The 455,026-nt window shown below is 65.6% G+C and carries 425 protein-coding genes, 3 tRNA genes, 1 other RNA gene and 18 pseudogenes (1 of these 447 running past the window's edge); 219 read left to right on the top strand and 228 right to left on the bottom strand.

The window, feature by feature from the left end; genetic code table 11:
* Positions 1-95 precede the first annotated feature (95 nt).
* Positions 96-500 (top strand): annotated as a pseudogene (locus AC5Y4F_RS10015) (STAS domain-containing protein); the annotation flags it as partial.
* A 52-nt stretch (positions 501-552) separates the two neighbouring features.
* Here AC5Y4F_RS10015 and AC5Y4F_RS10010 read toward each other — a convergent pair.
* Complete coding sequence (locus tag AC5Y4F_RS10010; protein WP_067936964.1) at positions 553-1,050, bottom strand: MarR family winged helix-turn-helix transcriptional regulator; 498 nt, start codon at positions 1,048-1,050, stop codon at positions 553-555.
* Between the two features lie 294 nt (positions 1,051-1,344).
* On the opposite strand from AC5Y4F_RS10010, the gene AC5Y4F_RS10005 reads away from it, so the two are divergent.
* The 13 genes and pseudogenes from AC5Y4F_RS10005 (at position 1,345) to AC5Y4F_RS09945 (ending at position 11,382) form a co-directional block, all read left to right on the top strand.
* Positions 1,345-2,469: a polyprenyl synthetase family protein gene (locus AC5Y4F_RS10005; RefSeq protein ID WP_499996345.1), complete on the top strand. Its 1,125-nt coding sequence runs from the start codon at positions 1,345-1,347 to the stop codon at positions 2,467-2,469.
* Between the two features lie 28 nt (positions 2,470-2,497).
* On the top strand, positions 2,498-4,018 hold the full coding sequence (gene crtI, locus AC5Y4F_RS10000; protein ID WP_499996342.1) for a phytoene desaturase family protein: 1,521 nt from the start codon (positions 2,498-2,500) through the stop codon (positions 4,016-4,018).
* Positions 4,015-4,968 carry a phytoene/squalene synthase family protein gene (locus AC5Y4F_RS09995; protein ID WP_499996339.1) on the top strand — a complete coding sequence of 318 codons (954 nt, stop codon included), beginning with the start codon at positions 4,015-4,017 and terminating at the stop codon, positions 4,966-4,968. Before crtI ends, AC5Y4F_RS09995 begins: the two co-directional genes overlap by 4 nt.
* Positions 4,965-5,288 (top strand): lycopene cyclase domain-containing protein, encoded by a 324-nt coding sequence (locus AC5Y4F_RS09990; protein ID WP_067936972.1) that lies wholly within the window; start codon positions 4,965-4,967, stop codon positions 5,286-5,288. Before AC5Y4F_RS09995 ends, AC5Y4F_RS09990 begins: the two co-directional genes overlap by 4 nt.
* A complete protein-coding gene (locus AC5Y4F_RS09985; RefSeq protein ID WP_499996334.1) occupies positions 5,285-5,596 on the top strand; it encodes a lycopene cyclase domain-containing protein in 312 nt (103 codons plus the stop codon). Before AC5Y4F_RS09990 ends, AC5Y4F_RS09985 begins: the two co-directional genes overlap by 4 nt.
* Positions 5,583-6,302, top strand: a complete 720-nt coding sequence (locus AC5Y4F_RS09980) for a class I SAM-dependent methyltransferase (RefSeq protein WP_067936976.1) — start codon at positions 5,583-5,585, stop codon at positions 6,300-6,302. The genes AC5Y4F_RS09985 and AC5Y4F_RS09980 overlap by 14 nt, the downstream gene beginning before the upstream one ends.
* On the top strand, positions 6,299-7,825 hold the full coding sequence (locus AC5Y4F_RS09975; protein ID WP_499996331.1) for an FAD-dependent oxidoreductase: 1,527 nt from the start codon (positions 6,299-6,301) through the stop codon (positions 7,823-7,825). The genes AC5Y4F_RS09980 and AC5Y4F_RS09975 overlap by 4 nt, the downstream gene beginning before the upstream one ends.
* Positions 7,822-8,832 carry a DUF5914 domain-containing protein gene (locus AC5Y4F_RS09970; RefSeq protein WP_067936979.1) on the top strand — a complete coding sequence of 337 codons (1,011 nt, stop codon included), beginning with the start codon at positions 7,822-7,824 and terminating at the stop codon, positions 8,830-8,832. The genes AC5Y4F_RS09975 and AC5Y4F_RS09970 overlap by 4 nt, the downstream gene beginning before the upstream one ends.
* 36 nt (positions 8,833-8,868) lie before the next feature.
* Positions 8,869-9,258, top strand: a complete 390-nt coding sequence (locus AC5Y4F_RS09965) for a DUF2784 domain-containing protein (RefSeq protein WP_499996328.1) — start codon at positions 8,869-8,871, stop codon at positions 9,256-9,258.
* A 403-nt stretch (positions 9,259-9,661) separates the two neighbouring features.
* A pseudogene (locus tag AC5Y4F_RS09960) lies at positions 9,662-10,026 on the top strand (hypothetical protein).
* On the top strand, positions 10,023-10,238 hold the full coding sequence (locus AC5Y4F_RS09955; RefSeq protein ID WP_067936983.1) for a hypervirulence associated TUDOR domain-containing protein: 216 nt from the start codon (positions 10,023-10,025) through the stop codon (positions 10,236-10,238). Before AC5Y4F_RS09960 ends, AC5Y4F_RS09955 begins: the two are co-directional and overlap by 4 nt.
* A gap of 31 nt (positions 10,239-10,269) precedes the next feature.
* Positions 10,270-10,602 carry a DUF3140 domain-containing protein gene (locus AC5Y4F_RS09950; RefSeq protein WP_067936985.1) on the top strand — a complete coding sequence of 111 codons (333 nt, stop codon included), beginning with the start codon at positions 10,270-10,272 and terminating at the stop codon, positions 10,600-10,602.
* 207 nt (positions 10,603-10,809) lie between these two features.
* Positions 10,810-11,382 carry a MarR family winged helix-turn-helix transcriptional regulator gene (locus AC5Y4F_RS09945; protein ID WP_067936988.1) on the top strand — a complete coding sequence of 191 codons (573 nt, stop codon included), beginning with the start codon at positions 10,810-10,812 and terminating at the stop codon, positions 11,380-11,382.
* On the opposite strand, the gene AC5Y4F_RS09940 is transcribed toward AC5Y4F_RS09945, so the two are convergent.
* A complete protein-coding gene (locus AC5Y4F_RS09940; RefSeq protein ID WP_499996326.1) occupies positions 11,379-12,629 on the bottom strand; it encodes a glycosyltransferase in 1,251 nt (416 codons plus the stop codon). The genes AC5Y4F_RS09945 and AC5Y4F_RS09940 overlap by 4 nt on opposite strands.
* A gap of 11 nt (positions 12,630-12,640) precedes the next feature.
* Entirely contained in the window at positions 12,641-13,687 is a 1,047-nt protein-coding gene (gene fni, locus AC5Y4F_RS09935) for a type 2 isopentenyl-diphosphate Delta-isomerase (protein ID WP_067936993.1), read from the bottom strand.
* Positions 13,688-13,835: 148 nt separating this feature from the next.
* Here fni and AC5Y4F_RS09930 point away from each other — a divergent pair, with 148 nt between their 5' ends.
* The 4 genes from AC5Y4F_RS09930 (at position 13,836) to AC5Y4F_RS09915 (ending at position 18,554) form a co-directional block, all read left to right on the top strand.
* A complete protein-coding gene (locus AC5Y4F_RS09930) occupies positions 13,836-15,938 on the top strand; it encodes an MMPL family transporter (RefSeq protein ID WP_499996461.1) in 2,103 nt (700 codons plus the stop codon).
* Entirely contained in the window at positions 15,935-16,414 is a 480-nt protein-coding gene (locus tag AC5Y4F_RS09925) for a TspO/MBR family protein (protein ID WP_499996324.1), read from the top strand. Before AC5Y4F_RS09930 ends, AC5Y4F_RS09925 begins: the two co-directional genes overlap by 4 nt.
* Positions 16,415-16,417: 3 nt before the next feature.
* Positions 16,418-17,746, top strand: a complete 1,329-nt coding sequence (locus tag AC5Y4F_RS09920) for a cryptochrome/photolyase family protein (protein WP_499996321.1) — start codon at positions 16,418-16,420, stop codon at positions 17,744-17,746.
* Between the two features lie 256 nt (positions 17,747-18,002).
* Positions 18,003-18,554: an anti-apoptotic protein gene (locus AC5Y4F_RS09915; RefSeq protein WP_499996319.1), complete on the top strand. Its 552-nt coding sequence runs from the start codon at positions 18,003-18,005 to the stop codon at positions 18,552-18,554.
* On the opposite strand, the gene AC5Y4F_RS09910 is transcribed toward AC5Y4F_RS09915, so the two are convergent.
* Positions 18,551-19,288: an acetyltransferase gene (locus tag AC5Y4F_RS09910; protein WP_067937013.1), complete on the bottom strand. Its 738-nt coding sequence runs from the start codon at positions 19,286-19,288 to the stop codon at positions 18,551-18,553. The two genes, AC5Y4F_RS09915 and AC5Y4F_RS09910, sit on opposite strands and share 4 nt — an antisense overlap.
* 209 nt (positions 19,289-19,497) lie before the next feature.
* Here AC5Y4F_RS09910 and AC5Y4F_RS09905 point away from each other — a divergent pair, with 209 nt between their 5' ends.
* Together AC5Y4F_RS09905 and AC5Y4F_RS09900 are read left to right on the top strand one after the other, a co-directional pair.
* Complete coding sequence (locus AC5Y4F_RS09905; protein ID WP_197520620.1) at positions 19,498-20,748, top strand: outer membrane protein assembly factor BamB family protein; 1,251 nt, start codon at positions 19,498-19,500, stop codon at positions 20,746-20,748.
* Between the two features lie 24 nt (positions 20,749-20,772).
* Positions 20,773-21,159, top strand: a complete 387-nt coding sequence (locus AC5Y4F_RS09900) for a hypothetical protein (protein ID WP_369829721.1) — start codon at positions 20,773-20,775, stop codon at positions 21,157-21,159.
* Between the two features lie 114 nt (positions 21,160-21,273).
* Here the strand turns inward: AC5Y4F_RS09900 and AC5Y4F_RS09895 are convergent, their stop codons facing one another.
* The 8 genes from AC5Y4F_RS09895 to ctaD (AC5Y4F_RS09860) form a co-directional block, all read right to left on the bottom strand.
* Entirely contained in the window at positions 21,274-21,957 is a 684-nt protein-coding gene (locus tag AC5Y4F_RS09895) for an esterase (RefSeq protein ID WP_499996316.1), read from the bottom strand.
* Between the two features lie 69 nt (positions 21,958-22,026).
* On the bottom strand, positions 22,027-23,259 hold the full coding sequence (locus tag AC5Y4F_RS09890; RefSeq protein ID WP_499996459.1) for a THUMP-like domain-containing protein: 1,233 nt from the start codon (positions 23,257-23,259) through the stop codon (positions 22,027-22,029).
* Complete coding sequence (locus AC5Y4F_RS09885; protein ID WP_499996313.1) at positions 23,217-24,188, bottom strand: class I SAM-dependent methyltransferase; 972 nt, start codon at positions 24,186-24,188, stop codon at positions 23,217-23,219. Before AC5Y4F_RS09885 ends, AC5Y4F_RS09890 begins: the two co-directional genes overlap by 43 nt.
* 10 nt (positions 24,189-24,198) lie before the next feature.
* On the bottom strand, positions 24,199-24,963 hold the full coding sequence (locus AC5Y4F_RS09880) for an enoyl-CoA hydratase (protein WP_499996457.1): 765 nt from the start codon (positions 24,961-24,963) through the stop codon (positions 24,199-24,201).
* Entirely contained in the window at positions 24,960-25,778 is an 819-nt protein-coding gene (locus AC5Y4F_RS09875) for an NUDIX hydrolase (protein WP_067937035.1), read from the bottom strand. Before AC5Y4F_RS09875 ends, AC5Y4F_RS09880 begins: the two co-directional genes overlap by 4 nt.
* Positions 25,775-26,617, bottom strand: coding sequence for an ABC transporter ATP-binding protein (locus AC5Y4F_RS09870; RefSeq protein WP_067937037.1), 843 nt, complete (start codon positions 26,615-26,617; stop codon positions 25,775-25,777). Before AC5Y4F_RS09870 ends, AC5Y4F_RS09875 begins: the two co-directional genes overlap by 4 nt.
* Before the next feature lie 100 nt (positions 26,618-26,717).
* Complete coding sequence (gene serB, locus AC5Y4F_RS09865; protein ID WP_499996311.1) at positions 26,718-27,956, bottom strand: phosphoserine phosphatase SerB; 1,239 nt, start codon at positions 27,954-27,956, stop codon at positions 26,718-26,720.
* Positions 27,957-27,971: 15 nt separating this feature from the next.
* Positions 27,972-29,732, bottom strand: coding sequence for an aa3-type cytochrome oxidase subunit I (gene ctaD / locus AC5Y4F_RS09860; RefSeq protein WP_231986411.1), 1,761 nt, complete (start codon positions 29,730-29,732; stop codon positions 27,972-27,974).
* Positions 29,733-29,966: 234 nt separating this feature from the next.
* Between ctaD (AC5Y4F_RS09860) and AC5Y4F_RS09855 the strand changes: the two genes are divergently transcribed.
* Together AC5Y4F_RS09855 and AC5Y4F_RS09850 are read left to right on the top strand one after the other, a co-directional pair.
* On the top strand, positions 29,967-31,073 hold the full coding sequence (locus AC5Y4F_RS09855) for an iron-siderophore ABC transporter substrate-binding protein (protein ID WP_499996310.1): 1,107 nt from the start codon (positions 29,967-29,969) through the stop codon (positions 31,071-31,073).
* A 119-nt stretch (positions 31,074-31,192) separates the two neighbouring features.
* Positions 31,193-32,233 (top strand): NAD(P)-dependent alcohol dehydrogenase, encoded by a 1,041-nt coding sequence (locus AC5Y4F_RS09850; RefSeq protein ID WP_499996307.1) that lies wholly within the window; start codon positions 31,193-31,195, stop codon positions 32,231-32,233.
* A gap of 14 nt (positions 32,234-32,247) precedes the next feature.
* Here the strand turns inward: AC5Y4F_RS09850 and AC5Y4F_RS09845 are convergent, their stop codons facing one another.
* Positions 32,248-32,673, bottom strand: a complete 426-nt coding sequence (locus AC5Y4F_RS09845; protein WP_499996305.1) for a DUF3349 domain-containing protein — start codon at positions 32,671-32,673, stop codon at positions 32,248-32,250.
* A 249-nt stretch (positions 32,674-32,922) separates the two neighbouring features.
* Between AC5Y4F_RS09845 and AC5Y4F_RS09840 the strand changes: the two genes are divergently transcribed.
* Both AC5Y4F_RS09840 and AC5Y4F_RS09835 read left to right on the top strand, forming a co-directional pair.
* The gene (locus AC5Y4F_RS09840) at positions 32,923-33,252 is read left to right on the top strand and encodes a hypothetical protein (RefSeq protein WP_197520622.1); all 330 of its coding nucleotides are present in this window, start codon (positions 32,923-32,925) and stop codon (positions 33,250-33,252) included.
* Between the two features lie 69 nt (positions 33,253-33,321).
* Positions 33,322-33,603 carry a hypothetical protein gene (locus AC5Y4F_RS09835; protein ID WP_499996302.1) on the top strand — a complete coding sequence of 94 codons (282 nt, stop codon included), beginning with the start codon at positions 33,322-33,324 and terminating at the stop codon, positions 33,601-33,603.
* A 303-nt stretch (positions 33,604-33,906) separates the two neighbouring features.
* On the opposite strand, the gene nrdF is transcribed toward AC5Y4F_RS09835, so the two are convergent.
* Both nrdF and AC5Y4F_RS09825 read right to left on the bottom strand, forming a co-directional pair.
* Positions 33,907-34,881, bottom strand: coding sequence for a class 1b ribonucleoside-diphosphate reductase subunit beta (nrdF, locus tag AC5Y4F_RS09830; RefSeq protein WP_197520618.1), 975 nt, complete (start codon positions 34,879-34,881; stop codon positions 33,907-33,909).
* Positions 34,882-35,016: 135 nt separating this feature from the next.
* Positions 35,017-35,502, bottom strand: a pseudogene (locus AC5Y4F_RS09825) (TIGR03085 family metal-binding protein); the annotation flags it as partial.
* A gap of 67 nt (positions 35,503-35,569) precedes the next feature.
* Here AC5Y4F_RS09825 and AC5Y4F_RS09820 point away from each other — a divergent pair.
* Positions 35,570-36,016 carry an SRPBCC family protein gene (locus tag AC5Y4F_RS09820; protein ID WP_067937060.1) on the top strand — a complete coding sequence of 149 codons (447 nt, stop codon included), beginning with the start codon at positions 35,570-35,572 and terminating at the stop codon, positions 36,014-36,016.
* The gene (locus AC5Y4F_RS09815; RefSeq protein WP_499996299.1) at positions 36,000-36,545 is read left to right on the top strand and encodes a TetR/AcrR family transcriptional regulator; all 546 of its coding nucleotides are present in this window, start codon (positions 36,000-36,002) and stop codon (positions 36,543-36,545) included. The genes AC5Y4F_RS09820 and AC5Y4F_RS09815 overlap by 17 nt, the downstream gene beginning before the upstream one ends.
* On the opposite strand, the gene AC5Y4F_RS09810 is transcribed toward AC5Y4F_RS09815, so the two are convergent.
* The gene (locus AC5Y4F_RS09810) at positions 36,517-37,089 is read right to left on the bottom strand and encodes a TetR/AcrR family transcriptional regulator (protein ID WP_067937065.1); all 573 of its coding nucleotides are present in this window, start codon (positions 37,087-37,089) and stop codon (positions 36,517-36,519) included. The genes AC5Y4F_RS09815 and AC5Y4F_RS09810 overlap by 29 nt on opposite strands.
* A gap of 113 nt (positions 37,090-37,202) precedes the next feature.
* Between AC5Y4F_RS09810 and AC5Y4F_RS09805 the strand changes: the two genes are divergently transcribed.
* Positions 37,203-38,111 carry an SDR family oxidoreductase gene (locus AC5Y4F_RS09805; protein WP_067937068.1) on the top strand — a complete coding sequence of 303 codons (909 nt, stop codon included), beginning with the start codon at positions 37,203-37,205 and terminating at the stop codon, positions 38,109-38,111.
* On the opposite strand, the gene AC5Y4F_RS09800 is transcribed toward AC5Y4F_RS09805, so the two are convergent.
* The 6 genes from AC5Y4F_RS09800 to AC5Y4F_RS09775 form a co-directional block, all read right to left on the bottom strand.
* A complete protein-coding gene (locus AC5Y4F_RS09800) occupies positions 38,079-39,632 on the bottom strand; it encodes a flavin-containing monooxygenase (RefSeq protein WP_067937071.1) in 1,554 nt (517 codons plus the stop codon). The genes AC5Y4F_RS09805 and AC5Y4F_RS09800 overlap by 33 nt on opposite strands.
* A 149-nt stretch (positions 39,633-39,781) precedes the next feature.
* Positions 39,782-40,510 (bottom strand): TetR/AcrR family transcriptional regulator, encoded by a 729-nt coding sequence (locus AC5Y4F_RS09795; protein WP_067937074.1) that lies wholly within the window; start codon positions 40,508-40,510, stop codon positions 39,782-39,784.
* 74 nt (positions 40,511-40,584) lie between these two features.
* Complete coding sequence (locus AC5Y4F_RS09790) at positions 40,585-41,562, bottom strand: AraC family transcriptional regulator (RefSeq protein ID WP_067937076.1); 978 nt, start codon at positions 41,560-41,562, stop codon at positions 40,585-40,587.
* Between the two features lie 217 nt (positions 41,563-41,779).
* Complete coding sequence (locus AC5Y4F_RS09785; protein ID WP_067937078.1) at positions 41,780-43,201, bottom strand: FAD-binding oxidoreductase; 1,422 nt, start codon at positions 43,199-43,201, stop codon at positions 41,780-41,782.
* A 93-nt stretch (positions 43,202-43,294) separates the two neighbouring features.
* The gene (locus AC5Y4F_RS09780) at positions 43,295-46,159 is read right to left on the bottom strand and encodes an MMPL/RND family transporter (protein WP_499996296.1); all 2,865 of its coding nucleotides are present in this window, start codon (positions 46,157-46,159) and stop codon (positions 43,295-43,297) included.
* Positions 46,156-46,596, bottom strand: a complete 441-nt coding sequence (locus tag AC5Y4F_RS09775; RefSeq protein ID WP_499996455.1) for an MmpS family transport accessory protein — start codon at positions 46,594-46,596, stop codon at positions 46,156-46,158. The genes AC5Y4F_RS09780 and AC5Y4F_RS09775 overlap by 4 nt, the downstream gene beginning before the upstream one ends.
* 576 nt (positions 46,597-47,172) lie before the next feature.
* Here AC5Y4F_RS09775 and AC5Y4F_RS09770 point away from each other — a divergent pair.
* The gene (locus AC5Y4F_RS09770; RefSeq protein ID WP_499996295.1) at positions 47,173-48,693 is read left to right on the top strand and encodes a GMC family oxidoreductase; all 1,521 of its coding nucleotides are present in this window, start codon (positions 47,173-47,175) and stop codon (positions 48,691-48,693) included.
* A gap of 13 nt (positions 48,694-48,706) precedes the next feature.
* Here AC5Y4F_RS09770 and nrdE read toward each other — a convergent pair whose 3' ends face one another.
* Both nrdE and nrdI read right to left on the bottom strand, forming a co-directional pair.
* Positions 48,707-50,872 carry a class 1b ribonucleoside-diphosphate reductase subunit alpha gene (gene nrdE, locus AC5Y4F_RS09765; protein WP_082947689.1) on the bottom strand — a complete coding sequence of 722 codons (2,166 nt, stop codon included), beginning with the start codon at positions 50,870-50,872 and terminating at the stop codon, positions 48,707-48,709.
* A complete protein-coding gene (nrdI, locus tag AC5Y4F_RS09760) occupies positions 50,842-51,285 on the bottom strand; it encodes a class Ib ribonucleoside-diphosphate reductase assembly flavoprotein NrdI (RefSeq protein WP_499996293.1) in 444 nt (147 codons plus the stop codon). Before nrdI ends, nrdE begins: the two co-directional genes overlap by 31 nt.
* On the opposite strand from nrdI, the pseudogene AC5Y4F_RS09755 reads away from it, so the two are divergent.
* Positions 51,273-51,374: pseudogene (locus tag AC5Y4F_RS09755) on the top strand (hypothetical protein); the annotation flags it as partial. The gene nrdI and the pseudogene AC5Y4F_RS09755 overlap by 13 nt on opposite strands.
* A gap of 55 nt (positions 51,375-51,429) precedes the next feature.
* On the opposite strand, the gene AC5Y4F_RS09750 reads toward AC5Y4F_RS09755, so the two are convergent.
* Both AC5Y4F_RS09750 and AC5Y4F_RS09745 read right to left on the bottom strand, forming a co-directional pair.
* Positions 51,430-51,669 carry a redoxin NrdH gene (locus tag AC5Y4F_RS09750; RefSeq protein ID WP_067937090.1) on the bottom strand — a complete coding sequence of 80 codons (240 nt, stop codon included), beginning with the start codon at positions 51,667-51,669 and terminating at the stop codon, positions 51,430-51,432.
* Between the two features lie 503 nt (positions 51,670-52,172).
* Positions 52,173-52,727 carry an NAD(P)H-dependent oxidoreductase gene (locus AC5Y4F_RS09745; RefSeq protein WP_499996290.1) on the bottom strand — a complete coding sequence of 185 codons (555 nt, stop codon included), beginning with the start codon at positions 52,725-52,727 and terminating at the stop codon, positions 52,173-52,175.
* A gap of 91 nt (positions 52,728-52,818) precedes the next feature.
* Between AC5Y4F_RS09745 and AC5Y4F_RS09740 the strand changes: the two genes are divergently transcribed.
* A complete protein-coding gene (locus AC5Y4F_RS09740; RefSeq protein ID WP_499996286.1) occupies positions 52,819-53,427 on the top strand; it encodes a TetR/AcrR family transcriptional regulator in 609 nt (202 codons plus the stop codon).
* Positions 53,424-54,476: a DNA polymerase IV gene (locus AC5Y4F_RS09735; RefSeq protein ID WP_499996284.1), complete on the top strand. Its 1,053-nt coding sequence runs from the start codon at positions 53,424-53,426 to the stop codon at positions 54,474-54,476. Before AC5Y4F_RS09740 ends, AC5Y4F_RS09735 begins: the two co-directional genes overlap by 4 nt.
* A 10-nt stretch (positions 54,477-54,486) precedes the next feature.
* Here AC5Y4F_RS09735 and AC5Y4F_RS09730 read toward each other — a convergent pair whose 3' ends face one another.
* The gene (locus AC5Y4F_RS09730; protein ID WP_499996283.1) at positions 54,487-55,401 is read right to left on the bottom strand and encodes an SDR family oxidoreductase; all 915 of its coding nucleotides are present in this window, start codon (positions 55,399-55,401) and stop codon (positions 54,487-54,489) included.
* A gap of 31 nt (positions 55,402-55,432) precedes the next feature.
* Positions 55,433-56,068: a TetR/AcrR family transcriptional regulator gene (locus AC5Y4F_RS09725; protein ID WP_067937150.1), complete on the bottom strand. Its 636-nt coding sequence runs from the start codon at positions 56,066-56,068 to the stop codon at positions 55,433-55,435.
* Positions 56,069-56,183: 115 nt separating this feature from the next.
* On the opposite strand from AC5Y4F_RS09725, the gene AC5Y4F_RS09720 reads away from it, so the two are divergent.
* Positions 56,184-57,665 (top strand): cytochrome P450, encoded by a 1,482-nt coding sequence (locus AC5Y4F_RS09720; protein WP_499996280.1) that lies wholly within the window; start codon positions 56,184-56,186, stop codon positions 57,663-57,665.
* A 184-nt stretch (positions 57,666-57,849) separates the two neighbouring features.
* On the opposite strand, the gene AC5Y4F_RS09715 is transcribed toward AC5Y4F_RS09720, so the two are convergent.
* The 3 genes from AC5Y4F_RS09715 to AC5Y4F_RS09705 all read right to left on the bottom strand — a co-directional run bounded on the left by AC5Y4F_RS09715 (position 57,850) and on the right by AC5Y4F_RS09705 (position 61,657).
* Entirely contained in the window at positions 57,850-58,842 is a 993-nt protein-coding gene (locus AC5Y4F_RS09715; protein WP_067937153.1) for a sensor histidine kinase, read from the bottom strand.
* Between the two features lie 140 nt (positions 58,843-58,982).
* Positions 58,983-60,440, bottom strand: coding sequence for a FadR/GntR family transcriptional regulator (locus AC5Y4F_RS09710; protein ID WP_499996279.1), 1,458 nt, complete (start codon positions 60,438-60,440; stop codon positions 58,983-58,985).
* Positions 60,441-60,463: 23 nt separating this feature from the next.
* Complete coding sequence (locus AC5Y4F_RS09705) at positions 60,464-61,657, bottom strand: thiolase family protein (RefSeq protein ID WP_499996278.1); 1,194 nt, start codon at positions 61,655-61,657, stop codon at positions 60,464-60,466.
* A 62-nt stretch (positions 61,658-61,719) separates the two neighbouring features.
* On the opposite strand from AC5Y4F_RS09705, the gene AC5Y4F_RS09700 reads away from it, so the two are divergent.
* Positions 61,720-62,055 (top strand): Zn-ribbon domain-containing OB-fold protein, encoded by a 336-nt coding sequence (locus tag AC5Y4F_RS09700; RefSeq protein WP_499996276.1) that lies wholly within the window; start codon positions 61,720-61,722, stop codon positions 62,053-62,055.
* 6 nt (positions 62,056-62,061) lie between these two features.
* Here the strand turns inward: AC5Y4F_RS09700 and AC5Y4F_RS09695 are convergent, their stop codons facing one another.
* A complete protein-coding gene (locus AC5Y4F_RS09695) occupies positions 62,062-64,236 on the bottom strand; it encodes an acyl-CoA dehydrogenase family protein (RefSeq protein ID WP_499996273.1) in 2,175 nt (724 codons plus the stop codon).
* Between the two features lie 171 nt (positions 64,237-64,407).
* Entirely contained in the window at positions 64,408-65,175 is a 768-nt protein-coding gene (locus AC5Y4F_RS09690) for an SDR family NAD(P)-dependent oxidoreductase (protein WP_067937114.1), read from the bottom strand.
* A 111-nt stretch (positions 65,176-65,286) separates the two neighbouring features.
* On the opposite strand from AC5Y4F_RS09690, the gene AC5Y4F_RS09685 reads away from it, so the two are divergent.
* From AC5Y4F_RS09685 to ppk2 (AC5Y4F_RS09665), 5 genes and pseudogenes are all read left to right on the top strand, one after another.
* Positions 65,287-66,828 (top strand): ATP-dependent DNA ligase, encoded by a 1,542-nt coding sequence (locus AC5Y4F_RS09685; protein ID WP_499996272.1) that lies wholly within the window; start codon positions 65,287-65,289, stop codon positions 66,826-66,828.
* 95 nt (positions 66,829-66,923) lie between these two features.
* On the top strand, positions 66,924-67,289 hold the full coding sequence (locus AC5Y4F_RS09680; protein WP_067937336.1) for a hypothetical protein: 366 nt from the start codon (positions 66,924-66,926) through the stop codon (positions 67,287-67,289).
* A gap of 180 nt (positions 67,290-67,469) precedes the next feature.
* Entirely contained in the window at positions 67,470-68,987 is a 1,518-nt protein-coding gene (locus tag AC5Y4F_RS09675; RefSeq protein WP_499996269.1) for an Hsp70 family protein, read from the top strand.
* 14 nt (positions 68,988-69,001) lie between these two features.
* Positions 69,002-69,670, top strand: coding sequence for a nitroreductase family protein (locus AC5Y4F_RS09670; protein ID WP_499996266.1), 669 nt, complete (start codon positions 69,002-69,004; stop codon positions 69,668-69,670).
* 31 nt (positions 69,671-69,701) lie between these two features.
* Positions 69,702-70,578, top strand: a pseudogene (ppk2, locus tag AC5Y4F_RS09665) (polyphosphate kinase 2).
* A gap of 51 nt (positions 70,579-70,629) precedes the next feature.
* Here the strand turns inward: ppk2 (AC5Y4F_RS09665) and AC5Y4F_RS09660 are convergent.
* Positions 70,630-71,586, bottom strand: a complete 957-nt coding sequence (locus AC5Y4F_RS09660; protein ID WP_499996259.1) for an LLM class F420-dependent oxidoreductase — start codon at positions 71,584-71,586, stop codon at positions 70,630-70,632.
* A gap of 629 nt (positions 71,587-72,215) precedes the next feature.
* Between AC5Y4F_RS09660 and AC5Y4F_RS09655 the strand changes: the two genes are divergently transcribed.
* The 4 genes from AC5Y4F_RS09655 to AC5Y4F_RS09640 are packed head-to-tail and all read left to right on the top strand — an operon-like array spanning position 72,216 to position 76,659.
* Positions 72,216-73,424 (top strand): acetyl-CoA C-acetyltransferase, encoded by a 1,209-nt coding sequence (locus tag AC5Y4F_RS09655; RefSeq protein WP_499996453.1) that lies wholly within the window; start codon positions 72,216-72,218, stop codon positions 73,422-73,424.
* A 2-nt stretch (positions 73,425-73,426) separates the two neighbouring features.
* Entirely contained in the window at positions 73,427-74,203 is a 777-nt protein-coding gene (locus AC5Y4F_RS09650) for an enoyl-CoA hydratase/isomerase family protein (protein WP_499996255.1), read from the top strand.
* Positions 74,200-75,342 (top strand): CaiB/BaiF CoA transferase family protein, encoded by a 1,143-nt coding sequence (locus AC5Y4F_RS09645; protein WP_499996251.1) that lies wholly within the window; start codon positions 74,200-74,202, stop codon positions 75,340-75,342. The genes AC5Y4F_RS09650 and AC5Y4F_RS09645 overlap by 4 nt, the downstream gene beginning before the upstream one ends.
* A 21-nt stretch (positions 75,343-75,363) precedes the next feature.
* Positions 75,364-76,659 carry an acyl-CoA dehydrogenase family protein gene (locus tag AC5Y4F_RS09640; protein ID WP_499996249.1) on the top strand — a complete coding sequence of 432 codons (1,296 nt, stop codon included), beginning with the start codon at positions 75,364-75,366 and terminating at the stop codon, positions 76,657-76,659.
* Positions 76,660-76,671: 12 nt separating this feature from the next.
* Here the strand turns inward: AC5Y4F_RS09640 and AC5Y4F_RS09635 are convergent, their stop codons facing one another.
* From AC5Y4F_RS09635 to AC5Y4F_RS09615, 5 genes are all read right to left on the bottom strand, one after another.
* Positions 76,672-77,319, bottom strand: a complete 648-nt coding sequence (locus AC5Y4F_RS09635) for an MspA family porin (protein ID WP_499996452.1) — start codon at positions 77,317-77,319, stop codon at positions 76,672-76,674.
* A 442-nt stretch (positions 77,320-77,761) separates the two neighbouring features.
* The gene (locus AC5Y4F_RS09630; RefSeq protein ID WP_067937314.1) at positions 77,762-78,751 is read right to left on the bottom strand and encodes a phosphotransferase family protein; all 990 of its coding nucleotides are present in this window, start codon (positions 78,749-78,751) and stop codon (positions 77,762-77,764) included.
* On the bottom strand, positions 78,752-79,549 hold the full coding sequence (locus AC5Y4F_RS09625) for an SDR family NAD(P)-dependent oxidoreductase (protein WP_067937312.1): 798 nt from the start codon (positions 79,547-79,549) through the stop codon (positions 78,752-78,754).
* Between the two features lie 89 nt (positions 79,550-79,638).
* A complete protein-coding gene (locus AC5Y4F_RS09620) occupies positions 79,639-80,094 on the bottom strand; it encodes a DoxX family protein (protein WP_499996246.1) in 456 nt (151 codons plus the stop codon).
* A gap of 5 nt (positions 80,095-80,099) precedes the next feature.
* Entirely contained in the window at positions 80,100-81,014 is a 915-nt protein-coding gene (locus AC5Y4F_RS09615) for an alpha/beta hydrolase (RefSeq protein ID WP_082947702.1), read from the bottom strand.
* 85 nt (positions 81,015-81,099) lie between these two features.
* Between AC5Y4F_RS09615 and AC5Y4F_RS09610 the strand changes: the two genes are divergently transcribed.
* The 5 genes from AC5Y4F_RS09610 (at position 81,100) to AC5Y4F_RS09590 (ending at position 85,861) form a co-directional block, all read left to right on the top strand.
* Positions 81,100-81,423, top strand: coding sequence for a DMT family transporter (locus AC5Y4F_RS09610; protein WP_067937306.1), 324 nt, complete (start codon positions 81,100-81,102; stop codon positions 81,421-81,423).
* 230 nt (positions 81,424-81,653) lie between these two features.
* Positions 81,654-82,079 carry a hypothetical protein gene (locus tag AC5Y4F_RS09605; RefSeq protein ID WP_067937304.1) on the top strand — a complete coding sequence of 142 codons (426 nt, stop codon included), beginning with the start codon at positions 81,654-81,656 and terminating at the stop codon, positions 82,077-82,079.
* A 208-nt stretch (positions 82,080-82,287) separates the two neighbouring features.
* Positions 82,288-82,731, top strand: coding sequence for an MmpS family transport accessory protein (locus tag AC5Y4F_RS09600; protein ID WP_499996243.1), 444 nt, complete (start codon positions 82,288-82,290; stop codon positions 82,729-82,731).
* A gap of 50 nt (positions 82,732-82,781) precedes the next feature.
* Entirely contained in the window at positions 82,782-85,556 is a 2,775-nt protein-coding gene (locus tag AC5Y4F_RS09595; RefSeq protein WP_499996449.1) for an MMPL/RND family transporter, read from the top strand.
* Positions 85,557-85,669: 113 nt separating this feature from the next.
* Complete coding sequence (locus AC5Y4F_RS09590; RefSeq protein WP_067937300.1) at positions 85,670-85,861, top strand: ferredoxin; 192 nt, start codon at positions 85,670-85,672, stop codon at positions 85,859-85,861.
* 173 nt (positions 85,862-86,034) lie between these two features.
* Here the strand turns inward: AC5Y4F_RS09590 and AC5Y4F_RS09585 are convergent, their stop codons facing one another.
* From AC5Y4F_RS09585 to AC5Y4F_RS09575, 3 genes and pseudogenes are all read right to left on the bottom strand, one after another.
* Positions 86,035-86,532: a carboxymuconolactone decarboxylase family protein gene (locus AC5Y4F_RS09585; protein WP_067937298.1), complete on the bottom strand. Its 498-nt coding sequence runs from the start codon at positions 86,530-86,532 to the stop codon at positions 86,035-86,037.
* Between the two features lies 1 nt (position 86,533).
* Positions 86,534-87,041 (bottom strand): annotated as a pseudogene (locus AC5Y4F_RS09580) (TauD/TfdA dioxygenase family protein).
* Between the two features lie 48 nt (positions 87,042-87,089).
* Positions 87,090-87,413 (bottom strand): hypothetical protein, encoded by a 324-nt coding sequence (locus AC5Y4F_RS09575; protein WP_067937340.1) that lies wholly within the window; start codon positions 87,411-87,413, stop codon positions 87,090-87,092.
* Positions 87,414-87,506: 93 nt separating this feature from the next.
* Here AC5Y4F_RS09575 and AC5Y4F_RS09570 point away from each other — a divergent pair.
* Positions 87,507-88,505: pseudogene (locus AC5Y4F_RS09570) on the top strand (aldehyde dehydrogenase family protein); the annotation flags it as partial.
* 4 nt (positions 88,506-88,509) lie between these two features.
* On the opposite strand, the gene AC5Y4F_RS09565 reads toward AC5Y4F_RS09570, so the two are convergent.
* Positions 88,510-88,704 (bottom strand): long chain fatty acid-CoA synthetase Faa4p, encoded by a 195-nt coding sequence (locus tag AC5Y4F_RS09565; protein WP_067937295.1) that lies wholly within the window; start codon positions 88,702-88,704, stop codon positions 88,510-88,512.
* Between the two features lie 590 nt (positions 88,705-89,294).
* Here AC5Y4F_RS09565 and AC5Y4F_RS09560 point away from each other — a divergent pair.
* Entirely contained in the window at positions 89,295-89,510 is a 216-nt protein-coding gene (locus AC5Y4F_RS09560) for a hypothetical protein (protein WP_067937290.1), read from the top strand.
* A gap of 63 nt (positions 89,511-89,573) precedes the next feature.
* Here AC5Y4F_RS09560 and AC5Y4F_RS09555 read toward each other — a convergent pair whose 3' ends face one another.
* The 6 genes from AC5Y4F_RS09555 to AC5Y4F_RS09530 all read right to left on the bottom strand — a co-directional run bounded on the left by AC5Y4F_RS09555 (position 89,574) and on the right by AC5Y4F_RS09530 (position 95,169).
* A complete protein-coding gene (locus tag AC5Y4F_RS09555; protein ID WP_499996239.1) occupies positions 89,574-91,712 on the bottom strand; it encodes a hypothetical protein in 2,139 nt (712 codons plus the stop codon).
* Positions 91,713-91,860: 148 nt separating this feature from the next.
* Positions 91,861-93,075, bottom strand: coding sequence for an NAD(P)/FAD-dependent oxidoreductase (locus tag AC5Y4F_RS09550; protein WP_499996236.1), 1,215 nt, complete (start codon positions 93,073-93,075; stop codon positions 91,861-91,863).
* A 4-nt stretch (positions 93,076-93,079) separates the two neighbouring features.
* On the bottom strand, positions 93,080-93,268 hold the full coding sequence (locus AC5Y4F_RS09545) for a ferredoxin (protein WP_067937285.1): 189 nt from the start codon (positions 93,266-93,268) through the stop codon (positions 93,080-93,082).
* Positions 93,265-94,179 (bottom strand): metal-dependent hydrolase, encoded by a 915-nt coding sequence (locus AC5Y4F_RS09540; protein WP_067937283.1) that lies wholly within the window; start codon positions 94,177-94,179, stop codon positions 93,265-93,267. Before AC5Y4F_RS09540 ends, AC5Y4F_RS09545 begins: the two co-directional genes overlap by 4 nt.
* Before the next feature lie 244 nt (positions 94,180-94,423).
* Positions 94,424-94,921 (bottom strand): MAP_0585 family protein, encoded by a 498-nt coding sequence (locus AC5Y4F_RS09535; RefSeq protein WP_369829722.1) that lies wholly within the window; start codon positions 94,919-94,921, stop codon positions 94,424-94,426.
* The gene (locus AC5Y4F_RS09530) at positions 94,867-95,169 is read right to left on the bottom strand and encodes a hypothetical protein (RefSeq protein WP_499996232.1); all 303 of its coding nucleotides are present in this window, start codon (positions 95,167-95,169) and stop codon (positions 94,867-94,869) included. Before AC5Y4F_RS09530 ends, AC5Y4F_RS09535 begins: the two co-directional genes overlap by 55 nt.
* 1,168 nt (positions 95,170-96,337) lie before the next feature.
* Between AC5Y4F_RS09530 and AC5Y4F_RS09525 the strand changes: the two genes are divergently transcribed.
* Complete coding sequence (locus AC5Y4F_RS09525) at positions 96,338-99,016, top strand: ATP-binding protein (protein WP_499996227.1); 2,679 nt, start codon at positions 96,338-96,340, stop codon at positions 99,014-99,016.
* A gap of 227 nt (positions 99,017-99,243) precedes the next feature.
* On the opposite strand, the gene AC5Y4F_RS09520 is transcribed toward AC5Y4F_RS09525, so the two are convergent.
* Positions 99,244-99,654, bottom strand: a complete 411-nt coding sequence (locus tag AC5Y4F_RS09520; RefSeq protein WP_067936924.1) for a cupin domain-containing protein — start codon at positions 99,652-99,654, stop codon at positions 99,244-99,246.
* A 109-nt stretch (positions 99,655-99,763) separates the two neighbouring features.
* A complete protein-coding gene (locus tag AC5Y4F_RS09515) occupies positions 99,764-100,528 on the bottom strand; it encodes an SDR family oxidoreductase (protein ID WP_067936920.1) in 765 nt (254 codons plus the stop codon).
* A 694-nt stretch (positions 100,529-101,222) separates the two neighbouring features.
* On the opposite strand from AC5Y4F_RS09515, the gene AC5Y4F_RS09510 reads away from it, so the two are divergent.
* The 5 genes from AC5Y4F_RS09510 (at position 101,223) to AC5Y4F_RS09490 (ending at position 103,106) form a co-directional block, all read left to right on the top strand.
* Entirely contained in the window at positions 101,223-101,621 is a 399-nt protein-coding gene (locus tag AC5Y4F_RS09510; RefSeq protein ID WP_067936917.1) for a GNAT family N-acetyltransferase, read from the top strand.
* Between the two features lie 265 nt (positions 101,622-101,886).
* Entirely contained in the window at positions 101,887-102,096 is a 210-nt protein-coding gene (locus tag AC5Y4F_RS09505; RefSeq protein WP_067936915.1) for a hypothetical protein, read from the top strand.
* Complete coding sequence (locus AC5Y4F_RS09500; RefSeq protein WP_067936912.1) at positions 102,087-102,386, top strand: WXG100 family type VII secretion target; 300 nt, start codon at positions 102,087-102,089, stop codon at positions 102,384-102,386. Before AC5Y4F_RS09505 ends, AC5Y4F_RS09500 begins: the two co-directional genes overlap by 10 nt.
* Before the next feature lie 37 nt (positions 102,387-102,423).
* Positions 102,424-102,708 (top strand): WXG100 family type VII secretion target, encoded by a 285-nt coding sequence (locus AC5Y4F_RS09495; RefSeq protein WP_067936910.1) that lies wholly within the window; start codon positions 102,424-102,426, stop codon positions 102,706-102,708.
* A 92-nt stretch (positions 102,709-102,800) separates the two neighbouring features.
* Positions 102,801-103,106, top strand: coding sequence for a PE family protein (locus tag AC5Y4F_RS09490; protein ID WP_067936907.1), 306 nt, complete (start codon positions 102,801-102,803; stop codon positions 103,104-103,106).
* 108 nt (positions 103,107-103,214) lie between these two features.
* Here AC5Y4F_RS09490 and AC5Y4F_RS09485 read toward each other — a convergent pair whose 3' ends face one another.
* The 16 genes from AC5Y4F_RS09485 to AC5Y4F_RS09410 all read right to left on the bottom strand — a co-directional run bounded on the left by AC5Y4F_RS09485 (position 103,215) and on the right by AC5Y4F_RS09410 (position 117,109).
* A complete protein-coding gene (locus tag AC5Y4F_RS09485; protein WP_067936904.1) occupies positions 103,215-103,526 on the bottom strand; it encodes a hypothetical protein in 312 nt (103 codons plus the stop codon).
* 31 nt (positions 103,527-103,557) lie between these two features.
* Positions 103,558-104,223 carry a nitroreductase family protein gene (locus AC5Y4F_RS09480; RefSeq protein WP_067936898.1) on the bottom strand — a complete coding sequence of 222 codons (666 nt, stop codon included), beginning with the start codon at positions 104,221-104,223 and terminating at the stop codon, positions 103,558-103,560.
* Positions 104,220-104,579, bottom strand: a complete 360-nt coding sequence (locus AC5Y4F_RS09475) for a Rid family hydrolase (protein ID WP_499996211.1) — start codon at positions 104,577-104,579, stop codon at positions 104,220-104,222. Before AC5Y4F_RS09475 ends, AC5Y4F_RS09480 begins: the two co-directional genes overlap by 4 nt.
* Before the next feature lie 123 nt (positions 104,580-104,702).
* A complete protein-coding gene (locus tag AC5Y4F_RS09470) occupies positions 104,703-105,233 on the bottom strand; it encodes a cupin domain-containing protein (RefSeq protein ID WP_231986407.1) in 531 nt (176 codons plus the stop codon).
* A gap of 155 nt (positions 105,234-105,388) precedes the next feature.
* Complete coding sequence (locus AC5Y4F_RS09465) at positions 105,389-106,159, bottom strand: SDR family NAD(P)-dependent oxidoreductase (RefSeq protein WP_067936894.1); 771 nt, start codon at positions 106,157-106,159, stop codon at positions 105,389-105,391.
* A gap of 310 nt (positions 106,160-106,469) precedes the next feature.
* On the bottom strand, positions 106,470-106,688 hold the full coding sequence (locus AC5Y4F_RS09460; RefSeq protein WP_067936882.1) for a ferric uptake regulation protein: 219 nt from the start codon (positions 106,686-106,688) through the stop codon (positions 106,470-106,472).
* A gap of 62 nt (positions 106,689-106,750) precedes the next feature.
* A complete protein-coding gene (locus AC5Y4F_RS09455) occupies positions 106,751-109,696 on the bottom strand; it encodes an MMPL/RND family transporter (protein WP_067936879.1) in 2,946 nt (981 codons plus the stop codon).
* Positions 109,693-110,115, bottom strand: coding sequence for an MmpS family transport accessory protein (locus AC5Y4F_RS09450; protein WP_197520615.1), 423 nt, complete (start codon positions 110,113-110,115; stop codon positions 109,693-109,695). Before AC5Y4F_RS09450 ends, AC5Y4F_RS09455 begins: the two co-directional genes overlap by 4 nt.
* A 144-nt stretch (positions 110,116-110,259) precedes the next feature.
* Complete coding sequence (locus AC5Y4F_RS09445; protein ID WP_499996210.1) at positions 110,260-110,493, bottom strand: hypothetical protein; 234 nt, start codon at positions 110,491-110,493, stop codon at positions 110,260-110,262.
* 279 nt (positions 110,494-110,772) lie between these two features.
* Positions 110,773-111,669: an NADP-dependent oxidoreductase gene (locus AC5Y4F_RS09440; RefSeq protein WP_499996442.1), complete on the bottom strand. Its 897-nt coding sequence runs from the start codon at positions 111,667-111,669 to the stop codon at positions 110,773-110,775.
* Between the two features lie 82 nt (positions 111,670-111,751).
* The gene (locus tag AC5Y4F_RS09435; protein WP_499996208.1) at positions 111,752-113,275 is read right to left on the bottom strand and encodes a dihydrolipoyl dehydrogenase family protein; all 1,524 of its coding nucleotides are present in this window, start codon (positions 113,273-113,275) and stop codon (positions 111,752-111,754) included.
* The gene (locus AC5Y4F_RS09430; protein WP_499996206.1) at positions 113,262-113,774 is read right to left on the bottom strand and encodes a hypothetical protein; all 513 of its coding nucleotides are present in this window, start codon (positions 113,772-113,774) and stop codon (positions 113,262-113,264) included. Before AC5Y4F_RS09430 ends, AC5Y4F_RS09435 begins: the two co-directional genes overlap by 14 nt.
* A gap of 84 nt (positions 113,775-113,858) precedes the next feature.
* Positions 113,859-114,305: a cupin domain-containing protein gene (locus AC5Y4F_RS09425; protein WP_067936870.1), complete on the bottom strand. Its 447-nt coding sequence runs from the start codon at positions 114,303-114,305 to the stop codon at positions 113,859-113,861.
* 213 nt (positions 114,306-114,518) lie between these two features.
* Positions 114,519-115,439 (bottom strand): NADP-dependent oxidoreductase, encoded by a 921-nt coding sequence (locus tag AC5Y4F_RS09420; protein WP_499996205.1) that lies wholly within the window; start codon positions 115,437-115,439, stop codon positions 114,519-114,521.
* Entirely contained in the window at positions 115,439-115,681 is a 243-nt protein-coding gene (locus AC5Y4F_RS09415) for a DUF8691 family protein (protein WP_499996203.1), read from the bottom strand. Before AC5Y4F_RS09415 ends, AC5Y4F_RS09420 begins: the two co-directional genes overlap by 1 nt.
* Before the next feature lie 204 nt (positions 115,682-115,885).
* A complete protein-coding gene (locus tag AC5Y4F_RS09410; RefSeq protein ID WP_499996202.1) occupies positions 115,886-117,109 on the bottom strand; it encodes a PPE family protein in 1,224 nt (407 codons plus the stop codon).
* Positions 117,110-117,874: 765 nt separating this feature from the next.
* Between AC5Y4F_RS09410 and AC5Y4F_RS09405 the strand changes: the two genes are divergently transcribed.
* Positions 117,875-118,177 (top strand): hypothetical protein, encoded by a 303-nt coding sequence (locus AC5Y4F_RS09405; RefSeq protein WP_499996201.1) that lies wholly within the window; start codon positions 117,875-117,877, stop codon positions 118,175-118,177.
* A gap of 473 nt (positions 118,178-118,650) precedes the next feature.
* Here AC5Y4F_RS09405 and AC5Y4F_RS09400 read toward each other — a convergent pair whose 3' ends face one another.
* Positions 118,651-120,435, bottom strand: a complete 1,785-nt coding sequence (locus tag AC5Y4F_RS09400) for a sigma-54-dependent Fis family transcriptional regulator (protein WP_499996199.1) — start codon at positions 120,433-120,435, stop codon at positions 118,651-118,653.
* Between the two features lie 50 nt (positions 120,436-120,485).
* Positions 120,486-122,249 carry a sigma-54-dependent Fis family transcriptional regulator gene (locus AC5Y4F_RS09395; protein WP_067936847.1) on the bottom strand — a complete coding sequence of 588 codons (1,764 nt, stop codon included), beginning with the start codon at positions 122,247-122,249 and terminating at the stop codon, positions 120,486-120,488.
* Between the two features lie 267 nt (positions 122,250-122,516).
* Between AC5Y4F_RS09395 and AC5Y4F_RS09390 the strand changes: the two genes are divergently transcribed.
* From AC5Y4F_RS09390 to AC5Y4F_RS09290, 21 genes are all read left to right on the top strand, one after another.
* Positions 122,517-125,219 carry a helix-turn-helix transcriptional regulator gene (locus AC5Y4F_RS09390; protein ID WP_499996197.1) on the top strand — a complete coding sequence of 901 codons (2,703 nt, stop codon included), beginning with the start codon at positions 122,517-122,519 and terminating at the stop codon, positions 125,217-125,219.
* A 407-nt stretch (positions 125,220-125,626) separates the two neighbouring features.
* The gene (locus tag AC5Y4F_RS09385; RefSeq protein ID WP_499996195.1) at positions 125,627-125,842 is read left to right on the top strand and encodes an Rv2628 protein family; all 216 of its coding nucleotides are present in this window, start codon (positions 125,627-125,629) and stop codon (positions 125,840-125,842) included.
* A gap of 209 nt (positions 125,843-126,051) precedes the next feature.
* Positions 126,052-128,820, top strand: a complete 2,769-nt coding sequence (locus AC5Y4F_RS09380; RefSeq protein WP_499996191.1) for a helix-turn-helix transcriptional regulator — start codon at positions 126,052-126,054, stop codon at positions 128,818-128,820.
* Between the two features lie 80 nt (positions 128,821-128,900).
* Positions 128,901-131,708 (top strand): helix-turn-helix transcriptional regulator, encoded by a 2,808-nt coding sequence (locus tag AC5Y4F_RS09375; protein WP_499996188.1) that lies wholly within the window; start codon positions 128,901-128,903, stop codon positions 131,706-131,708.
* Positions 131,709-131,800: 92 nt separating this feature from the next.
* Positions 131,801-134,611, top strand: a complete 2,811-nt coding sequence (locus AC5Y4F_RS09370; RefSeq protein WP_082947496.1) for a helix-turn-helix transcriptional regulator — start codon at positions 131,801-131,803, stop codon at positions 134,609-134,611.
* Between the two features lie 86 nt (positions 134,612-134,697).
* Positions 134,698-137,502, top strand: a complete 2,805-nt coding sequence (locus AC5Y4F_RS09365; RefSeq protein WP_499996182.1) for a helix-turn-helix transcriptional regulator — start codon at positions 134,698-134,700, stop codon at positions 137,500-137,502.
* Between the two features lie 858 nt (positions 137,503-138,360).
* Positions 138,361-139,506 (top strand): alpha/beta fold hydrolase, encoded by a 1,146-nt coding sequence (locus tag AC5Y4F_RS09360; RefSeq protein ID WP_156749952.1) that lies wholly within the window; start codon positions 138,361-138,363, stop codon positions 139,504-139,506.
* Positions 139,507-140,344: 838 nt separating this feature from the next.
* Complete coding sequence (locus tag AC5Y4F_RS09355) at positions 140,345-142,612, top strand: winged helix-turn-helix domain-containing protein (protein WP_499996178.1); 2,268 nt, start codon at positions 140,345-140,347, stop codon at positions 142,610-142,612.
* Positions 142,613-142,829: 217 nt separating this feature from the next.
* Positions 142,830-143,342: a hypothetical protein gene (locus tag AC5Y4F_RS09350; protein WP_499996174.1), complete on the top strand. Its 513-nt coding sequence runs from the start codon at positions 142,830-142,832 to the stop codon at positions 143,340-143,342.
* A gap of 120 nt (positions 143,343-143,462) precedes the next feature.
* On the top strand, positions 143,463-143,774 hold the full coding sequence (usfY, locus tag AC5Y4F_RS09345; protein WP_197520482.1) for a protein UsfY: 312 nt from the start codon (positions 143,463-143,465) through the stop codon (positions 143,772-143,774).
* Positions 143,775-144,297: 523 nt separating this feature from the next.
* Positions 144,298-145,653 (top strand): cytochrome ubiquinol oxidase subunit I, encoded by a 1,356-nt coding sequence (locus AC5Y4F_RS09340; RefSeq protein WP_197520481.1) that lies wholly within the window; start codon positions 144,298-144,300, stop codon positions 145,651-145,653.
* Positions 145,653-146,915, top strand: coding sequence for a cytochrome d ubiquinol oxidase subunit II (gene cydB, locus AC5Y4F_RS09335; protein ID WP_067931914.1), 1,263 nt, complete (start codon positions 145,653-145,655; stop codon positions 146,913-146,915). The genes AC5Y4F_RS09340 and cydB overlap by 1 nt, the downstream gene beginning before the upstream one ends.
* A complete protein-coding gene (locus AC5Y4F_RS09330; protein ID WP_067931911.1) occupies positions 146,905-148,581 on the top strand; it encodes an ABC transporter ATP-binding protein/permease in 1,677 nt (558 codons plus the stop codon). The genes cydB and AC5Y4F_RS09330 overlap by 11 nt, the downstream gene beginning before the upstream one ends.
* Complete coding sequence (locus AC5Y4F_RS09325) at positions 148,578-150,128, top strand: ATP-binding cassette domain-containing protein (protein WP_197520480.1); 1,551 nt, start codon at positions 148,578-148,580, stop codon at positions 150,126-150,128. The genes AC5Y4F_RS09330 and AC5Y4F_RS09325 overlap by 4 nt, the downstream gene beginning before the upstream one ends.
* Before the next feature lie 386 nt (positions 150,129-150,514).
* Positions 150,515-151,030: a YkgB family protein gene (locus AC5Y4F_RS09320; RefSeq protein WP_067931907.1), complete on the top strand. Its 516-nt coding sequence runs from the start codon at positions 150,515-150,517 to the stop codon at positions 151,028-151,030.
* An 80-nt stretch (positions 151,031-151,110) separates the two neighbouring features.
* Positions 151,111-151,350, top strand: a complete 240-nt coding sequence (locus tag AC5Y4F_RS09315) for a hypothetical protein (RefSeq protein WP_067931906.1) — start codon at positions 151,111-151,113, stop codon at positions 151,348-151,350.
* 450 nt (positions 151,351-151,800) lie between these two features.
* A complete protein-coding gene (locus AC5Y4F_RS09310) occupies positions 151,801-152,178 on the top strand; it encodes a tryptophanase (RefSeq protein WP_231986293.1) in 378 nt (125 codons plus the stop codon).
* Between the two features lie 163 nt (positions 152,179-152,341).
* On the top strand, positions 152,342-153,580 hold the full coding sequence (locus AC5Y4F_RS09305) for a thiolase family protein (RefSeq protein WP_067931935.1): 1,239 nt from the start codon (positions 152,342-152,344) through the stop codon (positions 153,578-153,580).
* 36 nt (positions 153,581-153,616) lie between these two features.
* A complete protein-coding gene (gene mtr / locus AC5Y4F_RS09300; protein WP_067931904.1) occupies positions 153,617-155,077 on the top strand; it encodes a mycothione reductase in 1,461 nt (486 codons plus the stop codon).
* A 389-nt stretch (positions 155,078-155,466) separates the two neighbouring features.
* The gene (locus tag AC5Y4F_RS09295) at positions 155,467-156,405 is read left to right on the top strand and encodes an SIS domain-containing protein (RefSeq protein ID WP_067931901.1); all 939 of its coding nucleotides are present in this window, start codon (positions 155,467-155,469) and stop codon (positions 156,403-156,405) included.
* A 15-nt stretch (positions 156,406-156,420) separates the two neighbouring features.
* On the top strand, positions 156,421-157,374 hold the full coding sequence (locus AC5Y4F_RS09290) for an NAD(P)/FAD-dependent oxidoreductase (RefSeq protein WP_067931899.1): 954 nt from the start codon (positions 156,421-156,423) through the stop codon (positions 157,372-157,374).
* A gap of 114 nt (positions 157,375-157,488) precedes the next feature.
* Here the strand turns inward: AC5Y4F_RS09290 and AC5Y4F_RS09285 are convergent, their stop codons facing one another.
* From AC5Y4F_RS09285 to AC5Y4F_RS09240, 10 genes are all read right to left on the bottom strand, one after another.
* Positions 157,489-157,896 (bottom strand): four-helix bundle copper-binding protein, encoded by a 408-nt coding sequence (locus AC5Y4F_RS09285; RefSeq protein WP_499996159.1) that lies wholly within the window; start codon positions 157,894-157,896, stop codon positions 157,489-157,491.
* 223 nt (positions 157,897-158,119) lie between these two features.
* Positions 158,120-158,611, bottom strand: a complete 492-nt coding sequence (locus AC5Y4F_RS09280) for a DUF421 domain-containing protein (RefSeq protein WP_067931897.1) — start codon at positions 158,609-158,611, stop codon at positions 158,120-158,122.
* Between the two features lie 98 nt (positions 158,612-158,709).
* Complete coding sequence (locus tag AC5Y4F_RS09275; RefSeq protein ID WP_499996156.1) at positions 158,710-159,132, bottom strand: Rid family hydrolase; 423 nt, start codon at positions 159,130-159,132, stop codon at positions 158,710-158,712.
* Between the two features lie 278 nt (positions 159,133-159,410).
* Positions 159,411-160,061, bottom strand: a complete 651-nt coding sequence (locus AC5Y4F_RS09270; RefSeq protein ID WP_067931893.1) for an RraA family protein — start codon at positions 160,059-160,061, stop codon at positions 159,411-159,413.
* Positions 160,061-160,336, bottom strand: coding sequence for a DUF6510 family protein (locus AC5Y4F_RS09265; protein ID WP_082947492.1), 276 nt, complete (start codon positions 160,334-160,336; stop codon positions 160,061-160,063). Before AC5Y4F_RS09265 ends, AC5Y4F_RS09270 begins: the two co-directional genes overlap by 1 nt.
* A 14-nt stretch (positions 160,337-160,350) precedes the next feature.
* Positions 160,351-161,091, bottom strand: a complete 741-nt coding sequence (locus AC5Y4F_RS09260) for a ferredoxin reductase (protein ID WP_499996148.1) — start codon at positions 161,089-161,091, stop codon at positions 160,351-160,353.
* An 8-nt stretch (positions 161,092-161,099) separates the two neighbouring features.
* On the bottom strand, positions 161,100-161,699 hold the full coding sequence (locus AC5Y4F_RS09255; RefSeq protein ID WP_067931931.1) for a molybdopterin-dependent oxidoreductase: 600 nt from the start codon (positions 161,697-161,699) through the stop codon (positions 161,100-161,102).
* Between the two features lie 136 nt (positions 161,700-161,835).
* On the bottom strand, positions 161,836-163,200 hold the full coding sequence (locus tag AC5Y4F_RS09250) for an NAD(P)/FAD-dependent oxidoreductase (RefSeq protein ID WP_499996145.1): 1,365 nt from the start codon (positions 163,198-163,200) through the stop codon (positions 161,836-161,838).
* A gap of 154 nt (positions 163,201-163,354) precedes the next feature.
* Positions 163,355-164,770, bottom strand: a complete 1,416-nt coding sequence (locus tag AC5Y4F_RS09245) for an NAD(P)H-quinone dehydrogenase (RefSeq protein WP_499996143.1) — start codon at positions 164,768-164,770, stop codon at positions 163,355-163,357.
* 37 nt (positions 164,771-164,807) lie between these two features.
* Positions 164,808-165,275 carry a DUF5709 domain-containing protein gene (locus AC5Y4F_RS09240; protein ID WP_067931885.1) on the bottom strand — a complete coding sequence of 156 codons (468 nt, stop codon included), beginning with the start codon at positions 165,273-165,275 and terminating at the stop codon, positions 164,808-164,810.
* Between the two features lie 790 nt (positions 165,276-166,065).
* Between AC5Y4F_RS09240 and AC5Y4F_RS09235 the strand changes: the two genes are divergently transcribed.
* Entirely contained in the window at positions 166,066-166,740 is a 675-nt protein-coding gene (locus AC5Y4F_RS09235) for a sigma-70 family RNA polymerase sigma factor (protein WP_499996141.1), read from the top strand.
* A 108-nt stretch (positions 166,741-166,848) separates the two neighbouring features.
* Complete coding sequence (locus tag AC5Y4F_RS09230; RefSeq protein WP_499996140.1) at positions 166,849-167,106, top strand: hypothetical protein; 258 nt, start codon at positions 166,849-166,851, stop codon at positions 167,104-167,106.
* Positions 167,107-167,138: 32 nt separating this feature from the next.
* On the opposite strand, the gene AC5Y4F_RS09225 is transcribed toward AC5Y4F_RS09230, so the two are convergent.
* The 6 genes from AC5Y4F_RS09225 to AC5Y4F_RS09200 form a co-directional block, all read right to left on the bottom strand.
* On the bottom strand, positions 167,139-167,582 hold the full coding sequence (locus AC5Y4F_RS09225) for a hypothetical protein (RefSeq protein WP_067931882.1): 444 nt from the start codon (positions 167,580-167,582) through the stop codon (positions 167,139-167,141).
* 54 nt (positions 167,583-167,636) lie between these two features.
* A complete protein-coding gene (gene ctaD, locus AC5Y4F_RS09220) occupies positions 167,637-169,343 on the bottom strand; it encodes an aa3-type cytochrome oxidase subunit I (protein WP_067931880.1) in 1,707 nt (568 codons plus the stop codon).
* Positions 169,344-169,389: 46 nt separating this feature from the next.
* Positions 169,390-170,478 carry a transaldolase gene (gene tal / locus AC5Y4F_RS09215; RefSeq protein ID WP_067931878.1) on the bottom strand — a complete coding sequence of 363 codons (1,089 nt, stop codon included), beginning with the start codon at positions 170,476-170,478 and terminating at the stop codon, positions 169,390-169,392.
* Between the two features lie 156 nt (positions 170,479-170,634).
* Positions 170,635-171,189 (bottom strand): peptide-methionine (S)-S-oxide reductase MsrA, encoded by a 555-nt coding sequence (msrA, locus tag AC5Y4F_RS09210; protein ID WP_067931929.1) that lies wholly within the window; start codon positions 171,187-171,189, stop codon positions 170,635-170,637.
* Positions 171,189-171,674, bottom strand: a complete 486-nt coding sequence (gene msrB, locus AC5Y4F_RS09205) for a peptide-methionine (R)-S-oxide reductase MsrB (protein WP_499996134.1) — start codon at positions 171,672-171,674, stop codon at positions 171,189-171,191. Before msrB ends, msrA begins: the two co-directional genes overlap by 1 nt.
* Positions 171,675-171,746: 72 nt before the next feature.
* Positions 171,747-172,517 (bottom strand): SDR family NAD(P)-dependent oxidoreductase, encoded by a 771-nt coding sequence (locus AC5Y4F_RS09200; RefSeq protein ID WP_067931874.1) that lies wholly within the window; start codon positions 172,515-172,517, stop codon positions 171,747-171,749.
* A gap of 579 nt (positions 172,518-173,096) precedes the next feature.
* On the opposite strand from AC5Y4F_RS09200, the gene AC5Y4F_RS09195 reads away from it, so the two are divergent.
* A complete protein-coding gene (locus AC5Y4F_RS09195) occupies positions 173,097-173,408 on the top strand; it encodes a putative quinol monooxygenase (RefSeq protein ID WP_067931872.1) in 312 nt (103 codons plus the stop codon).
* A gap of 163 nt (positions 173,409-173,571) precedes the next feature.
* On the opposite strand, the gene AC5Y4F_RS09190 is transcribed toward AC5Y4F_RS09195, so the two are convergent.
* Complete coding sequence (locus AC5Y4F_RS09190) at positions 173,572-173,817, bottom strand: DUF8691 family protein (protein ID WP_067931870.1); 246 nt, start codon at positions 173,815-173,817, stop codon at positions 173,572-173,574.
* A gap of 242 nt (positions 173,818-174,059) precedes the next feature.
* Between AC5Y4F_RS09190 and AC5Y4F_RS09185 the strand changes: the two genes are divergently transcribed.
* Positions 174,060-174,725 carry a TetR/AcrR family transcriptional regulator gene (locus AC5Y4F_RS09185; RefSeq protein WP_499996131.1) on the top strand — a complete coding sequence of 222 codons (666 nt, stop codon included), beginning with the start codon at positions 174,060-174,062 and terminating at the stop codon, positions 174,723-174,725.
* A gap of 103 nt (positions 174,726-174,828) precedes the next feature.
* Here AC5Y4F_RS09185 and AC5Y4F_RS09180 read toward each other — a convergent pair whose 3' ends face one another.
* From AC5Y4F_RS09180 to pgm, 7 genes and pseudogenes are all read right to left on the bottom strand, one after another.
* The gene (locus AC5Y4F_RS09180) at positions 174,829-175,539 is read right to left on the bottom strand and encodes a TetR/AcrR family transcriptional regulator (RefSeq protein WP_082947490.1); all 711 of its coding nucleotides are present in this window, start codon (positions 175,537-175,539) and stop codon (positions 174,829-174,831) included.
* Positions 175,540-175,634: 95 nt separating this feature from the next.
* Positions 175,635-176,240, bottom strand: a complete 606-nt coding sequence (locus AC5Y4F_RS09175) for a GNAT family N-acetyltransferase (RefSeq protein WP_067931866.1) — start codon at positions 176,238-176,240, stop codon at positions 175,635-175,637.
* A gap of 505 nt (positions 176,241-176,745) precedes the next feature.
* Positions 176,746-177,918: pseudogene (locus AC5Y4F_RS09170) on the bottom strand (N-acetylmuramoyl-L-alanine amidase); the annotation flags it as partial.
* A 521-nt stretch (positions 177,919-178,439) separates the two neighbouring features.
* Positions 178,440-178,778 carry a hypothetical protein gene (locus tag AC5Y4F_RS09165; protein WP_067931860.1) on the bottom strand — a complete coding sequence of 113 codons (339 nt, stop codon included), beginning with the start codon at positions 178,776-178,778 and terminating at the stop codon, positions 178,440-178,442.
* 255 nt (positions 178,779-179,033) lie between these two features.
* Positions 179,034-179,109, bottom strand: a tRNA-Ala gene (locus AC5Y4F_RS09160).
* Positions 179,110-179,152: 43 nt separating this feature from the next.
* Positions 179,153-180,355, bottom strand: a complete 1,203-nt coding sequence (locus AC5Y4F_RS09155) for an MFS transporter (protein ID WP_369829674.1) — start codon at positions 180,353-180,355, stop codon at positions 179,153-179,155.
* 71 nt (positions 180,356-180,426) lie between these two features.
* Positions 180,427-182,058 carry a phosphoglucomutase (alpha-D-glucose-1,6-bisphosphate-dependent) gene (pgm, locus tag AC5Y4F_RS09150; RefSeq protein WP_067931397.1) on the bottom strand — a complete coding sequence of 544 codons (1,632 nt, stop codon included), beginning with the start codon at positions 182,056-182,058 and terminating at the stop codon, positions 180,427-180,429.
* 101 nt (positions 182,059-182,159) lie between these two features.
* Here pgm and crcB (AC5Y4F_RS09145) point away from each other — a divergent pair, with 101 nt between their 5' ends.
* Positions 182,160-182,558: a fluoride efflux transporter CrcB gene (gene crcB, locus AC5Y4F_RS09145; RefSeq protein ID WP_067931395.1), complete on the top strand. Its 399-nt coding sequence runs from the start codon at positions 182,160-182,162 to the stop codon at positions 182,556-182,558.
* Positions 182,555-182,929: a fluoride efflux transporter CrcB gene (gene crcB / locus AC5Y4F_RS09140; RefSeq protein ID WP_067931393.1), complete on the top strand. Its 375-nt coding sequence runs from the start codon at positions 182,555-182,557 to the stop codon at positions 182,927-182,929. Before crcB (AC5Y4F_RS09145) ends, crcB (AC5Y4F_RS09140) begins: the two co-directional genes overlap by 4 nt.
* Before the next feature lie 13 nt (positions 182,930-182,942).
* Here the strand turns inward: crcB (AC5Y4F_RS09140) and AC5Y4F_RS09135 are convergent, their stop codons facing one another.
* The 3 genes from AC5Y4F_RS09135 to AC5Y4F_RS09125 are packed head-to-tail and all read right to left on the bottom strand — an operon-like array spanning position 182,943 to position 184,929.
* On the bottom strand, positions 182,943-183,569 hold the full coding sequence (locus AC5Y4F_RS09135) for a GNAT family N-acetyltransferase (protein ID WP_067931391.1): 627 nt from the start codon (positions 183,567-183,569) through the stop codon (positions 182,943-182,945).
* 40 nt (positions 183,570-183,609) lie between these two features.
* Complete coding sequence (locus AC5Y4F_RS09130) at positions 183,610-183,966, bottom strand: DUF488 domain-containing protein (protein WP_067931388.1); 357 nt, start codon at positions 183,964-183,966, stop codon at positions 183,610-183,612.
* Between the two features lie 39 nt (positions 183,967-184,005).
* Positions 184,006-184,929, bottom strand: coding sequence for an HpcH/HpaI aldolase/citrate lyase family protein (locus AC5Y4F_RS09125; protein WP_067931386.1), 924 nt, complete (start codon positions 184,927-184,929; stop codon positions 184,006-184,008).
* 312 nt (positions 184,930-185,241) lie between these two features.
* Here AC5Y4F_RS09125 and AC5Y4F_RS09120 point away from each other — a divergent pair, with 312 nt between their 5' ends.
* From AC5Y4F_RS09120 to AC5Y4F_RS09110, 3 genes are all read left to right on the top strand, one after another.
* Positions 185,242-185,523, top strand: a complete 282-nt coding sequence (locus AC5Y4F_RS09120) for a WGxxGxxG family protein (protein ID WP_067931384.1) — start codon at positions 185,242-185,244, stop codon at positions 185,521-185,523.
* Between the two features lie 244 nt (positions 185,524-185,767).
* Positions 185,768-186,337 carry a hemerythrin domain-containing protein gene (locus tag AC5Y4F_RS09115; RefSeq protein WP_067931382.1) on the top strand — a complete coding sequence of 190 codons (570 nt, stop codon included), beginning with the start codon at positions 185,768-185,770 and terminating at the stop codon, positions 186,335-186,337.
* Between the two features lie 40 nt (positions 186,338-186,377).
* On the top strand, positions 186,378-187,853 hold the full coding sequence (locus AC5Y4F_RS09110) for a protein adenylyltransferase SelO (RefSeq protein ID WP_499996121.1): 1,476 nt from the start codon (positions 186,378-186,380) through the stop codon (positions 187,851-187,853).
* A 2-nt stretch (positions 187,854-187,855) separates the two neighbouring features.
* On the opposite strand, the gene AC5Y4F_RS09105 is transcribed toward AC5Y4F_RS09110, so the two are convergent.
* The 5 genes from AC5Y4F_RS09105 to AC5Y4F_RS09085 form a co-directional block, all read right to left on the bottom strand.
* Positions 187,856-188,683, bottom strand: coding sequence for an LLM class F420-dependent oxidoreductase (locus AC5Y4F_RS09105; protein ID WP_067931377.1), 828 nt, complete (start codon positions 188,681-188,683; stop codon positions 187,856-187,858).
* Positions 188,684-188,715: 32 nt separating this feature from the next.
* Complete coding sequence (locus AC5Y4F_RS09100) at positions 188,716-190,287, bottom strand: adenylate/guanylate cyclase domain-containing protein (protein WP_499996118.1); 1,572 nt, start codon at positions 190,285-190,287, stop codon at positions 188,716-188,718.
* 64 nt (positions 190,288-190,351) lie between these two features.
* Positions 190,352-190,768, bottom strand: coding sequence for a DUF4267 domain-containing protein (locus AC5Y4F_RS09095; protein ID WP_067931373.1), 417 nt, complete (start codon positions 190,766-190,768; stop codon positions 190,352-190,354).
* A 59-nt stretch (positions 190,769-190,827) separates the two neighbouring features.
* Positions 190,828-191,100, bottom strand: a complete 273-nt coding sequence (locus AC5Y4F_RS09090; protein WP_067931371.1) for a hypothetical protein — start codon at positions 191,098-191,100, stop codon at positions 190,828-190,830.
* Positions 191,101-191,114: 14 nt separating this feature from the next.
* Positions 191,115-191,708, bottom strand: a complete 594-nt coding sequence (locus AC5Y4F_RS09085; protein WP_499996115.1) for a TetR/AcrR family transcriptional regulator — start codon at positions 191,706-191,708, stop codon at positions 191,115-191,117.
* A 97-nt stretch (positions 191,709-191,805) separates the two neighbouring features.
* Here AC5Y4F_RS09085 and AC5Y4F_RS09080 point away from each other — a divergent pair, with 97 nt between their 5' ends.
* The 3 genes from AC5Y4F_RS09080 (at position 191,806) to AC5Y4F_RS09070 (ending at position 194,048) form a co-directional block, all read left to right on the top strand.
* Positions 191,806-192,810, top strand: a complete 1,005-nt coding sequence (locus tag AC5Y4F_RS09080) for an oxygenase MpaB family protein (protein ID WP_499996432.1) — start codon at positions 191,806-191,808, stop codon at positions 192,808-192,810.
* A gap of 126 nt (positions 192,811-192,936) precedes the next feature.
* Positions 192,937-193,440: an RNA polymerase sigma factor gene (locus AC5Y4F_RS09075; RefSeq protein ID WP_499996111.1), complete on the top strand. Its 504-nt coding sequence runs from the start codon at positions 192,937-192,939 to the stop codon at positions 193,438-193,440.
* Positions 193,437-194,048 carry a methylated-DNA--[protein]-cysteine S-methyltransferase gene (locus AC5Y4F_RS09070; protein ID WP_499996109.1) on the top strand — a complete coding sequence of 204 codons (612 nt, stop codon included), beginning with the start codon at positions 193,437-193,439 and terminating at the stop codon, positions 194,046-194,048. Before AC5Y4F_RS09075 ends, AC5Y4F_RS09070 begins: the two co-directional genes overlap by 4 nt.
* A gap of 45 nt (positions 194,049-194,093) precedes the next feature.
* Here AC5Y4F_RS09070 and AC5Y4F_RS09065 read toward each other — a convergent pair whose 3' ends face one another.
* A complete protein-coding gene (locus tag AC5Y4F_RS09065) occupies positions 194,094-194,495 on the bottom strand; it encodes a DUF732 domain-containing protein (protein WP_067931403.1) in 402 nt (133 codons plus the stop codon).
* Positions 194,496-194,680: 185 nt separating this feature from the next.
* Here AC5Y4F_RS09065 and AC5Y4F_RS09060 point away from each other — a divergent pair, with 185 nt between their 5' ends.
* The 3 genes from AC5Y4F_RS09060 (at position 194,681) to AC5Y4F_RS09050 (ending at position 198,813) form a co-directional block, all read left to right on the top strand.
* Positions 194,681-196,138 (top strand): phospholipase D-like domain-containing protein, encoded by a 1,458-nt coding sequence (locus AC5Y4F_RS09060; protein ID WP_499996107.1) that lies wholly within the window; start codon positions 194,681-194,683, stop codon positions 196,136-196,138.
* An 82-nt stretch (positions 196,139-196,220) separates the two neighbouring features.
* Positions 196,221-197,084, top strand: coding sequence for a phytanoyl-CoA dioxygenase family protein (locus AC5Y4F_RS09055; RefSeq protein ID WP_499996105.1), 864 nt, complete (start codon positions 196,221-196,223; stop codon positions 197,082-197,084).
* Between the two features lie 79 nt (positions 197,085-197,163).
* Positions 197,164-198,813 (top strand): LCP family protein, encoded by a 1,650-nt coding sequence (locus AC5Y4F_RS09050; protein ID WP_499996101.1) that lies wholly within the window; start codon positions 197,164-197,166, stop codon positions 198,811-198,813.
* Positions 198,814-198,858: 45 nt separating this feature from the next.
* Here the strand turns inward: AC5Y4F_RS09050 and AC5Y4F_RS09045 are convergent, their stop codons facing one another.
* A complete protein-coding gene (locus AC5Y4F_RS09045) occupies positions 198,859-200,394 on the bottom strand; it encodes a serine hydrolase domain-containing protein (protein WP_499996097.1) in 1,536 nt (511 codons plus the stop codon).
* 218 nt (positions 200,395-200,612) lie between these two features.
* On the opposite strand from AC5Y4F_RS09045, the gene AC5Y4F_RS09040 reads away from it, so the two are divergent.
* The 6 genes and pseudogenes from AC5Y4F_RS09040 to AC5Y4F_RS09015 all read left to right on the top strand — a co-directional run bounded on the left by AC5Y4F_RS09040 (position 200,613) and on the right by AC5Y4F_RS09015 (position 203,467).
* Positions 200,613-201,290 carry a M15 family metallopeptidase gene (locus AC5Y4F_RS09040; RefSeq protein WP_499996427.1) on the top strand — a complete coding sequence of 226 codons (678 nt, stop codon included), beginning with the start codon at positions 200,613-200,615 and terminating at the stop codon, positions 201,288-201,290.
* Positions 201,291-201,317: 27 nt separating this feature from the next.
* A complete protein-coding gene (locus tag AC5Y4F_RS09035; RefSeq protein WP_067931327.1) occupies positions 201,318-201,824 on the top strand; it encodes a DUF2505 domain-containing protein in 507 nt (168 codons plus the stop codon).
* Positions 201,825-201,878: 54 nt separating this feature from the next.
* Positions 201,879-202,266: pseudogene (locus tag AC5Y4F_RS09030) on the top strand (LysR substrate-binding domain-containing protein); the annotation flags it as partial.
* 27 nt (positions 202,267-202,293) lie between these two features.
* Positions 202,294-202,452 (top strand): hypothetical protein, encoded by a 159-nt coding sequence (locus tag AC5Y4F_RS09025; protein WP_197520468.1) that lies wholly within the window; start codon positions 202,294-202,296, stop codon positions 202,450-202,452.
* Between the two features lie 63 nt (positions 202,453-202,515).
* Complete coding sequence (locus AC5Y4F_RS09020; RefSeq protein ID WP_067931320.1) at positions 202,516-202,953, top strand: nitroreductase family deazaflavin-dependent oxidoreductase; 438 nt, start codon at positions 202,516-202,518, stop codon at positions 202,951-202,953.
* A 55-nt stretch (positions 202,954-203,008) separates the two neighbouring features.
* Complete coding sequence (locus AC5Y4F_RS09015) at positions 203,009-203,467, top strand: GAF domain-containing protein (protein WP_082947474.1); 459 nt, start codon at positions 203,009-203,011, stop codon at positions 203,465-203,467.
* A 59-nt stretch (positions 203,468-203,526) separates the two neighbouring features.
* On the opposite strand, the gene AC5Y4F_RS09010 is transcribed toward AC5Y4F_RS09015, so the two are convergent.
* The gene (locus AC5Y4F_RS09010; RefSeq protein WP_499996091.1) at positions 203,527-204,864 is read right to left on the bottom strand and encodes an adenylate/guanylate cyclase domain-containing protein; all 1,338 of its coding nucleotides are present in this window, start codon (positions 204,862-204,864) and stop codon (positions 203,527-203,529) included.
* Between the two features lie 210 nt (positions 204,865-205,074).
* On the opposite strand from AC5Y4F_RS09010, the gene AC5Y4F_RS09005 reads away from it, so the two are divergent.
* The 8 genes and pseudogenes from AC5Y4F_RS09005 (at position 205,075) to murQ (ending at position 212,688) form a co-directional block, all read left to right on the top strand.
* A complete protein-coding gene (locus tag AC5Y4F_RS09005) occupies positions 205,075-206,715 on the top strand; it encodes an FAD-dependent oxidoreductase (protein ID WP_067938783.1) in 1,641 nt (546 codons plus the stop codon).
* 92 nt (positions 206,716-206,807) lie between these two features.
* Positions 206,808-207,947: an acyl-CoA dehydrogenase family protein gene (locus tag AC5Y4F_RS09000; RefSeq protein ID WP_499996086.1), complete on the top strand. Its 1,140-nt coding sequence runs from the start codon at positions 206,808-206,810 to the stop codon at positions 207,945-207,947.
* A complete protein-coding gene (locus AC5Y4F_RS08995; RefSeq protein WP_499996084.1) occupies positions 207,944-208,996 on the top strand; it encodes an acyl-CoA dehydrogenase family protein in 1,053 nt (350 codons plus the stop codon). The genes AC5Y4F_RS09000 and AC5Y4F_RS08995 overlap by 4 nt, the downstream gene beginning before the upstream one ends.
* Positions 208,993-209,757 carry an alpha/beta fold hydrolase gene (locus AC5Y4F_RS08990; RefSeq protein ID WP_499996083.1) on the top strand — a complete coding sequence of 255 codons (765 nt, stop codon included), beginning with the start codon at positions 208,993-208,995 and terminating at the stop codon, positions 209,755-209,757. The genes AC5Y4F_RS08995 and AC5Y4F_RS08990 overlap by 4 nt, the downstream gene beginning before the upstream one ends.
* Complete coding sequence (locus AC5Y4F_RS08985; RefSeq protein WP_067938765.1) at positions 209,754-210,515, top strand: enoyl-CoA hydratase/isomerase family protein; 762 nt, start codon at positions 209,754-209,756, stop codon at positions 210,513-210,515. Before AC5Y4F_RS08990 ends, AC5Y4F_RS08985 begins: the two co-directional genes overlap by 4 nt.
* A 41-nt stretch (positions 210,516-210,556) precedes the next feature.
* Entirely contained in the window at positions 210,557-210,925 is a 369-nt protein-coding gene (locus tag AC5Y4F_RS08980; RefSeq protein WP_067938764.1) for a VOC family protein, read from the top strand.
* Positions 210,922-211,650, top strand: a pseudogene (locus AC5Y4F_RS08975) (BadF/BadG/BcrA/BcrD ATPase family protein); the annotation flags it as partial. The gene AC5Y4F_RS08980 and the pseudogene AC5Y4F_RS08975, both read left to right, overlap by 4 nt.
* Positions 211,651-211,734: 84 nt before the next feature.
* Complete coding sequence (murQ, locus tag AC5Y4F_RS08970) at positions 211,735-212,688, top strand: N-acetylmuramic acid 6-phosphate etherase (protein ID WP_499996425.1); 954 nt, start codon at positions 211,735-211,737, stop codon at positions 212,686-212,688.
* A 36-nt stretch (positions 212,689-212,724) separates the two neighbouring features.
* Here the strand turns inward: murQ and AC5Y4F_RS08965 are convergent, their stop codons facing one another.
* Entirely contained in the window at positions 212,725-212,937 is a 213-nt protein-coding gene (locus tag AC5Y4F_RS08965) for a hypothetical protein (RefSeq protein WP_499996079.1), read from the bottom strand.
* Between the two features lie 4 nt (positions 212,938-212,941).
* Between AC5Y4F_RS08965 and AC5Y4F_RS08960 the strand changes: the two genes are divergently transcribed.
* Complete coding sequence (locus tag AC5Y4F_RS08960; RefSeq protein WP_231986458.1) at positions 212,942-213,448, top strand: peptidoglycan recognition protein family protein; 507 nt, start codon at positions 212,942-212,944, stop codon at positions 213,446-213,448.
* 135 nt (positions 213,449-213,583) lie between these two features.
* The gene (locus AC5Y4F_RS08955; protein ID WP_067938763.1) at positions 213,584-213,814 is read left to right on the top strand and encodes a hypothetical protein; all 231 of its coding nucleotides are present in this window, start codon (positions 213,584-213,586) and stop codon (positions 213,812-213,814) included.
* Positions 213,815-213,862: 48 nt separating this feature from the next.
* Here AC5Y4F_RS08955 and AC5Y4F_RS08950 read toward each other — a convergent pair whose 3' ends face one another.
* Positions 213,863-217,015: a bifunctional cytochrome P450/NADPH--P450 reductase gene (locus AC5Y4F_RS08950; RefSeq protein ID WP_499996077.1), complete on the bottom strand. Its 3,153-nt coding sequence runs from the start codon at positions 217,013-217,015 to the stop codon at positions 213,863-213,865.
* A gap of 126 nt (positions 217,016-217,141) precedes the next feature.
* On the opposite strand from AC5Y4F_RS08950, the gene AC5Y4F_RS08945 reads away from it, so the two are divergent.
* A complete protein-coding gene (locus AC5Y4F_RS08945; protein WP_067938778.1) occupies positions 217,142-218,170 on the top strand; it encodes a fused (3R)-hydroxyacyl-ACP dehydratase subunits HadA/HadB in 1,029 nt (342 codons plus the stop codon).
* Positions 218,171-218,252: 82 nt separating this feature from the next.
* Here AC5Y4F_RS08945 and AC5Y4F_RS08940 read toward each other — a convergent pair whose 3' ends face one another.
* Positions 218,253-218,510, bottom strand: coding sequence for a hypothetical protein (locus AC5Y4F_RS08940; RefSeq protein WP_499996075.1), 258 nt, complete (start codon positions 218,508-218,510; stop codon positions 218,253-218,255).
* Positions 218,511-219,311: 801 nt separating this feature from the next.
* Here AC5Y4F_RS08940 and AC5Y4F_RS08935 point away from each other — a divergent pair.
* The 4 genes and pseudogenes from AC5Y4F_RS08935 (at position 219,312) to AC5Y4F_RS08920 (ending at position 227,688) form a co-directional block, all read left to right on the top strand.
* Complete coding sequence (locus tag AC5Y4F_RS08935; RefSeq protein WP_067938757.1) at positions 219,312-220,310, top strand: 1-phosphofructokinase family hexose kinase; 999 nt, start codon at positions 219,312-219,314, stop codon at positions 220,308-220,310.
* Positions 220,307-223,957, top strand: a complete 3,651-nt coding sequence (gene otsB, locus AC5Y4F_RS08930; protein ID WP_499996071.1) for a trehalose-phosphatase — start codon at positions 220,307-220,309, stop codon at positions 223,955-223,957. The genes AC5Y4F_RS08935 and otsB overlap by 4 nt, the downstream gene beginning before the upstream one ends.
* 301 nt (positions 223,958-224,258) lie before the next feature.
* Entirely contained in the window at positions 224,259-226,655 is a 2,397-nt protein-coding gene (gene ppsA / locus AC5Y4F_RS08925) for a phosphoenolpyruvate synthase (RefSeq protein WP_499996068.1), read from the top strand.
* A gap of 135 nt (positions 226,656-226,790) precedes the next feature.
* Positions 226,791-227,688, top strand: a pseudogene (locus AC5Y4F_RS08920) (universal stress protein).
* Positions 227,689-228,086: 398 nt separating this feature from the next.
* Here the strand turns inward: AC5Y4F_RS08920 and AC5Y4F_RS08915 are convergent.
* Positions 228,087-229,427, bottom strand: a complete 1,341-nt coding sequence (locus AC5Y4F_RS08915; RefSeq protein ID WP_499996420.1) for a phosphotransferase — start codon at positions 229,425-229,427, stop codon at positions 228,087-228,089.
* Between the two features lie 61 nt (positions 229,428-229,488).
* Between AC5Y4F_RS08915 and AC5Y4F_RS08910 the strand changes: the two genes are divergently transcribed.
* On the top strand, positions 229,489-229,908 hold the full coding sequence (locus AC5Y4F_RS08910) for a tyrosine-type recombinase/integrase (RefSeq protein ID WP_499996416.1): 420 nt from the start codon (positions 229,489-229,491) through the stop codon (positions 229,906-229,908).
* Positions 229,909-230,138: 230 nt separating this feature from the next.
* Here the strand turns inward: AC5Y4F_RS08910 and AC5Y4F_RS08905 are convergent, their stop codons facing one another.
* The 18 genes from AC5Y4F_RS08905 to AC5Y4F_RS08820 all read right to left on the bottom strand — a co-directional run bounded on the left by AC5Y4F_RS08905 (position 230,139) and on the right by AC5Y4F_RS08820 (position 246,431).
* Positions 230,139-230,300, bottom strand: a complete 162-nt coding sequence (locus AC5Y4F_RS08905; protein WP_499996064.1) for a hypothetical protein — start codon at positions 230,298-230,300, stop codon at positions 230,139-230,141.
* 533 nt (positions 230,301-230,833) lie between these two features.
* Positions 230,834-231,124 (bottom strand): hypothetical protein, encoded by a 291-nt coding sequence (locus AC5Y4F_RS08900; protein ID WP_499996063.1) that lies wholly within the window; start codon positions 231,122-231,124, stop codon positions 230,834-230,836.
* A gap of 200 nt (positions 231,125-231,324) precedes the next feature.
* Complete coding sequence (locus AC5Y4F_RS08895; protein WP_499996061.1) at positions 231,325-231,831, bottom strand: ester cyclase; 507 nt, start codon at positions 231,829-231,831, stop codon at positions 231,325-231,327.
* Positions 231,832-232,446: 615 nt separating this feature from the next.
* Entirely contained in the window at positions 232,447-233,649 is a 1,203-nt protein-coding gene (locus AC5Y4F_RS08890) for a thiolase family protein (RefSeq protein ID WP_499996059.1), read from the bottom strand.
* Complete coding sequence (locus AC5Y4F_RS08885; RefSeq protein ID WP_499996056.1) at positions 233,646-234,059, bottom strand: Zn-ribbon domain-containing OB-fold protein; 414 nt, start codon at positions 234,057-234,059, stop codon at positions 233,646-233,648. The genes AC5Y4F_RS08890 and AC5Y4F_RS08885 overlap by 4 nt, the downstream gene beginning before the upstream one ends.
* Positions 234,056-235,276, bottom strand: coding sequence for a CaiB/BaiF CoA transferase family protein (locus AC5Y4F_RS08880; protein WP_499996052.1), 1,221 nt, complete (start codon positions 235,274-235,276; stop codon positions 234,056-234,058). Before AC5Y4F_RS08880 ends, AC5Y4F_RS08885 begins: the two co-directional genes overlap by 4 nt.
* Entirely contained in the window at positions 235,277-236,620 is a 1,344-nt protein-coding gene (locus tag AC5Y4F_RS08875; RefSeq protein ID WP_499996049.1) for an alpha/beta hydrolase domain-containing protein, read from the bottom strand.
* Complete coding sequence (locus AC5Y4F_RS08870; RefSeq protein ID WP_499996412.1) at positions 236,620-236,925, bottom strand: cupin domain-containing protein; 306 nt, start codon at positions 236,923-236,925, stop codon at positions 236,620-236,622. The genes AC5Y4F_RS08875 and AC5Y4F_RS08870 overlap by 1 nt, the downstream gene beginning before the upstream one ends.
* A gap of 95 nt (positions 236,926-237,020) precedes the next feature.
* Positions 237,021-237,617, bottom strand: a complete 597-nt coding sequence (locus AC5Y4F_RS08865; RefSeq protein ID WP_499996409.1) for a TetR/AcrR family transcriptional regulator — start codon at positions 237,615-237,617, stop codon at positions 237,021-237,023.
* Between the two features lie 65 nt (positions 237,618-237,682).
* Positions 237,683-238,120, bottom strand: coding sequence for a nitroreductase family deazaflavin-dependent oxidoreductase (locus AC5Y4F_RS08860; RefSeq protein ID WP_499996046.1), 438 nt, complete (start codon positions 238,118-238,120; stop codon positions 237,683-237,685).
* A gap of 8 nt (positions 238,121-238,128) precedes the next feature.
* Positions 238,129-239,382: a cytochrome P450 gene (locus AC5Y4F_RS08855; protein WP_499996044.1), complete on the bottom strand. Its 1,254-nt coding sequence runs from the start codon at positions 239,380-239,382 to the stop codon at positions 238,129-238,131.
* The gene (locus AC5Y4F_RS08850) at positions 239,379-240,164 is read right to left on the bottom strand and encodes an SDR family NAD(P)-dependent oxidoreductase (protein ID WP_499996042.1); all 786 of its coding nucleotides are present in this window, start codon (positions 240,162-240,164) and stop codon (positions 239,379-239,381) included. The genes AC5Y4F_RS08855 and AC5Y4F_RS08850 overlap by 4 nt, the downstream gene beginning before the upstream one ends.
* On the bottom strand, positions 240,164-241,366 hold the full coding sequence (locus AC5Y4F_RS08845; protein ID WP_499996041.1) for an amidohydrolase family protein: 1,203 nt from the start codon (positions 241,364-241,366) through the stop codon (positions 240,164-240,166). The genes AC5Y4F_RS08850 and AC5Y4F_RS08845 overlap by 1 nt, the downstream gene beginning before the upstream one ends.
* Positions 241,363-242,829 (bottom strand): aldehyde dehydrogenase family protein, encoded by a 1,467-nt coding sequence (locus tag AC5Y4F_RS08840; protein ID WP_499996040.1) that lies wholly within the window; start codon positions 242,827-242,829, stop codon positions 241,363-241,365. The genes AC5Y4F_RS08845 and AC5Y4F_RS08840 overlap by 4 nt, the downstream gene beginning before the upstream one ends.
* Complete coding sequence (locus AC5Y4F_RS08835; protein ID WP_499996039.1) at positions 242,813-244,441, bottom strand: AMP-binding protein; 1,629 nt, start codon at positions 244,439-244,441, stop codon at positions 242,813-242,815. Before AC5Y4F_RS08835 ends, AC5Y4F_RS08840 begins: the two co-directional genes overlap by 17 nt.
* 244 nt (positions 244,442-244,685) lie before the next feature.
* Positions 244,686-245,099: a DUF3237 domain-containing protein gene (locus AC5Y4F_RS08830; protein WP_499996037.1), complete on the bottom strand. Its 414-nt coding sequence runs from the start codon at positions 245,097-245,099 to the stop codon at positions 244,686-244,688.
* Between the two features lie 25 nt (positions 245,100-245,124).
* Positions 245,125-246,018 (bottom strand): VOC family protein, encoded by an 894-nt coding sequence (locus tag AC5Y4F_RS08825; RefSeq protein ID WP_499996036.1) that lies wholly within the window; start codon positions 246,016-246,018, stop codon positions 245,125-245,127.
* Positions 246,015-246,431 carry a nuclear transport factor 2 family protein gene (locus AC5Y4F_RS08820; protein WP_499996034.1) on the bottom strand — a complete coding sequence of 139 codons (417 nt, stop codon included), beginning with the start codon at positions 246,429-246,431 and terminating at the stop codon, positions 246,015-246,017. Before AC5Y4F_RS08820 ends, AC5Y4F_RS08825 begins: the two co-directional genes overlap by 4 nt.
* 189 nt (positions 246,432-246,620) lie before the next feature.
* On the opposite strand from AC5Y4F_RS08820, the gene AC5Y4F_RS08815 reads away from it, so the two are divergent.
* From AC5Y4F_RS08815 to AC5Y4F_RS08805, 3 genes are read left to right on the top strand one after another with little or no spacing between them, the layout of a single operon-like run.
* Positions 246,621-247,100, top strand: coding sequence for an FAS1-like dehydratase domain-containing protein (locus AC5Y4F_RS08815; protein WP_499996407.1), 480 nt, complete (start codon positions 246,621-246,623; stop codon positions 247,098-247,100).
* Positions 247,101-247,118: 18 nt separating this feature from the next.
* A complete protein-coding gene (locus tag AC5Y4F_RS08810) occupies positions 247,119-248,546 on the top strand; it encodes an NAD-dependent succinate-semialdehyde dehydrogenase (protein ID WP_499996033.1) in 1,428 nt (475 codons plus the stop codon).
* A gap of 8 nt (positions 248,547-248,554) precedes the next feature.
* Positions 248,555-248,986, top strand: a complete 432-nt coding sequence (locus AC5Y4F_RS08805) for a hotdog family protein (protein WP_499996031.1) — start codon at positions 248,555-248,557, stop codon at positions 248,984-248,986.
* Positions 248,987-248,992: 6 nt separating this feature from the next.
* Here the strand turns inward: AC5Y4F_RS08805 and AC5Y4F_RS08800 are convergent, their stop codons facing one another.
* The 11 genes from AC5Y4F_RS08800 to prfB all read right to left on the bottom strand — a co-directional run bounded on the left by AC5Y4F_RS08800 (position 248,993) and on the right by prfB (position 257,442).
* Positions 248,993-249,277 (bottom strand): SDR family oxidoreductase, encoded by a 285-nt coding sequence (locus AC5Y4F_RS08800; protein WP_499996029.1) that lies wholly within the window; start codon positions 249,275-249,277, stop codon positions 248,993-248,995.
* A gap of 76 nt (positions 249,278-249,353) precedes the next feature.
* Positions 249,354-249,721: a transfer-messenger RNA gene (gene ssrA, locus AC5Y4F_RS08795) on the bottom strand.
* A gap of 139 nt (positions 249,722-249,860) precedes the next feature.
* Positions 249,861-250,823 carry a ferritin-like domain-containing protein gene (locus AC5Y4F_RS08790; RefSeq protein WP_499996027.1) on the bottom strand — a complete coding sequence of 321 codons (963 nt, stop codon included), beginning with the start codon at positions 250,821-250,823 and terminating at the stop codon, positions 249,861-249,863.
* 166 nt (positions 250,824-250,989) lie between these two features.
* Positions 250,990-251,835: a maleylpyruvate isomerase family mycothiol-dependent enzyme gene (locus AC5Y4F_RS08785; protein WP_499996026.1), complete on the bottom strand. Its 846-nt coding sequence runs from the start codon at positions 251,833-251,835 to the stop codon at positions 250,990-250,992.
* A gap of 46 nt (positions 251,836-251,881) precedes the next feature.
* Complete coding sequence (locus AC5Y4F_RS08780; protein ID WP_156750193.1) at positions 251,882-252,724, bottom strand: EamA family transporter; 843 nt, start codon at positions 252,722-252,724, stop codon at positions 251,882-251,884.
* The gene (smpB, locus tag AC5Y4F_RS08775) at positions 252,721-253,230 is read right to left on the bottom strand and encodes an SsrA-binding protein SmpB (RefSeq protein ID WP_067938742.1); all 510 of its coding nucleotides are present in this window, start codon (positions 253,228-253,230) and stop codon (positions 252,721-252,723) included. Before smpB ends, AC5Y4F_RS08780 begins: the two co-directional genes overlap by 4 nt.
* Before the next feature lie 2 nt (positions 253,231-253,232).
* Positions 253,233-254,126, bottom strand: a complete 894-nt coding sequence (gene ftsX, locus AC5Y4F_RS08770; protein ID WP_067938741.1) for a permease-like cell division protein FtsX — start codon at positions 254,124-254,126, stop codon at positions 253,233-253,235.
* The gene (gene ftsE / locus AC5Y4F_RS08765; protein ID WP_067938740.1) at positions 254,127-254,816 is read right to left on the bottom strand and encodes a cell division ATP-binding protein FtsE; all 690 of its coding nucleotides are present in this window, start codon (positions 254,814-254,816) and stop codon (positions 254,127-254,129) included.
* Positions 254,817-254,859: 43 nt separating this feature from the next.
* Positions 254,860-255,357 carry an Rv3103c family proline-rich protein gene (locus AC5Y4F_RS08760; RefSeq protein ID WP_067938738.1) on the bottom strand — a complete coding sequence of 166 codons (498 nt, stop codon included), beginning with the start codon at positions 255,355-255,357 and terminating at the stop codon, positions 254,860-254,862.
* Positions 255,354-256,340 carry a mechanosensitive ion channel family protein gene (locus AC5Y4F_RS08755; RefSeq protein ID WP_231986455.1) on the bottom strand — a complete coding sequence of 329 codons (987 nt, stop codon included), beginning with the start codon at positions 256,338-256,340 and terminating at the stop codon, positions 255,354-255,356. The genes AC5Y4F_RS08760 and AC5Y4F_RS08755 overlap by 4 nt, the downstream gene beginning before the upstream one ends.
* Positions 256,330-257,442, bottom strand: a complete 1,113-nt coding sequence (gene prfB, locus AC5Y4F_RS08750) for a peptide chain release factor 2 (protein ID WP_067938734.1) — start codon at positions 257,440-257,442, stop codon at positions 256,330-256,332. The genes AC5Y4F_RS08755 and prfB overlap by 11 nt, the downstream gene beginning before the upstream one ends.
* 161 nt (positions 257,443-257,603) lie before the next feature.
* On the opposite strand from prfB, the gene AC5Y4F_RS08745 reads away from it, so the two are divergent.
* Both AC5Y4F_RS08745 and AC5Y4F_RS08740 read left to right on the top strand, forming a co-directional pair.
* Entirely contained in the window at positions 257,604-258,965 is a 1,362-nt protein-coding gene (locus AC5Y4F_RS08745) for an FAD-dependent oxidoreductase (protein ID WP_067938732.1), read from the top strand.
* A gap of 61 nt (positions 258,966-259,026) precedes the next feature.
* Positions 259,027-259,458, top strand: a complete 432-nt coding sequence (locus AC5Y4F_RS08740) for a pyridoxamine 5'-phosphate oxidase family protein (protein ID WP_067938730.1) — start codon at positions 259,027-259,029, stop codon at positions 259,456-259,458.
* Here AC5Y4F_RS08740 and AC5Y4F_RS08735 read toward each other — a convergent pair.
* Both AC5Y4F_RS08735 and AC5Y4F_RS08730 read right to left on the bottom strand, forming a co-directional pair.
* A pseudogene (locus AC5Y4F_RS08735) lies at positions 259,400-259,655 on the bottom strand (group III truncated hemoglobin); the annotation flags it as partial. The gene AC5Y4F_RS08740 and the pseudogene AC5Y4F_RS08735 overlap by 59 nt on opposite strands.
* A 17-nt stretch (positions 259,656-259,672) precedes the next feature.
* Positions 259,673-260,464, bottom strand: coding sequence for a universal stress protein (locus AC5Y4F_RS08730; RefSeq protein WP_067938728.1), 792 nt, complete (start codon positions 260,462-260,464; stop codon positions 259,673-259,675).
* Between the two features lie 260 nt (positions 260,465-260,724).
* Between AC5Y4F_RS08730 and AC5Y4F_RS08725 the strand changes: the two genes are divergently transcribed.
* Genes AC5Y4F_RS08725 through AC5Y4F_RS08715 form a run of 3 tightly spaced genes read left to right on the top strand, consistent with a single transcriptional unit; the run spans position 260,725 to position 264,473 of the window.
* The gene (locus tag AC5Y4F_RS08725; protein WP_067938726.1) at positions 260,725-263,049 is read left to right on the top strand and encodes a nitric-oxide reductase large subunit; all 2,325 of its coding nucleotides are present in this window, start codon (positions 260,725-260,727) and stop codon (positions 263,047-263,049) included.
* Between the two features lie 3 nt (positions 263,050-263,052).
* Positions 263,053-263,679, top strand: a complete 627-nt coding sequence (locus AC5Y4F_RS08720; RefSeq protein WP_067938725.1) for a hypothetical protein — start codon at positions 263,053-263,055, stop codon at positions 263,677-263,679.
* On the top strand, positions 263,676-264,473 hold the full coding sequence (locus tag AC5Y4F_RS08715) for a slipin family protein (protein WP_067938776.1): 798 nt from the start codon (positions 263,676-263,678) through the stop codon (positions 264,471-264,473). Before AC5Y4F_RS08720 ends, AC5Y4F_RS08715 begins: the two co-directional genes overlap by 4 nt.
* A 37-nt stretch (positions 264,474-264,510) precedes the next feature.
* Here the strand turns inward: AC5Y4F_RS08715 and AC5Y4F_RS08710 are convergent, their stop codons facing one another.
* Complete coding sequence (locus AC5Y4F_RS08710) at positions 264,511-264,855, bottom strand: hypothetical protein (RefSeq protein ID WP_156750194.1); 345 nt, start codon at positions 264,853-264,855, stop codon at positions 264,511-264,513.
* A 63-nt stretch (positions 264,856-264,918) separates the two neighbouring features.
* Here AC5Y4F_RS08710 and hisN point away from each other — a divergent pair, with 63 nt between their 5' ends.
* The 3 genes from hisN to AC5Y4F_RS08695 all read left to right on the top strand — a co-directional run bounded on the left by hisN (position 264,919) and on the right by AC5Y4F_RS08695 (position 268,428).
* Positions 264,919-265,707 carry a histidinol-phosphatase gene (hisN, locus tag AC5Y4F_RS08705; RefSeq protein ID WP_067938721.1) on the top strand — a complete coding sequence of 263 codons (789 nt, stop codon included), beginning with the start codon at positions 264,919-264,921 and terminating at the stop codon, positions 265,705-265,707.
* Between the two features lie 85 nt (positions 265,708-265,792).
* A complete protein-coding gene (locus AC5Y4F_RS08700) occupies positions 265,793-267,190 on the top strand; it encodes an acyl-CoA dehydrogenase family protein (protein WP_499996021.1) in 1,398 nt (465 codons plus the stop codon).
* Between the two features lie 32 nt (positions 267,191-267,222).
* A complete protein-coding gene (locus AC5Y4F_RS08695; protein WP_499996020.1) occupies positions 267,223-268,428 on the top strand; it encodes an acyl-CoA dehydrogenase family protein in 1,206 nt (401 codons plus the stop codon).
* Here AC5Y4F_RS08695 and AC5Y4F_RS08690 read toward each other — a convergent pair.
* The gene (locus AC5Y4F_RS08690) at positions 268,421-269,278 is read right to left on the bottom strand and encodes an oxidoreductase (RefSeq protein ID WP_499996019.1); all 858 of its coding nucleotides are present in this window, start codon (positions 269,276-269,278) and stop codon (positions 268,421-268,423) included. The genes AC5Y4F_RS08695 and AC5Y4F_RS08690 overlap by 8 nt on opposite strands.
* A gap of 22 nt (positions 269,279-269,300) precedes the next feature.
* Between AC5Y4F_RS08690 and AC5Y4F_RS08685 the strand changes: the two genes are divergently transcribed.
* From AC5Y4F_RS08685 to nuoN, 27 genes are all read left to right on the top strand, one after another.
* Entirely contained in the window at positions 269,301-270,299 is a 999-nt protein-coding gene (locus AC5Y4F_RS08685) for an acrylyl-CoA reductase family protein (RefSeq protein WP_067938714.1), read from the top strand.
* Positions 270,300-270,321: 22 nt separating this feature from the next.
* Positions 270,322-271,293 (top strand): NADPH:quinone oxidoreductase family protein, encoded by a 972-nt coding sequence (locus tag AC5Y4F_RS08680; RefSeq protein WP_499996016.1) that lies wholly within the window; start codon positions 270,322-270,324, stop codon positions 271,291-271,293.
* A 275-nt stretch (positions 271,294-271,568) separates the two neighbouring features.
* A complete protein-coding gene (locus AC5Y4F_RS08675) occupies positions 271,569-272,657 on the top strand; it encodes a homogentisate 1,2-dioxygenase (RefSeq protein ID WP_499996015.1) in 1,089 nt (362 codons plus the stop codon).
* A gap of 52 nt (positions 272,658-272,709) precedes the next feature.
* A complete protein-coding gene (locus AC5Y4F_RS08670; RefSeq protein WP_499996013.1) occupies positions 272,710-273,906 on the top strand; it encodes an alpha/beta hydrolase family protein in 1,197 nt (398 codons plus the stop codon).
* Positions 273,907-273,910: 4 nt separating this feature from the next.
* Positions 273,911-275,116: a CaiB/BaiF CoA transferase family protein gene (locus AC5Y4F_RS08665; RefSeq protein ID WP_499996012.1), complete on the top strand. Its 1,206-nt coding sequence runs from the start codon at positions 273,911-273,913 to the stop codon at positions 275,114-275,116.
* A gap of 46 nt (positions 275,117-275,162) precedes the next feature.
* A complete protein-coding gene (locus AC5Y4F_RS08660; protein WP_499996011.1) occupies positions 275,163-276,056 on the top strand; it encodes a hydroxymethylglutaryl-CoA lyase in 894 nt (297 codons plus the stop codon).
* Positions 276,056-276,700 (top strand): TetR/AcrR family transcriptional regulator, encoded by a 645-nt coding sequence (locus AC5Y4F_RS08655; RefSeq protein WP_499996010.1) that lies wholly within the window; start codon positions 276,056-276,058, stop codon positions 276,698-276,700. The genes AC5Y4F_RS08660 and AC5Y4F_RS08655 overlap by 1 nt, the downstream gene beginning before the upstream one ends.
* A gap of 8 nt (positions 276,701-276,708) precedes the next feature.
* A complete protein-coding gene (locus AC5Y4F_RS08650; protein ID WP_499996009.1) occupies positions 276,709-277,947 on the top strand; it encodes an acyl-CoA dehydrogenase family protein in 1,239 nt (412 codons plus the stop codon).
* Complete coding sequence (locus tag AC5Y4F_RS08645) at positions 277,947-278,990, top strand: phosphotransferase family protein (RefSeq protein ID WP_499996007.1); 1,044 nt, start codon at positions 277,947-277,949, stop codon at positions 278,988-278,990. Before AC5Y4F_RS08650 ends, AC5Y4F_RS08645 begins: the two co-directional genes overlap by 1 nt.
* Positions 278,987-279,325, top strand: coding sequence for a DUF6285 domain-containing protein (locus AC5Y4F_RS08640; protein ID WP_067938696.1), 339 nt, complete (start codon positions 278,987-278,989; stop codon positions 279,323-279,325). Before AC5Y4F_RS08645 ends, AC5Y4F_RS08640 begins: the two co-directional genes overlap by 4 nt.
* Before the next feature lie 25 nt (positions 279,326-279,350).
* Positions 279,351-279,752, top strand: a complete 402-nt coding sequence (locus AC5Y4F_RS08635) for a nuclear transport factor 2 family protein (RefSeq protein WP_067938694.1) — start codon at positions 279,351-279,353, stop codon at positions 279,750-279,752.
* A 33-nt stretch (positions 279,753-279,785) separates the two neighbouring features.
* Positions 279,786-280,322 (top strand): YceI family protein, encoded by a 537-nt coding sequence (locus AC5Y4F_RS08630; RefSeq protein WP_499996006.1) that lies wholly within the window; start codon positions 279,786-279,788, stop codon positions 280,320-280,322.
* A 54-nt stretch (positions 280,323-280,376) separates the two neighbouring features.
* Positions 280,377-280,790, top strand: coding sequence for an Rv3143 family two-component system response regulator (locus tag AC5Y4F_RS08625; protein ID WP_067938690.1), 414 nt, complete (start codon positions 280,377-280,379; stop codon positions 280,788-280,790).
* A gap of 431 nt (positions 280,791-281,221) precedes the next feature.
* Positions 281,222-281,599 (top strand): NADH-quinone oxidoreductase subunit A, encoded by a 378-nt coding sequence (locus AC5Y4F_RS08620; protein ID WP_007772880.1) that lies wholly within the window; start codon positions 281,222-281,224, stop codon positions 281,597-281,599.
* Positions 281,600-281,607: 8 nt separating this feature from the next.
* Positions 281,608-282,162 carry a NuoB/complex I 20 kDa subunit family protein gene (locus AC5Y4F_RS08615; protein WP_067938687.1) on the top strand — a complete coding sequence of 185 codons (555 nt, stop codon included), beginning with the start codon at positions 281,608-281,610 and terminating at the stop codon, positions 282,160-282,162.
* Entirely contained in the window at positions 282,159-282,866 is a 708-nt protein-coding gene (locus AC5Y4F_RS08610) for an NADH-quinone oxidoreductase subunit C (RefSeq protein WP_067938683.1), read from the top strand. Before AC5Y4F_RS08615 ends, AC5Y4F_RS08610 begins: the two co-directional genes overlap by 4 nt.
* Entirely contained in the window at positions 282,866-284,191 is a 1,326-nt protein-coding gene (gene nuoD, locus AC5Y4F_RS08605) for an NADH dehydrogenase (quinone) subunit D (protein WP_067938681.1), read from the top strand. The genes AC5Y4F_RS08610 and nuoD overlap by 1 nt, the downstream gene beginning before the upstream one ends.
* A complete protein-coding gene (nuoE, locus tag AC5Y4F_RS08600; protein ID WP_067938679.1) occupies positions 284,188-284,943 on the top strand; it encodes an NADH-quinone oxidoreductase subunit NuoE in 756 nt (251 codons plus the stop codon). The genes nuoD and nuoE overlap by 4 nt, the downstream gene beginning before the upstream one ends.
* Complete coding sequence (gene nuoF, locus AC5Y4F_RS08595) at positions 284,943-286,289, top strand: NADH-quinone oxidoreductase subunit NuoF (RefSeq protein ID WP_067938677.1); 1,347 nt, start codon at positions 284,943-284,945, stop codon at positions 286,287-286,289. Before nuoE ends, nuoF begins: the two co-directional genes overlap by 1 nt.
* Before the next feature lie 14 nt (positions 286,290-286,303).
* A complete protein-coding gene (locus AC5Y4F_RS08590; RefSeq protein ID WP_499996003.1) occupies positions 286,304-288,721 on the top strand; it encodes an NADH-quinone oxidoreductase subunit G in 2,418 nt (805 codons plus the stop codon).
* Positions 288,722-288,788: 67 nt separating this feature from the next.
* On the top strand, positions 288,789-290,060 hold the full coding sequence (nuoH, locus tag AC5Y4F_RS08585) for an NADH-quinone oxidoreductase subunit NuoH (RefSeq protein ID WP_499996400.1): 1,272 nt from the start codon (positions 288,789-288,791) through the stop codon (positions 290,058-290,060).
* Complete coding sequence (gene nuoI, locus AC5Y4F_RS08580; protein ID WP_067931307.1) at positions 290,053-290,598, top strand: NADH-quinone oxidoreductase subunit NuoI; 546 nt, start codon at positions 290,053-290,055, stop codon at positions 290,596-290,598. Before nuoH ends, nuoI begins: the two co-directional genes overlap by 8 nt.
* A 26-nt stretch (positions 290,599-290,624) precedes the next feature.
* Positions 290,625-291,416: an NADH-quinone oxidoreductase subunit J gene (locus tag AC5Y4F_RS08575; protein ID WP_197520467.1), complete on the top strand. Its 792-nt coding sequence runs from the start codon at positions 290,625-290,627 to the stop codon at positions 291,414-291,416.
* The gene (gene nuoK, locus AC5Y4F_RS08570; RefSeq protein WP_007772892.1) at positions 291,413-291,712 is read left to right on the top strand and encodes an NADH-quinone oxidoreductase subunit NuoK; all 300 of its coding nucleotides are present in this window, start codon (positions 291,413-291,415) and stop codon (positions 291,710-291,712) included. Before AC5Y4F_RS08575 ends, nuoK begins: the two co-directional genes overlap by 4 nt.
* Positions 291,713-291,722: 10 nt before the next feature.
* On the top strand, positions 291,723-293,609 hold the full coding sequence (gene nuoL / locus AC5Y4F_RS08565) for an NADH-quinone oxidoreductase subunit L (RefSeq protein WP_067931311.1): 1,887 nt from the start codon (positions 291,723-291,725) through the stop codon (positions 293,607-293,609).
* A gap of 75 nt (positions 293,610-293,684) precedes the next feature.
* Positions 293,685-295,322, top strand: coding sequence for an NADH-quinone oxidoreductase subunit M (locus tag AC5Y4F_RS08560; RefSeq protein WP_499996002.1), 1,638 nt, complete (start codon positions 293,685-293,687; stop codon positions 295,320-295,322).
* A complete protein-coding gene (gene nuoN / locus AC5Y4F_RS08555; RefSeq protein ID WP_067931316.1) occupies positions 295,319-296,908 on the top strand; it encodes an NADH-quinone oxidoreductase subunit NuoN in 1,590 nt (529 codons plus the stop codon). The genes AC5Y4F_RS08560 and nuoN overlap by 4 nt, the downstream gene beginning before the upstream one ends.
* Before the next feature lie 21 nt (positions 296,909-296,929).
* Here the strand turns inward: nuoN and AC5Y4F_RS08550 are convergent, their stop codons facing one another.
* From AC5Y4F_RS08550 to AC5Y4F_RS08530, 5 genes are read right to left on the bottom strand one after another with little or no spacing between them, the layout of a single operon-like run.
* Entirely contained in the window at positions 296,930-297,394 is a 465-nt protein-coding gene (locus AC5Y4F_RS08550) for a hypothetical protein (protein ID WP_499996001.1), read from the bottom strand.
* Positions 297,387-298,646 (bottom strand): DUF58 domain-containing protein, encoded by a 1,260-nt coding sequence (locus AC5Y4F_RS08545; protein WP_067931474.1) that lies wholly within the window; start codon positions 298,644-298,646, stop codon positions 297,387-297,389. Before AC5Y4F_RS08545 ends, AC5Y4F_RS08550 begins: the two co-directional genes overlap by 8 nt.
* Positions 298,643-299,623, bottom strand: a complete 981-nt coding sequence (locus AC5Y4F_RS08540; protein WP_067931476.1) for an AAA family ATPase — start codon at positions 299,621-299,623, stop codon at positions 298,643-298,645. The genes AC5Y4F_RS08545 and AC5Y4F_RS08540 overlap by 4 nt, the downstream gene beginning before the upstream one ends.
* Before the next feature lie 19 nt (positions 299,624-299,642).
* A complete protein-coding gene (locus tag AC5Y4F_RS08535; protein WP_499995999.1) occupies positions 299,643-300,125 on the bottom strand; it encodes a hypothetical protein in 483 nt (160 codons plus the stop codon).
* On the bottom strand, positions 300,122-301,063 hold the full coding sequence (locus tag AC5Y4F_RS08530) for a DUF4129 domain-containing protein (RefSeq protein WP_499995998.1): 942 nt from the start codon (positions 301,061-301,063) through the stop codon (positions 300,122-300,124). Before AC5Y4F_RS08530 ends, AC5Y4F_RS08535 begins: the two co-directional genes overlap by 4 nt.
* A gap of 176 nt (positions 301,064-301,239) precedes the next feature.
* On the opposite strand from AC5Y4F_RS08530, the gene AC5Y4F_RS08525 reads away from it, so the two are divergent.
* Positions 301,240-302,616 carry an HNH endonuclease signature motif containing protein gene (locus AC5Y4F_RS08525; RefSeq protein WP_499996399.1) on the top strand — a complete coding sequence of 459 codons (1,377 nt, stop codon included), beginning with the start codon at positions 301,240-301,242 and terminating at the stop codon, positions 302,614-302,616.
* A 47-nt stretch (positions 302,617-302,663) separates the two neighbouring features.
* Here AC5Y4F_RS08525 and AC5Y4F_RS08520 read toward each other — a convergent pair whose 3' ends face one another.
* Both AC5Y4F_RS08520 and AC5Y4F_RS08515 read right to left on the bottom strand, forming a co-directional pair.
* The gene (locus AC5Y4F_RS08520; protein WP_499995996.1) at positions 302,664-303,581 is read right to left on the bottom strand and encodes an SDR family NAD(P)-dependent oxidoreductase; all 918 of its coding nucleotides are present in this window, start codon (positions 303,579-303,581) and stop codon (positions 302,664-302,666) included.
* Positions 303,578-304,180, bottom strand: coding sequence for a TetR/AcrR family transcriptional regulator C-terminal ligand-binding domain-containing protein (locus AC5Y4F_RS08515; RefSeq protein WP_499995995.1), 603 nt, complete (start codon positions 304,178-304,180; stop codon positions 303,578-303,580). The genes AC5Y4F_RS08520 and AC5Y4F_RS08515 overlap by 4 nt, the downstream gene beginning before the upstream one ends.
* A gap of 46 nt (positions 304,181-304,226) precedes the next feature.
* On the opposite strand from AC5Y4F_RS08515, the gene AC5Y4F_RS08510 reads away from it, so the two are divergent.
* The 3 genes from AC5Y4F_RS08510 to AC5Y4F_RS08500 all read left to right on the top strand — a co-directional run bounded on the left by AC5Y4F_RS08510 (position 304,227) and on the right by AC5Y4F_RS08500 (position 307,942).
* A complete protein-coding gene (locus tag AC5Y4F_RS08510) occupies positions 304,227-305,378 on the top strand; it encodes a phosphotransferase family protein (protein WP_067931485.1) in 1,152 nt (383 codons plus the stop codon).
* Positions 305,378-306,493, top strand: coding sequence for an Rv3169 family protein (locus AC5Y4F_RS08505; protein ID WP_499995993.1), 1,116 nt, complete (start codon positions 305,378-305,380; stop codon positions 306,491-306,493). Before AC5Y4F_RS08510 ends, AC5Y4F_RS08505 begins: the two co-directional genes overlap by 1 nt.
* Positions 306,494-306,595: 102 nt before the next feature.
* Positions 306,596-307,942, top strand: coding sequence for a flavin monoamine oxidase family protein (locus AC5Y4F_RS08500; protein ID WP_067931489.1), 1,347 nt, complete (start codon positions 306,596-306,598; stop codon positions 307,940-307,942).
* Here the strand turns inward: AC5Y4F_RS08500 and AC5Y4F_RS08495 are convergent.
* The 3 genes from AC5Y4F_RS08495 to AC5Y4F_RS08485 all read right to left on the bottom strand — a co-directional run bounded on the left by AC5Y4F_RS08495 (position 307,937) and on the right by AC5Y4F_RS08485 (position 311,342).
* Positions 307,937-308,902: an alpha/beta fold hydrolase gene (locus AC5Y4F_RS08495; RefSeq protein WP_499995988.1), complete on the bottom strand. Its 966-nt coding sequence runs from the start codon at positions 308,900-308,902 to the stop codon at positions 307,937-307,939. The genes AC5Y4F_RS08500 and AC5Y4F_RS08495 overlap by 6 nt on opposite strands.
* Before the next feature lie 138 nt (positions 308,903-309,040).
* A complete protein-coding gene (locus AC5Y4F_RS08490) occupies positions 309,041-310,129 on the bottom strand; it encodes a helix-turn-helix domain-containing protein (RefSeq protein ID WP_499995987.1) in 1,089 nt (362 codons plus the stop codon).
* A 34-nt stretch (positions 310,130-310,163) separates the two neighbouring features.
* Positions 310,164-311,342 (bottom strand): glycosyltransferase, encoded by a 1,179-nt coding sequence (locus tag AC5Y4F_RS08485; protein WP_499995986.1) that lies wholly within the window; start codon positions 311,340-311,342, stop codon positions 310,164-310,166.
* Between the two features lie 207 nt (positions 311,343-311,549).
* Between AC5Y4F_RS08485 and AC5Y4F_RS08480 the strand changes: the two genes are divergently transcribed.
* Positions 311,550-312,461 (top strand): chemotaxis protein CheB, encoded by a 912-nt coding sequence (locus tag AC5Y4F_RS08480; protein ID WP_499995984.1) that lies wholly within the window; start codon positions 311,550-311,552, stop codon positions 312,459-312,461.
* Here the strand turns inward: AC5Y4F_RS08480 and AC5Y4F_RS08475 are convergent.
* From AC5Y4F_RS08475 to AC5Y4F_RS08465, 3 genes are read right to left on the bottom strand one after another with little or no spacing between them, the layout of a single operon-like run.
* On the bottom strand, positions 312,458-314,299 hold the full coding sequence (locus AC5Y4F_RS08475) for a CheR family methyltransferase (protein ID WP_499995983.1): 1,842 nt from the start codon (positions 314,297-314,299) through the stop codon (positions 312,458-312,460). The two genes, AC5Y4F_RS08480 and AC5Y4F_RS08475, sit on opposite strands and share 4 nt — an antisense overlap.
* 54 nt (positions 314,300-314,353) lie before the next feature.
* Positions 314,354-315,112, bottom strand: a complete 759-nt coding sequence (locus AC5Y4F_RS08470; protein ID WP_499995982.1) for an STAS domain-containing protein — start codon at positions 315,110-315,112, stop codon at positions 314,354-314,356.
* Positions 315,105-316,118 (bottom strand): chemotaxis protein CheB, encoded by a 1,014-nt coding sequence (locus AC5Y4F_RS08465; protein ID WP_499995979.1) that lies wholly within the window; start codon positions 316,116-316,118, stop codon positions 315,105-315,107. Before AC5Y4F_RS08465 ends, AC5Y4F_RS08470 begins: the two co-directional genes overlap by 8 nt.
* Positions 316,119-316,236: 118 nt before the next feature.
* Between AC5Y4F_RS08465 and AC5Y4F_RS08460 the strand changes: the two genes are divergently transcribed.
* Together AC5Y4F_RS08460 and AC5Y4F_RS08455 are read left to right on the top strand one after the other, a co-directional pair.
* On the top strand, positions 316,237-318,339 hold the full coding sequence (locus tag AC5Y4F_RS08460; RefSeq protein ID WP_499995978.1) for a catalase: 2,103 nt from the start codon (positions 316,237-316,239) through the stop codon (positions 318,337-318,339).
* 74 nt (positions 318,340-318,413) lie between these two features.
* Positions 318,414-318,671 (top strand): DUF7218 family protein, encoded by a 258-nt coding sequence (locus AC5Y4F_RS08455; protein WP_067931506.1) that lies wholly within the window; start codon positions 318,414-318,416, stop codon positions 318,669-318,671.
* Here AC5Y4F_RS08455 and AC5Y4F_RS08450 read toward each other — a convergent pair.
* Positions 318,668-319,243 carry a nucleotidyltransferase gene (locus tag AC5Y4F_RS08450; RefSeq protein ID WP_499996395.1) on the bottom strand — a complete coding sequence of 192 codons (576 nt, stop codon included), beginning with the start codon at positions 319,241-319,243 and terminating at the stop codon, positions 318,668-318,670. The genes AC5Y4F_RS08455 and AC5Y4F_RS08450 overlap by 4 nt on opposite strands.
* A 113-nt stretch (positions 319,244-319,356) precedes the next feature.
* On the opposite strand from AC5Y4F_RS08450, the gene AC5Y4F_RS08445 reads away from it, so the two are divergent.
* The 4 genes from AC5Y4F_RS08445 to AC5Y4F_RS08430 all read left to right on the top strand — a co-directional run bounded on the left by AC5Y4F_RS08445 (position 319,357) and on the right by AC5Y4F_RS08430 (position 322,617).
* Positions 319,357-320,028: a glycosyltransferase family 2 protein gene (locus AC5Y4F_RS08445; protein ID WP_499995976.1), complete on the top strand. Its 672-nt coding sequence runs from the start codon at positions 319,357-319,359 to the stop codon at positions 320,026-320,028.
* A complete protein-coding gene (locus AC5Y4F_RS08440) occupies positions 320,025-320,978 on the top strand; it encodes an acyl-CoA dehydrogenase family protein (protein WP_499995975.1) in 954 nt (317 codons plus the stop codon). The genes AC5Y4F_RS08445 and AC5Y4F_RS08440 overlap by 4 nt, the downstream gene beginning before the upstream one ends.
* Positions 320,975-321,745, top strand: a complete 771-nt coding sequence (locus tag AC5Y4F_RS08435) for a PIG-L deacetylase family protein (protein ID WP_499995973.1) — start codon at positions 320,975-320,977, stop codon at positions 321,743-321,745. Before AC5Y4F_RS08440 ends, AC5Y4F_RS08435 begins: the two co-directional genes overlap by 4 nt.
* Positions 321,746-321,852: 107 nt before the next feature.
* Positions 321,853-322,617: an endonuclease/exonuclease/phosphatase family protein gene (locus AC5Y4F_RS08430; RefSeq protein ID WP_067931518.1), complete on the top strand. Its 765-nt coding sequence runs from the start codon at positions 321,853-321,855 to the stop codon at positions 322,615-322,617.
* A 105-nt stretch (positions 322,618-322,722) separates the two neighbouring features.
* Here the strand turns inward: AC5Y4F_RS08430 and mbp1 are convergent, their stop codons facing one another.
* Positions 322,723-322,959 (bottom strand): microaggregate-binding protein 1, encoded by a 237-nt coding sequence (gene mbp1, locus AC5Y4F_RS08425; RefSeq protein ID WP_067931520.1) that lies wholly within the window; start codon positions 322,957-322,959, stop codon positions 322,723-322,725.
* 226 nt (positions 322,960-323,185) lie between these two features.
* On the opposite strand from mbp1, the gene AC5Y4F_RS08420 reads away from it, so the two are divergent.
* Positions 323,186-323,998 carry an SDR family oxidoreductase gene (locus AC5Y4F_RS08420; RefSeq protein ID WP_499995971.1) on the top strand — a complete coding sequence of 271 codons (813 nt, stop codon included), beginning with the start codon at positions 323,186-323,188 and terminating at the stop codon, positions 323,996-323,998.
* Here the strand turns inward: AC5Y4F_RS08420 and AC5Y4F_RS08415 are convergent.
* The gene (locus AC5Y4F_RS08415) at positions 323,984-324,391 is read right to left on the bottom strand and encodes a hypothetical protein (protein ID WP_499995970.1); all 408 of its coding nucleotides are present in this window, start codon (positions 324,389-324,391) and stop codon (positions 323,984-323,986) included. The two genes, AC5Y4F_RS08420 and AC5Y4F_RS08415, sit on opposite strands and share 15 nt — an antisense overlap.
* Before the next feature lie 289 nt (positions 324,392-324,680).
* On the opposite strand from AC5Y4F_RS08415, the gene AC5Y4F_RS08410 reads away from it, so the two are divergent.
* The 3 genes from AC5Y4F_RS08410 to AC5Y4F_RS08400 all read left to right on the top strand — a co-directional run bounded on the left by AC5Y4F_RS08410 (position 324,681) and on the right by AC5Y4F_RS08400 (position 328,313).
* A complete protein-coding gene (locus AC5Y4F_RS08410) occupies positions 324,681-325,079 on the top strand; it encodes a heme-binding protein (RefSeq protein ID WP_067931525.1) in 399 nt (132 codons plus the stop codon).
* A 124-nt stretch (positions 325,080-325,203) separates the two neighbouring features.
* Complete coding sequence (locus tag AC5Y4F_RS08405; protein ID WP_067931527.1) at positions 325,204-326,259, top strand: DNA topoisomerase IB; 1,056 nt, start codon at positions 325,204-325,206, stop codon at positions 326,257-326,259.
* 260 nt (positions 326,260-326,519) lie between these two features.
* Complete coding sequence (locus AC5Y4F_RS08400) at positions 326,520-328,313, top strand: thiamine pyrophosphate-requiring protein (protein ID WP_067931529.1); 1,794 nt, start codon at positions 326,520-326,522, stop codon at positions 328,311-328,313.
* Positions 328,314-328,328: 15 nt separating this feature from the next.
* On the opposite strand, the gene AC5Y4F_RS08395 is transcribed toward AC5Y4F_RS08400, so the two are convergent.
* Both AC5Y4F_RS08395 and AC5Y4F_RS08390 read right to left on the bottom strand, forming a co-directional pair.
* Positions 328,329-328,997 (bottom strand): UdgX family uracil-DNA binding protein, encoded by a 669-nt coding sequence (locus AC5Y4F_RS08395; RefSeq protein ID WP_067931531.1) that lies wholly within the window; start codon positions 328,995-328,997, stop codon positions 328,329-328,331.
* A gap of 79 nt (positions 328,998-329,076) precedes the next feature.
* Complete coding sequence (locus AC5Y4F_RS08390; RefSeq protein WP_067931533.1) at positions 329,077-329,637, bottom strand: hemerythrin domain-containing protein; 561 nt, start codon at positions 329,635-329,637, stop codon at positions 329,077-329,079.
* A gap of 143 nt (positions 329,638-329,780) precedes the next feature.
* Here AC5Y4F_RS08390 and AC5Y4F_RS08385 point away from each other — a divergent pair, with 143 nt between their 5' ends.
* The 3 genes from AC5Y4F_RS08385 (at position 329,781) to AC5Y4F_RS08375 (ending at position 333,006) form a co-directional block, all read left to right on the top strand.
* On the top strand, positions 329,781-330,854 hold the full coding sequence (locus AC5Y4F_RS08385) for a hypothetical protein (protein ID WP_499995968.1): 1,074 nt from the start codon (positions 329,781-329,783) through the stop codon (positions 330,852-330,854).
* 71 nt (positions 330,855-330,925) lie between these two features.
* The gene (locus AC5Y4F_RS08380) at positions 330,926-331,939 is read left to right on the top strand and encodes a sensor domain-containing protein (protein WP_499995966.1); all 1,014 of its coding nucleotides are present in this window, start codon (positions 330,926-330,928) and stop codon (positions 331,937-331,939) included.
* 95 nt (positions 331,940-332,034) lie between these two features.
* Positions 332,035-333,006 (top strand): aldo/keto reductase, encoded by a 972-nt coding sequence (locus AC5Y4F_RS08375; protein ID WP_067931539.1) that lies wholly within the window; start codon positions 332,035-332,037, stop codon positions 333,004-333,006.
* Here AC5Y4F_RS08375 and AC5Y4F_RS08370 read toward each other — a convergent pair.
* From AC5Y4F_RS08370 to AC5Y4F_RS08355, 4 genes are all read right to left on the bottom strand, one after another.
* Positions 333,003-333,770, bottom strand: coding sequence for an SDR family oxidoreductase (locus AC5Y4F_RS08370; protein WP_082947479.1), 768 nt, complete (start codon positions 333,768-333,770; stop codon positions 333,003-333,005). The two genes, AC5Y4F_RS08375 and AC5Y4F_RS08370, sit on opposite strands and share 4 nt — an antisense overlap.
* Before the next feature lie 104 nt (positions 333,771-333,874).
* Positions 333,875-336,025, bottom strand: a complete 2,151-nt coding sequence (gene glgX / locus AC5Y4F_RS08365; RefSeq protein WP_499995964.1) for a glycogen debranching protein GlgX — start codon at positions 336,023-336,025, stop codon at positions 333,875-333,877.
* 92 nt (positions 336,026-336,117) lie between these two features.
* Positions 336,118-337,299: a zinc-dependent alcohol dehydrogenase gene (locus AC5Y4F_RS08360; protein WP_499995963.1), complete on the bottom strand. Its 1,182-nt coding sequence runs from the start codon at positions 337,297-337,299 to the stop codon at positions 336,118-336,120.
* A 135-nt stretch (positions 337,300-337,434) separates the two neighbouring features.
* Positions 337,435-338,142 (bottom strand): GAF and ANTAR domain-containing protein, encoded by a 708-nt coding sequence (locus tag AC5Y4F_RS08355; RefSeq protein WP_067931625.1) that lies wholly within the window; start codon positions 338,140-338,142, stop codon positions 337,435-337,437.
* A gap of 275 nt (positions 338,143-338,417) precedes the next feature.
* On the opposite strand from AC5Y4F_RS08355, the gene AC5Y4F_RS08350 reads away from it, so the two are divergent.
* On the top strand, positions 338,418-339,728 hold the full coding sequence (locus tag AC5Y4F_RS08350) for an NAD(P)/FAD-dependent oxidoreductase (RefSeq protein ID WP_067931548.1): 1,311 nt from the start codon (positions 338,418-338,420) through the stop codon (positions 339,726-339,728).
* Positions 339,729-339,745: 17 nt separating this feature from the next.
* Here the strand turns inward: AC5Y4F_RS08350 and AC5Y4F_RS08345 are convergent, their stop codons facing one another.
* A complete protein-coding gene (locus AC5Y4F_RS08345) occupies positions 339,746-340,282 on the bottom strand; it encodes a DUF1360 domain-containing protein (RefSeq protein ID WP_067931550.1) in 537 nt (178 codons plus the stop codon).
* A gap of 64 nt (positions 340,283-340,346) precedes the next feature.
* Positions 340,347-340,703 (bottom strand): MerR family transcriptional regulator, encoded by a 357-nt coding sequence (locus tag AC5Y4F_RS08340; protein WP_067931627.1) that lies wholly within the window; start codon positions 340,701-340,703, stop codon positions 340,347-340,349.
* Positions 340,704-340,845: 142 nt separating this feature from the next.
* On the opposite strand from AC5Y4F_RS08340, the gene AC5Y4F_RS08335 reads away from it, so the two are divergent.
* Both AC5Y4F_RS08335 and AC5Y4F_RS08330 read left to right on the top strand, forming a co-directional pair.
* A complete protein-coding gene (locus AC5Y4F_RS08335; protein WP_067931629.1) occupies positions 340,846-341,295 on the top strand; it encodes an Hsp20/alpha crystallin family protein in 450 nt (149 codons plus the stop codon).
* Positions 341,296-341,404: 109 nt separating this feature from the next.
* Positions 341,405-342,088 carry a PAS and ANTAR domain-containing protein gene (locus AC5Y4F_RS08330; RefSeq protein ID WP_067931552.1) on the top strand — a complete coding sequence of 228 codons (684 nt, stop codon included), beginning with the start codon at positions 341,405-341,407 and terminating at the stop codon, positions 342,086-342,088.
* A 220-nt stretch (positions 342,089-342,308) separates the two neighbouring features.
* On the opposite strand, the gene AC5Y4F_RS08325 is transcribed toward AC5Y4F_RS08330, so the two are convergent.
* Complete coding sequence (locus AC5Y4F_RS08325) at positions 342,309-342,977, bottom strand: response regulator (RefSeq protein ID WP_067931554.1); 669 nt, start codon at positions 342,975-342,977, stop codon at positions 342,309-342,311.
* A 216-nt stretch (positions 342,978-343,193) separates the two neighbouring features.
* Between AC5Y4F_RS08325 and AC5Y4F_RS08320 the strand changes: the two genes are divergently transcribed.
* On the top strand, positions 343,194-343,610 hold the full coding sequence (locus tag AC5Y4F_RS08320; protein WP_067931556.1) for a pyridoxamine 5'-phosphate oxidase family protein: 417 nt from the start codon (positions 343,194-343,196) through the stop codon (positions 343,608-343,610).
* 9 nt (positions 343,611-343,619) lie between these two features.
* Here the strand turns inward: AC5Y4F_RS08320 and AC5Y4F_RS08315 are convergent, their stop codons facing one another.
* Entirely contained in the window at positions 343,620-344,594 is a 975-nt protein-coding gene (locus AC5Y4F_RS08315; protein WP_067931558.1) for an Acg family FMN-binding oxidoreductase, read from the bottom strand.
* Between the two features lie 155 nt (positions 344,595-344,749).
* Between AC5Y4F_RS08315 and macS the strand changes: the two genes are divergently transcribed.
* On the top strand, positions 344,750-345,910 hold the full coding sequence (macS, locus tag AC5Y4F_RS08310; protein ID WP_067931560.1) for a MacS family sensor histidine kinase: 1,161 nt from the start codon (positions 344,750-344,752) through the stop codon (positions 345,908-345,910).
* Entirely contained in the window at positions 345,900-346,565 is a 666-nt protein-coding gene (locus tag AC5Y4F_RS08305; RefSeq protein ID WP_067931562.1) for a response regulator, read from the top strand. The genes macS and AC5Y4F_RS08305 overlap by 11 nt, the downstream gene beginning before the upstream one ends.
* A gap of 34 nt (positions 346,566-346,599) precedes the next feature.
* Here AC5Y4F_RS08305 and AC5Y4F_RS08300 read toward each other — a convergent pair whose 3' ends face one another.
* From AC5Y4F_RS08300 to AC5Y4F_RS08265, 8 genes are all read right to left on the bottom strand, one after another.
* Positions 346,600-347,928, bottom strand: coding sequence for an acyltransferase family protein (locus AC5Y4F_RS08300; protein ID WP_067931564.1), 1,329 nt, complete (start codon positions 347,926-347,928; stop codon positions 346,600-346,602).
* Positions 347,929-348,054: 126 nt separating this feature from the next.
* The gene (locus AC5Y4F_RS08295; protein WP_499995957.1) at positions 348,055-348,345 is read right to left on the bottom strand and encodes a YiaA/YiaB family inner membrane protein; all 291 of its coding nucleotides are present in this window, start codon (positions 348,343-348,345) and stop codon (positions 348,055-348,057) included.
* Between the two features lie 122 nt (positions 348,346-348,467).
* Positions 348,468-349,664 carry a cation:proton antiporter gene (locus AC5Y4F_RS08290; RefSeq protein WP_067931571.1) on the bottom strand — a complete coding sequence of 399 codons (1,197 nt, stop codon included), beginning with the start codon at positions 349,662-349,664 and terminating at the stop codon, positions 348,468-348,470.
* A 32-nt stretch (positions 349,665-349,696) separates the two neighbouring features.
* Entirely contained in the window at positions 349,697-350,779 is a 1,083-nt protein-coding gene (locus AC5Y4F_RS08285; protein ID WP_499995954.1) for a PDR/VanB family oxidoreductase, read from the bottom strand.
* A gap of 2 nt (positions 350,780-350,781) precedes the next feature.
* The gene (locus AC5Y4F_RS08280) at positions 350,782-351,711 is read right to left on the bottom strand and encodes an alpha/beta fold hydrolase (RefSeq protein ID WP_499995953.1); all 930 of its coding nucleotides are present in this window, start codon (positions 351,709-351,711) and stop codon (positions 350,782-350,784) included.
* A gap of 2 nt (positions 351,712-351,713) precedes the next feature.
* A complete protein-coding gene (locus AC5Y4F_RS08275) occupies positions 351,714-352,637 on the bottom strand; it encodes a metal-dependent hydrolase (RefSeq protein WP_067931632.1) in 924 nt (307 codons plus the stop codon).
* A 41-nt stretch (positions 352,638-352,678) separates the two neighbouring features.
* The gene (locus AC5Y4F_RS08270) at positions 352,679-355,933 is read right to left on the bottom strand and encodes a thioester reductase domain-containing protein (RefSeq protein WP_067931577.1); all 3,255 of its coding nucleotides are present in this window, start codon (positions 355,931-355,933) and stop codon (positions 352,679-352,681) included.
* A 437-nt stretch (positions 355,934-356,370) separates the two neighbouring features.
* Entirely contained in the window at positions 356,371-357,363 is a 993-nt protein-coding gene (locus AC5Y4F_RS08265; RefSeq protein WP_067931578.1) for a diacylglycerol/lipid kinase family protein, read from the bottom strand.
* A gap of 182 nt (positions 357,364-357,545) precedes the next feature.
* On the opposite strand from AC5Y4F_RS08265, the gene AC5Y4F_RS08260 reads away from it, so the two are divergent.
* Together AC5Y4F_RS08260 and AC5Y4F_RS08255 are read left to right on the top strand one after the other, a co-directional pair.
* Positions 357,546-358,439: an oxidoreductase gene (locus AC5Y4F_RS08260; RefSeq protein ID WP_499995950.1), complete on the top strand. Its 894-nt coding sequence runs from the start codon at positions 357,546-357,548 to the stop codon at positions 358,437-358,439.
* Positions 358,440-358,563: 124 nt separating this feature from the next.
* Positions 358,564-359,481 carry a DMT family transporter gene (locus AC5Y4F_RS08255; protein ID WP_067931582.1) on the top strand — a complete coding sequence of 306 codons (918 nt, stop codon included), beginning with the start codon at positions 358,564-358,566 and terminating at the stop codon, positions 359,479-359,481.
* A 67-nt stretch (positions 359,482-359,548) separates the two neighbouring features.
* On the opposite strand, the gene AC5Y4F_RS08250 is transcribed toward AC5Y4F_RS08255, so the two are convergent.
* Together AC5Y4F_RS08250 and AC5Y4F_RS08245 are read right to left on the bottom strand one after the other, a co-directional pair.
* Complete coding sequence (locus AC5Y4F_RS08250; protein WP_067931584.1) at positions 359,549-360,856, bottom strand: MCE family protein; 1,308 nt, start codon at positions 360,854-360,856, stop codon at positions 359,549-359,551.
* Positions 360,857-361,170: 314 nt separating this feature from the next.
* A pseudogene (locus tag AC5Y4F_RS08245) lies at positions 361,171-361,381 on the bottom strand (MCE-family protein MCE1A); the annotation flags it as partial.
* Positions 361,382-361,541: 160 nt separating this feature from the next.
* Here AC5Y4F_RS08245 and AC5Y4F_RS08240 point away from each other — a divergent pair.
* Entirely contained in the window at positions 361,542-362,078 is a 537-nt protein-coding gene (locus AC5Y4F_RS08240) for a hypothetical protein (protein ID WP_499995947.1), read from the top strand.
* 20 nt (positions 362,079-362,098) lie between these two features.
* Positions 362,099-362,587: a glutathione peroxidase gene (locus AC5Y4F_RS08235; RefSeq protein WP_499995946.1), complete on the top strand. Its 489-nt coding sequence runs from the start codon at positions 362,099-362,101 to the stop codon at positions 362,585-362,587.
* 43 nt (positions 362,588-362,630) lie between these two features.
* On the opposite strand, the gene AC5Y4F_RS08230 is transcribed toward AC5Y4F_RS08235, so the two are convergent.
* From AC5Y4F_RS08230 to AC5Y4F_RS08220, 3 genes are all read right to left on the bottom strand, one after another.
* Positions 362,631-362,707, bottom strand: a tRNA-Met gene (locus AC5Y4F_RS08230).
* A 109-nt stretch (positions 362,708-362,816) separates the two neighbouring features.
* A complete protein-coding gene (locus AC5Y4F_RS08225) occupies positions 362,817-363,245 on the bottom strand; it encodes a tautomerase family protein (protein WP_067931590.1) in 429 nt (142 codons plus the stop codon).
* 244 nt (positions 363,246-363,489) lie between these two features.
* Positions 363,490-364,389, bottom strand: coding sequence for an SAM-dependent methyltransferase (locus AC5Y4F_RS08220; RefSeq protein WP_067931592.1), 900 nt, complete (start codon positions 364,387-364,389; stop codon positions 363,490-363,492).
* Between the two features lie 566 nt (positions 364,390-364,955).
* On the opposite strand from AC5Y4F_RS08220, the gene AC5Y4F_RS08215 reads away from it, so the two are divergent.
* Positions 364,956-366,398, top strand: a complete 1,443-nt coding sequence (locus AC5Y4F_RS08215) for an aldehyde dehydrogenase (RefSeq protein WP_499995942.1) — start codon at positions 364,956-364,958, stop codon at positions 366,396-366,398.
* A 1,281-nt stretch (positions 366,399-367,679) separates the two neighbouring features.
* On the opposite strand, the gene AC5Y4F_RS08210 is transcribed toward AC5Y4F_RS08215, so the two are convergent.
* Entirely contained in the window at positions 367,680-369,104 is a 1,425-nt protein-coding gene (locus AC5Y4F_RS08210) for an FAD-dependent oxidoreductase (protein ID WP_499995940.1), read from the bottom strand.
* Between the two features lie 31 nt (positions 369,105-369,135).
* Between AC5Y4F_RS08210 and AC5Y4F_RS08205 the strand changes: the two genes are divergently transcribed.
* The 3 genes from AC5Y4F_RS08205 to AC5Y4F_RS08195 all read left to right on the top strand — a co-directional run bounded on the left by AC5Y4F_RS08205 (position 369,136) and on the right by AC5Y4F_RS08195 (position 372,096).
* Positions 369,136-369,543, top strand: coding sequence for a hypothetical protein (locus tag AC5Y4F_RS08205; protein ID WP_156749934.1), 408 nt, complete (start codon positions 369,136-369,138; stop codon positions 369,541-369,543).
* Between the two features lie 419 nt (positions 369,544-369,962).
* On the top strand, positions 369,963-371,012 hold the full coding sequence (locus AC5Y4F_RS08200) for a GlxA family transcriptional regulator (protein ID WP_231986287.1): 1,050 nt from the start codon (positions 369,963-369,965) through the stop codon (positions 371,010-371,012).
* Between the two features lie 250 nt (positions 371,013-371,262).
* Positions 371,263-372,096, top strand: a complete 834-nt coding sequence (locus AC5Y4F_RS08195) for a helix-turn-helix domain-containing protein (RefSeq protein WP_082947481.1) — start codon at positions 371,263-371,265, stop codon at positions 372,094-372,096.
* 164 nt (positions 372,097-372,260) lie between these two features.
* Here AC5Y4F_RS08195 and AC5Y4F_RS08190 read toward each other — a convergent pair.
* The 7 genes from AC5Y4F_RS08190 to AC5Y4F_RS08160 all read right to left on the bottom strand — a co-directional run bounded on the left by AC5Y4F_RS08190 (position 372,261) and on the right by AC5Y4F_RS08160 (position 380,751).
* Positions 372,261-372,337, bottom strand: a tRNA-Met gene (locus AC5Y4F_RS08190).
* 548 nt (positions 372,338-372,885) lie between these two features.
* Entirely contained in the window at positions 372,886-373,917 is a 1,032-nt protein-coding gene (locus AC5Y4F_RS08185; protein ID WP_067931602.1) for an LLM class flavin-dependent oxidoreductase, read from the bottom strand.
* 150 nt (positions 373,918-374,067) lie between these two features.
* On the bottom strand, positions 374,068-375,639 hold the full coding sequence (locus tag AC5Y4F_RS08180) for a UbiD family decarboxylase (RefSeq protein ID WP_369829675.1): 1,572 nt from the start codon (positions 375,637-375,639) through the stop codon (positions 374,068-374,070).
* A gap of 46 nt (positions 375,640-375,685) precedes the next feature.
* Positions 375,686-376,285 (bottom strand): UbiX family flavin prenyltransferase, encoded by a 600-nt coding sequence (locus AC5Y4F_RS08175; RefSeq protein ID WP_067931635.1) that lies wholly within the window; start codon positions 376,283-376,285, stop codon positions 375,686-375,688.
* Positions 376,286-376,734: 449 nt separating this feature from the next.
* Positions 376,735-378,315, bottom strand: coding sequence for a GMC family oxidoreductase (locus AC5Y4F_RS08170; RefSeq protein ID WP_067931606.1), 1,581 nt, complete (start codon positions 378,313-378,315; stop codon positions 376,735-376,737).
* Positions 378,316-379,379: 1,064 nt separating this feature from the next.
* Complete coding sequence (locus tag AC5Y4F_RS08165; RefSeq protein WP_067931608.1) at positions 379,380-380,084, bottom strand: nitroreductase family protein; 705 nt, start codon at positions 380,082-380,084, stop codon at positions 379,380-379,382.
* Positions 380,085-380,100: 16 nt separating this feature from the next.
* The gene (locus tag AC5Y4F_RS08160; protein ID WP_067931637.1) at positions 380,101-380,751 is read right to left on the bottom strand and encodes an HD domain-containing protein; all 651 of its coding nucleotides are present in this window, start codon (positions 380,749-380,751) and stop codon (positions 380,101-380,103) included.
* Positions 380,752-380,851: 100 nt separating this feature from the next.
* Between AC5Y4F_RS08160 and AC5Y4F_RS08155 the strand changes: the two genes are divergently transcribed.
* Complete coding sequence (locus AC5Y4F_RS08155) at positions 380,852-381,832, top strand: GlxA family transcriptional regulator (RefSeq protein ID WP_197520471.1); 981 nt, start codon at positions 380,852-380,854, stop codon at positions 381,830-381,832.
* 3 nt (positions 381,833-381,835) lie between these two features.
* Here the strand turns inward: AC5Y4F_RS08155 and AC5Y4F_RS08150 are convergent, their stop codons facing one another.
* Positions 381,836-384,817: a UPF0182 family protein gene (locus AC5Y4F_RS08150; protein ID WP_067931610.1), complete on the bottom strand. Its 2,982-nt coding sequence runs from the start codon at positions 384,815-384,817 to the stop codon at positions 381,836-381,838.
* 74 nt (positions 384,818-384,891) lie between these two features.
* Positions 384,892-385,914: a YlbL family protein gene (locus AC5Y4F_RS08145; RefSeq protein ID WP_067931612.1), complete on the bottom strand. Its 1,023-nt coding sequence runs from the start codon at positions 385,912-385,914 to the stop codon at positions 384,892-384,894.
* Between the two features lie 103 nt (positions 385,915-386,017).
* Here AC5Y4F_RS08145 and AC5Y4F_RS08140 point away from each other — a divergent pair, with 103 nt between their 5' ends.
* From AC5Y4F_RS08140 to AC5Y4F_RS08130, 3 genes are all read left to right on the top strand, one after another.
* On the top strand, positions 386,018-387,412 hold the full coding sequence (locus tag AC5Y4F_RS08140; protein ID WP_499995932.1) for a zinc-dependent metalloprotease: 1,395 nt from the start codon (positions 386,018-386,020) through the stop codon (positions 387,410-387,412).
* 35 nt (positions 387,413-387,447) lie between these two features.
* On the top strand, positions 387,448-388,311 hold the full coding sequence (locus AC5Y4F_RS08135; protein ID WP_067931617.1) for a cyclodehydratase: 864 nt from the start codon (positions 387,448-387,450) through the stop codon (positions 388,309-388,311).
* 118 nt (positions 388,312-388,429) lie between these two features.
* Positions 388,430-389,773 (top strand): macrolide-binding ATPase MABP-1, encoded by a 1,344-nt coding sequence (locus tag AC5Y4F_RS08130; RefSeq protein ID WP_067931641.1) that lies wholly within the window; start codon positions 388,430-388,432, stop codon positions 389,771-389,773.
* 8 nt (positions 389,774-389,781) lie between these two features.
* Here AC5Y4F_RS08130 and AC5Y4F_RS08125 read toward each other — a convergent pair whose 3' ends face one another.
* The 3 genes from AC5Y4F_RS08125 to AC5Y4F_RS08115 form a co-directional block, all read right to left on the bottom strand.
* On the bottom strand, positions 389,782-390,054 hold the full coding sequence (locus tag AC5Y4F_RS08125) for a WhiB family transcriptional regulator (RefSeq protein WP_067931619.1): 273 nt from the start codon (positions 390,052-390,054) through the stop codon (positions 389,782-389,784).
* A gap of 141 nt (positions 390,055-390,195) precedes the next feature.
* A complete protein-coding gene (locus AC5Y4F_RS08120) occupies positions 390,196-390,354 on the bottom strand; it encodes a hypothetical protein (RefSeq protein WP_197520475.1) in 159 nt (52 codons plus the stop codon).
* Positions 390,355-390,462: 108 nt separating this feature from the next.
* On the bottom strand, positions 390,463-392,562 hold the full coding sequence (locus AC5Y4F_RS08115; protein ID WP_499995930.1) for an ATP-dependent DNA helicase UvrD2: 2,100 nt from the start codon (positions 392,560-392,562) through the stop codon (positions 390,463-390,465).
* Between the two features lie 171 nt (positions 392,563-392,733).
* Between AC5Y4F_RS08115 and mrx1 the strand changes: the two genes are divergently transcribed.
* Complete coding sequence (gene mrx1, locus AC5Y4F_RS08110; protein WP_499995929.1) at positions 392,734-392,988, top strand: mycoredoxin Mrx1; 255 nt, start codon at positions 392,734-392,736, stop codon at positions 392,986-392,988.
* 8 nt (positions 392,989-392,996) lie between these two features.
* On the opposite strand, the gene nudC is transcribed toward mrx1, so the two are convergent.
* The 5 genes from nudC to AC5Y4F_RS08085 form a co-directional block, all read right to left on the bottom strand.
* Positions 392,997-393,929: an NAD(+) diphosphatase gene (gene nudC / locus AC5Y4F_RS08105; protein WP_067937900.1), complete on the bottom strand. Its 933-nt coding sequence runs from the start codon at positions 393,927-393,929 to the stop codon at positions 392,997-392,999.
* A complete protein-coding gene (locus AC5Y4F_RS08100) occupies positions 393,929-394,999 on the bottom strand; it encodes a potassium channel family protein (protein ID WP_499995927.1) in 1,071 nt (356 codons plus the stop codon). The genes nudC and AC5Y4F_RS08100 overlap by 1 nt, the downstream gene beginning before the upstream one ends.
* A gap of 94 nt (positions 395,000-395,093) precedes the next feature.
* The gene (locus AC5Y4F_RS08095; protein ID WP_499995925.1) at positions 395,094-398,399 is read right to left on the bottom strand and encodes an ATP-dependent helicase; all 3,306 of its coding nucleotides are present in this window, start codon (positions 398,397-398,399) and stop codon (positions 395,094-395,096) included.
* On the bottom strand, positions 398,396-401,530 hold the full coding sequence (locus AC5Y4F_RS08090) for a PD-(D/E)XK nuclease family protein (RefSeq protein WP_499995923.1): 3,135 nt from the start codon (positions 401,528-401,530) through the stop codon (positions 398,396-398,398). The genes AC5Y4F_RS08095 and AC5Y4F_RS08090 overlap by 4 nt, the downstream gene beginning before the upstream one ends.
* Before the next feature lie 34 nt (positions 401,531-401,564).
* Positions 401,565-402,407, bottom strand: coding sequence for a DUF6159 family protein (locus tag AC5Y4F_RS08085; RefSeq protein WP_067931329.1), 843 nt, complete (start codon positions 402,405-402,407; stop codon positions 401,565-401,567).
* Positions 402,408-402,505: 98 nt separating this feature from the next.
* Here AC5Y4F_RS08085 and AC5Y4F_RS08080 point away from each other — a divergent pair, with 98 nt between their 5' ends.
* Genes AC5Y4F_RS08080 through AC5Y4F_RS08070 form a run of 3 tightly spaced genes read left to right on the top strand, consistent with a single transcriptional unit; the run spans position 402,506 to position 403,860 of the window.
* Entirely contained in the window at positions 402,506-402,718 is a 213-nt protein-coding gene (locus tag AC5Y4F_RS08080) for an Rv3202a family protein (RefSeq protein ID WP_067931331.1), read from the top strand.
* 45 nt (positions 402,719-402,763) lie between these two features.
* Complete coding sequence (locus AC5Y4F_RS08075; RefSeq protein ID WP_067931333.1) at positions 402,764-403,549, top strand: alpha/beta fold hydrolase; 786 nt, start codon at positions 402,764-402,766, stop codon at positions 403,547-403,549.
* Positions 403,550-403,551: 2 nt separating this feature from the next.
* Positions 403,552-403,860 (top strand): MGMT family protein, encoded by a 309-nt coding sequence (locus AC5Y4F_RS08070; RefSeq protein WP_499995921.1) that lies wholly within the window; start codon positions 403,552-403,554, stop codon positions 403,858-403,860.
* A 74-nt stretch (positions 403,861-403,934) separates the two neighbouring features.
* On the opposite strand, the gene AC5Y4F_RS08065 is transcribed toward AC5Y4F_RS08070, so the two are convergent.
* The 3 genes from AC5Y4F_RS08065 to AC5Y4F_RS08055 all read right to left on the bottom strand — a co-directional run bounded on the left by AC5Y4F_RS08065 (position 403,935) and on the right by AC5Y4F_RS08055 (position 407,224).
* A complete protein-coding gene (locus AC5Y4F_RS08065) occupies positions 403,935-404,789 on the bottom strand; it encodes a TIGR02569 family protein (protein ID WP_067931337.1) in 855 nt (284 codons plus the stop codon).
* Between the two features lie 35 nt (positions 404,790-404,824).
* Positions 404,825-406,009, bottom strand: coding sequence for an adenylyltransferase/sulfurtransferase MoeZ (gene moeZ, locus AC5Y4F_RS08060; RefSeq protein WP_067931339.1), 1,185 nt, complete (start codon positions 406,007-406,009; stop codon positions 404,825-404,827).
* 84 nt (positions 406,010-406,093) lie between these two features.
* A complete protein-coding gene (locus AC5Y4F_RS08055; RefSeq protein WP_499995919.1) occupies positions 406,094-407,224 on the bottom strand; it encodes a DUF3152 domain-containing protein in 1,131 nt (376 codons plus the stop codon).
* Positions 407,225-407,317: 93 nt separating this feature from the next.
* Here AC5Y4F_RS08055 and fasR point away from each other — a divergent pair, with 93 nt between their 5' ends.
* Entirely contained in the window at positions 407,318-408,004 is a 687-nt protein-coding gene (gene fasR / locus AC5Y4F_RS08050; RefSeq protein ID WP_067931343.1) for an HTH-type transcriptional activator FasR, read from the top strand.
* Here fasR and AC5Y4F_RS08045 read toward each other — a convergent pair.
* Complete coding sequence (locus AC5Y4F_RS08045; protein ID WP_156749926.1) at positions 408,001-408,261, bottom strand: DUF3107 domain-containing protein; 261 nt, start codon at positions 408,259-408,261, stop codon at positions 408,001-408,003. The genes fasR and AC5Y4F_RS08045 overlap by 4 nt on opposite strands.
* Positions 408,262-408,480: 219 nt before the next feature.
* On the opposite strand from AC5Y4F_RS08045, the gene AC5Y4F_RS08040 reads away from it, so the two are divergent.
* Positions 408,481-409,197: an MmpS family transport accessory protein gene (locus AC5Y4F_RS08040; protein WP_499995917.1), complete on the top strand. Its 717-nt coding sequence runs from the start codon at positions 408,481-408,483 to the stop codon at positions 409,195-409,197.
* Between the two features lie 167 nt (positions 409,198-409,364).
* Here the strand turns inward: AC5Y4F_RS08040 and AC5Y4F_RS08035 are convergent, their stop codons facing one another.
* The gene (locus AC5Y4F_RS08035) at positions 409,365-410,072 is read right to left on the bottom strand and encodes a ferritin-like fold-containing protein (protein ID WP_067929916.1); all 708 of its coding nucleotides are present in this window, start codon (positions 410,070-410,072) and stop codon (positions 409,365-409,367) included.
* A 281-nt stretch (positions 410,073-410,353) separates the two neighbouring features.
* Here AC5Y4F_RS08035 and AC5Y4F_RS08030 point away from each other — a divergent pair, with 281 nt between their 5' ends.
* Both AC5Y4F_RS08030 and AC5Y4F_RS08025 read left to right on the top strand, forming a co-directional pair.
* Entirely contained in the window at positions 410,354-411,889 is a 1,536-nt protein-coding gene (locus tag AC5Y4F_RS08030) for a DEAD/DEAH box helicase (RefSeq protein ID WP_499995915.1), read from the top strand.
* Between the two features lie 16 nt (positions 411,890-411,905).
* Positions 411,906-413,129 carry an Rv3212 family protein gene (locus tag AC5Y4F_RS08025; RefSeq protein WP_499995913.1) on the top strand — a complete coding sequence of 408 codons (1,224 nt, stop codon included), beginning with the start codon at positions 411,906-411,908 and terminating at the stop codon, positions 413,127-413,129.
* Between the two features lie 56 nt (positions 413,130-413,185).
* On the opposite strand, the gene AC5Y4F_RS08020 is transcribed toward AC5Y4F_RS08025, so the two are convergent.
* Positions 413,186-413,989: a ParA family protein gene (locus AC5Y4F_RS08020; protein WP_067938107.1), complete on the bottom strand. Its 804-nt coding sequence runs from the start codon at positions 413,987-413,989 to the stop codon at positions 413,186-413,188.
* A 119-nt stretch (positions 413,990-414,108) separates the two neighbouring features.
* Here AC5Y4F_RS08020 and AC5Y4F_RS08015 point away from each other — a divergent pair, with 119 nt between their 5' ends.
* The 3 genes from AC5Y4F_RS08015 to AC5Y4F_RS08005 all read left to right on the top strand — a co-directional run bounded on the left by AC5Y4F_RS08015 (position 414,109) and on the right by AC5Y4F_RS08005 (position 416,350).
* Positions 414,109-414,720, top strand: coding sequence for an acid phosphatase (locus AC5Y4F_RS08015; protein ID WP_067938109.1), 612 nt, complete (start codon positions 414,109-414,111; stop codon positions 414,718-414,720).
* Between the two features lie 74 nt (positions 414,721-414,794).
* Positions 414,795-415,871, top strand: a complete 1,077-nt coding sequence (locus AC5Y4F_RS08010) for an isochorismate synthase (protein ID WP_369829732.1) — start codon at positions 414,795-414,797, stop codon at positions 415,869-415,871.
* A complete protein-coding gene (locus AC5Y4F_RS08005) occupies positions 415,868-416,350 on the top strand; it encodes a GNAT family N-acetyltransferase (protein ID WP_067938113.1) in 483 nt (160 codons plus the stop codon). The genes AC5Y4F_RS08010 and AC5Y4F_RS08005 overlap by 4 nt, the downstream gene beginning before the upstream one ends.
* On the opposite strand, the gene AC5Y4F_RS08000 is transcribed toward AC5Y4F_RS08005, so the two are convergent.
* Positions 416,302-416,733: a hypothetical protein gene (locus AC5Y4F_RS08000; RefSeq protein WP_499995912.1), complete on the bottom strand. Its 432-nt coding sequence runs from the start codon at positions 416,731-416,733 to the stop codon at positions 416,302-416,304. The two genes, AC5Y4F_RS08005 and AC5Y4F_RS08000, sit on opposite strands and share 49 nt — an antisense overlap.
* Positions 416,734-416,933: 200 nt before the next feature.
* Here AC5Y4F_RS08000 and AC5Y4F_RS07995 point away from each other — a divergent pair, with 200 nt between their 5' ends.
* Both AC5Y4F_RS07995 and whiB1 read left to right on the top strand, forming a co-directional pair.
* Positions 416,934-417,899, top strand: a complete 966-nt coding sequence (locus AC5Y4F_RS07995) for a diacylglycerol/lipid kinase family protein (RefSeq protein WP_067938117.1) — start codon at positions 416,934-416,936, stop codon at positions 417,897-417,899.
* A 282-nt stretch (positions 417,900-418,181) separates the two neighbouring features.
* The gene (gene whiB1, locus AC5Y4F_RS07990; RefSeq protein WP_003874607.1) at positions 418,182-418,436 is read left to right on the top strand and encodes a transcriptional regulator WhiB1; all 255 of its coding nucleotides are present in this window, start codon (positions 418,182-418,184) and stop codon (positions 418,434-418,436) included.
* A 72-nt stretch (positions 418,437-418,508) separates the two neighbouring features.
* Here whiB1 and AC5Y4F_RS07985 read toward each other — a convergent pair whose 3' ends face one another.
* A complete protein-coding gene (locus AC5Y4F_RS07985; protein WP_067938119.1) occupies positions 418,509-420,008 on the bottom strand; it encodes a sensor histidine kinase in 1,500 nt (499 codons plus the stop codon).
* A 49-nt stretch (positions 420,009-420,057) separates the two neighbouring features.
* Positions 420,058-420,273 carry a biotin/lipoyl-binding carrier protein gene (locus AC5Y4F_RS07980; RefSeq protein WP_067938173.1) on the bottom strand — a complete coding sequence of 72 codons (216 nt, stop codon included), beginning with the start codon at positions 420,271-420,273 and terminating at the stop codon, positions 420,058-420,060.
* A gap of 234 nt (positions 420,274-420,507) precedes the next feature.
* Here AC5Y4F_RS07980 and AC5Y4F_RS07975 point away from each other — a divergent pair, with 234 nt between their 5' ends.
* Positions 420,508-420,582, top strand: coding sequence for a 50S ribosomal protein bL37 (locus AC5Y4F_RS07975; RefSeq protein WP_011728008.1), 75 nt, complete (start codon positions 420,508-420,510; stop codon positions 420,580-420,582).
* A gap of 6 nt (positions 420,583-420,588) precedes the next feature.
* Here AC5Y4F_RS07975 and rsrA read toward each other — a convergent pair whose 3' ends face one another.
* Together rsrA and AC5Y4F_RS07965 are read right to left on the bottom strand one after the other, a co-directional pair.
* A complete protein-coding gene (gene rsrA / locus AC5Y4F_RS07970; RefSeq protein ID WP_067938123.1) occupies positions 420,589-420,903 on the bottom strand; it encodes a mycothiol system anti-sigma-R factor in 315 nt (104 codons plus the stop codon).
* The gene (locus AC5Y4F_RS07965) at positions 420,900-421,562 is read right to left on the bottom strand and encodes a sigma-70 family RNA polymerase sigma factor (RefSeq protein WP_067938125.1); all 663 of its coding nucleotides are present in this window, start codon (positions 421,560-421,562) and stop codon (positions 420,900-420,902) included. Before AC5Y4F_RS07965 ends, rsrA begins: the two co-directional genes overlap by 4 nt.
* 320 nt (positions 421,563-421,882) lie before the next feature.
* Here AC5Y4F_RS07965 and AC5Y4F_RS07960 point away from each other — a divergent pair, with 320 nt between their 5' ends.
* Positions 421,883-422,743 carry an SDR family oxidoreductase gene (locus AC5Y4F_RS07960; RefSeq protein WP_067938127.1) on the top strand — a complete coding sequence of 287 codons (861 nt, stop codon included), beginning with the start codon at positions 421,883-421,885 and terminating at the stop codon, positions 422,741-422,743.
* Positions 422,744-422,826: 83 nt separating this feature from the next.
* Positions 422,827-423,272, top strand: a pseudogene (locus AC5Y4F_RS07955) (YbaK/EbsC family protein).
* Here the strand turns inward: AC5Y4F_RS07955 and AC5Y4F_RS07950 are convergent.
* From AC5Y4F_RS07950 to AC5Y4F_RS07940, 3 genes and pseudogenes are all read right to left on the bottom strand, one after another.
* A pseudogene (locus AC5Y4F_RS07950) lies at positions 423,196-423,422 on the bottom strand (sulfotransferase family protein); the annotation flags it as partial. The pseudogenes AC5Y4F_RS07955 and AC5Y4F_RS07950 sit on opposite strands and share 77 nt — an antisense overlap.
* Before the next feature lie 4 nt (positions 423,423-423,426).
* Positions 423,427-424,176, bottom strand: a complete 750-nt coding sequence (locus AC5Y4F_RS07945; protein ID WP_067938130.1) for an SDR family NAD(P)-dependent oxidoreductase — start codon at positions 424,174-424,176, stop codon at positions 423,427-423,429.
* Positions 424,173-425,001, bottom strand: a pseudogene (locus AC5Y4F_RS07940) (MBL fold metallo-hydrolase). The gene AC5Y4F_RS07945 and the pseudogene AC5Y4F_RS07940 overlap by 4 nt, the downstream one beginning before the upstream one ends.
* A gap of 62 nt (positions 425,002-425,063) precedes the next feature.
* Between AC5Y4F_RS07940 and AC5Y4F_RS07935 the strand changes: the two are divergent.
* From AC5Y4F_RS07935 to AC5Y4F_RS07925, 3 genes are all read left to right on the top strand, one after another.
* Entirely contained in the window at positions 425,064-425,348 is a 285-nt protein-coding gene (locus AC5Y4F_RS07935; RefSeq protein WP_499995909.1) for an SDR family oxidoreductase, read from the top strand.
* Entirely contained in the window at positions 425,297-425,971 is a 675-nt protein-coding gene (locus AC5Y4F_RS07930) for a TetR/AcrR family transcriptional regulator (RefSeq protein WP_499995907.1), read from the top strand. The genes AC5Y4F_RS07935 and AC5Y4F_RS07930 overlap by 52 nt, the downstream gene beginning before the upstream one ends.
* A gap of 147 nt (positions 425,972-426,118) precedes the next feature.
* Complete coding sequence (locus AC5Y4F_RS07925; RefSeq protein WP_067938131.1) at positions 426,119-427,522, top strand: HNH endonuclease signature motif containing protein; 1,404 nt, start codon at positions 426,119-426,121, stop codon at positions 427,520-427,522.
* Here the strand turns inward: AC5Y4F_RS07925 and AC5Y4F_RS07920 are convergent.
* Positions 427,519-428,283, bottom strand: a complete 765-nt coding sequence (locus tag AC5Y4F_RS07920; RefSeq protein WP_499995906.1) for an SOS response-associated peptidase — start codon at positions 428,281-428,283, stop codon at positions 427,519-427,521. The genes AC5Y4F_RS07925 and AC5Y4F_RS07920 overlap by 4 nt on opposite strands.
* 44 nt (positions 428,284-428,327) lie before the next feature.
* Here AC5Y4F_RS07920 and aroA point away from each other — a divergent pair, with 44 nt between their 5' ends.
* Together aroA and rsgA are read left to right on the top strand one after the other, a co-directional pair.
* Positions 428,328-429,611 (top strand): 3-phosphoshikimate 1-carboxyvinyltransferase, encoded by a 1,284-nt coding sequence (gene aroA / locus AC5Y4F_RS07915; protein WP_067938133.1) that lies wholly within the window; start codon positions 428,328-428,330, stop codon positions 429,609-429,611.
* Complete coding sequence (gene rsgA / locus AC5Y4F_RS07910) at positions 429,608-430,603, top strand: ribosome small subunit-dependent GTPase A (protein ID WP_499995904.1); 996 nt, start codon at positions 429,608-429,610, stop codon at positions 430,601-430,603. Before aroA ends, rsgA begins: the two co-directional genes overlap by 4 nt.
* Here rsgA and AC5Y4F_RS07905 read toward each other — a convergent pair.
* A complete protein-coding gene (locus AC5Y4F_RS07905) occupies positions 430,587-431,063 on the bottom strand; it encodes a winged helix-turn-helix transcriptional regulator (RefSeq protein WP_067938136.1) in 477 nt (158 codons plus the stop codon). The genes rsgA and AC5Y4F_RS07905 overlap by 17 nt on opposite strands.
* A 97-nt stretch (positions 431,064-431,160) precedes the next feature.
* On the opposite strand from AC5Y4F_RS07905, the gene AC5Y4F_RS07900 reads away from it, so the two are divergent.
* Genes AC5Y4F_RS07900 through AC5Y4F_RS07890 form a run of 3 tightly spaced genes read left to right on the top strand, consistent with a single transcriptional unit; the run spans position 431,161 to position 433,952 of the window.
* Entirely contained in the window at positions 431,161-432,339 is a 1,179-nt protein-coding gene (locus AC5Y4F_RS07900) for a thiolase family protein (RefSeq protein ID WP_067938138.1), read from the top strand.
* 8 nt (positions 432,340-432,347) lie between these two features.
* Entirely contained in the window at positions 432,348-433,436 is a 1,089-nt protein-coding gene (locus tag AC5Y4F_RS07895) for an NmrA family NAD(P)-binding protein (protein WP_067938140.1), read from the top strand.
* A gap of 6 nt (positions 433,437-433,442) precedes the next feature.
* Positions 433,443-433,952, top strand: coding sequence for a DUF302 domain-containing protein (locus AC5Y4F_RS07890; RefSeq protein ID WP_067938141.1), 510 nt, complete (start codon positions 433,443-433,445; stop codon positions 433,950-433,952).
* A 60-nt stretch (positions 433,953-434,012) separates the two neighbouring features.
* Here the strand turns inward: AC5Y4F_RS07890 and AC5Y4F_RS07885 are convergent, their stop codons facing one another.
* Complete coding sequence (locus AC5Y4F_RS07885; protein WP_067938143.1) at positions 434,013-435,500, bottom strand: FAD-dependent oxidoreductase; 1,488 nt, start codon at positions 435,498-435,500, stop codon at positions 434,013-434,015.
* Between the two features lie 254 nt (positions 435,501-435,754).
* Between AC5Y4F_RS07885 and AC5Y4F_RS07880 the strand changes: the two are divergent.
* Both AC5Y4F_RS07880 and AC5Y4F_RS07875 read left to right on the top strand, forming a co-directional pair.
* Positions 435,755-436,176: pseudogene (locus tag AC5Y4F_RS07880) on the top strand (helix-turn-helix domain-containing protein); the annotation flags it as partial.
* Positions 436,160-436,471 (top strand): annotated as a pseudogene (locus tag AC5Y4F_RS07875) (hypothetical protein); the annotation flags it as partial. The pseudogenes AC5Y4F_RS07880 and AC5Y4F_RS07875, both read left to right, overlap by 17 nt.
* 20 nt (positions 436,472-436,491) lie before the next feature.
* Here the strand turns inward: AC5Y4F_RS07875 and AC5Y4F_RS07870 are convergent.
* The 5 genes from AC5Y4F_RS07870 to AC5Y4F_RS07850 all read right to left on the bottom strand — a co-directional run bounded on the left by AC5Y4F_RS07870 (position 436,492) and on the right by AC5Y4F_RS07850 (position 442,229).
* A complete protein-coding gene (locus AC5Y4F_RS07870) occupies positions 436,492-437,568 on the bottom strand; it encodes an alpha/beta hydrolase (RefSeq protein ID WP_231986439.1) in 1,077 nt (358 codons plus the stop codon).
* On the bottom strand, positions 437,565-437,696 hold the full coding sequence (locus AC5Y4F_RS07865) for a hypothetical protein (protein WP_499995902.1): 132 nt from the start codon (positions 437,694-437,696) through the stop codon (positions 437,565-437,567). Before AC5Y4F_RS07865 ends, AC5Y4F_RS07870 begins: the two co-directional genes overlap by 4 nt.
* Positions 437,697-437,823: 127 nt before the next feature.
* Positions 437,824-439,560, bottom strand: coding sequence for a GMC oxidoreductase (locus tag AC5Y4F_RS07860; protein WP_499995901.1), 1,737 nt, complete (start codon positions 439,558-439,560; stop codon positions 437,824-437,826).
* On the bottom strand, positions 439,557-441,056 hold the full coding sequence (locus tag AC5Y4F_RS07855) for a flavin-containing monooxygenase (RefSeq protein ID WP_499995900.1): 1,500 nt from the start codon (positions 441,054-441,056) through the stop codon (positions 439,557-439,559). The genes AC5Y4F_RS07860 and AC5Y4F_RS07855 overlap by 4 nt, the downstream gene beginning before the upstream one ends.
* A 90-nt stretch (positions 441,057-441,146) precedes the next feature.
* Positions 441,147-442,229, bottom strand: coding sequence for an AraC family transcriptional regulator (locus tag AC5Y4F_RS07850; RefSeq protein ID WP_231986440.1), 1,083 nt, complete (start codon positions 442,227-442,229; stop codon positions 441,147-441,149).
* A 90-nt stretch (positions 442,230-442,319) separates the two neighbouring features.
* Between AC5Y4F_RS07850 and AC5Y4F_RS07845 the strand changes: the two genes are divergently transcribed.
* Positions 442,320-443,063 carry an SDR family NAD(P)-dependent oxidoreductase gene (locus AC5Y4F_RS07845; protein ID WP_067938150.1) on the top strand — a complete coding sequence of 248 codons (744 nt, stop codon included), beginning with the start codon at positions 442,320-442,322 and terminating at the stop codon, positions 443,061-443,063.
* Between the two features lie 30 nt (positions 443,064-443,093).
* The gene (locus AC5Y4F_RS07840; protein ID WP_067938152.1) at positions 443,094-443,957 is read left to right on the top strand and encodes an ABC transporter substrate-binding protein; all 864 of its coding nucleotides are present in this window, start codon (positions 443,094-443,096) and stop codon (positions 443,955-443,957) included.
* Between the two features lie 119 nt (positions 443,958-444,076).
* Here AC5Y4F_RS07840 and AC5Y4F_RS07835 read toward each other — a convergent pair whose 3' ends face one another.
* The 5 genes from AC5Y4F_RS07835 to AC5Y4F_RS07815 form a co-directional block, all read right to left on the bottom strand.
* Positions 444,077-445,360 carry a fatty acid desaturase family protein gene (locus tag AC5Y4F_RS07835; protein WP_067938181.1) on the bottom strand — a complete coding sequence of 428 codons (1,284 nt, stop codon included), beginning with the start codon at positions 445,358-445,360 and terminating at the stop codon, positions 444,077-444,079.
* Positions 445,361-445,453: 93 nt separating this feature from the next.
* Entirely contained in the window at positions 445,454-446,608 is a 1,155-nt protein-coding gene (locus AC5Y4F_RS07830) for a ferredoxin reductase (protein ID WP_499996386.1), read from the bottom strand.
* Positions 446,609-446,744: 136 nt separating this feature from the next.
* Entirely contained in the window at positions 446,745-447,275 is a 531-nt protein-coding gene (locus tag AC5Y4F_RS07825) for a DUF6912 family protein (protein WP_499995898.1), read from the bottom strand.
* The gene (gene ppk2, locus AC5Y4F_RS07820) at positions 447,272-448,120 is read right to left on the bottom strand and encodes a polyphosphate kinase 2 (RefSeq protein ID WP_499995897.1); all 849 of its coding nucleotides are present in this window, start codon (positions 448,118-448,120) and stop codon (positions 447,272-447,274) included. The genes AC5Y4F_RS07825 and ppk2 (AC5Y4F_RS07820) overlap by 4 nt, the downstream gene beginning before the upstream one ends.
* 41 nt (positions 448,121-448,161) lie before the next feature.
* Positions 448,162-449,583, bottom strand: a complete 1,422-nt coding sequence (locus tag AC5Y4F_RS07815) for a WS/DGAT/MGAT family O-acyltransferase (protein ID WP_499995896.1) — start codon at positions 449,581-449,583, stop codon at positions 448,162-448,164.
* Positions 449,584-449,794: 211 nt separating this feature from the next.
* Here AC5Y4F_RS07815 and AC5Y4F_RS07810 point away from each other — a divergent pair, with 211 nt between their 5' ends.
* On the top strand, positions 449,795-450,355 hold the full coding sequence (locus AC5Y4F_RS07810) for an Rv3235 family protein (protein ID WP_499995895.1): 561 nt from the start codon (positions 449,795-449,797) through the stop codon (positions 450,353-450,355).
* Between the two features lie 14 nt (positions 450,356-450,369).
* Here the strand turns inward: AC5Y4F_RS07810 and AC5Y4F_RS07805 are convergent, their stop codons facing one another.
* Positions 450,370-451,527: a cation:proton antiporter gene (locus AC5Y4F_RS07805; RefSeq protein ID WP_067938161.1), complete on the bottom strand. Its 1,158-nt coding sequence runs from the start codon at positions 451,525-451,527 to the stop codon at positions 450,370-450,372.
* Between the two features lie 4 nt (positions 451,528-451,531).
* A complete protein-coding gene (locus AC5Y4F_RS07800) occupies positions 451,532-452,014 on the bottom strand; it encodes a cation:proton antiporter regulatory subunit (protein WP_067938163.1) in 483 nt (160 codons plus the stop codon).
* Between the two features lie 40 nt (positions 452,015-452,054).
* Between AC5Y4F_RS07800 and AC5Y4F_RS07795 the strand changes: the two genes are divergently transcribed.
* On the top strand, positions 452,055-452,519 hold the full coding sequence (locus AC5Y4F_RS07795; RefSeq protein WP_499995893.1) for an SRPBCC family protein: 465 nt from the start codon (positions 452,055-452,057) through the stop codon (positions 452,517-452,519).
* On the opposite strand, the gene mddA is transcribed toward AC5Y4F_RS07795, so the two are convergent.
* Positions 452,516-453,292 carry a methanethiol S-methyltransferase gene (gene mddA / locus AC5Y4F_RS07790; protein ID WP_499995892.1) on the bottom strand — a complete coding sequence of 259 codons (777 nt, stop codon included), beginning with the start codon at positions 453,290-453,292 and terminating at the stop codon, positions 452,516-452,518. The two genes, AC5Y4F_RS07795 and mddA, sit on opposite strands and share 4 nt — an antisense overlap.
* Before the next feature lie 245 nt (positions 453,293-453,537).
* Here mddA and AC5Y4F_RS07785 point away from each other — a divergent pair, with 245 nt between their 5' ends.
* On the top strand, positions 453,538-455,026 hold the 5' portion of the coding sequence (locus tag AC5Y4F_RS07785) for an ABC transporter ATP-binding protein/permease (RefSeq protein WP_499996385.1). 215 nt of this gene lie beyond the right edge of the window; 1,489 of the gene's 1,704 nt are visible here — the first part of the coding sequence; its start codon is at positions 453,538-453,540; its stop codon lies off the right edge, out of view.

The raw sequence follows: 455,026 nt of genomic DNA, 5'->3' as shown, positions 1-455,026 counted from the left end.
TCACTCCCGCCTCACGAACGTCGATAGGCGCTCTCATGGCCGCTATTCACTCCGCAAATTCGGCGGATCAACACCTCCCCACCCGCTGCCGGTACATGGCTGATTTCAGCCGAGCACACCTGTTCGTCTATGCGCGCAGTCTCGGGACGGTCCTGCGCGTCGACGGCGAGATCGACGCCTCCAACGCGACGGACCTCACTGCGGCGATCCGAAACTTCGCCCGGCTCAAGACCCCCTTGGTGCTCGACCTCAGTCATCTGCGCTTTATCAGCGTGGAGGGTTTTCGTGCGCTGCTGTTGCTCAACGACGAGCTCCGCAAGGCGCGGGTGTACTGCGGCGTGATCGGCGGCACGGCGGTTAGTCCCCTGTTGCGGATCGTGCATCACAACGGGTTGCAGGTCGCCGGTTCGGTGCCCGAGGCCTTTCAGAACCTCGAAGACATCCTGCGCGCCAGACGACGGCTCCTGTCGGACCTGGCGCATCGGAAACCGGCTCAGTCCAGAGTCCCCACACAGCGCCGCGTCGTAGTGGTCGGACGGTTCCCTGCGGCGCCTAGGGTTTCGGCCTGTCGCCCAGTTCATCCTGGAAGCAGCGCAACGCGGTGATCAGCGCGGCGAAGACCCGATGCGCGGCGCTCAGGTCCGAATCGGGTAGGTCGTCGAGGGCTAATCGGGTGTGCGCATCGAGCGGGCTGATAAACGACCGCGCGGTGGCCAGACCGGATTCATCGTTGCGCAACACGACCTTTCGGCGGTCGGCAGGGTGATTATCGCGACGGATATGGCCGGCGCCGATGAGCCGGTCAACCAGATAGGTGATCGCCGAACCCGACAGTCCCAGCCGCTGACTGAGGTCGCTCGATGTCATCGGCCGCCCGCCTATCTCCGCCACCATGATGTAAAGCAGGGCACGAAAGTCATTGGGCCGCAGGTTATGAACCAGCGCGAACACCCGACCGATCTGATCGGACTCGGTCGACAGCTCCCGCAGATCGGCCGTTATCATCGACTCCAGCTCATCGCGGCCCCAGCGCTGCGCGTCAGCGTCCATAACGCTGTGAGCATATCGCCGATGCGGGTTACATTTCAGATACTTAAAGTTTTTCCGAGCAGTGGCCGCTGGCGCCCCCCTCGGAACACCGGTCGTCGCCCAATGGCGCATAACGATTACCTTCAGTAAATTAATGTTTAATTTATTGAAATAAGTGGTACGTCATAGCCACGACGCGAGGGCGCGCCTGGCGGTCGGCGCTGGTGTTTTGCCCGCCTCAGCAGCGGGTATGACGCGTGTGTTTGGCCGCGCGCCTGGGCACGCCAAACCGTCGGGGAGGGAGCGCTTGGGCATATGAAGGTTTTGTCTTTTTCACCCGCAACGGCGTCGCCGCCGGTGGCGATCGGTTGGCTCAGCGCCGACGACTTCGGCGCATGGCGGTCGAACCTACGGCGGATGATTTTGGGCGATGTCGCGCATTTCGTCGCCGAGCGGCGTGCCGGCGAACTGGACGATGTGCGCATCGACGCCGCAGGCGACATCCTGGCTCAGTTCATCGGTGGCGGTAAATGCCTGCGGTCGACATTCGTGTACCTGGGCTGGCTGTGCGGCGCGCCGCCCGACGATGCGGCCCTGCGGGCCGCGGCCAGTTTCGAGTTGCTGCACGCCTTCGCATTGCTTCAAGACGACGTCATGGATGGTGCCGACCAACGGCGCGGCCGCCCGTCGGCGCATCGGCAATTCGGCCGATGGCATCGCGAACGCGGACTGTCGGGCCCGTCGCAACGATTCGGCGAATCGGCAGCCATTCTGCTGGGCGACCTCTGCCTCATCTGGGCCGAACAGATGCTGCGCGAGAGCGGCGTCGACCCCCGGCGTCTCCAACGCGCGTGGCCACGCTATGACGCCATGCGCACCGAGCTCGCCGTCGGGCAATTCGCCGACTTGACCAACGATGCGCGGCAGGCGCCGGGGCTGGAAGTCGTGCTCGACGTGGCACGGCGCAAGTCGGGCAACTACACCGTGCGCCGGCCGCTGGAAATCGGCGCGGCCATGGGCGAATGCGACGATCGAACGCTGTCCCAGCTGGGCCGCTACGGCGCGGCGATAGGCGAGGCGTTCCAGCTTCGCGACGACGTCCTCGGCGTCTTCGGCTCGCCGGCTGTAACGGGCAAACCCGCTGCCGGCGATCTGCTCGAGCGCAAGGCGACAAGCGTGGTGGTGGCCGCCCACCAACTGGCCGATGCGCCGGCCCGCCGTGTACTCGTCGAGCTCGCGGATCGGGAAGACCTCGACGACAACGCGATCGACCGGTGGAAAGCGCTGATCGTCGAGACGGGAGCGGTGCAGCTGATCGAGCAGATGATCGACGACCGTGTCGCTGCCGCACGCGACCACCTCAGCGACTTGCCGATCGGCGAGCCCGTTCGCACCGCGTTGGCCGAAATGGCGGCCGTCTGCACGGATCGCGTTGAATGAGTAGCACCGACCAGGGAGCCTGTTGATCATGCGGACCATCGAAGGGCGCTCAGATCACGTGGTGGTGATCGGCGCCGGGCTGGCCGGCCTTTCCGCGGCACTGCACCTGGCCGGCCGCGGGCGGGCGGTCACGGTGGTGGAGCGCGAGCCGTGGCCCGGCGGGCGGGCCGGTCGCCTCGACATCGACGGCTATCGGATCGACACCGGGCCGACGGTGCTGACCATGCCGGACATCATCGACGCGACGTTCGCGGCCGTGGGCGAGCGGCTCACTGACCGCGTGGAGTTGATGACGGTCGACCCGGCCTACCGCGCCGTGTTCGCCGACGGCAGTGCGCTCGACGTGCACAGCGACGCCGATCGGATGTCCGACGCCGTGGCAGACTTCGCCGGCGTCGATCAGGCGGCGGGCTACCGACGGCTTCGACAATGGCTGACACGGTTGTACCGCACCGAATTCGACGGCTTCATCGCCACGAACTTCGATTCGCCGCTGTCGCTGCTCACCCCGCACTTGGCACAGCTGATCGCGATCGGCGGCTTCCGCAAGTGGGACCGAATGGTCAAGCGGTACATCACCGACCCACGGTTGCAGCGGATCTTCACCTTCCAATCGCTGTACGCCGGCGTGGCGCCGCGTGATGCCCTGGCGGTCTACGCCGTGATCGCCTACATGGACACCATCTCGGGTGTGGTGTTTCCGCGCGGGGGCGTACGCGCGCTGCCCGATGCACTGGCCGCGGCCGCCGCCGACGCCGGCGTCCGATTCTGTTACGGCACAACCGTAACCGCGCTCGAACGCACGGGCGGGCGGGTCAGCGCCGCGCTGAGCGAGCAGTCCGGACGCATCCCCTGCGACGCGGTGGTGCTGACCACCGAGCTGCCGCAGACCTACGGGTTGTTGGGCCGCACACCGCGTCGCCCGGTGCGGTTGCGTCCGTCACCCTCGGCAGTCGTGGCGCACCTGGGTTGTCCTGCCGTCGCATCCGAGACGGCCCACCACACCATCCTGTTCGGCGACGCGTGGGACCAGACGTTCACCGACATCGTCGACGACGGGCAACTCATGCGGGACCCGTCGTTGCTGGTTACGCGGCCGACGACCAGCGACCCGACCCTGGCTCCCGAGGGCCGCGATCTGCTCTACGTGCTTGCCCCGGCGCCGAACCTAAAGCGGGGCACCATCGATTGGGCCAGCACCGGCGGCGCCTACGTCGAGGACATGATCTCGCACGTCGCCGACCGGATGCTGCCCGGTTTACCGCACGACGCAACGGTTTTGGATGTCGTCACACCGGCCGACTGGGCGCGGCAGGGCATGGCGGCCGGCAGCCCGTTCGCGCTGGCCCACACGTTCGGTCAGACGGGACCGTTCCGTCCGGGCAACCTGGTGCGAGGCATCGACAATGCGGTGCTCGCCGGGTCCAGCACGGTGCCCGGCGTCGGAGTTCCGACCACGCTGATCTCCGGGCGGCTCGCCGCCGACCGCGTCACCGGCGTCCCCACACGATCGACCGCATACTTCGACATGAAAGCCGGCTCGCCATGATGCGCAGCGAGTTGACCGCGGCCGGAATCGACGATCCGCGGCTGCGCGACGGATACCGCCGATGCCGCGAACTCAACGCCACCCATGGCCGCACCTTCTTTCTGGCCACCCGGCTGCTCGCGCCCGACCAGCGGCCGCCGGTGCACGCGCTGTACGGATTCGCCCGGTACGCCGACGACATCCTCGACGATCTCGACCCGCAGGTCGGCGCCGACGTCCGCAGCCGCCGGCTGCAGCAGCTGTCGGAGCGATTCTTCTCCGGCGATGCTCACCTAAAAGATCCGTTGGTGGCGGCGGTGACCGACACCGTGCGGCGTTACCAGATCAGCGCCGGGCTGTTCGAGGACTTTCTGGCTTCGATGCGGATGGACCTCACGGTCACCGACTATCCCGACCGAAAGGCCCTCAACCTATACATGCGAGGCTCCGCGGAAGCCATTGGGTTGCAGGTGCTTCCGATACTGGGCACGGTGACGTCCGCCCAGGAGGCCGCGCCGTACGCCGCGGCACTGGGCCGGGCGTTCCAGCTGACCAATTTCCTGCGCGATGTCGACGAGGACCTGCAGCGCGGCCGGGTGTATCTGCCGGCCGACGAACTGGCCGCCGACGGCGTCGACCGAGAGCTGTTGACCTGGTGCCACACGCACCGCCGCACCGATCCCCGGGTGCGCCGGGCCCTGACCGCCCAACACGAAATCGCCCGGCAAACCTACCAATTCGCGACGGAAGGAATCGCCACGCTGGCCGCCCGATCGCGACCTTGCGTAGCGACCGCGGCCGCGCTGTATTCCGAGATCTTGGACTGCATCGAAAGAAGCGACTTCGCCGTGTTCGATCACCGCGCCACCGTCGGCAAGGCGCGACGGCTTCGAGTCGCCGGTGCGGGGCTGATACGGTCGTGGCGGGCGCGCAACAGTGCGCAGGGCGTTCGTCAATCGGGGGCCGCATGAGCGATCGGTGGCAATACCTGGCTGTGCTTGCCGCGTGCCTGGTGATCACCGCGCCGCTGGAAATTTTCGGCCCCGGCGTCTACCGGCAGTACCGACGGGTCATCAAGGCGGTCGTGCCGGTGGCCGTGGTGTTTTTGGTCTGGGATGAGATCGCAATCGCCGCGCACGTGTGGGCGTACGACCCTACCTACCTGTGCGGGCTGAGCATCCCGTTCCGGGTGCCGGTCGAAGAGGTACTGTTCTTCCTCGTCATTCCCGTGTGCGCGTTGCTGACCTACAACGCCGTGACCACCATTCTGGAAAAGGTGCACCGCCGATGACCGGCCTTGGCTACACCCTGCCGGCCGCGCTGGCGGTATTGCTGGTCTGTGCCATGGAATTGGTGGTATTTCGGACCGGCCTGTTTCGGCGCCCGGCGTACTGGCTGTCGATGCTGATCGTGCTGGGATTTCAGATCCCGGTCGACGGCTGGCTGACCAAACTCAGCTCCCCCATCGTCATTTATGACGATCGAGGGCTCAGTGGCGTGCGTTTCCCCTTTGACATCCCGGTCGAAGACTTTCTATTCGGCTTCGCGTTGGTCACCGCCGTGCTACTGCTGTGGGAGCGAAGGCGTGCGCGTGGGTGACGCGGGCCCGGGTGAGTTGGCGGCCGCGTTCGACGCGGGAGCTGCGGCCTACGACCGCCTGGTCGGTGCCAGCCCGGGCTACCACGCGCAGCTGATTTTATCGGCTCGACGGATGCGGATTCCCGCCCGCGGTAAGGGGTTCCGGTTACTCGATGCCGGATGCGGCACGGGCGCTTCGACGGCGGCGCTGCTGGCCGTCGCGCCCGAGGCAGACATCGTCGCCATTGACGCGTCGCGGGGAATGCTCGACGCGGCGCTCGCCAAGCACTGGCCCGGTTCGGTGCGTTTCGTGCACACCCCGGTCGAAGAGCTTGCACAGCACGGGATCACCGGACCGTTCGACGGTATCCTGGCCGCCTACCTTATCCGCAACGTCGCCGACCGCGACACCCAGCTGTGCAGGTTCCGCGAGCTCTTGCGCCCCGGCGGCACGCTGGCGGTGCACGAATATTCGGTGCGCGATTCCCCTGCGGCCACCCGCATCTGGCACGCCGTGTGTTGGGGCATCATCATTCCCGCCGGGTGGTGGCGCACCCGCGACACCGGGTTGTATCGCTACCTGTGGCGCAGCGTGCTGGCGTTCGACGGCGCCGAGCGATTCCGGACTCGCCTTGCCGACGCCGGCTTCACCGCGGTGCACAGCGAAACGATGCCCGGCTGGGAAGCCAACATTGTGCACACCTTCCTGGCGGATGCGCCACGATGACAGCCGACCGGCATCGCCGAACGTTCGCCGCGCCAACGGGATTGCCCGATGCAAAGGCGCTGGCGTCGCGCCCGCGGGTGGCCGTCGTCGGCGGCGGGATCGCCGGGCTGGCGGCCGCCACCGGGCTGGCCGAGCGTGGCGTCGCCGTCGAGATCATCGAAAGCGAGTACTACCTCGGGGGCCGGGTGGGGGGTTGGACCGAGCGGGACGGCGGCGCCGAGCTCGCTATGAACCGCGGCTTCCACGCGTTCTTCCGACAGTATTACAACCTGCGCGCGCTGCTGAGCAGGATCGACCCGCAGCTGCGGATGCTTACTCCCGTAAAGGATTACCCGCTGATCGACGGAACGGGCCGGCGTGACAGCTTCCGCGGGTTGCCGCGTACCCCACCGTGGAACGCCGTGGTGTTCGCGGCGCGCAGCCCCACCTTCCGGCTGCGTGACTTCACCCGCATCGATGCCCGCGCCGCCGCACCGCTGGCCGCCGTCTCGGTGCCGGGCACGTATGAGCGCCTGGATCACACCGACGCCGCCACGTTTCTCGAAGACATCCGCTTCCCCGAGGCCGCACGGCATCTGGCGTTCGAGGTATTCTCCCGCAGCTTTTTCGCCGACCCCGCCAAGCTCTCCGCGGCCGAGTTGGCGACCATGTTCCACATCTACTTCCTGGGGTCCTCCGAAGGCCTGATCTTCGACGTGCCCTCGGCGAACTATGACAGCGCGCTGTGGCAGCCGTTGCGCGCCTATCTCGAAGGGCGGGGCGTGCGGTTCCGGCTCGCCACCAAGGTGCTGAGCATCGACGCGGATTCGACGCGGCGCTTCAAGGTGCTTACCGATCCAGATGAGCACTTTGAGGTCGATGCCGTCGTCTTGGCCACCGATATCGCGGGTTTGCAGCGGATTGTCGCGGCGTCGAGGGACCTGGGCACCGACGACTGGCGCGCCCAGATATCGCGACTGCGCACCGCGCCGCCGTTCGCCGTGCACCGGTTGTGGCTCGACCGCCCGGTCGCGGCGCACCGGCCGGCGTTTTTGGGCACGGCCGGCCATGAGCCACTCGACAACATCAGCGTGCTGGAGCGCTACGAATGCGAAGCCCGCGACTGGGCCGCCGCGCATCACGGTTCGGTTGTCGAACTGCATTCGTACGCATTGGATTCCGAGCCGCCCCGCGCCGCCGCGCTACGCCAACTGCACAGGGTCTATCCGGAAACCGCTGCGGCACAGATCGTCCACGAGAAGCTGCTGCATCGCAGCGATTGCCCGCTGTTTTCGCCCGGCTCCTACTTTTGCCGGCCACCGGTCGCCACGCCGACGCCGGGCTTGTTGCTGGCCGGCGACGCCGTCCGCATCGACTTGCCGGTGGCACTCATGGAGCGGGCAGCCACCACCGGCTGGTGCGCCGCGAACCAACTCCTGCAACGATGGGGGTTGGCCGGACACCCGTTGGCCACGGTACCCACCCAGGGCCGGTCGCCACTGCTGCGATGGCTTGCCGACCGCGAAAGATCCAGCCGATCATGAAGTTCCGCGAACAGCTTCAACAACGCCTGGCCGTCACCCGGACCAAAGGGTGGCCGCTACAGGTGCTCCCGCGCATGTCATGGGCGGATCAGCGCCCGACATATCGCGACGCGAAACCCGCCATCATCGAGGCCGCACTGCGGCGCTCGCAGCGCAAACCCACCGGCAACTGGTACGTGTTCGCCGCCAGCGACCAGGTGCCCGGCGGGCGACCCTTCGGCACGCGCGTCGCCGGGGTCGACGTCGTCGCCTGGCGCGACGACCGGGGCCGGTTGTGCGTGGGGCCGCGCAGTTGTCCCCATTTGGGGGCGGACCTCGCCACGGGCACCGTGCACCAGGGCGCGCTGGTCTGCCGCTGGCACGGCCTGACCCTCGACGAACGCGCTCGCGAATTCGGCTGGAGCCCGTTGCCCAGTCACGACGACGGCGTCCTGGCCTGGGTGCGGCTCGACGCGGTGGGCAAGGAGGAACCGCTGGATCGGCCGGTGATTCCGCAGCGGCCGGCGGGCGACACCCTGAGCGCGGTCGCCCGCATGGTAGGTGTGTGCGAACCGAGTGACATCATCGCCAACCGCCTCGACCCGTGGCACGGCGCGTGGTTTCACCCCTACTCGTTCACCCGGCTCGACGTGCTGACGACTCCCACCGAACAGGCCGACCGATTCCTGGTGGCGGTGACCTTCCGGATGGGACGCCTCGGAGTGCCCGTCGTCGCGGAGTTCAGTTGCCCGGAAGCCCGCACGATCGTCATGCGCATCGTGGACGGGGAGGGGACCGGCAGTGTCGTCGAAACCCACGCGACGCCAATGGGTTCGAGTCCCGACGGCCGCCCGCGTACCGCCGTCCTGGAGGCCACCATCGCGCATTCAGAGCGGCCCGGTTTCACGCGCGCTTCCCGGGTGGCGCCGTTGATCACACCGATTATGCGTTATGCGGCCACCAAATTGTGGCGCGATGATCTCGCCTATGCCGAACGCCGCTACCAAGTGCGCACCGGCCACAAGTAGCCCGGGACCGGACGCTACGCGTGGAAGAATCCAACCGTGCGCAAGCCCTACGTCGCTGTCGTCGCGGTGACCGTCGGCGCTCACCTGGCTTACCTGCTGTACGTGCCGTGCGGAGGTTTCCTCGCGCTGCGCTGGCCCAAGTCCATCGTCCTGCACGTGCCCGCGGTGGCCTGGGGCGTCGCAGTCGTGGTGCTCAGGCTGCGCTGCCCACTGACGTCAGTGGAATCGTGGGCGCGCCGTCGCGCTGAAATGGATCCGCTGCCCACGTCCGGATTTATAGACCGTTATGTGACAGGACATTTCGTGCCGCCCGGCCGCGTCGGCGCTGCGCAGGCGCTCGCGTTCACCGCCGTCGCCGTCTCATGGAGTCTGTTCGCCCGCAGGGGCGTCGGCCGCGGGCGCCGCGGCATGCCGACCGTCAGTTGACCGGCGCCGCACCACCCACAGCACCCCACCGACGAGCACGAGCGCCAGCACGACCACGGTGGGCCACATGGCCAGCTGCGCTAGCCACAAACGTCGTTGCAACCGCAACGCCTTGCGCTCCGCCCGCCCCAGGCGCCGGGAAGTCTCGATCACGGTCATCGTCAGACCAGATACCCGAGGGGCACCCGTTCAAACGCGACATGGTGCTCCACGGCACTCGCTTATTACCGAAGGCTTACCTGCTGGGTCAAGGAGTAACCGAATCCCTATCTCGATGATTCGGGCCGCCCTGCGGCGGGAATGCCATAGGCCAGTGCGGGGGAGGAACGTGTTGAGCGATGGGTCTGGCACCGACATCGACGGCGTTGTGCAGGCCGCAGGACGAGTGACCGAGGCGCTGGAAATGATCGGGCCCGCCCGCGGGCATCTGTATTACTTCCATCAGCTCACCGGTCGCGCCGGTCTGCGACTCGACGAGGCGGTGGCGCGACTGAACGAAATAGGCGAGGCCGATCTGGCGCAACACATCAGTTGCGAGCTGATCGGGCGCAACGTCCTGCGGGCAGGTGCAGCTTCCAGGTCATCGAGGAGTACGACGACGGCTACTACCGCTGTTTCAAAGAGACCGAACAGCTGGTGCGAACCCGGCTCACCGACGGTCGCCGTCACGTCCATGAGATGGGCTTGAAAAAGCGACGGGGCACCGCCGGCCACCCGCCGCACACCGCGTCCCCCAATGATGAATCGGCGAAAGGTGAATCCCTATGAGCAACAAGGAATTCAGCAAGGGAGACAAAGTAGAGTGGCAAAGCCACGGCACCACCGTCCGGGGCACCGTGGAGGGCAAAATCACCTCCGACACCGAAGCGGCCGGACGCACGGTGCGGGCCTCCAAGGATGACCCGCAATACAAGGTGCGCAGCGACAAGACGGGCGCGGATGCCGTGCACAAGCCAGATGCGCTGCGCCACGCAAAGTGATGCGCCTCAACAGGATTGAGCGGGGCTTACCATGACAGACGACCGAGAAACCGCCTGGCGACAATTCCGGGACACCGTCAACATGACCGCAGGCGAGCTGGATAAATGGCTCGACACCGAGGAATCGAAGAGTGTCGGCGAAAAGAAGGGCGGCGACGAGTCCACCGGCCACGCCAGTGGCCGGCACATCGTCGAGATCCTCGAGGCCAAACGCGCCGACCTCACCGATGCCGACTACGCACACATGCGAAAGGTGGTCGGCTACGCCAAACGCCACCTGGCGCAACGTCCGCGTGGCAAGGTCGACGAGAGTCCGTGGCGATACTCCTTGATGAACTGGGGCCACGACCCCACGAAGTCCTGACAGTGCCCGCTGGGTGCGGTCGAGCCGCCGCCCGCCGCGGATGCCGTAGGCTGAGGGCCGCCGATCGCACTGCGAACGCTGCGCGCGTGTTTGCTCTCTGCGTTTGCCCGACATGGGCGAGAGGAGAAACACCGGGGCGCTTCGCCGGCCGCGATTAGCGGTCGCCGATACGCTGGCCGGCGTATCTTGCAAGAAGGATGCGGGTAAGTGACCAAGCGCGCCGCCGCTGACCGGCGATTAGACCGGGCCGAACTCGAGAAAACGATGTCGGCCGACATGCGCGCGATCACTGCGCAATCCGACCGTATTGGCCGGCACTTCGCCCGCCAGAACGATGTCAGTGGCAGCGACTTCCACGCCTTGCTGCACATCATGGTTGCCGAAACCGCCGGAGAACCGTTGACCGCGGCACAGCTGCGACGGCGCATGGACGTGTCACCGGCCGCCATCACCTATCTTGTCGATCGAATGATCGACGCCGGCCACGTCCGGCGCGAACCCGACCCCAAAGACCGGCGCAAGACCCTGCTGCGCTACGAGAAACAGGGGATGGCCCTGGCCCGCTCGTTTTTCACTCCGCTTAGCGCCGAACTACACACCGCGCTGGCCGATCTTCCCGATCGCGACCTGGCCGCGGCGCATCGGGTGTTCACGTCGATGATCGAGGCAATGGCCCGCTTCGAATCGCGGCTCGCCGCAACAAATCCCGCAGCGTCAGCCGCCGAGCCGAAGCGCTCTGCGGCGAAAGGCCGTCGCAGTCCCGCGAAGCGTGGCGGCTAGTGCGCCGGCCGCCCGGCAACGCGGCCCAGTAGCCGCTGCTCGATCAGGTCGGCACCGCGGCCGACGCCTCCCGTTGCGGCGAGTCCGGCGGCCACCCGGCGCGCTCCGTCGACCATCGTCATTGCCTGGCGCACCTTTGCCCGCAGCCGCGCCTCCGTGAGCCTTTTGGCCGGCAGGCGGGTACCGCAACGTGCAACCTCCACCCGCCGCGCGACCTCGGCCTGGTCGCGTGCGAATGGCACGGCACACACCGGCACGCCACGATCGAGTGCCTTCAGCGTCGTGCCCATCCCGCCATGGGTGATGGCGCAGCTTGCCTTGCCGAGTATGGCCGCGTGCGGCATGAATCGGCGTACCGTCGCGTTCGCCGTACGTGGCAGATCGGCGGGTATGCCGGCCGGGAATGTCGCCACCACGTGAACGTCCTCGTCGGCCAGCGCGCGCAACGCGATTCGTCCCAGGGCCTCGTCGGCCTGCCGCAGCGAGGAGGTGTTCACCAGTACCATCGGACGATCGATGGCGTCGATCCACTCCGGTGTTGCCGTCGGAGTGGGCTCGAATACGCAGGCACCGATGTGGTGCACGAGGCCAGCCCAGCCGGAATGCGGGTATTCGAACGGCTCACCCCCGACCGCTAACAGCAATGGCACCCGTCGTAACAAGCCGTCCACCGATGTCACCGGTGGCAGGCCCAGCTCGGCGCGAATAGCGTTGATACGGGGCAACATCGGCCGGTCGAACACATGCCTGACGACCGGTCGGACCCCGGCGTCACGAATGTAGCCGGCGATGCCAGGTAGCGGACGCATACCGGGACCGAAAGGTGGCACCCCATTCGAGCGCAAGTATGGGGTGAACGGCGAGAAAATCAGCCACGGAATGTTCCCGGCGTCCGCGACCGACAAAGCCCCCCAGCAATTCGCATCCACGATGAGCGCATCCGGCCGGACCTCGTCCACCGCACGTCGGAAATCGTCGACCTCCAGCACCGCCCGCCGGCACAGCACGTCGATCGATAACTTCAGTACTCCCATAGCGTTTCGTGCCTGCCAGTCGTTGCCGGCGATGGCTTCGATTCCCGGGTCAACCGGCTCGGCGTGCACGCCGGCCGATCGCATCGTCGACACGCCGGCCGACATGGTGCGCAGATGAACGTCATGGCCGCGCCGGGCCAGCTCGGCCAGCAGCGCCCCAGTCGGCAGCATATGCCCCAGGGCAGGCGACCCGTACGCCAGGATGATAGCCACGTCGCGCGTACCTAGGCCACGCGGATGAGGTCGACATCGCGCAAGTCCGCCAACTTGGCGGCCCCACAGCCGTGCAAGCAGATGCGAAGCTCGTCGATGAAGGGCTGCAACCAATCGACCACGGCGGCAGTCGATTCGATGGCGGCGGACAGCAGCGGCCGCGCCATCGCCACCACATCGGCGCCCAGCGCGATCGCCTTGGCCGCATCCATGCCGGTACGGATGCCACCGGATGCCACCAATGGAATCGCCGGCAGAACTGCACGCACCTCCACGATGGCGCGAGCCGTAGGGATACCCCAATCAGCCAGGTGCGGATAGCGCAGTTCGCCGTATCGCACGAATTGTTCGACCCGCGACCACGACGTGCCTCCGGCGCCGGCGACATCGATTCCGGCGACCGGCAATTCGCCTTCAGCCCCGACGAGTTCCGCGACGGCCGCATCACCGATCCCGTGCCCGACCTCCTTGAGCAGCACCGGAAAGTCAAGGGTTTCGACTGTCCGGCGCAACCGGCTCAGCGACCCCGAGAAATCCGTGTCGCCGTTGTGCTGCATCGCCTCCTGCAGCGGATTTGTATGCACGGCAAGCGCATCGGCGCCCACCCGGTCGAGGGCCTTGGCCAGATCCGGTACCGCGCTTGTGGTCAGTTGAGCCAGGCCGATGTTGCCGAACAGCAAGACATCCGGGGCCACATCGCGCACCGTGAAGCTCTCGGCGGCGCGCTCCCCCAACGCACTGTCCAACATGATCCGCTGCGAACCCAGCATCATGCCCAGACCCAGCTGTTGGGCGGCCGCGGCCAGATTGCGGTTGATGGTCCGCGACAGCTCGGCGCCCCCCGTCATCGCACCGATGAGAATCGGAGACCGCAGATTGACGCCGAAAAAGCTGGTGGACAAGTCGATGTCGCCCAGATTTGTCTGGGTCAGCGCGTTGTAGGGCAGTTCGTAGCGGTCCAGCCCGTTCGTGACGCCCGCATAGCCGACCGGCTCGTTCAGGCAGACGTCGATGTGCCGCCGCTTGCGGCTCTTCATCTCCCCACCGTCAGCAGCCATCGCAGGTCCCCCCTCGCATCCGCCACCGCTGCAGCCCCGCGTTCATAATGTCCATAGTGCCCCCTGTTACCCACCGCCGGCACTGCCACGCAGCGACGCATCATTTCAATCGGTTAATATTTAACAAAATGAAAGGGTTTTATTGGTGATGTGGGATTCCGTGGCCGCCGCTGTGACGGGCCGGCGTTCATGGCTGCTCGCGCTGGTCACGGCCCTGCTCGGTGTCGCATCCATGGCTCTCATCGGCGGCAACGCCGCCGCAGGCCAGTCCCCGCGATCCCTTCCACTCGATGCTCAATCGGCGCAGGTCGACTCCCTGGCCAAGCAGTTTCCGGGGGGCGACAAACCCCCGCTGATCATTGTGGTCAGCCGCACCGACGGTGGGGTTCTCAGCCCCTCCGATGTCGCCGCCGCCGAGGCCGCACGCACTCGGATGCAGGAGGCGCAAGCCCAAGCGATCGCGCCGACGGCGCCTCTGAGGACTTCCTCGGACGCAAAAGCTGCTTTCGGTGTCGTGCCGATCAGCGCCGACATGTCCGGGCTTGCCCTAGCCGACGCCGTGGCCGCGCTGCGCACGGCCGCGGCCGATGGTCTGCCCGCCGACCTGCAGGCTCACGTGACGGGCGGTCCGGCATTCGGCGCCGACATCGCCAGCGCCTTCACAGGCGCAAACATCACCTTGCTCGCCGTGACGACGGCGGTGGTGGCGCTCCTGCTCATCGCCACCTACCGCTCCCCGGTGCTGTGGCTGATCCCGCTGCTCGTGGTCGGCTTCGCCGATCGCGTGGCCGCGGCCGTCGGCACGGCGGTGGCGTCGCTGACCGGGTTGAACTTCGACGGCGCCACATCCGGGATCACCAGCGTGCTGGTTTTCGGTGCCGGGACCAATTACGCACTGCTGCTGATTTCTCGATATCGCCAAGAACTTCGGCACCATTCCGCGCATCGCGTGGCGTTGCGCCGGGCCGTGCGCCGGGCGGGGCCGGCCATCGTCGCCAGCAACGCCACCGTGGTGCTGGCGCTGCTGACCCTGCTGTTCGCGTCCACTCCGAGCACCCGCAGCCTGGGCGCGTTGGCGGCATGCGGCCTGCTGGTTGCCGCGATCTCGGTGCTGGTGATACTGCCCGCGCTGCTGGCCGCGTGCGGCAGGCGACTGTTTTGGCCGTTCATCCCGCACGCCGGCGACGACGAAACCCTGGATTCCGGTGGCTGGCATCGAGTCGCGGAATGGGTAGGCGGGCGTCCCGCACTGGTCGCGGCGGTCGCGATCGCAGTGTTGGCGGCTCTCGGGACCGGGCTGTTGGGCACTCGGATCGGCTTGTCGCAGACCGAGCAGTTCCGGATACGCGCGGATTCGGTGACCGGTTACAACGTTGTGGCCGAACATTTCCCGGCCGGACTGGCCAACCCGACACTCGTCGTCAGCCCCAGCGACCGTGCCGCACCGGTGCGGCGGGCAATCACGTCCACCCCCGGCGTCGTCTCGGTGACCGAATCGGGCCGATCGGGATCCGGACTGACGAAGTGGTCGGTGGTGATCGACGCGCCGCCGTCGTCAAAGCGGGCATTCAGCATCGTTGCCGCGCTGCGAGATTCGACGCGGGCCGCCGAGCCCCGCGCACTGGTGGGCGGGGCCGACGCACAGGCCCTTGACACTCGTGACGCGGCCACGCATGACCGGGCGCTGCTGATCCCGGCGATCCTGGCCGTCATCCTCATCGTCCTGTACGCGCTGCTGCGGTCGGCACTCGCGCCACCGACACTGCTGGCCGCAACCATTCTGGGTGCGCTGGCCGCGCTGGGCATGGGCGGCTGGGCGAGCCTGCACATCTTCGGTTTCCCGGCACTGGACAACACCACCCCGCTGTTCGCCTTCCTGTTCCTGGCGGCGCTCGGCGTGGATTACACGATCTTCTTGGTCACCCGGGCCCGCGAGGAATCCGCTCAGTTCGGCGCCCGCGCCGGGATGGTGCGTGCGGTCTCGGCCACCGGCGGCGTAATCACCAGCGCAGGAATCGTTTTGGCCGCTGTTTTCTGCGTTCTCGGGGTATTGCCCCTGATCGTCCTTACCCAATTGGGGATCATCGTAGGCCTGGGCATCTTGCTCGACACGTTCGTGGTACGCACACTGGTCATCCCGGCCCTGTTCGCCCTCATCGGCGACCGGATCTGGTGGCCGACCAGCCCTACCCGCGCGAAACCCGTTGAGCGACAAACTGACCGCAAACAACCAGAACGGAGTACACCGTGAACAGGTCGATACTGGCAGCGACCAGCCTGGCCGTCGCCGCGGCCGCCGGAACCGGAAGCGTCGCCAGCCGAAACACCGTTTCCCCGTGGTACGCGCGGCTTCGCAAACCCTCATACCAGCCGACTCGTGCGGCCTTCCCCACCGTGTGGACCACGCTCTACAGTGACATCGCGGCCACGTCGGCGGTAACTATCGATCGGTTCCGCGCGACCGGGCAGCATGACGAGGCACGCAACTACACCGTGGCGCTGGCGATCAACCTGATCCTCAACGCCGGATGGAGTTGGTTGTTCTTCGGTTATCACAAACTCGGCGCTTCCGCGGTCGGCGCCGCGGCACTGACCGCCAGCAGCGCGGATCTGGTGAGGCGCACCGCCCAGGCCACACCCCTCGGCGCGCTGGCATTGTCGCCCTATCCGCTGTGGTGTGGCTTCGCGACCATCCTGTCCGCGCACATCTGGCGACTCAACCGCTAGATCATGCCGGCACTGTTGTGGTTTCGCCGCGATCTCCGGTTGCGTGACCATCCGGCGCTCATTGCCGCGGCCGAGAACGATGAGGTGCTCGCCTGCTTCGTGCTCGACCCGCGCCTGGAAAAGTCGTCGGGGCAACGCCGCCTGCAATACCTTGGCGACGCACTCCGGCGGCTTCGCGACGACCTTGACGGCCGGCTGCTGGTCACCCGAGGACAGCCCCACACGCAGATTCCGCGTATCGCCACGGAGATCGGCGCAGCCTCGGTGCACATCTCCGACGACTTCGCACCGTTCGGGAAGCGTCGTGACGAGCGGGTTCGCGCGGCGCTGGGCCCGGTGCCGCTGGTGGCGACGGGGTCGCCGTATCTGGTCTCGCCCGGCCGCGTCACCAAGCCGGACGGCTCGCCCTACAAAGTGTTCACCCCGTTTCAGCGTCAGTGGCAAACGATTGGCTGGCGCGAGCCGACGAAGTCGGACGCGACCGCCGCACGCTGGCTGGATCCGGCGCAGCTGCGGGTCGCGCAGCACCCGATCCCCGATCCGGGCGCTGCGCTCGAGGTGGCCGCCGGCGAAGCTGCGGCGCGCAAACAGTGGAAGTCCTTCGTCGACAACGGATTACAGAGCTACGCGAAGGAGCGCAACAGGCCCGATCTGAATTCGACCAGCCGCATGTCGGCGCACTTGAAGTTCGGCGCCGTCCATCCCCGCACCCTGGTCGCCGATCTGGACCTGCACGGCCGGGGGGCGCAAGCCTTTCTGCGGGAGTTGGCCTTTCGCGACTTCTACGCCGACGTGCTGCACCATTGGCCGGCCTCCAGCTGGCGCAACTGGAACGGTGATTTCGATGGCATCCAGACCGACACCGGCGACGAGGCCAACCGCCGTTTCGAGGCGTGGAAAGCAGGCGAGACCGGTTTTCCCTTCGTCGACGCTGGGATGCGCCAACTGCGCGACACCGGCTTCATGCACAACCGGGTGCGGATGATCGCGGCCTCGTTTTTGGTCAAGGATCTTCATCTGCCATGGCAATGGGGCGCCGGATGGTTCCTGGACCAGCTGGTGGACGGCGACATGGCGAACAACCAGCACGGCTGGCAGTGGTGTGCGGGCTGCGGTACCGACGCCGCGCCCTACTTCCGGGTGTTCAACCCGACCACGCAGGGCGAGAAGTTCGACCCCTCGGGCGACTACATCCGGCGCTGGGTACCGGAACTGCGCTCAGCCGACGACGCGCACCTGCGCAAAGGCGAGCGGCCGGACGGTTACCCGGAGGCCATCGTCGACCACGCCGCTGAGCGCGCCGAGGCGCTGCGGCGCTACCAGAGCATCTGACCGCGATTCGCCATCCTGCCCGTCGGCGTCGGCTCCGCGAACTGACGGGCGCCTTTTCGGAGTCGCTAGCTCCCGCGCTAGCGGATTCGAGAAGCGGGTTATAGTGCGCAGACGTTACTGATGTGGCCTGAGTGACCTTTGATGGCCCTTGATACAGCAACGGTCATACCGGCCGCCAGACGTTTGCTGAATCGTCGTCACCAAGCCGATTGACCGTGACAGGATCAGCCAATTCACCGTCACTCGGGAGGCGACAATGACCAACTTCACCACTCGGACGCTGCTGATTTCGGGCGTGGCGGCCAGTCTCATCGCGGGCGTCGACGCCTGTTCGTGTTCGGTTGGGTCCTCACGCTCGGTGAGCAACAAGGATGTCGCCGGCCAGATCACCGCCAAAATGACGGATGCGGCCGGCAACAAGCCCGAGTGGGTGAACTGCCCGACCGATCTGCCCGGGAAAGTCGGGGCACAGATCAACTGCGACATGAAGGTCAAAGACCGGCCCTTCAACGTCAATGTCACGGTGACCAGTGTCGATGGCAACGATGTCAAGTTCGACATGGTCGAGACCGTCGACAAGAACCAGGTCGCGAACGCGATCAGCACCCAGGTGGGCCAACAGGTGGGCAGAAGACCGGATTCGGTGACCTGCCCCGACAATTTGAAAGGCGTTGCGGGCGCGACGTTACGATGTCAGCTCACGGACGGCGCGGACAAGTACGGCGTGCTGGTGACCGTGACGGACGTCGACGCCGGCGACGTCAACTTCCACTTCAAGGTGGACGAACAGCCGCAGGCCGCCGGTTAGCGGGCGGCCTTTTTGCGTTCGATGTCGGCCAGCGCCGCGGCAAGTTCGGCGCGTTGCGCGGCCGAACTCTCCCAGGCGAGCTGGCGGTTCTTGACCACCTTGGCCGGTGCGCCGACCGCGATGGAGTAGTCCGGGATCACCCCGCGCACCACCGCATGAGATCCCAGCACGCACCCCCGTCCGATGGACGTGCCACGCAGCACCGAGACCTTCACGCCCACCCAGGTGTCCGGGCCAATCCGGACCGGGGACTTGATGATGCCCTGGTCCTTGATCGGCATGTTGATGTCGTCCATGCGGTGATCGAAATCGCAGACGTAGCACCAGTCGGCCATCAACACCGAATCACCGAGTTCGATGTCGAGGTAGGCGTTGATGACGTTGTCGCGACCCAGCACCACCTTGTCGCCGAACCGCAGCGAGCCCTCATGCGCGCGAATGGTGTTCTTGTCGCCGATGTGCACCCACCGGCCGATCTCGAGCTGCGAGAGTTCGGGCGTCGCATGGATCTCCACGCCTTTGCCGAGAAACACCATGCCGCGAGTGATGATGTGCGGGTTGGCCAGTTTGAACTTCAGCAGCCGCCAATAGCGCACCAGGTACCACGGCGTATACGCGCGGTTGCGCAGCACCCATTTCAGCGAGGCCAGCGTGAGGAACTTGGCCTGGCGCGGGTCGCGGAGGTTCGATCCACGCCAGCGGCGATGGACCGGGGCACCCCACATGCTCGTCATGGCCGGACAGCCTAACGCGGTCGTATGCCAGCCGGCCAACCGCCACGGGTTACCCTCACCTGTACTCGATTGCCGCCGCACGGCGGGGTCTGCCCGCGCGCGACCCGCCCTCCCAATAAGGATTTGGAAAACCGAAGGTGCTTGCCCGACAACTCGTCAATGGGCTCCGGCGTTGGTCATCGGTAGTGCTGGCTCCCGCGCTCGCGGTCATGCTCGGCGCCTGCGGTAACACCGACTCATGGGTGGAGGCGTCGGCCGCGCAGGGCTGGCCGGCACCGTACGCCGACGCCACCAACAGCAGCTACACCACGACCAGCGGGGCCACCAAGCTCTCGCTGGAGTGGACCCGATCGGTAAAGGGAAGCCTGGCCGCCGGGCCGGCGCTGAGCGCGCGCGGTTATCTGGTCCTCAACGCCCAGACCTCGGCGGGATGCTCGCTGATGGAGTGGGAGAACAACGACAACGGGCGGCAGCGCTGGTGCGTGCGTCTGGTCCAGGGCGGCGGCTTCGGCGGCCCGCTGCTCGACGGTTTCGACAATCTCTACGTCGGCCAGCCCGGAGCGCTCCTGTCTTTCCCGATAACGCAGTGGACGCGGTGGCGCCAGCCGGTCATCGGCATGCCCACCACCCCGCGGTTCGTCGGGCAGGGCCAGCTCCTGGTGGCCACACACCTTGGGCAGGTACTGGTCTTCGACTCCCATCGCGGCCAGGTGGCCGGCAGCCCACTCGACCTGGTCGACGGCGTCGACCCCACCGACGCCGCACGCGGGTTGGCTGATTGCACGCCGGCCCGGCAGGGCTGTCCCGTCGCCGCCGCCCCCGCCTTCTCGACCGCTAACGGGATGGTGGTGCTCGGCGTCTGGCAGCCCGGGGCTCCCGCTGCGGGTCTAGTGGGGCTCAAGTACCACCCCGGACAGACGCCGCTGCTGACCCGCGAATGGAGCAGCGACGCCGTGGGCGCCGGTGTCATCGCCAGCCCGGTCCTGTCAGCCGACGGATCGACCGTCTATGTCAACGGCCGCGACCAACGACTGTGGGCGCTGCGGGCGGCCGACGCGAAAGTGAAATGGTCGGCGCCGCTGGGGTTCCTGGCGCAAACGCCGCCCTCGGTCACCCCCCAGGGGTTGATCGTGGCCGGCGGCGGCCCCGACACGAAACTGGTGGCGTTCAAGGATGCCGGCGATCACGCCGACCAAGCGTGGCGCCGCGACGACGTCCTGCCTCTGTCGACGTCGAGCCTGGCCGGTACCGGCGTCGGCTACACGGTGGCCAGCGGGCCCCCGGCAAACGGCGCCCCAGGCATGTCGTTGCTGGTCTTCGATCCGGGCAGTGGTCGCACGCTGGACAGCTATCCGATGCCAGCGGCCACCGGATATCCGGTCGGGGTGTCAATTGGCACCGATCGCCGGGTGGTGGCGGCCACCAGCGACGGCCAGGTTTACGGTTTCGCGCCGGCCTGACCCGGACATACCCCTGTGGTGCCCATCGACGAGACCGCGGCGCCGGGCGCCGTGACAACCAACACCACAGCAAACCCGCGGACCAGCGCCGCCGACATCGTGGCGACGTCGGTCCTGCTGGTCATCCATGGCGGGCTGTACCTGGCGAGCTTTGTGCTGCTTGGTCTGCTCGTGATGACCACCGACCCCTGTGGGTACCGAAAATGCGGCGACCCCGCCTGGATCAACCGCGCCATGGACCTGGGCACCTGGGGCGGCGCAGCCCTGCTGGTCGTCGACATCGTGGTCGCCGTGTACTTCCTGGTGCGGCAGAAACGACGGGCCTTCGTCATCCCGCTGATCGGTTGCGTCGCGCAGGTCGCGCTGGCGCTCGCCGCTGTGGCGATGGAGTTGCAGGCCGGACCGGCCTGAGCCCGTGGCGATCGCGAGTGCGGCGCAGCCGGATGAAGCGGGTCGCCACCATCAGGACCCGTGGCGATCGCGAGTGCGGCGCAGCCGGATGAAGCGGGTCGCCACCAGGCGAGACTAGATCGCCAGCGGCGGGATGGCGTTGCGCGGCACCTGGGCCTGCAATGGCCCGCCGAGCGCGGGCAGCATCTCGCCCGGAGCGAAGTAGAAGATCAGCTGATCGTCGGTGATGGCGAAGTTCTGATAGTGCGTCGGGTCATGTCCCGTCGACGGCAAAACCGCGGCGCCCAAGGGGGTTTGGCGCTCCAGGTCGCGCTGCACGATCGGGTAGATGGCGTCCAGCGGCGTCGCGCCGGGCAGGAACAGAGTGTCGAAGGTGATGGGCTGCCTGGTCCCGAGGTTGTAGTTGAACGCCTTGTACCAGATCGACGAGTGCGCTCCCCCGACGTCCTGGAAGAACTTGAGCACGACGCTGCGGGTGTTGTGTGGCGGCTGCCCGGCGAAGTGTTGCTCCGTGGTGGCCTCCAACTGGTAGGGCTGGTCGCGCCCCCCGGAACTCTGCGCGACGGCGACGAAGCCGTCCCGGTTCTGGGTGATGTAGTCGGCCAGCGCCTGCCCGTCGGGATAGTCGGCCGGAAAGCTCATGTTGAGCATGTAGTTGGGGCCGGTTGCGCGCAGACGGCACATCTGGCCGGCCTCGACGATGCCGCCCAGGCCGGCACACGACGGCGGCTCGGCCGCGGCCGGCCAGCCCACCAAGGCCGCCGCCGCGAGCAGCGCAGCGGCTATCAGATAACGCATCGTGGAAGTGTCCTCGCAGACTAGCCCGGGTCGGTGACCCTCAGCAGTGACGCCGCCAGCGTACCGGCGCTATCGGGAGGGTTGGCAAACGAACGCCATCGCCCGGCTGGAGCTCCGTGCGCCAATGCGGGCGATGACCACCGACAACGACCGGCTCCCGCGCAGCCGCATCCGTTTGCGCAACGCGTCGGGGTCGACCCGGACCCCGCGCACCAGGACCTCCAGCGACCCGCAGTCCAGCGCCGACAGGGCCCGGCGCAGCCGGCGTTCGTCGAAGACCAGCTGCTCGAGCACCTCGAACCCGCGATCCGCCGCCGGCAGTCGATCGCCGGACAGGTAGGCGATGTCGGCATCGAGCTGCCACAGTCCATGCCGCGCGCCGTAATGGCGCACCAGTCCGGCCCGCACCACGGCGCCGTCCGGGTCGACGATCCACCGCCCGACCGACCGCACCGGGCAGTCGTCGGGGTCGTTGTCGGTGAGCTGCTCGCCGCGATCCAGCAGGCTCGCCCGCCGACGCACATCGGGCTGCGCCAGTCCAGCCGACCAGAGGCAGGCTTCCCGGACTGAGCCGCGATATGACGTCACCTCGATCTCCCCGTCGAATCCCAATCGTCGCGTCTGATCGAAATCGATTCCGGGAGAACACTTTACGACGAAGTCGCGGTCACTGTAGGCGGCTAGCAGCGCGCCCAGGCCGGGTTGGTAGTCGTCGCTGCGCAGCCGCCGTCGACCCTCGACACGCCGGGCCGGATCGACGACGAGCACCGCATCGCGGGTGACCGGGCGCACCGCGTCGGCGCGGCAAATCCAGGCCGACTCCCCCACGTTGTGCCGCGCCATCGACAGCCGCACCGGATCGATATCGCTGCCCACCGCGGCAATCCCGCAGGCCCTCAGCGCGGCGAGTTCGGTGCCGATCGAACAGGTCGCGTCGTGCACGACGCCGCTGCCGCCGCCGGCCAGCCGTCTGGCCCGGTACAGGGCCACCGGCGCCGCGGTGGCCTGCTGCAACGCCTCGTCGGTGAACAACCAATCCGACACTCCCAGCTCGCCCAGCTTGTCCGCGGCGCGGCGGCGCAACAAGACCGTCTCCACCAGGACCGCGGCCCGGTCGCCGAATTGGGTGCGCGCCGCGGCGACGTCTCCGATCCGGGTGGCGTCGGTCAGTTCGAGGTCGGCGATCGCCGCAAGCGCCGCGGTACCCGCGTGCGACCGCAGGTAGCCGACGTCGTTCGGGCTGAAGCGCAGGCCTACGCTCAGGAGGGTTTGACCCCGGTCACCATCACGTTGTAGAACCAGCCTTTCGGGACCACGCGCCGCCACACGTTGGCGTCCACCCAACTCAGCGCCTTCCAGCCGTTGAAGGCGAATTTGGCCCAGCCCCAGCCCAGGCGTCCGGGCGGCACCGACGCCTCGAAGGTGCGCACCGGCCAGCCGAACATCGCGGCGGTGAACTCTTCGCTGACGGTCCGCACTTCGGTGGCGCCGGCGTCGGCGGCCATCCGCTCCAGGTCACCCGGAGTGAAGGTGTGCAGGTCGACGATCGCCTCCAGCGCGGCAGCCCGAGAGGATTCGTCGAGTTCGGCCTGCGGGCGCCGCCAGGCACCCAGGCCGGGCAGCTTGGTGACGTTGGTGGCGATGCGCCAGGTCAGGGTCGACAGCTCGCGGGCGTAGACGTCGCCCGCGCTGGTCGGCTCGCCGGCGAAGACGAAGCGGCCGCCGGGGCGCAGCACCCGGATCACCTCGCGCAGCGAAAGCTCCACGTCGGGAATGTGGTGCAGCACGGCGTGGCCGACGACCAAGTCGAAGGCGTTGTCCTCGTACGGGATGCCCTCGGCGTCGGCGACCCGGCCGTCGATGTCGAGGCCCAGCGACTGCCCGTTGCGGGTCGCGACCTTGACCATGCCCGGCGACAGGTCGGTCACCGATCCGCGCCGGGCGACCCCGGACTGAATCAGGTTGAGCAGGAAAAACCCTGTGCCACAGCCTAATTCGAGGGCCCGATTGTAGGGCAGCTCACGCACCACCTCGTCGGGCACGATGGCGTCGAAGCGCCCCCGGGCGTAGTCGATGCAGCGCTGATCATAAGAGATCGACCACTTGTCGTCGTAAGTCTCGGCTTCCCAGTCGTGGTAGAGCACCTGGGCCAGCTTGCTGTCGTGCCGGGCGGCTTCCACCTGCTCGGCGGTGGCGTGGGGCGTCGGAACGGCGCCGGTCGAACTGGTCATGCAGGGCAGCCTAACGGCCGTCGGGATCCGCCCTATCGCCGCCGCCCTGACCAGCAGTGAACACCTCGACATAGCGCCGGCGTTCGGCGGCGAGCCGCTCGGGAAGTTCCACATCGAAAACGTCGTTGATCCCGGCTTTGGCGGCCGCCAGCGCCTGCCGGGGACCCTCGAGAAAACGGCGTGCCCACCCGGCGGCGGCGTCGTACACGTCGTCGGGCGCCACCACTTCGTCGACGAGGCCCAGCGCCGAGGCTTCTTCCGCGTCGAAGAAGCGGCCGCTGAAAACCAGCTCCTTGGCCTTACTGGCGCCGGCCACCCGCGTCAGGCGCGCCATCGCGTCGCCGCCGGGCACCAGGCCGGCCAGGATTTCGGTCGCGCCGAACTTCACGTTGTCGCCGCTGACCCGCCAGTCGGCCGCCAGGGCCAGCGTGAGCCCGGCTCCCAACGCGTATCCGGTGATCGCGGCGACGGTCGGTTTGGGGATCGCCGCCACGGCGTCGACGGCTTCCTGGCGGACCCTTGCCGCGCTCTCGGCCTCGGAGCCCCGCAGCGTCCGCAGCTCGGGGATGTCGTCACCCGCGGAGAAGATCTCGTGGCCGCCGAACAGGATCACCGAGGCGACGTCGTCGCGCCGGCCCAATTCGTCGGCGGCCGCGATGACCTCCCGATAGACCTGGCGGGTCATCGCGTTCGTCGGCGGGCGCGACAGCAACAACATGGCCAGCCCGGCGTCCCGCGAGCCGTCACTGACCACCACGCTGACGAACTCTCTCAATGCCGCCATCCCAGGCCGCCCGCCTCCCGCGCCCGGTGGTAGCGGTCGGAATCGAAGAACTCGAAGACCCAGTTGTCGCCCTGGATCTCCAGGTGCGGCTGCACGGGCAGGATCTGGCGTTCGACGGACAGCACCTCGGCGACGGTCCGCCCGGCCAGCGAGTCCAGCTGCGTCCAGGTCGGGGGCAGCAAGAAGCTGCGGCCGGCGGAGAAGTCGTCGATGGCCGCCTCCGGCGTCGTCCAGCCCGCCCGGTCGGATTCGGTGTTCTCCCCGTCGGCACGCTGGCCCTGCGGCAATGCACCCACGAAGAAATAGGTGTCGTAACGCCGGGTGCGCTCGGCCTCCGGCGTCACCCAATTGGCCCACGGCCGCAACAGATCCGAGCGCAACTCCAGGTTCTCCCGGCGCAGGAAGTCCGCGAAAGACAACGTCCCGTCGGCCAGCGCCTGCCGGGCATCGCCATAGATCGAAGCGTCGTCGACGATGCCGTCCGGGTCGCCGGCCGGCCCGGCGAACAGCACTCCAGACTCCTCGAACGTCTCGCGGGCTGCGGCGCAGACCAGCGCCTCCGCCAGGTCGGGTTCGATGCCGAAGCGCTGGGCCCACCACGCTGGCGGCGGGCCGGACCAGGCGATGTCGGCGTTGCGGTCGCGGTCGTCGACACCGCCGCCGGGGAACACCATCGTCCCCGCGGCGAACTCCATCTTGGCGTGTCTGCGCATCAGGAAGACCGCGATGCCCGCCGGGTCATCGCGGACCAGCATCACCGTGGCGGCCGGCCGTGCGATCAGCGGGGCTTCGTCGGGTGGCGTCATAACGGCCTCCGGTGGGCTGCGCGGGTACGCACTCGCCGCGCGAAGTAGCGACCGTCGACGACGTCGAGCGCGATCGCTTGGCCGAACGCGGTGGACAGGTTCTCGGAGGTCAGCACGTCGGTCAGTAATCCCGCCGCGACCACTTCGGCTTCCGAAAGCAACATGCAGTGACTGAACCCGGGCGGGATCTCCTCGACGTGGTGGGTGACCAGCACCAGGGCGGGCGCCTCGGGGTCGGCGGCCAGGTCGGCCAGCCGCGCGACCAACTCCTCGCGGCCGCCCAAATCCAGGCCGGCGGCGGGCTCGTCGAGGAGCAACAGTTCGGGGTCGGTCATCAGTGCGCGGGCGATCAGCACGCGCTTGCGCTCGCCTTCCGACAGCGTTCCGTAGGTGCGATCCGCGAGGTGCTCGGCGCCAAGGCTCTCCAGCATGTCGATCGCCCGCCGGTAGTCGACGTCCTCGTAGCGCTCCCGCCATCTGCCCAGCACCGCGTAGCCGGCCGAGACGACGAGATCGCGAACCACTTCGTCGGTGGGTATTCGCTGCGCCAACGCCGAGGAGCTGAGGCCGATCCGCGACCGCAACTCGGTCACGTCGACCCGGCCCAGCCGCTCGCCGAGCACGAAAGCCGTGCCGGACGAAGGGTGTTCGGCCGCCGCGGCGATCCGCAGCAGCGAGGTTTTGCCTGCTCCGTTGGGCCCCACGATCACCCAGCGTTCGTCGAGTTCTACCGCCCAATCCAGCGGGCCGACCAAGACGTTTCCGCCGCGCCGCAGCGACACCTGCCTGAAGTCGAGCAGCAGATCGGGGTCGGCTGACTCGCTTCCGTTTTCGGACACCCGACCATCGTGCCGTACCCCGACGCTCGAATGCCTGCCGGGTCGTGCGCCTCACTGCGTGGCGCGCCCGCCAGCCCGGGCAGCACCGCGGCTGCGGTCGCTACGGGTTGGGCGGGATCTCCACCCGGCGAACCTCGCCGTCGACCGCGTCGGCGGCCTCGATTTCGCCACGGGTCACACCCAGCAGGAGCAGCACCGTGTCCAGATAAGGATGGCTCAGTGACGCATCGGCGACCTCGCGCAGCGCGGGTTTGGCGTTGAACGCGATCCCCAGTCCGGCCGCGGCCAGCATGTCGATGTCGTTGGCGCCGTCGCCCACCGCGACGGTCTGCGCCATCGGCACCCCAACCTGGCTGGCGAATTCCCTTAGCGCCGAGGCTTTTCCGGCCCGGTCGACGATCGGCCCGATCACCCGGCCGGTGAGTGTGCCGTCGATGATCTCCAGTTCGTTGGCCGCGACATAATCGATCATCAGCTCCTCGGCCAGCGGCTCGATGATCCGGCGGAACCCCCCGGACACCAGGCCGCAGGCAAAACCCAGGCGCCGCAAGGTCCGTATGGTGGTGCGGGCGCCGGGCATCAGTTCCAAAGCATCGGCGACCTCGTCGACCACGCTGGCGGGCAGACCCGCCAGCGTCGCCACCCGCTGCTCGAGCGACTGCGCAAAGTCCAGCTCGCCGCGCATCGCGGCGTCGGTGATCGCGGCGACCTTGCCCTCGGCGCCCGCCCGGGCCGCCAGCATCTCGATGACCTCGCCCTGCACCAGCGTCGAGTCGACGTCAAACACGATGAGCCGCTTGGCGCGTCGTTCCAGGCTGTAGGCCTCGACCGCCACGTCGACCTGTTCCTCGCTGGACACCCGGTTCAGGGCGGTCCGCAGCGCCCCGTCCGCGCCCGGCGGCACCGAGACCCGCAGCTCCAGACCGATCACCGGATAGTCCGAAACACCGCGGATCAGGTCGATGTTGACGCCCAGCTCTGCGACCTCACGGGCCACCGCGCCGAACGCGCTGGCGGTAATGGGCCGGCCCAGCACGTAAATGGTGTGCGTCGAGGGCTCGCGCATGATGGTCACGTCGTCGCTGCGCTCGATGCTGACATCGAGGTCCAACTCGCGGATGGCCGATTCGACGTCATCGCGCAACTGCGCGCTATCGGCGACTTCGGCCGGGCAGCACACCAGCACGCCCAGTGTCAGACGGCGCCGGATCACCACCTGCTCGACGTTGAGCAACTCGACTCCGTGCCGCGACAGCGCCTCCAACAGGTTCGCTGTCACGCCTGGTTGATCCACGCCGGTGACGGTGATCAACACCGACACTTTCGGTGGCGCGTTCACTCCCGACAGCTGTCGCTACTGCTCAGCAGTCGAGCGATCGGGTTCGGTTCGCGGACCGAAGCCCTTGGGCGACTCGAGAGCCGTGGCGTGGCGGCCCACGTGCGCCTCAGCGCGAAGCCGCTCCACCATGTGTGGGTAGTGCAATTCGAATGCCGGGCGCTCCGAACGGATCCGGGGCAGCTCGGTGAAGTTGTGCCGCGGCGGCGGGCAGCTGGTCGCCCACTCCAGAGAGTTGCCATAGCCCCACGGGTCGTCGACCGTGACGACCTCGCCGTAACGCCAGCTCTTGAAGACGTTCCAGACGAACGGGAACATCGACGCGCCCAGGATGAAGGCGCCCACCGTGGAGGCGACGTTGTAGGGCTGGAAGCCGTCGCTGGGCAGGTAGTCGGCATAGCGACGCGGCATGCCGAGATCGCCCAGCCAGTGCTGCACCAGGAAGGTGGTGTGGAACCCGATGAAGGTCAGCCAGAAGTGGAGCTTGCCCAATCGCTCGTCGAGCAGCCGGCCCGTCATCTTCGGGAACCAGAAGTACACCCCTGCGAACGTGGCGAACACGATGGTGCCGAACAGCACGTAGTGGAAGTGCGCGACCACGAAATAGCTGTCTGTCACGTGGAAGTCCAGCGGCGGGCTGGCCAGCAGCACGCCGGTCAGACCACCCAGCAGGAAGGTGAGGAGGAAGCCGATGCAGAACAGCATCGGCGTCTCAAAGGTCAACTGCCCCTTCCACATCGTGCCGATCCAGTTGAAGAACTTGATCCCGGTCGGCACCGCGATCAGATAGGTCATGAACGAGAAGAACGGCAGCAGAACGGCTCCCGTGGCGAACATGTGGTGCGCCCACACCGCGACCGACAGGGCGGCGATCGACAGGGTCGCGTAGACCAGGGTGGTGTAACCGAAGACCGGCTTGCGCGAGAACACCGGGAAGATCTCGGTCACGATGCCGAAGAACGGTAGCGCGATGATGTACACCTCGGGGTGACCGAAGAACCAGAACAGGTGTTGCCACAACAAGACTCCGCCATTGGCCGCGTCGTAGACATGGGCACCTAGATGTCGATCGGCGGCCAGCCCGAACAGCGCCGCTGTCAGGATCGGGAACGCGATCAGAATCAGGATCGAGGTGACCAGGATGTTCCAGGTGAAGATCGGCATCCGGAACATCGTCATCCCGGGCGCACGCATGCACACCACAGTGGTGATCATGTTGACCGCACCCAGGATGGTGCCCAGACCCGCGACGATCAGGCCGGTGATCCAGAGGTCGCCCCCGGCGCCGGGTGAGTGCACGGCATCAGACAGGGGCGTGTATGCGGTCCAGCCGAAATCGGCGGCCCCGCCCGGCACAATGAAACCGGAGGCCGCGATCAACCCGCCGAACAGGAACAGCCAGAAGGAGAAGGCGTTCAGTCGGGGGAAGGCCACGTCTGGCGCGCCGATCTGCAACGGCAGCACCAGGTTGGCGAATCCGAACACCACCGGGGTGGCATACAGCAGCAGCATGATCGTGCCGTGCATGGTGAACAGCTGGTTGAACTGTTCGTTCGACAGGAACTGCAGCCCGGGAGCGGCGAGCTCGGTGCGCATCAGCAACGCCATCAGCCCGCCTATGAAGAAGAAGGCGAAGCAGGTGACCGTGTACATGATGCCGATCATCTTGTGATCGGTGGTGGTGATCAGTTTGTAGACGAGGTTCCCTTTGGGGCCCATGCGGTCCGGGTACGGACGAACGGCCTCGAGTTCACCCAAGGGGGGCGCTTCGGCTGTCAACAGCTTCTCCAAACATCCAGATCGGACACTGGCCCAAAAATCGGTATTGAGACGAATCTTAGCCGTCGATTATGGTGCCGTCAGGGCTGGTCCTACAAACTGTCGTAAATGGCTCGCCGATGCGGCGTGTCCGTCGGCGCGGAGCCGTCACGCTGGCTGAATGGTGGCGACCCGCGTCGCCCGGCTCCGCCGCGCTCGCGATCGCCATGCTGGCCGGATGTTAGCGTCTGACGCGTGTTGTTCGACGCCCTCAGGCCCGCCCGGCCGGCCGCGACGACCGCGGTTGTGGCGGCGCTCATCGTGGCCTGCGGGGGCTGCGGATCCGGTAAGCACACCGGCGAGACGCCGGCCCGTTCCCTGGTCACCCCCACCACCCAAATCGCCGGCGCCGGCGTGCTCGGAAACGACCGCCGCCCCGACAACTCGTGCGCGCGAGACGCCGCCGCGGCGGAACCGGGCTCCGCGAAACGGCCAGTCCACAACGCCGCAGGCGTCGAACCGGACGTCGTGCAGGTGCCCGCCGACCCGCAGCGCATCGTGGTGCTCTCCGGCGACCAGCTCGACACGATATGTGCGCTGGGCCTGCAGTCGCGGGTGGTCGGTGCGGCATTACCGGACGGGTCCTCGAGTCAACCCGCGTATCTTGGTGGCGCGGTGCACGCCGTACCCGCGGTCGGGACCCGCTCCCACCCGGACCTGAACGCGATCACCGCCGCCCACCCCGACCTGATCCTGGGGTCCCAGGGTCTGACGCCGACGCTGTATCCGCAGCTGACCGCGATCGCCCCGACGGTGTTCACGGCCGCACCGGGCGCGGCGTGGCAGGACAACCTGCGCGCCGTTGGCGCCGCAACCGGCCGCGGTGCCGCGGTAACCGGGTTGATCAGCGGTTTTTCCCAGCGTGCCACCGACGTCGGCGCGCGGCATGACGCTTCCCATTTCCAGGCGTCGATCGTGCAGCTGACGACGGGCACGATCCGGGTATACGGCGCCAACAACTTTCCCGCCAGCGTGCTCGGTGCGGTTGGCGTGGACCGGCCGGCCTCTCAGCGGTTCACCGACAAGCCCTACATCGAGATCGCGGCCACCGACGCGGACCTGGTGAAGAATCCTGACCTATCGATGGCGGACGCCGACGTCGTCTACGTGTCCTGCGACAGCCCGGCCGCCGCCGATCGGGCCGCCACGATCCTCGACAGCAACCCGTGGCGCAAGCTGTCGGCCAACCGGGATAACCGGGTCTACATCGTCAACAACGAGATATGGCAAACAGGCGAAGGCCTGATCGCCGCCCGTGGCATCCTCGACGATTTGCGCCTGGTGAACGCACCGATCAACTGACGGCGCCCGACCAAAACGCATACATCGTCACAACGTGATATTCGCCCGGGCGTTGGCGGAATAACTTTTACCCTAGCTAAACTTCTTAGTTGACGTATCGAATCGAAGAGGGATTTTTCATGAGCACAGTTTCGGCGTACGCGGCCACCTCGCCGACGGCACCGCTGACCAAGACCACCATCGAGCGACGTGAGCCGGGTCCACACGATGTGGCCATCGACATCAAGTTCGCCGGGATCTGCCACTCCGACATCCACACGGCCAAAGGCGAATGGGGCACACCGCATTACCCGCTGGTGGTGGGCCACGAGATCGCCGGCGTCGTCACCGCAGTCGGATCCGACGTCACCAAGCACAAGGTCGGCGACCACGTCGGCGTCGGCTGCATGGTGAATTCCTGCGGGCAGTGCAGGAGTTGTAATGCCGGCCTCGAGCAGTACTGCAGCCGAGGCACGATCTTCACCTATAACGCCACTGACAAGGACGGCACGACGACCCAGGGCGGCTACAGCCAGGCGATCGTCGTTGACGAAAACTTCGTCTTGCGCATCCCCGACTCGCTGCCGCTGGACAAGGCGGCGCCGCTGCTGTGCGCGGGCATCACGCTGTTCTCCCCGCTGCGGCACTGGAAAGTCGGCCAAGACACCCGCCTGGCGATCATCGGCCTCGGCGGGCTGGGCCACATGGGCGTCAAGCTCGGCGCGGCGATGGGCGCCGAAGTGACGGTGCTGTCGCAATCACTGAAGAAGATGGAGGACGGGCTGCGGCTGGGCGCCAAGCACTACTACGCCACCGCCGAGCGCGAAACGTTCAAGAAATTGCGCAACAGCTTCGACGTCGTCCTGAACACCGTCTCGGCGAACCTGAACCTCAATGACTATCTGAGCCTGCTCGACGTCGACGGCACGCTTGTCGAGTTGGGCATTCCCGAACACCCCATGGAGGTAGGTGCGTTCTCGCTTGCGCTGGCGCGCCGCAGCCTATCGGGGTCGAACATCGGCGGCATCGCCGAGACCCAGGAGATGCTGGATTTCTGCGCCGAGCACGACGTGACGCCCGAAATCGAGCTTATCGAGCCCGACTACATCAACGAAGCCTACGAGCGCGTCCTGGCCAGCGACGTGCGCTACCGCTTCGTCATCGATATCTCGAAGCTGTAGGCACGCTGCCGTGCTTACAGCGCGACGCCCGGAGCGCTGTTCGAGGCCACACCGCGAGCGGCGATCTCCGCGGCCTCACCCCACTCGTCACCGGGGATGACTTCGCTGACGTCGATGCCGGCCAGCGGCCATCCGGCCGCCGCAAGCCTGGCGGCGACCCGGATGATGTTCTCCGGCCCGGCGTCGTAGTGCGTCATGTCGGAGATGAATTGGGCGATCTCGTCACGGTCGATAACGCCGTCGGCGATCGCCGCGGAGCCGTTCACGGCGATGTTGTGGACCACCTCGGCGATTTGTTCCTCGGTCAATGGGGTGCTGCGCAGCAGCGCCAACAGCGGCACGCGGTCGGGCCCGGGGACGCCCTCGGGGTAGCCCGCGCGCAGCCAGCGCAGCACGGAGCGGCAGAAGTTGCTGGTGTGAGAGGCGGCGGTATTCGTCACCCCAACAGTGTCAGGGCAGCCGTGTCGCCCGCGCTACCGCGGCGCAAGTCGGTCCAGACAATTCATACGCCGTTTACCCGGCTAGACCTGTCCTTCGCCGTGCACGATCCCGCTGGCAGTTACGCCTGGTTGTCGAGTGCGCCATGTGGCCACAGCAAGCGCAGTGCTCTCGTGAGGACCACGGGCTACTGGCACTGGTCAACGTGATTTTCTAAGGTCGGCGCCCTTCTTGCAGAGTACAGTCGAGCCATGACGACTCCGTCCGCGAAGAACCGGAAACCCCCCATTGTTTCTGTGAGTATTGGGAACCCGAATAATTCGGCGCCGAGCGTTCCGAGGCCGTCTGATCCGGCCGAGTCGTTTCAACGCGGCATCGGCGCCCGCTTGCGGGGAATGGGCCTGGGGGTGCAGACTCAGCCCCTTCGGGAGATGCGCCTCCAAATGGGTCTGGACATGCAGGTTGTCTACTTCATGGTCCGCGTGCCGGTGGCCGGCGGCGTAACGCTGCGCTTGCCGGTGATGGCGACTTTCAAACCCAGGATCTATTCGCCGACGCAGGCGCAACATCTCTCCGAATAGCGTGCCTACCCGTAGCTTGATCGAGTACGTGATTCCGCTGTTCAAGGTAAATCAACCGGGGGAACGGGGATGGTAGCCGAGAATGACGGTGAGCACGGGCGCGACGTGAGCATCCCCGCCGATTCGGGCGGCGAAAGCATCGCTACGCAGGCCGTGAACGTGGGTCTTGAGGTGTTCAGCGTGGTCATGTCGTTTCTTACCTGCGGAGCACTCCACATATACAGTGACCTACCGGGTGGCGAGAAGGTCGGCCGGACGTCGTTTATCCAGGCGATCGTCAGTATCTTCCGCCACCACGACGATGACATGCGCACAATGGACGGGACTTCACCGGGCAGTGCCGAAGCCTGATCGAGCCCGTCCACGGCGAGCCTCCGCGCTGGATGGGATGTCAAAACCGTTGCCGCGCATTTGGTTAGCGATTTCGGCGACGGATTCTGGCGCTTACTGACCAGCGGCATTCGCCATGGCAGCATCGATCGGGGGCCACGGCGAAGCGATCCAGGGGCCGGGAGAAGCGCTGATGTCGGCAGTATGCGGACGCCCCGTCGCATTCGACCGACTCGCCGCCCCGGGGTTGCTTCTACTGCAGTCTCGCCTCACCTGATTCGCGGCCGAGCATAGGCGGCGTCATTCAGCAGGGTCACTGACGAGTCAGAAGTCCCAGTCCTCGTCCTCGGTGACGACGGCCTTGCCGATCACGTACGACGAGCCCGAGCCGGAGAAGAAGTCGTGGTTCTCGTCGGCGTTGGGTGACAGCGCGGACAGAATCGCCGGGTTGACGTCGGTCTCGTCGCGCGGGAACAGCGCCTCGTAACCGAGGTTCATCAGCGCCTTGTTGGCGTTGTAGCGCAAGAATTTCTTGACGTCCTCGGTCAGCCCGACCTCGTCGTAGAGGTCCTGGGTGTACTCGACCTCGTTGTCGTAGAGCTCGAAGAGCAGCTCGTAGGTGTAGTCCTTGAGTTCCTGCTTGCGCGTGTCGTCGACCAGCGCCAGGCCGCGCTGGTACTTGTAGCCGATGTAGTAACCGTGCACGGCCTCGTCGCGGATGATCAGGCGGATCATGTCGGCCGTGTTGGTCAGCTTGGCGCGGCTCGACCAGTACATCGGCAGATAGAAGCCGGAGTAGAACAGGAAACTCTCCAGCAGGGTGGAGGCGACCTTGCGCTTGAGCGGTTCGTCGCCCTTGTAGTACTGCATGACGATCTCGGCCTTGCGCTGCAGGTTGGGGTTTTCCTCCGACCAACGGAACGCGTCATCGATCTCGGCGGTCGAGCACAGCGTGGAGAAGATGTTGCTGTAGCTGCGCGCGTGCACGGACTCCATGAAGGCGATGTTGGTGTAGACCGCTTCTTCGTGCGGGGTCAACGCGTCCGGGATGAGGCTGACCGCCCCGACCGTGCCCTGGATCGTGTCCAGCAGCGTCAAGCCGGTGAAGACCCGCATGGTCATCTGCTTTTCGTGGGCAGTCAGGGTGCCCCAGGACGGCAGGTCGTTGGACACCGGCACCTTCTCGGGCAACCAGAAGTTGCCGGTCAGCCGGTCCCAGACCTCGGCGTCCTTTTCGTCTTGCAGTCGGTTCCAGTTGATCGCCGAAACGCGGTCGATCAGCTTCATGTTTTCGCTCACCAGAACCCCACTTCATACGCCATTTTTGCAGCCGGATCGTTTGCTGCTCTTGGACCTCAAACACTACCCCTGGGGGCCGACAAGCCGCCGCAGCACAAGAAGTAGTGTTCAGCGTGTCGCCCGAACCGGCACTGCCTACATGCCTAAGTGCGTGCGAAGCACCTCCGTGACGGTCTCCGGCGGCCCACTCACGTCGACCTGCGCGGCGCCCTGGCGCCCGAAAAGATACAGTACGAGTTCGCCCTGCCCACCGCTGAGTCGCGCCGTGGGTTTACCCGGCCGAACCGTCACCCGCTCCTTGGTTTCGGCCCACTCGATCTCGAGCCCGCACACGCGCAGCCGCCGACTCAGGAAGCGGCCGCCGCGGCAAACGTTGTGCCACAGGCCAGCGTCCATCGCGGGAAACAGGTTGCGGGGACCTCGCCCGTTGGCGCGGCGGACGTCCTCGGGATGGAAGAACTCGTTGAGATTCGCGCTGCGGCGCACCCATCCGATCCGGAAGAAGCCGACGGGCGGGCCGGACCGGATCCGCGCGACCAGCCACGCGAAATCCCGCCGGCGTGCCAATCCCGCGCGACGCCGCTCGACGAATCGCTGGAACGGGCCCGGCATAACGATGCACGCGCGCTCAACCCCCGCGTCGCATAAGGGGTAGGCAAGGCCGGCCTAAACATGTACCATTTGGTACATGTTTACCGAAGACAGCATCGAGATCGACGCGCCACCGCAGCTGGTATGGGACGTCTTCAGCGCTGTCGAGCGCTGGCCGGAGTGGACCGCGTCGGTGACTTCCCTGGTGGGGCAGGACGGTCCCGCCCTCGCCGTGGGCCGGCGGTTCGCGATCAAGCAGCCCGGCATGCAGAAGCTGGTCTGGCAGGTCACCGGGGTCGACCCGGGCACGTCCTGGACCTGGGTCCAGCGCACCCCCGGCGCGAAGGTCATCGCGCGCCACTTCGTGACCGCCCGGCCCGACGGCGGCACGCTGGTGCGCCAGGAACTCGACCAGCGCGGCGTACTTGGCGCGCTGGTCGGGCGGTTGATGGTCAAGAAGACCAAGCGCTTCCTCGAGATGGAGGCCCGGGGCCTCAAGGCGCGGTCTGAGCAACTCAGCCGCGCCGATGGCGCGCACTCCTGACGCCCAGCGGCGCCGGCAACTGCTCGACGCGCTGATCGAAGAGTTCGCCGCCGGCGGCATCGGCGACCGTTCCCTACGCGAGGTGGCCGGCGCGGTGGGCACCAGCCATCGAATGCTGTTGCACCACTTCGGGTCCCGCGAGGATCTGCTGGTGGCGATCGTCGAGGAGGTCGAGCGCCGCCAAATGGCTGTCGTCCCCGATCTGCCGATGAACCCGGCCGACGGCTTCGCCGCGATGTGGGCCGACGTTCGACTTCCCGACCTACGCCAGCTGGAGCGGCTCTTCTTCGAGTGCTACGCGCGCGCTGCCCAGGGCGAAAAGCCTTTCGCGCGAATGGTTCCCGGTGCCGTCAACGGCTGGCTGCGCGAAGTCGAGAAAATCGCCGACGCCCCAGTGGACCCCGCGATGGTGAGGTTGGGGCTTGCCGTCACCCGGGGCTTGCTCCTCGACCTGGTGGCCACCGACGATGAGGCCGGCGTGGACGCTGCCGCGCGGGCATTCATCGGGCTCTTGGCAGCAGCGAGATGAGCGTGTCGACGAGTTCCTCGGCGTTGGTGTGCCACTTGTCCAGATCCATGTGGCCGCTTAAGTCCAAACCCGTGATGCCGTGGGCGCTGGTCAAAATGAGGGCCCCGTAGCGTCGCGCGTGCTGCGCACCCGTGATGCGACCAACTATCTCGAGAAACAGATCCTGCGCGCGTTCGGCCACCCGGATCGCTTCAGTCGGATCACCGGCGGGTGGGGTGAACATCAGGCGGTAGAGGTGCGGGCGGGTGCGCCCGATCGCGATCAGCGACAGCAGGCCGGTGCGCAACGACTCTTCGGGCGGTTCGCTGCTATTGGCCAATATTTCGAGCGCGTCGGCCAATTCGCTCAAAGCGTTGGTGGCCAGGACTGCCAGCAGCGCATCCTTGTCGGCGAAGTGGCGATACGCCGCCGAGCGCGACACCCCACTGCGAGCACCCACCTCACGCAGCGTGACCGCCTCGACCCCGCCGAGGTCGAGCAGGACCCCGGCCGCCTCGATCAGCGACCTGCGGGTCGCCGCGGCGCTCTCGGCCCGTGTCGTCACTCGGCGAGCATAAGCCGATGCGTGGCCGCCGACTTGCAGTTGACAACGTCAACTCAACTGTTATTTTGAGATGACAGCGTCAACTCAAACCCCCCACCCGGACGGAGCCCGCCATGAATTCCTCGCATACCGACCGTCACGAACTGATCGTCGTGACCGGCGCTTCGACCGGCATCGGCGCGGCCACGGCTAAAGAGCTGGCCCGCAAAGGTTTTCATGTGCTGGCAGGCGTACGCCGCGAGGCCGACGCCGAAACGTTGCGCGGCTTGGGCATCGAAGGGATCGAGCCGCGCATCCTCGACATCACCGTCGAATCAAACGTGGCTGCCATCGCCGCGCGAATCGCCGATGACCCGCGCCCCCTTCGCGCGCTGGTCAACAACGCCGGGATCGCGATCAATGCGCCGGTTGAAACGCTGCCGATCGACCAGTGGCGCCGGCAGTTCGAGGTGAATCTGTTCGGCCACATTGCGATCACCCAGGCGCTCTTGCCGGCCCTGCTGCGCAGCTCGGGCACGGTCGTGAACATCAGTTCCGTCGGCGGCAAGGTGGTCTTGCCGACCTACGGCGCCTATGCCGGTTCGAAGTTCGCCCTCGAGGCCGTCAGCGACGCCCTGCGTCGTGAGGTCACAGACCTGGGCGTCAAGGTGGTCGTCGTCGAACCCGGCGCGGTCAAGACCGAGATCGCCGAGCGTGGAATCGCCACGGCGGAGGAACTGATGGCCGACATGACCGCCGGCCAACTCGCCCGCTACGGCGATGTCACGACGGCCGTCACGGCACAGGCGCGGTCGTTCAAGGATATTGGCGTTCCGGCCGAACACGCCGCGAAGGTGATCGCCAAGGCCGCGACCGCGTCTCGCCCCCGGACTCGCTACACCGTCGGACGCGACGCTGCGATCCTCGTGCGACTCAGCCGCGTCATCTCCGACCGGGTCCTGGACCGCATCGTGCGCCGCAATCTTCGGTCTTTTACCAAAGGCCCGGCTCTAAACGGCCGCCGCGCGGCGGTCGGCGTGTGAACCTTTGCCAACCCCGAAGAACTGGTACTCGTCGAGCTTGACCGAGCGAGTCGCCCGCCAGTACTCCCAGGTGTAGCCGCCCCAGAGCACCGTGTTCTTGCCGTGCTCGTCCAGATACCAGCTGCTGCAACCGCCGCTGTTCCACACCGACGGGCCCAGCCTGCGTTGCAACTCGTCGTTGAACTTGTCCTGGGCGGCGCGGGTTGGAGCCAGCGCCTGCGCGCCCAGCTTGTCGCAAGTCGCGATAGCGTCTGCGACGTAACGGATCTGGGATTCGATCATGAACACCACCGAGTTGTGTCCCAGCCCGGTGTTGGGTCCCAGCAGGAAGAACAGGTTGGGCACGTCGGCGACGGTGATGCCGCGGTGCGCGCCGATGCCCTCGCGGTTCCAGCGGTCCACCAGGTCCTCGCCGTGCAGTCCCTTGATCTGGACGTAGGTGTAGGAGTCGGTGACGTGGAAGCCGGTGGCGTACACGATCACGTCGGCCTGGCGGTGGGTGCCGTCGGCCGTGACGATGCCGTCGGCGGTGATCCTCGAAATGTGGTCGGTGACCAGTTCGGTCTTGGGGTCGGCGACCGCGCCGTAATAGGTGGAGGAGTTCAGGATTCGCTTGCAGCCGATGCGGTAGTTCGGGATCAGCTTGCGCCGCAGCTCCTTGTCCTTGACCGAGCGGCGAATGTTGTATTTGCAGTAGGACTCGATGAACTTGAGCAGGTTCGGCCGTTTGGTCATGCCGATGGCCAGCGCTTCCTGGCTCCAGTAGATCGCGAGCCGGACCATCGCGCGCAGGCCGGGCACGTTCTCCATGGCCCGGCGCACGGCCGATGGGATCTCGGGGTTCGAGCGCGGGACCACCCACGGCGGAGTGCGTTGGTAGAGCTGAAGTTCGGCGACCTGTCCGACGATCTCCGGCACGATCTGGATCGCACTCGCGCCGGTTCCGATCACCGCCACCCGCTTTCCGGTCAGGTCGACACTGTGGTCCCACTCCGCGGAATGGAAAGCGGCGCCGCGAAATTCGTCTCGTCCCTGGATGTCGGGCATGGACGGGATGTGGAGCGCGCCGGCACCCGAGATCAGGAATTGCGCGACGTACTCGCGCCCGTCCGCGGTGAACACGTGCCAGCGGTTCTCGTCATCATCCCAGTGGGCACGGTCAACCAGCGAGTTGAATTCGACGTAGCGGCGCAGGCCGTACTTCTCGGTGACACCTTTGAGGTAGTCCCAAATCTCGGGCTGGAAAGAGAACGGGTTTTTCCAGTCGGGCTTCGGTTCGAACGAGAACGAGTACAGATGCGACGGGATGTCGCAGGCGCACCCGGGGTAACTGTTGTCTCGCCACGTGCCGCCGATGTCGTCGGCCTTTTCCAGGATGACGAAACCGACGCCCTGCTTCTGCAGCGCGATGGCCATCCCCAGGCCGGAGAATCCGGTCCCGATGATGACGGCGCGCGTGTGCACCGGCCTTTGGGCGGTAGCCCCCGGGATTGTCTCGGTTTGTGTCACGACGTCGGTCACGGTCGATCGGTCCTTCTATCCAGGCCTACGGGTCGGCGTTAGCCAGCGTATTCGCCTGCGCCCCGGCTGACGCAGATACCCAGTACCCAGGGTATCGGTTGGGACGAGTGTTATCGATGGCCGCGACGGTTGTCAACGGCGCTGCTCGCTCAGCTCACAGCCGGGTTGCCGGCCACCATGTCGTGAATCGGCAGGTCAGGATTCATCGTGATACCCAGGGCCTCGGCGGTGCCGACGATCACTCCCATCATGATCGTCGTCAAATGCGCGACGAACTGCTCGCGCGACATCAGCCGCGGGCTGTCCGGCTCGGGACCCAGCCACCACTCGGTGGCCGACGCGGCACAGCCGAACGCCGCGTGCCCGGCGAGTTCGACCGCCGCGTGGTCGAGCTCCATCTCGCTGAGCTCGCTGTCGAACATGTCGGCCACGGCCAGGGTGATTCCACGTCCCTCGTTGAGGACCTGGGGGGTGGCCGCCGACCGGCCCTGGATGAACACGCGCAGCACGTTGGGATGCTTGTCGACCAGGATCACGTACTCCTCGACGCTGCGCCGAATCACCTCGCGGGCCGAGTCGGTCCTCAGGTCGATGGACGGAAAGATCGCTGCCCACAGCATGTCGCGCAGCCGCTCCCCGATCGCCTCGAACAGGTCCGATTTGTCGTGAAAATGGCGGTAGATCTTCGGTTTGGCGGTGCCGGCCTCCTCGGCGATTTCTCGCACCGACAGCTCGGGCCCGAGGCGGTCGATCGCGCGGAAGGCCGCGTCGACGATTTCGTTGCGCACTTTCTTGCGGTGCTCGCGCCAGCGTTCGCTGCGCGCGTCGACCTTGGCCCCGGGCTTGGCGCTGGGGTGGGGTCTAGAAGGTCGAGGCATTCTCACCACGTCAAGCACTTTACCTCGTCGCCGCTTCTGACCTGGGCAGACTGGCGCAGAGCTCTGCGGCCATCTCAGTACGCTGCCCGCAGCACCTCGCTGGGAGACCGGCCGAATTGTCTGCGGTAATCGGCGGCGAACCGGCCCAGGTTGCCGAACCCCCAGCGGTAGGCAATGGCCGCGACGGTCACTCCCTCCTCGACGGAGGCCTGCCGCAGATCGGTATGCGCGCGGGCGAGACGAACAGATCTCAGATACGCCATCGGAGTCGTATCGAGGTGTTTGCGGAAAGCTTCCTGCAGGGCGCGAGTGCTCACCCGCGCCGCGACCGCGACGTCACCTATGCGGACATCCTCGGCGGCGGTCGCCTCGAGATAGGCGATCGCGCGGCGGAGGGCCGCCGGTCGGACGTTGCCGCCGGGACACATGCCGGCGGAGTGAGCGATCTCGGGATAGGCCTCGACGACGCTGGCCACCAACGTCCGAATCAACTGGCCGCGCAGTAGCGCCCCGGACGTCAGGAGTCCGCTAGGCCCGGCATTACGAAGCAGGAAGTGCATCATCTTCGCAACAGCCATCGTTCCCGTCTTCGACGGACGCCGGCTCAAGGGTATTCGGATCGGTCCCGGCTCATCCATCGCAACGAGTTCGGCAACCGCCGTCTCGAATTCCGTCCGAGGAAGCATCACGTTGAACAGGTTGCAGTTTTCTTCCCAGCGCAGCTGGTACACAGTGTGCGCATCCAGGATCACGTGCTCGCCGGGCGGCACGAGCCGTTCGGCGCGCCCGGCACGGGCCACGAAGCGCCCGCTAATCTGTTGTGACACAAGGACGAACTCGTCGAACGGCAGCGGATCAACCCAAGCAGTACCGGATCCGAAGGACGTGGAATTGACGCCGAACCCCGTGGCGCCCCCCTCCGCATGCCGCGCCCGGAACCTTGACAGGCTGCCGCCGACGGTCAACCGGTGGGGACAGTAGGCGGACGTGAGTTGAGTGCGCGCCTCGTCTGGATCGGAGGTATCCGTCCGGATGCGGAGACTCTCGATCATGATTGCTCCCGTTGGTGGCGCTACCGCGGGCCGCGCCCGCCCCGTTATTCGGATTCGGCAATTCTATTAGGACGCCGGGACCGCATCGCTCCGCTGGGGCGGCGCACGCAGTGATCTTCGTTACTTCATCCGTTCTGGGGCAACATCCGTCATGGCGCCAAGAGATCTGGGCGATCCTAACCTCGCAGGATTCGCCCGCGCTGACCCACGAACGTGTTCAGGCGACCGTCGGTGCTCCGACGGCCGGCAACACGTTGTGGTTGAGGCGGAACATGTTGGTCGGGTCGTACATTTCTTTGACGGCCGCCAGGCGCTCGTAGCGCTCACGACCGTAGATCGCGAGCCCGTCACCCGCTTCGTCTGGAGCAAGGTTGTTCACCAGCCGCCGGTCGCCCCGCCACGGCGCCATGCCGTCGAGCAGCGCTGCGACCGACTCTTTGAGCCGTTGCTCCTCCGCCAGCGGGCCAACTTCAACGCCCAACAAGACATATGGCAGGCCCCTGGTCGCCACCGAGTTGGGTACCGCCGGCTCCCGGTCCCATGCGCCCCCCAGGGCACGCAATTCAGCTATCCACATCGTTGTGTCGGAATCCGGACCGACGAGTGCGACCAGTTCATCCTGTGCCTCGGCGGGGAACTCCCGCAACATGATGCTGCGTTCGTAGTAGGGCAATGGCTTGGTTGGCTCGCTGTGGATGGATGCGACGTCGCTGTACGGCATCTCCGCGACCGTGTCCATGATCGCCGGAGCTATCGCCCGCAGCGGCGCCACCATTCGTTCGCCGTCCTCGGCCGTGCCGGTGTAGGCGATCCGCAAAGCCACAGTGAAGACGCCACGTAACTGGTCGGGCACCCCAGGCATCGACGGCAGCCGCAACGCGGCGAAAGACGTGCCCATGGTTTCCGGCGTGTGGGGGTGCCACGCGGCCCAGGCGTGTAGCACGTCGGCCATCCGCTCCCCCGGGAAATAAAGGCTGCCGCCGTAGAGGCGGGACACCGGGAACAAATCGAATTCCAGTGACGTGACCACCCCGAAGTTACCTTTGCCGCCGCGCAGCGCCCAGAACAGCTCGGGGTCGGATTCCGCGTCAACATGGCGCAATTCGCCGTCTGCGGTCACCACGTCAAGCGAACGCACGTGGTCCGCAGCGTAACCGTGGGAGCGGCCCAGGGTCGGGCTCAGACCGCCTCCGAGGGTGTACCCGCAGACCCCCACCGTCGGGTTGGACCCATTCAACGGTGCCAGCCCGACCCTGGTGGCCTTCTGGACAACCTCCGCCCAGATGGCTCCGGCGCCGACTTTCGCGGTGCGGCCCACCCTGTCGATGACGACACCATTCATCTTGTGGGTCGTGATCAAAACGGCACCCTGTGCCGTGCCGACGACCTGATGGCCGGTAGTTTTCACCAAAACCGGCCGGCGCTGTCCCGCCGCGAAACGAACGGCCGCCCGAACGTCAATCACGCTGTGCGCCACCACAATCACAGCGGGCAGGAGCTCGTGATTGAGGTTGAAAACCGCGCGTTCGTCGTCATATCCCGCATCACCCGGCAGCAGAACCGACCCGGCCACCGCCGTTGCCAGGGCTGCGGTGGCGTCGGGCCGAACTGGTGGTAAGGACGCGTCATCGACGCTCATGGCGGACAACCTCTTTCGTATCGGGATACATTTGCGGGCAGGCAACTGGGGTTCCGGATCTGACGCTCGGCGTGGTAACTGTCTGCACACCGTTCACGGCCCGACGGTTGCGCCGACTAAGGTGGCTTGCCGTCTGGTACTCCTGCGCACGGGCCTGGTGCGAATCACTCTGGGCCACCAGAAGAACGGCCCGAGCAGGCGCGCGAGCGCGGGCGTGATGAACGAACGAACGATAAGCGTGTCCAGCAGCAGACCCAGGCCGATGATGGAACCCATCTGGCCGATGTTGACCAGGTCGCTGGAAACCATCGCCGTCATCGTGACTGCGAAAACCAGTCCGGCGGTGGTGACCACCTTGCCGGAATTGGCCACCGCTCTGATCAGACCGGTGTTGAGGCCTGCTTTGCTTTCCTCCAGGTAGCGGACGATGAGCAGGAGGTTGTAATCCGAACCAACCGCGACCAGGATGATGAAGGTCAACGGCAGGTTCAACCAGCTCAGTGGGATACCGAGGAAGTGCTGCCACACGAGGACTGACAGTCCGAATGCGCCGGAATAGGAGAATGCCACTGTTCCAACGATGACCAGGGCCGCGATCACGCTTCTGGTGATGAGCAACATCACCAAGAAGATCAATGCGAAAGCTGCTGTGGCCGCGATGATCAGGTCCATTCTCGCCGCTTCCTGGATATCCCAATACGTCGCCGCGGCGCCTCCGAGATACACCCGGGCTCCGGCCAGCGCGGTGCCCTTCAAGGCTTCCTTTGCTGCCGGAAGGTAGGTCTGATCGTGTTTGATCCCTTCGGGGGTCAGGGCTTCCCCGTCGTGGTAGACCATGTATCGCGCGGCCTTGCCGTCTGGGGAGACAAAGAATCTCAAGTCGATCTGGAAATAAGGATTGCTGAATGCGTCCGGTGGCAGATAGAAGAATTCATCGTTCTTGGAACTGTCGAAGGCATACCCGAGGTCCATCATCTGCCGGCTCAGCTCATCAAGCTGAGCCAACTGCGGCACTATCGTGTTGTGCTCGGTCAGGATGATCTTGTGTAGCTCCTCGAGAGACTCCACGTTGTGGCCGAGGAGGTCGACGAGTTGGGGCGTGACGGCATCCTGGATCATTGCCGCCTTGAGATTTTTGTCCATCTGGTCCGCTAACTGGTCGATCTTGTCGGTCGCGTCGAACAGCGATTGCATCGAATTACAGATTGGGATGTCGAAACAGTGCTTCTCCCAATAGAAATAGCTCCGGATCGGCCGCCAGAAGTCGTCGAAGTCGGCGATGTTATCCCGCAGTGATTCTGTGACGTCCTTCATGCCTCGGGCGGCGTCGGCGGCGATATGAGCCGCTCCGGCCTGTTGTGACGTCAGCTCCTGTTGCTGACGCATCAGGCTCGTCATGCGGTCGGTGACGGCGGCCATGTCGGTAAGCCGGGTGTTGAGGTCAGTGAGGAACGGTAGGAGTTGCTTGATCTTCGTTCCCATCGTCCCCATGGCGTAGGTGAACGACGAATGCTCGAGTGGGGACCCCAACGGCCTTGTGGTGCTCTGGACCATCCCCACGCCGGGCGTGTGAAAAACACTGCGCGCCACGCGGTCCAGGGCAATCATGTCCGTGCTGTTCCGCATGTCGTGATCGGATTCCACCAGCAGCATATCGCCGTTGAGCCTGCTGACGGGAAAGTGCCTGTCGCTCGCCGCGTACCCTTGCTTGGATTGGATGTTATCGGCGATGTAAAGCCGGTCGTCATAATTTGGGCGGTAGGTGGGCAGAGTGACCGACCCCACCAGCACTACCGCGCAACTCGCCAGCAGGACGCGGCCGGGCCAGCGCACGACCAGCGTTCCGACTTTGCGCCAAATCCCTTCCCCGGCCCGTTTTTTCGGCTCGAATGCACCGAAGCGACTACCCAGAGCGAGTAGAGCCGGACCAAATGTCAAGGCAGCCGTGACTGCGGTGAGCATGGCCACGGCGCAGGGAATGCCACAGGTATTGAAATAGTTGAGCCTGGTGAATTTAAGGCAGAATGTTGCGCCGGCCACCGCGAGACCAGATCCCAAGATGACGTGGGAGACGCCGCTCACAGCGGAATAGTAAGCGGTTTCGCGGTCCTCGCCGGCATGCCGTGCTTCGTGGTAGCGGCCGATCAAGAAGATCGCGTAATCGGTGCCCGCACCCAGGATCAGGGAGACAAGAATGTTCGAGGCGAACTCCGATATCTGGGTCAACCTGTGGAACGCGAGAAAGGCGACAATGCCACGCCCGCAGATCAATTCCATCATCACCATCGACAGGATGAGCAGCGCGGTCGTGATCGAACGATAGACGATCAGCAGCATCACGGTGATCAGGATGATGGTCACGAACATGATCGTGGCAAGGCTCTTGTTGCCGACCTCGAGCATGTCCGCCGACAGCGGCGCCGCACCCGAGACGTAGACTTTCAGTCCTGGTGGTGCGCTGATCTGCGAGACCAAATCTCGCACCGCATGGATCGACTCATCCGACAGCGACGATCCTTGGTTACCAGCAACCCGCACCAGCGTGTAAGAGGCTTTTCCGTCATTGCTCTGCACTCCTGCAGCGGTCGTTCCTTCTCCCCATAGGTTCATCACGTATTGAACGTGTCTGTCACGCTGCAGTTTCGCGACCAGCTTGTTGTAAAACGAGTGGTCGGATTCGTCGAGTTTGTGCGCGCCCTCCAGCACAACCATCAGCAGGCTGTTGCTATCGGATTCTTTGAACACCTCTCCGATGTGGATGAGCGCATGTGACGAGGGTGCGTCCACCGGAACCAGGGGCCCTCGGTTCGCCTCGGTGATCGGCTCGAGCTGCGGGACTATCGTGTTGACCAGCACCACGAGCGCGACCCAGGCCAGTACCACGAGCAAACAAAACTTGCGGATGGCCCGCGCGACAAACGGTTTAGACGTATCGATGGTCGCGTTGTCATGAATCATGCGGACAGCACCTGGCACCAGACTCCGGCATGCTCGCCGGTCGCGACGTGTTCAGAGCGCACCAGCCCGTCAACGGTGATCCTGCAGCCGACGTTTCCGCCAGCCACCTGCGCGATGATATCGGCGGTGGCCGTGGTCAAAATCGTTACTTCCGTGTGCGTCCATGGCAAGGCCGTGAAGTCGACCACCACGGGTTGAGAGTTCACGTCCCAATAGCTGGCTCTGCCCCATCCCGCCAAATCGCCGAACACCTCGTATTCGATGCGTTTCGGATTGAACTGCATTATCGAGAACTTGTTGCCCGGGCTTCGTGTTCTGTCGTGCGAGCCGAAGCTCCCGTGAACGGAGTCGATGATGAGTCCCGCCATAGCGGCAACGGCGATCACAAGCGTTGGCAGCCAAAGCCGGCTGACCAGTCGACCTGCAGAAACGACCATGGTTGATGTGACCTTCCGAAGGGGGTTGGACAACATGCAAAGCACGAACCCAGCCCGGGCTCCACCAACGACGCGGATTCCATCTGCTGGCAACAGTTTCGACGTGCTTGGTGCTCACGCAGTGGCGTGAGCCGATCATTCGACCAAATGGGGGGCGAAGCGCCGCAGTTATACCCCCATCCCGCCAACGCCCATCGGGACACGCGCGGAGGTCGTCGATGTCGCCGAGCTGGGCTTTTTGCTCCTTGCTGAGTAATGTTGAGGCTCAGTGAGCTTCACGAAATTAGATCCTTCTCGAAGTTGGACGGTCAGCTATGCGCCAAACGAGTCTCGCTCGTACTGGCCGCTCTGTGAACTAAAGCTATGGAGATGGGCGCCCCGCGTCTACCCGCATAACGCGGCCGATGGCCGGAATACGCGGTGGGGATGCCGGCCGTGACCTCTGGTCTTGAGGGCCCGCCACTCGCCGTCGTATGGTGCTCGGCATCGGCGACGAATCATCGAACCGCTGATAGTCCGAAAGTCAATGTCTGAACGAAATCGGTTGGGCCTCAGGGCCTGATGGGAGACCAGGCCTTGCCAAAATTCGAGTCATACGACTTCATCGTCGTAGGAGCAGGTACCGCCGGGTGCGTCTTGGCGCGCCGGCTGAGCGATGACAGCAACGTCCGCATCTTGCTTCTCGAGGCGGGGAGCGCTACCCTTCCGCCGGCCAGCGCGCAGCCGCCGCAATGGCCGACGTTGATCGGAAGTTCGTCCGACAGCGGGACTCTCACCACGGTGCAGGCGGCAACCGGCAGGGCGGTGCATCTACCGCTGGGGCGTGGTGTCGGCGGGTCCTCGGCAATCAACGGCATGATGTTCGGCCGCGGCCACCGCGATAGTTACGCCGATTGGCCCCCCGGCTGGCAATTCGACGATCTCCTGCCTCACTTCAAAGCGAGCGAGAATGCGCGCGACGGTGATCCCGCGTTGCGCGGGAAGGAAGGGCCCCTGCACGTGGCTCCGGTGGAGTCACCGAACGAGGTACTTGCGGCTGGGCTGCGCGCAGCATCGCAACGTGGCCATCCGGTTGCCCAAGACCTGAGCAGCGGATGTGAGCTAGGTTTTGCAGCGCCGGATGTGACCATTTCCAATGGTCGCCGGCAGAGCGCGGCCGACGCTTACCTGTGGCCTGTGTTTCCTCGCGAGAATTTGACCCTGGTCACCGATGCCGTCGTGCATCGGCTACATATCGCCGACGGTCGCTGTACCGCAGTTGGGTACCGCGCCGCCGGTCAAGGTCCGACGATAGCCATGGCGGACGAAGTTTTGCTGTGCGCCGGTGCGATCGGCTCGCCGCGGCTGTTGATGGTTTCGGGGGTCGGTCCACAGGGCCATCTGCGCGACCTCGGCATCGACGTTGTACTTGACCTGCCGGGTGTGGGATCGAACTTGCAAGACCATCCGTTCACCGGGGTCATAGTTCAAGCACCACAGCCTATTCCGACGCCGCGGAACAACCACGGCGAAATAATGGGCGTAATCCGCTCCCGACGTGCCGGCTTGGCGCCTGACTTACAGATTCTATTGGTGGACAGTGGCGCCCTGGCCGGAGTCGACCTACCGAATGTCTACGTGATAGGCGTATCTGCCATGCAGCCGTTCAGTCGCGGCAGCGTGCGTTTGGCGGAGGCGGCCGCTGAAGCGGCACCCGTCGTCGACCCGAACTACCTCGGGGATGCGCGTGACTTGGAGACGTTGGTGGACGGTCTGTTCATAGCCCGAGAGATCGGCACCGCGCCCGCATTGAGTGCCTGGCGTGGCGTGGAACTTGCGCCGGGGCCCCACGCCTGCAGCAGGAAAGCGTTGCGGGACTTCGTCAAACAGACGGTAGGCCCCTACTTCCACCCGGTCGGGACCTGTGCCATGGGGCGCACTCAGCAATCAGTGGTCGATCACGAGCTTCGCGTCCACGGCCTCACTGGACTCCGGGTCGTGGATGCGTCCGTCATGCCCTCGCTGCCGGCAATGAACCCGATGGCAACCGTCTACGGTATTGCCGAACGAGCAGCGGCTCTCATCAAGGGGCCAGGCGTGACAAGCCTGACTGCGTGATGAGCCACCGGGCTCAGAGCATGCAGGACACGCAGCCCTCGACCTCTGTTCCCTCCAAAGCCATCTGACGCAGCCGGATGTAGTACAGCGTCTTGATTCCCTTGCGCCAGGCGTAAATCTGCGCCTTATTCACGTCGCGGGTGGTGGCGGTGTCCTTGAAGAACAGCGTCAACGACAGCCCCTGGTCCACGTGCTGGGTGGCCGCGGCGTAGGTGTCGATGATCTTCTCGTAGCCGATCTCGTAGGCGTCCTGGTAATACTCCAGGTTGTCATTGGTCAGATACGGCGCCGGGTAGTAGACGCGACCGATCTTGCCTTCCTTGCGGATTTCGATCTTGCTCGCCACCGGGTGGATCGAGCTGGTCGAGTTGTTGATGTAGCTGATCGAGCCGGTCGGCGGGACCGCCTGCAGGTTCTGGTTATAGATGCCGTGCTGTTGCACCGACTCCTTCAACCGCTGCCAATCCTCTTGTGTCGGAATGCGAATACCCGCCTCAGCGAAGAGCTCCCGGACCCGCGGGGTGGCCGGCTCCCACACCTGCTCGGTGTACTTGTCAAAGAATTCACCGGAGGCGTACTTCGACTTCTCGAAGCCACCGAACTTGGTCCCCCGCTCGATCGCGATGCGGTTCGAGGCGCGCAGCGCGTGGTAGAGCACGGTGTAGAAGTAGATGTTGGTGAAGTCGACGCCTTCTTCGGAGCCGTAGAGGATGCGCTCGCGGGCCAGGTAGCCGTGCAGGTTCATCTGCCCGAGCCCGATCGCGTGGGACTCGTTGTTGCCCTGCTCGATCGAGGGCACCGACCAGATGTGCGTCTGATCGCTCACCGCCGTCAGCGCGCGGATCGCCACCTCGATGGTCTGCGCGAAGTCGGGAGAGTCCATCGTCTTGGCGATGTTCAGCGACCCCAGGTTGCACGAAATGTCCTTGCCCACCTTGGCGTACGACAAGTCGTCGTTGAACACCGACGGCGTGGACACCTGCAAGATCTCCGAGCACAGGTTCGAGTGGGTGATCTTGCCGTCGATCGGGTTGGCCCGGTTCACCGTGTCCTCGAACATGATGTAGGGGTAGCCGGACTCGAACTGCAGCTCGGCCAGCGTCTGGAAGAACTCGCGCGCCTTGATCTTCGTCTTGCGAATGCGGGCGTCGTCGACCATTTCGTAGTACTTCTCGGTGACCGAGATGTCGGCGAACGGCAGCCCGTAGACCCGCTCGACGTCGTAGGGCGAGAACAGGTACATGTCCTCGTTCTTCTTGGCCAGTTCAAAGGTGATGTCGGGAATCACCACGCCCAGGCTCAGCGTCTTGATGCGGATCTTCTCGTCGGCGTTTTCGCGCTTGGTGTCCAGGAACCGGTAGATGTCGGGGTGATGCGCGTGCAGATACACCGCACCCGCGCCCTGCCGGGCCCCGAGCTGGTTGGCGTAGGAGAACGAGTCCTCGAGCAGCTTCATGATCGGGATGACGCCCGAGGACTGGTTCTCGATGTTCTTGATCGGGGCGCCGTGCTCGCGAATGTTGCTGAGCAGCAACGCGACTCCCCCGCCGCGCTTGGACAGCTGCAGTGCGGAGTTGATGGATCGCCCGATCGATTCCATGTTGTCTTCGATGCGCAGCAAGAAGCAGCTCACCGGCTCGCCGCGCTGCTTTTTGCCCGAGTTCAGGAACGTCGGGGTGGCCGGCTGGAATCGCCCGTCAATGATCTCGTCGACGAGCTTCTCGGCCAGGACGGTGTCACCGGCGGCCAGCGTCAGCGCGACCATGACCACGCGGTCCTCGAAGCGCTCCAGGTAACGCTTCCCGTCGAACGTCTTCAGCGTGTAGGAGGTGTAGTACTTGAACGCACCCAGAAATGTCGGGAATCGGAACTTCTTGGCGTAGGCGCGGTCCAGTAGCGTCTTGACGAAGTTGCGGCTGTACTGGTCGAGAACCTCGCGCTCGTAATAGTTCTCCTTGATCAGGTAGTCGAGCTTCTCGTCCTGATTGTGGAAGAACACCGTGTTCTGGTTGACGTGCTGCAGGAAGTACTGGTGCGCGGCCTCGCGGTCCTTATCGAACTGAATCTTGCCGTCCGCATCGTAGAGATTCAGCATCGCGTTGAGCGCGTGATAATCCGTTTCCCCCGGTAACGCGTGGGCTCCGGTGGTTACAGGCTCTGCAGCGACGGTTGGTGACACGTCTGTTCCTTCCAAAAATCGGCTAAGCCCGCGCGGACGGCATCCACGTCGTCCTGGGTTCCCATCAGTTCGAAGCGGTAGAGGTATGGAACGCCGCACTTGCGCGAGATCACGTTGCCCGCGTAGGCGAATTCGGCGCCAAAGTTGTTGTTGCCCGCGGCGATGACGCCGCGGATCAACGACCGGTTGTGCTCGTTGTTCAAAAAGGCGATGACCTGCTTGGGGACGTAACCGCCGGCGTTGAGGTCGGGAGTGGCATGCCCGCCGCCGTAGGTGGGCAGGATAAGGACGTAGGGCTGGTCGACCTCGATGCGGCCATGCAGCGGTATCCGCGTGGCGGAAATCCCCAGCTTCTCCACGAAGCGGTGGGTGTTCTCCGACACGGAGGAGAAATAGACCAGTGGCGATCGCAAGCGCGGCGCAGCCGGGCGTAGCGGGTCGCCACTGATCCGATCCAGTGGCGATCGCAAGCGCGGCGCAGCCGGGCGAAGCGGGTCGCCACTGATCCAATCCGGGTTGCGCGACTGCACCGCAACCTCCTTACCTAACGTCTTGCCTTAAGCGCTCAGTTCCGCCGCGGCCAGCGCCTTGATGCGGTCGGGGCGGAAACCCGACCAGTGGTCGTTGCCTGCCACCACCACGGGAGCCTGCAGGTATCCCAGGGCCATCACGTAGTCACGCGCCTCGGCGTCCAACGAGATGTCGACCTTCTCGAAGGCGATGCCCTGCTTGTCCAGCGCCTTATAGGTTGCGCTGCACTGCACACATGCCGGCTTGGTGTACACGGTGACGTTCATAGAATGCCGCTCCTTTGCGGAAGAGGGGACCCAACGGACTGGCAACTACTTTTGGACTGCGTCTTTGCTACGTTCAGCGATCCGTCAGGCCCCTTGATTCCCGTCGTGCGGCGGTCAAGGTCGAATGACCTGTCGACGCCCATTTCGGGGGGTCCACCGAGTCTGGCTTGCTTGGTGATCCTGGGATCTGCCGGTGCTCGAAACACTACACCTAGTGGGTGACAAGATGTCGAGATACAAGATGTTCTGAATAACAATTTTGAAATTCCCTGGTCGCGAGCTCGGTCGCGAGCAGATCTGGACCGCCGTTCGGCGTGTCGCAGATCACAAATCGCGGCGGGGCGGGCCATGCGTTCCGGTATATCAGCGACCACCGACATCGCCGCCGGCCGCGCTGGGACCGCCCGCAGCCAGCAAAGCCGCCAGCCGGAGCTGGCGGCTTTGCTATTCGGTTGTGCCAACCTCGCTGCTCGCCCGGCGAGTGGGTTGTCGACTTCTGCCAATCAGCCGACCTCTGCGGCCAGCTTGCCCACCACGTCACGCACGTTCGCCGAGACTTCGGCGTGCTCGGCCGGTGCCTTGCCCTCCAGCGTCTTGAACGGCACCGACAGTTTGATCGCCTCCGCCACCCGTGCGCCGGCGATGCCGAAGGATTTGCGGGTGTCGTCGTGCGCCCACACTCCGCCGTACTGGCCGAAGGATCCGCCAATGACCGCCAGCGGCTTGCCCTTCAGCGCGCTGTCGCCGAACGGGCGGGACAACCAGTCGATCGCGTTCTTGATGACGGCCGGGTAGCTGCCGTTGTACTCCGGGGTCACCACCAAGGCGGCGTCGGCGTCGGCCGCGGCGGCGCGCAGCGCGGCCACCGGGCCCAGCGGCGGAGCTCCGGCGTTCATCGCGGGGTCGATCTCTTCGTTATAGAACGGCAGTTGACCAAGCCCTTCGAAGATCGTGACGGTCACGTCGTCGGCGGCGACCGCCACCGCCAACTCGGCGATCTGGCGGTTGATCGACGCCGCCCGCAGGCTTCCCACTAACGCCAAGATTTTGATTGCCACTCTTGAAGTTTCCCTTCGGTCTTGGTGTACATCCTCGCATGCACTAACCGGACTATAGTCCGCTTTGTTCCCTCGGCGTTAAAGTGCAGGAGTGAGCGAGCAGTCGGGCGAGGTGTACGCGTGCGCCCCGCGGGTTGTGCACCAGGAACGGGGTGACGCGGCGCGCAATCGCGCCCTGCTCCTCCGGGCTGCCCGAAGCCTGGTCGCCGAGCGCGGCGCCGATGCCGTCACCACCGACGACATCGCCGCGGCCGCCGGAGTCGGCAAAGGCACGCTGTTCCGTCGCTTCGGCAGCCGGGCCGGCCTGATGATGGTGCTGCTGGACGAGGACGAACAAGCTGTTCAGCAGGCGTTCCTGTTCGGCCCGCCGCCTCTGGGCCCCGGTGCTCCGCCGACCGATCGGCTGGTCGCGTTCGGCCGGGAACGGATCCGGTTCGCCCACGACCATTGCGAACTGCTGTCGGCGGCCAACCGCGACCCACACAACCGGCACAACGCACCGGCGATGGTGCAGCGCACGCACGTGCGGGTGCTGCTCAAGGCCGCCGAATCCACCGGTGATCTCGACGCCCAGACCGACGCGTTGCTCGCGCTGCTGGACGTGGACTACGTCGAGCACCAACTGGCCGAGGGCGGTCACACCCTGGCGACATTGGGCGACGCGTGGGAAAGCCTGGCGCGCAAGCTTTGCGGGCGATGAACGCCGCGCCCGCCGTGGCACCGGCTTGGGTCTTGCATGTGGACCTCGACCAGTTCTTAGCGTCGGTCGAGCTGCGCCGGCACCCCGAATTGGCCGGGCTGCCGGTCATTGTCGGCGGCAGCGGCGACCCGAACGAACCCCGCAAGGTCGTCACCTGCGCCTCCTATGAGGCCCGGGAGTTCGGCGTGCGGGCGGGCATGCCGCTGCGTGCCGCCGCCCGTCGCTGCCCCGAGGCGACCTTCCTCCCCTCGGACCCGGCAGCCTACGACGCGGCGTCCGATCAGGTGATGGGTGTGCTGCGCGACCTGGGGCATCCAGTCGAAGTCTGGGGCTGGGACGAGGCCTACGTCGCGGTGACCGCACAGGATCCGAGCGAGGTCGCACAGCAGATCCGCAGCGTCATCTCCTCGGAGACCGGGCTGTCCTGCTCGGTCGGCATCAGCGACAACAAGCAGCGCGCGAAGGTCGCCACCGGCTTCGCGAAACCGGGCGGCATTTTTGTGCTCACCGATGCCAACTGGATGCCCCTGATGGCCGATCGTCCGGTCGACGCGCTATGGAGCGTCGGACCCAAAACGGCGAAAAAACTTGCAGAACTTGACATTACGACGGTGTGGCAACTGGCCCACTGCGATCCGGGGTTACTGACGGCCACGTTCGGACCGCGCACCGGGCTGTGGCTGCTGTTGTTGGCCAAGGGCGGCGGCGACAGCCAGGTCAGCGCCGAACCGTGGGTGCCGCGCTCGCGCAGCCATGTCGTCACCTTTCCGCGCGATCTCACCGATCGATCCGAGATAGACGGGGCCGTAACGGATTTAGCGGAGCGGGCCCTGGCGGATGTGTCGGCGACGGGCCGAATCGTGATCCGGGTGGCGGTCACCGTGCGAACGGCAACCTTCTACACGCGCACCAAGATCCGCAAGCTCGATGCGCCCAGCACCGATCGCGACGTCATCGTGGCCGCGGCCCTTCGCGTTCTCGACCTATTCGAGCTCGACCGACCCGTCCGGCTGTTGGGAGTGCGTCTCGAGCTGGTAATGCCGGACTAGCGCGGGCGGGCTAGGGCTGACAGTCCGCCTCCTCCTCAGCCCGCTGCACGGCCTGCATCGTCGGCCGGCCGGGCCGCAACGCGCGGGTGAAAATCACGTTCACCTGTCGCATCGCCACGCTATAAGGCCACCACGCAAGCCTTTTGAACGCATACAAGGCGCGGATGTCGACCGACGTGTAGATCAGGTATCGGTTCTTGGCCACCCCGGCCAGGATCTTGTCGGCGGCCCTTTCCGGCGACACGGCATGGCCGGCGAACCGCTTCACCCACCGGGCGACGTTGGGGTCTTCCCGGTCCACCCCCGCGATCTCCACGGTGTTCACCAGCGGGGTGTTCACCGCACCCGGCACCACAACCGAGACCCCGATGCCGTGGCGGGCCAGGTCGAAGCGCAGCACCTCCGACAGGCCACGCAATCCGTACTTGCTGGCGCTGTAGGCGGCGTGCCAAGGCAGTGCCACCAGCCCGGCGGCAGAGGACACGTTGACTAGGTGCCCGCCGCGTTTAGCCGCCACCATGGGCGGGACGAAGGTCTCGATGACGTGGATCGGCCCCATCAGGTTGATGGCGACCATCTTGCTCCACTGCTCATGGGTCAGCCGGTCGACGGTGCCCCACGCGGATACGCCGGCGATGTTGAGAACGACGTCCATGCTCGGATGTGCGGCGTGGACATCGGCGGCGAACGCGGCCACCTGGTCATAGTCGGCGATGTCGAGCGCCCGATGCTCGGGAACCTGGGCGCCCAGTGCCCGCGCGTCCGCCACGGTCTGTTCGAGGCCATCGCTGTCGCGGTCAGTCAGATAGAGCTCGGCACCTTGCGCTGCCAGCCGCAACGCGGTGGCGCGGCCGATGCCGCTCGCCGCGCCGGTGACAAGGCACCGCTTTCCCGCGAAAGACCGCCCGGATCCCCTCTGCGCCATTGCCGTGACGATACCGGCGGTAACACCCGCCCTAGGACCGACCGCCCCACAATGCGTGCAGCCACAACTGCTCGAGGAGGCGCACCCGTCGGTCACGGTCGCTGTCGCGCCCGGTCAGGATCGGGTCGCCGGTCAGCATCAGCGCGGTGGTGCCGGCCAGGGTGCGGATCAGCGTCGGAAGGTCGTCGCTGATCGGACTGGCCGTCCCCGCCTTCATCTCAGCCTCGACGATCCCGACTATCTGGCCCAGCACCACCTCGAACTGCTGATCCAGCATGTTGCGGATCTCTACATCGGTGTTGCGGGCCTCGTTGCACGCGGTCACCACGGGGTCGTTGTGTGCGTAGACGGCCGCGGCGCTGCCAACCATCCGCTTGGCGAACTGCTCGGGTGATTCGCCGGCCTGTCGGGGCGCGAAGTATTCGGTGAGCTCCTCGAGTTCTTCTGCGGCCTCGGCCATCAACTGTGCCAGCACCGCGTACTTGGAATCGAAGTAGAAGTAGAAGCCGGACCGCGCCACCCCGGCCCGCAGGCTGATGGTGCTGACCGACAATTCGGCAAACGGCTTCTCCTGCAGCAGTTCGCGTACCGCCTGCAAGATCGCCTGGCGTTGCTTGTCGCCACGCCGTCGTGCGCCCGGCTCTGGAGTGGCGGGGTGGCTGGTCACTCCCTGACCTTGCACCACGCCACGAAAAAAGCAAACTTGACAGCCGTCAAGTTTTTCGGCGAAGGTTATGAAATCAGTGACGGCCGTCACCCAGAGGGCACGCAAAGGAGCGTTCATGACCGCCACCATCAGCACCCCGCACTACCTGCTGGATCAGGCGCGGCGCCGGTTCACGCCATCCATCAACAACTTTCCCGGCATGGGGATCGTCGAGCGCAGGCTGCTGAACACCGAGTTCCCGGAGCGCAAACTCGCCGACCCCCCACCGGGCAGCGGGCTCAAGGCCGTCCTCGGCGACGCGGGCCTGCCGGTCATCGGGCACATCATCGAGATGCTGCGCGGCGGCCCCGACTACCTGCTGCACATGTACCAGACCAAGGGTCCGGTGGTCTTCGGGGACTCGCCGGTCCTGCCCGGCGTCGCCGCCCTGGGCCCGGACGCCGCCCAGGTCATCTACTCCAATCGCAACAAGGACTACTCCCAGCAGGGATGGGTGCCGGTAATCGGGCCGTTCTTCAACCGCGGTCTGATGCTGCTGGACTTCGAAGAGCACATGTTCCACCGCCGGATCATGCAGGAGGCCTTCGTCCGGTCCCGCCTGGTCAGCTATGTCGAGCGGATGGACCAGGTGGTCTCCCAGACCATCGCCAATGACTGGGTGGCCAATGACGCACGGTTCCTGCTCTACCCGGCCATGAAGGAGCTGACGCTCGACATCGCGTCGATGGTGTTCATGGGCCACGAGCCGGGAACCGACCACGATCTCGTGACCAAGGTCAACAAGGCTTTTGCGGTCACCACGCGCGCCGGCAACGCGATCATCCGCACTCCCGTGCCGCCGTTCACCTGGTGGCGCGGGCTCAAGGCGCGTGAGCTGCTGGAGAACTACTTCCGCGAGCGGGTCAAGGAGCAGCGCGCGAACCCGGGCACCGACCTGTTGTCGGTGTTGTGCCAGACCGAAGACGAGGACGGCAACAAATTCTCCGACGACGACATCGTCAACCACATGATCTTTTTGATGATGGCCGCGCACGACACATCGACGTCGACGGTGACAACGATGGCCTACCACCTGGCTTCCCACCCGGAATGGCAACAGCGCTGCCGCGAGGAATCGGATCGCCTGGGCGACGGGCCACTCGACATCGATTCGCTGGAGAAGCTGGAGACGCTGGATCTGGTGATGAACGAATCAATCCGGATCGTGACGCCGGTGCAGTGGGCAATGCGTCAAACGGTGCGCGACACGGAGCTGCTGGGCTACTTCATCCCGAAGGGTACCAACGTCATCGCCTACCCGGGCATGAATCACCGGCTGCCCGAACTGTGGACCGACCCGCTGAAATTCGACCCCGAGCGGTTCACCGAGCCGCGCAACGAGCACAAGCGGCACCGTTACGCGTTCACGCCCTTCGGCGGCGGCGCGCACAAGTGCATCGGGATGACGTTCGGGCAGTTGGAGATCAAGACGATCCTGCACCGCCTGCTGCGCAGGTACCGGCTCGAGCCACCCCGACCGGGCTACACATGCGAGTGGGATTACGGCGGCATGCCCGTGCCGAAAGACGGCATGCCGATTGTGTTGCGTCCCCTGTAGCACGTCCGCGACCGCCGAGCGGCGCCTCGCGGCAGGGCCGAGTTTCATGTGCGCTATCACCGGCGCTAGCGCACATGAAACTCACCCATCGATCTGGGCAGCAATTCACTCGGCAGCGAATAGCCCGTCGCCGCAGGCGCTCCCGGTCCGGAATTCGTGGGCCTGATGGCCGATTCGGGTCCTCTTACCCGGCCGGCCCGGTAGCAAGCTCGAACCGTAGATACGCCTGAATCGTCGTACCGGTCCTGGTGGTGTGGGTTCGCACCAGGTCCGAGATGGCGTTGACCAGATACAGGCCGCGGCTCGCGGGGCCGGACGGACCGGGGTCCAGGCGCCCCACCATCGGGTCGTCGAGTCGTCCGGTGTCACGCGCCTCGCAGACCAGATGCCCGTTGTCTTGCCAAAAAGCCAGCCGGCAGGCGCCCCCGGTATACATCAGGCTGTTGGTGGCCAACTCGGTGGCGACCAGCTGTAGATCCTCGATGCTCTCCTGGGACAACCCCATCCAGCCCGCATAGTCGACGGCGAAGGAACGCGCGGGCCGAAGGTCAGCCGACTTGCGGACCATGTATGTGACCGCGCCGGGACCGGCGGCCAGCGGCCGGTTGCAGCGGTCCAGAACGTCGGCGGGAGCGTAGTCGCGGCTGCGTTGCAGCACACCGCCTTCCCACAGCAGCGGATGTGTCGCCCGCGCGTCGGACAGGACACCGCCGGGGAGCCGACCCGCGTCGTAGAGGCACAGGCTGGTCGCCGGGTAGCCGTCCATGGCCTCGTTGACGAGTGCTTCATGTTCCGTGCAGGCGACGAACTCCTCTTCAGTGCGGCCGGGCCACGCAAGTTGGCTGACGATCCGGACTCGCCGGTCCGGGTGCTCGTCGATGAAGGCGCCCTGCATTGCCATGAACCGGCTCGGGTTGCGGGCCAACTCGGTGATATCAACCATGCGCACGTCGGCCGGTGGGTCGCCACCGGCGTACAACCCGTCGCGCAGCAGCGCCAGCGTCTCGGCGGGTACGGCGAGCAGCACCGCCTCGTGCTGTGCCAGACCCTCGCCGACGAAGCGGCTTGCCAAATTTAGGAATTCCCGCTGAGAGTGATAAATCGATGCGGAGTGGACGAAACCGTATTGTCTGGTTTCGTTATCCGCCCTCACTTCAGCGCTCTCGCTTTCGATCACCTGCGCCAACCCCCTGCTGGGTCGGCTGACGCCTCCCCCTATTCCCAGTACCCAAGACGGCCCTTCGCTATACCGCGGAGCAGGTCACATTCAGGCGCGCCTCACTGACGGCACCGTGTCGATGACTCGTGATCACGCCGTCACAGCCACCACGAGGCGGCCGCGTCGAGATGACGCCGGAGGCGATATGAGGCGACGCTCTCGTCGGCGGCCGCGACCGCCTCGACGATCCGCAGGTGAGCGTGGTGCACGGCCAGCACGTCGGACCAGGTCGGCAGCGCCTGGCCGCTGCTGGACCAGTGCCGGCGGAACAGCTCGACGATTATCCGGAGGAACAGATCCAGCAGCGTGTTGCCGGCGAGTTGCGCCAGGCCGACGTGGAAGTTGAACTCTTCGGCGATTGCCTGCCGCACGTCGTCGGCCGTCGGCCGGGAGTTTTCCGGCGGCGCGCACCGATGCGCGGCCAAAAACCCCGCCACCTGCTTGTCGGACACCCGCTTGACGACCTTGGCCAGGTTGTCGACTTCGATGGCGTCGCGGACGCAGCGCAGGTCTTCGCGGCTGGGGCCGCGGTACTGCAGGTGCAAGGCGATCGTTTCGATACTGGCCTGCGCCGCGGGTTCGGCGATCACGAGTCCGCCGCCGGGTCCGCGGCGCATGTGGGCTATCGAATGGTATTCGAGCAGCCGCACCGCCTCGCGAAGCACCGCGCGGCTCACCCGATAGCGCTGCAGCAGGGCCGTCTCGGTGCCGAAGACCGAACCCACCTGCCAGCCGCTGGCGGCGATGTCGTCGCCGATGGTGGCGGCCAGCATCTCGGCCAGTTTCCCCCCGGGCGCTTCGGCATCGAGCCGCCGGCGCCTCTTTCGCCCCCGGCTGGCGTCGCCCACGTGATGCTGCTGCAGCCAGCCGGTGACGGCCTCCACGTGGCGCTCGGACAGCGTCTTGGCTCGCGCGGCATCGCCGGCCGTGACGGCGGCGACGATCGCGGAGTGGTGCGCGTGCAGATGGTCGACCGCCTCCATGGCCTCGGTTGTCGAATCCGTCCGCGACGCCAGGGCATAGCGAGTGGTGAGCCGCATCAGGACATCGATAAAGAGTTGCAGCACCGGGTTTTTCGACTGTTCGGCCAGCGCGACGTGAAACTCGTCGCGCGGCACCGGCAGGCCCGGCTTCCATTGTTCCTCGGCGCGCAGCACCGCCCGCAGCCGCGCGATGCCGGCCTCGTCGATATGCTCGGCGGCGAGCGATGCCGCCAGCGGTTCGAGTACCAGACGCGCGTTGAGCAAGTCGCCCGGCGTCGTGCCCAGATATTCGAGATAGATGACGACCGCGCGGGTGGCGGGCCCCGCATCCGGCTCGCAGATGTACAACCCGCCGTTGGGGCCGCGGCGCATCCGCGCGACCTGATGGTGTTCGACCAGCCGAACGGCTTCTCGCAGCACCGACCGGCTCACCCCGAAGCGCTGCTGCAGAGCCTGTTCGGAGCCCAGCGATTCGCCCACTGCCCAACCGCGACGAACGATATCGGCTTCGATGTCGCGGGCGAGGATCGAAGCGAGTTTGTTCTCCTGGCCTGTCCTTGGCTCCTCAGTCATCCCCGGCTCGATCGCGCTCTGGATCAACAGGTCAGCAGCATGCACCCCGCGACGGGCCCGCCGCCGACGGAAACGACGCCCACCTCGGGGCGACGCGACACCTGCCGCTCCCCCGCGTCGCCCCGCAACTGCAGGCACCCTTCGTGCAGGGCCCAGTAGCCGTGCATGCGCCCCGCCGAAAGTTGGCCGCCGTAGGTGTTCAGCGGCAGCTGCCCGTCGCGGGCGATCCGCGCCGCGCCCTCGACGAACGGTCCGCCCTCGCCGTCGCCGCAAACCCCGAGCGCTTCCAGCCATGCCAGGGTGAGGTAGGTGAATCCGTCGTACAACTGGGCGACTTGGAGGTCGGCGGGCTTCAGCGTCGTGCGCGACCACATCTGCGCGGCGGCATCCGACATCGCCATCTTCGGATAGTCCGCGCGGTGAAACCACCCGCCGGCGCCGTCGGACCCGCCGATCGCCTCCACCGTCACCGCGCGGTGGGGGCAGTCGGCGGCGTGCTCCGCATGCGACACCACCACCGCGATCGATCCGTCGATCGGGACGTCGCAGTCCAGCAGCCCAAGTGGGGTCGAGACCGGCCGCGCGCTCAGGTAATCGGCCATCGTCATCGGATCCCGGTACACCGCGCGGGGATTCAGCGCCGCGTTGCGCCTGCCATTGAGCGCGATCCAGCCCAGCTGTTCTTTGGTGGTCCCGTACAGCTCCATGTGACGACGGCAGTTGAGCGCCAGCCAGTTGGCGGCCGAATAGGCGTGTGCCGCAACGAGATCGTTGACGTCGTCCATTGCCCCGACGGCGGGCTTCGGCTCACCTTCGGGTGTCTGGAACATCCGCGCCAGGGGCGGCGCAGACGCGTTCGCCTCCTGCTTGACCGGGACCGTTCCGCCGAGCATCTGGATCGTCCGGTACACCACCACATGGCGGGCGCGGCGTTCGGCGACCGCGCGGCAGGCCGACATCACCGGCGACAGCAGGCCGCCGGTGCCGAAGCCCGACCCGCAGTCGGCGGCATCGATGCGCAGCTCGGCGTTGACGTCCACCGCGGGTGTGTCACCCAGCGTGGCGATGCCGTCGATGTCGGTCGGGGCCAGCCCGGCGTCCTCGATGGCGGCGCGCACCGCCTCCATCGTCAGCTCCAGGCCGGGGATGCCGGTGCGGCGGCCGATGTGCGAGATCCCGATGCCGGACAAGATCGCGTCTTTCTCGAAATGCGCCAATGTACACCGCCCGTCAGACCGCACCGCACCGCGTCGAATCAATTGAGTGTACTGTATTCGTCGTGCCAGACGGCCCACTGCTCATCGACTACTGCGACGGCTGTACCCGCTGGGTGCATCCGGCCAGCGGCCAGTGTCGCGAATGCGGCGGCACGCTCGAGGCGCGCGAAGTTTCCGGGCGGGGCACCGTGTTCACTTATACGGTCAACCATCACCCATACAACCCAGAGATTTCCACCCCGTACGTCATCGCCATCGTCGAGCTCGCCGAGCAGACTGGCCTGCGGGTCGCCGCCAATATCGTTGACTGCGAACCGGACTCGGTGAGCTGCGGCATGCCCGTGACTCTGCGGCCCGAACGTGGCAGTGGCGGCGCGGCGCAGTTCGCACCGGCCTGACGCTCGCTAGTTGATCAGCGGGTCACGCGGCATGCCGAGGACCCGCTCGGCGATCTGATTACGCGTCACTTCCGACGTACCGCCGGCAATCGCCATGCCCCGGGCCCCCATCATCAGCCGGCCGGCCAGGGCGCCGGCGCCGTCGGTCAGCGCGACCTCCGGGCCCAGCAAGGCTGCCATGATCGCTGCGCCCTCCACCATGTGCTCGGCCAGCTTCAGCTTGGTGACGTTGCCCTCCGGGCCGGGGCCCGCGCCTTCGACGCTGCGCGCGGCGCGCCGCAGGTTCAGCAATCGCAGCGCGGTTTCCTCGGCCAGATACGTGCCGACCCGAACTCGCCCGCCCGCCAACCGATCCGGGCGTTGCTCGGTGAGCCGCACGAGCTGCTCGGCCAGGCCCTCGTAGAACGATCCACTGCCGCCGATGCTGACCCTTTCGTTGCCCAGCGTTGCGCGCGCGACGGTCCACCCGGAGTTGGGCGCCCCGACGACGTCCTCGTCGGGAACGAAGAGGTCGTTGAAGAAGACCTCGTTGAAGTCCGAACCACCGGTGATCTGCCGCAACGGGCGCACCTCGACTTCGGGCGCCTTCATGTCGACGATCACCGTCGTGATGCCGGCGTGCTTCGGGGCGTCGGGGTCGGTGCGCACCGTGGCGAGGCCGCGCGCGCAGTAGTGCGCCCCGCTGGTCCACACCTTCTGGCCGTTGATCTTCCAGCCACCATCCACCCGAGTGGCGCGCGTCTTAATCGATGCGGCGTCCGAGCCGGCGTCAGGCTCGGAGAAGAGCTGGCACCAAATCTCGTCCTTGCGCAGCGCCTTCTCCACGAATCGTTCGATCTGCCAAGGCGTTCCGTGCTGGATCAGGGTCAGGATCACCCAGCCGGTGATCCCGTAGTCGGGCCGCTTGATGCCGGCCGCACGGAACTCCTCCTCGATCACGAGCTGCTCGACGGCGTCGGAAGCGCGTCCCCACGGTTTGGGCCAGTGCGGCATCACGTAGCCGGTCTCGATCAACTTGTCGCGCTGGGCTTCTTTATCCAGGGCGGCGATCTCGGTGGCGTCGGCGCGGATGCCGGTCCGCAGTTCTTCGGCTTCCGGCGGCAGGTCGAGGCTGTTCTCGCGGACGACGCCGCCAGCGGTGCGCTCGAAAACGTCGATGGCCGGCGCTGAAGGGCCGCTGCCGCCGAACAGTGCCGCGCTCACCACCGCCCGGCGCAGGTGCAGATGTGCGTCGTGTTCCCAAGTGAAGCCGATGCCGCCGTGCACCTGGATGTTCAGTTCGGCATTTCGGACGTAGGCGGGGAAGGCAAGCGCCGCGGCCACCGCGGCGACCAGCCGGAATTGCTCCTCGTCCTCGGCCGCCGCGCGGGCGGCGTCCCACACCGCGGCGATCCCGGACTCCGCGCCCACCAACATGTTTGCGCAGTGATGCTTGACCGCCTGAAAAGTCGCGATGGTGCGCCCGAATTGCTGGCGCACCTTTGCGTAGTCGACGGCGGTGTCGACACAGTCCGCCGCCCCACCCACCGCCTCTGCGGCCAGCAGCGTGCGAGCGCGCGCCAACGCCGACTGGCGTGCCCCCGTCAGGACATCGTCGTCGGACACCCGCACGTCCTGCAGGCGGACCCGCCCGGATCGGCGCGTTGGATCGAAGTTCCCCGGCACCTCCACCGAGACGCCCTCGCGGCCGCGTTCGACCACCAGCACGTCGTCACCCGCGGCGATCAGCAGCAGCTCGGCCAGCCCGGCACCCAAAACGATTCCGGCCTCACCGTCAGCTACACCGTCATTGACCCGCACCTGGCTGTCCAGTCCGATGCCGGCGGTGACCGTTCCATCGATCAGGCCGGGCAACAGCCGCGACTTCTGTTCGGCGGTACCGTCTTTGGCGATCACCGCGGACGCGATCACGGTGGGCACGAAGGGCCCGGGCGCTAGTGCGCGACCGAGTTCTTCGATCACCACTACGAGTTCGGGCAATCCGAATCCTGAACCGCCGTAATCCTCGTCGACGTGCAGGCCGAGCCATCCGAGCTCGACCAGGTTGGGCCAAAACCCAGGGCGGGGCTCGTCGGAGGCGTCGAGCAGCGATCGCGCCGCCCAGCGCGCTTTCTGCGAGGTCAAGAACCCGCGGGCTACCTCGGCGAGTTCACGATGGTCGTCGGTTATTGCGATACCCATGAGGGCCCTCCTCGCGCCGCATGCCAGCCGGGTTTGATTGTCCCGCTCCCCGCGGACCGCGGGCGGTCCGCATCCTCGGAGCTGAAGCTGGGTGGCCTGCCCCGCTTCGAGGGGAAGCGGGGCGGCTGCCTAAAGAGTGTACTTAATGCGAGGAGGGCCCCAGCCGCGGGTCTACTTGGGTGCGAACCGCTGCCCGGCGTCCAGTCGCAGGCATTGGCCGTTCAGCATCGGGTTGTCCACGATGGCGACCACCAGCTTCGCGTACTCCTCGGGACGGCCGAGGCGCTTGGGGAACGCCGCGTCCTTGGTCAGCTGCGTAACGAACTCGTCGGGGATGCCTTGGGTCAATCCCGTGGCGAACAGGCTGGGCGCGATTCCCAGCACCCGGATGCCCACCGAGCCCAGGTCGCGGGCCATCGTCAGACACATGCCGGCGATCCCCGCCTTGGCGGCGGTGTAGGCGACCTGCCCGATCTGGCCCTCGAAGGCCGCGATGGAGGCGGTGTTGATGATGACGCCGCGCTCGCCGGTGTCAGGATCTTCGGGCTCGTTCTTGGCCATGTGCGCGGCGGCCAGCCGGCTGATGTTGAAGGTGGCGATCAGGTTCAGGTCGATCACGGACTGGAAAGATTCGAGGTCGTGCGGACCCGATTTGGTCAGCGTCCGCTTGGCGATACCGCCACCCGCGGTGGTCACCACGACATGCAGCCCGCCGAGCTTGTCGACCGCGGCCTGCAACGCCTCTTCGGTGCCGGTGAAGTCAGTGACGTCAACGGGGTAGAAGGTACCCCCGACGCCCTCGGCAACGGTCTTGCCGTCGGAGCCTTCGCGGTCGAGGATCGCGACATCCGCACCGCGTTCGTGCAGCAGCTCGGCGCTGGCCCGGCCCATTCCCGACGCGCCGCCGATGACGACGACCTTCTTGCCACTGATCTCCATCCGGGTGTCTCCTTTGTGGTTGTCAGAATTCATGCGATCTGTAACGTTACGTAGGCACGCTAGCGTGTCCGCTCCTAAGGCTTGTCACCGAGCCATGCCAAGCTGGCAGCCGTGCTCCTTCTCGATGTGGCAACGACGTCTGACGACGTCGGGAGCACGTCGTCGCGGCTGACGAAAGTCGCCCACATCGCCGAGCTGCTGACCCGTGCCGCACCCGATGCCGCGGTGGTCGCCATCGTGGTGTCGTGGCTTTCCGGCGAATTGCGGCAGCGCCAGATCGGCGTCGGGTGGGCGGCGCTGCGCTCGCGTCCGCCGGCGGCGTCGCACCCATCGCTGACCGTCGCCGGCGTCGATGCCGCCTTCTCCGACATCGGCGCCGTTTCGGGCAAGGGCGCGCAGGCGCGCCGTGCTGCGCTCCTGGGTAGCCTGTTCGCCGCCGCCACCGACGCCGAGCAGACCTTTTTGGTGCGGCTCCTCGGCGGCGAACTACGCCAGGGCGCACTGGCCGGGATCATGTCTGACGCCGTGGCGAAGGCGGCCGGCATCCCGGCCGCAGCGGTGCAGCGAGCCGCGATGCTCGGCGGTGACCTGCCGGCGGTGGCGGCGGCGACTCTCTGCGGTCCCTTGTCGGGCTCAGCCTCGGCACTGGACGCGTTCACCCTGCGGGTCGGTCGGCCGGTTGGCCCCATGCTGGCGCAGACCGCGTCGAGCGTGGGCGATGCTATTGAACGCCACGGCGGACAGACGATTTTCGAAGCCAAACTGGACGGGGCGCGGGTCCAGATTCACCGCACCGGTGACGAGGTCACCGTCTACACCAGAAGCCTGGACGACGTCACCGCCCGGCTGCCCGAAGTGGTGGAGGCGACGCTGGCACTGCCGGTCGACAACCTCATCGCCGACGGCGAGGCCATCGCCCTGCGGCCCGACAACCGGCCGCACCGATTTCAGGTCACCGCCTCACGATTCGGCCGCTCCGTCGACATCGCCGAAGCCCTTGCTGTGCAACGGCTTTCGGTGTTCTTCTTCGACATCCTGCATCGGGACGGCGTCGACTTGCTCGACGCGCCGGCCACCGAGCGGCTGGCCGCCCTCGACGCGCTGGTGCCGCCGCCGCAGCGGGTAGATCGGCTGCTCACCGCCGACCCCGAGGAGGCGGGCGCCTTCCTTGACGCGACGCTTTGCGCCGGACACGAGGGGGTGATGGCCAAGGCACCGGAGGCGCCATACCAAGCGGGCCGCCGGGGAGCGGGCTGGCTGAAGGTCAAGCCGGTGCACACCCTGGACCTGGTGGTGCTCGCGGTGGAGTGGGGATCGGGCCGCCGCCGCGGCAGACTCTCCAATATCCACCTGGGCGCACGCGACCCGGCCAGCGGCGAATTCATCATGGTGGGCAAGACTTTCAAGGGCATGACCGACGCCATGCTGGAGTGGCAGACCGCCCGGTTCAGCGAGCTCGCCGTCGGCAAAACGGACGGTTACGTCGTGCAAGTGCGGCCCGAGCAGGTGGTCGAAATCGCGCTCGACGGCGTGCAGAAGTCGTCGCGCTACCCAGGAGGGCTGGCGCTGCGGTTCGCACGCGTGGTGCGCTATCGCGACGACAAGAGCCCGGCCGAAGCCGACACGATCGACGCCGTGCGCGCGCTGTACTGAATCCCGGCGCCACCGTCGACCGCCCCCCGGACCTGACCGAAGTGCAGTAGCCGATCACGCACGAATAGGTAGTCGACTACGCGTGTCAACTGGTGATGGCCGACCGTACGTTGAGTCCATCACCGGCCGACCTACCTGGTCAACGGGACCGCAACGCGAAGAAGGTGGACGAAATGCTGGTCACGCCAACGGGGCTCCGGACCGCACCCGATACCGTCAACGAGCCCACTGGGCAACCGGCCTCGGTCGAGGCGGCGAGCGCAGAGGTTCTGATCAGCACCCAGCAGGTGCTCTTCGGCACCGCCGTCGTTCAGGAGACGCGGCGCGCGCCGCTCGGCAGCCGGATCGCTGCCGCGCTGCGGCAGATGGTCGCGGACGCGAATCGGCCGCGACACCCCTACGTGAGGCATTACGCCTACCTCGAGAACGCCCGCATGGCACGCGAAATGGACCGGCTGTGAACGCAATCATCAGCGTCGCCTGCGTCGGATTGATGATGCTGCTCGCGGTGGGGACCTACAACCTGCAGTGGCGGCTCGAGCGCAACGACTACGAGCGCCATTTCGAGGACTGACCGAAAGCGCAGGGCGCGCCGCGAAAAGATCGTGCCGAACTGCGCGGCCCGGTCCTAAACTTGCGCGATGAGAGTCGGTATCGACTTTGGCACCACCCACACCGTCGTCGCGGCCGTCGACCGGGGCAACTATCCCGTCGTCTCCTTCGAGGGCGAGGATGCGTGGCCCTCGCTCATCGCCGCCAATCCCGCCGGGGAGTTGCGCTTCGGCGCACAGGCCGCCGCCGTCCGCCACGACCGGGGTTGGTCGGTGCTGCGCTCGTTCAAACGCTTACTCAACGACGCCGGACCCCAGACCGAGGTCACCCTGGCCGGCCGTGATCATCGCCTGGCCGACCTGCTCACCGGCTTTTTGGCCCAGCTGAAGGTCGATCTGCAGCGGCACTCGAATGTCGCCCTGGCCCCGGGCGAACCCATCGAAGCCGCGATCAGCGTGCCGGCCAACGCGTCGAGCGCCCAGCGCCTGCTGACCCTGGATGCCTACGTTGCGGCCGGTTTTCACGTCGTCGCGCTGCTCAACGAGCCCTCCGCCGCGAGCCTGGAATACGCCCACCGGTACCGATCCACCATCACCGCCAAGCGCGAGTACGTCCTCATCTACGACTTGGGTGGCGGCACGTTCGACGCGTCGCTGCTCAAAATGACCGGGCACGCGAACGAGGTCGTCATCAGCGAAGGCATCCAGCGCCTCGGCGGTGACGACTTCGATGAGGCGATCGTCGAGTTCGTCTCGGCGGGCGCGAACCTGCCCGCACTCGACGCCGCCCAGCGCGCCCTGCTCGCCGAGGAGTGCGCCGCGCGCAAGGAGGCGGTCGGGCCGCAGACGCGCCGTTTCCTGGTGGACCTGTCCCCGCTTGATCGGCCGCCGTTCTCATGCCCCATCGACGAGGTCTACTCGGTGTGCGCGCCGCTGGTCGACCAGACGACGCGGCTGCTCAGTCGGGTGCTGCACGACCCGGCGCGGGGTCGCAAGGATGTGGACTGGTCGGAGGTGGCCGGCATCTACGTCGTCGGCGGGGCCGGAGGTTTCCCGCTGGTGTCCCGGATGATGCGCAGCACCTTCGGCGAGAAGCGGGTGAAACGCTCGCCGCACCCGTTCGCCGCCACAGCCATCGGACTTGCAGTCTTTCTCGACAGGGAGTCCGGTTTCGCGCTGTCCGAACGCTTCTCGAGGAATTTCGGGGTATTCCGGGAGGCCGAAGCCGGTGCCGGGGTCGTCTTCGACCCGATCGTGTGCAAGGACGTTTCGCTTCCGGCCGATGGGCAATCCCCGCTGGTGGTGAAGCGAAAGTATCGAGCGGCACACAACATCGGGCACTTCCGGTTCGTGGAATGCAGCCGCCTGGTCAACGGGCGGCCCGACGGCGACGTCACGCCGTATGACCCGGTGCTGTTCCCGTTCGACCCGGCCCTGCGCCACCACGACGACCTGGGGCGTCAGCCGGTCGGCCGGTGGATGGACGGACCCGATGTCGAGGAGCGCTACGTCATCGCCCCCAGCGGTGCGGTGGAGGTCACGTTGACGACGCAGCCGGCCGGGTTCGAACGCACCTTCCGCCTGGGGCGTTGCGCGTCCGCTAGCTGACGAGCCATTCAGCCATGCAGCTATACGACGTCATGCGAACGACCTTCGCGGCGCGCGAATTCACCGACGACCCGTTGCCCGACGAAGTGTTGTGGCGGGTCTTCGACAACGCGCGGTTCGCACCGAGCGGCGGCAACCGGCAGGGCGCCCACATCACCGTGGTGCGCGACCCGGATACCCGTCGGCGACTCGCCGAACTGGGCGCGACCGCGGCCCGCCGCTACTTCGCTCAGCTGCAGGCGGGCGAAAACCCTTGGAACTCAATTCATCCCAGCGCTGTGCCGCATGAAGTCATCGACCAAACCGACGTCCCAGACACGTTCGTCGCACCGATCGCCAAAGCTCCTGTCGTTCTGGTTGTTTCGGTGGACCTGGCTGTTGTCGCCGCCATCGATCAAGATCTGCATCGGGTCGGCCTCGCGGCCGGTGCGTCGGTCTACCCGTTGATCTGGAACATCTTGCTCGCCGCGCGCAGCGAGGGCTTCGGCGGCACCATCACGACCATGGCGATTGCGGCCGAAGAACAAGTCCGTCGACTGCTGGGCATTCCCGACGCGCACGCGGTGGCCGCGGTCGTGCCGCTCGGAAAACCGGCGCGGCAACTGACCAAACTGCGCCGCCGGCCGGTCACCGAGTTCATCACTCGTGATCGGTTCGACGGTCCGGCTTTCGAAGGTCGATGACTCGTCGCTACGGCAGCGATAGGGTCGAACTATGACCGACATAGATTTGGACACGCTGTCGACCCCGGAACACGGCTACACCGTCGACGACTGGGACGACGACGCCGGTGCTACTCGACCGGGAGGGCAAACACGTTGAAACCTGGCGCGAGCGCTACCCCTACGACCATCGGATGCCGCGCGAGGAGTACGAGCGGGTGAAGCGACGGCTGCAAATCGAGCTGTTGAAGTTGCAGAAGCACAACAAGCGCGTCGGCGGTAGGCATGTGATCGTGTTCGAGGGGCGCGACGCGGCCGGAAAAGGCGGAACCATCCAGCGATTCATGGAGCACCTCAACCCACGCAACGCGCGGGTTGTGGCGCTGGAAAAGCCGACCGCGCAAGAGAAGACCCAGTGGTATTTCCAGCGCTATATCAGCCATCTGCCGTCGGGCGGTGAGATGGTGCTTTTCGACCGGTCGTGGTACAACCGCGCCGGCGTTGAGAAGGTGATGGGGTTCTGTACCCCCGAGCAGTACGACGAATTCATGCAGCAGGCGCCGCCGTTCGAACAGATGCTGGTCGACAACGGCATCATCTTGACCAAGTTCTGGTTTTCGGTATCGCCGGCCGAACAACGCACCCGGTTCGCCGTCCGCTTGGTGGACCCGGTGCGACAGTGGAAGTTCTCCCCGATGGACATCGAATCGGTGAACAGATGGGATGACTACACCACGGCGAAGGAAGCGATGTTCGACGCAACCGACACCGATGTCGCTCCGTGGATCGTGGTCCGAAGCAACGACAAGAAGCGCGCCCGGATCAACGCCATGCGCTACCTGCTCGCCAACACCGATTACGACGATAAAGACGTCGAGGCGGTGGGCGAGCCGGATCAACAGATCGTGGGCCGGGCGTTGACCGACTGAGGTCAAGGGCAACGTCCATGTCCATTGGCGTATCACCGAATCGCCTGAGCCTTAGCCGCGCACCCGGGGCAACACGTCGCGCTGCCAAGCCGCGAAGAACCCGTCCATGTCGGGGCCGATCTGCTGCACGTAGATTTCGTCGACGTCGGCGTCGATGTATTCGCGGACCTGTGCGACGTGCTTGTCGGGGTCTGGTCCGCAGGCCACGCTCTCGGCGACGGTTTCCGGCGGCACCAGCGATTGCAGGGCGGCGAAATCCTTGGGCCGAGGCAGGATTTGTGAAGTCTGCCCGGGCAGTCCCTCATTGGCCCACAACCGGTGCGCGGTCTTCAGCGCAGCGTCGGCGTCGGAGTCCCAGCAAACTTTGGTACCGCCCTGCACGGGCTTGTCGCCGCCGCCGGACTCCCGGAATTGCTTGACCAGGTCGCCGTCGGGCATGGCGATGCTGTACCCGTCGCCGATGCGGGCGGCCAACTCGACGGCCTGTGGGCCGAACGCGGAGACGTAGATCGGCACCGGCTGTTCCGGCCGGGTGTAGACCTGCGCTTCCTGCACCTCGTAGTGCTTGCCGTGGTGGCTTACCTCACCACCCTTGTGCAGCTTGCGAATGACGTCGATGGACTCCTCCAGCATCTCGAGGCGCACACCCGCGGGTGGCCACGGATCGCCCAGGATGTGTTCGTTGAGGGCCTCGCCGCTGCCCACCCCGAGCACGAAGCGTCCGTCGAGTTGCACGGCCGCGGTGGCCGACGCCTGGGCGATGATCGCCGGGTGGATTCTGATGGTCGGGCACGTGACGGCCGTGCTGACCGGCAGCGATGTCGCCTCCGACAGCGCACCGATCACACCCCATACGAACGGGCTCTGGCCCTGCTCGTCATTCCAGGGGTGGTAGTGGTCTGAGATCCACAAGGCTTCGAATCCGGCGTCCTCCGCACGCTTGGCCTGGTCGATGAGTTCCTTCGGGCCGAATTGCTCGCAGGTGAGAAAGTATCCGATCTTGGTCATGGCGCCCGGGCTACCCGCTACGGGACTGCTTATGCGCGAGTAGGGCGCGATTGATCCCGTCGCGCCGGGGGCGGGAGCCTGACCGAAGCGACCACACGTCCGCCCCTATCGGCGCGTATTCGCGCCAGTTAGTCTGTGCGCCAACGCTTTCCTTTCCTGCTGCGCGCGCGAAGACGAGCACGAGCGGCTTCGCTGCGTGCCCAACCCGCCCTCGGCGCTGCACGGGCGTTCAGTCATGACGACGGCGCGAGTGCGGGTGGACGCCACATCGGTCCCTCCCGTCACGGCCGCGGCAGGGCTGTGTCAAGTGTCCGCCTTTCAGCGACAACGCCAGGACGCCCGCGTGTTGTGCCTTCACGTGTTTGCGGCCTTCACTTCCCGTGTTCGCGGTCATGTCGCTCGAAGGTGGGCAAAAACCTACATCCTTTACCGGGGGGGTAGTGAGGCGGATGTGACCAGAGGAACGCGCTCGCCTCTTCTCGAGGCCTCGCATGGAAACAGCTTCGCCAATTCGGAGAAGGTAGTTCTCGGCAGTCGAGAGACGGATTACGATCGCTGGTGACCTGTGCCGGTGTCACCGGACCGAGTGCCGCCAAACACAACGATCGGAGTCCATCATCGACACCTGGATTCTCGACGCGGTCCGCACGCCTCGTGGTCGCGGCCGCCCCGACGGCGGACTGCACGGCGTGCATCCGCAAGCCCTGCTCGCGAGATGCCTCAACGTGCTGGCCGAGCGGGTCGGCTTCGATCCGGGCGACGTCGACGACGTGATCGCCGGCAACGGCATTCTCAGCGGAGACCATGGCGACGACATTGCGCGCCTGTCGGTGCTGCTGGCGGGGTGGCCCGAGAGCGTTCCCGGGATGACCCTGAGCCGATTCTGCGGGTCGGGCCAACAGGCGGTGACCGTTGCGGCGGCCGGCATCGCCGCGGGCAGTGAGGATCTGGTGATCGCCGGCGGCGTCGAGTCGATGTCGCGCTGGGACGTCACGGCGGGCATCCCGACCATCGACGGCAACAACCCGGATCTTCGCGCAATGTATCCGACTGTCCCGCAGGGTATTTCGGCTGACCTCATCGCCACCCTGGAGGGGTTCAGCCGCGAGAGGGTCGACGCCTACGCGGCACGGAGCCAAAGCCGCGCCAGCGCCGCCATCGAGGAGGGGCGCTTCAAACGTTCGCTGGTCGACGTGCCGACAGCGGACGGTTGCATCGAGCGCGACGAGCATCCCCGCCCCGGCACCACCCTCGAATCGCTGGCCCGCCTCAAACCGGCCTTCGCTTCGATGGGCGCCGCGTGTGCCGATGGTGAGCGAGGCACCTTCGACGAGATATGTCTGCAGCGCTATCCCGGCATCGACCGCATCGATCACGTGCACCATGCGGGTAATTCCTCCGGGGTCGTCGACGGCGCCGCCGCGGTGGCGCTGGCCTCCTCGAACTGGATGCACTCCCATCGGGTGGCGCCGCGTGCGCAGATTCGGGCCGCCGCGGCGATCGGCAGCGAGCCGATCATCATGCTCACCGCCCCCGGGCCGGCGGCTCTGCGATGCCTCGAGCGGGCCGGCATGACCGTGGCCGACATCGATCTCTGGGAGATCAACGAAGCTTTCGCCGCCGTCCCGCTCAAGACGATGCGCGATCTGGACATCGACCCCGAGGTGGTCAACGTCAACGGCGGAGCGATCGCGCTCGGGCACCCCATCGGTGCCACCGGCGCCATGCTGATCGGCACGGTGCTGGACGAGCTCGAACGTCGTGGCCTGACAACGGGACTGGTGACCATGTGCACCGGCGGCGGGATGGGCACGGCAACGATCATCGAGCGGGTCTGACCATGCCCGACACCGTGGAGCTCGACCGCCCGTGCGGCGGGGTCGCCATCCTGCGGCTCAATCGCCCCCAGCGGCTCAACGCCATCGACGAGGCGATGCTGACCGAATTGCAGGACGCGCTCGATGATTTGGCGGCCGATCCCGCGGTGTACGCCGTGGTGCTGACGGGCGCCGGACGCGGGTTCTGTGCGGGCATCGACATGCGCGACTTCGGGCCCTCGATGCTGGACGCGAGCGCACCCGCGCTGGACCGGATGCGTTTTCAGGAAAGGATGGCCGCCCTCGCCGAAGCGGTGCGGGCGCTGCCGCAGCCGGTCATCGCCGCCGTGAATGGTCCCTGCGTGGGCGCCGGGTTCGCGCTGTGCCTGGCGGCCGACATCCGAATCTGCTCGGCGGCGGCATCTTTCGGTAATGCCGCCATCTTGCTGGGGCTCTCGGGCGCCGAGATGGGCATGAGTTACCACCTGCCGCGCATCGTCGGGACCAGCGTGGCCGCCGACTGGATGCTCACCGGCCGCACCGTGTCGGCCACCGAGGCGGACCGGCGCGGTCTGGTCAGCGAGGTTGTCGAGCCGGATCGGCTGGCCGAACGCGCGGTGGAGTTGGCTTCGCTGATCGCGAGCCATGCGCCGCTCGGCGCGCAGCTGACCAAGCGCGCGCTCCAGGTCAACGCCGACGCCCCGAGCCTGGCGTCGGCGATGGAACTGGAAAACCGCAATCAGGTGATTTCGCACGCGACCGACGAGGCGGCTGAGCGTCGCGCAAAGTGGTCTTCATGACCGGTCCCCTGCGCGGTGTGCGCATCGTCATGATGGGCGGATTGGGGCCCGCCCCGTTTTGCGGAATGTTGTTGGGAGACTTGGGCGCCGAGGTCATCCGCATCGATGCGCTTGCGGGCGTTGACGGCCCGCCACCAGTCGACCGCACGGTCCGCCGCAGCCAGCGTTCACTCGCCGCCGACGTCAAAGATCCGCGAGGCGCGGACCTTGTTCATCGGCTGGCCGCCGCCGCGGACGCCTTCGTCGACGTGTACCGGCCCGGGGTGGCCGAACGCCTGGGCATCGGCCCCGACGCACTACGGGACCGCAATCCCCGCCTCGTCTATGCCCGCATGACCGGCTACGGACAGGACGGGCCGCTGGCCGGTCATGCCGGTCATGACATCAATTACCTTGCGCTGACGGGTGCCTTGCACGCCATCGGCACCGCCGAATCACCGATACCGCCTCTGAATCTGGTCGGCGACTACGGTGGCGGCGGAATGCTTCTGGCCGTGGGGCTGCTGAGCGCGATCCTCGAGGCGCGCGAGTCGGGTGTGGGCCAGGTCCTCGACGTGGCGATGGTCGACGGCGTCGCAGCCCTGCTGACACCGTATTTTGGCATGCTTGCCGCCGGCACATGGCGCGACCGGCGTGGAGACAATCTGCTCGACGGGGCGGCGCACTTCTACGGCACGTACGCCACGGCCGACGGGGGCCACATAGCCGTCGGCGCCATGGAACCGAAGTTCTACGCCGAGCTGTGCGGCCGGCTCGACGTGCATGTGCCCCACGACGATGACGACCCAGAAGCATGGGCGGCCCATCGGGACGCGCTGGCCGCGCGCTTCGCCGAGAAGTCCCGTGCCGAGTGGGCGCGCCTGCTCGGCACGCCGGGATGTTGTGCGACACCGGTGCTTTCGCTTACCGAGGCACCGCGACATCCGCATAACGTCGCGCGACAGACCTTCATCGAATTCGACGGCATCACCCAGCCCGCACCGGCGCCGCGCTTCTCCCGAACCATTCCGGCCACTCCCGCGCCGCCGTCGTTGCCGGGGGATCACACCCGTGCGGTGCTGCGTGGGCTGGGCTTGGACACCGACGCCATCACCGCCCTCGAAGATGCCGGCGTGGTGGCCCAAAGCGGCTCAGAGTGACCAACCCAGAGAGGACGGCGCATGTCGTGGGACTTTTCCACCGACCCCGAGTGGGCACGGCAACTCGAATGGGTCGAGCACTTCGTGCGCGAAGAGTGCGAACCGATCGACTTGATTGTCAAGGAATCTCACGATCTCAATGATCCGGCGCGTCAGGCGCTGATCCCGCCGCTGCAGGACATCGTGAAGAAGCGCGGACTGTGGGCCACCCACCTGGGCCCACACCTGGGCGGCCCGGGCTTTGGCCAGGTGAAGTTAGCGCTGCTGAACGAGATCCTGGGCCGCTCGGAGTGCGCACCAATCGTCTTCGGTTCACAGGCTCCCGATTCCGGCAACAGCGAAATCCTGGCGCACTACGGCACACCCGAGCTCAAGGAGCGTTACCTGGAGCCGCTGTTGGACAACCGCATCATTTCGTGTTTCTCGATGACCGAGCCACAGGGCGGGGCCGACCCGAAGGTATTCCGCACCACCGCGGTGCTCGACGGGAATCACTGGATCATCAACGGGGAGAAATGGTTTTCATCGTTTGCCTCGATGGCGTCGTTCATCATCGTGATGGCGATGACCGATCCCGAGGCGCCGCCCTATGAGCGTTACTCGATGTTCGTCGTTCCCGGCGACACCCCCGGCATCAACGTGCTGCGCAACGTCGGGCTGGGTTACCAGCCGACCGGCGGTGGGCGCGAGGGTTATGTCCGCTATGAAAACGTCCGTGTGCCGGCCGATCACATGTTGGGTCCCCGCGGCGGGGCGTTCGTCGTCGCCCAGACCCGCCTGGGCGGCGGGCGGATTCACCACGCGATGCGCACCGTGGGTCTGGTCCGCCGGATCTACGACATGATCTGCGAGCGAGCGGTGTCGCGCTACACCCAGGGCGAGGCGCTGGCCAACAAGCAACTCGTCCAGGAGATGGTCGCCGACTCGTGGATGGAAATCGAGGCGTTCCGGCTGCTGACCCTTCAAACAGCCTGGAAGATCGACAAATTCAACGACTACAAGGCCGTGCGGGCCGATATCTCAGCGGTGAAGGCGATGATGCAGAAGGTCCTGCATGACGTGTCATCGCGCGCGCTTCAGGTGCACGGGTCGTTGGGCACCACCCACGAGATGCCGTTCGTGCAGTATCTGGTGGAGTCGTTCGTGCTCGGGCTGGCCGATGGCCCGACCGAAGTGCACAAGGTCACGCTGGCGCGACTGCTGCTGAAAGACCGCGAACCCGCACCTGATCTGTTTCCCTCCGAACATCTGCTGCGGTTGCGCGCGGCCGCGGAGGCCAAATTCGCGGACAAGCTGGCGGGCATCCCGCGCGGCTGAGCCCAGCCCAATTCAGACGGCCTTGGTGACGCCGACGTAGGACAGCACCACGTCGGAGAGGTCGGTCACCCGGGTCAGCACCGCATAGGAGCGGATGAATGATTGACCCACGCAGCCGTCGATCTTGACATGGAAGTTGCTGATCATCACCCAGGGATCTGCACCTTTGAACTGCTTCTTGACCACTGGCACCACGATCACCAAGCCGGGCTTGAGTCCCACGCTCATCACACCGTTGATGGGCGTCGAAACGAACGGCAACAGCGGCGGCAGCGTGCCGGTGGCGTCGAACGTTGGGCTGACGCCGGGGATGATGCCGGCACCGCCCTCCATGATCACCCCGTTCGAGGTACTCATGTCGATTCCGCAACCGATCTGGTAACCCACCTCCAGGAGGCCGTGCGGCTCTTCCGGCCCTCTGAGGGAGCCGACGAAAATGCCGCTGGACACATATTCGCGCGACGAAATCGCGGTGGTCAGCGGTGCCACCGGAACCTGCATCTCGTCCTTGGCGCCCAGTCCCAGCGTCCAGCCGTCAGGGGTATTCAGAATCGCGGGAGGATTCGAGGGCACCGCCCCTTCGGCGGGTGGCGCGGCATCGGGTGGCGTGGTACCCGACTGGGGTTCAGAATCGGCCGAAGGTGCCGCGATCATCGACATGGCGAGGCAAATGGCAATAGCCGCGGCACGACGGACGACAATTGCTACCGGCCTCACGGGCGAAACCGTACGCAGGGTCGAGTTCGGCGCGTGAAATTTGCTGGCCGGCAATCCGAACTTGTTGTTCGTTCGTAACTCTCATGCAATGTAGAATCGCCATTAGCGTTTCGACAATCTCCTGTATCCGGCGGATCACGGAGAGGTGGCGATGATATCTCACAGGTGCGCTCGCCTATTGGTCGCGGCTTCGACGGTCATTGCGGCTTCGGCCTTCGGCACAGGGACAGCGCTCGCGAATCCGGATCCCGGCCAGCAGCCCGACATCCCGGGGATTGACGAATGGCCCGTACAGTTCCCGACTACCTTGACCAACCCGATCGACGATGATGCAAACGACATCCCGAGCGACTGGAATAACGTCGGAATGATTTGCCAAAATCTCTCAGCCCATTGCGGCTGATCGGCCATCCCGCCAACCCAGCATCGACCTGGCGCGGTCCAGCAGTCTCGGCAAAACCGCCGCCATATCTTCCAATTCGGCTCGCGGGGCGGATCGTCGGCGATTGTGTTTGACAATCAGCGACCAGGTCGCCGCCGATTTGAAGCACGCCAGAGCCATGAACCACGCCAAATCGCTGACCTCGCAGCACATCTCAGACCGGTATAGCTCGGCGAGCTGGGTGATCGGTGGCACCATGCCGTCGGCCGGGCCGACCCGGCGGTAGGTATCCGGGTCGCAGTTGATCAGGAACCAGCCCGCGTCGATGCGGGGATCGCCTATCGACCAGATCTCCCAGTCGATCACCGCATTGACGTGTGGTCCCACCGCGAGCAGGTTGCCCAGCCGGAAGTCACCGTGCACCACGCAGGGCGTCATCGCGTTCGGTGGGCAATTCAACAGCGCGTCGCGCACTTTCGGCCAATCGGGGGCCAGCGCCTCCTCGACGGTCCGCAACGTGTCGGACCACCGGTGAACTTCGGCGACTGCATCGACCACCGGTTCATCGCCCAGCCCGAGGTCCGTCGGCGCGAGCCTGTGCAGCGCGGCCATGGCGCGGCAGGCATTCCGATACCGGTCGCCGAGACCTGGCGCCGGCGCGCAATCGTCGAACAGCGGTTCCACACACTCGCCGTCGACATGCGTCATCACGTAGAGCGGTGGTGTGCCGGGCGGATCCCCAGCGTCCTCCCACAGCACCGTCGGCACCGGAACACTGGTGTTTTTAAGCGCTTTGATGATGCGGGCCTGGCGCAGCACGTCGCGATGCGCAACCGGTTCGACACCCGGCGGCGCGACTTTGATCACCACACGTTGGCCGGCCCTGGTACCCGCGAAGGTGAGGCTGGAGGCTCCCCCGGACAGCGGAGCGACGTCCACGACCCGGGCGCCGTCGAGTCGCCGACGCAGCTCCGCGGCATCGAGCTCGGCCATTCAGCCCGCCGGCGCGGTCCAGCCGACCTCGGCAAGGAAGGGCTGGGTGTGCGCGATGCGTCCGGTCAGGGTCTTCGGATCACCCGTGCACAACCGGAAGGCCGTTTCGGTGATCAGTGCGATGTCCTCGGTGTCGGTCTTGGCCAGGTCGAGGGTGCCCGCGCCGGGCGTGGCCACGGGATTGGACGGGGCGGCCGCGTTCACCGCGATTCCGTCCTCGTATAGTTCGGCCGCAAGGCTTTTCGTTAATCGATTGAGTGCGGCCTTGGCCGTACCGTAGATGCCGAAGCCCGCGGTCCGGTCGAATTCCGAGAACGGCGGCCCGAGCGGCAGGTCGGCTCCCACCGAGGTCACGTTCAAGATCCAGCCGCGTCCACGCTCGCGCATCGCCGGTATCGCGAGCTGGCACAGGTGCAGCGGCCCGAGCACGTGCATTTCCATCATCAGCCGGGCCCGCCGCTCGGGAAACCCGTCGAGAGGGCGCAGGAACGTCACCGCGGCGTTGTTGACCAGAATGTCGGGTGCGCCCACGGCGCTGACCACTTCGGCGAAAAGCCGTTCCCGGTCTTCGGATCGGGATAGATCCGCCTGGACCGCAATGGCTTTCCCACCTGCACCGACAATCTCGTCGCGGGTCTGGCTCAGCGACCCCTGGTACTTCGGATCGGGGTCCATCGTGCGGGCGGTCAACGCCACCGTGGCTCCGCGTTCGGCCAACCGTACGGCGATCGCCCTGCCCAGGCCCCGGCTGCTTCCGGTGACCAGAGCCACCATCGCGTCGCAGCGTTGTGCGCTCATCTTCCGCCTCTCCGAACCCGCTGGAAACGGCTTCTCCGCATCAGAGAATGCCATTATCGCCGGATCAGGGGAAGCGAGGGTTTGCCGCTTCAGTCGGTCGTCGGTTGGCGAAGCCGCGACGGGCCCCTCCTCCGCCGTAAGGCATCGAGGGAGTAGGCGCCCCCGCCGAAGAAGACGAGCAGGAAGAAGGCGAAGCAGAAGAGGATCGCCAGAGCTCCGCCATTGCCCGCGGGGGGATCGCCGACGGGCCAAAGCGCCTTGGGTTGATGAATCGAGAAGTAAGCGACCGCCATCTCCCCCGAGGCGACGAACGCGACGGCGCGGGTGAACAACCCGCCGGCGATGAGCAGGCCCGCGACGATTTCGATCACCCCTGCATACCACTCCGGCCAGAAACCGAACCCGATAGGAACAGGCGAGCGGACGGGCCAGTCAAAGACGCTTCTCGAGCCATACGCGGCGAAGAGCAAACCGTAGACGCACCGATACACGCTGAGTACGGTCGGGGCGTGGCGGGCCAGTCTTTGGTCGAGATTGATCGTCACGCAGGCTAGGTTACGGTCGCGACCCAGGCGAGCAGGCGTCGCCACAGCTGGTGCCGGCTCGATGCCATGTTGTGGCAGTGCGCGCTGTCGGCCAGCACCACGGTAGTGATATCGGGGCTGCTTCGGTACAGGGCCGCCTCGGCGCGGGGATCCGGAGAGACGTCGACCACGCCGTAGCCAAGGAAAACCGGGATGTCGATCCGCGCCGCCTGCTCGGCGACGACGCCGGGAACCATCGCGGTGCCGAACACGCGGGGTACTACCGATTTAGCGGTGACGGAGTCGACGGCGACGATATCGGCGGGAACGTCGGCGAGATGAAACCAGCTCTGCAGGTGCTCGCGCGGCCCCTCGAAATACGGCTGCGGAAGGGCGGACAATATTTCGGCGGCAAGCTCGGCGCGGCCTTGTGAGGTGGCACAGCGCCCGATGGTCGCCGCATCCAGGTTCAGTGGCGCGACGTGTTGGTTGGTGCATCCCAACACCGCCAGCCCGGCGTAACTGGAAAACAGGGCCTGCTGAGTGATGGCCAGGTACCCGCCGAGCGAGTGCGCCACGGCGACCGGCGGCGCGTGGCTGCCGATCGTGTCCGGCAGCGCGGACACGGCACGCGCCAGCGTGGCAGCGATATCGCCGAAGTCGAAATCGCGTGCGGGCTGCGAACTTTCGCCAGTGCCCAGGGGATCTATCGTCACGACGCCGTAACCGTTCTCGGTGGCGAAGGCGGCGAAGCTGTACCCGTGGTGGCCGGGGATGTCCAGGTCCCAGTATTCGCGGCTGTAGGTACCGCCCGGCAGGCAGACCAGCACCGCGGGAGCCTGCTCGCAGCCGCGGGCAGGGTAGTACGTCGCCGCAAGTGACGCCCGCTCCCCGATCACCTCGCCGACATCGAACTCCACTGGATGCGCGACATGCGTCATACGGCGCAACCCTTCGTCAGCGGCGTCCATTCGACGCCCCGTCATGTAAATACGTACGTGTACCTCGGTATGCAAAGGAGGCGTTTTGACCTATCTCCTTCTCCTCGGCGCCATATTCGCAGAGGTGATAGCAACCAGCCTGCTCAAAAGCACCGAAGGCTTCACCCGACTGTGGCCGACCGTCGTGTGCCTGATCGGCTATGCCGTCTCCTTCGCGCTGCTGGCGGTGTCGATTTCGCGCGGCATGCAGACCGACGTCGCCTACGCGTTGTGGTCGGCGATCGGTACCGCACTGATCGTGCTGATCGCCGTGCTCTTCCTCGGCTCGCCGATATCGATGACGAAGATCGTCGGCGTCGGACTGATCATCGCCGGGGTGGTGACGCTGAATCTGGCCGGCGCGCACTAACCGCAGCGACGCCGCACTCCGGTGGCGGTGATCGTCGGTTTGGTGGCGGGTGGGGACTCCGGGGGCAGTTGGGACTAAAGCGGTTCCGATTCCGGCGGTGGCGGCGACATCGGCCTTTGATCGCGTTGGCGTGATCACGGAGCGGTACTCCGGAAAACACCGACATCCGGTCGTTGAGGTAGCGTTCTGCGCGAGCCTTCGGTGATCCCACGGCGAAGCAAGGACTGGAAATGAGTTCGTATTTATATGGTCTGCTGACCGCACTTAGCCTCGTCCTGGCCTTGATGTTGGCGGCCGTCGCTGGCGTATACGTAAATCGATTGGAACGCCGAACGACCGCTCCGGCCAGCGAGGGAATCGGGAGCGCCAAGGCGGTTCTGCACAAGGTGCGCAAAGGCGAACCGATGTCGCGAGACGAGTTGGACTACGCCAGGCAAGTCGTTGCCGATCGAGGTTCGTTCCTGGCCCTTTGCATCCCCGGTGCCTTATTCATGTTGGGTTGCTTCTATGTCTTCGGCAGCCTCTACCACTTGCATGGAGCGACTCCCTCCGAGCGGACATTCCTGGGGGTGATCCCCATGCTGACCTCGACGAACCTGGCCATTCAGATTCGCCGCCACGCGCGGTTGAAGCGGCGGCTGAAGAAAGCATCCTGACGACGGACAACGCGCGGCGTTCCGGTGCGGTCGCGGGCAGCCGGATGGGGCCGGCAGGCCTTCGCGGTTGCGTCCGGGTTGCGCTGTTGCTGGTCTATGCACAATCATATGGCCCATTGGGCACATAACCGTCTACTATTTGACGGCACGAGGGCGAGGGCGGGGGCACGAACACGTGTGTGCGTACCGGGTCACGAGAGGTGATCGGATGAGCCCTCGCTCAGTCGGGCGGACGGTTCTTTCGCGAATCTGGATGCCGGTGGTCGCCGTCATTGCGGTCGGAGTGGGTCTGTTGTGCATGTACAAGGTGCATCAGTTCTCCGAACCGGAGCCCGTCATCACCGTCAACGGCCCGCAGGCGCCCGAGCAGTTCAATCTCAAACGGATTACCTACGAGGTGTTCGGTTCTGCCGGGAAAGGCGGGAAACTCGTCTACGTCGATATCGATGGCCATCCGCACGAGGTTGATATCACGTCCTTGCCGTGGTCCCACACGGAGACCACCACGCTTTCAGTGGCATCCGGCAGCATTTCGGTGCACGTCCATGGCGGTCAGGTGGGTTGCCGGATGTTGGTGGACGGCGTTGTCCGCGACGAGCAATCGGGCGAGCATCAAGACGCCGACGTCCAGTGCAGGGTGAAGTCGGCGTGACCGACCATCGCCTCGACGGGCCCCGGGTCAAACGTCCCTTCATCCCCCGGATGGTGCGCGCGTTGGCGATACCGATCATCTTTTTTTGGGGTCTTCTCGCGGTCACTACGAATACCTTTATGCCCCAAGTGGAACGGGTCGCAGAAGAGCTCGCCGGGCCGATGGTCCCGCACTACGCCCCCTCGCAGCGGGCGCTGCTGCACATCGGTGAAAAGTTTCACGAATCCAACTCGACCAACTTGACCATGGTGGTGTTCGAGGCGAACCGACCGCTGGCCGACCAAGATCACCGGTATTACGACGATTTGATGCGCCGTCTCCAGCACGACACCAAGCATGTGCAGTACGTGATGGATCTGTGGGGCAAGCCATTCACCGCGGCCGGGGCGCAAAGCGTCGACGGCAAGTGCACTTATGTGCTCTTGCGTCTCGCCGGGGACATCGGCCAGATTCAAGCCAACCAATCCGTGGACGCCGTCCGCGACATCATCAAGAAGGATCCGCCGCCGCCCGGGCTCAAGGTCTATGTCAGCGGCGCGGCTCCGCTGGCCTCCGACACACTCGCTATCGCCAATGCGAGTCTGAACAACGTCACGATCGTCACGATCATCCTCATCCTCGTGATGCTGTTGCTGGTGTACCGCAGCCCCGCCATCCTGCTGGTGCCCCTGCTCGGAGTCCTCATCGAGATGCTCGTCGCGAAGGGCGTTGTCTCGACGCTTGGGCATTACGGGTACATCGAACTGTCATCGTTCGCGGTGAACATTGTCATCGCGTTGACCCTCGGCGCGGGAACGGATTACGGCATTTTCCTGATGGGCCGATATCACGAGGCGCGACAGGCGGGCGAAAGCCGGGAGGACAGCTTCTACATCGCGTACAAGGGTGTCGCACCCATCATCATCGGGTCCGGCCTCACCATCGCAGGCGCGTGTTACTGCTTGACGTTTGCGCGCCTCAACTACTTCCACACCATGGGGCCGGCCGTCGCGATCACCATGCTGTTCACCATCGCGGCGGCGATGACGCTCGGCCCGGCAGTCTTGACCGTCGGCAGCCTTTTCGGGATGTTCGACCCGAGAACCAGCGCCAAAGGAACTCTGTATCGGCGCATCGGGGCGAGCGTGGTGCGCTGGCCGGTGCCGATCCTGGTGGCCAGCTCCGCGGTCGTCATGCTCGGGGCGATCTTCGTGCCGAGCTACCGGCAGAACTACGACGATCGGCAGTACCAGCCGGCCGGCGCGCCCGCGAATCTGGGTTTTCAGGCTGCCGATCGACATTTCCCCAAGAGCAAGCTGTTCTCCGAGATGCTGATGGTCGAGACCGACCACGACATGCGCAACTCGGCCGACTTCATCTCGCTGGATCGCGTCGCCAGGGCTTTGATCCGATTGCATGGCGTGGCGATGGTCCAAGGCATGACGCGGCCTTTGGGCCGGGCGCTCGAGCACGCCAGCATCCCGTACCTGTTCACCACGCAAGGCAGCGGCAACGGACAACAACTCCCGTTCAACAGGGAGCAGAACTCCAACACCGATGCGCAAGCCGAGATCCAGGCGCACTCCGTTGCGGTCTTGCGCAAGGAGATTGGCTTCTTCCAGAAGGTTTCCGACGAGCTGCACCAGACGGTGCTCACCGTCGAGGACCTGGAAAGGGTCAGCAACGAGATCAATGAGGAGATCGCGAACGTCGACGATTTCTTCCGGCCGATCAAGAGCTACTTCTATTGGGAGAAGCACTGTTTCGACATCCCGATCTGTTGGTCGTTCAGGTCGTTGTTCGACGGGCTCGACCAGATCGACCACCTGGCCGAGGACATCAAGTACGCCAGGGTCTCCCTCGTGGAGGTCGATAAGGCTTTCCCGCAGATCATCGCCCAGCTGAAAGCCACCGCAGACGACACCGAGGCACTGCAGTCGAAGTTGATCAACAGTTACGGATCGGCGGATCTGCAGACCATCCAGACGGATCAGACGTTTGACGATCTGATCAACGTCGGCAACGACTTCGACAAGTCCCGCAGCGACGACTTCTTCTACATCCCGCACGAGGGCTTCGACAACGACGACGTCAAGACGGGCATGAAGCTGATGATGTCGCCGGACGGCAAGGCGGCCCGCTTCATCGTCACCCACGAGGGCGACGCGATGGGCCCCGAAGGTGTGGAGCACGTCGAACAGTTCCCCGACGCAATCAAGACGATCCTGAAAGAGACGTCGCTGGCCGGCGCGCGGGTCTATATCGGCGGTTCGGGCTCGAACGACAAAGACATCAAGCAATACGCGATGTCGGATCTGCTGATCGCGGCCATCGCGGCGTTCGTGCTGATCTTTTTGATCATGCTGTTCATCACGCGCAGCCTGGTGGCGGCGTTGGTGATTCCCGGCACCGTCGCATTCTCCTACGCCGGGGCGTTCGGCCTTTCGGTCCTGGTGTGGCAGCACCTCGTCGGCCTGCACCTGCACTGGCTCGTCCTACCGCTGACGTTCATCATCCTGGTGGCCGTGGGGTCGGACTACAACCTGCTGTTGATCAACCGGGTCAAAGAGGAGCTGCACGGCGGGATTCACACCGGCCTCATCCGGGCGCTCGGCAGCACCGGTGGTGTGGTGACGTCGGCCGGTTTGGTGTTCGCCTTCACCATGCTGGCCATGCTCACCAGCGACCTGCGAACGATCGGCCAGGTGGGTTCCACGGTGTGCATCGGTCTGTTGCTCGACACGCTGATCGTGCGTTCGTTTGTCGTGCCGGCCATCCTGCGGATCCTGGGGCCGTGGTTCTGGTGGCCCACGCTGGTGCGTGCCCGCCCGCTGCGGCAGCCCTGATCTGCATTTTGATCAATCGACCTGAAAGCTCACAACGCTAGGCTGGCGTTTACACAAGCGGTACTGTAAAAACCTCCGGAGTTTGGATCGAGGGAACCTGAAGGAGGATCTTCATGCGGGCAGTAGTGAACCTGGATCGGTGTGAAGGCAACGCCTTTTGTACGAATATCGCACCGGGCGTTTTCCAGCTCGACGACGACGAGTACGCGGTGGTCATCGCCGACCCGGTGCCCGCCGACCAGGAGGCGCTGGTCAATAAGGCCATCGCCGAGTGCCCGCGCGCCGCCTTGTCCCGCGAAGGTTAGGGCCCTACGCGCCAGAAGCCACACCGGCACCGGGCGCCGGCCATGAGCTGACTCGCAGATGCGCTAGCGCGGACGCTAGCACTTTCGAAAGCCACCTCACCTCGGCGCCGTCCGCCGGATCACCCATTCTCTTCCTGGATGCCGAACGTATTGACGGCCAAAGCCAGCAAGAGCTATCCGCCGATGGTGAACGTCAGATCCATGCATTGCTGCTGGGTGAACAACGCGCCCAGGGCATCCCAGATCGCATGGCTGATCGTGCTGTCAGCGGTGAGATCATCGACGGCCCTGATCACCGCCTGATCGGTCCGGTCGGCACAGCGGCCGGACCAGATGTCCTCGAGCTCGGATTCGGTCAGGCCGGCGCGCAGAGCGATCGGGATGTGGTGCGACCACAGGTACGTGCACTTGCTGCGGTGCACCACGCGCAGCAGCGCGACTTCGCGCACCCGGGGCGACAAGGTCGACCGGGTAAGCAGGTAGGCATTGAACGGCAGATAGGCCGCGGTCAGGTCGGGGTGGCGGACCATGGTCGACAAAACATTGCCCGCGCCAACGGGATTCGCCCGCTCGGTCGGAATCAGCGACGCGAGTGCCGAGCGGGCCCTCTCGTCCAACTCGTCGGCGGGCAACGGTGTCAGGCGTGGCGGACGCTGGTCGGCCGTGGTCATGCTATTGGATCGGCTCGTCACCGAGCACGGTGGTGCGCAGCATTTCTCGCTCCGAATCAGGATCGTCGGGGGCGGCGTGGTGCAGCACGCCGCGGTTGTCCCAGATGACCGTGTCGCCGATCGACCAGCTGTGGCTGTAGACCTTGTCGGGCAGTGGCCTTCTGCGGGCATTCGTCACCCAGCGGTGTGCAGCCGTCGATGTGCCAATCGAAGGTGGCCTTCAGGTAGGCGGCCGAGGCATTCTTGGACTTGTCCACCGTGATCGGGTAGATGCCGGCCACCGGATGGTGTCCGTCGGAAGAGTGGTCGATCTCGCCCAGGCGGCGGCAGAAGCCGACCTGAGCCTGCGGGTCGAGTCTCAGACCGCGAAAGACCAGAACCCCGTTGTCTTCCAACGCATCCAGCACCGCTGCCCCGACCGAGTCGTCGCTTGCCAGTGCGCCTGGCTCCAGGCCCACGACCTCGGCGCCGACGGACTCGGTGAGTTTGGTGATGGTGAGCAGACCCATGGTCGCTCCTTTCGGGGATGTATGGTGCGCCGGCCTTGGGCCGAGCGCTTAGGGCACCGGTCCGTCGGTTCGGATCATGACGGCGTCGGCGGCGTCGACCGGGGCGGGTTGATGCATGATCTCCACCGCCATGGCAACCATGATCAGCGAGTAGATCATGTGCAGCAGGTTTAATGCGTCGTCGGGCAAGGCGTCGAGGGGAAACTTGTCGCAGTAGTCAATCGCCTCTTCCAGCCGCGGGAAGAACGCGTCGTAAAAGTCGCGCAGCTGTGACATCGACGCGTTGACGCGGGCATTCCAGCGCTCGGTTTCGGTTGCCAAGCACCAGGTTTGGGCGTAGGCCTCCAGCTCAGCGAAAGCGCTGGGCAGCATGGTCTGCTCGGTGGTCACACTCCTACCGAATCCTGTTCGCGGCGGTACGCTTCGACCCAGTCGACCGCGACCTTGTGCAGATAGCGCACCAAGATCTCCTGGTCGCCCCAGTCCCTCATCGTCACCAAACTGTTGCCCGCGCTGCTGGCCGGCTGCACCGTCGTGCTCAAGCCCGCACCCGAAAGCCCGTTGGACGCGCTGCTTTTGGGCGAGATGCTCGACGAGGCCGGCCTCTCATCTGGCGTGGTCAACGTGCTCCCCGGCGACGCCGCGCTGGGCGCCTACCTCGCTGCCCACCGCGGGGTGGACAAGGTCTCCTTCACCGGCTCCACCACGGCGGGCCGCGCCGTCGCCGCGGCCTGCGCGACCAACCTCACCAAGGTCAGCCTCGAACTCGGCGGCAAGTCGGCGGCCCTGGTTCTCGACGACGCGGCGCCGGAAAAGGTCGCCGCCGGGGTGCGATCGGCCAGCTTGTCCGACAGCGGGCAGATCTGCAATGCGCTGACACGCGTTCTGGTGCCCCAAACCCGCCACGACGAATACGTCGATGCGCTCGCCGCCGAGATGAGCGGCCTTCGCGTCGGCGACCCCAGCGACCCCGAGACCCAGCTCGGTCCCCTGGTCTCTGGTCGCCAGCAGCAACGGGTGCGCGGCTACATCGACGCCGGTCAGCAGGAGGGGGCGCGATTGATCGTCGGCGGCACCGACATGCCCGCCGGACTCGACCGCGGCTGGTACGTCAAACCCACCCTGTTCGCGGCCGCCGACAACGCCATGCGGATCGCGCGCGAAGAGATTTTCGGCCCCGTCATCACGGTCATCCCGTACCGCGACGAGGAGCAGGCAGTCCAGATCGCCAACGATTGCGACTATGGGTTGGCCGGGTCGGTCTGGGGCAACGACACCGACCGGGCCCTGGCACTCGCCACCCGGATTCACACCGGCACCCTCGGCATCAACCAGGGCTACACCATGGATCCGTTTGCGCCCTTCGGCGGTGTCAAAGCCAGCGGTCACGGCCGAGAACTCGGGCCCGAAGGGCTAGACGGCTACCTCGACACGAAATCGATCGCGATCGCGTCGGGCGGCTAGGAAACTAGCTGGTCTCGCTCGTGACGTACACGGCGACGTATCCGATGGGGATGCCGGTCCAGGTCGCGATGCATTCGCGTGCTACCGGCTCCACGGCGATCCGGCTGGTGGCGCGGGTGGCCCGGCCGATCTCGGGAATCCGGATCATCCATCCGTCCGCGTCGCGCGTGATTTCGATATCGAAGCACTGACCGACCATCGGACACTTCACGCGGGGAGCGACCCGCTGTCGGCGGGCACTGCGCAACGATTGGCGGCGCAGCAGAGTGGGCTGAACAGACATGGCTGCTTTCGGTGAGTCGCGAACGAACCGCGGGCAAGATTAATGCGCGTCGAGGCGAAAACCTAATCGGTGATCGCAGTCCGATAACGAGGGATCGTCGGCCGGTGCGACTCGCGCTTCGCTATATTGCGGCGAGACTGGACTCCCCCGTTGCGCCGAACCATCCGAGGATGGCGCCGCCTGTTGTGGCTGCGGTCCAATTGTGTATGCCGCGAAGCGGTTTCGCGTGTTGGGTTCGGCACGGCGAGGGCGTGATCGGCGCGAATGGTTTACCCGTCGATTACGCCCTCGCCGTGCCGAGGGCGTGGCCGACGCTGCCAGTGACCGTTATGAAACCTTGGCCTAACCGGGCGGGGAACTCGGCCCGCCGGTTCGAATCCGCTTCGCCGTGGCGGCACCGTCTTCCTGTCGAGCGTCGCATGGGAACGGCTATCAGTCGCCTCAGACTGTGATGTAGAGCACATCCTGGCATGGCATGTTGCGCACGTCACAAGGCAGGAGATTTCATGGTAGACGTGGATCGCCCCAGAAAAGCCGTCATCACCCCCCGTGCCGGCGCGGCCGTCAATTCACACCGTCTGCTCGTTGCCATCGTGACTGTCACGGTGTTTGTCTGCGCGATCGTGGGCGTGATCGCGGCCGCGGTCATGGGCCAAACCACCGCGGCCCTTTTCATCGCGCTTGTGGCTGGCGGGTGGTTCTCGGCCGCCGCCTTGTGCTGAGCCGCGCTTGATCGGCAGATTCGCGCCGTCTCGCTACCGATGAGTCCCGCTTATTCTTGCGCCTTATTCTCGCGCCTTGCCGGCGTCAAGGGAGCATTGCCGAAGCCGGCGCAGCGTGTCGGGATCCTTCTCAACCCGCAGGCGGCGTCGTCCGTCCTCTTCGGTGCCGACGCGAACCGGTAACTCGTCGCCGCCTCCACTGGCCGGATCGACCAGAAGGTCCAGTTCGTCGCCGTCGACGAACAACACGGCGTCATCGTGCGAAAGCCGCCACGGGTGGCCATCGGTAGGCCACCGGCCACCGATGACCCGAATGGTGTCGCCATCGGCGTCCTCGTCGCCGTCCGCATCAACCATGACGCAATCGATCCACAACTTCGCCGGCACCGGACGGAAGTACACCGCGAGGCGCTGGCGATTGAGGTCCAGGTCGACCGGCATCCCGATCGGTGGAAGCGATGTGCCCTCGGGTTGGTCGTTCAGGGATTTCTTGACCTGACGAGAACCGATGCCGGTGCCGAACCAGTCGATGCTCAGGACGGTGGTGATGTACTGCGCGATCGCCAGGGTCAACAATCCGCCCGCCCCGGCGGCTCCAACCCCAGCAGCCCCCGCTACCCAGGTCACCGGCAGCGCAAGCAGACCGACGACAGCCGCCGCACCTGCAGCCGTGGCCACTTTGCCGGCTGTGGTCAGGCTGAAGTCCGCATTCACGTCCGGCTCAGAGTTCTGCGCCGGTCGCACCCCCACGGTTCGCGGTAACCGATCGAATCGCGCGCTGATTCGCTTGACTTCCGCCTCGTATTCCTCGGAGCTGAGCTGACGGGCGCGCTTCTTCTGACCGGCCAGACTCAGCGTTTGTTCGAGAACCTCGATGGTGTCCACGTCCTCTCGTTGCAGCTCTTTCCCCTTCGGGTCGCGCGGGATGTCGCCGAGGCCCATTTCGTACGTCACCTTGAAGGTGGCCTTGAAGTCGTAGAGCTTGGTTTCGGCGCTCACCGTGCCGTCGACGACCAGTCGGCCGTTCTCGGTTCGCGGCACAATATCGGCGTCGAGAGCGTCGAGGCAGCGGTCTTGCCCGCCGATGCTGATGGTCTTCGGACCCGCCAGCGCGCATGGCGCGTCGGGGTCGAAGTCGCTCTCGTCGAGATCGAAGCTGTTCATCACGGTGTTACGGACCTGCCGCAAAATGCTCCACCCGGTGGCGGCCAAAGCCGCCCTCTCACGAGGGTTTTCGGCGAGGACCGACGCGGGCAGCTCCTCACCGGGCGGCAATTCGCGCAGTGTCTGCAGCTGCACCACCATGGATTCCTCGACGGCCTCGCCGACGTCGAAGCGTTGCACAATGGCATCGAGTTCCTTGACCGTGCTGTCGTCTCGGGCCTCGGGGTCGACGTCCACCGGCGACGGCAACAGCGCCTGAATCCCGTTGTCTCCCATTGCCTCCAGTTGTGGGCGGACCGCATCGGCGATTTGGGCGGCAAGCGAGTCGAGCACCCTGGTTCTGGCTTCCTCGTCGGAGAGGCCGGGGTGCTGCAGTTTCTCGAGGTTCACCATCAGCTCCCCCGCGATGCTGTGGGTTATCCAGTACGCCTCGGCGTAGTCGAGTTCCCAGCTGATCCGCGGATCTTGTCCGGTAAACACTGTGACCCCGTCGTCACGGCGCTCGATGTGCGGGCCGAACAGCCACCCGGCGTGGGGGTCCGGCAAAGGGGCGGCCGCCAGCACAGGTGCATCCTGGGATGTGAAGTTCAGCGCGATCGTCTGCTTGTCCGGCTCTATCTGGTGCGGCTCGAGCTGCTCGTGAATCGTCAACCGCCCGAACAGCGGAATCTCGTTGTACGGAATCTCGCGCGACTCCCCGGCACGCGGACCATCCGGGATGGTGATGGTGGCCGGGGGCAGCGACACCAGCGGGATACAGGTCACCGAATCGATAACGATCTTCGAATCGAAAATCACCAGGTCTATCGCGAAGTGCCGCAACGGGTCGCGAGGTTCACCGTCGGCTTCCTCCTGCCACAGCCGCTGATGAGAGTCGAGGATGAACCAGACACGATCCAGGGTGAGATCAAGGGTGGCCGTCGCGGCGTATCCGGTGCCGTCGACGGACTGCGTGTACCTGTCGCCGCTGAACATCTCGACCGTCTGATCCTGCACGCGTTCACGATGAATTTCGATGATCGTGTCGGGGCGATGCATGTCAAACTCCGTCCCTCGGCGGTACGCACTCTGCCGTCGTCGCGTATGCGGTTATGTCGGCCCGATCGACTTGTTGTGGATGCTGTACCCAAAAAGGCGTGTTTCGAGTCACCCCCGGGCCATGTGGGGTAGCGGGCGTTCGCCTTTGCTAATCCGGCAAGCTCGGCGGGAATTCGGCGCGCTTCTCGAGAGCCTCCCGATACGCATGAACCCGCCCCGGCATCGTCGCGAGCACCGCGATGGTGCGGCCGCCCCGCCCGTAGGCGCCGACGAACTCCCCGGCGTCCGGATTGCCTTCGATGACCTCGACGGCATCGTAATCAGTTGGCACACCTAGCATCTGAAGCTTGATGTCGTATTGGTCGGACCAGAAATACGGCACCGCGTCGAACGGCTCGGCGTGCTCCGGCCCGGCCAGCAGTGTGCGCGCCGCCGCCTCGCCCTGCCGTGCCGCGTCATCCCAGTGTTCAGTACGCAGATGACGCTCGTACAGCGGATGCCACCAGCGCGCCACATCCCCGGCGGCGACCACGTTGCCGTCGCCGGAGTTGCCCTCGGCGGCACCGGTGGCATCGCAGACCACCCCGTCGTCCAGATGCAGACCCGAGCCTTCCAGCCAGGCGGTGGCGGGAGTAACGCCGAGCCCGACGATGACGACATCAGCTGGGACCTGCGAACCGTCGGTGAGTCGAACTGCTTCCACCCGCCCGTTGCCGACGAATGCGTCGACACCGACGCCGACGCGCAGGTCCACCCCATGTTCGCGATGCAGCTTCGCCCAATAAGGCGCCAGCTCGGTACCCAACGCTTGAACCAGCGGTCCGGCGGCCTTTTCAACAAGCACAACATCGAGGCCCAACGATCGGCAGGTCGCAGCCACCTCGCTGCCGATAAAGCCGCCCCCTACCACGACGACACGAGGACGCGAGCCGAGTCGCTCTCGGATCGCCAAGCAGTCCTCTACCGTCCGCAGCAGGAGCACCCCATCGGGGGTAGGGCCGCCCGGCCATTCGCGCGGTTCAGCGCCACTGGCGATGACAACTCCGTCGAAATTCAAGGACAGGTTCTGACCCTCGTCGCGGACCCGGACGGTACGTGCCGATACATCCAGACCAACCGCGGTCGCCCCTCTGAAGACCCGCGCTTCCATGTCTAGCTGCAGCGCCATGTCGACGCCCGCTCGGTGCACCTGACCGCTGAGCAGCTTCTTCGACAAGGGCGGCCGATGATACGGCGCCTGCCGTTCGGCACCCACGATGGTAAGGGCGCCGTCAAAGCCGTAATGTCGCAGCGTTTCCGCTGCCCGCATCCCTGCCACACCGGCGCCGACGACGACCACTTCGTTGAGCTGACGACTCGGCATCGCGTCAGTCCTCCACCACGATCGCCTGGGTGGGGCACGACACTTCGGCGGCCTTCAACGGTCCGCGCAACTCCCGCCGGGGCTGCTCTTGGAGCAGGTGTAGCCCGTCTTCTCGCACGTCGAAAACCTCGTGGCACAGGCTCATACAAACGCCGTTGCCATCGCAGGTATCAAGGTCCACCGAAACCTTCATCGCACTGCGACCTTTCCTTCTGACTGTGCCCGTTCGCGGGCGGCCTTCGCCGCCGGCGATTTCTTGATGTACTCGACCGCCATCGTCGTGACCGCTTCGGGGCCGGGATGATGATGGGGCCGCATATACCTGGCGGGCTGGGTCACCATCAGCTGCCAGGGGCCGGGCAGCTTGTACTCGCGGGCCGCACGCAGCCAGTCGCGCCAGCGCCACTTCTGGTCGGTGGTCGGATCGTGAGCCATCAGATATTTCGCTCCGGCAATCCACCACCCGTAAAACAGCGGCGTCGTCATGAGCATCGAGAAGGCTCTGATGAAGTAGTTGCCGCACACATGCTGATAGACGTCGAACACCAGCGAGCGGTGCTCGACCTCCTCGGCGCCGTGCCAGCGCAGCAAATCAAGCATCATCGGGTCGGTGCCCGCGTAATCCAGACCTCGGTTCTGCAGTACCCATTGGCCCAACATCGCGGTGTAATGTTCCAGCGCTGCGACGTCGGCCAGGCGTCGATACAGCCACCACCGCTTCATCGCCGGCGGAAACCACCTGGGCGGATCACCGAGCGCCACCGACAGCATCTTCCGCAGCCGCGACGTGTACGGCTTGGTGTCGATGCCCTGCTCGGCCAAATGGTCGAGCACCACCTGATGCGCCCAGGCATGCCAGGACTCCTGCTGGATGAACGGTTTGATCGCCGCCTCCAGCTCCGGGTCATCGACCAGCGACGACGCCTCGAGGACGGCCTTGATGAAGTGCCGCTCCCCTTCGGGTAGCAGCAGATGCAACACGTTCATCATGTGCGTTGAGAACGGGTCGTCAGGTACCCAGTGCAGCGGCGTCTCGGACCAGTCGAATCGGACCATCCGGCGATAGCGCGGGTGTCCCTCGTGGTGAAGTTGGACCTCGGGCATCAGAAACTCCTCCCGGCGACGACCGTGGCTTAGTCGGTCGAACCTTTGCCTTCGAAACAAACGAGGCGACCCGCGACCGAGCCGAGACGGCCACCGTTTCGCTGCGGAACAATCGTTCACTCAGCCGCGTACCCACCTGGCGACCCGATCATGCGTGTCAACGGCGCCAGGAAGCTAAGAGTTTCCTTGCTGGGTTAAGGAGCAGTTGCTCTGGCAACGAAGGTGTCCAGCGAGGCTTCAAGGCCTAATACAGCGGAATCCAGACACCGAAGTACCAGAAACCCCATCCACCGAAAACTGGATTGAAGACCGGAATTGCGGTGTAGCCGTAGTAATTAAACGGCCCGAAGTCGCCCCGTGCCAGGGCGATGTCGCGCGGCGGCCCATGCCACGGGCCGTTCCAACCACCTGGCGGCGGGGGTCCGTTCCAGCCACCCGGAGGCGGCGGCCCGAACCAGTTCGGCGGCGGAGCACCGGGCGGAGGTCCATCATTCCAGCCAAACCCTCGCGGCCGCGGCCAAGGCGGCGCCCCGTGGTCGGGTGTGCTGAACCCGCGAGGCGCATCCCACGGGCCCCCCACCCGGTCATTGCCCCTATCGAAAGCACCTCTCGGCGTGTACGGCTGGAATCGAGCTTGCGGTGCACCCGGCCCGGGTCCCCCGGGTCCGACTCCTGGTCCTCCCGGTCCTACCCCTGGTCCTCCAGGGCCATGTCCACCGGGCCCAGGTCCACCCGGTCCCACCCCAGGTCCGCCCGGCCCAGGTCCGCCGGGACCATGCCCACCCGGCCCAGGTCCGCCGGGTCCCGGTCCGCCAGGTCCCGGTCCACCCGGTCCCACCCCAGGTCCGCCCGGCCCAGGTCCGCCAGGTCCATGTCCACCGGGACCAGGGCCACCCGGTCCCACCCCAGGTCCGCCCGGCCCAGGTCCGCCAGGTCCATGTCCACCGGGACCAGGGCCGCCCGGTCCCACCCCAGGTCCGCCCGCCCCATGTCCACCGGGACCAGGGCCCGGCCCGGGGCCTGGTCCCGGCCCCGGGCCGCCGGGACCGGGGCCCTCGGGAACCGGACCCAATTCCGGTCCGCCGAGGCTTGGTACGCATTTTTCGCAGGGCGGATTCAACGGGACTGCGTTGGCAAGCCCCTCGCCCACCGTCAGTCCCGAGATGCCAAGACCCGCGGCAATGGCCGCCCCGGCCACACGCTTCACATACATTCCGTTCGTCCCTCCGACTGCTCGCCGACGATCACGGTGGCCTCGGCGATTACGCTGACCGATATCTCCCACTTACCCGCTGGTCCGAGCGTTCTTATAGCGAAGGTAACACCTCTTCGGTCAGCCAGCAACGCTGTTAAATGTTCTAAGCAAGTCCATAGTTATTTGCTGCCGCCGACCAAAGTAAAGCATTGAGAAAGGGCAGTTCGGCCACGCACATCTTTTCCTACAGATGCGACTGTCCGAGGTTTCAGCGGAACCCCTGCATTCAGTAACCACTACTGCCCAGTACCAGTAGGCCGTCGCCTTTACCTGGTGAAAGCAATAATTTACGGACCTACTGAGTTCCGACCAGTACATCAGTATTTATTACTTTCATTGATCGCTCGCTTGCCTATATTCGCGCTATTAGTCAATTAACTTAGAAGAAAATAATTACTACACATCCTGGCCTAAGATCTTTCAGCTCAATTAGCACGGGCTGCGGGTCAGCAATCAGATGTATAATGCCTGCTAATAGCGCGTTCGCCTTTGGCAGGTCCCCGATCGTTATGGGCAGGCCGAGCGTGGTTGAGCATGGCCCGGGGCTTCCGAGCGTAATCCACGATCACGCGCAAATCGGTGGCCCACCAACGCCAGGCTGGCGTCCTCGAGGATGTCATGACATACGGAAGTACTGATTCCCGGCGGACGAAATCTCCGGGCGACGAGACGACCCATCGACGCCGATCGCTTGAAGGGTGACGTCGAACCATCCCGCGGCGCCGGTGCACCACCACCCGCCGCCTCGCCACCGGCCGAACCTGCCGCCGTGCGGACCCGAAGCGCGGTTCGTCGACTGCGACTGCGACTCACTCACCGCTTCGGAATGGGTGCCTTGCGAAAGTCTCGAACATTGGCTGCGAATAGCCGCCTGAGCAGGGCTTTGTATGACATCCTTTGCGGATGCCTACGGGGGTGGCCCCTTCGGGGGTGGTGACCTTTCTGTTCACGGATGTGGAGGGGTCCACCCGTCGGTGGGAAGCCGACGCCGACGCTATGCGGGCCGCACTCGCCGCGCATGATGACGTGTTGCGCTCGGCGATTGAGGCCAATGGTGGCTTCCTGATCAAGCACACCGGTGATGGCGCGGTAGCAGCGTTCTCGTCGCCAAGGGCGGCGGTGAATGCGGCCATCGCCGCCCAGCGCGAACTGGAGTTGCCGGTCCGAATGGGGCTGGCCACCGGGGAGGCAGAGCTGCGGGATGGGGATTACTTCGGAGCTGTGCTGAACCGTGCGGCGCGGATCATGTCCACCGCGCACGGCGGGCAAATCCTGGTGGCCGAATCGACGGCGGTTCTGGTCAGCGGAATCGACCTGGTCAACCTGGGGCCACGTCGGCTGCGGGATGTGCCGATGCCGGTCGGGGTCTACCAAGTGAGGGCGCCCGGTTTGGCCACCGACTTTCCGGCGCTGCGAGCGCTCGATACAACGCCCGGGAACCTGCGGCCGGCGACCACCAGTTTGATCGGACGCGAGGCAGCGGTCGCCGACATCGCAGCGGCGGTCAAGGCGCGACGGTTGGTGACGCTGACCGGCGTCGGTGGGGTCGGTAAGACCCGCCTGGCGTTAGAGGTCGCGGCACGACTGGCCGATGAGTACCCCGATGGTGTGTGGGTTTTCGAACTGGCCGCGGTAACCGATCCCGCAGCCGTGCCTGACATGGTTGCGTCGGTCTTGGGGGTAATACAGCAGCCCGGCAAGAGCGTGAGCGAGTCGCTAGCCGCCGCGTTGGAGGGCCGGGTTCGGCTGTTGGTATTCGACAACTGCGAGCACGTTCTCGATGCGGCCGCCGATTTGATCGAGGCCATACTCGCGCAGTCGGCGACGGTACGAATCCTCGCTACCAGCCGAGAGGGGCTCGGAGTCCCCGACGAGCAGGTGTGGCCGGTGCGCTCGCTGGACTCGGCGGCGGGTATCGACTCCGCAGCGGTGCGGCTGTTCGTCGAACGCGCCCAAGGCACTTCGGCGGGCTTCTCGTTAGTCGACGGCGGTGAAGCCGCCGCGGTCACCGAGATTTGTCAACGTCTGGATGGGATTCCACTGGCCATCGAGCTAGCGGCGTCGCGGATGGCGTCGATGACCGCCAGTGAAATGCGCGATCGTCTCGATCACCGGTTCAGGTTGCTGGTCGGCTCGCGGCGCGGCCTGGAACGCCACCAAACCCTGCGCCACGCAGTGGCCTGGTCCTACGACCTTCTCGATGGCACCGAAAAGACGCTGCTGGGACGCTGTTCGGTGTTCGCGGGCGGGTTTGACCTCCAAAGTGCCTGCGCGGTAGCCGGATCAGCTGAGCGCGACGAGTACGCCGTGCTGGAGGCACTCGACGCTTTGGTGCGCAAGTCACTCGTGCTCGCCGCGCGGTCTGGCGGGCGGACCCGGTATTCGATGCTGGAAACGATCCGCCAGTTCGCTGAGGAACAACTCGTCACATGCGGTGCGGCAGAGGCGGTCCGGACAGCGCACGCACGCTACTTCGCCGGACGAGAAGCCGACGTCATGGACCTGTGGGACAGCCCGCGCCAACGCGAGTCGTATGACTGGTTCGCAATGGAGTTGGCGAATCTGCGAACCGCGTTTCGGTGGGCCGCCGATCACGCCGACGTCGATGCGGGCGCGACTATCGCTGCGTGCTCGGCTTTTCTCGGCTTCCTTGTCGAAAACTACGAGCCACTGGCCTGGGCCGAAGAGATGATCGAACCCGCCCGAGCCGTCAACCATCCCCGGCTCGCTCCCCTGTGCGTGATGGCAAGCCAGTGCTTTTTCCAAGGGCGCATCGAGGAGGCTGTCGGCTACAGCGACATCGGAGCGTCGGTCATCGCCGGGGGCGGTGATACGGCGCCGTATGACGCGGCCGAGAGTTGGCTCGGCAGTTCATACCTGTCGATTGGCCAACCTGAGCGGTCGGTCGAGCTATGCCGAGCCCGGCTTTCACGCGGTGGTCGCACCAATACAGCCACCTGGGCAAGCCTCATACTGTGGCTCACGGTTACCGGCGCCAACGACCAGGCGATGGTCACCGCCGATGGCCTCATCGATGCCGCCGAAGCGATTCCCAATCCGTGCGAGCTGGCGTATGCGCTTCTCGCCTACGGGTGGGTCTTCCGCGACACGGATGCCGACCAGGCACTGAAGGCTCAGCGCCGGGGGCTGGCCATCGCGCAGGACAGTGGCAACCGTCTGATCGAGACACAATTGTTGATGACGCTGTCCGGGCTTGCGGCGCAACATGGGAACCCGTTGGAGGCGTTGGAGTTCTCCGCGTTGGCTATTCGCAAATTCCACGAGTCGGGCAACGTCGGCATGTTGCACCTGCCCTTGGCCCTCCTCGCAGCATTTCTCGACCGGCTCGGACGGTACGAAGCGGCGACCACTATCGCCGGCTTCGCGGCACTCAATCCGGTGACAGTGTCGGGATTCCCCGAACTCGTCACCGCGGTCACTCACCTCCGTGAGGTCCTCACCGACCAGACCTACGAGTCGCTCGCCCGCAAGGGCGAAGCGATGACGGTATCCGCCATCGTGACATACACCTTCGACCAAATCGACCAGGCCCGAGCAGGATTGGATGCTATCTCGAAATAAACCAGACCACCGCCTACGCTCATATCGGTGCGTTAAGCCGCGTCGACTTCCACCATGCTGAACGGCGAGGCCGTCGGCATTATTCACGTCATGTGAACGCCCGCCTGCTGCACCAGATTTCGATACTCATCACCGGTGTGTTCCCGGCCCGCATTACTGACCAGCATCTCCAAACCCGGCCAGCTGGCGACCCAGTCCCGGTCGTCCGCAGTTATAAAGATGCTTTCTCAATCGGTGACGCGCAGCGCCTTCCGCTCGTCAAGCTCCTCTTCGGTCACCCGTTCGATCATCGGTTTCCCTGGCACGCGAAACAATGTGAGGACGAAGCGACAAGGGACGTCAGTCCGGTTGTTAGCGTCCCGATAATGGATCACGTCGCCACCGGGTCCCCAGAACGCATCCCCGGCGCGGAGAACGCGTGGCGCCTCGCCCTCGATCTCGAACAACATCTCACCGTCAATCATGTAACCGAAGCCCGGACCGCCAGGAAGGCGATGTGGCGGGTAGCCAGGGGCGCCCGGTGGATGGTTGATGAGCACAGTCATCACCTGGGCATCGCCAGGAATCAACGGTGACCGCACTTCCTGGACTACTTTCATCGTGGATTCCGATTTGGACTCAGTCGTATCCTGCGGCATTTGTGATCTCTCTGCTGGTCGTGAAGCACGGAGCGGACGATGGGAACTTGGAACCTCCCCGCCGTGCAAGCAACATCACGGCAGGCGTGATCAATTCGCTTGCCGTCCTTTAATTCTCCTGAGCGCGGCCGGAGTATGCGTTGATCCAGTCGGAGTAGCGGGTTGTGAAGATGGTGGCTTTGTCGTCGGGGGCAAGCGTGTGATCGTCGATCACCGCACCGAAGTACGGCGCCTGAGAATCAGTCACGACCTGTCGTTGATCGCCGATGGCGGCGAGGCCCGTGCGGACAAAGTCGTCCATCCCCATTGTTTCGGGTCCAGCGATCTCCGTTACCCCATTGATGGGACGTCCGACAGCCGCGCGGGCCACGGCGGTCGCGACGTCGTCGGCGGCTATAGGACGAAACATCGCGTGCGGCAGCCTGACGATCTCGCCATCTGTCGCGGAATCGGCCAAGCCAACCGCGAATTCGTAGAAGGGAGTTGCTCGCACGATCGAGTAAGGCCGGCCCGAATCCTTGATCAGGTTTTCCTGAGCTGCCTTTGCCGTGTTGTAGCCGCTGTCCGGCATGACCTGCGCGCCCACTACGGACAACGCGACGTGGTGTTTGACTCCCGCTTCCCGTTCAGCAGAGACAAGATTCGCCGTTGTGGTTGTGAAGAAGTGCAGCACGGGTTCATCGTCGAACAATGGTGAATCGGCGACGTCGACCAGCACCTCCGCACCGGCGAGGGCGTCGGCGAGGCCTTCACCGGTGAGTGAATCGACACCCGTCCGACGCGAGGCGACGATCACGTCGTGTCCCTGCGCACTGAGCTTGGACACTACTTTCGAGCCGATCAGCCCACGACCGCCGATGACAACGATCTTCATAATGAACCTTTCAGAATTGGGTCATTCCTCGCGGCGGTCAGTCTCCGACCTGGACTGAAGACCGCCGGCGCGGGTGGGTGTTCGTCCCACCGATCGATGTAGGAATGAGCTCTGGCCGGAGGTGGACGAGAATCCCAACGGTTTTCTCGAGTGATTGTTACACGCGCTATTGGGTAGGTCAACCCAGTAGTTTTTAAGATGCGGGCAGTGTTGGACTGACCCGGCGATCTATTCCGGACGGTAGCCCAAATGACTGAACAGTTATGGCAGTTTCGGGTGGAAGTGGTTGCGGAAGAATGTAGTTGACCGGCCGATTGCTGGGCGTTGAGCGCAGCCTCGGATCACGCGGCTGCATCGCTGATTGCTTGGCCGATATCGGCGGCCGATACTCGCCTACCCGAGGGCACCGATAGCCCGACTGGCGATCCCTCTGGGGCATTAGACCCAGTTAGCGAAAACGCGGAGTATTGTCGGTGGAATGACCAAGGACGATTCCGACTGCCTCACCCTGTCTGCGCGGGCCGGAGGAACACGCGACGGGATCCCTGGTTACCCCGCTGGATTGGCCCGCGCCCCCAGGGATCGAAGCTTTGAGTGCATGTGGTGTGGGGCGAGTTGAGGTGTCGCGTGCCCTTGACCGCCAGCCGTCCTCGCCAGGCTCCCGCATGTTGTGACATGGAAGGAATATTTGACTGTGAGTGAAACGCCAACGCCGATGGGCAGTGTCGAATGCAATGCCCACGATGGACTCCGGACGATTGTCACCGACAACGCCGAAGAAGACCGGTTCGAGGCCGCTGTTGACCACCAGGTGATCGGTCGACAGCCCTACCGCCGCTACCGCGGACACATCGTGTTGATGGCCGCCCACGTCGATACGCAGTGGCGTGGTCGGGGTGTGTCGTCTGCGATGATCGGCGGTGTGCTGACACTGATCCGGAGGGCCGGACACACGGTTGTTCCGCGATGCAAGATTACGGGTGACTACATTCTGCGCCATCCTGAATACCAGGACCTGGTCACCGACGAGTATCGGGGATTGCTCCGCCCGGTGTCGCGTCCCGCCGCGCCGGCGGCTCCGGATAGCCCCTAGCCGACCGCGCCAGGCACACGAGGGTCGCTCGTGCAGACCTAAATCACCGAAGTCGCCCGAAAAGTGCGAATCGGCCACCTTGTTCAGCGCGCTTCGATGACGGCGCTCACCCGGGTGAATAGCTGGTTTGGGCGATGACAGCTCACCCCACCTGCCTGCAGTCTCAGTACCACCAGGACCGGAGGGAATTGTCATCCCGTCTGCGAGGCGACTCAGCTGAGCCCGTCAGTAGTCGCAGCCGCCTGAGAATTGGAAAGGCGCGCACATGCATTTCGAGGCCAAGAAGGTCATCGTCGTCGACGGCAGTGCCAGCAGCGGCCGACAGGCCGCAGTCAACGTTGCCAACTCTGTGACATATCTGCCGTCCGATGAGATCAATTGGCTCACCGGCGCAATTCTCATCATCGATGGCGGCATCATCGCGGGCCGCAACACATCAGCTAATACACCTTCAGGAGACATTCAATGCCTGTGACACGTTTTATGACTGACCCGCATGAGCTGCGGGCGATGGCGGGACGTTTCGGCGTGCACGCCCAAACCGTGGAAGACGCTGCCCGCATGATGTGGGCGTCGAGCCAAAACATTGCCGGCGCCGGCTGGAGCGGCATGGCTCAGATCACCTCCTACGACACCATGGGCCAGATGGATCGGGCCTTCCGCAACATTGTCAACATGCTGCACGGAGTGCGCGACGGGCTGATCCGCGACGCCACTAACTACGAGCAGCAAGAGCAAGAATCCCAGCAGATCCTGAGCAGCTAGCCAAAGCGGTATGTCCCGCGATAGGAGAACACCGACAATGACAATAAACTACCAGTTCGGCGACGTGGATGCGCACGGCGCCACGATCCGGGCCCAAGCCATGGCATTGGAGGCCGAACATCAGGCCATTATTCGTGATGTGCTTGCCGCTGGGGATTTTTGGGGCGGCGCAGGGTCAACGGCATGTCAGCAATTCATCACCGAGTTGGGCCGCAACTTTCAAGTGATCTACGAACAAGCTAACGCCCACGGCAACAAAGTGCGCGCGGCCGGCAGCAACATGGCAAGCACAGATGCTGCCGTCGGCTCCAGCTGGGCCTAACAAACTCTCACCGGCACAACCATTTCCGTGGTTCGGCTCGCAACAGCGTAATCATTCCAGCACGCATCGGGTCCGCCAGGGCAGGAGCAAAGATGAACAATTCATTCCTAACCGCGCAGCCGGAGATGCTGACGATAGCGGCTGATAGCCTGCAGATTATCGGTTCGGACGCCGTCGCCGCAAACACTGCCGCGGCCGCTTCGACCACCGGGGTGATACCTGCGGCAGCTGATGAAGTGTCGGCGCTGATGGCGATGCAATTCGCCGCGCATGCCCAGAACTACCAGACGATCGGTGCCCAGGCGGCGGCTATCCACCAGCTGTTCGTAACCACCCTCGGGACGAGCGCAGCTTCGTATGCAGCGACCGAAGCCGCTAACGCGGCAGCGCTCGGCTAATTCAACCAATACTCGTGTTACGACAACGCGTTTCATGCCTTATCGACCCCGAGACGGACGCCGCGGCTGGTACACACTTACAACCACCCTCGCGTCCTCGCTACTGGGTCAGCCGACGTCCTCGTCGTCCTCGTCAAACTCTTCGCGCGCCACGGTGTAAAACGACGCACCATCGTTTGGGCTCCCACTGACCTGACCACGGTGGCGCCGGGGCCACGGCGGCGGGTCCTCGGTGTAGCGAAGCTCGGGCTCCTCAGCGGCTAGTCGCTTGTCCAGCGTCAGATTTTCCACCGGCGAGATCCAGCGCAATGGTGCGTCGACCACGATGTCCCCATCGTCGTTGCGCACCTCGTCGGAGTCCAGGGATTCGCTGGGGCCCAGCGTATTATCGGGTCCCGGGTCGTCGTAATCGCCGTCCATTGTTGTCCTCCTCGGAAGCTTCGTCAGCCGCTCACCACCGGTCGAAATGCAACACGTCGTCGAGCGGAATCCGTTTGGCACGGCGGAAGGTCGTGCCGGTGTAGTAAGCGGTGGGGATGGTTGTGGCGTGATAGACGTTGTCGGGCAGGCCGAGAATGGCCCGCATCTCCTCATCGGCCATTATGGTCACCCCGGTCCAGGTGGTTCCCAAGCCCCGAGAACGCGCCGCGAGCATGTAGCTCCACGTAGCGGGCATGATGGAACTCCAATATTGGTTGGCGTTTTCGCCCGTCAGCGTGCCGTCACCGTCGATGACCTCGACGCACGGGATCATCAAGACGGGCACCTCGCCAATGTGCTCAGCGAGATACGTGGCACTGTCGGACACTTTGCGCTGCTGGCGATTGCGCTCGGGGTCGTCCTTGAACCGCTCGGCGACCGCGAAGGGGGAGGCGACGATCCAGTCCCATGTGCGGCGGTACACATCGGCGATTGCCCAACGCTGTTCGACATCGGTGACGACGATGAAGCTCCAGTTCTGGACGTTGGACGACGTCGGTGCCTGCACGGCGATGTCCAGGCATTCCCGGATCAGGCCGATGGGAACAGGTTTGGTCAAATCGAGACGTTTGCGCACGGAGCGGGTCGTAGTCAGCAGGGCGTCGGTGGACAAGTCGACGATGGGGTAATCGCTCATGCCGGCAGGATGGCGATGACTTCGACTTCAACGCGGATGTCGGGCCACACCAGCCCGTCGATGATGCTGAACATGCCGGCGGGCTCGTGGCGGATGATTTCATTGCTCACCGCCAGGTAGGCGGCCGCATTGTTACGACTGGTGACCCATTGGCGCATGTAGACGATGTCGGTGAGCTTTGCGCCGGCCTTGCCGAGCGCGTCTTCGACATTGGCCCAGCACTGCCGGGCTTCGTCGGTGAAGTCCTCGGGCAAGGTGCCGTCTTCACGTACCCCGGGCGTTCCCGCGACGAAAATGTATGTGCCGCTCCCGGATACGGCGACAGCGTCGGCATATTTGCCGATGTGATCGGCCACTCCGGTGTGGATACGGGAAATCGTGGTCATCTCGAGACTCCTGGTGATGTGGGGTTTTATTCGGTGTGTAATGGCTCAGCGGTGGACCACACAGAGGCCCTCCGGTGGCGTGCTTGTCGCGCGTCAAAGAGGTTCGCCGGGAAATCTCAAGTTGAAGCGTTTGCATAGTTCGGGGATGCTGTCGACATCCATCTCCAGGTCGTACCGCCCGCAGAGTTCATCTAGGGCCTCCGTCGATATTTTGTCCACACCGCCGAGGTCAGAAAGCTCGTCGAAGAACTGCTCAAATCCTGCGGGGGAAATGATCTCTAGGATGCGCGCGGGCTCATCACCGGCGTTCCAGAATGTGTGCCACTGGCCTCGCGGCTTCAAAATGAAATCACCGGGTCCGCCGTAGAGCACCTCGTCGCCAAGCAAAGCGCCTACGCGTCCCTCGATGATCCAGCTGTATTCATCTTCGTTGCGGTGGCGATGAAGCGCTGAGGCCAGCGCTCGGGGTGACATGGGATGCTCGAGGACGGAGAAACGCCCCTCGGCCTGAACCTTATCGAGAATGTGGCGGACACCGACCGTCCCAAGGAACACGGACTTGCCTTCGGTGCGGCCAACAGACTTGGCCGGCGGGCCGCCCGGCCTGAAGATGTCGTTTGTCACTGCAATCTCTCCTTCTCGCGGTTCAACGCGTCGACCGCGGCCAGGTTGCGTTGTATTCGTGTGACACGGATGCCCCTAAGCTGAGTGCGCGGTCGATTGTCCAGCGCGCCAGATGTTTTCGCGCTGATTCACCGTCGACCAAGGTCGCCATGGGGTTACTTGCGGCCGGCCATGAAGCCGCCGTCGACGTTGAGAATCGCGCCGGTGACCCAGCTGGCCTGGTCGGAGAGCAGATAGATGACCGCGTTGGCGACGTCGGCGGCGCTGCCGACTCGTCCCAGGGGATGCAGCGGCGCGAAGGCGTCAAGCGTCGAGTCGATCTCATCCTTCGGGACCCATCGCTCCAGAGCGGGGGTCTTCACGGCGGCCGGTGCGACCGCGTTGACGCGGATCTTATGCCCGGCAAGCTCGATGGCCAGGTTATGGGTGAGCGCATGCAGTCCGGCCTTTTGCATCGAGTGCCCGGCCGACGGGGTCACGCCAACGGCCTGATGCGCCCACATGCTGCCGATGTTGACGATGGAGCCGCCTTCCCCCCGGCCGATCATGCCGTCAACGACGGTCTGGGTCAGGAAGAACAGGGCATAGTTGAGCTCCAGGTACGAGTCGTAGAACTGCTCGTCGTACTCCAGAAAAGGCTTGGGGATGAAGAATCCGGCCGCGTTGACGAGCAGTGTCGCGTCGCCGTGCTGTTCGGAAAGCTCGCGCTGCACATCGGCGATAGCGGCGCGATCCGTCAGGTCGGCGGCGATACCCCACGCTTCACCACCCCTGCTCGTCAGCTCCGCGACCGTATCGTCCACCCGGTTTTTCGAGCGTCCGACGATCACCGCGCTGCCGCCGTGATCCACGACGTCGGTCGCGGACTGCCGGCCGATGCCGGCGCTGCCGCCGACGACGACGGCCTTCTTGGCCTCAAAATGCATTCGGGGTCCTTCCTGGTTCTATTACCGGCTTCGACTGGACCGCCGATCTTCGATCGACAACGCCTAACGGCCTCACTGGGACGCTCCGCTAGCGGGCCGACTATCCCGCTCGGTTGTGGTCGTACTGAGCCTGCGGCCGCGCGGGGTGAGCTGTCATCACCCCAGCGACCGGTTCACCCGGGTGACTAGCGCGCCACGGCGGACCGAAGGGTGGATGCGAGGAGGTTGGACAACTTCGGCGAGCTCAAGGGCACTGAAAAGGTTGTTTGCCGTCGTCGCGCAGCGCAGTACTGGATCGACGCCGATCGGTCTACGCTTTGGAGTGCGACGCCTTGGCGGCTTCGCGCCGCGCCTTCTCTTTCACGTGGGTGGAGCAGCAATGCCCCACTTCGCAATGGAATCGGTCACTGCAATCATGCGAGCAATAGACTGATGCGGCCGGAAGCCAGTCGGGATCGGACAGGTCGCGCTGCCGGTCGTTCGGATCGAACGTATGGCCGCAATGCACACAGGTCTTGACCTTGACCATAAGGGCTAGGGTACGCCCCATCGGCCCAAATCTGTGCTGGTTTCAGTTCGACGGCAAACAAACTACGTTCGCGCGAGCGCATGCCGCGGCTGGTGCAACAGTGCACGAACCAGCGGGCGCGGCCCGACGGACCGAAGCATCTCGCTGGCCGGGCGGACGCGTACCCGCTTCGGCCACCAGAACCAGCGCCCCATCACGGTCATGATCGACGGGGTGATGAGCGATCGGACTACGAAGGTGTCGAACAGGAGGCCGAGCCCGATCGTCGTGCCGAACTGACCGATCGCCCGCAGATCGCTGGTGATCATCGTGGCCATGGTGACAGCAAACACCAAACCGGCGGCAGTCACCACCGGGCCGGTGAGACCCATGCCGCGGATGAGTCCAGTTTTCAGACCAGCTCCGATCTCCTCCTCGATTCTGGACACCAGCATCAGGTTGTAATCCGAACCCACCGCCAAGAGCACGATCAACGCGAATTCAGTTGCCACCCAGTGCAACTGGAAATTGAGAAGGTGCTGCCAGATCAGTGTCGAGAACCCGAAGGCAGCCCCCAGCGACATCACGATCGTGCCGACGATGACGGCCGCGGCGATCAAAGCGCGGGTGACGATCACCATGATGATGAAGATCAGCATGATTGAGGCCACCCCGGCGATCATCAGGTCGTACTTGGCGCCGTTGGCGATGTCGTAAAACGTTGCGGCGGTACCGCCGAGGTAGATGTCGGCGTTCTGGAGCGAGGTGAGTTTCAGCGCCTCCTTGGCCGCTTGGCGTTCCTGATCGACGGACGAGATTCCGGGCGTCGTCGCCGGATCCACCGAGTGAGTGATGATGAAGCGAGCTGCTTTGCCATCCGGCGATACCATCAAACTCAGACCGAGCAGGAAGTCCGGGTTCTGGAAGATCTCGGGCGGCAGATAGAAGAGGCTTTCGATCTGAGAGTCGTTGAAGGACTTGCCCATCACGGCGTTCGTATCGGTCAGCCGGTCGAATTGATCGACTAGATTGTCGAATGTGCTGTAGATGGTCATCGTGGTGTCACGGATCGCCTTCGAGGTGGCGATATTCTGAGGAATGATCGCCAGCAGTTCGCGGGTGGCTTTCGCCGTGTCGCCGAGGTCGTTGGTGAGATTGTGGAACTGCTCGGCGAGCTGATCGAATCCGTCAAGGGCGTCGAACAAACTCCGTAGCGACCAGCAGATCGGGATGTCGAAGCAGTGTTTCTCCCAGTAGAAGTAACTGCGAATCGGTCTCCAGAAATCGTCGAAATCTGCGATATGGTCTCGGATCTCGTCCGTGATGGCCGCCGTGTTGCCCGCGGTTTTCGCGCTGTCGTCCGCGGCGTTCGCGAGTTTCTGGGTCACCGCGTACTGGCGCTCTAATAGGGAGATCAGGGTATCCAGGTCACCGACGATCTTCTTGATGTCGGCGATGCGATCCTTCAGGTAAGTCAGGTTGCTGCGGATCGGCGCGCTTTGCACGCTGAGCTGAAACGGAACGGATCCGTCTTGGATCGGGGGCCCGAGAGGTCTGGTGATGCTCTGTACCCGTTCGATGCCGGGCACCCGGAAGATGGCTCCTGCGACCTTGTCCAGGACCAACATGTCGGTCGGATTGCGCAGATCGTGGTCCGATTCGATCATCAGAATGTCCGGGTTCAAGCGGGCCTGGGTGAAGTGTTGATCGGCCGCGTCGTAAGCCTGGATCGAGGACGCGCTCTTCGGTAGGTAGTACAGGTCGTTGTAGCGCGGATTGAAGCCCATCAACCCGATCGCCCCGACGATCGCCAGGATGACCGAGCTGGCGAGGATGGGTGCCGGCCACCGCACGATGGCCGTCGCTAGACGGCGCCACCGGGTGTAGTTGAACTTTCGCTTCGGATCGAATAGACCGAAACCGCTCGCGACCACAATGAGGGCCGGTGTCAGGGTCACCCCGGCGGCAACGACGACCAGCAGACCGACTGCGCACGGAAACGCCAGCGAACTGAAGTAGGGCAGGCGCGTGAAATGCAGACAGGCCAGCGCACCGACGATCGTCAAACCCGAGCCCAGCACTACCTTGCTGACCCCGGCGAAGGTGTCGTAATACGCGGCTTCGCGGTCCAGCTTCCGTTCGCGGGCTTCTTGATAGCGGCCGACCATGAATATCGCGTAGTCGGTCCCCGCCGCGATGGCCAGTGCCGTCAGTAAGTTGACGGCAAAGGTTGAAAGCCCCATGATGCCGGTTGCGCCCAATAGCGCGACTACGCCTCGGCCGGTGGCCAGTCCGACGAACAGGATCAGCATCGTCAACAGCACGGTGCCGATGGATCGATAGACGAACATCAGCATGATCGCGATGATGACAATGGTGATGATCGTCATCTTGAACAGGCTGGCGTTGCCGACCACGATCGTGTCGGCGGTCAGGGCTCCCTGGCCCGCGACGTAGGCCTTCACCCCGGGCGGCGGCGTTGAGTCCGCGACGATCTTGCGAACCGAAAAAACGGACTTGTCCCCGACCGCACCGCCTTGGTCGCCGCGCAGGTTTACCTGGACGTAAGCCGACTTATGGTCGTGGCTCTCGACACCCGACGCCGTGAATCTTTGTCCCCAGAAATTCAATACGTGCTCGACGTGTTCGTGGTCCTGTCGCAGCTTGTTGACCAGATCGTCGTAATACTGGTGGGCGTCCTGGCCGAGGGGATGATCACCGACCAGGGTCACCAGCACTAGATTGTCGGAGTCGTACTCCTTGAATTTCTGCCCGATGTGCTTCATCCCGGTCACCGACGGCGCGTCGGACGGCGAGAGCGGCACCGAGACGTCCTCGGCAACCGCTTCCAACTGGGGCACGAACACGTTGACGCCGACGGCGATCAGCAGCCAGATCACGACGATCGGCAGCGCCAGAACGCGAATGGTGTGGGCTAGCCGCGGTTTTCGCGCGACTTCGATGTGTGGCGCGACCGGAATCTCGTCGGTGTCGGTCGTGTCGTCCGTGTCGCTCGTGTTGTCGGTCATGCGGATTTGTCCAAGCACGAAACTTGCGCGTTGCGCGTGGTGGCCTGCTGTTGATCAACCAATTTGCCGTCAACGGTGATTCGGCAGCCAATGGAGGGGCTGTCGCCCTGAGCGACGACGTAAGCGAAGATGCCGGGCATCTCGGCGACGATCGTCTGAGACCACGGCAACGTGGTGAAGTTGGCCTTTTGCGGGAGTGCCTCGGCATCCATCCAGTTGACGACGCCGGTTGTCCCGGGCGGTCCCAGGATTTCGTAGATGGCGGTCTTGGCTGCATACGGCGGGGTAGCGTCCCGGGGATCGGGTTTGGGCAAGCCGGGTCCCGGGAAGACGCCGTGGAGTCGGTCCACTGCGACGCCGCCGATGATCAGTGCCACGACCACAACCAGCGGTACCCATATTCGCTTGATAAGCGTCAACACCGTGCACCCCGCTTCGGAAATGTCGACGGGCTGATATTAGGGCATTCCTTCGCTTGCGCCACCGCTAGCCGAACGCCAGAGCCGTCGAGTTGATTCCCGCAGTGGCCGCCAGAGCCATCAAGCACCTGCGTGCAATGCGTTTCACCATGACCTTTCGTTGAGCGTGTAACGACCACTACCGAACAGACGGCCCACCGGAACGCGTCCGAACAGATCCGAAATGGACCCTCCGGGGAGAATCGCGGCCGCCCTTGCCAGTAGGTAGCCGTCGATGATCCATTGCTGCGACGCCAGGCCGCCGCCGACGTCGTGCTCGGTGGCCGGCAAAGCCACATTGATCACGGTGGAGTCGAGGAATGCGAGCATGGACACCATCCCGCTACCACCATCCACGGCTGGTCGGCGCCGCGTCGCGCACCATCACGGCGGAAGCCGGTTTGCGCGCGACGATGACTGGGCGCCACACCCGTTGCGTGCGACAGAGCTCGCGAATTCGCTCAGCTTTAGCGTCACCACCGACACCGATTGCACTCGCACAGAGCTCACCACAGCGCGCTCCGCCGTGGGTCAATCAGTCTCATTGCCAGTCTTTTTCGCGTCGCATGAGGTATGTGCAGCCGACCGGCGTCACTATCGACGAAATCGGCGGCTGGCCTAACGTCGTGAGATGTCTTTCGAGAGGACCACTCCGTTGGGCTCGCGGCCTGCGACGACCTGTGCGAGGGCGTCCGCGGCCCGATCTAGATTCCAGGAACGCGGGATTGGCATGCGCAACCGATGGGAGTCGAGTAGTTCGGTGAGGCGGGCGAGTTGAGCGCCGTCGGAACGGACGTAGACCGCGGTTACGCAGATGCCGCGGGTGGGTGTGGGCGGGTCGGGGGTGATGGTGGCCAGACGGCCACCATCGGCGAGGGCGGTCATCGCCGCAGCAGCACCCCCGGGGGCGGCGTTAGCGACGGCGTGGATGGACCCTTTCGCCAACGCGTTTGCGTGTTGTGGCCAGAGCGGATCGCGGTAGTCGATTACTTCGCGAGCGCCATACCCACGGACCCGCTCGGCGCTGCGGGGACTGGCGGTGGCGAGCACATCAACCCCGCGCAGGGCCGCGAGCCGGACAATGAGCCCGCCCGTGCTTCCGCCCGCGCCATTGACGAGCAACGTCTCTGCACCGTGCAGGGCCAACGCCTCGCCGACCAGCTGCTCGGCAGTCAACGCCGGCACCGGAAAGATCGCCGCCATCTCCCATGGGATCGCGGGCGGTTTGCGGGCGAGCGATCCGACCGGTGCAACTAAAAGTGGGGCCCACGTCCCTTGGTCACGCAGCGGCACAGGGTGGCACAGCACCTCATCGCCGATACGGAAACCGTTCGGGTGGGCGCCAATGGCCTTGATGACCCCGGCGGCCTCGACGCCAAGCGCTAGTGGTGGTCTCGTGCCAACGTCCCAACCGCCGGTGCGAATGATGTCGTCCCAGTTGCCAACTCCGGCGCTGCGAACGTGAATGAGGACCTCGTCGGGAGCCAACGGTCGTGGCTCATCCACCTCTAGCATCTCCACTTCGCCGCCGAGCGCGCTTACCCCCGCTACAAGCATGGCCACAGTGAGACTACCGGCCGGTCGTACGTGATTCTGGTTACTCTCGACGGCCAAGATCTAAAGCGCTTGATAGATAAGGTGATTCGCTCGTGCGTCCTTCTGCACATTCTGCTCCCCCGTTGTTCGGTCTCGGGACAAGTTCGGACTCTTGGGCCAGTAGCAGATCCCAGACCTGATTGACCGTTGGATGTGGCGCGACGGCATGGCGTAAGAGATTGACTGGGACCTTCGCGAGGATGGCCAAGGTGGCCGCCTGAATCAATTCCGAGAACTCCGGGCCGACGAACGTCGCTCCGAGCAGTGTGTTGGTCTCGGCGTCAATGACCAATTTCGCCCATCCTTCGAAGCCATCCCGGAAAAGGGCTAGGAACGACAATGTCCCAGGGTAATGGGCAGTTCGCGTCCGAACCGCGAACCCTTCTGCTCGGGCCTGGCTTTCCGTGCGCCCCGCCCAGGCTATTTGAGGCTCGGTGAAGATAACCTGCGCAAGACTGCCCGCGTCGCGGGCCGCCAACTCGTTTTCCCTCAATTCTCGCCCCGCCGCCCGGGCCGCGATGATTTCGGCCACGAGACGGCCGTGATAGGTGGAGATATGAGACAACCGCGCGCGCCCGGTGGTGTCTCCCAGGGCGTAGAGCCAACCGCCTGTGACGCCGACTGCCTGGAGATGGTCATTCACTAAAACGGATTCACCGCCTGACAGGCCGACAGTTTCCAGGCCGATGCTCTCGGTGTTGGTGCGTCGTCCGGCCGCTAGGACGAGTTCGTCTACCTCGATGGTCTGGTCGTTGAAAGCTGCGGTCACCGGGCCGCCCGCCACGGGGCGGGTAACCGCCGACAACTCTGTCTGAAAGTGAATCGTGACGCCTTTGCTTCGCAGTGACTGCGCGACCAGCTCGCGGGCTTCGGGTTCGCAGTTGTGAAGTACTGTGTCCCCACGTACCAGAAGTGTTACCGCGGAGCCCAAACCGCTCAGGATGGTCGCGAACTCGACGCTGACCGGACCGCCACCCACCACCAGGCTCCGTGGTGGCACTTGCGTCATGGTCGTTACGTCCCGATTGGTCCACGGGCGCGCTTGCGCCAACCCAGGTATCTCGGGCACGTTGGGACGAGTTCCGGTGGCCAGAATGACCGCGTGGCGTGCCTCCAAAACGGTTTCGGTGTCGTCGGCGTGCGCGACGCGCACTGTTCGTTCACCGCTCAGCCGGCCGGACCCATGAAACACTGCTACACCGGCTTGCTGCAACGATACTGTTCGATCTTGATCGGAGAGATGCTCGATGATCATGTCGCGCTTGGCGAAGACGGCCGCAACGTCTGGTCTTTCGCCCGAAATGGCTTCTCGCACACCAGGAACTGCCCTTGCGAGATTGAACACTTCGATCGGGCGAAGCAGTGTTTTGCTCGGGTTGCAACCCCAGTAATGACACTCCCCACCAACCAGACGATCCTCAACGAGCGCTACCGCAAAGCCTTCCGCTGCAAGCTTCCGTACCGCGGCTACGCCGCCCACTCCGCCGCCCATCACGACAACGTCGAAGTATTTACCAGTTTTCATCCACCCTCGCTTCCGACCAACGAAGATCGTGGTTACGGCCACATGATCGGCAGACAAGGCGCCCTGGTTGTGTGGTGGTTTCAGTGGTGTGCGGCGGCGGTGCGGTGCCAAGTATCGCGTACGCAGCGCCTGCGCTTGCTGCGGAGAAGACGCTGTAACTAAGCGGTGTTTCCACGCCCAGAGATACCGCCATTGCGGTCCCGAATACTATGAGCACCAAACAACTTGCCATGCCAACAAGTTTCGGCCGCCAGCCGGTCAGGAGCAAAATCCCCAGGGTCGTTTCGATGGTGGTGGCAGCCCAGACAATGACGGCCAATAGCCATCCAGAGGCAAACGGAACAAGCTGGCGGGCATAGTTGGCGAAGGCGGCCATGCTCCCCCAGCTACCCTGCCCAAGCGGCTTCCACCAACCGAATCGGTCGGCGACAGCGGACAGAAAGGCGGCCGCAAGCGACAAGCGTAGTGCGATCCGGACAACCCGGATGGCGCTTGGCATGTGCACGGGCTCCCTCCGCTGTCGTATTGCCGCACTTAGAGACTGTCTTCAGTTGTTGGTGCCGACCGTGCGCATCGTGCGTCGCTAACGCGGCGGCTCAGTTCCGGTGGGGTCATCGGTGGTGAGTGGGCCGTCTCCGGTATCGATCAGGAAGACCGCGAGTAACTCAGCGGGTTCGGTGGCGCTGGCATTTTCACTGACCGTGTGGTGCGCGCCGGGAACTTCGCTCCACGTCTCACCGGGGTGATAGACACGTTCAGGTTCACCTTCGACTTGGCTGCGGATCGCTCCGGAAATCACGTAGGCCATGATGAACGCCGATTTCGCGTGGTGGTGCGCCTCGCTTTTAGCTCCGGGAGGATAGCTGACGGCCACTGCTTCAACTGATTTGCCCGGAATATTGCTGGGTTGATTGAAAACCACGCGGACATTTGGGTTCTGACCCGAATGTTGTGGTGCCGGCTCGGCGTGAGCGGCGGGCGGAAGCATCACCGCGGTAGTCAGTGCGGCGAGTAATATCTTCAAGGCCATTTTAAAGCTGCCTCACTTTTGGATGTCTTGGCGACTCGCCGCGCAACGTCACCGGCACCGGCACCCGCACCCGCGCCAACGTCACATGCCTGTAGAACCTTACGTGCACCAACATATTTGGTTGACCTGCACGCGGGTCCACCGCGTCTCGGTGGCACATCAGAGACGAGTGGTTGCCCGCGTACACGCCGTCGCATCACTGGAGGTTCCTTTTCAGTCTTCGGCGACGCGCAGGATCGTCTTGCCGGGGATGCGCTTGCCGGGGGCGAACGCTGCGGGAGCTTCGCTCAGCGGAAGCACGGCGCCGACCACCGGCTTGAGGCGTCCGTCCCGTACCCGCGCGGCGATCTCGGCGAGCTGGGCCCGATCGGCTTCGACAAGGAAGAAAATTGCCCGCCCGTCATGCGGCTGGGTCTTCGGTGGCTCGGCGATGGTGACGAGCGTCCCGCCGGCGCGCACCAGAGCGGCCGAGCGGTCCAGAATGTCTCCGCCGATCACGTCGAACACGACATCGACTTCACCTGCGTCCTCCAACTTTTCGGCCTCCAGGTCGAGGAAGGTGTGCACACCGAGCTCCCCCGCCCGGTCTCGGTCTGCGGTACGGCCGGTACCGATGACGCGCGCACCGACCTCGCGAGCGAGCTGCACCGCGATCGACCCGACCCCCCCGACGGCGCCGTTGATCAGAACCGTTTGTCCGGCGGCGAGACGGCCATGGTCGAACAGGCCCTGCCAGGCGGCCAATCCGGAGATCGGCAGTGCCGCGGCCACAGTATGGTCGATGTCCATCGGCAGCGGTGCGAGATTACGGGCTTCCACAGCGGCGTACTCCGCCAGCGACCCGTTGCGGGCCCAGTCGGCGAGCCCGAATACCCGTTGACCAACGGTCAAAAGGGTGGTGCCGTACCCCAACTCAACCACCACGCCAGACAGCTCGTGACCGGGCACGCTCGGCGTCCGGTCTCTTCCCCCGCGGTCGATCCATGTGTGCGGCCAGTCAAGCTCCCCGCGCGTGAAACCCGCGGCGTGTACCCGCACGACGACGTCGTTGTCGGCAGCCTCGGGGTAGGGCAACTCCGCCAGCGACAGGCCAGCGACACCGGCGTCACGATCTGAAACAGTGATGGCTTGCATTACAGGTCCTTCCTGAGGTGGGTTGTTGTCGGATGAGCCAAGGGTTGCGGTTGCACGCTGATGAGCTCAAGGCCTAAATCACGGACCCGGTCGAGGAGTCCGTAAAGCTGTGACTGATCGCGGATTTCACCGGTGAACACGGTTTCGGTCCCACCGGCCTCCAGGCGCATCCCTTCCAATGCGGACCCGAGCCGTTCGGTCACGCGGCCTCGAATGCAGATCTGATACATCGTCCGCTGCACTTGACCCTCCGCCCGCCAGCTGCTGACTCAGCATTCACCGACGCGGGGTGAGTCGTCATCACCCGCATAGCTAATTCACCCGGGTGAGTGCAAGGTGTCATTGGGTAGATCGAAATACGTCGGGGTGGGCGCCGTCAAAGTTGGGCTGCCCAGCGACCGGACGGGCGGCGAGAGCCAGGGGTCTGCCATGGGAAGCGCGGTGTATCAGCCCCAGCTGTGGCCATCCGGCGGTCGCGGCGTCACGGTGACGGTGATGGTGGGGCGGCCCTGACGGGGAGCACCGCGGATGCTGCGTACGGCCGTGCTCGCCAAAAGCATTTCATTGAGCAGGTTTTCCGGGCTCGATGTCAGAATCGTCGGGGCGGTACCGGGGAGGACGTCCGGCCATGCCACCGCGACGCGTCTGATCGTCGGAGTGGCCGCGGTCCAATTCGGCGGCACCGACAGCGCGCCGATCGACGAGGCCCGGCCCAAACCCGCTGTCAATGCCGGTGCCGGACCGTAGCCCGGCCCCGGGTCTGCCGAACCCGATAGCGCGAATCCGGGCGCTGAGCCGCCGGGCAGCGCCCCCAAACGTTCCAGAATGGCATCCATCTTGCTGGCACCGTCTGCGTCGTAGCGCACCGCATATCCCAGGCCCGCATACGACCCGCCCGTGCCCGTCGACGTGATTGACGTCGCCGCCGACGAAACGGCCAGGTTCACCGGGCTCAGCAAGCTGAGCAATTGCGAGAACGACGAAAGTGATGGCGCGGCGGCCGTGGGCAGCGCAAGTCCCTGAAGGACGTTGGGTACCGCGGAAAGTAGCTGCGAGCCCGTCGACATGATGGTCTGGGTGCCCGTACCGGCTGACGTGGCGGCGGCGTGCGCGACTGCAGCAACCTGGCCGGCGACCCCGGCCGGGTTCGTGGTGGGCGGGGGCGAGGTGAACGGCGGTAGCGCCGAAGCGGCAGCGGACGCGCCGGCATACTCATACATTGCCCCGGCGTCTTGAGCCCACATTTCTGCGTACTCGGCTTCGGTGGCCGCGATCGCCGGGGTGTTTTGGCCGAGAATGTTCGTCGCGACGAGCGCCATCAACAGAGTGCGGTTGGCGGCGACCATCGGTGGGGGCACCGTCATCGCAAACGCGGCCTCGTAGGCGGCTGCGGCGGCGGTGGCATGAGTAGCGGCCTGCTCGCACAGCGCAGCAGTCGTTGTCAGCCAAGAGACGTAGGGCGCGGCGGCGACCGTCATCGCCACCGACGCGGGACCCAGCCATGCCGCTCCGGTCAGGTCCGAGATCACCGACTGATAGGAGGCCGCCGTGGAATATAGGTCGGCGGCCAGCGCGCCCCACCCTGCTGCGGCAGCCAGCATCGATCCGCAGCCAGGCCCGGAGTACATGCGGCCGGAGTTGATCTCTGGTGGCAACGCCCCGAAATCCATCTTCGAAAACCTCAGGGTCCCTTGGCTACCGGGTCGCTTCGCGGATGTGGCGGCCGCTGGGTGGCAGTGAGGCACGGACAAGCCGGGCGGTGCAATGCGGCAGCGGCAGCCTGACGCCGACGACGGAAGCCGCGCGGACCGGGCGCCGTCGAGCTTTTCGTGCCCGGACCACTCCTTGACCGGGGGGCGCCGAACCCGACACGGCGGCGGGTGCGCTCATGTCAACACTTCCGCCACGGGTTCATCGTGCGGGCTCTGGGTTAAGGGCCGACGCGCATGCCCTGCACAAGCGCGCGCCTTGCCGGTCAACGAATCTGGGTGACTCACTTGGTTTTTGGCGAGCGGCTCCGCACAACGGGCATTGTTGGTCGGCGGCCGCTTGCTTGTCACGGCGCTCCCAGACGGCCGCTCGTCCCCGCGCCACCGCCTTGCGGCGTCGCCAGCCCGCATAGGCAATCACCCCGGCCGTGACCGACGATCCAGCACAAATGGCGGCGGTGACGCCGAAATCGATCAGCTGACCATTGATCAGCATGAGGGCCGCGTAATCACCGGAAACCACAGCCACAAACAGGGCAGCGACGCGTAGCCGGGTCATGATGCCGGCCCCTCAGGCCCGATTGGGCGCACAGAAAAGACACTGCGCAGGCATCCAGTGGGACGCCCGCAGGTGGCGCATGCCGGGCGGGTGCCGCATCGCGACGCCATCTCGCGTTTGTCACCCACGTAGGTCGCCATCGCCCATCGCACGGTAGACAGGCAAGCTTGACAGAGCGTCTCGACGAGGTCGCCATCCGGGGTCAGCCCCATCTGGTCGCATCCGTCAACGGCGTGTATCTCGGCGACGGCCACCGCCGGCGCACCGCAGGCACTGCCGGTCGACACCCGCTGGGCACTGCAGATGGGCTGCAACCCGTGAAGTTGATCCTCGATCGCCCGGACGGCGTCTATCGCGGCATCTCCATTGCGATGCGCCCAACGCCGGGCAAGGGCGGTGGCGTCCCGTATTCGATGCGGCAGCCACGGGCTTCGCGCGGCGGCCGAGCCGTGTTCAGCAGCCGATCGTAGAAATTGGCGACGCTTCATCTGATTTTCTCCATTTGTGGCGATGGGTTCCGCGGTGATCAACGCAGTAAGGTTTTTCACCGTCATCGCGACACGTTGCTGGCTTTGCGGCCCCGAACGCAGATCCGGTACATGGCTGGATTCACGTACCGTCCGCTCGCGATCTGTTAAGCCAGGATTAACCGACGTGGGATGAGTGGTCATCACCCGGTGAAAGGATTCACCCGGGTGATTCGCCGATTATTCGAACATCACGATCAGCCGACGAAACCTGCTGCAAGCGGGATATCCGCAACTGCATGATCGCGTCGACCGAGGCTGGCAGCCTAATCGTCGACGGCGACTCGGTGCGAATCGGTGGGAAGCGGTCGGCCGCTCATCGGGTTGCGCAAAGGATTGCGGCCGACCGGCATACCCACGCCGAGCTCCGCGAATCATTGTCGGTCAATGCCTTTAGGGCCGAAAAGCGAATCACGTTACGCGATGCCGTAGTCGTTTATCTTGCGGTAAATAGTCGCCCGCGACATTCCCAGGGCACGAGCCGCCTCTTGCTTGTTACCGCCGTTGTCTTGCAGGCTACGGACAATCGCGTCGCGCTCGAGCGCTTCCATCTGGGTCAGCTTGCGCCGGGTGACGGAGCGGCATTCCGGTGGCAACTTGTCGGCGCTGATGATGCCCGTTCGTTGGCGGGCAACGGTTTCGGTTAAAACCCGCCGCAGCTGCGAGACGTTGCCCGGCCACGGCAGCCTGCTCAGTTGACGCATAGCGGCGGGTGCCAGCTCCACCTCAGCACCCCGGGTGATCTCGCGCAGCAACAGCGGCACTAATTCTTCGAGGTCGTCAATCCTGTGTCGCAGCGCCGGCACGGTGACGGTATGAGTAAACAGCGGCAGCAGCTGCTTGATCGGTGCTGACGGAGGCGCGGAACTTTTGGTCGCCGCGACCCATCCCCGGCCTGCCCGCGTGGCCAGGATCGAGGTGATCGATTCGAGTGTGTCTTTGTCGATTTCATCCACGTCGGCGATCACCACTGCGAAGTCCTCGTCGTCGGACTCAGCAGCCAGCTCGGCGACGAGACGCGCGGCGCTGGGAAATGTCTCGGCACGCATCGTCCGGACGGTTCGGCCCGGTTTCACATCCTGCCCGATCGCTTGCGCCAACCGTGACCTGCCGGATCCTTTCTCTCCTTCGAGGATTACCCAGTCTCGGTCGCGGCAGCACTGGCGCACCTGCTGGCAGCAGCGCAGCCAGGCGCTGTCGTGACCTGCCAGACCGGGGATTCGAGTGTTCGCCGGCCGGCCGGTTTGGTGCGGGTGCGAGTCGGTCTCGGCTGAAAAATCAACGTGGAAAACGACATTGGTTCGGCCACCGCGCGTCGTCGAGCGGTCGGCAGCAGTGATTTTGGCGATGCGCCCGCTTGGCAGGACAGCCAGCACCGTGCCCGATAACGTGGAGCTCAGCAGATCCGAGGCGTGTTCGAGCAGCGCGGTCTGCTCGTTGCCGTCCAGCGCCCGGCGCAGGTAGGGGTTCATCAACACCACGTCGCCACCAATCGCGAGCACACCGCTCGAAGAGTGCCCCGTCTGCTGCAGGTACGTCTCCAACAGCGCGGTCTCACCCTCATGAGCCACCAGCCGCATGCGATCCTCGATTTGGCGACCGGCGCTGGCGGCCAGCGCGAGCAACAGCGGATCGGATTCGTCGGCCAGACAACTCAGATTGACAGCGCCGATTATCCTGCGCGTTATCGGATCCCGGATCGGCGACCCCGCGCAGGCGAAACCGGTGAACATGGTGACGTAATGCTCGCCGCCTCGGATGAACGCGGGGCGCCCAGTCTCCAGTGCGGTGCCGATTCCATTGGTGCCCGCCACCTCTTCAGCCAGGCTATAGCCCGGTACGAGACTCACCCTGTCCAACGCGTTGAGGATGGACACCTGCGGGGCGGTCCGCTCAACCACCACCCCATCGGTTGCTGTCAGCACAACGCTGACAGCTTGCGCAGCCAGATCATCGGTGACGCGCCGCAGCACCGGCGCGGCCGCGCGCGCCAACCGCGAGTTCACATTGGGTTCACGCACATACGGGAGCTCGACCCGGTCGGGGTGTACGCGCAGGACCTGGGACCGACGCCAGGAGTCCAGGACACTGGGCTGCAGAATGTCCCCATCGATTGGGCGCACCGCGTCAACAGACCCCATGGTCAGAAACTTTTCCCTGACACGCTGAAATTCGGTCGTTCGGCTGGCCTGCGACCCCATCCTCGAGCTACCTCGCCCCTTTCTCGCGGTCACCATATGGCTTTGGCGGGTCAGGCAATGCCGTAATCCCGCATCTTGCGATAGATGGTTGCCCGCGACATACCCAAGGCTGACGCAGCCTTCAGTTTGTTGTCGTCGTTGTCCTCCAAGCTGCGGACGATGGCGTCTCGCTCAAGCGCCTCCATCTGGGTGAGCTTGCGCCTCGCAAGCGATCGACACTCGGGCGGCAGCTTATCGGCACCGATGACGCCTGAACGTTGCCGCGCAATGGTTTCCGCAACAACTCGCCGCAACTGTGCGACGTTACCCGGCCAGGGGAGCTTACTGAGTTGACGCATCGCAGCGGCATCAAGGCGCACATCGGTGCCCGAGGTCAGTTCGCGCAACAGCAACGGCACCAATACCTCGATGTCTTCAATCCGGTGCCGCAACGCGGGCACTGTCACGGTGTGGGTGAACAACGGCAGCAGCAACTCAACCGTCGGTGAAGGCGTCGACAAACTCATCGTCGCTGCGACCCATCCGCGACACGCACGGGATCGCAACACCGGAACCATCGCTGCCAGCGTCTCCTCGTCGATGCAATCCACGCCGGAAATCACCACGGCAAAGTCATCGCCATCGGTTTGGGTCACTATCTCGGCGACGAAAAGAGCTGGCGTCGGGAATGTTTCAGCCCGCATTACCCGCACGGTCTTGGTCGGGTGCACGTACTGTGCGACAGCCTGAGCCAGCTTGGCTCGTCCAGATCCCTTCTCGCCCTCTAGCATTACCCAATCTCGATCTCGGCAACATCGCTCGACCTGCTCACAACTGCGTCGCCATGAGCTGCTGCGCCCAACGAGGCCGGGAATGTGCGACACGACCGATTGGGGAGGCCCGACACGGTGGGCCGTTGCCTCGGTGGATAACCGCACATGGAAAACGACGTTAGTTCTGCCACGGATCTCCGCATGGTCGGCAGCAGTGATCTTGGCGATGCGCCCGCTCGGGAGGGCGGCCAGCGCGGTGCCCGGCAGCGTGGAGCTGAGCGGATCCGAGGCGTGTTCGAGCAGTGCGATTTGATCATTGGTGTCGAGTGTCTGGCGCAGGTAGCGGTTCATCAGCAACACATCACCGCCGATCGCCAGCACACCGAATGGGAACCGTCGCGCCTGGTCGCGATACGCCTGCAGAAGCGCGATCTCGCTGGCGTGCGCCGACTCTCTCAGTCGGTCTTCTATCTGGCTTCCCAGGCTTTTGACTAGCGGTAACAACACCGGATTCGAACGGCTGGCCCAGCAGGTGAGATCAACGACGCCGACGAGCCGTTGAGTTACCGGGTCACGGATCGGCGTACCAGCACAGGCAAGCTCGCCCAAGGACCCGACGAAATGCTCGCCGCCACGAATGACCGTGGGCCGTCCGGTTTCGAGCGCGGTGCCGATCCCGTTGGTACCGGCGAATTCCTCGGCGTAGCTGTAGCCGGGGGCGAGGCTGACCGAATCCAGTGCTTTCATGAGGGCTCGTTCCGACGCCGAGCGCTCCACGATTACGCCGTCGGCCGAGGTGAGGATGACCGACATCGCCTCGATGGTCACGTCCTGCGTGATCCCCTGTAGCACAGGCTGCGCGGCGTGGGCTAGGCGCGAGTCGGTATCCGGCTGCCGAACATAGGGCAAATCGAGCCGGTCGGGGTGAACCCGCATGGCCTGGGACCGACGCCAGGAGTCCAGGACGCTTGGGGGCAACGTCTCCGCCTCCAAGGACCCCTCGCACAAGAACCGTTCCCGCACCCGTCGAAGGTCGGTGCGGACGTCGGCGCGCAAACTCATCGACGCATGCACCTCGCTTCCGACCGCGCGGTGCAGCCGACCCCCAGATGCCGGCGTCCTCGGTTGAAACGCGCAAGCCTGCTCAGATTGAGGCACCCAGTATACGTCCGCGGCGGTGTCATGGGTCACGTCAGCTAATTGCACCCACGTGCATCGCCCAGCGCCGATCGGTCGGTACGAGGCGGTATCCTGGGGATCTTCCACAGTCCACTGTCAGGAAAAGCACGTCTGGCGACACGGCGGCGAAGAGGCGACCATCTGCATGCCATGGACCTGATCAACCGCCGCACTGAGTGCACCCTGCTGGACGGAGTTCTGCAGGCGGTGCGGTCGGCAGACAGCCGGGTGCTGGTCCTGCATGGTGATCCGGGTGTTGGTAAGTCGGCGTTGATGGACTATGTCGCGAGCCGAGCGGCCGGCTACCGCCTGGTGCGCGCGGCGGGTATCGAGTCCGAGATGGAGCTTGCATACGCAGCGCTGCACCAGCTGTGCGCACCGCTGATGGATCGCCTCGACGATCTCCCGGCACCACAGCGCGATGCACTGAGTACCGCGTTTGCCCAGTGCACCGGGCCTGCACCGGACAGACTGCTGATCGGGCTGGCGGTGTTGGGCCTGGTTTCCGCCGCCGCCGCCGAGAATCAGCCCCTGGTCTGCTTGGTCGACGATCTGCAGTGGGTCGATCGTGCCTCGGCGGACGCGCTGGCGTTTGTGGCCCGGCGCCTGGTCGCCGAACCGGTTGCCATGATCATGGCGACTCGTGCGGCCGACCCCGGCTTCCCCAATTTGCCGATGATGGAAGTCAGCGGTTTGCACGATGGCGATGCCCGGGCGCTGCTGGACCGAGCGTGGGCCGCACCGCTGGATCAGCGGGTCCGCGATCAACTCGTCGCAGAGACCGGCGGCAACCCGCTTGCGCTTCTTGAGCTTCCTCGCGATCTGACCACCCACGAGCTGGCCGGCGGATTTGGAATCCCCAGTGCGCGAAGGCTTTCCGGGCGTATCGAGGAGAGCTTCCAGCGCCGCCTTGCTAATTTGCCCGAGCAGACCCGCCGACTGCTACTTATCGCAGCCGCCGATCCGACCGGTGATCCGGCACTCCTGTGGGGCGCGGCCGCACGCCTCGACATCGGCGTCGACGCCGCCGCACCCGCGATGTCCGACGGTCTGGCGGAGTTCGGCATCTGGGTGCGCTTCCGGCATCCCCTCGTCCGATCGGCGACATACCGGTCTGCGCCGGTTTCCGAACGGCGGTTGGTGCACCGGGCGTTGGCGGACGCGACCAATCCGGACACCGATCCTGACCGCCGCGCGTGGCACCGGGCCCAGGCGGCTGTGGGACCAGATGAGGACGTCGCCGCGGAACTGGAACGCTCAGCGGGTCGGGCCCGAGCGCGTGGCGGTGTGGCCGCGGCAGCCGCGTTTCTCGAGCGGGCGACCATCCTTACGCGCGACCCCGCGCAACGCGTGGAGCGGGCGCTGGCCGCTGCGTCAGCCGAGGTCGATGCGGGCGCGTTCGACGTCGCGCAGGATCTGCTGGCGGTTGCCGAGGCCGGGCCATCGACCGATTTTCAGGATGCCCGCGCTGACCTGGTCCGCGCTCAACTGGCATTCGTAACCGGCCGAGGTAGCGACGCCCCACCGCTGTTGTTGAAAGCGGCTGCGCGGTTCGAGCCGATCCAGGCCGCTGCTGCTCGCACGACTTATCTGCAGGCCCTCCAGGCGGCGGTATTCGCCGGCCGATTGGCAGTGGGCGCCGGGGTCGTCGAGGTCGCACGCGCAGCGAAGACGTCGCCGCCACCGCCGAGTCCAACCCTCTCGGACCTTCTTCTCGACGGGTTCGTCGCGAACTTCACCGACGGTTATGCGGCGAGCCTGCCGACCTTGGGTCGCGCCGTGAGCGCCGCCCGCCGCGACGTGTCACAAGACGAGCAACAATTCCTGTGGCTGGCCGGCATCGCCGCCTTGCACATGTGGGATGACGAAGGCTGGGAAGCAGTCTCGAGACGTCACGTCGAGCTTGCCCGTTCGGCAGGCGCGCTGGCGGAGCTGCCGCTAGCACTCAGTTCTCGTGCGGTGATGCTTACCTTTGCCGGTGAACTCGCCGCCGCGGGAGCCCTCCATCAGGAATTGAAGACGGTAACCGAAGCGACCGGCGCCAGCCTCGCGACCGACCCGGCTATGAGCCTCGCCGCGTTCTGCGGCAACCAGGTCGAGACGTCGGCGTTGATCGAGGCCACCACACGAGACGTGGTACGCCGGGGTGAAGGTATGTGGGTAAGCGTCGCCGAATGGACGGAGGCGGTGCTCAACAACGGCATCGGTAACTACCAGGCGGCGCTCAGCCCGGCCCTCCGCACCGCCGACCAACCTGATCTTGCGCTGTCTGCTTGGTCCACAATCGAACTCATCGAGGCCGCCGCGCGCAGCGGTGCGTCCGACATCGCGGCACGCGCCGTCGCGCGGCTTTGTGAGATGACCAGTGCCAGCGGCACTGATTGGGCGCTGGGTGTGCAGGCACGTTCTCGCGCGCTGCTCAGTGAGGCTCCCGAGGCTAAGCAGTTATACCGGGAGGCGATCGAACGGCTCGGCCGTACCCGCATGCGCGTGGAACTGGCCCGCACGCACCTACTCTATGGAGAGTGGCTGCGACGACAGCGCCGCCGCACCGATGCCCGGGCGCAACTGCGCACCGCGCACGACATGTTCGACGCGATGGGCATGCAAGCCTTCGCCGAACGCGGACGCCGCGAGCTGTTGGCCACCGGCGAGACGGCTCGAAAGCGCACATCCGCAGCAACTGGCGCAAAGCTGACGCCGCAGGAAGAACAGGTCGCGCGGTTAGCCGCAGAGGGGCTGACCAACCCCGAGATCGGCGCGCGCCTTTTCATCAGCGCCAAAACAGTTCAGTATCACCTGAGCAAAGTTTTCACCAAGCTTGGTATCAGCTCCCGCAGTCAGCTTCATTAAGCCCTGCGAATCCCAAATCTGACCCTCCGGGTCGGAGCCGGCACATCCACTGGTCAATGGAGGCGCTGTCATTGACCAGCCAGTGCGGCGGACGGCGACCACTGACGGTCAGCATGCTGGCGCGCCGACTAGGCATCGGCCGATGCGAACGCGGAGCACCTTGCCGCACGCTTGGCTCATTGACGCAATCAATGCTCGAGACGGGGCGACGAGTCCCGACGTCGAGGGGATTTGCAAAGGAGATGGCCGAGACGTGAACACGTGGCGTTCAGTCGGTCAGCCGGTGTCTCATTTTGAGACGCGCATTCACCTCATCTTGAGACGCTCACCTTCCGCCCGCGGCGGTGTCATGGGTCATGTCAGCTAATACACCGGCCACCCGGTGACCCAGCGAAAGGCATGGAGAAATGACTATTTTTCAGCTGACCGATCGCCTACACGACGGCCGCACCTTACGCGTCCAAGCAGACCAAATTGCGCCGACGGTGGCCTCATGGCTGGCGGAGTTGGGCGCCTGCAGCCCATTGGCAGAGGAGCTCGGCCAAGCGGTGCGCGATGGTGATTGGCCTGCAACATACGGCCTGGCCGACTATCTGTCGGTGGAAGTCCAGGTGGCAGCATGACGTCTGTCGGGGAGTCGGAGCGGCTTGACCAGGGTCAGCAGGCTCCAATGAGCGTGAAGGCGGTGGCTGCCGCCAGGTATGGTCCCTCGGATCGTCCCCGAACCCCGGGGCGCGCGAAGGTGCCGGGTTCGTCGCAGCAAAGGCTCGGACCCGCGACACATGCTGCGGCGGCCGCCCAGCGCGATAAGCCCCGTCGCGGACCGGGACAGATGCGCATACCGCCGATTCGTGGGCGGGCGAACGAGCTGAAGGTGATCGGCGCGCTGATCACGGCGGTCGCGCAGGGGCACCGGGGCGTACTGGTCATCGAGGGCCCGCCGGGCATCGGAAAGAGCCGCTTGTTGACCGAGGTCTTGGTGCTCGCCGAGAAGGCCGGTGTTCGATCGCTATTCGGCGAAGCGTTTGAGTACCAGCGGATGGTGCCGTTTTCCCCGCTGTTCATGGCGACCCTGCGCGCGGATCCCCCGGTCGGTGATGCCGAGACATTTCGCCACTTGGCCACTTCGGCTGATCACCGCTACTGGGTGGTGCGCGATCTGCAAGCTGCGATACAGGCGGCCGCGTCCCGAATGCCCTTGGCGATTCTCCTCGAGGACATCCACTGGGCGGATAACGCCACACTGCTTGCGCTGCGGTCGCTGGCCGCACAGCGGACCGGTGCCCCGGTGCTATGGGTGTTTACCGTGCGAACCGGCGCGGGCGGGCCGGCCGTTCGCGAGACGCTGAGCACTCTGGAACGCGAGGATGCCAGATTTCTACGGTTGACGCCCATGACACCGTGCGCGGTCGCCGACATTGTGCAAGACGCCGTGCGAGCCAGCGCGGACGCGTCGCTGCTAAACCTGGCCGATAAGGCGCGCGGCAACCCGTTTCTGTTGACCGAGCTGCTGCTTGGACTGGACGAGGACGGCCGGCTCGATGTCAGCGGCGGCCACGCGGTAGCCACCGGAGACGTGTTGCCGCGACGGCTCAGCGACACCATGCAGAAACGACTCGACCAGCTTTCCACCGCTGCAAGCCAAGTCGTGCGGGTGGCCGCAGCGCTGCCAGACCGGTTCTCGGCCCGGCTGCTCGCCGCGATGCTGGAACGCCGGCCGACCGCCCTCGTGCCGGCGGTAGAAGAGGCAGTCCGCGCCGACATACTCATCGAAGAAGGTGATCAGATGAGATTTCGGCATGATCTGCTGCGCGAAGCGACGCGGCAATCGTTGCCCCAGTCGCTGCGTCGAGCGATGGAGCGGCAGTCGGCGACCATCATGCTGGACATGGGGGCGGCGTCCGAGGAGGTCGCAACCCAACTCGCCCGTAGCGCTGAAGTCGGCGATCAGGTCGCGATCTCCGCGCTCCGCGAAGCCGCACAGTCGCTGGCCAATAGCGATCCGAGCGCCGCATCAGATTTGAGCAAGCGCGCGTTCGAGCTCCTGTCCCCCCAAGACCCCGGACGTGGGCCACTGATAACGGAAACGATCGTGCTGCTCAATCGGGCCACACGCTACGAGGAGGCGCAACGGCTGGCCAGCACCACCCTGTCTGCCGCACTGGCGCCCGAAGAAGAGGCAGAGCTTCGCCTGCGGCTACCGACGGTAACTACCGAGGCGACCACTCGACACATCGAAGAGAACCGCCGTGCGCTGCAGTTGCCGCATCTCAGCGAGGTCACCCGGGCACGACATCGGGCATGGCTGGCATACAACCTGGCGATGTACGGCCAACACGGACAAGATCGCATGGCGGCCAATGAGGCAGCGGCCGCTGCCGCATCCACCGGCGATCTCGAGTCCAACATTCTGTCCGGAATAGCACTCGCCTGCCTGGACTGCGCGGACGGGAATGCGCGCCGCGCCTTACACCGCGTTGAGGAACTTCAAGCCTTGACCCCCACGGACGATATGACCGCTCATCATCTCGCTGCGGTTCATCTGGCAAACCTGTTTGCGGTCGTTGGACAGTTGGAAGATGCCGCGGCGCTGGCCGCGTGTCGCACAGAAAAAGCCCAGAAGGAACGCGACGGTATGGCGCTTCATATCTGGGCCATGACCTCGGGGGTGGTGCAGCTGGCTGCGGGCCGGTTGTCGGCTGCCCGCGCCGCTACCGAGTGGCTGCCAACGCCGGAGCGAACGGGATGGACCTTGGTCGACGCGATGAGCATGTTCACGCTGGCGGAGGTGGCCGCGCGCACCGACGACCGAACGTTGTTGCAAGAGTTGCTAACCGAGGCGCACGGCGCCTACTCCGATGGTTCACCTGCCGTACGTCGCAGCGCGGCCGGCGCGCTGGGGCTGGCGGCGTGGCAGCACGACGACGTTCGTGAAGCGGTGCGCTGGCTCGGTGGCGACATCTCGCTACTCGTGACGCCGCTCTTGCCGACCGTCTTGGATCAGCTGACCTTGACCGCGCGGGTGGCGTTAGCCACCGCTGATGCCGGCCTGCGAGCGCATCTTCTCGACGACGTTGACGTGCTCGAACGCGAGCGTCCCGGGGTTCGGTTGTTCGCCACAATCGCCCAACAGACGCGCGGGATACTCGAGCGTGATATCGAGGCCCTGGTGTCGGCGGCGGAGTCGCTTCGTTCGTCGGGGCGGCCGCTTCTCTATGCCGGTGCTGCCGAGGACGCCGGTGGCGAGCTGGCTCGTGTGCAGCGCAATGCTGAGGCGCTCGACCAGCTGAACGCGGCATTTGACACCTACATCGAATGCGAGGCGATTGCCGATGCGCGCCGGGTGGGTCGCGCGCTGCGCCATTTAGGCATGGAACGGCGCATCGTAACGCGCCCGCGGGCAAAAACGGGCTGGGACAGCCTGACCGAGTCCGAGCTCAAGGTGGTCAACCTGATTGCCCAGGGGGCGACGAACCGCGCTGTCGCGCAACAACTTCACGTTTCCCCCCACACGGTGAAGACCCACGTGCACAATGCTTTTGCCAAGCTCGGAATCACTTCCCGCGTCCAGTTGGCGCAGCTCACGCGTGGCGCTGATTGATCGACAGCAAATCGGTAGGTGACGTGGGCACGCCTACAATGACGCGCATTGCAGTGACAATCCGGTAGATAGGACACCCCGTGGGGCCTCCAACCGGCATTTTTGACGTCGGCGGTCGGCGGCTGGTCACTCCGCCGATTCGGGGGCGGTCAGACGAGCTGAAACTGATCGGCGCGCTGGTGACCGGGGTGGCCCAAGGGCGCGGGGGCGTGCTGGTCATCGAGGGGCCGCCGGGCATCGGAAAGAGCCGCTTGCTCACCGAGGTTCTGGGGCTCGCCGAAAAGGCCGGTGTCCGGTCACTATTCGGCGAGGCGTTCGAGTATCAGCAGACGGTTCCATTCTTCTCACTGTTCATGGCCACCCTGCACGCCGATCCCCCGGTGGGAGACGCCGAGGCGCTGCGCCGGCTGGGCGGCACGGCGGATCTGCGCTACTGGGTGGTGCGCGATCTGGCCGACGCGATTCATGCGGCGGCCGCACAGACTCCGCTGGTGATTGTGTTGGAGGACATCCATTGGGCCGATAATGGCACGCTGTTGGCGCTGCGGTCGCTGGCCGGAGTGCGTCCGGATGCGCCGGTGTTGTGGGTGTTGACCGCCCGCACCGGGGCCGGCGGCCCGGCGGTGCAGGAGACGTTGTCGGTGCTGCACCGCACGAACGCCACATTTGTGCGGTTGGCGGCCATGACGTCGGACGCTGTCGCCGATATGGTCTGTGACGCGGTGCGGGCGAAAGCCGATGCGTCGCTGCTGAATCTGGCCGCCAAGGCCCACGGTAATCCGTTTCTGGTCACCGAGGTTGTCAGCGGGCTGGGCGAGGAGGGTCGGCTCACTGTCGATGGCGGCCGTGCCGGGGCGACCGGAGACGGGCTCCCGCGGCGTCTGGGCGCAACGATGGACCAGCGGCTGGACCTGCTGTCCAGTGAAGCGGCACAGGTGGTGCGGGTGGCCGCAGTGCTGCCGGACCGGTTTTCGGCCGGCTTGCTCGCCACGATGCTGGAGCGTTCGCCGGCATCGTTGCTGTCCGCGCTCGAGGAGGCGGTGCGTGCCGACCTTTTCGTCGAAGATGGTGAGCGGCTGAGGTTTCGTCACGATCTATTGCGTGAGGCCACCCGGCAGTCGTTGCCGCAGTCGCTGCGCCGGGCGATGGAGCGCCAATCGGCGTCGGCAATGCTGGGGATGGGGGCGGCCCCGGCCGAGGTGGCTACCCAGCTGGCACGCAGCGCGGAGCCCGGGGACAAGGAGGCTATCGGCGCGCTGCGGCAGGCCGCTCAGTTCGCGGGTCGCGGCGATGCGAGTGCGGCGGCGGACTTGTGCAAGTGCGCGCTGGAGCTGTTACCCACTGATGACGCTGAGCACGGCTCGCTGGTTGCCGAAACTGTGGAGTGGCTCAACCGGGCCAGCCGCTACGAGGAGGCCGAAGAATTGGCCGTGGCGGCGCTCGCACGGGCGGCCTCGCCCGAGGAGGAGGCGGAGATTCGCCTCCGGCTCCCGACAATCAACATGTACAGCGCCCAGCGGCGTGTGGAAGAGAATCGGCGCGCGCTCGAGTTGAGCGACATCAGCGAGGTCACCCGGGCGCGCCATCTGGCCCTGTTGGCTTACAACCTGTTGTACGACCAACCTGGGCAACAACGTGGGGCGGCCGACGAGGCCGCCGCAGCTGCGGCAGCAACCGACGATCTCGAGTCGAAAATCGTGGCAGATGTCACGCTTGCTTGTCTGGACTGTGCGGACGGGTATGCGGGCCGGGCCCTGCGCCGCCTCGAGCAGGCTTGCGCGCTGGCCGGCGCGAGTGATCCGACGCCAGCCCATGACTTGCTCGCAGCGCACCACGCCAACGTGCTGGCAGTGATCGGTCGGTTGGACGACGCTGCGGCCCAGATCGCCAATGGAACAGAGCAAGCTCGCCGGGAAGGTAACGCGATGGCCCTTGGCATTTGGGCTGACATCGATGCGTGGGTCCATCTCGCAGCGGGCCGGTTGTCCGCAGCTCGTGCCGAGGTGGAATCCCTGCCACGCTCGCCGAGGACAGGCGCGACCGACCTGGACATGATTCGCCTGGCGCTGCTGGCCGAAGTGGCGGTCCATACCGATGATCGAAACCTGCTGCAGCAGGTGGCCAATGACGCACGTGCCGCCTACCCAACCGGCGCCTCTGTGGTACGTCGGGCGGCGGCGCAGGTGCTCGCATTGGCGGCGTGGCAGCGCGACGACGTCCATGACGCGATGCGCTGGCTCGGCGGCATCACCCTTCTGGGGACACCTCTCACACCTGAGGTCTTCGATCTGGTGATCCTGAGTGCGCGGGTTACCTCGGCCGCCGGCGATGCCGGCCTGCGCGCGCGCGTCCTGCAGGCCACCGAGGCGCTGGAGCGTGAGCGGCCACCGCTGCCGCTGTTCTCGGGAGTCGCCCGATACGCCCGCGGGATAGTCGAACGTGACGTCGAGGCCTTGGTGTCGGCGGCGGAGTTGCTTCGCTCGTCGGGGCGGCCGCTTCTTTACGCAAGCGCTGCCGAGGATGCCGGCGGCCAGTTGGCTCGTGCGCAGCGCACTGCTGAGGCGCTTGACCAGCTGAACGCGGCATTTGACACCTACATCGAGCGCGAGGCGATTGCCGATGCGCGCCGGGTCGGCCGCGCGCTGCGCCGACTAGGAGTGGAACGTCGCATCGTCACGCGCCCGCGGGCAAAAACGGGCTGGGACAGCCTGACCGAGTCCGAGCTCAAGGTGGTCAACCTGATTGCCCAGGGCGCGACCAACCGTGACGTCGCGCAACGGCTCCACCTTTCCCCCCATACCGTTAAGACACACGTGCACAATGCTTTCGCCAAGCTGGGCATCGCGTCTCGGGTTCAATTGGCGCAGCTCATCCACGGCACTGATTGACCGACAGCAAATCGGATAGCTGACGGCGGCATGCCTACAATGACATGCACTGCAGCGACAATCCGGTGAACGGTAGGTAGATAGGACACCCGGTGGGGCCTCCAACCGGCATTTTTGACGTCGGCGGTCGGCGGCTGGTCACTCCGCCGATTCGGGGGCGGTCAGACGAGCTGAAACTGATCGGCGCGCTGGTGAGCGCGGTGGCCCAAGGGCGCGGGGGCGTGCTGGTCATCGAGGGGCCGCCGGGCATCGGAAAGAGCCGCTTGCTCACCGAAGTATTAGCGCTGGCCGACAAGTGCGGGGTGCGCACCTTATTCGGTGAGGCGTTCGAATACCAGCAGATGGTGCCGTTCTATTCGCTGTTCATGGCGACGCTGAACGCTGATCCCCCGGTGGGAGACGCCGAGGCGTTGCGCGGACTGGCCGGCTCGGCCGATTTGCGCTACTGGGTGGTGCACGATCTGGCCGACGCGATTCATGCGGCGGCCGCGCAGACCCCGCTGGCGATCGTATTGGAGGACATTCACTGGGCCGACAGCGGGACGCTGTTGGCTTTGCGGTCGCTTGCCAACGTGCGCGCGGATGTGGCGGTGTTGTGGGTGTTGACCGCCCGCACCGGGGCCGGCGGGCCAGCGGTGCAGGAGACCTTGTCGGTGCTGCAGCGCGCGAAGGCCACATTCGTGCGATTGCCGGCAATCGCGCCGAACGCTGTCGCCGACATGGTCTGCGACACGGTGCGGGCGAAAGCCGACGTGTCGCTATTGAATCTGGCCGCCAAGGCGCACGGCAATCCGTTTCTGGTCAGCGAGCTGGTCGGTGGTCTCGGCGAGGAGGGCCGGCTCACTCTTTCCGGCGGCCGTGCGAAGGTGACCGGAGAGGGGCTGCCGCGGCGTTTGGGCGCAACGATGCACCAGCGGCTGGACCTGCTCTCCGAGGATGCTTCGGAGGTGGTGCGGGTAGCCGGAGTTTTGCCGGACCGGTTTTCGGCCGGCTTGCTGGCCGCGATGCTGGACCGCCAGCCCGTCTCGTTGCTGTCGGCGCTCGAGGAGGCGGTGCGCGCAGATATTTTCGTCGAAGACGGTGAGCGGTTGAGGTTTCGGCACGATCTATTGCGCGAGGCCACCCGGCAGTCTCTGCCGCAGTCGCTGCGGCGAGCGATGGAGCGCCAATCGGCGTCGGTCATGCTCGGGATGGGGGCGGTGCCGGCCGAAGTGGCTGCCCAGCTGGCGCGTAGTGCCGAGCCAGGAGACGGCGAGGCGATCGGGGCACTGCGCCAAGCCGCGGAATCGGTTGGCCACAACGACGCCAGTTCGGCCGCCGACTTGAGCATGCGCGCGTTGGAGCTATTGCCCGCCGACGACCCCGACTACGGTTTCCTCGTCGCCGACACGGTGGAGTGGCTCAACCGGGCCGGCCGCTACGACGATGCCGAAGAATTGGCCGTCGTGGCCCTCTCGCAGGCGGCTTCGCCCGAAGAACAGGCCGAGATTCGCCTCCGGCTCCCGGCTCACACCAAGCACAACACCCAGCGGCGCGTGGAGGAGAATCGGCGCGCGCTCGAGTTGAGCGACATCAGCGAGGTCACCCGGGCACGGCATCTCGCGTGGTTGGCCTACAACGTGGCGTTGCAGGACCAAGGTGGGCAACGGCGCACGACAGCCGACCAGGCTGCCGCGGCCGCCGCAGCCACCGGTGATCTCGAGGCCACGATCATGGCCGATGTCACCGTCGCTGTGCTCGACGCAGGTGAGGGGTACACAGGCCGCGCCGTAAGCCGCCTCGAAGAGCTTTCCCCGCCCACGTCCACGAACGACGCGGCCTTAGCTTTTGCCTATGCCGCAATGCATTACGCGAACCTGCTGGCGGTGGTCGGTCGGTTGGACGACGCGACGGCACGGGTCGCCCGCGGCATCGGGCAAGCCCAGCGGGAAGGCAACGCGATGGCCCTTTTTATCTGGGCCGTCTTCAGTGGGATTGTCCACCTCGCTGCGGGCCGGCTATCGGCCGCTCGCGACGCCACGGAGTCATTGCCGCCACCACAGCCGACGGGTGCGACCGAGCCCGACATACTGCGGATGGTGACTCTGGCTGAGGTGGCAGTGCACACCGACGATCGAAACTTGCTGCAGCACATGGTCAACGACGCGCGCGATGCTTACGCCGCCGGCTCAGCCGCGGTGCGTCGAGGAGCGGCGTATGTGCTCGCACTGGCGGCGTGGCAGCACGACGACGTTCATGACGCGATGCGCTGGCTCGGCGAGGTCACCCTATTGGGGACACCACTTTTCCCCCATGCATTCGTTCGGCTGATCTTGGGTGCGCGAGTTGCTCTGGCCGCCGGTGATGCCGGCTTGCGCGCACGGGTCTTGCAGGCCACCGAGGTGCTGGAGCGTGAGCGGCCTGCGGTGCCGCTGTTGGCAGGGCTGGCCGGCTATGCCCGCGGGGTCCTCGAACACGATGCCCAGGCGCTGGTGGCCGCCGCGGAGTTGCTTCACTCGTCGGCGCGCCCGCTTCTGTTTGCAAGCGCGGCCGAGGACGCCGGCGCTGAGCTCGCTCACATCGGCCGTGGCGATGCGGCGGTTGCTCACCTCAATGCCGCATTCGACACCTACACAAGCCACGAAGCGATTGCCGATGCGCGCCGGGTCGGCCGCGCGCTGCGCCGACTAGGAGTGGAACGTCGCATCGTCACCCACCCGCGGGCGAAAACGGGCTGGGACAGCCTCACCGACTCCGAACTCACGGTCATCAACCTCATCGCACAGGGCGCGACCAACCGCGACGTCGCCACCGAACTGCACCTCTCCCCCCACACGGTGAAAACCCACGTCCACAACGCGTTCGCCAAGCTAGGCATTACTTCCCGCGCCCAATTGGCCCAGTTCATGCGCGGCACTGATTGACCGACAGCAGATCGGGTGGTGTGGGCGGGCAGGCCTACAATGGCGGGCACTGCAATGCAGTCCGGTAGACGGGAGACAAAAACCCGGTGGGGCCTTCAACTGGCCTATTTGATGTCGGCGGCCCGCACCTTGTCGCGCCGCCGATTCGGGGCCGGGCAGGCGAGCTGAAACTGATCGGCGCATTGGTGACCGAGGTGGCTCAGGGGCGCGGGGGCGTGCTGGTCATCGAGGGGCCGCCGGGCATCGGCAAGAGCCGCTTGCTCACCGAAGTGTTAGCGCTGGCCGACAAGCGCGGGGTGCGCACCTTATTCGGTGAGGCGTTCGAATACCAGCAGACGGTGCCATTCTTCTCGCTGTTCATGGCGACACTGCGCGCGGATCCCCCTATCGGTGATGCTGAGGCGTTGCGTAGCTTGGGCACGTCTGCCGATTTGCGCTATTGGGTGGTGCACGATCTAGCCGACGCTATTCATGCGGCGGCCGCGCAAACCCCGCTGGCGATTGTGCTGGAGGACATCCACTGGGCCGACAACGCCACGCTGTTGGCTTTGCGGTCGCTTGCTAACGTGCGCGCGGATGTGGCGGTGTTGTGGGTGTTGACCGCCCGCACCGGGGCCGGCGGGCCTGCGATGCAGGAGACCTTGTCGGTGCTGCAACGCGCGAACGCCACCTTCGTGCGGCTGGCGGCCATGACACCGGACGCCGTCATTGACATGGTCCAAGACGCCGTGCGGGCGAAAGCCGATGTGTCGCTGTTGAATCTGGCCGCCAAGGCGCACGGCAATCCGTTTCTGGTCACCGAGCTGGTCGGCGGGCTGGGCGAGGAGGGCCGGCTCACTCTCTCTGGCGGCCGTGTGAAAGTCACCGGGGACGAGCTGCCGCGGCGCCTGGGCGCAACGATGCAGCAACGGCTGGACCTGCTGTCCGGCGAGGCCTCAGAGGTGGTGCGGGTGGCCGCCGTGTTGCCGGACCGGTTCTCGGCCGGGCTGTTGGCCGCGATGCTGGAACGCTCACCCGCGTCGTTGCTGTCGGCGCTCGAGGAGGCGGTGCGCGCGAATCTTTTCGTCGAAGACGGTGAGCAGCTGAGGTTTCGGCATGACCTGTTGCGCGAGGCCACCCGGCAGTCGTTGCCCCAGTCGCTGCGGCGAGCGATGGAGCGCCAATCGGCGTCGGTCATGCTGGGGATGGGTACGGCCCCGGCCGAGGTGGCCACCCAATTGGCGCGCAGCGCTGAGGCGGGAGACCGGGAAGCCATCGATGCGCTGCGCCAAGCCGCGCAATCGGTTGGCCGCGGCGATGCGAGCGCGGCCGCGGACTTGAGCAAGCGCGCGCTCGAACTACTGCCAGCCCACGACCCCGACTATGGGCCCCTCGTCGCCGAGACGGTGGAGTGGCTCAACCGGGCGACCCGTTATGACGAAGCCCAAGGGCTTGCCGACAGCGCGCTCGCAACGCAGCTGTCGCAAGACGACGAAGCCGAGATTCGGCTGCAGGTGGCCGCTGGGACCGAGGACCCGGAGCAACGCATTGCCGAAATCCGTCGCGCGCTGCAGTTGGTCGGCATCAACGACATCACCAGGGCACGCCACCAGTCGTGGGTTGCCTACTTCGAGGTGGTCAATGGCCTGCAGTCGGACGCCTCGGTAGTGAGCCTGGCCGCGGCCGCGGCAACGGCGACCGGTGATTTGGAAGCCCGGATCGTCAGTGACACCGCGCTTGCCCTGATCGACTATCAGGATGGATATGCAGTGCGCGCGCTTCGGCGCATGGACGAGGTGGAAGTGCTGTCGCGCGACGGCGAGGCCACCTTCGGCGCCGTGTATGCGGCCAAGCGCCGCGCGGGTCTGGTTGTTTGCGTGGGCAGCTTGGAGCAAGCCCGCGCGCTGGTTGCCGAGGGTACCGAAAAAGCGCATCGCGAACGTAACGCGATGGCGCTTCCCGGCTGGACCCACCTGAGCGGGATGGTTCATGCTGCGGAGGGCCGTCTGGCCGATGCCCGTCGCACCATCGAGGCTTTGCCCCGGCGCGAATGGGCGAACAGTACCGAGGTCAACATTGAGCGCATTCTCGTTCTAGCTGAGGTGGCCGTGCGGACAGGTGATCGAAAGTTATTGCAAGGCCTAGTATCTGAGGCGCTCGGTTTGTGTTCGAGCACCTCTCCGTTGTTGTCCTGCGGCGCGGCTTACGTGATCGCTCTTGCCGCGTGGCACCGCGGCGACGTTCACGATGCGGTGCGCTGGCTAGGGGGCCAGAACGTGCGTGTAATCACACCCCTGTTTCCCAACGTGTTCGATCAGCTCATCTTGATGTCACGGGCGGCCATCGCGGCCGGCGACGCCGGACTGCGCGCGCGGGTCCTGCAGAGCATCGAGGTGCTGGAACGCGAGCGCCCAGGAGTGGCGTTGTTCGCGGCGGTCGCGCACCAGGCTCGCGGAATCCTGGAGCGTGACGCCGATGCGTTGTTGGAAGCGGCCGACGCGTTGGGCACGTGGCGTCCGCTTCTTCACGCGGGTGCCGCCGAGGACGCCGCGGGCGAACTAGCGCGCGCCGGACGCGACGCAAAGGCCATCGAGGGCCTCAATAAAGCATTCGACGCTTTCGTGGAATGCGAAGCGATCGCCGATGCCCGCCGAGTGGGCCGCGCGCTGCGCCGATTAGGCGTGGAACGTCGCATCGTCACCCAGCCACGGGCCAAAACGGGCTGGGACAGCCTCACCGACTCCGAGCTCAAGGTCGTCAACTTGATTGCACAGGGTGCGACCAACCGCGACGTCGCCACCGAGCTGCACCTCTCCCCCCATACGGTGAAGACCCACGTCCACAATGCATTTGCCAAACTGGGCGTTGCCTCGCGTGCCCAGTTGGCACAGCTCGTCCGCGGCGCTGATTGACCGACACGTCAAATACGCGGCCGCCTAGTACTGCATCCATGCGGCCCTAAACATCAACCCTCGGGCGATGGTTTTGCGCGGTCCGCGCGATGACCGTAGTAGTCGACAACTGATCAAGTGCTCACCGAGCGACGATCGAGGCGCAGCCGTACGCCCCGCCAGTGAGCCCACCAGGGGAAGAGCGAACAATGCTGGACGCAGCATGCGAAATGCTGGCGGTGACGTTCCGGGTGGCCGGGTACGCGATGGTGTCACGGTGACCGCGAGCTGGCTCAGCCCGATTGCCGATTCCGCACGCCGCGTTATCGATGCCGGCACACAGGAACGACGCGCGCGCAGTGGTCAACTTGCAGCCACGATCCAGCGGTTGAGTGCCAGGCGGGCACGAAGACGACATGAGCAATGGGAATTCAGGGCATGGCTGCAGATAACCGCAGACCCTCTTTGGTAGACGTTGTCGGCCACCCCGATGGCCTGACGATGTCCGAATCCAGTTGCGATAGCACAACCAATCACGCTCAAACCTGAGCGACGGTTTGATGATTCAGAATCGGCAACGGCTCGCGTCGCTCATGAGCGAATGCTGTTGTTGTCACGGCCGCGTTCAGCGCTTCGGCCTAGTACTAGACCCCTTCGGCCCTAAACATCAATCCTCGGGCGATGGTTTTGCGCTGTCCGCGCGACGACCGTAGTAAACGACAACTGATCACGTTCTCACACCAAAGCGATGGCGTAATCACGCCACACCGTTGCGGTGAGCACACAAAGGAAAGAGCGAACGATGTTGAATGCTGCGCATGGGATGCTGGCAAAACTGCCAGTGGCATTCGGTGTCGCTGGGTACGCGATGGTGTCCCCATGACCGCCGTTCACATCAGCTTGATTGACGAATCAGCAAGCAGCACTGCATATCCAGAGCGCGCCATGTCTGGTAACGAAGTGACGACGCCAAAGACGCCACCCATGCGAAGCAGCCGCAGGCGAATGCCAGGCGCACGCCAGTCGCTGGCCTGCCATCGCACAGTTACCACCAGCGATGGCGTCTCGCTGTCGGTTCGCGACTGGGGATCTCACACCGCCGCTCATACAGTCGTGCTTCTCCACGGCTTTTGCTTGAACAAACAGTCCTGGGATATTCAGATGGCGCAGCTGATCCGTCGCTGGGGCAACAAGGTTCGTATCATCAGTTATGACCACCGCGGTCACGGTGACTCGGGCAATGCATCAATGCACACATACCGGATCGACCGACTGGCCAACGACCTCGCCGAACTGCTGGTTGCGCTTGGGGTTACGGGCCCGCTCACCCTGGTAGGGCACTCAATGGGCGGCATGACGGCCTTGGCGTATCTTCGTCGGCCAACGAGCAACCGTCCCGTTGAGCCGGAGAGCCTTGTTCTCATCGCGACCGCCGCGGGAAATCTCGGCTCACACGGCCTCGGCCGGCTGCTGAACACCCCCGCGACAAGCATGCTCTACCACCTCGTCCACCGCATGCCTCGCGCAGGTACCGATGGGATAGTTCAATTCCTCTCCCGACCGGTGTGCGCGGCGGTAACCAGGCGTGGCGGATACGGTGAAGCCGCTCCGAAATCGTTGGTCGCTAAGTCAGCGGCCACTATCAACACCACGCCCTCGACGACCAAGGTCGGCTTCCTACGCGGTCTAAAAGACTACGACTGCTCTCATACGCTGGGCTTCATCGTTGCCAAGACGACCATCATCAGTGGAGGAGCGGACAAGCTCACCCCGATGTGGCACGCCCGCGAGCTCGCCGACGGTATCCCGGGCGCAACCCTCATCCACCGGCCCACCGCGGGGCACACGCTTTTGCACGAAATCCCCCAGGTCGTCACCGAAGCCATCAGCTCCGCCATCGCCGCCGGTGGCGCGGCTCTGGCGTCCGTGCGGTCGGAAAACCCGCCAGCCGGCGACTACCACATCGACCATTGCGATTCGGCATCCAAGGCTTCATCCGTCGAAGTTGATGAGCGAGCGTCATGACCCGGGCAGGCAGAACCTCCGCCTTACGTCAGCTGATCGATTTCGACGTCTGTGCGGGTGCCTGTGCAGTCGCCTTACCGGACCCTTCAGTCGACTATGTCTTCAGCGCAACGCACACGCAGCTCGTATTGACCAGTCCGTCAAGAACGGGGTCGTTAGGTATACACCGACCCCGCACTAAAGATCACCCGCTGGTCGATGGTGGCGGCGGTGCCGGGCTGCCAACGTAGTCATTGAGCTCTGGATCGCCACGATATCGCCGCCGTCCTATCACCGGCTTCGAGAGCAGCGACGAGACAGAGGAATTGAGGAAACGATGATGAGCACGGTGTTGGGAATGTTGATGATGCTGCCGGTGGTGTTCGGTGTCGGCGGATACGTGTTGGTCAACCACCGACCATGAGACCCCCAAGACGACACCGCGGCGCGCGCCGGCGCCCCCACGGCGTCTCTACTTCGAGATGCCTACTCACTCCATGTTGAGACGCGCATGATCAGCGCGCGCTGCGGTGTCATGGGGCGCCAGGGACATTCCATCGATGGGAAGAGGAGAAATACGGTGAGCGGCCACAACCTGAGCGCGGCTCACGAGGAAATCCTCGAGCCGTTGGCGCTACGCTGGTCCGCCAGCCCAAACGGGGACGGCCAGCATGCGCCGAACGTAACCGCGGAGAACGCATCTGATTCAATTGGGTCACCGCGATTGCGGGGCATAACCAGCCCGCCCGGCCCTGCGGGAAACGATTGGGATGGCGATAGGCCCACGCCCGACCACGACGCGGCAACGCCGAACATTTCCGTTCGAGCGCTCGGTTCAAGGAATTGGCGCGGTTCGGACGTGACCGGCACAGCCGGGCGTCGCGACAGCGGCCCCGGAGAAACTGCTGCGCGAGCAATTCTGCTCGGCACCAAGCTACATGTTCCGGCCATCGGGCCCGACCTCGTTCAACGGACCGCTCTGCTAGACGCATTGTCGGAGGGACGCCGCCGCAAGCTGACTCTACTGAGCGCGCCGGCTGGCTGGGGCAAGACGACAGTCCTGGCGCAGTGGGCCCTGAGCGCGGGTGAAGACCAGCGGTTTGGCTGGCTGTCGCTCGATACGTCCGACAACGACCCGGTGTGGTTTTGGATGTACGTGGTAGCCGCGCTGCAGCAGGTCAGTCCCGGGATGGGGATTCGCGCGGTCGAACTCCTAGCGATGGGCGCCGACCCAATGCAGGTCGTGCTGCCTACCCTGCTGAACGATCTGGACACGATCGCTGAACCGATGGTGCTCATTCTTGATGACGCCCACCTGGTGGTGAATCGAGCGGTTCATGAGCAGCTCGCATTCTTCATCGGCCGGTTGCCGGCGGATCTTCACTTGGTGTTGGCGACCCGATCTGACCCGATATTGCCGTTGGCCCGGCTGAGGGCCAGGGGCGATCTTGCCGAGGTGCGAACAGACGATTTACGTTTCAAAGCGAGCGAAGCGCAGCATCTGCTGAACGATGTATTCGGGTTGGGTCTGGCAGACGCGGACATTCAATTACTGCACCAACGCACCGAAGGGTGGGCTGCCGGGCTCTACCTTGCCGCCCTCTCGCTGGCCGGGCGTGCTGACGCCACGGCGTTCATCAAGACGTTCGCAGGCGATAACCGCCATATCGTCGACTACCTGATGGCCGAGGTGCTGGACGGCCAGCCACCGCACGTGCGCAGCTTTCTGTTACGTACCTCGCTCCTGGAACGACTCAGCGGACCGCTGTGCGACGCGGTGCTGCAAACGTCTGGTTCTGCCTCGGTCTTGGAAGAGATCGAACGCGAAAACCTGTTTGTGGCACCGCTGGACATGTCGCGCCGCTGGTATCGCTATCACCAGCTGTTCGCGGAGTTGCTGCGCACCGAGTTGCGTCGCAGCGAGCCCGACCTCGTCGCCGATCTGCACCGACGGGCCGCGACCTGGTTCGAGGAAGAGGGGCTGATCGATGAGGCGCTACGCCACCTGATCGCCGCCGGTGACATCGCGCGCAGTGCTGATCTGATCGCCGCGGACTGGGTCGACGAATTCAACGGCGGCGGCTCCTCGACCATTTCGGGTTACCTCGATCTGCTTCCCCAGGAGACCGTTCTACAAGATTCGCGGCTGTGCGTGGCGCGGGCCTGGATCGCCTTGAACGCGGGTCAACTTGACGATGCCGCCAAGTGGATCGACGCAGTCGAGACCGAATCCCCGGATGACGGTGACGGCATCAGCGCTCAAGCCGTCGTGTTGCGCGCCACTCACTCCTTCAAAAAGGCCGAAGTCGCCGCTGCGCTTGATACGGCTCGCCGGGCGATCAGCCTCGATCTCGGCGTAGCGCCCCAGGGTCAAGCTAGCGCTTACTCCGTCTATGGGTCCGCGCTCTACTTTGCGGGTAGCACCCACGAGGCGCAAGGCGCTTTCCGGCGGGCCGTACGGCTGGCCGAGAAGGTGGGCGATCGTCGCACCCGCAGCTACGCGTTGGGCTATCTGGCGCTGATTTCGGCCGAGCAGGGTCAGCTCGCAGACGCCGAACTGCGGATCCGTCGGGCATCCGGTAGCTCCCGGGACCTGGCCGACGGGGAGCACTTCGTGGACGTGATGGTGTCGCTCGCCGCGGCCGAGGTCCTCGCCATGCGTGGTGATGCGGCCGCAGCGGTGGCCGCCGCCGACATGGCCCTCATGTCGGCCCGCCAAGGTGGTGCGATCCTCGAGATCGCCAAGACGTTGCTGGTCAGGGCGGATGTCTTCGAGCACCTCGGTGACCACCAGACCGCGAAGGCCATGCTCGAAGAGGTGGAAACCCTGATGCGCGATTGCGCGGACGCTGGCATTGGCTCGCCACTGCGCGCTTCGGCGCGGCGGCGCGCGCCCGTCGCAGTGACTTCGCGCCACGAGGGTTGCGCGGCCGGTGAGGCACTGACGCCCAAAGAACTCGAGGTCCTTCGGCTGCTCGCTACCCGGTTGTCGCGACGTGAGATTGGTGCGCGGCTTTACGTTTCGCTCAATACCGTGAAGACCCATCAGCGCGCTCTGTACCGCAAGCTGTGCGTTGAGCACCGCGGCGCTGCGGTCAGCCGGGCGCGAGAACTCGGCCTGCTGTAATGGCCTGCCCGGGCCCTTGCCGGACAGTGCTGAACCTGAATCATGGCTCCTGAGAACGCCTCTCATTAATCACCCGGGTGAACAGACGGTCGGGGTGAAGACGATTCACCCTACGCGGGTGCAGCCTCATCGAAGAGCAGATGTCGGCGGGCTCATGAACATAGCTAAAGAGCACCGCCCCGGCCGCCGCCAGGGGGATCGGGAAGGGAACCAGGACGTGCCTAGAGGCTTCGAGGCCAAAAGGGTCGCCGCCTGCGCCGGCGATGCCGCCATGAGGCCGCAAGCCTCGGTCAACGCCGTCGATGGGAACGGCAGCGCCGTCACCGGTGGGCGCGCCGGAGCCGGTGCCGGCAGGCAAATCCTGCTGCGGGCATTTGGGCTTCTGGCATCGTGGGCGATCGGACTACTGGTTGCGGCTTGGATTGTTCCCAGAGTTTCGTTGTCGGTAGCGGGATTCATCGTCGCGGTAGCCGTGTTCGCGGTAACGCAGGCGATGCTGTCCCTATCAATCTTGAAGTTGCCCAATCGGTACGCGTCGCTGCTCCTTGGGGGCACCGGCTTAGCATTGACGATCGTCGCGTTGATCCTCGCGTCGGTATCGACACACGGGCTCACTATTGTCGGCATTGCATCCTGGCTAGCCACGACGGTTGTCGTGTGGCTCGTGACAACGATTGGGGCAATCACGCTGCCCGAGTTGCTCATCCGCGACGGGCCCGACTCGACCTGACCACATACACGCCTGTGCTAACGGATGTACGTGGGGTGGTTCGTGTCGAGATTGTGCATGTCGGGGTCCGCGCTGTGAGCAAAAATTTTGACATCTCGTCCAACAACGGAAGGAGCGGTGATGGGAGACACTCATGACGATCCGACGGATCACTCCCGGACCACGCAACCGCACGCGGGTATTACGATGAAGGACAACTTTTTCTGGCCGGGGTTGATCCTGCTGGTCGTAGCGACGGTCGCGCTGATCAGCACGGCGGCAACCGCTGCCTACCGGCATTACGAATGGCTTTCCACCACGGTGCTCATCGCCGTTCTCGCCGCGGTCGCCGGAACGCTGTGGTTCGTCATGGAGAATCGCCGCGTGACCCGCATCGATGCGCAGTGGGACGCCGCGCACCCAGGTAGTCGGACGCTTCCGCGCACTCGCTGATCACAACTGAGCCCTCGACAGTGATGTCCAGGGACGTCCGAACCGCAACATCCGCGCAGCGACGTGAGATCGCCGGCCGGCTATACGTCTCGCTCAATACCGTAAAGAGCCACCAACGCGCGGGTGTACCGCAAGCGCCGCGTCGAGCACTGCAGCGCCGCGGTCAGCCGGGTGCAGAACTCGGCCTGTTGTAATTCGCCTGCCCGCACCCCCGCCAGATGTGGTCGGTCACGAATTTTCGCGTCGAGAGCGCCTCACATCAATCACCCGGGCGAGCAGACAATTGGGGTGATGACAATTCACCCCACGCGGGGGCAGCGTCATAAATCTGCCCACGAAGGCATAGGCGACCTCGCCCGGTGGGCAGCTTGGCTGCCGATTTTCTGACACCGCGGCCAGGGCCACCATTGACAAGTTATGCGTCGCCGCGTCTCCGATTAGCGGCCACGCCTACGGAAGGTGATTGCCGGGTGCCCGAGATCGATTCAAGGGGGCGCAAACAGTGTCGCCAACCCTTCTAGATGTGTCCCGATGGCAGTTCGTCATCACGATCGTCTTCCACATGACGTTCCCCGCCATCACGGTCGGCTTGTCGGTGTTCTTGACGGTCGTTTATGGTCTGCACCTTCGCACCGGTCAGGTCATTTACTTGCAGATCTTTCGGTTCTGGAAGCGAATATTCGCGGTGGGGTTCGGGCTGGGGGTGGTCAGCGGAACCGTGATCACCTTCGAGTTGGGTTTGAACTGGGGGCGTTTCGCCAGCGCCACCGGGCCCGTCTTGGGGCCGATCATCGGCATGGAGGTGGTGAGCGCGTTCTTCGTCGAAGCCGCGTTCATCGGCGTGATGCTTTATGGCGACGGTCGAGTCAAACCGCGAACGATGTTCGTGTCGTGCTGCATGGTTGCACTGGGCACGGTGTTGTCGACCCTTTGGATCCTGGCCGCCAATTCCTGGATGCAGACCCCGGCCGGTTACCGCAGGGACCACGGTCGGTTCGTGCCCGACAACTGGTGGTCGATCATCTTCAACCCGTCGTTCTCATTGCGCTTCCCGCACATGCTGTTGGCCGTGATCATCTCGGCCGCCCTGTTTGTCGGCGGAATCGCGGCCTATTACCTCATCAACCGGCGACACGACGAGTTCGCTCGGCGCACGTTTTCCATCGCGCTGGGAGTTCTTGCGCTGCTCATCCCTGTCCAGTTCTTCTACGGCGACAAAGTCAGTTTCATGGATGAAGACCACCAGTTGGCGAAGTTCGCTGCGTTCGAGGGCGATTGGGATTCGACCAACACCGGCTACAACCTGATCGTGATTCCTGACCAGCCACATCAGCGCAACCGAATGCAGATCAGCGTCCCCAAGATGGGCAGCATGATCAGCGGCGACCTGTCTGGCCACACACCGTTGCCCGGCCAACACCAGATTCCCCGGGATCGACAGCCCAATAGCTGGTCGGTGTTCTGGGGATTCCGGGTGATGTTCTACGCCGCCACTGTCATGCTGTTCGCCGCGATCACCAGCGTAGTGCTGCGGCTGCGAGGCCGGCTGTTCATCGCGCGCTGGTTTCACCGGTTGATGCTGTGGCTGACACCGCTGGGTGTCGTTGCCATCATCGGTGGGTGGGTGACGGCCGAAACGGGACGCCAGCCCTACCTCGTGTACGGGATGCTGCGCACCGATCAGGGCGTCTCCCTTATCGCCTCACCCGCGGTCCTCGCCTCGTTCTTCACTTTCCTGGTCTTGTATCTGGCGCTGTTCGGCGCCTGGATCATCTATGTGGTGCGGACGGTGCGGCGGGGACCTGACCCGCACGATCTGGAGATCGGGCCACCAGGTTCAGCGTCCATCGCCGACGATATCGCCGCCGTGGAGGCGTGATGGCCGCAACGATTTCGTTTTGCTTGGTGCTCGTGTTCTGCCTGGGCATGTACGTGGTGCTGGATGGATACGACCTCGGCATCGGGATGCTGTTCCTCACCGAACGGGACGTCAATACCCGCCGTGAACTGATCGAGGTGGTGGCGACCGCATGGGATGGCAACGAGACGTGGCTGATCCTTTTCGGGGTAACGCTTTTCGGGGGCCTACCCACCGCCTATGGCGCCGCACTGCCCGCGCTGTATGTGCCGATCGTCGTGATGCTGCTGGCGCTGGTGTTTCGCGGCGCAGCAATCGAGAGGGTATCCGACACGGTCGGCGTGCCCCGAGGGTGGGGCTTGGCGTTCGGCGTGGGATCGCTGGTTGCGGCGTTCGCACAAGGTGTAACGATCGGCGGGGCACTTAGCGGGATCGCCGTCAACGACGGTCAATTCTCCGGCGGCACTTTCGATTTCATGACCAGCTATGCCTTGCTGACGGGTGTCACCACGGTCGTGATGTACTGCGCCGCCGGCGCGGCGTACGTCCAGCTGAAGACCACCGGCAATTTGCGGGCCCGGGCTGCGTCGCTGGGCCGTCTGCTCACCCGGGCTACCGGCATCCTCACGCTCGCTTGCGCGGCACTGTTGGTGCCATTGACACCGGTGCGCATCGGTGCGGCGGGTACGGCGGCGAACGTGCTTGCCGCTATCGCCGCGGTAATGGCGCTGGCAGGTCTCACCACATCGCTGTGGGCGTTCGGCCGTCGCCCTGACGAGCGTCCCATGATCGGGATCGTTGCAGCCGAAGCATTCGGCTTGGTGGCGCTGGCATTGCTGTATTACCCGACTGCGCTGCCGCCCGGCCTCACCGTGGATCAGGCCAAGGCGCCGGCGGGCACACTGAACTTCCTGATGATCGCGTCGACCCTTAGTCTTCCGGTCTTGCTGTTTTTCAGCTGGTACGCACATCGGGTCTTCCGGGGGAAGTACCGCGAACCGTCGGCCACTGTGGCCCTGGCCGGATCGGGCCGCGTCGCCTCGACGGCGTCCTACAGTCCGGCTCAGCCTGGACGGCATCCCAGGCAGAGACCGAAAATGCTGCGCTGGGCCGCAAATCTCATGTGGATCGTTGTCGGGGTGCTGATTGCCGCAGTCAGCGTCGGGGTCTTTAGCAAAACCCCGACCGGCCTCGTCATAACCCTCGTCGCGCTGGTGTTGATCGTCATCGGCGGAGCCGTGGTGTGGTTGCGCGACGAGTTGCGGCACGCCGATGCCGAATAGCGACGCCGTGGCCGAAATCGGCCAGGCCCAACACATTCGGATGCACCAACTGGGTGCGCCGGGCCACGCCGACTTTCGCCGGGCCACCCTCGCCAAAGCGGTCGCGTCCGCTCTCTTGGTCTCACAATGGGCAACTTTCGTCGCCGTCGTCGCCGCGGCGTACCGCGGTGACGGACGAAACGGGTTATGGGCTGGGGTGGCGCTCTTTTTCGGCGTCGCGATCGCCCGGGTCGCATGCGAGACCTGGGCGCGCAGTCACGCCGACGCCGGTGGTGCGGCCGTCACCGCCGCGGTCGCCACTGCAGTCCTCGACCGAGATCTCGGCGCAAGCATGTCGGACCCGACAGCGCCGGCACACCGGGCGGTCGAGTTGGCCAGCCAGATCGGTGAGCATCATGCCCATTTCACGCCGGCACGTCGCGCCACGCCATGGTGCTGCGCGGTAATCCTGATCACCGCTGCGGTCGCGCATTGGCCGGTGGCAGTGTTGCTGGCCGCCGCAACCCCGATCATCCCCGTCAACGTGCGGATGGTCGGGCTGGCCACCCACGACGCGGCGGCACGCCAACTAGCTGCCACCAGAGCCTTGTCCGCGCGGCTGTTGGACCGTTTTCGCGGTCTGCCCACGCTCAGCACGCTAGGCGCCATACCGGCGGAGCAAAGGTCTATCACCAAAGCCGGCCGCGACCTCAACCGGGCGACCATGACCGTGCTGCGCCGCGCACTTGTGGCCGGTGCGGTGCTCGACGTGGTGATCACCCTCGGCGTCGCGATCACCGCGATCTATTGCGGCTTCACCCTGCTCGGATATGTCCACATCCCCGGCTCCGGCGCTCTGACTTTCGGACGGGCCCTGTTCGTCTTGATGCTGGCACCAGCCTATTTCGCCCCGCTACGCGACCTCGGCTCCGCCCACCATGCGCGGGAACAAGCGGTCGCCGCGGTCGCAGCACTGGCTGAATTGAGCGCGTCGAAAACGCCCATGAGAGCGAACGTGATTCGTCACGCGCCACGAGTGACGTTGGCTGGGATCTGTGTGCGATATGGCGCGGCGCCCGTTTTGGATTCCGTGGATGCGGTCATCCCGGCCGGGACCAGCGTGGTGGTGCGGGGCCGGTCCGGCGCGGGTAAATCGACACTGCTCGCCGCGGTGGGCGGGCTGATCCAACCCGCATCCGGACTGGTGCAAATCGACGGGCGGCGTCCGCAGCCCGGAGCGGCGAGCTGGATCGGGCAGCAAACCGTGATCCTGCCCGCAACGCTTGCCGACAACCTGCGGCTCGGCAGCGCCGACGCCCGCCCAGCAGCGTTGTGGGATGCTGCCGAGCGGGCCGGGTTGGGCACGTTGCTCGCTCGGCTACCAACTGGATTTGATGCCCCGATCGGTGAACGCGGCTGGGGGGTGTCGACCGGCGAGGCGCAGCGGGTGGCCATTGCACGCGCCTTGCTGCGCGACGCGGGCCTGTGGTTGCTCGACGAACCGACCGCGCACTTGGACGCCGAAAGTGAAGCGGCACTGGTCGACACGCTGGTCGAGGCGGCCCGCGGTCGTACGGTGTTGATCGCCACTCATTCGCCTGCAGTTGCCGAGATCGCCGATCAGCAATGGGAGATCGTCGATGCGGATTTGCTGGTGACCCAAGCGTGTCAATCGGTGCCGTCGTGACAGCGCTGCGGGACTACTTGGGCCTACTTGGTGGTAAGACCCTCGCTCGCCTGGCGGCCACGGCGATCCTGTCGCTGCTCGCCTCGGGCGCGACCGTCGGCTTGCTCGCGCTGTCGGGCGGATTGATTGCGAGCTGCGCGATCGCCGGTTCGGCCACTGTCTTCTCGGTCTATGCACCCAGCGGCGGTGTGCGAACATTTGCACTTACCCGAATCCTGGCGCGGTACGGCGAACGGCTCAGCGCTCACGCGATCAGTCTGGAGTGGCTGATTCGGCTGCGCCGCAGACTGTTCGTCGACCTCGCGGCGCTCCCAGTCGCCGCGCAGCGGCGGTTCGCATCCGGCGAGCTACTCGACCGCGCAATGGCCGACGGCGACGCGGTGGTCGAAGCATTGCCCGGCGCCGTACTGCCGCTTGCCGCGAACGCGGTGACGGTGGCCGTCAGCACGACCGTCGTTGCGGCGATCAACCCGCTCGCCGCAACCCTCCTCGCGGCGGGAGCCGCGGTGATCGTCGCCATGGAAACACATGTCAGCCGGCGGCAACGCCGCCTCGCCGCCGATGTTGCCCGCAGTCGCGGCGCGGCGCGCGCACAGCTGATAGCGGCAACGGTGGCGGCCAACGAACTCGTTTCACTCGGCGCAATTGCCGAAGTGCGCACCACGGTGGCGGGCCGGATCGCGTCTGCGGCCGTAAAGCGCACCGCCGCCGATCGTTTCGACCGGTGGGCCGCGGCAGCCATCTCGGTGGCCCAGGCGGCGACGATACTCGTTGTAGTGGTTGCTGTGCTCATGACACCAGAAATTTCGCTGCCGAGGGCCACGCTTCTTCTGCTGATGACCATCGCCACCGTGGATCTATTCGCAGACACGCACCGTCAGTTGCGGCAGCTGACCGGATCGGCAGCTGCGGCAACCAGGCTCGCTTTGGCTGCACCAGCAAAGGGGGAAAACCGGCCGGCGCCTTCTAACGCCGGGACGGCGGGGGTGCGCATCGATATGCCGGCCACCGGCATATCGGCGCACCCGGGCGAGACCGTCATCGTGCAAGGTCGTTCCGGATCAGGGAAAAGCACTCTGCTTCAACGTATCTCGGACCGTAGCGATGACATCTTGCTCGACGGCCAGCCATCACACGAGCTTCCTGCCCGCGCTGTCGTCCTGGTCGCAGCCGATGAGCCACTGTTCTGCGGAACCGTCGCGGAAAATCTCAGACTCGGCGACAGCGACCTGGACGACGCCGAGATGCGCCGATTGCTGGGTGATGCGGGTCTCGGCGAGCTCACGCCCGACACCGCGGTAGGCCAGGGTGGACGCGCCATGTCCGGCGGCGAGGTGCGCCGCCTCGCGGTATTACGTGCCCTGGTGGCCCGGCCCCGCCTGCTGCTGCTCGACGAACCGACAGAGGGTCTGGACGCATCCACCGCACAACGAATGCTTGGCCTGATACGAGAAGAGCTGCCGCACGCCACGGTGATCGCCGCGATACACGACCGCCACCGCTCGCACCTTGCGGGTGCCGCGCATCGTGTCGTCGAGGTTGGATGACCGGACCGAGTTAACCCCGCTACCCCACCGCCAGCTAGGACTGGCCCTTCATGGAAGTTGTTCATCAAGAGCACATTCGACGAGGCGATGCGGCCTGAGCAGGTCGTCTGCGTTCCAGGCCGCAGTCGTCTGCAGAACCGGGGCGTCCGCGGCCCGATGCTGACCGGGCGGCGAGCGGCGAGCGTACCGGCCGAGTTCACCCGGGTGAATTGCGCGCGTGGATGAGGACAACTCACCCGCTGCGTAGCGATAGTGGTCGCTGACCTGAGCCGCGGCCGCAAACCGCCTGGGTCACCGTCTCGGCGCCGAACCCCTCCGCCAAGGAAGGCAGTGTGAGTTCGGCAGCGGCGATGCGGTGAAACGACACACGCAGAACGGAGACAGCAATGTCACAGAATGAGGCCACCGTTATGAGGACTGATGGCCCCGGAAAGTCTTTACCGACCGGCATCGCGCCCCTGGTCGCGCGGTATGGTCTGGTGATAGTCCTGGCCTGGTTCGGCGCCATGAAGTTCACTTACTATGAATCCCACGGTATTTCACATTGGGTGGCCAATAGCCCATTCATGAGTTGGATGTACCACATCATATCCATCGACGCCTTCGGTCGATTGAACGGATCGATAGAATTGATTACCGCAGGACTGCTAGCCGTCAAGCCGTGGTACCCGAAGGCGTCCGTGGTGGGCGGCATATTCGCCTCGCTATTCTTCGTGACCACGCTGAGCTTCATGATCACGACGCCCGGCACCGGCGAGGCGTCTGCTGGGGGTTTTCCCATTTTGTCCGCCGACGGGGAATTCTTGATGAAAGACATTGCGCTCCTCGGCTTGGCGCTGTGGCTGCTGGCGGACGCGATTGACGCAACCCGCAGACAGGCGAGGCTCGCCGAAAAGTACTGAGGCAAGATGTCCTGATCGCCAAGTGTTGCGTCGATATCCTCCGCGCCAACACCCCCGGCTCCGGTCGCCGCAGCTATGAGATGGTCACGATCCCGATCCGATTGGACACGCTCAGCGGCGATCCGGCGGTCGTGATCCGCGCCATCGGCATCGTCAAGCGCACCGAGCTATTGGTGGCCATGGGGTTTGAGGTCGCTGACCGATTCAAACAGCGCACCTCGGTGTTTCATCACGATTTCGGGGGTGTCTGCCTCACCGCAGAATCACCGGTGGCCACGAGGCGATTGCCGCTGTGCCGCTTCCGCTCCGAGGAATGGTAGGTATCAGCAGCGTCCCTTCCGCGCAGTGGAAGTGACGCACCGCGCTTCTAGTTTCATGTGTTGCATTCAGCCGGGGGTGGGCGCCGGTTGTGCGCGATCCCGAATCGTCTCGTCTGGGAAGGCATCACGGTAATTCACCCGGGCTAACAGGCGGTGGGGGTGATGACGATTCACCCGACGCGGGCGCAGTCTCATGGAAAGAGATGTCGTCGGGCTGAGGACCACGTCACAGCTGTAGCGCAGCGGTCCAGCAGTCGCCTAGGCAAACCGGGAAGGGAACCAGGACATGCCCACAGGCTTCGAAATTAATATGGTGCTCGGTAGCGCCTTGAACTCCTCAGGTCCGTGTGGTCATGCTCAGCGCGGTGTCGCCGAATCGATCGACGTCGCGGTTACCGGCGCCTATCCGAGCAACCCAAGGGCGCGCCGCGCAGACCGGTGGCTTCTGACATGAAACGTGCCATTGCGCGATTGGGGTCATCGACCACGCTGAACTTCGCGAGTCGTGGTTCGCTGGCGCAATCGCGCGCAACGACTGACTCGCCGATCATCTCGGACGACGACATGGCATGGTTACTGGTCGACGCGGCGCCTTCGTGTCTGACCGGTTACGAACGCACGAATGTGTTCGTCGAATTAGGCTGCGGGGAGAGTTTTCTCGCGATAAAGCGTATCCTCACCGCCATCCTGTCTAACCAAATGACAATGCCGGTGACGATACTCTCAAAGCTGACCTGCTGGCTGAATGGCTATGCCGGTAGCCCAGAGGAGGCGCGGCTGCGCATGACGCTTGCCGTCATTCGTCTGCAGCAGTCCGAGGCGGTTTAGGTGGGCACGGCCGGAGGCATCGACCTCGCGAGTTCGACCCCACTGTCCCGGCGCGCAAATCACTGCGAAGACTCAACGGGCAAGCGCCGCTATGTAAGTGGGACAAATAGGCCGGTTCAATCACAAGAGCCCGTCCGACCCGACGCATTCGAAAGGGATGGCGATGACTGAGGCTTACGTTTTGGGGGGTGTGCGAACCCCGTTTACCCGCTATGGCGGCACACTGTCGGGTATTCGCGCCGACGACTTGTTGGGTATGACTATGAAGGGCGCCTGCGACCGACTGGGTGTGCCGCTCGGCGCCGTCGAAGACATCGTGGCGGGTTGTGTGAATCCCGCTCACGAGGGCATGGGCGACGTCGCCCGGTGGGCAGCGCTGGCTGCCGGTTTTCCTGACACCGCGGCTGGGGTCACCGTGAACAGGTTTTGCGGATCTTCACTCACCGCGGCGGTGACCATCAGCCACGCGATCAAGGCCGGAGACCTTGGCCTGGGCATTGCCTGTGGAGTCGAGTCGATGTCTCGCTCGGGGTGGGCGTTGATGAAAGGCGACGCCGCGTTCAGTCCGCGGGGCCCGGTCCTCATGCTCGACACCATGTGGAGCGGGGCCGGCGGGCCGCCCAACCCGGTGTTGCTGGCCCGCAACGCTTACATCAGCATGATCGAGACCGCGCAAAATGTCGCCGACCGCTACTCACTGAGCCGCGAGGAGATTGACGCCTTCGCATTGCGATCCCAGCAGCGGGCTAAGGCCGCCCGCGATCGAGGACGGCTAGCCAAAGAGATTATCCCCGTGACGATCCCGGCGACGAAAAAGACACCTGCCCGGCGGGCAGAACATGATGAGTTCATCCGCGATGACACCACCGCCGCGGCGCTGGCGGCGTTGCCCGCCCAGCCCGGGACTACCCAGATGACGGCGGCCAACTCCTCGCCTTTGAGCGATGGTGCCAGTGCCGTGGTCATCGCTTCCGGTGAACGAGCCAGCGAACTCGGCGTCAAACCGTTGGCCCGAGTGGTGTCGAGCGCGGTCTATGGCATCGACCCCCTGATTATGGGCGTAGCCCCTGCATGGGCGATCCCTGCTGCGATCCGCCGGGCAGGACTTAACCCCGAGCAGATCGACGTGTGGGAAGTCCACGAGGCCTTCAGCGCCCAGGCGCTGGGCGTGCTGCGGGAACTGCCAAACCAGCTGGACGGTTTCGTGGTGCCCGATGACAAGTTGACACCCAATGGTGGCGCGGTCGCGATCGGACATCCCTTCGGAGCCACAGGAACTCGTTATTTGTTGACGCTGGCGACCGAGCTGCGTGAAAGGGACGCCCAATATGGGGTTATTGGGATCTGCATCGGCTCCGGCCAGGCAGTAGCAGTGGTTTTGGAAAATGTCGGCGCACAATAGGAGACGTATGCTCGGACACGGCCCGAGATTTTGACTGTGGACCATTTCGACATCGCCATCATCGGCACCGGGTCTGGCAACACCATCCTCGACGAGCGCTATGCTGACAAACGCATCGCGATATGCGAGCAGGGCGTGTTCGGCGGCACCTGCATCAACGTCGGCTGCATCCCGACGAAGATGTTCGCCTATGCCGCTGATGTGGCGCAATCCGCCAGAGATTCACCACGATTCGGTGTTGATGCGCGCGTCGACGGTGTCCGCTGGAGTGAGATCGTCTCGCGAGTATTCGGCCGCATCGACCCACTGGTGATGAGTGGCGAGCAATACCGGCGTTGTTCGCCCAACGTAAAGATGTTCACGAGCCACACTCGGTTTGCCCCGACCATGGACAACGGTCGCCACAAGCTCCGCACCGATGACGGAGACGAATTTTCCGCCGACCAGGTTGTGATCGCCGCGGGCGCCCGCGCCACCGTTCCGGACGCCATCGCCAGGTCCGGGTTGCAGTATCACACCAGCAACACGATCATGCGCGTCGCGAACCTGCCCGAACACCTAGTGATCGTTGGCGGCGGTTTCATCGCGACTGAGTTCGCGCACATCTTCTCGGAACTGGGGTCGCGAGTCACGCTGGTCATTCGTGGTGGCACGCTACTCAGCCAGTGCGACGACGCCCTGTGCGCGCGCTTTACCGATATCGCCGGCAAGAATTGGAGTATCCGGAGCCGCCGCAACGTGGTCGGCGGCACCCAAGACGACTTCGGGATGACCCTGGATCTTGACGATGGTTCGCGGCTTCAGGCTGACGCCTTGCTGGTATCGACCGGGCGGATCCCCAACGGCGACTTGCTCAATGCCGAAGTGGCCGGGGTGAAGGTCATCGACGGGCGGGTGATGGTGGATGAATATCAACGCACTACGGCCCGTGGCATATACGCACTGGGCGATGTGAGTTCGCGATACCAGCTAAAGCACGTAGCCAACCATGAGGCCCGCGTGGTCAAGCACAACCTGCTGGCCGACTGGGACGACACCGCTACGCTCATGCGGGCCGATCACCGTCACGTGCCGTCGGCGGTGTTCACCGACCCGCAGATCGCGATGGTTGGGCTCACTGAAAAGGCCGCCCGCGCGGGCGGTTACAACGTCAGGTCGAAGGTGCAAGATTACGCAGACGTCGCCTATGGATGGGCGTTGGAAGACACGATCGGCTTCGCCAAAATCGTCGTCGACGATGACACCGGGCAGATCCTCGGTGCCCATATCATGGGCCACCAAGCCGCGCTACTGATCCAGCCCCTGATCCAAGGGATGCGCTTCGGCCTAACCGCCCAAGACATGGCACGCGGTCAATACTGGATCCACCCGTCTCTATCTGAGCTCATTGAGAATGCGCTGCTGGCGGTATGCGGCGAGCCGCCTTGGCCACCCCGCTCCGACACTGACAATGTCTCACCGGCCCCGAGCCACCGGCTGCCGGCGCGACGATCGTAAGGTCCGCGGTTTTGGCAACGGTCGGAAACGACCCATTTCAGTTGTGCCGCAGCTGAAACGCGGGTCGCCCGCAGACATGGGTTGCTGGTACATGGGCGGCCATTCGCCTCGGCCACACCCCTCGTTGTTTTCACCCGGGTGAATCGGTCTCGAGGGTGATGCCATGTCACCCGGCCCGGCAGCACGCTCATAGTCGATCAGCGTTGCGGTTCCTTTCGTGCACGGGTCCCCATCAAAGCTGCCGTGTCTCGCCGATGGGTTCGCGGGACACCATGGCCAAACCACGACCGCGTCGGACAAAGAAGAGGCACTAACCGGTGAACCCCAGAACAGCACTGCTACTTTGCAATAGACAGTCGGCGCGGCATCGTTTCAGCAGTCGGGTCTCCGTGCACGTCGACGCCGAGGCCCAAGCTCGATCATTACTCAAATTCGATCAGGCACCGATCTCGCTCGGCTTGTACCCGTTGATCCGCGACCGCCATCGCCGCATCGTCCTCACTGGTATGGGCGCCTCGCATTTTGCCGCCCTGCCCAGCTGGCGACGGCTCGTTGCCGCCGGCAAATCCGCGTGGTGGGTCGATACGGAGACTCTTCTGGATAATCCGCAACTCGTCACCTCCGACTCGTTGCTGATCGCCACGTCACGGTCGGGCTCGGGCAGGCATGCACTCGCGTTGACCAGTCGGCTCGGCCGGACCATGAAACCGGCAGCGATGGTCGCGATCACCGACGACCCGGCCAGTCCCCTCGCCGCGGTTGCCGACTGTGAAGTTCTGCTGCGTAGCGAGGCATCGCGCAGCCCGACAGGATTTCTGAACGCGCTGATAGTCCATGAATATGTCGCCTCGATGATTCTCAACCAAGACAATGACGATGTCTCTGGTACCGCCCGCGTTGTCGCTACCGCGACGTTGCCCGCCGAACTTCGCGAAGTGGCCGCTGATGTCGCGGCCCAGCACGAGTCACGGTTGGCTTACGCCGGGTGCGACGGGCACGCCGCCGCTGCTCTATACGCAGCGTTGCTCACAACCGAGGCGACTGAGATCGCCGCCGAAGCCCACATCACCGGACAACATCGACGCGACCTCGTGCGGCGGGCAAATGAACAGCTGACGGCTGTCCTTTTCGGTTGCCACAGCCACCCCAACGCGGCCTTGCACGCGCTGGCCGATGATCTGATGGCAGCGGGATCGAACGTGGTCGTGCTCGGGGGTGCCGGCATCCCCGGCTCGACCCATATCCCCAGTCCCACACGCGACGTCGGCGCTGAAGTCGCTCACAACGTTATGGTCATCGAGCACTTTGTGTCGGCCTTGGCCGGTTGAGTCGGCAAAGCGTTGATGGGGTCCGCGGGCCGGGTGCGTGATGTCATCGTCGTCGGGTCAGGCCCCGCCGGCTACACCGCGGCGATTTACACCGCGCGAGCCGGACTGGACACCCTGGTCGTGGAGGGCGAGGTGCCCGGCGGTGCGCTGATGGCCGCCGGACCGGTGAACAACTACCCCGGTGTCGGCCCGTGCGTGTGCGGACCCGCGCTGGCGGCTGCGATGCGCGACCAGGCACAGCGCTTCGGAGCCGAGCTTCACCCAGGCGAAGTAGACCGATTCGATCTCCACGGCGAATTCAAGACCATCGCCATACGCGACGACCTGCACCATGCTCGCGCCCTGGTGCTCGCGATGGGCTCGGCCGGCCGGCCGCTCAATGTGCCCGGCGAGCGTGAGTTCTTCGGCCGCGGCCTTAGCAGCAGCGCAAAACTCGACGGTGCGCAGTTCACCGGCTCCGAGGTCGCCGTCATCGGTGGCGGCGACGCCGCTGTCGAAGAGGCGCTCTATGTTGCATCGCGCGCCCACCGCGTGACCCTCGTCCATCACCGCCCCCGGTTACGGGCGTCGGCCATCGCCGTCGCGCGGCTTCGCGCTCATCTGAATGTCACGATCCTGACGTCCACTGAAGTGCTTGCCGTGCACGGCAAACACCATGTCACCGGGCTGCGGTTGCGCAACACGCAGCGCGCCGTCGACTACGACATCGACATCGCCGCGGTGTTCGTCGCCGTCGGACAAATCCCCCGCTCTGGCCTATTGAAGGGAGACGTCGAACTCGACACCCGCGGCTATGTGCGAATCCGCGACGGTACCAACCACACCTCGGTGGACGGCGTATTCGCCGCCGGGGACCTGATCGACCGACGCTACCGCCAAGCGATCACCGCCGCGGCCACCGGCTGCGCGGCCGCACTCGACGTCCAGCGCTGGATCAGTGAGTCACAACCTCGCACCACACCGCAGTAAAATCAGGGGTCTGCACAGCGTCATGCCAGCTGCCACGCATCCGGACAGCTTAGCCATCACCAATCTCGACCCTGATGCACTTGCCCCGTCGAACTGCTTGCGCACCAAATCTATTCAGCTCAACGAACTAAGAAGCTCGCGACATGCCTTCTCGCAGCGGCGGCACACGCCGGCGCAAATGCGGCAGTGCTCATGATTCGTTGAATGCAGATCGCACTCGTCAGCGCATGCCTTGCAAGTAACCGCGCATGCCTCCAGCACCCCACGGGTGACGTTTAGATCGTATTCGGTACGACGAGACAGTACACGGCTGGTGGTCACGCACACGTCAGCACAGTCGAGGTTTGTGCGAATGCATTTCGTGAGGTGTGCGACCCGTTCTTCGGCAAGGTCGGCGTCCGAGCACGCCGTGCAGGCTTGGGCGCACTCGATGCAGGTTTCGATACATCGGATCAGCTTCGCCCTGTCAATGCGACCAAGCCCCGCGGGGTAGGTCTCCAGCATGCTGGTCACGGTGCCCATAAAACCCTGCCCCAATCTGGCTGAAACCGACAATATCTGTGGCGTAGATCAACAGCGTTGACTGGGACACTCAACCCAGTACTCCCGGGTGACTGTCGCACCAACACATCTGGGATGTTGTCTTCAAACATGTCAACTCGCTTGTGCGAACCAGCGCTAACACCGCATTACACGCTCAACGCGAAATCACTACGCTATAAAACTAATTCGAGAACGACCCCGATCACGTTCTCCCATCCGTTTGCAGGATCGAGATCGCGCCTTTGGCTTCGAAGATCGCCAGGTGAATACGATCAGCGCCTTCGTGTCCGTGCTGCCGCAGCACGGCCTCGAGGTCGGCAATGGTAAGTCCGCATCGACGCAAGTTTCGCCCGTCGACCGTTCCGTTGCGGATCAGCACTTTCAGCGGCGGATCTATGAAACGTCGAATCCCCGGAATGAAGCGCAATCTCGCTAGTACGGCGTGGGCGGCAAGAAGGCAGATGAGCCCCACCGTTGCGCTGAGCCACGAGGTATCGCTGGCGGTAGCAGCCCGACCGACGATTGCTCCGGCGGCGACGGCAGCGATCCAGTCGAAAGGAGCGAATTCGGCGAGTGTGCGGCGCTCCATGAAGCGAAACAGGATCGCTGCCGTGAGGAACAGCGCCGAAGTTTTGATGCCGGCATCGATGGCACCGGGTGCATCACCGATCAGGGCATGCAATATTCGGTCCACGTCTGCCTCCGTTTGAGGTGTGAGTCATCCACCTTTTTCGGCCTTTGGCCGCCGGGCCGGTCGGCGGCATTGCCGGCTTCGCGACCTAATATCAGTGTCTAGCTGGATCCGACGACGGCCACGACCTCGATCTCGACGCGTTGGTCGGGCAGTGCTAAGGCCTTGACGCCCACCGCGGTCCACAGCGGCAGACTTTCGTCGAACCGCTTGCGAAACTGGTCCACCATGACCGCCATGTGTTCATCACCAATGGAATCGCCGGCCGTCGGCACGTGGTAGGAGTGGATGTTGACGACGTCGCTCCAGCTGGCGCCCGCCTCAGCCAGGGTCTTCTCGACGTTGTCGCACGCCTTGACGATCTCCTCCTCCAAGGACGTGGCCGACAAGGTGAAGTCCGCATCCCAACCGCCTTGCCCAGAGATCTCGATGCGATCTCCGATGCGCAGAGCTTGCCTGTACTGGTTACGAGTGCGGGCGATCTCGCCGTATCCCGGTGTGTCGAAGAATTCGGGCTTGGCCATCGGTTTTCCTCTCGTCATTGATTGTTGGAGCGATGGTTGTTGCGACTGATGCGCTGTCCGTGCAGCGCGATCGGTCCGGGTGCAGGTCGCCGACTCAGATCAACGACCACTATCGGCGCGCAAGGGGTGAGATGTCGTCATCCGGACGTGCAATTCACCCGGGTGAGAGACGAACGAGAAGACGGATCTGCGGTGCAGATTCTCGACCGTACGCGCGTGGCGAGCCGGCATGCGTGGTCGACTCCCCGAGATGCAGCAATCCTTTTCGTCCCGACTCGTCAGTTCTCGTCGCCTCCGGATGTGGTTGGGCTTTCGTCCCGGATGGCTGCGGTGGCCGCCGCGTCCTCCACCATGACCTGATTGGCGGCGCGTAATACAACGCGCACGTCGCCGGCGGGTATGACCGCGGCGCCGGAGGCGTCGGCGAAGACGTAATCCCCGGGCCGGACAGCCACCCCGGCGACCACGACCGGCCGGTTCACCTCGTACGGCGTGACGACGTCGCCGCCCCATCGGGTTGTTTCGCCCCGGCAATAGATGGCGAGGTCGTAGAGTCCGAGCTCGGCGAAGTCGCGCAATCGCCCGTCGGCGAGAATGCCCGCGAGCCGATGGTTTTGAACACGCGACAGCTTTGTCGCACCGCCCAGTGATGCATCGGTGTAGCCGTTGCTGGCCAGGACGAGGACCCGTCCGACGGCGCCGCCTTCGATGGCGTGGTAGAACAGGCTCTTGAAGTTGTAGCGCTCGGGCGGGAGAGCGGCCCGGCAGGCCGGGAAGTAGGACATGGTCACGGCGGGACCGAAGAGCCGGCGACCGGGCGTCGGACTCACCAAATCGAGCAGATGGCACCGATGCCGGTGCCGCCGCCCCATGGCGTCCACGATGTCGGCGGTTCGCACGCGGCTGGCGAGTGCGGCCAGGGACTCCATCAGCGTGCTGGGATCGCGACACGCCAGGACTGGGCGCCGCCGAAGTCGAGCCACACGTCGGTGGGCGTCTGCACCAGCCGGGCCAGGACGTCCCCGCAGCCCGGGCAGCGCACCACGATGCCGGGCCCGCGCTGATAGACATGACTCTCGGCGAAGGCCCCGACGCGACAACATGTCCCGCAGGTCAATGTCGCGGTGGTGACATCGAATCCCAACACTTCCGCGAAGGCGCCCGCGGCCGCATTACCGTCGACGTGCGTTGGCTCGGTCATCATTCCTCGTTCCTGGACTAGTGGCTCGGCCCGAAGCGCTCGGTCCGGATGGCTGACGGCCGATGCCCCTGCGCGATGAGCTTCGCGGTTGCCGACTCGACGAATCCCGTTGGTCCGCAGACATAAACGCGCGTGCCGCCATCGGGGGTCCACCCGGTCGGTGCGAGGTCGCCGGAGCGGACCCGGCCGGGCGGCCGAGCGGTCTCTGGCGCGGCCGTGCGGGTGTAGACCAGCGCGGTCTGCAGCCAACCACATTCGCGCTCGAGCCGGTCCAGCTCTTGGGCGTAGTACACGTCGGCGGGGCTGCGCACCGAATAAACCAGCCGAGTTTCGGCGGTGCCGGCCACTACCCGCTCTCGCAGCATAGCCATCAACGGCACGATTCCCGATCCGCCACCGACGAGCAGAACCCGACACTGCTCGTCGGGCCGCCAGACGAACCAGCCGCCGATGGGTCCGCGAAGTTCGATCTCGTCGCCGGCGGAAAGCCCGACAAGATAGGGCGAAACCTCTCCGTCGTCGATCCGCTGCACGGTGAGTTCGATGCGCTCACCGTTGACCGGCCTGCTCAGTGAGTAGCTGCGCTGCGCGGTGTACCCGTCCTCTGCCGTCAGCTTGAGATCAACGTGCTGGCCCGCCAAGTGGCCGCTCCAGCCTGGCACGGTCAGCCCGATCGTTTGCGCCGACTCGGTCTCGGGTTCAGAGTCCACCACACGCGCGACTCGCCAGCGCAGCCTCGGCCAAGCGTGGACGTCCATGAACGTCGTCAATCCCCGGCGTAGCGTTGCTCTTGCCACGGGTCGCCGTAGCTGTGGTAGCCCAACCGCTCCCAGAATCCTGGCGCATCGTTGTCGCGCAGCTCAATGAATTTCACCCACTTCGCGGACTTCCAGAAATACAGATGCGGCACCAATAGCCGCGCCGGACCACCGTGCACCGCGCTAAGCGGTGCGCCCTCGTACGCGTAAACGATCCACGCCTTGCCACCGAGCAGATCGCCCAATGGAAGGTTGGTGGTGTAACCGCCGTAGGAACCGACCAGCGCGAATCTGGCTGCGGTGGTGGTCGATTCGAAAAGTGTATCCAGGGAAACGCCTTTCCATTTCGTGTTCAGCTTGGACCACGTGGTGACGCAGTGGATGTCCACGTTGAGCCGCTCGCTGGGCAGGAGTTTGAGCTGGGCCCAAGTCCAGGACTGCTCGGCGCCGAGTTCGTCGCGAATGGTGAACCGCCAGTCATCGAGATTGATTCGTGGAGTCGGTCCTGCTTGCAGGACGGGGAAGTCCGCGGTCAGATGCTGGCCGGGCGGCAGCGCTGCGGCCGATTCAACGCGACGTCCGTGAAAGCCTCTGTTGACGACAGCCATTGGCGCTCCGTTCGTGGTGGTGATCATTCCGACAAAGCGGGCGTTGGGTCAGCGATCGGGATAGGACGGCGGATCACATCGGATGCCGTTGTCTTGCGCGCCGCCCGGCCGGCGTGGGAGCAAGCAAAGTTGAGCATCATTCTGCCCCTGCCGCGGTTGGTAGCTCGAAGGCTTCACTGGTGAATTGGGCGTCGACACCGGAAACGAATCCCATTGACAGCACCGTGCGCGCGAAGAAGACGTCGGTGAGGTAGGCGAGTGCGACCGCCCAGCGGTTGACGAACCGGGGAAGCGCGTAGAGATGGTAGGCCCGGGTGACAAACTTCGCGGGATAGCCCGATAGGTGCACGCCAAGCGGGTTGGCGACGGCATAGCGCGGACCCAAGTCGACCACCAAACCCTTATCGCTGTGCCGGTAGTCTTTCCGCGCGCCATAGCCGAGACTCGCGGCGACGTTGCGGGCCAACGTTTTACCTTGGCGTGTCGCGTGCTGGGCAGTGGGTGGGGCGATCTTGCCCGGCCGAGTTAGATCCGGGACGGCGGCGGCGTCGCCGGCGGCAAATACCTCCGGGTGGCCTGGTACCTGCAAATCGGCCCGTACCTTCAGTCGGCCCCGCTCGGTTTCCAAGCCCAGCGTGGCGATCAGCGGTGACGGAGTCACGCCGGCCACCCAGGCTACCGTGTAAGTATCGATGCGGGAATCATCGCTGAGCAGAACATGATCGGCGTGAATCTCCTTGAGCGTCGTGCCCAACCGCACATCGATTCCGCGAGAGCGCAGCACACGCATCGCCGCATTGCCGAGTTTTTCCCCCACCTCGGGCATGACGTGGTCAGCCAAGTCCAGCAGGACAAACCGAACCGATGCCCGATCGAAGTTCATCTGCTTCGCCGCCGCATCCGCGAGCGCGCGCAGCTGCGCAGTCAATTCGGACCCGGAATACGACGCACCCACAACGACAATCGTGCGTCGTGCGGCCGCGCGAGCCTCGTTTTCGTCGGCGCAAGCCAGTTCCAACTGCTCGATGGCGCGGTCACGCAGATACAGCGCCTCGGCCGTCGACTTCAGCCCGTGCGCGTGGGTGGCCAAGCCGGGCGTATCGAACAGCCGGGTTACCGAGCCTGGTGTTAAGACCAGCCGATCCCACGATCGCGTTCTGACCCGGCCCTCCGGATCGGTGAACGTGAGCATCTGCCGATCGAGGTCAACGCTGTCGACGCGGCCCCGCACCGCCTGCACGCCCTTGAGCGTTCCGGCCAGCGGTACACAGACAAACCGCGGGTCGACCAACCCACCGGCCACGTCAGCCAGCAATGGTGAGTACTGCAGGTAATCGACGGGCGAAATAATGGTCACCTGCACGTCCGAGGCGCGGGCCCTACCTAACCGTCGGGCCAGTCGTCGCGCGCACTCGAAGGCGGCGAATCCGCTGCCGACGATCACAACCGAGGTGGCCGGCTCGGTCTTCGCCGATTGCCGGTGAAGTGGGACCGTGTTCATATGTGCTCCCCTGTTTAACATTCCGGTGGTGAGCGTCGCCTGCCCCTGGCCCATCTGTCATCACCCCTGCGCACGAATCACCCGGGTGATAGTGCTCAATCTGGGATCCCTGAGTTCGACTGGCTGTCCCTCATTCGCCTATTCAGTTCGTGCATCAGTTCAGATCGTTGTGTGCGATGAGCCGACGCGCCGCCTCGGTGATCGAGCCGGACAGCGACGGATAGATCGCAAGCGTCTGCGCCAGATCGTCCACGGTGATGCGGTTTTGAACGGCAAGCGCGATCGGTAGTATCAGTTCGGAAGCGATCGACGCGACCACGACGCCGCCGATTACCACGCCGCTGTCCTGCCGGCAAAATAGTTTGACGAAGCCCTGACGCAGCTCCGACATTTTGGCCCGCGCATTGGTTTTCAACGGCAGCGTGACGACACGCGCCTGAATCGACCCGTCGTCGATCGCGGCCTGCGAGACGCCCACCGTCGCGACCTCGGGGTGGGTGAACACCGTCGCCGCGACGGTGCGCAACCGGAGCGGATTAACGGCTTCGCCGAGCGCGTGATACATCGCGATCCGGCCCTGCATCGCGGCGACCGAGGCTAACGGCAGAACGCCTGTGCAGTCCCCCGCAGCGTAAATGCCCGCGGCCGATGTCCGCGACACCCGGTCGACGGCAATGTAATTGCCGGGTCCTGGGTCCATGCCCACGCGCTGTAAACCTAGCCCGCTGGTGTTGGGCACTGACCCGAGTGTCATCAATGCGTGGCTGCCCTCGACGGTGCGGCCGTCAGTCATTGCCACCAACACCCCGTCGTCGGTGCGCCGCACGGATTGTGCCCGGGCCCTTTTGAACAGGTTGACCCCGCGTTGGGCGAACGATTCCTCGAGCACCCGTGCGGCGTCGGCGTCCTCGTAGGGCAGCACCCGGTCACGGCTGGCTACCAGCGTCACGGCCACACCGAGTTCGGTGTAGGCGTTGGCGAATTCGGTGCCGGTCACCCCGCATCCCACCACGATGAGGTGCTCTGGTAACGAGTCCAGGTCGTAGAGCTGGCGCCAGGTCAGGATGCGCTCGCCGTCGGGGCGCGCCGACGGCAGGATCCGGGGGCTGGCACCGGTGGCGATCAACACAACATCGGCATCTCGGGTCGTCGTGCTGCCGTCGCGGGTTGTCACCTTGACGCGGTGACGCGCCAGACCGGGAGCCGCATCAACCAGTTCGCCGCGGCCCGCGATCAATTCGACACCCATGCTCAGTAGCTGCGTGGTGATATCCACGGATTGTTCGGTAGCGATCGTCTTGATCCGCTGGTGGATTTCCACCAAACAGATATTGGCGTCGTGGGTGTGGATGTCGAAACCCAGGCTGGTTGCCCGTCGCAGTTCGGTGCGCAGCCCCGTGGAGGCGATAAAGGTTTTCGATGGCACGCAGTCGCACAGCACAGCAGCGCCACCGACTCCGCCGGAATCGACGACGGTGACGCTGGACACTGCGAAATCTCGCGCAGCTGCAACCAATGCCGCTTCGTAGCCGGCGGGGCCGCCGCCGAGGATCACAATGCGGGTCACCACAGCTCAAATTTCACCAACTGGCCGGATGGCAGGTTCATCAGAGCCGCCATCCCCCACCGGCGCTGGCGTCTTCGTCGACGACGATATGGATGGCGGCTTCCTCAGCCGAGGCGGCACCGCCGTCAATGCCGACGTCGTGGGCAAGGTAATCCGTAGCAGGATCCGTAGGGTCGACGTCGAAGGCGACCAACCGCCCTGCGCGCACGTCGCCAACCTGATCGTCGATCGGCTCACCATCACTGTCGGCGCTATCACCGATTCCGTCGCCATCCCACTGATCGGTCACGTCGGGCACCTCACGGGCCAGTCGGCGCGCCAGACTTTCGTGGGTCCGCGCTTCCCTCGCCGTGAGCCCCCACGCCCTCAATTCACGTGGCCGTTCCGGGGGTGAATAGCCTTCGTCGAAGTCGATGCCAGTTTGCTCTGAGTCCAGGCTTTCTTCTGGTTCGAGCAGATGAGCCTGCACATCATCGAATTCAGACATCCCCATCGGCGCCGTCTCCATCCGTATCTGCGAGGTCCTATTAGCGCTGCGAGGTCCGTCGTTGGGTTGAACAAGGGCATACAACCGCGCAGCTGTGGACGTTCTGATCATGGCGTGCAGACGGGTGAACTGTCGTCGCCCACCGCCATGACTCACCCGGGTGATAGACGACTGACCGATCGTCAGACCGGTGGACCAGTTCGCTGATCGCACAGATCGACGCCCGACCCGGTCAGAGCGCAGCAATCTGCGCCCAGGAACCCCAACGGGTTCGTCATCGACGCGCCACGCAACTGGTAAGCGTTGTCACGCCCTCGACGACCGCCGATTGACGGGGGCGGGAGGTGCAGTCGCTACCGCACCACTAAACCAAGGAGCCATAGCCTTGACGGCCCCCCGATGTCGTGGGTCGCGCGGGCGTTCACCCGGATGAATCGCGTCGGCGGGTGATGACCACTCACCCGCCGACGGTGGATGCTGGCACCAGAGTGACCAGCGGAGGTTCTGGGGACGAGGAAACACTGCCGGCTACTTCACCGGTTTCTCGGCCGGGGCGTTGAGCCCAGATCGGGATTTATCAGGATCAATCGGCCGCACGTACCGCGCCAGAAAGAAGACGATGCAATGACCGGCGCCGCCACATCTAGACGCTCGCGCATTCGGTCCTGGCGTTCCTCCACGGGCTGGTCCACCGAGCTGACCAGAACTCCTCTCCCGGACCGGTTCCCTGCGGACGGGTTTTGCCTGCCTCCGGCAAGCGGTGGCCGGACTCAAGGCGTGCCAATGCTTTCCGCCATGGCAGGGATCTAACGTGGGTCGCGTGCGCGCGGGATGTACCACGGCGCCGGACGCCGCGTTGACCTCTCAATTTGAAACCGCCGTCACCCCGCTCCTTGAGCCGCTGTATCGGCAAGCTCTTCGGATGACCTCCAATCGGGTGGATGCGGAGGATCTGGTGCAAGAAACGATGCTCAACGCTTATGCCGGTCTCAGGGCGTTCGAACCAGGAACGAACCTCAAGGCATGGCTGCGGCGGATCATGACCAACACCTATATCAACGGCTACCGGAAGCAAACGCGCCGTCCCGCACAACACCCGATTGGTGAAATCACTGATCGACAACTCGCGGCCAGCGGGCCACGGACGCCTGGGGGCCTACGGTCGGCCGAAGACCAGGCCCTCGAAGTGCTGCCAGATCCCCACCTCAAGGCGGCAATGATGGTGTTGCCCGAGCGCTTTCGCATCGCCGTCTATTTTGCCGACATTGCGGGATACTCCTACAAAGAGATCGCCGCCATGACAAACACCCGGCAAGGAACCGTGAGTTCGCGGCTCAACCGGGGACGAAAACAATTGCGCGAATTGCTATTCGACTCGCCAGCCGGCAGGACGGTCAACAAGACCACGGACAAGGCAACCCAAGAGCGTGCAATCGTCAGCGGCGCCAAGCTCAGTTGCGGTCATCCACCAGCCGTTGATCACTGATCGTCCTTGGCCACGCCGACGGCGAAGAAAGAGGCCAACGCCGCATGCCAAGTAGATGGTGCCCCCATCGGTGCTCCATGCGAATCGGTCGGGAGATCAGGAGGAGGCATGATGAACATGATGAACATGATGAACAAAGCAAGAGCACACCGCAAGTGCACGGCTACCCCGTCGTCGCCCTGGAGTGTCGGCGTAACGTTATCGGCACCGGAACATCTCGTGTTCTATGCCGGTGTCGGTGCGTTGGCCGTGTTTGGGATCATGGAATGGCCTGTCGTCGCCACGTTGCTGGTGGGTCACACGCTTGTCAACGCGCAGCACAACAAGGTTCTGCAATCACTTGGTGAGGCATTGGAAGAAGCCTAGTTGCAGCAGATAACGAGCCGGTTTTTTAAATCTCACGGCCGCTGAATTAGGACGGCCACACCGCTGGCAATGAACCCGAATAGTAGGTGAAGCGCTAGCGCGATCGGGACAGGATTCAGCTTCGCGACCTGACGTGCACCCAGATGGATCGCGCCGATGCCGAGATAGTTTATGAGCCAGAGCGCCGCCCCACCCACCAGGCCAGTTATGAGGTACGCGTGCGTGAAGTCCTGCGCGAGAAGGACGATGACAATGCCGAATACGGCCGAGAGCAGGAGGTGTAGGGCCGCGCCAACGAGGGTGGCCACTCCAAATCGCCTTACGTCAGCGCGTCTGGGGCCCAATATAATTCCGCCGATGCTGTTGGGCAGCGCCCACAAACCCCGCCCGCTCGCGGCGCCGTAGGCCATGCCTAGCACGGCTATGGCGAGACCGCCGACAATGCCACCAATGGCCCCAGCAACGTAGCCGCTCACAGTTCCTCCTTGTTGAATCGAATCTCCGCCCCCATCACAAACATCCGGTTCCAGCTAGCGCATGTTCGCTCGTGCGCGCAGGAAATGCGCCTCACTGCGCATCCGTTCGATCATGTGCGGATAGTGCAGTTCGAAAGCCGGCCGCTCAGAGCGGATGCGGGGAAGTTCGGTGAAGTTATGCCGAGGGGGTGGGCTGCTGGTGGCCCACTCCAAGGAGTTGCCATAGCCCCATGGGTCGTCGACGGTGACCGGTTCGCCGTAACGCCAGCTACGGAACACGTTCCATACGAACGGCAGCACCGAAGCCCCAAGGATGAGTGCTCCGATCGTCGACACGATGTTGAGTGTCGTAAACCCATCAGTGGGCAGGTAATCAGCGTAGCGGCGCGGCATTCCCTTATTACCTAGCCAGTGTTGGACCAAAAATGTTGTGTGGAAACCGATCAGCGTCAGCCAGAAGTGCAACTTGCCCAGCCGTTCGTCGAGTAGCCGCCCGGTCATCTTCGGAAACCAGAAATACACCCCGGCATAAGTGGCGAACACGATGGTCCCGAACAGCACGTAGTGGAAGTGGGCGACGACGAAATACGTATCGGTGACGTGGAAGTCGATTGGCGGGCTGGCCAGCAGCACACCCGACAGGCCGCCGAGCAGAAAAGTCAGCAAAAAGCCCGCCGCGAACAACATCGGGGTCTCGAAGGTCAACTGCCCCTTCCACATTGTGCCGATCCAATTGACGAATTTAATCCCGGTCGGAACCGCAATGAGGTAGGTGGCGAAGGAGAAGAAGGGGAGCAACACCGCACCGGTCGCATAGAGATGATGCGCCCACACCGCGATCGACAGCGCCCCGATGGCGATGGTCGCGTAGACCATGGTCGTGTAGCCGAACAACGGTTTGCGGGAAAACACAGGAATGACTTCGGTGATGATGCCGAAGAAGGGCAGCGCGATGATGTAGACCTCCGGATGACCGAAGAACCAGAACATGTGCTGCCACAGCAGGACTCCGCCGTTGGCTGCGTCGAATACGTGTGCGCCAAGATGACGGTCGGCGGCCAACCCGAACAACGCGGCCGTCAAAAGCGGGAACGCCACCAGCACCATAATGCTGGTGACCAGGATGTTCCAGGTGAACACCGGCATCCGAAACATCGTCATGCCCGGCGCGCGTAGGCACACGACCGTCGTGATCATGTTGACCCCGCCGAGGATGGTGCCCAACCCACCGACGATGAGCCCGAGGATCCATAAGTCACCACCAGGGCCCGGCGAATGGACGGCGTCCGATAGCGGGGTGTAAGCGGTCCAGCCGAATGCCGCTGGCCCACCGGGGGCGATGAAGCCCGCCAGGGCGATGAACGCACCGAACACAAAGAGCCAAAACGACAATGCGTTGAGCCGCGGGAAGGCGACATCGGGGGCGCCGATCTGCAGGGGCAGCACCAAGTTGGCGAACCCGAACACGACCGGGGTCGCATAGAACAGCAGCATGACAGTGCCGTGCATAGTGAACAATTGGTTGTATTGCTCGTTGGACAGGAACTGCAGACCCGGTGCGGCCAGCTCGGCACGGATCAGCAGCGCCATGAGCCCGCCGACGAAAAAGAATGTAAAGCAAGCGACGACATACATGATCCCGATCACTTTGTGATCCGTCGTTGTGATCAGCCGGTAGAGCAGGCTACCCGTGGGGCCGGTACGCTCGGGAAATGGCCGGCCGGCCCGAAGCCCTCCTAACGGCGGCGCCGAGGTGGACATTAGATCCGTCTCCTAGATGCGTAGAAGGTGAAGCGGCGCCCAATGTTTAGCGCTGACGCGTCCGCGACCAGGACGCCGCGAACCTGGACACTCCGTCATGTTCGAGCACAGCGAACACGTCAGGCAGATCGACACCGACCGCGGTCAGCCGGTCGAACACTTCCCGCGCTTGCGTCGCCCTGCCAGTCACGGTGTCACCGGCGACGAAGCCATGGTCGGCCACCGCCTCCAGTGTCGGCTCAGGAATAGTGCTGACCGTGTTCGGCGCCACCAGTTCGGTGACGTACATCGTGTCGGGGTAAGCAGTGCTTTTCACTCCAGTGGAGGCCCATAGCGGGCGCTGCACGCGAGCACCCGCGGCGCGCAGCGCGGCGTAACGTGGCGCGGCTTCAAAAACTTGCTGGTAGGCCGCGTAGGCCAATCGCGCGTTGGCGATGCCCGCCTGTCCTCGCAGTTTGAGTGCCTCATCCGTGCCGATCGTTTCGAGTCGCTTGTCGACTTCGGCGTCGACCCGCGACACGAACAGTGATGCCACCGAATGGATTTGAGACAGGTCGACGCCCGCCTGTTGGGCGGCTTCGATGCCGTCCAGATAAGCGTTCATCACCGCTCGGTGCCGTTGGACCGAAAAGATCAGCGTCACATTGACACAGATTCCCTTGCCCAGCGCCGCGGTGATCGCGGGCAGCCCCGCGTCGGTGGCCGGTATTTTGATGAACACGTTGGGCCGGTCGACGATCTTGGCCAATTCGATGGCCTGCGTGACTGTCGCATCGGTATCGTGTGCCAGCGTCGGGTCGACTTCGATGGACACTCTTCCGTCGACGCCGTCGGACGTCTCCCACTGCGGACGCAGCACATCGCAGGCCGCCCGGACGTCGTCGGTGATCGCCGTGCGCACTGCGGTGTCGATGTCGGTACCGCGGGCCGTCAGCTCGGCGATCTGGCCGTCGTAGGCGCGGCCGTGTGCAAGCGCGCGCTCAAACGTGGACGGGTTAGTGGTCACGCCTACAACGCTTCTCGTGTCGATCAGTTGCCGCAGCTTGCCGGATTGCAGCAAGTTGCGAGACAGGTCATCCAGCCAGACCGACACCCCCGCCGCCGACAGCGCAGCCAGATTCGAGTTCTGAGTCATCCCGTCACCGCCACTTGCCGGTTGCGAGGTCGCGGTGTAACCCGTCCTGCGGCACACGCGGCGCCGCAGAGCACAAGCGGCGCATACGCGCTCAACAGCACGCGCCAATCAGGCGGTGTTGTCGAGTCCCTGTCTCGTGGCCCCGGGCACATGCCCTTATGGAGCGGGCTTGGCATGTTCCGCCGTCGCTGCCCCCGGACCTGTGCCGTTACCGCGGTCGGGCAGTGCCCAGTCGGGGCGGATGTAGTGGCAGGTGTAGCCGGATGGGTAGCGCTGTAGGTAGTTCTGGTGCTCGGGTTCGGCTTCCCAAAACTCGTCGGACGCGTTGACCTCGGTGACGACTGCGCCGGGCCATCGGCCTGAATCCTCGACGTCGGCGATCGTGCGCAAGGCGATCTGCTTCTGCTCGTCGTCCAGATAGAAGATTGCAGATCGGTAGCTGGTTCCGACGTCGTTGCCCTGACGGTTTTTCGTGGTCGGGTCGTGTATCTGGAAGAAGAATTCCAATAGTGCCCGGTAGTCGGTCTCGTCTGGGTCGTAGGTGATTTCGAGTGCCTCGGCGTGACCGGGATGATTGCGGTAGGTGGGATTCCTGTTGCTGCCGCCGGTGTAGCCGACACGGGTGGACACCACACCGGGCTGCTCGCGGAACAAGTCCTCCATGCCCCAAAAGCACCCGCCGGCGAGAATGGCGATCTTGTGGTTGGTCATCATTTCTCCTCGCCGGTGCTTTGGTGTTGCACCGACACATCGTCCGTGAACAGCTGCAGATATTGCCCATAACCTTGGGCTTCCAGGTCATCGCGATGTATGAATCGCAGCGAGGCCGAGTTGATGCAGTAGCGCAACCCGCCGGCTTCCGTGGGACCGTCTGGAAACACGTGACCCAGATGGCTATCGGCGTGCGCTGACCGCACCTCGACCCGCTCCATGAAGTGGCTGCGATCGCGCCTCTCCACCAGGCTGTCCGCATCGATGGGCTGGGTGAAGCTGGGCCAGCCACTTCCGCTGTCGAATTTGTTCACCGAGGCGAAAAGCGGTTCGCCAGAAACGATGTCAACGTAGATGCCGGGCTCATGGTTATCGCAGTACTCGCCGGTGAACGGAGGCTCCGTGCCGCTCTCCTGCGTGACGTGGTACTGCTCAGGGCTTAACGCCTCGACCGCGGCAGGGTCCTTGCTGTATTGGTGTGACACCTAATCTCCTTCGTTTGCACAGGCTTTGTGGTGACGCACTTTGCATTAGGGTGCATTCGCGTCGTTGTTGGGTCAGTTGCGGCCGGCCATGATGCCGCCGTCGACGTTGAGGATCGCGCCGGTGACCCAACTGGCCTCCTCGGACAGCAGGTATGTCACAGCGTTGGCCACGTCAGCGGGGGTACCTACCCGCCCCAAGGGATGAAGCGGCGCGAAAGTGGTCAAGGTGGCGTCGATCTCGTCCTTGGGGATGAACTTCTCGTACAGCGGGGTCTTGACGACGGCCGGCGCAACCGCGTTGACCCGAATCTTGTGCTCGGCAAGCTCGATGGCCAGGTTGTGGGTGAGCGCATGCAGACCGGCCTTTTGCATCGAGTAAACCGACGATGGGGTCGCGCCGATGGCCTGGTGTGCCCACATGCTGCCGATGTTGACGATGGAGCCGCCCTCCCCGCGGGCGATCATGCCCTTAACGACGGTCTGGGTCAGGAAGAACAGGGCGTAGTTGAGCTCCATGTATGAGTCGTAGACCTGCTGGTCGTACTCGAGAAATGGCTTGGGGATGAAGTATCCGGCCGCGTTGACGAGTAGCGTCGCGTCGCTGTGCTGCTCGGAAAGCGCGCGCCGAACGTCGGCGACGGCCTCGCGATCCGTCAGCTCGGCAGTGATGCCCCACGCTTGGCCACCCGCGCCGGTCAGTTCGGTCACGGTGTCATCGACCCGGTCTTTTGACCGGCCGACGATCACGGCGCTGCCACCGTGGCGCATGATATCAACGGCGACCTGCCGGCCCATGCCGGCGCTGCCTCCGACGACGATGACCTTCTTGGAATCGAAGTGCATGGTGAGACCCTTCTGCTGATCATTCTCGGCGACTCCTACTGGGCCCGTTGCCCAGCAAGAAACGTTGTTAGCCCTGCCGACGACACAGAGCGTGATGTATGCCGACGTTGAACTGGCCTTAGTCTTCTGCCCGGCGGGGTGAGCTGTCATCACCCAGACGCTGTTTCACCCGGGTGAGTCCGGGCGTAGTGCCGGGGCCAACTATGACACCTGAAGCCCCGTCGATGTGTGTTGTCGTCATGCGGCGCGCGGCTTCGTGACATCAAACCGGGTTCGGGCGCCGCTGCAGATAGAAGCTCGGTGTCCCACTGAATGGCGCACTCGCAGTGTGGAATTCGCTTTCGGGTTCCGATGACACCTGACCGTTAGGTCACTGCTCGTGTGTTCTAGCCAAAAGTGGGTTATAATACCCAGAGCGCGATAGGGAAGATCGGTTGCGAATTGTTTTAAGCGGCCATTATGCACAGCGACAGGCGCGCCACATCATCTCAATCAGCCACCTGAACTGAGTACTACGCCCGCAGGGCGCTTCCTCGGTACGGCGGCTGCACACAGCTTTGAGGGGAAGGAGCGTCAACAATGTACGGCTCAGATGAAGAAGTGGTGCTGATCACCGAGGCCACGGCTCTGCCAGGTAGAGGCGATGACCTGCGCCGCGCGTTTGTCGAGTTAATCCCCCAGTCGCTGGCCGAAGGAGGTGTCTGCACTTTCCGGCTTCACGAAGACCGCTCTCTGCCTGGACATTTCACGCTTTACCAACGGTTCCGCGACCAGCACAGTGTCGACCTTCACGTCCAAACCGATCACTACGCGCTCAGCGTGGCAGCCCTGGCCCAGTTCGCCGAAGGCGGCGAGTCCCAGGTCACCTTCTACAGGGTGTTGAGTCGCTAAGCCCTCTGACCTGGACAGGACGTTTGGATGACTCGAACGGAGGGTCACCAGTGTCGGCGGATTCGGAGCCAGGCGCAGATGGTTCGCGAGCCAGCCAAGCACAAGCTGATGTGGCCGGTCGGGCCGCTTGACGGTTTCGGCGGTGGACGAAAATCCCCATCGCTCATATGCCGAGTACGCGCGATGCGACGGCCATCCCATCAGTCTCGAGAGACGGTTGCACGCTCACAAGCTCAAGGCCGAGATCGCTGACCCGGTTGAGAAGACCGTAGAGCTGCGACTGGTCGCGCACCTCACCGGTGAATGTCGTCATTGCCGAACCAGTCTGCAGGCGCATGCCTTCGAGAGCCGACCCAAACCGTTCGCTGAGCTGACCGCGAACGCAGATCTGATACGCCGTTGGCTTCACTTTGACCTCCGCTCAATCTGTGCTTAGTCAGTGTCGATCGCGGCGGGGTGAGTGGCCATCGCCCAGCACACGACCTCACCCAGGTGAAAAGTACTGATGCCGGCAGCCGTGATCCTGTCGAACCGTACAGTTCTCGGGGGGTCGGAACTGCGGAGCGTTATGACGCTGCTGGACATGGGTGCCGGTAGGATTGTCAATTACGTCGTTGAGCTACCACTTCGGACCCTCTGTGAAACTCGGACATGATTGATGACACCGCTGCGGGCCTGACCCCACGGGGTCGGGCGACCTATGCACGCATCGTCGGCGCGGCCGCCGACCTGGTACATAAGAATGGGCTGCACAACACCACGGCCAACGCTGTGCGCAAGGCGGCCTCGGTGAGTGGATCGCAGATGACCCACTATTTCGATGACAAGCCCGCCATGGTGCGCGGCGTCATCGGCTGGCGCCGTGATGAATTGGTCGCGTTTCACACTTCGGGTGAACTGTCCAGGCTGGACAGTCTCGAGGCGCTGCAGAAGTGGGCTGATCTCAACACACAAAAGCAGAGCGACATGAACTGTGTGGGCGGTTGCACATTCGGTTCGTTAGTCGGTGAATTGGTCCCACCGCACGATGATGTCCGAAATGACCTCAGCGCGGTCTACGAGGAGTGGATTGCGCTGTTTCGCACCGCATTGAGCTCGATGCGTAAACGCGGAGACCTGCGTGCCGATGCCGATCCGTTGCATCTCGCTCGAGTGCTCGTCGCCGCCCACCAGGGCGGGTCGCTGCTCACCCATACGACTCGCACTATCGCACCATTGCGCGACGCACTGAATGCCGCCGTCGATTACGTCCGTTCGTTTGCGACCCAACCGCATGCGGCTGTTGAACGTAAGGCGGCCTCGAGTCGCAGGCGCTAGCCGGCGCGCATCGCCTTACTGGGCAACCGATGTTGAAGTCCAACAACGCCGTTCACCGCCGATCAGGCCCCCTTACCCTGCTCATCGATTCGAGTGCGTGAGGTCATGACGCGCGGGATTTCATCGGCCGCTCCGCACGGGTGGAGGTCCCAGCCGCCCGCGGAGTCGCTGCTCGCCGGTGACGCGGCCGAGCGGCGAACTGGCGCAGGTAACTCAATGCGAAAGTCAGCGCGTCGCGATCCGGCCAGGTCTTGCCGTACGCGCCGGCCATCAAGCCTCCGCCTTCATGCGCCGTCACCAGAACGTTGGCCAGAGCCGCGGGATCAGCGGACTCGATAAGCAACCCGCTTTTCTTCATGCGCGCCAGACCACGGCGCAACAGCGCGGTCCACTGCCGGTACCCCTCGGCGAGCAGTTCGCGCGTCTGCTCGTTGTGCTTGCCCAGTTGGCCGGCCAGCATCCCATACGTCGGCAACGCGGGATGGCGATGTTGCCGCCGACTCAACACCAACGTGAGCTCAACCCACTTCTCGAAATCCTCGAAGGTGTCCAGATTGTTCAGTGCCGGCTGCCGATGAAAGTCCAGCAGCACCTCGGTTTGCCGAGCGATGACGGCTCGTATCAGCGCATCCTTGTCGGCGAAGTAATGCGCCAGCTGTGAGCCACTGACCAAGGCGGCTTGCCGTACCCGATCCTGAGTTACCGCGGAAACTCCTTCGGTCACAAGCAGCTCCGCGGCGCAGCTGATGATGCGGTCGCGCGTTGCTCGCCCACGACTTGTCATTGGCATCTGGTCGGCATCCTCTTCGGACATGCCGTCAGATTACCGCGCCGCCGGCCAGTATGGGATTTATACCCCACTAGATGTCTGAGGGAGGTCCGTTCAGCCAAGAGCCTACGGGTTGAAGGCTAGTTGCGATCCCGTGGTGGTGCGCAGGCCGGCTCTGGCAGATCCAAATCCGCTTTGCTCAGCCGGTAGACCTCGAGCGTCAGGTTGTAATACTTGTCGGTCTCACCGACCCAGTCCATGCCCACTCGCCGCGCGGTAGCCACCCCACGATGATTGCCTGGCCGCACGACGGCGAAGACCTCACTGACACCAACGTTCGTGAATGCCTGGTGGGCCACCGCATGACCGGCTTCCGCGCCGTAGCCGTGACCCCACTGCTTGGGTGCAACCTGCCATCCGATCTCGAGATCGGTGCGACCCGGCGGAAGTGGAAGCAGTGCCACTCCCCCGAACAGTTCGCCAGAGTCTCTATCGGTGATAGCCCATCGGCCCTGGGGTAGGCCCGCCGCGTCGCTTTCGGCGATCCATTCCTTCAACACTTGCCGCATGCGCTCGAGGTCGGTGATCAACGGCAGCGCGGGCGACAGCCAACGGGAAACTTCCGGCGCCCCGTATATCTCATAGGCGGCCTGGTCGTCGTCGAGTTGCCACGGGCGCAAGTTCAGGCGGGCGGTCGAGATGCATCGCGTCTCAATGTCCCATTCGACGTGTCGATGCTCAACCATGTCGCCTCCTGGGGTTCACGATACATACACTGGGGCATGCCACCCAATAATAGGCCGCCTGTCAATTGCGGCTATTCGCTCTGCATATCGTCTGGGGCACACCTCCCAGTCCGACATTCGAGTGTCCTGGGACCCCGACTACAACTATTGCGCAACCAACAAATCGCCTCCGGAAGATGGCCGGGGCAATCTATCACCGATCATGCGACTCACGTGTAACCGATGACTCGACTCATGACAATGGTGGAGCTAAGGGGACTCGAACCTCTGCCTTGACCACGAAAACGCCGCTTTAACTGCAGGTTCGGTACATCTCGTTGCAATTCATCCCGTTCAATACCTGCGGCTTGCTTTCGGTCTTGACGGCGTCAAGAGCGCTCTCCTGCGGGGGATCCAGCCGCACAATAGGACCGAGCGCAAGCGCGCGATGCACGCCCAGGAGGCCAATCGGGTCAATAAATCTCAGTCCACACATGACTACCGCGTCGGGGAACAGGCGCCACGGTCAAACTCGGTTGCGCGCCGGCGAAAACCGTTCAAGCTGCACGGGCGGCTCGCCTGCTGACGGCGGCGGAACCAGTCCGGCAACACCGTCGATCACGCTAATGACTTCCCGACTCCCACGATCAAAGTTCAGGGTGCCGTGTTGAAAATTCTGGACGGCCCACTCGGGCTCCTGAATTTCAGCGCTGGTCGGCAGCCCCAGCGCGCTGTGTTCGTAGCCTAGGGTGCCCCACGCGGCGTAGATGGCGCCGGTGACGGGCTGGGCCCCGCTGGCCGGTGACCAGTACATGGCTCCTTTCTCGAAGATGACGTATCGTGTGGCACCCGCTCCTTGCGATTCCGGCGACGTCGGTGCGCCCAGTGCGCTGTTTATGCCGCCCATCGCCTGCCACCGGTCATAGATCGCACTACCTTGTAGCGACTGCGCCAGATCCTGGGCGCTGGGGCGTTTGTTGAATCGCGCGGCAATGTCGCGGATCTGGTTCATCAAGGCATATCCGAGGTTCCCGGGGCAATCGGTATCGCTGACGTCGCGGTGGGCGAAAATGCACGGCAGGCTCAAGGCGGCGCCTTGGGGGAAACGGGTGTAGGGGCCCCCGTCCGATGTCAACGCGACGCTGCCCTGCGGGTCGATGCCATCCATGGCCAGCCGCCACCCGAGTAGGCGCCCGACGGTGCGCACCTGAACCGGCGTGGGGCCCACCGCGCCGAACTCCCCGATCATGCATACCGCCCATGTGTTGCGGTTGAACCCGCCAGTGTGGGTGCCCCGAACCGCTCTCGTCATCCCGCCGAATCGGCCCTCGAATACTTGACCGTACTTGTCGACCAGAGCGTTGTAGGCGATGTCCGACCAGCGCAGGTTGCGGGTGTGGTAATCGTAGATCGACCGCACAATTACCGCCGAATCCTGCGGCGCGTAATCATTTACGCCAGCGGTATGGTGCACGACTCCTGCCTTGATTCCGTTGTCGTACATCGGTGCTCGGCTGCGAATCGACTCGTCGGCGCCCCACTGGGCGCGGCTGACGATATTGACCGCCTGCCCGGGCGCTTCGACCGCCGCGACCAACGCCGGATCGGCCCCCGCGCTCGGGGGTTGGACCTGACCTGATGCGGCGGCGCCCAAACCCAGCATAATTGGTGCAGCCGCAACGTATTTGAGGACATCGCGGCGCGAAAAATGGGGTGACGCTGAACACCCGCACCAATCAGGCACGGCAACACGGTAACCCGCGGTAGCATTATTCATAACGCGACCCGCCGCAACCGAATACGGTTGAACGCGGCGGGTTCGCAATTCTGCCAACAACGGTCCAGCACAAACAAAGCCACGCGCGTCTGTGACGAGGCAGCCGGGGACCGCGACGGCCCAGCATCGGTCCGGAATATCCCGATCGGGCGCTCGCCCATCGATTCGGACGCGGTGATTGCCGATATATCCCGTATTTGTTTGGCAATCAACCGATTTCACTGCTCGTTAGCCGCTCATGGTCGCCGTTAAGTCTCGTTGCCTCTCGACCATGAAAGGCGAGCTCGGCTGACGCACCTATTCCGGGTACCTTCCGACCACAGTGCAGTAGATCTTCGGCGCGATGCTGGAAAACGGTGCCGTCGAATCCACCAGGTCGGCGAACAGCATCGTCACTGCGGAATTTCGACGCGCATGGGGGTGGCGATAATTCCCAGTTCTCATCAGGACCACCCTCGACCACCCATCCACAACGGCGGCTCCTGGCCGTTGAACATGCTTTTGGGCCGCCATCGCTGTCTGCGCAACAGTCGACCGGCGTGGTGCTCGGCCACGTCCTTGAGATACTCGACGTCGTCGCTGGTCCACGGGTGCTGGCCGGTCCCGTCCAACCACCACCTCGGTTGGCCGTCCTGCTCGTAGGGCGTTATGCGGTAACGCCAGGCGGTGTGCCTACCCTTGGCGTCAACCTGCCAGTCCAGCAGCCGCGGCCGGACGGCTTCGGGCGTCGTCTGGATAAATTGCCGGGGGTCTATTCGGATCTCGACAAACTCGCGACCCATGAATTAACCCTACCTATGCCAGCTGCACATCACCTCGGCATCGGCACCGCCCATGCCGGCACCAAGTCCTCATCCTCGTCACCACAGCAACCATCAGCGTCCTAACCACACCCAACGGCCAACTCATCGCCAGCCACACCGTCGACCCCGACCGCAACTACTGGCGCAACCAACAAAAACACCCCGGCCGATGGCCGGGGCAATCTGTAACCGATGACGCGACTCAGGTGTAACCCATGACTCGACTCATCACACTGGTGGAGCTAAGGGGACTCGAACCCCTGACCCCCACACTGCCAGTGTGGTGCGCTACCAGCTGCGCCATAGCCCCGAGAAGTCGTGCCCATCGAAGCTACACCACCGTTAACCGTCCTTCAAAGTTGCTGCTCAGGCAGGTTCGCCGTGTGCGGAGACGGCAACAGGCCCGGTTCGGGGGTGGGCACGGGCCGGGTTTCCGGCGCCGCCAACCAGCCGACGGCGGCGATCAGCAGAACTATCCCGCTGATGGTGAAGCCCCAGCCGTAGCTCAGCCGCTCGGCGACCCAACCGAGCGTCATCGAGCCGACGATGGCGCCCAGATCGGACATCATCTGCACCGCCGCCACCGGGCTGCCCGCACGTGCCTCGCTGCCGAGAATGTCGGCGACTGCGGCCTGCATCGGCGACATGTAGATCCCGGTCACCGCGCCGACCACAATCGCGGCGGCCAGAAACGCGGGCAACGACGACGCAACTCCCAGGAAAACCGTCGCTATGCCGGACAACGTCAGGCCCACGATCATCAATGTGCGCCGTCCCATTCGGTCAGACAGGTAGCCACTGGGGATCATGGCCAGCGCGTTGCCTCCGGCGAACGCCGCAAGCGCGATGCCGATGATGCCGATGCCGCGGCCCATGACGTCGGTGATGAACAGCGGGACCAGGGCGACGCGAAGCCCGAAGGCCGACCAGCCGGTGGCGAAGTTGGCTCCCAGCGACGACCAATAGGCGCGGAACCGCAGCGCCTCGCGCATCGTCACCGTCGATCGTGTCGGCGGCCCCGGCGCGGCCAGGGGCGAATCCCGCAAGCTGTAAAACAACACCACCGCCACGCCCAGCAGGGCGACGCCGTACACGATGAACGGAGCGGTCAAGCCCCACCCGGCCGCCACGGCGCCGACGGCCGGCCCGCCCACCGCGCCCACCATGAACGACGTGATGAACAGACCCGCGACCCGTCCGCGCGCGTCGGGTGGGCTGATATGGATCATCAGTCCCAGCGCCGAGACGTAGAACATCGTCGACCCGATCCCGCTGATCACGCGGAACACCACCAGTTGCCAGTAGGCCTGGGAAAACGCACACGCGGCGGTGGAGACCGCGACGATCAGCATGCCGCCGATGTAGATCCGCCGCTCTCCCAGGCGCTGGACCAGCTGGCCGCTTATCGGCGCAAAACACAGCCGGCTCAACGAAAAGACGGTGACCAAAAACGTCACCGCCTTGATGCTGACCCCGAAGCTACGGGCGAAGGACGGCAGCGCCGGCGAAATGACCCCGTAGCCCAGCGCGACCATGATGTTTGCCCAGCTCAGGATCCAGACTTCGCGCGGCAGCCGGCTAGAACGGGACGCGCGCCCCTCCGTGCGGGCAAAGCGGAGGGAAATGGTCACCCAATGACTTTATTAACCACCTCGCGCGCAGTCTCTTGCACCTCCGCCAAATGCTCGGGCCCGTTGAAGGATTCTGCGTAGATCTTGTACACGTCCTCGGTTCCCGACGGACGCGCGGCAAACCACGCGTTGGCCGTCGTCACCTTCAATCCGCCCAGCGGGGCGCCATTGCCGGGCGCCGCGGTCAGCTTCGCCGTGATCGGCTCCCCCGCCAATTCCGTGGCGGTCACCTGGCCGGCGGAGAGCTTCGACAGCCGGGCCTTTTGGTCGCGGTCGGCAGGCGCGTCGACCCGCGCATAAAAGGGAGTGCCGTACTCGGCGGTCAGCCGCTGATAGCGCTGGGACGGGCTCGATCCGGTGACCGCGAGAATCTCCGAAGCCAGCAGCGCCAGGATGATGCCGTCCTTGTCGGTGGTCCACACCGAGCCGTCCCGCCGCAGGAAAGACGCCCCGGCCGACTCCTCGCCGCCGAAGCCAATGGTCCCGCCGATCAGGCCGTCGACGAACCACTTGAATCCGACCGGCACCTCGATCAGCTTGCGGCCGATGCCGGCGACCACTCGATCGATCATTGACGAGCTGACGGCGGTCTTGCCAACGGCGATGCCGCCGGGCCACGACGGCCGTTGGGTGTAAAGGTATTCGATGGCCACCGCGAGGTAGTGGTTCGGATTGAGCAGCCCCTCGTCGGGCGTGACGATGCCATGCCGGTCGGAGTCGGCGTCGTTACCGGTGGCGATCTGATAGCGGTCGCGGTTGGCGATAAGTCCCGCCATCGCGTCCGGCGAGCTGCAATCCATGCGGATCTTGCCATCGTGATCGAGCGTCATGAACCGCCACGTGGCATCCACCAGCGGATTCACCACGGTCAGATCCAGGCGATGCCGCTGGGCGATCTCGCCCCAATAGTCCACGCTTGCCCCGCCGAGCGGGTCGGCGCCGATCCGCACCCCGGCCGCGCGGATGGCATCGATGTCGACCACGTTGGGCAGGTCGTCGACGTAGTTGCCCAGGTAGTCGTGGCGCTGCGCCGTCGGCAGCGCGCGAGCCAGCGGCACCCGCTTGACCCCCGCCCCGTCGCGCAGGATCTCGTTGGCGCGCTTGACAATTGCGTTGGTTGCGTCGGTGTCGGCAGGGCCGCCATGGGGCGGGTTGTATTTGAAGCCGCCGTCGGCGGGCGGGTTGTGTGAAGGCGTCACGACGATCCCGTCGGCCGGCGCCCCGGTGCGGCCGCGGTTGTAGGAGAGGATGGCGTGGCTGACCGCGGGTGTCGGCGTGTACCGGTCGCGGGAGTCGATCATGGCGACGACGTCGTTGGCGGCCAGCACCTCCAGCGCAGACACCCAGGCCGGCTCGGACAGACCGTGCGTGTCTCGTCCGATGAACAACGGCCCCGTGGTGCCGTGCGCGGCCCGGTACTCGACGATGGCCTGGGTGATCGCCAGGATGTGAGCCTCGTTGAACGCGCCATCCAATGCCGACCCACGGTGCCCCGACGTCCCGAATGCGACCTGTTGAGCCACGTCGCCCGGGTCGGGGTGGATCGAGTAATAGGCCGTCACCAAGTGCGACAGGTCGACGAGGTCTTCGGGTTGAGCCGGCTGACCGGCGCGTGGATTGGCAACCATGGTTACCAATTCTGCCCGTGTCCGCCTCCCCCCGGGCTGCGCCGGTCTGGACTTCGGCCATACGCTGCGTAGCGCAGCGGCAAACGAAGGGAATCCACTCAGTGGCTCAACGGGACTATCGCGAATTGGCCGCGGTGTTTGCCGGTGGGGCGCTGGGTTCCCTGGCCCGTGCCGCGCTGAGCGACCAGTTCGGCGGTGACCCGGCGGGCTGGCCATGGCCTACGTTCACGGTCAACATCGTCGGGGCGTTTCTGGTGGGTTACTTCACCACCCGGTTGCTGGAGCGGTTGCCGACGTCGAGCTACCGGCGGCCCCTGCTCGGCACCGGATTGTGCGGTGGTTTGACAACTTTCTCCACGATGCAGGTCGAGACGCTGAAGATGATCGAACACGGCTGCTGGCGGCTCGCCGTCGGCTACACGGTCGCCAGCATCGGATTGGGATTGCTGGCGGTGCACATTGCCACCAAGTTGGTGCGCCGGGTCCGAGTGCGCCGGTGACCGCCGTGACGACGGCTGCGGTCTGGGTGGGCGTCGCTTTCATCGGCGGCATCGGGTCGGTGCTGCGTTTCGTCATCGACCGCGCGGTGGCGCGCCGGGTGTTCCGGCCCTTTCCCTTCGGCACGCTTGCCGTGAACATCAGCGGCGCAGCGCTTTTGGGCTTACTCAGCGGCCTGGCGCTTAATAGGGAGGCCGCGCTGTTGGCCGGCACCGCTTTCGTCGGCGCCTACACGACGTTTTCCACCTGGATGCTCGAGACTCAGCGGCTCGGCGAGGAACGCCGGCTGCGCGCAGCGCTGACCAATATCGTTGTCAGCGTGTTGCTTGGTGTGGCGGCGGCATTCATCGGACAGCAGATCGCGCAGCTTTGAACCCGTGGCGCCATCAGGTGTCGCGTTGACACGGGATATCGTCGGGCGTTCGGGGTAGCACATACAGCGCCATCCGCCGGTTCGACATGTCATGCTCGCCCAGGAATGCGCAGCCGCCTCGCTCACAGAACTTGCGCGCCAAGGTGTTGCGATGATCGGGATCGAACATGATGCGGCGACACCGCGGATCGAGGGTGAAGATGCTGATCACCAGGTACGGCAGCAGGTAACTGACGTGCCCGCGTTCGATGTAATCCAAATCGGCGACCGCGACATGCAATCCCAAATCGTAGGGGTCATGCTCATATCGTCGAGCGATGGAATCCTTTGCCGCTCTGTATAATTCGATGTATCCACGGTCTACCCCGTCCAGGGTGGCGATGAGCGGGCGAGAGAAGCCCCCGTCCAGTTGTGCCTCGAGGTAGCGATGCCACCGCGCCACCGGCCAGTTGGATTCCCACGCCTCGACCAGATGCGGCCGACCCATCCACTCCGAAACCATCTCTGCATCTGCATTCGGATTGGCGACGCGCAGACCGTACGGCTCGGGCAGCTCGGGAATGGGCGGGGGCGGGACACTACGGACCGCCTCGGGAAGGTCGGTCAGTTCCCGCGGCAGGATCGGCTCGGCGTTCGTCATGTCAACCGGCGAGCCTACGACGCTGTCGGTCTCGGCCGTTTCACCGGGGTTCGAGCAGCTTGGCCAGGACCGCCGCCTGGCTGATGTCCAGCTCGCGGGTGGCGGTCACCAGCGTCACGGCTTTCCGCTTGGCGAGCTTGCGCAGGTCTTCCAGCGCGGCACTATCCCGCAGTTCGGTCCTGTAGCGTGACGCGAATTCCTCGAACCGGGCCGGATCGTGCTGATACCACTCGCGAAGATCCTTCGACGGCGCGACGTCCTTGCACCAGATACCCACCCGCGGATCGTCTTTGCGCACTCCTCGCGGCCAAACCCGATCAACCAGGACGCGCTGTCCCTCGTCGGGACCGACCTCGTCGTAGACCCGCGCCACCCGGACCCGCCCTTTGGCGCTCACATGCCCAGGGTAGCCGCGTATCCGGAGGCGTCCAGCGCCTCAGTAGTGATAGGTATCCGAGGGTGCGGGCGAGTGATCACGTTCTTCGTCGTCGAACTCGGGCGGTTCGATGCCGTATGCCCGGGCCAGCTCGAGGATCTTTGTGGCCCGGGCGATGCGCGGTAGGTCGGAGCCGTTGCGGATCTCTCCCCCGTCGCGCTCGAACTCGACGAAAAACTCCTTAGCCCAAGATATTTCGTCGTGCGAGGGCGACAGGCCCTCGTTCACGACACCGCATTGATCCGGGGTCAGACAGATCTTGCCCGTCATGCCGAATTCCACGGAAACGTGCGTGGCCTCGATCAGCTTCAACGCGTTCGAGCCGATCGTCGGCCCGTCGATGGCGCTCGGCAGGTTGGCCGCTTTCGCGGCGATCGTGAAGCGTGACCGGGCATAGGCCAGCGTGCCCGGGTCTTCCCCGAAACCGGTGTCGCGGCGGAAATCGCCGATGCCGAAGGCCAACCGGAAGGTTCCCTTCGTCGCGGCGATCTCGGTGATGCGCTCCAGGCCCCGGGCGGTTTCGACCAGAGCCACGATCGGCACATCGGGCAGTCGCTTCGCCGTCTCGGTCACGTGGTCGACCGATTCGACCATCGCCAGCATCACCCCGCCGACCGGGGTGGTGGCCAGGGCGGCCAGGTCGTCCGCCCACCACGGGGTGCCGAAGCCGTTGATGCGAACCCAGTCCGCATTCCCGGCGTTCAACCAGCGCACCACGTTGTCGCGGGCGGCGTGCTTGTCTTTAGGAGCGACGGCGTCCTCGATGTCGAGGACGACGATGTCAGCGCGCGAGTGCGCCGCGGACTCAAACCGGTCGTCGTGTGCACCGTTCACCAACAGCCAACTTCGGGCCAGAACGGGGTCGATGCGGAAGCCGATGAGGTCGTCGGCTTCTGGCGCGCTGTTGTTGACCTGCTCGTACATATGGGATTCGTCGTCTTCTCGTCGTTGCGTTCCTGGTCCCCCTAACCGTAGCCCGACCGGGCGAGAACTCACCCGGACGGTCGTATCACCTCCCGTTTCCGCCCGGGCACCGCCACCTTCCGGGGCATCCAGCAAACGAAACGGGCCCCGTCGACGGGTTTTCACCGCGGTGGACCGGGGTAGAACACCCCTCGCGACGTTACGACTGTCGGTCGAGCGTCGGTCCCGCGGAGGCTAGAGCAACCTGGTCCCGAAATACGTCTCGATCACCCGGTTCTGGGGCTCGACCGAGAAAACTTACGAGGAGTAGATATGCGTAGGGCCATAGCGATCGTTTCAGCCAGCGGAGCACTGTTGTTCGGAGGGGCAGGCGTCGCAAATGCCGCCGGTCCGAGTGCTCCCGCACCGTCGTCCACCACTACAACGACGTTGGCGGACAACAACACCAACAATGACCAAAACAGCGACAACTCCGGGCTGTGGGGCCTCGTCGGCCTGCTGGGCCTGGGCGGACTTGCCGGGCTGATGCGCCGGAAGGACACCGCCGCCGGCACCGGCGTCGGACCCGCCACCACTCGGGAGCGCGGCGTCTAAACCCCGCCGCTGCGCCCCCAGATCCCCGTCAACTTCGCGCAGCTGACGGGGATCTGGCTGGGTGTTCGACGCGGCCCACGCAAACACCTTGTGCCGCAGGGGATTCTGATCGTGACCCGAGCGGGAGAGCGTCACGCGGAGCGCAGCGTCCGTTTTGGCCACGTGTACAGCGGGTATGCCCGCTCCAAGCCGCACACAGCCCAATGTGCGTCTCCCACCTTCCCCATCACGAGAGGTATCGGCGATGACAGACCTCATTATCGAATCACCCGACGAAGTCGTCGCGTTCCTGAAAGCGCAGCACAACCTCATCGAGGACATGTTTGACCAGGTGCTGCACGCTACGGACCCCAAAGCGCGCGAAGAGCCGTTCGCAACGCTGCGCCAGCTGCTTGCCGTCCACGAGACGGCCGAGGAAATGGTGGTACATCCGCGCGTGCGGCGGGAGGACGGCGACGCCGGCGACGCCATCGTCGACGCCCGCCTCGAAGAAGAGCATGAGGCCAAGGAACTGCTGTCGGCGATCGAAAAGCTCGACATCACCTCGGACGAGTTCATTGCAGAGCTCTCCAAATTGCGCGAAGCGGTGCTCGACCACGCACGGCACGAGGAGGACGAGGAGTTCCCCGTCTTGAAGCGCAAGGTAGACACCGACGACCTCAAGCGAATGGGGGCCGCGGTACGGGCCGCCGAGGCCATCGCTCCGACGCGCCCGCATCCCGGCGTGGAATCAGCGAAGCTGAACTTCGCGCTCGGCCCGTTCGCGTCCATGCTCGACCGCGCCCGCGATCTGATCGGCAAAGCCCTCGGATAGCGCCCCCGGTGCGTCCTCGAGTTTCCGTACGCTCGATGAGATGAGCGTTGCCCCGGACACCACCGTTGCTCTCCAAAACCGGTTTTACCGCGAGCTGCCGGAAATGGCGGTCCGTTGGCAGGCGGAGACGTTCCCCGAATTGCAGCTGCTGGCCCTCAACGAGCCCCTGGCCGAGGCGCTGGGGCTCGACGCCGGCTGGCTGCGCGACCCCGACGGATTGCGCTTCCTGGTCGGCAACTCCGTGCCCAGCGGCGCCACCCCGGTGGCCCAGGCCTACGCCGGGCATCAGTTCGGCGGCCTCGTTCCCCGGTTGGGCGACGGCCGGGCCCTGCTGCTCGGCGAATTGGTCGACGGTGACGGGCAGTTGCGCGACATACACCTCAAGGGCTGCGGCGCCACGCCATTCGCGCGCGGCGGCGACGGGCTGGCCGCAGTGGGGCCGATGCTGCGCGAATACATCGTCAGCGAGGCGATGCACTCCTTGGGCGTGCCCACGACGCGGTCGTTGGCCGTCGTCGGCACCGGGCGTCCGGTCCATCGCGAAGAAACGCTGCCGGGTGCGGTGCTCACCCGCGTGGCCAGCAGTCATCTGCGGGTGGGCAGCTTCCAGTTCGCGGCGTCCACCGGCAACGAGGAGCTGCTGCGCCGCCTCGCCGACCACGCGATCACCCGCCATCACCCCGCTGCCGCCGACGCGGAGAACCCGTATCTCGCCTTGTTCAAAGCGGTGGTTGCCGTCCAGGCGTCGTTGATCGCCCAATGGATGCTGATCGGATTCGTCCACGGCGTGATGAACACCGACAACATGACCATCTCGGGCGAAACGATCGACTACGGACCGTGCGCCTTCATGGAGGCCTACGACCCCGACACCGTCTTCAGTTCGATCGACTTCTGGGGACGCTATGCCTACGGAAACCAACCGGTGGTCGCCGGATGGAACCTCGCGCGCTTCGCCGAGACACTACTGCCGTTGATCTCGGAGAACACCGACGAGGCCATCGCGCTCGCGGAGCAGTCGTTCACGATATTCCAGACCCGCTACGACGCCGTGTGGGGCTCCGGGATGCGCGCCAAACTCGGCCTACCCGACGGCGTCGACGCCGAATTCGCCACGGTGCTCGTCGAGGAACTGCTTTTGTTGCTCAAGCAGAACCACATCGACTACACCTCGTTCTTCCGGCAACTCAGCCACGCGGCGCGAGGGGATGCCCAAGCCGATGCCGAACCCGTTCGCGGATTGTTCTGCGACCTCGCCGGCTTCGATGCGTGGCTGACGCGTTGGCGGGCATTGGGTCCCGACGCCGACACGATGGATCGCACCAATCCGATCTACATTCCGCGCAATCATCTGGTCGAGGAGGCCCTGACCGCCGCGACGGCCGGTGAGCTCGGCCCGCTGGAACACCTGCTCGCCGCGGTGGCCGACCCCTACACGGAACGCCCGGGTCTCGAGCGCTACGCCACGCCCGCCCCCGAGGACTTTGGCAAATATCAAACCTTCTGCGGCACTTGACCTTACGACAGCTTGGCGAGCTCGGCCTGCAACCCGTCGAGGCGTTGTAGCGTCTGATCGCGAGGCTCCGTCGGCAGGTCCAGCAACAGGTGCTCCACACCCAGGTCGCGATAGGCCTCGAGTTCTTGCGCCGCCGGCTTGCCGCCGTGGAAGTGGATCACCGGCACGTCCTTGCCGGCCACGTCCCGCAATTGCTCGAGCGGCGAAGACAACTCCTCTGCCGACGCCGTCATCGACAGCCAGCCCGCGTTCAGCCGCGCGATGCGCTTGAAGCCCGCCGGTCCGCCGCCGAGGTAAAGCGGCGGATAAGGCTTCTGGACCGGCTTGGGCCAGCTGTAGATCGGGTCGAAGTTCACGAATTCGCCGTGATATTCCGCCTTTTCGTGCGTCCAGATCTCGACCATCGCATCGAGCCGCTCGTCGACGACGCGTCCGCGGACCGAGGGATTCACGCCGTGGTTGGCGATCTCCTCGCGCAGCCAGCCGATGCCCACGCCGAATCGAAAACGCCCCTGCGACACCAGGTCCAGCGAAGCCACCTCCTTGGCAGTGTGGATCGGGTCGCGCTGGGGCACCAGAGCGATCCCGGTGCCCAGGACGAGCCGCTCGGTGGCGACCGCCGCGGCGGTCAGCGCCACGAACGGATCCAGCGTGCGGTAGTACTTCGGCGGAATCGGGCCGCCGCTCGGATACGGGGTCTTCGCGTCGACCGGGATGTGTGAGTGCTCGGCGAGAAACAGCGATTCAAAACCGCGCTGCTCGAGCGCCTCCCCCAACTCCGCGGGACCAATGCCGTCGTCGGTAACAAATGTCAGCACACCGAAACCCATGACGCTCAGTCAACAGCATCGCCGCCCGCCTGTCAGCGCGAGCTTGTCCCGGCGGCCACCGGGCCACCGTCGGTAACCGGCACCAATCGCGCCATTCCGCGCAGCAGCCACGGCGTGCGTTTCGCTATCACCGCCACGGCACGGTCCGACCTCCGCATCGACGTTCGCGGGCCGGGCGTGGGCGCCGCGGCCAGCTGCACCTCACGCGATGCACCGCTGGCGCCATGACGGTCGACGGCGACCAGCTCCCAGGCGCCGGGAACACCACGCAACTCGACGACGCCTCGCTCTTGGAATCCGATCCCGGAGCCGACGACCAAGTCACGAACCGTCCGTGACACCACGATTTCCCCGGCTCCGGCGTGACCGAGGATCCGCGCCGCAATGTGGACGGCGATTCCCCCGATGTCGGCATCCATGAGTTCGCATTCACCCGTGTGGATCCCGATCCGGATTTCGATGCCCAGTTTCTCGGCATCGTCGCGCAGGTTCTCGGCGCACCGGATGCTCTGGGTCGGGCCGTCGAACGTGATGAGGTACCCGTCGCCGGTGCTCTTCACCACGGTGCCGCCGTATCGTTCGGTGGCCTCAATGGTGATCTCAGCAAAGCGCTGCAAGACCGCGCGCCACCGCTCGTCGCCGGTCGCCGCGACGCGTTCGGTCGACGCGACGATGTCGGTGAACAGCACCGTGCGCAGGGCACGATTCAACGGTGCCGGGGTCGCGTGGCTGCCAGTGAGAAGCTCCTCGATCTCGGTGGCGATCTTTTCGGGGTCGGTGAACCACGGCGCATGGTCGGTGCCGTCGAGCTCGACCATGCGCGCGCCGGGTATGTGGTCGGCCAGATACCTGCCCGCCTGCACCGGGACCCCGGGATCCCGGGCGGCGTGCACGACCAGGGCGGGCATGGTGAGTGTCGGCAGGATCGGCCGGACGTCGATCTGGAAAGCGGCTTCAAGCGTGACCCGCGCCATTCCGGGGCTCGCGCACGAGCGCTCGAGCATTCCCAGCTGGCGTGATGACCGGACGGACGGCAGCAGACACTTGAGCGCCTCACCACTTCCCCACGCCGACAAGACAGCCCGGCCGAACTTCTGGAAGCCGATGATCTGGTCTTCAGACGGTGTGTACTCCTCGCCGATCTCGCGTATGGAGCGTGCCCGGAGCTCGGCCGGATCAAGATCGAGGTCGTCCCAACCTGCGCTGGGAAGATATGCCGCCGTCCCCGTGAGGATCAACGCCCGCGTTCGCTGCGGTCGCGTCGCGGCGAACAGAATGGCCGCCGGACCGCCCTCGCTCACCCCGAGCAGCGCAGCTCTTTCGAAGCCGGCGGCGTCCATGACGGCCTCGATCTCGGCCGCCCGATCGTCAAGAGTGCGGACCCGTGGAACGGGGTCCGACAAGCCGACGCCGGCCTTGTCGAAGAGGATGACGCGGCAAAACGTCGCGAGCCGCTCCATGAAGGCCTTGAACTCAGGCATGGACCAGTACAGCTCGACATGGCTCGCGAACGAACCAGCGAAGACGAGATCGATCGGCCCGTGTCCGAACACTTGGTACGCCAGGCTGAGATCACCGCAGTTTGCATACGCCGTCTCCGGCACGCACTGAGCGTACCGACTGCATCGCGGTCTAGAACAGCAAATACCTGCTGATTCGCTCGAGAGCTCAGTCCACGGTGGCTGGTTCTTCGGCCACCACCCTTTTGTTCCGGCGGGGGGTCGGACGGACCGCGCCCCAGAGGCCGGTGGCGACGCCGACCGCGGCGCCGCCCAGGCCGATGATCCGCTGCGACGGCTTCATTTCGCCGTACACGCTCATCCCGCCGACCAGGTCGGCCACGTCGGCACCGGCAGAGGCCAGGAACCAGCCGCGGGTGTTCTTACCGCGCAGTGCCGCGCCCGCGAGCAGGATACCGATCAGCGCGTCGCGATAGCCCATCGATCGCAACAGCAGTTGCGTGGTCGGCGTCGGTTCGTCCGGGTCCCCCCACAATTTGTTCGCCCGCAGAGGGTCGACGAGGAAGGACACGCCAGAGGCAAGTCGGATAGTGCCCGCAACAAGGCCGAACCGATCGATGGACATGCTCTGAGAGCCTAGGAGCAAACCGTCCGACCGCGCACGCATTCCGTCCCGCAAGTCACTCATGGCGCGGGGCAGGAATCGGCGAGCTGCAGCGCCGCCGGCCACAGCACGGTGGCAAGCCCGAAGGCCGCGGCGTCGGCACCCGTGGGCGCCACCACTTCTATGCGGGCCTGAATTCGCTGGGTCTGCTCGGAGTGAAAAACGGTCCACGCGAACCCAATACACAGATACGGGATGGCCAGCCACACCGCCAGTTCGATCAGAGCGCCGACGCTGACCCTGTGCCCGAGGATGCGCCGGAGGGAATCCATCGCGTGTTCGATTCCGCCCATAACCGCACTCCCGGCTACCGCAGCACCAGTTTCAGAGCGTAGTCGACCACGACCTCGAGATCGGTGCCCAGCTGCCCGGCGAGCCACTGCTGCGCGAGCTCGGCCATGGCGCCCGTGTACAGGGCCGCGGCGACCTCCGCGGCCACCGGATCGGAATCGGGGTTGAGACGCCAACCCTCGGTCAGCACACCCTCGCGCAGCCTGTCCTGCGTGGCGCGGCGCCGGACGGCCAGTACCGGGTTGGTGCGCGCGTCGGTGAACAACACCCGGCCCCGGCGCGGGTCGGCCGAGGAGAAGCCGAGCACCGCCGCGATGCCGGCCCGGGTCCGCGCGGCCAGCGAATCGCCCGCCTGCCCGATGGCGGCCTCGATCACTTCGCCGAGCTGCTCGCTCACCTGGTCGTAGACGGCGCCGAGTAGATCGTCGGTGTCTGCGAAACTTTCGTAGAAATACCGCGTGTTCAGCCCGCATTCCCGGCACACCGACCGCACCGAGACGGCCGCCTCACCGCCGCCGAACAGCCGATAGGCGGCCTCCACCAGCAGCGCACGACGTTCGGCGCGGCGGTCCTTCAGTGGTATACCGGCCCACCGGGTGGGACTCGACATCCCTACAGCGTAGGTCGAGAAGGCTGCGGTCTTGTCACACCTGTAGCCAAAACTTATTCTGGTCACAGTCGTGACCAGAATTTCGAGGGAGTATGCCGTGTTCCTGCCGCACCAGATCGTCGGGCAGCTGATCAACAAACGGTTGGACGACAACATGCGACGGTTCTTCTTCCGCGGCATGGAGTTCGCCGCGCCCGTCGGCGATCCGGGCTGGTTCGGTCCGGAAAGCGCCGTGTGGCGGGTGCACTCGCATTTGCCCGCGCTGATCTTCGGACTGCAGTGCGCCGCCTTCATGGAGACCCTGGACCCATCGATCTATTGGATGGGCATGCACCACTCGCGACTCATCAAGCGCGACAGCGACGGAAACCCGATATCGCAGGTGCCCCACATCGATCCCCAAGGCGCCGCGACACGACTGGGCCACTCGGTGGCGTTCTTCATCGGCACGGCATACGGGTCGACGGAAACCGCTGAGCGCCTGGCCAAGTCCGTGCGCGCGATGCACCACACCATCAAGGGCACTCGTCCCGACGGCGCCCGCTACGACGCCGATGACCCCGAGTGGCTGCGGTGGAACTACGCGACGGTCGTCTGGGGCCTGGCCACGGCACACGAGCTTTATCACCCAATGCCGTTGCGCGGTAAGAAACTCGACCGCTACTACGGAGAGTTCGTCCGGGTCGGGCACGCGCTGGGAGGCACCGACCTGCCGACCACGAAGGCCGAGACGCTCGAATGCCTGGAGTCCTACCTACCGAAACTGGCTGTCACCTACGGCAAAGCGATGGGCACCGGCCCCAACGTCTCCATGCCGCAGGCGGCGGTCGACTGGGCCATCCGCGACACCATGCCGAAGTGGGCCAAGCAGATGCTGCAGCACCGCGACTGCAACATCGTCGAACGCACCGCCCGTCGCACCGCGGTGTGGTCGATCATCAACGGGATCAACGCCGCAGCCGGCCCCCCGCCGGAATTCAAGCAGGCCCAGGCCAGAGTCAAGGGGGGCACCACGGTCCCGCACACCCTGCCGACCTACGTGCTCGGCAGCGATGAGGTCCGCACCCGCTCCGAGGTGGAGCGCAGCTTCCAGTCGGTGTAGTCGCTCCGCCGCCTCCGGTGCTCGACCCGTGGTGATCGCGAGCTCAACGGGAGTTGCGCGCTGCGGTCACCGCACAACGACACTGGGGACATCTCACGAAGTTCCCCGGCGAAACGTCTACACAGCGTGACAGCCAAACGACCGTTTGAGGCGGTGGTCGTCGACCACGGCCGCGCCGTATTGCGGGTATGCCGCGCCATCATCGGGCCGGTCGACGCCGACGATGCCTGGTCGGAGACCTTTTTGGCCGCGCTGCGCGGCTACCCGGAACTGCCCCACGACGCCAACGTCGAGGCCTGGCTGGTCACCATCGCGCACCGCAAAGCCATTGACCTGACCCGGGCCAGGACCCGACGCGCGGTGCCGACCGACGAGATCCCGGAAGCCGCCCGCCCGGCCGATCCCGGCAGGGACGACGACCTCGCCGACGCCCTCGCCCGGCTGCCCGCCAAGCAGAAGCAAGCCGTGGCCTACCACTATCTGGCCGGGCTGCCCTATTCCGAGATCGCCGCCATCCTGGGCGGCAGCCCCGAGGCCGCCCGGCGCGCCGCCGCCGACGGCATCGCCACCCTCAGGCGCACATACCCCGGCATCGCCGCCGGCACGACCGGGACAGGAGAACACCGATGAACAACGAACGCGAGTTGACCCGCGACCTGGTGCGGCGCACCGACGGCACCACCGACGACTTCGACGCACTGCACGCACGGCTCGCCTCCGCCGCGCAATCCGAAGGCATCCTGGACATCGCCTACCGCGTCATCGACGGCCCGGTCGGGGCGTTGCTCATCGCCGCCACCGAGCTTGGCCTGGTCCGCGTCGCCTATGCCAACGAGGGCCACGACAGCGTCCTGCAAAGCCTCGCCGACCGAATCAGTCCACGCATCCTGCTCGCACCCGGCCGTCTCGACATGGCCGCAAGGCAGCTCGACGAGTACTTCGCCGGCGAGCGGCGCGAATTCAGCGTCCCGCTGGACTGGCGGCTCTCGGCCGGATTCCGCAACACGGTACTTCGTCAGCTGCCCGAGATCGGCTACGGCCACACCGCGAGCTACGCCGCGGTTGCCAAGCTGGCCGGCAATCCCACCGCGGTCCGCGCCGTCGGCAGTGCCTGTGCCACCAATCCGCTACCGATCGTGGTGCCCTGCCACCGTGTGGTCCGCAGCGACGGCGCGATGGGCGGCTACCTCGGGGGGGCGGCGGCCAAACGCACCCTGCTCACACTCGAGGCCGCATAGGCCGATTCGGACGAAATCTGTTGCAGCACAACTTGATACGACAGACTACGCGGCGCCCGGAGTGATGATGGGAAGGTCGATGATCGGGGGTGGCTGCGGCGTCGGCGCGGGCGGCGGCGGCGGGGTGACTTGTCGTCCTAAGTGCTGGGGGCAGTAGGCGCTCGCCGCGATCATGGTGAATTGGGCGGCGCCGTCGACCGTGAATCCCGGATTACTCGCCGACACGCTCTTGATGACGTCGACCTGGGAGTTGCCCTGGTCCATCAGTTCGCAGGCCCTTTTACCCACGCCGACGGCGGCAGCCGGGTCCTGATAGGTGATGCCCGCTTGGTTGAGCGCGGCGATGAACCCGGCATCAGCTGCCGCATCGCCGGCGGGATCGGCGTAGGCGGGCGCGGCCATACCGCTGAGCACCGCGCAGCCCGCGATCACGACCAGCATTCGCATCGCTTCATCGTCATACAGATCGGCGCCGGTGTCCCGCCGGGCCCCGCCGCCTGCGCATAACCGCGGCAACACGGCACATCGAGCGCCCGGCTGGGCAATTCCTCACGAATCCTGGCACCCGCCGTCGATGTGGTACACAGTGGCTATGTCCGCGCTGTCCCATCAACATCGTTGAGAGCCCCGGCGTGCACGACGATCGACTTCTGACTCCCGGCCAGACCTGCTGGCGCACCGCGCCGGCCGACCGGTTCGTCCCCGTCATCGACGCCGCCGATTACTTCAAACACGTCAAGGCCGCGATGCTGCGCGCCCGCCATCGAATCATGCTGATCGGCTGGGATTTCGATTCCAGAGTGACGTTCGAGCGGGGCGCCAAGACACTTCCGGGGCCAAACCAACTGGGTGCGTTCCTTTACTGGATACTGTGGAAACGGCCGGGGCTGAATGTCTACCTCCTGAAGTCCAATCTGCGCCTGCTACCGGCCTTCGACGGCATCTGGTTCGGCCTCACCCCGGTGTCGCTGCTGAACCAGATCAGCAGCAGGCGAATGCATCTCGCTATCGACGGCGCCCACCCCATCGGCTCAGTGCATCATCAGAAGATCGTGGTGGTCGACGATGCGGTGGCGTTCTGCGGCGGCATCGACTTGACGCTCGAACGATGGGACACCCGTGACCACGCGCATCGCAACCAGCACCGCCGGACGGTGGGACGCGGCTACGGTCCGCGACACGATGTCGGCCTGGCCGTCGACGGTGCGGCGGCGCGAGCCCTGGCTGAGCAAGCCCTGACCAGGTGGCAGACCGCGACCAAACAATCGCTGTCGCCGGTGCAGGCCAAGCACAGCGCGTGGCCGAGCAAACTGGAACCGAGCCTGCGCCACGTCGACGTCGGAATCGCACGCACCGTGCCCAAGCTCGAGGATTCCGCCGAGGTGCGGGAGGTCGAAGCGCTCAACCTGGCCGCCATCGCGGGGGCACGCGACACGTTCTATGTGGAAAACCAGTACCTGGCGTCCAGAACCATTGCCGAAGCGCTGGCCGCGCGGCTGCGCGAAGACGAGGGTCCAGAGATCGTCATCGTGCTGGCCCGCAGAGGCAACAACCCGCTCGAGCGGGGAACCATGGACAGCGCACGCCATCGCCTCATCCAACTGTTGTGGAAAGCCGACGAACATAAACGGTTGGGCGTGTATTGGCCGGAGACCGACGGCGGCGCGCCGATCTACGTCCATTCGAAGGTGCTGGTGGTCGATGATCGGCTGCTCCGCATCGGCTCCTCGAATTTCAACAACCGGTCCATGGGGTTCGACAGCGAGTGCGACGTGGCCATCGAGGCGCAGCCGGGTAATTCCGAACACGACCACCTGCGCCGCGAAATCGCTTCGGTGCGAAACAAATTGATGGCAGAACACCTCGGTGTTTCGGTCGGCGAACTGGAGCAGGCGATCGATGAACATCGGTCGGTCTTGAAGGCCATCGAGGCACTTCGGGGAGACGGCAAGACGCTGCGGCCCTTCACGGAGCGCAGCATCGCCAACGAGGCGGGCCCGCTGGCCGAGAACGACCTGATGGATCCCGACCACGTCCCGCGGTCGCTGACCCGCAGCGTACAGCGATTCATCACCGGCCTTCGGGGCTGACCGGCCGGCGATTTAAGTCTGGGTGGGCCTGCACTCGGCCTAGTGTGGGCAGGAGCGCCAGTGGATTAAGGACGAGCAACCCATGAGCATCGACGACGACTCCGTGACCACGCTGGAGGACCTGCGGGGCGATCTGGCGCAGCGCTACAAACGGACACCGACCGGTGGAGGTTCGGTGGACAGCGCGATCGTCGAGGCCGACATGGCGGCGCTGAGTCGCGACGGGTACGTCATCTGGGAAAACCTGCTCACCTCCGAGCAGTGCTCGCAGATTCGTGAGGTCGTGCGCCCTTGGCTGGGGCACACCGGACGCAACTCCTTTGAGGGCCTACGCACCCAGCGCATCTACAGCGTGCTGAGCAGGACCCGGGTGTGCGATCGACTCGTCGATGAGCCGCGGGTGCTGGCAGTGCTCGATCGGCTGCTTATGCCTAACTACCTGCTTTCGGCGTTGCAGGCCATCAACATTCAGCCCGGGGAGGTCGCACAGCTGGCACACCACGACGACGGCTTCTACCCGATTCCGCGGCCCCGGGCGCCGCTGGCGGCCGCGACGATCTGGGCGATCGACGACTTCACCGCCGACAACGGCGCCACCGTCATCTATCCGGGCAGCCACCGCTGGGGAAAACGCCGGCCCGGTCCGATCGATCAGGCCATGCCCGTCGTCATGCCCGCAGGGTCGTGCGTCTTCTTCGTGGGCACACTGTGGCACGGTGGGGGCGCCAACAACAGCGGCCGCGACCGCCTCGCCGTCACCGCCCAGTACTGCCAACCGTGGCTGCGGCCGATGGAGGCCTACACGCTGTCGATATCGCGCGACATCGCCCGAGCCGTCTCCGATGACATTCGCCGGATGCTCGGCTATAGCATCCACCCGCCGTTCGTCGGCAACGTCGACGGTCTTCATCCGTTGCGGCTGTTGGACGCCGGGCCGCAGCCCTAGCTTGCGCCTGATCAGGAAACAGGGCGCTTGAGCGTTCACCGGTTTGAAGCACCGCTACCTGGCTATTCTCAGTTCTGTCATGACGCGTCGAGCGGGCCCGTCCGACGAGCAAGAAGCGGATTCGCCGGCGCCCGGGCCCCAGAATCGCTTGCACCGCAACCACAGGATTGTGGCCGGTGCCAAGGTGCTGGCCGCGCTGATATCGCTGGTGCTGGTGGCCGCCATAGGCATTGCCTGGCACGCCTACCGCAGCGCGACGGCGAGCATCACCAAATCCGAGGCATTGGCCGATGAACCCGCGTCGACCGGTAGCGACCAGAACATCTTGATCATGGGCCTAGATAGCCGCCGCGATCAGCACGGACAGCCGTTGCCACACGACATTTATGACGCCCTGCACGCGGGCAACGAGGATTCCGCTGACGGCGATTCCGACGCGCTCATCGTGGTGCACCTGCCCGCCGGCGACGGTCCGGTCACAGCGATCTCGATCCCGCGCGATGACTATGTCGAGCTGGCCGGATGCCCGACCACGGATTGTCGCGGGAAGATCAAGGAGGCCTACAGCTTCGCGTATCAGCGCGTGATGTCCGGCCACGGCTCCGCCGGCGCGCATCCGAATTCGACCCCGCTTCAAGGGCAGGACTCCGCCTCACGGGAACAAACCGCACGGGAGGCGGGCCGCAAAGCCGAAATCAGCACCGTCAAAAACCTTCTGCAAATCCCGATCGATCACTTCGTCGAAGTCACCCTGGCCGGATTCTTCCAAATCGCGCGGGTGGTGGAACCAATCACGGTGTGCCTCAGCGCGGACACTTCGGATCGTTACTACTCCGGCGCAGACTTTCACCGAGGCATGCAACAGCTAAACGCAACTCAGGCGCTGGCGTTCGTTCGGCAACGCCGCGACCCTGACGACGCGGCATTCACCGACCTCGATCGAAACCGGCGCCAACAGGCATTCATCGTCGCCGTCGTCACCGCGATGCGCCGCGGGGGGACGTTGTCGGACCCCACCAAGCTGCACGCCCTGCTGGACGTCGCCAGGCAAAACGTCGCCGTCGACGCCGGTTTCGACTTCGACGATCTCGTGCGTAACGCCTTGGCATTCGCCAACAGCCCGATAGTGCTGTACACCTTGCCGGTCACCGGCTTCGGCGAAATCCCGAACGGCGCCTACGTGAACTTCATCGACGTACCCACCATCCGCTCCATCGTGCGCAACCTGGTGGGCGCCGATTCGTCGACAACGCCGTCGACCGCCAGCCCCACCATGGCAGCGCAACCGGACAGCGGCGCGCAGGGCACCGTCGGCAGCGTCGCGCTCGACGTCGTCAACGCCTCGGGCCGAGCAGGCGAGGCGGCGAATGTCCAAATGCTCTTGGCGACTGGAAGGTTCACTGAAGGGACCGTCAGCACCGCCGACTCCACCACCGAGACGAGCGCCATCGCCTACGGACCCGGTGCGAAGACAGCGGCCACCGAGCTCGCCGACCAGTTCGACATGACGGCGACCGCATCCGAGGACATCGCCCGCGACACGGTGCGGTTGACCGTCGGAACCGATTTCTCCCGGTTCGACCGCCACCGCAACTACACGTCGGAATCGCCGACCGCAACGTCCACGGCCCCCGTCACCACGGTGCCGGCCACCGGCGCCGGCACGCAGGAACCTGCCGTCACCAACCTCTCGCGGATGACCGCCGACGGCATTCCCTGCGTGAAATGACTAGAGCTAAGGTGTTTTCCGGGGTGCAGGTGTCGAGGCCGTGGTCTATGGCCCGGCGCCGTAGAGGTGCAAGGCTTGAGCCGCCGCCGTAGCCACGGCGCCTCTGAGATTCGAAATCGGCGGGCTCCCCCGTAGGTGGATCGAGTTCGAGAGCAGAATGACGTAGGTGTCTGAACCGGGGTCCATCCACAGCGTGGTCCCGGTGAACCCGGTGTTGCCAAAGCTGCCGACGGGAAACACCTTTCCGCGTGGCCTGGAAAAGGCCGTATCGATGTCCCAGCCGAATCCAAACAGGCTTTGCCCCTCGATCGCCGGATACTTCGGAGCGTGAGCTTCGTGAGCGGCACGGTTTGCCGCTTCGACTTGTTCGGCGGTATGGCCGGGCTGCTGGGGAGTCGTCATCAGCTCGAGAGTTTCTGGTCGCAAAGGGAACTCGCTCGGGCGGCGGGCCAGCCGATCAAGCAGCGCCTGCGCAAAGATGCTGACATCGTGCGCCGTCGAGAACACGCCGGCGTTGCCGGCCACTCCCCCCATGCGGCGCGCCGTCGGGTCATGCACCGTACCCCGAAGCAGGGCAAAAAAATCCGGGTTCTTGCCGGGGTCGTCTCTACTTTCCTCGTCGCGCGCCGTTGGCGCGATCCGCGGCAGGAGGCTGGTGTTCCAAGTCCCCGCGGGACAAGTCGCCGGCTCGCCTCCCGTAGGCCCTGAAGACCAGGCAACGGCAGCGCCTTTCACCACGTGGGGACCGCATGCTTTACCGGCGGGAAGGTAGCGGGTGTCTTGCAGGCCAAGCGGCGCAAAGACATTGCGTTGGACATACGTGTCTTGCGCCTCGCCCGTGGTCTTTTCGAGCAGCGCGCCCAGCAGGATGTAGTTGATGTCGGAGTATCGGAAAAGCTCACCCGGGCCCGACTGCAGCGGCGTCGTGAGCGCACGATGAATGCCTTCCGCTTTGTCGGGTGCGCCCAGCCCCCAAGGATCTTTGAGACTGACGTCGATGCCTTCGCCGGAAAAGTTGGTGAGCAACATACGCACGGTGACCTTGGCCCGCCGTGGATCGTTGGTTGTGTTGAAGTCCGGCAGATATTTCTGCACCGGATCGTCGAACGCCACCTTGCCCTGTTCGTAGAGCTGCATGATGGCGACCGCAGTTGCGAGGCACTTCGTCAACGACGCCAGGTCGAAGATCGTGTCCTCGGTCATCGGCTCCGCGGGTGCGGGCGACCCGTCCAACCCAGGTTCGCCTGCCAGTTTGCGCAACCCGTACGCCTGGTGGAAGGCGACGTGGCCGCCGTGGCCGACCACCACCACGCCACCCGGCAGCCCGTCCGCCGCGATCGCGTCGTTCATCAGCTTGGAGACGGTCGCGAAGTCGGGCCCGGGAACCGCAGCCGGAACCTCCGCCGGCGCAGGCGCCGGCGGAGGCGGGTATGCGGGCTGTTGTGGGCGCTCGGCCACTGGTGTGTGTGCCGTAAACGCCCAGGGTGACGCCGCGATGAGGCCGAGCAGCACAATCGCGACCACGACCGTCTTGCGCAGCGAGGTTGGCCGGAACTTCCACCTACCAATGACCACCGGCATACGGCAAGGGTAAGTCGACGGCCTGATGGCATCCACTACGTCTTCGGTTTCGGAGCAAACCGGCTGTCGCGCAGCCGGTTAGGGGCGGAGTGCAGTAGCGTTGGCCGCGGACGTGTCGCGACGCCCGGTCGCGGCGGTCTAGTCGGTCTGGAGCGAGCGGTGAGGACGAATTCCCATTGACGCCCGGCAGGCGATGGGTTGTCGTGCTGGCGGGCGCGATGGCGGCCGGGGTCACGTTGACCCAATGCACCGCCGCGCCGGCGCCCCCCGCCGCCAGGTCATCGTCCGCCGCGTCGTCGGCGGCCGGCCCGCCGCCGACAGCCGCCCCGCCGCCGCCTGCCGATAGCAACGTTCGGCCGGTCAGCGCCGCGGAGCTTGGCGCGACCTGGCGACCGGGCTGCCCGGTGGGGCCCGCACAGCTACGACGAGTCGAGGTCGACCACATCGGTTTCGATGGACAGACGCACCGCGGTGAACTGATCGTGCACCAGGACGTGGTGCCGGAGGTCATCACGGTCTTCGCGCAGCTGTACCGACTTGGGTTTCCGATCGACAAGATCCGCACAGCCGACCACTATGCGGCGGCCGACGACGAGCTCTCCATGGCGGACGACAACACGTCGGCGTTCAACTGCCGAGGCATCCCGGGAAGCGGCCACTGGTCTCAACACGCCTATGGTCGGGCGATCGACGTCAATCCACGTCTCAACCCGTGCGTCGACGCCACCGGCACCTTCCAGCCGCAAAACGCCGCGAACTACCTGGACCGCGGCCGAAGGGAGCCAGGACTCCTCCACGACGGGGACCCCGCGGTGCGCGTCTTCACCGACCGCGGGTGGCGGTGGGGTGGTCACTGGACGGCGCCCATCGATTATCAGCATTTCGAGCGATCCTGAACCGCGACTCTGCAAGAATGCATGGATATGTCGCGCTCATTCGACGTCTCGACCGAGTCACCCGCCAGTGTTCAACAAATCCATGCCGCATTCGGTCGCGAAGACTATTGGGTAGCCCGCATCGCCGATGCCACCAACATCACCTTGGATTCGCTGGTGGTCGACGCCGACGGCACGGTGACAGTGAGCACAACCCAGCATTTCGGTCGTCAACTGTTACCCGGGCTGGTCACCAAACTCGTCAAAGGTGACCTCAAGCTGATGCATACCGAGATATGGCGGCCAGACGGTGACCGGCGGGTGCGCGGGCAAGCCAGCGTCTCGGCGTCCGGTGGATTGGGATCTGGTCACATGGAGACCTGGCTGGCACCGACGGATGACGGCGGTTGCCAACTGCGCTCGGCCGTGCGCGTGGAAGTGAAGATCCCCTTGCTCGGTGGCAAACTCGAGAAATCCATCGGATCCGATTTGGCCAACGGCATCCCTGAGATACTGCGCTTCACCACCATGTGGATTACCGAAAACGCGGCGTAACTCGTCGGTCGCGCCCTGATAGTGGTGGGTAAGGGATTCGCGCCGGCACAAGCAGTCGACAACATGGTCGACCCGATCAAGGACGGTTACGACGTCGTGTTCGGTCCCGGACCGCTACAGGATTCAACGCTGATCGCGCTAAAAGCCTTCGACCTGAACCTGTTCCTGTGCGCCTCAAGCGATTTCGTAGCCCAAACGAAGGGGCAGATCACCGCGCCCGCGCAGCTGAACGCTCTGCCGTTCATCGACTTCGGATTCTGCGGGCCCCGAAAGCCGCGAACGACCAAACTCGACAGACGACATGAGTTGTCGCCACGAGTGCGCGCGCGGGTCAACAACTTTCAGGTGTGCAAAAAGTACATTCTGCACCACCCTGATCAGCGCCTTCTATGACACGGCGTGTCAGATCATCGCCGAGAACATCGCCCGAGCAGAGACCTAAGAGTGCGGCCGAATTGAAGGACACCTTATGCCCAGTGAACCCGACCATCCACCGAAGGCCACGCCACAACCGAAGCGGGTGCACCTCACGCCCGAGGACGTGGAGAGGTTCGGCGACGAGGAGCAGGTGCGCGAGGCGTCAGACGAGCGCCGGCTGCGCGACGAGCAACCGCCGCACCACCACTAACGCCGGGGGCGCTGTGAAGACAGCACTGGCGAAGTGCGATGCCGCTGAGTGAGACTGGTAGCCATGAATCTCGTGGAAAGGGTCTTCTCGCAGGTGCTGCGGGTGCACGACACGGTCTATCAGAAGACGAACGGCTGGATCGGTCATCGCACATTGTGGATACCGAGCCTGCTGCTGCACACCGTCGGCGCGAAGACCGGTAAACAACGCACGACGTCGCTGACCTACGCCCGCGACGGTGACAACTATCTGATCGTCGCCTCGAAGGGCGGTGCGCCCAAGTCTCCCGACTGGTACCACAACCTGAAGGCCAATCCCGACGTCGAGATCAACGTCGGCCCAAGACGTTTCGCCGTCACCGCACGACCGGTGCTGTCCGGCGATCCCGACTACCAGCGGCTATGGCAGATCGTCAACAAGAACAATCAAAACCGCTACAACGAATACCAGAAGAAGACGTCGCGCCCGATTCCCGTGGTGGTTCTCGCCCCGAAGGGCTAATACAGTCCGGAAAACGGCTCCTATCGGGCGGCCGCGTCGCGGCATGATGTCTCTCGTGGTCGCCGTTTACCGCGCGCCGATGCGATCCCGCAACGATGCAATCGAGCCCCAAGCCACCATCGATCGCGCTCGGCGGCTCGGCGTGTGCGGGTTCGGGCAATTCGTGAGCCGGTCGGCCGAACGCGAGCGGCTCGCCCGTCGGGTCATTCGGTTCGCCGAGCTCGACGACGGCTCGTTCGTGTGGACCCGCGACCCCCATGGGTGGTTCTGGTTGGGCCGTATCTCGGGGCCGTACGTCCACGACACCGGCAAAGCCGCTGCGGCGGCGGATTTGGTGCACATACGACCCTGCGAGTGGCTGTCCATGCCGATCCTGGAACACGACGTGCCGGCCGCCGTCGTCGCCACCTTCGGCCGGGGCGGACGGAACTTCCAGGAAATCCACCATCCCTCGATCGGCGCTGAGACCCAATCGATTTGGGATGCACGGATAGATCGGCCCGCACCGGACTAGAGCACCGCGGAGCCCAGGACACCTGAGCTGCCGTAGCTGTCGCGAGTACGCCCTTTCGGTCAACCTTCGACGGCGAACAACGGCCACTCGCCCGCCACACCCTTGAGGGTGTGCGCGCCGCCAGCGGCAAAGCCAAGACCCGACCCGGCGACCAGATCTACGACGATGCGCGAGACGAGCACCTCGCCCGCCCCGGCCGCCGCTGCGACACGCGCGGCGATGTTAACGGAGATGCCGCTGATGTCGTCGTCGCGCAACTCCACCTCCCCCGTGTGTACGCCCGCCCGCACCTCGAGACCCAGGCTCCGCAGCACGTCGCGGATCGCCATGGCACACCGGATCGCGCGGGCGGGTCCATCGAACCGGGCGAGGAAGCCGTCACCCGTCGTGTTGACCTCACGGCCACCGAAGCGCTCGAGTTGGCGCCGTACCTGGGCGTCGTGCCTTCCGAGCAACTCCTTCCATCGCTGGTCGCCAAGCTCGACTGCTCGCTTCGTGGAGTCGACGATGTCGGTAAACAGCACCGTGGCCAGGACGCGCTCGACCGGGGGCTGCGGCCGCACGCCGGTAAGGAACTCCTCGATCTCATCGAGCAGGGCATCGGCATCGCCCGTAAAGAACAGGTGGTCCTCGCCGTCGATCTCGACGAACTTGGCCCCCCGGATGCGGTCGGCGAGGTAACGACCCATCTCGAGCGTCACCATCCGGTCGTTACGCCGGTGGAGCACGAGCGTGGGCACCTGGATCGCGGGCAGCACGTCGCGGATGTCCAGCTGCGGATAGAGCGCGAAGATGTTACGGACCATGCCCGGACTGGCGGCGACACGCTGCAGCCGCGCCCACCACCGCCGCAGATCGGCGTCGCCCCGCCGGCTCGGAGCCCATGCACCCAGTCCGACGCCCTCCCCCCAACGCTTGGCACTCACCTCGACCAACGCCGACAGCTGCTCCTCGGTGACGCCGAGCGGGTAGTCAGTCGCTCGGAGCAGGCGAGAGAAAGTTCCATATAGGGCAAGCGCATTCACCCGATCGGGGTGGCCTGCTGCCGTCAGCATCGCCATCGTGCCACCCTCGGAAACGCCCACGAGGTCGGCGCGTTCACATCCGGCCGCGTCCATGACGGCGCACAGGTCGTCGACGGACTCTTCCAACGTCGGTGCGTGCATTACCGGATCCGAGAGGCCAGTGCCCCGCTTGTCAAAGGTGACGACGCGACGAAAGGACGCGAGTCGCGAGTAGAAGTGGACGACCGACGGTTCCTCCCACATGATGTCGAGGTGCGAGATGAAACCGGGTGCGACGACGAGGTCGGGTCCCTGTCCTGTCACCGAGTATGCGATGTTCAGGCCGCCGCTCTGGGCATAGCGGATATCCGGCGGGCTGCCCGCGACGTGCATGGTCGAACCTTACGCCTGCATCGGCCACATTAAGTCGCACTGAGCCATCCAACGACTGCGGCGCCCGTATGGGCCCGCGATTCTGAGGCGGATGCCTCATGTGCCGCCCACGGTGTGCGATGGACGATACCTGCATTGAAAATGTCGGCACCACCCGCGAAAGCGCCTCGTGAACCAGTGGCGTCGCGCGAAACAAATTGGGAGGCAAACATGTTCACCACAGAAGAGCTGGCCACGATTCCGCTCTTCTCGACGCTCAGGGACAAAGAACTCGAATATCTTGCGGGCGCCGTGGAGGACATCCACCTCATCGGCGGGGAGTACGTAGGCCACGAGGGCGAAGGCCGGTCCCTTGCGATCGTGGTCGACGGCAAGGCCGAGCTGACGAAGCTGGTGAACGGAGTCGAGCAGGTAATCGGCGTGCGACTTCCGGGCGAAGTTGGAGGCGAGATCCCGATGACGCTCGGTACTCCGTTGCCCGCCAGCATGCGAGCCGTTGGGCCGTCACGGGTATTGAAAATGACGGTCGAGGTGTTCCACACGCTCGCCGCGATGGCGCCCCAGATTTCCGAAATGGTCGGTGCCGCCGCACTGGAGCGCATGGAGATGCTCAGAAACGCCACCGCCCAACCGCGCGAGCCTGCAATGTTCGTGATCGGCCCGCGTGTCGACCCGGGAGTGCATCATTGCGACGTCTTCCTGCATCGCAACCAGATTCCTTTCGAACGCCTGGACCCGGACGATCCCGCGACACCGGAAGGCGCCGCAGACGATCCCACCGCCTATCCGACGGTGGTGCTGCGCGACGGCACGCGGCTGACTACCCCGACAATGCGCGCGGTTGCGCGGGCCGCTGGGCTGACCGTCGAGCCAAGCCGGGCGCGTTACGACTTGGTGATCGTGGGTGGCGGCCCGGCGGGCCTGACGGCGGCGGTCAACGGCGCCTCCGAGGGTCTTCAGACGGGACTGATCGAATCCTTCGCCCCCGGAGGGCAAGCCGGCACCTCGACCCGGATCGAGAATTACACGGGTTTCCCGTTCGGCGTCTCTGGCGACGACCTCGCGGCGCGGACGCTGCAGCAGGCGAAAAGGTTGGGTGCCGAGATCGTCGTGACCCGTCATGTCGAAGACATCGACCCCGACCACCTGACCGTCACGCTGGATGGGGGCGACGTCCTGCGCACCAGGTCGATCGTGCTTGCGATGGGAGTGGAGTGGCGACGACTCCGAGTCGATTCGATCGACCGCTTCGTCGGCTCCGGTGTCTATTACGGCGCGGCGCGCAGCGACGCGGGTCTGGCGCAGGGCAACGATGTGTATTTGATCGGTGCGGGCAATTCGGCCGGCCAGGCCGCCGTTTTCCTCAGCAACCACGCGCGATCCGTCACGCTCCTCGTGCGGGGCGAGTCGCTCGCCGAGAGCATGTCCCACTACCTCATCGAGCAGATCGCGACGAAAACGAACATTCGGGTGGAGACGCGATCGGAGGTCGTCGCGGCGCTCGGGGGCGAAGAACTCGAGGCGATCGACGTGATCGATCGAAGTGCTGGCACCACATCTCGACGGGACGCGAGGGTGCTCTTCGTGCTCATCGGTGCCGAAGCGACGACGGACTGGCTCCCCTCGGAGATCGCGCGCGACGAGCATGGCTTCGTGCTGACGGGGATCGACGCGATGAAAGCCGGTCACTGGAACGTCGAACGCGAGCCGTTCACACTTGAAACGAGCGCGCCCGGGATTTTCGCAGTCGGCGACGTTCGCTCCGGATCGGTAAAGCGCGTCGCGGCATCCGTCGGTGAAGGCGGCATAGCGGTCGCCCTCGTACATCGATACCTTCAACTCCCCCGCTAGACGCGCTTGCATCCGTTCGGCGAACTCCTGTCGTGTACCCGAGCGAGGCGGCAGCTTTCGTCGCTTTGGAGTAGGCGGTTAGCCTGCGAGGTATGGTCCCGTCGCCTGCCGCGCACACCGCCGCAGAGCTGGCATTGCGGGAACGGGTTCGGGAATTTCTGACCGAGACGCTGCCCTGGGGAACGTTCGAGCCTGGCCTCGGGATGGGCGCCGGGGTCGATCGGTCGTTTTCCGCCGCGTTGGCCCAGCGTGGCTGGATCGGCATGGCGGTCCCGGTGCGCTACGGCGGCCGCGACGCCACCGCCGTCGACCGCTTTGTCGTCATCGAGGAACTGCTGCGTTGGGGCGCCCCGGTTGGGCATCACTGGGTGGCCGACCGGCAAATCGCCCCGGTGCTTCTTCGTTACGGCACCGAGCACCAAAAGCGGTGGCTGTTGCCGCGAATCTGCCGGGGCGAGTTGTGTTTTTGTATCGGCATGAGCGAACCCGACGCCGGAAGCGACCTCGCTTCGGTGCGTACGCGCGGTGTGCGCGACGGGGATGGCTGGCGAGTGTCGGGCGTGAAGGTTTGGACGAGCAACGCGATGCACGCCGACTACATGATCGCGCTGTGTCGAACCGGCGAGGGCGAACGTCATACGGGACTGAGCCGGTTCCTGATCGATATGCGCAGTCCCGGCGTCACGGTTACGCCGATCCCCTACTTGAACGGGAGCACCGACCACTTCGCCGAGGTGGTCCTCGACGGCGTGCTGGTGCCCGACGAGATGGTGATCGGCGAAATCGGACAAGGTTGGGCACAGAACGCCAGCGAGTTGGCCTTCGAGCGCAGCGGGCCAGACCGGTGGATCTCGACCTTCCTCCTCGTCCAGGAATTCATGCGCGAGTGCCCGAAGCTCTCCGCCACTCGCTGCGGGAGTCGGCTGATCGGCGAACTCGCGGCTCAATACTGGGTGCTGCGGCGGCTATCGGTGAGCGTGGCCAGGGCGATTGACGCCGGCGGCACGCCGGCTGCCGATGCCGCGCTCATCAAGGAAATGGGCACCCGGTTCGAACAGGATGTCGTCAGCGCACTGCGGGACTTGCTGGACGGCGAGCTGGTCTGCGACGTCGAGACCACGTCGCTGTTCGAACGGTTGCTACGCCGCGCAACGTTGGACGCGCCATCGTTCACCATCCGGGGCGGCACCACCGAGATACTGCGCTCGGTCGCGGCCAAAGGTTTGGCATGAGCGACAACGAACTGTACAGCGCGGCAGCCAAACTGTTTGCCGCGCATAGCGGGTGGGAGGATGTCGGCGAAGCCGAAGCCGCCGGTTGGGTGTCAGGATTGTGGAACGCTTTGCGGCAGAGTGGATTCAGTGACGTCCCCGTCCCGGAGGGGCTGGGCGGAGCCGGGGGCAGCGTTGGCGATGCGGTCCAACTGCTGCGGGCCGCGGGAGCACACGCGGCACCGGTCCCCCTGGCCGAAGCCGGCCTGGTCGGTGGGTGGCTGTTGGCGTCTGCCGGTTTGACACTGCCCAACGGTGTTCGCACGGTGCTGCCTCCCGCCCCAGCCCTCCGTCTCGAGGGCGACCGGCTTTTTGGCGCGGCACCGGCCGTCGCGTGGGGGCACCGCGCCGAGCATGTCATCGCACTCCTCGGCGGCGTCGTCGTGGTCGCGCCGGGCCCCGCGGCGCAAGGTGGTCCGGCCGTCCGCCGCGGGCTAAATCTCGCGGACGAGCCAAGGGACACAATAATTTTCGACGGTGAACCGGTATCCGCGCGCGCCGACGCACCCGGCGCGGTTTCCGAGCAGACGCTGTGGGAGCGCACCGCGCTGGGGCGAGCCGCGCTGATGGCCGGCGCGGTAAGTGCCGTCGCGGCAATGACACTGCGCTACAGCGGCGAACGTGAGCAATTCGGACGCCCCATCGGTCGCTTCCAGGCCGTGCAGGCACATCTGGTGACCATCCACCAGCAGGCCACCGTGGTCGCATCGGCCATCGACGGTGCCGTCGAAGCGGTTGAACTCGGCCGGGGCGGCTTCGAGATCGCTTGCGCCAAAATGCTTGCCGACCGGGCCGCGCGGCTGGTGACCGCGGCCGCCCACCAGACGCATGGCGCTATCGGTATGACGAAGGAGTATCCGTTGCATTACCTGACCCGTCGGCTCTGGGCGTGGCGAGACGAAGGCGGAGGGCATCACCGCTGGGCGGACCGGCTCGGGGCTGCCCTGGTCACCGGTGGGCCCGATGCCCTGTACCCAGCCATCCAGTCAGGGTCGGAGGTGGTGTCGTGAACCGGCTGCGGCGCCCAGACGGGGTCATGCTGGCCTACCAGGTGCACAACCAGGACTCGACGGGCCTGCCCCTTTTGCTCACCCATGGTTTCGGCGCCACCGCGGGCATGTGGAATCCCAATATCGATGCCTTGAGCGTCGACCGCCCGGTGATCGTCTGGGACCAGCGCGGCCATGGCAGCAGTGACGCTCCCGACGACATGGAGCGCTACACCGAGCAGCTTTGCGTCGCCGACATGGCGGCCATTCTCGACGCCGCGGGTGCCGATCGCGCCGTACTCGGCGGAATGTCCTTGGGCGGCTACCTATCCCTGGCCTTCCACCTCGTCCATCCGCAGCGCGTGGCCGGGCTGGTGCTGGTCGACACCGGACCGGGCTATCGCAATGACGAAGCACGCGACAAGTGGAACGCGTGGGTGGAACGCCGCGCTGGAGAGCTCGAGCGCGGCGAAGGGCGCGGCGACGCCTCGGCGGAACTCGCTCAGGCGGTCCATGCGCATCCCGAAGGACTGCCTCGCGCCGCCCGCGGTGTGATGGCTCAAAAGGACGCTCGCGTGATCACGTCGCTCGACCGCATCACGGTGCCCACATTGGTGGTTGTCGGCGCCCAAGACTCCGACTTCCTGGCCCCGGCCGACTACATGCACCGCAAGATCTCCAATTCCCGCAAGCTTGTCATCGACAACGCCGGGCATGCGGCGAACATGGATCAGCCCGAGATATTCAATGCCGCCGTGCGCGAACTGTTGGAACAGCTATGACCACTGTCGATGTGACCATCGAACTCCTCGGCCACGTGGCCATGGTGGAGATCCATCGGCCCCCGAACAACTACTTCGACACCGGCTTGATCGCGCGCATCGCCGACGCCTACGAGCAACTCGACGACGACATCGAGTGCCGCGCGATCGTGTTGTGCGCCGAGGGAAAACACTTCTGCGCCGGCGCCGACTTCTCCCAGCCCGCCGAGAATCGTTCGTCACCGGGCGAGCTTTATCCCCAGGCCATCCGGTTGTTCCGCGCCCGCAAGCCGGTTGTCGCGGCGGTGCACGGCGCCGCGATCGGCGGCGGGCTCGGGCTTGCCCTCAGCGCAGACTTCCGGGTGGCGGCACCCTCCTCGAAATTCGCGGCCAATTTCAGCCGGCTCGGGTTTCATCCCGGCTTCGGTATCACCGCCACGCTGCCCCGTGTCGTCGGCCAGCAAAAAGCACTCGAGTGGATGCTCACCGGTGAGCGTTTCGGTGGTGAAATCGGCTATGCCTCAGGACTTTTCGATGAGCTCGCCGCTGACGGCGATGTTCGCCCGGCGGCGGTTCGGTTCGCTGAGCGCATCGCCGCTTCGGCTCCCCTGGCGCTCACGAGCATCCGCACCACCATGCGCGCCGGACTTGCCGAGGCCGTCGCGGCCGCCACCGCCCACGAGCTCGAGGAACAAACGCGCCTTGCAGCGACCGCTGACTTCCGTGAGGGCGTGGCGGCAGCGGCCCAGCGCCGCGCTCCGATATTCACCGGTCGCTGAACCTTGCCGAGCTCACGGCGCAAACCGATACGGTGCATTGCATGCGTCGTGTGGACTACGTCATCCAATATGTCGAATCGCTCGACCGGTCCGTGGCGTTTTACCGCGACGTGATCGGGCTCCGGGTGCGAATCGAGGGCGACGGCTATGTGGAGTTCGAAATGGAGAACACAAAATTCTCGCTTTTCGAACGCTCGAAACTGCCGGAGCTCATCGGTCGCGATGGCGGCAGCCCGCCGTGTGGTGAGATCGGCTTCCTGATCGAGGACGTAAATGTGGAAGCGGAAAGGCTGAGCGGACTCGGTGTCGAAATCCTCACCGGACCGGTGGATCGACCTTGGCGTGAAAGGACGCTGCACATCGCCGACCCGGACGGCAACATCATTGAATTCGCGCAGAAGCTGCGATGATCCTCGCCGTCGACCTCGGCAAGACGTCCTGCCGAGCCGCCGCAGGCGGCCGGAGGGCCGAGGGGGTGGGCGCGCCCGGGCTCGGGGCGCCGGGCGGCGCGCGGGCGGCCGAGGCCGCGATTGTGACCTTAGCCAGCAAGCTGGTGCGAGATTTCGGCCCGGTTGATGAAGTGGTCGTGGGCGCCGCCGGCGCGCTGACGGCGCCGGACGCGGCGCGAGCCCTGGGCGATTCGCTACTGACCTCGCTGCGGACGGAGCGCGTCACGGTGACCAGTGACGCTGTTATCGCGCACGCGGGCGCACTGGGCGGGGAGCCGGGCGTCGTGCTGATCGTGGGCACCGGCGTCGTGGCGCTCGCGATCGATGCAAACGGCTCGCTGCGCAGCGCCGATGGATGGGGACCCTGGCTGGGCGACGAGGGCGGTGGCGCGTGGATCGGCGCCGCCGGGCTGCGCGCGGCGCTGCGCGCCCACGACGGCCGTGGACCGTCCACCGCACTGCTTGACGCCGCCCGCGCCCGCTTCGGCGCGCCGGAGACCTGGCCCGCGCAACTCACCGGTGCCGGAGCGCTGGCGTCCTTCGCGCCCGACGTCCTCGCCGCAGCTGGTGACGCCGCGGCGCTGGCGATCATCCGCTCTGCCGCCGAGGCGCTCGCGGCGACCGCCCGCGCGGCCGGGGACGGCCCGGTGGCGATGGTCGGCGGACTGGCGGGAGTCCGGGCGCTGCGCGAGCAACTCGACGTCATCCCCGCCGCCGGCGATGCGCTGGACGGCGCGTTGGGATTAGCGGCGATCCACGAGCCGCACGTGATCCGCCGGCAGGCGGCCGCAACGACGGACGGGCTCGATGCGCTGGCCACCGAAGCCGTGCGGCCAGACCTGGACGACCTCGACGCGCGGCCCATCGACGAGGTCGTTGCGCTGCTCGTCGCCGCCGAAGGCGAGGCTCATGCTGCGGTGGCAGCGGCGATTCCGTGGATTGCGGCGGCGGCCGAGGCGATCGCCGCGCGGCTGGAGCGCGGCGGGCGCCTGATCTACGCCGGCGCCGGAACTTCCGGGCGACTCGGCGTGCTCGACGCGGCCGAGTGCGTGCCGACGTTCGGCACCGATCTGGTGCGCGGCGTGATCGCCGGCGGGCCGGCGGCGCTGACCGAGGCCATCGAGGGGGCCGAAGACGCCTTTGCCCCAACCGATCTCGCCGGCCTGACCGCCGCCGACACACTCGTCGGGATCACCGCCTCGGGCCGCACTCCGTACGTCGTCGGGGCGCTAGAGCACGCGCGCGCGGCGGGTGCGCTCACCGTCGCGATCGTCAACAACCCGAGAAGTGAGGCGGCCGCCGACCTGGTGATCGAGCTGCTCACCGGTCCCGAGGTGCTCGCCGGGTCAACGCGGCTCACCGCGGGCACGGCCCAGAAGGTCGTGCTCAATGCGCTGTCGACGAGCGTGATGATCGCGCTCGGCAAGGCCTATGGACAGCGGATGGTCGACGTGCGCGCGACGAATGCGAAGCTGCGCCGCCGCGCGGTGCGGATCGTCCGCGACGCGGCCGGCGTCGACGAGGAGACCGCGACCGCCGCGCTCGCCGCCGCGGGTGGCCACGCCAAGACCGCGATCGTCGCCCTGCTCGCTGGCCTCGACGCGACCGAGGCCGCCACCCGGCTCGACCGGGCACGCGGACGCGTGCGCGACGCACTGGGTGTTACCAGAATGAAGACGTCCCGCGGTCCGGTGTCACGCCCGTATGGTGAGGACCGTGTGTGAGCCAGCGCGCCGCCGGCCAGCTCTGGTCAGCCGCCGTCAGCTGCTAGCGCTGGCCGGCGGTGCCGGGGCGGCGTCCCTGGTCAGCAGCTGCTCGAGTGCCGCTTCTGGGACCGGCCCGAATCCACCGTCTCCTCCCCCGACCTCAACGATCAGTGCAACCCTGACCGCTTCGACTTCGGCGGTATTGCTGTGCCGGGACGCCTGGGGGGCGCGACCGGCCCGCTCCGGAGGGAAGCGCCACACCATCACCCGGATGACCCTGCACCACGAGGCGGTCGTCCTCGGCGACAACCGCAATGCCCCAAACCATCTCAGACAGGATCAGCGATACCACCAAGACCAGCACGGATGGATCGACATCGCCTATCACGTCGGCGTCGACCGCAATGGCAACATCTACGAGCTGCGGAGCACCGAGATCGCGGGCGACACCGCGACCGACTACGACACGACGGGCCATTTCCTGGTCCTCTGCGAAGGAGACTTCGATCAAGAGGGCGTGCCGGAGGCCCAGCTGCAGGGAGCAGCCCGCGCCTTCGCGTGGGCCGCCCAGACTTTCCACGTTTCGAGCGACACGCTGGCGGGCCATCGTGACCTCGCCCAGACCTCCTGCCCAGGCCGGAACCTGTACGCCCACCTTTCCTCGGGTGACCTCAAGCACCGCATTGATGACCTCCTCGGCGCCGGCGGAGTGGACCTTCAGCGCTTCTGCGGACCCGACGCGGCCGCAAGGGTCGCAGCAATCGAGTCCGGCAACTGACCTGCGCTCCTGGCAGGCGCTCGTCGGCGGAGCCCCGCCGGGACTCGAAACGCCAGGAGCGTAGACGACGAAGAAATGTTTGTAGTCCTGTAACAGCGGGCACTTCGCTGAGCACGGGTAGAAGAAGGGGTCAGCATGTCGGTCACACATCTCAGCGGTTTCGCCAATGCCTGTCAGGAAGCCGTGGGGGCCGTCCTTCATGCCATCTCCACTCACGGGGAGGAACGGCGAGGACACCTCTCGAACGCCAAAACGGCGGTCGACATGGCGTTACGCGATGCCCATAGCGGCGAGGAATGGCACCTGGCTGAGCACCTGCGCCAGGGAATCAAGGATGTCGAGACCCGCCTGCGCGACGCTTCCTGATCGAGGCCATTGCCAATCGCAACCGCTCGGGCATAACCATGACGAGGTTCACCCTGCCCAGACGTCCTCGACGTAGTGGTCGGATTGGATTTGACCGTTCAACCAGTCACGGGCCGAGTCGTCGTCAGCGCCCGTCCGGGTCCGATAGATGTCGAGAAAGGACCCGCGCACCGCAGGCGCCATCCGCGCGCCGTCGCCGCACACGTATACGTGAGTGTCCTTGTCCGGGTCACCTAATAGGTTCCACACCTCGTCGGCGTCTGCGGCGATCCGGTCCTGCACATAGCGGACCCCATCCTGCGGCGCGCGGGAAAATGCCGGTCGCATCCGCACGATACCGATGGCTTCGGCCTGTTCGAACCGGTCTCGGAAGATGTAATCGACCTCTGGGTCACGCACCCCGAAGAAGCACAGCGCAGGCTCCACCGGCGCACCCGCGCCTTGTGCGGCCAGTCGGTCACCGAGAAAACCGAGGAACGGTGCGACCCCGGTACCGGCGCTGACCAGGATCACGTTCTTGGCCGGATCGGCACCGGCCCGGAACGCCTGGCGGGCCGGGTCCACGCGCGCCCGAATCACTTGTCCGGGTTGGACTGTCGCGAGGTAATTGGACGCGACACCTTTGAACAGACCATGCCCGGAACGGGCCGGCGCATCTAGCACACTGACGATCAGACCCACGGTGCGTGGTGACAGCATTGACGACGATGCGATCGAATAGTGCCTGGGCACCATGGGATCCAGCAGCTCAAGAAGTTCAGCACCGGTGAGAACGCAAGCAGGGTATTCGTCGAGGCACTCCAGCACGCTCAGCGGGCAGCCGTTTGGATTCTCGGCCAGTTCGGTGAGCCGTTGGCGCTCTGCAGGATTGCTGTTTGCCGCGGCAAGACTGCGTAATTGACTGCTGGTCACCGGTTTCCGCAATTCTACGAAGTGCGTGAGCAGTTCTCGTGCGCTGACCTCGCGGTCGAGCGCGATGAGCCGCCGAGAGCTGCGCCGGGGATTGATCGCTAATCGCAGTCCAGGGTCGATGCCGAGCTGTGCCAAAACCGCGTCGACCACCTCGGGTGGGTTGTCGGCCATCACCGTGAGGTGGTCGCCCGTTTGGTAGTCGACGCCGTCTGGCAGCTCCACGCGGACATTCATTTTGGCTTGACCCAGCCCGGGGCTGACCAGTTGGGTGTTCTCGACGATGGTCATCGGGATCACCGACGACCGTGCGTCCATCGCCGCCGTCACGGGCCCGACGATTCGGCGCAACTCATAAAGCGGTTCGGCCGCGTCCGTGACCGGCGCGGCGTCTGGGTCTCCGAAACGTTCGGCCAGCGACGACCACAGCGCGGCCGCGAACTCCTCGATCGCGCCGACCATATCCCCCGACGTGTCCGCCGCCGCCCGCGGAACCAATCGGTTGGCCTTCAGCTCGCCGAGGCGCTCGTCGATGCGCTGCGGGATCGCCTGGTAGGTGTCCGCCCAGTTGTGGTCACCCACGCCGAGAACCGCGACATTGGGTGCCGGGTTCAGTGTGGTATTCGCGTCGAGCAGCCAGGTGAGGAAGGCGCGCGCGTCGTCGGTCGGCTGTCCGTTGTAAGAGGACGCGATGATCACGGCGGCCTCGGCTTCGGGGAAGCCACCAACGGCATGGTCGAGGGGGGCCACCGTCGCCGTGCAGCCCAAAGCCGTGGCGTCGTCGGCGAATTGACGGGCCAGTGCGCGACAGGTACCGAGGTTCGAGCCATGAAAGATGGCCAGCCGGGTGCCGGCCCTGATCGCTGTCGGGTGCTGCTCTGCGTTCTGTCTGGCCGCGGCCTCAACGCCAGGGGTGCTAGTCTCGCGGTCCTGCGGTGTGCGCCGCAGCAGGTCGAGCCGGAATCCAACCGGCCGACGACTGGTGGGCGTTTCCCACTGCGGCACATAGTGATAGGAGTCGATGAGGCGGTAGCGATGCACCAGCCGCGCCACTGTCATGGCCGCCTCATGCAGCGCGAACTGCCGCCCGATACATGATCGTGCGCCCGTCCCGAAAGGTTTGAACAGCGCGGTCGGCCGGCAAGCCGAGCGTTCGGGAGCGAAGCGGCCGGGGTCGAAGAGTTCGACATTGTCGCCCCAGCCCGGCTGGCGGTGCAATGCGCCGGTGAGCACCGTGACCGCCTCGCCGCGCTTGATCGGATACTTGCCACCGATCACAGTGTCTTCCAGGGCCATTCGATCGAAATGCAGCACAGGTGGGGACAGTCGTAGGGTTTCATCGATGACCTGCCGCAGATAGGTCAGCTTGCCGATGTCGTCGTAGCTGGGCACGTAGTCGTCTTCGGCTCCGAACACGGTGTCCACCTCGGCCTGCACCCGGTGCAGCACCGTCGGATCGCTGACGATGTTGTACAGCGTGTTGGGCATCAGCTCCGATGTGGTGAGCTGCCCCGCGATCAGGAAGGTCATGATCTGATTGCGGATGTTCTCGGTTTCCAGCACGGGTTTGCCGTTCGGATCCTGTTGCAGCATCAACGCCAACAGGTCCTCAAACTCGCGGTCACCGGATCGATGCTCGGCTATCAACCCGTCGATGAACGTGTGCAGGGTGGTCAACTCTTCCTTGAACACCGACGTCGGCGCATCAGATGACAATTCCCCCAGTGCGGTTGTGAAGCTCTGTGGGATCGGAGCCAGGCCGGGGCGGTCGAAAGAGTCGAAGCGCGAACCGAATCCGGCGAGCGCCACGGTGTCCATGGCCAGCTTCTGCAGGTCAGCCGACACATCTACCGGTCCGACTCCTACTTTGGCGTCCCACCGGTCGATCATTTTGCAATTGATGTCCAGCATCGCCGCGTGGTAGGCGCGCAGACCGGCGTAACTGAAGCCCGGTAACAGGACATCGTGGGCGCGCTGCCAGTTCGGTTCGCCGTGGTAGGCCGTGAACAGGCCGTCACCGGCCAACGGCCTGACTCGGGCAAGGGTTGCCGTCAGGTTCTTGGCGAACCGGCTTTCGTCGCAAAGCTCGGTAACGAGCTCCAGCGAACACGCGTAGAGCTTCCTGAAGCCGCCGTTGAAGTCGGCGTAGAACAGCGGACCGTGTAATTCGCCGAGTAAATCCACGGCCAACGCGCGCGGTCGGCCGACCAACTGATCCGGTCCGGGCAACCGACCCTCGGCCGAGGGGATGCCGGGAAGATCCGGCGGGGACGAGGCACGGAACTCGGTCATGCGGGCAGCATAGGTTTCGACACGACAGCCTCGTCAGGAATCTGCGGACGTCATCGTCGGCGCAACGCGCGTTACTGTGCTTTGGTCGGCCCCACCGAACTGGCCGATAGAAAAGTTGAGCAATTCATGACCACAGCAGAAGTGTCGGCGCTCGAATCGCGGGTCGGCCACTACTACCAGATGGACGGCACCTACCTGGTCGGCCGCGAGAAGTTACGCGAGTACGCCCGCGCGGTCCAGGACTATCACCCAGCGCATTGGGACGTCGCCGCCGCCGCCGAGCTGGGCTATTCGGACCTGGTGGCGCCGCTGACGTTCACGTCGACGCCTGGCATGACCTGCAATCGCCGCATGTTCGAACAGGTTGTCGTCGGCTACGACACCTACATGCAGACCGAAGAGCTTTTCGAGCAGCACCGCCCGATCGTGGCCGGCGACGAACTGCACATTGACGTCGAACTGACGTCGGTGCGCAGGATCGCCGGCAGGGACCTGATCACGGTGACCAACACTTTCACCGACGCAGCCGGCGAGCGAGTGCACACCCTGCACACCACCGTTGTGGGAGTCACCGCCGAGGATGTCGATCCGGCGATCAAGTTGGCCGTGCCGAACATCATGATGCATGACGTGGACCTCACCGCAGTCGGTGAAGCCGATGACGCGTATGAGAAGACGGTGCGCCGCGAGGGCGAGATTCGGATCGCCGAGCAGGGCAGCACTCGCACGCCGGGGACGCCGTCCTTCGATGACCTGAAGGTTGGCGACGAGCTACCGGTGCGTCACACCCGACTGTCTCGCGGGGACCTGGTGAACTATGCCGGCGTGGCCGGCGACGCCAATCCGATCCACTGGGACGAGGAGATCGCCAAGCTGGCCGGCCTGCCCGACGTGATCGCCCACGGAATGCTCACCATGGGGCTAGGAGCCGGTTTCGCCTCCACATGGACAGGCGACCCCGGTGCGGTTACCCGCTATGCGGTACGGCTCTCGGCGCCGGCGATCGTGTCGGCCAAGGAAGGCTGCGACATCGAGTTCAGCGGCAAGGTCAAGTCACTGGACCCGGCGACGCGCACCGGTGTCGTGCTTGTTGGGGCGAAGTCCAGTGGCCGAAAGATCTTCGGTTTGGCGACGCTGAACGTCCGCTTCCGCTGATTACCTGCGGTTTGGCTTTTCCGGGTTTGATGGCGTCAAGACCCGTCGCACGGCACGAAGTCCTCCTCGGCGGCGAATTTCTTCAGCGGTTCACCGCGAATTGCCCGGGGACGCGGAGCTCGCAGGACTCGTTGAGGTCGTCGGGCTCGTAGGACTCGTTGAGGTCGTCGGGCTCGTAGGACTCGCCGGGCTCGTAGGACTCGCCGGGTTCGTTGAGGTCGTCGGACTCGTCGGACTCGTTGGGGTCGTAGGACTCGTCGGACTCGTTGGGGTCGTAGGGCTCGCGGGAGTCGGAGGAGTCGAGGGCGTAGGACTCGCAAGGCCTGGTCCTTCGCCGCACCAGTCCGCCACATCTTTCGGATACTGCTCGAGCGGTGGGGGACACCGCTGCCCCGGCGGGAAATTGGCGCCGGCGTTGAGCAGATCGCAGGGCACGTAGACCTGCTTGCCCTTGGGAGTGTTGGTCAGACATTTCGTCGGAGGCTCGCTATGGGCCTCGACGGGAATGATGGCCGCCGCCACCATCGCGCAGAGCGCCCAAGCAAGACGGCGATAGGTCATGAGAGCTCCTCATCTAGCTGCGAAGTCCATCACTGGAGTTCACTGGGGATTACCCAAACAAACGAGATTCTGCCTCCTCGACAAGAGCGCTCATCTAATACAGGTTCGCGTCGAACGGTGTCGGGCGCGCAACTTGACATCGCGGCCGTACGACGACTCTTGACGTGGTTGCGGCGCGTACCTAACTTACCGCTGCAGCCAAATGGTCGTCCGGCTGCGCTGACTGGATGTCGCGCAAACGAGTCACCGCATTGGCGCTGACGGGCGCGCTCGCGGGTTGGCCACTGCGCAAGCGTCCACCATCGACTCGCCGGTCCGGAGGGCCGTAAGTCACCGATCTACCTGCCGGATGTCATCAAGCGGCTGAGTTCAATGGGCTCCGCAATAGGGTCTCAATGCTCTGTTGCCCAATGCCGTCGCGACCCATCCTGTGAAAGCGAAGGAGAGCAACGATGGCAAAAGGCTGGTTGGTGATGGAGGGTGATGGACCCGCGGCGCCGTTTCGCGCCCGGCTGGCCGCGGCCGGGCGTCACCGCGAGTGCCGCTCTCTACCGCCAAGCGCTGAATCCGGTGTAGCGAGATGAATTCACCGACGAAATCGAAATCCACGATTGTGACCCTGACGATGAATCCGGCGGTCGACATCACTACGGACACTGATCGGGTCATTCCCACCGACAAATTGCGGTGTGGGCCACCCCGCTACGATCCCGGCGGCGGCGGTATCAACGTCGCGCGAATCGCCCATGTGCTCGGCGAATCGGTATTGGCGCTCTTCCCCGCGGGCGGCCACGCCGGCGACAAGGTAACGGATCTGATCGCTGAGTCAGGAGTTCCGGTACTGCGGATCCCCGTGGCGCACTCCACCAGAGAAAGCTTCACCGTCGACGAGCGCAGCACCGGGAAGCAGTACCGTTTCGTGCTTCCGGGCCCGCGGCTCACTGAAGCCGAGCAGCTTGCGTGTCTCGAGAAGCTCAGCGCCGCGGCAGGATCCGCAGACTTCGTGGTGGCGAGCGGCAGCTTGCCGCCCGGCGTGCCTACCGACTTCTATCAGCGGGTCGCCGACATCTGTCGCGAGCGTGGTGTGCCGCTGATTCTCGACACGTCTGGGGGTGGATTACGGCATATCTCTTCTGGGGTCCATCTGCTCAAGGCGAGCGTGCGAGAACTACGCGAATGCGTCGGACGGGAGCTCATCACAGAGCCGGAACAGCTAGCCGCTGCGCACGAACTCATCGACCGCGGCTGCGCTCAATTTGTCGTCGTGTCACTTGGTGCCGACGGTGCTCTGCTTGCCACACCGCATGGCAGCCAACGCTATTCTGCTGTCGAGGTGTCGTCCGGCAGCGGTGTGGGCGCTGGGGACGCCATGACCGCGGGCATTACTGTCGGCCTCAAGCGCGGCTGGCAACTCGACAAGGCGATGCGACTGGGCATCGCTGCCGGTTCGGCCATGTTGCTTACTCCCGGCACCGCGCCCTGCATCCGGGAAGATGTCGAGCGCTTTTTCGACGTGGTCGCCGACCCCATAGATATCGACGGGCCATGGTTTCCTGCTCGACCAGAGACATCGCCATGACGCTGCCGGTCACCGTGGACCCGCGCTACCACGACGCCGTGATCTTCAACCTCGACGCTGTGGTGACCGCCACCGATGCTGTTCAGGCGTCGGAGTCGACAATCGGTCTGGTGCGAAAGCTGCGCGAGGTCGGGCTGGCCACCGCGGTCTACTCCATGTTCCCGGGCGGTCGACAGCTCTTGAAATCCGCCGGGATCGACGACCTCTTCGGCGTCTGTGTCGATGGAGACCCTGCCGCCTCCCTCCCAGAAATTGTTCGCCAACTCGGTGTGCGTCCGCAACGGTCGGTTGTGGTCGACGGCGCCGGTGCCGGCATAGCGGCAGCTCGTGACGGCGGTTTCGCGTTCGTCGTCGGTGTCGATGCCGTGAGTGCCGACCGACTACTGGCGTGTGGCGCCGACGTGGTGGTCACGCACCCGGACGAAGTCGCAGTTCGCGTGGGCGGCAGGCGAATCTCGCAGCTCCCCGATGCCGTGGAGTCATACGGTCAGATCGTCGGGGTCCTCGGCGCCCGAGAACCGGTGTTATTCCTCGACTTTGACGGAACGTTAGCCCCCATCGTTGACGATCCCGGCTCCGCTGCCCTTGTCGTCGAAGCTCGCAAAGCGTTGGAAAGTCTTGCATCGCAATGTCCTGTCGCCATACTGAGCGATCGTGACCTCGCCGATATCCGCAGCCGGGTAGCGATACCGGGTATTTGGTACGCGGGCAGCCACGGTTTTGAGCTGACCGAACCGGACGGCACGTATCACCGAAATGAAGCGGCCGCTGCCGCCGTCGGTGTTCTCGAAGGTGCGGCGGCGGAGTTACGTGAGATCCTGACGGAGATTCCGGGAGTAAGGGTAGAACACAAGCGCTTTGCCGTCGCCGTTCACTATCGCCAGGTCGCGACGCAACACATCGGCGAGATTCTCTCTGCCACACACAAACTCGGGCAGCGCGATGGCCTGCGTGTGACGAACGGGCGCATGCTCGTCGAGCTGCGGCCGGATATCGACTGGAACAAAGGGACCACGCTGGCCTGGATTCGTGATCGCATCGACGCCGAGGGCTCCCTGCTGCCGATTTACATCGGAGACGATTTCACCGACGAAGACGCCTTCGACGCAGTCGAATTCGACGGCATCGGGATCGTCGTACGCCACGACGAAGACAGCGACCGCAAGACGGCGGCCCGTTTTGCTCTGCAGAGTCCCCATCAAGTGCACGAGTTCGTCCAGCGCGGGTCGAATTGGCTGGCGAATAAACATCAGACATCCGCCAAGGCATGGGATTTCACCTACGAGGGATACGATCCGCAAAGCGAGAAGCTTCGTGAGTCGTTGTGCACGTTAGGAAATGGCTACTTCGCCACCAGGGGGGCCGCACCCGAATCGAAAGCCGGCCAGGTGCATTATCCCGGCAGCTATGCCGCGGGGGTGTATAACCGTCTCGTCGACGACGTATCGGGTACGACTATCGACAACGAGAGTCTGGTCAACCTGCCTAATTGGCTTGCCCTGACCTTCCGGGTCGACGGCGGTAGCTGGTTCGACATCGACGCGGTCAGTGTGCTGTCCTACCGACAGACACTCGACCTGCGTGGCGCGGTGCTGACGCGGGAGGTGCGCTTCCGCGACGGTGCCGGGCGCACCAGTTCGCTGAAGCAGCAACGATTCGTCGCGATGCACATGCCCCACGTCGCCGCATTGCAGACGACGATCGTCGCCGAGGACTGGTCCGGGATGCTAGAGATTCGCTCGACACTGGACGGCGGCGTCACGAACTCGCTCGTCGAGCGGTATCGGGATTTGGCCAACGATCATCTCGAGTTGATCGAAAAGCGACAGGTCTCGGACAACTCTGTGCTGTTGGCCGTTCAAACAAACCAATCGCGTATTCCCATCGCCATGGCGGCGCGAAGCATCGTGTGGCGTAACGCGAGTCCCGTGCCGGCAAGCTACCGGCCCGTCGACGACGGCGCAGAGATCGGGCACGATATCGCGGTCGAACTGTCGACGGGCGACGCGTTGACGGTGGAGAAGGTTGTGACCCTGTTCACCGGGCGCGACGTCGCGACATCAGAACCCGCTGTCGATGCGCAGCGCTGGCTGAGCCGGCTGGGACACTTTGCCGAGTTACGCGCCGGGCATGTCACCGAATGGGCGCATCTGTGGGAGCGCCTGTCTATCGAGTTCGCAGACTTCACCGAGGAATCGCGCATACTGCGACTGCATCTCCTGCATCTGCTGCAGACGGTTTCACCCAACAGCTCCGACCTCGATGTCGGGGTGCCGGCTCGCGGACTGCATGGTGAGGCTTATCGCGGGCACATTTTCTGGGACGAGCTGTTCATCTTCCCGGTGCTCAATCTCCGGCTCCCTATGGTCACCCGGTCGCTACTGGGATACCGATACCGTCGCCTACCCGAGGCGCGTCATGCCGCCAAGGCGGCGGGGTACTCCGGTGCGATGTTCCCGTGGCAATCCGGCAGCGATGGACGCGAGGAAAGCCAACGTCTGCATCTGAATCCGCGCAGCGGCCGGTGGAACCCCGACTCCAGCGCACGGGCACATCACATCGGCATCGCCGTCGCCTATAGCTCGTGGAAGTTCTATCAGGTCACCGGAGATCTCGCCTACCTGATCGACTACGGCGCAGAGGTGCTGGCCGAGATCGCGCGCTTCTGGGTAAGTCGGACCAGCTACGACGAGGAAGGCAAACGCTACAGCATCCGGGGGGTCATCGGGCCCGACGAATTTCACTCGGGCTACCCGGACGCGCCTTACGACGGCATCGACAACAACGCGTACACCAACGTGATGGCGGTCTGGGTGATTTTGCGCGCCCTCGATGCATTGAAATTGTTGCCGCTGCCGAACCGACTCGACTTGCAGGAAACGCTGGGACTGCGCACTGCCGAATTAGCGCATTGGGAAGAGGTGAGTCGACGGATGTGCGTCCCGTTCCATGACGGGATCATCAGTCAGTTCGAGGGATACGGCGACTTGGAGGAACTAGATTGGGACGGTTACCGGCGGCAGTACGGCAACATCCAACGCCTCGACCGCATCCTCGAGGCGGAGAACGACGACGTGAACCGATACAAGGCCTCCAAGCAGGCCGACGTGCTGATGCTGCTCTACCTGATGTCGGCAACGGAATTGTGTGAGCTACTGGACCGGCTTGGCTATCACTTCAGAGCCGACAAGATCCCCGAAATGGTGGACTACTATCTGGCTCGCACGTCGCACGGATCGACGCTCAGCGGTGTGGTGCATACCTGGGTACTTGCCCGAGCGAACCGTGATCGGGCCATGGAATTTTTTCAACAAGCACTCACCTCCGACGTCTCCGACATCCAGGGCGGCACGACGTCCGAAGGCGTACATCTCGCGGCCATGGCCGGCAGCGTCGACCTCATGCAGCGATGCTTCACTGGCCTGGAGACCCGGTCCGACCGCATCATCCTCTCCCCACATTGGCCGGAAACGCTTGGCGTGCTGGCGTTCCCGATCCACTACCGCGGCCTGCACTTGCACCTGCGGGTCAGCGGAAAGGGCGTGATTATCAGCGTGCAGCCGCGCGATGCTAACGGCGTCGAAGTGGAGTGCCGTGGTCGAGTCGTTCGATTGATGCCCGGAACCACTGTCCGATTTCCCGGCTAACCGGATTCTGAATCCCGGCGCTGGGGTGCATTATCTGGAGTTTCGTACTCAACGCTGGTGCGGCCAAACGTTACCCAGTCCAGTGACCTTCGGCCCTGGCACGGTGTGTGCCGCCGTGGGAGGTTGGCATTTGTGGCGTTATCGGCCGTACGGCAACGAACCGCAACACACCGAACGCACCGATCGTTCTTGTACCGCCACCACGAATGGCGTTGTCGGGCAATGAACCGAGCGAACTCGGCACCGCATGACGTGCGCGTCGAGTTCGCCGCCGACCTGATGCGCTACGAGAGGACAAGTCATGACAACATCCGGATACGTCCGCTTTTTCGAGGAGTTCGGCATCGACGATGTGCCGCTCGTCGGCGGAAAGAACGCGTCCCTGGGCGAGATGTTCCAGAAGCTGTCCGGGCAGGGCGTCCGCGTCCCGCACGGATTCGCGATCACCGCCCAGGCCTATCGCTACATGTTGGACGAGGCCCGCGCCTGGGACCGCCTGCATGCCGAGCTCGACGATCTGGACCCCGCTGACGTCACCGAGCTGGCGCGAAAAGGCAAGCGCGCCCGTGACATCGTCTACGGCGCAGGCCTCCCCGACGATCTGGCCGCCGAGATCCTGGATGCCTACCACAAGCTTCAGCAAGAGTACGGCGAGGAGGTCAGCCTCGCTGTGCGGAGCTCGGCGACCGCCGAGGACCTGCCGACGGCAAGCTTCGCCGGCCAACAGGATTCGTATCTGAACATCAAAGGCGAACAGAGTCTGCTCGACACGTGCCGGCGTTGCTTCGCCAGCTTGTTCACCGATCGCGCCATTCACTACCGACTCGACCAGGGCTTCGACCACTTCAAGGTGTCCCTGTCGATCGGCGTGATGAAGATGGTGCGCTCCGATATCGCCTCGTCCGGTGTGATGTTTTCCATCGACACCGAGTCCGGGTTTCGCGACGCCGTCTTGGTGACGGGCGACTACGGGCTTGGCGAAAATGTGGTGCAGGGCGCCGTCGACCCCGACGAGTTCTACGTCCACAAGCCGACCTATCTGACCGGCCACCGCGCCGTGTTGCGCCGCCGCGTCGGCGACAAGGCGGTGAAGATGATCCTCGTCGAGGGCGAGACGAAGAGCACGGTGCGAAACATCCCGACACCAAAGTCCGACCGTGCCCGGTTCTGCATCACCGATGAGGACGTCCTGGAGCTGGCCGGCTACGCGTGCACGATCGAGGCGCACTACGGGCGGCCGATGGACATGGAGTGGGCCAAGGACGGTCTGGATGGAAAGCTCTACATCGTCCAGGCCCGCCCCGAGACGGTGGCCTCTCAGCACAGCGCAACGGCGCTGGAAACCTATGTCCTCGAGGGCCAAGGCGAGATCATCGCCGAGGGCCGCGCGGTCGGCGACCGGATCGCCTCGGGCGTAGCCCGAACGATCCATAACCCCGAGCACCTGTCCGAGTTCAAGCCTGGCGAGGTGCTGGTCGCCGACACCACCACGCCCGACTGGGAGCCGATCATGAAGACCGCCGCGGCGATCATCACCAACCGCGGCGGTCGCACCTGCCACGCGTCGATCATCGCTCGCGAACTCGGCATCCCCGCTGTGGTTGGCACCGGCGACGGAACCACGTGCGTGCCCGATGGCGAAACCGTGACGGTGTCGTGTGCCGACGGCGAGTCGGGCCGCGTGTACCGGGGCGAACTTGGTTTTCACGTGAACCGCAGCGAGGTGGCGGGCTTGGAGCGGCCTCGAACCCAGATCATGCTCAACCTCGGGAACCCCGCGCTCGCCTTCAAGACGTCGTTCCTGCCGAACGACGGTGTGGGGCTCGCCCGGATGGAGTTCATCATCAGCGAGGACATCCGGGTCCACCCGCTGGCTCTGCTCCACCCCGAGCAGGTCGACGACGCCGATGCACGCAGGACGGTCGATCGGCTCACGCACGACTATCCCGACGGGAGCACCTTTTTCGTGGAACGCCTTTCCGAAGGAATCGGCACTATCGCCGCCGCCTTCTGGCCCAAGCCAGTTGTGGTGCGGATGTCGGACTTCAAGACCAACGAGTACGCGAGCCTGATCGGCGGAGCGGCCTTCGAACCATCCGAAAGCAACCCGATGCTCGGCTTTCGAGGCGCCTCGCGCTATGCGCACCCCGCCTACGCCGAGGGCTTCGAGCTGGAGTGCCGCGCGATGCGACGCGTGCGCGAACAGATGGGTCTGACAAACGTCATTCTCATGATCCCGTTCGTGCGCCGAATCGCCGAGGCGGACCTCGTCCTACAGACGATGGCCGACCTCGGTCTGCGCCGCGGCGAGAACGGACTCAAGGTGTACGCGATGTGCGAGATCCCCAACAACGTGATCCTGATCAACGAATTCGCCAAGCGCTTCGACGGCTTCTCCATCGGCTCCAACGACCTGACTCAGCTCACTCTCGGCGTCGATCGTGACAGCGACATTGTGGCTTTCGACTACGACGAACGCGACGAGGGCGTCAAGGAGATGATTCGCATGGCCGTTGAGGGCTGCCGCCGCAACGGAATCCACTCGGGACTGTGTGGACAAGCGCCTTCGGACTACCCGGACATGGCCGAGTTCTTGGTCCGGATCGGCATCGAGTCGATGAGCCTTAACCCCGACACGGTCATCAAGACCACCCGTCAGGTCCTTCAAGTGGAGAAACAGCTCGTACCGGCCCAATGACGAGCGACGCATCCCATCGGCCCGCAGCGGCAACTTCGAGTGCCTTCGGCTTGCATCGTTTCGGCCCTGACGATCAGGGCCGCCGTGAGTGATTCTGCTGTAAATAGTCGATCAGACGATCAGAAACGAACTGAAATGTTGCAACCACGCCTTCCGATCTTGGTAGGCGTTGACGGCTCAACAGCGGCCCTGGGTGCCGTTCGGTGGGCGGCCCATGATGCCGCGGTGCGGAATCTGCCGCTAACCCTGGTCCATGTCGTCAACGACCCCGTAAAGGAGTGGTCCCAGGTTCCCGCGCCGGCCGGCTTGAGGCGATGGCGGGAGGAGCGGGCACAAGAATTCATCAACGCGGCGATCAAGGTTGTCGAAGCGAGCACCGATGGCGCCAGTCCGCTGCGAATCGACAGCAAGGTCTTTCACTCGGCCGTAGTACCGGGGCTCGTCGACCTTTCCAGAGAGGTGGAGATGGTCGTGGTGGGCTATCGGGGGCATGGCGGCACGGTGGTCCGCAACTTCCTTGGCTCGGTGAGTTCGGCTTTGGTCTACCACGCGCATTGCCCAGTCGCCGTGATCCGCGACGAGGAAACCATCACCGACAATGTCGCACGGGCACCGGTGCTGGTGGGCATCGACGGCTCGCCGGCATCGGAAGCGGCGACTGCTATTGCATTCGAGGAAGCCTCCCGACGAGGTGTCGGCTTAATGGCCTTGCACGCTTGGACTGATCCCTGGGTTTCCGGCTCTCGGGCGCCGTTCCAAGACTCCAAATGGGACGCTCAGCTATCCGAGGAGGAGGAGATCCTCGCTGAACGACTGGCGGGTTGGCACGAACGCTATCCCGACGTGGGGATCCGTCGCAGAATCGAAATTGGTGATCCGGCACATTGGCTGATCGAGGCGTCCGAACGGGCGCAACTGCTTGTGGTCGGCAGCCACGGCTGCGGCCGGTTCCGTGGCAATTTGCTGGGATCGGTCGGGGCAATGGCAGTCAACAGGGCCAAGATCCCTGTAGATCGTGGCGCGCCCGTCCTGACGACGGGCGAGGCGCACGCATCGCGATCGGTGGCGGCGTCAGCGTCGGTACTCAAGCTTTTGGACCCGGCAATGGTCGGCAAATCCTCCGATGAGCTGTTGTGGTGCCGCGCAGATGGGCAGCGCTGCGGCCCCGACGACGTCGCATTGGTTCGGCGCGGCGTCAAGCGGTGCCAGGCCGCGGACAAGCAGTCCCTCAAGAGGCTGTTTGTCCCTCCAATATCAATCCACTTAGCTAGATTCTGTTGGCGTCGCTTGTGGGAGGTACTTCGGTTTGGTTGCGCGACGCAAGAAATTGCGGGTTAAAGCGGCGGTGTCGAACCCAGCCACCTATGCACCGCCGTTCAGTTCGCCGCCGATCGTGGGCGGCATCTGCCGCGGCCGGTGATCCACCCGGTGTCAGCGGCCGAGTAGTTGCGTTAAGGGTGTCAGCGGCTGCACGCCGCCAGCGCGATTGAGAACCGGTTCCAGTAAACGCATTTGCCTCATTATTCGGCGATGGAACAGCCGAATAAGTTCAGCGTCCATGTTCGCGGGTGCGTGCAACACGAATGCCTCCAAGGCCTCGTCGCCCGCACGCCAGTCGGCGCACCGGGAGCCGAGGAGACGCTCGGTATCGTCGAGGTTTTCGGATTCGATCGCCGGACCGTGCCGGCAGAGGTCGGCAACGTAGCGCGCGGTCTGCGCGGTTTGATGCCGGCGGAAGCGCTCAATCTCGGTTTCGGCGGGAAACTGTTCGATGATAGGCGCCAGCGCGTGGATAAGGCCGCCCTGACGGACATCCGCCACTTGCGGAAGTCGGTAATCGTCGAGGGCGACGCCCTCGACCGCGGCCATTGCTTCCACTGCATTGAGCGAGCATTGGTGAAACCACTCCACGTACTGCAGCAAGTCGCTCATTGGGAAAGGGTTGTGCAAGACCATCACCAGCGACAGAGGCGTCGTGAGCGAAAACTGAGCGGTGTGGAACTCGACCACCGGAAGGTCCAGTTGCACGCCGGAGACCTCCTCATAGCGTCGAAAAGCTCGCTCTAGGTCACCGAACGGCTCGGAGATGTCGCGTAGACGCAGTGCTGCCAGGTCGTGCGCGGTGTCGCCGAGGTAGGCAAGTTCGACGTCGAGCAGTCCGGTCACACGACCATCGGCGAACATGAATTGTCCGGGATCGCCCAGGACGAAGCGGGGGTCGAAGCGATGCGCGGGAACGTGCCGGCGGACCCAGCCGATGCCGAATTCCAGAAACGGCTCAGGGCGTTGTTTACTAGACCGGTACCTCGACACGGCCTGCTCGAAGCTTGACAACGCATGTCGCTGAGGGTCTGTCGGCATTTTGAGTCCGATGTTGACGAATTCACTGGGATCCAGCCGGTGGATCCGCGCAAGAATTTCCATATATTCGTCGATGACCAAGTTGCGTTCCGGTGCAGTCCGCGAGTTCGACAGATTGGTGGCGCCGGGCAGGCGATCCATCACGATGGCCGGTGGTGCCTCGATCCGACCGTAGATGTGTGGAACCGGGATTTCCAGGTTCTCTAAGGCTTCGAGGACGTCCGCTTCACGATAGGTGGACAGTGAGAACTCCATGCCCTCGCGGTCGCCACGCACGTACAGCGGCACGATGGCGCCGTCGCGTTCGACGTCGGCGAACCAGGCCGGACGCCAACGTGGTTGGCGTTCAAAGGTTCGCACGGGCCCGATGTGACTTTCCAGCCAGTTGTGGACAGCCTCATCGGGCGTCATGTCATCCACGCAGTCCGAAACTTTCCAGCGGACCGATGTGAGTCAACGCCGCTCCTAAACCATCGATCAAAATCTGTCTAAGTGCCTCACTTCGAGGGCGAAGTGTAAAGAGGTTCACGCCACCTCGGCAAGGTATATCGCGTATGGAACCGTCAGCCCGGCTACCGGGCACCGCCTCCACATCATCCCCGGCATCGGCAAGCGCAAACTTAAGTCTCTCAGGCCGAAGCATATTCGGGCGTGGCTGAACGAGCTGCGAACCATGTGCCAGCGCTGTGCTCAGGGTAAGGATGCGCGAGGAACGTGGCTCGGTGCTGCGCAACGGCAAACCCGCACTGCTGCCGCGCAGTCCTATCGGCCGGTTCGATCCGGCATATCCTACGAGTCCTACGCGAGGCATTGCAGGACGCAGCGGACGAAGAAGCAACCAGCCGCGACGATGCGTTGCAGCTGCGTGTCAATAACGATCGAAGATCCGTAACTTCGCGCACGAAGAGGCAGTGCGTTCCTCAAGTCTGCGCAGCAACACCCTCCGTACGCACTGTGGGCGGTGGTCCCCATATCGTCTCGGCAGTCGTCAATTAATCCCAGTATGTCCACACCATCGCCCGAAACAACGGACCTAGTACGACGCCGCTTGGGCGACGACGACAAGGTCGAGCGCGCTGAGGACACCGGGCGTCGCCTCGCAGACTGCTGGGATGGCATTCATTACTCGGGCGGCGGTAGCGGTTGAGCCTGGTAGGTCGCCGCCGTTGAGGCGAAGTCGAGTTGAACCGGCGGATCGCCCTCGACCGTAATTCGGGTGAGTCGCCGAGTCGGGCTGCCGGCCGCGATCTGTGGTTGCCAGTCTTCGACAGCTTCATCGGGCACTGACCAGATTGACGAGTAGTGCAGGCGCTGTTCGCCGCCGACGTGCCGTCGAACCGCATCCGTACGCTGGCCACTGTTCCGGCGGGAATTTCACCGGCGTCGAAGCCGTAGTGACGATCCGCTATCGCGAAGTCTCGGTGCTCGTGAACCTCGTCCAGATGTAGGCCTAAGCCTTGCGCCAACAGCCGCAAGGGCGGGGTGACAATAGGGACCATCGATCTAGGCCGATACATATCGGCATCCTGCTCAGCCGTCCGGCCGAAGCCCGAGCATCGTGAAGAACCCCGGTACGCGATGAGCGCCGCACGCGATAGGTTCCTCAACAGAGACCGTTGTCGGCAGTTCGGTCATACTCGCCGCGTGGGCCGCGAGGATGTCGGTGGCAACGCCCGGGGCGATACCTGTGGCCAGTAAAGAGCTGTTCCCTTGGCGGCACGGATCTTCCAGCCCGTTCCGTGAAGCGTCATCGAGCGTGGGTGGGTGAAACAACGCATGATACGACGGTGTCACGACGTTCTTTCCGCTCGCCAGCATCACGCATATCTGGGCGATAACTTCGTTGCTTCACGACCAGACACTGCTGCGAAATAGCTGATGCAGTCGGCATCGAGTCCCAGTAGGTCACCGAGGTTATCTGTAGCGATCACACCGGCCGAGGGTTCGCCAACCAGTTCACCGAAATCCCTGCCGAGCTTGTCGCGGTTGTGAACGAGCTGACCGACCAGCGTCAGCCGTGGCGACCGGAGGATCTGCCGCAAGCCGATTGACCCGGTATAGCCGGTGCCAACATGACCCGATACTGACGAACTTTTGGGCACAATCACTTCGAACCCGATGATGTCGCCGCCACTCTCAGGGGCACCGTTCTATGCGCCTCCACGGTGACGACGATGATCAACGGAGCAAGGAATGTGCACTGCTGGAAGCCGCCCCAAAGCTGACAACCCGCCTCAGCAATGCTGGGCCAGTCGAGGCGGACAGGACATCGGCATCCCCGTTGGCCAACCAAAGGTGCTGCGCTTGATCAGCCCGGCGGCGCATAGGGTGCGATCAAGAACTCGTAGTAGGCGAGGGCGAAGTCGTCGGTGAGTACGTCGGCGTAGGTGCTCGTGAACGATGCGTCGTGTATGTAGGTGTAGGCGTGAATCTGCCCGCCCGTGATAGTCATAAGCACTACGCCCCGAATGCTGTACGGTCGGCCGTTCGGAGGAATCTCCACTTTCCCGATCACCCAGGGTCGCGAGAATCTGCCGGATTCCACGATCTGTAACGCGACTCGGTCCGCGTCGGAGAGTACCTCGACGACCCGCCAGGACACGTCGGGGAATGCGCTGAGGAAGTTGTCCGACATGGCAACATAGTTCGCTTTGCCCAGCGGCTGCCACAGGGTCTCCTCGCCGTGCCGGACAAAGTCATCGGCTAGCAGGTCGTACATCGCTTTCGAGTCAGTCCCCATCGCGGCGGCGAACCGCAGCGCGACGGCCTCAACGTCGTTCTTGGGTGCGATATCCGCGTGCTGGCGTCCATTCATAAGACTACGGCTGGCTGACGCGTGCCCCGTAACTACGATGTGCGACCGCCAAAGTCCAGTTCCCCATGGTGCCCTCTCTGCCGGCGGTGCCTGCCCCGAAAGTCATCATGTCTGAGCACCGCTCGCGTTCTCTTTGTGACGCACAGACCAAAACCGCACATCGCTACCGGGGTCATGGCGGAACAATAATACATGACATGTAAAGTTGATCTAGACTTACCGGGCAAGGGGCGGCCGGCTTAGCTGGGCACAAAACGACGCGGCGAGTAGTACGTCGGCGTCTCGGCAGGCCGCAAGATCGCAACACCGTTCTCGCCGTACTAACCCTGCTATAACCGGACTCGGTCGCTGCGATTGGAATTGCTGGCGATTTGTGCTCGCCTGCGATTCAGCCTAGAACCGTGCCGATGACCGCGATTTCACAGGCATGAGTTCTCCGCCCATGACACCAAACCATCTTTGTCGAGTGGACAGAACCGGTAGATCTGATGTCAGGGACGGGCCGCCCCGCTCGGGCATAGCTCCCAATTGGCAATGTCCCGCTTGACGACGTATTCGCTGCCCTGAAGGCTCACGTCCGCGTCACATCCCGGGTGCATTCGACCGGGATGACTCTCAAAATGGCTCCGCGCTATAGGTGACCGCGCCGCCCAAATGCGGCGAGGAATGGCAAGCCAGCCCGATTCTCGCGCGGCCGCGCTGCCGGTTACCGGCTCGCCCCGCCAGCTGCAAGTAACACTCGAGCATCTGCGGTATCCCGTGCATACGTCCGTTGCCGAGCGCGCCGCCACCCGAGAGCGCGGGGATGGCCTGGGGGCGATCGCTGTCGATGCCGCCGTCCGCGACGAAGCGATGCGCCTCGCCGGGCGGGCAGAGGCCGAGAATCTCCAGCCATAACCAGACGAACAGCGAGAAGCCGTCGTAAACCTGGGGCAGGTCGACATCGGCCGCGGTGATGCCCGCGTGTGCCCATAGCCGCCGAGCCATCTGCGCACCGCCGTCGACGATGTCGTCCAGCGGCCAGTGCAACGGGAGCCGGTGGCGGACCGGAGTGCCGGCGGCGTAGCCGGCGACATACACGGGCGGGTGGGGCAGGTCTTGCGCGCGTTCGGCGGAGGTGAACACGAATGCGGCCACACCGTCGACCGGCATGTCACAATCGTAGCGGCAGACGGGATCGAAAAGCATTGGTGCCGCGAGATATTCGTCCGTACTCAGCGGCCGGTCATGCCAACAGGACCATGGAATCCGCGCGCCGTTCTTGCGCGCCTCCACCACCACGGCCGCCATCGACTCCCGGCGCGCGCCGAAGCGCTGCAGGTACTCGGTGTAAGGCAGGGCGATCATGGCCAGCGGCCCGAAAAAACCTTGCGGCGCTGTCCATTGCTGCGGCCCGCGGGCCTGCAGCATGGGGTTCGCGTGGTACTTGCCCGCGGGGTTATGCAGCGCGCGGTGCAACAGCACGTAATCCGCGGCGCCGCTGGCCACCGCATTGACCGCCATCGCAACCGAACCGGTGACCTGGCCGATGCCGTCGAATCCCGCGACGAAGCACGGATCTACGCCGAGGTGCCGGGCGAGCCAGGCCGACGAGACGATGCTGACGCCGTCGTCGGCGCCCTGACCCCCCGCGCTCGGCAGCAAGCTCGAGCTGACGAACCCGTCGAGCTGCTCCACGCGCAACCCCGCGTCGGCGATCGCGGCCCGGGCGGTCTCGACGGCTAACGCGCCCAGCGGCCGATCGGCGCGGCGCCACACCTGGCTGTGCGCGTAGCCGACGATGGCGACCCTGTTGCTCGCCGCGAAGCGGCCGCTCACGTTAGCTCGAATGCGGGGACGGCAACGCCAGGTGCGAGGTCTTCGAAGCCGACCATCACTGGGTCACCCGCGTGCAGCTCCGCGCCGACGCCGTCGAGCAACCGGCCGATCAGTCGGAGCTCTTGCTGCTCAACGAGTTCCACGTCGACGAGCACAAATGGCAGGTCGTCCTCAAAGCCCGCCAGGAACGCTTGGCGCACCACGGTCCACGACCGGACGGTGCCGCGGCCGCTGACCGGTGCGAATACGAATCCGGGATCGGTTGTGCCGCAATGCGGACACACCACGTCGGGGGGCACGGCGAACTTACCGCACTGTGCGCAACGGGCAACCGTGAGCACATGCTCGGCCGCAGCCGACCAGAAGGGCGCCGACGACTCGTCAGGGACCGGCACCGGTCGCTGCGTCACAGGATCACCCCCGCGGCCGCCAGTTCCGAGATCCGGTCCCAGTCGTAGCCGAGTTCCAACAGAACCGCCTCGGTGTGCTCGCCGTGCTCGGGAGCGCGTCGCAACGGCGGCGCCTGCTCGTCCAACTGCACCGGAACCGCAGGCAACCGGTAGGCCTGGCCGTCATCGAGCCTGACCTCACCCACGTATCCGTTGGCGGCCACCTGCGGGTCCGCGACTACCTCCTGGATGGACTGCACAGGCGCCCACGGCGCATCCAGCTTGGCAAGCAGCTCCTTCCATTCGGCAAGAGTGTGGCGGGCGAACACCGAATCGAGTTCGGCCACACAGGCGTCGCTGTTCGACCGGCGCGCGGCCAGGTCGGCGAACCGCGGGTCATCAATGAGGTCATCGCGCCCGATCACCCGGCAGAATTCCGGCCAATACCGGTCACCCTGCAGGAACATCAGTTGGACGTGGCGGCCGTCCTTTGTCCGGTAGTTGCCAACCAACGGATTGACCTGTGGACCGCGGCCATCCATCGGAACGGCCGCTCCGCCGTTGAGCACCGCGAGCAGGTCGGACGACAGTGTCCACATCGCGGTAGCCAGCAGCGACACGTCGACGATCGACCCGGCGCCCGTCTTGGCTCGCTTGAGCAGGGCGGCCGCGATGCCGAAAGCCAGTGCCATGGCGCCGTTTCGGTCGCCCATCGCGCCCCGTTGGCTGATGGGGTAGTCCCGTTCAGGCGGGGTTAGGATGTGGCCCACTCCCCCACGCGACCAAAACGCCGAGCTGTCGTAACCGGGCTTATTGGCGTCCGGTCCGCGCACGCCAAAGCCATGGCCCCGTGCGTAGATCAGGCCGGGATACCGCTCGCGCAGCGTTTCCGCACCGAGTCCCAGCCGGCTCAGCGCGCCGGGGCGCAAGCTGGTGAGGAACACATCCGCGGACGCAAGCAGTTCATGCAGCACCGCCAACCCGGCCTCGTCGCGTAGGTTCAGCGCGATCGAACGCTTGCCGCGATTCGCCAGCGCCATCGACAAATTCACGCCGTCGCGGTCGGTGCCGATGCCCTGCGTCGCCAGTCCTCGGTACGGGTCGCCTTCCAGGCCTTCGATGCGGATGACGTCGGCGCCCCAGTCGGCCAGGAGCGCACCGGCTGCCGGGACGAACACCCACTGCGCCAACTCGACAACGCGCAGCCCTTGGAAAGGGGAAGACGCGGTCAGGTCCATCTAGTGCCTCCCGGCCGCGACCGCGGCGAATGCCGCTCTCGCTTTGGCGGTCTGGGCTTCCAGGATGGCGACGCGGTCGTCCTCGAGGAGAAAGCCCGCCCGGATGGTCGCGTCGAGGCTGAGGGCGAACTCGGCGAGATACGTCTGCAAGTCTCCGTACCGGGTGACCAACACCTCGTACGGCAACGGCGCCTCCCGGCCGGCCAGCATGCACACCGGGCCCGGCGTCGAGTGGGCTTCGTAGCACGCGATCGGCACCTCGAGGAACGGTGAGGGCACGCCCCCGAGCGCGTTACCGAAGGAGTCGATGGCGGCCTTGGCCACCGTGTCATCGATGTCCAGGACGATCCGCGGTGCCTTCGGCGGCGTGACATCATTCTCGGCCCAACGGAATAAGCTGCGCAATGCGGCACGAACAAAAGGAGACGACGGAAAGCTCGAGCCGTCCCCGTCACAGCCGACGATCTTGGCCGCGTGCGGTGCCCCCGCGATTTCGTACAGCCGGAACCGGTCCTCGGCGGCATCGCTGTCCGCACGCCGCACCGAGGCGCTTCCGGGGTTGACGAACTCCTCGGAGGTGAATCCCTCCACGTCGCTTTGCGGTTGGACCTCGATGACAGGTACCCCTACCGGTGGCATCGGGGCGTATTCGAAACAGGGCAGACCTTCCCCGATAGCCAGCGGTGTGAAACTTGCCGCGTGGGAGGCGGGGAAATAGCCGTCGTAGGTGGGGCGTCCGTCGGCGGTTCGGGTCAGCACACCGAACGCCGCAGCGAAAGTAGCGACGTCGGCACCACTTTGCGAGTAACCGCCGAGATAGACGTGCCGGACCGGCAAGTGGCGTAACGGGCTGTGCTCGCCGCCCTGCTTGACAGCCGTGCCGATCACGCTCAGCAGTTCCCACGCAACGTCGTTGCTCGGGATGTCGAGGTCGGCGTAGCGCTGCGGGTTGCGGCGCCGGAGTTCTTTGGCCGACCAAGCGCGTTCGCTGATTCCGATCCAAGCATCGCCCTGTGCTTGCAGCAGGTCGCTGACGTGCAGCCACAGGGCATCCCGGTCGATCCCGTAGGTCGTGTTGAACGGCTCGATGATGACCCGACCGCTGAAGCGGGCCAACTCTTTTGGATAGCGGGCCAGGACCCGGGTGACGTAGCGATGCCCGCTGCCGACCACCCGGGGCGGCCCGAAAGCGGGCCCTTGGTAACTGCTTGCCGTGCCCTCGAGTAGGTATTCGGTCTCGGCGTATTCGTCCGAAAACTCTGGCAGCGCTTCGTCGAACTCGGACGGCGGGCGCGTTGCACTGGTCTCGGGTACGCCCGTGCCGACCGGAATTGCGCGCAACACTATTCGGCCATCCTCTGGCCCGCCCGCTGCATCGCGTCCATGCGCGGCTGTAGCGTGAAGGCCGGATTCAGTTCGAGCGCCCTGGTTGGTTCGGGATAGATCAGAATGTGTCCGGCCGGAAAGAAATACATCTCGCCGGCCATTGCCACCTCGTCGGCCCAGTCGGTGTTCGGATAGGTCGCACGGATCGACCCCTCGCAGATGTAGCCGTAGTGCGGGCAGGTGCAGACACCGCCGGGAAGTCCGCCCAGTTGGTATAGCTGCGTGCAATCCACCGGACCGGCGGTCGGGTAGCCGACCTCCATGTCTCCCCACTGCACGGAGCGGAAGATATCGCCTGCCGTAGGCCACCGCCCGCCTCCGCCGCTGGGCGGCTCGTCAGGTTTCGCGTGCGGCATGACTACCGGACCCCGCCGAGGGCGTTAAGGCAGAACTGCCACAGCTGTTCTCGGACGTCGGCTTCTCGCGGCGCGTAGGCGTAGTAGTGGTACACGGACCGAACCAGTTCAGTGGTGAACCAGGCCGCCCATTTCGGGTTGGCGGGTGCGAGCTGCCCGGCCTCCACCCCTGCATTGATTTCGTCGAGGAGCAGGTCGACGAACGGCTGTTCCGCCTCGGCGAGTTCTTCGGGGAACACGCGGTGCAGCCGCCAATGCGTGGACACGATGAACCGGGCGGTGCCACCGCCGCCACCCTCGCTGTCGAGCAGGTCGATGATGTTGGTGACGTAGAAGCGCAGCCGCGCAACGGGATCGGGAAGCTGTTGGGCCGCCTCGGCCCAACCTGTGCACGCGGCGGTCATCGCGTGGGCCATCACCGCCAGCAGCAGTTCGTCCTTGCTGGCGAAGTAGCGGTAGAACGTCTGCAGCGCCACGCCGGCCTCTTTGACCAAATCTTGAGTGGTGAAACCGTCGTCGCCCTTCTCCCGAATGAGGCGCAGGGCGGCGTCGAGCATCAGCCGCACCTGGTTGGCGATGCGAGCGCGCGACCGTTGCACGGCCGCTGACCGCTCGGCGGCCCGTTCCTCAGCCCGTGACACCGGAGAAATGCTAGCGGGGCCTGTCATGTCGGTGTGAGTACGACGACGGGAATGTCGCGGTCGGTCCGTGCTTGGTAGACGTCGTAGTTCGGCCACATGTCGGTCATGATCTTCCAGAGGCGCGGCTTTTCCTGGGCCGACGCGGTACGCGCCACACCGCCAGCTCGTCGCCCTTGACCTGAATCCTGGCCGCCGCGTTGGCTTGCAGATTCATTCAGGTACCACGCCGCATGGTTGGGCCGACCTCCTTTGGACGCCACCAGCACATAGTCGTCACCGTCGCGGCCGAAAATCAGTGCCGAGGTGCGTTGCCGGCCGGTGCGACGACCGGTCGCGGTGAGAAGCAATGTGGGAACGCCGTTCCAGATGTAGGCGACCTCGCCACTGGATTCCCGACAGGCGCGGATGCGGTCTTCGCCGATCAGGGACAGATCTGGCGGCACGTAATCGGACTCCGACATCGTTGACCTCACGGTGTATCGAAGAGGACGGGTATCGCGGTCGCACCGCGCTCGTACATACCGACGAAGCGGGGCGGCTCGGCGTCGGGATCCAAACGCAGGTTCGGCAGCCGGTCCAATAGCGCCGAGATCGCAATGTTCATCTCGGCGCGCGCCACGTGCATGCCGAGACAGATGTGTGCGCCCTGCCCGAATCCCAACGACGGCCTGAACTTTCGGGTGATGTCGTATTCATCGGGGCGGTCCCATCGGGCCGGATCCCTGTTGGCGGCACCGAGCGCGAGATGCACTACGGACCCCGACGGGATTTCGACGCCACCAAGCTCGGTGTCGGCCATGACCCAGCGAGAGAACATCGGATCGGTAGGCATCCACCGGACTGACTCCTCGATGGCAGGACGGAGCAGTTGCCGGTCGGTCCGCACCGCCTCCAAGACTTCGGGCCGCTGCAACAGCGTTGTGATTGTGATGCCCATTTGTTTCCATGTGGTGCCCGAGCCCGCGCCTAGCAGCAGCAGTACGAACGAATCGATCTCACGATCGGTGAGTCGGTCGGTGGCACCGTTCTCGTCGGTCAGCTCGGCGTGGACGAGGATGCTGATCAGGTCGTCGCGGGGCTCCTCTCGGCGGGCCGCGACGACCGGCGTGAGTATTTCGACTACCTTCTGCGGATCCCGCGCAAGCGCCTCTCGGATGTCGAGCGCTCGCTCGACGGGCACTCCGAAACTACCGGTGATGGTGAGCACCGGGATGGCCGCGCAAAAGTCGACGTTGAGTTCGGCGTGCCCGTCGCGCACGAACCCGTCGATAAGCAGGTCCACCGTCTCGGTGATCCAATTGTCGATCCACCACTTCCCGTTCGCCGGCAGGAACGACGGTTGGACCAGGGCGCGATAGCGCTTGTGCTGCTCCCCGTTCATCGAGAGCATGCTGTTGAGCAGGCCCAGCGGACCGCTCTCTAGGTCGACGGGCTCCGGAGACGAGGCGAAGACCTTCGGATTGCGGTAGACGGTCATGCACGATTCGTAGTCGAACACGGTGAAATGCGGGCTGTCCGGATAGGGCAGCCCGTGGAAGAACATCGTGTCGGTGCTGCCGGTGAGTTCGTGCAAGACGCCGGGCAGCACCGGACCCTCTTCGCGCAGTCGGTGCCAGATCGGATACGGATCCTGCTCGTAAGCGCCACCGGCCCAAGCGTTGTAGGAGCTGCGTAGGTCGAACAGCTCGCGCAGTCGGTCGCGGTCCAGCGCGGGCGCGGTCATCGGGCCACGAACCCACCGTCGACCGGCAGCGCCACTCCGGTGACGTTGCGTGCGGCGTCCGAGACCAAATACAACGCTGCCTCGGCGCAATCCTCGGCCGTGATGGCGCGCCCGAGCGGGTGCTGCCCGCCGACGGCTTTGGCGATCTCAGCCTGCTGCTCGGCGTCGACCTGCAGGCCGCCGGCGGCCATGAAACCGGTCATCGGCATGGCAGCCGGGCAGATGGCGTTGGCGCGAATTCCGAAGGGAGCCACCTCAATCGCGACTCCCCGGGTGAGTTGGATGACCCCACCTTTGGTGGCGCCATAGACCGTTCCGCCCCACCCCACCAGCCCTGCCACCGAAGCGGTGTTGAGGATGACGCCGCCGTCACCTTGTTCCTTGAAGCGCAGCACTGCGTACTTGCACCCGAGGAACACCCCACCGAGGTTGACCGCGACCAGGTGGTTGAAGTCTTCGAGCGAGTGGTCCTCGAACGCCATGCCGAGTCGTGGCGTCGGTATACCGACGTTGTTGAACAGGATGTCGAGCCGACCGTACTGGTCAACCGCCGCCGCGATCATCGCCTGGACCTGCTGCTCATCCGACACGTCGGTCCCGACGGCGGTGGCGGTCCCGCCGGCCGACTCGATCTCGCGCACAGTGTCTTTCGCATGCCCGGCGTCGATGTCGGCTGCGACCACCAAAGCGCCTTCCTCGGCGAATCGCAATGCCGACGCCCTACCCACGCCGGAACCCGCGCCGGTGACGATGGCGCTCTTGCCGTCCAGCACGCCAGCCATCAGGCGCTCGCCAAGACGGGTGGCTCGGCCGGCGTAAACCGGTACAGCCGTTCGGCGTTGCCGCGCAACAGCTTGTATTGCAGCTTCTCAGGGAGATCCTTCATGGTGTTGCGGGCGACATCGATGCAGTCGGGCCAGGTGGAGTCCGAGTGCGGGTAGTCGGTCTCACACATGATGTTGTCCTCGCCGATCTCGTCCAAGCTCTTGACCGCGTGGTGGTCCTCGATGATGCAGCCGAAGACGTGATCGCGGAAGGACTGTCGGATGTCGAGGGTGTCGAGGTCGGCCCCATTTCCTGCGTGGCCCATGAACGTCTGCCCGCGCTTCACCCAGTACCGCTGCTTGTCGAGCACCTGCTCGGCGCGTTCGAGGAAGTAGGGCATCCAGCCGACCTCGCCCTCCGACAGCGCGATCTTCAAATTCGGGTAACGCTGGAACAGTCCGCTGAAGAGCCAGGACAGCATGGTTCCCGACGTGCGCGAGGCGCCCCAGGTGAGGTTGGCCATGAACGGTGCGTCATTGCAGATCTTGGGCAGCGTGGACGACGACCCCACATGCATGCTCGCGACTAAGTCGAGCTCGTTGGCCGCTGCCATCACCGGCTCCCAGTAGCCGTTGGGATCGTGAATCGTGGGCAACCCCAGCGGTTCCGGATTCTCGGAGAAGGCGAACGTCGTCACGCCCTTGGCCGCCATGCGCTCCATCTCCTTGACGGCCAGCTTCGGGTCCCACATCGGGATCAGCATCAGCGGGATGTAACGCCCGGGGGCGGCCCCGCACCACTCCTCGACGAGCCAGTCGTTGTAGTGCTGCAGGCATTCGAAGCCGAACTCGCGGTCACTGGCCTCCATGAACAGCTGCCCGCAGAAACGCGTGATCGTCGGAAAGCACAGCGAAGCAAGCACACCCGAGCGGTCCATGTCTTCGATGCGCGCCTTGGCGTCGTAACACCCTGGCCTCATGTCCGAGTACGCCAGCGGTTCGGGGCTGAACTCCTCCTTGGACTTGCCGACGACGGCGCTCAAACCCGAGCTTGGCATCCGCTTGCCGTCATAAACCCAGAAGTCCATGCCGGTGTCATCGATCTCCATGTGCGGCGCGCGGTCTCGGTCCTTCGAGGCCACGCGGTCGATCCACAGGTTCGGCGGCTCGAGGATGTGGTCGTCGACTGAGATCAACCAGTTCAGATCGTATTCGCTCACTTCAATTCTCCGATCGACATGTGCTTGACCTCCTGGAATTCGCGAATCCCGTCCGGGCCGCGTTCGCGGCCCAAACCGCTTTGCTTGTAGCCCCCGCTCGGTGCGTACGCGGAGAACACGCTGGTGTTGACATTGACCGCCCCGGTGCGCAACCGGCGCGCCACATCCACCGCCGCCGCGGCATCGACCCCGTACACCTGACCGGACAGCCCATAGACGCTGTCGTTGGCGATGGCCACCGCGTCGTCGACATCGCGATAGCCGAGCACGCCGATGATCGGGCCGAAGATCTCTTCCTGGGCAGCAGGGTTGGCGTTGTTCGGCAGGTCCAGCACTGTGGGCTCGAAGTAGTAGCCGCGATCCAGACCGGCGGGGCGCCCGCCGCCACTGAACACTTTGCCGCCGTGCTCTTCTGCCAGCTTGACGTACCGCTCGCATTTCTCGCGCTGGGCGGCGCTGATGACCGGGCCCATAGTGGTCGACTGGTCGGTGGGCGCGCCCACCTTGATGGCCTGGTAGGCCGCGCTCACCGCGTCGAGGACCTCCGCCTTGCGATCTTGCGGCACAAGCATTCTGGTGGCTGCCACACAGGCTTGTCCGGCCGTGCCCATGACGACGGTCGCCGCGCCGGCGGCGGCGCGATGCACGGCGTCCGGCAGGTAAATCTGTGCTGACTTGCCGCCGAGTTCCAGTGACACACGTTTGATGGTCGGTGCCGCCTGGGCAAGAATCTTGCGGCCCGCCAGGGTCGAACCGGTAAACGACACCATGTCGACCGCCGGATCGCTCGTCAGCAACTCCGCGCCGGCGATGCCCGACTCGACAACCACGCTGAGCACACCCGGCGGCAGGCCCGTCGCATCGGCGGCCGCACCGAAGATCAACGACGAGATCGGGGTGAGCGGGCTGGGCCGCAGGATCACCGAGTTGCCCGCAATCAGCGCGGGAATGAGCTTCTGAAAGCCCATGATCAGCGCGGCGTTATAAGGCGTGATCGCGGCCACGACCCCGACCGGTTCGTGGCGCCGAATGCTCAGCGCGACTCTGCCGCGCACCAAGTCGTCGACGGGCACAGGGCTGGCTTCCTCGTGTGACATCGACAGGAACAGGTCGATGGTCTGGCGGCCGATCGCGGCTCCGGCACGCAACTGCGTCATCTCGGCGAAGAAGGTCGGCTGGCCGGCCTCGGCCACGAGGGTCGGGACCAAAATGTCGCGGGCGGCCTCGACATGGTCGATGAAGGCGCGCAGCACTCGGGCCCGTTCACCAACGGGCGTCTCGCTCCACACACCAGCGTCGAAACTGCGGCGTGCCTCGACGACGGCGCGCCGCACCTCGTCCAGCGGTGTGACAGTGACGTCCGCGACGTGGCTCTCGTCGGCGGGATTTTCGACGCTGACCACGTCGTCGCCCGTGATCCACCGGCCGGCGACATATGTTCGCCGCTCAGCGAGAATGGTCACCGATGACTCCCGTGGTCGAAGTAGAACGGCCTGTCATGTCCGGGCGTTCGTCCCCCGATTCGTCACGTCCCTCCCAAAGCGCCTGGCGTACAAGATATTTCTGCACCTTCCCGCTCGCGGTGCGCGGATAGTCGCCCACCTCGCGCAGCTCCTCGGGCCATTTCTGCTTGGCCACCCCGGCGCGCTCGAAGTGGTCGCGGACCGCGCTCAGCGTCGGCATGGAATGTCCGGGCCGAATACGCAACATTGCCGCGGTGTGCTCGCCGAGTCGCGCATCGGGCGCGGCCACGACGACCGCCTCCGCGACCGCCGGCAGGCCAAGCAATACCTCCTCGACCTCCAGCGCGCTGACGTTCTCGCCGCCGCGGATGATGATGTCGGACTTGCGGTCGGTGATGGTCAGGTAGCCGTCGTCGTCGAGGATGCCGATATCACCGGTGTGATACCACCCGTCGTCGTCGAAAGCCCGGGCGTTGAGCGCCGGGTCGGTGTAGCCGACAAACAAATCCGGTCCGCGGCTCAGTATTTCGCCGTCCTCCGCCAACCGAAGTTCCACTCCCAAAAGCGGATTGCCGTCGGTGAGAAGCCGCTTGTCCTCCGGCGCGGTGAAATGCGAACCGGTTATCGACGGATGTTCGCTGCTGCCGTAGTAGCGGGTGATGAGGATGCCGAGGCGGGCGAGGCGCCGGGTGACGGCAGCCGGGACAGTGGATCCGCCCAAGCCGATGCGCTTGATGTGCCGGAGGTGTTCGGCGCTGAACCGGGGGTGGTCGAGCAGGCTGGTGACGAAGTACGGAGGTCCACCACCGAGTGCCACGCCGTCGGATTCCATCAGGTCGATCGCCCGGTCGGCGTCCCAGACATCGGAGAGATCGATTGGTGCGCCTTCGATGACCGGCGTCAGGAACGCGCTGAGCATGCCGATGAAGTGCCCGACGGGCGCGGCCGTGAGTTGGCGGCCGCGGTTGGGCACGTAGTTCGCCAATAGTTGGCGGGTCTCGAAACCCAGCGTCTGATGGCTGTGGATCACGCCTTTGGGGTCGCCGGTGGTTCCCGAGGTGAATGCGATCAATGCAGGACTTCCTGGATCGACCGCCATCGTGCCGACCATCGGCTGGGCATCCAGAAGCGCATCGAAGCTAGTGCCCACCACCCCGACGGTCGGCACCCCGGCACAGATGTCCGGGTCGTAGGCCATGCGCCCGAAACGCCCGGCGCCGATGAAAACCCGTGGCTTGACGTTCGACAGGATGTACCGCAGTTCCTTTGGGCCGTAGAAGTGGACGATTGGGACGACCACCGCACCCAGGAATGCCGATGCCCAGAAAGTCGCGGCCGCCTCCACCCAGTTCGGCAGTTGAAAAGCCACAACGTCGCCCGGCCCGACGCCCCGCGCCCGAAGCCCCGAAGCCAGCCTGCGGGCCAGCGCTTCCACGTCGCCGAAGGTGCCGGAGTACGGCCGCTGCGTGGAGTGGACCCGGAAGGTGACCTGTGGGTTGTCTTTGAGCCCTCGCGCCAGGAGATCCCCCAGGGTGTCGGGCGTCCACCATCCTTCGTCCTCGTAGCGTCGCGCCAACCCTGACGGGACGTTTCGGACGCGGATTCCGGTCACGACGCTCCTCAGGTGACGTGTCGACAGTGGCCAGCGTAGAACGTCGCTCTCGTGCTAACAAGTCATCAAGTTTATCTTTGCCGAATGTGTCGTTCTGCCGGCTATTCCCATCACACTCGTGTCCGCCGTCACAACACCCGGACCGCAACCCAGAAGGTGCAGAAGTTCATCCTCCGCAATCAGATTCGCGATGAAGCTCAAACGGCCCGAACCGATTCGCCGCGCCAGGCCTGATGTCTGTCAGTCATACGGCTTCGTAAACCTCGTATTGGAGGCTGTCGCCGCGGAATGCCCCTTTCGCGACACCGAGCACCCTCGTCAGCCACGCATACCGATCGTCGCCGGTCTCGAAGTACATCGACGAGAACACCACTCCCGTACGCGCGTCCATACGACCCAGATAACTGACGAATATCGTTGCACCGTCATCAGTCTCAAGTGTTAGCCGAGCGTCGACGAGCACTCTGCCGGACGGCTCGACGAAAGCCCAGTCAGCGGCGGCGCGTCCTTTCAGCGAGGCCTTCAAGCGCTCGCCCTCGAAACGTGCGCCGACCACCTCCCCGATCGTTCGGCTACCCGAAGGCCCAGCCGAGACTGCAATCGGCTCGGCGAGTTCGTAATCGACATGACAGAGCGGACGCAATCCGGGCGCGGACACAGTGTCTTCCTCTCCGTTGGCGAAGTCAGGCGGCCGCGGCAATCTCGATCACCGCACCGTGACACGATTGCGGATCGGCGATGAGCCGACCCGCCGCGCGCTCAGCGATGACGACTCCGCAGTCGGTCAGATGTGACTCCGCCGAGGCGAGGTCGCTGCTTTCAAAGATGCACGAATGGATGATCTCGCCATTGGCCGCCAAGTCCCGTGCCGCCACAGTGTCTGCCGCGATCGGTTTGACGAGTTCGATGGTGGTGTTGGCGCCGAGGCGAAGTCGCCGCCGGCGCGTACCGGCGACGTCGTCGTCGCCGCCGATGCTCGCCCCGAGAGCGCGGTAAACCGCAGTGGCCCGCTCGAGGTCGTCCACCACGACGCCGACCCGCCACCCGGTGATCGCCAACGGATGACACCGCCACCTTTCGTTCGTCCAGCCCGGGTGAAACCGCGGGTCGTCCCATCTCCCCGGGACGCCGAGCGGACCCGGCCTGGCGTCGCTGAACGGCATGAACTCGAGCTGGCCGGCCGTGTCTTTCGGGTGGGTGAACACCGGACTCATAGGCCGGGCGACCAGCGCTTCGCGACCCGAACCCGCAAGTCCGAAACAACGCACCCCGATTTCACTGAGCGCATCGTAGATGTCCGCGGGCGGACTGTCCACGAAATACGCGGAGGCGTGCAGATGCGACCCGAATCTGGCCAGGAACTTGCCGAGCGGAAGCCCGGCACCCTCGGGCGTCGGTTCCATGACGTCGACCGCCAGATCGCCGATCGCGACCATCGAGGCCCACCGCTTCTCGGCGTCGAGCCACTCGTCGGCAAAGACATCTTCCGCGCCGAACACATTGCGGTACCAATCGGTGACACCGCGGTAGTCGTCAACCACATGATTCACATGCCACTGCTTACCGACCTCGATCATCGCGACACCTCTGTTGTCACGTCGGGACCGGCGCGAAGCGACGCTCGGGTGAACCGCCAGCCGTCTGCGTGCTTGGTTAGCAGATCCTGATAACCGCCCTGCGCCAGAACATGGCTGCCCGCAACGGGATTCGACGAGAAGACCGTGCAATAGCACCTGTTTGAAGCCTGCGTCGTGTCCCGGTCTAGCAAGATCGAAGTCACCACGTGGCGAAGCTGGCCCGGTGTCTTCGTCGACTCGACGTACGCCGCTAAACTGTCGGATCCGCTCGCGACCTGCTCACCGGCGACGGTGAACCTGCAGTCTTCGATGAAGCAATCTGCGAACGCGGTCGCGTCACCGCTGTCGAATGCGAAGTTGTATCTGCAGATCAGATGCTCGATGTCGATAACGTCCTGTGCGGCGAGCGGCATCGTGGGTCCTCTCGGCTCGTCACGGCGGGTGGCCGCAAACTGTCGCCAGAACAATATGACAGATAATGTTTGATTGACCATAGCCGAGCAACGGAAAGGCCGCGATGTCGACTGATGCTATTGACTGTTCCTGCCGTCGGCGCACGGCCTGCGTCCCATCGACCACGTCAAGGAGATGATGTGTCGACGATGATCACCGACCGTCTCCGCTCGGTCATCGGAGTCTGGCATGACCAGGGCGCCCCGTCGTTCCCCATCGACCGGTCCGACATCCGTAGGTGGGCGATCGCGACCTACTGGCCGGAGCAGCCGCCTCGCCTCTTCTGGGACGAGGAGTATGCCCGTACGACCCGCTGGGGCGGCATCATCGCTCCCGATGACTTCAACCCGTTCGCCTGGCCGATCGAACCGCTCGACGTGGGCCCAGCCCGGTACGCGCTGCCCCAACCCGGCGAGCCGGGGCAGCGGATGCTCAACGGCGGGGTCGAATTCGTGTTCGGACGACCCATGCGTCCGGGCGACGTCATCTCCAGCCGGTGGCGGGTCCAGGACGCCACCGAACGTGACGGCCGGCTGGGACGGATGCTCTATCTGAAGCTTGAACGCGAGCTGCACAACCAACACGGAGATCTCGTGCGCACTCGCATCGATACCGTGATTCGATACTGAACTCAAAGGAGACCGCTCGTGTACATCGACGGTGGATGGCGATCCGCGTTGTCGGGCAACCAGTTCGACAGCACCAACCCGGCCACGGGCACGGTGCTCGGCAGTGTGCCCGACGGCAGTCGCGCCGACGCTCGTCAGGCCATCGACGCCGCGGTGGCGGCGCTACCCGCATGGCGCAGTCGCACCGCATACGAGCGGGCTGACGTCCTCGTCAACGCTCACCGGATCATGCTCGAACGGCAGGACGAGTTGGCGACGCTGATGACCAAGGAGCAGGGCAAACCGTTGCGGATGGCGCGCACGGAGGTCGGTTACGCCGCGGACTTCCTGCTGTGGTTCGCCGAGGAGGCGAAAAGGGTTTATGGAGAAGTCATCCCGTCGGCTCGCGCAGGACAGCGCTTCATAGTGCTGCAGCAGCCGGTCGGAGTGTGCGCGGCGATCACCCCGTGGAACTACCCAATCTCGATGATCACCCGCAAGGTCGCCCCGGCCCTGGCGGCCGGTTGTACATCGGTCCTGAAACCCGCCGAACAAACCCCGCTGTGCGCGATCGAGACGTTCCGGGTGCTCGCCGACGCGGGCGTGCCGCCTGGCGTCGCCAACCTCGTCACGTGTTCAGACCCCGTGCCCGTGGCCGACCAGATCCTCTCGGACCCCGCGGTTCGCAAGATCAGCTTCACGGGGTCAACCGAGATCGGCAAGATGATCGCGTCCCGTGCCGGATCGACGATGAAACGGGTTTCGATGGAGTTGGGCGGCCACGCGCCGTTCCTGGTGTTCGACGACGCCGACCCCGAGCACGCCGCCAAGGGCGCGGCTCTGGTGAAGTTCCTCAACACCGGTCAGGCCTGCATCTGCCCGAACCGTTTCATCGTGCACCGCTCGATTGCCGAAGCGTTTGTCGGGACGCTGCGCGCACGAGTCGAAAAGCTCGTGCCGGGAGACGGACTGGCCAAGGGCACGACCCTTGGTCCACTCATCGATGAAGCCGCCATCGGCAAGATGGAGCGCCAAGTCGCTGATGCCAAGGATAAGGGGGCCCAAATCATTTCGGGCGGTGAACGTCTCACCGGTCCTGGCTTCGACAACGGTTGCTTCTTCACACCGACGATACTCTCGGGCGTAACACCGAACATGCTGATCTGCGAGGAGGAGACATTCGGGCCGATCGCGCCTGTTCTGGTCTTCGACGACGAAGAGGAAGCCGTGAGGTTGGCCAACTCCACCACCTATGGACTCGCCGGTTACATCTACACACGCGATATCAGCCGGGCCATCCGGGTTGCCGAAGCCCTGGACTTCGGAATGATCGGCGTCAACGACATCAACCCGACGTCGGCGGCGGTGCCGTTCGGGGGGATCAAGGAGAGCGGTCTGGGGCGCGAGGGCGCCAGGGCCGGCATCTCTGAGTATCTGGACACCAAAGTCCTCGGAATTGCACTGTAGGAGCTGTCATGACCGTTGATATCGACGCCATCCAAGTCGGCGATCAGCTGCCGGAGTTCGTCCGCACCACGGGCTTCGGAGAGTGGAATCGGTACGCCGCGGTCAACGACGAGTTCATCCCCATCCACATGGACGACGAGGCCGGCCGGGCCGCGGGCAACGAGAGCGGCGCGTTCGGTATGGGAAACCTGAGGTTGGCGTACCTGACCAACATGCTGCGCGCGTGGATTGGCGATGACGGTGAGATCCGTTCGCTGACAGTGAAGTACAAGGGGATCAACCAGAAGGGAGATCGGCTGCGCGCCGTCGGCGAGGTCGCCGCTAAGGAGATTGTCGACGGTGACGCGCTCGTCCATCTCACCATCGACGTCGTCGACCAGAACGGCACCAGCACTACGCCGGGACATGCGACCGTGGTCCTGCCAGGCGCCCGGCGCTGACGGTGACTACTTGAAGTCGCCCGGCGACTTCAAGTAGTCGACGGTTGAGAGTTCGGTCACGCCAGCGTCGATGTGCGGCACGGTGCCCGTGACGAACGCCGCATTGTCGCTGGCGAGGAATGCCACTGCTGGCGCGATCTCGGAGTCGGGATCGGCGCCCCGTTTCATCGTTGACGCTTCGGCGGTCCTGGTGTAGTTGTCCCACTCCGTTCCGATCATTTCGCGCTGGACGTCGGTCGGCCCGAAGGGGCACACCGCGTTCAACCGGATGCCGTGCCGTGCTGAGCCCATCCGTTGGCGGCCGCCGTGGTCAGCGCGCGGGGGGCCGAATCCTGGAATGAAAACATCCCCCGAACTGCATGTTCTTTTGTGGAGCTGCCGGGAATCGAACCCGGGTCCTACGGCATTCCCTCAAGACTTCTCCGTGCGCAGTTCGCTATGCCTCTACTCGGATCTCCTGGTCACGCGAACAAGCCAGGATGACGATCCCAGTCGCTGTTGGTGTCCCGATGAGTCCCGCGACCGGACTCATCGGTGGATCCCTCTAGCTGACGCCAGGGTCCGGGTCGAGGGCTTTCCCGGGCTGACGGACTAGCTGTCGCTTAGGCAGCGAGAGCGTAGTCGCGCTGATGTGAATCGGCGCTTATCTGTTTGCAACGACGCTTACGGTGGTCAGTTGCCTGCACCGGCACGCTTCCCTTGATTCGATGCGCGAAGTCGAAACCTTTCAGCCCCTCGCACCCCGCCGACTTTCGGCAGGAATATCAATGGTACCCAACTATCAACCAGCGGCAACGCAAATATCTTCCGCCCCGGAAAGCCGAGTACCCCCGACGTCACGGCGCCGGGGGTACTCGTCTGCGTTGGCGATCCGCTAGCTGATTCCGACCACCTCTTGGGCGATGGCTGCGACACGGGTCTGCGCGGCGGAGACGATGCGCTGCCGGTTCTTGTGCGCCTCTTCATAAGCGATGATGACGCGCACGTCGTCGGCGGTGGTGAGCTCCTTGATCGCGGCCACGGCGTCGGTGACGTTGAGGTCGTCGTAGTTCCGGATGGGCAACTCGGACTCGTCCAGGACGCCGACCGTGGCACGGCTGGAGTGCAGTGCGTCTGCCGCCCGGTCCGCACCTTCGGAGCGGGTGACCCTTTCCGCGGCCCGCAACGCGGCGCTCTGCGACGCGGACAGCGCCTTCGCGGCGATCTCACTGGCGTTGCCCCCGCGCTTGACGAGGTCGTTGATCGCCGGGCCGGTGGAACGCAGCGCGTCAACGGCGCGATCCACCCCACGGGCGGACCAAGCGACCGGCAGGTTGACCAGCTTCACCGCCGTGCCTGCGGCCATCTGGATCGGGGTCCGACGCAGCGCCGCCGGGCCGCCGAGCGCATCCTCGGCAAGCACGGTGGTCAGCCAGTCCACGGTTGCCGCGTGGGCGGTGATCAAGCGGTCGGCGAGAGCGACGATGTCCTGGCGGTCCGCGGCGACGGCCAGCGCTTTGGTGTAACGCGCGCGGTCCAGTAGCTGGTCCTCGAGCGCGAGGTCCCCCAGGAGCGCCTCATCGAAGGGCTCGGCCTGCTCGGTCAGAGCCTTGACCGCCGCGGCGGCGCGACCCAGGAACGGACCGATCACGTCCGGGTAGCCCCCCAGGTCCCGGATCGCGGACTCGATGGCTTGTCCGCGGTCACGGCCTTTTCCGGCGTTCTGGGAGAGCTCCCGGCGCACCGCCTCGGTGCGCGCCTGGGCGACGCGGGTCTCCGCGATCTGGATTTCGGTATTGGTCAGGTCGAGCAGCGTTCGCAGTTGCGCGAGCAATCTCGAGGTATCGGGTGCAGTCATTCGTATGGCCTCCTGGCGTAGACGATTTGGTGTGTGCGCACGGTGCGCTCTTCTCGTTCGGCTACCCATTCACCGGGGGCCAGGACACCTCCGATGCGGAGGTGTGACATATGTCGCTTTGACGAGTTCTCGCTCGCACCGAATTGACCCGGCGCCAAACCCCTACTTAGATAACGAAATTGAGGTGCTCGACGATTTGCGTCGCAAGGTTTCGGTCGCCGTCGCGCTGAATGTCCTGGGTGCGGGTCGGACACATCGGGCGGCCACCGGTGAGCCTGGTGAACTGCAGCCCGTCCAGGCGGATGGTCGCGGTCGGTTCCCGGCCGCCGAAGTCGTCGACCACCGCGGCCCGCCCGTCGACGCTGACCCGGATGGTGCGTGCCAGCGGGCCGCTGAGGTCGAACTGGATGCGTGAACCCTCGGGCGCCTTGGCCAGCTTGCCGACGACGTAGCCCATGGTGGCGGCGATCTCGTCGAGGGCGAGCGACGCTGCGGGGCCGGCCAGCTCGTCATCGGACGGCGGCCGCTCCAACGCAACGCGGATGTCTTGTTCGTGCATCCAGCAGTCGAACACCCGGATCCGCATGAACCGGCCATAGGAGTCCGGGCCGGTGGGAGTCATCGTCACCGCGTCCCACTCCGCGCCCGGCAGGCTCGTCAGCGCTTCACGCCGATCGGTGGTGATCGCCCTGAAGCTCTCCAGAACGTCGGCATCGGCGTGCGCACTCAGATGGCGAACCCAGCACTCGTTCATCACCCCGACGTCATTGCGGACGTGCTCTAGCGTCGAGACGTCGATATCGGGCTGGGGTGCGGCGATGCCGGCAAGGAACGACTCGGTACCGATCATGTGGGCCACCAGTGCTTTGACGTCCCATCCAGGCAGCGGACTCGCCGCCCGCCATTGCGCTGCGGACAGCCCGGCCAGCAGGGCGTCGATGTCGTCCCACACCGCGAAAAGGCCGGAGAGCACGGCGGACTTGTCGAGTTTGGTGACGGGACGATCGGGCATGGTCAGGATCGTAGGCCGATCAATGGGCAGCAGGAGCCCGGGGTGGTCAGGCCGAGGCGATCATCGCCACGGAACCCATGGCCAGCACCATGCCGATCCCCTGCAAGCGGGTGACCCGCTCGCGCAGCACCACCATCGCCAGCACCACCGTCGCGGCCGGATACAGCGAGATCAGGATGCTGGCCAACGAGAGCAGCCAGGTGTGCAGCGCCGCCAGCATGGTGAGGTTGGCGAAGATGTCCAGGACGGCAACGGCCACGGCGAGTTTGAGCGGCCGTCCGCGCGGCATCACCAAATTCTGGCTGGTCTTGGCCATCGCGACAACCACCAGGCTGGCGGCCACCCGAGCGAAGACCAGCGGCCAGAGTTTGCACACGTGCGGCGCCTGGTGCAGGAAAACCAGGTTCAAGCCCATCGCGGAGCCGGCAACTACTGTGAGCCAGGCCACTTTTGGGGTGAAGCGATACGGCGTCCCCTCCACCGGGGCCTCCCGGCTGACAAGCATCACCGCAGCCAGCGCCAGGACCACGCCCACCAGGGCGGCCTGACCGGGCCGCTCCCCCAGCGCCATACCGACCGCCACGGGTACCGCGGCGTTCAGCACGGCCGCCAATGGTGAGACGACCGAAATCGGCCCCGAACCGAGTGCGGCGAAGAACGCCCACATGCCGAAGGCCATGCCGACGCCGTACAGGCAACCCCACACAACGGCGCCGACGTGGATGGGCCCGCCGACGAAAACGGCCATCACGCCCAGCAACAGGGTCTCGATCGGGTAGGCGACCAGCATCACGCGCAGCGCGGCCACTCGCCGTGCTGCTACGCCGCCCACGAAATCGCTGACACCGTACGTAACGGCAGACAGCTGGGCGTAAGCCGCCCCGATCAGGCCATGCCCTTTGCTCGACGTCCCAATTCCCGGACCACTTCACGCTGTGCGTCTCGCTGCGCCATGTCCTGGCGCTTGTCGTAAGCCCGTTTACCGCGCGCAAGGGCAAGTTCGACCTTGACCTTGCCCTCGGAGAAATACAGAGACAACGGCATCAAGGCGAGGTTACCATCTCGTATCTTGCCGACCAGCCTGTCGATTTGTTGCCTATGTAACAACAACTTTCGGTTGCGACGCGGCTCGTGGTTGGTCCAGCTACCGTGCTGATACTCCGGAATGTATAAGTTACGCAACCAAACTTCGCCGTCGTCGATCGTTGCGAAGGCATCAGCCAGCGATGCCTGGCCCAAGCGAAGGCTTTTCACCTCGGTGCCCTGCAAAGACACTCCGGCCTCGAACAACTCGATGATCGAATAGTTGTGCCGCGCTTTGCGATTGGTGGCGATAACTTGTTTGCTGCCACCTTTGCCGCCCGCCGCCTTGGCGCGGCCGGAACCCTTGGCCACAGCTACCGCCGTATATAGAGGCGCAAGGTCGCGTACCCCGTCACCGCCGCCATCGACACGCCGAGCAGAAACAGCCACGGCGAGATATAGAGGATGTCGGCGTAGTCGACCTTGGCAATTAGATGTGCTTGATAGAACTGGCTCAGCGCGTTGTCCAGGAACAAGGCCCGAACCAACATGAGTCCGACGACGGCGATGGCCACACCGACGGACGCGGCCAGCATCGCCTCCACCAGGAACGGCAGCTGGGTGTACCAGCGGCTGGCACCCACTAGCCGCATGATCCCGATCTCGGTGCGACGGGTGTACGCAGCGACCTGCACCATGTTGGCAATCAACAGGATTGCTCCCACCGCCTGCACCAGGGCAACGGCGAACGCGGCATCCCGCAGCCCGTCCAACACGGCGAACAGCCGGTCGATGAGGTCCTTCTCGTTGAGGATGCTGCGCACCCCCGGCTGGCCCTGCATCGCGGCGTCGAACTCCGCGTGCTGTTCGGGATTGTTGAGTTTGACGATGAATGACGCGGGAAACGAGTCCTTCCCCGCCACGTCCTTGAACTCCGGGAACTTCTTGATGGCGTCGTTGTAGGCGTCCTGCCGGTTGACGAAACGCACCGATTTGACGTCTTGGCGTGCGTCGATCTTGTCGCGCAGTCCCTTGCACGGCGCGGACGCACACGTCGTGTCGTTGGCCGAAATGTCGTCGGTCAAGAACACCTGCGTCTCGACGCGGTCGAGGTAGATCTCGCGCGAGTTGTCGGCCAGCCGGACCACCAGCAGACCGCCGCCGAACAGGGCGATGGAGATCGCGGTCGTCAGGATCATCGCGGCCGTCATCGTGACGTTGCGACGAAACCCGGTCAGGACCTCGTTGAGTAGGAAACCGAAGCGCACTTAGCGGTCCATCCCGTAGATGCCGCGCTGCTCATCGCGAACCAACCTGCCCAGCGACAACTCGACGACGCGCTGGCGCATCGAGTCGACGATGTGGTGATCGTGCGTTGCCATCAACACCGTCGTCCCCGTGCGGTTGATCCGCTCCAACAAATCCATGATGTCCTTACTGGTATCTGGGTCGAGGTTGCCCGTCGGCTCGTCCGCCAGCAGGACAAGGGGCCGGTTGACGAACGCGCGAGCGATCGCCACCCGCTGCTGCTCGCCACCGGACAACTCGTGGGGCAACCGATTGGCCTTGCCGGACAGCCCCACGGTGTCGAGCACCTCCGGCACCACCCGGTTGATCGCGTCGCTTCGTTTGCCGATCACTTCAAGCGCGAACGCGACGTTCTCGTAAACCGTCTTTTGCTGCAACAGGCGGAAGTCCTGGAAAACGCAGCCGATGACCTGGCGCAGCTTCGGGACGTGACGACCGCGCAACTTGTTGACGTGGAATTTTGAGACCCGGACGTCACCGCTGGTCGGGTTCTCCGCGCCGAGCAGCAACCGCATGAACGTGGACTTGCCAGACCCCGACGGGCCGATCAGGAAGACGAATTCACCCTTGTCGATCTTGACGTTGACGTCTTCCAGCGCCGGGCGGGCCGACGCTTTGTACTTCTTACTGACATGGTCCAGGGTGATCATCACGGCACGCCAGTGTAGCGGTGAATTTCGCTGGCAGGCGACGTCAACTGGCCGGTGACGGCGAAGAGGGCGCCGGGCCGGGCCCCGGCTGCGGTTGCTGCGGCAGCGACGGCGTGGGGGTTGGGCTCGAGCTGGGCGGGCAGAACGGCGCCGGCAAGACGCACGGCAGCTGCGGCAGCTGGAACGGCGGTGTCGTGGTCGTGGTCGTCGTCACCGGTGGCGGTGGCGGGGGCGGCGGCGTGCTCGTCGGGGTCGGCGTAGGGGTGAGGGTCCCCGGCGGTGGCTGCACCCGGGTCCGCGGCACCCAGGTGTAGTTGGGGTCCGGCACAAAACCGGGCGGCACCACTTGCTGGGCCGGGGGCTTGGGGGCCGGTTCAGGGCGGTAGGTGTCGTAGACCCACCACACCCCGAAGAACGCGATGATCAACACGAAGGTGGACGTGCGCATCCGCCCGCCGAATATGTGCTTCGGCCAGCGATGCTGCGCATCCGTGTCGTCGCCGTCGCCGCGCTTCTCGAGGATGTTCAGGGTGAACTTCAACGCTTCTGCACCGCACCTCGGGCTTCGTCATCGCTTTGCTGTTCGGCGGCCTGGGCGGCCGGAACCGACGGGTCTTCCACCAGGCCCACCTTCGCGTCCGCCGCGGTCACGATGCCGACGCGGGCCAGCGCCCGGATGACCAGCACACGCAGCTGCCGGCCGACCTCGAACTGCTTGCCGGGCAGCGTCCGGGCCACCAGACGCAGGGTCACGGTGTCGACCGCGATGCTTTCTACCCCCATCACCGTGGGCGCATCCAACAGCAATTCCCCGAGCACGGGATTGTCCATTGCCCGGTCGCATTCCTGATGCAACACCTCGTTGACCCGGTTCAGGTCGGCGTTTGTCGACACCGGGATGTCCACCACCGCGCGTGCCCAGTCCTTCGACAGGTTGACCACCTTGACGATCTGCCCGTTCGGAATGGTCAACACTTCGCCATCCGCGGATCGCAGGCGGGTCACCCGCAAGGTCACGTTCTCGACCGTGCCGCTGGCCTCCGTCGCGGAAACGACGGTAATGGTGACCAGGTCTCCAAAGCCATATTGGCGTTCCACCAGGATGAAGAAACCCGCCAATAGATCTCGCACCAATTGTTGTGCACCGAAACCCAGCGCGGCGCCCACCACGGTGGCCGGCGCGACCAATCCACCCACGGAGAACTGCAGCACGGAAGAGATCTGCAGGATCACCCAGATGCCGATGATGACGATCGACACCCAGGAGATCACCGAGGCCAGGGCCTGCCGGTGCTTGGACGCCTCCGAGCGCACCAGCGCGTCGCTCTCGGCAAAGCCCAGGTTGAGCTGATGGGTCACCTGCTGTGCCACCCAGTTGACGAATCGGGCAGCCAGCACCGCGGCGATCAGGACCATGACGATCCGCAGACCCCGGGTGATGATCCACTCACCGAGTTCGCCCCGCCAGAAATCGTGCCAGCGGTGCGTCATCGATGCGGCGAGAAAGCTCGAGTTATTCGTCATCTTTTCGGTTGCGCCAACGGATTCCCGCTTCCAGGAATCCGTCGATGTCTCCATCCAGGACGGCGGCAGGATTGCCAACCTCGTACTCGGTTCGCAGATCCTTCACCATCTGATATGGCTGCAGCACGTAAGAGCGCATCTGGTTGCCCCACGAGCTGCCACCTTCGCCTTTTAACGCGTCTAACTCAGCACGTTCTTCGGAACGCTTGCGCTCCAACAACTTTGCCTGAAGCACCCGCATCGCCGAGATCTTGTTCTGCAACTGCGATTTTTCATTCTGGCAAGTCACGACGATACCCGTTGGGATATGGGTTAAACGCACCGCCGAGTCGGTGGTGTTCACCGACTGGCCTCCGGGGCCACTCGAACGGTAAACATCAACGCGCACATCACCTTCCGGTATGTCGATGTGGTCGGTGGTCTCCACCACCGGAAGCACCTCGACTTCAGCGAACGATGTCTGACGCCTGCTCTGGTTGTCAAACGGGCTGATTCGCACCAGCCGGTGGGTGCCCTGCTCCACCGAGAGTGTGCCGTAGGCGAACGGGGCATGCACGGCGAACGTCGTGCTCTTGATGCCGGCCTCTTCGGCGTAGGACGTGTCGAACACCTCTACGGGATACTTGTGCTGCTCAGCCCACCGGATGTACATCCGCATCAACATTTCGGCCCAGTCGGCTGCGTCCACTCCGCCCGCGCCGGAGCGAATGGTGACCAGCGCCTCACGTTCGTCGTACTCGCCCGACAGCAGGGTGCGCACCTCGGTGGCTTCGATGTCCGCGCGCAGCGCCTTCAGCTCGGCGTCTGCCTCGACCAGCGCATCGCCGGCACCTTCACCCTCCTCGGCCGCCAGCTCGTAGAGCACCGGCAGATCGTCCAGGCGTCCACGCAACTCCTCGACCCGGCGCAGCTCGCCCTGGGCATGAGAAAGCTCGCTGGTCACCCGCTGGGCGCGGGTTTGGTCGTCCCATAACTGGGGATCGGATGCCTCGTGTTCAAGCTTCTCGATGCGCGTGCGCAGACCGTCCACATCGAGCACCCGCTCCACCGTGGTCAGGGTGGCGTCGAGGGCGGCGATATCGGCTTGACGGTCGGGTTCCACAGCCGACCACGTTACCTGGGGGTCCCGGTGCAGCTCAGCTCGCGGCGAGTGTCCAGGCCACGACCAGCGGTCATGCGTTTAGCATCGAGTCACGATCATGTGCGCCCCCGCTTTGCGCGCGACAGCCCCGCGCGCATCCGGGCACGAGTAGAAGGTCGAGGATGCGCCCTTACCACGTTGCAATCGTTGGCTCCGGACCGTCGGGCTTCTTCGCCGCGTCCTCCTTACTGAAGGCAGCCGATGCGTCCGAGGACATCGATGTCGCCGTCGACATGCTCGAGATGTTGCCCACCCCCTGGGGGCTGGTTCGCTCCGGCGTCGCGCCCGATCACCCGAAGATCAAGTCGATCAGCAAGCAATTCGAGAAGACCGCCCAGGATCCGCGCTTCCGCTTCTTCGGCAACATCTCGGTCGGCGAGCACGTGCAGGCCCGCGAACTCGCCGAGCGCTACGACGCCGTCATCTATGCCGTCGGGGCCCAATCCGACCGCACGTTGAACATCCCCGGCGAGGACCTGCCGGGGAGCATCGCCGCAGTCGATTTCGTGGGCTGGTACAACGCACACCCGCATTTCGAGACGGCCACGCCCGATCTCTCCGGGGCACGGGCGGCGGTCATCGGTAACGGCAACGTCGCGCTCGACGTCGCACGCATTCTGGTCACCGACCCCGACGTGCTGGGTCAGACCGACATCGCCGACCACGCCTTGGAGTCACTGCGCCCGTGCGGCGTCGACGAGGTGGTCGTCATCGGCCGACGCGGGCCGCTGCAAACCGCGTTCACCACCCTCGAGCTCCGCGAGTTGGGAGACCTGGAAAACGTCGACGTGATCGTCGATCCTGCCCAGCTGGAGGGCATCAGCGACGAGGATGCGGCCGCGGTCGGCAAGACAGCGAAACAGAACATCAACGTGCTGCGCGATTACGCGAAGCGCGACCCACGCCCCGGACACCGCCGCATCGTGCTTCGCTTCATGACCTCCCCGATCGAGATCAAGGGCCGCGAGAGGGTCGAGGCGATTGTGCTCGGCCGCAACGAGCTGGTCACCGACGAAAGCGGGCGGGTGTCCGCCAATGACACCGGCGGGCGGGAAGAGCTACCGGTCCAGCTGGTGGTGCGCTCGGTCGGATACCGCGGCGTGCCCACCCCGGGACTGCCCTTCGACGAGAAGACCGCGACGATCCCCAACAGCGGCGGCCGGATCGAGGCCAGCCGCAACGAATACGTGGTCGGGTGGATCAAGCGCGGGCCGACCGGTGTGATCGGTACCAATAAGAAGGACTCGCAGGACACCGTGGACACGCTGCTCGCCGATCTGTCCGCCGCCGAGGGGCTCGCGGATTTTCCCGACGACCACGCCGACCAGCTGGTCGACTGGCTGGCGTCACGCCAGCCCGAACTGGTCACCTCGGCGCACTGGGACCTCATCGACGCCCACGAGCGCGCGGCCGGCGAACCGCACGGACGTCCCCGCGTCAAGTTGCCGAGTTTGGCCAAACTGCTACGGGTCAGCCACGGCTGAACCGGGCCCAGAGTACGAAGGGCTCTACTCAGCCACGTCGATCCTCCGTAGCGTTGAGGGCGTGGCTAGCGACCAACCGGTGACCGTGCTTTCCGACGATGAGAACTGGAGCTTGCTGGGCAGCGTGTCGCTGGGCCGGCTGGTCACCAACTTCGCCGGTGAGCCCGAGATCTTTCCGGTGAACTTCGTCGTGCAAGACCGCACCGTGTTGTTCCGCACCGCCGAGGGCACCAAATTGTTTTCGGCCGTGGCGAATCACGCGGTGGTCTTCGAGGTCGACGACCACGACGTCATCGAAGGATGGAGCGTGATCGTGCGCGGTCGCGCGCGACTGCTGAAGGCTGATGCTGACATTCAGCAAGCCGAACGCGCGCACCTGTTGCCGTGGACGGCAACGCCTAAACCTCACTATGTGCGCATCACGCCGACCGAAGTCACCGGCCGCCATTTCCGCTTCGGTCGCGAGCCCGACCGTCACGAGCCGGTTGCGTGACGACGAGCTCAGGTGGGCACCGGTCGGCCGCCGGTGCATAGCCACGCGATCCGGCGCGGCTGAACGTTCGCCCGATGGGCCGCCGGTCCCCGGTACATCTCGTCAACTGTGCTGTGCCATAGGATGAGCCAGCGGGGATACGCCGGTGGATCTCCCGGCCATCCCTCGTCGTCCAATGCCCGCCGGTAAAGTCGGCGCAGTACAGCCTGCCGAGCTACAGGTTGCCGCAACGTATCGAAAGCACGGAATGACCCGCGTGGCACAGGGCCTCGGCCCGGTAGGAGTCAGTGACCAGCAGCCGGCCCGCGTCGTGGCAAGCGCACAGGTCCAGCACGTCGGTCACGATCGCCGCCTCGGCCCGCACGTCGGGATACAACCGCATCCACCGCGCCAGTCGGCGGTCCAAATGCCGTTGCGCTGAGCGTTTTCCAGGTGTCGCATCGCGAGTGTCCGATTCTTTGGATACCGTCACGGCCCGCAGTGTGGCCCCGCGCAGCCTCGCTTCGTCGAACGCGTGCCGCAGCACCGTGCCGTTGTCCACTTCGGCTATCACACTGCTGACCTGGGGCACCGCCGGACGGCTCGTCGGCTGTTGGATCACGGCGACCGGACACGACGCCCAGCGGATCAAGGAGGTCGCAACGGAGGGTCCGCCATGGCAGGCATGGTTGAGCCCGATGTGTCCGATGCAGGCCATGGCGGCCGGCCTCGAGGCTTCGAGCAGCTTGGAAACCGTTCTGCCCCACAGAATGTCGGTCTCGACCTTGACCGATTGGTCGGTGGTGTCGACTGCCCGATGGGCATCGGCCAACGCGGCGCGGGCGACGGCGAGGCGAGTGGCGCCGTCGCGCGTGCCCCACGCGCCATGCGGATCGATGACATACACCAGTCGCAGCGGGATATCACGGCTTGTCGCCTCATCGATTGCCCAGACGGCCGCATGTATCGCCGCCCTGGATCCGTCGACACCTACCAGAATCGCGGGGCCTGAATACATGTTGCTCATCACGACTCCTTCGTCGAGCGGTCGAAAGGTGTTCAACTACACCGTTCAACTCTGACGTTATCGCCCGTAAACCCGCCTCCCCCAGAGGCATTGGTCCCGAAATAGGTGCCATTGGACCCTATGGTCCGGTCAACCCGCCGAATTGACTGTTGTCATCGTGGCGACAGAGATCGAGTATTAGATGCGGACAAAAAGCAGTTGTGTTTGACATCTGAGTCAGCGGGCACCACCACCCACCGCCCAGACGGGAGACCTCGCGCATGACCGCTCAGCAGACCTCCGCTCAACAGTCATCGTCTGCGCCCCTGGTCGGAAGGGGCTGGGTTCAAGGCGTCGCCCTGGTAATGATCTTCGGCTTCCTGGTGATGGGCATCCTGGCCTACCGAACGTATTCGGCTTCGATGCCGATGCCGGACAAAGTCGTCAACGAATCGGGCCAGGTCCTGTTCACCGGCCAGGACATCACCCGGGGCCAAGAGCTCTACCAGGCCCGCGGGCTGATGGAATACGGCTCGGTGCTCGGCCACGGCGCCTACCTGGGCCCCGACTACACCGCCGACTATCTGCGGACCGCCACCCAGGACGTCGCCGGTCAACTTCGCGCGCAGGGCATCGCCGATTCGCACGAGCGGGTCGTCACCGAATTCCGCACCAACCGGTATAACCCCGCCACCAAGACGTTGGTGTTCACCGATCACCAAGCCGTGGCCTTCGACCACATCCAAAGCCAGTACGCCGCCTACTTCGGTGAGAACTCGACGAAATACGGGCTGCTGCCCCGGATGATCACCGACAAGGCGCAGATCCGCGACCTCACGGCATTCTTCGCCTGGACGGCCTGGGCCGCGGCAGCCGAACGTCCCGGCCACAAGTACACCTACACCAACAACTGGCCGGCCGAACCGCGCGTCGACAACGGCCCCACCGCGGCGGTCATCGTCTGGTCGGCGCTGTCGCTCATCGCATTGCTGGGCGGCATCGGGATCATGTTCGCGGTCTACGGCCGCTGGAGCCAGAAGGTCGGCTGGCACAGCGCCGAATCCTCCACCCTGTCCTTCCGCCAGCCCGGTGAGGTGAGCCTCACGCCGGCGCAGCGCGCCTGCATCTGGTTCTTTGCGATCGTGTCGGTGTTGTTCCTGGCCCAGACACTGCTGGGTGCCGCGGCCGAGCATTACCGCGCCGACCTGTCCAACTTCTTCGGATTGGATCTGGCCCGCGTATTGCCCTACAACCTGGCCCGCACCTGGCATCTGCAGTTGTCGCTGTTCTGGACCGCGGCCGCCTTCCTGGCCGGCGGCATCTTCCTGGTGCCGTTCATCGCCCGGCGCGAGCCCAGGCGCCAGGCGTTGCTGGCGTACGTGCTGCTGGGTGCGGTCGCCCTGGTGGTGTTCGGGTCGCTGATTTGTGAGGCGCTGTCCATCTACGGCGTGATCCCGGCTGGCGGACTGTTCTCTCAGCAATGGGAGTACCTTGACCTGCCACGCCTTTGGCAGATCCTGTTGATCATCGGCATGTTCGTGTGGATTGCCATCATCTGGCGCGGGATTCGCGGCAGGCTCAAGGGCGAGTCGAAGATGAACATGCCCTGGCTGTTCTTCTTCTCGGGGCTGGCGATCCCGGGCTTCTACGCGGTGGGCCTGCTGGCCGGCAGCGACGCCCACTACACCGTCGCGGACTTCTGGCGGTTCTGGGTCGTGCACCTGTGGGTGGAAGACTTCCTCGAGCTGTTCACCACCGTGATGGTGGCCTACATGTTCGTACTGCTCGGCGTGGTGCGCGAGCGGATCGCGCTGGGCGTGATCTTCCTCGACGTCATCTTGTACTCGGCCGGCGGCGTCATCGGCACCATGCACCACCTGTACTTCTCCGGCACTCCGGTGGAGCATATGGCGCTGGGCGCCTTCTTCTCGGCCGCCGAAGTCATCCCGCTCACCTTCCTGACCGTCGAGGCGTGGGCGTTCCTGCAACTCGGTGCGCGTCAACAATCCGGTGACGCCAACCCGTTCCCGCACCGCTGGGCCGTCATGTTCCTGGTCGCGGTGGGATTCTGGAACTTCCTGGGGGCGGGCATCTTTGGTTTCCTGATCAATCTGCCGGTGGTGTCCTACTACCAGATCGGCACCGCACTGACGGCCAACCACGCGCACGCGGCGATGATGGGCGTGTACGGCATGCTCGCCGTAGGCCTGGCCATGTTCGCCTTCCGCTACGTGATCCCGCCCGACAAGTGGCCTGAGAAACTCGCGCGAATCTCGTTCTGGTGCATGAACATCGGTCTCGCGTGGATGGTATTCGCCACCTTGCTGCCGCTGGGCGTGCTGCAGCTCTACCACTCGGTCAACGACGGCTACTTCGAGGCGCGGTCACTGGGCTACATCACCAAGCCCGGTAACGCGGTGCTGGAGTGGCTCCGGCTACCGGGTGACGCCATCCTCATCGTCGGCGGTGTGGTGCCGTTCGTCTGGATCGCCTGGACCGCGCTGCGCAATTTCCGGTCGGGTACGCCCGTCGACGAATTGCCGGAAAACCCGCTGTACACCGAGACCGAGCCGCAGACCGGTGCCGCGGTGCCGGCAGAGGATTGACCGGTGGCCGCGCCGACCACCTCGGTGTGGATGATCGCCGGGTATTCCCTGGCCTTGCTGGCCGTCGGCTGGAGTTTCGATGTGATGGCCCGACGGGCGTCGGCGCACGCAGCACGCTGGCGCACGGGCCGATTCACCTACCGGCCCGACCATGATGCATGGGTATGTCCGCAAAATCATTGGCTGTGGCCCACTTCCTTCGACCCCACACATCGGGTCATGCGGTATCGCGCGCTGCCGGTGGTCTGCAATAGCTGTCCCGTCAAATCCGATTGCACGAGCTCTGAGCACGGCCGTGAGATAAGCCGCGAGGTCGACCCGTGGCCGCATTCGGACGCCGGGCGGTTTCACCGTGGAATCGCCTGCTGCGTCGCCGGACTCGGGATCGTGCTGCCGCTGGCGACGCTAGTGGCCGACCATTCGGCCGCAGATGCGATGGTCCTGACGGCTACTGTGCTGATCGTCGCGGTGTTGGGGCTGCCGCTGGTCCGCCACCTGTGGTACACGCCGTCCAACGCGCCCGAACACCTGCCGCACCGCACCGCGATCGAGGACCAGGTGGCCGCCGCAATCGACCGGTACTCCACTCGGTGGGGCGGCTGGACAAGCAAGGAGGACAACGCAACATGACTGCTCTTGTGGTCGGCCTGATCGGCGCGGGGATGGTCCTGCTTGCCGTGCTCGCGACGTGGTCACTGGCCGTGCTACGCGAGTATGAACGCGGAGTCGTGTTCCGGATGGGCCACGCACGGCCACTGTACGGCCCGGGGTTACGGTTCTTGATTCCCCTGGTGGACAGGATGATTCGGGTCGACCAGCGACTGGTGACGTTGACCATTCCGCCGCAGGAGGTGATCACCCGGGACAACGTGCCGGCGCGGGTCAACGCCGTCGTGATGTTCCAGGTGATGGAACCGCTGAAAGCGATTCTGGCGGTGGAGAACTACGCGGTGGCGACGTCGCAGATCGCTCAGACGACACTGCGTTCGTTGCTGGGCCGCGCGGACCTGGACACGCTGCTGGCACACCGCGAGGACCTCAACAGCGATCTGCGCACGATCATCGAGAAGCAGACCGAGCCCTGGGGCGTGCAAGTGCGCGTCGTGGAGATCAAGGACGTCGAAATCCCCGAGTCGATGCAGCGTGCGATGGCCCGCGAGGCCGAAGCAGAGCGCGAACGCCGCGCCAAGGTCATCAACGCCCGTGGGGAGCTCCAGGCATCCGAGGAACTGCGCGAAGCCGCGGAGACCCTGTCGAAGAGTCCGGCGTCGCTGCAGTTGCGCTACCTACAGACGCTGCTGGAGTTGGGGGCGGATCAGAACTCGACCGTCGTGTTCCCGTTGCCCGTCGACATCATCACGCCGTTTCTGCGGCATCCCGAGATGCTGCAGGGCGTGGTCGATAACCTCAACCACCGCGCCTGACCAGGGGCGCGCCCGTCGGCGGCGGGTCGACCGGCGCTCAGTCCGCGGGCGGCTGCGGCGATTCGGGTGGCGCGGGCGGCCCGGGCGGGGCGGGTGGTTCCGCGGGAGCGAACCGCCAGTTGTCCGGATTCTTCGGCGAATAGACCACCGGGAACAGCTGGCCGATGGTCGGCCACTGATTCACGTCCACGGCCATGCGCTGATACACCGCGTGTTCGTTGACGGTGGGGCCGTTGATCACGCCGGCGATGGTCACGAACTGCTCGCCGGCGGCGTCCGGGCGCGGACTTATCCCGGTCACCAGCAATGTGCCGCTCAGCAGCTCACCGCGGGGGCCGCGCGGAACGAACCGCTGGACGAGGAACACCGCCAATACGGCCATCAGCAGGAGCAGCAGCCCGAATTCCCACACGAGGCCATGGTAGGACCGTGATAAGACTGCGTCATGAGTCAGGATGATCTGGCGCTGGCATTGACGCTGGCCGACCGCGCAGACATGTTGACTTCCGCGCGATTCGGCGCGCTCGACCTGCGTGTCGACACCAAACCCGACCTGACGCCGGTGACCGACGCCGACCGCGCGGTCGAAACGGAGTTGCGCGAGGCGCTCGCGCGCGAACGGCCCGACGACAGCATTGTCGGCGAAGAGTTCGGTGGCGACACCGTCTTCACCGGACGTCAGTGGATCATCGACCCGATCGACGGCACTAAGAACTTTGTCCGCGGAGTGCCGGTGTGGGCGACGCTGATCGCGTTGTTGCAAGACGCTGTCCCCGTCGTCGGCGCCGTGAGCGCCCCGGCGTTGCAGCGCCGGTGGTGGGCCGCGCGCGGCCGGGGTGCTTTCGTAGCCGTCGACGGTGCGCCTGCGCGCCAAATCTCGGTTTCCTCAGTGGCACAACTGAGTTCGGCCAGCCTTTCGTTCTCCAGCCTGTCCGGCTGGGCGCAGCTCGGCCTGCGCGACCAATTCATCGCTTTGACCGACGCGGTGTGGCGGGTGCGCGCCTTCGGCGACTTTTTGTCCTATTGCCTACTCGCCGAAGGTGCGGTCGATATCGCCGCCGAACCGGAAGTGTCGGTGTGGGACCTCGCGGCGCTCGACGTCTTGGTGCGCGAAGCGGGCGGGGTGCTGACGGCGCTGGACGGCAGCGCGGGACCGCACCATGGCAGCGCCGTAGCCACCAACGGCCTGTTGCAGCAGCAGGTCCTCGGGGGCCTCGCCCCCACCCCGCTGTGAATTAGTTAACAAGTGTTCTCTCTGATCTTACTCCGGAGTAAGATCGGGCATATCCGCATTGCCCAACGACCTGAGGCTGCTGAAAATGACCGGTTCCGGTTCCAAACAGACATCCACCCGCTCTCGCACCAAACGGCGCGACCACAAGTCCGCCGTCGGGCTCCAGACCCACAAACGCAGCGGAGTCGACATCGCGATCGCGCTGATCACCCCGCTCGTCGGGCAGGAGTTCCTGGATAAATACCGGCTGCGGGACCCGCTCAACCGCGCGCTGCGCTACGGCACCAAGACGGTCTTCTCCACCGCCGCCGCCTCTTCTCGAGAGTTCAAACGGATCAAGAACCTGCGCGGCGGGCCGACCCGGCTCAAGTCCAGCGGCAAGGACTACTTCGACCTGACGCCCGACGACGAGCAGAAGATGATCGTCGAGACTCTCGACGATTTCGCCGAGGAAGTGCTGCGGCCCGCCGCGCACGACGCCGACGAAGCGGCGACGTATCCGCACGAGCTGATCGCCAAGGCCGCCGAGCTGGGCATCACCGCGATCAACATCCCCGAGGATTTCGACGGCATCGCCGCACACCGGTCCAGCGTGACCAACGTGCTGGTGGCCGAGGCGCTGGCCTACGGCGACATGGGTCTGGCGTTGCCGCTGCTCGCCCCGGCGGGCGTGGCCTCCGCGCTGACCCATTGGGGCAGCGCCGACCAGCAGGCCACCTACCTTCCCGAGTTCGCCGGTGAGAACGTGCCCCAAGCATGTGTGGCCATCGCCGAGCCGCAACCGCTCTTCGACCCCACCCGGCTGAAGACCACCGCGGTACGCACGCCAAGCGGCTACCGGCTGGACGGGGTGAAGTCATTGGTCCCGGCTGCTGCCGATGCCGAGCTTTTCGTTATCGGCGCCCAACTGGATGGCAAGCCGGCCCTGTTCATCGTCGAGTCTTCGGCGAAAGGCCTTACCGTGAAAGCGGATCCGAGCATGGGTATCCGCGCGGCGGCCCTGGGCCACGTTGAACTCTCCGGGGTGACGGTGCCGCCGAACGCGCGGCTGGGTGAGGACGAAGCGACCGAGGCGGACTACTCCGAGGCCGTCGCGCTGGCGCGGCTGGGCTGGGCCGCGCTCACCGTCGGCACCTCGCACGCGGTGCTCGACTACGTCGTCCCGTACGTGAAGGAACGCGAGGCCTTCGGTGAGCCGATCGCCCACCGCCAGGCGGTGGCCTTCATGTGCGCCAACATCGCCATCGAACTGGACGGGCTGCGATTGATCACCTGGCGCGGTGCCGCGCGTGCCGAGCAGGGCCTGCCCTTCATCCGCGAGGCGGCGCTGGCCAAGCGGCTCGGCGCCGACAAGGGCATGCAGATCGGCCTGGACGGCGTTCAGCTGCTCGGCGGCCACGGCTACACGAAAGAGCACCCGGTCGAACGCTGGTACCGCGACCTGCGGGCCATCGGCGTTGCCGAGGGCGTCGTCGTCATCTAAGTCGTTAATCAACTCAAGCTGAAAGTTCAATCATGGCAATAAATTTGGAACTTCCCCGCAAGATGCAGGCGGTCGCGACCAAGACGCACCAGGGCGCCGCCGAGTTGATGCGCCCGATCGCCCGCAAGTACGACCTCAAGGAACACGCGTACCCGGTCGAGCTCGACACTTTGTTCAGCCTCTTCGAAGGGGCCTCGGAGTCAATCGAATTCGCGGGGGCGAACGCGCTGGGCGGCGAGGACGAAGAACGCGACAAAAACCACAACGGCGCGAACATGGCCGCGCTGCTGCAGACGCTGGAAGCCAGCTGGGGCGATCTGGCGATGATGTTGTCGGTCCCCTACCAGGGGTTGGGCAACGCGGCCATCTCGGCCGTGGCCAACGAGGAGCAGTTGGAGCGCCTGGGCAAGGTATGGGCGGCAATGGCGATCACCGAACCCGGCTTTGGGTCGGACTCGGCGGCGGTGTCGACGACGGCCACCCTGGACGGCGACGAGTATGTGATCAACGGCGAGAAGATCTTCGTGACGGCCGGCTCCCGCGCCACCCATATCGTGGTGTGGGCGACGCTCGACAAGTCAAAGGGCCGCGCGGCGATCAAGTCGTTCGTCGTGCCCCGCGAGCATCCCGGTGTCACGGTCGAACGGCTCGAGCACAAGCTCGGCATCAAGGGTTCCGACACCGCGGTGATCCGGTTCGACAATGCCCGCATTCCGAAGGAAAACCTGCTCGGCAACCCCGAAATCGAGGTGGGCAAGGGCTTTTCCGGAGTGATGGAGACCTTCGACAACACGCGGCCCATCGTCGCGGCCATGGCCGTCGGTGTCGCGCGTGCCGCGCTGGAAGAGATTCGCAAGATCCTCACCGAGGCCGGTGTGGAGATCTCCTACGACAAGCCCTCGCACGCCCAGAGCGCTGCGGCGGCGGAGTTCATCCGGATGGAAGCCGACTGGGAGGCCGCCTACCTGCTCTCGCTGCGGGCGGCGTGGCAGGCCGACAACAAGATCCCGAACTCCAAGGAGGCGTCGATGAGCAAGGCCAAGGCCGGCCGCATGGCCACTGACGTCACGCTCAAGAGCGTCGAATTGGCAGGCACCACCGGCTATTCCGAGCAGTCACTGCTGGAGAAATGGGCGCGCGATTCGAAGATCCTGGATATCTTTGAGGGCACGCAGCAGATCCAGCAGCTGGTCGTCGCGCGCCGCCTGCTGGGCCTGTCCTCCGCCGAACTCAAGTAGCGATCGCGTCCAGGCGCTCGCGGGCGTCGTCATCGAGTTCGATGGACGCGACGTCCAGGTTCTCCTGTAGGTGGCTCACCGACGAGGTGCCGGGGATCAGCAGCACATTGGGCGCCACGTGCAGCGTCCACGCCAATGCGACCTGAGCCGGTGTGTGGCCCAGTCGCCGCGCGGTCTCCTGAACCACCTGATGGCTGAGCACGGGGTTGGGCTGCATGAAGGCGGCACCCAGCGGGAAGAACGGGACGAAGGCGATCCCCCGCGCCGCGCATTCCTGCAGAACCGCGGTTGACTCCCGATGCACCAGATTGAATGCGTTTTGCACGCAGGCGATTTCGGTGCGCCCGCACGCATGCAGCAGGTGCTCGCGGTTGACGTTGCTCAGCCCGATTCCGCCGATCAGTCCCTGGTCGCGAGCCTCGATCATGGCCGAGAGTTGCTCGTCGAACTCAGGATCCGGGCCGTCGCTTTCGAACACCCGCAGGTTGACCACGGCCAACTGCTCGACGCCGAGGCTGCGCAGGTTGGTCTCGATGTCGTGGCGCAACTCGCCCGGCGCGCCCGCCGGCAACCAGGCGCCACTGTCGTCCCGGCGCCCGCCGACCTTGCTGACCAGCGCCAGGTTCTGCGGATAGGGATGCAGCGCGTCGCGGATCAGCTCGTTGGCGACGTCGGGGCCATAGAACTGCGCGGTGTCGATGTGGTTGACGCCCAGTTCGACCGCGCGGCGCAGCACGGCCAGCGCTTCGTCACGGTCGCGCGGCGGTCCGAACGCGTTGGGCCCGGGCAATTGCATGGCACCGAAGCCGACGCGGTTGACCGAAAACCCACCTAGTGGAAAGGGATCCATACGGTGAGGTTAGCGTCGAATCATGGACGCGTTTCACGCGCTCGTCGCGCGACAAGATGGTGACCGGATAACCACGTCGGTCCAGACGCTGAACCACTCCGACCTACCGCCCGGCGAGGTGACCATCCGGGTCCTCTATTCGAGTGTCAACTACAAGGACGCGCTGGCATTGACGCCGGGTGGCGGCGTGGTGCGCGACTACCCGGTGGTGCCGGGCATCGACCTGACCGGTGAGGTCGTGGAGTCCGCGTCGGCCGACTTCGCCGTCGGCGATCAGGTGCTGGCCCATGGGTATGCGATCGGCACCGGCCACCACGGTGGCTACGCGGAATACGCACGCCTGCCGGCCGACCAGGTGGTGGCGCTCGGCGCATTGAGCCCACACGAGGGCGCCGCGATCGGCACGGCGGGTTTCACCGCCGCGATGAGCGTGCAGGCGCTGATCGACTGGGGCATCGCGCCGGACGCCGGTCCCGTCGTCGTCACCGGGGCCACCGGCGGCGTCGGCTCGATCAGTGTGGACCTGCTCGCGGCCGCCGGCTACCAGGTGGTCGCCTCGAGCGGCAAGCCCCACGCCGCCGACCGGCTCAAAGCCCTTGGCGCCGCGGAGGTTATCGGCCGGTTACCCGCCGACCCCGACGTCAAGCCACGGCCACTGGGCAAAGCACGCTGGGCGGGAGGCGTGGACTGCGTGGGCGGCGCGACGCTGGCCGACGTGCTCAGCACCGTCGACTACGGCGGCGCGGTGGCCGCCAGCGGCCTTACCGGCGGCCCGGCGCTGCACACCACGGTGCTGCCCTTCATCCTGCGCGGCATCGCGCTGCTGGGCATGGACTCGGTGCTGATGCCCATCGGGCCCCGCCGCGAATTGTGGTCCCGGCTCGGCGATTCGCTGCGGCCACGCCACCTGGACTCGCTGGTCAGCGATGTCGACGTGAAGGACGTCGTCGGCGTGGTCGATCAGCTGCGCGCCGGCACATTCTCCGGCCGGGCCGTGGTGCGGGTCGCGGGCGGATTTTGAGCCGGCAGTAGGCTCTGCTGGCATGCGCGCGGTACAGGTGACTCGGCTCGATGGTCCGGACGCGGTCGAGTTGACCGACATCGATGAGCCGTCGGGTGACGGGGTCGTCGTCGACGTGCACGCCGCCGGGGTGGCCTTTCCGGACGCCCTGCTCACCCGGGGCCTCTATCAGTACCGCCCGGAGTTGCCCTTCGTGCTCGGCGCCGAGATCGCCGGCGTGGTGCGGTCGGCGCCCGAGGGCGCGAACGTGCGCGCGGGCGACCGGGTCGTCGGCCTCACGATGCTGTCCGGCGGCATGGCCGAGGTCGCGGTGTTGGCCCCCGACCGGGTGTTCAAGCTGCCCGACAACGTGAGCTTCGAGGCGGGCGCCGGCCTGCTGTTCAACGACCTGACGGTGTACTTCGCGCTGACCGTCCGCGGCCGGCTGCAGCGCGGCGAGACGGTCCTGGTGCACGGCGCGGCCGGAGGCATCGGGACCTCGGCGCTGCGGCTGGCGCCCGCGCTGGGCGCGTCGCGCAGCATCGCCGTGGTCAGCACGCAGGACAAGGCCGACATCGCCACCGCGGCCGGCGCGACGGACGTAGTGCTGGCCGACGGTTTCAAAGAGGCGGTGAAGGAGTTGACGCACGGCCGTGGCGTCGACATCGTCGTCGACCCGGTCGGCGGCGACCGGTTCACCGATTCCCTGCGCTCCCTCACCCCCGGCGGGCGGCTGCTGGTCATCGGATTCACCGGCGGCGAGATCCCCACTGTCAAGGTAAACCGGTTGTTGCTCAACAACATTGATGTGGTCGGCGTGGGTTGGGGCGCCTGGGCAGCGACGCACCCGGGCGCGCTGGACGAGCAGTGGGCCGGACTCGAGCGCTTGCTGACCTCCGGGGAGCTGGCCCCGCCCGAGCCGATCACCTACCCGCTGGAGCAAGTCGCGACCGCAGTCGCCTCCCTGGAGAACCGCAGCGCCAAGGGAAAGGTCGTGCTGCGCATCCGCGTTTAGCCGCCGCGTTTGGCACCATCCGCCACAGCAGTTTCGTCGTGGGGCAATCGAATGTTTGCCGACCTCATAGCGACACCGTCCGCCGGTTTCGCCCCCGCTGGCGTTGTCGCTGTGAGGTGGGCGCAAAACATATCGTCTCCGCCTGAGGCGCCTGTGGCGATTGTGACGGCGTGTGCCGGTGGCGCAAAGTGGCCACCCTTGTGCGAGCCAAAAAGAGAAAGTAATGTCACTTTCAGTTTTGCAATGCTACTGGTCCCCCTCGGAGGAGCCGTCCAATGGAATCCTTTGTGCACCTGCGAAAAGGACGAACACCGCGCCGCCTGCACGCCGACCTCGACGGCCTCAAGGACGACGAGCTGGGCCGCGGCGGGTTCACCGGCCGCACCGCCAACCTGTACCGGCGTCACGACCCCACCGCGTATCGGGCGATCGGCCCGCTGCGCCCCATCGACGTGCTGTCCAGCGAGCTCAAGCCCAGCGATGCCACCGACGCTGACGGTGGTCCGTTGCTGATGTTCAGCAACGATGACTGTCGAATTCTGTTGAGCCGTCGTCACGAGCCGATGCCGTTCTTCATCCGTCATGTCGACGGCGACCTGCTGTGCTTCGTCCACCAGGGCAGCGGTCTGGCCGAGACGGAATTCGGGCCCCTGCGCTACCGGGAGGGCGACTGGCTGTACATCCCGAAGGCATGCACCTGGCGCCAGCTGCCCGACAGCGCGACGACGATGCTGATGATCGAGGCCACCGACGAGTTTAGGGTGCCACCGCCCGGTGCCCTGGGCCGCCACTTCCCCTTCGACCCGTCGCAGGCCGTCATCCCCGAGCCGGCGCCGGCCGACGAGTCCGACGGCGAATTCGAGGTCCGGCTCGTCCACGAAGGCGGCCCGACAACGCTGCTCTATCAACACAATCCGCTCGACGTCGAAGGCTGGCGCGGGGACAACTTCGCGTTCACCTTCAACATCGCCGACTACAACGTGGTCACGTCCGACAGTGTCCACCTGCCGCCGACGGTGCACCTGTTCATGCAGGCCACCGGTGTCTACGTGATGAACTTCCTGCCCAAGCCCGCCGAAGGAATTCCCGGCACCGAACGCACACCGTGGTATCACCGCAACGTCGACTACGACGAGATCGCCTTCTTCCACGGCGGTTCGCTGTACGGCATCCCGATGCCACCTGGCCTGATTTCCCATGCGCCGCAAGGGGTTCATCACGGCGCACCGGAGAAGGCCCGTGAACGGGCGCGCCGCAAATTCGGTGACTACTCCCGCGTCGACTGGCAGGTAATCGCCATCGACACACGCCGGCGGCTGATTCCGTCGGCCGAGGTATTGGCCCACGACCTAGGACAACATTGATGACACACGCCGGCAACGATGCGAAACGCAGCGATGAAAAGGAGTGGCGTCGATGACCACCGCCGTGAAACCCAGGAAGTTCGAGTACGACCGGATCCCCTATCTCGTTGCCTTTCAGAACAACTCCGGAGTACGAGACGTCTACGGCGGCCTGGCCGAGATCACCGTCCTGGAAAGCTACCTGCTCAAGCCCAAGGACAGGCCGTCGGACACCGTGCTGGTGTTCATGCATCCCATCGGCGGCGGTGCCTACCTGCCGATGATCAACGCGCTGGCGCGGGCCGGCCACCACGTCATCTACTGCAACAGCCGGTTCCGTGGCACGGATTCGGCGCTGCTGATGGAGAAGGTCGTCGAAGATCTCGGCGAGTGCATCAAGGACGCCAAGAAGCGGCTCGGCTACCAGAAGGTGGTGCTGGCCGGATGGAGTGGCGGCGGTTCGCTGTCGGTGTTCTACCAGCAGCAGGCGCAGAACCCGACCATCACATCCAGCCCGACCGGCGACGGCCCCGACCTGACCAAACTCGACCTGCCCGCCGCCGACGGCATCATGCTGCTTGCCGCGCACATCAGCCGGCACGGCACGCTGACCGAATGGCTGGACGCATCGATCCTCGACGAAGCCGACCCCACCAAACGCGATCCCGAGCTGGACCTCTACAACCCCGACAACCCCAATCAGCCGCCTTATAGCCAAGAATTCCTGGACCGTTACCGGCAGGCGCAGATCGACCGTAACCGGCGCATCACCGCATGGGTCAAGGACAAGCTGGCCGAGTTGGCAGCCGCCGGCCGCCCCGATGACGAGTTCGGCTTCGTCGTGCACGGCACCATGGCCGACCCGCGCTGGCTGGACCCGACCGTCGATCCCAACGAGCGGGCGCCCGGCACCTGCTACCTGGGGGATCCTCGGGTGGTGAACATGGGCCCCGTCGGGCTGGCCCGGTTCTCCACCCTGCGCGGCTGGCTTTCGCAATGGAGCTACGACGACGCCAGAGGCGACGCGTTGACCTGCGGGCCCGACATCGCGATTCCCGCGCTGGTGATCGGTAACCTGGCGGATGACGCCTGCACGCCCAGCCACACCCGGCGGCTGTTTCAGGCGATCGGACACGAGGACAAGGAGATGCACGAAATCCCGGGCGCCACACACTATTACGCAGGACCCGACCAGCGCGACGCGCTGCGGACCGCCGTCACCATCGTCACCGACTGGCTGGTGCGACACGATTTCGCGAGTCAAGGATGAGCGCATGACACCAGCCGGCCCGCTGGACGGCGTTCGGGTGCTCGAACTGGGCACCCTGATCGCCGGGCCCTTCGCGGGCCGTCTGCTCGGCGACATGGGCGCCGACGTCATCAAGGTGGAACTTCCCAGAGCGCCGGACCCCCTACGCACCTGGGGTCAAGCCGAACTCGACGGCCAGCACGTCTTCTGGACGGTGCACGCGCGCAACAAGAAGGCGATCACCCTGGACCTGCGCCACCCCCGCGGCCGCGAACTGTTCTGCGACCTCGTCGAGAGATCCGACATCGTGGTGGAGAACTTCCGACCGGGCACCCTGGAAAAGTGGCACCTGGGCTACGACGTGCTCAGCGAACGCAATCCGGGCATCATTCTGGTCCGGGTGTCCGGTTACGGGCAGACCGGGCCCGACGCCACCAAGGCCGGTTACGCCTCGGTCGCCGAAGCGGCCAGCGGGCTGCGGCACCTCAACGGTTTTCCCGGTGGCCCGCCGCCCCGGCTGGCGCTCTCGCTCGGTGACAGCCTGGCCGGGATGTTCGGCGCGCAGGGTGCGCTGGCCGCGCTGTACCGACGCGGCGTCACGGGGCGCGGTCAGGTGGTCGACGTCGCGCTGACCGAATCTTGTTTGGCCGTACAGGAATCCACGATTCCTGACTACGACGTCGGCGGGGTGGTCCGCGGACCCTCGGGCACCCGCCTGGAGGGCATCGCCCCGTCCAACATCTACCGCAGCGCCGACGGCTCGTGGGTGGTGATCGCCGCAAACCAGGACACCGTCTTCGCCCGGCTGTGCAAGGCGATGGGCCGCCCGGAGCTCGCCACCGACGACCGGTTCGCCACACACGTCGCCCGGGGCCGCAACCAAGACGAACTCGACAACATCATCGGGGCGTGGGCCGCGCAACGCCGGCCCGGTGAGATCATCGAAACCCTCTCCGCCGCAGGGGTGATCGCCGGACCGATCAACACGGTTGCCGAGGTGGTCACCGACCCGCAGCTGCGGGCCCGCGGCATGCTGGTGGAGCATTACGACGAGCGGGTGCAGCGCAACGTGTTGGGGCCGGGCATCGTGCCGGTGCTTTCGGAATCGCCGGGACGAGTCCGCAACGCGGGCCCGGCGCGCCCGGGACAGCACAACGACGACGTCTACATCGGGCTGCTGGGCAAGACCGCCGAGGAGCTCGAGCAGCTGCGCGCCGAGGAAGTGCTATGACACGCGGCGACGACGATGCAGAGCGCAGCGGACAGGAGCGGCTCCAATGACACACGTTGAGATTCGAGAAGTGGCACTGCGCGACGGTCTGCAGATCGAAACGCCGATCCCGTTGTCCGCCAAGCTCGAACTGCTGGCCGCGGTGGCGGCCACCGGGGTGCGCGAGGTCGAGGTCACCGCATTCGTCTCCCCGACGAAGGTGCCGTCGATGGCAGATGCCGCCGAGCTCGCCGCCCATCTGCATGACTACCCTGACATCGAATTCTCGGCCTTGGTGGCAAGTCCCAATGGAGCCAAGCGGGCCGTCGCCGCGGGGTTGCGCTCCATCGAGTACGTGGTGGCCGCCGACGACACCTTCAGCAAGGCCAACGTCGGGCGCACCAGTGCCGAGGCCACCAACCAGATCGACGAGGTCGTTGCGATCGCACACGACAGCAACGTCGCCGTGGAGGTCATCATCGCCACCGCCTGGGACTCACCGTTCGAAGGCCCCACCCCGCCGCAGCGGGTGCTCGAGATCGCCGCGGCCGCCCGCGACCGGGGCGCCGACCGCTTGTCGATCGCCGACACCATCGGCACCACCACGCCGGGACGGGTGAGTTCGCTGATCGCACAACTGCGTCCGGTGCTCGGCGACCTGCCGCTGGGCGGGCATTTCCACAACACCCGGGGCTCCGGGCTGGCCAGCGCCTACGCCGCGGTCAGCTCCGGCGTGAGCCGGCTGGACGCGTCGGTCGGCGGCCTCGGCGGCTGCCCCTTTGCCCCCGGGGCCACCGGCAACATCGCCACCGAGGATCTCGTCTACCTCCTCGCCGACAGCGGCTTCGACGTGGACGTCGACCTGCAGGCCACCATCGCCGCGGCCAAGGTGGCGAAGTCACTGGTGGGGCACGATCTGCCGAGCGCCCTGTTGCGCGCCGGTGACCGGATGCGGAACTGATGTCCGCCCCGGAGGCGAACCGCGAGCTGACCGCCAAAGGCCGCCAGACCAGGCAGGCCATCGAGCAGGCCGCCCGGAAACTGTTCGCCGAACGGGGCTTTCACGGCACGACGCTGGCCGACATCACGTCGGCGGCGGGAAAATCGCCGGCGGTGTTCTACCGGTACTTCACGGACAAGGAAGACTTGCTGGCCGCCCTCGCGGAGTCGTTCCTGCACGAGGTGGTGGCGCCGTCCGGATTGAGCGTTCACCTGCCGGACTCCCCCGATGACGACGCGTTCTTCACCTCGGTGGTCACCGGCTACTGGAACCTGTTCAAGCAGAACATCGGCATCATGATCGCCGTGGCCCAGCTGGCCGCCACCCAACAGCGCTTCGCGGCGGTGCAGAATGAATTCCGGCGGTTCGGAATGGATCTCGTGGCGGCTTCGGTGCGCCGGGCACAGGAGCAGGGTTACGGCGCCGAGCTGCACCCCGAGCACATCGCGGCGGCCATCGCGTTGCTGTTCGAGAACTTCACTACCGTGTTCGTCGGACCGTCCGGCCCCACGGGCCTCGGCCTGAACATCAGCGATGAAGACGCCATTGCAACCTTATCGACGGTCTGGAAGAAAACCCTGTACGGCGGCCTCACGAGACCTTAGGAGAAGACGTGGATTTCACTCTGCCAGAGCACCTTCCCGGCGTGCTCGCCGAGATTGATGAATTCATCGAGGTCGAGATCAAGCCGCTGGAACGCGAGAACATGCAGTACTTCGATCAGCGTCGCGAGCATGCGCGCACCGATTGGGACAACGACGGGATCCCGACGCGCGAGTGGGAAGACCTGCTTTCCGAGATGCGTAGGCGAGCCGATGAGGCCGGCTGGCTGCGCTACGGGTTGCCGGCCTCACTGGGCGGCCGCGACGGCACCAACGTCGACATGGCAGTAATCCGGGAACACCTGGCGCACAAGGGCCTTGGCTTACACAACGACCTGCAGAACGAATCGTCGATCGTCGGAAACTTCCCGCAGGTGATCATGATGGAGCGCTTCGGCACCGAGGAGCAACGCAAAGAGTGGTCAGAGGCGTTGATCACCGGGGAACGGTCCATGGCGTTCGGCCTGACCGAGCCGCAACACGGATCGGATGCGACGTGGCTGGAGACGCACGCGGAACGCGACGGTGACGGCTGGGTGATCAACGGCTCCAAGCGGTTCAACACCGGCGTGCACCGCGCCACCCACGACCTGGTCTTCGCACGCACCTCCGGCGAGCCGGGGGCCGCCCGGGGCATCACCGCGTTCCTGGTGCCGACCGATTCGCCCGGATTCGACGTTCCCTACTATTGGTGGACCTTCAACATGCCCACGGACCACGGCGAAGTCGAGCTGACCGATGTTCGGATCCCCGCCGACGCGGTCCTCGGCGAGGTGGACAGCGGGCTGGAGGTAGCGCAAACCTTCTTGCACGAGAACCGGATTCGGCAGGCTGCGAGCAGCCTGGGCGCGGCGCAGTATTGCATCGACCGCGCCGCCCAATACGCCGCCGGCCGAAAGGTGTTCGGCAAGCCCCTGTCGGTCAACCAGGCCGTGCAGTGGCCGCTGGCCGAGCTGCAGACCGAAGCGCAGATGGTGCGGCTGCTGGTGCAGTACGCCGCGTGGCATCTGGACCGCGACCACCATATGGAGGTCTCCGACAAGGTTTCGATGGCGAACTACCGCGCCAACCGGCTGGTCTGCGACGCCGCCGACCGCGCGATGCAGGTTTACGGCGGCCTCGGCTACAGCCGCCACGAGCAGTTCGAACACATCTACCGCCATCATCGTCGCTACCGGATCACCGAGGGCGCGGAGGAAATTCAAATTCGCCGGGTGGCCCAACGCCTGTTCAAATTCGGCAAGAAGTGATGGACAGCGTCGAGTCTGCGAAACTGGGCACCAAGCTGGCCAAGGTGCTCACGGGTGCCATCGGCGCCGACACCGCGGTGGAGAACCTACGGGCGTTGACCGGTGGCGCCAGCAGGACCACCTGGGCGTTCGAGGCGGTCACCGACGCGCGGCGTCGTGCGCTGATCCTGCGCACCGGCCCTCCCGATGATGTGCATGCCGGCATGGAACTCGAGGCCAGGACGCAGGCCGCCGCGGCGGCAGCGGGCGCGCCGGTCCCGCACGTGTTGATCGCCGACAATTCGCCCGCCGCACTGGGTAATCCCTTCCTGATCTGTGACGAGATCGAGGGCGAGACCATCGTGCGGCGCATCCAGCGCCAGCTCGAGGGCGCCGACGGATCGCGCACCCGGTTGCTGCAGCAGTGCGCGCAGGCGGTGGCCGCCATTCACCGCGCCGACACGGACGTCTTAGGCCTGACCCACGAAGACCAACTTGCCGAATGGCGTCAACGCCTCGACGACATGGGCGACACCACCGCAACTTTCGAATGGGGATTTCGCTGGCTGGCCGCTCACCGGCCCGAGCCGTCGCCGGCGGTGTTGGTACACGGCGACTTTCGGATGGGCAACCTTATTGTCGACGGGTCGAACCTTGCCGCGGTGCTGGACTGGGAGCTGGTACACGTCGGGGAGGCGTACGAAGACCTGGCATGGTTCTGCATCCGGGCCTGGCGATTCGGCGCACCGGCCAGCCTGGGGGCCGGCGGCCTGGGCAGCATCGAAAGCTTCCTGCGAGCCTACGAACAAGCCAGCGCGACTACGGTCGACCGCGTGGCGTTTCACTGGTGGCTGGTGCTCGCCACCTTGCGCTGGGGTGTCATCTGCCGCTTCCAAGCGGAACGGCACCTGAGCGGGCAAAACCGTTCGGTCGAGCTGGCGACGATCGGTCGTCGCGTCTGCGAGACGGAATGGGACCTTCTCAACCTGCTCGAGGTGCCCGGGGACGATGCGCGCCGCGCAGCGGCGAGGGGAAGCAGCGGGCGAGCGGGTCCGGGCCGATGAACGCCGCATACGGTCGCCCGCTGGCCGCCGAACTCGTGGCCGCGGTCGCCGAGTTCCTGGAAACCGACGTGCGCGCGGCCACCGAAGGACAGGTCAACTTTCACTCCCGGGTCGCGGCCAACGCACTGCGCATCGTCGAGCGCGAACTGCTCGACGAGAGCGGCGCGGAGTCCCGCTCGGCGCTGGCCGGCTTGGGCTTCGCCGATGAGGCACAGCTGGCCGCCGCGATACGGGCCGGCGACATGGACGGGCAAGCAGAACGGGTCACCGCCTGCCTGCGCGTCCTGGTGCGACGCCGATTGGCCGTCGCCCACCCCGGATACGACAGCGAATAGCTCGACGATCGGATAGGAGCCAGACATGCCCGCTTCCAGCACCGAAACGGTCCTCGATGCGGCCAATCGCCTGTTCACGGCGATCGAGCGAAGCGATGTCGCCGCGGTTGACGCGATGTGGAGCAACGACATCGCGGTGTGGCGCGTCGGCTCGCGGCGCGACGACGACAAGACGCGCGCGCTGCGGGTGATCGCTTGGTTCATCGGCGCCACCACGCAGCGTCGCTACGAAATCCTGGACCGGCAGCTCTTCGATGATGGATCCGCCCGCGGCTTCGTCCAGCAGCACATCCTGCACGCAACCGGGCGTGCCGGGCAGTCGATCTCGCTGCGGGTCTGCATCGTGATCAGGGTGGGCACGAACGGCCTGATCGAGCGGATCGACGAATACTTCGATCCCGCCGGGATCGCGCCGCTGATGAACTAGCGCTACATTCGCCACGACACATTGGGGGTGACGATGACGACATTGGAGACGCTGCTTCACGATCCCGACATGGCCGGTGTGTGGAACCTGGCCCCGGATCGCTCGGCCATCACTTTCAAAATCAAGAACATGTGGGGCCTGCTCAACGTCAAGGGCCGCTTCACCGATTTCAGCGGCGACGGCCAACTGACCAGCAAGGGAGCGGTTTTCGGCCGCATGGACATCCGCGCCGCCTCGCTGGACACCGGCATCGGCCGTCGCGACAAACACCTGCGCTCGGCCGACTTCTTCGACGTCGACCGCTTCGGGGAGATCAGTGTCGTCGTCACCGCGGTGCACCCGAAGAAAGGCAAGGCCGCCGACCTTCGGACCAGCTTCACCATCAAGGGGGTCACCGCGGACGTGCCGTTCCCCGTCACCATCTCCGAGCTCGAGGACGGCTCGGTGCGAATCACTGGGGAAACCAAGCTCGATCGGGACCGGTTCGATCTGGGCTGGAACCGGGGCGGCATGGTGAGCTCGACGGCAACGGTCGGCGCGGACACCATCTTCGTGCGGGTAACGCAATGAGGATTTCGGCGGGCACCGGGCTGAACCGGCTGTGACACCAGTAGCATCTGCACCGTGTCCGACTCCACCCCGCAATCCAACGTCGCCCTGCGGATCCTCGTCTACAGCAGCAATGTCCAGACCCGCGAACGGGTGATGCGAGCGCTGGGCACGCAGTTGCATCCCGACCTGCCCGAGCTGAGCTACGTCGAGGTGGCGACCGGACCCATGGTGGTGGCGACGATGGACAAGGGCGGCATCGACTTGGCCATCCTGGACGGCGAGGCGACCCCGACTGGGGGCATGGGAATCGCAAAGCAGCTCAAAGACGAACTCGAGACCTGCCCACCCCTGATCGTGCTGACCGGGCGCCGTGACGATGCGTGGTTGGCCTCCTGGTCGCGTGCCGAGGGCGTGGTGCCGCATCCCATCGACCCCATCCTGCTGGGCCGCACGGTGCTCAGCTTGCTACGGGCCCCGGTTCGCTGATCCAACCCAGCCTTAGCCGGGGCTGTTTCGCCCCAGCCGCCGAATGCGGCAGTCCTGACAACTTCGCCTCCGCCGGGAAGGCGACCACAGCTGATCGCGACGTTGCTGGAGAGGTCCGGTCCGCCCTGGCGACGCCGTTGATCTTCAACGCCGCAGCGATCGGCGTAGCCGCGCCTTTGCTGGTGCTCCCGCATCGGCAGGTACGGCCGATCGCAAACGGCGGCGAGCCTTTGTTCACCGCCTATCGAGTTTGCGCAGCGCAGCGCAACATGGCGCCGCCGATGCTGCAGAATGCCCACCCCGGGCAAGCGCGCCGCGCGCCGCGACGCTATGTTGTAAATCACTGTGGCGGGCCGCGGCCCGGTTCGTCACAGCAGCCCGGTTACCGCCTGGCCGCTGCAGGCGGCTCGTACGACGGATCATGGAGCGAGTTGAACGTCTACATACCCATCTTGGTGCTAGGCGCCATTGCCACTGCCTTTGCCGTGGGCTCGGTGGCGATCGCGAGCCTGGCCGGCCCGTCACGATTCAACAAATCGAAGATGTCGGCGTACGAGTGTGGGATCGAACCCACAGAGACATCGGTGAGCGGTCCGCATGCGACGGCCGGGCAGCGCTTTCCGGTGAAGTACTACCTCACCGCGATGCTGTTCATCGTCTTCGACATCGAAATCGTGTTTCTGTATCCCTGGGCCGTCAGCTATGACGCGCTGGGCACATTCGCTCTGGTCGAAATGGTGATCTTCATGCTGACGGTTTTCGTGGCCTACGCATATGTGTGGCGCCGCGGCGGCCTGACGTGGGATTGAGGTAGGACGTGGGTCTGGAGGAACAGCTGCCCGGCGGGATTCTGCTGTCTACAGTCGAGAAGGTCGCGGGCTACGTCCGCAAGAACTCACTGTGGCCTGCTACGTTCGGGTTGGCCTGCTGCGCCATCGAGATGATGGCAACGGCTGGACCAAGATTCGACATCGCCCGGTTCGGCATGGAGCGATTCTCGGCGACCCCCCGGCAGGCCGATCTGATGATCGTCGCCGGGCGGGTCAGCCAGAAGATGGCTCCGGTGTTGCGACAGATCTACGACCAGATGGCCGAGCCGAAATGGGTGCTCGCCATGGGCGTGTGCGCGTCGTCCGGCGGGATGTTCAACAACTACGCGGTCGTGCAGGGCGTCGATCACGTGGTTCCGGTGGACATTTATCTGCCCGGCTGCCCGCCCCGCCCCGAGATGCTGCTGTACTCAATCCTGAAGTTGCACGAGAAGATTCAGGAGATGCCGCTGGGCGTCAACCGGGAAACCGCAATCGCCGAAGCCGAGCAGGCGGCACTGTCGGCCCGGCCCACGATCGAGATGCGCGGACTGCTGCGATGAGCTCACCGCGCCAGGATCCCAAGGAAGCGATCAGCCGCGCCGACGAAGAGGTCATCGACGTGCGCCGCGGCATGTTCGGCGTCGAGGGCTCGGGTGACACGTCCGGTTACGGGCGGCTGGTGCGCGAAGTCCTGCTGCCGGGCAGCAGTCCACGACCCTACGGCGGTTACTTCGACGAGGTGGTCGACGGACTGGCCGCGGCCTTGAACAAGGACAACATCGAATTCAATGACGCCATCGAAAAAGTCGTGGTGTACCGCGACGAACTGACCTTGCACGTGCGCCGCGACGCGCTGGAGCGGGTTGCTCACCGGTTGCGCGACGACCCGCAACTGCGCTTCGAGATGTGCCTGGGCGTCAGCGGGGTGCACTACCCGCACGAGACGGGACGCGAACTGCACGCGGTGTATCCGTTGCAGTCGATCACACACAATCGCCGTGTGCGCCTGGAAGTGTCTGTGCCCGACGGTGATCCGCACATTCCATCGCTGTTCGGGATTTATCCGACCACCGACTGGCACGAGCGGGAGACCTACGACTTCTTCGGCATCATCTTCGACGGGCACCCGTCGCTCACCCGAATCGAGATGCCCGACGACTGGCACGGGCACCCCCAGCGCAAGGACTACCCCCTCGGGGGAATTCCGGTCGAATACAAAGGCGCACAGATACCCCCGCCCGACGAGCGGAGAGCGTACAACTGATGAGCACTACCACTGAATCGACGCATGACGGCGCCGGCGAGACGTTCGTGGTCGCCGGCGGCCAGGACTGGGACAAGGTCGTCGAAGCCGCCCGCGGTGTCGATCCCGGCGAGCGCATCATCGTCAACATGGGGCCCCAGCACCCGTCGACGCACGGCGTGTTGCGGCTGATCCTCGAGATCGAGGGCGAGACGATCACCGACGCCCGGTGCGGCATCGGGTATTTGCACACCGGCATCGAAAAGAACCTCGAATACCGCTACTGGACCCAGGGTGTCACGTTCGTGACCCGAATGGATTACCTCGCGCCGTTTTTCAACGAGACGGCCTACTGCCTGGGTGTGGAAAAGCTGCTCGGCATCACCGATCAGATTCCGGAGCGGGTCAACGTCATCAGGGTGATGATGATGGAGCTCAACCGGATCTCGTCGCATCTGGTGGCATTGGCCACCGGCGGCATGGAGCTGGGCGCCATGACCCCGATGTTCGTCGGATTCCGCGGGCGCGAAATCGTGTTGACCCTGTTCGAATCGATCACCGGCCTGCGGATGAACAGCGCCTATGTCCGACCCGGCGGCGTTGCGCAGGATTTGCCGCCCAACGCGGAGACCGAGATCGTCGACGGCCTCAAGGAACTCAAGCAGGTGCTGCGCGACATGAGCGGTCTGCTCAACGAGAACGCCATCTGGAAGGCCCGCACCCAAGGCGTCGGATATCTGGATCTGACCGGTTGCATGGCGCTGGGGATCACCGGTCCCATCCTGCGTGCGACCGGGCTGCCCCACGATCTGCGCAAGAGCGAACCGTACTGCGGATACGAAAACTACGAATTCGACGTGATCACCGAAGATACGTGTGATGCTTACGGGCGCTACATGATTCGCGTCAACGAGATGTGGGAGTCGATCAAGATCGTCGAGCAGTGCCTGGACAAGCTGAAGCCCGGTCCGATCATGGTCGAGGACCGCAAGATCGCCTGGCCGGCCGACTTGAAGGTGGGCCCCGACGGCTTGGGCAATTCACCGGAACACATCGCCAAGATCATGGGCGGCTCGATGGAGGCGTTGATCCACCACTTCAAACTGGTCACCGAGGGCATCAGGGTTCCGGCGGGCCAGGTCTACACGGCCGTCGAATCGCCGCGCGGAGAGCTGGGCGTGCACATGGTCAGCGACGGCGGCACCCGGCCCTACCGGGTGCACTACCGAGACCCCTCGTTCACCAATCTGCAGTCGGTCGCCGCGATGTGCGAAGGCGGGTTGGTGGCCGACCTGATCACCGCGGTCGCCAGCATCGACCCGGTCATGGGCGGGGTGGACCGGTGACCGGGCCGCAGGGACAGCCGGTCTTCATCCGGCTCGGACCACCGCCCGACGAGCCCAACGCGTTCGTCGTCGAGGGTGCCCCCAAGATGTATCCACCCGAGGTGCGGGCCCGGCTGGAGGTCGACGCCAAGGAGATCATCGGCCGCTACCCCGACAAGCGTTCGGCGCTGTTGCCCTTGCTGCACCTGGTGCAATCCCAGGATTCCTACCTGACACCGGCGGGCCTGGAGTTCTGCGGTGAGCAGCTGGGGCTCACCGGGGCCGAGGTGTCCGCCGTGGCCAGCTTCTACACCATGTATCGGCGCGGCCCCACCGGCGATTACCTGGTGGGTGTCTGCACAAACACGTTGTGCGCCATCATGGGTGGCGATGCGATCTTCGACGCCCTGAAGGAACATCTGGGCGTCGGCAACGACGAGACCACCGCCGACGGGGCGGTCACGCTGCAGCACATCGAATGCAACGCCGCCTGCGATTACGCACCGGTGGTGATGGTGAACTGGGAGTTCTTCGACAACCAAACACCGGAATCGGCGCGCGAACTCGTCGACTCGCTGCGTTCCGGTGAGCCCTTGCCGCCGACCCGTGGTGCTCCGCTGTGCGTCTTTCGCGAGACGTCGCGCATCCTCGCCGGCCTGCCCGACGAGCGCCCCGACCAGGGCCAGGGCGGCGCCGGCGCGGCCACCCTGGCGGGCCTGAAGGTAGCCAAGGAACACGGCATGGAGGCGCCCAGCGCGCCGGAAGGTCAGTGATGACAACGACTTCCGACAATCAGGCGACGCCGCTGACCCCGGTCATCAGCCGATTCTGGGACGATCCCGAGTCCTGGACGCTCGAGACCTACCACCGCCACGGCGGCTACGAAGCGATGAAGAAGGCGCTGGCGATGGAGCCCGACGCGGTGATCGGGATGGTGAAGGATTCTGGGCTGCGAGGTCGCGGCGGCGCGGGGTTCTCGACGGGGACGAAGTGGTCGTTCATCCCGCAGGGCGACACCGGCGCGGCCGCCAAACCGCATTACCTGGTGGTCAACGCCGACGAGTCGGAACCCGGTACGTGTAAAGACATCCCGCTGATGCTGGCGACGCCGCATGTCCTCGTCGAGGGTGTCATCATCGCCGCGTACGCGATCCGGGCCAGCCATGCGTTCATCTATGTGCGCGGGGAGGTGCTGCCGGTCCTGCGCCGCGTCCAGAACGCGGTGGCCGAGGCCTACGCCGCCGGCTACCTGGGCCGCGACATCAACGGCTCGGGCTTCGACCTGGAGCTGGTGGTGCACGCGGGGGCCGGCGCCTACATATGCGGCGAGGAGACCGCGCTGCTGGACTCGCTGGAAGGCCGGCGCGGCCAGCCACGGCTGCGCCCGCCCTTCCCGGCCGTGGCCGGACTCTACGGCTGCCCCACGGTGATCAACAATGTCGAGACCATCGCGAGCGTGCCGTCGATCATCGGCAACGGCGTGGACTGGTTCCGGTCGATGGGCAGCGAGAAATCCCCGGGCTTCACGCTGTATTCGCTGTCCGGCCACGTCGCCCGGCCCGGTCAGTACGAGGCCCCGCTGGGAATCACCCTGCGGGAGTTGCTCGCCTACGCCGGTGGCGTGCGGGCCGGGCATCGGCTCAAGTTCTGGACACCCGGCGGGTCGTCGACCCCGCTGCTGACCGATGAGCACCTCGACGTGCCGCTGGACTACGAGGGTGTCAGCGGCGTCGGCTCGATGCTGGGCACCAAGGCGCTGGAGATCTTCGACGAGACCACCTGCGTGGTGCGTGCCGTGCGGCGCTGGACCTACTTCTACAAGCACGAGTCGTGCGGAAAATGCACGCCGTGCCGTGAGGGCACCTTCTGGCTGGATCAGATCTACGAGCGGCTGGAAACCGGCAAGGGCACCGACGAGGACATCCAGAAGCTGCTGGACATCTCCGACACCATCCTGGGGAAGTCGTTCTGCGCGTTGGGCGATGGTGCCGCCAGCCCGGTGATGTCGTCGATCCAGTACTTCCGCGACGAATACGTCGCGCACGTCGAGGGCGGCGGATGCCCCTTCGATCCACGCGACTCGATGCTGACGGCTGAGCGCGAAGGCGCGAAAGGTTAGGAGGAGCGGCGCCCATGACTAGCGCGGCCAAAACCGAAACCGGCGACGAGGTGCGTCCGCCGGAGATGGTGACGCTGACCATCGACGGCAACGAAATCAGCGTTCCCAAGGGAACTTTGGTGATCCGGGCCGCCGAACTGATGGGTATCCAGATCCCGCGGTTTTGCGACCACCCGCTGCTGGAGCCGGTCGGCGCGTGCCGGCAGTGCCTGGTCGAGGTCGAAGGCCAGCGCAAGCCGATGGCCTCGTGCACCACAGTCGCCACCGATGACATGGTGGTGCGTACCCAGCTCACCTCCCAGGCCGCCGACAAGGCCCAGCACGGTGTGATGGAGCTGCTGCTCATCAACCACCCGCTGGACTGCCCGATGTGCGACAAGGGCGGTGAATGCCCGCTGCAGAACCAGGCAATGTCCAACGGCCGCGCCGATTCCCGCTTCACCGACGTCAAGCGCACCTTCGCCAAGCCCATCAACATCTCGTCGCAGGTGCTGCTGGACCGGGAGCGCTGCATCCTGTGCGCGCGCTGCACCCGGTTCTCCGAGCAGATCGCCGGCGACACCTTCATCGACATGCAGGAACGAGGCGCCCTGCAGCAGGTCGGCATCTACGCCAACGAACCGTTCGACTCCTACTTCTCGGGCAACACCGTGCAGATCTGCCCGGTGGGCGCACTGACCGGATCCGCATACCGGTTCCGGGCCCGCCCGTTCGACTTGGTCTCCAGCCCCAGTGTCTGCGAGCACTGCGCTTCCGGGTGCGCGCAGCGCACCGACCACCGCCGCGGCAAGGTGCTGCGCCGGCTGGCCGGCGACGACCCTGAAGTCAACGAGGAGTGGAACTGCGACAAGGGCCGGTGGGCGTTCACCTACGTCACCCAGGCCGATGTGATCACCACTCCGCTGATCCGCGACGCCGATGGCGCGCTGCAACCGGCGGCGTGGTCGCACGCGATCGCCGTCGCGACAAAGGGCCTCGAAGCCGCGCGCGGCCGCACGGGTGTGCTGGTCGGCGGCCGGGCGACCTTGGAGGACGCCTACGCCTATTCCAAGTTCGCGCGAATCGTCCTGGACAGCAACGACATCGACTTTCGGGCACGCCCGAGCTCGGCGGAGGAGGCCGACTTTCTGGCCGCCCGGATCGCCGGCCATCCGATCACCGTCAGCTACGCGGATCTGGAATCGGCGCCGGTCGTCGTCTTGGTCGGTTTCGAGCCCGAGGACGAGTCGCCCATCGTCTTCCTGCGGCTGCGCAAGGCGGCCCGCAAACACGGATTGCCGGTGTACGCCGTCGCGCCTTTCGCCACCCGCGCGCTGACCAAGATGTCCGGGCGGCTGATCAAAACCGTTCCCGGCGCCGAAGCTTCGGTACTCGACGAATTGGCCGGCGGCGAGGTGGGCGACCTGCTCTCCACCCCGGGGGCGGTCATCATGGTCGGCGAACGGCTGGCCACGGTGCCGGGCGGATTGTCCGCCGCGGCCCGGCTCGCCGACACTACCGGCGCCCGCCTGGCCTGGGTGCCCCGCCGTGCCGGCGAGCGGGGCGCACTGGAAGCCGGTGCGCTGCCGGGGCTGCTGCCCGGTGGCCGACCGGTCGACGACGAGACCGCGCGGGCGCAGGTCGCCCACGCGTGGAACGTTTCCGAATTGCCCTCTGGCGGTGGACGTGACGCCCACGCAATCCTGGGCGCCGCGACCGACGGCACGCTGGGTGCCCTGCTCGTGGGCGGTGTCGAGCCCGACGACTTCAGCGACCCCCAAGCGGTACTGGCGGCGCTGGACAGCGTCGGCTTCGTGGTCAGCTTGGAGTTGCGGCACAGCGCGGTGACCGAACGCGCCGACGTCGTGTTCCCGGTCGCACCGACGACGCAGAAGGCCGGTTCATTCGTCGACTGGGAGGGCCGCTTTCGGCCGTTCGAAGCGGCGCTGCGCGGCAGCGCCCAGCAGGCCGGCCAATCCGACCACCAGGTGCTCGACACGCTTGCCGACGAAATGGGCGTGTATCTGGGCATGTCCACCATCACCACCGCACGCGAAGAACTCGCGGCGCTGCGGCACTGGGACGGCAAGCGCGCCGCGGACCCGGACGTCGCGGCCGCCGAGCCGGCCCGGCCCGCAGCGGGCGAGGCGGTACTGGCCGGCTGGCGGATGCTGCTGGACAACGGCCGAATGCAAGACGGCGAGCCACATCTCGCGGGAACGGCGCGCGAACCGGTCGCCCGGCTGTCCGCCGATACGGCCGCCGAGATCGGCGCCGCCGACGGCGACGCGGTCACGGTCAGCACCTCGCGCGGATCCATCAACCTGCCGCTGGTGATCACCGACATGCCCGACCGGGTGGTGTGGCTTCCGGTGAACTCGCCCGGCTCGGCGGTGCATCGCCAACTCGGCGTATCCGTCGGCAGCACAGTCAAGATCGGAGCTGGATCATGATCGCCGGCGACGATGAACGCAGCGAAGCGATCCAACACGGGCGGAAGGAGCGGCGCTCATGACGACGTTGACCGCGTTCGGACACGACGCCTGGTGGTTGGTGATCGGCAAGGCGCTGGCGATTTTCGCTTTCCTCATGCTGAACGTGCTGGTGGCGATTCTGCTCGAACGCAAGATCCTCGGCTGGATGCAGCTGCGGCCCGGGCCCAACCGCGTCGGGCCGTGGGGTGCCCTGCAGAGCCTGGCCGACGGAATCAAGTTGGCGCTCAAGGAAACCATTACCCCGGGCGGCGTCGACAAGTTCGTGTATTTCGCGGCGCCGGTCATCTCCACGATCCCGGCCTTCACCGCCTTCGCGTTCATCCCGTTCGGTCCGGTGGTGTCGGTGTTCGGACACCGCACGCCGCTGCAGCTGACCGACCTGCCGGTCGCGGTGCTGTTCATTCTGGGGCTGTCGGCGATCGGTGTGTACGGAATCGTGCTGGGCGGGTGGGCTTCCGGGTCCACCTACCCGCTGCTGGGCGGGGTGCGCTCCACCGCCCAGGTCATCTCCTACGAGGTGGCGATGGGACTTTCGTTCGCGGCGGTCTTCCTCTACGCCGGCTCCATGTCGACGTCGCAGATCGTCGCGGCGCAGGACCGGGTGTGGTACGTGTTCCTGCTGCTGCCTTCGTTCGTGATCTACCTGATCTCGATGGTCGGTGAAACCAACCGGGCGCCTTTCGATTTGCCGGAAGCCGAGGGTGAACTGGTTGCGGGGTTCCACACCGAGTACTCATCGCTGAAGTTCGCGATGTTCATGCTGGCGGAGTACGTCAACATGATGACGGTCTCGTCGCTGGCCACCGCCCTGTTCTTCGGTGGCTGGCACGCGCCGTGGCCACTGAACATGTGGGCGGGCGCCAACACCGGTTGGTGGCCGGTGCTGTGGTTCACCGCGAAGATGTGGACGTTCCTGTTCATCTACTTCTGGCTGCGGGCCTCGCTGCCCCGGCTGCGCTACGACCAGTTCATGGGTCTGGGCTGGAAGCTGCTGATCCCGGCCTCGCTGGTCTGGGTGCTGATCGCCGCGGTCATTCGCACACTGCGCAACCAGGGCTATCAGCACTGGACCCCGATCCTGGTGGCGAGCAGCCTCGTGTTCGCCGTTGCGCTCGTGCTGTTGCTGCGAAAACCCTTCAGCGCGCCGGGTATTCGTGCGCTGGAGAAACAGTTGCGCCGCGAGGCGAAGAAGTTGCCGGCTGCACAACGCCCGACACCGGTATTCCCGACACCGCCGCTGCCAGCGAAAGCCCTGCAGTCCCTGGCGGCTGCGAGCAAGGAGAAAGCACGTGGCTAAATTCTTGGACGCCGTGGCCGGATTCGGCGTGACGTTCGGATCGATGTTCAAAAAGCGTGTCACCGAGGAGTATCCGGAGAAGCCGGGCCCCGTCATGCCGCGCTACCATGGCCGTCATCAGTTGAACCGCTATCCGGACGGCTTAGAAAAATGCATCGGGTGCGAGTTGTGCGCCTGGGCGTGCCCGGCCGACGCGATCTATGTCGAGGGCGCCGACAACACTGAGGAACTGCGGTATTCGCCCGGGGAACGCTACGGTCGGGTCTACCAGATCAACTATCTGCGGTGCATCGGTTGCGGGCTGTGCATCGAGGCCTGCCCCACTCGCGCGCTGACCATGACCAATGACTACGAGATGGCCGACGACAATCGCGCGGACTTGATCTATGAGAAGGATCGGCTGCTGGCACCGCTGCTGCCAGACATGCTCGCGCCGCCGCACCCCAGGGCCGAAGGGGCCACCGACAAGGACTACTACGAAGGCAATGTGACCGCGCACGGGTTGCGCCAGGCCCAGCAGGCCGGAGAATCCCGGTGACCGGTTTGACCGGCCACGCCGTCGAAGTGGCGTCGAGCTTTACGCAAGACACGATCGTCCGCACCTCCACCGGCGAAGCGGTCACCTTCTGGGTGCTGGGTGTTTTGGCAGTGCTCGGCGCGGTCGGGGTGGTCACCGCCGTCAACGCCGTCTACTCGGCAATGTTCTTGGCGATGACCATGATCATCCTGGCGGTCTTCTACATGATTCAGGACGCGCTGTTTTTGGGTGTGGTTCAAGTGGTGGTCTACACCGGCGCGGTGATGATGCTGTTCTTGTTCGTGCTGATGCTCATCGGTGTGGACTCCGCGGAATCATTGAAGGAGACGCTGCGCGGACAGCGCATCGCCTCGGTGGCGGCCGGTATGGCGTTCGGCATTCTGCTCATCGCCGCCATCGGCAACCTGACCACCGGCGGTTTCGCCGGGCTCACCACCGCCAACGCCAACGGCAACGTGGAAGGGCTGGCGGCGCTGATCTTTTCGCGGTACCTGTGGGCGTTCGAGCTGACCAGCGCACTGCTCATCACCGCGGCCGTCGGTGCGATGGTGCTGGCGCACCGCGAGCGCTTCGCGCGCCGCAAGACACAGCGCGAGCTCTCCCAGGAACGATTCCAGGCCGGCGGGCATCCGACTCCTATGCCCAGCCCCGGTGTCTACGCACGCCACAACGCCGTCGACGTGGCCGCGTTGCTGCCGGACGGCTCGTACTCGAAACTTTCGGTGTCGCCGATGCTGCAAAGCCGCGGCGCCGACGGCAAGAAGACCACCCCGTCCCCCGAGCCGAGCCCGACTCTCTCACAAGGTGGTACGTCGTGAATCCGGCCAATTACCTATACCTCTCGGCACTGCTGTTCACCATCGGGGCCTCCGGTGTGTTGTTGCGCCGCAACGCCATCGTGATGTTCATGTGCGTCGAGCTGATGCTCAACGCCGTCAACCTCGCCTTCGTCACGTTCGCGCGGATGCACGGCCACCTGGACGGGCAGATGATCGCGTTCTTCACCATGGTGGTCGCCGCCTGCGAGGTGGTCATCGGCCTGGCCATCATCATGACCATCTTCCGTACCCGCAAATCGGCGTCCGTCGACGACGCGAATCTACTCAAAGGCTGAAGACGCCAACATGACTCAATACACCTGGGTGCTGGTGGCGCTGCCATTGGCGGGCGCCGCAATCCTGCTGTTCGGCGGCCGACGCACCGACCGGTGGGGGCATTGGTTGGGCTGTGCTACCGCCCTCGCCGCATTCGGAGTGGGCCTGACCCTGCTCAGCGAGCTGCTCGGCCGCACCGCCGACAACCGCGTCATCCACCAGAAGGTGTTCAGCTGGATCCCCGTCGGTGGGCTTCAGGTCGACTTCGGTCTGCAAATCGACCAGCTGTCGGTGTGTTTCGTGCTGCTGATCTCCGGGGTCGGGTCACTGATCCACATCTATTCGGTGGCCTACATGGCCGAAGACTCCGACCGCCGACGGTTTTTCGGCTACCTCAACCTGTTCCTGGCGTCGATGCTGCTGCTGGTCGTCGCCGACAACTACGTGGTGCTCTACGTCGGCTGGGAAGGCGTCGGCCTGGCGTCCTACCTGTTGATCGGATTCTGGTACCACAAGCCGACGGCGGCCACCGCGGCGAAGAAGGCGTTCGTGATGAACCGGGTCGGCGATGCCGGGCTGGCCCTGGGAATGTTCTTGATGTTCAGCACTTTCGGCACCTTGTCGTATGCCGGCGTGTTCGCCGGCGCACCGGCGGCTGATCGCGGCGCGCTGACCGCGATGGGACTGCTGTTGCTGCTGGGTGCGTGCGCCAAGTCCGCCCAGGTCCCGCTGCAGGCCTGGCTTGGTGACGCCATGGAGGGCCCCACCCCGGTGTCCGCGCTGATCCACGCCGCCACCATGGTGACCGCCGGTGTTTATCTGATCGTGCGGTCCAACCCGCTGTACAACCTGTCCCCCGACGCGCGACTGGCCGTGGTCATCGTGGGTGCGGTCACGCTGCTGCTCGGAGCCTTCATCGGCTGCGCCAAGGACGACATCAAGCGGGCGCTGGCAGCGTCGACGATGAGCCAGATCGGCTACATGGTGCTGGCGGCGGGCCTGGGCCCGGCCGGCTACGCCTTCGCGATCATGCACCTGCTCACCCACGGATTCTTCAAGGCCGGATTGTTCCTCGGCTCCGGCGCGGTGATTCACGCGATGGACGAAGAACAGGACATGCGCCGTTACGGCGGTTTGCGTGCGGCGCTGCCCATCACATTCGTCACCTTCGGCCTGGGTTACCTCGCGATCATCGGTGTGCCGCCCTTCGCCGGCTACTTCTCCAAGGACGCCATCATCGAGGCCGCGTTGGCCTCGGGCGGCATCGAGGGTTATCTGCTCGGCGGCGCCGCGCTCTTGGGCGCCGGCGTCACCGCGTTCTACATGACACGCGTAATGCTGATGACCTTCTTCGGCAAGAAGCGCTGGGGTCCAGGCGCGCACCCGCACGAGGCACCGGCCCTGATGACGTGGCCGATGATCCTGCTCGCGGTCGGGTCGGTGTTCTCCGGTGGCCTGCTGGCGCTGGGCGGCACCCTGCAGAGTTGGCTCGAACCGGTCGTCGGAAAGCACGAGGAAGTCACCCATGCGTACCCGGTCTGGGTCAGTTCGGCGCTCGCGCTAGGTGTCGTGGTCATCGGCATCGCGGTGGCCTACCGGTTGTACGCGAAGGCACCGATCCCCCGGGTGGCTCCGCTGTCCGTGTCGCCGTTGACGACGGCGGTGCGCCGCGACTTCTACGGCGATGCCTTCAACGAGGAGGTCTTCATGCGCCCCGGTGCGCAACTGACTCACGCGCTTGTCGACATCGACAACACTGGTGTCGACGGCTCCGTCAACGCCCTGGCTGCCCTGGTGAGTTCGACGTCAAATCGGCTGCGCGGGTTGCAAACCGGCTTCGCCCGCAACTACGCATTGTCGATGCTGACGGGCGCCGTGCTGGTGATCGCGCTGATCCTGGCGGTGCGACTGTGGTGATCGGTGTCGGCGAGCGAACCGATGTGGCAGTACCTCCCGATTGCGGAGACGAAGCGATGACAAGGAGCGGCGCTCATGAATAGCGTTCCCTGGCTGAGCGTGCTGTGGCTGGTGCCGCTGGCCGGCTCCGTGCTGATCATCCTGATGCCGCCCGGACTGCGGCAGCTCGCCAAGTGGACGGGTCTGGTCTTCGGCGTACTGACCCTGGCGGTGGCCGTCGTGGTCACGGTCGGGTTCAAAACCGGTGGCGCGCCGTACCAATTCGTCGAAAAGCATCCGTGGATCCCGGCGTTCGGCGCCGGCTACACCCTGGGTGTCGACGGCATCGCGGTGGTGCTGGTGCTGCTGACGGCGGTGCTGATTCCAGTGCTGCAGGTTGCCGGCTGGAACGACGGCGATGGTGACGACCAGCTGCGCCCGGCTTCGCCGAGCGCGCGATGGTCACGAAGCGGCGAGCGCAGCCGCGGGGTGCAGGCCTACATCGCCTTGACGCTGGCCATCGAGTCGATGGTGCTCATTTCGGTCGTCGCCCTGGACGTGCTGCTGTTCTACGTCTTCTTCGAGGCCATGCTCGTCCCGATGTACTTTTTGATCGGAGGTTTCGGCGGCGGCCCCGGCAGGTCGCGCGCGGCCGTGAAGTTCTTGTTGTACAACCTGTTCGGCGGGCTGATCATGCTGGCCGCGGTCATCGGAGTGTACGTGGTGACCTCGCAGCATAATGCGGGCACCTTTGACTTCCGCGAGATCGTGGCCGGCGTCGCGTCGGGTCGTTACGGCGCGGACTCCGCGGTGTTCAAGGCGCTGTTCCTGGGTTTCATGTTCGCGTTCGCGATCAAGGCACCACTGTGGCCGTTCCACCGTTGGCTGCCCGACGCAGCCGTCGAGGCCACCCCGGCCACCGCGGTGCTGATGATGGCGGTGATGGACAAGGTCGGCACCTTCGGCATGCTGCGCTATTGTCTGCAGCTGTTCCCCGGCGCCTCAACGTATTTCCGCCCGCTGATCGTCGTGCTGGCGGTCATCGGGGTGGTCTACGGCGCGATCGTCGCCATCGGTCAGACCGACATCATGCGGCTGATCGCCTACACCTCGATCTCACACTTCGGATTCATCATCCTGGGCATCTTCGTGATGACCAGCCAGGGGCAGAGCGGGTCGACGCTGTACATGCTCAACCACGGCCTGTCTACGGCCGCGGTCTTCCTGATCGCCGGATTCCTGATATCGCGGCACGGCAGCCGGGCGATCGCCGACTACGGCGGCGTGCAGAAGGTGGCGCCGATACTGGCGGGCACCTTCCTGGTCTCGGCGATGGCAACCCTGTCATTGCCGGGCCTGGCGCCGTTCATCAGCGAATTCCTGGTCCTGCTGGGCACTTTCAGCCGGTACTGGCTGGCCGCCGGATTCGGGGTTACCGCGCTCGTGCTCTCGGCGGTCTACATGCTGTGGCTGTACCAGCGCGTGATGACCGGGCCGGTCGCCAGCGGCAACGAGAAGATCGGCGATCTGCGCGGACGTGAATTGGTCGTCGTCGCACCGTTGATCGCGCTGCTGCTGATGCTCGGCATCTATCCCAAGCCGGTGCTCGACATCATCAATCCCGCCGTCGAGAACACCATGACCACCATGGGCCAGCATGACCCGAAGCCGACCGTCCCGGTGGGGACACCCAGACCGGCCGAACTACACCGGACCGCCGAAGGACCGCGATGACCCTCCCTACCCCGAGCATCCAGTACTTCCTGCTCTGCCCGACACTCATCGTGTTCGGCGTCGCCGTGCTGGGTGTGCTCGCAGAGGCGTTCCTGCCCAGGCGAATTCGCTACGCCGGGCAGGTGACACTCTCGCTCGCCGGTTTGATCGCGGCGTTCGTCGCCGTCATCGCCGTGAGCCGCTCGATCCCAGGCTCGGGGCGCGTGGCGTTGTTGGGCGCGATGGCCGTTGACCGCCCGACGCTGTATCTGCAGGGCACCGTGCTGCTGGTCGCGGTGATGGCGGTCATCTTCATCGCCGAACGCGCCCAAGCCAAGGCGGACAGCACGGTGTCCGTGGGAGTCGGCACCGCGGGCTCGGGCGGCCTGGACTCCTTTACGCCGCAGGCTTCGGCGGTGCCCGACAGCGACGCCGAGCGCGAGGCCGAACGGGCCGGGGCCGCCCAGACGGAGCTGTTCCCGCTGGCGCTGCTGTCGGTCGGCGGCATGATGGTCTTCCCCGCATCCAACGACTTGTTGACCATGTTCGTCGCGCTGGAAGTGTTGTCCTTGCCGCTATACCTGATGTGCGGCCTGGCCCGTCACCGTCGGCTGCTCTCGCAGGAAGCGGCGATGAAGTACTTTCTGCTGGGCGCGTTTTCGTCGGCGTTCTTCCTGTACGGTGTCGCGCTGCTCTACGGCGCCACCGGCACGCTGCTGCTGACGGGTATCCGCGATGCGCTGGCCGCGCGCGGCGAGACCTCGATGGCGCTGGTCGGCGTCGCCCTGCTGTCGGTCGGCCTGCTATTCAAGGTCGGTGCCGTTCCGTTCCACTCCTGGATTCCCGACGTCTACCAGGGCGCGCCCACCCCCATCACCGGGTTCATGGCGGCGGCCACCAAAGTCGCGGCTTTCGGTGCGCTGCTTCGGGTTATCTATGTGGCGCTGCCGCCGCTGCACGATCAGTGGCGTCCGGTGCTGTGGGCCATCTCCATCCTGACCATGGCGGTCGGCACCATCACGGCGGTGAACCAGACCGACGTCAAACGCATGCTGGCCTACTCGTCGGTCGCCCACGTCGGATTCATCCTCACCGGCGTCATCGCCGATAACCATACGGGCCTCTCCGCCACGTTGTTCTATCTGCTGGCCTACAGCTTCAGCACCGTCGGCGCGTTCGCGATCGTCGGTCTGATCCGCGACGCCGACGGAGTCGAGGACGCGACACTCTCGCACTGGGCAGGCCTGGGTCAGCGCTCGCCCATTGTGGGCGTGATGTTTTCGATGTTCTTGTTGGCGTTCGCCGGTATCCCGCTGACCAGTGGATTCGTCAGCAAGCTCGCCGTCTTCAAGGCAGCCGCCCAGGGCGGTGCCGTACCCCTGGTGATCGTCGGTGTGGTCGCCAGCGGCGTCGCCGCGTACTTCTACGTGCGGGTCATCGTGTCGATGTTCTTCACGGAGGCGACGGAGGACACCCCGCACGTGTTGGCGCCGGGGTTTTTGAGCAAGGCCGCGATCGCGGTGTGCGCCGCGGTCACCGTGGTGCTGGGCATCTTCCCGCAGCCGCTGCTCGACCTGGCCGACCAGGCCGCCGTCCTGCTGCACTGACGCGGCCCGCGGCATGGCCGGTCAGCTCATGAACGGCCGGATGGCCAGGAGGTAGATCACCAGTGCCCCCAGCGGGGCCACCAACGGCAACCACGGCAACTGCAAGGGAAATGACGTCGCGACCCACCCGGCGAACGTGAACCCCACGGCGCCGGCCGCCGTCGGCCAACTGTCCGGCACCACCGCGGCCGACGCGCCGACCGTGTGACGGCACACCAGGTAGGCGGCGGCGCACAAGCCGGACAGCGCGACGAATATCACCGGCGGGTCGGACAGGATGACGGTAACCGCGGCGAGCAGTACGGCAACCGTTGCGGCACGCCGGATTACGATGCCCACCGCGACCGCGATCAGCGCCGCCACCCAGGCGACCACCGCGGAGCCGTGCCAACCATCGGCGGCCAGCCCCACCATGAGCAGACCGAAGCACGTCGCGAACGCGGGCGCCCGGAGCCGCGCCAGCGCGCCCGAGCCGGCGTCATCCACGAAGCCTCCCCCGCACCCGCCGGCGGCGATCCGGTAGCACACCCATGGACTGTTCCAGAGCGCTATCGCCCCGCCACGACACGATGTCCACGCCGATGGTGGCCATGTCCCGATACATCGCCGAGCGCTGCAGCGCCCACATCCGGTCCACCAGGGGATCCTGTTCTTCCTCGAACGGCGAACTATCGAGAATGTCGACGGCCAGTACGACATGGCCACGCTTGCGCAGATCGATCAGGGCCAAGGCGAATTCGGTGTCGAGCAGGGTGGAGAAGGCGATGACGATCGCCCCGGCGGGAACCGCCGCGCGCGGCGCCAGCGTGCCCGTGGTGTGTTCGAATCGGTCGCCGGCGTTCAGGACGGTGTCGAGCACCCGATAGAACTGGCGCTGCCCGATGTCGGCGCCCAGCCAACGCGGATGGTTGCCCCCGAGAGCCACGATGCCGGCCCGATCACCGTGGCGCAACGCGGTTTGCACCACCTGCGCCGCCCCGCGCACGACACGTTCGGTGGCCTCGGTCGCCGGACCCGCGGGCTGCCGGTACCCGTCGATCAGGACCACCACGTCAGCGGCGCGGTCGGTCAATCGCTGCGTCACATGCAGTTGACCGCGGCGCGCGCTCACCGGCCAATTCACCGCCCGCAGTTGGTCGCCCGGCACATAAAGGCGAATGTCGGCGTACTCCACGCCCGGACCGATATGGCGAGTCAGGTGGGCGCCCAACCGGTCGAGCAGCTCGGTCTGCGGGATGGGTGTCAGCTGTGGCGGCGTCAAGGGAAACACGATGACCTCGGCGGCCGCGACTGTGGCCGTTCCGGCGAGCAGCCCACCTCGGGCAACGACGTCGATGCGGGCCCCGATGGCGTACCGGCCCCAACGCTGCGCGATGGCCGTGACGGTTTTCGCCTGGGGCGCATCGGATTCGGCGATTTCGAGCTCCATGCCGGCGATGTCGGGAATCGTGACCTGGACTGCCGACCTCCCGCGTTCTTCGGTCGCCCACACTTTGATGTGCACCTGCTCCTTTTCGAAGCAACGCTGGGCGTCGGGCTCGCCATGCACCCGAATAGTCGGGACCGGCCGCTGCCAACTGATCGAGCACAGCACGCCGAGCAGCGGCGCCGCGAAGGCGACCAGCTGCCATCGGGCGTCCATCACGGCGGCGGCCATCGCAAACCCCGCGCAGGTGGCGATAGATCGCGTCAATTCCGATGCACGCCAGCGGAATTCGACCCCAACGCTGGATGTCACGCCGGGTTCCCACCAGCGCTGGCGCCGGTTCGCGGCACCGGTAGACGGTGCAGCAGCTCTGCGATCACGTCGGCGCCCTGGATCTTTCGTACCCACATTTCGGGGCGCAAAGTGATCCGGTGTGCGACCGCCGCGATGGCCAGCGCCTTCACATCCTCGGGGATGACGTAGTCGCGGCCGAGCAACAGCGCGCGGGCGCGGGCGAGTTGCACCAGATCGAGTTCGGCGCGGGGGCTGGCGCCCACCGCAACCTGCGGATGGTGTCGCGTCGCATTGGCCAGCGACACCACGTAGTGCAGGACGTCTTCGTGTACGGTCACCTGCTCGACCGATTCACGCATGGCAAGCAGGTCGTGCGCGTCCACGACCTGGTTGACAGTCGGTTCCGCCGAACCGCGTTCGAGGCGGCGGCGTAGCATCGAGGTCTCGTCCCGTTCGTTGAGATACCGTAGTTCCAGCCGGATCGCGAACCGGTCGAGTTGCGCCTCGGGCAGCGGATACGTGCCCTCGTACTCGATCGGATTGTCGGTGGCCAGCACGATGAAAGGCTGTGGCAGCTGGTGTGTTTCGCCGTCGATGCTGACTTGGCCTTCGGCCATCGCCTCCAGCAGCGCCGCCTGGGTCTTCGGCGGCGTGCGATTGATTTCGTCGGCCAGGAGCAAATTGGTGAAGATGGGGCCGGGCCGGAACGCGAAGCGTCCGGACTGCATGTCGTAGATCGTCGAGCCGAGCAGGTCGGCCGGCAATAGATCGGGCGTGAACTGCACCCGGGTGAATTGCAACCCCAAGGCGGCGGCAAAGGATCTCGCGATCAGCGTCTTGCCCAGGCCGGGCAGGTCTTCGATGAGGATGTGGCCGCGCGCGAGGACTGTGGTGAGGATAAGGCGCAGCGCGGAGCGTTTTCCCACCACCACACGTTCTATCTCGTCGAGGATCGCCTCGCAGTGGGCCGTCGTGGTTGCGGCCGGCAGCGTCATGTCGGGATCGCGCCTCCTGTCATACCTGCTCCAGCTTTTGCAGAATCTCCTGCAGTGCCGCACGGCCAGGGCCGGGTTGGCCGTCGCGGCTGCGCGTGACGTTGTTGGGATCCACCCATTCCCACAGTTCCGCGCCAAAAAGCATGCGTCCGGTTGCGTTAAAGGATGCGGGATCTTTGGATTGTCTTTGACCAGTTGTCATCTCGTAACGGCGCGCGAGCATCGGGCGCAGATGCCGGTCCCAGTCTGCCCGGGTGGACTCCGACCACCGAATCGTCGTCTCGGTGTTGGCCAGCCAGCGGCGCAACGAGTCTCCGAGCTCGTCGGTGGCCGGCTCCGCGTCGGCGTCGAATCCGCGCGCCAGGGCCCGACGGAGGCTCAGTAGCACCAGAGCCAGCCCCACACCGGAGGCCGCCAACACCCACCGTCGGTCATGCTGGGTCAGCACCAGCAGTTCTGTGCCGACGATGAGGCAAACGCCCAGGGAGGTAATCTTTCTCATGCTGCGCTCCGCGAGCTCAGCTCGTCGAGGACCAATCGAAGGACGCGCACGGCGGTGTCGCGGTGGCCCTCGTTCATCACGTGGGGACTGAACCGCGCCTCGGCGAACAAGTTCACCAATTGGACGGCGTTATCCGCGTGCAGAGCGTGGTGCTCAACCGCGCGGGCCAGCACCTCGGTCGGGGTGTCGAATTCCTGGGGGACGGCGCCGGGAACGTGTGCGAGTTCACGTTCCATCGCCGCATAGCAGGCGATGATCGCCTCTCGCGGTTCGCGGCTCGGGTCTCTCATCTCGGCCAGTCCACGTTCGGCCGCCCGCGCCAGTGACTCCGAACGCGGCGCAGGCGCCGGGGATTCCGCCGGCTCGTCGACGATGCCGGATGCGGCGGGGCGCCAGCGCCGCCGCGCCGACGCGACCGTCCCGGCGACCAACATCACCAGCATGGCAACCGTGCAGGCGAACAGGATCCCAAGCATGTTCGGGGAGGCGTCGCGAGGCCGGTGCGGATGCTGCGCCGGTGGCTGTGCGGGCGGGTGGGTCGACGGTGCCCCGCCGGAATCGGGCGGTGACGGGCCGGGAGCGACGCCGTGGGCCAGGAACCTGGCCAGCAACAGCACGATCAGCAGCCAGGCCACGATCACGCCGAGTCCGATCAACAACACGCGCCAGCTCGGTCGTCCCTTGCCGGTGCCCAGCATGTCGGACATAGCACCGGCACTCGGCGCGGGCACGCGGGGGTCTCGCAACCGCGCCACCACGGCGATCGCGATCAGCGCAAGCGTCACCGCGAGAACCGCCACCACGAAAGCCAGCGTCCCGCGGCCGCTCGACTCGCTGCGCATCGCATCGTGACGAGCGGGAAGGTAGCCGCGCAGGGCGGCAGCGACGACGAGCAGCAGAACGATCAGGGCAACGACTCGCCCTGTCGGCTTGTCCATACCACGCATAGGCCCGCCACTCGATTGGTAGTTGCGGCACTGGCTTTCCCCATACTTGCACGTCAGGCGGCTCTAGAGCCAGGACCGGCGTTGTCATTCATCCACAGTCGGCAGTTCATCCACATATTCATCCCGTGGGCTTCGTATTCGAATATATGTTCGATACCGTGGACTGCGTGGGCGTTTTCATGAACGCGGAACAGGCGCGGGAACGCATCTGCGCCGCGCTCGACGCGATCGATGCGGCCCACCAGGTGCTGCGCCAGACCCCTTCGGGCGTGGTAGGTAACGCCTTCCGGGTCGACTTCGCCGAACGACTGGAAGCCCAGCATCGCCTCAATCGGGGCCTGATGTATCGGGTCTTCGGCGAAATCGCCGACCCGCCTGACGGGGCCGGATGTGTTCCCGCGTTGCGGAGCATGTTGTGGGCGCGGCTTCGGATCACGCCCGGAGAAATCACGCGGCGCTTCAGACTCGCCGCACGCCTGCTCCCTCGACGTTCGCTGACGGGCGCCCCATTGGAACCCGAGCTCCCGGCGTTGGCCGCGGCGGTGGCCGCCGGCGCAGTCGGCGAGGACCATATCCGCGCAGTCTGTGCCGCGGTCGACGCATTGCCCTCCTGCGTCTCCGGGAGCGACGCGGCCGACGCGGAGCGCACGCTGGTACGGCACGCGACCAAGCTCGACGCGGCCGTCGTCACCAGGCTGGGCCATCGGATTGCCGATTATCTCAATCCCGATGGACGTTTCGGTGATGCAGATCGGGCCCGCCGTCGCGGTGTGCACTTGGGCACACAGGGCCCCGACGGGATGTCGCGGCTCACCGGTTTCCTGGATCCCGAGGCCCGGGCCTACTTCGAAGCCATCGAGGCGGCGGTTCGGCCCGGCCGTCATCAGACCCCAGACGCCGATCCCGAGGCGCGCGACGATCGCACACCGGGCCAACGCCGCCACGACGCCCTCAAACTCGGACTCGAGATCGCCATCGCCTCAGGTGGTCTCGGGACGCACCGCGGCCACCCCGTTACCGTGGTGGCCACCACGACGTTGGTTGAACTCGACCAGGCCGCACACGCCACGGTCGACTCGTCAACTCAGATGCCCGTCCCGGCGCGGACCGGCGGCGGTTCGCGACTGCCGATGCCGGACCTGATTCGGATGGCCGCCAAGGCAATTCACTACCTCGCCGTCTTCGACGAGCATACCGGCCGGCCGTTGTATCTGGGCCGGCAGAAACGCATCGCCACCGCGGATCAACGCCTCATCTGCTACGCCCGGGACCGCGGCTGCACCCATCCCAACTGCCTGGAACCCGGGTATCACTGCGAGGTTCACCATGCACACGAATGGGCAGACGGAGGTCCGACCGACGCGGACAACCTGTTCTTCGCCTGCGGATCGGACCACGGCGCGGTGGGCCGGGGCGAACGGCGCACCGTCGTCCGCAACGGGCGACTCGGCTGGACCGACGGCACCGGACCGCCGGTCGTCAATCACGCGCACCATCCCGACGAGCTGCTGCGCGGCGATCCCGACCCCCCTGAGGGTGAATGATGTTGAGTCGCCGTGATCATCGATGCGGTGACGGCGATCGCGCCTCGCTAGTCCAGCGTGAAGGGACAGAAGCTGCCGTCGAGGACCTGGAGGTGGCCAATGGTGCGTCCGGTTACCTTGGCGGGATCGACCAGCGCCAATTCGACCGCCGCGCGGGCGAATTCGTCCGCCGACGCGGTGTCATCGAAGTTGCGGGCATAATACGAAAGCCCCGGCGTGAGAATCGGTTTGGAGGGCGAAAGCGCGTTCACCGCGATGTTGTGGTCGGTGAGGTCGAAGGCCGCGCACTGGGTGAGATGCTCGAGTGCGGCCTTGGAACCGCCGTAGCCGGGCAGCACCCCTCCGGTCCGGTCGGCGTAGGGGCCGTCGCCGGGCAATCGCGATGCGATCGAGGTGATGTTGATGATCGAACCGCCGCCCGCCTCGATCATGTCGGGGCACACCATCTGCATCAGCTCGTACGCCGCGAACACCGCGATGTCGAAATGCCGGCGGTACGCGTGCAGGGGCGTGCTGATGAATCCCGGCCAGCCCGGCTTGGCGGCGGCACCCGCCGGCTTTGCTGCGGCGGCACCCGCAGGCGTGGCGGCGGCACCCACGGCCTTGGCGGCTTTGTCGCGCGGTTGCCCACCGGCTGCCGGTGGCCGCCCTGGTGCTGTGAAGGCCGCGTTGTTGATCAGAATCCCTATCGGGCCCAATGCCTCTCGCGCCGACTTTACCAACCGGGCGACCTGATCGCGGTCGGTCAAATCGGCTCGAACCGCAATCGCGCGCCCGCCGGCCGCCTCGATATCGGCGACCGTCTGGCCGATGGTCCCCGGCAGCCGGTCATCCCATACTTCTTCGGTGCGGCCGGCAACCGCCACCGCGGCACCGTCAGCCGCCAAGGCCAACGCGATTGCCCGGCCCAGGCCGCGGCTACTGCCGGTGACAATCGCGGCCCGCCCCGCCAGCCGCCCCGTCATTGCCGCACCCCGTGCACCACGATGGCCGTGGTTTGCTCCACCCACGTGTCGCCGAGGTCTTCCTCCGGACGCAACAGCATCCGCAGCATCGTCGCTCCCCCAATCAACTCGATCAATCGGTCCGGATCCACATCGGGATGGGCTTCGCCGCGGTCGACCGCCTCGCGCAGCCGGACCCGCACCGCGGTGAACAGGTCCACGAAGCGCGACATCACCCGCCCATTGAGCGCGGGATCGGCCGTCATGTCGGCGACCAGACCGGGCAGCGCGGCGCGCACCACCGGAGTCGTGAACACGTCACGGGTGGCCTCGATCATCATCCGCACGTCGGCGGCGATATCCCCGGCCGGCGACTCCAGCGCGGTCGGGGCGGTAGGGAAGGCGGCCTCGTGCACCAGTTCGGCCTTGCTGGACCACCGCCGGTACAGTGCGGATTTCGTGGTGCCGGCCCGCTCCGCGACCGCAGCCAGACTGATGTTGGAATAACCCGTTTGGACAAGCAGTTCCGCGGTCGCCGATAAGATCGCCGAGTCGATACGCGGATCGCGCGGGCGACCGGCGCCGGAGGCCTTGTCAAGGCCGGACGGGTCTGCTTTCATAACGCTACCTACCGTATCGTAATTGCCTCGGCGAAGGAGGCACCTTATGGCAACAGAACCGGCGGTCGACAAAATCGACCGGCTCCAGCGCTCCAGCCGCGACGTCTCCACGTTGCCGACGGTGCTGTCACGCTGGCTTTCCACCGTACTGCCGGACGGCGCGAATCCCGAGGTGATCGTGGAGAGCGGCGTGGACTCAACAGGCATGTCGTCCGAGACCATCATCCTGACCACCCGCTGGCGACAGGACGGGCAATCGACCGAGCAGAAGCTGGTCGCGCGGGTCGCTCCCACGGCTGAGGACGTGCAGGTCTTCCCGACCTATCGGCTCGACCACCAATTCGACGTCATTCGGAAAGTGGGCGAGCTGACCGACGTGCCCGTGCCGCGGGTGCGCTGGCTGGAGAACACCGGCGACGTCCTCGGCACACCGTTCTTCGTGATGGACTACGTCGATGGCGAGGTGCCACCCGACGTCATGCCGTACACCTTCGGGGGCAACTGGTTCGCCGACGCGCCCGCCGAGCGGCAGCGCGAACTGCAGGACGCCACCGTCGGCGTACTGGCCACGTTGCACTCGATTCCGAACGTGCAGAGCACATTTGGGTTCCTTACCGAAGGGCAACCTGGGGACACCGCGATGCGCAAGCATTTCAACTGGGTGCGGTCCTGGTATGACTTCGCGGTGCCCGACATCGGGCGATCGCCGTTGCTGGAGCGTACTTTCGACTGGCTGGAAGCCAATTGGCCGGCCGAGGCAGCCGCCGTCGAGCCCGTGCTGCTGTGGGGCGACGCCCGAGTGGGCAACGTGCTGTACAACGACTTCCGGCCGGTGGCGGTGTTGGACTGGGAAATGGTGACGTTGGGCCCGCGTGAGCTCGATGTGGCCTGGATGATATTCGCACACATGGTCTTTCAAGAACTCGCCGGCCTGGCAACGCTACCGGGATTGCCAGACGTGATGCGCGAGGAGGACGTGCGCGCCACCTACGCGCGGTTGGCCGGCGTCGAAGTTGGCGACTTGCATTGGTTTTACGTGTATTCGGGCGTGATGTGGGCTTGCGTGTTCATGCGCACCGGCGCTCGGCGGGTGCACTTCGGCGAGACCGAGAAGCCCGACGATGTCGAATCACTGTTCTACCACGCCGGATTGATGCGGCGCCTAATCGGAGAGAGTCTTATCGGAGAGGACCAGTAATGCTCGGACCGCTCGACGAGTTTCCCGTACATCAGATTCCCCAGCCGATCGCGTGGCCGGGCTCTTCGGACCGCAACTTCTACGATCGCTCGTACTTCAACGCCCATGACCGCACTGGAAACATCTTCGTGATCAGCGGCATCGGCTACTACCCCAACCTCGGGGTCAAGGATGCGTTCCTGCTCATCAGGCGCGGGGACACCCAGACCGCCGTCCACGTATCGGACGCCATCGACTCCGACCGGCTCAACCAGCACGTCAACGGTTACCGGGTCGAGGTCATCGATCCGCTGCACCAGCTACGGATCGTCCTCGACGAAACCGAGGGAATCGCAGCCGATCTCACCTGGAAGGGGCTTTTCGACGTCGTCCAGGAGCAGCCGCACGTCCTACGATCGGGCAACCGGATCACGCTGGACGCGCAGCGTTTTGCTCAGCTGGGCAGCTGGAGCGGCCACATCGTCATCGACGGCCAAAAAATCACCGTCGACCCCGACACCTGGCTGGGCAGCCGCGACCGGTCCTGGGGGATCCGTCCGATCGGCGAGGCCGAGCCCGCGGGACGGCCCGCGGACCCGCCCTTCGAGGGCATGTGGTGGCTCTACGTGCCCATGGCATTCGACGATTTCGCGATCGTGCTGATCATCCAGGAGGAGCCCAGCGGGTTCCGGTCGCTCAACGACTGCACCCGGATCTGGCGCGACGGCCGCGTCGAGCAGCTGGGCTGGCCGCGGGTCAAGATCCATTATCGCTCCGGCACCCGCATCCCGACCGGCGCGACCATCGATGCCACCACCCCCGATGGCACCCGGGTGCACTTCGATGTGGAGTCCAAGCTGCCGGTGCCGATTCACGTCGGCGGCGGCTACGGCGGCGACTCCGACTGGATTCACGGCATGTGGAAGGGCGAGAAGTTCGCCGAGCGCCTGACCTACGACATGACCGATCCGGCGATCATCGGCCGAGCGGGCTTCGGGGTGATCGATCATGTCGGCCGAGCGGTCTGCCGTGACGGCGACGGCGAGCCGGTCGAGGGCTGGGGCCTTTACGAACACGGCGCGTTGGGCCGCCACGACCCGTCCGGGTTCAAAGATTGGCTCACGGTCGCGCCGTAACCCAGGCGGCAACCGCGCCGCAGCTGGGATGTGACCGCCCATCGGCCGCTAGCTTGCACAATTTGGGGGTGAAAACCGGGGAAATGCGGTTCACTGGACCGCGTGCCCGGACCCCCGCGGATTGTCGACGTCGTCGTGGTCGGTGCGGGCTTTGCCGGACTCGCCGCGGCGCGAGTGCTGTCTCAACAAGGCCACGACGTGGTGGTGTTCGAGGGCCGTGACCGTGTCGGCGGCCGGTCGCTGACCGGCAGCGTCGCCGGATTGCCGGCCGATCTGGGCGGCACTTTCGTCGGGCCGACCCAGGACGCCGTCTTGGCGATGGCGGCCGAACTCGACGTCCCGACCACCCCGACGCACCACGACGGCAAGAACCTCATCCATTGGCGTGGGTGGACGCACGCGTATCACGGCACCATTCCAAAACTGTCGCTGACGGGGCTGCTGGACATCGGCCGATTGCGGTGGCAGTTCGACAGGATCGCCCGCAGCATCCCGCTGGCGGCGCCGTGGGATGCCCGCCGTGCCCGGGAACTCGACGGCTTATCGCTCGGCGGCTGGCTGCGCTCGGTGCGTGCGACCGCGTCCTCGCACGACCTGATGGCGATCGTGGCGCGCGTGACGTGGGGATGCGAACCCGACGATGTGTCGATGCTGCACGCCGCTCGTTACACGCACGCGGCCGGCGGCCTGGACCGGCTGCTCGACGTCCAGGACGGTGCCCAACAGGACCACTTCCCCGGTGGCACGCAACAGATCGCCGAAGCCGCGGCCGCCGAGCTGGGAGCACGGGTGGTGCTCAACGCCCCGGTCCGCCGAATCGAGCGGCACGGCGCGGGCGTCACCGTAACAAGCGATCTCGGCGAGACCGATGCCGGGTTCGTCATCGTCGCCATCCCGCCCGCCCATCGCGCCTGGATCGAGTTCAGTCCTCCGTTGCCCGCCGAATACGAGCAACTCGCCCGGCACTGGCCGCAGGGCCGGCTTAGTAAGGCGTATGCGGCCTATTCCACGCCGTTCTGGCGGACCAACGGATTTTCCGGGCAGGCGCTGTCCGACGAGGGCCCCGTCTTCATCACTTTCGACGTCAGCCCGCACCCGGACGGACCCGGCATCCTGATGGGTTTTGTCGACGCCCGCGCCTTCGACTCGCTACCGAGCAATCAGCGTCGCCGCGACGCATTGCGCTGCTTTGCAACGCTTTTCGGCGATGATGCGCTCAAACCCCTGGACTATGTCGATCATCGTTGGGGGGTGGAGGAATTCGCCCCCGGCGGTCCCACCGCCGCGGTGCCCCCGGGGTCGTGGACGCGGTTCGGGCCGTGGCTGCGCGAACCGGTCGGGCCGATCCACTGGGCCGGCACCGAAACGGCCGACGAGTGGACCGGATTCCTCGACGGGGCGATCCGCTCCGGGCACCGCGCCGCCGCCGAGATCACCGCCCTGCTATGAGCTGATTCGCCGGGTGGCCGCGTTCTGGATCGCCATTTCGGCGAGCCCGCGCAACTGCCGGCTCACGTCGCGCGGGTGTTCCAGCATCGAGCAGTGGCCGCCGGGTAGTTCAACCAATTCGATCAGGTTGGGTGTGGTGCGTGCGATCCTGCGAGACTGGCTAATCGGGGTCAGCCGGTCGCGTTCGCTGCCGATCACCAACGTCGGCACGGTCAGTCCGTCCAGATTGAGATACCGAGACCCCAGTGACGTCACCAGCGCCCTCGCACAGCCGGCCCGTCCCGCCGGTGCTGTGCTCTCGAATAGCTCGTAGACCACCCGGGCGATGCTCGGGTCGGCGTCTCGCCCGGTGGCCAGCATCGCCACCGCATATCGGCTCGGTATGCGGGCGGCACGTGGGAGCGGTAACCCACCGAACGCGGTGATCAGGGCCCGCCCGGCGAGGACTCGCGCCGGCGACAATCCATCGGGCGCCGACAGCAGTTGCACCTGCCGGATCAGATCACCGGTGGTGGTGTTGATCAGCGCGACGGCGTCGGCGCGCCTGGGAACCTTGTGACGGTAGCGCTCAGACCACGCGGCGATGGTGATGCCGCCCATCGAATGACCCGCTACCACGGCCCGCTCGTGCGGTGCCAGTGTTGCGTCCAGCACCGAATCCAGGTCGGAGGCAAGGTGTTTGAGGCTGTAGTCCGCGCGCCGCGGCACACCACTGCGCCCGTGGCCGCGATGATCGAAGGCGATCACCCGGTAATCGTTTGACAGGTCGGCAATCTGATACGCCCACGCCCGGATCGCGCAGGTGATGCCGTGAATCAACACGATCGGGTAACCCTCGGGCGGCCCGAACACCTCCGCGTGCAGCCGGGTGCCGTCGGCCGCCGTGACCGTCACGGTCTCACTGCGCGGCAGCTGGTCGGGGAACGGGTCAAATGGGCGAGCCGATCGTCGAGCATTCATCGCCGCTCCCCCCTCCAACGCGACCCCGTTGCCGCAGCTAAGGATGAGACGATCTTATGTCTAAGTCGGGTCCGGTTTTGGCGAATCCGGCAAACGATTCTTACCAAATGCTTAGAACCTGACCGGTCGTCACGCCGATCAGGACGGTGCCTGCTGCTGTCTCAGCGTGGTGTGCGGGCTCTGGCCGTAGGTCTGCCGGTAGAGCACCGCGAATCGTCCGGTGTGGGCGAATCCCCACCGCTGGGCGATCTCGGTGACCGTCGAGGTAGCGCTCGTCGCCGCCACCAGCTCTTGATGGGCATGGCTGAGCCGCACCCGACGCATGTACTCGGTCGGCGTGGTACCGAGCTGGCGGCGGAACAGATACTGGACCGCCCGGGGCGTCAGATGCACCGCGGCGGCGACATCGTTGATGCCGATATCCTCCGCGGTGTGGTGGTGGATGAAAGACACCGCCTCCTTGAGGGTTTCAGGCAGCGCGAGATCGCTGGCCGGGTCTTGCTCGGTGAGGTTGGACGGGTAGCACTCGAGCAGCGCACCGGCCAATAGGTTGGCCATCCCCGCGGCGATCAGCGGCTGGTGGGCGGTGTCGGCGCAGGCCAAGGTGCCGACCACATAATCGAGCGCTCGCTGCCACGCCCGCACGGCGGCACGGGAACGCGGCCGCCAATTGACGAACTGCGTCTGCTGCCCCAACGACGACTGCCAATCCGCGGCGACCTTGTTCATCACGTCGGCCTCGAGAGTCACCACATCGAAACGTGCCCCGTTGCAGTGCAATACGCACGGCATGCCGTGAGCGACGAGAATCGGGAAGTCGGCGGTGGCCACCGGACCGCCCGCGACACTCAACGATCCCGCGCGCGGTTGGATCACCACGATGGTGTCGGCCGCCGGAATCTCGAGCGTCACACGCCCCTGGACCATCACCTCGTCGACGGTCATCGAGCCGGCATCACTGCGTCGGTGCGACACCGCGGCGTGGCCCGCCAGCCCGGAGACCCGCCAGCCCGGCTGATACGCGCCGGCGAAGAATCGCCGCACCGCATGCGCGTCGGCAGTGCGAAACTGCTTGTATTGCACTACAGCCGGGCGATATCCATGCTCGGAATCCGGCGTCAGACGGGCCGGGCAGTAGTCGGGCCGAGTCCCGTCGGTCGATTCGCCGGCGGAACCGATGACCAGCGTGGCGTCCTTGCCGTCGATCCCGCTCGTCGTAGTGGTCATGGCCGGCCTTCAGAAACCGCCACGAGCGCCCGCATCAGCGCGCCGCCGTCGATCGCGGATTTATCGGGGCCCGGTCCGGCGACCCGATGCTTTCGTAAATGTTCAGCGCGTCGAGCGCTATCCGCTCCCACGCGAAGCGCGACGTGGCACGGCTGCGGCCCGCCGCGCCCATGCTCTCGCATTGAAAGCTTTGGCCGAGCAGCCTTCTCAATGCCATCGCCAGGGCGACCGGGCTTTCCGGCGGGATGATGAGACCGGTGATGTCGTCGAGCACGACGTCGGCGAGGACGCCCATGGTGGAAACGATGACTGCCACGCCGCTGGCCATGGCCTGCAACACGGCGGCGGCCCGTGGCGGCTGCCGGGGAGTGCACGCCACGACGTCGGCGGACCGGATCAACTGGGGCAGTTCGTCACCGCCCACCGTGCCGGCGAAGCGGACGCGCTCGGCCACGCCGAGCCCCGCGGCAAGGCGTTGCAAGCGAGCCCGCGCGTCACTGTTGTCAACGTTCGTGGCGTCGGTCTCCGCGATTACCAACTCCGCGCCGCACACCTTGGGCATGGCGCGGATGGCGATATCGATTCCGTTGCACCACAGCGGGTTTGGTGTCACACACAGGACCCGTTGCAGGCCGTTGCGCGAGACCGTGGGACCGGTCGGCGCGTAGCGCGACGCGTCGACGCCGCAGGTCAGGGGGGACACCCGGGTGCGGCGGCGCCGCAGCCGGGCCAGCGCGTCGAGGTCGTCGCTGCCCTCGCCCGTCACCCAGGCCGCACTGCGTGCCAGGAGCGACTCGACGCGCAGGCGTTCGCGGTTGTGCTCCCCGTCGGCTTGTCCGCGCGACGTCGCGGCCAGACCCAGGAACGTCTGCACGACGGGGAGGCGCTGACGGCGAGCGGCCAACTGGGCGGCCAGCCCGCCCAGCCAGCCATAGGCGTGCACGACGTCGGGTTGCTCGCGTGACCAGGCGCGCTCGAGTTTGGTGGCCCATTCCCCCACATAGGGCAGGACGTCGGCGCAGGGGGCGGCCCGCCGCGGGCCGACGGGAACCGACAGGCAGCGGTAATGGCCTTGTGCGGCCGCCTGCACCGAGCATCGAGCGGCTCGCCGGAGGCACACCGTCGCGTCGTGTCCCTGCGCCGCCAAGGCGGCGCACAGTTGCTCCGGGTCCTCCCCGACGACGTCATCGCCACTGACAATTGCAATTTTCAACCGCAATTCCCTCCGCGCGCCGTCGTGCCATCCAGCAACACTAAGTCACATACCCTGCCGCATACCTACGAAACGGCCGGCGCGGCGACTTCGCATAGTGACCCGGGCTTCGCCTGCCGGACCGCACCCGACCAGCCAGAACGCGTCAGAGCGGCATCGTCCGCCGTGAGACTATGGCGGCGGGTCGACAAGGTGGAGACTTGAGAGGTGACGACTGATGAGCATGGCCGAGGCGTTGAGCTGGTGGTCCTGCTGGCGTCGGCGGGTGGTTTGGAGCCTCTGTCGACCATATTGCGAGGGTTACCTCGCGACTTCCCCGCCGCCGTCATCGTGCAACAGCACCTGGGCGGGCACGACAGCCTGCTGACCACAATCCTGCACAGGCAAACGGGCCGCGCGATCGAATGGGCACGGGACGGAATGGTGCTGCGGCCCGGACAGGTGGTCGTATGTCCGCCGGCGATACTGCTGCAACTGAACTCGGAGGGCCGCTGCCGCCTGCAAAATGCGCAGCGGCATCAGGCGCTGGTGTTCGACGTGCTGCTGGCTTCGGTCGCCGGCTCGTACGGCCCGCGCAGCGTCGCCGTGGTGCTGTCGGGTTCCGGGCATGACGGTGCGGCGGGCACCGTCGCGATGAAGCTGGCGGGCGCCGTCGTCATCGCTCAGAGCCCCGAGACGGCGCAGTACCAGTCGATGCCGATCGCTGCCGCGCGCGCCGGCGCCGACCTGGTATTGGACGTCGCCGAAATCGCCGACGTACTCACCGGCATCGTCGCCGGGGCAGCACTTCCGCCCCGTCGGGAATCGCCGGTCACGACCCCGGTGGACCAACCTGACGCCGCCGTCACCAGTTACGACGTGCTCGATCGGTTGCCCCCGGCGTTCGCGACCAACAGCGCGGCGGCCCGGGGCGAGCTCGCTCGGCTGCGCGCCGCCGAGCTCGAACGGCGCCGCAAGGAATTGACCGTGGGATTCGGCGCCACGCCGGAGACCGTGGCGATAGCGCGGCGCAGGGCCCAGGAGTCACGTTCCCGGGCCCAGCTGGCCCATCAGGCGGCCGAGGAGGCTTCCACCCAGTGGCCTGCCAAGGCATCGGGCCAGCACGCCGGGAGCGGCTAACCGACGACCTCCATCAACAGCAGTGCCCCGCCGACCGTCCCCTCTGCCGAACGGAACGACGTGCAGGTGATGCGCACCGTCGCCGGGCGCCCGCGCCGGTTGACGGCCTCCACCACGACTTCGCCGGAGCTCTCCGGGTCGACGAACGCATTGCCGATCAGGGGCCGGACAGAATCGAGCGGCAGGCCGATGTCCAGATTTGTCAGCCCAATCCCAGTCGTCTCGTCCGCCCGCAGGCCCCAAAGTTCTTCACACCCGCGGTTCCACAGGATCACCTTCATCTCCCGGTCGACCACCACCATGCCCATGTTCACCGAGTCGATGAGCGAATCCTGGAAGTGCTTGGCTTCGTCGAGTTCCAGGCTGCGTTCGCGCAACATGTCGTTGATGGTGTGCAGTTCGTCGTTGGTGGACTGCAGCTCCTCGTTCATCGTCTCGAGCTCTTCGTCGGTGGACTGCAGTTCCTCGTTGGTGGTCTCGAGCTCCTCTACCGTGGATTGCAGTTCCTCGTTGGTGGTCTCGAGCTCTTCGTTGGTGGACTGCAACTCTTCGTAGGCCGCCTCCAGCTGGCGATTGGTTTGGACGACCTTGTCCAACAGCGCGCGGGTGGCGGTGACGTCGAAGAACACGATCGACACCCCGAGCAAGCCGTTCTCGGCGTCGACGAGCGGGTTGACGTGGATTTCGAACCACACCGTCTCGGCGCCCGGCCGCTGCCATTTGACGTCCTGGATCCGCGCCGAGCGCCGCTCCACCTTGGCCTGTTCCAGGTAGGCGCGCAGTTCGACAGGGCGGTATGACACCTCGAGGTCCCGCAACAGCCGACCGATGTCGCGGGCCGAGAGCCCGAAGATGCTCTCCGCCTGTTGGTTGATCATCGCGACGGTGTCCTCGCCGGTGACCACGATCTGGGCCACCGGGCTGGCCCGGAAGGCCAAATCCCGCACCGTCGTCAACCCCGAAAGGTCCATGCTGCGTTCGTAAAACGCCGAGTTCGGATCGTAGCGATCCACACCACCGTTGCCTCCGAGCGCCTTGCGGAAGATGCGGTGTTTCAGGTTCAGCGGAGCGAACCGGTCGCCGTGACTCAGCAGCATCTCGGCGTGTCCCAGGAACAGCGTGCCCTGCGGTGCCAGGGCAAAATGCAGCCGCCCCAACACGTTTCGTTGCGTCTCCGCGTTGAGATACATCAAAGTGTTGCGGCACACCAGCAGGTCGACGCGCGAGATCGGTGCGTCCTTGACCAGATCGTTACGCCCGAAGATGACCGCTCGGCGCAAGTCCTTGTGAAACACGTAGCGGCCGTTGACCTGTTCGAAGTAGCGCTCCAACAGATCCGGGGGTACGGATTCGACCGCCTTGGCATCGTAGGACGCGATGCGCGCCTGGCTGAGGGCGTCCTCGTCGACGTCCGTGGCGTAAATCTTGACCCGCTGCCGGAACCCATCGGGTCCCAGCGCCTCGGCCAGCAGCATGGCCAGCGTGTAGGCCTCCTGACCCGAGGCGCAGCCGGCGCTCCACACTCGAATCGGGTCGTCGGGGCCGCGCTCGGCCAGCAGTCGCGGAATGACCTCGGTGCGAACGAACTCCCAGGCATCCGGGTCGCGGAAGAACGAGGTGACGTTGATCAGGACGGTGTTGAACAGCGCGGTGAACTCGTCCGAACTGGCCTGCAAAAAGTCGAGGTACTCATCGAAGGCGGTGTAGCCCGCCTGATCCATTCGATGCCGGACGCGGCGCATCAGCGAGGTCCGCTTATAGCCGGTGAAGTCGAAGCCGCGCGAATCCCGCATGTAGCGCAACAGGCCCTCGAAAGCCTCGTCCGTCGTGGAGTCCATGCACGTCCCGTTCGATAAGAGGTTCATCGAAGGACTTGAACACTACTCGCGGAGTCAGAGCTGGTTTTCCCGCCCGACCGATCCCCACACCGTTTTGCCCGACGTGGTGGGGGTGGCGCCCCACACCCGGCACAGCGCGGACACGATTGCCAGCCCGGAGACGATGTTGGCGCCACGGTCGGGATCCTCGTGCCGGCCCGGCAAATGGAAGCTGGTGTCCTCGACAGCGACCGTGACGCAGTCCTGATAGTTCTCGACGATCAGGACCGGCGCGCTCTCGGTGTGGTCGAGGACGTTTTCGACGAAGATGGTCGCGACCGTCGCCGCGACCGGTATCGCCTCGGGGACGTCCCACTGGGTGAGCCAGTCGGTGATCACGCTGCGCGCGGCATCGAGGCTGCTGATGTTTCGCGCTAGTTCGGTGCGTGCCCGCCGGCGAACCTGAAGCGACTGGCCCCGCACGGCGTCCAGTGCACGTTCTAGGGTTAAATGCGTTGGCACATAACGGGTAACGCCGGTCCTTTTCAACTCCCGCCGCACCCCCGACGCGGTGCACACCAGCAGGATCGGCACGTAGGGCCAGACGCTGACGTGCCAGCGCGCGCTGGTGAACACGGTCCAGGCCGACGCTGACGGCGCATGCAGGCGATTGATGTCGACGACGACGGCGAGGGGCTCGTCGATGGCCGCCTTGATGACGGTGTCGCGGATGGTTCGGTAAGTCGAGCTGTCGAGCACGCCTTCCATCGCCAGGATCGGCACACCATCACGTGATTCCTGCACGATGTGGACGGCGGCGTCGAGGTCAGTCATCGGTCTCACCGCGATGCGGGGCAGCGGATGACAGCCGCTCGCTGAGCACCGCCAGCGCCCGCTCCGCTTCGTCCGCCATCGCGGTGTAGCGGCGGGAGACCAGACCGGTGCGGGTCTTACCAGCCACATCGCGGGCCAACCTGGCCTTTTCCTGCAGGCTGCGCAGCGCCACCCACAGGGCGCCGTCAACTTCTTCATCGCGGGCGCTGAGCAGGGCCTCCGCCGTCCACGCATGACCGACCTGGCAGCGAAAATTGCCCTCACGTATCGAAACCAACGAGCCGTTGCAGTCCGGGCAGGTATAGCGGGACGGCGCGCCCAGTTCTTGAGTGTCGAAATCGGTCGAGAACCTCGAAGTCATGGCGATGCGGTTCTCCAGTTCCATCGCGGCGTCGCGCTCCATGTCAGGATCCTCTATCTCTCGGTGCGACAGCTCCTTGAGGACCGCGCCGATGTCGGCCGCCGGGACCTGACGGTCCACCACGCCCGCCTCCAGGGCGCTGGTCGGCATCGCGGGGAACAGCGCGTCCTCGGGTGTCTGACCGATGGTGATGCCACCGCGCGAACGGATGGCGGCCATGCCCAGCACGCCATCGTCGAGCACGCCGGAAAGCAGTACACCGACCGCTCGGGGCCCAAAGCTCAGGGCCACCGACCGGAACAACGCGTTGATGGCTGGCCGGTGTCCGTTCTCGGTCGGCCCCTGCGACAGCTGCGCCTGGTGATCGGCGACCAGCAGGTGGTGGTCCGGGATTCCGACATAGATGCGGCCCGGCTCGAGGCGCGAGCCTTTTTGGGCGGCGATTGCGGGCAACGGGCCGTTGCGGTCGACGATGCGGGCCAGGATGCTCGGCGCCCCGGCGGGTATGTGGAGCACCATCAAGTAGGCGTAGGGCACGTCCGGCGACAACCCGGCGGCAACATTCGACAGCGCTTCGACGCCGCCCGCCGACGCACCGATCGCTACCACACCTTGCAGGGCGCCGACTTCAGCCGTCTCAATCACCGCTTTCGACTACCCCTATCGATGGTAGGCAACCCTCCTCTCGGTGGATAGGGGCACAATTCACGCCGTTTGCATGGGGTGGGCCGTGGTACCCCTCTCCGTTGGAAGGAGACGAGCCATGGCTACCGATCAAAATCCGAAACAGCGTGATCTCGACTCGGCCCGATTCCGTCGCGACACCGGGTACCTGACCACCCAGCAGGGCGTCCGCGTAGACCACACCGACGATTCGCTGACCGTCGGCGAGCGGGGACCGACACTGCTCGAGGATTTCCACGCCCGGGAGAAGATCACCCACTTCGACCACGAGCGCATTCCGGAGCGCGTGGTGCACGCGCGCGGGGCCGGTGCCTACGGCTACTTCGAGCCGTACGACGACTGGCTGGCGGACTACACGGCGGCCGCATTTTTGACCACGCCGGGCGTTCAGACTCCGGTGTTCGTGCGATTCTCCACCGTCGCTGGCTCGCGCGGATCGGCCGACACGGTCCGCGACGTACGCGGCTTCGCCACCAAGTTCTACACCGAACAAGGCAATTACGATCTGGTGGGCAACAACTTTCCGGTGTTCTTCATCCAGGACGGCATCAAGTTCCCCGACTTCGTGCACGCGGTGAAACCCGAGCCGCACAACGAGATCCCGCAGGCGCAGTCCGCACACGACACGCTGTGGGACTTCGTGTCGCTGCAGCCCGAGACCCTGCACACCATCATGTGGCTGATGTCGGACCGGGCGCTGCCGCGCAGCTACCGCATGATGCAGGGCTTCGGTGTGCACACCTTCCGGCTGGTAAACGCCACCGGCGAAGGGACTTTCGTGAAGTTCCACTGGAAGCCGCGACTCGGTGTGCACTCGCTGATCTGGGACGAGTGCCAGAAGATCGCCGGCAAGGACCCCGATTACAATCGGCGCGATCTATGGGAGGCCATCGAGTCGGGCCAGTTTCCGGAGTGGGAGCTGGGTGTGCAGCTTGTCGCCGAGGAGGACGAGTTCAAATTCGATTTCGACCTGCTCGACGCCACGAAAATCATTCCCGAGGAACAGGTTCCGGTACGCCCGGTGGGCAAGATGGTGCTGAACCGCAACCCGGACAACTTCTTCGCCGAGACCGAGCAGGTCGCCTTCCACACCGCCAACGTGGTCCCAGGCATCGACTTCACGAATGATCCGCTGCTGCAGTTCCGGAACTTCTCTTATCTGGACACCCAGTTGATCCGTCTGGGTGGTCCCAACTTCGCCCAGCTGCCGATCAACCGGCCGGTGGCCGAGGTCCGAACCAACCAGCACGACGGCTACGGACAGCATGCGATCCCGCAGGGGCGCTCGAGTTACTTCAAGAACAGCATCGGCGGCGGCTGCCCCGCACTCGCCGACGAGAACGTGTTCCGACACTACACCCAACGTTTGGATGGGCAGGCAATGCGCAAGCGCGCCAAGTCCTTTGAGAACCATTACAGCCAGGCGCGAATGTTCTGGCAGAGCATGTCGCCGGTCGAAGCCGAGCACATCGTTGCCGCCTTCGCTTTCGAGCTGGGCAAGGTCGAAGTGCCCGAAATCCGTTCGGCCGTCGTAGCACAACTCGCGCGGGTGGACGGCGGGCTGGCCGGGCAGGTGGCGGCGAAGCTGGGTCTGCCCGAGCCCCCGGAGGAACCGGTCGACGATCGGGTAGCCGCGTCGCCGGCGCTCTCCCAAATCGGTGTCAGCGACACCGTCGTCTCGCGCAAGATCGCCGTCCTGGCCGCCGACGGCGTCGACGTGGTGGGAACACAACGCTTCATCGATCAGATGGGCGAACGCGGCGCGCTGGTCGAGGTGTTGGCCCCGGTCGCGGGCGGCACGTTGGAGGGCGGATCCGGCGGCGAGCTTCGAGTCGACCGATCGTTCACGACGATGGCGTCGGTTCTGTACGACGCCGTCGTGGTGGCGTGCGGGCCGCGGTCCATAGCGACACTGTCCGACGACGGTTATGCCGTGCACTTCGTGACCGAAGCCTACAAACACTTGAAGCCGATCGGCGCCTACGGGGCGGGTGTTGACCTGCTGCGCACCGCCGGCATCGCCAACCGCCTGGCTGAGGACACCGACGTTCTCAACGATCAGGCCGTCATCACCACGAAAGCCGCCGCCGACGAGTTACCGGACCGCTTCGCCGAGGAATTCGCCGCCGCTCTCGCCAGGCACCGTTGCTGGGAGCGGCGCACAGACCCAGTTCCCGCCTAGGACATGGTTTTCATCGCGCCCGGGGCGGGCACTCGGAAAACCAGGGCGTCTCATCGTGGACAGGAGGATCGAGCATGCCGCGTTCGTCGATCAAGAACGAGAAGCTGTACCAGGACCTGCGCAAGAAGGGCGACTCCAAGGAAAAGGCCGCACGCATTTCCAACGCAGCCGCCGGCCAGGGTAAGTCGAAGGTTGCGCGCCGAGGCGGCAAATCCGGCTCTTACCAGGACTGGACGGTGCCGGAACTCAAAAAGCGCGCCAAAGAGCTTGGCATGTCCGGCTATTCGAGCCTGACCAAGGACAAGCTGGTCGCCAAGTTGCGCAAACACTAAGGGGTCAGGCCCAGTCGGTCGGCCAGCACCAGAAACGCGACCGCGTAGTCGTTGTCGGCGGTCAGCTTCCTGATGGCATCCCAGTCCAGCCGTTCGCGCACCGCGCGCACCGCCGGCAGCAGTTTCGCGAAGTCGCAGTGATGCTCGTGCAGCGCCCGTAGCTGCTGGACGAGCACCATGGTGGGTGGCAGCACCGGCATGCCGATCGCCAGCACATCGTGCTGTTCGGCGCGGTCTAACGTGGCGTCGTCGACGGGCACGCCGTTGAGCCGATGCAGGATGTCTACGACCATGCTGTCCCTACGGGCCTTGAACAGCCAGTCCTCGGGCGGGCGCTCGATGACGAAGTCCGCACCGGCCAGGGTCGCCACGGCGGCTTCCACGTCGGATTCCGCTACCACCAGATCCACGTCGTGACTGGGTTCCGGTGCGCCATAAGCCCACAACGCGTAGCTGCCGGCCAGTGCGAAACGCGGTCCGTGCTCCTTCAGCGCCGATGCCGCGCAGCGCAACACTTCCCGCAACTGCGTGGCGCACGGGGGTGGGTCGGGGTGCGCGTCGGTGCCTGCCATTGTGCTGCCTGCCATTGTGCCATTGTGCATAGGTCATACCCAGCCTGGCGCGGAGCAACCTGGCAGGCGGCCAAGGCCGTTTAACTTATGGCTAATTGGGAAATATTGGGGTTATGTCCACCGCCGTGCCGTGCGCTTATGACGCCGTCGCCGTAGTGATCCCTGCCCACAACGAGCGGGCACAGCTGCCGGCCTGCCTGCGCGCGATGCTCACCGCCGCCTTGTGCGCGCCGATTCCCGTCACGATCGTAGTAGTCCTGGATGACTGCGACGACGGCAGCGACGAACTGGCCGGTGAGTACGGGCCCGACGTGCACTTCATCAGCGTCGACGCGCACAACACGGGAACGGCCCGCGCGGTCGGCTTCGGTTATGCGCGATCGCTTTTGGACGCCGATGCCCGGTGCTGGTTTGCCACCGCCGACGCCGGGAGCCGGGTGGACCCCGGCTGGCTTATCCATCAGCTGCGGTCAGGCGCCGACGTGGTCGTCGGCGTCATGCGGTGCTACGAAGCAAGCGAGCGCGGCCGCCAGAGCCGCCAACAGCTCATCGACGGCGACATGGGCTTCAGCGCGCGCGCATATTGGCACGTCGGCGGCTTTCGCACGTTGGCAACCGGCGAAAAAGCCGACTTGGTCGAGCGGTTCGAAGCCGCCGGCCACCACATACATCGCGACACCGACTTGTCGGTGATCACGTCGAAGCGAATCCAGGCTCGGGACCCGTACGGATTCGCCGACTACCTCACGCAATTGGGGAGAACGGCGGCGGGTGATTGCGCGTGACGGCGGGTTTGGTTGAGCACTGGCTGGAGTCCGGAAGACTCGAGTTGCCGCTTCCCGCCTCGGGGCGCACGGCGGAACGCTGGCTGCGGCTGGCGCGCCTGGCCGAAGAGGACATCGTGGCGGCCAGGATCGCCGAAGCCCACGTCGATGCGGTGGCGATACTTCACGAGTTGGGTGGCAAACCGCCCGAAGCGGGCCAATTGTGGGGCGTGTGGGCGGCCGAGGCCCCGGACGCCGCCTTGACGGCCACCGACAACGATGGCGCGTTCTTGCTGAACGGCACCAAGGTGTGGTGTGCGGGTGCGGGGTTTTGCAGCCACGCACTGGTGACCGCGCGCCTTGACGACGGGACGCTCGGGCTGTTCGCGGTCGCCGCGACCGACCCAACCGTCAGGGCGTTGCCCAGCACATGGTGGAACGCCGGCATGGCGGGCAGTGATACCAGGCCGGTCCAGTTCACCAATACTCAAGCCGTCGCAGTGGGCGACCCCGACGCCTATCTGGAGCGGCCCGGGTTCTGGCATGGCGCGATCGGTGTGGCTGCCTGTTGGCTGGGTGGTGCGCGCAGGGTCGCTGACCCGCTATACCGTTGTGCCGCAAGCCAGTCGGCGGACGCGTACTCGCTGGCACACCTTGGCGCGGTGGACGCCGCGCTCGCCGCCGGTGAGGCGATCCTGTCGGCGGCCGCAAGTCAGATCGATGACGACCCGTTCGACCGGGCCGGCACCGCGCAGCTTCTTGCCCGTCGAGTCCGCACGGTGGTGGAACACGCGGTCGACGAAGCCATCACCCGCACCGGACGCGCTTTGGGCCCCGGCCCGCTGTGCCAGGATGGCCGCCACGCGCAACGGGTCGCCGATCTGAGCATCTACATCCGGCAAAGCCATGCGGAGCGGGACTTGGCCGAGCTCGGCTGCCTGGCGGGTCAGCAGGGGATGCGGGTCCCATGAAGACCGTGCCGGCGGGCAACTGCACACGGTTTGCGGCCAAGCCACTCACCCACGGCGGCACGCCGGCGCCGCTATGGCTGGCGGCTTTCGCGGAAAATCCGCTGCCGACACTGGATGTGACGGAATGCCCACGGCTGGTGGTGGTGGCCCCGCACCCCGATGACGAAACTCTCGGCCTTGGTGCCACGATCACTCAGTTGGCCGCGAACGGGATTCCCGTCCAAGTGGTCTGCCTCAGCGACGGCGGCGCGGCCCGGCCCGGTACGTCCGCATCGGAGCGACTTCGCATGGAGACCATCCGTCGTTACGAATTGCGCAGAGCAGCAAATCTTTTGAACATCCCTCCCCCGGTACTGCTGGGTCTTCCTGACGGCGAGCTGGCGGACCATGAGGACAGGATCACCGAGAAGCTGACCCAGATCCTCGACGACGCCGGACCCACTTGGTGTGCGGCGACGTGGCGGGGCGACGGGCATCCTGACCACGAAACCGCGGGCCGTGCGGCCGCGGCCGCCTGCACGCTCACCGGGACGACGTTGCTGGAATATCCGGTCTGGATGTGGCACTGGGCATTTCCTGCCGACGAAGCCGTGCCGTGGGACCGGGCCTACTCGGTGCCCGCACCCGGTTGGGCATCGGAACGCAAACGGCGGGCCGCGCAATGCTATCGAAGTCAATTCGAGCGCAGCGGCGACCGAGCTGCGCCCAGGTTGCCGGGTTGCGTGCTCCCGCGTTTGCGCGCGGTCGGCGAGGTCGTATTTCGGTGACCCCGGCGCTCCTGCCGGGATGCTCACCATTCGGCGTGTGTAGCACACAGTCCGCAGCGCGGTTACACCGCTGACTGCACGAGGCAAAAATGGGTAGGTGAAAACCTGTGCGTGTGGCGACGTTCAACATCCTGCATGGGCGCACCGTCGGTGACGGAGTCGTCGTCGCGCGGCTGCGCGATTGCGTACAGCGCCTTGACCCGGACGTGCTGAGCCTGCAAGAGGTCGACTGTGAGCAGCCGCGCTCCGAGCGCGCCGACCTGACCGCCGCCGCGGCCGAAGCCATGGGCGCGGTGGAACACCGGTTCGTGGCGGCGATTTCGGGCACGCCGGGCGCGACCTGGATGGCCGCTACCGGCCACGAACAACCGGGCACCGCCGCGTACGGGATCGCGCTGTTGTCCCGATACCCCGTCGCCAGTTGGCAGGTGGTGCGGCTACCCCGCATACCGATGCGATTTCCGATGTACCTCCCGGGACCCAACCGGGTGATGGTGGTCGACGAGGAGCCGCGCGCCGCAGTCATCGCACAACTGCACACCCCGCTGGGCGGACTAACGGTGGCCAACACCCATCTGTCTTTCGTTCCGGGCTGGAATCGGCGCCAGCTACGTCGACTGATTCACGACCTGCGCGGCTTCCCCGGGCCGCGGCTGTTGACCGGAGACTTGAACATGACGCCGAAGGCGGTGCGCCGCTGGTCGGGCATGCGTGCTTTGGCTGCCGCCCAGACATTTCCCGCGGACACGCCCAACCGCCAACTCGACCACATCTTGACCGACGACCACCAGTTGCGCGGTCGCGCCGTGCAGTCAGAACTGATGACGATTTCCGACCACCGTCCGCTGGTCGTGGATTTGCAGCGGGTCTGACAGGTCAGCCATCGGGGCGGCCCGATCGCACCGCGACGAGAATCCACTCGATGTCGTCGGCCGAAGTTACCTTGTCGGTGACCGCGATGATTGCCACGCCGACGACTACTGGTTCTCCTTCTGCCGCTCTTCGGCAGCGTCGGCGCCGGCCCGCGCCGACTCAGCTTCGGCTTCCTTCTTGCCCGCATCGCGTTGCGCGTCGGCTTTGTCCTGCTGGGCCTGGCCCTCTCTGTGCAAGTCGTCGCGACCGAGCACGGCCCCGCCAACCTCTTTGGCCTTCCCCTTCACGCCCTCGACGGTGCCCTTGACCGCTTCCTCTGGCCCGCTCTTGTCATCGCCCATGGGTTCGACCTCCCTCTCGTGATTGCCGAGCTTGCGCTCGATGGCACCTACGGCGTTCCCACCGCCCGGCCCGTCAAACGCGCGCGGTACGCGTTGCGCCTGGACAGCGGATGGGTGATGTGCGCGTCATCACGCCGGCAATGGTTGAGGCCGAACTTGACGTATCCGCCAGCCGAATGGGTCCGTTTCAACGTGGCAGTGCTGGGTAGTAGCAGGGCCGAAGGGGGTGAGAGCACTGACCACTGTCGCCGTGATCGGAGCGACCGGCACCGCTGGCTCCCGCATTGTCGCCCGCTTGAGGGCGCGCGACGTCGCGGTAGTGAAGATTTCGCGTGAGCATGGCGTCGATTTGTTCGACGGACCAGGCCTTTCGCGCGCGCTCGAGGGTGTCGACGTCGCCATCGACGTGTCCAACCCGGTGCCTCCCGACGGCCGGTCCGATATCGGCCACACCCTGGTGGCAGCCTCCCGCAACATCATCGCCGCCTGTGCCACGCAGGAAGTGGAGCGTCTCGTGGTGTCGACGATCGCCGGAATCGAGGATCCCGTGTTCGACGGCTTCGCCTATTACGAAGCCAAGCGGAAGGCCAAGGACATCCTGCTCGACGGTCCGGTGCCGACGACGGTCGTCAAGTCGACGCAGTGGTACGAGTTCGCCACCGACGACGACGCCGTCACCTGTAACGCCGATGAGGTGATCGTCGAGGACTGGTTGATTCAACCAATCGCCGCCGACACCGTCGCCGACGTGATGGTCGAGGCGGCCCTGGGGCAGGTACACGCACCGCGCACCATCACCGGTCCGGACATCATCCGACTACCCGATCTGACATCCAAACTGCTTGCCCTGCAAGGTGATAGTCGACAGGTGCGAACCGTAGAGCCCGCGGTCACCGCCCTGGGCGCCGGAGCGCTACTGGCTCCCGGTCAGGCAATAGTCGTCGGTCCCGACGTCGACACGTGGCTGCAAACCCTGGCTCCCCCTAGCACCAACGGACACCGCTCGGCGGACGGCGACGGAGCATCAGGTGGAAGCTGATGAGTTCCAGAGCATTAGCGCACAGCTGACCACGATCATGCCGGCGGCGGCGAGCGCAGCTAGTCGTTGATGTTCTTGGTGTGGACGCGTCGTAAAAATCCCAACCGCCTCGAGACGAAATCCCCGCAATGCCAGCACGAGCAATGCCAGCACGAGCAATGCCAGGCCCGCGATGATCTCAACGGTGATGATGACCAACGTCTCCGAGGAGAAGTAATCGAAAGTCACGCCGGCCGCTGGCAAGGTGACCGACGCGCCGAGGGCGCCGGCCGCGTAACCTGCGGGGTGCAACAGTCCTGCGGATGCAGGTCCGGCGACGGGCCGGACGAACGGAACAGCAAGCGCACCAAAGGCCACCCAGCCCACGCTCAATAGACTCAGGCTGACCTTCATGCCCAGCCGGATCGGCTCGAAGTGGCCGTACGCAGCGAGAGACGACGCAGTTCGGATAACGATTGCGTCACGATCATGGTCACGATTCCCTAAGAGCGGGCACCATTTCTTAAAGATTCGGGGATCGTTTAATCGTTCGCTTAGCGAAAGACCGTTAGAAGCTGGATAATGACGCGCAGCGTTCGTCGTCAGCGAACACCGTCGCTGTTGGCTTCGGCTACTTTGGATTTCGAGGATCGGGAGCCTCTGTCGAGAGAAAATCATTTCGTTTCGAAGGACATCAAAGAACATGAAAATCAGCAGTATTGTCGCGCGCCGGAAAGTGGCCGGTGTCAGTGCCGGCTGCCTGCTCGGAGGAATGGCGATGGGCATCCTCGGTGCGCCGTCGGCGGCCGCTGCACCCGACTGCAGCCCCGCCGGTGTGAACAACACCGTTTCCTCGGTGCAGGGCTCAGCGGAGCAGTACCTGGCGGCGCACCCGGGGGCGAACCAGGTGGTGACGGCGGCCTACGGGCAGCCGCGGCCGCAGGCTGAGTCGAGCCTGCGCAGCTATTTCACCGCCCACCCGCAGGAATACAACGACCTGCGCGGCATCCTGGCACCGATCGGCGACACCGAACGGCAGTGCAATGTCACCGCCCTGCCGCCACACCTGGAGTCCGCTTACCAGGAATTCATGGCCGGCTGATTCGGGGTTCGAGACGACCCGCCACAATGCCGTGGCGGGTCGTTTCCATGTCGGCGTGCTGTGGTGTGAACACGTTCTGTGGCGGGTAATTGTGCAGTCAGCTAACAGAACTGGAGGGTGAACAATGCGGCTGCGCCGGAGCGTGCTGAGCAAGCCGGGTATCACGCGTAAGCGCCGCGGTAAAGGCTTCGCCTATTACCGGCCGGATGGCAAGCGATTGTCCGATCCGCAAACACTGCAGCGCATCAAGGATCTGGTTATCCCACCGGCCTGGAAGAACGTGTGGATCGCACCGTATAGCAACGGCCACATTCAGGCCGTGGGTGTCGACGCCGCCGGCCGGAGGCAGTATTTGTACCACTCCGCCTGGCAGCAGGAACGCGCCGAGGAGAAGTTCGACCGCGTGCTGGAACTGTCCACACGGCTGCCGGCCTGGCGCGCCGAGATCGCGAAAGATCTGACGCGAAAGGGCCTGACCCGCAAACGGGTGTTGGCGCTCGCGCTGCGGCTGCTTGATCGCGGATACTTTCGCGCCGGCGGCGAGCAATACGCCGAGGAACACGAGTCCTACGGACTGTCCACCCTGTTGTGTGAGCATGTGGTGGTGCGGCGTGACGCGGTCGAGTTCGATTTTCCGGCCAAGAGCGGGGTCCGGCGCACCGCGGAAATCGAGGATCCCGAAGTCGTCCGTGCGGTGCGGGCACTGATGCGCCGGTCCAACCGCACCGAGCGATTGCTGGTGTGCCGCACCTCATCCGGCTGGGTCGATATACGTGCCGCCGATCTAAACGACCGATTCAAAGAACTCGTCGGTGACGAATACACCGTCAAGGACCTGCGGACCTGGCACGGGACGGTACTTGCCGCGGCAGCCTTCGCGGACGCCGACCCGGCCCTCTCCCGCCGGGTGGCCAAGCGCGTTGAATCGGCGGTGATGAAAGAGGTGGCCGAGGAGTTGGGCAACACCCCGGCGGTGGCACGCGGTTCCTACGTCGACCCCCGCGTCGTCACCGGTTACGAGCAGGGACTGACCATCGGCGCAGCGGTGCGCCGTGCCGAACACGCCAAAAAACCCGACCTGGCCCAGGAGATCCTGGACAAGGCCACCCGCATGCTGATCCGGCGAGTGGCCAAGGGCCACAGCGCGGATGGACCGTCTGCGCTGCCCGAATCGGCGTGAACCGATGGTCGGCTGAAAGGTGGCTGGGAGTCGCCTGAACCGCCGCTTTTGCGCGCATAACCCCGGTGATTGCGGGTAGACAGGCCCGTGTGGGAAGTGCCCAAGCCGTCCGCGCGGCGGCAGCCTGCCTTGGTCACGCCTGTCAGCGGCAACCGCCATCGGTTGGCCCGCGATTCGGCGGCGCTGCCATGCAGGTGGTTCAAACAATAGCCACACACGCCCATCCGCCAGCGCTGTAGAACCGTCTGAGGAGGGAAAACATGTCTAAAAAAGAGGTTTCCGACTATCTGCTGGAGCGCTTGCGGGCGTGGGGTGTTGAGCATGTATTCGGCTACCCCGGCGACGGCATCAACGGACTGCTTGCGGCATGGGGGCGGGCGGACAACAAGCCCAAGTTCATCCAGTCGCGCCACGAGGAGATGAGCGCCTTCGAGGCGGTCGGATACGCAAAATTCACCGGCCGGGTCGGGGTCTGCGCCGCCACGTCGGGCCCCGGCGCGATCCACCTGCTAAACGGCCTCTACGACGCCAAACTCGACCACGTTCCGGTGGTGGCCATCGTCGGTCAGACCAATCGCAGCGCAATGGGCGGTAACTACCAGCAGGAAGTCGACCTGCTGACCCTGTTCAAAGACGTCGCCAGCGACTACCTCCAAATGGTCACCGTTCCCGAACAATTGCCCAACGTACTGGACCGCGCGATCCGGATAGCGATGACGCAGCGCGCCCCGACGGCATTGATCATCCCCAGCGACGTTCAGGAGCTGCCCTACTCGCCGCCCGAGCACGCGTTCAAGATGGTGCCCTCCAGCCTCGGCATCGAGTACCCGAACATCGCCCCCGGCGACGCCGCCATCGCTCGGGCCGCTGATGTGCTCAATGCCGGCAAGAAAGTCGCCATTCTGGTGGGCACCGGCGCGCGTGGCGCCCACGAAGAGCTGGCCGAAGTCGCCGACCTGCTTGGGGCGGGCGCAGCAAAGGCGCTGCTGGGCAAGGACGTGCTGTCGGACGAATTGCCTTGGGTCACCGGCTCGATCGGATTGCTCGGGACCCGGCCGAGCTATGAGATGATGCGCGACTGTGACACGCTGCTGACCGTCGGCTCCAGCTTCCCGTACACGCAGTTCCTGCCGGAATTCGGTCAGGCCCGCGCGGTGCAGATCGACGTCGACGGCCGGATGGTTGGCATGCGTTACCCCTACGAGGTCAACCTTGTGGCCGACGCCAAGACCGCACTGCGGGCTCTGATCCCGCACCTGCGCCGCAAGGAGGACCGCTCGTGGCGTGAGGGCATCGAGAAGAATGTCGCCCGCTGGTGGGAGACGATGGAGAAGGAAGCCATGGTCAACGCCGACCCGGTCAACCCGCTGCGGTTGTTCTCCGAGCTGTCCCCTCAGTTACCCGAAAATGCCATCGTTGCAGCCGATTCCGGCTCGTCCGCCAACTGGTATGCGCGCAATCTGCGCTTCCGCGGCGACATGCGGGGCTCGCTGTCGGGCACGCTGGCCACGATGGGTCCCGGTGTTCCGTACGGCATCGGCGCCAAGTTCGGCCACCCGGACCGGCCCGTCATCGTGTTCAGCGGTGACGGCGCAATGCAGATGAACGGCATGGCCGAGCTGATCACGATCAAGCGGTACTGGAGCGAATGGAAAGACCCCCGTCTGATCATCGCGATCCTGCACAACAACGACCTGAATCAGGTCACGTGGGAAATGCGCGCCATGGCCGGCGCGCCCAAATTCGCGGAGTCCCAGAACCTTCCGGACATCGACTTCGCCGCCTTCGCGGCCAGCCTCGGCCTGAACGCCATGGCGATCAAAGATCCGGAGGAATTGTCGGACGCGTGGCGCCAGGCGTTGTCCGCGGACCGTCCCACCGTCCTGGACGTGTATACGGATCCCGACATGCCGCCCATCCCGCCGCACGCGACGTGGGATCAGTTCAAGTCGGCGACCACGGCGGTGCTGGCCGGCGACGAAGACCGGGTGGGCTTTGTCAAGGTGGGCCTCAAGACCAAGGCGCAGGAGTTCCTGCCGCACAAGAAGAGTTGACCCGCTGGGGTCGACTCACCCGCGGCCGGCGACGCTTGCACCCGCGCTGCGCAGGTCGTCGACGAACGCCTTGTACACCTCGTCACGTTTATCGCTGCGGTCGCGCAACACCGACGAGGGGTGCACCGTCGCCACCACGCTGGGCTCGGGTGTGAGGTGTACGTCCACGGACGAGGGTAGCCGCAGTCGTTGCCCGCGCTGAGTGGACACCCGAAAAGTGGTTCCCAGCAACGACTGTGCGGCCGTCGCGCCCAGGCACACGATGACCTGCGGGCGCACCGCCTCGATCTCGGCGATCAGCCAGGGCCGGCACGCGACCACTTCGGTGCGACGGGGCTTTTGGTGGATGCGTCGTTTGCCACCCTTGCGGGTGAATTTGAAGTGCTTGACCGCGTTGGTCTCATAGACCAGCGCAGGGTCGACGCCGGCGTCCTGGAGCGCACGGGCGAGCAGTCGCCCGGCCGGACCTACGAACGGCTCGCCGGCGCGATCCTCCTGGTCGCCTGGCTGCTCACCCACCAGCATGATCGGCGCGCCGGGATGCCCACTGCCGAACACCGTTTGGGTGGCATCCTCGAAAAGCGAACATCCATGGCAGGTTTCGGCCGCATCGCGCAGCGCATCGAGGTTGCGCGCCTCTGGGAGGTAACGGGTGGCCCCGGGTGCGTTCGATGTTGCGGCCATGAGCTTTGGCGATCGAAGGATGGGGGCGTGGTACCCCCGCTCCCCACCGAGCGGGGGTACCACGCCAGGGGTGGCTTTGTCAGCCCTTGCCTATGATGGCGTCGCGGGCCCGGTCGAGCATCGCGGCGAATGGCCCGGCGGCCAGGTTGGCCACCTGGGATTCCACCCCGGCGTGCGGGCGGGTGGGCGCGGCGGCCTCGGCGAGCTTGGCGGCGCGGCCCATGCGTTCGAGTTCCTCGCTACTCAATTCCTCGCCCAGCTTGGCGAATTCGTCAATCTCCTCGTGCTCGGCGTGTTCGACGACGGCGTCGCGCAGCTTCGTCAGTTCGCGAGTGAACTCCTCGCTGGCGACGTCGAGCTTTTCCAGTTTCTGCAGAACGGTTTTGGCCTCGTGCTCTTCGTGCAGCCGCTTGTCCACCACGGCGGCGCCGTTGGGAATCTTCCGCTTGGCGCGAGGGTGAACGATCTCTTCCTCCGCCGTTTCGTGCACGGCGAGCAGCCGCCGAAGCTCGACGAACGCGTCTTCGCGGGCCTTTCCGGAGGCCGCGAGGGTCTCGACGAACATCGCCTTGATCTGCTCGTGCTGACTGACGAGGAAGTCGACCACGTCGGTGGGCGACTTGATGGCGATCGGTGCCACAGTGTCCCTCCCATCTTTGGTTCGACGCGCAGGGCTGTGCGCGCTCCCGTGACGGCTACCCGACGAATCCGGGAGGCAAACGGGGTGTGGCCGTGGCCGCGCGGGGTATGTCCTGGACAAACGGCGAAAGGAGCTCGCGGTCGATGGGCGTCGGATTGGGTTTGCGCACTGGCCAGCGCATCCGGGCGCTGCTGCGCTGCGGAGTCGTCGGCGCGGTCGCGGCGGCCGCGCTGAGCACGGGCTGTTCACATCCCGGAGCGTCGTTGGAAGCCGCGCCCGACGTGCAACTCTGGCGGGCCGGTGCCGCGTTGCAGGAACCGGTGTGGTCGTACCACATGCGTGCGCTGGTCGCGCTCACCGACGATCACCGGTTGGCCGAGGCCAGCGCCGCAGATCATGACGGCCAGGCCAAGACGCGGTTCTCCGCGCCCATGGCGGCCGGCCGCAACCTGCAGATCAGCCGGAAAGACGAACGCGTGGTGTTCGTGCCGCAGCCCGAGCGGGGCAAGGTGGCAGAGGTCGACCTGGAAAGCCTGCGCCAGGTCAACGATTTCGACGCGGGACCGGCGCCGGCCTACCTGACCGAGGATGCGGGGTTGCGGATGCTGCTTGCGCTGTCGGCGGACGGGAAGGCGGTGACGCCGGTGGATCAGTACGGGTACCGAAACCTACCCACCGCCTTCACCGGAACCAGCGCGGACACCATCGACGGCGCAAATAGGGGCCGCCAGCTCGACTACCACCTATTCGGTCCGTCGGGCATCCGTCACTTTCAGGGGACGTCCTCGCCCGCGGCGCAACGCGGCTCATTGGACGTCGACGTCGCGGTCTCGGCGGGTGACGGCACCGCGGTGACGCGCAGCTACGTCGCCGGCCACGACGACCACACGCTGCGCGCCGTCGACTCGCGCCGCGGCGGAAAGGGATTGGAGGTGTTGGCCAGCACGCGATTGCCGTCGCCGATCCGCGAACTCGGCACCGACGACACCAGGATCTATGCCGCCACCGACCACGAACTGGTGACACTCGAAACGGCAAGCTTCACCGGTTTCCCGGACGGCCGCATCCCCGTGCTGCGCAGCATTGATTACCGGTCGGGGCTGCCTCCGGACGCCCGCGCGGCCCGGCTCTCGGGCATGGCCGTCGGGCCGCACCGGGTCTACCTGACCTTCGCGCAGGCGCCCTACGTGGTAAGCATCGCCAAACCGCGCCTGTGACGACCGTGGTTTTCCCAAGCCCTGTCGTCAGCTACATTTCGGGCAGGTTCTCCCGCTTAGGAGGAACTGGGGTGACTAACCCGCAGGAGCCGTATTGGCAAAACCCGCTGAGCTATGACCCGCTCGGTCGCGTCCCGCCGCCCGACGAGGAGCTGCCCGACGAGCTACCCGCCGCCGCCCCCTCGCCATTTGCGCCACCGCCCGCGCCCTACCGCCCGCCGGTCAACGCCATGGCGACGCTGTCGCTGGTTTTCGCGTTCCTCTTCGCGCCCGCGGGAGCGATTCTGGGACATCTCGGCCTGGCGCAGATCCGCCGCACGGGCGAACTCGGCCGTGACCGTGCGCTGGTAGGCGTGACGCTGTCGTACATCTTCATCCTGTTGGCGGTCGTCGCGCTGGCCGGATGGGCCACGTTAACCAGTTCGACCTCCCCGCAGCGGACGTCGGCCGACTCCAGCGCGGCGGCCGGGCCGCCGCCGCCCACGGTCCCGCCGGAGACCATCGCCACGCTGTTGCCCGGGCTCGACGCCCTGCGGAACATCACCGGCGATGCGAACCTCGACCTCGGGCCGACCCGGAACAGCCCCGGCCGCTCCGCGGACGACGGCAGCATCGACCGCCCGGAGTGCTGGGGAAGCATCGCCGCCGGCAGCCCGGACGCCTACACCCCGGGGCCACTGGCCGGATATCACGCCGGACAGTTCACCGACACGCGCAGCATGCTGAAGTCGATGCAGGTCATCGAGGGCGTGGCGGCATTCCGCGATCAGGCCGCGGCCCAGACGCAGTTGGCCGCCTTGCTGTCGGGATGGCATCGGTGCGGCGGCTCCACGGTCACCGTGACCGCTCCCGGTGGGCAGCCGATCGCGATGTCGCTCAGTGAGCCCGCCGACGCGGGCAACGGCATCACCACCTTGGATCTGACGCCCAAAACCATCCAGGTCCGCACGGCACGCGCGATCGCGGCCAAGGCGAACGTCGTCATCGACCTGAGCGTGTCCGCCAACGGCACCACGGACAGTGCGCCACCCCGCGCCGCGGCGGTCAGCATCGCCAACTACATCCTCGGCAAGATCCCCGGCTGACGACCGACGCGGATCGGAGGTCCACTGGTGGCTCATGCGTGGCGACCCGCGGCGCCCGGCCCTGCCGCGCTTGCGATCGCCACTACGCTGACCACATGAAATTTGTCGACGTCGACGGGATGGGCCGAGTCAGCCGGATCGGCCTGGGCACCTGGCAGTTCGGTTCGCGCGAATGGGGTTACGGGGACAGCTACGCCGCCGGCGCGGCGGGCGACATCGTGCGCCGCGCCCGCGCCCTGGGGGTGACGCTGTTCGACACCGCCGAGGTGTACGGCCTGGGCAAGAGTGAGCGCATCCTGGGCGAGGCCCTCGGCGACGAGCGCGCGGACGTCGTGGTGGCCAGCAAGATCATGCCGGTCGCTCCGTTCCCCGCCGTGGTCAAGCAGCGCGCCCGCGCCAGCGCGCAGCGGCTGGGGTTGGACCGGATCCCGCTCTACCAGATTCATCAGCCCAACCCGGTGGTGCCGGATTCGGTGATCATGCCGGGCATGCGCGATCTGCTCGACAGCGGCAAGATCGGTGCTGCCGGCGTCTCGAACTATCCGCTGCAGCGGTGGCAGAAGGCCGACGCCGCGCTCGGCCGGCCGGTGGTCAGCAACCAGGTGCACTTTTCGCTCGCCTTCCCGAAGGCGCTGAAGAACCTGGTGCCGTTCGCCGAGCGGGAGAACCGCATCGTGATCGCCTACAGCCCGCTGGAACAGGGTTTGTTGGGCGGCAAGTACGGCGTCGATAACCGCCCGGGTGGCGTGCGGGCGGTGAACTCGCTGTTCGGCACCGAAAACCTGCGCCGCGTCGAGCCGCTGCTGCAGCTGCTGCGCGACGTCGCGAAGGACGTCGACGCCAAGCCGGCGCAGGTGGCGCTGGCCTGGCTGATCAGCTATCCGAACGTGGTGGCCATTCCCGGCGCCTCCAGCGTCGAGCAGCTCGAGTTCAACGTCGCCGCCGCCGACATCGAGCTGCCCACCGCATCACGTGACGCGCTCACCGAGGCGGCCCTGGCCTTCCGGCCCACGTCGACCGCGCGCTTCCTGACCGACCTGGCCAAGGAGAAGCTCGCCCGGCGTTAAGACTGGTTGGCCTCGGCGAAGGCGGCGGGGCTGGCCGGCGCCCCGCGGGCCACCACGAGCGGCATCGACGTCGAGGCGTTGGTGCGCAAGATGGTATGGACCACGTCGACGAGGTCCTCGACGGGCATCAGCTTGCCGGGCATGCAGCCGCGTGCCGACCACAGCGGCACCGCTTTCATCGCCAGGTCCATGTCCCAGCCCTGGTTCATGCCGGTTTGGCCGTCACCCTCGCCGCCCGCGCACTCCCCGACGATCAGGTTGGTGAAACCGATGTCGGAGTGCTCGGCTCGCCACGCTTCCACGAGCCGTTCCAGGGCGGCCTTACTGACGCCGTAGGCACCCAGACCCGGCCACGGCGGCCCGAAGGTGCCGGCGTCGGAGGACAGATACACCGCCTTACCGGCCGACGCGGTCAGGTGCGGGACCGCCGCGGCGGTCACCAACGATGCGCCGATCACGTTGGTGTCGAAGATGCGCCGCCACGTGTCGGCTTCGGTGTCCACCAAGCGGACCAGCGGCCCGACGGCGGGCGTGTAGACGATGTTGTCGATGCCGCCGAGGGCGTCGGCGGCATGGTCGATGGCCGAGCGGCAGGATGCCTGGTCGGTGACATCGCATTCGATGGCGATGGCGTTCGGGCCGGCCTCCTTCGCCGCGGCCTCGATGCGCTCCCGGCGGCGGGCCAGCAGCGCGACCTGATCGCCGCGCAGCGCAAGACCGACGCCTATGCAACGCCCCAGCCCGCTGGAGGCGCCGACCACCACTGTCCTTGACATATTCGCCCTCTCCTGTAACGACCTCGCTGCAGCCACAGCGTATCGGCAGGCGAAGCGCTACGTAACGTTCGGGCGGATTTGTGTCAACGAGCTCAGGCGGCGTCGGGCGCCTGCAGCACCACGGCGGTATGCGCGTCGACGGTGAACGTTCCTCCGCCGGGCACTTCGTCGGCCGGGGTTTCCTCTCCGCGTCCGGTGAAGACCACAATCCGCCAGGAAGCACCAAATTCCTTCGGCGGCAAGGTGAATTCGATCGGCTCGTAATGGGCGTTGAAGCACAGCAGGAAGGAGTCGTCGAGCACCCGCTGTCCCCGCGGATCACGGTCGGGGATGCCATGACCGTTGAGGAACACGGCGAGCGATTTGGCGAAGCCGGCGCCCCAATCCTCGTCGGTCATCTCGGTGCCCTCGGGGGTGAACCACGCGATGTCCGGCAGTCCGTCCTGACCGCGCCGGCCCAACGGCTTGCCGGAGAAGAATCGGCGCCTGCGGAACACCGGGTGCTCGGCCCGCAACGCCGAGACGATCCGGGTGAACTCGAGCAGACCGACATCGGCGCTGTCCCAGTCGATCCAGGTGAGCTCGTTGTCCTGGCAGTAGCCGTTGTTGTTGCCGTTCTGGGTGCGACCGAGTTCGTCGCCGTGGCAGATCATCGGCACGCCCTGGGACAACAGCAGCGTGGTCAAGAAGTTGCGCTGCTGGCGCGCGCGCAACTCGTTGATCCGCTCGTCGTCGGTCGGCCCCTCGGCTCCGCAGTTCCAGGACCGGTTGTGGCTCTCGCCGTCGTTGTTGTCTTCGCCGTTGGCTTCGTTGTGCTTTTCGTTGTAGGACACCAGGTCGCGCAGCGTGAAGCCGTCGTGGGCGATGACGAAGTTGATCGATGCCACCGGCCGACGCGCGGTGTGCTCGTAGAGATCCGCCGATCCGGAGAGCCGGTAGGCGAACTCGTCGAGGGTGGCGGGCTCGCCGCGCCAGAAGTCGCGGACGGTGTCGCGGTACTTCCCGTTCCACTCGGTCCACTGTGGCGGGAAGTTGCCCACCTGGTATCCGCCCGGGCCGACGTCCCAGGGCTCGGCGATGAGCTTGACCTGGCTGACGGTCGGATCCTGTTGCACCAGTTCGAAAAACGTTGACAGGCGGTCGACATCGTAGAACTCGCGGGCGAGGGTGGCGGCCAGGTCGAAGCGGAAGCCGTCGACGTGCATCTCAGTCACCCAGTAGCGCAACGAATCCATGATCAGCTGCAGTGCATGGGGGTGCCGGACGTTGAAGCTGTTGCCGGTGCCGGTGTAGTCCATGTAGTACTGCTTGTCGTCGTCGACCAGCCGGTAGTAGGCGGCGTTGTCGATGCCGCGCATCGACAGGGTGGGACCCAGGTGGTTGCCCTCGGCGGTGTGGTTGTAGACCACGTCGAGGATGACCTCGATGCCGGCCTCGTGCAGCGAGCGGACCATGGCCTTGAATTCCTGGACCTGCCCGCCCGCCGTGGTGGCGCTGGAGTACTTGAAGTCGGGTGCGAAGAATCCGATCGTGTTGTACCCCCAGTAGTTCGAGAGCCCCTTGTCGACCAGGGTGGAGTCGTTGGCGAAGTGGTGCACCGGCATCAGCTCGATGGCGGTGATACCGAGGCTTTGGAGGTGCTCGATGATCACCGGGTGCCCCACCGCGGCGTAGGTGCCGCGCAGCGGTTCGGGGATGTCGGGGTGGGTCTGGGTCAGGCCTTTGACGTGCGCCTCGTAGATGACGGTGTCGGCGTATTGGTGGTCCGGCGGCCGATCGTTGCCCCAGTCGAAGTAGGGGTTGATCACCACCGACTTGGGCATGCTGGCCGCCGAGTCGTCGTCATTGCGGCTGTCGGGGTCGCCGAAGTTGTAGCTGAACAGCGACTGGTTCCACTCGAACGAGCCGTCGATGGCTTTCGAGTATGGGTCCACCAGCAGCTTGTTCGGGTTGCATCGCAGCCCCGCCTTCGGGTCGTACGGACCGTGCACGCGGTAGCCGTAGCGCTGGCCCGGTTCGATGTTGGGGATGTACGCGTGCCAGATGAAGCCGTCGATCTCCGGCAGGGTGACGCGGCTCTCGGTGCCGTCGGCGTCGAACAGACACAACTCCACCCGTTCGGCCACCTCGCTGAACACGGCGAAATTGGTGCCCGCGCCGTCATATGTGGCGCCCAGCGGGTAGGCCCTGCCCGGCCACACCTCTCCGGTGGGCGTGGGGGCGAGAGCGTCTGCGGTGGTCATGGCGCAATCAATACCCTGCCTACCTGGCCGTCAAACTGTGCACCGCGCCCCGCACTGCCGTGACTCACCGGAAAGCCTTGGGGCATACCCGATCACGGCGTCAGTATGACCTTCACCGCACCGTCCTGCTTCTTCTGAAAGATGTCGTAGGCATGCGGCGCCTCGTCCAGGGGCAGCACGTGGGTAGCGAAGCTGTCCACGCCGAGCGGGTCCTCGTCGGTGAGCAGCGGCATGATGTCGTCGACCCAGCGCTTGACGTTGGCCTGTCCCATCCGCAGGGTCAGCTGCTTGTCGAACAGGGTGAGCATCGGCAGCGGGTCGGCCATACCACCGTAGACGCCGATCAGCGAGATGGTGCCGCCGCGCCGCACGATGTCTATGGCGGAGTACAGGGCGGACAGCCGGTCCACGCCCGCGGTCTGCATGACCCGCTTGCCGAGCGCATCGGGCAGCAACCCCGCGACCTGTTGCGCCAGTTTGGCCGCCGGCGAGCCGTGCGCCTCCATGCCGACCGCGTCGATGACCGAGTCGGTTCCCCGGCCGTCGGTCAGGTCGCGGATCGCGTCACCGAGCGAGGCGTCCAGCCGCCCGAGGTCGATGGTGTGGATTCCGCGTTTCGCCGCGCGGCCCAGCCGCTCGGGCACCAGGTCGACGGCGATGACGCGGTAACCCAGGTGGTCGGCGATGCGCGCGGCCATGTCCCCGATGGGGCCCAGCCCGAGCACGGCGACCGAGCCACCGTCCGGGATATTGGCGTAGTCGACCGCCTGCCACGCGGTGGGTAGCACGTCCGACAGGTAAACGAACCGCGAATCCGGGGGTCCCACAGGGACTTTGATGTGAGTGAACTGTGCCTGCGGAACGCGCAGCAGCTGGGCCTGTCCGCCGGGGATTGAGCCGTACAGCTCCGAATAGCCAAAGAGCGCAGCGCCCATGCCCTGATCGCGCACCTGGGTCGTCTCGCATTGGGTGTAGAGCTTCTGCCCGCACATATGACAACTGCCGCAGGAGATTTGGAACGGAATGACTACCCGGTCGCCCACCCGCAGGTCGCCCGTTTCCGTGCCTACCTCCCGCACGATGCCCATGGGTTCGTGCCCGAGGATGTCCCCGGGATTCATGAATGCCCCGAGGATCTCGTACAGGTGCAGATCGGACCCGCAGATGTTGGTCGACGTGACCTCGATGATCGCGTCGGTGGGCTGCTCGATCTTCGGATCGGGCACCGAATCCACCCGTACATCCCGTTTGCCGTGCCACGTGACTGCCTTCATGTGAGGGGCGATACCCGTCTGGAACCCGTCGAAACGGCGTCGCCGCGACCCGGGCTCAGCGACGTTAGCCTCCCACAGCGGCGACGACCGGTTCCGAAGATCGACTCGCACGGAAACCGGTGTCGGGTACGGCCTTTAGCACTGGCGATGTTTGAGCGGATGCTCGCTGTCGATGAGTGCGGCGGCGACGTCGACCAGCCGGATGTTGGATTGCTGCGAAAGTCGGGTGAGCAGTCCGAATGCTTCGACGGAATCGAGGTTGAAGCGCTCCATGACCACCCCCTTGGCCTGGCCGATGATGTCTCGCGAGGCGAGCGCGCTGCGGAATTGGTCTTGCCGGCGCATCATCGACCAGGCCAATGCGATATGGGTGGCGTACACCGTGCCCAACTCCACCGATTCCTCGTTGAATGCGTGCGGACGGTCGGCATAGAAGTTGAGCGCGGCCATGCTGCCGCCGTTGACGAACAACTCGAACGACAGGATGGAACGGACCGGGGTCTGCGCGAGCGCATGCCGCCGGTAGCGCGGCCAGCGCTGTTCGGCATGCAGGTCGGCGATGTGCATGACGTGGTGCTCCCACGCGGCGGCCAGGCAGGGTCCCTCGCTGCATCTGTCTTGAATCGCGTCGAGGACCATGGGATAGCGGTGGGTGGCGACCACGCTACTGACCGACTTGCTCCTCTCGGCCAAGGTGATCCCGGCATACTGGGAGCCGGTCACGTGGTCCACGCCGCTATTGATCAGCTCGTGCAGGCCTGCCGCGGTGTCGCTGTTCTCCCGCTCCAGGTTTGTCACCAGCTCGACGAGCTGATTGACGATCGTGGCGCTTCCGTCTCGCATGAACGTCACCCCCGAGGCCTTCGGGCCCCAGAGCCCCTTTCTCGCAAGCGTCGAAGTGGCATTGATAAGTGTAGGAGCCATTCAACGAAGCGCAAGGCCAGATAGCGAACGGATGCGGGACGGGGTGCGTTTTTGCCGCGCGGCAAAAGGGTCAGCACCTTCTCGGAGTAGCACGAAATCATAAAGCGTTGACGGCCAAGGGCTTCCGCGACGGCCGGCCAGACGGACGCGCGCGGGCCACGGCCCACTCGAAAATGTCGCCTACACTCGGGTCGGTGACCTCCATTGTGATCGTGGGAAGCGGCTTCACCGGATTCACCTGTGCGCGGCGGCTGGTCCGAATTCTGCATCGCCGCCGTGCCGCCGTGGACATCACGATAATCTCGCCGGTCGACTACATGCTGTACACGCCGCTGCTGCCCGACGTCGCCGGCGGTGTCGTCGACGCCCGCTTTGTCGCTGTGCCACTTGCCAATTCGCTCAAGGGTGTCCGGGCCGTGCGCGGTCGCGTGGACAGCGTGGACTTCGCGCAACGCACGCTGACCTATTGCGATCCCGAAGAGCGCAGCCATTCCATGTCCTGGGATCGCCTGGTGCTGACGCCCGGCTCGGTGACCCGGTTGTTCGACGTCCCCGGGCTCGCCAGACACGCGCGCGGTTTGAAGACCACCGCCGAGGCCCTATACCTGCGAGACCATTTCATCGAACAGCTCGAGCTGGCCAACATCGAAGACGATCCCCGCATCGCCGCGGCCCGGCGCACCGTAGTAGTGGTGGGTGCGTCCTACTCGGGCACCGAGCTGGTGGCGCAGCTGCGGGCGCTGGCCGACGCCGCGGCCAAACAAATGAGCTTCAACCCCGCCGAGGTGCGGTTCTTGCTGCTGGACCTGGCTGACCAGGTGATGCCCGAGGTGGGCAAGAGGCTGGGTGATGCCGCGCTCAAAGTGTTACGCAAGCGCGGCATCGATGTCCGGCTCGGCATCACCCTCAAGGAGGCACACGCCGATCACGTTGTGCTCAGCGATGATTCGCGCGTCGAAACGCGCACGATCGCCTGGGTGACAGGGGTGACCGGCGCGCCGTTGATCCAGAACTTAGGACTACCGACCGAGAAAGGCAGGCTCGCGGTGCAGGCCGACCTGCAGGTACCCGATCACCCCGATGTGTTCGCGGCCGGTGACGCGGCCGCGGTGCCCGATCTGACCCAACCGGGAGAGGTCACGCCGCCGACCGCCCAACACGCGACCCGGCAGGGCAAGGCGCTGGCCCGCAACGTCGCCGCCAGCCTCGGTTACGGCAGCAGCAAGGAATACAAGCACCGCAACCTCGGCCTGGTGGTCGACCTCGGCCCGCGCTACGCGGTGGCCAATCCGCTCAACATTCATTTGTCCGGGTTGCCGGCCAAGGCGGTCACCAGGTCTTACCACTTGTACGCGATTCCTCGCGGCGTCAATCGGTGGGCCGTGTGGCTGGCGTACCTGACCGACACGCTGTTCACCCGCTCGGTCGTATCGATCGGGTTGTCCTCCGATGACGACGCACAATTCACTGCAAGCGAAGGCATTCCGATGCCGAAGACGAGCTGACCCCAACCCGACCGAAGTCAGCCTTCGGCCGACTGTTGCGCCATGGCGTAGGCAAGCTGAAGGAAGTCAGCACCGGTGAGTGCGCTGAACACCCCCGCGATCAGCCGGGTGAACCGAGGCGCGAACACCAGGCCGATGGCGAACCCCGTGGCGACCCACATGTCCAGGCAGAAGGGGCAGGTCAGCAGCTCCCCCAGGCTGTGCCGAAGCTGGCTCTGCTCCCGGACCTCTTCCCGGACTTCGGCCGGTCCACCCGTGCCCGCATAGTGCGTAAAGGGGGCTCGCAGCGGGCTCGTCACCGCATCCTTGGCCAGGGTGCGCGACAGTTTGTGGGTGCCCAGAGTGAGCAGGACCAGGTCTTGGATACGCCAGCGCGTCGGCAGTCTGCGCCCGCTGATCAGCGCGGCCAACACCGCACCCGCCACGACGACGCCATAGACGACCAATACCGCCAGGTAGCCGCCCAGCGGCCGGTCGTTGTCGCCGCGGTAGGCGTCCGCTTCCTGCCGTGCGCTGTCGGCGACCTGAGCGCCGGTTTCCGTCAACTCACCCATCGCTTCTCCTCAAAGGCATAGCGGGATGAATACCCGGCGACGGCCGGTGCAATCCGCGATGGCCCTACGGTGTGCCCGGTTCGGCAGTTTTCGCGGCCTGTCGCAAGGTGCTGTTGGTGGACCGCAAATCGGTATTGGCCGCCGACAGGGTGGCGTTGTGGTCCTCCAGGTCGAGGATGCGTCCGACGCCGGCCAGGTTGACGCCGGATTCGACCAGCTGGCTGATGCGCCTGAGGCGCACCAGGTCGTCCGCGCTGTAGCGGCGAGTTCCGCCGCGGCTGCGGGCCGGTGTGATCAATCCGTAGCGCTCGTAGAGGCGCAGCGACTGGACCGCGATCCCGGACAATTCGGCGGCCACCGAGATGCCGTACACACCATGGTCGGACGAAGGGGCGTCCGCGTCGCCGCGGTGGTCAGCCATCATCCATCTCCTCCAGCTACCGACTCAGAAAATCTATTTAGCACACTTGCATCATTCTGTCGAGAATGCTATATCAAATCTATGTCATTAGACATAGGAAATTGCCGACCCACAGCCTAGATCGGAGTGAGAGGTGACCACCATGCTGATGCGTTCAGACCCGTTCCGTGAGCTCGACCGTTTCGCCCACCAGGTCCTCGGTACCGCAGCCCGGCCGGCGGTGATGCCGATGGACGCTTGGCGCGAAGGCGAGAAGTTCGTCGTTGAGTTCGATCTGCCTGGCATCGATGCCGATTCGCTGGACATCGACATCGAGCGCAACGTTGTGACCGTGCGCGCCGAACGACCGGCCGTCGATCCCAACCGCGAGATGCTGGCCACCGAGCGGCCGCGCGGGGTGTTCAGCCGCCAGTTGGTGCTCGGCGAAAATCTCGATACCGACAAGATCGAGGCCTCGTACGCCGAAGGCGTTCTGCGCCTGCATGTCCCGGTGGCCGAGAAGGCGAAGCCGCGCAAGATCGCCGTCGGCCGCGGCGACACACCCCGGGCCGTCCGAGAGAGCGCCCCGGAGCGCGAGGTCATCAACGCCTGACCGACCGGCGGACCGGGCGGCGGTCAACTCCCCCGACCGCCGCCCGCCGCCGGCCCCAGGCCGCCGCTGGGGCGACTCGCCCGGTGCCGCCAGGGAGACCGGATACACCATGAAATGGGAACTCGATGGCCAAACGGCCAACGTTGAACGGGCGCTGGCCGGCGGCGCGGCACAACCCGCGGGCTGGTTTCGGTTTTACTTCGCCGACCAACGCTGGGAGTGGTCGGAACAAGTGCAGCGCATGCACGGGTATGAGCCCGGCAGTGTCACTCCGACCACCGAATTGGTGCTGTCGCACAAGCATCCCGACGACCGCGGACACGTCTCGGCCACCATCGATCAAATGATCCAAACGCACCAGGCGTTCAGCACCAAGCATCGGATCGTCGATACCCGGGGGGACGTGCATCATGTCGTCGTCGTCGGCGACCAGATCCTCGACGACGACGGTGACGTGATCGGAACCCACGGGTTCTACATCGACGTCTCCGAACCGCGCGAACGAATGCGCGAGGACGAGATGAGCGCGAAAATCGCTGAAATCAGCGAGAATCGGGCCGGCATCGAACAAGCCAAGGGCATGCTGATGCTGATCTACGGCATCAGCGAAAGCGCGGCCTTCGATTTGCTCAAATGGCTGTCCCAGGAGGCGAATATCAAGCTGCGGCCGCTGGCAGAGCGGATCGCCGAAGACTTCCGCCGTGCCGGTCTGCCGCTGAACGCGCAGTCCGAGTTCGACCACCTGATGCTGACCGCACACGAACGCGTCGAGCCCTCCGCCAATCGCGGGTGAACTGCTGGGCGGTAACAGCCTTGGTTTTCAGACATCGATTTCCCTTGCCGCACTGATGTCCGGTGCAGCGTCGCGATCGAGGCCCGCACCGGTCTCGACGATCACCCGCAGCAATCGCTTTATCTGATCGCGCGCGTCCAGCAACTCGTCTGGGCGTGCAACTTGGTGACCAGCCCCGCGCCGCCCGAGTCCGCGAACGCCGAGCCGTTTTCGTCGCCGCTCACCCCGACCAGTCCGGTGACATCGACGGTGGGCCGGACCGCTGATTCAGTTTCGATGCGAACACCGCGGCCTGGGTGCGGCGCTCCATGCCCAATTTGGCCAACAATCGGGACACATAATTCTTCACCGTCTTCTCCGCAAGGAACATCCGCGCCGCGATCTGCCGGTTGGTCAGCCCTTCGCTGAGCAGCCCGAGCAGGATTCCTTCCTGCTCGGTCAGCCCGGACAGCGGGTCGTCGCGGGTGGTCGCGCCGCGCAGCTTCGCCATCAGCGCGGCGGCCGCCCGATTGTCCAGCAGCGATTTACCCGCGCCCACCTCTTTGATCGCGTGTGCAAGCTCCATGCCCTTGATGTCCTTGACGACGAACCCGCTGGCGCCCGCCAGGATCGCTTCGAGCATCGCCTCGTCGGAGGTGAACGACGTCAGCATGAGGCAGCGCAGGTCGGGGTGATCCGCCAGGAGGTCGCGGCACAGTTCGATGCCGTTGCCGTCGGGCAGGCGAACGTCGAGAACGGCGACGTCGGGCTGCAGCGCCGGTATCCGCGCTTTTGCCTCGGCAACCGTGCCCGCCTCGCCGACGATCTGGAGATCGGGATCGGAAGCGAGCAGATCGGAAAGACCGCGGCGGACGACTTCGTGATCGTCGACCAGGAACACCTTGACCATGACGGGCCCTTTCCTGCCGGTCTGACAATACATTGCGGCAGACCAACCCAATATCCCATATTCTCGACGGGAAGCATCGAGAAGCCACTGGTTCAACGACTTTGGTCCCCGAGAGTGAGGACCTTCGGCCGGCGCTTCAGCCATTGGTTTTTCAATAACGTTGCGGCGGCGGCTAATTGCGGGTACGAATCGGCACACGCGGGAAGGGGCGATCCGATGACCGATGAGGGAGTCGACATCCTGCCGGTGCACGAATGCTGGGAGCTCCTCGGCAGCCTGGCGCTGGGCCGGCTGGTCACCTACGCGCACGGTCAGCCCGACATCTTCCCGGTCAACTACGTCGTGCAGCGCCGGACCGTGCTGTTCCGCACGGGGGAGGGAACCAAACTGGTCAGCTCCGCGATCAACAATCGGGTGCTCTTCGAAGTCGACGACCACAACGTCGCCGAGGCATGGAGCGTGGTCATCCGCGGCAAGGCACGCTCGCTGCGCACCCCCGAGGAGCTCGAGGAGGCCGAGCGCGCGCAGGTGTTGCCGTGGACCAGGCCGGAGAAGGAGCACTATGTGCGCATCGTTCCGGAAAGCATCAGCGGCCGCCGCTTCCAGTTCGGGTCGCCGCCGGGTGATGTTTAGCGTCCGCGATCAGTCGGCCCATTCGACGAAGTCGCCGAGGTCACGTCGCGGCGTCGCCGGCAGCGGGTCGGCGTTGATCGGTGCCCAACCCACCCGAAGCAGCATCTGCGCGTAGTTGGTGTCGCCGAAGATGTCGGAGCGGACCGCTTCCCGGGTCTCGGCCATCTCCAGCGGTTCTGTGACGGGGCAACTGGCCAGTCCCGTCGACGTCGCGGTGAGCAGCACGACGCTGGTGGCTTCACCTGCGCGCAGCTGCGCCAGCCGGTCGTCATGGCGGGTGCCCAGCGCCAGCACCACGGCGTTGTCGTCGGCCGCGGACGAATCCGGCGCCATCGGCAGCGCCGCACCGGCGAACAACCGGCTCGGGATCTTGGCGTCCGGGTCCGATATCGGCGCATTGCGGGCGGGAACGCCCGCGACCGAGAAGTAGCGCCCGCTCCACGTCGTGAGCTCGGCGAGATAGTCCTGGGTCAGGTGCTCGCGGACGGATTCGGCGACGATGTCGTGCAGCGCGTCGATGTCTTCGACCTGGCACAGCGTAACGCCGGCGCGGGCGGCTCGCGCCGCCATGAGCGCGATATCACCCACGGGCACCGGCCAGGAGCTGTAGTGACGCCGATCGGTTCGCCGGCGTGGAATGGCCGCGGCGAGTGCGATGTCGACGTAATTGGCGGGCTGAGGAGAAAGCTCAATCGTAGCCAGGTGACTGGGGTCGTCGGCGTCGGGCAGCCGGCTCACCCTGGATCGCCAACCCACCGCCGCGAACGCCGCAACGCAGTGATGCAGCGCCGTGCCGCAACTCAGGATCAAGTCGCGGCCGTCGGGGTCGGTGTTGGGTAGTTGCCGGCCGCCATCGGCGTAGAGCTGCAGGCTCGTCGCCTCGACACGCCAGCGCCACGGCTGGGTGTTGTGCACCGACGGGGCGCGCGATGCCAAAGTCAGGGCCGTCCGGATCGTTCCGGCGTCCGGAAAGCTGATGCTCATCCCGGCTCCCCCTCTCTTAGCGCCTTCCTGATATTCACCGTCACGCATCCTCGCCCGCGCCGCGAGGGCACGACGGCTCTAACTCAAAGGACTTTCGGCCATGTGCGTCTTGCGGCCGTGTGCGTGGCCGGTCCATAAGGGCGCCGCGCGCCCTTATGCTGACCACGATGGCGACGCACGGCCCCGATCCCACCACGCCGCTGTGGCGCGCGGCGCAAGTGTTCCGGTTGCTGAGTTGCATCTATGCCACCGGCTTTCAAATCGCGATCAACCCGGATCTGGTTCGGCCCGTACTGGGTTGGGTGCTTTTCGCCGGGTTGATCGGCTGGAGCGCGGCGTGCGCGTTCGCCTACCTGAGGGGATTCGGCCGCAGACCGTCATGGGTGCTCGCCGAGCTGGTGGTCGTCGTCTTGCTGATGTGGTCGAACAACCTCGTCGCGAGCCCGCACTGGGCAGCCGAGAACCAGACCTGGCCGACGACGTTGTGGGCCAGCAATCCGACCATCTCGGCCGCCATCCAGTTCGGGCCCGTGGGCGGAATGCTGACGGGACTGGCGGTGCTGGCCGCCAACTTCGCGGTCAAGAACTACCTCGCGCTCAACCTCGGGCACAACGCCACCGTCATCATCGAACTGGCGATCGGCACGGCGATCGGGATGGCCGCGCAGACTGCGCGCCGCGCCCACGACGAGCTGCAGAAAGCGGCCCGGTTGACGGCGGCGGTCCAGGAGCGCGACCGGTTGTCCCGGCAGGTCCACGACGGGGCCATCCAGGTTCTGGCGCTGGTCGCCAAGAAGGGGCATGAGATCGGCGGCGCCACAGCCGAACTCGCCGAGTTGGCGAGCGAGCAGGAACGCGCGTTGCGGCGCTGGCTGGCGTCCACGGACGTCGACCCGGAAACCGAGGGTGCCACGGTCGACCTGCGCACGCTACTGCGGTGCCGCGAAAGCGATCAGGTGTCGATCAGCTTGCCCGGTACCGCGGTGCCGTTGGGGCGCTGGGCGGCAACCGAACTCGACGCCGCGGTGGGCAACGCGCTGGATAACGTGGTCGCCCACGCCGGCCCGGATGCGCGCGCGTTCGTGCTCGTGGAGGACCTCGGCGATTCCGTTCTAGTCAGTGTGCGCGACGACGGCGTGGGAATTGTCGCCGGCCGGCTCGAGGAAGCGACGCGCCAGGGACGCCTGGGCATCTCCCAAGCGATCGTGGGGCGGTTGACGTCGTTGGGCGGCAGCGCCGAGTTGCACAGCGAGCCCGGCGAAGGCACCGAGTGGGAGTTGTGCGTGCCGCGCGGGGAGGGACGCCATGGCGGATGACGAGACGCCGACGACGGTGATGGTGGTCGATGACCATCCGATCTGGCGCGACGCGGTCGCTCGCGACCTGGCCGAGGACGGCTTCACCGTCGTCGCAACGGCCGACGGTGTGGCTGCCGCGCGGCGCCGCGCGGCGGCGGTCAAGCCCGACGTGGTGGTGATGGACATGCAGCTGGCCGACGGCGACGGTGCGCAGGCGACCGCTGCGGTGCTCGCGGTCTCACCCTCGTCGCGGGTGCTGGTGCTATCGGCCTCCGACGAACGCGAGGACGTCCTGGAGGCAGTCAAGGCCGGCGCGACGGGGTACCTGGTCAAGAGCGCATCGAAATCCGAGCTGGCACAGGCGGTTACCGCTACAGCGGCCGGGCGGGCCGTGTTCACCCCGAGCCTGGCGGGACTCGTGCTGGGGGAATACCGGCGCATCGCGCAGAGCAAGGACGACGGCCCCACCCGTCCCAGCCTCACCGACCGTGAGACGGAGGTGTTGCGTTATGTCGCAAAAGGGCTGTCCGCCAAGCAGATCGCCGAGAAGCTTGTGTTGAGCCATCGCACCGTGGAAAACCACGTGCAGGCGACGTTTCGCAAACTTCAAGTCGCCAATCGGGTGGAACTGACGCGATACGTCATCGAGCACGGCCTGGACGAAGAGCCGTGACCCGCGTGGCGGGCGGATGCCTTCACCACCTGTCCTATCGTGCCGCCGCGTGCGGGCGCCGCCCCGGCGCCTTGGCATTGCGCTGGGCCACGATCCGCGCGGTCACCAGCGCGGTCACCACCACGGCCATGCATACCAGCCCGTCGTCCTTGAGTCCCCACCTGATCGCGGCGAGCAGCGCTACGCCGGCCACGCACAACAGGGCACCGATGGCGCGACCCCGGCCGCGCGACGTCACCGCGGGCGCGCGGTCCCAGCCGGACAGCGGGTTGTTCTCCAGCGGCCGCAGCACGACGAACAGCCCGGCCACCGCAACGAGAACGATGAGCACCTGCGCGAGGCTGATGGCGAGAAAATCCTGCGCGCCCGGAAAGCGCGGGCAGTCAAGGTAATCGAAGACCAGGTGCACGGCGAGCAGTACCGGCATGTGCCACAGGTACAGAGTCATCGCGCCGGAGTTGCCGATGGCCGTCCACCACCACACGCGTGGTCGTTGCGCCCAGCGCGCGATCGTCGGTGCGGCCGCGATTGCCAACGCGCTCAGGATGATTGCGTGGCCGGCCAGCAGCAGCGACGGCGGGCTGGTGTTGGACAGATGATGGTCACCGGTGCCGACCATGCTGATCTGGTACGGCCCCCAGTGCACCAGGGCGAGATCCACCGCGAAGGAGGCGGCGGCGACGGCCAGCGCGGCGCGGCCAGGAAGCAGCCCGCGACGGTAGGCCACGCCGAACATGGCGGGAATGAGCCAGACCGCCAGGTTGAGGTAACCCAGCGGCATCGTCGCCGGCCAGTGCAACCGGATCACGTCGATCAGCGCGATCGCGCCGTAGACCGTTGCCACCCCGACGAAAAGGCGCCCGGCCGTCATGATGCGATACAGGACGGGCATGGCGGCCAGCACCAAAACGTAAGCTCCCAGAAACCAGAGCAACTGCGTGCTGACGCCGGCGATCGGCTCGTAGATGTGTTGCGGCAGCGCCCGATACAGCACCGTCAGCGTGACGGCCCAGAATGCCAGATAATAGAACACCGGGCGGAACAGCCTGGTGCAGCGTTTCATCAGCCAGTCCCCCCAGTTGGTGCCGGGAGCCCAGGACGACACGCACGCCGCCGCACCCGCGAAGAAGAACAGGGGCATGATCTGCAGCAGCCACGTCATCGCTTGGAACAGCGTCGAGGTGGTGAGCAGGTTGTCCCAGATCAAGACGTGGTTTTCAATGATGCTGGCCGCCATCACGGTATGGCCGAGCACCACGCCGACCAGCGAGGTGATGCGGATGACGTCCAGGACTCGATCCCGATCGGCCGGCGTATTCGCGGCCACCTCGGCGACGTCGGGAAACTTCACGAGAGTTGTCATGGCAGCGTGATAGCCCTTCTGTGCAAATGCGTTGCGGTAAAGAGGAATCGTGCGATGAGAGAAGCCTGGCCGACGATGCGGGCGCAAGCCTGCGCACTTCTACGCGTTGAGGCTGAGTAGTACTACTCAGTTCGCGGCATTGAGCGGGTCGTAGTCCGCGAGCAGCCTTTCGATGCGGGCCTCATCGAGTCGTACCCGCACGGTGGCGGCCTCCTGCTGGTCGCGGATGACCTTGGCCAGGGTGAACGCGCTCGACACCAGGAATATGAAGGTGACGCCGAGGAACAATCGTGGCCACGGGTCACGCGGGAGGAAGTAGATTCCGCCGAGCGCGGCCACGAAGCTGATCGCGAACGCGACGGCGGCCTGAACGAAGAACGCGGCGGTGGTTTTCGACATGCTGCTGGGTACGGTCATGCCGATGAGCCTGCGGCAGCACACCGTTGGCAGGGATCCGTAAGACTACTCAGATTCGGCGGCGCGATCACGGGTCCGCGCCGCCAGTGCAGCGGGCGGCGGCCGGCGGGCCGATCGCCTCTTCAAGGAACGGGTTTGACGGCGGTGGCCTGCGCCTCCGGCTCGGCGGCGTCCTGGCCGCGCGCCGCCAGCGCACCCGCGATCGATGTGCAGGCGATGGTCAGCAGCGAACCGAACATCAATGCCGCGGCTTCGCCAGGGGCAAGCAGGTGCTGTTGGGTGCCGATGGTGGCCGCGGCCACCGCCACACCGAGCTGCGTGGAGGACATCACCGCATACGTGAGCGGCTGGCTGAGCAACCGTCCCGCGCAATGCGCCAGCACGCCGCCGAGCCCCAGCCCGATACCGAGCAGGATGTATTTCGGTTGCGAGCCCAGCTCGCGTACCTGCAGCGAGGCGCCGAGCCAGACGAAGAACAGCGGGCTGAAGAAACCCTCGGTGATGCCGAACAACTGACGCGCCAACCGCCTCGGCTCGCCGACCATGGCGATCACCAAACCCAACGCGAAGCCCGCCAGCATAATCGATACGTCGGCACTGACGGCCAGCGTTGCCAGCCCGAACAGCACCAGCAGATTGATCCGCAGTTCCAGCGCCAACTGCTTGGTGTGCGAATAGTCGTGCATGCGCTGACGCCATCCCCTGCGGTCGACCCAACGCAGCACCGCGAAGAGCAGCACCGCGCAGCCGGTGATGGCCAACCCGCCCAGTGCCGCCGTCGCCGCGTGACGAAAGTCGATCACCAAGGGCAGCAACACGATACAGGCCGCGTTCGCGATCGCGATTTGCGCGGTGATGGAGAGCGCCTGCGGGCCGCGCAATCGCAGGGAATCGATCATCGGCAACGTCACGGCCGCTGACGACGAGGCCATCAGCACCGCGTAGAGTGCCGCGTGTCCGGTGCCGAACTGCGTGGCTAGCCCGAACCCCAGGGCCGCCGCCGCGGCGCCGGCCAGGATCGCTCGCGCCAACGCCTTGGGAACGGCCGACCGCAGCGCGGGGTCGCGGGCCGGGACATGGCTGCCCACCACGAACATCACCAGCGCGAAGCCGATGTTCGCGAACAATTGGAGGGTCGGGTCGGATGCGTCGACCACGCCGAAACCGGTCCTGCCGATGACCAGACCCGCGATGAGTTCGCCGATGGTGACCGGTATCCGCAGGCGTGGCACCGACGCCAGTACCGGGCCGGCGAAACCGACAGCGGTCAGCAGCGCCAAGGTGTGGAAGCCGAATCCCTGCACGTGGCCATTGTGCACGGCGGATGGTCAAACTGGGCGCATCCGAGCGCTCAGGCGTCGATCACCACGCGTCCGGACTTCGCGCGGGAAACGCAGACCAGCATCTCGTCATCGCCCTCGACGGTGCGCCCCCGGCGATCAACCTGTCCGCCAAGCACTTTCACCTTGCACGTTCCACAGAACCCCTGCTGGCAGGAGTATGCGGTGGTCGAATCGCGGTCAAGCATGACGTCCAGCGCCGACCGATTGGCGGGCACGCGGAGCACCCGCTGCGAGCGGGCCAGTTCCAGTTCGAAGGGAACGCCGTCGACCACCGGTGGGGGGCCGAAACGTTCGTAGTGCAGCGGCGCGTCCGCGTGTTCGTTGCGCGCGGTGCGCACCGATTCCAACATGGCGCTGGGACCACACACGTAGACCGCGGTGGCCGGCCCGGCGTCGGCGAGCAAGTCGGACGCAGTGGGGAATCCGCCGCGCTCGTCGTCGGCCCACACGGTGACCCGCTCGGGAGCCTGGGCCACCACCTCGTCCAGCAAGGGCATGTAATCCCGGCTGCGACCGGCATAGACCGCGCGCCAATTGATTCCGCGCTGCTGGGCAATGTGGATCATGGGCAGGATCGGAGTCACCCCGATGCCGCCGATCACGAACAACACCTCGCGCTCGTCGGTGACGAGGTAGAAGGCGTTGCGGGGCCCTTCGAACTCGAGTTTGTCGCCCACCTGATAGGTGTCGTGCATTTCGATCGAACCGCCGCCACCCTCGGCGATGCGGCGCACCGCGATGCGGTAGTCGGTGCGCCGGCCGGGTGAACCGCACAGCGAGTACTGGCGCCGACGGCCCGACGGCAACCGAACGTCGATATGCGCACCTGGTGTCCAGGCCGGCAACAATCCACCGTCGGGGTCGGTTAACGTCAACGCGACCACATCCGGCGTCAGAAGTTCCCGGTTGGCGACCACCGCGGTGGTGGTGCGCCGCACGGACTCCACGCGCGAGGATGTCCACCGCGACGCCGACGCGAAGCCGCCGAACAGCGTACCCACCCCGTACAACGCGGTATACATGCGGTCACGCTTGCGGCGGCCATACAAGTCGGCCGGAATGCTGTCCCAAATCGTCTGTGCCACAATCATCCTCACATCTGGCTGATGTCGCGACGGTCCGCGGTCGGGGCGATCAGGTCGACCCACTCGGCGGTGAGCCGGGCGATGACATCGGGGTATGCGCTGACCACCCAATGGCCGCCCTCGATCGGGACGACCCTGCCGCCCTCCGGGATGGAGCCGGTAAACCGTTGCAGGGCAGGCGATACGAAATAATCCTGGCGTGCGACCAGCACCTGCACCGGCACGGCCGTCTGCGGCAACCGTGGCGGCGGGGACAGCATCGGTGCGGGCATGTTCGCCCGATACAGGTTGAGCCCGTTCAGGTAGTCATCGACCGAGCGGTACGCGGCACCGCGCCCGCTGCGGGCGGCCGATCCACCGATGCGCCCCACCGCCTCAAAGACTTTCACCGTGGCCCCGGACCGGATCGCCAGTTCCGGTAGGCCCGGGCACAGGAAAAACCAGATATAGGACGACGCCAGGACCTGTTTGACCACGTCGAGAAGGGCGCGCGGCGTGCGCGCTGAACGCAGGAATCTGCCCGCGTAGGGCAGGTGCGGCCCGGACACCGAGGTGAATGAGGCGACCTTGCCCATCACGGTGTCGTCGGTGACCGCCGCCCAGGCCTGGATCGATCCCCAATCGTGGGCCAACAGATGCACGTCGTTCACGCCCAGCCGCTCGATCACCGCGCCGACGTCGGCGACCAATTGCGGGAGCCGATATCCCGAACGGTCTGCCGGCGTTGAGGATTGGCCGGCGCCTCGCACGTCGTACGCCACGACGTTGAATCGACGACCCAATGCCGTCGCCACCGCGTCCCACACGTGGTGGTTGTCCGGATACCCGTGGATGGCCAGGATGGTCGGCCGCCCCGGATCGATGTCGGTATAGGCATGCACCGCCAGTCGCACGCCGTCGGAGGCGGTGACGGTGGTTGAAACCAACTCGGTTGTCATCGTCAGTGCGACGCGCGGGCGGCGGGCGAGCGAGCCAAGTAGTCGACCGCGCGCCCCACCCCGCCCAACTGGGACGGGTGGAAACTCGGTTTGTAGTAAGCGCCGATGACCCGGAGGAACTGGAATGGGCCGGGCACCAAACCCCGCCGGGCGGCGCGGAAGTAGTCCCGCCAGCGCGGCTTGGTGCCGGGCGGCAAGTAGGGGTCCACCGAGTACATGAATCGCACGCCGCGAACGAACAGCCAGAGCAACGCCGGCGTGATCAGTAGCTGGGTGCGCACCTGTCGCCAATACCCGGCACGCAGGTGCTTCATGGTGTCGAAGGCGACCGCTTTGTGCTCGACTTCCTCGGCGCCGTGCCAGCGCAGCAGGTCCAGCATCACCGGGTCGGTGCCCATCGCGTCATGCTGCGGGGTGTCCAGAATCCATTCGCCCAGGATCGCGGTGTAATGCTCGAGTGCCGCGACCATCGATACCCGCTCGAGCAGCCAGCTTTGTCGCCGACGCGGGCTCCACTGCGGCCGGTCGCCGATGAGTTGGGTGAATAGCCAGCGCATTTGGTCGGTGAACGGCGTCACGTCGATGTCTTTGACCGCGAAGTGCCCGAGCACGCCCGCGTGGGCCTGGGAATGCATCGCCTCCTGGCTGATGAATCCCTGCACATCGCGCAGCAGTTGATCGTCTTTGATCAGCGGCAAGGTGTCCTTGAAGGCGGCGACGATGAATTCTTCACCCGCCGGCAACAAGAGGTGCAACACATTGCAGAAGTGCGTGGTGAAGGGCTCGTTGGGCACGTAGTAGAACGGCAGCGTCGACCAGTCGAAGTCGACGTCGCGCGCCTGCAGGACGATCCGCTCGTGGTCGAGCGAGGCGTCATGCGGGCCGGTTGCCCTGTCATCGACGGTGAACTCATCGACGGTGAACATGGTGCCATCCCCTTGCTGTCTCGCGCCGATCCGCTGCATTATCAGGCGCTGCGCTGTGCCTCATCGTCTACCTCAGTGATTAAACGCTCACTGCGCAAGAACCGGACCAGATGATCGACCGTTTCGGTCAGGGCCGGCTCACGCAGCCGGACCTTGGCCAGCTCTCGCCGGTTGCGGTACTGGGTGTTGTCGTAGCGTTTGTCCCGCATCGCCGCGATCTTGTCCGCCGACCGGGTGAGGAAATCGACCAGCGGATACATCTGGTCGTTCGGCGTGCAGCGGCGGTTCAGCTGCTCGGTGAACGACGGGATGTCGTGGTACTCAAACCGATACCCGTAGCGCTCGGACAGGATCCGCGTGACGTCGGGCAGGTTGTAGTAGTCGTCGGCGGTCATGTTGAAGACGCTGCCCGATTCGTCCGGCAGGCCCATCAGCGTCACGATGTGATCCGCGATCAAGTCCGCCGGCAGCAGGCTGATCTGGTTGAGCGCGTTGACGGCGACCCCGTGCTCGATCATGAACGCGGTCAGCCGCACCAGGATGTCGTCCTGGCTGCCGAAGCCCGCGCGGGTGGGCGAGATCAGCGAGGGCCGGTAGATGCGGACGTCGAGTCCCTTGCGCTGCGCGGCCAGAGCGAGCTGCTCGCCGACCCACTTGGTCTGCGAGTAGCCGAAGTCCAGCCCGGCCATCTTCTCGTTGGCATCCCACTCCCCGACCACCGGCTCGGTGCTCCAGCCGTAGATGAACGTGCTGGAGACCAGGTGGAAAGCCTTGCGGTGGTTGGTCATCGCCAGCCGCAACAGCTCGCGGGTGCCCTCCACGTTGGCCGGCCGCAGGGCGTCGTAGGTGCGGACGTAGTTGACCAGGGCGCCATTGTGCACGACGGCATCGACGTCCTGCGCCAGCTGCTGGAAACCCGCCTCCCCGATACCCAACGCGGGCTCGGCGAGGTCGCCGCAGACGATGCGGACCCGGGCGCGGACATCGGCTTCCAGCGCCGGCGTCCAGAGCTGGGCGCGGCGCAGCGACGCGACGATGCGGTCCAGGCCGTGTGCGGCGTCCGTGGCGCGCACCAATGCGTGCACCGTGTAGGAGGTTTGCGCCAGCAGGCTACTCACCAGGAACGGCCCGAGGAATCCGGTCGCGCCGGTCAGCAGGAGATCGGTGGGCTCGCCCGGCCGGACGGGTGCCAGTTCCGGAAGCGGCAGTGCCGCATCGGCACGCATCTGGGCGGCCTCCTGGGCCTCGTACTCGGCGGAGATCTGATTCAGTGCCCGGCGCAGGGCGTCAAGCGCCTGCCCGGACCCCTCGCCGAATTGGCCGATCAGACCGAAGAATTCGGACACTGTCAGCCGCTGCAGCAGGCGGGTGTTGACCTCTTCGGCCAGTTCGCCCGCGCCGTTCTCCTCCAGCAAGGCCTGCAGGTCCGTGCGGAGTTCGGCCAACGCCAGCGAGTCGATGCCGAGATCGGCGAACGAGCAGTCCTCGTCGCCGGAGAGGTCGTAGCTCTCGATGAGGGATCGGAAGCGCTCCAGCGGACCCGCAGCCAGGTCATCGTGAGTTCGGTTGGCCGACTGGTTAACCCAGCTCGCGAAGGTGCGCAGCTTGTCGTCCAGCCACAGCTGGCGGGTCGACGAGCGCCGGATCTTGCCCGACGTGGTCTTGGGAATGCTGCGCGGCGGCGCGAAGACGATCGCGTGCGGATCGATGTGGGCGTGCCGCCGGATCGCGCGGGCCAAGGCCTTGGCGTCCGGAAGGTTGTGCTCGTCGCGCACCTCGGCGACGACGACCAGCGCTTCGGATTCATCGTGCTCGACTGAGAAGGCGGCCACGCAGCCGCTACGGACGTGCGCTGACGTGCGCTCGACGACCGCCTCGATGTCAGAGGGGTAGCAGTTGACGCCGCGGACGATGATCAGGTCCTTGCTGCGGCCACAGACGAACAGCTCGCCCTCGTAGAGGAAGCCCAGATCGCCGGTACGCAGGAAGGTGTGCTCGTCGTCGCCGGCGACGCGCGCGCCGAATATCTCCGCGGTCAACTCACGCCGGTTCCAGTACCCGGCGCCCTTGGAGCGTCCGGCCAGCCAGACCTCGCCGACCCGCCCGTCGGGCAGCGCCTGGCGCGATTCGGGATCGACTATGCGAACCAGGGCTCCCTCGATGGGCTTGCCGCAGCTGACCAACGTGACCTGGTTGCTGTTCTCCGGCAGCGCTTTTTCGACGCGAGCAACATTGCGCTCCAGCCCACGCTTGTTCACCGCAATCGTCTGGCGCCCGCGGATCGACACGGTCAGGGTGAATTCGGCCATGCCGTAGGCGCCGGTGAGCGCCTCGGGCCGCAAGCCGTACTCGGCGAACCGCTGCCGGAAGCGGGCGAAGGTGCCGGCGCGCAGGGGCTCTGCGCCCACCACGATGCATTCGAGGCTGCTCAGGTCGACGCCGGCCAATTCGGCGGCGGGCAGCTTGTCCTGGCGCAGGCAGTAATCGAGCGCGAAGTTGGGTCCCGGCGTGTGCGTCGCGCGCACGTCACTGATCAGCCGGAGCCAGGACGACGGCCGCGCGAGGAAGTCCAGGGGCGACATCGCATGCGTGGAACCGCCCAACAGCACGACGAACATGTAGGCCGAGATCAGCCCCATGTCGTGATGTTGCGGCAGCCACGAAGCCACCACCACGTCGCCGCCACTGAAGGCGAAGCCGTTGGCGATGATGTTGGCGTGGGTGACGATCACACCCTTGGGATCGCTTGTCGAGCCCGAGGTGTACTGCAGGAAGAGCACCTCGCCGGGAGTGTCCGCGACGAGGCCGCCGCCGAAGTCCTGCGCGCCGTCGGTGGCGAACCAGGGCAGCTCCGGCAGGCCGGCGCCCGACTCGTCCCCCCAGAGCTGTTCGCCTCGGCGCTGGGCCAGCAGCAGGCGAAAGTCGTACTCGAACTGCTTCGTCGACAGCACGGCAGTGGCCTGGCAATCGCGCGCGATGAAGCTCAGCTTCGCGAGCCCGGCATCAAAGGACATCGGCAAGGGCGGGCTGACCGGAACGGCGATCACCCCGATGCGCGCGCATGCATACAGCGCCGCGACCATTTCCAGACCCGGCGGGTACACGAGCAGCGCACGTTCGCCCGACTTGAGACCGGCCTCCCTGGACAGGTACGCGGCCAGTTCGCGGGTGCGTTCGGCGAAGGCCTGGTAGGTGTAATGCTCGATTTCGCGGCCGTCGCCATCGACGAACCGGAAGAGGGTCTGGTCTGGCCTTTGCGCTTCCCAGTTGTGTAGGTAATCGATCAGCGTCTCCATGTCGGAGTGATCCCCCTTCCAGGTTGGCCCGAGAACGACTTCCGTCGTTAAATATGAACCCAATGTAGCGCTTCCTGCCTCCCCGGAGCAAAAGGTTGAACAGCATTAATGGCGATCACACACTACATTCACAGGATAAACTTAGCCGCCGAATTTGAATGCGCGAATCCTGATCTACGCGCCTACGCATTTCAGTACTTCAGTCATTGGTGACCAGGGCATTCCTAGCGAACTGCGATCTGAGATACTGAAGTAAGTATTCACAAATACACGGATTTACTAATGGCCGCCAAACAACCATCAACCCTGAAACAGGCTTTTACCTTCGTCACACGGGTTAACGGAATCGCAAATCAAAAACGCAATTATCGGGCGAGGATACCGCGTGCCTGATAGCGGCGGGCTAGCGTCGCACCCTGCGACTGGGCGGCAGGCGGTTATGCGGGCCGGGCGATGCGGATCCGCGGGCCCGCGCTGGCCACCAGTTTCACGATGTCGAGGAAACGCTCACCGTCGATGATCGGCGACAGGGGCTCGTCCTCGGCTTCGATCGTCATCTCGTGGCCGATGACGTCGCGCAGCCCTTTACCGCGAAGCAGGCCGCTGGTCAGGGCAGTCGGAAGCTGCGCCACGATCCTGGATGGCCGTAGGTTTCCGGCCTGAAAATGCAGCGCACCGGGCTCGGACGCCTTGGGGAACAGCCGAAGCGGCCCACCGATGCGCAGGTCGATCGCGCCGGCGTGCAACAAGCTGTGGGTGCGCGACGGCACCTCATCGCCGTCGATCACCACGCGCGCCTGCGTCGGCGTGAAGAGGATCGACGCGTAATTCGGTGTCTTCACTCGGGTCGGGGCGACCTTGGAGGTGATGTAGTCGCCGAAGCTGCGAGCGATCACTCGGGCGACGGCCAGCCGACCGTGATCGGGTGAGTCGTAATACCGGTCGTAGAAACGGTTCCCGACGCCCCCGGCCGCCAGCCCGAAACAGAGCCGGTGAAACGCGGCGCCGTCGGCGGTTGCGCCATCGAGTACCAAGGTGTCCAGGACCATTTCCGGCGGAGGCTGGTCCTTCTGGGCCGCGGATGTCAACGCACGGATGATCGCTTCGGGCCGCCCGCGCACGCGGGCCTTGCGCGCGACGGCGTTAACGCTGCCACCGTTGGTCGGGACGAACGCAGGCCAGCGTTGCGGATCACCGACGCAGCGCTCGATCTCGTTGATCAGCCAGTGCAGTGCGCCGTCGCCGCCGTCGCCGACCAGGTGGGTGACCCGCGGTGCGAGCTGCTGGATGGCGTCGCGGAGTTCCTCGATGGAATCGGTCTCGTGCACCTCGCCGCGGTCGCCGACGATGCGACGCAGTTCGGCGATGCGGTCGCCGGGAGCGGCGCGATTCCTCCGCGCTTTCGGATTGACGATGACGCCTACATACATCTGGCGGTCCCCGGCGCGCGCCTGGCAACATGCCGTCCGGGCAATTGCTCAGGTGGGATTTCGCTGGGCATCCCAGGCACAATACCCGCGCACCCGAATGGTCCCGTAACGCTCCCGCAGCCCGCTTCAACTCCTCCCGCTCCGGCAGCCACCGTCGCACTTGCGAAGTTAGGGTGGCTGCCATGGCAAATTGGACCGCGGCAAAGCTGCCCTCGTTCGCCGGACGAACCGTCATCATCACCGGCGGCAACGCCGGGTTGGGCGAGATCACCGCCCGCGAGTTGGTTCGGGTCGGCGGCCACGTCATCCTGGCCGTCCGCAACGTCGACAAGGGCCGCGCCGCGGCCGCGCGCATGACGGCTTCGGCGACCGGTCCCGCAATCGGGACGGCCGAGGTGCGCGAGCTCGATCTGCAAGACCTGTCGTCGGTGCGGCGCTTCGCCGACGGAATCGACACGGCCGACGTTTTGATCAACAACGCCGGCATCATGGCCACCAAACACGCGGTCACCGTCGACGGCTTCGAGGGCCAAATCGGCACCAACCATCTCGGTCACTTCGCGCTGACCAACCTACTGTTGGCCAAGCTGACCGACCGGGTTGTGACGGTGTCGTCGCTGATGCACCACTTCGGCTACATCAGCCTCAAGGATTTGAACTTTCAGTCCCGGCCGTATTCGGCCTGGCTGGCCTACAGCCAGTCCAAGCTGGCCAACCTGCTGTTCACCAAGGAACTGCAGCGGCGGTTGGACGACGTCCCCACATCGCTGCGTGCGCTGGCCGCCCACCCCGGCTGGTCGCACACCAACCTGCAGGGCAACTCCGGCCGCAAGCTCGGCGACGCGGCGGTCCTCGCGGTCGACCGGATCGTGTCCACCGACGCCGACTTCGGCGCCCGCCAGACGCTGTACGCGGCCTCGCAGGATTTGCCGGGCGACACCTTCGTCGGCCCGCGATTCGGACTGTACGGCCGCACCCAGCCGACCTGGCGCAACTGGCCGGCGAAGCGCGCCCACACCGCCACCGCCCTGTGGGAACTGTCCGAGCGGCTCACCGGGACGAAATTCCCGCTTTGACGTCCCCTCGACAGCGCCGCAGCTAACCCGGCAACCCCTTCCGCGCGCCCGCCACGCGGTGCGCGACTAGATTGGACGGGTAGTCCAACCGCACCCAGCGAGCACCCAGCGAGGAGGCAATGCCGTGTCGGACGTGCATCTAGCGGCCCTCCTCGCCCTGTGTGCAGCGCTGGCGTCCGCGATCGGCAATGTGGTGCGGCAACGCTCCGCGCAGGAGGTCACCGACAAACGGGTGGGCCACCTGACGTTGTTCGGCATGTTGCTGCGCGACAAGCGTTGGTGGCTGGGCGGTTTGGGGGACATCGGCAGCTACGTGCTGCTGGCCGCCGCGCTGGACAAGGGCTCCGTGCTGCTGGTGATGTCGTTGCAGGTGACGGCGCTGCTTTTCGCCCTGCCGATCTATTCGCGGATGACCGGTAAGCCCATCACCGGCCGGGAATGGAGTTGGGCACTGGTACTGGCGGTAGCGCTGGCCGTGCTCATCGCGGTCGGAGACCCCACGGGCGGCCAGCAGCGGGCGCCGCTGCACACGTGGATCGTGGTGGCCCTGGTGATCGGCCCGCTGTTGTTGCTGGGCTTGCTCGGAGCGCGGATCTGGGCTGATCGTTCGGTCGCGGCAGTAATGCTGGCCGCGGTGGCAGGCACCTTCCTGGCCGTGTTCGCGGTCCTGATGAAGGGCGTCGTCGACATCCTGGAACACCACACCGGCCACATTTGGCAGACCTTCGAGCTGTACGCGCTGGTGTTCTGCGGGGTCGCCGGAATGATCTATCACCAATCGGCTTACCGAGCCGGCGCGCTGACCGCCTCGCTGCCCACGATCATCGTGGCGAAGCCCGTGGTCGGTGGGGTGCTCGGCATCGTCGTGCTCAGCGAGACGTTGGAAGCCGGAGGCTGGGAGTGGTTTGTCATCGCGGCGACGACGGTCGTGGTGATCATCGCGACGGTCGGTCTGGCTCGCGGAGAGGCCGCCTCCATGTCGGCCGGCGCCGGGCGTGACGTGAAGTCCAGCGCACGGCCGAAGGCGGCCACCCAAGCCTGAGTGTGTGATACCGAATCGGCTTGCCGGGTAGAGATTCTCGCAACGCGGCGTTGACGAGCGCCGGCCGCTACGGGTTGATGGTGTTGTCGCCGACCTGGCGGCCCCAGACGTACTCGATCGCATACGGCGATCCGGTGTCGAGGTGGTTGTAGGGCGCGATGCTGTTGCCGGTGTCCATGATCAGCTCCGGTGCCGGCCACAGATCGCGGGTGACCTTCTGCCAGCACCCCGGGGCGCCACCCGGGCCGCCGCGCGCGTTCACCCGCGGCAGGTTCTCCGGGTAGATGTAAGGGTTCGGCGCACCTCCGACTATGCCGGCAATGCCGCCGACCATCGACGCGATAACGGGCACCGCGGACACCGGGTTCGCGATCAGTCCCAGCCCGGAGAGCACCTCGGTGTCCATGTTCAACGAGTAGCCGTTGAACCCGCCCTCGGCCGCACCGGTGGCGGGCAGTGCATCGTGCTCGCTGCGCATCAGGCAGTAGATTTCGGGGCTGTAGGTGTCCAGCAGTTGCGCGGTCGGGACCAGGTCGGCCGCTCCGCGCGCCAGATACGGGCCACCCTTATTGAACAGATCCGCGCCCGTGTTGCCGAACCCGGCCGCCGACAACAACGCCTGATCCAGATCCTTTTGCTGGGCATTGATCGTGCGCGAAGTGATCACCGCATTGTTCAGGAAATCCAACAGATCCGGCGACGCGTTCGCGTACGTATCGCCCAGCGCGGCCAACCGCTGAATGTCCTTGCGCGCCTGTGGCATCTGCGGGTTCACGTCATCGAGCAGCACGTTGGCGTTGATCACCGACTGACCGAACTTCTCCCCCAGCCCCGACAACGATTGCGCGGCGGCACTCAACGTCAGATTCAGCTTGACCGGATCGACCTTCTCCGAGATGGAGGTGATCGTCTGAAACAGGGTGTTGATCTCGGTGGTCACCGAGCGCGCATCGATCACAGCGTGCGGCGAAATCCCGTGCGCCGACGGGCTTGCCGGCGTCGTCAACGACACATACTTGCCGCCGAACACCGTCGTCGCCTTGATATCGGCGTTCACATTCGACGGAATCAGCGTTAAATAACGCGGATACACCTCCAGGGTGAACTTCGCCGCCGGCTTCCCGTCACGCACCGTCTCCGAGATCGACCCCACCCGCCCGATCTGCACCCCGTTATAGGTGACCTTCGAACCCGGATCCATCACCAACCCGGCCCGCGACGCCAACATCGTCAGCTCGGTCTTGGGTGTGAAACCCCCGCGGAACTGGATGTAGACCAGGGTGAAGATCACGGCGAGGACCACCAGCACGGCGATGGTGATGAACTTGTAGGGCGGCTCTCGCGAGTCGTTGATCTGAACGGGTGAACCCTCCATGGCCTACCCCGTGCGCCCGATGATCCCGGGTCCGGCGATGGACGGCCACCCGCGCGGTTGGCTATCCGGGTAACCCACCGTCGCCACCGCTGCCCCTCACCTCGGGACCGTCGCCACCGGGCGCTGGCCTGTCACCTATGAAATAAGACCAGCAAAATCTACCGCGATGCAGTGGCACAAACCAAGAAACGGCGGAAACTGCCGGGCGCACAACATCATCCTTCGAACGACCATCCCCACACCCGCCCGCTCACCGAGCACCCCGAGAGGCGGATCATACTCTCCCTCAGGTGATTCGAGCCCCGAAAATGTGGTTACGGGTCGATGGTGTTGTCGCCGACCTGGCGGCCCGAGACGTACCCGATCGCATACGGCGATCCGGTGTCGAGGTGGTTGTACGGTGCGAGGCTGTTGCCGGTGCCCATCACCGACTCCGGTGCGGGCAATAAGGTCGCGGGTGATCGGCTGCCAGCACCCCGGGGCGCCACCCGGGCCGCCGCGCGCGTTGACCCGCGGCAGGTTCTCCGCCCCCGGCCCTTGCCAGGGACTCCGTACCTGCAGTCACGAAGATCAACGAAATGTACCGTGACAGCCGCCGGTGCGCGAATCAACGTTCACATAATTCGACGGATGCCGCGGCAGGCGAGCCGGGTCTAGGCTCGAGAAGGCTAAGGAAAGGTGCGCGATGCTCGCAGCGTTCGGCTTCGAATCCCTGGGCGTGGTCGTCGGGGACATGTACTTCATCGACCCGTCCCCGCTCGAGGGTCAGGAGACCCCCGAACGGGGCGTCAGGCTGGAACTTCGGCTCGTCGATCGGGCTGCGCCCCAGGGCTCGATCTACGCCGGCGTCCCGATCGCCTTCACCCGCCCGCTGTGGCGGGTGGACCTCTTCGGGTCCACGGAAAGCCCGCCCGGGACGCTGGACCGGGCCCACCACCATCCGCAGTTCGACGGTTGGGAGCCCAGCCGTCGGCACTTCGTCCCCGAGCTGTCCGCCGACCCGCTGGCCTGGTTGACCGAGCAGCTGGCGGACCCGGCCGCCGTCCTGGCCCGCGCCGGCGTGGACGCCGACGAGGTCAGCGAAGCCGACATCACCGGCCTAGCGGCGGCGGCCCCGGAAATCGTCACCGCGGTGAAACGGTTGCTCGACGGCGTGCGCAACGGCGAATTGGCCCCGGCTCCCGCCGAGCCGGTTGCCGCCGCCCGCACCGGCTGGCTCTGAATTGCGTTAGCGTCATCGGCGTGACCCTCAACGACATCGCCCTGACCACCCTCGACGGCCGGCCGACCACGCTGGCCGAATTGTCCGACGGCGCAACGCTGGTCGTCAACGTCGCCTCCAAGTGCGGGCTGACTCCGCAATACACCGCGCTGCAGAAGCTGGCCAAGGACTATGGCGAGCGCGGCCTGACTGTCGTCGGCGTCCCCTGCAACCAGTTCATGGGCCAGGAGCCGGGCACGGCCGACGAGATCCGGGAATTCTGCTCGACGACCTACGGGGTGACGTTCCCGCTGCTTTCGAAGACCGACGTCAACGGCGACAACCGCCACCCGCTGTACGCCGAGCTGACCAAGACCCCGGACGCCGACGGCCAGGCCGGCGACATCCAGTGGAACTTCGAGAAGTTCCTGCTCGCCCCTGGCGGTGAGGTGGTGCAGCGGTTTCGCCCGCGCACCGAGCCCGACGCCCCCGAGGTCATCAGCGCCATCGAGGGCGTGCTGCCCCGCTAGGCATGAAAACGGCCCCCGGAGATTCTCCGGGGGCCGTTTTACCTGGTAGCGGGGACAGGATTCGAACCTGCGACCTCTGGGTTATGAGCCCAGCGAGCTACCGAGCTGCTCCACCCCGCGTTAGTGAATGCCAGGTTACCGAATACCGGCGCGTCGCCAGTCGCGGGCTAGCCCGTCGCGGTACCGAGCCTCCGTTAACTTGCAGACCTGTATGCCGAAGGTCCAGCGTTCAGGCCTTAACTCCCAATTCCGTCAGCCGGACGCGGTTTTCCTCGAACCACGCTTGTTCGTGGCCGGGCTCGGGCAAGATCAACCCTGCCTCCATTGCGTTTGCAGGATCAGCCTCGGTCAGCACGACCAGGAATTCGGCTTCCGACTGCCCGGTGACACGCGTCCACATTCGCGAGAAGTCACGCAGCAAGCCCTGGCGGGTCTCGACGTCACGTCCGTGGCGGATGGCACCGAAAAGGTACGAGTTGGCTGACGGTTTGCGGGAGACAAAGCAGTCGCCTTCCTGTATCTCATGAAACAGAACATTGACGAACAACTCCGGTGCTCGTGTGACGTTGGTGTGAATAGTGGTGATCTCGTCGGCGAGTTTGGCTTTCGCAGACGCCGTCAGCATTCCTCTCGGGCTGTAGCACTGATAGATGGGCATGGGGTTCCATTTCTACACAATTCTGTCGGTTGGTCGCGGCTGCGGGAGCCGCAGGGCAGGCTACCCGAGCGAGCCAGGATTGGTGCCCGTGTCGGAGAGCTCCTCCCCGCTTAATATTGCCTTCGGCCACGCCCGTCCGGGCCCGTTCCCGCCGACCAGTAACAGGTTGTCGCGGAAGGTTGCATCTGCCGGTGGCAAGCCGTCTCGGCGTCACGTGGCCGGCGTCGTGACGTTCGCGCTGGAGCTACTTTCGGGTGGCGGTGACATAGTGGATCGCCTCGTGCCCGCGCAACACACTGTCCCAGGTATCCCCGGACACCCCGGCATCATTTAACAAATCGGCCAGACCGCGGGTTGCGGTGTGCCAGCCGAGTCCTTTCAGGCTTTTCTCGACATCGCCACCTTCGCGAGGATAAGTAAGGCCACCGAAGTCGACATCGAACCCATGGCGCCTCCAGGTTTCTGCAACGCTCTGTATCTGCAAACCGAGGGAGGTCGATTCCTCCGTCCAGTGATCGGCGGCCAATTTGCTGCCGGGTGCACTAAGTGCGGTGAGTTGCTTCAACAGGCGACTCTGAGCGTCGTTAGGGAGGTATCCGATCAGCAAACCCTCGGCCAGCCAGGCCGTCGGTCTCGAGGGATCAAAACCCGCTTGCTGCAGTGCCGTCGGCCAGGCGTGGCGCAGGTCGACGCTTACGGCGCGCAATTGCGTATTCGGAGTGGCGCCCACCCGAGTCAGGACCGAGTTCTTGAATTCGATCACCTCCGGTTGGTCGATCTCGTAAACGATGCTGCCCGCCGGCCACTGCAGGCGGTAGGCACGCGAGTCCAATCCAGATGCGACGATCACCGCCTGACGGATGCCGGCGGACAGCGCGCTCCGGAAGAAATTATCGAAGAACCGTACGCGGACGGCGAAGAAGTGCGTTATCCAATCGGTCTCAATATCGGCGAACTCCAAATCACCACTTGCCAGCCGGGCGAACAGCTCGATACCTGCAGCCTGGACGAGAGGCTCGGCGAACGGATCATTGATGATTGGATCCGCTTGCCTGCTGGCAGCCGCCCTGGCCGCGGCCACCATCGTTGCAGTGGCGCCAACACTGGTGGCCAGATCCCACGTATCGTTGTCACTACGTTTCATTCGTGCTCTCCTGCCTCCGCAATCCTGCGGCCTTCGCGTAAATCACCGGTCTGTGCTCTGACCGTTAAAAGCGGCGCTACGGCAGGAACCCTTCACCAAACGCCGCGCGCAGTCACGATCAAATTTCTGAGTCGGGGTAACCGTTGACTAGTTTGCGGGATGGAAAGCTCAGTGCCCATTGGGCATTGAGACTTCTTTCCCCCAAGATGTGCCACCGTCGCGCTGCCCTCAAACCCTCGACCTCGGAAAGTGCAGTGGTTCTCGAAAGTGGAAGACGACGGATGTGGCGCAGACTCTTGAAATATATTGTACGAGAGATATCTTCAATTACCTTGACGCGCAGCTGTAAGCAGCCAAGCGGCATTACGTCGACCTGGTGAATCGAAACATGCTCGCCCATAGTTGATTCCGTTCGGTGAAGTCATATCTTGTGGGACAGACGGCCGGATTGGGGGCACTCGGGAGCGGCCCACATCCCCCACAATGTGATTACCAACATCCGAGATTGAACGGGTCGCCAACGATCCGCCGGCACACCGCTGCAAACCTGACATCTGGAGGATTCTGTGGAGGGCACTGACCCAGAACTGTTTATCGGCGGCGCCTTTCGGCCCGCCGGAAAAGCTCAGCCCGTTATCGAGGCTGCTACTGAGAGAGTGCTCGGCCGTGGACCCGACGCTACTTTCGGCGACATTGATGACGCCGTGGCCGCGGCCCGAAAGGCGCTACCCGACTGGGCGACGACTCCGACTCCCGAACGAGCCCAAGCCCTGCAAAGGCTGGCCGGCGGGCTTGAGGCGCGCGCCCAAACCACCGGCGAACTGTGCACTCGTGAGACTGGCGCGCCGATTACCTACTCTCGAATTGCAAACGGTGTCGTTCCGGCCGCGCTGATTCGCTACTACGCAGGCCTGATCTGTGAGACCGACGACGAAGAGGTTCGCCGCACGTTACTCGGACACGCCATCGTGCGCCGAGAGCCTATCGGTGTAGTTGGCGCCATCGTCCCGTGGAATGTCCCGCACCTGTTGGCGGCGATGAAGCTTGGCCCGGCATTGGCGGCGGGATGCACGGTGGTTCTCAAGCCAGCACCGGAGACGGCACTGGACGCGAGGATGGTCGGGGAGGCCGCCGCGGAAGCGGGACTTCCTCCTGGTGTGCTGAACGTGGTCCCGGGTGGCGATGGAGCGGGTGCCCATCTGGTTCGTCATCCCGGCGTCGACAAGGTGGCTTTCACTGGTTCGACGCAAGTGGGCCGATCGGTCTCCGAAACCTGTGGGCGGCTGATGCGGCCCGTCGCGTTAGAACTGGGAGGGAAGTCTGCTGCAATCATCCTTGACGACGCTGATTTGCATACAACCGTGCAGGGACTTCGCACGGTGTCCTTCGGTAACAACGGTCAATTATGTTATGCCAGTACCCGCGTCCTTGCGCCCCGTTCGCGCTACAGCGAAATCGTCGATGCGCTAGCGGAAATGGCCCGATCGCTGGTAGTCGGCGATCCGCTTGACGAGGCTGTCGAGATCGGCCCGCTGGCAAGTTCGCAACAGCGCGACCGGGTGCTGGGTTATATCGAAATCGGGAAAGCTGCCGGCGCTCGCGTGGTGACTGGCGGCGGGATACCCAAAAACCGGTCGCGGGGTTGGTACGTCGCACCGACCATATTCGCCGATGTCAACAACGCAGCGCGGGTAGCACGTGAAGAAATTTTCGGACCCGTTCTCTGCGTCATTCCGTACGATTCGGACGGGGACGCCGTCGACATCGCCAACGACTCGGATTTCGGTCTTGGAGGCAGCGTATGGTCATCCGACGAGACACGGGCAACACAGGTCGCCCGAACCGTACAGACGGGGACCGTCGGCATCAACCACTATCAGCTGGATGCCGCCGCGCCCTTCGGGGGAGTTAAAGGAAGCGGTCTCGGCCGCGAGTTGGGGCCTGAAGGACTGGTCGCCTACCAAACGATCAAATCGATCCTTCGGACAGACATAGCGAGCATGGGATAGAAGTGGACCCCATCCAGAGCAGGGTTACGCATGGTGGCGGGTCGCTGCGGCCCGAACGCGGGGTGTTTGAAACATGTTCACCGACAATGATTGCAGATACGAAGACAAGGATGCGGCGGTCGAGTCGGCTGCAGAGCTGTACCGGCCGGCACCTCATTTCGCCTGGGAGTCTATAGCGCGCCCGTGCGAGAGCATCATCTTCTCGACCATCGAAAACGTTGTCGGTTCGGGCGATATCGGACTCGATTCTCATCAGAGTCATCCCGAGACCGGAGATCTGCGATGCCCGGCCAGACTGAACCAACGGACACTACTGCACTTGTGCTCCTTGCATTCCTGGCGATCTACCTATACTTCCGGGTAACTGTCGCGTGGATTCTGGGCTTCACTAACACTGAAATCGACCGCCCTACGGATACGAGGCAAGACCCGCCAACGACTGAACGCGCGAGTCCGACATGAGTATTCGCTGTAGGCCCCAGCATCAGCCGCCCAATCGACGGTCTTCAGCCCATCAATCGATCCAGTACACTCACCGTCGCACCTACTCTCCTGCCAGCACGTGACCGAGACACCGGCCTGGTTCGTAGCTTGCGCAGTCCACGAAGTATCTTGGTAAAAGGCAGGTTTGCGGCCAGACCGCGCCGCAGGCTCGGTTGCAAACTGCTGAGGTTGCCGATTAACGGATATTGCAGACCATGGTCACGCCGTTCGGCGCTCCGGTCGATGACGTCGCCGCGTGTTCCTGTCAGGAGGAACTCTTTCAGTAGTGACGGCGGCACGTCCCCGTCAAAAATAGGACAGTCTTTTCGTCGAGCGCCTGCAGGATGCCGCCATGGGCTGCGTTGAAGTCGTTGCGCCAGCCGGCATCAGTAACCCCGATCCCAAGTCGAAGCCTTCTGAGCCGGTTTCGTGCGGCCAGATGCCCTAAGACCGTCCATGGTTCGTAATGTGCATCGATTTATGGAGACGAGGCGTGCGGTTCCGACGTATTCCGATGTCATGACCGATCGCGGGAACAGTGAGCTGAGATGGTCTGGCAGCCATAGTGAATCCACTCCGCTCCCAGCCGCCGTGGGATAACTGCTGGCTACCAACGCCGTCGGTGAGTAGAGGCTGTGCAGGGGTGGTTCTATGAGTCCGACCTTAAACATGGCTAAGCTCGTCTCCGGTGCGAATTGTTGCTTTGGCAACAGTCACGAAGCAGTCAACATCGGGCATATTCCAACTAGCAGAGTGGATTTCGATGCCAAGACGATGAAGAATGTGAGGCTTCAAATATCACGTGTCCGGCAATCCCTTGCTCCAGCTGTCTGTCGCGGCCACGGTTCCGGGCCCGGTGTCGGCCGCCTCGCCGGCTACGGTTCGCCTTCGTGACTTCTTTATTACGCGCAGCACTGTCGAAGGACGCAGCAACTGCGCCGGAGGATCAATCAGATTCATCGAACGGAGAAATTGCTGGACTACTGCCGGATCGGTCTCGGCAGCGGCCAACACCCGATCCAGGTAGGCGTTGATGATCCGTACAGACAGCGGGCGCTTCCCTTCTATTTGGGGCAAAGCCAGGTCTGAACTCACCGCCGCCTGCCAGGCCACACGGATTTCCTTGGCGGAATCGCGGAAAAACCGCCGCGGTAAGTTGTGGTCACCTTGCTGGAGGCATTGGCGCAGGATGAGCGCTTCGATGGCGGCCATCGACATGCCCTGGCCGTAGAGCGGATTGAAGTTACACAGCGCGTCACCCAAGACGATCAAACCGTCGGGAGTGCGCGCCAACTGGTCGAAGCGCCGCCAGCGGTTTGACGGAAACCGATAGTGAGTCATGTCCGCGAGCGGCTCAGCCGCGCGCGCCGCGGCGAGCACGTGCCGCGGGGCCATGTCAGCCAGGCAGTCCAGCAGCGCCGTGCGATCGGTGGGTGGTTTTCGCCCCGCCACAGTTTGGACCGCGAGCCTGTAGGTGTCGTTCTCGCCGGCAAACATCGCGAAGCACACAGGACGGTTGGGCTCGGGGCCACTGAAGGCGATGTACTCGCGCAAGGTGTCCGGCGGAAGGTGTACCGGCAGACCGGCGTAGCTGATGTCAACAGTGAGTTGGTCTTCGCGCGGGCGCGGATAACCCAGCGCGTCAAGGAATACCGGCGCGCGTGAGCCGCGTCCGGTAGCGTCCACGACCAAATCGGCCGGCAGGACCGTCTCGGCCCCAGAGTCGCGCCGCGCCACCACAACGCCGTTCACACGCTCGCGCTTCGGGCCGGACCTCAATCGCACCGCATCGCGTCCCTGAGTGATCTCTACGTTCGAAATGCCGCGAATCCTGCGACGCAGGGTCCACTCGATGAACGGCCGGCTGATGTAGTAGCTCACTATGGATTCAGGGTCGGGGATCGTGCCGGATCGCAGTAGCCGGTGCCCGCCGAAAGATGCCCAAAGCCGTGACAGGTCACCATCGTTCCAGACTCGCGCGCCACCGTCGATCAGCTCCTCAACGAAGCCGGGAAATAGATCACCCATGATTGTCACCCCGCGCGCCGCGAGGAGGTGGGGCAGGTCACCTTGCGCCACACCGCGATGTGTCACCGGACCGTCCGGGATGGTATCCCGTTCGACCACAGTCACTTTGCCGTAGAAGTCGGCGAGCACTCGGGCGGCCAGCAGTCCGCTGATGCTCGCGCCGAGAACTACTGCAGTCTCGCCAAGTTCGCGCACGTCGTTCCCTCGCCGTGGCGGTACCGTGTCAGTGGGTGGTGGAATCGACATCTACAACCTTTCGTGGACCTTCGGTTTGCAAGTGCTGGCGCGCGGTGGCGATGGCTGCGCAGTTCTGTTGGCCTACGCAACCTTGAGCAAATCAGTGGTAGAAAAGACGTTTCACGCACTGCTCGTCGAGCCGTACTTGCCACAACATCCGACTTACGAGCCTGTGTCCGACCGGTTTGGTCGCCTGGATGAACTGCTGTGCGAGCAGGATGCTGCGCGCCCAGATTGGCGACGTCGCAGTGAATGCCACTACCAGAGCCACCCAATCCCGACGGCGGTTGCGATCAACAGCATTGTGATGAGCGCTTGGACGAGAAACGGTCGTAGGGGCAAAGCTTCGTTCAGAGAGTGCAATTCGTTCGCTTGCGAACGATCACTGATCACATAGCGATTGGATGCGAAGCCGAACATTCGGGCTTGCAGCCAAAGCCGACGCCCCCACCAGCGCGTCATCCTAGGTTCGAAGCGCGACTCCTCATCGGTTGGCACTGCGATTACGCCGGTGCGCAGCGTTGCCGTGTCCGAAGCGGCGGATGTCATGAGTTTCAACGTCCTTACCTATCGTCATCTGGTTGACAGTATGGGTCACCGCACCAAGACGATTCGCGGTTCCATTTGATCGCAGACAGCGGACCCTGAACCGTGTCTACCGCGATTGGCCGACGCAATCGTGTCTCAGGCACGAGTCCTGTGCATCAGAGCGCAGCGGACTCGGGCGGCGTATCACGCGTATCCAGCCTCATTGCCAGTATCGAAACGTAAACACCGCTGGTGAACCATGCCCGTCGCGATAGACACAATGCTGGTGTGAATCAGACTGCTGTGACATCACATGTGGTGGTGATACTCGTCTTCGACGGCGTGACGCTCCTGGATGCAGCCGGACCAGCCGAAGTGTTCGCCACGGCTAACCGGTTCGGCGCGCACTACCAGCTCAAAATCGCATCGATCGACGGGCGAGATGTCATAACCTCGATCGGAACCAAGTTGGGCGTCAGTGACAGCATTTCAACCATCAATGCTGCCGACACCGTCGTCGTCGCGGGCGGCGACAAACTGGTCGGGCAGCGACTCGATCCCGTCCTTCTGGAGGCGCTCGGATCATTATCGGCGCGATGCCGGCGCTTGGCTTCTGTGTGCACGGGTTCGTTCGTCTTGGCTCAGGCTGGGCTCTTGCGTGGCCGACGCGCTACCACGCACTGGCGACACGCTCGGGTGCTTGCGCGCCAATTCCCCGACACATGCGTCGAACCCGATGCGATCTTTGTTCGTGATGGCGAGGTCTTCACTTCGGCTGGGGTATCAGCGGCCATCGACTTGGCGTTGGCGTTGGTTGAACTGGATTACGGCGGGGAGGTGGTTCGTGAGGTGGCACGGGCCTTGGTTGTGTACCTCAAACGTGCTGGCGGACAGTCACAATTTTCCGCGTTGGTGGAGGCCGAGCCGCCGGCCGAATCAATACTGCGCACCGTCACCGCGTCGATCGTGGCGAACCCAGGCGCCAACCATAGCGTCAAGAACCTCGCTGCACGGGCATCCTTGAGCACGCGTCAACTGGCGCGGCTGTTTCAGTCCGAACTCGCCACGAGCCCGGCCCGCTACGTCGAGACGGTCCGCCTCGATGTCGCGAGATCCGCACTGGAGGCGGGACATACGATCGCTCATGCGGCCCGGCTGGCGGGCTTCGGGAGCCCCGAGACGTTCAGAAGGGTCTTCGTCAACCGTTTCGGCGTCCCTCCCAGGGCATATCAAGACAGATTTCGTACTACGGGCCGCGCCGGTGCCAGAGATTCACGCGGCATCCGAAACCAACAGTCGCGATCACGTCAGTCAGATCAACGCGCCGCCGGCCTGTGATGTCGGTATCTGAGGGAAAGATGTCCGGTCGTAACCGGTTTCCGAACTTCGCGGCGCGGACACTGGAACCGTGACTTCAGCCCCTGACGGCCGGTCGATTGCTTCTCGCGACGTTGCCAGGGTTTCTCCAACACTGGCCCAACAAACGAACGGCGCGACATCGAGCACACCGGTAAACGCGGCGCCCGACAACATCGCGCGCCGGCTGGGCTTCACACCCGAACATCGGATCACAAATCCAGATGAAACGATGTCGGCGGCCATCTGGCGGTTCCAACGCGAGTCGTCATACGAATTGAACGGCCGCGCAAATGAGAACATGGACGTGATCTCGATGCCGGTGAGTGGGCATCACCACCACACCTACTTCGCCAACGGGAGGCGGAAGTGGAGCGGTGTGCATCCGGCGTTTCACATGAACATCGTGGTCGCTGGTGAGCAGCCGCGAGGGGTGTTCATCTCAGAGCAGCCCTTCACCTACCTGCATGTGTACCTGCCTCACGCCCTGATTGAGCGCTTGGCCGTGGCCAGTGGTGCGATCAAGAAGGGTCAGACCGTCGATCTTGTGGACCCGATGTGTTCACGTGATCCATTCGTCGAGGTGATCTGCCGGCAGATCGTTCGTGAGATGACGAAGCGCGATGGATGTTCTTCGATGATGGTCGAGTCTCTTGGGGAACAACTCGCTGTACGACTGATTCGGCGGCACTCGAGCTCGTCCGGTTCCGCAGTGTTCGCCGAGAAAAGCGGCCCAGGCTACCGCGATTGGCGCCTGCGGCGTGCCATCGAGTACCTCGAAGCACACCTGTCGAACAACATCGGTTTGACCGAGTTGGCCAACGTGGTGGGTCTATCGACGTCCCGACTGACAGCCCTTTTCCGCGAGGGCACGGGCGAACCCCCACACCGCTGGTTGATGAACCGCCGCCTCACACGAGCGCTCGATTTATTGAGCCACCCGTCTCTGAGCATTACGGAAATCGCCCACCAATGTGGGTTCGCCAGTTCTCAACACCTGGCTACCGTGACCCGTCGACAGCTCGGCATTACGCCCACTGCGTATCGCGAACAGACACTGGGCTGACGAATCAGGCGCAACCCGACATCACGGGAATGCCGCCGGTGAGCAGACTGCTGGGTCGCATTGGAACCGCACAGCGCCGCACATTGAGCTCGTGTCCTGGTAGTCAACAACCACCCGCGAGCAGGAAAATGGCCCTCGGACGATCTTCCGAGGGCCATTTCCAGTGGTAGCGGGGACAGGATTCGAACCTGCGACCTCTGGGTTATGAGCCCAGCGAGCTACCGAGCTGCTCCACCCCGCGATGGTGAACTCCAGATTACCGAACACCCCGGAGGCTGCCAAATCGCCCGAACAACGCCGACTGGTACCCCTACACCTCGTCCTGCGAGGCCGACGGTGCTCGCCGTTGACGTGGCTACCCGTGTTCAGTGCGTCGCGACATATCGCCGGGGCCGTGTCATCGGCATGTTGCCGTCAAATAACACCACCTCAGCGCGCACGTGCTGTCGAGGAACGCGCTTTGCGCGGAGGCCATGACATAGTCGTTCCAACGACGACCGCACTTGGCGCGGATGCCATCCGTTGACCCATCGTGTCGCTCCGGCCAGGAAGGCAACCACTTCGGTGATGGCGGTCGGCCCGCCCATACGTTACACCGGCGACTCGATCCGGGTTGATCATTGACCATCGGCGACTTGCCCTGAGACAAAGCGTGTTTCGGTGGATCCGGGACACCGTCGCCCGAAATGTCATGGTCTCAAAAGTCTTTGGTCAAGATCAGCGTCGGACCGGTCTGAGGCACCGTCAACGCCTTGCCGCCCGCGGCCACACCCGCGCCTATGGTATGGGTCAGTCATGCTTCAGCCCATGGCTTTGGACATGGTCGCGTACAGCCGAAATGAACGTATCGAGTTCGCGTGCAATGTCCGGACCCGAGGGCTCGATCATGATCTCGGTGGCACCGGCTCGGGCCAGCGCCGCGACGGCCTTTCCGACCGTGTCAGCGGAGCCCGTCAGGGTTACCGAAGGAACGGAGGTGTGGCCGCCCGCGCGCCAGGCCACCAGGTCGGCGTCGTTCATTTCCACCATGTGGCCTTGGTGAACATGTAAATGGCGCAACCGTTGTGGGACACCCTCGATCACGTCGAGCCACGCGGAGCCACCGGGCATTTCGCGCACCGCGTCGGCCCCCTGGGCCGTATAGACAAAGTGATATGCCGCCGCCCACGGGGCACCGACCGCCGAGCGGACCCGTTCACCCGCCAGGTCTTCCCCGTCGCTAACGACGGTGCCCATAGTGGCTACCACTGCCCGCGTAAATTGACGTTGCGCGGGCACGAGGTTGAACATGGATATCAGTCCATCGGCACCGACCCGCTTCGCGACACCGGCCCCCTTGGGCCCAGTGGCGGCGAGCAGCAATGGGATTCGCAGCGGCAGCACGTCCGCTTGCGCAGAAGTGAGCAGTAGTTTGATCGCCGCGCCCTCCCAATCCACTGCCTCGCCGGCCAACAATGCCTGGTAGGTACGGATATAGGCCTCCATGTACGACCATCGAATCGGCGGCTGACCGATAGCTGCGCGGCTGGAGAACCCGGTGCCGAACGAGCTGACAACGCGTCCCGGCGCTACCCGATGCAGTGACACGGTCTGTGCGGCGTTGACCAACGGGTGGCGCTGCGTGGGAATGAGCACTGCGGGACCCAGCTCTATGGTCGTCGTCAGCGCGGCGGCACGGTGCAAATGCAGCCAAACGTCGTCACCTTCGAATGGAGTGTCGTAGAGATAGGCCCGTCGATAGCCCAATTTTTCCGCCGTGGCAATGTGCTCGGCCGACTCGAACGATGGTGGTAGTGCGACGCTTACATCGATACCAGGCACTGATCTATCCTCTCTGCCGCTTCAACGCTTTCGAGATGGGCGCGCAAATTCCGACGATCACCCGCCCACCGAGCGGTCGCGCACGTGTCACAGCCGACGTGGACCCGCTTGCCCCTGGAATCTCTTTCGGAGACTGGGGTGAACGTTGAACTACACCTCCGGTAGCCGTTTGCTCAATTTCTGCAGCGTCAGCATTTCGCGCCCGTCGTCATCGAGGTAGGGGATATCAATGCCGTATTCCTCCCAGCGGCCGGCGATTTTGGATTCCAACTCAGGTTTGAGCCTGTCGGTGGGCGGGAAGCGCCGCCCACCCCACTCTGGCCGCGGGTCGACTGCCCAACTCCGCGTAGCATCGATGAGCACGCGCGTCCATTGGCCGGTGCCATATCGGTTGGTGTCGTTCAACTCCGGCGGGGTGGAGGGATCTATCGATGAGCCGATGCCGGGGCCGAAGAACGCGATATCGCCGAGGCCGGCATTGACCCGGTACGACAGCGCCCAGTCCAGGGCGACCGGATCGTGGATCTCGATGTCCTCCTCGACCACCATGACGTTCTTGTGAAACCACACCGATCCACCGGTGCCCCAAAGGGCCGAGGCGATCTGCTGCGCATGTCCGCGATAGGCCTTGCGAATTTGCACGACAGTGTTTTGGCCGTTTGTCACCTCGGTCATCCATACATCGGTGATGCCACCGATTCCGAGGTCGTCGAGCACATTCCAGGTAATCGCCGACCGCGCGAAGTTGGTGATGCTGTCTTCGTTGAACAGTCCCGGCCGTATCCCTTCGAGGGTGCCGCGTAGCACTGGGTCGTTGCGGTGGGTGATCCGGGTGACCCGAAGAACCGGGGCCGGTGCGGCGCCGCCGAGGAAGCCCGGATACTCGGCGAACGGGCCCTCCATGACGAAGGTCGATGGGTCGGGGTCGATGAAACCCTCGACGACGATCTCTGCCGAGGCTGGGACGTGCAGGGGTACCGTTTCGCAGGCCACCAGATCGACTGGGCGGCCGAGCAGGGCGCCCATCATGTCCCATTCACAGACGTTCTTGGGGAATGGACTGCCCGCACAAAACGGCATTACGTCGTGCCAGCCGTAGACGACAGCCACTGGCATCGGCTCTGGCTTGTACTCCTCCATGTGGACGCCCCAGCCCTGAGTAGGCACTAGGAGCTTCGCAATCTTGTCGCGGTCGACGATCATGCCGCGATAAAGACCAACGTTGTCGCGACCAGTCACCTTGTCTTCGGTGACTACACCGCAGAACGTGTCGATGTAGCGGCCACCGTCATCACCGTGCCACTTAGGGACCGGAAGTTCCCATAAATTGATATCGTCGCCTTCTAGGATGTTTTCCTTGACCGGGCCAGTGGCGACGATGCGCGGGGGAATTGGTTTTTTGAAGGCGTCTCGCAGGTGGCGGACGATTGCCGAATCGCTCGTACCTTCGGGCAGCCCCAGCATCAGCTGAACCTGGCGCCGGCTCCCGAGTGCCGACGTCAAAAGTTTTGTGCACCAGGTCGACTCGTGGTCGACGATGTGTTCGAACAGTAGCCCTGGGCCTCCCAGGGCAAGGTTGGCGCGGGTGATGGCACCGATCTCTTCATCCCAGTCGACGGAAGCCTTGATGCGGCGCAACTGGTTGGCCTCTTCGAGCGTGGCCAGCCAGCTCCGCAGGTCGGGGCCCGTCTCCTCGTCTCGCGACTGGGTCGTGTTCGTGATTTCCGCCGCGTTTGTAGTACTTCTAGGAGTAGTCACTCTCTTCTCCTTAAAGGATTGGGGCTAGTTCGCCGTTCACGGCGGGCGGATGCTGATCGTCCTTCCAGCGCTTGATCAGAGAGTGTTCAATCCCGAATTGATCGATGACGCGGCCGACCACGTGGTCGGTTACCTCGTCAACGGAGGCGGGCCGCGCGTAATAGGCCACCGTCGGCGGGAAAATCACAGCGCCGGCGCGCGCCAGATAGTGCATGTTCTCCAGGTGGATCTCGCTCAATGGAGCCTCCCGCGCGACAAGAACGAGCTTGCGGCGTTCCTTCAGCGTCACGTCGGCGGCGCGAGTAATCAGGTTGTCGCTGAGACCGATTCGGATGGCGCTCAACGTCTTCATGCTGCACGGGCACACGACCATGCCATCCGTGCGGAACGACCCACTGGAGATGGTGGCGGCAAGATCGCGAACATTGTAAGCGTGTGAAGCCATTGCCCGAACCTCATCGAGGCTCGTATCGGTCTCGAGCTTGATCGTCGCCCGTGCCCAGTCGCTGACGACCAGGTGCGTTTCGATCCCCAACAGCCCGAGAGCTTGCAGCAGACGGATCCCCAAAGCGGCGCCGGTCGCACCGGTCATCGCGACTACTAAACGCATCATCTTCCTCCTATTTGCGGGCCGCCCGGCCCCGGACTTCGGGCTGTGCGGTTTCTGATTTGAGCAACCGGGCCTCATTTGCGAGTACTTCCCAGTCAAAATCTTGTCGCCGACCGGCTCTTGGTCGCATCCGCCGGTGGCTAGTCCTGGCCACCCGCGGCTGCCAGATAGTTTTTCGCTACCTTTTCGGGCCGTGTCCAGTGTCAACTCAAGGACGGCTCACGGGACTGCGCCAATGAGACATGTTGCCCACAACATGTGACGTCGCAGAGCGCTCCGGGCAGTCATCGCCGTATCGACCGAGACCAGCGCTCGTATCAGCCGCAACCGGTGCTGGCCACAAAGGTCGCGGAATTCGACGCTGGGCGATACGTTCACACCATGGTCCAAGACGGGCACACAACGAAGCGTTGTTGAGTGCTCGTCATTTTGCCGACGGCGACCGGCAGTCAGAGTCCGTGCTCCGCTTTGAGAATGTCGCCGGCACGCTCGCCGATTACGACACACGGAGCCATGGTGTTACCAGTCGTGATACGCGGCATGATCGACGAGTCGGCGATCCGAAGACCCTCAACCCCATAGACTTTGAGATCGCCGTCCACCACCGACATGTCATCTCGCCCCATCTTCGCGGTGCAGGATTGATGCCAGAAGCTGGTCGCGGTGTCCCGCACAAAGCGCTCGAGATTACGTCTGGTGAGGTTCCCTGGCATCACTTCGCGCTTGGTGAAGGTTCGCAGCGGTGCTGAGTTTCCGATGTCGCGGGATAGCTCGATACACGCGAGCGTAGCCGTGAGGTCGTCGCCATGAGCCAGCATGTTGTCCTCGACCGCCACCCGGTCGGACGGATCCGGGCCGGTAAGACGGATCCTGCCGCGGCTCTTCGGTCGCAGCACCCCCGCACATGCCGTCCACCCGTGCTCGGGTATCCGGTTGCCTGCAGGATCTCCCGAATCAGATAACGGGAACTCCGCGACACAAATTTGTAGGTCGGGTGCCTCCAGCTGTGGATCGCTCTTCCAAAACACCATCGCCTCTGCCCCATTGGTGCGTGGCGGGAGGGGATCGCGGTATTGCCATACGCAGTAGACGCACGGATGGTTTTGGTAGTTGTGTCCTACGCCGGGGAGATCCCACACAACCGGAATTCCGAAGCGCTGTAGTTCTTCGGCATCGCCGATGCCCGACTGCATGAGCAGTTTGGGCGTGTTGATTGCGCCCAACGACACGACTACCTCCCGCCCTGCGGCGACGCTGTGGGCTGAGCCGCCGAGCGAAAACTCCACTGCCGCGATCCGGTTCTTGTCAAAGGCTAACCGCGTAACGGTCGCATGGGTGAGAACAGTTAGGTTCGACCGGCGCAGGTGCGGGTGGACGTAGGAACGAAACACCGATTGCCGGTGTCCATCGCGCACTGTCAAATCGAGGATCGAAGCACCACCTTCACCCTCCATCATCGCGCCGTTGTTGCTTTGGTAGCTGGGAATTCCGACCGCGCGCGCAGCATCGACGACGGCGTTGGCAAGTGGACTGGGATCGGTTGCGGGAGCAACGAATATCGGACCGCCGACGCCGCGGTAGTCGGGATCGTATCGCCCGTGCCAGTCTTCGATGCGACGGTAGATGTCGAGGACCGATTTATAGCTCCACGACTGGTCACCAGCCTCGAGCGCGAAGTAGTCCCAGTCGCTGCGATGCCCTCGCGTCCAAGCCATTACGTTGATGCTTGATCCGCCGCCAAGCACCTTGCCCATCGACAGCGGGATCGACCTGCCGTTGAGATGCGCCGACGGTTCTGAGACAAATCCCCAGTCACGTTCGGTGCCCAAGTTGAGGGGCCACTGGGACGGATCGTGAACGGCCGGCACGTCGTCAGTGCCGCCCGCCTCCAGCAATAGCACTGTGACATCGAGATTTTCGGCCAGCCGGGCCGCCACCACTGATCCGGAGGATCCCGACCCGCACACCACGAAGTCGTACCGGGGCGCGACGCCGGGAGGTGGGACCGTGTGTTTTCCGGTTTGTTTCATCTGGACTGGCAACTCGTCCGACGCGTCAGACGGCGAAGGTCGATGACGCGATTCCTGCCGTTGCGTGTTTCTTCGGTTGCTGCGATGGTCTCAATCACTGTGGTGGCCACGGACACCTCTCTAGTTGTGCTGCAAACCAGTGTGCGGCGTCCGGCACTATCAGAAAATGGCCGTTCGGGTCGACCTTCCCATGAAACGCGACGCGACTCGGCCATACGGATTCGGCCGAGCAGCCGCGCGGCGGGTCAAACGGAGAACGTGGCCGACGCCAAAGCAACGGCTCCCGCGGCTGCGCCACTGCCAGCCCTGGATAACTTCTTTACAATTGCGACCTCAGGGCTGCACCGTTCGCACCGGTTTCAACGGGTCCTGCCGTCCGATGCGAGACAGCATCTCAACCCTGAGCGGTCGAGCACCGCGAACCCCGCGTCGGCGCCATCCTCCCGCGCGATCGATGTGAAATCGGAACGGGCGCTTGCTGAATGGGGCGTCGACCCCAGTCACGACGGCATCAGCAACCGCGGATGCGTCTGCGTCCGGTGGCACGATTTCACCGAAGGCTAGTTCGACTTGACGTCCAAAACTTCCGCAGGGTCCCTCCTCGTACTCGTCGAACACCCTCCGGTCGGCGGGTGATCCGGCATTTCGCGAAGTGGTTGGTGTCGGCGGTGAACGCGCCGGGAACGATGATGGGCGTCTTTATGCCCCAACGCGTCAGCTCGCGCGCGTACGCCACCGCCAGCGCTTCCATCGCGGCTTTGACCGCGAAATAGGGGACCAGAGAAGGTGGCGTACCCCCGCTGAGCTGCTGCTCAATGCCCACACCAACAAGCCCTGCCGTTGTCGTCGCATAAGAGGTAGCGCGGACCGATTGACGCATTGAGCGCTCACCACATTGACGTCATATAGTTCGGCCAACTGTTGCGGCGTACACGCCTCGGCCGGACCGAACGCCATGTGCCCGGCGTTGTGTAACCATTGGCGCCAGAATTTTTGATGGGTCACGACTCGACTCGGCGCCGGGGAACCATCGCGCCCGCGCGCAAGTCGCCGTTTGCCGCAAGTCAGCCCGCCGCGGCTAGGCCTGTGGCCGTGTCGTCGTGTGGCGGCCACAGCGGCTGCAGCACTTCGACACCGAACGGCGCGTCCCAGTGGTTTCGGGACGAAACTTCGTGTACCGGATGGCGATTCGCCGCGACACCCCACCTGCCCAACGGGTAGCCCAGGGTGAGCATGGCAGACATCTTCCAGCCTTGCTCAACTGGAACTCCCAGGAGCTCGTTGACCTCGTCCGCGAAATTGCGGAGCACCATCGTCATGACGCCGCCGACGCCCTCGGCACGGGCGGCGAGCAAAACACTCCAGATCGCCGGGTAGATGTTAGCACCGCCGAGGTCGTCGATGGCGAAGACGAAGAGCAACAGGGGAACTTCTTCGAAATGATCGGCCAGGTAATCCCCCGAGCCTTTGATCCGGCGCATCGTTTTGGCGTGAGCCGCCGCATCCGCACCGGGCGCCGCCGCAGCCATCGGTCCCGTCCCAGTAGTGAACTTCTCGTATTCGAGGGCGCGGGCCTTCCGGAACAGTTTGGCGAATTTGCGGATGAGTTCCGGGTCGTCGACGGCCACGAAGTGCCAGCGCTGGGTGTTGCCCCCGTTGGGGGCGCGGACCGCCGCGTCGAGAATGCGGGCCTGCGTGTCCAGCGGGATCGGATCCGGCCGCAGCCGCCGCATCATCCTGGTGGTGTAGAGGCCTTCGTAGATGTCCATTGTTCTTCTCCTTCCGCTACTCGGGCCAGCTGTTGTTGAGGATGTGGTCGACGAAGTCGACGCGCTTGAAGGCCGGATCGAAGTGCGCCAGCACGTCGGCGTTCATGGTGCCGTCGGTGGTCCGCGGCCGGTGCTTCATGCCGTCGTTGAACGCCGCCAGAATGCGCTGCTTGAACTGTGGGCGCGGGTGGGCGGCGGTCACCGCGGCCAGTGCCTCGGGCGCCAACTGCTCGCGCCCGACGCCGACCACGTCGACTTCCACGCCGGCCTGCAGCAGCGCCACCTCGGGGGCCATGAACTCGGGCACGCCGGGGGTGGTGTGCAGGGCGATGCCCAGCCACACCTTGGCCGCGTCGGCCTCGTCGACGCCATGGGAGGTCAGGAAGTCCCGTGCCGCGTCGGCGCCGTCGACCTCGAAACGGACGGCGGAGCCGCGATAGCGCTCGGTCAGGCCGAGGTCGTGGAACATCGCACCCACGTAGAGCAGCTCCACATCGGGCTTCAGCCCGCGGCGCACGCCCTGCAGCGCGCCGAAGAAGAACACCCGCCGGGAATGGTTGAAGAGCAACTCGTCCTCGGTGTCGCGGATGAACTCGGTGGCCTCACGCGCCAGGGCCGTGTCGGGCACGTGGATGCCGGCGACGGCGTCAATTGAGCTGGTGGTCATGTTCTCGTCTCCCTCCAAGTAACTGTTGGTTCGAGTGTGCGGCGGCGCGGACGAATCGACCCTGGCCGATCGGGCCGTCAAGTCCTCAGAAAGCGACAGAATGGGTTGCGTGGCTACAGCCGGAGCGCGTTCGCGGGTGGTGGTGATCGTCGTTTTCGACGGGGTGACGCTGTTGGACGTCGCGGGGGCGGGTGAGGTGTTCGCCGAGGCCAACCGCTTCGGCGCCGACTACCGGCTCAAAATCGCGTCGGTCGACGGGTGCGATGTGACCAGCTCGATCGGGGCCCGATTGGGCGTGACCGACAGCATTTCGGCGATCGATTCCGCCGATACCGTCATGGTCGCGGGCAGCGACGACCTGCCGGGGCGACCCATCGAACCCGCCCTGGTCGAGGCCGTCCGATCGGTGTCAACACGGACCCGTCGTCTGGCGTCCATCTGCACGGGGTCGTTCATCCTCGCGCAGGCCGGCGTGCTCAGCGGCCGGCGCGCCACCACGCACTGGCACGACACCCGGTTGCTGGGCCGGGCTTTCCCCGATGTCACCGTCGAGCCGGACGCGATCTTCGTCCGCGACGGCGACATCTTCACCTCCGCGGGCATCTCGTCGGGCATCGACCTGGCGCTGGCGTTGGTCGAAATGGATTACGGGACAGAACTGGTCCGCGACGTGGCCCGGTGGCTGGTGGTCTACCTCAAACGCGCGGGCGGCCAATCACAATTCTCGGTGTTGCTGGAGGCCGATCCCCCGCCGCAGTCGCCGCTGCGCCCGGTCACCGATGCGATCGTGGCCGACCCCGGCGCCGACTATAGCGTGAAAAAGCTTGCGGCCCTGGCATCTTTGAGCACCCGTCAGCTGACCCGGCTGTTTCAATCCGAGCTCGGGATGACCCCGGCGCGCTACGTCGAACTGGTTCGGATCGATTTCGCCCGAAATGCGCTGGAATCCGGCCGGACGGTCACCGAGACCGCCGGCATGGCCGGCTTCGGCAGCATCGAAACGCTGCGACGGGTATTCGTCAATCACCTGGGCATCAGCCCGAAGGCCTATCGGGACAGATTCCGAACGGCTTACGCCTGAAAGCTACTTGGTGTTGTTGTACTTGGTGATCGCGTCGTCCAGGCGCTGCAGCGCCGCGCCGTAGCCCGCGAAATCGCCCTTCTTCTGCGCGTCCTTGGCCTCGCCGATTGCCGCCTGAATCTCTTGCAGGGCAGCGGATTTGGCGGGCGATAGCGTCACCGCTCCGTCGGGCACCGGCGGTGCGGCGACCGCCGGCGGTGATCCGGGCGTCGCGACCGGCGCCGGCGGGCTGGCCGGCGGACTCGCCGCGGGTGTCCCCGCCTCGGTGGGCTGGATGCTCGTCGCGGCCGCGCCGGCGCCCGGGCCGAACAGCCCGGTCAGGGCGTCCCGCACGGTGGGTCCGTATCCGATCTTGTCGTTGTACATCATCGCCACCCGGATCAGTCGCGGGTAGGACGACGCCGCGTCGCTGGCCCCCGGAGAGGCATACACGGGCTCGACGTAGAGCAGGCCGCCCCGCCCCACCGGCAGGGTGAGCAAGTTGCCCCATCGGATCCGGTTCTGGTTGTCGCGCCCGATCACGCCGAGGTCTTGGGACACCGCCGGATCGGTGGTGATCGCGTTGTTGGCCAGCTTCGGCCCGTTGACCTGACCCGGGATGGTCAACACGGTGATCCTGCCGTACGTGGCCGGGTCGGAGCTGGCGCTGATGTAGGCGGCCAGATAGTCGCGCTTGAACCTGTTCATCGCGCTGGTCAGCTGGTAGGACGCCGTATTGTCGTTTTTAGCAATGTTTTTCGCGACGATGTAATACGGCGGCTGGTAACTGCTGGCCGTCGGGTTCGGATCCAACGGCACGTCCCAGAAATCCGAGGTGGAGAAGAACGTCACCGGATCGTTGACGTGGTATTTCGCCAGCAGCATCCGCTGCACCTTGAACAGGTCCTCGGGATAGCGCAGGTGCTCGGCCAGCTCCGGGCTGATGTTGCTCTTGGGCTTGACGGTTCCCGGGAACACGCGCATCCAGGCCTTGAGCACCGGGTCCTGTTCGTCTTGCTGGTAGAGCGTGACGGTGCCGTCGTAGGCGTCCACGGTCGCCTTCACCGAATTGCGGATGTAGGAGACCCGCTTGTCGGGCGCCAGCTTGTTGAAAGCCACCTCGTTGGAGTCCGCGGTCGCCGATTCCAGCGACGTGAGTTCGGAATAAGGGTAGTTGTCCAGGGTGGTGTAGCCGTCGATGATCCACACCAGTCGCTTGTTGACGATCGCCGGGTACACCGCGCTGTCGGTGGTCAGCCACGGCGCCACCGCTTCCACCCGCCGCGCCGGGTCGCGGTTGAACAGGATCTTGCTGTTGGAGCCGATCACGTTGGAGAACAAGAAGTTTCGCTCGGCGAATTTCGCGGCGAACACGCTGCGCGACAGCCAGCCGCCGAGCGGGACGCCGCCGAGGCCGGTGTAGGTGTAGTTCTTGGTTTCGTTGCTGGTCTCGTAGTCGTATTCGCGGTCGTTGCCGTTGCGCCCGACGATCGCGTAGTCCGCCGACGTGTTGGAGATGACCGGCCCGAAGTAGACGCGCGGCTGGTCGAGTTGTGCCGGGCCGTCGGACACCACGTTACCGTTGGCGCCGACGACGTTGACCAGGAATTCTGGGTAGCCGCCGTTTTGGTTGGGGTCGTTGGCGATTCCACGCACGGTGTTGGCCGGCGACGCGACGAAGCCATTGCCGTGGGTGTAGACGGTGTGCCGGTTGATCCAGTCGCGCTGATTGTCGATCAGCCGGTCGGGGTTGAGCTCGCGCGCCGCGACGACGTAGTCGCGCAACGCCCCGTTGCGGTCCTGGTACCGGTCGATGGACAGCTGGTCGGGGAAGTAGTAGAAGTTCTTGCCCTGTTGGAACTGGGTGAACGCGGGGCTGACGATCGTCGGGTCCAGCAGCCGGATGTTCGACGTGGTCGCGCGGTCGTCGGCGACCTGCTGGGCGGTGGCCTGCGCGTCGCCGGTGTAGTTGCGATAGGTGACCTGGTCCGAGGTCAGGCCGTAGGCTTGCCGCGTCGCGGTGATGCTGCGGCTGATGTATTCGCTTTCCTTTTGCGCGGCATTGGGTTTGACGCTGATCTGCTCGACGATCAGCGGCCACCCGGCGCCCACGATCAGCGAGGACAGCAGCAACAAAACCAGCCCGATCGCCGGGATCCGCAAGTCCTTGAGCACGATCGCGGAGAACACCGCGGCCGCGCAGATGATCGCGATCGCCATCAGGATCAGCTTCGCGGGCAGCACCGCATTGATGTCGGTGTACCCGGCGCCGGTGAAAGGCTTGCCACCCCGGGTGTGCGACAACAACTCATAGCGATCCAGCCAGTACGCGATCGCCTTGAGCACGACCAGCACCCCGACCAGGGTGACCAGCTGGATCCGCGCCGAACGGCTCAGCGCACCCGTCCGGCCGGACAGCCGGATGCCGCCAAAGATGTAGTGGGCCAACAGGTTGGCGACGAAGGCCAGGAACACCGCGACGAACAGGTAGCTGAGCAGCAGCCGGTAGAACGGCAGCTCGAATGCGTAGAAGCCCAGATCCTTGCCGAACTGCGGGTCCTTGATGCCGAAGTCGCCCCCGTGCAAGAACAGCTGGATCCGCACCCAATAGCTTTGCGCGATGATGCCGGCCAGCAGGCCGACCGCCACCGGGATGCCGGCGCTCACCAGCCGCAACCGGGACAGCACCAGGGCGCGGTAGCGCGCCACGGGATCGTTGTCGTTGCTCGGCACGAACACGGGGCGGGTGCGGTAAGCCACCGCGAGCCCGGCGAACACGATGCCGCCCACCAGCAGACCGGCGATCAGGAAGACCACGAACCGGGTGACCAACACGGTGGAGAACACCGAGCGATAGCCGACCTCGCCGAACCATAGCCAGTCGACGTAGGCATCGATCAGCCGCGGACCCGCGAGCAGCAGGGCGATCACACCCAGTGCGATCAGGATCAGAATCCGGCTACGCCGGGTCAGCTTCGGCATTCGTGCGGTGGGCCGCATCCCCACTGGCTACGCTCCCTGATCGATTGCTAGACGGTGACAACTCTACGCATGGCACTACCCCTGATCGCCAGGGTTCGCTAGCAGCTTGGCGGCTGCCCACCCGACCCGATCGCGTGCAGCGCATCCACTGCCTGGTCGAGCGTCTCGACCTTGACCAGCCGCAGGCCGGAAGGATTGTCCGAGCTGGCCTCGTAGCAGTTCTTCGCCGGCACCAGAAAGATCGTGGCCCCGGCCGCATGTGCAGCGACCATCTTGTGGGTGATGCCGCCGATCTGGCCGACCTTTCCGTCGGACGAAATCGTGCCGGTGCCCGCGATGAAGTTCGACTTGGCCAGGTCCCCGGTGGTCAATTTGTCGACCACCGCCAGGCTGAACATCAACCCCGCGGACGGTCCGCCCACGTTGGCCAGGTTGAAGTCCACGGTGAACGGCGCCCACGGCGCGTCGAGCACTGCGACACCCAGGAAGCCGTAGTCGCGGTCCTTGTTGGCGCCCAGCGTGATCTGTGCGACGCCGGCCGGCTCGTTCTTGCGGCGGTAGTCGATGGTCACCACCTGGCCCGGCTTAGTGTTCTTCAGCAGTCCGGTGAACTGGTCGACGGTGGCCACCGGCATGCCGTTGACCGCGTCGATGGCGTCGCCGACTTTGAGCTTGCCCACCGACGGGCCCGGCTCGGGGACCTTGGCGACCGTCACCGCCGCGGGGTACTTGAGGTACCCCAGGGCCGCGTAGGCGGCGCTGTCCTCGGATTGCTTGAAGTCGGCGTTGTTGGCCTTGTCGACGTCCTCGCGCGACTTACCGGGCGGATAGATGAGGTCGCGCGGCACCAGCTGTTCGGTGTCCGAAAGCCACAGCGTCAGCGCCTCGCCCAGCGTCAGATTGTCGCGCTGGGACACCGTGGTCATATTGAGGTGGCCGGTTGTCGGGTGCGTCTGGGTGCCCTCGATCGCCACCACCTGCTTGCCGTCGACTTCGCCGAGCGTGTCGAAGGTGGGGCCGGGCCCCAGCGACACGAACGGCACCGTTACCACCGCCAGCAACACGCCGAACACCAGGATCGGCACCAGCGCGACCACCAAGGTCAGGATGCGCCTGTTCACGCCGATCAGACTAGACGGCCCCCGTGGCGCGGTGTTCAGCCACAACGTCCGGTAACCGCGTTTAGCTACAAGCTGACCCGAGGTCCCGCCGTCTGACCTTGTGGTGAGTACCGTTGAGGGCATGGCTGACCTGCCTTTCGGTTTCTCCTCCGGAGACGACCCCGACAAGCCCGGGAAAAAAGATCCCGATTCGGGCTCGAACCCGTCTGACCCCTTCGCCGCCTTCGGCATGAGCGGCGAATTCGGCATGGGCGACCTGGGGCAGATCTTCACCCAACTGGGTCAGATGTTCAGCAGCGCGGGCACCGTCGGGCCCGGCGGAACCGCCTCGGGTCCGGTCAATTACGAATTGGCGCGCCGGGTCGCGACGAATTCGATCGGCTTTGTGGCGCCCGTTCCGGACACCACCAACTCGGCGATAGCCGACGCGGTGCGTCTAGCCGAAACCTGGCTGGACGGGGCCACGGCGCTGCCCGCGGGCACCACCAAGGCGCTGGGTTGGACCCCCGGCGACTGGGTCGAAAACACGTTGGAGACGTGGAAGCGGCTGTGTGACCCGATGGCACAACAGATTTCGACGGTGTGGGCGGCATCGCTGCCTGAAGAAGTCAAGAGCATGGCGGGCCCGCTCATGCAGATGATGTCGCAGATGGGCGGGATGGCGTTCGGCTCGCAGCTCGGGCAGGCGCTGGGCCGATTGTCGCGCGAGGTGCTGACATCGACCGACATCGGTTTGCCGTTGGGGCCCAAGGGAATTGCGGCGCTTATGCCCGACGCCGTCGAGTCGTTCGCCACCGGGCTGGAGCGGCCGCGTAGCGAGATCCTGACGTTTTTGGCGGCGCGTGAGGCCGCCCACCACCGCCTGTTCAGCCACGTGCCGTGGCTGTCGAGCCAACTGCTTGGTGCCGTCGAGGCGTATGCGATGGGCATGGAGATCGACATGTCCGGCATAGAGGAGCTGGCGCGCGATTTCAATCCGGCGTCGCTGTCGGACCCTGCTGCGATCGAAAACCTGCTCGGGCAGGGCGTTTTCGAGCCCAAGGCGACGCCGGCGCAAACCCAGGCGCTGGAACGCCTGGAAACACTGCTCGCCCTGATCGAGGGCTGGGTGCAGGTGGTGGTGGCCGCCGCGCTGGGCGACCGGATTCCCGGCGCGGCCGCGCTGGGCGAGACGATGCGCCGCCGCCGGGCCAGCAGCGGCCCCGCCGAGCAAACCTTCGCAACATTGGTCGGCCTGGAGCTACGGCCCCGCAAGATGCGGGAGGCCGCCGCCTTCTGGGAGCGCTTGACGGAGGCCGCCGGGATCGACGCCCGCGACGGGATCTGGCAACACCCCGACCTGCTGCCCGACACCGATGACCTCGACGAGCCGGCAGGCTTCATCGACCGCGTCATCGGCGGTGACACCAGCGGCATCGACGAGGCCATCGCCAAACTCGAGCGCGAGGGCGAGGGCCGCGACGACCCGGGTTCCGGCGGCGGGTCTGTGGATAACTGAGGGAGTCATCACCCCGGACGTGACACAGTTGCGCGGTGACTCAGCGGTGCCGGGCCGTCCTTTCCAGCTATGCCCTGGATCCCGCCTTGCCGGTGTTGTTGCGTCCCGACGGTGCGGTCCAGGTGGGCTGGGACCCGCGTCGCGCGGTGCTGGTCCGGCCGCCGAGCGGCCTGGCCGCCGCCGAACTGGCCACGCTGTTGCGGACGATGTGGTCGCCCACCCCGCTCTCGGAGTTGCAGCGCCGCGCGCTCGACCGAGGCCTGACCGACGCCGACGGCCTGCAAAACCTGGTCGCGCAACTGGTCGGTGCCGGAGTCGCCAGCGAGTGCGGCCGACCGCGCGCCCGGGCCGCCTCGGTGCGGATCCACGGCCGCGGGCCCCTCTCCGAGCTGCTGGTGGAAACCTTGCGCTGCTCGGGCGCCCGGATCGCGCACAGCAGCCAACCGCACGCCGCGGTATCGGCCGACGACGTTGATCTAGTGGTGCTGTCGGACTTTCTAGTCGCCGACCCGCGCATGGTGCGCGATCTGCACAACCAGGGCATCGCGCATCTGCTGGTGCGGGTGCGCGACGGCATCGGACTGGTGGGTCCGCTGGTGATTCCAGGCGTGACCAGCTGCCTGGGCTGCGCGGACCTGCACCGCCGGGACCGCGACGCTGCGTGGCCGGCCATCTGCGCGCAGCTGCGCGAAACCGTCGGCGTCGCCGATCGACCCACCGTGCTGGCGACCGCGGCGCTGGCTCTGAGCCAAGTGAACCGCGTGATCGCGGCCGTGCACGGGCAGGAGGCGGCCGAGCCCGGGCCTCCCCAAACTCTGAACGCGACGCTGGAATTCGACCTGCGCTCCGGCGCGATCGTCACGCGGCAGTGGACCAAACATCCGTTGTGCTCCTGCTGAGCACCCACTTCCGTTGGCGGCGCTTGGCGCCGCGGGCGGGTCGTTCGCTCCAGTGACCTGCGCTTACGAAGCATGACAACGGGTGTTGTCGATGTCTCTCCACATCGCGCGAACCATCATGGATGATGGATGCGTGGCAGACATCAAAAGGGGCCGTGCTGCGCGGAACGCGAAGCTGGCCAGCATTCCGGTCGGATTCGCCGGACGGGCAGCGCTCGGTTTCGGTAAAAGACTGACCGGAAAGTCCAGGGACGAGGTCCAGGCCGAGCTTCTGGAAAAGGCCGCCCACCAGTTGTTCACCGTCCTTGGTGAGCTCAAGGGCGGCGCGATGAAGGTGGGCCAGGCCCTGTCGGTGCTAGAAGCCGCGATCCCCGAGGAGTTCGGCGAGCCGTACCGCGAAGCGTTGACCAAGCTGCAAAAGGACGCCCCGCCGCTGCCCGCCGCCAAGGTGCACCGCGTGCTCGATGCCCAGCTGGGCACCAAGTGGCGCGAGCGGTTCAGCTCGTTCGACGACGCACCGGTGGCTTCGGCCAGCATCGGCCAGGTCCACAAGGGCGTCTGGGCCGACGGCCGTGAGGTGGCCGTCAAGATCCAGTACCCCGGCGCCGACGAGGCACTGCGGGCCGACCTCAAGACCATGCAGCGCCTCGTCGGGGTGTTCAAGCAGCTCGCGCCGGGCGCCGACATCCAGGGTGTGGTCGACGAGCTCATCGAGCGCACCGAGATGGAGCTGGACTACCGGCTGGAGGCCGAGAACCAGCGCGCCTTCGCCAAGGCGTATCACGACCACCCGCACTTCGCGGTGCCGCGCATCGTCGCCAGCGCGCCGAAGGTGGTGATCCAGGAGTGGATGCAGGGCACCCCGATGGCCGACATCATCCGGAACGGCACCACCGAGCAGCGCGACTTGATGGGCACGCGGCTGCTCGAGCTCACCTTCGACGCACCGCGCCGGCTACAAATGCTGCACGGCGATGCCCACCCGGGCAACTTCATGCTGCTTCCCGATGGCCGCATGGGCGTGATCGACTTCGGCGCCGTCGCGCCGCTACCCGGCGGGTTGCCGATCGAGCTCGGTATGACCATCCGGCTGGCCCGTGACAAGAACTACGACATGCTGTTGCCGACGATGGAGAAGGCCGGCTTCATCCAGAAGGGCCAGCAGGTGTCGGTGCGCGACATCGACGACATGCTGCGCCAGTATGTCGAACCGGTCGAGGTCGAGGTCTTTCACTACACGCGCAAGTGGCTGCAGAAGATGTCCGCCATCGAGATCGATCGGTCGGTGTCGCAGATCCGCACGGCCCGCCAGATGGATCTGCCGCCCAAACTGGTCATCCCGATGCGGGTGATCATGTCGGTGGCCGCGATCCTGTGCCAGCTCGATGCCCACGTGCCGATCAAGGCACTGTCCGAAGAGCTGGTGCCCGGCTTCGCCGAACCCGACAGCGCGGTCGTCTAGCTTCCTCGCTAAGCGGCGGCCCCGTCCCGACGGGTGTCCTTGCGGGGGCGTCCGCGCGGCCGTTTGAAACTCAGGACCGAGCCGCGGTCGATGATTTCGCCGCCCCACACGCCCCATGGTTCGGCGCGTTCCAGCGCGGCGGCCAGACACTGCCGTCGGACCGGGCAGCTGGTGCACAGCGTCTTGGCCCGCTCGAGATCGGCCGGGGTGTCGGCGAACCACAGGTCGGGATCGCCGACGTGACACGGCAGGGCTTGTCCTGGGACTGTCGGTGCCGACATGTCCTACCACCTACTTCCTGATCTGGGTTGCTGTCGTTGGCAGTGATCCGGACCAGGTCGAAGAGGTGCCGACCTACAACTATGGCCACGGATCCTGGTGACTTCGGGTCCGTGGCCATTGGGAGAAAACCGGGCTGGTGCTTACCTTGCCTTCGGTGGGCCCCCGACATCTACGGACGCGTCGGTCACGGCGGCGGCGCGATGCTTACGCGCGGCCGCCGAGGCGGCGGGTGCGGCATGGAAGGCGCCCGCGGCCAGGACGGGGCGGGTCACGCCTGCACCGAACGCGTCGTTGATCATCGTGGCCACCCTCCTTAACGCCGAGTTGTAGTGCCGAGTTGCGGTTTCGAGGGTAAACGGTCACCGGCGATGACCACAACCGATTTTCTGACCAGCGGGTTTACCGGCTCAGCCCCCGCGAACCAGTTCCAGCACGTCCGGGCCGTACTGTTCCAGCTTGCGGGCGCCGATGCCGGGAATCCCGATCAGTGCCTCCTCGTCGCCGGGCCGCAACTCGGCGATCGCGATCAGCGTGTTGTCGGTGAAGACCACGTAGGCGGGCACCTTCTGGTCCTTGGCGGTGTCCAGCCGCCAAGCCTTCAGCCGCAACAACAGGTCCTCGTCGATCTCGGCGGCGCAGGTCTCGCAGCGCCGCAGCATGACGGCTGCCGGGGTGGTCAGATTCTTGTTGCAGATCCGGCAGCGGGTCGCGGCGCCCCGGTTACGCCGGGACCTGTTCGGCGTCACGTCGGCGCGCGCCTGGGGCGCGATGCCGTTGAGAAACCGCGACGGCTTACGGCCCTGGCGCCCACCCGGGCTCCGGGCCAGCGCCCAGCTGAGCGCCAAATGCACACGGGCCCTTGTGATTCCGACGTAGAGCAGCCGCCGCTCCTCCTCGACCGCTTCGCTCTCGGCGCCGTGCGCCAACGCGTGCGAGATGGGCAGGGTGCCGTCGGCCAGTCCGACCAGAAACACCGCGTCCCACTCGAGTCCCTTGGCCGCGTGCAGCGACGCCAGCGCGACGCCCTGCACCACCGGTGAGTGCCGGGCGTCGGCTCGCGTCCGCAGTTCGGCGACCAGCCCGGGCAAGTCGAGCTGCGGACGCTGAGCCACCTCGTCGTCGACCAGTTCGGCCAGCGCGGTCAGCCCCTCCCAGCGCTCCCGGGCCCGGGTGCCGACGGGTTCCTGGGCCGTCAGCCCCAGCGGCTCCAGGATGGTCCGGACCACTGCGGGTAACGGCCCCTCCGCACCGCGCTCGGCAGCCCGCTGCAGCGCCAGGAGGGCCTGCTTGATCTCCTGGCGGTTGAAAAACCCCTCGCCGCCGCGGACCTGATAGGGAATGCCGGCTTCGGTCAACGCCTCCTCGTAGATCTCCGACTGCGCATTGACCCGGTAGAGCACCGCTATTTCCGCCGGCGGGGTGCCGGATTCGATGAGCCGCTTGATCGACGCCGCGACCGCGGCGGCCTCGGCCGGTTCGTCGGGATGCTCGTGGAACGTCGGCGCCGGGCCCGGCGCCCGCTGACCCACCAGGTGCAACTTGCTGCCGGCAACCCGCCCGCGGGCGGCCGCGATCACCTGGTTGGCCAACGAGACCACCTGCGGGGTGGAGCGGTAATCGCGCTCCAGGCGCACCACGGTGGCGTCGGGGAACCGGCGGGAGAAGTCGAGCAGGAAGCGTGGAGACGCCCCGGTGAACGAGTAGATGGTCTGGTTGGCGTCGCCCACCACCGTCAGGTCGTCGCGGTCGCCCAGCCACGCCGTCAGCACCCGCTGTTGCAACGGCGTCACGTCCTGATATTCGTCGACGACGAAGCAGCGGTAGCGGTCCCGGAACTCGTCGGCCACCCCGGCATCGTTTTCGATCGCGGCCGCGGTGTGCAGCAGCAGGTCGTCGAAATCGAGCAGGGTGACGTTGTCGTCACGGGCTTTGAGCGCCTCGTAGGCGGCGTAAACGGTGGCGACCCGGGCGGCGTCCAGGGGGATGTCGCGCGCGGCGGCCGCCACCGCGGCCGGGTACTCCTCCGGCCCGATCAACGACGCTTTGGCCCACTCGATCTCGCCGGCCAGGTCGCGCACGTCGTCGGTGCTGGCGTTGATCCGGACGCGGCCGGCCGCCCGTGCGACCACGGCGAACTTGCTGTCCAGCAGCTGCCACCCGGTCTCGCCGACCACCCGCGGCCAGAAATACCGCAACTGCCGGTGCGCGGCCGCGTGGAACGTCAGAGCCGAGACCGCGCCGACGGAGGTGTCCCCGCCCGCCGCGGCGTCGATCGTCCGCAACCTCGAGCGCATCTCCCCCGCCGCCCGCTGGGTGAACGTGACGGCCAGCACCTGCCCGGCCGCGACGTGACCGCTCGCGACAAGCTGGGCGATCCGGTGCGTGATGGTGCGGGTCTTTCCCGTGCCGGCACCCGCGAGCACGCAGACCGGGCCGCATGGAGCCAGCACGGCCTCGCGCTGCTCGTCGTCCAGCCCCGCTGTCAATGGATCGGCGACCGTCGGCATGGCGTCCATCTTGGCAGCGACCGCCGACAAACCCGGCGCATCGCCACGCCCTAATCGGCGGAACTGGCGTGTCGCCCCGGCGAGTCGGCGGATCTCGTCCCCCTTGCAGCCGAGTGGCCGCGTACTACCCCCGGCGTGGAATGCAGCGTCGCCGGGTTACGTTAACCAACCATGACCTCTGCTCCGCTCACCGTCTATACGACCTCATGGTGCGGTTACTGCCATCGGCTCATGACGGTGCTGAAGTCCAACGGAATTCCCTACGAGGCGGTCGACATCGAGCACGACGCGACGGCAGCTGATTTCGTCAGCTCGGTCAACGGCGGCAACCGGACGGTTCCGACGGTGAAGTTCGCCGACGGGTCGACGCTGACCAATCCGACCGCGGCCCAGGTGAAGGAGAAGTTGGCCGACGCCGGCCACTGAGCGCACGGTCAGTCGATCGCGGCCCAGGATTCGATGATCACACGGGCGATCGAGATGGACCCGGGCAGTAGAAGTTTCGAGTCCGACGAGCTGGACCAGTCCCCCGCCGCCAGCGCGGCGCGCACCTCATCGCGGGTGAACCAAGCCGCCTCGGCGATCTCACCGTCGTTGAACGAGAATTCTTCGGCCGGGTCGCCGACGGCGTGGAAGCCGACCATCAGCGACCTGGGGAACGGCCACGGCTGACTGCCCAGGTATCGCACGTCGCGGACGGTCAGGCCGATCTCCTCGCGGATCTCCCGAGCGACGCACACCTCGAAGGATTCGCCTGCCTCGACGAATCCGGCCAACAGCGAGAACATCCGCTCGGGCCACACCGCTTGGCGGGCCAGCACCGCGCGGTCACCGCCGTCGTGAACCAGACAGATCACCGCCGGGTCGATCCGCGGGAACTCCTCGTGACCGGTGACCGGGTTGACGCGTGACCAGCCTGCCCGGGCCGGTCTCGTCGGCGAACCGTCCACGGAGCTGAAGCGGGCCTTCTCATGCCAGTTCAGCAGCGCGACCGCCGCGGACACCAGCTGGCTGCTGGTGTCGTCGAAGATTGGGCCGAGACTCCGTAGGTTCACCACCTCGGCATGCGCGTCCGGATCTTCGGGAGCCTGTAGCGCGCCGCGGACGCCCCAGACGTGGCGGCCGTCCTCGAGGCGCCCCAGAAACACGGCCTCCGACGGCGGCTTATCGCCGATTTCTGCGGCGGCACCGAGTACCACCCGGCCGTTGGCGACCAGCACCTGATTGCGCGAATCCACTCGCAGCAGCGCCGCATCCGCCCAGCCCGCGCCGGCCGCCTCGACGTCGGTGCGCAGCTGATCGGCGCGGTCGGCACCCACCCGCGAAAGCAGCGGAACGCTGCGTAGCTGAAAGTCCGAGATTGCCATCAGTGGTCGGCGTTTCGGATGTACAGCAGTCTGTCATTGGCCTCGATGGCGTCCGCCTCCGGTGCACCGATGCGCAGCAGGTGGCCATCGCGCACCACGCCGAGCACGATGTCGCGCAGGTGCCGCGGTGATCCGCCGACTTCGCTCTGCTCCACTTCTCGCTCGGCGATGGCCAGCCCCATGTCGGGGGTCAGCAGATCCTCGATCATCTCCACGACGCTGGGCGTGGTGGTGGCCAGTCCAAGGAGCCGCCCGGCAGTGGCCGAGGACACCACCACCGAGTCCGCTCCCGACTGCTGCAGCAAGTGCTGGTTCTCGGTCTCCCGGATCGAGGCGACGATCTTGGCGTTGGGTGCGATCTCGCGCGCCGTCAGCGTCACCAGCACAGCGGTGTCGTCGCGGCTGGTGGCGACGATGATGGAGGCCGCGTGCTGGGCGCCGGCCAACCGCAGCACGTCGGCTTTGGTCGCATCACCATGCAGGGTGACCAGGCCCGCGCTTTCCGCGTGCTCGAGCGTGCTGCGATCGGTGTCGACCACGACGACCTCTGTTTGCACGGTCTCGTCACCGAGGATCGCGGCAACCGCCGTTTTCCCCTTGGTTCCGTATCCGATCACGATGGTGTGGTTGCGCACTCTGCTCCTCCAACGCTGAATCTTCCACCCGTGGCGAGATCGCTCGGAGAGCACTTCGAGCGTGGTGCCGACCAACACTGCCAAAAACGCGATCCGCAGCGTGGTGAAGATCAGGGTGTGCACCAGCCGCGCGGTTTCGGTGTAGGGCGTGATGTCGCCGTAGCCGGTGGTCGACAGGGACACCGCGGAGAAGTACACGCAGTCCAGGAAGGTCAGCGGTTCGTTGCGCACATCTCGGAAACCGTCGCGATCCACGTAGACGATGAGCGCCGCGGCGAACAACACCACCAGTGCGATGGCCAGGCGGCGGGTGATGACACGGATGGGGCTGGCATGCTCCTCGGGGATGCGCACCACACCGATCAGCTGGTGACCGCGTTGAGCAGTCAGGGTTTCGTCCAGACCGCTCAGCTTTCGGGACCTACCGTTGCCCACGGCGGTCCGTCATCGGCTTGCCTTTTGCGCACGAGACCCGCACGGGTCTTATGTAACCACGGCCACAGCTTCACCAACACTCGGGCGGCGCACGTCACACCGGCACGTGACGATCGCCGTCCGGATCCATCAGCAGCCCCGCCACCTCGGCGTCACCCGGCAGTTCCTCGGGGACCACGGTGGTGCGGGCACGCACGTAGTAAAAGGCGGTGCGCACCGAGGATTCCGGGACACCGGCCAACGCCGCCCAGGCCGAGCGGTAGACGGCAAGTTGGACGGCGGCCTGCCGCTTCGCCTCCGGCCCGCGTGGCGGTTCACCGGTCTTCCAGTCGACCACTGTGGCACCCCCGTCGGGATCGGCGAAGACTGCGTCGATGCGTCCGCGTACCAGCGTGTCACCGATCGGCATCTCGAAGGGTACCTCCACGGCGACCGGAGTCCGTGTGGCCCAAGATGATTCCTGAAATGCTTCCTGCAGCGCCGTCAATTCCGCGGCGTCGCCCGCATCGGAATCCGCCGCACCCGGCAGATCGCCCAGATCGAACAGACACTCGGCGCCATAGAATTTCTGAACCCATGCGTGAAACGCATTGCCCAGCAACGCATGTGGCTCGGGCCGCGACGGCAACCGGTACATCAGCCGCTGCGCGGTGCCCGCCCGGTCACGCGCCAGGCCGACGAGTGAGCTGACCGACAATTGGCCGGGGAGCGCGCGCGGCGCCGGCCGCACCGATCGGGCGCGCTCGGCCAGCAATGCGTCGACGTCGGCAGCCCACCCGTCCACGTCGACACCCGCCTCGGTCGCGTCGGCCACTAACGCCTGCCTCACCAGCGCGGCGCCGTGCTCGACGTCGTGGCGCCGCCGTCCCAACGGGTCGGGCGGCCATACCGCTTCTGAGGCACTGTCGCGCAGCGGGTTTCGTTCCCCGTCGGCCGGTGGCGCTGCCCAGGGTTCCACCGTTCCGCAGGGCTCGCCGGCCGCGGCCGAATCGTCGATGACGGCCTTGATTTCGCACAGGAAGTCCGATGGGCCGCGGGGCTTCGCACCGGTGGCCCCCCAGTGGTGCCCTGACACCAGCAGGGTGTCTTCAGCCCGCGTGATGGCAACATACAATAACCGCCGCTCCTCGTCGATGCGTCGCTGCTCGAGTTGGCGACGATGCTCGGAAATCTTGTCCGACAGTTGCTTTCGGTTCGTGACGTCCGAGGTGTCCATCACCGGGATGCCCAGCGCACCCGTGCCGGCGCGATCGCCGCGCAACAGCGGTGGCAGCTCGGCGGCGTCGGTGAGCCACGTCCTCTTCGACGCCGTCGAAGGGAAGATGCCGCCGGACAGGTGGGCCACGGCCACGACCTGCCATTCCAGCCCCTTCGCGGAGTGCACGGTGAGCACCTGGACGCGGTCGCGGGCGACCGTCAATGGCGCCGGCGCCAAACCGTTCTCGACCGTCTCGGCGATGTCCAGAAACGCCAGCAGGCCGGTCACCGACGTGGACGTCGATCCGTCCGCCGGCCCGGTGCGTTCCGCGTAGCCGGCGACGACGTCGGCGAACGCATCCAGGTGCTCGGTACCGGCCCAGCCGACGTCGACCCCCGCTGCGGCCCGAACTTCGCAGTCGATACCCAGCACACGGCGCACCTCGGCGACCAAATCCGGCAGCGGGTGGCCGAGGTGGGCGCGCAGGGCACCGAGTTCGGCGGCCAGCGCGATGATGCGCCGATATCCCGGGGCCGAATATGCCGCGGCCGCACCGGGATCGGCGATGGCATCGGCCAGGCATGCGGTGTCCGCGTCGGGGTCGGCGGCCCTCGCGATCGACTCGGGCGAGGACGCTTGGGCGGGCTGCACTGCCCCGCCGAGCGCACGCGCACGCTGCCACAGCGCCGCGAGGTCGCGGGCACCAAGGCGCCACCGTGATCCGGTGAGCACGCGCATCGCAGCCGCCCCGGCCGTCGGATCGGCGACCACTCGCAGCATGGCCACCACCTCGGCGACCTCCGGAATGGCCAGCAGGCCGGCCAGCCCGACAACCTCGACCGGGACGCCACGGGCACGCAACGCGTCGGCGATGGGCGCCGCATCGGCGTTGCGGCGCACCAACACCGCCGCCGTCGGCGGACTGGCGCCGTCGTCGCGGGCGCGCTGGTACTGCGCTTGGAGATGGTCGGCGATCCACTCCCGCTCGGCCGTCACATCGGGCAGCAATGCGCAGCGGACGGTGCCGGGCGGGGCATCCGGGCGCGGGCGCAACGCGTGCACGGCCACCGATCGCCGCCGCGCCTCCGCCGAGACCGCGTTGGCCACCCGCAGGTTCCGCGGCGGGTTGCGCCAGCTGGTGCGCAATTCCAGGATCGGGGCGGGGGCGCCGTCGGCTCGAGGGAAGTCGGTGGCGAACCGCGGCAGGTTGGTGGCCGACGCACCACGCCAGCCGTAGATCGACTGAATGGGGTCGCCGACGGCGGTGAGGGCCAGATCATCGTCGACTCCGCCACCGAATAGCGCTGAGAGCGCGACGCGTTGGGCGTGGCCGGTGTCCTGATACTCGTCGAGGAGTACCACCCGGTAGCGGCTGCGCAGCTCCTCCCCCACTTGTGGGAATGTCGCCGCCAGCCTGGCCGCCGAGGCCATCTGCATCCCGAAGTCCATCACCTTCGCGGCGCGCATGCGGTCGCTGAGCGCGTCGAGCAGCGGCACCAGTTGGGTGCGTTCGGTCTGGGTGGCCAGCAACCGCAGCAGCCATTGGCTGGGTCCGCGATCCCGTTGGTACGGCCCCGCCGGCAGGGAGTGGATCAGCCGCTCCAGCTCGACGTGGGTGTCGCGCAGCTGGCCGGTGTCCACCAGGTGTTCGGCCAGTTGTCCCCACAGCCGAAGCACCATCGAGGTGACCGCCGCCGGGGTCTTGTCGGTTCGCAGTTCCCCCGGATACCCGGTCACCACGTCGAAAGCCAGCTGCCACAACTCGGTTTCGCCGAGCAGCCGGGTGTCCGGCTCGACGGGCAGCAGTAGCCCGTAGTCACGCAGCAAGGAGCCCGCGAAGGCATGGTAGGTGCTGACCGTCGGCGCGCCTTCGGGGTCGACCGCCGCATCGCCGGCGACGCCGGGCGCACCTAGGCCGACACCGGCCAGCCGGGCCAGTCGGGACCGGACCCTGCGCAGCAGCTGGCCGGCGGCCTTGCGGGTGAACGTCAATCCGAGCACCTGACCGGGCGCGGCGTAGCCGTTGGCGATCAGCCACACCACCCGTGCGGCCATGGTCTCGGTCTTGCCGGCGCCGGCGCCGGCGATGACCACCAGCGGTCCCGGCGGCGCGGCGATGACGGCGGCCTGCTCGTCGGTCGGCGGGAAAAGCCCCAGCGCGCCGGCTAATTCGGCGGGGGTGTGGCGCGGGCGCGGAGTCACCGCTGCGACCCGTCGGCGTGGGCCGGGCAGTTCGGCCGGACGGGGCAGTGCGTGCAGCCGTCGTTGCGCCGCGCGACGAACTGCGGGCCGGACGTCGCGGCGGCCGCGCGCGCGATGACACCGCGCCATTCGGCGCCGGCGGCGGCGGTCAGCGGATCCTGTTCGCGTTCAGCGACTCCGGATGCTCCGGTTTTGCCGAGGTACACCAGCCGCGCGCCGCCGGGCTCGGCATCGTCGGTCCCACTGCCGAACAATCCCTCGGCTACCGCCAGCTGATACATGGCCAACTGGGCGTGTTGTTGCGCATCGTCCTTGCTGACCGGTGTCTTGCCGGTTTTGATGTCGACGATCACCAGCCGCCCGGCGGCATCGCGCTCCAGCCGGTCGACCCGGCCACGCAACCGCACCTGGCCGGCGTCCTCGGTGGCCACAATTCCGTCGATCTCGACCTCGACGCCGACCTCGGTCAGTGCGCCACGGGTCTGTGCCCGCCATTCGATGAACGCCTCCAGCATGGCGCGGTGCCGGGCCAGCTCGTTGGCCGAATGCCATTGCGCCGCAATGGGCAGGTGCGTCCAGGCGCGGTCCAGCTCGGACAGCAATCTTGATTCGCTCTGATTCGGTTCGGCGATCAGGGCATGCACCACGGACCCGATCGCCGAGCGCACGTCGCGCGGGTTTGATCCGCCGTGCCGCTCGGCGAGCCAGCGCAGCGGGCAGTCGTCGAGGGTCTGCATCGTCGACGGCGTCAAGGTGACCACGTCGCCGCTGTCGCGCAGCGGTTCGGTGGTGCTGATCGCAGTGAGGCCGTGCCATCCGGCTGGGTCGGCGCCGGGTACGCCGGCTTTGGCCAGCCGGGCCAATTGGGTTGCCGCGCAGGCGCGGGCGCGTTCATTCACCGCGCCGTCGGGCGCGCACACGACGGCACGCAGCCGGCCCACCAGCGCGGCCGCGGACAACACCCGCGGCGCCGAGACCGGTTGTGCGCCGGTGCTGTCGGTGTCGTCGGCCCACTGCGCGATCTCGGTGAAGAAGACCGACGGCAGCGCGGCCTGTAGACCGGCCCCACCGGTATCACTGTCGACGGCGGTCACCAGCAGCCGGCGCCGGGCCCGGCCCATCGCAGCCACCAGCAGCCTGCGCTCCTCGGCCAGCAGTGGCGCCCGCACCGAGGCATCCGCCCCGACCCCGTCCAGCACGTCCAGCAGCCGCTGGGTGGCCAGCACACCGCCGCGCGGAACGGTGTTGGGCCACAGGCCATCCTGCAGTCCGGCGATGACTACGAAATCCCATTCGTGCCCCAGCGCGGCGTGTGCGCTGAGCACCCTTACCTGCTCGGCCGCGACGACCGGCTCGGGGGCGGCACTCGGCAGCGCCATTGAGGCGATGTGCTCGACCAAACCGCGCAACGACGCGCCCGAGGTGCGCGACACATAGTCATCGGTGGCCTCGAACAACGCGGTCACCGAGTCGAGGTCCCGGGTGGCCTGGGTCGCGGCGGGACCGCCACGCTCGATCACCGACAACCAGCGGCGCTGCAGCCCGGACCGGTGCCAGGCGGCCCACAGGGTGTACCGGGGGTCGGCACCCGCGCGGTGTGAGCGCGCGGCCGCGTCCAGCACCGCGCGGATCTTGCGCAGTGGGGCGAACCGCGGCCCCGGCGGCGTCGCGTCGCCGGACAGCGCCTCGACCAACAGGGCCGAAAAATCGCGGGGTGCGCGACCGGGATTGGCGCGCTGTAGTGTTCGGCGCAGCCCGCGCAACGACACGGGATCGACCCGACCGAGGGGGCCGGTCAGCAACGCCAGCGCCTGCTGCCCGTCCAGCCCGTCGGCGGTGGCCAGCAGGACGGTGAGCAGGGCCCGCGCGGCCGGCTCCTCGGACAGCGGCCCGGCTACGGCGGCTGCGGCCACCGGCACTCCAGCGGCGGCCAAAGCGCGCGGCAGTCGCGCCCCGGCCCGCGCTACCGACCGGACGATGACCGCCATCTGCGACCAGGGCACACCGTCGATCAGGTGTGCGCGCCGCAGCGCGTCGGCGATGGTCGCCGCCTCGGCGTGCGCCGACGCGGCCAGCCGCACCGTGACGGATCCCTCTCCCGCACCGGCTCCGTCGATCCACCGGCCCCTGCTGCTGCCGGGTAACCGGCCGGCGATACCGCTGACCGCGCGCGCCACGGCGGGAGCGCAGCGGTGCGAGGTCGTAAGCGTCACCGGCGGCGCGTCGCCACCGAGCAATCCGGCGGATTCGCCGCCCCGGAACCCGAACACCGCCTGGTTGGGATCCCCGGCGATCAGCGCCAGCTCGGCGCCGGCCGCGAGCACCCGAACCAGGCGGGCCGCCTGCGGGTCGAGCTGCTGGGCGTCGTCGATCAACAACACCCGGATTCGGCCACGTTCGGCCGACAGCAATTCGGGGTCGACGGCGAACGCTTCCAGTGCGGCACCGACCAACTCGGCGGCGCCCAGCGCGGGTGTGGTCGCCTCCGGCGCGGCCGTGCCCACCGCCGCGCGCAGCAGCATCACCTGCTCATACTGGCGTGCGAATTGGCCGGCGGCGCTCCACTCCGGGCGCCGGCAACGGCGCCCCAGCCGCTCCAGCTCGTGGGGATCCACGCCGCGTTCGGCGCAGCGGGCCAACAGGTTTCGAAGCTCGGTCGCGAAGCCGGCGGTGCTCAGCGCGGGCCGCAGGTGGGCCGGCCACGCGGTCGCGGCGCGCGGCCCATCCTCGAAGTCGCCGGCCAGCAGTTCCCGGATGATGGCGTCCTGCTCGGCGCTGGTGACAAGCCGCGGTGGCGCCTCGCCGGCGCGCTCGGCGGCGCGCCGCAAGACCGCGTACGCGTACCCGTGCACGCTCCGCACCAACGGCTCACTGACGGCGGCCCGGGCCGGGCCGGTGGTCCGCGAGCGTAGCAACGCCGTCGTCAACGCGCCCCGCTCAGCCATCCCGACCCGGCCGGAACCGGTAAGCAGCAGAACCGATTCCGGGTTGACACCGGCGTCGATCTGGGCAACCGCGGCGTCGATCAGCAGGCTGCTTTTACCGGTGCCGGGCCCGCCGAGGATACGCAGCTGACCGCGCGCACCGGGGTCTAAGACGGTGTGCGCTTCGGCATCCCACGTGTAGGCCATGACGGCATGACATCACGAGGGTCCGACAGATCCGCTAGCGCGCGACGAAAGCGGCCTGTAGCAGCCGCGGGTCGAACCCGCCGACCGTCTCACCGGTGACCGCGAATTGGTACACCGCGACGCGGAAGATCTGGCTGAGCGCGGTCGAGACGAAGGAGATCACAACGGCGAACGCGAATGTCGCCGCCAGCACCGCGAGACCGAGTGGCGCGAGCCGAGCCGCGATCAGTGCGAAGCCACCCACGACGCCGCCCACCACGACCACCAGGGCGAGCAGAAACGTGACCACCCCGATGGTGGCCGCCCCTGCGGCACTCTCACCCCAGCGCGCCTTGATGGTGTCCACGGAGCGCCGCAGCGACTGAAACGGTCCGGTTCCTTCGAGCGCTATCGCCGGTATGACGAAAAACGTTGCGACGGCCCATGCCGCCCCGATGAGGTCCGCGACCAGCTTGCCCAGGTTCGGTAAGCGCTCCTCGACCGCCTTGAGGAGCAGCCCGACCGTGGTCGCCACCAACGTCCATCCCAGAATCGGAACGATGCGGCGTGCCGCCGCGTTGATGCCCTCGGCCACCCTGGTGTCCTCACCACGCATCGAGCGCACGGCGCACGCGGCCAGCGCCACATTGAAGAAGATGGCGATGAACGTGGACGCGTATGCCGTCGCCGCGCCCGCGAGGTAGTAGACGGGGTCCTGGTTGTCCACCTGATGGCCTTGGAACACACCGCGCACCAGCAACGTGGGCGCCCAGATCGCGATCGTGGCCAGCGCGGCGAAAAGGGTGGACAGGATCGGGAAGAAGACGAGCGACCGGTCCTTCTTCAGGACCTCCCAGCTCTGCTTCGAAAGCGCCCAGCCGCGCCTGATTCTGCCCATGGCCGCTCCCGTGGCGTCGTCGAGGAAGATCGAGCGGTTCAGCGTACCCGGCCTGCACCTACGCTGGAGCGCGAGCGAACGAAGACCGGAAGGCGGGGATGAAGACCATGAACGACGACGAACGCGGCTTTCCCATCGACGAGGCGCCCGAAGGCGACGCGGTGGAACAACTGCGGCCGGTCGATTCCGACGACCAAGCCGGTCTGGACGTCGACTACGTGGCAGCCCGGGACCGGGAAGCCAACGAGGCCGACGTGATCGAGCAGGCCTACATCGTCCCCTCCGAGGACGATCGGGATGACAACCGGTGAGGACCGCCCGCGGCGCTCGACAGTGACGGCTGGCACCATCGACGCGTGACCGCAAAGTTGCATGTGCACCGCTACGGCCCGCCCGGTCCGGTGCAGATCCTGGCGTTGCACGGACTGACCGGCCACGGGCAGCGTTGGCGGCACCTGTCCGGCTTTCTGCCCGGGATCGGCATCGCCGCACCGGATCTGATTGGCCACGGCCGGTCTTCGTGGGCCGCGCCGTGGACCATCGACGCCAACGTCTCGGCACTGGCCCAGCTGATCGACGAGCAGCCCGACACGTCCGTAGTGATCGTGGGTCACTCGTTCGGCGGCGGGCTGGCGATGCACCTGGCCGCGGCGCGCCCCGACCAGGTGGCGGGGCTGCTGCTGCTCGACCCTGCGGTCGGGCTGGACGGCGGATGGATGTGCGAGATCGCCGAGGCGATGCTGTGCTCGCCCGACTATCCGGACGCCGAGGAGGCGCGCATGGAGAAGGTGCACGGCTCCTGGTCCGATGTGGACCCCGCCCTGCTGAACGCCGAGATCGACGAGCATCTGATCACACTGCCCGGCGGGCGATACGGCTGGCGGGTCAGTCTGCCGGCGATGATGTCGTACTGGAGCGAGCTCGCCCGCGACGCCGTGCTGCCGCCGGCGAAGACTCCTACCGTCCTGGTACGAGCCAAGCGCACCACCCCGCCCTATGTCACCGACAAACTGATCGACGGCTTGGTGCGGCGGTTGGGATCGGATTTCCGGCTGCTGGATCTCGACTGCAACCACATGGTGCCCTACGCCAAGCCCGACGAGGTCGCCGCGTTGACCCGCGAGCTGTTGAAAGCCCGCTGACGGTGGCGCCGGTGACCGACGAGCAGGTCGAGCGGGTACGCGCACTGGTCGCCGCGATCCCGTCCGGCCGGGTCGCCAGCTACGGCGACATCGCCACCATCGCAGGGCTTTCCAGCCCGCGCATCGTCGGCTGGATCATGCGGACCGACTCCTCGGACCTGCCCTGGCACCGGGTGATCACCGCCTCCGGGCGCCCGGCGCGTCACCTGACCACCCGGCAGCTGGAGTTGTTACGCGCCGAAGGCGTGCTGGCGACCGACGGCAGAATCGCGTTGCACGAGGTTCGCTACGAATTTCCGGACGAACTTTAGTGGCGATCGCCAGCGCGGCCGCGGGGATCGCAAGCGCGGCGTAGCCGGGCGCAGCGGGTCGCCACGCGGCTAGGTTAGAGCACCAGTCGGACCAGTGCGGCGGTGCGGGCCAGGCCGGGGAACGCCTCCGCCGTGGAACGCGGGTGCAGCGCGTGAACTGCGAGCCGAAACATCAACGCCCGCAACAACATCTGCGGCCATTCCGGCAGGGCGTTCCAGCGCTCGATCAGGCCGTCGTCGGCCTCTCCCCAAGACAGCGCGTCGATGACGACCACGCCGGCCGCCCACGAGGCGGGCCGCCAGTACGGGGTGATGTCGGTGATTCCCGGTGCGGCGGTGCCGACGAAAAGCACTGTGCCGTAGAGGTCTCCGTGGACCAGCTGGCTCGGGCTCTTGGTCGGCTTGCGCAAGGTGGCGAGCTGGTGGAGCAGCTCGATCGATCGCTCGGCGTCGGCTACCGGGGGGGCCACCCGTGCGCCCGGCGGCACCGACGCCAACGGCCGTTCCTCCCAGGCCGCGCGATCGGCGGCGATGAAGATGTCGACGTCGCCCCACGGCACAGCGGGCCCCTGGGTCAGAAAGCGCGGCCGGTCCAGTTTGCCCGTTGCCTCATGCAGCCGTACCGCCGCGGAGACGACTTCGTCATGGCGCGGCTCCGGCGTCCCCGCCACGAAGGTGTCCGCCCGCCACCCGGAAACGACGTAGCGCCCGTCGGTGGAGCGGACCGGCCGGGCGAGCCGGACGCCGTCGACGAACAGCGTTTCGCGGACTCGGGCGGACCAGGCCGCGCGCGCGTTGTCGGCCACAAGCGACAAGACGACTTCGCCGCACCGCCAGCCGCCCTCCCAGCTGGCACCCAGAAAAACGGGCTTCACGCCGGCCAAGCCAAACGCCGAGAGCACATGATCCGGCGGTGGCTCGACTGTCACACCGGTACTCTAACGAGTCCAACAGGCGTTCTGAGTCAGTACATGATCATGTCGGGTTGCATCTGCTGCGCCCATGCCACGATCCCGCCCTGCAAATGCACTGCATTGGCGAACCCGGCCTTTCGCAGCACGGCCAGCGCCTGGGCCGAGCGCACACCTGTTTTGCAATACAACACCGGCGGGCGGTCCTGCGGCAGCTTTGCCAGACCCTCGCCGGAATTGATCAACGACTGCGGAATCAGCTGGGCTCCTTCGATGTGCACGATGTCGAACTCCACCGGCTCGCGCACGTCGATCAGGGCCAGCTCCTTGCCGGAATCCAGCCACTCGCGCAATTCCCGCGGGGTGATGGCCGTCGCGTCGTCGTGCGCCGAGGACTCGGATGCCACACCGCACAACTGCTCGTAGTCGACGAGTTCGGTGATCTTGGGCCGCGACTCGTCCGATGGGTCGCGGCGGATCGCGATGGTGCGATACGTCATCTCCAGCGCGTCATAGATCATCAACCGGCCCAGCAAGGAGTCACCGATCCCGGTAATGAGTTTGATCACTTCGGTGCTCATCACCGAGGCGATGGACGCGCAGACGATGCCCAGCACGCCGCCCTCGGCGCAGGAGGGGACGGACCCGGCGGGAGGGGGCTCGGGGTAGAGGTCGCGATAGTTGAGCCCGCGTCCGTCCGGCGCATCCTCCCAGCACACCGAGACCTGGCCCGCAAAGCGGTAGATCGACCCCCACACGTAGGGCTTCTTCGCCAGCACCGCGGCGTCGTTGACCAGATACCGGGTCGCGAAGTTGTCGGTGCCGTCCACGATCAGGTCGTAGGAGCCGAACAACTCGACGGCGTTGGTCGAGTCCAGGCGGTACTCGTGCAGCCGCACGTCGACGAGCGGGTTGATGGCGGCGATGGAGTCGCGCGCCGACTGGGCCTTGGACCGTCCGACGTCGGCCGCCCCGTGAATGATTTGACGGTGCAGGTTCGACTCGTCGACCACGTCGAAATCGACGATGCCGATCGTGCCCACGCCGGCCGCCGCCAGGTACAGCAACGTCGGCGCGCCGAGCCCGCCCGCGCCGATCACCAGCACCCGGGCGTTCTTGAGCCGCTTTTGCCCGTCGGGGCCCAGGCCGGGGATGATCAGCTGACGGCTGTAGCGGGCCACCTCCTCGCCAGTCAGGTGATCTGCGGGCGCCACCAGAGGTGGCAGCGGCGTGGACACGGCGAAACATCTCCTCGGTTGGCCTAGCGTCGTCTACCACCATCACAGCAGCCCGCCGATGGCGCGGCAACGCGCACCGGCGGGCTAGGCGATCGGGTACGGCCAGGGGTTGAACCGGCAGGTCTTCCCGTCGGCCTTGACGACGTCGGGGTCGAACTGGGCGGCGTCGTTGTTCGACGTGGAGAACGTCTGCTGCATCATCACCGGCGCCAGGGCGCCCTGTTGCTCGCACGGCTCGTGGTGCAGGTATCCGATGGCGTGGCCGACCTCGTGGTTGATCACGTACTGCCGGTAGGACCCGACGTCCCCCTCGAACGGCACGGCTCCCCGTATCCAGCGGGCCTCGTTGAGGAAGACCCGCGAGTCGCGGTTGGCGCCGAAAACCGGGTTATAGCAGGAGGTTTCGAGCCGAAATTCGTAGCCGCACCCCTCGCGCACCGTCACGGGCGAAACCAAGGAGATCCGAAAGTCGGGCTTACCGTTGTCGATCCGGATGAAAGCGAACTGCGGGTTGTGCGTCCAGCCCTTCGGATTGCCCAGCGTCTGGTCGACCATCTGCGCGAAAGCGTCGTCGCCCCCGAACATGGTCGGGTCGATACCGTTCTCCACTTCGACGGTGTACCTGAACACTTTTGCGGTGCCCTGGCCGAGCTGCGGTGTGGTACCCGGCACGACATGCCAGGTCTTTTCTCCCGCTTCGGTGAACGGGCCGCCGTCGGGCAGGGTTCCGGCCGGCAGGTTGGCATCGAACGCGGCGAGCCCGCGCGGCGGGGCATCGATGATCGTCGTGCCCACCGCGCCGATCGCAGGCGGACTCTGGATGGGCTGACTGGCCGTGGGCTGAGGCGCGCCGGTGCCGGTCACCGTCTGATACATCACCACCGCGGTGAGCACCACCAGGACGGGCAGGGCGTATGCGCGCCACCCGTAGGTGGAGACGAATCGCCCCAGCCAGGTTTGTTTGCGCCATTGTCGCGGCCGTTCGCGGTCGGCCCGCGCCCGCCCGGCCTCCCGCGCGAGGGGGTCGCGCAGCGCTCGCAGCGGCTCTCGCCACTCGTCGCGTAGCACCGGCACGCGACCCGTGCTGCGCGGCTGCCGGGGGGACGTCATTTCCCCAGGATTACACAGCCGCCTGTCCGCGCCGCCCGTGGCGCGCCCGAATCCACCGTCCGACACCGCTTCTGCCTGCGGCGACGGCAGCGATGACGATCGCATCGACCGGTCGGGTAGTAAGGTACTTCCCACGGGCTGCCAGCGGCTGACCCCGCGTTACCGAGGGTCGGCCGTTGATAATCAGATGAGGAATCGATGAGCGAACTCGCCAGGGTGCCGGCGCGCCGCGCGGTCAGATCGGCCGACCGCGGTCGGTCGGCAGACGAAGCCGCGGTATCCAACCGGCGGGGCAACCGGTTGCCCCGCGACGAGCGGCGCGGCCAATTGCTCGTCGTGGCCAGCGACGTGTTCGTCGACCGCGGCTACCATGCGGCCGGCATGGACGAGATCGCCGATCGCGCCGGGGTCAGCAAACCCGTTCTGTATCAACACTTTTCGAGCAAGCTTGAGCTGTATTTGGCGGTGCTGGCGCGGCACGTGCAGAACCTGGTCTCGGGCGTTCAGAATGCGCTGAGCACCACCACCGACAACCGCCGCCGGCTGCACTCGGCGGTGCAGGCGTTCTTCGATTTCATCGAGCACGACAGCCAGGGCTACCGGCTGATCTTCGAGAACGACTATGTCACCGAACCCGAGGTGGCGGCGCAGGTTCGCGTCGCCACCGAATCCTGCATCGACGCGGTTTTCGCTTTGATCAGCGAGGATTCCGGACTGGACCCGCACCGGGCCCGGATGATCGCCGTCGGTCTGGTCGGCATCAGCGTCGACTGCGCCAGGTATTGGCTGGACTCCGACCGACCGATTTCCAAGGCGGACGCCGTCGACGGCACCGTCCAGTTCGCCTGGGGCGGACTGTCACACGTGCCGCTTGCCCGCTCTTAATTGTCCTTGCCGGCGTGTTTGCCGGATTCGGCGATGATCCCGAAGCCCACCCGGCGCGCGTCGGCGACCCCGATCTCGACGTAGGCGATTCTGGTGCTGTGAATCAGGAAGCGGCGACCCCGCTCGTCGCTCAGGCGCAGCAGCCCCGACCCTTCGCTCAACGCTGCGCTGACCAATTCTTCGACCTCGGCGGGCGTCTGGGCGCTGGCAAGGACCAGCTCGCGTGGACTATCCGTGATACCGATCTTGACCTCCACGGTCACCCCTTCCATGGGTCTTGCAGCCTTGCGCAGGTGTTGAAGTCCCGGCCCTGTCAGCAGCAGGCTAGTTGACGCGGCTGAACCCCACCTCGCCGCGTCCCCACACTTCGCGGTCAGCGAAACCTTGGTCGCGGCCCGGTAACGATTCGCTTGCAGGTTGTCTCGGGCACCCGCGCGATACCGGATCCGTGTTTTCTCATGGCTAACTTCGGCACCATGGGTACCACATGGCCGCAACTTGACGACAGGATCCGGGATTACCCCGAGGATGAGGTTGACGACGACGCCTGCGACACCGATCCCCACCTGAACGCCGACTACAACTGGACGGGTTGGCCCGCCGATTCGCGCTGGCGTCCTGCTACGGCGGTGCTGGGCGCAGTCGTCGCCCTCGGCGCCATCGCCACCGCCGTCGTCATCAACAGCGGCGACAGCGCGTCGACCAAGGCCACGGTGGGTGCGCCGGCCCCCCACCCGGTGACCTCGGCACCCGCGACGACCAAGGCATCCGTGCCGCCCAGCGCCGCCCCGCGCCCCTCCCAGTTACCGGCCGAGACCGTCACGACGGTCACCACTCCCAGTGCCGCGCCGGTCGCGCCGCCCGCGATGGCGGCACCCAGTGTCGCGCCGCCGCTCGCGGCGGCAGCACCGACGGCCGCGCTCAACCCGCGCACGATCGTCTACAGCGTGAACGGCACCAAGCAGCTGCTGGACCTGGTGAATATCGTCTATACCGATGCGCGGGGCGTGCCGCAGACCGAGTTCAACGTGTCGCTGCCGTGGTCGAAGGTGGTTGTGCTGAACCCGGGCGTGGAGACCGAGTCCGTCGTCGCGACCAGCTTCTACGGTCGGCTCAGCTGCTCGATCTACAACGCCGCCGGTCAGCGGATCATCGCCTCCAACACCTCGAACATGGCGACCTGCGCAGGCTGAGCCGATGGCCGTGACCCGCTACGCCCGGCTACGCCGCGCTTGCGATCACGGCGAACCCGATGGCCGTGACCCGCTACGCCCGGCTACGCCGCGCTTGCGATCACGGCGAACCCGATGGCCGTGACCCGCTACGCCCGGCTACGCCGCGCTTGCGATCACGGCGAACCTCAGCTCAGGCCCAGTTCGTGCATGCGGCGGTCGTGCGTCTGCTGCATCCGGTCGAAGAAAGCATTGAGCTGGCCCAACCCGCCGGCGCCCGACATCACCAGGTCGACAAGCTCGTCGTGGTCGGCCAGCAGGTACTGGGCCTGGGTGATCGCTTCGCCAAACAGCCGGCGTGACCACAGCGCCAGGCGACTGCGTTGCTTGCCGCTGGCCGTCACCGCGGCGCGCACCTCGGCGACGACGAACTGCGAGTGCCCGGTTTCCGACAGGGTCGCGCGAATCACGTCGGCAACCTCGTCGGGCAGACCGTGCGCGATTTCCAGGTACAGATCGGCCGCCAGGGCGTCGCCCACATAGGTCTTCACCAAGGCCTCGAGCCACGTGCTGGGCATCGTCAGCCGGTGGTAGTTGTCGAGCGCCGAGACGTACTTGGACATCGCCGACACCACGTCGACGCCGCGGCTTTCCAGCGCGTCGCGCAGCTGCTCGTAGTGCTGCATCTCGGCCGCGGCCATGCTCGCCATCGAAATCCGTCCGCGCAGGTCAGGGGCCATCCGCGCCTCGTCGGTGAGCCGGTAGAACGCCGCGATCTCGCCGTAGGCCAAGACCGCGAACAGCTCGTTGACGCCCGGGTGATCGGCCGACAGCCGCGAGGCTGGCGATCCGTCGATTTGGTCGGCGGCAGCGGGCTCACAGGAGGGCCGGGTCATGGCAACACTGTAGTCGGCTCAAGCAGCGCAAAATTGGAGCCAGTTGTCGACCAGCTATCATGTAGGTAGATGGCGGCTGTATTTATGCCGTAATTGTTTTTTTAAAGCCGCCATCGGCGAAATGTGCGTGCACAGCTGGCCCGCCCTAACTGGGCCATTCCAGACTGAGCCAGGGCCGGCGACTCGGCGACGTATTCGGAGTCGGAACTCGTGCGCGCGTGACCGCGACAGAGAAACACCGACAACAACCGATACGCCACCGAGAGGCTACTTACCCACGCATGACCGCACTCACCAGCACAACTGAACTGACCTTTGCGCAACTCGGCGTCCGCGACGAAATCGTGCGCGCGCTCGCGGAAAAGGGCATCGAAACCCCTTTTGCCATCCAAGAACTGACCCTGCCGATGGCGCTCGCAGGCGACGACCTGATCGGGCAGGCCCGCACCGGCATGGGCAAAACGTTCGCGTTCGGCGTGCCGCTGCTGCAGCGCATCACGGCCGGCACCGCCACGCGACCGCTCAACGGCGCGCCGCGGGCGCTGATCGTGGTGCCCACCCGCGAGCTGTGCCTGCAGGTCACCGATGACCTGACGCTGGCCGCCAAGCACCTGACCGCCGAGGGAGGCCGGCCGCTGTCGGTGGTCCCCATCTACGGCGGGCGCCCATACGAGCCGCAGATCGAGGCGCTACGCGCCGGCGCCGACGTCGTGGTGGGCACGCCGGGCCGGCTGCTCGACCTGAGCCAGCAGAACCACCTGCAGCTGGGTGGGCTCTCAGTGCTGGTGCTCGACGAGGCCGACGAGATGCTCGACCTGGGCTTCCTGCCCGACATCGAGCGCATCCTGCGCCAAATCCCCACCGACCGGCAATCCATGCTGTTCTCGGCGACCATGCCAGACCCGATCATCACGCTGGCGCGCACCTTCATGAACCAGCCCACCCACATCCGGGCGGAAGCGCCGCACTCGGCGGCCACCCACGACACCACCGTTCAGTACGTCTACCGGGCCCACGCCCTGGACAAGGTGGAGATGGTGAGCCGCATTCTTCAGGCCGAGGGCCGCGGCGCCACGATGATCTTCACCCGCACCAAGCGCACCGCGCAGAAGGTGGCCGACGAGCTGGCCGAGCGCGGTTTCGCGGTGGGCGCGGTGCACGGCGACCTAGGCCAGGCGGCGCGTGAGAAGGCGCTGAAGGCGTTCCGGACCGGCGAAATCGACGTGCTGGTCGCCACCGACGTGGCCGCCCGGGGCATCGACATCGACGACGTCACCCACGTGATCAACTACCAGATCCCCGAGGACGAGCAGGCCTATGTGCACCGCATCGGACGCACCGGCCGTGCCGGCAAGACCGGTGTCGCGGTCACCCTGGTGGACTGGGACGAGCTGACGCGCTGGGCGCTGATCGATAAGGCGCTCGGGCTGGACTGCCCAGAGCCTGCAGAGACCTACTCCAACTCTCCGCACCTCTACGCCGAACTCGACATCCCCGCCGAGGCCGGCGGCACGGTGGGCGTGGGGCGCAAGCCGCAAGGCCAGCGCCGCAGCAGCGACCGGGACGGTAACAGGCCGCAGCAGAAGTCGGAGAGGCCCGCGCGTCGCTCCGGCACTCGCCGGCGAACCCGCGGCGGCCAGCCCGTCACCGCGCACCCGTCGAACAACGGGGCCGCGAGCACCAACGGCGAGGCCAACTCGGAAACCCCGGCCGCCTCGCCCCCGGGCAACGCCGGCTCCACCCGGCGCCGCCGTCGGCGTCGCAAGCCCGCCCAAGGGCAGGCCGCTACGGCGGCCGCCGCCACACCGAGCAACTAAAAGCCCGCACCGACGCATGGTCAAGCCCGAGCGCCGGACCACAGGCGACATCGTCGCCGCCGCCGCCATCGTGGGCGTGGTCGCCGCGGCCGCGGCGTTGATCTGGTGGAACAGCGATGCCCGGGCCACCAGCAGCCGGCCCGCTGCCTTTCCCGCACCCAACCCGACCCCGGCCCGTCAGGTGCCCGCCGGCCTCAAGCAGCTGTGGAGCGCCGCCAGCCCGGCCAGCACGGCCCCCGTGGTAGCCGGCGGGGAGGTCGTCACCGCCGCGGGCCGCCGGATCGACGGGCGCGATCCCGAAACCGGCCAGTCTCGCTGGAGCTACGCCCGCGACGTTGATCTGTGCGGAGTCACGTGGCTGTACCGCTACGCCGTCGGCGTCTACCGCGACGATCGCGGTTGCGGGCAGGTGAGCACGCTGGACGGCGCCACCGGTCGCCGGGGGCCCGCCCGCAGCGGTTATGCCGATCCGCGGGTCCGGCTCTCCTCCGACGGCATGACCGTGTTGTCCGTCGGCGACACCCGGCTGGAGCTGTGGCGTTCGGACATGGTCCGGATGCTGGCCTACGGCGAGACTGACGCCCGGGTGAAGCCGTCGTCGCGTGGGCTGCACTCCGGCTGCAGGCTGATCTCGGCCGCGGGCAGCTCGCAGGCGGTGTCGGTGCTGGAGAGCTGCGCGAATCAGGCCGACCTCCGGTTGGTGCTGCTGCGTCCGGGCAAGGACGACGACGAACCTCAACAACACATCGTGGCCGAACCGGGCATCGCGCCGGATTCGGGCGCCCGGGTAGTGACCGTCGCCGAGAACACCACGATGGTCTACCTGCCCGCACCGCAGCCCCGGGTCGACGTGATCGACGAAGCCGGTGCCACCGTGTCGAGCACGCCACTCCCCAAGCCGCCGGCACGCTCGGCGGTGGTTTCCCACCCGGGCAGCGTGATCACCTGGTGGACCGGCGATTCGCTGATGGTCTTCGACGCGAATACGTTGGCGCTGCGCTACACCATCGCCGCGGGCGACAAGACGCCGTTGGGGCCCGGCGTGATGATGGCGGGCCGGCTGCTGGTGCCTCTGACCGGGGCGCTCGGGGTTTACGACCCGCTCAGTGGCGCCAACGAGCGCTACTTGCCGGTGGACCGGTCGACGAGCGCCCCGCCGGCCGGTAAGCCGGTGTTCCCGGCCGTGATCGGGTCCCGGGTGCTCGAGCAGCGCGGCGACACCCTGGTCGCTCTGGGCTAGCTAGACCAAATGGTGGCGACCCGCCGCGCCCGGCTCCGCCGCGCTTGCGATCGCCACTAGACCTCGACGGTGAATGTCGGCAGCGGTTTGCCGCTCTTCCAGTGCTTGAGCAACGCCGCGGCCAGATCGCCGTAGGCCACCGCGCCCTTGTTCTTGCGACCGGCCATTACCGACGACCCCGAGGCGCTGGCCTCGGCGAAACGCACGGTGCGCGGAATCGGCGGGGCCAGCACCGGCAGGTTGTACCGGTCGGCGACGTCGGCCAGGACGTCGCGGGTGTGGGTGGTGCGGGAGTCGTACAACGTCGGCAGGGCGCCGAGCATTCGCAGCTCCGGATTGGTGATCTGCTGGACGTCGGCAACGGTGCGCAGGAACTGGCCCACCCCGCGGTGCGCCAGGGTTTCGCACTGCAGCGGCACGATGACCTCGTCGGCGGCGGTCAGCCCATTGAGGGTGAGCACGCCCAGCGACGGCGGGCAGTCGATGATCACCACGTCGAATTGGCCGCCCAGTTTGGCCAAGGCGCGCTTGAGCGCGTATTCGCGGCCGGCGCGCATCAGCAGCATCGCTTCGGCGCCAGCCAGATCAATGTTGGCCGGCAGCAGCGTCATTCCCTCCGCCGTCTCGACCAGCGCGGCGTTGGGCTCGACCTCACCGAGCAGTACCTCGTGCACGGAGACCGGTAGCTTGTCCGGGTCTTGGCCCAGCGAGAAGGTCAGGCAGCCCTGCGGATCGAGGTCGACCAGCAGCACCCGTTTGTTCTCGTCCACCATCGCCGCGCCCAGCGACGCGACCGTGGTGGTCTTGGCGACACCACCCTTCTGGTTGGCCACCGCCAATACCCGCGTCCCAGCAGCCATAGGCGCTGCTCTCCCCTCTGAGTAATCGCCATGCGCTCAACACCGCCCATCCTGGCACGTTCGCTCGTTGTCCGCTGCGGCCGACGGGTCCGGCATGTCGTCCGGCAGAATCAATCGATATGGGCTTGCACAACCACCGCCTGGTGCTGCTCCGCCACGGCGAGACCGAGTGGTCGAAATCAGGCCGGCACACGGGTCGGACCGACCTGGAACTCACTGACGGCGGACGCGTCCAGGCCGAGCTGGCCGGGCGCGTTCTACGTGAACTGAACCTCGCCGACCCTTTGGTGGTCAGCAGCCCGCGTATACGTGCCCTGACAACAGCCAAGTTGGCCGGCCTCGCCGTCGACGAGGTCTCCCCCCTACTGGCCGAATGGGACTACGGATCCTACGAGGGGCTGACCACCCCGCAGATCCACGAATCGGTGCCCGACTGGCTGATCTGGACGCACGGCTGCCCCGGCGGCGAGACGGTGGCGCAGGTCAGCGACCGCGCCGATCGGGCCGTCGCCTTCGCATTGGAGCAGATGGGCTCGCGCGACGTCGTTTTCGTGGGGCACAGCCACTTCTCCCGTTCGGTGATCACCCGCTGGGTGCAGCTACCCCTGGTCGAGGGCAGCCGCTTCTGGATGCTGGCCGGCTCCGTCGCTGTGTGCGGTTTCGAGCATGGCGTGCGACAGCTCGCTGCGCTCGGATTGACCAGCCAGCCACAGGCGATCCAGCCCGGGTGAGCAGCGAAGACGACGATGCTCGCCGCGCAGCGGCGCGAGCACTCGTCGAGCATCAAAACACCGAACCGCCCTTCGTGCTGTGCGGGCCGACGGGCACCCTGATTGCCGACGGTGTGCGGCGCCGGTACGGCGAGGTGGCTGCGGCGCAGGCCGCGCTGCGCTCGGGGGAAGCACCGATTGTGTTGGGCGCGTTGCCTTTCGACGTCACCCGGCCGGCCTCGTTGTTGACGGCCGAGACGGTGAACGCGACGGATCGGCTCCCGGACTGGCCGCCCGATGGCCTACCGCCGGTACGGGTGGCCGAAGCGGTGCCGCCACCGGCGGAATACCGGGACCGGATCCGCCGGGCGTGCGAGCAGCTCGCCGCGGCCGACAATCCGCTGGACAAGGTCGTGCTGGCCCGTGCCCTGCGGTTGGTCGCCGACGCCCCGCTGGATGCCCGCGTGATCCTGCACCGCCTCATTGCCGCGGACCCGGCGGCCTACGGCTACCTGGTCGACCTGACCGCGGCCGGCGACGAGTACGCGGGCACTGCCCTGGTGGGCGCCAGCCCCGAGCTGCTGGTGGCCCTGACCGGAGATCGCGTCGAGTGCAAGCCGTTCGCCGGGTCGGCGCCGCGCGCCGCCGACCCGGAGACCGACGCCGCGAACGGCGCCGCACTGGCCGCCTCGGCCAAGAACCGCCACGAGCACCAGCTGGTTATCGAAACCATCAGGGCCGCCCTCGAGCCGCTGTGCGACGACCTGTCGATTGCCGCCGAACCGCAGCTGGGCAGCACCGCCACCGTCTGGCATCTGTGCACGCCCATCACCGCTCGACTACGTGATACATCAAGCACCGCAATCGATTTGGCATTGGCGCTGCACCCCACCCCGGCGGTCGGCGGGGTGCCGACGAAGGCCGCGATGGGGCTGATAACCGAACTGGAAGGCGACCGCGGGTTCTACGCCGGGGCGGTGGGCTGGTGTGACGCCCGTGGCGATGGACGCTGGGTGGTGTCGCTGCGCTGCGCGCAGCTGTCGACGGACCGGCGCAGCGTGCTGGCTCGGGCAGGCGGCGGCATCGTCGCCGAGTCCGACCCAGACGAGGAAGTCGCCGAGACGACAACGAAATTCGGCACGATCCTCAACGCCCTGGGAGTTGTGCAATGAGCCACCGCATCCGCCGCGCCGCGCCACAGGACGTCGCCGCGATCACCGACATGATCCGCGCGCTGGCCGAGTTCGAGCACGCCGCCGATCAGTGCACTGTGACCGAAACACAAATCGGCGCAGCACTTTTCGATGACCCGCCGAAGGTGCAAGGACACGTCGCCGAGGTCGATGGCGAGACCGCGGCGATGGCGCTGTGGTTCCTCAACTTCTCCACCTGGGACGGCGTGGCGGGCATTTATCTAGAAGATCTGTTCGTGCGACCCAATTTCCGCCGCCGGGGGCTGGCCCGCGCACTGCTGGCCGCGCTGGCCTGTGAGTGCCTGCAGCGAGGCTACACGCGGCTGTCCTGGGCGGTGCTGAACTGGAACGCCGACGCCATCACGCTCTACGAAGGCATCGGCGGGGAGCCACAGAACGAATGGACGACCTACCGGCTGTCCGGGGCGTCGCTGGCCGCGCTGGCGGAATCGCCCTGATCGCCGGCGGCCCAGCGCACCGCGCGGGGACTGAACAGCAACCCCAGCACGATCAGCGCCACCGCGCCCGTCGGGATCCCGAAGCCCGGCTGATGCGATCCGACCGCGAGGTACCACGCCACCGGCAGCAACAGTAGCTGGGTGATCACGGCCAGGCCGCGGCCCCAGCGCTTCCCGACGATCAGCGCGCGCCCCGCGGCGATCACCCCGGCGCCGACCAATACGAACCAGCCCGCCGTCGCCAGGCCGTTGACCACGTGCTGATCGGCTCCCGCGATGCCCCGCACCACCAGGACCACCGCGACGATCAACGCCGCAATCCCCTGCAGCACAACGATCAGGCCGGCGCGGCGAACGGGGGTCGGGGCGGCTGGCGGCGTCACAGCGTCAGCGTAGTAAGGGCGGCCTCCCACTCCCCGGCGGTTCCCCCACAGGGGCGCCTTAACCGCACCGCCAGACCGATTGCGGCGCTCCTCCTCACGCCGCCCTGCGGCGCGCATCGTCACACCGCCAGACCGATTGCGGCGCTCCTCCTCACGCCGCCCTGCGGCGCGCATCGTCGCACCGCCTAAGCTCGTGCCTCATGCGGGCCGTGCTGATCGTCAATCCCACAGCCACATCCACCACCCCGGCCGGTCGCGACCTGCTGGCCCACGCGCTCAAAAGCCGCCTGCAGCTCACCGTCGAACACACCAACCACCGTGGTCATGGCACCGAGCTGGCGCAGAAAGCTGTCGCCGACGGCATCGATCTGGTGGTAGTGCACGGCGGCGACGGCACGGTGAGCGGGGTGGTCAACGGCCTGCTCGGCCGGCCAGGGCCACTTCCCAGCGGACCGGTCCCTGCGGTTGCCGTGGTGCCCGGCGGTTCGGCGAACGTACTGGCGCGATCCCTGGGCATCTCCGGGGATCCGGTCGCGGCCACCAACCAGCTCATCCAGTTGCTCGACGACTACCAGCGGCGCCGCATCTGGCGGCGCATCGGTCTGATCGACTGCGGCGAGCGCTGGGCAGTGTTCAACACGGGCATGGGAGTGGACGCCGAGGTGGTGGCCGCGGTCGAGGCCGAACGGAACAAGGGCGGCAAGGTTTCGGCGTGGCGCTACATCCGCGCGGCGGTGCCCGCGGTGTGGGCCTACACCCGGCGTGAACCGATGCTGACGCTCGAACTTCCCGGCCGCGAACCCATTACCGGGGTCAGCTTCGCCTTCGTTTCGAACTCCAGCCCGTGGACTTTCGCCAACGAACGGCCCGTGTGGACCAATCCGGGCTGCAGCTTCGAGTCCGGCCTGGGGGTGTTTGCGCCCACCACCATGAAGCCGATCCCCACCCTGCGGATCGTGCGGCAGATGTTCGCCAAGCGGCCCACCTTCGACTTCAAGCACCTCATCACCGAGGACGACCTGCCGTGCGTGCGAGTCACCTCGACCGGAGGTGCGGTGGCCTGCCAGTTCGACGGCGATTATCTCGGCGTGCGCGAAACCATGACGTTCAAAGCGGTCCCGGACGCGCTGGCGGTGGTGGCGCCGCCCAGTAAAAAGACGCACTGACCTGCATTAATACTGTGCCCAGCCAGCGCGAGATAAGGATATTTCGCCGAAGTAGCCCGTGCAGTGTAGTACAACGGAGTGAGGGCTTGGCTACGACTTGATCAAAGTGAGATAGCCCACGAGCGAACTAACGCTATTGACATCTGTTGAGCCTGTGAAACGATCAAAAGGTTGCATGCAGAAACTACGTAGGAGTCCGGACTCCTTTTATTCTGCACGCGTCAAACAGCCGAAGAAAATAGCCGTGCGCCTTGCTGCGCACTCAGTGAGGAGTAAAGACGTATGGATTGGCGCCACAAGGCGGTCTGTCGTGACGAAGACCCGGAGCTGTTCTTCCCGGTAGGGAACAGCGGCCCGGCGCTCGCGCAGATCGCTGACGCGAAACTGGTCTGTAATCGGTGCCCGGTGACCACAGAGTGCCTCGGCTGGGCCCTGAACACGGGCCAGGACTCGGGCGTCTGGGGCGGCATGAGCGAAGACGAGCGGCGTGCACTGAAGCGCCGCAACGCCCGGACGAAGGCCCGCAGCGGGGTATAACCCACCTAACGCAAATAGTGCGGCCTCGACGAAAGTCGGGGCCGCACATTTGCGTGCGGCTGCAGTGCGCCTTCACAGCAGCAAACGGTTCCGCCGGCCAATCGGCACCCGTAGCACCACATCGGTGCCGCGGGCGGGCGCCTGACGCATGCCCAGGGTGCCGTCCAGCTCGGCCGACACCAGGGTGCGCACAATCTGCAGCCCGAGGCTGTCGGAGGTCTCGAGGCTGAACCCCTCCGGGAGTCCGCGACCGTCGTCGTGCACCACGACGTCGAGCCAGCGGGCGGATCGCTCCGCGCGAATCGTCACCGAGCCTTCTTCGGCCGCCGGGTCGAAGGCGTGTTCGATCGCGTTCTGCACCAGTTCGGTGATCACCATGATCAGCGCGGTCGCCCGGTCGGAATCCAGCACACCCAGGTCGCCGACCCGGTTGATGCGGATCGGCCGGTCCACCGACGCCACGTCGTTCATGATCGGCAGGATCCGATCGATCACCTCGTCGAGGTTGACCTGCTCGTCCACCGACATCGACAGTGCGTCGTGCACCAACGCGATCGACGACACCCGCCGCACCGACTCGATCAGGGCCTCCCGCCCCTCCGCGTTGACGGTCCGGCGGGCCTGCAATCGCAACAGTGCCGCCACGGTTTGCAGGTTGTTCTTCACCCGGTGGTGGATCTCGCGGATGGTGGCGTCCTTGGATATCAGAGCCCGGTCGCGCCGCTTGACCTCCGTGACGTCGCGGATCAGCACCGCGGCCCCGGTGCTAGCGCCGTCGACCATGAGCGGCAGGGTGCGCAGCAGCACGGTGGCTCCGCCGGCGTCGACCTCCATGCGCATGCTGCGCCCGCCGGCCACCAGATCCTGCACGTGCTCTGCGAGCTCCTGCGCCTCGAAGGGGTCGGAGATCAGCGGACGCGTGACCTCGATGAGGTTGCGCCCCTCCAGCTCGGTGGTCAGGCCCATCCGGTGGTAGGCGGACAGCGCGTTGGGACTGGCGTAGGCGACGACGCCGTCCACATCGAGGCGGATGAACCCATCGCCCGCCCGCGGGGTCGAGCGCGACATCACCACGTCCCCCACGTCCGGAAAAGTTCCCTCGCCGAGCATGCGGACCAGATCGGTGGCGCATTCCCGGTAGGCGATCTCTAGCTGACCGGACCTGCGCTCGGCGGCCAACGCGGTCTGATGATGGGTGAGCACGGCCACCACCTTGCCGCCGTAGCGCACGGGAGACGCCTCGACGTGGGTCCCGGGCAACCACGAATCTTCGTGCTCCGCAACGTCTTTCCGCTTGGCGGTGCCCGACGCGAACGTCTCGGCCACCAGGCTCAAGCGGTCGGATCCGACGGCGGTGCCCACCGCGTCGGTCTGCAGTGCCGTGGGCGCTGTGTTCGGCCGGCACTGCGCCACGCAGACCAGCACCCCGTCGTCGCGACGCACCCACATCAGGTAGTCGGCGAACGACAGGTCGGCCAGCAGCTGCCACTCCCCGACCACGGCGTGCAGGTGGTCCACCGCGTTGCCCGGCAGCATGGTGTGTTCGGCGAGCAGATCACCGAGAGTTGACATCGCTTACTCCCCGGGTCGTTCCCCGGCAACTGATCGAGGGGCCCGACGGCTAGCTGATCACCGCGATGAGGTCGCCAGCTTGAATCACGTCGCCCACCGACACGCTGACCTTGCTGACTGTGCCGCCGACTTCGGCCAGGACGGGGATCTCCATTTTCATCGACTCCAGCAGCACGATGGTGTCGCCTTTGCCGATCTGGTCGCCCTCGTTCACAACGACTTCGAGCACGCTGGCCACGATCTCGGCACGCACATCCTCCGCCATCTTCACCCCACTCGTCTCGGACTTCGCGCACGCTGGCTGCTGGTCATCACGGTTCAATCAGGACCATCAGGCTCGGATACATCGAACCACAGGGCTCGTCGCGGCCGCGGCGCACGGGCCGGGATGGGTCCCCACGAGGGCGAAGACACTGCATGTGACGTCGCGTGCGAGAATGGCGATCAGGCCAACGGGCGCCGGGCGCCTGGTTTGACAGCAATCACGGAGGTTTTCACGATGGCCAAACGAGGCCGTAAGAAGCGCGACCGCAAGCACAGCAAGGCGAACCACGGCAAGCGCCCCAACGCCTGACGGACGCTACTGCGTACCCCGGATGATCGTGGTGCGCCGGATCTCGACCCGTAGCCGCTCGCGCAACCCCTCGGGGGCCTTCTCACCCCTGCATTTAGTGGCGATCAACGCCTTGATCCGTTCCTCGAGCCCGTAGTGCTTGAAGCAGCCGGGGCACGCCTCGAGGTGCCGGCGCAGCTGCTCGCGGGTCTCCGGGCCGCATTCACCGTCGAGCAATAGCCAGACCTGGCGGATGACCTCCGCGCAACCGACGCTGCCGTGCGACTCGTCGTTAGGGCAGGCGTCGGGCGAGGAACCGCCCTGGCCGGAAAACTCGCTCATGACGACACCTCCTCGTGCGTCTGCTGACCGCGGTTGAAGCCCCGCTCCTTGGCAACGTCGGCCAACAGGGCACGTAGCTGCCGTCGGCCGCGGTGCAGCCGTGACATTACCGTTCCAATCGGCGTATCCATGATCTCGGCGATTTCCTTATACGGAAAGCCTTCGACGTCGGCGTAATAGACCGCCATCCGGAATTCCTCCGGCAAAGCCGCCAACGCCTCTTTGATCTCCGAGTCCGGCAGCGCCTCTAGGGCCTCGACCTCTGCCGAACGTAGCCCGGTAGACGAATGCTCGGCGTTAGAGGCCAACTGCCAGTCGGTGATCTCCTCGGTCGGATACTCCGCGGGCTGGCGCTGCTTCTTGCGGTAGCTGTTGATGTACGTGTTGGTCAGGATCCGGTACAGCCAGGCCTTGAGATTGGTGCCGGCCCGGAATGAGCGGAATCCCGCATAGGCCTTGACCATGGTTTCTTGCAGCAGGTCTTCGGCGTCGGCGGGATTGCGCGTCATGCGCAGCGCACCGCCGTAAAGCTGGTCCAGCAGGGGAATCGCGTCGCGCTCGAATCGCGCCGTTAATTCCGCGTCCGTCTCTTCGTGCGCCGCGGGCCCGGAAATCTCGGGCCCCGTCGCGCCATCGCTGCCACTCAAAGCATCGGCCATGTCGATTAACCTGGTCCCTTCTGCGGCGGTGTCGGAGAGCACCGAAAGTGCCGCCAGACTCGCAAGGAAGCCAGCCAACCGCTCCTCGCCTAACAGGCTCGTCGCCGTTGACACCACGCTGCTCCTCCCAATCTAAAGCCTGACCCCGACATTGTTCGCCCGGGTCCTCTCCACCACATGTGAGACCGATTGGGTCAACGCCGTGCGCGACCTCGCTATTTCCGCGCTATCTCGGCCGCGCGATTCGGCCGCGTACCGGCCCCGGCCGCCCGGATCGGACCCCCATCGGTGCGATTTGGGCGTGGCGTTAGTGTGACGCCATGTCCCACGCCACGTCGCTCCAAGGCAAGACCATGTTCATCTCCGGGGCCAGCCGCGGTATCGGCCTGGCGATCGCCAAGCGCGCCGCACAAGACGGTGCCAACATCGCGTTGATCGCCAAGACGGCCGAGCCGCACCCGAAGCTGCCGGGAACCGTATTCACGGCCGCCGAAGAACTCGAAGAGGCCGGTGGCCAGGCCTTGCCGATCGTCGGCGACGTCCGCGACCCGGATTCGGTGGCCGCTGCCGTGGCCAAGACCGTCGAGCAGTTCGGCGGCATCGACATCTGCGTCAACAACGCGTCCGCGATCAACCTGGGGTCCATCCTCGAGGTCCCGATGAAGCGATTCGACCTCATGAACGGCATTCAGGTGCGTGGCACGTACGCGGTGTCCCAGGCGTGCCTGCCCCACATGAAGGGCCGGGAGAACCCGCACATCCTCACGCTGTCCCCGCCGGTGCTGCTGGGCCAGGAGTGGCTGAAGCCAACGGCGTACATGATGGCCAAGTTCGGTATGACGTTGTGCGCCTTGGGTATCGCGCAGGAGATGCGCGAGGAGGGTATCGCGTCCAATACATTGTGGCCGCGCACGCTGGTGGCGACGGCCGCAGTGCAGAACCTGCTCGGCGGCGACGAGGCCATGGGACGCGCCCGCAAGCCGGAGGTCTACTCCGACGCGGCCTACGTCATCCTCAACAAGCCGGCCAAGGAATTCACCGGCAACATGCTGCTGTGCGAGGACGTGCTGGTGGACGCGGGCGTCACCGACCTGTCGGTCTACAATTGCGTTCCCGGCTCGAAGCTGGGCGTCGACTTCTGGGTCGATGGCGTCAACCCGCCCGGGTATTCGGGCCCCTGACCCGTCGTGTTCGCAAGCGCGGCGGAGCCGGGCGCAGGGGCCACGACCATCGAAAGAATCCCGCAAGCGCCGCCACACCGGGCATCGCCGCGCTGGTGAAAGCCGTTGTGCCGCATGAGGTCCTGACCTTCGATCGACGCGAACAGTCGTTCAGCGCGGAGGCGGTCAAAGCGCTCACCGAGGGCGCCGGCATCGAGCCCGGACAGATCTTCAAGACGCTGATCATCGCGGTCCCCGACGCAGTGGCGGTCGCGATCGTGCCGGCGACCGCGCGGCTCTCGCTGAAGGCGGCCGCAACGGCGCTCGGAGTCGCGAAGGCCCTTATGGCCGAAGCCCCGGTCGCCGAGCGGAGCAACGGGTTACGTGGTCGGTGCGTGCGGTGTCGCCCTTCGGTCGGCCCAGCAGGCTGCCGACGGTCGTCGATTCCAGCGCGCTGGCGTGGGACCGGGTCTGTACCCGTGCACCTGCATGCGCCGCCCCAGCGCGTTGGTGGCGTCGTCGAGGACTCGTTCACGGCCGAACGGGGTGAAGATTGGCGAGGTGTTGACCTCGTCGAGGATGAGCTGCAATCCCTCCGCCACGAGTCGGAGTCGATTTCGGTGCGGCCGGTGCGTTGGGCCGCCAGCTTGAAGACGTCGTCGGCGGTGGCGAGGTTGTCGAAATCGTTGCGGTCGCTCATCGCGCTAGACCGTCAGGTATCCGCCGTCGACGGCGATGGTGCTGCCGGTGATGTACGAGGCGGCGTCGGTACACAAGAACAGCGCCGCGCCGGCGCAGTCCTGGGGAGTACCGGGCCTGCCCAACGGGGTGTGGAATCCGATCTCGACGTCCATCACCTCGGGAATTCCCATGGCCGGACGCGTCATTCGGGTGTCGATGAACCCGGGCGCGATCGCGTTGACCCGGATCCCGTCGTCGGCCCAGCGGCGGGACAGGTTCATGGTCAGGGCGACCAGTCCCATCTTCGATGAGGCGTAGCCCGGGACGAAGACCGCCGAGCGGAAGGCGGACATCGAGACCACGCTGACGACGCTCGCGCCGCCCGGCGCCTGGCTGGACTTGAGGCGCTCATGACAGCGCATGGTCAGCCGCATGGGCCCGAGCATGTTCTGCGTCACCGACGCGACGTAGCCCTCCGGGTCGTATTCGTCGCCGGCGGGATAGGGGCCGCCCGCGTTGTTGATCAGGATGTCCAGGTCACCCATCGAATCCGCCAGGGCGTCAACCGATTCAGGATCCTGGATCTGACACTGGCGGTAGGTGAACGCGCCCAGCTCGGTTTCGGGATAGTCCGCGACCGAACCGCGGGTGCCGGTCACCGTGACGGCGGCCCCCGCGCCGGCGAAGGCGGCGGCGACCGCGTTGCCGATGCCGCTGGTGCCGCCGGTCACCAGCACGTGGGCGCCGGTGAAATCGAAGGTGACGGTGTTCATTCGGTCGTCCTCAATTCATTGATCGACTTGGTGAGCCAGGCCTTCTCCCAGAAGTTGTCGGTGCCGGCCAAGGGTCCTCGTGCGCCTCGGCGGCCAGGTGAGCCCGGGCCGCGTGTACCAGTGCGCCGGCGCCGGCGGCGCTCACCACGTCGGCGGCAACCGAATCCGCCGGCACGCCATACAGTTCGGTGGTGGAGTGATGCCGGAACCAGCCTGTGTACATTTCCCAAATGGCCCGCACGTTCCAGGAGGTCTTGCCGTAACCCTCGCCGATGTCAAGGTGCTCGGGCACTTTGACATCGCGCATGGCCGGGTGGATGTCGGCGCCGGAATTCATCAATTCGGCGGTCCGGTCGTGCACTGCATGCATTGCGTCGCGCATCGCGGTGACCTCTTCGGCGATACGATCGGCGCCCTCGATGGGATCGAGGTGGCGCGTGATCAGCTGCCGGGGTCCATATTCCAGCACCGTGCTCAGCGACTCGATGTAAAGGATCGGATCACGATACCGATCCCCCGCGGGTGCATCACCACTTGGGTGCCCTCGTGACGCAGCGAGTTCACCCCGCCCCAGTGATCGGCGTGTCCTTGGGTGACGATGATGGCTCAAGCGGGACCGGCCACGTCGCCAAAAGCCTTGCGGTGCACGGGCCCTTCGAAGACCAGTCCGGTGTTGACGATCACCCGCCCGTCATCGGTGGCGACCGCGTAGGAGTTGGAGACGCCGGGCGACATCCAGACGCCGTCGCCCAGGGGCTGCGCGGGTGTGTCCGTCGCCGCCGAGAGGTCACCTACTCCAGGACGCTCCCGATGAAAGCCTGCCATGACTGGCGATCCTCTTCAGTTCTAGAGGTTAAGTCAACATTTTCGATGCGGAGGGGGCGCTCATGGGACTGCGCGGTCTGGCTGAGAAGGTGGCGATCATCGCTGGCGGCACAACCGGCCTCGGGGCGGCCGCAGCCACCCGCCTAGGCGAGCAGGGCTGCCGGGTGGTGGTCGGTGACGTCGCCGTCGACGCCGCGCAGCAGACTGCCGCGCTCAAGCGCATCCGCGGGCCCCGCGTCGGCGATCCCGGCGACGTCGCCGCGTTGGTCGCCTTCCTGCTCTCCGCCGAAGGCGAATGGATCAACGGTCAGGTCGTCAACGTCGACGGCGGCGCGGTGCTGCGCTGAGGACGGTCACGGCCACCAGCAGATCCCGGAAACGCAACGGGGATGAACGTCGCCGCGACCTGTGCGATGCCGCGATCCGGGTGCTGGCCGAGCAAGGCTCGCGCGGATTGACGCACGGGCAGGTCTACCGCGTCGCCGGCGTGCCCGAAGGCACCACGTCGTACTACTACCGCGCCGCCCTGCTGCGCGGCGTCGGCAAGCGCGTCGCGCAGATCGATATCGTCAACCTGCAGTCGGTAATCGACGAGCCGGTCGACCCGCTCTCGCCCTTCGCACACCTGGCCCGGCTCACCATGATTCAGGCCGACGGACCTGGTCTCATGCTCAACAGAGCGCGCCACGAACTGCTGCTCGCCGCCGCACGCGATCCCGGTCTGGCCGAAACGTCGCAGGTGTTCGTCGCCCGGATCAACGGCATGGCCCGCGATGCCATCGCCCACCTGCAACCGGAGACCGAAAATCCCACGCTGCTGGCCGCGCAGACCACCGCCGTCACCACGTTCATCGTCGGCGTCTTCACCCGACTGGCCGCCGGAGACCGCGACGTCGGGGACGCCGAGCAACTCGGCCGCCTGCTGGAAGCCGTGGCCAAAGCCGTCTCAAAGGGAGCTGAGCGCGCGTAGCATCCGATGGAGTCGGGTGGCCGCTGAACCGCAAAGACTAGCCCCATTTCGCATACGGAAAACGCATAATGAAATCACTTGTGCCACTGTGGGTTCAGGAGTCGCCGGCCGGCGCTTTTTGTCGGTGGGCTCCGATAGTTTCGCTGTATGAGTTCGGGCGGCATCATCGATCGGGACGCGATCACGGCGGCCTTCGATGCCCTCGATGACGCGCTGGACGGCGTAGGGAACCTGACTTTCGACGCGTTGGCCCCGCGGGAGTGCCTGGCTCTCTTGGAGCGCTGCGAGAAGGTGCGCCGACGGCTGCCGGCCGCCGAACATCAATTGATCAATCACGTTGCACGCCAAGCGACCCCGGCCGAACTCGGCGGCAAGCTGTCCCACGCGCTGGCCGAACGGGTCCTGATCAGCCGCGCCGAAGCCTCGCGGCGCATCAAAGAAGCCGCCGACCTGGGACCCCGCCACGGACTGACCGGCGAGCCGATTGCGCCGGCACTGGCGAGCACCGCCGCGGCGCAGCGCGAGGGCACACTGGGAGCCGGGCAGGTCGCCGTGATCCGCCGCTTCTGGCATCACCTGCCCGGCTGGGTGGACCAGCTCACCCGGGAGCGCGCCGAAGCCGACTTGGCCAAGCAAGGCAGTCACTATCGGCCCGAGCAGCTGGCCGGGCTGGCCGACACGCTGACCGATTGCCTCAACCCCGACGGTACGTTCAGCGACGAGGACCGAGCCCGCCGCCGCGGCTTGGCTTTCGGCCACCAGGAAGCCGACGGCATGTCCGCGATTCGCGGATGGCTGACGCCGGAATTGCGCGCCACTCTGGAAGCCGTGCTGGCCAAGCTGGCCGCACCAGGCATGTGCAATCCCCTCGATGAGACGCCGTGCGTGGACGGCACACCCACCCAGGACGCCATCGACCGCGACCCGCGATCAGCCGGGCAACGCAACCATGACGGCCTCAACGCAGGACTGCGCGCACTGCTTGCCTCCGGAAAGTTGGGTCAGCACAACGGCTTGCCGGCCTCGATCGTCGTCACCACCACACTCAATGAGCTCGAAGCCGCCGCCGGCAGGGGACTGACCGGCGGCGGCACGATACTGCCGATGAGCGATGTGATCCGCCTGGCTCGCCACGCCCGTCATTACCTGGCCGTCTTCGACAAGGGCAAGGCGCTGGCGTTATATCACACCAAACGGCTCGCCTCACCCGGGCAGCGAATTGTGTTGTACGCCAAGGATCGCGGCTGCTCGGCACCGGGCTGCGACGTGAAAGGCTACTACTGCGAAGTGCATCACGTCACCGACTGGTCCAAGTGTCATACCACCGATGTCAACGACTTGACCTTCGCATGTGGACCTCAGCACCGTCTCCTACGCCCCGGGGGCTGGACCACCCGCAAGAATGCCAAAGGTGATACCGAATGGATCCCGCCCCCGCACTTGGACCGAGGCCGACCGCGCATCAATACCTTCCATCACCCCGAGAAACTCCTTCGCGATGGCGACGACGAGGAGGACGGAAGCGCGGAGGCGGCACGACCACCGTGCTAAAGAAGCGTCGTCTGCTCGGGCTGCGGCTCGGCCGCCTCGAGTAACTGCGGGCCATTGTTGCGGACGTTGTTGACCAACGTCGACACCTCGCGCATCCGGATCGCGCGCACATCGGGCGTGCGAGCCAGCAGGTCCTCGTCGATCGGGGCGTCCGGGTCCAACCACCGGTCCCAGTCCCGCTCGGGCATCACCAGCGGCATCCGATCGTGAATCTGGGCCAGTTCCCCGGGTGCATCGGTGGTGATGATCGTGCAACTCAACAGCGGCGAAGCGTCCTTGGCCGGTTTCCAGACCGACCACAGGCCCGCCATGAACAGCGGCTCTCCGTCCTCGGAGAACATGAAGAACGGCGTCTTACGGGTCTTCTTGCCGGCCGCATCGTCGGAGTTGACCCGCCATTCGTAGTAGCCGTCCATTGGGATCAGGCAGCGCTTGGACTTGGCGCTGGTCCGGAAGGCGGGCGACGTGGTGACCTTGTCCGCGCGGGCGTTGATCAGCATCGGGCCCTTGGTGTCGGGCGCGCCATCGGAACCGGCCTTGGCCCACGGCGGCACCAAACCCCAGCGCATCAGCCGCACCCGCCGCGTCGGCTGGTCGTCGGGCTCGGAATGCCGGCTCACGACGGTCGCGATGGTCGAGGTCGGGGCCACGTTGTAGTTGGGCGCGGTGGAGCCCGGGTCGGCGCCGGTGGCCTCGTCAATCGCGTTGATCTTTTCGGCCAGCAAGGCCGGATCGGTCGTTACCGCGAACCGTCCACACATGCATCCCATGGTGGCAGAAACCGGCGACACGCAATGATGGAGCGATGAGTACCTGGACGGCCCCCTTGGCCTCGCAGCCCGTGCGGGCGACCGTGACCGTTCCGGGTTCGAAGTCGCAGACCAACCGGGCGCTGGTGCTCGCAGGGCTGGCGGCAGCCCAAGATCAGGGCACCCCGACCATCAGCGGGGCGCTGCGCAGCCGGGACACCGACCTGATGATCGGGGCGCTGCGCACCCTTGGCTTGCGGGTGGACGGTGACGAGACGGAGCTGACGGTGAGCGGTCGCGTCGCACCCGAGCAGCCGGCGCAAGTCGACTGCGGCCTGGCCGGCACGGTACTGCGGTTCGTGCCGCCGCTGGCGGCGCTGGCCGAGTCGGCGGTGGAGTTCGACGGCGACGAGCAGGCACGGGCACGGCCCATCGCGCCACTGCTGAACGCGCTGCGCGGGCTCGGCGTCCGGATCGACGGCTCCGGTCTCCCGTTCCGGGTGCTGGGCGCCGGTTCGATCACCGGCGGCACCGTGGAACTCGACGCCTCGGCCTCCTCGCAATTCGTTTCCGGGTTGCTGTTGTGCGCCGCCTCCTTCGACGAAGGAGTGACCGTGCGGCATACCGGCGCAGCGTTGCCGTCGGCGCCCCACATCGCCATGACGGTGGTGATGTTGCGTCAGGCGGGCGTCGACGTCGACGACTCCGTGCCCAACCGCTGGACGGTGCGCCCGGGGCCGGTCGCGGCGCGGCATTGGGAGGTCGAGCCGGACCTCACGAACGCCGTTCCGTTCCTGGCGGCGGCGGTGGTCAGCGGCGGCACCGTGCGTATCACCGGCTGGCCGGCCGACAGCGTGCAGCCCGCCGAGAACATCCTGTCGGTGTTGGGCAAGCTGAACACCGTTGTCACGCAGACCGATTCGTATCTGGAGTTGCGCGGGTCCGGGGAGTACGGCGGTTTCGACGTCGACCTTCGCGACGTCGGCGAGCTGACACCGTCGGTGGCCGCCCTGGCGGCGCTGGCGACGCCCGGATCGGTGTCGCGGCTCACCGGCATCGCTCACCTGCGGGGGCACGAGACCGATCGGCTCGCCGCACTGAGCGCCGAGATCAATCGCCTGGGCGGCGATTGCGCGGAAACGTCCGACGGCCTGGTGATCACCGCGACTTCGCTGCGCTCCGGGGTGTGGCACGCATATGCCGACCACCGGATGGCGATGGCTGGCGCGATCGTCGGGCTGCGGGTGGACGGCGTCGAAGTGAACGACATCGGAGCCACCAGCAAGACGCTGCCGGACTTCCCGCGGCTGTGGGCCCGCATGCTGGAGCACGGCATGTGAGGCCAGGCGACTACGACGAGTCCGACGTCAAGGTCCGCTCCGGCCGGGGCTCGCGACCGCGGACCAAGACTCGCCCCGAGCACGCCGACGCGGAGGCCGCGATGGTGGTCAGCGTCGACCGGGGCCGGTGGGGATGCGTGCTGGGCGGCGACGTCGATCGCAGGGTCACTGCCATGCGTGCCCGCGAACTGGGCCGCACTCCGATCGTCGTGGGTGACGACGTCGACGTGGTCGGCGATCTATCCGGGCGACCCGACACGTTGGCCCGCATCGTGCGCCGCGGCCAACGCCGAACGGTGTTGCGGCGCACCGCCGATGACACCGATCCGACCGAACGGGTTGTGGTCGCCAACGCGGATCAGCTGCTGATCGTGGTGGCGCTGGCCGACCCCCCACCCCGTACCGGCCTGGTGGACCGGACGCTGATCGCCGCCTATGCCGGCGGCCTCACGCCCATCCTGTGCCTGACGAAGACCGACCTCGCCCCGCCGGAGCCGTTCGCGGAGCAGTTCGTCGACCTGGACCTGACGGTGGTCACCGCGGGCCGCGACGATCCCCTGCTCGCCGTGGCGGACCTGCTCGCGGGCAAGATCACGGTGCTGCTCGGGCATTCCGGCGTCGGCAAGTCCACCTTGGTCAACCGCCTGGTGCCCGACGCGGACCGCGCCGTCGGCGACGTGACCGGCATGGGCCGGGGACGGCACACCTCGACGCAGTCGGTGGCGCTGCCGTTGACGGAGCCGCTGGGCACCACCGGGTGGGTGATCGACACGCCGGGCATCCGATCCTTCGGGCTCGCGCACATCCGGCCCGACGACGTCATGATGGCGTTTTCCGACCTGGCCGAGGCTATTGCGGATTGCCCGCGCGGCTGCGGGCACATGGGGCCGCCCGCCGACCCCGAGTGCGCCCTGGACACACTGACCGGCCCCGCCGCGCGCCGCGTCGCCGCGGCGCGCCGGCTGCTGGCCGCGCTCAACCAGACTGCTTAGCCAGTCGCATACCGAGTTCGTCGGGTGGCACCAGATGGCCTTCGGTGCAACGGATTTCGACGCCCGCCTCGGCGCCGCAGGCCAGGTGGATCAGCCGCAACCGATTGCGGCCCGGCAGGTGACGCCTCCCCCACTCGAACATCGCCCACACCACCGGCATGAAATCGATGCCGGCATCGGTGAGCACGTATTCGTCACGGCTGCGCTGTCCGGGCTCCCGATAGGGTTGTCGCCGCAGCAACCCCAGCCCGACCAGTTCGCTCAGCCGCGCCGAGGTGGCGGCCTTGGTGATGCCCACCCGTCGGGCGAAGTCGTCGAATCGGGTGGTGCCGTAGTAGGCCTCGCGCATGATCAGCATCGCGGATTTGGTTCCGACGACCGCCATGGTCTTCTCGATCGCGCACTCGCCCACCGCCGACCAGGCATCGCGATCGGCCAGCGGTCCTTGCAGCAGTGTCATCTAAATCACCTCCGCAGCTGGGTTGCTTTAAGCATACCGAGGTGTTTATCTGGGTATAGAGATCTATACCTAGATCGATCGGGCTCGAGGAGGAGTCATGAACCAGGTCCACGACGCCGTCATCGTCGGAGCCGTCCGCACCCCCATCGGCAAGGGCAAGGCCAGTGGCGCGCTGCACGACGTGCTGCCGGCAGATCTGCTGGCCCACAGCCTGCGCGAGTTGGTGGCGCGCACCGGCGTCGATCCGGCGCAAGTCGACGATGTCATCGCCGGGGCCGTCACCCAGGTCGGCGACCAGGCGGCCAACATCGCGCGCAATGCCCTGCTGGGCGCGGGGTTCCCCGAGTCGGTCCCCGGCGTCACGATCGACCGCCAATGCGGCAGCAGCCAACAGGCCATCAGCTTCGCCGCCCAAGGCGTGATCGCCGGTGCTTACGACCTGGTCATCGCCGGTGGCGTGGAGTCGATGAGCCGCGTGCCGATGGGCACCCAGGTGTTGCCGGGCAGCAACCCGATGGGCGAGGACATGACACGGCGCTACCCCGACGGGCTGGTGCCGCAGGGCATCAGCGCCGAACTGATCGCCGCGAAATGGGGCTTCTCGCGCGCCCAGCTCGACGAGTTCTCCGCGGGAAGCCACGAGAAGGCCGCCCGCGCCACCAAGGAAGGCCTGTTCGACAACGAGCTCATTCCGGTCGCCGGGCTGGCCACCGACGAGATCATCCGCCCGGGCACCACGGTCGAGACGCTGGCCGGGTTGCAACCGGCGTTCTACAGCGACGCGGCCAAAGCCCGCTTCCCGCAGATCAACTGGGAGATCACACCCGGCAATTCGTCGCCGCTGTCCGACGGCAGTGCGGCGCTGCTGATCACCAGTAGCGAGGTCGCCCGGAAGCTGGGGTTGCGTCCGCTGGCGCGAATCCACACCACCACCGTGGTGGGCTCCGACCCGCTGTACATGTTGACCGGTGTCATTCCGGCCACCGAGAAGGTGTTACGGCGCGCCGGGTTGACGCTCGCCGACATCGATCTGTTCGAGGTGAACGAGGCGTTCGCGCCCGTCGTGCTCGCATGGGCGAAAGACACCGGCGCGGATCTGACCAAGACCAACGTCAACGGCGGGGCGATCGCGATCGGTCACCCGTTGGGCGCCAGCGGTGCTCGCATCATGACCACGCTGGTCAACGCGCTGGAACAGCGCGGCGGTCGGTATGGGCTGCAGACGATGTGTGAGGGCGGCGGCATGGCCAACGCCACCATCATCGAGCGGCTGTGAGCCGGCCAATGTCGACCCACACCACCTCGAACATCTTCGTTGTCGGCGGCACCGGAGCCCAGGGCATGCCCGTCATCGGCGCGCTCGTCGCCGACAAGAAGTATTCGGTTCGGTTCCTCACCCGTGATGTCGGCGGCCGGCGAGCCAGGGAACTGCTTGAACTGGAAAACGTCTCCGCCGTCGAGGGATCCTTCGCTGACGAAGCCACGCTGCGTGAGGGATTCCGCAGTTGCGATGGAGCATTCGTCAACATCGACGGGTTCAACGCGGGCGAGAAGAGCGAGACCTACTGGGCGCTCCGCAGTTACGAAATCGCCATCGAAGAAAAAGTGAGGTTCTTCGTGTACGGGAACCTCGACTACGGGCTGAAGAAGGCGGGATACGACTCTCGGTTCCGCGCCGGTCACTACGACGGTAAGGGCCGCGTTGGCGAGTGGATTCTGTTCCAAAATCAAGTGAATCGCGATCGGATGGGCGCGGCCCTGTTCACCTCGGGTCCCTACATCGAGATGGTGATCTCGCCGGGTACGCCGATGACCCCCACCGTGGAGAACGGCGTCCTGACGTGGCGTGTTCCACTCGGCGACGGGGCGGTGCCGCACGTGTCGCTCGAGGACTGCGGTTTCTATGTGCGTTGGCTTTTCGACCATCCCGAGCGCGCGAACGGCATGGACCTCGAGGTCGCTGTCGACGATGTCGCCTACGCCGATCTCGCCGCCGCGTTCGAGAAGGTTACCGGGCATCCGGCGCGGTACGTCGACACCGACCTGGACACGTACTGGCGAGACGGCCCACTGAGCGTCATCGCCGACGCGCCCGCGGGATACAACGCTGACCGGAAAGACAAGAGCACCATGAACGTACGCGACAACTTCACCGGCTTCTGGAATCTCTGGAAATACCGTGTGGTCAAACGGGATTATGCGCTGCTCGATGAGATCCACCCGAACCGGATCAGGAATGCCGAGGAGTGGTTCAGGCGTCAAGATCAAATTGCCAGGGAGCTGGGTGGGGGCGGCCTTTGGGAGCGGATCCAGCCGGAGAATCGGACCCCGATACTCAAGATCGGCGAGGACCAGCGGCTAGGGAAGCTGTAGCCGACGATGTCCGCCTCTGATCCCCGCGAAATCCGCTTCGACGGCGTGCGGGTGCGCTACGACAGCACCAAGAACTATGACGAGCTCCTCGCTGCGCTGCTTGCCGACATCGGCGAGCAGCCGGTGCCGATCGACGACATTGCAACGGCCACCGGCGACTGGAAATCGTATCAAGCGCGCGTCGAACCTCACGTCGGACCAAGCGGATTCATGTTGTTCGGCACGCTTGACCACGGCGCCTGGATCACGAAGGCCGGCATCGACCGCAAAGCGATACGTGTGATCCTCGGCAACCCGCTGATCGCGATCACCATGCTGCGCCATGACATCAAGGCCGGCTTGTTCGCCCCGGTGGAGCTGCTGCTCGCCGACGAGGGCGAGGGCCACAGCAGCTTGACCTACGTCAAGCCGTCGTCGCTGATGGTGGTTGAGTCAAATCCCGAATTGCTGAGCGCCGCAGAGCAACTCGATGCGAAGTTGGCTGCGCTGGTCGAAAAGGTTGCCGGCGGGTCGTGATTTGTGGCGGAATGGTCAACGCCACCACCATCGAGCGAACCGGGCTAGCCTTTCGCCCAGTTACGTTGTGACGCTGGGTGCAAACTCCTGGCCCAGTGGGCCGCAGCGGATATCGAAACGCTCCCGGACAGTGTCAAGAACACGGCGCTGGCGTTCGCGTTCCCGGCGGTGCGTGAGCACGAACCGCGCCAGACCTGGCAGGCGGCGCGGTAGCGGGTACCACTTGTCGAAATCGAGGTTGTTTTCCTCGAATACGCGCCTGGGCACGTTGTCGTAGATCAGACTCAGGTTGTGCTGGACGAGCGCGAACAGCACGTACGGAAATGCCACCGGCGCCTTCTGCCTCAGTTTCTTCCAGTCGATTTCGTAGAGCGGGACGTCACTGAGCTTGTCCAACAACAGCAGATGCCCCAGGAAGTATCCCATGAACGCGGGCAAGTGCAGCACGGCGGACTGCACGTTGATGGAAACGATTGCGCCGCCAGGCGAAACGTAAGGCTCGTACGCGGTTTCGACCGGAAATTTGACATATCCGGTGCAGTTGACGACCCAGCTGCCCGGTTGAATCGTCTTCGTGGATCCGCTCCGGAACACCAACTCGGTCGTGTCGTTGTGATCGACTGCATCCGCGAAATAGTCCATGACGACATCGTTTAGCCCCGCGGAGATGGTGCGGTTCTCAGCCTCAGATAACACTCCCAACACAAAGTTGTCCGCCTGAGGGGTCAAGAACGTGCCATGGGTGCCTCGGTACCAACCCTGGACGTCTGATTCGTTCGTGCCGTCGTACCGGCGACTCAGCCGCGTGGCGACGGCCGCCGGCGGGGTGCCCTTCCACCAGCGACCGGTACCGCACGGAAACAGGCTGTCGCGGTTGGAGAAAAAAGTTCCCCGTCCTGCTACGAGGTTCACCTCCCGCCCGGGATACGCAGTGATCAACACATGCGCGGTGTCCATCGCGGTTTTTCCGCCACCGATGATCCACACCGGCGCATCACTTTCGCTGATGTCGCCCGCCCGGACGTCGCAGTAGTCGGGAGACACGGAATGGATGCGTGTGCTGGAGATGTCAAGCGGTTCGTTCGGCGTGATTCCCAGGCCATAGGCCTTGATCAGTCGCTTGGCCTCGACGGCGAGAGTCCGGCCGTCGGCGGCCCTGGCGGTGACCCGCACGATGCCGTTCGTTTCGTCCCCGGACTCGAAGTCCCAGCCGAAGTACTCGTCCACCCGTACGCGTTCCCTTATCACGTCCATGCAGTGCTGAAAATGGTCGAGCACCTCGCCTTTGGTTGCCAGGTAGGCGCGATCCTTGCCGATGGTCCACGCGATGTTGCCCGCGGTGAACATCGGGTGCGGTTGGTGCAGCCGCACATACGGGTACACGTCGACCCACATGCCGCCGACGCGCGCCCGACGATCGATCAGGATCACCTTGTTGTCCGGTGACAGGTAACGGCTCGCGGCGAACAGAGCATTCAGCCCGGCGACGCCTGCTCCGACGATGCAAACGTCGCAGGTCTCTACCGGTAGGGGCTGGGACGCGGACATCGGACCACCTTTCCTTGCACCGGTAACAATCATGCGCCCGCGCTTCGGCGCTCGATAGCGTAATCGGCTACGCAAAGTTGGCGGCGCCGCCGGCTGGGTGACCTGCGACCTGAACGCGCAGCGCGCGAGTGGCGTCGGGTTAGTACCGCTGGCAGACGTCATCGCCCTGGTAACGCCGAGATCATCGGTTTGGCAATGCACCTCGCTGACACCCGTCATTGACGACTATCAGTGAATTGGCGTACCGTGCCTCCATGGGGTCACCCCCGGCGCCGTCCGCGACCCGATCGCCGGCCGCGGGAGTCCGCCAGGCGCGACGCCTAAAAACCCCCGCCTGTTCGACGCGGCGCTGGCGGAGATCTCGCGGCGAGGAGCGCCCGCGGCCGATGTCAGCGCGATCGTCGCCGACGCGGGCGTGGCCCGAGGGACGTTCTATTTCCACTTCGCGACGAAGGAGCATGTGCTCATCGACGCGGAACGTGTCGATGAGACCCGGATCATCAGTGAACTCGGTGACGCCAAGGGCGATCTGGCGTCGGTGCTCTCCCAACTCGTGCATCATGTGCTCAGCGCCGAAAGCCGCTTGGGTCAAACGGTTTTTCGGGACATGCTCGGATTGCACTTCTTCTCCACCCGTCGGGTAGAAGACGAGTTCGCGCATACGCCGCGCCGGCAGAAGGCTTTTCGCCGACGAACCGGAAGTCGCGCAACGAATCGAACTTCTCTACAGCGAAATCCTCACCGACGAAATCGGCCACGTCGGCTACTGCGCGTCGCGCTGCACATCGGCAGAGCGAGCGATCATGCGTCGAATCTATCCACTGATCGGCCGACTCTTCGCCCATCAAACCGCGGAAATAAGCTTGCTGACCGATCCGAAGGCGTTGCACGCAAGGCTGGACCGCCCCTTCGATGTCGAGGAACTCACCGCCGACCTGAACAACGAGACCTACCTCGTCACACGCCCCTGACGGCAGACTCGGACCGGCTCTCAGCTGCGGCTGAAGTGGGCGCGGATCGCCGAGATGGTGGCGATCAACGCATCGGCGCTGCCGCCGCCGAACGCTGCGACGCTGGCGAAGCCGTGCGCGAGTGCATCGAACTGCCGGTGGTCCACCGTGACACCGGCCGCGCGCAACGCCGCGGCGTACTCGTTGCCCTCATCACGCAGCGGATCGAATCCCGCGGTGAGCACCAGAGCCGGTGCCAGACCGTGAAGCTTCGCCGACTTCAGCGGCGATACCCGCGTCTCGTCTGCGGCAACATCAGTGCCGCCCAGATACAATTCCGTGAACCAATCCCTGTCGCGCTTGGACAGAAAAAACCCATCGGAGAACAACTTTCGAGACTGAGTTTCTTCGGACAGATCAACGACCGGATACATCAGCACTTGCAGCACCGGCTGCGGAATCCCGTCGTCGCGACTTAGCAGCGCGACCAGCGCCGCCAAGTTCCCCCCCGCGCTGTCACCGCCAACGCCGACTCGGGACGGGTCAGCGCCCAGTTCCGCGGCGTGTCCGAGTGCCCATCGATACGCGGCGAAGCAATCGTGGACCGCGGCCGGCGCTTTGTGTTCTGGTGCCAACCGGTAGTCGACCGACAGCACATGTACCGCCGCGTCGCGGCAGATCATTCGGCAGAGTCCGTCGTGGGATTCGATGTCGCCCACCACAAAGCCGCCGCCGTGGAAGAACACCAGCATCGGAGCCGCCTCGTCAACTGCCGGACGGTAGTGGCGTGTCCGCAGCGGGATTTCGGGACCTGGGATCGCGAAATCTCGTGTGGGGACATCGATTCTGGGCGCCATGAGCAAGTGTGAGCTACGCATCATGGCGCGGGCGACTTCCGGATCGCCGGAAGCCGACAGGCCCCCGGTGCGAGTACTTCGTTGACCGGCAATCATCAATTGGAGCGTCGGGTCGAGAGTGTTGCCGTCGACGGTGATCCTGCCACCGCCGGCGAGCAGGCGCTTGAGCCAAGGCGGAAGCCAGGGCACCACCTTCACGCCGATGCGCAGTGCAGCGTTGGTTATGGCAAGGGGGCGAGCCCTGGCCCGCTTGTTCGTCACGCCCGTCCTTCGCTCCAGCTGTGCACGATCAGGCCCAGCACCATAAGGCCGGCGGCGATGCCGAACGCCTGCCGGGCCGACAGGCATTGACGCTCGGCGCCCCGCCTGTCGAACTGTTCGGTTGCCATGGGGGTGCTCCTCTGACACGCTGAACGAGCCCGGGCAGTAGACCAAATCTTTGTTCAGAGGCTAACGGCGGCCGCCCACAGCGTCAATGAGGCCGGGCGTCGAGCGCAAAATCCTTTCTGCCCGAACCTAGGTGCGCCCAGCGCCGTACGCGAGACGCAAAGCGCCGGACGCACTTGCCGGGACGGCCGGATTGGTCGGTGCCACGGGGCTGACGCGCAGGTAGGGCGATCCCAGCGGCGGGCGCGGGTCCGGCTCTCCTTTGTTGGGCCACAACGAGGTTGCGCGTTCGGCGAGTGCGGTGATGGTCAGCGACGGGTTCACCCCCAAGTTCGCAGTGATCGTGGATCCGTCGATCACGTGCAGTCCGGGATGTCCATGCATGCGGTGGTAGGGATCGACGACGCCGTCGGCCGCGGTCTCACCGATCACGCAGCCGCCGATGAAATGTCCCGTCATCGGGATATCCGCCAGATCCGCCCACGCGCCGCCGGCGATGCCGTCGAGGTGTTTTGCCGCGCGCCGGGCAACCTCGTGGCCGACGGGGATCCAGGTCGGGTTCGGCTCTCCCACGCCCTGACGCGTCGCCATGCGTCGCCCTAACAACGAGCGCCGCGTGTAGGTGGTCAACGAGTTGTCGTGGGTCTGCATCACCAGCAGCGGGATGGTCTGTTCCGACCAGTGCTTCGGGTTGAGCAGGCGGCGCAGGTCTTGGCGTTGGCGCACAAACTCTTTCAACCCGGTTCGCCAGCGACCCCGGCCCTTTCCGGGTCCGTCCATGCCGTCGACCAAGATGGTGCCGAGCAGTCCCATCAGGTTGGAGTCATGGCCGTAGCGGCAGGGCTCCACGTGCGTGTGGCTGTCCGGGTGGATCGACGACGTGATCGCCACGCCCTCCGAATAATCCACGTCGTCGCGGCGCGCCCGCACCGCCAGGATCGCCTCGGAGTTGGTCCGCGACAGCTCCCCCAGCCGTGACGACACATGCGGCAGGCTGCCGCTGTCGCGCAACCGGTGCAGCAGCCGCTGCGTGCCCAGGGCGGCAGCCGAGAACACCACCTGCTCGGCGGTGAACGTGCGGCTGCGCCGGCGAATCTTGCCGCCGCTGCGACGCGTGATCACGTCAAACCCCCAACCGGGGCGCGGCCGGACATCGACGACCGTGGTCAGCGGGTGGACCTTGGCGCCGAGTTTCTCCGCGAGATACAGGTAGTTCTTGACCAGAGTGTTCTTGGCGTTGTGCCGGCAGCCCGTCATGCATTCGCCGCAGTGCAGGCAGGCGTTGCGGTCCGGTCCGGCCCCGCCGAAGTAGGGATCGCCGACCGGCGCGCCCGGGTCGGCCGGGCGGCCCCGCGCATCCGGGCCGCCGTCGAAGCACACCCCGACCCGCGTGGCGTGGAAGGAATCCGCGACGCCGAGGTCGGTGGCGATCTGCAACATCACCTTGTCCGAGGGCGTCATTCGCGGATAGGTCACCACGCCGAGCATCCGCTTGGCCTGGTCGTAAGCCGCGGCGAGCTCGTCTTTCCAGTCGGTGATCTGACTCCAACGCGCGTCGGCGTAGAAGGGGTCGCCCGGCTCGTAGAGCGTGTTGGCGTAGACCAGCGATCCGCCTCCCACTCCGGCGCCGCTGAGCACCACGGCTTCGGAGAGCAGGTCGATCCGCTGAATGCCGTAGCAACCGACGGCGGGCTTGAACAGGTAATCCCGGACATGCCAACTGTTTTTGGCGAAGTCTTCGTCACGGAATCGCCGGCCCGCCTCGAGGACGCCTACGCGGTAACCCTTTTCGCTCAGGCGCAGCGCGGTGACGGAACCGCCGAAACCGGATCCGATCACGACCACGTCGTAGTCGAACGGGGTCATGCGCCGACCTGCTCGGTTTCTCTTGCGGAACTTGGCGACACTTCCAGGTAGTCGTCGAACGCGACCGCCTCTGCGCGCCGCTGATATTCGCGCACCAGGCCCGGCCAGTTGGTGGTGACCCGGCCCGAAGCGGTGCGGTACCAGGAGTCGCAGGCGGTCCAGACCCCGTTGTCGAGGCGGGACTGGATCTCGGTGTCGTAGGCCTGCTCGACGGCCTCCCGCACCTCGAACGCGCGGCCCGGACCGCCACTGGCGAGCTGCTCGGCGATCTGGCGGATGTAGCGGGCCTGCTGCTCCATCATCAGGATGATCGAGCTACTGCCCAGATTGGTGTTCGGGCCGTAGATCATGAACATGTTCGGGAAGCCGGGTACGGCCATGCCGAGGTGGGCGCGGGCCCCCCGGGCCCATTGCGAGTGCAGGTCGCGCCCGTCGCGGCCGGTAATCGTCATCGGCGCAAGGAATTCGGTGGCCTTGAACCCGGTGCCGTAGATGATGACGTCGACCTCGTGCAGCCGGCCGTCGGCGGTGCGCACCCCGGCCGCCGTCACCTCGGTGATCGCACCGGTCTCGACCGAGACGTTGTCGCGGGATAGCGCCGGATACCACTCGCTGCTGAACAGCACCCGCTTGCAGCCGATCGGATAGTCGGGGGTCACCTTGGCGCGCAGCACCGGATCCTTGATGTGCCGCTTGATGTTCAGCGACGCGGCGATGCCTATCAGGCCGGCCAGCGGTGCGACCTTGGTCAGCGCGAGACCGAAGAACTCGGAGATCTCCCAGATCAGCTCTCGCATGGCGGCGGCGAATCCTGGCACCTTTCTGAAGGCGGCGTGGTGCGCCGCGGTGTAGGCGCGATCCGGTTTCGGGATGACGTAGGGCGCGGAGCGCTGAAAGACGGTGACGTGGGCCGCGACCTCGCGGATGCGCGGGACGAACTGGATCGCCGATGCGCCGGTTCCGAGGACCGCCACGCGCCTGCCGGTCAGGTCGACGTCGTGGCGCCACTGCGCCGAGTGGAACGACGGCCCCGCGAAAGCGTCGATGCCCGGTATCGCCGGCAGCGCCGGCCGCGACAGCTGGCCCACCGCCGGCACCAGAACGTCGGCCTCGAAGGTCTCGCCGTCCGACGTCCGCAGCTGCCAGGTGGCGGTTTCGTCGTCGTAGTGGGCGGAGGTGACCTCTACGCCCGTCCGCACCAAGTCGCGCAGGCCGAACCGGTCCGCGGTGTCACGGATGTAGGCCAGAATGTCGGGTTGCTCGGCGTAACGGCGTCCCCAGTTCGTCTTTCGTGCGAAGGAATACGAATACAGGTTCGACGGGACGTCGCAGGCGGCACCGGGGTAAGTGTTTTCCCGCCAGACACCGCCGACGTCGCCGGCCTTCTCCAGCACCGTCACGTCGGCGAGGCCGTCCTTGGACAGTTCGTAGGCGGCGGCGAGCCCACCGAAGCCCGCCCCGACGATCAGCACGCGGGGGCGATGGGTTGCAGTCATGACTCAGACGTTAGGAGCGAGCGCCGGCATCCCTGCAGCCGATTGCGGTCGCGAAATCCATAATTGCGGCCACAGCGGCCGCTGGGGCATTCAGACGGCCAGCGACCTGCCACGGGGAGCCACCGAGCGCTGGTAGCGGGCCGGCGTCGTGCCGGTCCAGCGTTTGAACGCGGCGATGAAGCTGGTCGCCTCCGCGTACCCCAGGCGCAGTGCGACGTCCTCCACCGACAGCGCGCCGGTGGCCAGCAGCTCCTCGGCCAGCACGCGGTGGACCTCCTCGACCAGTTCCCGAAAGGTGGTGTTCTCCTCGGCCAGCCGCCGGCGCAGCGTCCGCTCACTCATCGCCAACTGCCGGGCGACGGCCGCGATCGTGTGCGGTTCGCCGTCGATCGACGCCAGCCGTTCTCGCACCCGCAGGGCGACACCGGTCCGGGCCCGACGGCGTTCCAACAGGGCGCGGCACTGTTGCTCGCACATGGCCACGCTCATCTCGCTGGCGCGGGGCAGCCGTTCGTCCAGCAGCGCGAGCGGTAGGCGTGCGACATTGGCCGGCGAGCCGTACTGCGGTCCGACGCCGAACGCCTCGCGGGCCGCGTCGTCACCCGACGACGGCGCCGGGCCGCTGAATTCGATCGACGTGAACGGGACCGGGCTGCCGAGCAACTCGCCCATGACGCGCGCGATCGCCGCGAGGTCCCGCCGCACCAGAAACTCAGCGACCGGACCGGTCAGGTCGGGCAGGTCGAGTCGCAGCGCCGCCACCGGTCCCTCGACCGTGACGGTCGGCAGGCAGAAGCCGTAGCTGAGCTCGTAGAACCGGGCCGCGAACCGGACGGCATCGCCCAGCGTCGAGCTGGTCAGGCAGGCGAAGCCGAAGATTCCCAGGGACCCGACGTGATAACTGCCGCCCACCCGCATTCCCAAGTTGGCCGCGTCACCCAGTTGGTTCACCAGATTCGTCGCCACCGCCAACTCCTGACGCCCGACGATCATCCGATCGTGATCGCGCAGGTCAGCCTCCGACAGACCCGACCCGTTGAGCACGTCGGCGACGGCAAGCCCGTTCTTGCAACCGAACTCGGTCATCAACGCGACACTGGCCGTGCTGCGCGCGAAATCCCAATGCGACACCTGGGATCCGACGAACACCTGCACATCTCTCAGTATGGCCAACAGGCGGGCAACCCTTTACCCGGGTGCACCGCGGGAGTATCGTTCGCGACTGCCAGCCAGGCGCGGTAAGCGCGGTCGGAGGTAGCGCGGGTGGGTCGTGTCGCGGTGATCACAGGAGCCAGCCGGGGAATAGGAGCAGCAACCGCATTGGCCTTGGCGGAGCAGGGATTTCGGGTGGTCGTCAACTACCGGTCCAGCGCCGCGGAGGCCGAGGAGGTGGTCGCGGCCGCGACCACCGCCGGTGGCGAGGCCATCGCGATTCGGGCCGACGTCACCGAACCCGAGGACGTCGCGGCGATGAGCAGCGCGACGACCGAAAAGTGGGGCGGCATCGATGTGCTGGTCCACAACGCCCTGATCGCCTACGACGTCACCTCGTTCGCCGACCTTAGCTGGGAGCAGCTCGGCGGCAAGCTGGACCGCGAACTGCACGCCGCGTTCTTGATGACCAAATCCGTTGTCCCCGACATGATTTCAAGATCCTATGGCCGGCTGATCTATCTCACCACGGTGTTGTCCCGCCGGCCCCGACAGGGCATGATCACGGTGGGAACCGCCAAGGCGGCAATGGACCAGTTTGTCCGGTACGTCGCGCTCGAGCTGGCTCCGCACCAGATCACCGCCAATCTCATTGCGCCGGCCACCGTCGCCGATCCCACGGCGAACGCGCTGTTGACGGCCGAAGAAATACACCAGCTCGGCGCGACGAATCCCATGGGCAGGCTCGTCAGCCCCGGCGAGGTGGCCAACGCGGTGGTGTTTCTGGCCGGCGAGGATTCCGGTTTCATCACCGGCCACTGCCTCGAGGTCAACGGCGGCTTGGCCATGAATTGACACCGGATCGGTTATCGGGAAGGGGTCAGGGTGCAGACGATCGATCTCGCTTACGTCGGGCGTGGCATTCACGAGGAGTTGGTCGCCCATGTCGCCGATCAGGAGGGGTATTACCAGGACGAAGGCGTCCACGTCGCCATCCGCGACGGGGTCGGTTGGAACGCGCAGCGGCTGCGCCACGCCGCGGTGATCGGCCTGGGCCGCGCCCTGCTGTCCCGGCTGCAGGACGGGATCGGCTGGAAAGCGTTGAGCGTCAACACCGATGGCCCGCTGTTCTGGTTCATCGGCAACGCCGAAGTGAAGTCGATGGCGGATCTGCGCGGGCGGCGCCTGGCCGTGCACGCCGCCGATAACCCCCCGGGCACCTTCGCCCGCATCGTCCTGCGCAAGCACGGGCTGGACCCGGACCGCGACCTGCGCTGCGTGGTGCGGCATCCGGGCGACTACCAGATGGACCTGCGCCGGCTACGCGACGGATCGATCGATGCCGCCTACGTCGGCAGCACCCTCTCCCCCGAACAAATCGCCGCCGAAGAGGGGTTTCACCTGCTGGCCTGGGTCGGCGATCACTTCCAGATCCCCACGGTGGGCGTTGCCGTCGACCCGGTGCACATCCCACCGGACAGCCCCGCGTTGCTGGCCCTGATGCGGGCCAACCGCCGGGCGCTGCGGCTTCTCGTCGAACAACCAGGCCATGCCGTCGACTACATCAACTGGTTCCTCGACCGGCTCACTTCCGAAGAAGCGTGCTGGCACTACGAGCGCTACGTCGGACCCTATTTCACCGCCGACTATCGGGTTGATTTGGGCGTCGCGCAACAGGCGATCGACGCGATCGCGGGCGAACTCGGTGTCGCCCCGATACGTGCTACGGACTTCTATGCGACCAGCTAGTCTCAACGGCCATGCCGAGCGTGCGCTCAGGGCGCGAAATCGGCGGAATATTCGCCAAGAGAACACGTTCGGCGTGTTTCCCTTTGCTGGCCCGGGCCGTCACCGGCCGATGCAGCGGACTAAGCGGCCAGATCGTCGACCACACGGCCGGCCGTGGCCGCCCGCTTCCCACGCCGCCAGTCACGCACGGCTGCGATCGCGGACTTGAGACCGCGGCGGCGGCCGGTCGCCGGATCGGTGCCCAGGAAGCCGGGCTCGAGCTCGGCGAACATCCGCTCGCTGCGCGTCTCCGGCGCGTTGTCGGCGTCGTCACGCAGGTACTTGTTCGGCAGCGAGAGCTTGGCCAGCGTCCGCCACGTCTTGGCGTACTGGAACAGGAAAGAGCCTGTGGTGTAAGGCAAGTCGTACTTGTCGCAGACCTGGCGCACCCGCGCGGAGATTTCGTGCAGCCGGTTGCTGGGCATGTCCGGGTACAGGTGGTGCTCGATCTGGTGGCACAGGTTGCCGCTCATGAAGCGCAGCGCCGGGCCGGCCTCGAAGTTGGCGCTACCCAGCATCTGACGCAGATACCACTGCCCCTTGGTTTCGCCGATCATGTCGGTCTTGGTGAATTTCTCTGCGCCGTCGGGGAAATGGCCGCAGAAGATCACCGCGTTGGCCCACACGTTGCGAATCACGTTGGCGAGCGCGTTGGCCTTCAACGTGGACATGTAGGTCGCGCCGGGCGATAACGAGGTCAGCGCCGGGAACGCGACGTAGTCCTTGAGCACCTGGCGGCCGGCCTTGGCCAGGAACTCGTCGGTCCGTTGCCGGGCGTCGTCCTGGTCCATCCGCTTCTTGAGGATCTTGCCGAGCTCCACATGCTGCAAGCCGACTCCCCACTCGAAGAGCAGCGCGAGCAGGGTGTTGTACACCAGGTTGAGGATGTTGAAGCGCTTCCATTTCTGGTCGCGGGTGACGCGCAGCAGGCCGTAGCCGACATCGTCGTCCATCCCGAGAATGTTGGTGTACTTGTGGTGGACGAAGTTGTGTGTGTAGCGCCAGTGCTTGGACGACCCGCTCATGTCCCACTCCCACGTCGAGGAGTGAATCTCGGGGTCGTTCATCCAGTCCCACTGGCCGTGCATGACGTTGTGGCCGATCTCCATGTTCTCGACGATCTTGGCCACGCCCAGGGTCACCGTCCCTGCCCACCAGGCCGAACGCCGCGAGCTGGCGGCCAGCAGCAGCCGGCCGGTCACCTCCAGCGCGCGCTGAGCCGCGATGGTGCGGCGGATATAGCGAGCGTCCCGCTCGCCGCGTGAGTCTTCCACGTCCTGGCGGATGGCATCGAGCTCAACGGCCAGGCTTTCGATATCGGCGTCCGTCAGATGGGCGAATACGTCGACGTCTGTGACGGCCATCGTCGTCATCTCCCTGCGGTTGATTGTGGTCTTAACGTGTTCCAGACCTACGCTATCGTAACCTACGAATCCGTAGGTTACCTGTGAGTAGCCTTAAATGTCGAGAACGCAGTCGCCGGAAGCGGCAGACACGCACGTCTGCACCCGGGTACCCGGATCGTGCTCCTGGCCGGTCCGCAGATCACGGACATGGCCCTCCACCAGATTCACCACGCACGACTGGCAGATCCCCATGCGGCACCCGAAGGGCATCTGCACCCCGACGCCCTCACCGGCATCCATCAGCGACGTCGCCGCGTCGGCAGCCACGGTGCGCCCGCTTCGGGCGAAGGTGACAGTGCCGCCGGCGCCGGTGGGTGCGGCCTTCGACACCGCGAATCGCTCGAGGTGCAGGCGGTCGCCGACGCCCGCGGCCGACCAGACCCGCTCGGCCTCGGCGAGCATGCCCTCCGGCCCGCAGGCCCACGTTTGGCGTTCGCGCCAGTCCGGCACCTCCCGGTCCAGCAGGGACAGGTCGATCCGGCCCTGGGTGCGCGTCTCGCGCAGCTGTAGCCGATAGCCGGGATGCTCGGCGGCCAGCTCGGCCAACTCGGCCCGAAACAGGACGTCGGATTGGGTGGGTGCCGAGTGCAGGTGGGCAATGTCACCAATCTGGTTGCGGCGCAACAGGGTACGAAGCATCGACATCACCGGAGTGATCCCGGATCCCGCGGTGAGGAACAGGATGGACACGGGCGCCGGGTCGGGCAGCACGAAGTTGCCCTGCGGCGCGGCCAGCCGGACGATGGTGCCCGGCTCGACCCCGGCCACCAGGTGCGACGACAGGAAGCCCTCCGGCATCGCCTTCACGGTGATGGTCACGGTGCGGGCCGAACCGGAGCCGGAGCGTGCGCCGGCCGGAGCCGAGGTGAGGGAGTACGACCGCCAGCGCCAGCGCCCGTCCATCAGCAGCCCGATACCGATGTACTGGCCCGGCTGGTAGTCGAAGTTGAAGCCCCAGCCCGGCTTGATGACCAGGGTCGCGGAATCTTCCGTCTCTCGGCGCACCTGCAGGACGCGGCCCCGCAGCTCGCGCGCCGACCACAGCGGGTTGGCCAAATGCAGATAGTCGTCGGGCAACAGCGGCGTCGTGATGCGGGCGGCGAGCTTGCGCAGCGCGTGCCAGCCGGGATGCCGGTCCGCGCCGGCGACAACAGGTCGCTTGGTGTCGACGACGTTGCCCGTGATCGATGGGTTACGTCTGCCCAGGGGAAGCTCCTGCTCGCGATGCGTCGTCTTGCTTGCACTCACATTCTGATCGATTCTGTGCGCCTCACGAAACCTACGGTACCGTAACTTACGGTGTCGTAGCTAGCGCTGGTGCCCCGATCGCGTCACATCGGCGTCACATCAGTTCCAGCAGGAATGGCAGTTCCTGGTTGGCGTACCAGGCCAGATCGTGGTCTTGCGCGTCGCCGACGATCAGGTCGGCGTCCTCATCACCCAGGTCGGCGGCGTCGACGGCCTCGATGGCCTTCGCCACTGCCGGTTCAGCCCCGGCGTTGTCGACATAGGCGGCGATCACGTCGTCGATCGGCACCGGCCCGGACAGCCGGACCACGGCGTCGTCGAGGTCGGGTCGGTACGTGACGTCCTCGACGTCGGCGGCCAGCACCGCGCGCCGGGGCGGCAAGGACTGCGATGACGCGCCGGCCCCTTGTGCCGCATCCGATTCCCGGGCAGCCAGCAGCCGCAGCGACGCCAGCGCCGCCTCGCGCAGCGCCACGTCGGCCAGCTCGTCGTCATCGCCCTCGGCATAGGCCTCGCGCAACCGCGGCGTCAGTGCGAACGCGGTGCCGTTGACCGGGCGCAGCGAGCCGTCCGCGACGAGCTGCTGCAACATCGCCAGCGTGGCCGGAATGTAGACGAGCGTCATCCGATCAGTGTGGCCGCATAGTCGTCGACGTAGGTGGACAGCTCCCGCGGCGGGCGTTGGTAGTTGCCGCTCACCACCGGGTTCTTGGGCAGCTTGACTACGGGCCGCTCGACGTCCTGGTAAGGGATCGTCGACAGCAGATGGGCCATCATGTTCAGCCGCGCGTGCTTCTTTATGTCCGATTCCACGATGTACCACGGGCTCACCGGGGTGTCGGTGTGCACCATCATCTCGTCCCTGGCACGCGAGTAATCATCCCACCGATACAGCGATTCCAGGTCCATCGGGGATAGTTTCCATTGCCGCACAGGGTCATTGCGCCGGGCCCTGAACCGGCGCAGCTGTTCGTGCTCGGACACCGAGAACCAATACTTGCGCAACAGGATCCCGTCGTCGATCAGCATCTGCTCGAAGATCGGCGTCTGCCGCAAGAACAACGCATGCTCTTGGGGCGTACAAAATCCCATCACCTTCTCCACGCCGGCCCGGTTGTACCACGACCGGTCGAACAGCACGATCTCCCCTTTGGTGGGCAGGTGAGCGATGTAACGCTGGTAATACCACTGGCCACGCTCACGGTCGGTCGGCGCGGGCAGCGCCGCGATCCGCGTGACACGCGGGTTCAGGTATTCGGTGATCCGCTTGATGGTGCCGCCCTTACCCGCTCCGTCACGGCCTTCGAAGATGACGACCAGTCGTTGTTCGGCATGGCGCAACCACTCTTGTAGTTTCACCAATTCCGTTTGCAGCCGGAACAATTCGGCCCGATAGACGTCATCGGGGATCTTGCGCGAAGTGGACGATTTCGCCGCCTTCGACTTGCCGTCGTTTGTCGCGGTACTCACACCTTCGAATGATAGCCGCGCGCACCGCCTTTCACCGCCGACTAGGACCGGGACGCCTCGAGCAGTTCTTCGAGCGCTTGGTTCAGCAGCCCGGGCAGCAGGTCGACATCGCTCATGGCTTCGCGGTCGGCGTTGATTCCGTAGTACAGCTCGCCGTTATACGACGTCACGCCGATGGCCAGCGCCTGGTTGTGCAGCAGCGGCGGCACCGCGTAGGTCTCCAGCAATTTGGTGCCGGCAATGTACATCTGCGATTGGGCGCCGGGCGCGTTGGTGATCAACAGATTGAACGTGCGCTTGGAGAAACTCGGGAAACTGGTCGCCACGCGGATTCCCATGGCGTGCAGCGTCGGTGGGGCGAAACCCGAGAGCGTGACGATGGTCCTGGCGTCCACCAGACGGGCGGCCGTCGGGTTCGACTCGGAGGCGTGCGCGATCTGCGACAGCCGCACCACGGCGTTGGGCTCTCCCACCGGCAGGTCGACGAGGAACGGCGTCACTTGGCCGATCGCCTGACCGGGACCGCTCGCGTCGAGGTCGCCATCGTCGTACACCGACAACGGCGCCATCGCCCGCACCGTCGCGGTCGGCGACACCGCCACTCCCCGCGACATCAGCCAGTTACCCAGCGCCCCGGCGATGACCGCGAGCACCACGTCGTTGACGTCGCAGTCATACCGGGCGCGCACGGTGCGGTAATCCTCCAGGCTGCCCCGTGCGACCGTGAAGCGCCGGTGCCGCGACACGGTGGCATTGAGCGGGCTGCTGGGTGCGGTCCCCCGGGTAACCGTGCGCACCAGGTCGGCGGCCCGGCGGCCGGCGTCGATCAGCTCGCCGTGGTTGGTCACCAGACCGCCGAGCATCGACCCGACGGCCTGCAGCTGGGCGCCCGGCCCCGTGACCCATTCGCTGATCGCTCCCAACACCAGCCGGGTGTTGCCGGGGTCGCGCTCCGGAATCCAGATGTCCTCGGGGAAAGGTGGCGGGCGCTTCCTCCGATCGCCGATGACGTGGTTGATCTCGAGCGCCGACATGCCGTTGATCAGCGCTTGATGCGACTTGGTGTAGAGGGCCAGCCGGTTCTGGGACAGGCCTTCGACCAGATACATCTCCCAGAGCGGGCGCGACTTGTCCAGCGGCCGCGCTGCCAGCCGCGCGATCAGCTCGTGCAGCTGCTCGTCACTGCCCGGAGAGGGCAACGCCGAGCGCCGCACGTGATAGGTGATGTCGAAGTCGTTGTCGTCCACCCAGACCGGCCGGGCCGTGCCGACGCGCACTTCCCGCACCTTCTGCCGGTAGCGCGGTATCTGCGGCAGCCGCTGCTCGACGGTGGCCAGCAGCGTCTCGTAGCTCAAGCCGGCACGGGGGCGGCGCAGGATCGACAGCGATCCGACGTACATCGGGGTCGCGGTGTTCTCCAGCCGATAAAACGATGCGTCCGCCGGGGACAAGCGAGTCACCATGCGGCGCTGTCCTCCTGGTCGTTCGTCGCCCGGGCCCCCGGGGCCGCTGGGGCCGCTGGGCCCGATGTCCCGCCCACGGTAATCGTGTCGCCGTGCACCAGTCAGCGTGGGTACGCGTGCGGTCGAGTTGTGCCATGATGACCACTGACTCACCACGTCTGCCCCTCTCCAGCAGGCTCGAAGGTCCGGCCGAGGAGTTGGAGAGTGCGCGTTGAACAGTAGTCCAGTTGCGAATCCACCTGACGCTTTCACCGTCATACCAGTCGGCGAGTACGAGCCGCCGGCGCAGGACGTGTCGCGCACCGCCCCACACTGCAGGCAATCCCCCCGCCCGCCGCTGCGCCGCGGCAGCAGTCACGCACCGCCACGGCCCTACACCGGCCGGCCCAGCAGGACGCCGGCACCGGATCCGGCCGCGGTCATGTCTCCCCGGCTGCGTCAGGCGGCCGCCTTCGCCGATGCCGCGCTGCGCCGCGTGCTGGAAGTCATCGACCGCCGCCGCCCTGCCGCCCAATTGAATCCGCTGCTGGCGACGAGCCTGGTGGATTCGGTGGCGGCGGTCGGCCGTGGCGCCGCGAGCCGTAATCGAGACGCAGCCGTGTTGCGCCGCATGCGGCTGCAGCCGGCCGGTCACCGCGATCCTGATTCGGCGGCCGAGGTCTTCGGTTCTTACAGCCGCGGGAACCGCATGCACGCCATCGCTTGCCGCGTCGAGCAGGTCACCTCCGCGGGCGCAACCCGGTGGATGGTGGTGGCCCTGCATATCGGGTGACGGCGGGACACCGCTCAGGTCGTCGATGCCGCGCCGGCCGGCCGCGGGCCGCCGGTGTAGCGGGTGAGAATGGGCCCCATGATCGCCATGATGAAAACGTAGGACGTCGCCAGCGCCGCGACGGCGGGCAGCGACTTGCCGGCCAATCCGATGATGATCAACGAGAACTCACCGCGGGCGATCAGCGCGGTGCCCGCCCGCAGCTGTCCGCGCCGGGCAACGTCGTCGTGCCGGGCGGCGAACATCCCGGTGGCCACCTTGGTCGCCGCGGTCACCACCGCCAGGATGAGCGCCGCCGGAAGCATAGGAATCAGCTCGTACGGGTCCACCGAGAAGCCGATCGCCAGGAAGAAGATGGCGGCGAACAGGTCGCGCAGTGGGCCCAGCACCTGACGCGCCCGCTCGGCCGTCTCGCCGGTCAGCGTGAGGCCGACCAGGAACGCACCGACCGCGGCCGAAGCGTGCAGGGACTCGGCCATGGCCGCCACGATCAGGGTGATGCCCAGCACCCGCAGCATGAGCTGTTCGGAGTCGGGGTGTTCCACAAGCCGCCCCACATGGTGACCCCACCGGTAGGACGCGGCAAAGGCCGCCACCAGAGCGCCCACCGCCACGACCATGCCACCGACGGCGTGCAGCCATCCGCCGCCGGAGGCCAAGACCGCGAACAGCGGCAGGTAGGCGGCCATCGCGAAATCTTCGAGCACCAGCACCGACAGCACCGCCGGTGTCTCGCGGTTACCTAGCCGGCGCAAGTCCTCCAACAGCCGCGCGATGACGCCCGAGGAGGAGATGTAGGTGACGCCGGCCAGGCACAGGATGGCCACGCCGTCCAAACCCAGTAGCCAGCCCGCGATCGCGCCGGGTGCGGCATTGAGCACGATGTCGACGCCCGCTGACGGCAGGTGGTGGCGCAAGCTGCTGGAGAATTCCGCCGCCGAGAACTCGCAGCCCAGGGTGAGCAGCAGCAAGACGACGCCGATGGGTGCGCTGGTGGTGATGAACTGCCCGCCGGCGGCCACCGGCAGGATGCCGCCGTTGCCCAGCGCCAGACCGGCCAGCAGGTACACCGGTATGGGCGACAATGCGAATCGCCGTGCGGCGGCGCCCAATACGGCCAGAGTGGCCAGGAGGGCGCCGAGTTGCAACAGCAGCGTCCCCGAAATTTCCACTGGCTCAACCTTTGTCGATAATTTTCTCGACGCCCGCGATGCCGTTTTCGGTGCCGATCACGATCAGCACGTCGTCGGCGTGCAGCATCTCGGCGGGCCCGGGCGAGGCGAGCACTTCCTCATTGCGCACGATCGCCACGATCGACGCGCCGGTGCGGGTGCGGGCCCGGGTATCTCCCAGCGGGTGATCCACGAAGGGGCTGCCGGCCACGATGTGCACCTGGCCCGTCTCGAGTCCGGGGATTTCGCGGGCCAGCTCAGTGAACCGCTCGGCGATCCGCGGCGCCCCCAGGATCTGGGCCACGGCCTCGGCCTCCTGATCGCTGAGGTGGAGCAGCGGCCGGGCCTCGTCTGGATCTTCGCGCGCATACGAGACGACGTCGAAATCGCCGCCGCGCCGCGCGATGATGCCGATGCGGTCGCCCTTCTGATCGGTGAATTCGTAGCGAAGACCGACCCCGGGCAGCAACACCTCCTTGACGTCCATACGTCAATCCTGACAGGTCGCTTGGCGTTACTGTAAGCGGATGCAGGAAAACACGGTCAGCGTCGAGCGTGTCATCAAGGCGCCGCCCGCCGCGATCTTCGCGCTGCTGGCCGACGCCGGCAGGCACGCCGCGTTCGACGGCTCCGGCACCGTGAACCACGCCTCGGACAAATCGATCCCACTGACGATGGGTTCGAAATTCTCGATGGCGATGCGGGGCCGCAAGGAGACGTTGTTCCTGCCCTACCGCACCACCAACACGGTCATCGAGTACGAACCGGATCGCCGCATCGCGTGGCAGACCTTCGGCATGGGCGGTCTGGTCGGCGGCCGCATCTGGAGATACGAACTCGTTGCCACGGACGGCGGCACCCTGGTTCGCGAAACCTGGGACGTGTCACGCGACAAGCAGAAGTGGATGATCACCAGCGGTTCCATGCCCCGCCAAACCGAGCGGGGCATGGCCGCGACGCTGGAGCGGATCGCCGCGCTGCTGGAAAGCTAATGCTGGCCGGCCGGTTGGGCCGGTTGCCGACCAAGCCGGCGTTGCTGGCGACGGGTGAAGGGCACCAGCATCGACACACTGCGGCGGTACTCCTGGTACTCATCGCCGAGCACAGCGACCAGATCGCGCTCCTCCAATTGCACCGCGATCAGGATGTAACTCGTCATGCCGATCGAGAAGAGCAGGTGTCCGGCCGTCATGGTCGGCGTCGCCCAGAAGGCGATGAGGAAGCCGAGCATGAGCGGATGACGCACCAGGCGATAGAGCAGTCGAGCGTGAAAACCTATGTGGGTGTAGGGCCTTCCGCGCCACGCCAGATACACCTGCCGAAGGCCGAACAGATCGAAGTGGCTGACCATGAAGGTCGAGGCCAGCGCGATCGCCCACCCCAGCCAGAACAACGCCCACAGCGTCAGACGCCCGGCCGGCAGCCGCACGTCCCAGACGACGGCCGGCATCGTCCGCCATTGCCAATACAGCAGCACCAGCACAGCGCTTGACAGCACCACATACGTGCTGCGTTCGATCGACGCCGGCACGAATCGCGTCCACCACGCCTTGAATGCCGGCCGCGCCATCACACTGTGCTGGGCGCCGAACGCGGCAACCAGCAGCACGTTGACCAGTACCGCCTGGCCGATGGGCGCAGAGAGCCCGTGATCGACGGTGCGCGGCACCCAGAGCCCGGCCACGAAAGCCACGAGATATAAGAATGCGGCGAGAAACATCAGGTATGCGCCGGCGCCGTAACCGACCGTCAAGTATCGCTTCATAGGCCAAGTGTGGGCCGCCGGCGGGCGCTCGCCTATGGGCCATTTGCCTCATTTTCTTCCCTGGCCTGCCCTAGCCAATTTTGACTAGTCCATTGTCGGCGCGCGCCCGCCGGCGGACTCGGCGATTTTGAGGCAAACGCCTCATGCGAGCACGGACTCCCCAGACCGATGATCGGCCACGACAAAGCCATTTCGAAAGGTACGGAGGCCAGATCATGACCGAAGCGACATGCACCGCAGCGACAATGGATCGGCTCGGTACTCAGCGATCGGATCACGCGGTAGGAGCGCCCGGTGGCGCGCGGGTCGACGCGATCGACATCAGCCGGCAGGTGGGTGGGCGTCAGCTCCTCCACGCATTGTCGCTGTCGGTGGAACCGGGCGAATTGGTCGCGATCGCCGGCGGCAGCGGGGCGGGCAAGACCACCCTGCTGGAGGTCCTCGCGGGCCTGCAACCGCCGAGCGCCGGGGAGCTTAGGCATGACGGCGTTTCCCGACGTCCGCGCGTCGACTCCCGCGTCGGGTACGTGCCCCAGGACGACATCATCCACCTGGAGATGCCCCTGCGCCGCACGCTGCGCTACGCGGCGCTGCTCCGCCTCCCCGCAGGGACGTCCGCGGCGGAGGCGGACCGGGTCGTCGAGGAGACGCTGGCCGACCTCGACCTGGCCGATCGGGCCGACGTGCCGGTGCGCGCGCTGTCCGGCGGTCAACGCAAGCGGGCCAGCATCGCCGTGGAGCTCCTGACCCGGCCCCGCCTCTTCTTCCTCGACGAACCCACCTCGGGGCTCGATCCTTCCACTGCGGCCGAAGTGATGCGCTTGCTGCGCCGCCTCAGCCAACGCGGGGTCACCGTCGTTCTGACCACACACGAGCCGGCCGGCATCGACCGGTGTGATCGGGTGGTGTTCCTGGCTCGCGACGGCCACCTGGCCTTCACCGGGAGCCCGGCCGCGGCGCGGCGCTACTTCGGGGTCAACACCCTCACCGAGGTGTACGAGCGCCTGTCCGGCGACCACACTCCGGGCGGCTGGGCGGAGCGGTTCGCGGCGAGCCGCGCGAATTCGGCAAACCGTGGCGGCTCGACTCAACGGTCCGCGCCGCCTACCCCGTCCGGCGTCAAGGGCACGGGCAGGGTTCGGCAATGGTGGCTCCTCACACGGCGCAATGTCGATGTCCTGTCGCGCAATCGGCTGACCCTGGCGATCCTGCTCGGCTCGCCCGTCTTGGTGACGGTGATGATGGCGACGCTGTTCAAGCGCGGCGAGTTCGATGCGGGCAGCGCGGCCGGCGTCGGCCCGGCCCAAATCATGTTCTGGATAGCTTTCGACGGCTTCTTCTTCGGCCTGACCTACGGCCTGCTCCAAATCGTCGGCGAGATGGCCGTTTTCCGGCGCGAGCGCCTGGCAGGGCTCAGCGTGGGCGCTTACGTGGCATCGAAGGTGACCGCGCTGCTTCCGGTTCTGGCGGGAGTGAGCGCGGTGCTGCTGGTTGTGCTGCGCGCACTCGGTCGGCTCCCCGCGGCCGGATGGGACGTGTACGCCTCGCTGTTCGCGACGATCCTGGTCGAAGCGACCTCGGCGTTGGCGCTGGGACTGCTCGCCTCGGCCGCCGTCTCCAACGCCGCGCAGGCGGCCCTCGCCCTGCCGATGCTGTGCTTCCCGCAGGTGTTGTTCGGTGGGGCCATCGTCCCGGTGGACCAGATGGCCACCCCCGGACGGATGATGAGCCTGG

Source organism: Mycobacterium sp. NGS56 (genome assembly GCF_059812425.1).
The sequence above is the reverse complement of the archived record's forward strand: the minus strand, read 5'-3'. Positions and strand labels throughout refer to the sequence as shown.

What these genes read in the sequence shown, in the direction of transcription:
- AC5Y4F_RS10010 (WP_067936964.1), bottom strand. Translation starts at nt 1,050, where the DNA reads ATGGACGCTGACGCGCAGCGCTGGGGCCGCGATGAGCTGGAGTCGATG.
- AC5Y4F_RS10005 (WP_499996345.1), top strand. Translation starts at nt 1,345, where the DNA reads ATGAAGGTTTTGTCTTTTTCACCCGCAACGGCGTCGCCGCCGGTGGCG.
- crtI (WP_499996342.1), top strand. Translation starts at nt 2,498, where the DNA reads ATGCGGACCATCGAAGGGCGCTCAGATCACGTGGTGGTGATCGGCGCC.
- AC5Y4F_RS09995 (WP_499996339.1), top strand. Translation starts at nt 4,015, where the DNA reads ATGATGCGCAGCGAGTTGACCGCGGCCGGAATCGACGATCCGCGGCTG.
- AC5Y4F_RS09990 (WP_067936972.1), top strand. Translation starts at nt 4,965, where the DNA reads ATGAGCGATCGGTGGCAATACCTGGCTGTGCTTGCCGCGTGCCTGGTG.
- AC5Y4F_RS09985 (WP_499996334.1), top strand. Translation starts at nt 5,285, where the DNA reads ATGACCGGCCTTGGCTACACCCTGCCGGCCGCGCTGGCGGTATTGCTG.
- AC5Y4F_RS09975 (WP_499996331.1), top strand. Translation starts at nt 6,299, where the DNA reads ATGACAGCCGACCGGCATCGCCGAACGTTCGCCGCGCCAACGGGATTG.
- AC5Y4F_RS09970 (WP_067936979.1), top strand. Translation starts at nt 7,822, where the DNA reads ATGAAGTTCCGCGAACAGCTTCAACAACGCCTGGCCGTCACCCGGACC.
- AC5Y4F_RS09955 (WP_067936983.1), top strand. Translation starts at nt 10,023, where the DNA reads ATGAGCAACAAGGAATTCAGCAAGGGAGACAAAGTAGAGTGGCAAAGC.
- AC5Y4F_RS09950 (WP_067936985.1), top strand. Translation starts at nt 10,270, where the DNA reads ATGACAGACGACCGAGAAACCGCCTGGCGACAATTCCGGGACACCGTC.
- fni (WP_067936993.1), bottom strand. Translation starts at nt 13,687, where the DNA reads ATGGCTGCTGACGGTGGGGAGATGAAGAGCCGCAAGCGGCGGCACATC.
- AC5Y4F_RS09930 (WP_499996461.1), top strand. Translation starts at nt 13,836, where the DNA reads ATGTGGGATTCCGTGGCCGCCGCTGTGACGGGCCGGCGTTCATGGCTG.
- AC5Y4F_RS09920 (WP_499996321.1), top strand. Translation starts at nt 16,418, where the DNA reads ATGCCGGCACTGTTGTGGTTTCGCCGCGATCTCCGGTTGCGTGACCAT.
- AC5Y4F_RS09915 (WP_499996319.1), top strand. Translation starts at nt 18,003, where the DNA reads ATGACCAACTTCACCACTCGGACGCTGCTGATTTCGGGCGTGGCGGCC.
- AC5Y4F_RS09910 (WP_067937013.1), bottom strand. Translation starts at nt 19,288, where the DNA reads ATGACGAGCATGTGGGGTGCCCCGGTCCATCGCCGCTGGCGTGGATCG.
- AC5Y4F_RS09905 (WP_197520620.1), top strand. Translation starts at nt 19,498, where the DNA reads ATGCTCGGCGCCTGCGGTAACACCGACTCATGGGTGGAGGCGTCGGCC.
- AC5Y4F_RS09895 (WP_499996316.1), bottom strand. Translation starts at nt 21,957, where the DNA reads ATGCGTTATCTGATAGCCGCTGCGCTGCTCGCGGCGGCGGCCTTGGTG.
- AC5Y4F_RS09885 (WP_499996313.1), bottom strand. Translation starts at nt 24,188, where the DNA reads ATGACCAGTTCGACCGGCGCCGTTCCGACGCCCCACGCCACCGCCGAG.
- AC5Y4F_RS09875 (WP_067937035.1), bottom strand. Translation starts at nt 25,778, where the DNA reads ATGACGCCACCCGACGAAGCCCCGCTGATCGCACGGCCGGCCGCCACG.
- AC5Y4F_RS09850 (WP_499996307.1), top strand. Translation starts at nt 31,193, where the DNA reads ATGAGCACAGTTTCGGCGTACGCGGCCACCTCGCCGACGGCACCGCTG.
- AC5Y4F_RS09840 (WP_197520622.1), top strand. Translation starts at nt 32,923, where the DNA reads ATGACGACTCCGTCCGCGAAGAACCGGAAACCCCCCATTGTTTCTGTG.
- AC5Y4F_RS09835 (WP_499996302.1), top strand. Translation starts at nt 33,322, where the DNA reads ATGGTAGCCGAGAATGACGGTGAGCACGGGCGCGACGTGAGCATCCCC.
- AC5Y4F_RS09820 (WP_067937060.1), top strand. Translation starts at nt 35,570, where the DNA reads ATGTTTACCGAAGACAGCATCGAGATCGACGCGCCACCGCAGCTGGTA.
- AC5Y4F_RS09815 (WP_499996299.1), top strand. Translation starts at nt 36,000, where the DNA reads ATGGCGCGCACTCCTGACGCCCAGCGGCGCCGGCAACTGCTCGACGCG.
- AC5Y4F_RS09805 (WP_067937068.1), top strand. Translation starts at nt 37,203, where the DNA reads ATGAATTCCTCGCATACCGACCGTCACGAACTGATCGTCGTGACCGGC.
- AC5Y4F_RS09795 (WP_067937074.1), bottom strand. Translation starts at nt 40,510, where the DNA reads ATGCCTCGACCTTCTAGACCCCACCCCAGCGCCAAGCCCGGGGCCAAG.
- AC5Y4F_RS09790 (WP_067937076.1), bottom strand. Translation starts at nt 41,562, where the DNA reads ATGATCGAGAGTCTCCGCATCCGGACGGATACCTCCGATCCAGACGAG.
- AC5Y4F_RS09785 (WP_067937078.1), bottom strand. Translation starts at nt 43,201, where the DNA reads ATGAGCGTCGATGACGCGTCCTTACCACCAGTTCGGCCCGACGCCACC.
- AC5Y4F_RS09780 (WP_499996296.1), bottom strand. Translation starts at nt 46,159, where the DNA reads ATGATTCATGACAACGCGACCATCGATACGTCTAAACCGTTTGTCGCG.
- AC5Y4F_RS09775 (WP_499996455.1), bottom strand. Translation starts at nt 46,596, where the DNA reads ATGGTCGTTTCTGCAGGTCGACTGGTCAGCCGGCTTTGGCTGCCAACG.
- AC5Y4F_RS09750 (WP_067937090.1), bottom strand. Translation starts at nt 51,669, where the DNA reads ATGAACGTCACCGTGTACACCAAGCCGGCATGTGTGCAGTGCAGCGCA.
- AC5Y4F_RS09735 (WP_499996284.1), top strand. Translation starts at nt 53,424, where the DNA reads ATGAACGCCGCGCCCGCCGTGGCACCGGCTTGGGTCTTGCATGTGGAC.
- AC5Y4F_RS09730 (WP_499996283.1), bottom strand. Translation starts at nt 55,401, where the DNA reads ATGGCGCAGAGGGGATCCGGGCGGTCTTTCGCGGGAAAGCGGTGCCTT.
- AC5Y4F_RS09720 (WP_499996280.1), top strand. Translation starts at nt 56,184, where the DNA reads ATGACCGCCACCATCAGCACCCCGCACTACCTGCTGGATCAGGCGCGG.
- AC5Y4F_RS09710 (WP_499996279.1), bottom strand. Translation starts at nt 60,440, where the DNA reads ATGACTGAGGAGCCAAGGACAGGCCAGGAGAACAAACTCGCTTCGATC.
- AC5Y4F_RS09695 (WP_499996273.1), bottom strand. Translation starts at nt 64,236, where the DNA reads ATGGGTATCGCAATAACCGACGACCATCGTGAACTCGCCGAGGTAGCC.
- AC5Y4F_RS09690 (WP_067937114.1), bottom strand. Translation starts at nt 65,175, where the DNA reads ATGGAGATCAGTGGCAAGAAGGTCGTCGTCATCGGCGGCGCGTCGGGA.
- AC5Y4F_RS09680 (WP_067937336.1), top strand. Translation starts at nt 66,924, where the DNA reads ATGGCCGACCGTACGTTGAGTCCATCACCGGCCGACCTACCTGGTCAA.
- AC5Y4F_RS09675 (WP_499996269.1), top strand. Translation starts at nt 67,470, where the DNA reads ATGAGAGTCGGTATCGACTTTGGCACCACCCACACCGTCGTCGCGGCC.
- AC5Y4F_RS09670 (WP_499996266.1), top strand. Translation starts at nt 69,002, where the DNA reads ATGCAGCTATACGACGTCATGCGAACGACCTTCGCGGCGCGCGAATTC.
- AC5Y4F_RS09660 (WP_499996259.1), bottom strand. Translation starts at nt 71,586, where the DNA reads ATGACCAAGATCGGATACTTTCTCACCTGCGAGCAATTCGGCCCGAAG.
- AC5Y4F_RS09650 (WP_499996255.1), top strand. Translation starts at nt 73,427, where the DNA reads ATGCCCGACACCGTGGAGCTCGACCGCCCGTGCGGCGGGGTCGCCATC.
- AC5Y4F_RS09645 (WP_499996251.1), top strand. Translation starts at nt 74,200, where the DNA reads ATGACCGGTCCCCTGCGCGGTGTGCGCATCGTCATGATGGGCGGATTG.
- AC5Y4F_RS09640 (WP_499996249.1), top strand. Translation starts at nt 75,364, where the DNA reads ATGTCGTGGGACTTTTCCACCGACCCCGAGTGGGCACGGCAACTCGAA.
- AC5Y4F_RS09635 (WP_499996452.1), bottom strand. Translation starts at nt 77,319, where the DNA reads ATGTCGATGATCGCGGCACCTTCGGCCGATTCTGAACCCCAGTCGGGT.
- AC5Y4F_RS09630 (WP_067937314.1), bottom strand. Translation starts at nt 78,751, where the DNA reads ATGGCCGAGCTCGATGCCGCGGAGCTGCGTCGGCGACTCGACGGCGCC.
- AC5Y4F_RS09625 (WP_067937312.1), bottom strand. Translation starts at nt 79,549, where the DNA reads ATGAGCGCACAACGCTGCGACGCGATGGTGGCTCTGGTCACCGGAAGC.
- AC5Y4F_RS09615 (WP_082947702.1), bottom strand. Translation starts at nt 81,014, where the DNA reads ATGACGCATGTCGCGCATCCAGTGGAGTTCGATGTCGGCGAGGTGATC.
- AC5Y4F_RS09605 (WP_067937304.1), top strand. Translation starts at nt 81,654, where the DNA reads ATGAGTTCGTATTTATATGGTCTGCTGACCGCACTTAGCCTCGTCCTG.
- AC5Y4F_RS09600 (WP_499996243.1), top strand. Translation starts at nt 82,288, where the DNA reads ATGAGCCCTCGCTCAGTCGGGCGGACGGTTCTTTCGCGAATCTGGATG.
- AC5Y4F_RS09595 (WP_499996449.1), top strand. Translation starts at nt 82,782, where the DNA reads ATGGTGCGCGCGTTGGCGATACCGATCATCTTTTTTTGGGGTCTTCTC.
- AC5Y4F_RS09590 (WP_067937300.1), top strand. Translation starts at nt 85,670, where the DNA reads ATGCGGGCAGTAGTGAACCTGGATCGGTGTGAAGGCAACGCCTTTTGT.
- AC5Y4F_RS09585 (WP_067937298.1), bottom strand. Translation starts at nt 86,532, where the DNA reads ATGACCACGGCCGACCAGCGTCCGCCACGCCTGACACCGTTGCCCGCC.
- AC5Y4F_RS09575 (WP_067937340.1), bottom strand. Translation starts at nt 87,413, where the DNA reads ATGCTGCCCAGCGCTTTCGCTGAGCTGGAGGCCTACGCCCAAACCTGG.
- AC5Y4F_RS09565 (WP_067937295.1), bottom strand. Translation starts at nt 88,704, where the DNA reads ATGGTCGGTCAGTGCTTCGATATCGAAATCACGCGCGACGCGGACGGA.
- AC5Y4F_RS09560 (WP_067937290.1), top strand. Translation starts at nt 89,295, where the DNA reads ATGGTAGACGTGGATCGCCCCAGAAAAGCCGTCATCACCCCCCGTGCC.
- AC5Y4F_RS09555 (WP_499996239.1), bottom strand. Translation starts at nt 91,712, where the DNA reads ATGCATCGCCCCGACACGATCATCGAAATTCATCGTGAACGCGTGCAG.
- AC5Y4F_RS09550 (WP_499996236.1), bottom strand. Translation starts at nt 93,075, where the DNA reads ATGCCGAGTCGTCAGCTCAACGAAGTGGTCGTCGTCGGCGCCGGTGTG.
- AC5Y4F_RS09545 (WP_067937285.1), bottom strand. Translation starts at nt 93,268, where the DNA reads ATGAAGGTTTCGGTGGACCTTGATACCTGCGATGGCAACGGCGTTTGT.
- AC5Y4F_RS09540 (WP_067937283.1), bottom strand. Translation starts at nt 94,179, where the DNA reads ATGCCCGAGGTCCAACTTCACCACGAGGGACACCCGCGCTATCGCCGG.
- AC5Y4F_RS09530 (WP_499996232.1), bottom strand. Translation starts at nt 95,169, where the DNA reads ATGGGGCGGGCGGACCTGGGGTGGGACCGGGCGGCCCTGGTCCCGGTG.
- AC5Y4F_RS09525 (WP_499996227.1), top strand. Translation starts at nt 96,338, where the DNA reads ATGCCTACGGGGGTGGCCCCTTCGGGGGTGGTGACCTTTCTGTTCACG.
- AC5Y4F_RS09520 (WP_067936924.1), bottom strand. Translation starts at nt 99,654, where the DNA reads ATGCCGCAGGATACGACTGAGTCCAAATCGGAATCCACGATGAAAGTA.
- AC5Y4F_RS09515 (WP_067936920.1), bottom strand. Translation starts at nt 100,528, where the DNA reads ATGAAGATCGTTGTCATCGGCGGTCGTGGGCTGATCGGCTCGAAAGTA.
- AC5Y4F_RS09505 (WP_067936915.1), top strand. Translation starts at nt 101,887, where the DNA reads ATGCATTTCGAGGCCAAGAAGGTCATCGTCGTCGACGGCAGTGCCAGC.
- AC5Y4F_RS09500 (WP_067936912.1), top strand. Translation starts at nt 102,087, where the DNA reads ATGCCTGTGACACGTTTTATGACTGACCCGCATGAGCTGCGGGCGATG.
- AC5Y4F_RS09495 (WP_067936910.1), top strand. Translation starts at nt 102,424, where the DNA reads ATGACAATAAACTACCAGTTCGGCGACGTGGATGCGCACGGCGCCACG.
- AC5Y4F_RS09490 (WP_067936907.1), top strand. Translation starts at nt 102,801, where the DNA reads ATGAACAATTCATTCCTAACCGCGCAGCCGGAGATGCTGACGATAGCG.
- AC5Y4F_RS09485 (WP_067936904.1), bottom strand. Translation starts at nt 103,526, where the DNA reads ATGGACGGCGATTACGACGACCCGGGACCCGATAATACGCTGGGCCCC.
- AC5Y4F_RS09480 (WP_067936898.1), bottom strand. Translation starts at nt 104,223, where the DNA reads ATGAGCGATTACCCCATCGTCGACTTGTCCACCGACGCCCTGCTGACT.
- AC5Y4F_RS09465 (WP_067936894.1), bottom strand. Translation starts at nt 106,159, where the DNA reads ATGCATTTTGAGGCCAAGAAGGCCGTCGTCGTCGGCGGCAGCGCCGGC.
- AC5Y4F_RS09460 (WP_067936882.1), bottom strand. Translation starts at nt 106,688, where the DNA reads ATGGTCAAGGTCAAGACCTGTGTGCATTGCGGCCATACGTTCGATCCG.
- AC5Y4F_RS09455 (WP_067936879.1), bottom strand. Translation starts at nt 109,696, where the DNA reads ATGACCGACAACACGAGCGACACGGACGACACGACCGACACCGACGAG.
- AC5Y4F_RS09445 (WP_499996210.1), bottom strand. Translation starts at nt 110,493, where the DNA reads ATGGTGTCCATGCTCGCATTCCTCGACTCCACCGTGATCAATGTGGCT.
- AC5Y4F_RS09440 (WP_499996442.1), bottom strand. Translation starts at nt 111,669, where the DNA reads ATGCTAGAGGTGGATGAGCCACGACCGTTGGCTCCCGACGAGGTCCTC.
- AC5Y4F_RS09435 (WP_499996208.1), bottom strand. Translation starts at nt 113,275, where the DNA reads ATGAAAACTGGTAAATACTTCGACGTTGTCGTGATGGGCGGCGGAGTG.
- AC5Y4F_RS09430 (WP_499996206.1), bottom strand. Translation starts at nt 113,774, where the DNA reads ATGCCAAGCGCCATCCGGGTTGTCCGGATCGCACTACGCTTGTCGCTT.
- AC5Y4F_RS09425 (WP_067936870.1), bottom strand. Translation starts at nt 114,305, where the DNA reads ATGGCCTTGAAGATATTACTCGCCGCACTGACTACCGCGGTGATGCTT.
- AC5Y4F_RS09420 (WP_499996205.1), bottom strand. Translation starts at nt 115,439, where the DNA reads ATGCAAGCCATCACTGTTTCAGATCGTGACGCCGGTGTCGCTGGCCTG.
- AC5Y4F_RS09410 (WP_499996202.1), bottom strand. Translation starts at nt 117,109, where the DNA reads ATGGATTTCGGGGCGTTGCCACCAGAGATCAACTCCGGCCGCATGTAC.
- AC5Y4F_RS09400 (WP_499996199.1), bottom strand. Translation starts at nt 120,435, where the DNA reads ATGGGGTCGCAGGCCAGCCGAACGACCGAATTTCAGCGTGTCAGGGAA.
- AC5Y4F_RS09395 (WP_067936847.1), bottom strand. Translation starts at nt 122,249, where the DNA reads ATGAGTTTGCGCGCCGACGTCCGCACCGACCTTCGACGGGTGCGGGAA.
- AC5Y4F_RS09390 (WP_499996197.1), top strand. Translation starts at nt 122,517, where the DNA reads ATGGACCTGATCAACCGCCGCACTGAGTGCACCCTGCTGGACGGAGTT.
- AC5Y4F_RS09385 (WP_499996195.1), top strand. Translation starts at nt 125,627, where the DNA reads ATGACTATTTTTCAGCTGACCGATCGCCTACACGACGGCCGCACCTTA.
- AC5Y4F_RS09380 (WP_499996191.1), top strand. Translation starts at nt 126,052, where the DNA reads ATGCGCATACCGCCGATTCGTGGGCGGGCGAACGAGCTGAAGGTGATC.
- AC5Y4F_RS09360 (WP_156749952.1), top strand. Translation starts at nt 138,361, where the DNA reads ATGACCGCCGTTCACATCAGCTTGATTGACGAATCAGCAAGCAGCACT.
- usfY (WP_197520482.1), top strand. Translation starts at nt 143,463, where the DNA reads ATGGGAGACACTCATGACGATCCGACGGATCACTCCCGGACCACGCAA.
- cydB (WP_067931914.1), top strand. Translation starts at nt 145,653, where the DNA reads ATGGCCGCAACGATTTCGTTTTGCTTGGTGCTCGTGTTCTGCCTGGGC.
- AC5Y4F_RS09330 (WP_067931911.1), top strand. Translation starts at nt 146,905, where the DNA reads ATGCCGAATAGCGACGCCGTGGCCGAAATCGGCCAGGCCCAACACATT.
- AC5Y4F_RS09320 (WP_067931907.1), top strand. Translation starts at nt 150,515, where the DNA reads ATGTCACAGAATGAGGCCACCGTTATGAGGACTGATGGCCCCGGAAAG.
- AC5Y4F_RS09315 (WP_067931906.1), top strand. Translation starts at nt 151,111, where the DNA reads ATGGTCACGATCCCGATCCGATTGGACACGCTCAGCGGCGATCCGGCG.
- AC5Y4F_RS09310 (WP_231986293.1), top strand. Translation starts at nt 151,801, where the DNA reads ATGAAACGTGCCATTGCGCGATTGGGGTCATCGACCACGCTGAACTTC.
- AC5Y4F_RS09305 (WP_067931935.1), top strand. Translation starts at nt 152,342, where the DNA reads ATGACTGAGGCTTACGTTTTGGGGGGTGTGCGAACCCCGTTTACCCGC.
- AC5Y4F_RS09290 (WP_067931899.1), top strand. Translation starts at nt 156,421, where the DNA reads ATGGGGTCCGCGGGCCGGGTGCGTGATGTCATCGTCGTCGGGTCAGGC.
- AC5Y4F_RS09285 (WP_499996159.1), bottom strand. Translation starts at nt 157,896, where the DNA reads ATGGGCACCGTGACCAGCATGCTGGAGACCTACCCCGCGGGGCTTGGT.
- AC5Y4F_RS09275 (WP_499996156.1), bottom strand. Translation starts at nt 159,132, where the DNA reads ATGGCCAAGCCCGAATTCTTCGACACACCGGGATACGGCGAGATCGCC.
- AC5Y4F_RS09270 (WP_067931893.1), bottom strand. Translation starts at nt 160,061, where the DNA reads ATGGAGTCCCTGGCCGCACTCGCCAGCCGCGTGCGAACCGCCGACATC.
- AC5Y4F_RS09265 (WP_082947492.1), bottom strand. Translation starts at nt 160,336, where the DNA reads ATGATGACCGAGCCAACGCACGTCGACGGTAATGCGGCCGCGGGCGCC.
- AC5Y4F_RS09260 (WP_499996148.1), bottom strand. Translation starts at nt 161,091, where the DNA reads ATGGACGTCCACGCTTGGCCGAGGCTGCGCTGGCGAGTCGCGCGTGTG.
- AC5Y4F_RS09255 (WP_067931931.1), bottom strand. Translation starts at nt 161,699, where the DNA reads ATGGCTGTCGTCAACAGAGGCTTTCACGGACGTCGCGTTGAATCGGCC.
- AC5Y4F_RS09250 (WP_499996145.1), bottom strand. Translation starts at nt 163,200, where the DNA reads ATGAACACGGTCCCACTTCACCGGCAATCGGCGAAGACCGAGCCGGCC.
- AC5Y4F_RS09240 (WP_067931885.1), bottom strand. Translation starts at nt 165,275, where the DNA reads ATGGAGACGGCGCCGATGGGGATGTCTGAATTCGATGATGTGCAGGCT.
- AC5Y4F_RS09230 (WP_499996140.1), top strand. Translation starts at nt 166,849, where the DNA reads ATGATGAACATGATGAACATGATGAACAAAGCAAGAGCACACCGCAAG.
- ctaD (WP_067931880.1), bottom strand. Translation starts at nt 169,343, where the DNA reads ATGTCCACCTCGGCGCCGCCGTTAGGAGGGCTTCGGGCCGGCCGGCCA.
- tal (WP_067931878.1), bottom strand. Translation starts at nt 170,478, where the DNA reads ATGACTCAGAACTCGAATCTGGCTGCGCTGTCGGCGGCGGGGGTGTCG.
- msrA (WP_067931929.1), bottom strand. Translation starts at nt 171,189, where the DNA reads ATGACCAACCACAAGATCGCCATTCTCGCCGGCGGGTGCTTTTGGGGC.
- AC5Y4F_RS09200 (WP_067931874.1), bottom strand. Translation starts at nt 172,517, where the DNA reads ATGCACTTCGATTCCAAGAAGGTCATCGTCGTCGGAGGCAGCGCCGGC.
- AC5Y4F_RS09195 (WP_067931872.1), top strand. Translation starts at nt 173,097, where the DNA reads ATGTACGGCTCAGATGAAGAAGTGGTGCTGATCACCGAGGCCACGGCT.
- AC5Y4F_RS09185 (WP_499996131.1), top strand. Translation starts at nt 174,060, where the DNA reads ATGATTGATGACACCGCTGCGGGCCTGACCCCACGGGGTCGGGCGACC.
- AC5Y4F_RS09180 (WP_082947490.1), bottom strand. Translation starts at nt 175,539, where the DNA reads ATGTCCGAAGAGGATGCCGACCAGATGCCAATGACAAGTCGTGGGCGA.
- AC5Y4F_RS09175 (WP_067931866.1), bottom strand. Translation starts at nt 176,240, where the DNA reads ATGGTTGAGCATCGACACGTCGAATGGGACATTGAGACGCGATGCATC.
- AC5Y4F_RS09165 (WP_067931860.1), bottom strand. Translation starts at nt 178,778, where the DNA reads ATGGGTCGCGAGTTTGTCGAGATCCGAATAGACCCCCGGCAATTTATC.
- pgm (WP_067931397.1), bottom strand. Translation starts at nt 182,058, where the DNA reads ATGGTTGCCAATCCACGCGCCGGTCAGCCGGCTCAACCCGAAGACCTC.
- AC5Y4F_RS09135 (WP_067931391.1), bottom strand. Translation starts at nt 183,569, where the DNA reads ATGACGAACGCCGAGCCGATCCTGCCGCGGGAACTGACCGACCTTCCC.
- AC5Y4F_RS09125 (WP_067931386.1), bottom strand. Translation starts at nt 184,929, where the DNA reads ATGTACGAGCAGGTCAACAACAGCGCGCCAGAAGCCGACGACCTCATC.
- AC5Y4F_RS09120 (WP_067931384.1), top strand. Translation starts at nt 185,242, where the DNA reads ATGCGTAGGGCCATAGCGATCGTTTCAGCCAGCGGAGCACTGTTGTTC.
- AC5Y4F_RS09115 (WP_067931382.1), top strand. Translation starts at nt 185,768, where the DNA reads ATGACAGACCTCATTATCGAATCACCCGACGAAGTCGTCGCGTTCCTG.
- AC5Y4F_RS09110 (WP_499996121.1), top strand. Translation starts at nt 186,378, where the DNA reads ATGAGCGTTGCCCCGGACACCACCGTTGCTCTCCAAAACCGGTTTTAC.
- AC5Y4F_RS09105 (WP_067931377.1), bottom strand. Translation starts at nt 188,683, where the DNA reads ATGGGTTTCGGTGTGCTGACATTTGTTACCGACGACGGCATTGGTCCC.
- AC5Y4F_RS09095 (WP_067931373.1), bottom strand. Translation starts at nt 190,768, where the DNA reads ATGTCCATCGATCGGTTCGGCCTTGTTGCGGGCACTATCCGACTTGCC.
- AC5Y4F_RS09090 (WP_067931371.1), bottom strand. Translation starts at nt 191,100, where the DNA reads ATGGGCGGAATCGAACACGCGATGGATTCCCTCCGGCGCATCCTCGGG.
- AC5Y4F_RS09085 (WP_499996115.1), bottom strand. Translation starts at nt 191,708, where the DNA reads ATGTCGAGTCCCACCCGGTGGGCCGGTATACCACTGAAGGACCGCCGC.
- AC5Y4F_RS09070 (WP_499996109.1), top strand. Translation starts at nt 193,437, where the DNA reads ATGAACAACGAACGCGAGTTGACCCGCGACCTGGTGCGGCGCACCGAC.
- AC5Y4F_RS09065 (WP_067931403.1), bottom strand. Translation starts at nt 194,495, where the DNA reads ATGCGAATGCTGGTCGTGATCGCGGGCTGCGCGGTGCTCAGCGGTATG.
- AC5Y4F_RS09055 (WP_499996105.1), top strand. Translation starts at nt 196,221, where the DNA reads ATGAGCATCGACGACGACTCCGTGACCACGCTGGAGGACCTGCGGGGC.
- AC5Y4F_RS09050 (WP_499996101.1), top strand. Translation starts at nt 197,164, where the DNA reads ATGACGCGTCGAGCGGGCCCGTCCGACGAGCAAGAAGCGGATTCGCCG.
- AC5Y4F_RS09045 (WP_499996097.1), bottom strand. Translation starts at nt 200,394, where the DNA reads ATGCCGGTGGTCATTGGTAGGTGGAAGTTCCGGCCAACCTCGCTGCGC.
- AC5Y4F_RS09040 (WP_499996427.1), top strand. Translation starts at nt 200,613, where the DNA reads ATGGCGGCCGGGGTCACGTTGACCCAATGCACCGCCGCGCCGGCGCCC.
- AC5Y4F_RS09035 (WP_067931327.1), top strand. Translation starts at nt 201,318, where the DNA reads ATGTCGCGCTCATTCGACGTCTCGACCGAGTCACCCGCCAGTGTTCAA.
- AC5Y4F_RS09025 (WP_197520468.1), top strand. Translation starts at nt 202,294, where the DNA reads ATGCCCAGTGAACCCGACCATCCACCGAAGGCCACGCCACAACCGAAG.
- AC5Y4F_RS09020 (WP_067931320.1), top strand. Translation starts at nt 202,516, where the DNA reads ATGAATCTCGTGGAAAGGGTCTTCTCGCAGGTGCTGCGGGTGCACGAC.
- AC5Y4F_RS09010 (WP_499996091.1), bottom strand. Translation starts at nt 204,864, where the DNA reads ATGCACGTCGCGGGCAGCCCGCCGGATATCCGCTATGCCCAGAGCGGC.
- AC5Y4F_RS09005 (WP_067938783.1), top strand. Translation starts at nt 205,075, where the DNA reads ATGTTCACCACAGAAGAGCTGGCCACGATTCCGCTCTTCTCGACGCTC.
- AC5Y4F_RS09000 (WP_499996086.1), top strand. Translation starts at nt 206,808, where the DNA reads ATGGTCCCGTCGCCTGCCGCGCACACCGCCGCAGAGCTGGCATTGCGG.
- AC5Y4F_RS08995 (WP_499996084.1), top strand. Translation starts at nt 207,944, where the DNA reads ATGAGCGACAACGAACTGTACAGCGCGGCAGCCAAACTGTTTGCCGCG.
- AC5Y4F_RS08985 (WP_067938765.1), top strand. Translation starts at nt 209,754, where the DNA reads ATGACCACTGTCGATGTGACCATCGAACTCCTCGGCCACGTGGCCATG.
- AC5Y4F_RS08980 (WP_067938764.1), top strand. Translation starts at nt 210,557, where the DNA reads ATGCGTCGTGTGGACTACGTCATCCAATATGTCGAATCGCTCGACCGG.
- AC5Y4F_RS08960 (WP_231986458.1), top strand. Translation starts at nt 212,942, where the DNA reads ATGACCCTGCACCACGAGGCGGTCGTCCTCGGCGACAACCGCAATGCC.
- AC5Y4F_RS08955 (WP_067938763.1), top strand. Translation starts at nt 213,584, where the DNA reads ATGTCGGTCACACATCTCAGCGGTTTCGCCAATGCCTGTCAGGAAGCC.
- AC5Y4F_RS08950 (WP_499996077.1), bottom strand. Translation starts at nt 217,015, where the DNA reads ATGACCGAGTTCCGTGCCTCGTCCCCGCCGGATCTTCCCGGCATCCCC.
- AC5Y4F_RS08945 (WP_067938778.1), top strand. Translation starts at nt 217,142, where the DNA reads ATGACCACAGCAGAAGTGTCGGCGCTCGAATCGCGGGTCGGCCACTAC.
- AC5Y4F_RS08935 (WP_067938757.1), top strand. Translation starts at nt 219,312, where the DNA reads ATGAATTCACCGACGAAATCGAAATCCACGATTGTGACCCTGACGATG.
- otsB (WP_499996071.1), top strand. Translation starts at nt 220,307, where the DNA reads ATGACGCTGCCGGTCACCGTGGACCCGCGCTACCACGACGCCGTGATC.
- ppsA (WP_499996068.1), top strand. Translation starts at nt 224,259, where the DNA reads ATGACAACATCCGGATACGTCCGCTTTTTCGAGGAGTTCGGCATCGAC.
- AC5Y4F_RS08915 (WP_499996420.1), bottom strand. Translation starts at nt 229,427, where the DNA reads ATGACGCCCGATGAGGCTGTCCACAACTGGCTGGAAAGTCACATCGGG.
- AC5Y4F_RS08895 (WP_499996061.1), bottom strand. Translation starts at nt 231,831, where the DNA reads ATGAATGGACGCCAGCACGCGGATATCGCACCCAAGAACGACGTTGAG.
- AC5Y4F_RS08880 (WP_499996052.1), bottom strand. Translation starts at nt 235,276, where the DNA reads ATGGACCTGACCGCGTCTTCCCCTTTCCAAGGGCTGCGCGTTGTCGAG.
- AC5Y4F_RS08870 (WP_499996412.1), bottom strand. Translation starts at nt 236,925, where the DNA reads ATGGAGGTCGGCTACCCGACCGCCGGTCCGGTGGATTGCACGCAGCTA.
- AC5Y4F_RS08860 (WP_499996046.1), bottom strand. Translation starts at nt 238,120, where the DNA reads ATGTCGGAGTCCGATTACGTGCCGCCAGATCTGTCCCTGATCGGCGAA.
- AC5Y4F_RS08855 (WP_499996044.1), bottom strand. Translation starts at nt 239,382, where the DNA reads ATGACCGCGCCCGCGCTGGACCGCGACCGACTGCGCGAGCTGTTCGAC.
- AC5Y4F_RS08850 (WP_499996042.1), bottom strand. Translation starts at nt 240,164, where the DNA reads ATGGCTGGCGTGCTGGACGGCAAGAGCGCCATCGTCACCGGCGCGGGT.
- AC5Y4F_RS08825 (WP_499996036.1), bottom strand. Translation starts at nt 246,018, where the DNA reads ATGATCGAGGTCGGTAAGCAGTGGCATGTGAATCATGTGGTTGACGAC.
- AC5Y4F_RS08820 (WP_499996034.1), bottom strand. Translation starts at nt 246,431, where the DNA reads ATGCCGCTCGCCGCACAGGACGTTATCGACATCGAGCATCTGATCTGC.
- AC5Y4F_RS08815 (WP_499996407.1), top strand. Translation starts at nt 246,621, where the DNA reads ATGATCACCGACCGTCTCCGCTCGGTCATCGGAGTCTGGCATGACCAG.
- AC5Y4F_RS08805 (WP_499996031.1), top strand. Translation starts at nt 248,555, where the DNA reads ATGACCGTTGATATCGACGCCATCCAAGTCGGCGATCAGCTGCCGGAG.
- AC5Y4F_RS08800 (WP_499996029.1), bottom strand. Translation starts at nt 249,277, where the DNA reads ATGGGCTCAGCACGGCACGGCATCCGGTTGAACGCGGTGTGCCCCTTC.
- AC5Y4F_RS08790 (WP_499996027.1), bottom strand. Translation starts at nt 250,823, where the DNA reads ATGACTGCACCCGATACCTCGAGATTGCTCGCGCAACTGCGAACGCTG.
- AC5Y4F_RS08785 (WP_499996026.1), bottom strand. Translation starts at nt 251,835, where the DNA reads ATGCCCGATCGTCCCGTCACCAAACTCGACAAGTCCGCCGTGCTCTCC.
- ftsE (WP_067938740.1), bottom strand. Translation starts at nt 254,816, where the DNA reads ATGATCACCCTGGACCATGTCAGTAAGAAGTACAAAGCGTCGGCCCGC.
- AC5Y4F_RS08755 (WP_231986455.1), bottom strand. Translation starts at nt 256,340, where the DNA reads ATGACGAATAACTCGAGCTTTCTCGCCGCATCGATGACGCACCGCTGG.
- AC5Y4F_RS08745 (WP_067938732.1), top strand. Translation starts at nt 257,604, where the DNA reads ATGCGCCCTTACCACGTTGCAATCGTTGGCTCCGGACCGTCGGGCTTC.
- AC5Y4F_RS08730 (WP_067938728.1), bottom strand. Translation starts at nt 260,464, where the DNA reads ATGAGCAACATGTATTCAGGCCCCGCGATTCTGGTAGGTGTCGACGGA.
- AC5Y4F_RS08725 (WP_067938726.1), top strand. Translation starts at nt 260,725, where the DNA reads ATGACCGCTCAGCAGACCTCCGCTCAACAGTCATCGTCTGCGCCCCTG.
- AC5Y4F_RS08715 (WP_067938776.1), top strand. Translation starts at nt 263,676, where the DNA reads ATGACTGCTCTTGTGGTCGGCCTGATCGGCGCGGGGATGGTCCTGCTT.
- AC5Y4F_RS08710 (WP_156750194.1), bottom strand. Translation starts at nt 264,855, where the DNA reads ATGGCCGTATTGGCGGTGTTCCTCGTCCAGCGGTTCGTTCCGCGCGGC.
- hisN (WP_067938721.1), top strand. Translation starts at nt 264,919, where the DNA reads ATGAGTCAGGATGATCTGGCGCTGGCATTGACGCTGGCCGACCGCGCA.
- AC5Y4F_RS08700 (WP_499996021.1), top strand. Translation starts at nt 265,793, where the DNA reads ATGACCGGTTCCGGTTCCAAACAGACATCCACCCGCTCTCGCACCAAA.
- AC5Y4F_RS08695 (WP_499996020.1), top strand. Translation starts at nt 267,223, where the DNA reads ATGGCAATAAATTTGGAACTTCCCCGCAAGATGCAGGCGGTCGCGACC.
- AC5Y4F_RS08690 (WP_499996019.1), bottom strand. Translation starts at nt 269,278, where the DNA reads ATGGATCCCTTTCCACTAGGTGGGTTTTCGGTCAACCGCGTCGGCTTC.
- AC5Y4F_RS08685 (WP_067938714.1), top strand. Translation starts at nt 269,301, where the DNA reads ATGGACGCGTTTCACGCGCTCGTCGCGCGACAAGATGGTGACCGGATA.
- AC5Y4F_RS08680 (WP_499996016.1), top strand. Translation starts at nt 270,322, where the DNA reads ATGCGCGCGGTACAGGTGACTCGGCTCGATGGTCCGGACGCGGTCGAG.
- AC5Y4F_RS08675 (WP_499996015.1), top strand. Translation starts at nt 271,569, where the DNA reads ATGGAATCCTTTGTGCACCTGCGAAAAGGACGAACACCGCGCCGCCTG.
- AC5Y4F_RS08670 (WP_499996013.1), top strand. Translation starts at nt 272,710, where the DNA reads ATGACCACCGCCGTGAAACCCAGGAAGTTCGAGTACGACCGGATCCCC.
- AC5Y4F_RS08665 (WP_499996012.1), top strand. Translation starts at nt 273,911, where the DNA reads ATGACACCAGCCGGCCCGCTGGACGGCGTTCGGGTGCTCGAACTGGGC.
- AC5Y4F_RS08660 (WP_499996011.1), top strand. Translation starts at nt 275,163, where the DNA reads ATGACACACGTTGAGATTCGAGAAGTGGCACTGCGCGACGGTCTGCAG.
- AC5Y4F_RS08655 (WP_499996010.1), top strand. Translation starts at nt 276,056, where the DNA reads ATGTCCGCCCCGGAGGCGAACCGCGAGCTGACCGCCAAAGGCCGCCAG.
- AC5Y4F_RS08645 (WP_499996007.1), top strand. Translation starts at nt 277,947, where the DNA reads ATGGACAGCGTCGAGTCTGCGAAACTGGGCACCAAGCTGGCCAAGGTG.
- AC5Y4F_RS08640 (WP_067938696.1), top strand. Translation starts at nt 278,987, where the DNA reads ATGAACGCCGCATACGGTCGCCCGCTGGCCGCCGAACTCGTGGCCGCG.
- AC5Y4F_RS08635 (WP_067938694.1), top strand. Translation starts at nt 279,351, where the DNA reads ATGCCCGCTTCCAGCACCGAAACGGTCCTCGATGCGGCCAATCGCCTG.
- AC5Y4F_RS08630 (WP_499996006.1), top strand. Translation starts at nt 279,786, where the DNA reads ATGACGACATTGGAGACGCTGCTTCACGATCCCGACATGGCCGGTGTG.
- AC5Y4F_RS08610 (WP_067938683.1), top strand. Translation starts at nt 282,159, where the DNA reads ATGAGCTCACCGCGCCAGGATCCCAAGGAAGCGATCAGCCGCGCCGAC.
- nuoD (WP_067938681.1), top strand. Translation starts at nt 282,866, where the DNA reads ATGAGCACTACCACTGAATCGACGCATGACGGCGCCGGCGAGACGTTC.
- nuoF (WP_067938677.1), top strand. Translation starts at nt 284,943, where the DNA reads ATGACAACGACTTCCGACAATCAGGCGACGCCGCTGACCCCGGTCATC.
- AC5Y4F_RS08590 (WP_499996003.1), top strand. Translation starts at nt 286,304, where the DNA reads ATGACTAGCGCGGCCAAAACCGAAACCGGCGACGAGGTGCGTCCGCCG.
- nuoL (WP_067931311.1), top strand. Translation starts at nt 291,723, where the DNA reads ATGACTCAATACACCTGGGTGCTGGTGGCGCTGCCATTGGCGGGCGCC.
- AC5Y4F_RS08560 (WP_499996002.1), top strand. Translation starts at nt 293,685, where the DNA reads ATGAATAGCGTTCCCTGGCTGAGCGTGCTGTGGCTGGTGCCGCTGGCC.
- nuoN (WP_067931316.1), top strand. Translation starts at nt 295,319, where the DNA reads ATGACCCTCCCTACCCCGAGCATCCAGTACTTCCTGCTCTGCCCGACA.
- AC5Y4F_RS08540 (WP_067931476.1), bottom strand. Translation starts at nt 299,623, where the DNA reads ATGACGCTGCCGGCCGCAACCACGACGGCCCACTGCGAGGCGATCCTC.
- AC5Y4F_RS08535 (WP_499995999.1), bottom strand. Translation starts at nt 300,125, where the DNA reads ATGAGAAAGATTACCTCCCTGGGCGTTTGCCTCATCGTCGGCACAGAA.
- AC5Y4F_RS08530 (WP_499995998.1), bottom strand. Translation starts at nt 301,063, where the DNA reads ATGGACAAGCCGACAGGGCGAGTCGTTGCCCTGATCGTTCTGCTGCTC.
- AC5Y4F_RS08520 (WP_499995996.1), bottom strand. Translation starts at nt 303,581, where the DNA reads ATGACGGGGCGGCTGGCGGGGCGGGCCGCGATTGTCACCGGCAGTAGC.
- AC5Y4F_RS08515 (WP_499995995.1), bottom strand. Translation starts at nt 304,180, where the DNA reads ATGAAAGCAGACCCGTCCGGCCTTGACAAGGCCTCCGGCGCCGGTCGC.
- AC5Y4F_RS08510 (WP_067931485.1), top strand. Translation starts at nt 304,227, where the DNA reads ATGGCAACAGAACCGGCGGTCGACAAAATCGACCGGCTCCAGCGCTCC.
- AC5Y4F_RS08505 (WP_499995993.1), top strand. Translation starts at nt 305,378, where the DNA reads ATGCTCGGACCGCTCGACGAGTTTCCCGTACATCAGATTCCCCAGCCG.
- AC5Y4F_RS08495 (WP_499995988.1), bottom strand. Translation starts at nt 308,902, where the DNA reads ATGAATGCTCGACGATCGGCTCGCCCATTTGACCCGTTCCCCGACCAG.
- AC5Y4F_RS08490 (WP_499995987.1), bottom strand. Translation starts at nt 310,129, where the DNA reads ATGACCACTACGACGAGCGGGATCGACGGCAAGGACGCCACGCTGGTC.
- AC5Y4F_RS08475 (WP_499995983.1), bottom strand. Translation starts at nt 314,299, where the DNA reads ATGGACTCCACGACGGACGAGGCTTTCGAGGGCCTGTTGCGCTACATG.
- AC5Y4F_RS08470 (WP_499995982.1), bottom strand. Translation starts at nt 315,112, where the DNA reads ATGACTGACCTCGACGCCGCCGTCCACATCGTGCAGGAATCACGTGAT.
- AC5Y4F_RS08460 (WP_499995978.1), top strand. Translation starts at nt 316,237, where the DNA reads ATGGCTACCGATCAAAATCCGAAACAGCGTGATCTCGACTCGGCCCGA.
- AC5Y4F_RS08455 (WP_067931506.1), top strand. Translation starts at nt 318,414, where the DNA reads ATGCCGCGTTCGTCGATCAAGAACGAGAAGCTGTACCAGGACCTGCGC.
- AC5Y4F_RS08450 (WP_499996395.1), bottom strand. Translation starts at nt 319,243, where the DNA reads ATGGCAGGCACCGACGCGCACCCCGACCCACCCCCGTGCGCCACGCAG.
- AC5Y4F_RS08445 (WP_499995976.1), top strand. Translation starts at nt 319,357, where the DNA reads ATGTCCACCGCCGTGCCGTGCGCTTATGACGCCGTCGCCGTAGTGATC.
- AC5Y4F_RS08435 (WP_499995973.1), top strand. Translation starts at nt 320,975, where the DNA reads ATGAAGACCGTGCCGGCGGGCAACTGCACACGGTTTGCGGCCAAGCCA.
- mbp1 (WP_067931520.1), bottom strand. Translation starts at nt 322,959, where the DNA reads ATGGGCGATGACAAGAGCGGGCCAGAGGAAGCGGTCAAGGGCACCGTC.
- AC5Y4F_RS08415 (WP_499995970.1), bottom strand. Translation starts at nt 324,391, where the DNA reads ATGAAGGTCAGCCTGAGTCTATTGAGCGTGGGCTGGGTGGCCTTTGGT.
- AC5Y4F_RS08410 (WP_067931525.1), top strand. Translation starts at nt 324,681, where the DNA reads ATGAAAATCAGCAGTATTGTCGCGCGCCGGAAAGTGGCCGGTGTCAGT.
- AC5Y4F_RS08405 (WP_067931527.1), top strand. Translation starts at nt 325,204, where the DNA reads ATGCGGCTGCGCCGGAGCGTGCTGAGCAAGCCGGGTATCACGCGTAAG.
- AC5Y4F_RS08400 (WP_067931529.1), top strand. Translation starts at nt 326,520, where the DNA reads ATGTCTAAAAAAGAGGTTTCCGACTATCTGCTGGAGCGCTTGCGGGCG.
- AC5Y4F_RS08395 (WP_067931531.1), bottom strand. Translation starts at nt 328,997, where the DNA reads ATGGCCGCAACATCGAACGCACCCGGGGCCACCCGTTACCTCCCAGAG.
- AC5Y4F_RS08385 (WP_499995968.1), top strand. Translation starts at nt 329,781, where the DNA reads ATGGGCGTCGGATTGGGTTTGCGCACTGGCCAGCGCATCCGGGCGCTG.
- AC5Y4F_RS08375 (WP_067931539.1), top strand. Translation starts at nt 332,035, where the DNA reads ATGAAATTTGTCGACGTCGACGGGATGGGCCGAGTCAGCCGGATCGGC.
- glgX (WP_499995964.1), bottom strand. Translation starts at nt 336,025, where the DNA reads ATGACCACCGCAGACGCTCTCGCCCCCACGCCCACCGGAGAGGTGTGG.
- AC5Y4F_RS08360 (WP_499995963.1), bottom strand. Translation starts at nt 337,299, where the DNA reads ATGAAGGCAGTCACGTGGCACGGCAAACGGGATGTACGGGTGGATTCG.
- AC5Y4F_RS08355 (WP_067931625.1), bottom strand. Translation starts at nt 338,142, where the DNA reads ATGCGAGACGGAAGCGCCACGATCGTCAATCAGCTCGTCGAGCTGGTG.
- AC5Y4F_RS08345 (WP_067931550.1), bottom strand. Translation starts at nt 340,282, where the DNA reads ATGGGTGAGTTGACGGAAACCGGCGCTCAGGTCGCCGACAGCGCACGG.
- AC5Y4F_RS08340 (WP_067931627.1), bottom strand. Translation starts at nt 340,703, where the DNA reads ATGGCTGACCACCGCGGCGACGCGGACGCCCCTTCGTCCGACCATGGT.
- AC5Y4F_RS08335 (WP_067931629.1), top strand. Translation starts at nt 340,846, where the DNA reads ATGCTGATGCGTTCAGACCCGTTCCGTGAGCTCGACCGTTTCGCCCAC.
- AC5Y4F_RS08330 (WP_067931552.1), top strand. Translation starts at nt 341,405, where the DNA reads ATGAAATGGGAACTCGATGGCCAAACGGCCAACGTTGAACGGGCGCTG.
- AC5Y4F_RS08325 (WP_067931554.1), bottom strand. Translation starts at nt 342,977, where the DNA reads ATGGTCAAGGTGTTCCTGGTCGACGATCACGAAGTCGTCCGCCGCGGT.
- AC5Y4F_RS08320 (WP_067931556.1), top strand. Translation starts at nt 343,194, where the DNA reads ATGACCGATGAGGGAGTCGACATCCTGCCGGTGCACGAATGCTGGGAG.
- AC5Y4F_RS08315 (WP_067931558.1), bottom strand. Translation starts at nt 344,594, where the DNA reads ATGAGCATCAGCTTTCCGGACGCCGGAACGATCCGGACGGCCCTGACT.
- macS (WP_067931560.1), top strand. Translation starts at nt 344,750, where the DNA reads ATGCTGACCACGATGGCGACGCACGGCCCCGATCCCACCACGCCGCTG.
- AC5Y4F_RS08305 (WP_067931562.1), top strand. Translation starts at nt 345,900, where the DNA reads ATGGCGGATGACGAGACGCCGACGACGGTGATGGTGGTCGATGACCAT.
- AC5Y4F_RS08300 (WP_067931564.1), bottom strand. Translation starts at nt 347,928, where the DNA reads ATGACAACTCTCGTGAAGTTTCCCGACGTCGCCGAGGTGGCCGCGAAT.
- AC5Y4F_RS08295 (WP_499995957.1), bottom strand. Translation starts at nt 348,345, where the DNA reads ATGACCGTACCCAGCAGCATGTCGAAAACCACCGCCGCGTTCTTCGTT.
- AC5Y4F_RS08285 (WP_499995954.1), bottom strand. Translation starts at nt 350,779, where the DNA reads ATGATTGTGGCACAGACGATTTGGGACAGCATTCCGGCCGACTTGTAT.
- AC5Y4F_RS08280 (WP_499995953.1), bottom strand. Translation starts at nt 351,711, where the DNA reads ATGACAACCGAGTTGGTTTCAACCACCGTCACCGCCTCCGACGGCGTG.
- AC5Y4F_RS08275 (WP_067931632.1), bottom strand. Translation starts at nt 352,637, where the DNA reads ATGTTCACCGTCGATGAGTTCACCGTCGATGACAGGGCAACCGGCCCG.
- AC5Y4F_RS08270 (WP_067931577.1), bottom strand. Translation starts at nt 355,933, where the DNA reads ATGGAGACGCTGATCGATTACCTACACAACTGGGAAGCGCAAAGGCCA.
- AC5Y4F_RS08265 (WP_067931578.1), bottom strand. Translation starts at nt 357,363, where the DNA reads ATGTATGTAGGCGTCATCGTCAATCCGAAAGCGCGGAGGAATCGCGCC.
- AC5Y4F_RS08260 (WP_499995950.1), top strand. Translation starts at nt 357,546, where the DNA reads ATGGCAAATTGGACCGCGGCAAAGCTGCCCTCGTTCGCCGGACGAACC.
- AC5Y4F_RS08250 (WP_067931584.1), bottom strand. Translation starts at nt 360,856, where the DNA reads ATGGAGGGTTCACCCGTTCAGATCAACGACTCGCGAGAGCCGCCCTAC.
- AC5Y4F_RS08240 (WP_499995947.1), top strand. Translation starts at nt 361,542, where the DNA reads ATGCTCGCAGCGTTCGGCTTCGAATCCCTGGGCGTGGTCGTCGGGGAC.
- AC5Y4F_RS08225 (WP_067931590.1), bottom strand. Translation starts at nt 363,245, where the DNA reads ATGCCCATCTATCAGTGCTACAGCCCGAGAGGAATGCTGACGGCGTCT.
- AC5Y4F_RS08220 (WP_067931592.1), bottom strand. Translation starts at nt 364,389, where the DNA reads ATGAAACGTAGTGACAACGATACGTGGGATCTGGCCACCAGTGTTGGC.
- AC5Y4F_RS08195 (WP_082947481.1), top strand. Translation starts at nt 371,263, where the DNA reads ATGTCGGCGGCCATCTGGCGGTTCCAACGCGAGTCGTCATACGAATTG.
- AC5Y4F_RS08175 (WP_067931635.1), bottom strand. Translation starts at nt 376,285, where the DNA reads ATGCGTTTAGTAGTCGCGATGACCGGTGCGACCGGCGCCGCTTTGGGG.
- AC5Y4F_RS08170 (WP_067931606.1), bottom strand. Translation starts at nt 378,315, where the DNA reads ATGAAACAAACCGGAAAACACACGGTCCCACCTCCCGGCGTCGCGCCC.
- AC5Y4F_RS08165 (WP_067931608.1), bottom strand. Translation starts at nt 380,084, where the DNA reads ATGGACATCTACGAAGGCCTCTACACCACCAGGATGATGCGGCGGCTG.
- AC5Y4F_RS08160 (WP_067931637.1), bottom strand. Translation starts at nt 380,751, where the DNA reads ATGACCACCAGCTCAATTGACGCCGTCGCCGGCATCCACGTGCCCGAC.
- AC5Y4F_RS08155 (WP_197520471.1), top strand. Translation starts at nt 380,852, where the DNA reads ATGGGTTGCGTGGCTACAGCCGGAGCGCGTTCGCGGGTGGTGGTGATC.
- AC5Y4F_RS08130 (WP_067931641.1), top strand. Translation starts at nt 388,430, where the DNA reads ATGGATGATGGATGCGTGGCAGACATCAAAAGGGGCCGTGCTGCGCGG.
- AC5Y4F_RS08125 (WP_067931619.1), bottom strand. Translation starts at nt 390,054, where the DNA reads ATGTCGGCACCGACAGTCCCAGGACAAGCCCTGCCGTGTCACGTCGGC.
- AC5Y4F_RS08120 (WP_197520475.1), bottom strand. Translation starts at nt 390,354, where the DNA reads ATGATCAACGACGCGTTCGGTGCAGGCGTGACCCGCCCCGTCCTGGCC.
- AC5Y4F_RS08115 (WP_499995930.1), bottom strand. Translation starts at nt 392,562, where the DNA reads ATGCCGACGGTCGCCGATCCATTGACAGCGGGGCTGGACGACGAGCAG.
- mrx1 (WP_499995929.1), top strand. Translation starts at nt 392,734, where the DNA reads ATGACCTCTGCTCCGCTCACCGTCTATACGACCTCATGGTGCGGTTAC.
- nudC (WP_067937900.1), bottom strand. Translation starts at nt 393,929, where the DNA reads ATGGCAATCTCGGACTTTCAGCTACGCAGCGTTCCGCTGCTTTCGCGG.
- AC5Y4F_RS08090 (WP_499995923.1), bottom strand. Translation starts at nt 401,530, where the DNA reads ATGGCCTACACGTGGGATGCCGAAGCGCACACCGTCTTAGACCCCGGT.
- AC5Y4F_RS08085 (WP_067931329.1), bottom strand. Translation starts at nt 402,407, where the DNA reads ATGGGCAGAATCAGGCGCGGCTGGGCGCTTTCGAAGCAGAGCTGGGAG.
- AC5Y4F_RS08080 (WP_067931331.1), top strand. Translation starts at nt 402,506, where the DNA reads ATGAAGACCATGAACGACGACGAACGCGGCTTTCCCATCGACGAGGCG.
- AC5Y4F_RS08055 (WP_499995919.1), bottom strand. Translation starts at nt 407,224, where the DNA reads ATGCGATCGTCATCGCTGCCGTCGCCGCAGGCAGAAGCGGTGTCGGAC.
- fasR (WP_067931343.1), top strand. Translation starts at nt 407,318, where the DNA reads ATGAGCGAACTCGCCAGGGTGCCGGCGCGCCGCGCGGTCAGATCGGCC.
- AC5Y4F_RS08040 (WP_499995917.1), top strand. Translation starts at nt 408,481, where the DNA reads ATGGGTACCACATGGCCGCAACTTGACGACAGGATCCGGGATTACCCC.
- AC5Y4F_RS08035 (WP_067929916.1), bottom strand. Translation starts at nt 410,072, where the DNA reads ATGACCCGGCCCTCCTGTGAGCCCGCTGCCGCCGACCAAATCGACGGA.
- AC5Y4F_RS08030 (WP_499995915.1), top strand. Translation starts at nt 410,354, where the DNA reads ATGACCGCACTCACCAGCACAACTGAACTGACCTTTGCGCAACTCGGC.
- AC5Y4F_RS08025 (WP_499995913.1), top strand. Translation starts at nt 411,906, where the DNA reads ATGGTCAAGCCCGAGCGCCGGACCACAGGCGACATCGTCGCCGCCGCC.
- AC5Y4F_RS08020 (WP_067938107.1), bottom strand. Translation starts at nt 413,989, where the DNA reads ATGGCTGCTGGGACGCGGGTATTGGCGGTGGCCAACCAGAAGGGTGGT.
- AC5Y4F_RS08015 (WP_067938109.1), top strand. Translation starts at nt 414,109, where the DNA reads ATGGGCTTGCACAACCACCGCCTGGTGCTGCTCCGCCACGGCGAGACC.
- AC5Y4F_RS08005 (WP_067938113.1), top strand. Translation starts at nt 415,868, where the DNA reads ATGAGCCACCGCATCCGCCGCGCCGCGCCACAGGACGTCGCCGCGATC.
- AC5Y4F_RS07995 (WP_067938117.1), top strand. Translation starts at nt 416,934, where the DNA reads ATGCGGGCCGTGCTGATCGTCAATCCCACAGCCACATCCACCACCCCG.
- whiB1 (WP_003874607.1), top strand. Translation starts at nt 418,182, where the DNA reads ATGGATTGGCGCCACAAGGCGGTCTGTCGTGACGAAGACCCGGAGCTG.
- AC5Y4F_RS07985 (WP_067938119.1), bottom strand. Translation starts at nt 420,008, where the DNA reads ATGTCAACTCTCGGTGATCTGCTCGCCGAACACACCATGCTGCCGGGC.
- AC5Y4F_RS07980 (WP_067938173.1), bottom strand. Translation starts at nt 420,273, where the DNA reads ATGGCGGAGGATGTGCGTGCCGAGATCGTGGCCAGCGTGCTCGAAGTC.
- rsrA (WP_067938123.1), bottom strand. Translation starts at nt 420,903, where the DNA reads ATGAGCGAGTTTTCCGGCCAGGGCGGTTCCTCGCCCGACGCCTGCCCT.
- AC5Y4F_RS07965 (WP_067938125.1), bottom strand. Translation starts at nt 421,562, where the DNA reads ATGGCCGATGCTTTGAGTGGCAGCGATGGCGCGACGGGGCCCGAGATT.
- AC5Y4F_RS07960 (WP_067938127.1), top strand. Translation starts at nt 421,883, where the DNA reads ATGTCCCACGCCACGTCGCTCCAAGGCAAGACCATGTTCATCTCCGGG.
- AC5Y4F_RS07945 (WP_067938130.1), bottom strand. Translation starts at nt 424,176, where the DNA reads ATGAACACCGTCACCTTCGATTTCACCGGCGCCCACGTGCTGGTGACC.
- AC5Y4F_RS07935 (WP_499995909.1), top strand. Translation starts at nt 425,064, where the DNA reads ATGGGACTGCGCGGTCTGGCTGAGAAGGTGGCGATCATCGCTGGCGGC.
- AC5Y4F_RS07930 (WP_499995907.1), top strand. Translation starts at nt 425,297, where the DNA reads ATGGATCAACGGTCAGGTCGTCAACGTCGACGGCGGCGCGGTGCTGCG.
- AC5Y4F_RS07925 (WP_067938131.1), top strand. Translation starts at nt 426,119, where the DNA reads ATGAGTTCGGGCGGCATCATCGATCGGGACGCGATCACGGCGGCCTTC.
- AC5Y4F_RS07920 (WP_499995906.1), bottom strand. Translation starts at nt 428,283, where the DNA reads ATGTGTGGACGGTTCGCGGTAACGACCGATCCGGCCTTGCTGGCCGAA.
- aroA (WP_067938133.1), top strand. Translation starts at nt 428,328, where the DNA reads ATGAGTACCTGGACGGCCCCCTTGGCCTCGCAGCCCGTGCGGGCGACC.
- AC5Y4F_RS07905 (WP_067938136.1), bottom strand. Translation starts at nt 431,063, where the DNA reads ATGACACTGCTGCAAGGACCGCTGGCCGATCGCGATGCCTGGTCGGCG.
- AC5Y4F_RS07900 (WP_067938138.1), top strand. Translation starts at nt 431,161, where the DNA reads ATGAACCAGGTCCACGACGCCGTCATCGTCGGAGCCGTCCGCACCCCC.
- AC5Y4F_RS07895 (WP_067938140.1), top strand. Translation starts at nt 432,348, where the DNA reads ATGTCGACCCACACCACCTCGAACATCTTCGTTGTCGGCGGCACCGGA.
- AC5Y4F_RS07890 (WP_067938141.1), top strand. Translation starts at nt 433,443, where the DNA reads ATGTCCGCCTCTGATCCCCGCGAAATCCGCTTCGACGGCGTGCGGGTG.
- AC5Y4F_RS07885 (WP_067938143.1), bottom strand. Translation starts at nt 435,500, where the DNA reads ATGTCCGCGTCCCAGCCCCTACCGGTAGAGACCTGCGACGTTTGCATC.
- AC5Y4F_RS07865 (WP_499995902.1), bottom strand. Translation starts at nt 437,696, where the DNA reads ATGGCAACCGAACAGTTCGACAGGCGGGGCGCCGAGCGTCAATGCCTG.
- AC5Y4F_RS07860 (WP_499995901.1), bottom strand. Translation starts at nt 439,560, where the DNA reads ATGACCCCGTTCGACTACGACGTGGTCGTGATCGGATCCGGTTTCGGC.
- AC5Y4F_RS07855 (WP_499995900.1), bottom strand. Translation starts at nt 441,056, where the DNA reads ATGACTGCAACCCATCGCCCCCGCGTGCTGATCGTCGGGGCGGGCTTC.
- AC5Y4F_RS07835 (WP_067938181.1), bottom strand. Translation starts at nt 445,360, where the DNA reads ATGGCCGTCACAGACGTCGACGTATTCGCCCATCTGACGGACGCCGAT.
- AC5Y4F_RS07825 (WP_499995898.1), bottom strand. Translation starts at nt 447,275, where the DNA reads ATGACGCTCGTCTACATTCCGGCCACGCTGGCGATGTTGCAGCAGCTC.
- AC5Y4F_RS07815 (WP_499995896.1), bottom strand. Translation starts at nt 449,583, where the DNA reads ATGGTGACTCGCTTGTCCCCGGCGGACGCATCGTTTTATCGGCTGGAG.
- AC5Y4F_RS07800 (WP_067938163.1), bottom strand. Translation starts at nt 452,014, where the DNA reads ATGGACGTCAAGGAGGTGTTGCTGCCCGGGGTCGGTCTTCGCTACGAA.
- AC5Y4F_RS07795 (WP_499995893.1), top strand. Translation starts at nt 452,055, where the DNA reads ATGCAGGAAAACACGGTCAGCGTCGAGCGTGTCATCAAGGCGCCGCCC.
- mddA (WP_499995892.1), bottom strand. Translation starts at nt 453,292, where the DNA reads ATGAAGCGATACTTGACGGTCGGTTACGGCGCCGGCGCATACCTGATG.